A 454321-nucleotide genomic window follows, 5' to 3' on the forward strand; every position below is an offset into this window, starting at 1 on the left:
TCCAACACGGTTCAGATGTTTCACGACCATGTTTTGGTCAAAGAACCCGGTACGTCGATGGCGACGCCGTGGCATCAGGACGGTCCCTATTATTTTGTCGAAGGTCAACAAACCATCAGCTTCTGGTCTCCTCTTGACCCGGTCAAACAAGCGACGTTGCGATGCGTCGCCGGATCGCATCGATGGGAGAAAGAGGTGCTGCCGACCCGTTGGGTGTCAGAGGCAGGTTTCTTTCCGGATGAAGGGCAATACATTCCCGTGCCCGACCCGGATGCCGAGGGCATGACCGTGGCGGAGTTTGAGATGGAGCCTGGCGACGCTGTGGCGTTTAATTACCGTACTTTGCACGGGGCGCGCGGAAACCATTCTGACAGCCGTCGTCGGGCATTTTCCCTGCGTCTTGTCGGTGATGACGCCCGCTATGTCGAAAGGCCGGGGCGCACGTCTCCGCCTTTCCCGGGGCATGATATGGTGCCGGGCCAACGCTTGCGCCAGGACTGGTTTCCCATTCTGTTGCGCCGTCAGAACCACTGACCGGTTTCGATAAGGCCCAAGTCCAGCAATTGACCCGAGGTCCATTCGAACGCAATCGAGTTGCGCCACTGAAACGTCGGGATATCGAACGTCGAACCGGCATTGGACTTGAGCGCTTTGGCCGCCCGGAAAGAACAGATTGCCGCTGTCAGATTGTGGTGCCATGGGCAGGAATAGGTGTTGTATTCCGGCGCGTCAAAACTGTGGTCCGGTAGGATATGCAGCCCTTTTTGGGATTTGAATAATCCTATCCGATCAATCCGGCGGCGTTCATAGGGTATGTGATCTTCGAATCGCCACCGCAAGCCACCGGACATGTCGAGCTGCCTTTCGACGGGATGTCCTTCGGTCGTGTGCCGCGCATGGGCGTAATAGCCGACCCTGTCCAACATCGCCCGATCCGGGGCGACCCCGTTTGGGTAGGCACTGAGGTCATCGGCGTAGAGGTCCACCACATGGGTCAGCATCGCGTTCCGACGCTCTTCCGTGTGAAAGGCCAGCATCTCTCCGACCGAGCGGGTCTCGCAGAAGGGAAAGAACAGGTATTCGGCGTTGTAGCAGTAATACATCCACAGGTCGGGTGCCGATTGGATCACTTTGTTAATGGTCTCGAACACCACCGTTCGTGGCGCACAAGTCAGCGTGACCCTGTGTATCCTGTCAGACAGATCGGGGCTGAGCACAAACTCGGCGGGCATAAAGGCGATCAGGGATTTGAAGCCGAGATTCAGATGGTGTCGTATCGTGCTTTCCACCTCGACATTGTCTTCGGCGAAAATCAGGGCGATTGGACCCTTGGCAAGCGCTATGCGGCCAGATTGCAGGAAAGAGGAAAGGGTGTCGTACTGCATCGCCTGTTTGGTTCCGCTTTGCTGGCGTTTTCGGACAAAATCAGGTAATCGCGCGGGCATTGCAAGCGGCGTTCGTTGAGTATAGACGACGCCGATCCCGCGAACGCAAAGGCCATACCCATGTCAGAACCCAAAAAGCTGTACATCAAGACCTATGGTTGTCAGATGAATGTCTACGACAGCGAGCGTATGGCTGAAACGTTGGGCGGGCAGGGCTATGTGGAAACGCAAAGCCCAGACGACGCAGATATGATTCTGCTGAACACCTGTCACATTCGGGAAAAGGCTGCGGAAAAAGTTTATTCCGAGTTGGGCCGCTTTAAAGGCCTGAAAGCCGAAAAGCCGGATCTGAAGATTGGTGTGGCAGGATGCGTTGCGCAGGCAGAGGGCGAAGAGATCATGCGCCGCCAGCCGTTGGTCGATCTGGTTGTCGGTCCGCAAAGTTATCACCGTCTGCCCGAGATGGAAGCCAAGACGCGCGAAGGTGCCAAGGCGCTGGACACGGATTTCCCCGAAGAAGACAAGTTCGAAAAACTCAAAAACCGGCCCAAGGCCAAACGTGGCCCAACTGCTTTTCTGACTGTGCAGGAAGGCTGTGATAAATTCTGCGCGTTCTGTGTTGTGCCCTATACACGTGGCGCCGAAGTTAGCCGCCCCGCCGACCGCATCATTCGCGAGGCGCAGGATTTGGTTGAGCGTGGCGTGCGCGAGATTACGTTGCTGGGCCAGAACGTGAATGCATACCATGGTGCCGGGCCCAACGGTGACATGACATTGGCTGGTCTGATCTGGGAATTGAACAAGGTCGACGGATTGGAGCGTATCCGTTTCACGACCTCGCACCCCAATGACATGGCCGATGACCTGATTGAGGCGCACGGAACATGTGAAAAGCTCATGCCATATCTACACCTGCCGGTTCAGTCGGGCTCGGATCGGATTCTGAAACGGATGAACCGCAGTCATACGGCCGAAAGTTATCTGAAACTGATCGAACGCATCCGTGAAGCACGGCCTGATATCATGATGTCGGGCGACTTTATCGTGGGCTTTCCTGAAGAGACCGACGAGGACTTTCAGGCCACGCTCGATCTGGTCGAGCAGGTCAGATACGGGTACGCCTATTCCTTCAAATATTCGACACGTCCGGGAACACCCGCGGCCGAGCGGTCTCAGGTTGATCCCGAATTGGCGGATGACCGCCTACAGCGCCTGCAGGCCTTAATCACAAAGCACCAGCGTGAAATTCGGGATGCAATGGTCGGGCGGAATGTCAAAGTTCTGTTCGAGAAACCTGGGCGTTTGCCGGGGCAGATGGTCGGAAAATCCGAGTATCTTCATTCAGTTCACGTCTCTGGCGCAAGTTTGGAGGTCGGTGAATTGAGGGACGTTCGAATTACTGCATCCGGGGCAAATTCTTTGGCAGGCGAACTAATCTGACAACGCCCGGTGTTTAAGATGGGTAAATGCCGTTGACGTTAGGTTCGAAAATTTACCCTTGATTTATCAATTGGAACTATGCTCCGAGAAAAGTCAGGTTTTTTAGGGGCCTACAGACAACATGCCCCTGAAATTCCCTTGTATGTATCGACCCTGTGATTGGTTGGGGGGGCGTTGGAGGGTGCGAGTGAGTATTCTGAAGAACGTGATTAGACAGAATCTGCATCTGCTATTGGCGACTGCAATCTCTTTCGCCGGGCTGTCCAGCGCGACGGCTGCAGGGAATCTGGACGCTGTTGTGACAGATCCTCCGGTCGCCAGCCCTCAGACAGAAAGCAAGAACATCAGTGCCTTTTATCTGGGTTTGTCTGGCATCTATTCGATTGGCGGCACCGATCAGTTTGGTTTGAATACACCGACGCAAATTTTTCCAATCGGCGAATTGGATTTGAAAGGAACGCTCGGCGGGGTTCGGGCAGGTTGGCGCGGTATTCTGCCCTTTCGGGGCAATCGCAGCTATGTATATGGCGTCGAACTGGGCTATGACTTTGGGTCGCTTGACGACGAAGTGACCACAAACATCAGCGGAGCGACGGTCACAGGCGGATCCGAGGTCTCGGATGTCTTATCGATTCGATTTCGTAATGGCATCACCAACAAAAGCGGTTCGCTTTTGTACTTTGTTTCGGCAGGGTACGTCCGGGGCGATGTGGAGACCACGAACAGCATTTCTGTAGGAACCGTGACGCAGTCTTTTCAGGAAAGTGACAGCCGCAACGGCTTTTCGGCCAGTATCGGGCTTGAGCATTACCTGAGTGATGACTGGTCGATCACCGGTGAGTTTGAGTATGTGCAGTTTGAGGCTGAAGACATTGAATTCGAGAATGGATTCTCGACACGCTCAACTCCGAAATACAGCGGCTTAAGGTTTGGATTGAACTATACGTTCTGAACCTGTGGGCTCGCCCGTCACCCTAAGGCCGGTTGAGATACGGCATGTGCGCAAAAGCCGTGGGCGGTTTTATCATCCGTTTGCGAAAATTTAATTCTGTGGCTTGCGCCCACCGGGAATTGTTGTCACGCTCAGGGTGAAACGCCAAGACAGGAGAACGTATTGGCCATCGGTGCCCTGACCCCACCGCAAGACGAAATGCCCCAACGAGAGGCGTTTGTAGAATTTCCCGACAACCGGTTGTTGATTGATCTTTGCGGCGAATACGACCGCAACCTGACCGATATCGAACATAAGCTGTCCGTCCAGATTGTGCGCCGCGGCAACCAGTTGGTTATCATGGGAGACGAGGAAGCCCAAAAACAAGCGATCGAGGTGCTTCAGGCGCTCTATACCCGTTTGGAAACGGGGAAAGAGGTAGAAGCCGCAGACGTGGATCGCGAGCTGCGCATGGGCAGTTCTGAGCAGGGAACTGGTAGCCGCGACGGCGATCAGCTTGAGATGTTCAAGGGCGGCACGGTCGAGATCAAAACCCGCAAGAAGCTGGTTGAGCCGCGCACGGACGCTCAGAAAGCGTATGTGCAGTCATTGTTCAACAACGAACTGGCGTTTGGAATCGGCCCCGCCGGAACGGGTAAGACCTATTTGGCTGTCGCTGTTGGGGTCTCGATGTTTATCGGTGGTCACGTGGACCGCATTATCCTCAGCCGTCCTGCGGTCGAGGCGGGTGAAAAGCTGGGCTATTTGCCGGGGGACATGAAGGACAAAGTCGATCCTTATATGCAGCCGTTGTACGATGCGCTGAATGACTTTTTGCCGGGCAAGCAGCTCGCGAAATTGATCGAGGAAAAGCGTATTGAAATCGCGCCCCTGGCCTTTATGCGCGGACGTACACTGGCAAATGCCTTTGTCGTTCTGGACGAAGCACAGAATGCCACGACCATGCAGATGAAGATGTTCCTGACACGCTTGGGCGAGGGGAGCCGTATGGTAATCACCGGTGACCGGTCTCAGGTCGATCTGCCGCGCGGTGTGCAATCTGGCTTGGCTGATGCAGAGCGGTTGTTGAAGACGATCCCGAATATCAGTTTCAATTACTTCACGTCGAAGGATGTTGTACGCCACCCACTTGTGGCCGCCATTATCGAGGCGTATGAGGCCGACGCGGGCCGCGAAACCGGTTAGTATCGGGGTCTCGCGCAAGGGGCTTTGGATTTCTACGCATGAATTTGGAACTAACCGTGGAAGACGCGCGCTGGCAGGGACTTGAGGCCTTGGCCCAACGTGCGATCAAAGCTGTGTTGGATCATGTCGGTTTGGATCACGAACTTTGTGAGATCAGCGTTCTGGGATGTGATGACGACCGAATTGCTGAATTGAACGCAGAGTTTCGGGAAAAGCCCACACCTACAAATGTTCTGAGTTGGCCGGCCGAGGATTTGGCGCCAGAGATCGCTGGCCAGCGGCCTGTCTCTCCGCAGCCGGATTTTACCGGAGAAATCGCCCTTGGCGATATCGCGATTTCCTATGACACCTGCGCCCGCGAAGCGTCAGAGGCGGGTAAATCGCTGCAGGATCACGTGACGCATTTGATCATTCACGGAATGTTGCATCTGCTGGGATACGACCACATTCGTGACCCTGACGCCACTTTGATGGAGCGGGTCGAGGTCGAGATACTTGGCAAAATGGGTATTGATGACCCATATACTGTTTAGTACGGGCTTTTTGAGGCCGATCATTTGGAATGGGATAATGGGCGATACAGACGGCAGTTCTATGGCGGCGCAGAGCGCGCAATCAAAGGACAGCACCGATAATGTCAAAGAGAAAACGGGTTTCTTTTCTCGAATAGTGGACGCGTTCTCGTCACCGGAAGAGCAAGAGGCCTCGGCGGTCAACGGGCATGAGGCCGACAAAGTGCAGCCAAGAGGCATGATCAACCTGCGCAGGATGCGTGTTGAAGACGTCGCGATCCCGACGGCTGAAATCATCTCGGTCTCATCGACCATTTCCAAGGATGAATTGGCGCAGGTTTTCCGTGAAAGTGGTTTGTCGCGTATTCCTGTTTATGAAGGCACGCTGGACACACCGCTGGGATTTGTTCACCTCAAGGACTTTGCCCTGACGCATGGTTTTAACGGATCGTCCTCGGATTTTGATCTGGTTTCTATGCTGCGGACCCTGTTGTTTGTGCCGCCCTCCATGCCGATTGGGGTTTTGCTGACCAAGATGCAGACCGAGCGTCGGCATATGGCGCTTGTGATAGACGAATACGGCGGTGTGGATGGTTTGTTGACCATCGAGGACTTGATCGAACAGGTTGTGGGCGAAATTGCTGACGAGCACGACGCCGATGAAAGTCAGCTATGGGTGCAGGAAAAGCCGGGATGCTATGTCGTGCAGGCCCGTGTTCCGCTGGAAGACTTCGAGGCGGAAATTGGCCGCTCGCTCACCAGTCACGAAGATGTCGACGAAGAGGAAATCGACACTTTGGGCGGGTTGGTCTTCATGCTGTCCGGACGCGTTCCTGCGCGAGGTGAGGTTGTTTTGCATCCCGAAGGCCCCGAATTCGAGGTCATTGATGCGGACCCACGCCGGATCAAACGTTTACGCGTAATGCTTCCGGATCTTGTTGCATGAACCCTGCCGAGGGCTGGCCGTTCTGGTTGAACTTTGGTCTGTCTTTGGGGTTGGGCGCAATTGCCGCCTTTGGGCTCGCACCTTTTGGCTTTTGGTATGCAACGCTTTTGGCCCTGGTGGGCCTTGCGCCGTTGTTTCTGGCCACGGGAACGCGTTTGCAGTCGGCATGGTTGGGATGGGCCTTTGCTACGGGTTATTTTGCTCACGCACTGAGTTGGATCGTCGAACCTTTTCTCGTTGACGCAGAGCGTCACGCGTGGATGGCGCCGTTTGCCTTGGTGTTCATGGCGGGTGGTTTGGCTTTGTTCTGGGCTTTTGCCTTTTGGCTGGTCCGCAAGCCAGGGGCTTCGGGCGTGGGCCAAGCCATCCTGCTGGCTTTGGCGGTTTCCCTGGCCGAGGGCGCGCGGGGTTATGTGCTGACCGGCTTCCCTTGGGCCGGGCTGGCTCAGGTCTGGGTTGACGCGCCACCAGCGCAGCTTTTGTCATGGATCGGGCCCTATGGGCTTGGTGCGTTGACACTGTTGGTGACGCTGCCTTTGGGCGCGGCATTGACCGAAAGAGCCGGTTTCAAATGGCCGGCGCTTCTGTCTCTTACGGGGGTTGGGGTCGTGATTTTATGTGCAGTCACCCGGCCGACCGTTGAAAACACTGAGCATGTGGTGCGGCTGGTTCAACCCAACGCGCCCCAACATCAGAAATGGGACCCTGCGTTCAAGGATTTGTTTTTTGCACGCCAGATCGACTTTACTGCGGCGCAACCCCGACCCGACCTGATTGTGTGGCCGGAAACCTCGGTCCCGGCTTGGCTTGGAAGTGCTCAGCCTTACTTGGACGCGATTGCCGACGCGGCGGACGGTACCCCTGTCATTTTTGGCATTCAGCGCGGCGACGGTCCGCAGATCTACAACTCGATGATTTACCTCAACGAAGAAGGGCAACAAGCGGCGCTTTACGACAAACACCATCTGGCCCCATTCGGGGAATACGTCCCGTTTGGAGAGCTTATGGCCCGGTTCGGCATTCATGGGATGGCAGCCACCACCGGGCATGGGTTCAGTTCAGGCCCCGGGGCGGCTTTGATTGAGGTCGGGAAATTGGGCGCAGCACTACCGCTCATCTGCTATGAGGCGGTTTTCACACAGGATGTCTTATCCGCCCCCGGTCGAGCTGATTTTTTGCTGCAAATCACCAATGACGCCTGGTTTGGTACGCGATCAGGCCCCTATCAACATCTCGCGCAGGCGCGGATGCGGGCGATCGAACAAGGTCTGCCCATGATGCGGTCGGCCAACACAGGTGTTTCGGCGATGATTGACCCGCTTGGGCGTATGACAGATGCACTTGCACTAGGCGAAGCCGGATACATCGACGCCCTGTTGCCCGCTCCACTGTCGCCTACCATTTATTCCCGGCTAGGCGATTGGCCGATTTTTGCGGCTATTCTGGCCTTTCTGGCGCTGCATTGGCGCAACGCCCGCAGATTACTGTCATAATTACCGATTGACCCGCTTTATATGTAAGCGTATCCAATCGCTTGCCCGTCACAACGGCTTCCTGGCGTGACGGGGAAATCTTAATGGAGCACATTTATGTCCCGACAGAACTATACTTTTACTTCGGAATCCGTTTCCGAAGGTCACCCGGATAAGGTCTGTGACCGGATTTCCGACGCTGTACTTGATGCCTTTCTGAACGAAGAACCCGAAGCACGCGTTGCGTGCGAGACGTTTGCCACGACAAATCGTGTTGTTATCGGTGGCGAAGTTGGTCTGTCGGATCAGGACAAGCTGCACGATTACATGGGGCGCATCGATCAGATCGCCCGCGAGTGTATCAAGGATATCGGATACGAGCAGGACAAGTTCCACCACGAAACCGTTGAGGTAACGAACCTGCTGCATGAGCAGTCTGCCCATATTGCGCAGGGTGTTGATGCGGCCGACAACAAGGACGAGGGCGCTGGCGATCAGGGCATCATGTTCGGTTATGCCACGACGGAAACGCCGGCACTGATGCCTGCGCCGATCCAGTATTCTCATGCGATCCTGCGTCGTCTGGCCGAAGTCCGTAAGAACGGGTCGGAACCCGCGCTGGGCCCGGATGCGAAGTCGCAGCTGTCGGTGGTGTATCGGGATGGTAAGCCGGTCGGGGTCAGTTCGATCGTTCTGTCGACACAGCATCTGGACGAAGCGCTGACATCGGATGATATCCGCGCGATTGTCGAGCCTTACATCACTGAAACCCTGCCAGGGGGCTGGCTGTCTGCTGACACGGAATGGCACGTCAACCCGACAGGCAAGTTTGTCATCGGTGGACCAGATGGCGATGCCGGCCTGACCGGTCGCAAGATCATCGTGGACACATATGGCGGGGCGGCACCGCATGGTGGCGGTGCGTTCTCGGGAAAAGACCCAACAAAGGTTGACCGTTCAGCGGCCTACGCCGCGCGCTATCTGGCAAAGAACGTCGTTGCAGCAGGTATGGCCGAGCGGTGCACCATCCAGCTCAGCTATGCGATTGGTGTGTCCAAACCTTTGTCGATCTACGCCGAAACCTACGGTACGGGTCAGGTGGAAGACGCTGCGATCGAAAAGGCTGTTGGACAGGTGATGGACCTGACGCCGCGTGGTATTCGGCAGCACCTTCAGATGAACAAGCCGATTTACCAGCGCACGGCAGCCTATGGCCATTTTGGTCGTGAGCCGGACGCAGATGGCGGTTTCAGCTGGGAGCGCACAGATCTGGTCGATGCGCTGAAAGCGTCGGTTTGATCTGACATCTATCAAAAGGTGCGCCCTTTCGGGCGCGCTTTATTCTGGGGAAATCGGTTAGAGGCGGAAGGAACGCCCTGTGCCTCTTGCCTCTGGGGTATCCTCGCAGTAATGGCTCGGCCATGAGCACCCAGACACCTCAACGCCCCCGCAGAAACTTTTATGGACGCTTCAAGGGAAAAACCCTGAAGCAAAGCCAGAAGACGTATCTGAGCGAAGATCTCGACGCATTGTCGCCGGGTGCAGTCGATTGGGAGAGTAATCCCGAGCGACACCCATTGGACCTTGGGGCGCTGTTTGGTGGGAAAGAAGTCTGGCTTGAGATCGGCTTTGGCGGTGGTGAGCATCTGGTGCACCAGGCCGAGACCAATCCCGATATCGGCATCATCGGGGCAGAGCCTTATATCAACGGCGTCGCTATGCTGTTGGGTAAGATCCGTCAGGCGGGCGTGGGTAATCTTGCGGTACATCCCGGTGACGTGCGCGATCTGTTCGATGTCTTGCCCGAGGCCAGTATCTCGCGCGCGTTTCTGCTGTATCCAGACCCTTGGCCCAAGACACGGCACCATCGCCGCCGTTTTGTGACACAGGAACACTTGGAGCCGTTGGCGCGTACCCTGAAACCGGGTTCGATTTTCCGCGTGGCAACTGACATTCCCGACTATGTCCGCCAGACGCTGGAAGAGGTTCCGCGCGCCGGGTTTGAATGGCTGGCCGAACGTCCTTCGGATTGGCGCGAACCATGGGACGACTGGATTTCCACCCGTTATGAACAGAAAGCTCTGCGTGAAGGGCGCACGCCGCATTACCTGACCTTCCGCCGCAAGGGTTGATTGCCGCTGGACCATCTGGCCCCAATTCGCTAATTCGCCTTGAACTGATAGCGAAAACAGGAGCCCCCATGTCCGGACACGGCACGCCCATCCCGATGACCTCGCATCCCTGCGGTCCGCTGACCGGCACGGCTGAGGTGCCAGGGGACAAGTCGATCTCGCATCGGTCATTGATTCTTGGCGCTATGGCGGTGGGTGAAACAAAGATTTCCGGCCTGCTTGAGGGCGAGGATGTTCTGGACACCGCAAAAGCAATGCGTGCTTTTGGGGCTGAGGTCACCGACAACGGTAACGGCGAGTGGACCGTGCATGGTGTGGGCGTCGGCGGCTTTGCCGAGCCGGATCAGGTGATCGATTGCGGCAACTCGGGCACGGGTGTGCGGTTGATTATGGGCGCGATGGCGACCTGTCCGATCTCGGCCACGTTTACCGGCGATGCCAGCCTGAACAAACGCCCGATGGCGCGGGTCACAGATCCTTTGGCTTTGTTTGGGGCGCAGTCGGTTGGGCGCTCGGGCGGGCGTCTGCCGATGACCATCGTGGGCGCAGCAGAGCCTGTGCCGGTTCGCTATGAGGTTCCCGTTCCGTCGGCGCAGGTGAAATCTGCTGTGCTGTTGGCTGGTCTTAACGCGCCGGGCAAAACCGTGGTGATTGAGAAAGAGGCCACCCGCGACCACTCGGAACGTATGCTGGCGGGGTTTGGCGCACAGATCACAGTTGAGGATACCGATGAGGGTAGGGTCATCACCCTGACCGGGCGACCTGAGTTGAAACCGCAGGTCATCGCCGTTCCACGCGATCCGTCCAGCGCGGCCTTTCCGGTTTGTGCAGCGCTGATCACGCCCGGCTCGGACGTGCTTGTGCCGGGCATCGGCCTGAACCCGACCCGTGCGGGCCTGTTCACCACGCTGCGCGAGATGGGTGCGGACCTGACTTATGAAAACGAACGCGAAGAGGGCGGGGAGCCGGTCGCTGACCTGCGCGCGAAATACTCGCCCAACATGAAGGGCATCAACGTGCCGCCCGAGCGCGCGGCCTCGATGATCGACGAATACCCGGTTCTGTCCGTGGTTGCGGCTAACGCCACCGGCACCACAATGATGGGCGGCGTGAAAGAGCTGCGTGTGAAGGAAAGCGACCGGATCGACGCCATGGCGCGCGGTCTGCGTGCCAATGGTGTGACCGTGGAAGAGGGCGAGGAATGGTGGTCGGTCGAAGGACTGGGCATCGGCAATGTCCCCGGCGGCGGCACTTGCGAGAGCTTTCTGGATCATCGCATAGCAATGTCCTTCATGGTTATGGGCATGGGTGCCAAAACTCCGGTTTCCGTTGATGATGGCGGCCCTATTGCGACATCGTTCCCGATTTTTGAGCCGTTGATGCACGCGCTGGGCGCAAACGTGGTGCGTGGATGAGCTTTACAGTCGCCATTGATGGCCCGGCTGCAGCTGGCAAAGGCACGATCTCGAAAGCGGTTGCGGCTCATTTCGGTTTCGCTCACTTGGATACCGGGCTTTTGTACCGCGCCGTTGGGCGGCGCACTTTGCAAGGGGTTGACCCTGTCCAAGCGGCCCAAGCTTTGACTGCCGAAGAGTTGGAGCAGGGCGATCTGCGCACCGCCGAAATCGCACAGGCCGCGTCCAAGGTGGCCGTCGTACCGGAGGTTCGGGCAGCATTGGTGGACTTTCAACGCGCGTTCGCCCGCCGGGCAGGTGGTGCGGTTTTGGATGGGCGTGACATCGGAACCGTCATTTGCCCCAACGCTGAGGTAAAACTGTTTGTTACGGCCAGTGCCGAGGTGCGGGCAGAGCGCCGTTACCTCGAGCTCAAAGCCAAGGGCGCGGACATCCACAAGGATCAGGTTCTCGCAGATGTACGCGAGCGGGATACGCGAGATGCTGAACGCAGCACCGCACCCATGAAACCGGCAGATGACGCCGTGCTGCTGGATACCTCGGACCTGAGCATCGAAGCGGCGCTTTCGCAGGCCATTGCGCTGATTGAACGGTTGAAGCCCGCGACACGTTAGTGCCGCGGGCAATCGCTGCGCGTTGCCGGGATTACAGCTCGCCGACTGCGATGCTTTTGATTTTGGACCATTGGCCGTCGGCCGTCTTTGCGGTGCCGGGCACGTCTTTCAGAAATGCGGCACGGGTTTCCGGATTCAAGAACAGGTAAAGCTTGCCGTCAGCGATCAGGTACTGGTCGGGGTCACCGTCGAACTTTTTCCCGACCGAAACGCCAAAGGAACAAAAGCCGCCATGTTGTGGTAGATAAGCTGCAGGGTTGGCCTCAAACGCTTCGCGGTTTTCTGCTGTGGTGAAGTAGTAGGAGGCACCGTCATATGTTGCCGAATGCGTGGCAAAGCCTTGGACCGGGTTGCCGTTGGTAACGAGGGCGACCAGATCAACGCCATGCGCAGCCAGAGGTGCGCCCGCCGCAGATATTCCGTTCGAGACGTTGATTTCGTCCGCCGCAAAGGCCGGAGCTGCGATCAGGGGCAACGTTGCGATCAGGGTGCTGAAGATCAGAGATTTCATTGCGTTTCCTTCCATGTTCAGGTTCGGTACGGTTCATCCGTCAACCGCTGAAACATAGTTAGAGGGTCATATCCGAACGAACTATCGCAGATGGGATCGCTTGCATTGCAGATCGTTCAATATTCGGAATGATCAAGTTATGCTCTTCACTAAGCTTTGTTTGGTATGACACCAAGGTGCTGCGTATGGTGAAAAAGCAATTTGCAGGAGCGACGCCATGATCCGACTAGTCATTACCTTGATTTTTCTGGCCGGAGGTCTGGCTGCGCAAGAGGCAGAACCAACGCCTGAAGCAGAGCCGCCTATGACCTACGAACGGCTGGGCAAGATTATCTTTGCGCTCGACCCGGATGCGCAACCAAGCGGGCCCGGTTTCCAGCTAACTGTTTCGGACGTGCCGGTATTGGTGATCACGGATTCCAACGCTGACAGAATGCGGGCAATGGTGCCGATCCGAAGTGCGGCGGATTTAACGGCCGAGGATTTGCAGCGTATGATGCAGGCCAATTTTGATAGCGCGCTGGATGCACGTTACGCGATCGCAAACGGAACCCTATGGGCCGCCTTTATCCACCCACTTTCACCGCTTGAAAAGGACCAGTTGATCTCTGGCCTGGCGCAGACGGTGAATATCGCCAAGACCTACGGCTCGCTCTATTCGGGCGGAGCGCAGCAATTCGGCGGGGGCGACAGTGGAAACCTGCAACGAGAGTTGATCGACGAGCTGCTGAAAAAGGGCGAAGAAATCTAAACCTCAATTCTTCGCAGTATGTATGGCTTGTTGCTGCAGTTTAGTTATGTAATATCATAACGTACACTGCAGCAGGACAGGCCAATGCATACAGCGCGCAAGTTGGACACAATATCCAAGACCAAAAGCCGATCTGGGCGCAATCTTCGCACGCAGCTCAAACGGCGCAGGCGGCGCATTCCCACAATGCAGGCCTACGATGCTTTGCCCAAAGGATTGCGGCAATGGTTGGCTTCGGCCTGCCTTCCTTGGAGCCCGACCTCGGCTTTGAAAATCTGGAAGCAAGCTGGCGGTTCGACCGATCCAATCGCCGCGTGCGAAAGGTTGGACGCGATAGAACGCGCAATGTTGCAGCAGGATGTGGCAATCTGGGGCTCACGGCAGTGATGCCTGAGGCGTCAAGAACCGCCTATGATTGGCGTTTCGGGCTATTGCACTTGCGTCTGGGAATAAACCGGACTATACGCGCGCTGTCTGAACAAGGGCGGTTAACGTCTGGATGACGTATCTGAGCAGGGCCGGGTCACCTCGGCCCTTTGTGTTTGTGTAGTCAGATGCGCACCGGGTCACGTCCAAGGACATCATGAAACAAGACCGGCGGAGACAACCGCTCGGCCAGCAAAAACGTATGTAAAGGAAAACAACGCCACATGGCTAACGCATCCATGGAGGAATTCGAAGCCCTCCTGAATGAAAGCTTCGAAATGGACACACCCGAAGAGGGTTCTGTTGTCAAAGGTAAGGTTCTGGCGATCGAAGCCGGCCAAGCCATCATCGACGTAGGCTACAAAATGGAAGGCCGCGTTGATCTGAAAGAATTCGCAAATCCCGGCGAAGCCCCTGAAATCGCTGTTGGTGACGAGGTAGAAGTCTACCTGCGTGCCGCAGAAAACGCCCGTGGCGAAGCTGTCATCTCGCGCGAGATGGCCCGCCGTGAAGAGGCATGGGACCGTCTGGAAAAAGCATATGCCGACGACCAGCGCGTCGAAGGTGCAATCTTTGGTCGCGTCAAAGGTGGCTTCACCGTCGATCTGGGTGGCGCAGTTGCGTTCCTGCCCGGCTCGCAGGTTGATGTGCGCCCCGTGCGCGACGCCGGCCCGCTGATGGGTCTGAAGCAGCCGTTCCAGATTCTGAAAATGGACCGCCGCCGTGGCAACATCGTTGTCTCGCGCCGCGCCATCCTGGAAGAATCGCGTGCCGAACAGCGTGCCGAAGTTATCGGCAACCTGTCCGAAGGTCAGACCGTCGAGGGTGTTGTCAAAAACATCACCGAATACGGTGCATTCGTTGACCTGGGCGGCGTTGACGGCCTGCTGCACGTCACCGACATGGCATGGCGTCGTGTGAACCACCCGTCCGAGATCCTGACGATCGGCGAAACCATCAAGGTTCAGGTCATCAAGATCAACAAAGAGACCCACCGCATCAGCCTGGGCATGAAGCAGCTGCAGGAAGATCCGTGGGATCTGGTTGCTGCGAAATACCCGCTGGGCTCGGTCCATCAGGGTCGCGTCACCAACATCACAGACTACGGCGCGTTCGTCGAGCTGGAAGCCGGTGTCGAAGGTCTGGTCCACGTCTCCGAGATGTCCTGGACCAAGAAAAACGTCCACCCCGGCAAGATCGTTTCGACCAGCCAGGAAGTCGACGTCATGGTTCTGGAAATCGACGGCGCCAAGCGTCGCGTGTCTCTGGGCCTGAAGCAGACTCAGCGCAACCCGTGGGAAGTGTTTGCAGAAACCCACCCCGAGGGCACCGAGGTCGAAGGCGAAGTCAAGAACATCACCGAATTCGGTCTGTTCATTGGCCTCGAAGGCGACATCGACGGCATGGTTCACCTGTCCGACCTGTCCTGGGACGAGCGTGGCGAGGATGCGATCCAGAACTACCGCAAAGGCGACATGGTTTCGGCCGTTGTCTCGGAAGTTGACGTTGAGAAAGAGCGTATCTCGCTGTCGATCAAAGCCCTGGGCGGTGACAAGTTCGCCGAAGCCGTGGGCGGCGTGAAGCGTGGCTCAGTCATCACCGTTGAGGTCACCGCGATCGAAGATGGCGGTATCGAGGTGGAATACGAAGGCATGAAATCCTTCATCCGTCGTTCGGACCTGTCGCGCGACCGTGCCGAGCAGCGCCCCGAGCGTTTCTCGACCGGTGACAAGGTCGACGTCCGCGTCACCAATGTTGACAGCAAGACCCGCCGTCTGGGTCTGTCGATCAAAGCACGTGAGATTGCCGAAGAGAAAGAGGCCGTGGAACAGTACGGTTCGTCGGACTCGGGCGCGTCGCTGGGCGACATCTTGGGTGCAGCGCTGAAGTCCGGCGACTAAGTCCGGACCTCAGTCCAAGCAGAATTTGCGGCCCCGCATGAGAGTGCGGGGCCGTTTTTGTTGCGAATCAACACGTTCCGATTTGCAGGCTTTATTCATCTGTGGTTCACGAATTGCAGGCCAATTTCCCGACAAGTGCAAAAATTCGCGTGAGTTTGACGTAGAATCAAGGTCGCACACACAGAGTCAACGTTCCCCCGAACCAAGTTTTTTTCTATACTGTTCAGAATAATAGACATGGTAATCCGGTCGCCTGGGAGGGTAACGCACATGATCCGTTCAGAACTGATTCAGAAAATCGCCGACGAGAACCCGCATCTTTACCAACGCGACGTCGAGCGGATTGTGAATACCGTGTTCGAAGAAGTGACAGATGCGATGGCGCGCGGTGACCGGGTCGAGCTGCGCGGTTTCGGCGCTTTTTCGGTTAAAAAACGCGATGCGCGGGTGGGCCGTAACCCGCGGACAGGCGAGACCGTTCAGGTCGAACAAAAATGTGTGCCGTTTTTCAAAACTGGCAAGTTGCTAAGGGACCGTTTGAACGGTAAAGCCTAAGCCATGATGCGCTACCTTCGATATGCTTTCCTTGCGATCCTTGGGATCGTTCTGATCTCGGTTTCGCTGGCCAACCGCGAAGCCGTGGAACTGACGCTGATGCCGCAGGCCATTGCTGATCTGCTGGGCTTTAATTTCAGTACTTCACTGCCCTTGTTTATTGTCGTGTTGGGCAGTGTCGTTGCCGGCCTGATCATTGGCTTCCTGTGGGAATGGCTGCGCGAACACAAGCACCGTGCGGATGCATCGGCGAAAACCGGCGAAGTGCGCAAGCTTGAGCGCGAGGTCAAAAAGCTCAAGAAAAAGCAGAACGAAGGCAAGGACGAAGTCCTGGCAATCCTTGACGAGGCGAGCTGAGGCGTAAATGCCGGAAGTCTCTGTCAAAATTTGCGGTTTAACCGCTCCTGAACACGTGCGTGCCTCGGCAGAAGCGGGTGCACGTTACCTTGGGTTCAACTTTTTTCCGAAATCACCCCGTTATGTTGCGCCCGCCGATGTCGCGAGCCTGACCAGCGATGTACCTGTGGGGGTCGCGAAAGTGGCCTTGGTGGTGAATGCCTCGGATGAGCTGCTCGATAGTATCACCGCTGTGGCCCCGTTCGACATGCTCCAATTGCACGGATCAGAAAGCGTTGAGCGGGTGCAAGCTATCAAGGATCGTTACGGGTTGCCCGTGATCAAGGTGGTCGGGGTCGCTGATGCAGAAGACTTGCCTGCCATCGACACCTATAGCGACGTTGCTGATCAGCTTTTGATTGACGCAAAGGCACCGAAAAATGCGGTTCTGCCCGGTGGTAACGGTTTGGCCTTTGACTGGCGTTTGTTGGCGGGGCGCAAGTATTGGCGCAAGCCCTGGATGCTGGCCGGGGGATTGAACCCCGACAACGTGGCTGAAGCCATTCGTATGACCGGTGCGCGTCAGGTCGATGTCGCCTCCGGGGTGGAGAGCGCACCGGGGGTAAAAGATCCCGCGCTCATACATGCGTTTATCAAGGCCGCTGGTTGATCTGATTTTTGTACCGTTGCGTATCACCTGAAGAAAAGAGGTGAGACGTGATTGCAGCAATCGGCGGTGTAACTCTCAAGCACTGGTACTACGCGCCCGAATTCTTTTGGCGGGCGCACCGGGCCTTGCGGCAAGCGCAGGGTGATCCCTTGTGCCTAGAGGCCAGCGTGTTTCCGCATGATGGTCTGCTGTTTTCGCTAAGCGTTTGGCACGACGCCGAAGCCATGCTGACATTTGCGCAATCCGGGCCGCATCGGCGCGTTGTTCAGGCGTCGTCGAGATTGGCCAACATAAACCGGTTTTGCCATTTTCCGTGTATCTCTGTCCCGACGCGTGCGCAGGCTTTGCAGGTTTGGCAGACGCAAAAACAGGCGGCGGAATAATACGTTTTAGCATGGCAAATCCCGTCGTCACCTCCTATGAACAACGGGTATGACGAGGGAGACACCCATGGCCAACGATCTTTTCAATTCCTTCATGTCCGGCCCCGACGAACAGGGCCGCTTTGGCATCTTCGGCGGACGGTTCGTCAGCGAAACGCTGATGCCCCTGATCCTGTCGCTGGAAGAGGAATATGAAAAGGCCAAGGATGACCCGACCTTCTGGGCCGAGATGGATGATCTCTGGGCCAACTATGTGGGTCGCCCCTCGCCTCTGTACTACGCGGAACGTCTGACCGAACATCTGGGTGGCGCGAAGATCTATCTCAAGCGCGATGAGCTGAACCATACTGGTGCGCATAAGATCAACAACGTGCTGGGTCAGATTATTCTGGCACGGCGCATGGGCAAGACCCGTATCATTGCTGAGACGGGGGCAGGCCAACACGGCGTAGCCACTGCCACAGTTTGCGCCAAATTCGGTTTGAAATGCGTGGTTTACATGGGTGCGCACGACGTCCAGCGTCAGGCTCCCAACGTGTTCCGCATGCGCCTGCTGGGGGCCGAAGTCATTCCGGTGACCTCAGGCCGCGGAACGCTCAAGGACGCGATGAATGACGCGCTGCGCGACTGGGTCACCAATGTGCGCGACACGTTCTACTGCATTGGCACCGTGGCAGGTCCGCACCCTTATCCGGCGATGGTGCGCGATTTTCAGTCTATCATCGGCAAGGAAGCCAAAGAGCAGATGCACAAGGCCGAGGGTAGGTTGCCCGACACGATCATTGCTGCCATTGGCGGTGGGTCGAACGCGATGGGTCTGTTCTACCCGTTCCTGGACGACAAGTCCGTCAATATCATCGGTGTAGAAGCTGGCGGCAAAGGCGTGAATGAAAAGATGGAGCATTGCGCATCCCTGACGGGTGGTCGTCCGGGCGTTTTGCACGGGAACCGGACCTATCTGTTGCAGGATGACGATGGCCAGATTTTGGAAGGGTACTCGATCTCGGCTGGGCTGGACTATCCCGGCATTGGGCCCGAGCATTCTTGGCTGCATGATATAGGCCGCGCGCAATATGTCTCGATTACCGATAAAGAGGCGCTGGAAGCATTCCAGCTATGTTGCGCGACCGAGGGTATCATCCCCGCATTGGAGCCGTCGCATGCGCTGGCGCATGTGATGAAGATTGCCCCTGACCTGCCCAAAGATCACCTGATTTGTATGAACATGTGCGGGCGTGGCGACAAGGATGTGCAAACTGTTGCCAAGTATTTGAACTTTGACATGTCCGACACGGAAGGTCGGAGCGTCGATTAACTCGACATTACGTCTTTGGAACGTTTCACGGCGCGCTATTTCTAGCGCGCCGTTTCAGTTCTGGCAGTGCGGCGCAGAACATCAATCCTCGATGGCATGCGTTTTAAGAACACGCAGGGGCACAACATCCAGCGCACGCTGGTGTGTCGCGTCTAACTGAACCTTTGGGGCGCAACCCTCATCATGCGCTTGCAGAAAGCGTCCCGCGCACAGACACCAACGGTCGCCGGGGTTGAGGCCAGGAAAGTTGAACTCTGGCCGCGGGGTGCTCAGGTCGTTTCCCACGTATTTGGAATAGGCCAAAAACTCAGCCGTCATGACGGCGCAGACCGTATGACTGCCCTGGTCTTCGGGGCATGTATTGCACGCTCCATCCCGGAAAAACCCGGTCAGCGGATCACGAGAGCAGGGGGCGAGAACGCCTCCAAGAACATTTACACTGTCTTGTTTTTGCATGTGACCATCTTACAGGCTTTGCGCGATTTTGCGGAACATTTCGATATTGGCTTCATTTACACCGGGGTCACGGAAGTTGCGATCCACCCCTGTCGAAACGATCAGAACGCCTCTGGGTTGGTCAAAATAGATGTATTGGCCATAGACGCCACGAGCCAGAAACTCTCCCTCATGCGCGCCCTGCGGGATCCACCACTGGTACCCATAGCCGATCTTACCCGGTGCAGTTGGGGCACTGGGTGCGACAGATTCGGCGATCCAGTCGGCGGGAACGATCTGTTGTCCGTTATGCGCGCCGTTTTGCAGGATCATCTGACCAAATCTTGCGAAATCACGGGTGGTGAAGTTCAGGCCCCCCAATACGAAGGCTACGCCGGCACCGTCGGTGACATAGTACCCATCGCGTTCAAGACCCAGCGGCTGGATGATCCGTTCGCTCAACAATTCGGTAACACTACGGCCTGTGGCGCCTCGGATCACCATTCCGATAACATGCGTATCAATCGACACATATTGCCAGGTGTCTCCGGGCGTGGCGAAACTGTCCTGCAGGGATGAGGCAAAGTCGTCCAGTTCACCGCCCAAGGCAACGACGCGCCCCATGCGGTTGATGTCTGAATCGTAGTCCAGATAATCCTCGTTAAAGGTGACGCCGCTGGCCATGTTTAGAACATTGCGGATTGTCGCGCCGTCATAGGCTGTTCCCACAAGCTTGGGGACATATTTGGTCACCGGATCGTCTAGCGATTCAATTGCGCCCTCGCTCAAAAGGATGCCGAACAGGGATGACAAATAGCTTTTGGCGACTGACCAGGAAATCCGCCGGTCATCGGGCGTGGTCCCCAGATAGTACTCTTCGAACCGGATTTGACCGTCCTGCATCACCAGTAAAGAGGTTACAGCACGGTCTTCGATCCACCGGTCCGTGCCGTCGGGCAGATCAAACCCCGCGCCATACGCAAGGTCCCATGTCGGTCCATCGCCGCGCGGCAAAGTGGCTGTCAGGAAGGCGTCGTCCATGTTAGAAAAATTGTGGACGATCTTGTCTTCGGAAAACAAAGAATTCACAGCCATAAGGCGCTGGATTTCTTCGCGTTTCCACAGGCCCACGACAACGCCGGCCAGTACCAGCATCAGGACGATGCGCAGCGCCCACTTTAACAAGGTTCTCATCCGTAGCCTCCCGTTTACGTACCCTATTGGAACGTGGTGCAAGACGATCTGCAAACAAGACGTTACGGCAAATTGCTCGGGGTTACTTGAACTTGTCCAGTAGCTTTTGCATGGCCGAACGGTCGTCGACTTCGGGTTCTGAAGCAGCAGGGGTAGCGGGCTTGGTCGGCGTGTCTTTGGTTTTCGAAGATCGGGCGGGCGCCGTCCGCAGAGCGACCGCGTTCATGAACTTTCCACCATCACCGTCCGCCAGATACCCCGCGCCGTCGGAAACGCCCCTTAGGACAACGTCCAGCCACTCGGCATCCGCTTTTGCAAAGTCGCCCAGAACATAGGGCGACACCATTTCCTTGCGGCCCGGATGCCCAATTCCAAGGCGCACACGATCATAGGCCGGGCTGATATGTTCATGGATTGAGCGCAGCCCGTTGTGTCCGGCATGCCCCCCGCCAGCTTTTACCCGGACTTTTCCCGGCGCAAGATCAAGCTCGTCATGGAAAACTGTGACGTCGGTTGAATCGAGCTTGTAGAACCGCATCGCTTCGCCAACAGATTGACCCGAACGGTTCATGAAGGTTTGCGGCTTGATCAACAGAACTTTTTCGCCGCCCAGGCGACCTTCGGAAAGCTCGGCCTGAAATTTTGACTTCCACGGGCCGAAACCATGATCCTCGGCGATCCGCTCGACGGCTATAAAACCGATATTGTGCCGGTTGCGCGCATATTTCGAGCCTGGGTTCCCCAAGCCGACAAACAGCTTCATAATCTCGTCCTTGTCTAGCGGGCCATACTCGCCATCGGTTGATGGCATAGAATGTCGCTGTTTTACCAGACCGCTTTTGCCAAAAGAAAACGGGGCCCAAGGGACCCCGTTCCAAAATCTGAACCGTTAGGCCCGGACTTATTCTTCGGCTTCGTCCTGACCGACGACTTCTACTTCGTCCGCGGCCACTTCTTCACCTTCATCCTCATCGTCGCTGGACGACAGGCCGGTCGGTGCCGAGATGTTCGCAATCACGAAATCACGGTCGATGGTCGGCTTGGTGCCGTTTGGCAGATCAACCGACGAAATGGTGACGACGTCGTTGATGTTCAGGCCGGTCAGATCAACGGTGATCTTCTCAGGAATATCGCCAGCAGTGCAAAGCAGTTCAACTTCCGGACGAACCACAGTCAGAACGCCGCCCTTTTTGATGCCAGGTGCGGCATCTTCGTTGATGAACTCAACCGGGATGAACAGTGCGATCTTGGTGGTCCGACGTAGACGCATCAGGTCCAGGTGAGTCGGCAGGTCTTTGACCACGTCACGCTGAACGTCGCGGCAGATCACGCGAACGTCTTCGTGACCTTCAACCTTCAGGTTCCACAGGGTCGACTTGAACCGGCCTGCTTTCAGGCGCTTGAACAGAACGTTGAACGGGATCTGAATTGGCAGCGGGTCTTTGTCGCCACCAAATACAATGCCCGGAACCATGCCATCGCGGCGTGCTTGACGAGCGGCGCCCTTGCCTGTCCCCGTCCGTTCCAGAGCTACGAGATCAGGAATCTCTCCAGCCATGATAATTCTCCAGTGTTAGGGCGGGCATCCTCCAAGGCTGTATGCCCGCGTGAAGCCGCGTCCTTATCTTGATTCATCTGGTTTGGAAAGGGGTATTTTGCGAGGCTCTGCCTCGCGCTCCGGGATATTTTTGGCCAGATGAAGAACGGATCCCGGCTTCATCTGGCTAAAAGTATCCCGGGGGAGTCGCGGCTTGCCGCGGCGGGGGCAGCGCCCCCTATTCAAGTCTTCAATTTTGCCAGCGGCCTGCGAAGTCTTCGGGCACCAACAGGTTGTGACGACCAAGGCTGTCCACATTGCGTTCGCCGCACAGCGCCATTGTTGTATCCAGCTCTTTGTGAATGACCTCAAGCGCGGTGGTGACACCTTTCTGACCCATCGCACCCAATCCATAGACAAAAGCGCGACCGATATGAGTGCCTTTGGCACCGAGCGACAGGGCCTTTAGCACGTCTTGCCCAGAGCGGATTCCGCTGTCCAGATGGACCTCAATGTCTCCGCCGACTGCGTCCATGATTTCTGGCAGAACTCGTATCGAGCTGAGCGCGCCGTCCAGTTGGCGTCCGCCATGATTGGAAACGACAATGGCGTCTGCTCCTAGTTTGGCGGCCATTCTGGCGTCGTCTGCATCTAGAATACCCTTAAGGATTACTTTGCCGCCCCATTGTTCCATCAGCTTTTCGACTTTTTTCCAGTCGAGGCTGGGATCGAATTGTTCGGCGGTCCAAGCGCCCAGAGAAGACGCATCCGACACACCTTTGGCGTGGCCGACGATATTGCCAAACTCACGACGTTTGGCCCCTAACATTTCAATGCCCCAAGCCCATTTGGTCATGAGGTTCGCGATTGTTTTTGCCGTCAATTTTGGAGGGGCAGACAAGCCATTCTTCAGATCTTTGTGCCGTTGGCCCAGGATTTGCAGGTCTAGCGTAATGACCAAAGCCGAACATTTTGCATCTTTGGCGCGTTGGATCAGGCGGCCGACATAGTCCTGATCTTTCATAGTATAGAGCTGGAACCAGTACGGTTTGGTTGTGTGCTCGGCCACATCCTCGATCGAATTGATCGACATGGTGGACAACGTGAAAGGTACGCCGAATTCTTCCGCGGCTTTTGCCGCCTTCATCTCTCCATCCGCGTGCTGCATTCCTGTAAGGCCAACCGGTGCCAGAGCAACTGGCATGGTCACGTCCTGCCCGATCATCTGCGAGGCCGTTGAGCGCCCGTCCATATCGACGGCAACCCTTTGGCGCAGGCGAATGTCTTCGAAATCCGAGCTGTTGTCACGAAAGGTTTGTTCGGTCCAGCTGCCGCTTTCCGCATAGTCAAAGAACATCCTTGGAACGCGGCGTTCGTAGATACGTTTGAGGTCTTCTATGTTGGTGATAACGGGCATGGATTCCGGCCTTCGAAAGATTGGTTCTTTTTCTTTACCAATTTTCGAAGGGCGTCGCAACTCTGCGCTGCTGCGGTGCGTTGCCGCGACAAAACATACAAAAACCGCGATCAGCTAAGGCCGACCGCGGTTTGAATTGACGTCTAATTTTATTACGGGGTCAGGCGGAATGAGCACCCTCTGCGAGTGTGTTTACAAAGCTCAGCACTTCTTCGACCGGTTTGCCTGAGGCGATTTGACTGACAATGGCCGACCCGACCACGGCCCCATCGGCCACACTGGCAATGGCTTTGGACTTTTCTGGCGTGTTGATGCCAAAGCCTACGATCACAGGCAAATCGGTGGCGGACTTGATCCGGGCAACCTCGGGGCCGACATTCGTCGCCTGTGCTTCCGCCGCTCCGGTGATGCCGGTGATTGAAACGTAATAAACAAAGCCGGACGTGTTCTGCAGAACCCGGGGCAGACGTTTGTCATCGGTTGTCGGTGTTGCCAGTCGGATGAAGTTCAGGCCGGCCTCCTGCGCGGGCAGGCAGAGTTCGTCGTCTTCTTCTGGTGGCAGGTCAACCACGATAAGCCCGTCGATACCAGCAGATTTGGCATCGGTCAGAAAGGCATCGACGCCGCGGCTGTAAATGGGGTTGTAGTAACCCATCAGAACAATAGGCGTGGTGTCATCGGTTTCTCGGAACGCGCGGGCAAGATCCAGCGTGCGTTGCAATGTCATACCGCTTTCGAGTGCGCGCTGACCGGCCGCCTGAATGGTTGGGCCGTCGGCCATCGGGTCGGTAAAGGGCAGGCCCAGTTCGATGACATCCACACCAGCACCCGGCAGCCCTTTGACGATCTCAAGCGACGTGTCAAAGTCGGGATCACCAGCCATGATATAGGCAACGAAAGCCTTTTTGCCCTCGGCGTTAAGGGCGGCGAACTTGGCGTCGATACGGGTCATCTGCGGTCCTTGCATACAGGTTTGAACCTGATGTGCAGAAACTTTCGCCGGAAATCAATCCCGACCGGTCAGATTGACCTAGAACCCGTAGTGATACCGCAGAAACACGGCGTTTACGCCCGGGTTTGTGGAATCGGTGCTGGCATTTGATTTGTGGGTGATCGCAACCGAAACCTTGTTGCCGTTGTCCAGATTGTATCCCAGTCCCAACAGGCTGCGGATCTGAAAGTTCCCACCCAGGTCGGCGTCGCTGTCGGACGCGTTGAAATATCCGGGCATCACGCTGAGTTCGGCGAACCATCGTTCCGAGAACGAATATATCCCGACCAAACCCGCGCCGATATGTGTGTTGCCGTCGGTATCCACCGTCAGGGCTGATCCCCAAGTGGCGCTGAAACGCGTGGCCTCGTGAAAGGGTCTGTGCTGGTATTCCAGCGAGAACACGGCCTGGTCATTGCCGTCGCTATCCGAGAAGTCTTCGTACCCGGCACCGAAAATTACGGACTGTGCATGTGCAGAGGTTGCGGCCAGAAATAGGGCGGAGGAAATAAGCAGCGCTTTCATAGGGATCTTCGTCAATCGTTAGTCATAGTTATCTACTTGGTTATCATGGTTCACCAAGTTCAAGTCACGCAAGAACACTTGGCGTAACAGGCCTGTGATGTTGTTCAATAGCCGCATCCGACTCTATCCGCCGGGTTGCGCATTCTGACCGACCTGCATAGAAGACGCCGTCGTATCGCTTCAGGAGGCTGCAATGGGCTTTAAAATGGGAATCGTGGGTCTGCCGAATGTCGGCAAGTCGACCCTGTTCAACGCGTTGACCAAAACTGCTGCTGCCCAGGCGGCGAATTTCCCGTTCTGCACCATCGAACCCAACGTCGGCGATGTGGCTGTTCCTGATGACCGTCTGGACAAACTGGCGGCGATTGCGTCGTCCAAACAGATCATTCCGACGCGCATGACCTTTGTGGACATTGCCGGTCTGGTCAAAGGGGCCTCGAAGGGTGAGGGGCTGGGCAACCAGTTCCTGGCCAATATTCGCGAAACGGATGCGATTGCCCATGTGCTGCGCTGTTTCGAGGATGGCGATGTGACCCATGTGGATGGCCGCGTAGATCCGGTGGCCGATGCCGAAACGATCGAGACAGAGTTGATGCTGGCCGATCTGGAAAGCATCGAAAAGCGCCGCGCCAATCTGGTGCGCAAGCTGAAGGGCAACGATAAGGAAGCACAGCAGCAGGATCGTTTGCTGGCCGAGGCGCAAGCTATGCTTGAAAACGGCAAGCCTGCGCGTCTGGTTGAGGTCAGCGACGAAGACGCCAAGGCATGGAAGATGCTGCAACTGCTGACCACCAAACCGGTGCTCTATGTCTGCAACGTGTCCGAAGAAGAAGCGGCCGAGGGCAATGCTTACTCAGCCAAGGTTGCTGAAATGGCCGCCACTCAGGGCAATTCCCATGTCATTATCAGCGCCAAGATCGAAGAAGAGATCAGCCTGCTGGAAGATGACGAGGCGCAGATGTTCCTTGAGGAAATGGGACTGGAAGAACCGGGCCTCGACCGTCTGATCCGCGCCGGTTACGACCTGTTGAAACTGGAAACCTATTTCACCGTCGGTCCCAAAGAGGCCCGCGCCTGGACCATCCGCACCGGCACCGCTGCGCCGCAGGCGGCAGGGGTCATCCACGGTGACTTTGAAAAGGGTTTCATCCGTGCCGAAACCATCGCCTATGACGACTACATTACTGCCAATGGCGAACAGGGCGCGAAAGAAGCAGGCAAGATGCGGGCCGAGGGTAAGGGCTACATCGTCAAGGACGGCGATGTAATGCACTTTTTATTTAATAACTGATACGTTCTGGCGAAAGCCCGCCTCAAAGCGTTTCGTTCAAGCTGCAATGGCTGATCAGCCACCCACCGTCGGGTTGCCGGTGCAAAACGTTGAGGGATGTACCATGATCGGTCGTCCCTTCACTAAAATGGGCAAGGCACCAGACGATATGCCCGTCGATGCCAGCCTGAACAACGTTTATGACTTTGTTTTCGCCACCTTCCTCTACCCATTCGGCATGTAACGCTTCGATGGCCTTTCGGCCCTTGGCAGCAGGGCCATAGGGTGAAAATAATTCTGCATCATCAGTGAAAAATGACGCGCAACCTGCCGCGTCTCTGGTCCGGTAAGCCTCGGTATAGCCATCGTACAGTTTCTGAAATTCTGGGATCGCTGTCATCCTGTGCCTACTGCTTTCCTTTTGGGTTAGGCTGAATCAACGGGTATTCGCCGCGCCATGACGTGGTCGATGATCAGGCTGAGTACTTCCGTGCCTTTTTGGTTAAACGTACGATAGCGAAAGCGAACCGTACCACGGTCGGGTTTCGAACGGGATGGATTGAGGGCTCCAACCGTGACGCGTGCGCGGATCGTGTCGCCTGCAAAAACCGGTGCAAGCCACCGTACCTCGTCCATGCCGTGCCCGCCAAGATTTGTGCCGTTCAGCACACCAGTGTCGCGAAAGAGCCGAAATGTGAGCGCAGTCGTTTGAAAACCGCTCGCGATGAGGCCGCCGAAAATCGATTCCGAGGCCGCTACCTTGTCCACGTGAAAGGGCTGCGGATCGTGCACGAGAGCAAAGTCAACAATCCCGCCCTCTGTGAGTGTGATGCCCCCCGTCTCAAAAGTGTCCCCGATGGCCAGATCGTCAAAAAATTTGCCGTTAGTCATGCCCGCACCCATGCAAATCCTTATGTGCATATTATCGTGGTTTCAGGCAAAAAGGAACGCAACGAAGCTGAGGGCCAGAACGCATTTCTACCCGCGGGAAAACGCGTTAACCTGACGGCTGACGAACCAGCTTGGCCAACCTCGAATGATAGAAATCCGCGACCTTAAATTGTACCGCACTGCACCCTGATGGTAGACTTCTAAATCAACAAGCTGCTTGATGAGCAATGGCACACCGGGCTCAAATAACGCCTATTTCCTGCTTAGCTTCTTCCAGATCGTTTGCCGGCTACCATCGTCGATACTATCTAAATTAACACCTGTTGCATCAAAAAACGCCTTTACCTGAGGTGAAAGAAATCCTTTGTTTGACGCAAATTGATACAGTTCCCACCCGCCACCAGTGTTAACCTCTACTACGGATGTTCCTTGCTCGGTGAACGCAATGTCCAGAGAAAGGAATTTTTGCATTGCAAAAATTTCACTGCATTCCATTGCCAAATTCTTTGCTTCGTCCCAGCCATCGAGTTTGAGACCTACAATTTCGGGCATATCAACGTCGACGTCTTTCAGATCCTTAACGATGCCATTATGTCGCGTTTTGGCGGTTGTTATTGTTCCATTTTCCAGATCGACATTTCCAACAACATTGCCGGCACGCCAAAAATTATCCGCAATGCTTTCCGGCGATGGAACTTTCAACACGGCAGCGACGACGCAGATTTCTGACCCGTCATTCATCAAAAAAAGGCGCAGGGTGATTAGGCTTTGTGCGATAGGCCGCAGCTGCTCGGAGTTTCGCAGCAAGGGTTGCAGAACATAAGCGCGCTCACCGATGCGATCATCAACCAAAGTTTCTACTGCGACATTTTCAGATGGTTGCAAATCCACAGTTTCGCCATCGCAACCAACGATCATAAATGCTCCGAAACTGCCCAGGCCGCGATTTTCTTTTGCGAACAACGGTCCGCCAAAGTCTTGGACAAAGGCTGCGAGTTCATCCTTGTTTGAAAGTTTTGCCACGCGGCCATATCGCCTGTGTGTCTTATCCACGACTGCGAGAATTGGTGGTGTCGGAATCCCATGTAACTCGAGAATCTGTGTGGCCAGCCACTTATCCTCGGTCGCCGCATCCCAAGACATATCACAACACTGACAGGTAACGGGCCAAACGAGATGTCGTGATAGAAAGCGATCCTTTTCGTTTTCAGGAGAGTTAAACACCTCAAAGTCGACATATTCTTGAAGTGTTAATTTGCCCCTGCCTTTTGAGAGGCGCTTGAACTCGCGTCCGATTTCCCACATCGATCTTTTGCTCGATTTCGATGCATAGAGTAATAGATCTGTCGGTTTAACGTTGCCGGTTTTTTTGTATTCGGAGAAGTCTTTTGAGAACTCTGACTGAGTCTGCTGGGTATCGGCCACTTCAACACCTTTCTTGGAACCAATTAACGATTGCACGCACCATATGTTCGCCAACACGATGCGAACCATTCGATGCGATCAAACAATGGACTTTCAACTGATCCGCAGCATGCAATCAAAGTAGACAAAGAACAAACAAATATTATTCGAGAAACTCATACTTCCCTCTGCTTCACCAACCTCGTTAGTGTGGGTGTCGCCCCGACATATGAGATACTTCTTCATGATCGAAATCCGCGACCTCCAACTGCTCAGCGCCCTCGCGCGGCATCGCCACTTTGCCAAGGCGGCCGAGGAATGCGGTATATCGCAGCCCGCTTTCTCGATGCGTATCCGCAACCTTGAGGATCGGTTGGGCGTTTCCATCGTGCGCCGTGCCAACCGGTTTCAGGGTTTGACCGAAGAGGGCGAGATGATCGTCCTGCGTGCACGACGCATTCTGGACGACGCCAAGGCGCTGGAACAGCAGGTTCAGGCCATAAAAGGCGAGATCACCGGCACGCTGATTTTGGGGGTGATCCCGACTGCGATTGCCTTTACGGGGCGGCTTATCAAACGGTTGCAGGCGGCACATCCGCGCATCCTCTCGCGGATCGAGACCATGTCGGCCACCGCAATCCAGCACCGGTTGGACGAAGGCAGTCTGGATGCGGGCATCACCTATGGCGACAGTATTGGCACTGACCTGCGTCAGGTCCAGCCGCTATACGAAGAAACCTATGTGCTTTTGGTCCCGTCCCATATGACCGAAGCGACTGGCCCGATCCCGTGGGCTCAGGTCGCAGAATTTCCGATCAGTCTGCTGGAGCCGCAGATGCAGAATCGCCGAATCCTGGATCGCATATTCGCCGAACAAGGGCTTCACCCGCACGTGGTGGCGGAAACCAGTGGCTTCACAGCCTCAATGGTTATGGCGCGAGAGGGGTTGGCGGCAACCGTTGTCCCCCGAGTTCTGGTGCGTGCGCTGGGTGACTTGCGTGGCACAAAGGTACTGCCACTGGTCGATCCTGTTGTCAGTAAACCGATTTGTCTGGCGACCCTGACACGCGACCCTGAATTGCCGACTGTGCAAGCTCTGAGGGCAGTCGTGTCGTCTCTGCGGTGATAAGGTGTCGTTATCGTACCATTAATATTTGCGATTTGACGATATGATCCGCTGATGAGAGACGGGGCCTCAATCGGAGGGCATCATGGCACCATTAGATACCAAGCCATCAGGCGCACCCAAGGGCGTCTGGAAGTCAGGTAAAGGCAAAGGGCGGCACACGCCCAAAGGCCGTCAGTTCACGGATGAGGCACAGGCGGAGATCGCGCGCCTGCTGGGCGATCGCCCGCGCCGCCGCGACCTGCTGATCGAATTCCTGCATTTGATTCAGGACGAACACGGCCATATCAGCGCCGACCATATCGCCGCGCTGGCGGTCGAGATGCGTATTGGTCAGGCCGAGATCTATGAAACGGCCACCTTCTATGCCCATTTCGATGTGGTGAAAGAGGGCGAGACGCCTCCTCCGGCGTTGACGATCCGCGTTTGTGATTCTTTGTCCTGCGAGATGGCAGGTGCCCAGCAGTTGCAGAAGGCTCTGGAAGATGGGCTGGATGCGTCGCAGGTCCGTGTCGTGCGTGCGCCCTGTATGGGCCGCTGTGACACCGCTCCGGTTTTGGAGATCGGTCACAACCATATCGATCATGCGACCCCCGAGAAGGTGCAGGCCGCGATTGCTGCCGATGACACCCATGCCCATCTGCCGGACTACGAAACCTTCGCGACCTATCAGACCGAAGGCGGTTACGCCAAGCTAAAAGAGCTGCGCGCGGGTGGCGATTGGGAGAAGGTACAGGACGACGTCCTGTCTTCGGGCTTGCGCGGTCTGGGCGGGGCGGGCTTCCCCTCGGGCAAGAAATGGGGCTTTGTTCGCATGAACGAAGGCACCCGCTATCTGGCTGTGAACGGGGACGAGGGCGAGCCCGGCACGTTCAAAGACCGCTACTATCTTGAGCGCACGCCGCATGTCTTCCTTGAGGGCATGCTGATCGCCGCATGGGCGGTCGAGGCGCAAACCTGCTTCATCTACATGCGTGACGAATACCCCGCTGTGCTGGAGATTCTGCGTCGCGAGATTGCCGCGCTGGAAGACGCCGGGATTGTTGAGCCCGGCTATATCGATCTGCGCCGGGGTGCGGGTGCGTACATCTGCGGTGAAGAGTCCGCGATGATTGAATCGATCGAGGGTAAAAAGGGCCTGCCGCGTCACCGTCCTCCGTTCGTGGCGCAGGTTGGGGTCTTTAACCGTCCGACCTTGGTGCACAATGTTGAGACACTGTATTGGGTCACCAAAGTGTGCCGTGAGGGGCCTGAGTGCCTCAACAGCACCGAAAAGAACGGCCGTAAAGGTCTGCGCAGCTATTCTGTCTCGGGCCGAGTGGCGAAGCCGGGTGTCTATCTGTTGCCCGCCGGTTCGACTATTCTGGACGTGATCGAAGCCGCCGGGGGCATGGCCGAAGGCCAGACCTTCAAGGCGTACCAGCCGGGCGGTCCGTCCTCAGGCCTGCTGCCTGCGTCGATGGACGATATCCCACTGGATTTCGACACGCTGCAACCGCATGGCACCTTTATCGGCTCGGCCGCTGTGGTGGTTCTGTCTGATCAGGACACCGCCCGCGACGCGGCGCTGAACATGCTGCGCTTCTTCGAAGATGAAAGCTGCGGTCAGTGCACACCCTGCCGAGCAGGTTGTGAGAAGGCGGTAAAACTGATGCAAGCCGACAAGTGGGATCAGGACCTGCTGGAAGACCTGTGTCAGGTCATGGGCGATGCCTCGATCTGCGGTCTGGGGCAGGCGGCCCCGAACCCGATCCGCCTGGTCATGAAACATTTCGCTGACGAAATCTGAAGGAAGACAGAGCCATGCTAGACGCAAGCCCAACCAAGACCGTCACCTTCAACCTCAATGGCGAAGATGTCACCGTGCCCGAGGGCTGGACCATCTGGGAAGCCGCCAAGGGCCAAGGGTTCACCATCCCGCACCTGTGCCACAAGCCGCAGCCGGGTTATCGCCCGGACGGCAACTGCCGCGCCTGTATGGTCGAGGTGGAAGGCGAGCGCACGCTGGTCGCCTCGTGCATCCGCCCCGCGGCGGACGGCATGGTGGTCAAGACCGATAGCGAGCGCGCCGAGAAATCGCGCGCAATGGTCATGGAACTGCTGGTCGCCGATCAACCGGAAGAGGCGCACGACACCTCCAGCCATTTCTGGGACATGGCAAAGCTGAACGACGTCAGCGACAGCCGCTTTCCGGCGAAAGAGGCCGAGAAAATCCCGCTGCTGGATGACAGCCACGTTGCGATGCGCGTCAATCTGGACGCCTGCATCAACTGCAACCTCTGCGTCCGCGCCTGCCGCGAAGTGCAGGTGAATGACGTGATCGGCATGGCCGGTCGCGGGCACACCGCGCAGGTGGTGTTCGACCAGAACGATCCGATGGGCGATTCAACCTGTGTCGCCTGTGGTGAGTGCGTTCAAGCCTGCCCGACCGGTGCGCTGATGCCGGCCACTGTGCTGGACGACCAGCAGAAGGGTGACAGCAAGGATTACGACAGCGAAACCGAAAGCGTCTGCCCGTTCTGCGGTGTGGGCTGTAAAGTCTCGCTGAAGGTTAAGGACGGTAAGGTTAAATATGTCGAGGGCATCAACGGCCCCGCAAACGAAGGCCGTTTGTGTGTCAAAGGTCGGTTCGGCTTTGACTACATCCACCACCCGCATCGCCTGACCAAGCCGCTGATCCGGCGCGAAGACGCGCCTGCCAAGGGCCTGAATGTCGATCCCGCGAACCTGTCGACCCATTTCCGCGAAGCGACATGGGAAGAGGCGATGGATCTGGCGGCCTCCAAACTGGTGGCCCTGCGCGACGAAGATCCGCGCAGCGTGGCCGGTTTCGGCTCGGCCAAATGCACCAACGAAGAAGCGTACCTGTTCCAGAAGTTCATCCGTCAGGGATTCCGCCACAACAATGTCGACCACTGCACACGTCTGTGCCACGCGTCGTCCGTGGCCGCGCTGATCGAAAACGTCGGATCAGGTGCGGTGACGGCTGCGTTCAACGATATCAAGGACGCGGATGTGGCGATCATCATCGGGTCGAACCCGATTGAAAACCACCCAGTTGCGGCTACGTATTTCAAGCAATTCGCCAAACGCGGCGGCAAGCTGATCGTGATGGACCCGCGCGGCGTTGGCATGCGCAAGTTTGCGGATGAGATGCTGCAGTTCCGTCCGGGGGCGGATGTGTCGATGCTCAACGCGATCATGAATGTGATCGTCGAGGAAGAGCTGTATGACAGCCAGTACATCCACCGCTGGACCGAGAACTGGGAAGCTGAGAAAGAGCATCTGCGCCAGTTCACGCCCGAAGCGATGGCCCCGATCTGCGGTATCGAACCCGACCAACTGCGCCGCGTCGCGCGCACCTTTGCGCAGGCCAAGGCTGGTCTGATCTTCTGGGGTATGGGCGTCAGCCAGCACATTCACGGCACGGACAATTCGCGCTGCCTGATCAGCCTTGCTCTGATGACCGGCAACGTTGGTAAACCCGGCGCGGGTCTGCACCCGCTGCGCGGTCAGAACAACGTGCAGGGGGCCTCGGACGCGGGTCTGATCCCGATGTTCCTGCCGGATTACCAGACCGTGACGGACGATGGCATTCGCGCCAAGTTCAACGAGGTCTGGAACTCGGACGACTTCTCGAACGAGAAGGGCCTGACGGTGACCGAGATCATCGACCAAGCCTATCAGGGCAACATCAAGGGCATGTACATCATGGGCGAAAACCCGGCCATGTCCGACCCGGATGTGAACCATGCTCGTGATGCGCTGGCCAAGCTGGACCTGATGATCGTGCAGGACATCTTCCTGACCGAGACGGCGAACTATGCCGATATCATCCTGCCCGCTTCGGCGCTGTATGAGAAGAACGGCACCGTGTCGAACACCAACCGTCAGGTACAGCGTGTGCGTCCCGCCGTGCCGCCTCCGGGTGAGGCGCGCGAGGATTGGGCGATTACTGTCGAACTGGCGCAGCGCATTGGTCTGAACTGGGATTACACCGATGTGTCTCAGGTGTTTGATGAGATGAAACTGACGATGAACTCGCTCAACAACATCACATGGGACCGCCTGAAGACTGAGACGATTACCTATCCGTCTTTGTCGGAAACCGATCCCGGTCAGTCCATCGTGTTTGGCGATGGTTTCCCGCGCGCGGACGGCAAGGCCAAGTTCACCCCGGCCAGCGTCATCCCGCCGGATGAGGCCCCGGATGACGAATACCCGATGATCGCCACCACCGGCCGTCAGCTGGAACATTGGCACACCGGGTCGATGACCCGCCGGTCCAACGTTCTGGACGCGGTTGAGCCCGAGGCGAACTGTTCGATGAACCCGCGGACCCTGAAATTGATGGGCATTGAACCGGGGGAAACGATCCGACTGACCACGCGGCGCGGCTCGATCGAGATTATGGTGCGCGCCGACCGGGCGATTGCCGAGGATATGGTGTTCATCCCCTTTGCCTATGTCGAAGCAGCGGCGAACATCCTGACGAACTCGGCCATCGACCCCTATGGCAAAATCCCCGAGTTCAAGTTCTCGGCGATCCGGGTCGAAAAGATAGAAGACGCCATCGCGGCGGAATAATCCCGAAAAGGCGGCCCTTGTGGTCGCCTTTTTCTTTCCTTGACAGCGGGTTACTTGCGGCCAACCCTGTTACCGTTATTGGTAATGGAGAGCGTTATGCCCCGCCGTTTTGTAGATTTGTCCGTGCCTTTGGAAACCGGGATCGTTTCTGATCCGGCGATCATGCTGCCTGAAATCGAATACCTTTCGCATGACCAAACTGCCGATCAGGTCATGTCGTTCTTTCCGGGGCTTGAGAAAACCGATCTGCCGGGGGGCGAAGGCTGGGCCATTGAACGCCTGCAGATCGCCACACATAACGGCACGCATCTGGACGCGCCGTATCATCACCACTCGACCATGAATAACGGTGAGCGCGCGATTACCATCGACGAAGTTCCCTTGGAATGGTGCATGAACCCCGGCGTGAAACTGGATTTCCGCCATTTTGAGGACGGCTATGTCGTGACCGCAGCCGATGTGGAGGCCGAACTAAACCGCATCGGTCATACGCTTGAACCGCTGGATATCGTCGTAGTGAACACTGCGGCGGGTACCCATTACGGGCAGCCCGACTATCTGATGAAGGGCTGCGGGATGGGGCGCGAAGCCACGTTGTATCTGACCACCCGCGGCGTTCGCGTAACGGGGACCGACGCCTGGAGTTGGGACGCTCCGTTCCCTTTGACCGCACAGGAATATGCTGAAACCAGAGACGCATCCATCATCTGGGAAGGGCACCGTGCGTCGATGGAAATTGGGTATTGTCACATGGAAAAACTGACCAATCTTGAAAGCTTGCCGCCGACAGGGTTCGAAATCTCGTGCTTTCCGTTCAAGATCAAAGGTGCGTCCGCTGGCTTTGTCCGCGCTGTGGCAATTTTCGAGGAGGATACTGATGACTGACCCTTTAAGTGGGCATGATGGGCCATATGACGCGCCCGTCGAGATCCGCGGCTTTACCGTGTTGCCAGAGTGGATCGACTATAATGGCCATATGAATGTCGGCTACTATGGAGTCGCGTTCGATATGGCACTTGAACGGCTGATGGTTGATCACCTTGGCCTGGGCGAAGTTCAGGTCGAAGCGTTGGGGCAGGGACCATATATTCTTCAGTCGCACATGAATTACCTGCGCGAAGTTCAGCAAGGCGAGCCATTCTTTTTTCGCTTCCGAATGTTGGATGCGGATCTGAAGCGCGGGCACTATTTTGCGCAGATGGTGTCTGAAAAAGAAGAAATCGTTTGCGCGACTCAGGAGGCGTTGTTCATGAATGTCAGTCACACAACGGGACGTTCGGAACCTTACCCCGATTGGGCGGCGGCGCGCCTTGCCCGAATGGTGCGTGACCATGCAGGTCTGGAACCTGCGGCGCAGATTGGACAGCCCATAGGTATCAGACGTCAGTAATCACGTTCGAAAAACAAACCCACGCCGGTTTCGCCACGACCATCAACAGTACCGCGGACTGTGAAATTGTCTGTGACGTCCAGGTTCAGGTTCACTTCGGTGTCACCTTCGGTGTTGACCGTGAAATCGGTGTAGACATTGTCGCTGATATAGGCACCGGCTCCGAATTGTCCGCCACCCCCTTCGGCAGCGCCTACGTCAATCGTATCAACTCCTGTTGCGTCCCTGAGACCTTTGGTGGCGTCACCGCCCGCGCCGCTGAGTTGCGCCAGCGAAGCTGCCATCTGCGCAATTACAAAAGGTGACAATTCCGAAAAACGGTTTCCGAATAAGAGCATCGCCAACGCTTCTTCTGCTGGGCGCTCGGGGTCCGAGAATACGTCGACCTCGGGTGCGTCCAGCGGGCCGGCGATCTCGATCGTGGCGGTGCCGTCCGAAGTGCTGGTTGAGGACTCAAATTCGATATAGGGCGTCAGGTCGCCTTGCAGCGTCACGATCCCTTTGGTCAGCGCCAAGCGACGCCCAAGAATGTCGAAGTTTCCGCGAATAAGCTCAATCTGGCCAGAGGGAACAACCGAACTTGTCGTGCCGCCGATAAACAGGCGGCCACCCAGTTCGGCATTCAAACCGCGACCCCGTACGAACACCTCTTTTGGCGCCAGAAGTGCGATATCCAAGGCGATGCGTGAATCGCTTTTAGGGGCTGTTTCGTCCACAACCAAACCGGCTCGTTCGCGGGTTACCAACACGGCATTGCTTTCCCCGATATGCTGTATTTCCGGTATCGGAGCCGCACCAACCGCGCCCGTGGCTGCGGCCAGATTGATGTTGGTCTCTTCGAAGGTGATTTGCCCGGATATCGCGCTATCGCCCGCCAGTGCGCCAGTCATTGCGATCTGACCGCCCAGAATGGTCTCGTACAAAAGTTGGTCCGTCAGAACCAAACTGTTCAGCGTGGTTGTTACGTTTGCATTGAACGGTGGTGTCAGACCGATCGGCCCAGCAACAGTGAACGAGCCACCCGCACGCGGCCCGCCCGTGATCGATACCGTCGCGCGGCTTTGCGCCAGTTCAACCGAGCCACTTATCCCGGTGATCGTCTGACCCGCGCCAGGGATCGCCAATGACGTACCTGATGTCGTGATTGAACCGCTTAACGCCTCAAGCGCTGGATTGCCCTTGAGGGCCAAGTCGAAACGCGCAGTGCCATCAATTTTGTTGGGCGATATAAAGAGGTTGGCAATGCCGATATTGATGCCACCTACCGCCTTTAGATCGGCCTCACTGGATGCTTCATCAAAGGTTCCCGATACTTGGCTGTTTATTTCTGCGGGGCCTTCAGCATTCGCGTCGATCGTCCAAAGACCGCCGTCGCGCTTGGCCGTTCCGGTGGCAGATACTGTGCCCGGAAAATCTGGCGCAAACCGCTCAATTCTGTTGAGTTTGGCGTCAAATTCCAGTTCCGCGTTTCCATCGGCATCGACCTCGCCCTGCAGAGCCGCATAAGAACTGTCGGGTCCACGCAGATTGGCGGTTCCTTCAAGACCAGACCCTGCGGGTGCCACGTTCCCGTCCAACGTCAATGGGCCTGACAGAGCCTCAGACAGCCGCGCCATGTCGTCCAGGGTGACTTCATAGTTCAACCCGCCAGCATCTCTGTTAACCTGACCGGATGCAGTTGCCGTAATCGCGCTGCCGTTCAGTCGGAAGTTCCGGACATCAAGACCTTGTTCCCCATTCTCAGCGTCCACCACAAGGGTTGTCCTGCCCCCGATCAGCTTGTCGACGATATCAATGCCGGCCTGTATGTTCTGGGCGTCCAGATTGCCTTTCACATCGAATGCACGGGTCGCCAGATCGCCGCTGCCGTCCACGTTGGCGGTCACCGATCCTGCAAGGTCTCGCCCGGCCAAACCTGAGAATAGGGACAGATCCGGGACATCCAGTTGCACTTGCCCTTCGCCAGAAGGGGTGCCGGTGGGGTCTTTGACAATCGCCTGAACTTGCGCGCTCAGGGCGTTTCCGTTGATCGTCGCGCTGCGTATTTCAATTTCGTCGGCGGTGCGGGTGACATCCCAATTGATGGTGGTTTGACCTGCAAGCAAGGGGTCGATGTCAGGCATGCCGATTTGGATGTTTCGTCCGACCACATTCGCCTTGCCGTCAAACTCCTGGGTTTGCACGGTACCTTTGCCGGTAATCTCTGCCCGAACCGAGCCTGCAAGCTCTTGCTGTGCAAGGCCGGAAAACACCGAAAAGTCTGCGACGCTCACTTTGGCTTGCCCGTCAACTGAGAGGTTGCCATCAGGCGTCGTGACGTAGCCGCTGGCCTGCGCCTGCACGGCCTCGCTGTCCAGTTCAAAATTTCGGATTGTGATACCATCACTGCCGCGGCTGGCGTCCAGCGATATGGTCGTTTCACCGGTGATGACGGGATCAATGTCGTCTCTTCCGGTTGAAAGGTCGCGTGCTTCGACCTCTAACTTGCCGTCAAAGCTTCCCTCAAGAGGCGAGCCTTTGCCGTCAACGCTTGCCGTGACCTGACCGCCCAAGTCCATCTGTGCAAGGTCCGAGAAACGCGCCAGATCGCTGGCAATCAGTGTCGCCGATCCGTCCACACTCAGGCCACTGTTCAGTCCGTTGACCAATGCATCCAGCGCCAGTTCGTAGTCAGATCCGACCAATTCGAAGCCCGACAAATTCAGTGATTGATCGCTTCCATAGTCAAATTGACCATCCAGCGTAACGCGTTGCCCCAAAGCGGCGTTTATGGCGGGGTCGGTTAGGTCGATGCCGGTCACGCTGGCCTGAAGGTCACCGCTGACGGAAAAAGCCTCGCCCTGTTCCAGAACGCCCTGTGCGGTAATCCGTGCGCTTTCCAGATTAGCCTGAGGAGAGCTGAATGCATTTGCGGTCAGGCTCAGATCCCAAAGGTTGCCGTTCTTCTGATCGTACAGAGCGGATATCTGTGCCGCTTCGATCGAGGTGTCTCCGCCCGCTACCGGCAGCACAACTTTTTGCCCATCAGGCGGTGTGATACGTCCCTGTAAGGCAGCCAATTGCAATGTGCTGCCTTCGGCCAGTTGCAATTCGCCCTTCAGGTTCAGGGCCTGCGTTGTCAGCTCCAGATCCGAGATATCTAACGCGCCTTCCGGTTTGGTTTGGCCATTCACAAAAAGGCGGGTTTCTGTGCCAAAGAAGGGATCTATTTCTGCTGTAAGAAACGGTGTCAGATCGCCATTGAGATCGGTGGTAAAGGCAATGCCTTCGGATACACCACCTTCGGACGCACGCAACCGGACCTGCCCGGAAACGCGCTGTTGGTTGTCACTGCTTAGTCCAATATCGGCCGTGAAATCGGACAGCGGTCCGGTGCCTTTGGCCGTAAGTCCAATCGGTGGGCTGCCCGGTATCTTTAACGCGGTCGAGATCAGACCGCCCGAGGCCTCAGTAACCACAAGGTCAAGATTGATTTCACGGCTCGCATTCTGGAAGCCAGCGGCCAGCGTAACCTCGTCTCCGGCGCGGTCCAATCTGGTGACGTCAAGGTTGGTGTCCAGTGTTCCATCAGCCAACGACAGATTGCCGGTCACCGAAAGCTCGGCCGCGACCCCAATCAAAGGTTCACCTAATGAGATTTCGTCGATCCGGATTTCACCGATTTCAATGGAAACGGGCAGTTCCGGCAACTGGAAAGGTTGCGTTTCAGCGGAAGGTGCGGGTTCGTCCGTCGTGGTCGCACCAGGCGCGCGGGCAATGTCGATTTCCCGCGCAGTCAGTGCGTTGACCGAAAACCTGCCGCGGATCAAAGCCAGCCTGTTCCAATCCAGCTGCGCATCCTTGATCGTCAACCAGACCCCTTCATCATCGGCGACGGTAATCTCTTCGATTGTTGCGCGTGCACTCAATGCACCCTGAAGGCCTTTGACGGTGACATTCTGATTGTCACCAGACAGGGTGTCCTGCAGGAAGTTTTCCAGCATGCTGCCACCGCCGTCTTCCTGCGCGATCAGCGGTTGGGCGCACAGGACGAACGTTGCGGTCAGGGCAGTATGTGTAAATTGCCGTATCAAAATGCCTGTCCGATCCCGATATAGAATTGCAGACCGTTCCCGGTGTCGCCCTGAACGGGCCATGCAAGATCAAGCCGCAAGGGTCCAAACCCGCCCAAATCATAGCGCACGCCAAAACCAGCACCCGAATGAGCATCTGCGGCGCTGGTAACGAACGAAGACGAGTCTACCACACCATAGTCATAGAAGCCGACCAATGAAATTGCATCGGTGACCTTGCCGCGAACCTCGCCCGACAGGCCAAGGAAGGACCTGCCACCCGCGACTTCGTCTCCGATAGGAATGCCAAGGCTTTCGAATGGTTGCCCGCGCACCGTACCGGCGCCGCCCGAGAAGAACAGGAAATCCGGCGTTACGCCGTCCAGCGCTGGCCCGACAACGGAACCCACCTGCACACGACCAGCCAATACGATACGGCCCCCGGTGCCCAGACTGGTATAGCTGCGGCCATCGGCAAAAAACCGAATTCCGGTCTCGGTGCCAGAAAGCCCGACAAAGGGCATAACCTGGGCGTCCAGAAAAAAGCCCCGGGTCGCGCTGACCTTGCTGTCGCGTTGATCCCATTCCGAGCGTGCCGGGATGATAAAGTAACGGAACTTGCGATCATCACCAAAAGCGTCATTGGCACTGGAGAACTGGAAGCCTGCCGATGCCTCTGCATAAAGCCGATCCGAAAACGTGCGACGTGCACCGTAGGCGAGTGAAGTGACTGTTACGTCGTAATTGTCTGTGTTGCGCTGTTCTAACAGGGCGTTCCAAAAGGTATTGTCATCGGGCCCCAACCGGTCGGGTTGGTCCAGACGCAGACCGATGCGACCGTCCAGCTGCTCGGACCCGCCAATATTGCGTAACGCTGCCTCAAAACGCAGCCGTTCGGCACGTTTGAACACGTTGCGGTGGGTCCAAGTCGCAGTAAGGTCGATCCCATCGCGCGAGGCGACTTCAAAGCCGAAGGTCAGGCGACGTTTGGGCAGGTCTTCGAAATAGGCATCGAAATCCAGCGTGCCGTCAGGATTGGGCGTTTCGCGTTCTTCGATAGCGACAACGTTAAAGGTGCCGGTGCGGCGTAACCGGGTCCCAACTTTTTGAATCGCTTCTGGCGAGTAGACCTCACCCGCAGGAAAACCGGCGATCTTTTCGATTGAGCGGTGCTTTACGTCGGTGTCCCCAGAGATGATCATCTTGCCAAAGGTCAGGCGGGGGCCCGGGGCCAGATCAATCTGCGCGTCCAGCCGGTTCTGCGCGTGGCGCGCGATGACGTTCTGATCCTCAATCCCGGCCTTTGCATGTCCGGCGTTTCGCCAACCCTGCACCCCGGCAGACCCTGCCCGCTGGATCGCGCCGGTCGTCGCCAGCTTGCCAGTCGCGAAATCTTCGGGCAGCTCGGTTTGCGGGGCCAAAGGTTGCACGATTGCCTCGCCGAACTGGAACGTCGGGCCGGTATTGACCGTGATTACAGCGCGGTTGATTTGCGTCGGCACGCTGAGAGAGCTGAGCTCGGCGGCCTCTTGCCCGTCAAGTTTGATGCTGACAACAGGGCTAAAATATCCCTCGTCGTATAGGATCTGCACGATTGTCCGATAATCCGACAAGGCGGCGGACAGGATTTCCAGGGGCGTATCCAGCCCGCGGGATTCGGCAGTTGTGACGGATGAGGTGGTTTCGATCCTGTCCACCAGATCGCTTGAGGCGCCGGGCACGTTCAACGTCGTTTCCAACGCGACAGCAGACATTGGGACAGAGGCGAAAAGCAGGCCGAACAGGTGACTTTTCACAACAGCACGCGGCCGGGTCTTCTGCATTTGATGGCTCCAACTGCCCCAAGTCGAAAACAACTGTTACCGTCTTTTTCCAATACGACGGTTCGTTGCATTCATGTTAGAGCATCAGTTCCAGCCAAGGGGAAGAATTTATCGCACGTAGTCTCATTTTACCCCGGATGTGGTGCTTGCGTATCGGCACTAGGACCCGGCGTTGCGGAACCATCGAATAATCGCTTCGCGATCTGCGGGCTCCATGTAGGTAACGTTGGCAGGTGGCATGGCGTGGCTTATGCCGGCCTGAAGATAAATCTGTTTTGCATTGCCCGCGATATCCGCTCGCGTTTCCAGCAAAACCCCCTTTGGGGCCCATAGAATACCTTCCCAAACCGGTTCACGTGCATGGCACATTGAACACCGACCCAGTACGATGTCATGGGCGTCTTCAAACCCGTCTGCTGCCGCGAATTTCTGCTGAGCAGGGGTGAGGGGGAGGGCCTCGGCTTCTTCCAGCGGTTTGTACATTGGCGCGGTGGATAACCACATGATCGCGATGAACAGCAGCGCTGTCGCAAGCCATGTCCAGGTCGGGTTTCCGGTGCGGGCATGGCGTGTGTTGAAATAGTGCCGGATCATGACGCCCATCAGGAAAACCAAAGCGGCGATAATCCAGTTGTATTGCGTTGCGAAAGCCAGCGGGTAATGGTTCGAAAGCATCAGGAAAACCACCGGCAGCGTCAGGTAGTTGTTGTGCGTTGATCTGAGTTTGGCGATCTTGCCGTATTTGGGGTCAGGCGTACGCCCGTTTTTCAGATCGTCGACCACGATGCGCTGGTTCGGCATGATGATGAAAAACACATTCGCAGTCATGATCGTGGCGGTGAATGCACCCAGATGCAACATCATGGCCCGGCCCGTGAAAATCTGATTGTACCCCCAGCCCATCGCCACCAGCAGAGCAAACAGCAATACCATCAGCAACGTTGGACGCTCGCCCAGTCCGGACTTGCACAGGAAATCATAGATCAGCCAACCCACAGTGAGCGAAGCGGCCGAGATCAGGATGCCCTGCCACAGCGCCAGATCCGCCTTTTGAGCGTCGATCAAATACAGCTCACCGCCGACCCAGTAGACGATCATCAGCAGGGCCGCGCCGCTTAACCAGGTTGCATAGCTTTCCCATTTGAACCAGGTAAGGTGATCCGGCATCTTTTCGGGTGCCACAAGGTACTTCTGGATGTGGTAGAAGCCGCCCCCATGAACCTGCCATTCCTCACCATCGGCGGGGCCGGGGATATTGCGGTTCAGGCCAAGATCCAAAGCAATGAAGTAGAAGGATGACCCGATCCATGCGATCGCGGTAATGACGTGCAGCCAGCGCACGGCAAAAGCCATCCAATCCCAGAATACGGCGAATTCGAACATCAGGAGTCTCTCCGGTAACTTGCCGTCACACTAGGCAAATGGGCTTTTCTTCGGTATTCCCGTATATTGTCAAACTGTATCAAAAAAAACGATAAGATGTCCTATCTCGACAATATCCGTACGTTCGTCAGGGTCTATGATTTGGGCAGCATGTCGGCTGCGGGCCGCGACCTGCGTATTTCGCCGGCTGTGACCTCGGCCCGGATTTCTCAGCTTGAGGATCATCTTGGCGTACGCCTGTTTCAGCGGACGACGCGGAACCTGTCACCGACAGAGCAGGGGCGAGCCTTCTATCCGGGTGCGGTTGCGGTGCTGGGCGCGGTTGATGAAGCCGAGGCGCAAGTTGTCCATCTGACCGAAGCCCCCAGAGGGTCGCTGTTTGTCGCCGCACCTCTGGGTGTCGGGCGGCGTTTGCTGGCACCCCATGTGCCGAATTTTCTGGCCAATTACCCCGAAATTGACGTCCGATTGCGCCTGACGGACAGGTCCGTGGACCTAACAACAGAAGGGCTGGATTTGGCATTCTTCATAGGCCAGCCCGAAGACAGCACCCTGCGTATTCGCAAGATTGCCGATTGCCAAAGGGTGCTATGCGCGTCGCCCAGCTATGTCGAACGGCGCGGTATGCCGCGCACGGGGGCAGAGTTGATTGCCAACAAACACGAATGTCTGAACCTGAGATTTCCCGGCGCGTCGGAATTTCAGTGGGTGTTGGAAACGTCGGACGGCCCCAAACGTTTCGCGGTATCCGGCCGGTTCGAGTGCGACGACGGAGATGTCCTGACAGATTGGGCTTTGTCTGGGCAGGGGATCGCGATGAAGCCGATCTTCGAAGTGGCCGAATATCTAAAAGCCGGGCGACTTGTTCCCGTCGCGGTCGAAACACCGCCTGTTTCGGTGCAGATGGCGTGTCTTTACACCCATCGCCGCCATCAGGACCCAAAAGCGCGGTTGTTTATGGAATTTATGATCGCGCGTATCAGCAAGGTAGTGATCGGCTCTGAGGTTATCGATCCATAGGTGCTCCCGCCTCTGTTGGCGCCCTGCGGGCGCTGCACAGAGTTGGGTCCGGCGCTGCGGCAGCGCCGCAGCGCGGTCGCACCTCATTCCTTAGAAAACCCCTAACAGTCTGGCGCAACCGCGCCGCGCCTGAAAGGTGCGGCGCTTGGCCCAACCGGAGAAGCCCCTAAAGGGGCGTACGACGGGCGGGAGAGGTTGGTTTTCCGCTCAGCTGCCCCGGTAGGTCGAATAGCCATATGGCGACAGTAAAAGCGGCACGTGATAATGCGCCTTGGGGTCAGACATGCCAAAACGGATCGGGATTTCATCCAAAAACAGCGGATCATCGGCAGTTTGGCCTGTGGCGCGCAGATAGTCTCCGGCAAAGAAAACAAGCTCGTACGTTCCTGTTTTGAATGCGTCCGCGGGCAAAATGGGGCTGTCCGTTCTGCCGTCTTCGTTTGTTTGCACTTCTGCCAGTTTCCGTCTGTCGTCTGATATTTCAAATAAGGCAATCCGAAGCCCTGCTGCGGGGCAACCGCGCGCCGTATCCAATACATGGGTTGTCAGATATCCAGCCAAGGGGCTCTCCTGTTTTCTAGCCGTATTTCAAGCTGTTTGCAGGGTATCCCGCATTCGTGCTCGGAAATGTTTGACATAGTCTGGGTTAAATCCTGAAACTTTGGGAATGTCGAAAGAAAAGGAAACAGCGTTCGGATTGATTTGATAATCCTGTGTTGGTTTCTGAGGTAAAGCGTAGATCACGCAGAAATATGAAGGCGAAAACAATTATGCAGCCCCCACGTTATCCCCGGGACTTGATAGGTTACGGAGCCAACCCGCCGGACCCAAAGTGGCCGGGTGGTGCAAAGCTGGCCCTTCAGATCGTGTTGAATTACGAAGAGGGCGGTGAGAATTGTATTCTGCACGGGGATGACGCGTCCGAAGCTTTTCTGTCCGAAACAGTTGGGGCCGTTCCTTGGCCCGGTCAGCGGCATAAGAATATCGAGTCGGTCTACGAATACGGGGCGCGTTCCGGGTTCTGGCGTCTGCACCGGCTGATGAACGACCTGCCGGTTACGGTATACGGGGTTGCGACCGCTTTGGCGCGCTCACCGGATCAGGTCGCCGCTATGAACTCTGCTGGATGGGAGATCGCGAGCCACGGGCTGAAATGGATCGAACACAAGGACATGCCCGAACACGAAGAACGCGCTCAAATCGCCGAGGCCATCCGCTTGCACACCGAAGTCACCGGTACGCGCCCCCGGGGTTGGTACACAGGGCGATGCTCTGACAACACAATTCGGCTGGTCGTTGAAGAGGGCGGGTTTGACTATGTCTCAGACACTTACGCCGATGACTTGCCATATTGGACTGCTGTGTCCGGGCAGGATCAATTGATTATTCCCTACACGCTTGACTGCAATGACATGCGGTTTGCGACACCGCAGGGATTCAACGCCGGGGACCAGTTCTTTTGCTACCTCAAGGACAGTTTTGATGCGCTCTATGCCGAAGGACACGCAGGCGCGCCAAAGATGATGTCCGTTGGGCTGCATTGCCGTTTGGTTGGACGGCCCGGGCGTATCATGGCTCTGAAACGCTTTCTGGACTACGCCAGAGGGCACAGTGACGTCTGGCTCGCGACGCGCTTGCAGATCGCGCAACACTGGGCGGCGACCCATCCGCCCGCAAGCCGACCCAAGCCGTCGCAAATGGAGCGTCAGAGCTTTGTCTCTCATTATGGTGGTATATTCGAACATTCCGCTTGGATCGCCGAACGTGCCTACGACCTTGAGCTGGGGCCGGCGCATGATACTGCCGGGGGGCTGCACAACGCGCTGTCCCGCGTGTTCCGGTCGGCCTCGGAGGATGAACGTTTGGGTGTCTTGACCGCGCACCCCGACCTTGCGGGAAAACTGGCGCAGGCAAAACGTTTGACCCAGGAAAGCACGTCCGAACAAGCGTCTGCAGGGTTGGATGCGCTCACAGATCAGGAGCGTGAAGCCTTTACCGATTTGAATGCGCGGTACACTCAGAAATTTGGCTTTCCTTTCATCATCGCGGTACGGGATCACGACAAAATCGGGATATTGCAATCGTTTCAACGCCGGATCGAACAGGATCGCGACACGGAATTTGCCGAAGCGTGCCGTCAGGTTGAACGCATCGCCGAGTTTCGGTTGCGGGACGTTCTGCCATCATGAAGCAGGTCAAAGCGGTTCTTTTGACACCTGAGGCTTTCGCCCCGTTCGGGGATGTCATCGAGGTTTCTGGCGCGCCGGATAAGATCATCAATCAGGGTCAGTGTGAGCGGTTCCATGATCGCGCGCGATTGGACATGTCCGATGGCCGCGCAGGGATCAGCTTGTTCGACGCCAATCCACGCTCGATGCCCTACAAACTAGAAATGGTCGAACGCCACCCGGACGGCAGTCAGGCGTTTATTCCCATGACACATCAACCCTTTCTGGTCGTTGTGGCAACGGATGAAAAGGGCAAACCCGGTGCGCTGACGGCGTTCATAACCTCTCCGGGTCAGGCCATAAACTACCACCGCGGAACGTGGCACGGGGTTCTGACACCTTTGCATGGGCCGGGCCTGTTCGCGGTGGTCGATCGGATCGGAGACGGTCCCAACCTTGAAGAACATTGGTTCGATACGCCGTATGAGATCGTAGAGTGATCGGCGCAGTCCTATGAAATAGCGAATACTTCGCCAGTCATTTGGCTTCTGGGGTTATTCTCTCAAACCAGCGACTAATCATAGAACCTTTCGGGCGGCAGAACGCTGTGGCCGTTTCAGCCCTCGGCCATGAGTTTGGCGGCATCCAGCATCCGGGCAGAGAATCCCCATTCGTTGTCGTACCAGCCAAAGACACGCACCTGATGCTCACCGATTTGGCGCGTCTCAGGTCCCGCGATGACGAGTGATTCCGGACGCGTTCGCAAGTCGGACGAGACCAAAGGTTCATCCGTCCAACCCAACACCGCAGATTTTACGACTGCTTCGCGTAGTTCCTTTTGAAAAAGGTCGGCGGCGACGCTGCGGTTCAAAGTCACAATCAGATCGACGGCTGAGACGCTAGCTGTGGGCACACGAACCGCTGCGCCCGAAATGCGACCAGCCAGATGAGGCAGAACTTCGTCAATCAAATGCATGGCGCTGGTGGTCGTGGGAACCATCGACAATGCCCCGGCGCGCGACCGAGCCAGATCGCCGCGTGGGGCATCGACCATTGGCTGGCTGTTTGTATAGCAGTGGATCGTCGTCATATGCCCCGATACGACGCCAGCCATCCCGTCCAGAACCTTGACCAGCGGTGCCAGCCCGTTGGTGGTGCAAGACGCATTCGATACGACGCAGGCGTCCCCCAACTGATCTTCGTTTGCGCCCAGAACAATTGTGACCTCGGTCGCAGGCGAGGGGCCAGAGATCAGCACTTTACGCGCGCCTGCCGTCAATCCCTGGCGCGCGACATCTGAAGTCCGCGCAACCCCTGTGCAATCCATCAAGACATCTACACCTGTCAGATCGACGCGGGACAAGTCGGCGCTGTGCGTCACGGGAATGGCTCGGCCATCAATCACGAGGTCTGTCACGCTGTGCTCAACAAGGCCTGGGTAGGGACCAAAGGTGCTGTCGTATTTGAACAGGTAGGTGCAGGTTTCAAGCGGGGCGATGTCGTTAATCAACACCAACTCAATGCCTGCATTCTGCGGCATAGCCAAAAGCTGCCGCAGAATTGTGCGGCCAATACGGCCGAATCCGTTGATCGCGAGTTTCATGCGCAAGCTATGGCAGCGCGCCCTGCCAAGCTCAATGCCCGTTTCGCGCCCGGGTTAGTTGCAGCTGACTTGCGAAAAGAACTGTCCTGAGATGTTTTGATACATGCTTCCGACGATCGGCTTGCACCCGGTTGCCTGCTGAATGGCGGCAATCGCTTGCAGCGTGCGCAGGCGTGGGGGCGGACCAAAGGGGTTGAGATTGTTATTGTCCCGCGTTGCACGATACACGACCGGAGCTTCGGAAACCTGCGTGATCGCCCAGGTGCGGCTGAAGACAGACACCGACTTGCTTTCTTCTTTCGCGATAGCGGGGGTTGGGTCAAAAGCCGTCAGGCCGACTATTGCCGCCAGTGTAAGCAGTGAACCGCGCAGTACCATTGAACAATCTCCAGTGCTAAAAAACGTGGTTATTTCACCAGATTCAGAGGCTTCTGTGAACCCCTGACGCGGAAAAAGGACGATCTGCTTCAGGGTTTTGCCAAAGTCAGCGGCATATGGCGGTTTACATCCTTGTAGAGCAGATACCGAAATCGCCCGGGGCCACCTGCGTAGCAGGCTTGTGGGCAAAATGCGCGTAGCCACATGTAATCGCCTGCCTCGACTTCCACCCAGTCCTGATTCAGGCGATAAACGGCTTTACCCTCAAGCACATAAAGCCCGTGTTCCATGACATGTGTTTCGGCAAATGGGATCACGCCACCGGGTTCAAAGGTGACAATATTGACGTGCATGTCGTGACGCAGGTCCTGCGGATCAGCAAAGCGTGTCGTGGCCCAACGCCCCTCGGTTCCGGGCATGGCAATTGGGGTGATGTCGCGTTCGTTCGTGATGATCGGGTCCGGGGCGGGCAAGCCCGGAACGCCTTGATAAGCCTTGCGAACCCAGTGAAACCGCGCAGTATCGCGCCCGTGGTTGCGCAAGCTCCAGTCCGAACCGGCAGGGATATAGGCGTAGCCCCCGGTTTCGAGCGTGTGTGTGTCTCCTGCAAGAACCAATGTTACCTTACCCTCGACGACAAACAAAACGCCTTGGGCTTGTGGATCGGTCTCGGGGCGGTCACTTCCCCCGCCGGGCTGCACTTCCATGATGTACTGCGAGAACGTCTCGGCAAAGCCGCTGAGGGGCCGCGACAGAACCCAAAGTCGTGTTTCTTCCCAAAAGGGTAAATAACTGGTCACAATATCGCGCATCGTGCCTTTCGGGATGACGGCATATGCGTCCGTGAACATGGCACGGTCGGTCAAAAGCTGGTCTTGTCCGGGATGTCCGCCTGTCGGCGCATAGTAGCTTGGCTGTGCCATTCGGTGCCTCTGGGTGATGTTTTGGGCACTATGGGCGGATTGATCTTTCTCTCCTAGCGTCAGAGTCGCGATAGGTTTGTTCGGGATTATTTGAAGGTTGGGCAACAGGGCTTGGCCCCAACCTGTTGCCGGTATAACCTTGAACGCAAATCTATTTCGAAAAAGGCGAGGCGATCATGAAAGCCCGATTTACGACCATTCTGGCGGCGATGGCCGTTGCAGTGTCCGGTATGGCTGCCGAAGCCAAGCCACTGTCCAGAATCATTGCAGAAATGGGATTGAGCCCGGACGACTTTAACGTGGTGAACGCCACGGCGGATGCGATGTTTGAAGGTGGCACGCCTCAGGTCGGCACCGAGCGCGCTTGGTCCAACGCGGACAGTGGGTCGCAGGGAACCATTCGCGTAGAAGACGTCAAAGACAATTGCGTGTACCTGCAGCACGTCGTCCAGCCCGGAGACACCGACCAAACCCGCGAAGTCAGAACGCGCAGATGCCGGACGGCCGAGGGCAACTGGATCCTGACGCCCTGATCACAGGTCAGTAGCCGCGCGTACGGTCAACTTCGTGCAACAATGCCGAACCCGCTTTCAGGCGCAGAAAGTTCTCGGCCACGTCTCGCATTGCGTCGCCCAAATGCCAGCCTGAAACGTGTGGCGTGATCGTGACGCCGGGATGCGACCACAACGGGCTGTCTGCGGGCAGGGGTTCTGTTGAAGTAACGTCCAGCACTGCATGACCCGGCGTTCCCGTGTTCAGGGCCTCAATCAACGCTCTTTCGTCAATCAGATCACCGCGCCCTGCGTTCAGCAATTGGCTGCCGGGCTTCATTTTGGCCAGCATCTGGTCGTCGAACAAACCGATGGTGTCTGGTGTCGAAGGCAGGATGGCGCAGACATGATCGCATTGGCGCAACAGCTCGGGCAACGCGTCGTCTCCATGCAAGCAAGTGACGCCTTCGATCTGCTTTGGCGATCTGCTCCATCCCATGACTTGAAAGCCGACATCTCGCAGCATTTTGGCGCTTCGCGCGCCGATATGACCAAGCCCCAACACGCCAACCACCGTCTCAGCAGCCTGTAGCGGAGCCTTTGGAACCCATTCGGCGCGGCGCTGGGCGGCTTCGTGGAACGGGATGTGCCGCTGATGACGCAAGATGTAGGCAACGAACCACTCTGCAATGCCCTGCGCAGGTGCATCGGGTTTCAGACGGGCGACACGCACGTGATCCGGCAGCGCGGGGTTTCCGACGATGGTTTCCACCCCGGCCCCCAATTTCTGAACCAGCTCAAGGTTCGGAAGTCTGGCCGGTTGATCCTGACTTAATCCAACCAGCGCGATCATCGTGATCTCGTTTGCGTTTCCGATATCGCCTGGCGTTCTTACGTCCAAGTCTGGGTGCAGCTCTCGGATCTGGTCGGCGATTTCCTTGTCGCTGATCCAATCGGACAACCCTGTTTCAATCAACAACGCCATTTTGGCCACTCCCTGTGTCATTTGGTCTGAATTGACGTTCCGTCACCCAACTGGACATTCCATCGGCAGCTAAGTCATTCTCAGGCCAAAGGTAAAGCCCGCGCACCGGGTCGGAGGAGGAAAAACCATGAGCATGTCATTCGGCCTGCGCGAGGAAAACAGCCAGTTGCTTCAACGCGTGGTGGATATGATCCGTGATGAGATCATGCCGCTTGAGGCAGAGTATCTTGAGGAAATCAGCAAGGGCGATCGTTGGCAGTACACGGCCCGGCAGGCGGAAATTCTGGAAGGTCTCAAGGCAAAGGCCAAGGCTGCGGGCTTGTGGAACTTCTGGTTGACGGACAGCGACAAGGGTTTTGGTCTGACCACCGTGGAATACGCCTATTTCGCTGAGGAAATGGGGAAAACACCGCTTGGTGCCGAGGTGTTCAACTGCTCGGCCCCCGATACAGGTAACATGGAAGTCTTTGAGCGCTATGGGACAGAGCGCATGAAAGAGCAGTGGCTGAAACCGTTGCTGGAAGGCGAAATTCGATCAGCTTACCTGATGACCGAACCGGATGTCGCGTCGTCCGACGCGACGAATATCGCAATGTCCTGCGTTCGGGATGGCGATGACTATGTCCTCAATGGTGAAAAATGGTGGTCATCAGGGGCAGGCGATCCGCGGTGCAAAGTCTACATCGTTATGGTCAAAACCGCGGGTGAAGAGCAGCCCAAGCACAAACGGCAGTCGATGATCGTTGTACCCGCCGACACGCCCGGGATCGAGGTTTTGCGCCCGATGGAGGTTTACGGCCACGACGATGCCCCGCACGGGCATATGCACATCCGTTTCACCAATGTCCGTGTTCCTGCCCAGAACATTTTGTTGGGTGAAGGGCGGGGGTTCGAGATCGCGCAAGGTCGTCTTGGACCCGGGCGCATTCACCACTGCATGCGCGCTATTGGTCAAGCCGAGATAGCTTTGGAACAGATGTGCAAAAGATCGCTGCAGCGTGAGGCGTTTGGCAAAAAGCTGGCGCAGCTTGGGGCAAATTTCGACATCATTGCCGAATGCCGGATGGAGATCGAAATGGCCCGCTTACTATGTCTCAAAGCTGCGTGGTTCATGGATCAGGGCGACGCGCGTGCTGCGGCCCCTTGGATCAGCCAGATCAAGGTCGTGGCCCCGCGCGTGGCGCTCAAAGTGATTGACGAGGCGGTGCAGATGTTTGGCGCACAGGGGATCAGTCAGGATACCCCGTTGGCCGCCGCCTGGACTCATGTCCGGACCCTCAGGCTGGCGGACGGGCCCGACGCGGTGCATCGCCGCCAAGTTGCCCGGGCCGAACTGAAAAAGCACACGCAGGAAAAAGTCTGAGGGCTGGAATGGTATCGAACCCGGATCTGACCCAGCAGGCCTATTTCCACGTCAGCGCGGACGGCGCTTTTGTGGGCAACGATCCTGCGCGGGGGCCGTGGTCAGCGGATCATTGTCACGCGGGTCCCGTCAGTGGATTGATCGTGCGCGCAGCCGAAACCGAGGTCGGCCCGGACAAGATGTTGACCCGTCTGACCGTTGATCTTTTGCGCCCGCTACCCCTGTCGGGCTTGCGCGTGGCCGCCGAGACCAAGCGCCACACCAAAACCTTGGCGACAACCCGTGTGACGGTGCATGATCTGGACGACACCTTATGCGCAACAGCCACAACGATGCATCTGGTGCGCCGGGATTTGGGCGCTGTTCCCAACGTCAGTTTGCCGGCTCCGCGGCTTGCGGACGCCGTTACCGGCCCGTTCCCGATTGGTGAGACACGTCACGACCTGCCAGGCTTCGCTAACCATTCCGAGATTCTGTATCCGGCGGGTGGCAATCAGGGCGTTGGTCCCAAGGTCGTCTGGATGCGGACACCGCAACTGCTTGCCGATGAAATGCAGTCGCCGATACAAGCGCTGTGTCCTTTGGCGGATTGCGGTAACGGGATTTCATGGAATGCGCCAACGACTGAGATGGGTTTCATGAATACCGATCTGACCGTCCAGGTACATCGCGAGCCGGTATCGGACTGGCTGGCATCGGATTCCATCTGCCACTGGCAGCCATCAGGAATCGGCATGTCTCAGTCAGTTCTCTACGACACCGAGGGCCCCGTTGGTACGGCCTTGCAAACGCTGGTCCTGTTCCCGCCCCGGTAATCACAGGCCGGTTTCCGCACGCTAACGCAAATGCGCATTGTCCCGTGCGGGCCAAGCCCCTATCTTTCGCGCATGCGCTGGTTTGTGACCCTATTGACCTTGAGTGCGCCGATCCCGGCGCTTGCCCACCCTCATGTCTTTATCGACACAGGGTTAGAATTCATCGTGGATGAGACGGGGCAATTGACGCATGTGCGTGTCACTTGGGCTTATGACGAGTTCTACTCGTTGTTGGTGCTCGAGGACATGAAGCTGGATCAGGATGCCGACGGTATTCTGACCGAAGGTGAAAAGGGATTCCTCGCCGGTTTCGATGCTCATTGGATTGACGGTTATAACGGCGACTTGGTTGTAACGGCAGACGGACAGCCTGTGACCCTTTCCGGTCCGCTGGAGCCCAGTGCGACGACCGAAGATGGGCGCATCGTGACGTCCCATCTTCGCGCTGTCGAGGGTGGCGCAGTGGCTGCGGTCGATCTGTCCGCAAAGCCCTTTGATGAATCCTATTACACGGCCTACGAAGTGACGCGCGCGGTTACGGTAACCGGGCCTGAGGCGTGCCAGATCGACCGGGTCGATCCGGACATAGACGGGCAACTGGCGCAAATGCAGGCTTTCTTACGCACCTTGGATGCCGATTACGACCTCGCAGAGAATGATATCCCACTGGTCGGCGAAAGCTTTGCAACCGAGATCAGAGTTTCATGTCCAAGTACCTGATTGTTCCCGTAACTCTGGCGATCGGATTGCTGCTGTGGTTCTGGGGAAGCGGAGGGTTTGATCACCTCGCAGCCTGGGCCGCGGGTGAGCAGCGCGAGTTTCAGAACCAGATTGCCCGCTCTCTGCGCGCTGCGCGGGCCGAACAACCTGAGGCGGTCGCGACACTGTTGACGGTTTGTTTTGCATATGGGTTTTTCCACGCAATCGGACCCGGCCACGGCAAGGTATTGATTGGGGGCTATGGGTTGGGTCGACGCGTTGCGTTCTGGCGCCTGTCGGCAATCAGTGTTCTGTCCAGTCTTGGACAGGCCGTAACGGCGGTTGTGCTGGTCTATGCCGGTGTTCTGGTTTTCCAGATGTCCCGTGAAAGCCTGGTTGGAACCACCGAGCGAGTCATGGCGCCCATCAGCTATGGTGCGATCGTAGCGATCGGTTTGTGGCTGGTTTTCAGGGCGTTGCGAAGCTTTGCCAAGCGATATCGGGCGGATAAATCAAACCATCACCATCACCACCATGACGATCACGACGTTTGTTCTGATTGTGGTCATCGTCATGGCCCGACGGCCGAAGAGGTTGCCCAAGTTGGCTCGTTCAAAGAAGCGGCGGTATTGATTGCAGGCATTGCGGCGCGCCCCTGCACCGGCGCGTTGTTCGTATTGATTCTGACATGGCAAATGGGGATTGCGATGGTTGGGGTGGCTGGCGCTTTCGCAATGGCCTTGGGCACGGCTTTGGTCACAACCCTGGTCGGCTGGACGTCACTTGGCCTGCGTGGCGGGTTGCTTGCCTCGGCCTCGGCCACGCGTTTTGCGCAAGTTCTCGCCCCTACGATCGAACTGGTCGCGGGTCTGTTGATTGCGGTGATTGCCAGCGGGCTGCTGTTGCGAGCGATCTAGTCGAATACCGGCTTAGGGTAGCCGACGCGTGCAAGATAAAGGCCCTGCGGTGGGCAAACCGGCCCGCAGGCCGAGCGATCGGCAGCCTCAAGCGCAATCCGGACATCCTGCGGCGTCCACGCGCCTGCGCCGACACGTTCCAGAGTGCCAACAAAACTGCGCACCTGATTGTGCAGGAACGATCGGGCCCGAACGTGGAAATGAACCTCTGGCCCGGAAAACCCGGTGACGGCCTCGACCCGCAATTCATCCAGGGTTTTTACCGGGCTTGCAGCTTGGCAAATCGATGAGCGGAACGTGGTAAAATCATGCCGGCCAATCAACATATCTGCGCCCGCCTGCATCGCAGGCACGTCCAACTGGTGGTTGATCTGCCAGACTTGGCCCGCGTCGTGGGTCGCGGGCGCACGGCGCATCAGAATGCGGAATAGGTACTGCCGCTCAAGCGCTGAAAACCGCGCATGCCAATCGTCGTCAACCCGCGCAGCCTGCACGATAGCGACCGGTTGCGGCTTAAGGTGGTAATTCAAAGCACCCGACAAACGAAACGGATCCCATTCCTTGTCCAGATCGCAATGGGCGACCTGACCCAATGCGTGCACTCCGGCGTCCGTGCGACCGGCGGCGGCGATTGTATGCGCGCCCGACTGGATGCGTGACAGGGCCTGCTCGATCGCGCCCTGAACGGACGGCTGATCCTTTTGCCGTTGCCAACCTGCGAACGGTTCCCCTTGGTATTCGACTTTCAAAGCGTATCTTGGCATGCGCCGCTGGTAACGCGACATGTGGATACGGGCAAGAGCGGGAAAGCGCTGGCAGTTCTCGCAACGGCTACCTATCTTGAGAAAAACGATAAAAGCGGGGCGACGGTTTGGTCATCTCTACCTTGGCAGACAGCGTGGTGCGCGGTGTTGAATCCGTCGGCGACAGCGTGTCTGAGGCTTTGTTCGAACCTGTTATCCGTTTGGGTGTAACGGGTCTGGCGCGTTCTGGCAAAACGGTGTTCATCACGTCTTTGGTTGCGAACCTGCTGGATCGCGGCCGGATGCAAGGGTTGGTGGCGCAACAGGAGGGCCGGATCAATACGGTTTACCTGCAACCTCAGCCCGACGACACGGTGCCGCGTTTTGACTATGAAAACCACTTGGCCGCTTTGACGGGCCCGGAACCGGTTTGGCCCGACAGCACACGCGCCGTGTCCGAGCTGCGCCTGTCTTTCAAAGCCCGGCCTTCCGGGTTGTTGTCGGGCCTTCAGGGTCCAAGGACCGTACATCTGGATATTGTCGACTATCCCGGTGAATGGCTGCTGGACTTGGCCTTGCTGGAAAAAACCTACGAGGACTGGTCGTCAGAGACATTGGCGCGCATGTCTGACCGGGCCGAAGCGTCGGCCTTTCTGGCCCGCGCAAAAGCCGCCGAACCGGATGGGGCGCATGACGAACCCACGGCACAATCGCTGTCTGCGGCATTTGCCGAATATCTGGGCGCGGCTCGCGATGCCGGGTTCTATGACTGTACGCCCGGTCGCTTTTTGCTGCCGGGTGATCTAGCCGGGTCGCCGGTGCTGACCTTTGCGCCTTTGCCCGTGGATGGCCCGGCCCCCAGACGCAGTCTTCATCGCGAAATGGCGCGCCGGTATGAGGCTTATAAATCTCGGGTCGTCAAACCGTTCTTTCGGGACCATTTCGCCCGGATCGACCGACAGGTTGTCCTTGTCGACGCGCTGGGCGCAATCCACAAAGGGCCGCAAGCTGTCGAGGATATGCGCCGCGCGATGGCGGATATCCTGTCGGCGTTTCGTCCGGGCCGCAATGCGTGGTTAAGCCGTTTGTTGCTTGGCAGACGTGTCGAGCGCATCTTGTTTGCTGCGACCAAGGCGGACCACCTGCATCATCAGCAACATCAGCGCCTGACCAGCATCATGGAGGCATTGACCCGCGACGCTCGTGATCGCGCAAGCTTTGCCGGAGCCGAAACAACGGCTTTGTCGATTGCCGCCCTGCGCGCCACAACCGAAGAGATTCGCAAACATGACGGGGTCGAGCTTCCTTGTGTTCGGGGAACCCTTTTGGATGGCAAGCAGGCGGCGTTCTACCCGGGTGAATTACCCGACGATCCGGGAAAGCTGCTGAATGCTGCCCGAAGCGGGGCCAACAGCTGGCTGGACGCGGATTATGGTTTCATGACGTTTGCCCCCGCGCATCTGAACCTGCGCCCGGGTGATGGCCCCCCTCATATCCGTTTGGATCGGGCCGCACAGTTCCTGATCGGAGATAAGCTGTGAGCTTCGTCTTGCGCTCTGCCCGCAGTACGGACGCTGGTGCGACTGGCGAGATTTTGCACGGCTTCGCACGAGAAAACGATTGGATGCCCGAACTTCATTCGTGCGCAGAAACAATCGCATTCTGTGGCCGTATGATTGATCAGGATTGGGTCACAGTTGCTGAGCTTGAGGGCAGAGTTGTAGGATTTCTGGCGTTGAACGGAGACGAGATACACTCGCTTTACCTGTCCCCCAATGCGCGTGGGCAAGGCATAGGAAAGCACCTGTTGGAGATGGCAAAAAACCGACGGGCGCGGCTTTCGCTGTTCGCTTTTCAGGCGAATTTGCCAGCCCGTCGCTTTTACGAGCGTAATGGATTTTCTGAGGTCTCTCGCAGCGATGGGGCCGAGAATGATGAAAACTTGCCGGACATCAAATACGTCTGGACATGCGAAGGGACAGACAATGGCTAAGGGTCCGGTTCTGATTGATCTTGAGGCCGATGATGCGCCTGTAGACGTGGCGCAGGCCCCTCCGGTGCCGGATGTGGCGCAACCGCAAGGTCAGGCAATGCAAAGCGCTGCGCGTATTGCTGCGCGGCGACCATCGGCGCTGTCGAGATGGTTTTGGGGGCTCGCTCTGGCGGTGCTTGGCGCAGTGGTGTCCGTCGCTGCGTGGGACTTTGTCAATGCATTGCTACTACGTGCACCGGTGGTGGGATGGATCGTCACCGGATTATTTGCGGCGTTGGTTCTTGTTGCATTGATCATCGCCGCACGTGAGCTTGCCGCCATCGCGCGGTTATCGCGGGTTGATGACATACGCCAATCTGCCGACACCGCATTGGCGGACGAAGATCTGGCGCAAGCACGTGCGGTAACCGATCGCCTGATCGCTTTTTACAAAGGTCGGGATGAAACCAAATGGGGCAGGCACCGCCTGACCGAACGGATGGGCGAGCAGTTCGACGCGTCCGGGTTATTGACCCTGGCCGAGGATGAATTGCTGGCCCCCCTGGACGCCGCTGCCAGTCGCGAGGTAGAAGCCGCCGCCCGTCAGGTCGCCACCGTCACGGCGCTGGTTCCTTTGGCTTTGGCAGATGTCGCCACAGCGCTGGCCGCGTCGCTGCGGATGATCCGACGGATTGCGGAAATCTATGGCGGTCGGGCCGGTTTTCTTGGTAGTTGGCGGCTGACGCGGGCGGTTTTCGTTCATTTGGTCGCGACCGGGGCAGTGGCCGTTGGGGATGACCTGCTGGAACCTGTTTTGGGTGGATCGGTCCTTAGCAAGCTATCGCGGCGATTTGGCGAAGGTCTGGTGAATGGCGCACTAAGTGCACGTGTGGGTGTCGCTGCAATGGAAGTTTGCCGACCGCTACCCTTTTCCCAGCGGCACAAGCCGTCGACGCGCGGAATGATCAAGCGCGCCCTTGCGGGGTTGTTCTCGAAAACTTGACCTGCCGCAAGGAACTGACGTCTGCTGGATGGCATAGAAAAGCCGGAGCCAGCCATGACCGAGCACGGACACAGCCAGCAGGAAATAACAGACCGTATAAATGCGCCACCGGGACGGGGCGTTTTGCGAGATGTGGTTTACGGAGGGATCGACGGGTCTGTAACGACCTTTGCCATCGTCGCAGGTGTAGCCGGGGCAGGGTTGTCACCGTTCATCATTGTAGCCCTTGGATTGGCGAATGTACTGGCGGATGGGTTTTCGATGGCCGCTGGCAATTATTCCGGCACCAAGGCCGAGCTGGACAACATCCGTCGCATTCGTGCGATCGAAGAGCGTCACATCCACCTCTATCCCGATGGCGAAAGGGCAGAAGTGCGCGCGATACTGGCCCAAAAAGGTCTGTCGGGACGGGTTCTGGAAGAAGCCACCGACGCGATCACTACCAACCATGACAACTGGATCAACCTGATGATCGAGGGTGAATATGGTCTGGGCAGTGTTGATCCCCACCCGCTAAAAGCCGCGATGGCGACGTTTCTGGCGTTTTTGGTGGCTGGAATGGTCCCGTTGTTGCCTTTTTTGTTCTCTATGGACCGGGCCTTTGTTCTGTCGGCCTGGATGACCATGGCTGTGTTTTTTGCAATCGGGGCTTTGAAAAGCCGCTGGTCTCTGGCCCCGTGGTGGCGATCCGGCGTTGAGACCCTCTTGATCGGTGGCGCGGCAGCGGCAATCGCCTATTGGGTCGGATCACTGTTCCATCCCTGAAAGGAACTTCACTCTGCTTATCCACCTTCAGGGCCTGCATTAACCTGCTGACTAAGCGGGATACATCCGGATTTACGGACTATGAACAGAAGTTTGCGCGCGATAGCTTCAGGTCATTATCACTTGGAGAATTTGTTTGGAATCGTTGCTTGTACTTGCCGGTCTGATCGTGATGGCCATCCCGGTTGCGATCATCTTCCTGTTGGTTGCTCATATGAGGCTACGCAGGCGGGTAGAGCAGTTGGAACATCAACTGGCAGAGCAAACGCTTGAGGCACCCATTCAAGTTCCTGAACCAACCGAATCTGTTGAGGTGAAGCCCTCAAAAAGGCCTTGGGGACCAGCCCCGGAAGATCGTGTAGCAACCAAAGATGTACTGCCCGAAGGTACCGACAACACACCTGCTGCTGTCGTTCTACGCGAGGATCGGTTTTCTGCATTGGGCGCCTGGCTGCGCGAGAACTGGTTTTATGCAGTTTCGGCGCTTTCCTTGGCGCTGGCCGGGATATTTCTTGTTCAATATGGGGTCGAGAGTGGGCTCTTGCCGCCTCCCGCTCGGGTGATCGCAGCGCTTGGGTTTGGCTTCGCGTTGATTGTTGCGGGTGAAGTTGTCCGCCGTCGCTTTGGTGATGATGAAAGCACGTCCACCGCCTATCTGCCGTCCGTGTTTTCGGGTGCGGGGCTTGTCACCTTGTTTGGCGCCATCCTAGCCGCACGTCAGCTCTATGACTTGATCGGACCCCAAACCGCTCTTTCCGGCATGATAGGTGTTGCGTTGATCGGGTTGGTATTGGGTTGGTTTCACGGACCCTTGCTTGCAGCGGTGGGTTTGATTGGCGCATTCATGGGCCCGTTCGTTGTCGGAGGATCATCCGAGGATCCCACTTGGTTATACGGCTATTTCTTTGTGATCGCCGTTTTGGGTTTGGGAATAGACACCGTGCGCCGATGGGCGTGGGTTTCGGTGCTGGCGCTGGTCGGGGCCTATGGCGCGGCGTTCCTGATGGTTGTGTCTTCGCCGTCGACTGAACCTGCGTACTTAACCACTGTGACGGCCCTTGCGCTGATCGCCATTGTAATTCCTGTTCGAAGCATCTGGCCCAATCACTCCGGGCCAATGATCTCCGAGGCTATCTGGCGTCACAAAGGCGATCCGTGGCCTCATTTTCCGACCCGTCTGGCCTTTGGTTCGGTCGCGACCACTTCTGTTATCTTGTCGATCCATTGGGCGGACTCAGTCGCAGAGTTCTGGTTGAGCATCGTGTTACTGGCCGGATTGACCTTAGCGTTAGTCCTTTGGGCAAGAGGCGCGCGTGCTTTGCAGGACACGGCCATGATACCGGGACTGGGTCTGATCTGGTTTGTGCTTATGCACGGTTTGGACAAGGGCGCAGCATTTCAGGCATTCGCTGAGACTTACGCGGAAACTGCCGAGGCAGATTATCCTATGGTCATCACGGCTTTGGTCGTGATTGGTGCGGCCATCAGTGTGTCGGCAGCGTGGCGATCGCTGAATGGCGGGCGCTATTCAAAGGTTTGGGCGGGGGCGGCCGCAGTGTTCGCACCGTCGTTGGCCATTGCCGTGGAAATTGGCTGGCGCCCCGCGCAAGTAATAGGGGCGTACCCTTGGGGACTTCACGCAATTGCACTGGGCGCGATGATGGTCTGTTGGGCGGAGCGGTTCGCGCGGGTTGACGGGGACGATCGCATGCGTCCGGCTCTGGCAACCCTTTCTGCGCTGTCCTGTCTGAGTTTTGCTTGCATCATCGTGCTCAGCTCAGCTGCGCTCACAGTGGCCTTGGTTGTCATGATCGTTGCTGCCGCGGCGCTGGACCGGCGGTTTAATCTGCCTGCGATGAGTTGGTTCATCTGGGCCGGGGTCTTTACTGTGACGGTGCGGTTGGTCCTGAACCCCGGGCTCAAATGGGCCGAAGCGGCCCCGCTCAGCGAGATGACGATGGTCTATCTGGCCGCGGTGATCGGTTTTGTCGTCAGTTGGTGGCTTCTGAAACCGCTAAAGCGCCCCGTTGCGATCCTACTATTAGAGAGCGCTGCGTGGGCGACGGCAGGTATCTTGCTGTCACTGCTTCTGTTGCGCTGGCTTGAGGGCTTTGGTGAGGGTGGCGCAGATGACAGCCATTGGGGGCTGGGTTTGCTGGCAGTCATCTGGCTGCTGCTGGCTTATGCGCAGGTGCAAAGGTTCGAACTGGGCGGCAAACTGAATTACGCGCGCTACCTGCTGGCCGCATTTTTTGCAGCACATGGTGTCGCACGGCTGGGGCAGGCGCTGTCCGAAGCCAATCCGCTGCTTAACCCAATGGCCGATCCAGTTTTGGGGCCGCCGGTACTGAACACCCTTGCAGTTGCGTATTTGTTGCCGGCTCTGGCGATTGGTTTTTCCGCCTGGCGGATTGTTACGGCACCTGCACTGCTAAGGCGGATCAGCTTTGGGGCGGCCGCCGCGTTGGTCGCTGTTTGGTTGGGGCTCGCGATCCGTCATGCCTGGCAAGGCGCGGGTGGTATGTTTGAGGGCAACGGCGTCACGCAGCCCGAACTTTACACCTATACGCTTATTCTCCTGTTGATTGGGGCAGTGCTTTTCTATCAATCTCTGGCGCGCCAGTCCGATTTGATGCGTAAGGCGGGCTTGGTCGTTATCGGGTTGGCTGTCGCGAAGGTGTTTTTGATTGATATTTCGGGCTTGGGCGGGTTGATCAGGGTGTTTTCGCTGCTTGTTTTGGGACTTGCGTTGGCCGGTCTGGCTTGGCTCAACCGGTGGGCGCAGCTGCGCCATTCGCCGCATGGGTCGGAACCTCTGGACCATTGAGGGCGGGCGTCTTATAAGCGCGGCCATGTATGACCAGATGGCCATCATTATTCGAATTATATCCCCGGCGCTCTGACATCCTGAGACGCCGGGCAAAGGTGTTTGAGACTTCGCACCGACCGCTTCGATCCATACGACGACCAGATCATCCAAAGGACGCTCCCAATGTGCGCCGACACGATCCAGACACCTGACTACAAAGACACGCTGAACCTGCCCAAAACTGACTTTCCCATGCGCGCTGGTCTGCCCAAGCGCGAACCTGCATGGTTGGAGCGGTGGGAAACAATCGGCGTCTATGACCGCTTGCGTGAGAAAGAGGGCCGCGCGCCCTTTACTCTGCACGATGGCCCTCCCTACGCGAATGGTCACCTGCATATCGGCCACGCGCTGAACAAGACCATCAAGGACATGATCGTGCGGTCGCATCAGATGATGGGCTTTGACGCGCGTTACGTACCCGGCTGGGATTGTCATGGTCTGCCGATCGAATGGAAGATCGAGGAACAGTACCGCAAGAAGGGTAAGAACAAAGACGAGGTGAACATCGTCGACTTCCGTCAGGAATGCCGCAAGTTCGCCGAGGGCTGGATCGACATCCAACGCGAAGAGTTCAAGCGTCTGGGCATCACCGGCAACTGGCCCGATCCCTACATCACCATGGACTATCACGCCGAGGCCGTGATCGCCGACGAGTTCATGAAGTTCCTGATGAACGGCACACTTTATCAGGGCTCAAAACCTGTGATGTGGTCGCCGGTCGAGAAGACTGCTCTGGCCGAGGCCGAGGTTGAGTATCACGACAAGGAAAGCTTTACCGTTTGGGTAAAGTTCAAGGTCGTTAATGCGGGCGATCTGGACGGCGCGTTTGTCGTGATCTGGACGACGACCCCTTGGACCATGCCGTCGAACAAGGCGGTCGTGTACGGCGAGGACATCTCGTATGGCCTATACGAAGTCACCGGCACGCCTGAGGAATGCTGGGCCAATGTGGGCGATAAGTTCCTGCTGGCCGACAATCTGGCGGCGGATGTTCTGGGTCGCGCCCGTCTGAACGACGACCAGTGGACCCGTGTCCGCGACGTGACCACGGATGAGCTGGAGGGTGTGCAACTGACCCACCCGCTGGCCGGGGCCGAGGGTGGCAATGGCGAATGGGATGACATTCGCGACTTCCGCGCCGCTGAGTTCGTGACCGATACCGAGGGCACCGGCTTTGTCCACTGTGCGCCGTCGCACGGGATGGAGGAATTCGAGCTGTATCGCGATCTGGGGATGCTGGAACAGGTCATCACCTATAACGTGATGGATGAGGGTTCGTTCCGCGCTGATCTGCCGTTCTTTGGTGGCAAATACATCCTGTCCCGCAAGGGCGGCGAGGGTGACGCCAACAAAGCGATCATCGACAAGCTGGCCGAGGTCGGCGGGCTGTTGGCGCGCGGCAAGATCAAGCACAGCTATCCGCATTCGTGGCGCTCGAAAGCTCCGATCATCTATCGCAACACGCCGCAGTGGTTTGCATCCGTTGACCGCAAGCTGGACGATGGTATGGGCGAGATGGGCGACACCATCCGCGAACGCGCCCTGCGCTCGATTGATGAGTTGGTGAAGTGGACGCCGCAGACCGGTCGTAACCGCCTGTATTCGATGATCGAAGCCCGTCCGGATTGGGTTCTGTCCCGCCAGCGTGCGTGGGGCGTTCCCCTGACCTGTTTCACCAAGAAGGGTGCTCTGCCGACCGACTCGGATTACCTGCTGCGGAACGCAGACCTGAACGCCCGCATCAAGGCAGCGTTCGAGAAAGACGGCGCGGATATCTGGTACACCGACGGGTTCAAAGAGACGATCCTCGACGGCATCGCCAACCCCGACGACTACGATCAAGTGTTCGACGTGCTGGACGTGTGGTTTGACTCCGGTTCGACCCATGCATTCGTTCTGCGCGACCGTGAAGACGGCACCGAAGACGGCATCGCCGATGTCTACATGGAAGGTACCGACCAGCACCGCGGGTGGTTCCACTCGTCGATGTTGCAGGCCTGCGGTACCAAAGGCCGCGCGCCCTACCGCAACGTGGTGACCCATGGCTTCACGCTGGATGCCAAGGGCAACAAGATGTCCAAATCGCTGGGCAACACCATCGTGCCGGAAGAGGTCGTGAAGCAATACGGCGCGGATATCCTGCGTCTGTGGGTGGCGCAGACCGACTATACCGCCGACCAGCGGATTGGGCCGGAGATTCTGAAGGGCACTGCCGACAGCTATCGGCGCCTGCGCAACACAATGCGGTTCATGCTGGGCTCATTGGCTGATTTCAGCGAAGCGGATCGGGTTGCGCCCGAGGATATGCCGCGTCTGGAACGCTGGGTGCTGAGCCGTCTGGCTGAGCTGGATGAGCAGGTGCGCAATGGCTATGCCGCGTTCGACTTCCAGGGCGTGTTCAGCGCAGTATTCACCTTTGCCACGGTCGATCTGTCCTCGTTCTATTTCGATGTGCGAAAGGATGCGCTGTACTGCGACGGTGATAACCTGCGTCGCCGCGCTGCGCGCACCGTGCTGGATATCCTGTTCCATCGCCTGACCACTTGGCTGGCCCCGGTTCTGGTCTTTACCATGGAAGAGGTTTGGCTGGAGCGGTTCCCGGGCGATGACAGCTCAGTCCATCTGGTGGATTTCCCGGACACGCCTGCCGATTGGCGTAACGCCGAGTTGGAAGCCAATATGTCCAAGGTGCGTCGCGTCCGCCGTGCGGTCACCGCCGCGCTTGAGGTACAGCGTCAGGACAAGGTGATCGGCTCCAGCCTTGAGGCTGCGCCAATCGTTCATGTCGAAGATCAGGAAACACGTGATCTGCTGGCGACTTTCGATGTCGATGACATGTGCATCACCTCGGGCCTGACCGTAACTGGCGATCCGGCCCCGGCCGAAGCTTTCCGTGTGCCGGAAATCGAAGGGGTTGCAGTGGTCTTTGAAAAGGCCGAAGGCGAGAAATGCCAGCGCTGCTGGAAGATTTTGCCAGATGTGGGTCGCCACGCGCATGACGGTGTCTGCGGACGTTGCGATGAGGCACTAAGTTAAGTCCGCCTTTTCGCGGGTGTCCTGAGAGTTTTGCGAGGCTCTGCCTCGCGCTCCGGGATATTTTTAGCCATATGAAGGGGCGGATCGTCAGGAATCGGGTTGCAGGTGGTGCGATACATCTGCAACCTTTTTTCATGCCGATGATTGCAGTTGATACCCAATTCGGCCGCCTTGGGGTCGAGGAAACAGAGGGCGCGATAACGCGTCTTGTTTGGAATGGTGTGAATGAAGGCCCCGTAACGCCTTTGCTAAAAGAAGCTGCCGCGCAATTGGTGGCTTATGACCTAGGCAAGCTGGAGCGATTTGACCTACCTTACCGCATCGCCGGGTCGGAGTTTCAACGCAAAGTCTGCGACTTGATGTTTGCCATTCCGTTGGGCGACACGCGCACCTATGGAGATATTGCGAAAGAGCTGGGGCAGCCACCTCAGCCCGTCGGTCAGGCGTGTGGCGCGAATCCGATCCCGGTCATCATCCCGTGTCACCGAGTGTTGGCTGCGAACGGTTTAGGTGGCTTTTCGGGCGAGGGTGGGGTTGAGACCAAAGTGGCCCTGTTGCGTCACGAACGGGCTGCAGGGCTGCTGATCTGAAGGCGGATTTCTGTTGCAATTCCATTGCTTGAGGCCCACTTTGTGTCAAACAGAGATTTCAAAGGATGGTATGGAATGACTGCTCAACCAGATCCGGGCGCTCGCAAGAAGGCCATCATCGACCGCCTGATGTCGCTTGAGGAACAGGAGCTTGCGGCGGCGCAAGCGCATTATGACGCGTTCCTTAAGGATTCGCAGTTGGATGATCGTGAGGTACATGACAAGGATGACATAGTTGCCTCGCGCGAGAATGCGGATCTGGCGGCTGCGTTTGATGCCCCTTTGCAAGCCCATCATGCCAAAATCGACGTGATCGAAAATACGGATTTTGGTCTGAAGGACACGGTGCAACCGGGCGCTGTTGTCCGCTTCAATGGCCGGAGTTTCGTTGTCTGCGTCTCGACCACGCGGTTCGAGGTCGAGGGGACAACATATATGGGGATTTCAACGCAAAGCCCAATCTACCTTGCCATGACAGGTCTGCAACAGGGCGACGTGTTTACCCATAACGGCACAGAGTATGAGGTCGACGAGGTTTTGTAACCTCAGGCTTTTCGGGGCGGAATGATCTGCTGTAGGATGCCGGCTGATGCCAGGTAAAGACTTGTAATCACCAGCCCCCAATGCGCCCAGCTTTCAGGGTGGAAATCGACCCACGCGGCCCAGCCGGCAAAGAATGTCCATGCCAGCGCCATCGGCAGGGAAACTGTCCGCCACCGCTCCGTGCGTACAGGGTGGATGAACTTTAGCGGCAGGAACATTGCAACCGACAGCACCGTCACCAAAGCCAGAATAATCCAGAAGTTTGGCTGCAGCGCGAAGATCACGATCACAAACATGTTCCAGCAGCCGGGAAAACCGGCAAAGGAGTTGTCTTTGGTCTTCATGCCGGTGCCCACGAGGTACATGGCGCTGGCGAATGTTATGACAATGATGGCGAACCAACCGGTCCAGCCATCCATCAGGCCAGACTTAAACAAGGCAAAGGCTGGTATGAAGATATAAGTCAGGTAGTCGATGATCATGTCCAGGATCATGCCGTCGAATTGCGGGGCATTTTCCTTGACGTGGTAGTGGCGCGCAAGCGGGCCATCTATGCCATCGACGATGAAGGCAACGACAAGCCACAGGAACATCAGGCTCCACTTTTCGTCGACCGCTGCCAACATGGCGAGCATTGCGAAAACGGCACCAGTGGCGGTGAACAGATGAACGAGTAAAGCTTTGAATCTGATTGTCATCCGTGTCTCTTGTACGATGCGGGGGCGAGATGCAAACCAAAAGCCGCAACACATCCAGATGCTGTGTGTCAGGCTTTGGGGTGCGCGCGGTTGTAGACTTCCATCAGGCGGGCGGTATCTACCGCTGTGTAGGTTTGGGTTGTCGACAAAGAGGCGTGGCCCAGCAGTTCCTGAATCGCGCGAAGGTCGCCCCCGGCAGACAGCAAATGTGTGGCGAAACTGTGCCGCAAAGCATGCGGTGTTGCGGTCGCTGGCAGCCCCAATTGAGCCCGCGCCTTGGCCATCACGCTTTGAATTGCGCCGGGGTTCAAAGGCCCGCCCCGAACGCCACGGAACAGAGCTTTGTCGTCGGCTTGCGGGTGCGGGCATAGCTGAAGGTACCTGTCGACTGCCGCGCTGGCGGCAGGAAGGACAGGTACGATTCTTTCTTTGTTCCCCTTGCCGATGATCCGCAGCGTCCCTGCAAGCGGCGCGTCCTTTCCAGTGAGGGACAGTGCCTCTGAGATACGCAAGCCGCAGCCGTATAGCAGCGTGACCACAGCGACGTCCCGAGCGGAGACCCAGTCGCTGGAGGATTGGAGCTCGACCGTATCGATCATCGAGCGTGCGGCGTCTTCGGCCAGTGGGCGCGGCAGCTTTTTGGTGAATTTGGGCGATCGGGTCGATAAAACTGCAGTCGGTTCAAACCCTTCGCGTTCTGACAGCCAGCGGTAAAAGCTTTTTACGGCGGACAGTTTTCGCGCCAACGACCTGGCACCGACCCCTGATCCGCGCTGATCAGCCATCCAGGCGCGCATGTCCGAGACCGAAATGCGAGCCAGAGCAGCAAGCCCCTGACGTTCGCTATGATGTAATGTCATGAATGACAGAAACTCGGTCACGTCGCCACGATAGGCAGATCGCGTGTTCTCGGACCGACCGCCAAGAGCGCCCAGGCTTTCCAGCCAGTGTTGCAGCGCGTCGCGGCAGGCCGGTGAGATCAGGCTCACGACAGCCAGTTGCGCATGGAGCGTTCAAACACACCTGCGAAGAAGGACAGCAGGTCTGTACCCAACTGCGGCGAGAAATGGTTGGGGTCTCTGGCGCTCATGATGATCATGCCGGGCAACCGACCCGCACCCAGATCTAGTCTCAGGCAGGCTTCGGATCTGAGGTGATCGGCCGGCTCGCCAAAGATGCGGTGGGTCGGGTGGATGACTTCGCGCAACACGACCTCGCGCAGGGGGCCGCTGCGATCAAAGGTCAGGTAGTTGTCGACAAAGCCCGGTTCGACCACGGTCAGCACTCGGCCCAGCTTGTCGATTGCCGGGTCGTCCTGAACAGCTGACGTTTCCAGAACCAGTGTGATCCGATCGACACGCAGGATTTCAGCGACGTCTGTGCCCAGCGTCGTGAGAAAATCCTCGAACCCGACGGGTTCAAGCAATCGAAGGATTGCACGATGGACCTGATTGGTGCCTGCCAGGTTTTCGTAGGCGGCGGCGATAACTGATCGGTGGGTGTCTTCCAAGCGATCCAGCCGCGCTTCAAGCCGTTGCATCGCGATGCCGCGCAGGTCGATGATGTTGTCGCCGCGTGACTGTTCGTCTGCCGTGACAAGAGCCTGCATGAGGTCCTTGTCGTCCAGAACTGCATCAGGCTCGGCCAGAATAGCCTCGCGGAGAGTGTCCTTGAGTTTGGTATTACTGCTCATGTCCCGTCCGGTCTTTTTTGTTTTGACGCCTTATAACACGGCTGGCGCCTTTTGACTCGGGAAAAATGAGCAGTTGCTGGGAATTCGTTCGTTTTACCGATAGGGTGGGCTCTCCCGCCTGCAAGAACCAGATCAGAGATCAGGTTCTAAGCAGTTGGGCCGGGCGCGGCGCCTTTCGGCACCGCGCGGTCGCGCAGGGGATCAGAGGATTTTCTGACCGGTTTTGGCCCAGTCGGCCAGGAAGGTTTCAAGGCCTTTGTCGGTCAACGGGTGATCGGCCAGTTTCTTGATCACGGCGGGCGGTGCGGTGATCACGTCGGCACCGATACGGGCGCTGTCAGTCACGTGGTTCACGGTCCGGATTGAGGCCGCGAGGATTTCGGTTTCGAACCCATAGTTGTCATAGACCTGACGGATATCCGCGATCAAGTCCATGCCATCCAGGTTGATGTCGTCCAGACGGCCGATGAAGGGCGAGATGAAGGTTGCGCCCGCTTTGGCGGCCAGAATGGCCTGATTGGTTGAAAAGCACAGCGTGACGTTGACCATCTGACCTTCATCGCTGAGGGTTTTACAGGTCTTCAGTCCGGCCCATGTCAGTGGCACTTTGACGGCAATATTCGGCGCGATCTTGGCCAGCTTGCGGCCTTCGGCGATCATGTCGTCAGCCTCGGTAGCGACGACTTCGGCGGAAACGGGGCCTTCGACCAGATCACAGATTTCTTTGGTGACTTCCAGAATATCACGGCCCGATTTTAGGATCAGCGAGGGGTTGGTGGTTACGCCGTCCACCATGCCCAGATCGTTCAGTTCAGCGATGGCGTCGATCTCGGCGGTGTCTACGAAGAATTTCATGAGGGCAGTCCTTTGATGGGTTGGCCTTGGTCGCGGATGGCTTTACCCCAAAGAGAGACATGCTGAAACCCCCTGCAAAGGATATGCGTTGGGTACCCAGGAGTATTTCGATCAAGGAGAGCTGGTGGCCGTGCTAACCACACAGCCGCTGGACAGGACACTGGATTACAAGGCACCCGAGGGTGGGTGCTTTCTGGGTGCGTATGTCGAGGTGCCGCTGGGACCGCGCAAAGTGCTAGGCGTCGTGTGGGGGCCGGGGCAGGGTGGTTTTGACCTAAGCAAGGCCCGTTCGGTAGTCCGGGTGCTTGAGGTCGCGCCGATGCGAGAGGAAATGCGGCTGTTTCTGGGTCGCGTGGCTGACTATACGCTGACGCCGATGCCGGCGATGCTGCGGCTTGCAACGCGTGCTCCGGGGTTAAGCGATCCACCGTCGATGCGAAAAATCTATCGTTTGGGAGAAGGTGACCCCGACCGGGTAACCGAGGCACGGACGCGCGTATTAGAGGTTTTGCGGGAATACGGAGGCCTGGCCTTTACCCTGAAAGAGCTTGCGGAACAGGCGGGGGTTACCTCATCCGTTGTAAAGGGGCTGGTCAAGCAAGGCGCTGTCCGGGAAGAGGATAGCCCGCGCGATCTGCCCTATCCGAATTTGGACCCGGATTTGCCGGGCAAGGCGCTGACCGAAGATCAGGCCTCCGCAGTTAAGCAATTACAATCGGGGCAACGCACAGGTGACTACGGCACGACTTTGCTGAAAGGTGTGACCGGTTCGGGCAAGACCGAGGTCTATCTGGAAGCGGTGGCCGAGGCCTTGCGGATGGGTCGGCAGGCACTGGTTTTGTTGCCCGAGATCGCCCTGACAGCCGAGTTCCTGACGCGGGTCGAGGCACGCTTTGGCGCGCGTCCGGCCGAGTGGCATTCGGGCGCCACCATGACCGAACGCCGCCGGGTCTGGCGGATGGTTGGTCAGGGGGATGCGCAGTTGGTTGTGGGTGCGCGTTCGGCCTTGTTCCTGCCGTTCCGCGATTTGGGGCTGGTGGTGGTCGATGAAGAACACGACACCTCATACAAACAAGAAGACGGCGTGCACTACAGTGCGCGGGACATGGCGGTGCTGCGGTCCTCGATCTGTGGGGCGCGCGTGATTTTGGCCAGTGCGACACCCTCGCTGGAAAGCTGGGCCAACGCCGAGGCTGGAAAATACGCGCGTGTTGACCTGACCGCGCGGTTTGGCGCCGCCGTTCTGCCCGAGATGAAGCCTATCGACATGCGCGCCGAGCAGATGCAACCGGGGACGTGGATATCGCCCTCTTTGCGGCAAGCGGTGCTTCAGAGGATCGATCGGGGCGAACAGTCGCTGCTTTTCATCAACCGCCGTGGGTATGCACCTGTAACCTTGTGCCGGGCGTGTGGCGAGCAGATCGCTTGTGATCATTGCGATGCGCGGATGGTCGAGCATCGCTTTCTCAAACGTTTGATGTGCCATCAATGCGGGGAAACCAAGCCAATGCCCGAGGAATGCCCATCCTGCGGGGTCGAGGGCAAGCTGTCCCCGGTTGGGCCGGGAATTGAACGATTGGCGGAAGAAGCCGAAGCCAGTTTTCCCGAGGCCAAGATTGCGATGCTGAGTTCCGATCTCTTTGGTTCAGCCCGCGCGTTGAAGGCCAAGATCGAAGAGATTGCTGGAGGTGACGCGGATATCGTCATCGGCACGCAACTGGTGGCCAAAGGGCACAATTTCCCCAAGCTGACTTTGGTAGGGGTGATCGATGCCGACCTGTCGTTGCATGGCGCAGACCTGCGCGCGGCGGAGCGCACGTTCCAACTGATGCGTCAGGTTGCGGGCCGCGCTGGGCGAGCCGACAAACCGGGGCAGGCGCTGTTGCAGACGTTTCAACCAGAGCATCCCGTGATCCGTGCGATTCTGTCGGGTGACGAAGAAGGGTTCTGGAAGGCCGAGGCTGCCGGGCGGCAAGCCGCCGGAGTACCGCCCTATGGGCGGATGGCTGGGATCGTATTGTCCGGCCCCGAAGTCGGGCCGGTGTTTGACATCGGAAATGCAATGGCGCGGAATGATGCGCCTTTGCGCGACATTGGCGCTCAGGTGTTTGGACCCGCTCCGGCACCGATTGCGCGTATCCGTGGACGGCATCGTGTCCGTTTGCTGGTTAAAGCCCCTAAGGGGGCACCAATTCAGGACGCTATCGCCCGCTGGATCGCACCCCTGCGCCTCAAGGGCGATATTCGTTTGACCGTCGATATCGATCCGCAAAGCTTTTACTGACTCTGCATGGGCGCAGATTGACTGTGCGTGCACGTGTACCCTCTCGCCAATTGCAAGAAATCGGCGTAGAGGGGAACCCATGTTGAAGCCCATGCCGCTCTCCGAAGCCCAGAGCCTGCCGTTCTGGCGCCGCCCTATGACGCTTTTGTTCATGATGGCGCTGATGATGCCCATTGCGTTCAACGCGTGGAGCGCGCTGTTGAATAACTTCGTCATTGAGGTCGCGAATTTCGACGGGGCAGATATTGGCCTACTGCACACAGTGCGCGAAATACCCGGCTTTCTGGCCGTTGGCGTCATTGCCGTGATCATCTTCATCCGCGAGCAGGTGCTGGCGATGATCTCGCTTATGATGCTAGGCGTTGCCACCGCGATCACCGCATGGTTCCCCAGTCTGGGTGGGCTGCTGTTTGTCACGTTATTCAGTTCGATCGGCTTTCACTATTACGAGACGGTCAACCAGTCGCTGCAGCTGCAATGGCTGCCCAAGGATCGCGCCCCGCAAGTGTTGGGATGGCTCGTGGCAATGGGGTCCGCGGCGACCGCAGTGGTCTATGGCTTGATCGTGCTGACATGGGATCGTTTCGATCTGTCCTACAACTTTGTCTTTATGGCCGCTGGTGGTGTCACTGCGTTCTTGGCGCTGTTTTGTCTGTTCGCCTATCCGCAGTTTGACGCGCCCACGCCGCAGACCAAAAAGCTGATCCTGCGCCGCCGTTATTGGCTGTATTATGCACTGCAATTCATGGCAGGGGCGCGGCGGCAGATTTTTGTCGTCTTCGCCGGTTTCATGATGGTCGAGAAGTTCGGCTTTGAAGTGCACGAACTGACCAGCCTTTACCTGATCAACCTTGTGATCAACATGGCTGCGGCACCGATGCTGGGAAAGGCCGTGTCGGTCTTTGGCGAACGACGCACCTTGATTTTCGAATATGCGGGGCTTGCCATCGTGTTCGCTGCATATGGTGGGATTTACTGGTTCGGTTGGGGCGTTGTGCTGGCCGCGATCCTCTATGTGATTGACCACGTTCTGTTCGCGCTGGCCTTGGCCTTGAAGACCTACTTTCAAAAAATCGCAGATCCCGCTGATATTGCGCCGACGGCCGCGGTGGCATTTACGATTAACCATATCGCCGCCGTGTTCTTGCCTGCGCTGCTGGGCCTGTTGTGGGTCGTGTCCCCCGGCGCTGTTTTCTTACTGGCCGCGATGATGGCGATGATCTCACTGGGATTGTCACTTTTGATCCCGCGCCATCCTGAACCGGGCAACGAGACGATCCTGTCGAGATTCGCGCCGTCACCCGCCGAATAAGGCAATGCTTGACCTTGGCGGCGTGGCATCCTAGGCGCTGTGGCAAATGACTCAGGAGGCCACGATGCCCACATTCACCGCATTGACCACTCTGACCGGTAAGAAGGCAGCCGAAGGCTTGGGTGAGGCGATGGAGAGGCTGGACCCGGAACCGACGGGTGTTGGCGTGTTCGAAGTCGAAGACGGCTCGGGCCTGTGGGAAGTCGGCGGCTATTTCACCGAAACCCCGGACGAAACCGCCCTTGCAGTGCTTGCGGTGGCGTTCGAAGCTAAGCCCTTTGTCGTTTCTGAATTGCCCGAAACGGATTGGGTCGCTCATGTACGCCGCGAACTTGCCCCGGTCGAAGCAGGCCGTTTCTTTGTGTACGGCAGCCATGATGCGGACAAGTTGCCCGAAGGGCGCATCCCTTTGTTGATCGAGGCCGCGATGGCTTTTGGGACGGGTCATCACGGTACCACACTGGGCTGCCTCAAAGCGCTGGATCATTTGCTGAACGAGGGCTTTTCGGCGACCAAGGTTGCGGATATCGGCTGTGGTACGGCCGTTTTGGCGATGGCTGCAGCGCGGGTGTGGGACGGTGAGATCATCGCCAGTGACATTGACCAAGTCGCCGTTGACGTGGCCGAAGCCAACCTGAAAGCAAATGGCATGACGGGTCAGGTCCGCTGCGTCGAGGCGGCGGGTTTCGATCATCCGGACCTTAAATCCCACGCGCCGTATGATCTGATCTTTGCAAATATCCTAAAAGGACCGCTGGTTGCCCTGTCACCAGAAATTGCCACGAATCTGCGCCCCGGTGGCTATGCGATATTGTCGGGAATCCTCAACGAGCAGGCCGACGAGGTAGCCGATGTTTATCTCCAAAATGGGTTCAATCGGACTGACAGGTCTCAGATTGGTGAATGGACGACGCTAATCTTAAGCAAACAGGGCGTAAATTAGGCCATTTACAGGAGTTTTCTGGATTCTCGCCACTTTTTTGGCGCAATCTCTTTCTACCGTTTTAAGGGTGAATTCTTGGGGGCGGTTATTGGAGGCTGCCATGACTACGAAGCAATTGGATTTTAATCAGCGTGTTCATCGCCTGAATAAAAAGCACGCCAAACTTAGCCGGGGTTATCGCGCGACGATGCGCAAGGATGGCCTTGTGGTTATGCGCCCGCAGCGCGTTCAGTCTGCGGTGCCAGCAAAGTTCTTGATTCTCTGCCTTGTCGGCTTTTTCGCGTTCAAAACGTTCCTGCTGACAAGCCTTGGTGCGGCCGGGTATCAATACCGTGTCGATAGTCTGAATGAAGGAACGCCAGTCGAGCAAGCCGGCGCGTGGATCATGCAGATCGACCCGGTTTCGCAATTTCTCTCGACTCAGGTCAGCAAGTATATTCCCTGAGTTTCGTCTGCTCTGACGATAAACGCCGCGCATTATTGATGCGCGGCGTTCTTTTGTGCCCCCGAGGGAGGAGAAGGGGCGAGTGAGTGAATGGCTGTAGTGCCAGGTCTTACCGGCGGCCCTCAGCGACGACGTCGATGTCGCCACGGCACATGCCGATGTCATCCAGTTCGCGATCCGTCAGACCGTTCAGCACATTGCGTGTAATGCGGGCGTCATTCCATTCGACAACGGCGTTGATAGCCGATGCAAAAAATCCGCCGATACGGCCAGCGAGGCCGAACGAGCCAGTGGTGGCGCGGGTGATGTCCAGTGCAGCCATATCCTGTTTCCTTCTGGTTAGAGTTCATCTGTCGATCATTCGATCTGAGCGGCATTTAGTGATGTCAGATCGACACTGCAAGCGCAGAAAATGCATGTGTCCTATGCATTTTTTGCAAGTCTCGAATTTCATGAAAGTCCTTTAATTCATTGACCATTTTCGCTTAATAAAGGTGTCGAATTCAGGCATTTCGCTGTCGCAAACGGGCGATGATGTCGGGACTGAGACAGGTCCGTCGGTTTTCGACTTTTGGTCAATTTGCTTGGAAAATGTTCACCCTTCGTGCTAGTCGAGGATTAAGTAACAAAAAAACAACGCGGGCCGAGGCGAATTATGCGAATTCTGGGCATTGATCCGGGGCTTAGAACCTTGGGATGGGGCGTCATCGAATCGCATGGCAGTCGTTTAAGTCACGTGGCCAATGGGTTGTGCAAATCCGACGGTGACGACCTTGGGGAACGCCTGCTGTCGCTCCATAATCAAATCGTCGAAGTCATTGCTGAGCATGCGCCTGATCAGGCCGCTATCGAACAGACCTTTGTGAACAAGGATGGAGCAGGGACGCTGAAATTGGGTCAAGCCCGTGGCGTTGCTTTGCTGACCTTGGCGCAGGCCGGTTTGCCGGTTGGAGAATACGCGCCGAACAGGGTCAAAAAGACCGTGGTTGGTGTTGGTCACGCCGAAAAAGAGCAGGTCCTTCACATGGTCAAATTGCAATTGCCGGGATGTCAGCCCAAAGGGGCGGACGCCGCTGATGCTTTGGCGATTGCGATCTGCCATTCCTATTACGGGGCATCCCCCCAGTCGCGAATGAAAAGGGTGCAGGCATGATTGGAAAACTCACCGGGCGGCTGGACTATCGGGCGGCGGATCATGTGCTGATCGACGTGCGCGGGGTTGGTTACATCGTCTACTGCTCGGACCGGACGATGGCCGCGCTGCCGGGCGTGGGTGAGGCCGTGTCGATCTACACAGACATGGTCGTCCGCGAAGATCTGATGCAGCTCTATGGTTTCTTGTCACTGGTCGAAAAAGAATGGCATCGCCTGTTATGTTCGGTGCAGGGCGTTGGGGCCAAGGTTTCGCTGGCCATTCTCAGTGCCTTGGGCCCCGATGGTGTGAGCCGCGCGATTGCGCTGGGTGACTGGGGGGCGGTCAAGGCGGCCAAAGGTGTTGGACCAAAAACAGCCCAGCGGATCGTTCTGGATCTTAAGGATAAGGCGCCGGGTGTCATGGCCATGGGCGGAACAGTGACCGAAGCAATGGACGGCCCCGATCTTGAGGTTGTTGAACTTGCGGAACCTGCACCTGCGCCCAAACGGAAAACAGTAAAACCGTCGGGCAATGCAGCCGCGTCTGCCGGAGCGTTGTCTGCGCTTTCCAACCTTGGTTATGGTCCTTCCGAAGCAGCATCCGCAGTCGCTGAGGCGGCAGCAAACCTGCCGGAGGCGGGGGAAGCCGAACTGATCCGGGCTGCGCTTAAACTTCTGGCTCCGAAAGGGTAAGTGAATGGTAGACGCCGATCCAACGCTGCGCCCCGAGCCGATGCCCGAGGATAACGACCGCGCCCTGCGCCCCCAGGGTTTAGATGAATTCATTGGGCAAGCTGAGGCACGTGCCAATCTTCGGATATTCATTCAATCGGCCCGGCAGCGGGGCGAAGCGATGGATCACACGCTGTTCCATGGCCCTCCGGGGTTGGGAAAGACGACTTTGGCGCAAATCATGGCGCGGGAGCTTGGTGTTAACTTTCGTATGACGTCTGGCCCTGTCTTGGCCAAGGCCGGTGATCTGGCGGCGATCCTGACCAATCTCGAATCGCGTGATGTACTTTTCATCGACGAAATTCACCGTCTGAACCCTGCGGTCGAAGAAGTGCTTTACCCCGCGATGGAGGATTTTGAGCTGGACCTTGTGATCGGCGAGGGGCCTGCCGCCCGTACGGTCCGGATCGAGCTGCAGCCCTTTACGCTGGTGGGTGCGACCACTCGGATGGGGCTTTTGACGACCCCGTTGCGGGATCGGTTCGGCATTCCGACCCGGCTGCAGTTTTACACGGTTGATGAGTTGCACGAGATTGTCACCCGAAACGCACGCAAGCTGGGCGCGCCTGCGGATGACGAAGGCGCGCGTGAGATCGCGCGACGCTCGCGTGGAACCCCCCGGATCGCGGGGCGGTTGCTGCGCCGGGTTGTAGATTTCGCGATTGTCGAAGGTGACGGCCGGATTACACGCGATCTGGCCGATGGAGCATTAACGCGGCTAGGGGTCGACAATCTGGGTTTGGACGGCGCTGACAGGCGTTATCTGACACTGATTGCGGAAAACTACGCCGGTGGGCCGGTTGGGATTGAGACACTTTCAGCGGCGCTGTCGGAAAGCCGCGACTCGCTGGAAGAAGTGATCGAGCCTTACCTGCTGCAGCAGGGTTTGATCCAAAGAACCCCGCGCGGGCGTATGCTGGCGCAAAAGGCATGGAGCCATCTGGGTATGGCCGCCCCAAAAGGGCAGAGCGATCTGTTTGGTTGAACCTGCGTGACTTAGAATTTAAGCGTTGGCCCAACTTGTTTCGTTCGTTGAGGATTGCGCGTGACACCGGAAGACATTCAGGCGTTGTTCACCCGTGAAAGCGGAGAGTTCTTGTTCGCACGCTGGGGCCGTCCCATCGTGCCCATCGTCTTTGGCGTCGAGGATGAAACGCTCTCGACTGTTAAAGGCGCGTTCGAGGCCGTGGTGGCATTGGCCGATCACAAGATGGCCGAGACCGATCCCGAACTGGGTGCCAATTGCATGGTGTTCTTTTTTCGCGATTGGAAAGAGCTGCTGGAAGTACCGGATCTGGACCGTTTGATCCCCGATCTTGCGCCTTTGGTCGACCGCCTTGTCGCGGCCGATGCCAACCAGTACAGAATTTTCCGTTTCGAAGAGGATGGCGCGATCAGAGCTGCGTTTGTCTTCTTGCGCATGGATAAGGAGCTGTCGAAGGTTCCTGCCGAAACGCTTGCACTCAGCCAGGTCGTTCAGACCATCCTCTTGTGGTCCGATACCGCATTTCGGACGCAATCCCCGCTTGCGGTTGCTGGCGGAACCACAGTTTTGCGACCGGATATCGCTGACCTGATCCGCGCAGCTTATGATCCGGTCCTGCCCGCAGCGGCGCAAGACGCATCTCATGCGTTGCGCCTGTTCGCGCGTTTGCAGCCAACGCAATAGGTGACTTTGCGCCGCGCTTACCCGGGAATACGGCTGGCGTGGTACGCGTCTAGCAGCGCCTTGTCTGACGTAAAGAAAGCGTCACTGCCAACGAGGGTCGTTACGCCATATCTATCCAGCTCTCGCCGGACCTTGGGTGTTACATGCATGAAAACCAGTTGAATGCCTTTGTCGGCCAACCTGCTTTGCACGTGGCGCAGCGTGTAGCCTGCGGTAAAATCGACATCATCCACCGCAGAAGCCTCGATGCAAAACCAACGGATGTCCATACTTGTATCCGCAGTTATCGCAGTTATGTCGTCAGCAAGTCGTTGCGCATTGGCATAGTACAGGCTGTGTGAAAAATGATAGATGACCAGCCCGGGTTCAAACTGGTTTGGGGCCGAGATTGATTTGGGGTAAGCACCGCCGTCATTTTTGTTTTTGACAAGGACGGTGTTTCTGGGTCGATATCCCCGGCGGGTGTGGTCGATCAGGGACAATACCATCGCGAATAAAATGCCTTGTTCGACCCCTACGAATACGACAACGGCCGCTGTTGCGATTGCGATCCAGAATTCGGATCGCGCCTGCCGGTAGATGGCCGCCAGCCCTTTCAGGTCGATCAACTTAATCCCGATCAGAAAGACAATTGCTGAAAGGGCAGCATTGGGCAGATAGGCCAAGGGGGCGGTCAGAAACAGGATCACTGCAAGTACGATCGCTACCGTGGTGAGCTGAGCAATCTGGCTGCGCCCACCGGCGCTGGCGACCATCTCGGTCTTGGTGGGGCTGCCATTGACCACGAAGGTTCCGCTGAAAGCCGCACCAAGGTTTGCCAGCCCCAACCCGACGAGGTCGGTGTTTTCGTTGAAACGTTCCTCGAAACGCGCGGCGTATGCACGGGAGGTTGCTGCGCTTTGGGCTAGGATGACAACGAAAATTGACAGGGCTGTCGGCAGCAGTTGTTTGAAAAGGTTCCAGCTCCAATCGACGTTTGGAAACGACAAGCTGGGAAGGCCTGCCGGTACCGGACCCAGCACTGATATCCCGTTAGCACCAAGTTTGAAGGCCCAGCTGCAAAATATGATGCCCAAAATCGCAATTAAAGGCCCCGGGATCTTGGCTGATACGCGTTTGCACACCAATACCGTGGCAAGAATTGCGACTGAGACCATCAGGGTCGGCATGCTGAATTGCTCAAAATGCAGCAATGCGCCGCGTAGCTTTTCGACAGTACCGTGCCCGGTGGCCTCGATACCCAGCATTCCGGGGATTTCTCCGACGGCGACCTGAATGCCGACGCCGGTCAGAAAGCCGATCAGGACGGTGCGCGACAGGAAATCCGCCAAAAAGCCCAATCGGACAAGGCGCGCTGCCACCAAAAGTACGGCTGCCATCAGGGCCAGTAACGACGCGAGCGCAAGGTATTCGGACGAGCCGGAAACCGCCATGCCAGCCAGGGCCGAAGCTGTTATGGCAGCCGTGGCTGAGTCCGCTCCGACGACGAGGTGCCGTGATGAGCCAAAGATCGAAAACAGCGCCATAGGTATCAGGATCGTGTACAACCCGGTGACGACCGGGGTTCCTGCGATCTTGGTGTATCCCATGACCTCAGGGATCGCGAGGCAAGCAAAGGTCAATCCGGCCAAAACCTCGGTTGGAAGACGGGATTTGTCCAGCGGCAAGACACCCTGAAGCAGGGGCAAAGCCATCGCTTTCTTGCTGCCGTCGTTTTGTGCCATTGTAATGTCCGTTCACTCACCGGCTGATTTATTGAACGTTATCGGCCATATCGCTGATTTTCGAGTGCGGATAACTGCTTACTTTAACTTTATGGTCCCGCAGGGATTGCAGCTCGGTTGCCGGGTATGCATCTGTTTGGGGTAGGGTCCGTCCTCGGCCTGCCGATCAGCCTGTTAGTAAGAGAGCCGCTCCATGACCCAAGATGCAGCCGAACAGCAAACGCACATTTACCCGGTCCGGGTCTTTTACGAAGATACGGATATGGGCGGTGTCGTTTATCACGCGAACTACCTGAAATATATCGAACGCGCGCGCTCGGATTATGTGCGAAACATTGGAAATGACCAGAATGCCATGCGCGACGCAGGCTTCGTTTGGGTCGTGCGCAGGGTCGAGGCAGATTACCTTGCAACGGCCAGATTTGACGACGAGCTGATCGTGGAAACAAAGATCGTCTCAATTTCGGGCGTCCGGCTGACGATGGCGCAATTGGTCAAACGAGGCGAGACCGAGATTTTCAAGGCAACTGTGACGGCTGTTTGCATGAACAATCAGGGTAAGCCGGTGCGTCTTCCGGCAGAGATTCGCGCATTGGTGTAACAATTTTCAGGATTGCAGTGGTTCTGTTGGCATTTCAAATCCAACTGCGTTAGCGTTCGACAAAACAAGGCCAAACCAACGGCCGTCAGGCAAAAACTAAAGAGCAGGTTCATGGAAGCTGAAACGCTGGCGCTGGCGCAGGAGATCGACTTCTCCATGTGGGGGCTGTATGCCCGCGCGACCTTTATCGTGAAATTGGTGATGCTGATGTTGATCGGCGCGTCGGTTTGGTCGTGGGGGATCATCATACAGAAGACAATCAATTACCGTGCAGCGCGTCGCGAGGCACAGGTATTTGATGAGGCTTTCTGGTCGGGCAATCCTCTGGACGAATTATTCGAACAGATCGGAACGCAACCCGACGGAAGCTCTGAAAAGATTTTTGCCGCAGGAATGATTGAGTGGCGACGGTCGCACCGCACAGATGGTGGGTTGATTGCCGGGGCGACCGCGCGGATTGACCGATCAATGGATGTGGCCATCGCGAAAGAGGCGGAAACGTTGCAAAAGGGATTGCCGATTCTGGCAACCGTCGGCTCGACCGCGCCATTTATCGGTCTGTTCGGAACCGTATGGGGCATCATGAATGCCTTTATCGAAATTGCCGAACAGCAAAACACCAATCTGGCAGTTGTGGCCCCCGGTATTGCCGAGGCTTTGTTGGCCACCGGTTTGGGCCTGTTGGCTGCGATCCCGGCAGTGATTTTCTACAACAAGCTCAGCGCGGATAGTGACCGGATCGTTGGCGGCTATGAGGCATTTGCCGACGAATTTGCCACGATCCTATCGCGCCAGTTGGACAGCTGATATGGGCGCCGCGGTTCAGCAACCCTCTGGCGGGAACGGTCGCAGACGTGGACGTCGGCGCGGGCGGGCCCAGCCGATGGCTGAGATCAACGTGACGCCCTTTGTAGACGTCATGCTTGTTTTGCTGATCATCTTCATGGTTGCCGCGCCGCTGTTGACTGTCGGGGTTCCGGTAGACCTGCCCAAAACCGCAGCCAGCGCATTGCCCGGCGATAACGAAGAGCCATTGACCGTCACGCTGACAGCCGATGGCCGTGTTCAGATACAGACGACGGATATCTTGCGCGAAGAGTTGATTGGCAGATTGCGCGCTATCGCGGCAGAACGGAGCAGCGACCGCGTGTTCCTGCGCGCGGATGGTGCCATTCCCTATGCGCAGGTTATGCAGGTAATGGGTGCGTTGAATGCGGGTGGGTTTTCCAATGTGGGCCTTGTGACCGACACTGGCGGCCCGACGCTTGACGAAGGTGGAGAGTGAGGCCGCACGGTGGACACCGGCACCAAGATCTCGGCAATTGCCCACGTCAGTTTGATAGGGTGGGCGTTTTTCGGCGGAACCTTCCGGTCCGAGCCGCTCCCTATGGCTGTGCAGGATGTGTCCGTAATCTCGGCTGAGCAATTCGCGGCTATGACCGCCCAGCAGGACGCGCCCGAAGTGCCGACACCTGCTGCTTTGCAGCAACCACAAGAGCCGGTCGAAGACGTCAACGCGCCCGAACCTGTCGAGGAAGAACAGACCATTCCTGATGTCGCGGAACCGGTTGAACCCGAGCCCGAACCTGAGCCCGAAGCGGTCGAGCCGCCGCCTGAGCCGGTCGTGATCGAACAACCTCCTGCGTTGGAGCCGCCCGAGCCTGAGGTTGCGGCGCTGCCGGTGCCGCCGGGCCCCGAGGCGCAGCCGCGGCCTGCCGACAAGGTCGCGCCCGAACCCGTTGCACCGCCGCCGCCAGAGGCCGCGCCGGACGACATCGAAACGCCGGCAGTTTCGTTGGACGAGGGGGCCGAGACTCAGCAGGAACAACAGGACCAGACAGCCCCCGAAGAAGCGACGGACGAGATCGTAACCGAGGCTGAAGAGGCTAAGGAATACGCCCCGCGCACGTCGCCACGCCCCCAAGTTAGGCCCCGGCGGCCATCACCCCCGCCGCAAGAGGAAGTCGCCCAAGAGCCAGAGCCCGAGGCACCGACGCCCCCGGCCGCAGATGAAAGCGCTATCCAAGATGCATTGGCCGAGGCGCTGGGTCAGGGCAGTGAACCTTCCGGCCCACCGCTGACCAGCGGTGAGAAAGACGCAATGCGCCTTGCCGTATCGCAGTGTTGGAACGTTGGTTCTTTGTCAACGGATGCGCTGCAGACTGTGGTCGTTGTCGGGTTTTCACTGACCCCCGACGGCAAGGTCGTAGGGGGTAGCTTGCGCATGATTGACAGCTCAGGCGGGTCAGCCGCTGCTGCAAGACAGGCATTTGAGGCCGCGCGACGCGCAATTCTGCGCTGTGGTGCGAAAGGTTACGATCTGCCTGCTGACAAATATGCCCAATGGCAGGATATTGAGATTACATTCAATCCCGAGAGGATGCGGATCAAATGATGAAACTTCTGACCAGCTTGTTGCTTGGCCTGACGCTGTTGACAGCGCCGGTTTACGCCCAGAACGGACCGCTGCGTTTGGAACTGGATCAGGGGATCATCGAACCCTTGCCCTTTGCGGTGCCCAGTTTCGTACCCGACGGTCCGGCAGCGGCGCAGTTCGCACGGGATATTTCTCGGGTGGTGGCAGATGACCTGACAGGTACGGGGCTATTCCGCGAAATCTCACCTGACGCTTTTATCAGCCGGGTCAGCAGCTTTGAGGCACCGGTACAATTTGCGGATTGGAAGGCCATTAATGCGGATGCTTTGGTGACAGGGGGTGTCAATGTCTCGGGTAACCGACTGACGGTGCGTTTCCGTGTGTGGGACGTCTTTTCCGGTCAGGAATTGGGGAATGGGCTGCAATTTGCGGGCACCACCGATGGTTGGCGGCGCATGGCACATAAAGTGTCGGATCAGGTCTACAGCCGGATCACGGGCGAGGGTGCCTATTTTGACAGCCGCGTTGCGTTTGTCTCGGAAAGCGGGCCGAAGGATCAGCGCCTGAAACGCTTGGCGATCATGGATTATGACGGCGCCAATGTGCAGTTCCTGACTGATAGCGCCGCGATCGTTCTGGCCCCCCGCTTTTCGCCCACCGGCGATCGGCTGCTCTATACCAGTTATGAAACCGGGCAGCCGCGCATTTATGTTCTGGACGTTGACCGCGTCCGCCGGACCGAGTTGAACACGCCGGGCGGCACCATGAGCTTTTCGCCGCGCTTTTCGCCTGACGGACGTTCTATTGTCTATTCGCTGATTCAGGGGGGGAATACCGACCTTTGGAAGATGGACCTGGCCTCTGGTCAAAGCACCCGTCTGACCAATACTCCCGCCATCGAAACAGCGCCAAGCTATTCACCTGATGGTCGGCAGATCGTGTTTGAAAGCGATCGCTCCGGCACGCCGCAACTGTATGTCATGCCCGCGAATGGGGGTGAGGCGACGCGGATCAGCTTTGGGCAGGGGCGGTATGGCACTCCGGTCTGGTCTCCGCGTGGGGATCTGATTGCGTTTACCAAGCAGAACAGGGGCCGGTTCCACATTGGCGTTATGCGCACCAATGGGGATGAAGAGCGTCTTTTGACCTCATCTTTCCTGGACGAAGGGCCGACCTGGTCACCCAACGGCCGTGTGATCATGTTCACCCGTGAAACGCAGGGTGCAAGCGGTCGTGCGGCGCTTTATTCGGTGGATATTTCGGGCCGCAACCTGCGCCCCGTTCGTACGCCGGATGGTGGTAGCGATCCCTCGTGGGGACCCTTACAGAATTGATCGCGGCGGCAGGTCGGAAAAGTTCACAAGAAACCTGCACTGTGGTACAGAGACGGCAATAAACAGATAACACAACGAGGCACTTGAGATGAACGTATTGGGCAAAGTCGTAGCGGTTGGCCTTTTGGGCGCAGTGGCTGCGTGTACAAGCAACGATCCGTCGACGCTTGGCGGTGGATTTGGGAATGGTGCGAACGGTGCAAATGGCGGTCTGGTCGCCGGATCGCCAAGCGATCCAACATCGCCGGCCTACTTCCAACAAACCGTTGGTGATCGCGTGCTGTTTGCCGTGGATCAGTCGACCTTGACGCCGCAGGGACAAACTGTTTTGCAGGGGCAGGCAGACTGGCTTTTGGCAAATCCTGACTTTGTGGCAACGATTGAAGGGCACGCAGACGAGCAGGGCACGCGCGAGTACAACCTTGCATTGGGCGCGCGCAGGGCGAATTCGGTTCGTGAGTACCTGATTTCTCGTGGTGTGGCGGGCACCCGTCTGAACACGGTTAGCTATGGTAAAGAGCGCCCGATCGAGATTTGCAGCACCGAGGAATGCTATTCCAAAAACCGCCGCGCGGTGACGGTGCTGACCGGTTCAACCTTGGGGTAACGTGATGAGAATTGCAGGATGGGTTCTGGCCGCGGTTCTGGCGGCCTCTGGCATGGCGCAAGCGCAGGATCAACAGACCCTGGCGGATATCCGTCAGGAGCTTACGGTGCTGCATGTTGAGATCCAGCGCCTCAAGCGTGAGTTTTCGACCACCGGGTCACCGGCGCCAAACCTGTCCGGCAGTTCTATTCTGGAGCGTGTGGACGCGATCGAAGCGGAATTGCAGCGTCTCACAAGGCAGACAGAACAACTGAACCAGCGCGTGCAAAACGTGGTGACAGATGGCACCAACCGAATTGGCGATCTGGAATTTCGTTTGGTCGAACTGGAAGGCGGCGATCTGAGCACGCTGGGCGAAACCTCGACGCTGGGCGGCGACACCGAGATTGCGGCGGCGACCCCGACGGCCCCAATCAGCCCGTCCGTTCCGGATCAAGGCGAACTGGCCGTCGGAGAGCGCGCTGATTTTGATGCGGCAGCGCAGGCTCTGGCCGAGGGCAACTTTCAAGCTGCGGCGGATCAGTTCGCGGTATTCGACACGTCCTACCCCGGCAGCCCTCTTGCGCCCGAAGCGAACCTGAAACGCGGACAGGCGCTTGAGAACCTTGGGGACACGCGCGAAGCGGCGCGCGCGTTTCTGGCCAGCTTCACCGGGGATTCTGAGGGCACTTTTGCACCCGACGCCTTGTTTGAACTGGGGTCCGCCTTGGGACGTCTGGATCAGAGAGATCAGGCCTGTATTACGCTCAGTGAGGTCGGCGTACGATTCCCAACTTCACCAGCGGCCTCCAGCGCATCACAGGAAATGATTGCGCTGGGCTGTTCTTGAGCACGCACGCCAACACCATCAGATCACAGATCCGAGCACGGCTACCGGCGAAGCTGCCACCCAAGATTGGGGTTGCTGTGTCTGGCGGCGGTGACTCGGTTGCCCTGTTGCACGCTTTGCATGACATTGCGCAGACAGAAGGGGTGACGCTGTTTGCAGCCACCGTAAATCACAATTTGCGCGAAGAAGCTGCGGATGAGGCGCGTTGGGTGTCACAATGCGCCCAAGATCTGGGCGTGTCGCATGAAATTTTGATCTGGCAGGGATGGAACAAGGCAGGAAATCTGCAGGATCAGGCCAGACAGGCACGGTACCGTTTGCTGGAAGGCTGGGCGCGTCGCCGTGAACTGGGTGCGATCGCTTTGGGACACACCGCGGACGATCAGGCGGAAACCTTCCTGATGCGCCTCGGGCGATCTGCCGGTGTCACCGGTTTGTCTGGCATGCCTTGGGCGCGCGATCAGGGTGGAGTGACGCTGTTGCGTCCAATGCTTGGGATCACACGTCAGCAACTGCGCGACTATCTGACAGAGATTGGCGGCACTTGGATTGAGGACCCCTCGAATCAGGACCGTCGTTTTGATAGGATTAAGGCGCGCGATGCCTTGGCTGACCTCGGTGATATCGGAATCACTGCCCAAACATTGGCCCGTGTGACTGACAACCTTACACAGGCACGTGACGCTTTAGAGCATTTTACGCAGGAATCCGCCCGAAACGTGCTGCAAGTGGATGGTGGCGATGTTTGTGTTGACCGAGGTGTGTTCAGCGCGTTGCCAATGGAAATTCAGCGCCGGCTTCTGATCGGTTGTGTCGGATGGATAGCCGGGGCCGGGTACCCGCCGCGCCAGGGGGCCGTTGATCAGGCCCTGGTTTCGATCCGTGACGGAGAAACCGCGACGATCCGCGGCTGCATTCTAATACCAAAAGGCCAGAAAACGTGGGTTTGCAGGGAGCTAAACGCCGTTCTAGGCAAAACCTGTGCCCCCGGCGCTATCTGGGATGGGCGGTGGATTTTGACTGGGCCAACGAGTGCCACGGCCGAAGTTCGCGCGCTTGGCGAAGACGGAATTCGGCTTGTGCCAGATTGGCGTGCATCGGGAAAACCACGTGGCGCGGCCTTGGCGACGCCCTCTGTTTGGGTGGGCACGGACCTTGTTTCTGCCCCATTACTGGGCTTTTCCAATGGTTGGCGCGCAGAATTGACGTCAGATGCGGCTGAGTTTCACTCTTCTTTTTTATCGCATTGAACCTGCTTGAATCATCTCTATTTTATACAGCAACCCGGCAGATCCCCATCTGCCGAAATCTTTTGGGAGATTTTCCTTGGGCAACGCTCGTAACATCGCCTTCTGGGTCGTTCTGTTTTTGCTGATCCTTGCACTGTTCAATCTGTTCAGCGGACCGGGTGGAACACTTCAGAGCAATGAAAGAACCTATTCCGATTTCGTGGCTGCCGCTCAGAATGGCGAAGTCAAAAACGTGACGCTGGATGGCGAACAGATTCGCTATACCACGCAAAGTGGTGCCAGCTATGTCACCATCAAACCCGGCGATGCCGAGGTGACCAAGCTGCTGATCGACGAAAACATCCCCGTTCAAGCGGTCAAGCAGCAGCAATCGGGTTTCCAATCGTTCCTGATCACGTTGCTGCCCTTCCTGCTGTTGATTGGTGTCTGGGTCTATTTCATGAACCGGATGCAGGGCGGTGGCAAAGGCGGAGCCATGGGCTTTGGCAAGTCCAAGGCCAAGATGCTGACCGAAAAGCATGGCCGCGTGACCTTTGACGACGTGGCAGGAATCGACGAAGCCAAGGAAGAGTTGGAAGAGATCGTCGAATTCCTGCGCAACCCGCAGAAGTTCAGCCGTCTGGGCGGAAAGATCCCGAAAGGTGCGCTGCTGGTTGGCCCTCCGGGTACAGGTAAAACGCTGCTGGCCCGTGCAATTGCGGGTGAGGCGGGTGTGCCGTTCTTCACCATCTCGGGCTCGGACTTTGTTGAGATGTTCGTGGGTGTGGGTGCATCTCGTGTCCGCGACATGTTCGAACAGGCCAAGAAGAACGCGCCCTGTATCGTGTTTATCGACGAGATCGACGCCGTGGGTCGCCATCGTGGTGCTGGCTATGGCGGTGGGAACGACGAACGCGAACAGACCCTCAACCAGTTGCTGGTCGAGATGGATGGGTTCGAGGCCAACGAAGGTGTGATCATTCTGGCAGCCACTAACCGTAAGGACGTTCTGGACCCCGCGCTTCTGCGTCCGGGCCGTTTTGACCGGAACGTGACCGTCGGCAACCCCGATATCAAAGGCCGTGAGAAGATTTTGGGCGTGCATGCGCGCAAGACGCCTCTGGGCCCTGACGTTGATCTACGGATCATTGCACGTGGCACGCCGGGCTTCTCGGGTGCCGATCTGGCTAACCTCGTGAACGAGGCCGCGCTGATGGCTGCGCGAGTAGGCCGTCGCTTTGTCACCATGGAAGATTTCGAGAACGCCAAAGACAAGGTGATGATGGGGGCCGAGCGCCGCAGTATGGTGCTGACCCAGGATCAGAAGGAAAAGACGGCGTATCACGAGGCCGGACATGCCGTTGTCGGCCTGACCCTGCCGCTTTGTGATCCTGTCTATAAGGCAACGATTATTCCGCGCGGTGGTGCGTTGGGGATGGTTGTCTCGTTGCCGGAAATGGATCGCCTGAACTATCACCGCGATGAGTGTGAGCAAAAGCTTGCCATGACCATGGCGGGTAAAGCGGCTGAGGTGATCAAATACGGTGAAGACCACGTCTCGAACGGCCCCGCCGGTGACATCATGCAAGCCAGCCAGTTAGCGCGGGCGATGGTGATGCGCTGGGGCATGTCGGACAAGGTCGGTAACATCGACTATGCCGAAGCGCATGAGGGCTATCAGGGTAACACCGCTGGATTCTCGGTCTCGGCCCATACCAAAGAGCTGATCGAAGAAGAGGTGAAGCGTCTGATCCAGCAAGGATACGAACGTGCACACCAAATTCTGACAGATCAGAATGAGGAGTGGGAACGTCTGGCCCAAGGTCTTCTGGAATACGAAACTCTGACCGGGGACGAAATCAAGCGCGTTATGAACGGCGAACCGCCCACCGAAGGTGATGACGAAGGCGACAGCCCGGATGAGGGCAGCGCACCCAGCGTCACTGCCATTCCGAAGACTAAGGTCAAGAAATCCCCACCAGAAGGCGGGATGGAGCCTGAACCGACCGCGTAATGACAAAACCCGGGTATATACCCGGGTTTTTTCTTTTCTTTGCCCCCTGACTGGCCTCTATTCACCTTTGGACCATGGAAAGGGAAAGGTATTGCTATGCCGGTTTTGCGGGAAACGGAATTCACGGGTGAAGTTGTCTGGCTGGGCTGTGTTCCAGCCGGTGACTCGATCCGTGCGCAAGCGGTCGACAGTTTATCGCTTGGATTTTCGGGCGTGGCAGGCGAACGTCACGAAGGGGTCAATCGCGCCTCATGCGTGCGCGTCCAAAACCTTTATGCGAAGGGAACGGAAATTCGAAACGTGCGCCAGCTGTCCGTGTTATCGCAAGAAGAGATGCAGGCAACCGCCACCGCAATGGGTTTGGAAACCCTCGACCCTTCTTTCCTTGGCGTGAGCGTCGTGCTGCGCGGGATTCCCGACTTCACGCATATCCCTCCGTCCTCGCGTCTGCAGGGGCCGGATGGTGTGACGATCACAGTAGATATGGAAAATCGTCCCTGCGTGATACCCGGGCGTGAGGTCGAGGCTGATTTACCCGGCCATGGTGCATCTTTCAAACCCGCCGCGCAGGGTCGGCGCGGCGTGACGGCATGGGTCGAAAAACCGGGTGCTTTGAAACTGGGGGATAAGTTGAAACTATTCGTCCCGGATCAACGCGCTTGGGCACCTTAAGATACAGATTTTCCTATGGGAAACGATCAAAGTTCCGTGACGCGAACCTGTAAGTGACTCTACGCCGTTTCACAGCGCGATTATGTCGGAATCTATATCCATTACATTAGTGCACAACGGTATGGATTGACCAGCACCGGGCTATTTGCGCCGGTTTGCACGGCATTCAATCAGGGATCAGGCCCAATGAGCTACAAATCCGACATCGAAATCGCTCGCGAAGCGAATAAAAAGCCGATTCAGGAAATCGGCGCCAAGATCGGCATCGAGTCCGCCGACCTGCTGCCTTATGGGCATGACAAAGCGAAGGTCAGCCAGGACTTCATCAACTCGGTTCAGGACCGCGAAGATGGTAAGCTGATCCTTGTCACCGCGATCAACCCGACCCCGGCGGGTGAAGGTAAGACCACCACGACCGTTGGTCTGGGTGATGGCCTGAACCGCATCGGCAAGAACGCCATGATCTGTATCCGCGAAGCCTCGCTTGGTCCGAACTTCGGCATGAAGGGCGGCGCTGCGGGTGGCGGTTACGCGCAGGTTGTTCCGATGGAGGAAATGAACCTGCACTTTACCGGCGACTTCCACGCCATCACCTCGGCCCACTCGCTGCTGTCGGCGATGATCGACAACCACATCTACTGGGGCAATGAATGCGACATCGACATCCGTCGCGTTGCATGGCGCCGCGTGGTTGACATGAACGACCGTGCTCTGCGTCAGATCACCGCTTCGCTGGGCGGCGTGTCGAACGGCTTCCCGCGTGAAGCAGGCTTTGACATCACAGTGGCGTCCGAAGTTATGGCGATCCTCTGCCTGGCCAACGACCTGAAAGACCTTGAGCAGCGTTTGGGCGACATCATCGTGGCCTACCGCCGCGATAAAACCCCGGTCTACTGCCGCGACATCAAGGCCGAAGGCGCAATGACCGTTCTGCTGAAGGACGCGATGCAGCCGAACCTGGTTCAGACGCTGGAAAACAACCCTGCCTTTGTCCACGGTGGCCCTTTCGCGAACATCGCGCACGGCTGTAACTCGGTCATCGCAACCAAGACCGCGCTGAAAGTTGCTGACTATGTCGTGACCGAAGCGGGCTTTGGTGCCGACCTGGGTGCCGAGAAGTTCATGAACATCAAATGCCGCAAGGCAGGTATCGCACCTTCGGCGGTCGTTCTGGTTGCCACCGTACGCGCGATGAAGATGAACGGCGGCGTTGCCAAGGCTGATCTGGGTGCGGAAAATGTCGACGCGGTTCAGTCAGGCTGTGCCAACCTGGGACGTCATATCGAAAACGTGAAGTCCTTTGGCGTGCCTGTCGTCGTTGCCATCAACCACTTTGTCACCGACACCGACGCCGAAGTGCAGGCGGTTAAGGACTATTGTGGTGAGCACGGCGTCGAAGCGATCCTGTCCCGTCACTGGGAACTGGGTTCGGAAGGTTCGGCCCCGCTGGCCGAGAAAGTTGTCGAAATCGTCGAAGGTGGCACCGCGAACTTCTCGCCCATCTACCCCGACGATATGCCGCTGTTCGAAAAGATCGAAACCATCGCCAAGCGCATCTACCGCGCTGATGAGGTACTGGCCGACAACAAGATCCGCAACCAACTGCGCGAGTGGGAAGATGCGGGTTACGGCAACCTGCCGGTCTGCATGGCGAAAACCCAGTATTCGTTCTCAACCGACCCGACCCTGCGTGGCGCGCCGGTCGGACACTCGGTCCCGGTTCGTGAAGTTCGCCTGTCCGCAGGTGCTGGCTTTATCGTGGTTGTCTGCGGTGAGATCATGACCATGCCCGGTCTGCCCCGCAAACCCGCGGCTGAGACGATCCGTCTCAACGATGAAGGCCAGATCGAGGGCTTGTTCTAAGCCGTTTTTTGAACCATCTCGTGGTCCGGGGATACCCCGGGCCATGAGGAGATCGCAATGCCCACTCTGACACTGCCGCAAGACTGCCGATCGATGCAGGAATTGCGGAATCAGATCGACAAGCTGGACCGCCACCTGATCGAGATGTTGGTGACGCGCGCAGGTTACATCGACCGCGCTTCGCAGCTTAAACCCGGCGAGGGCCTGCCGGCCCGAATCCCGGATCGCGTCGAACAGGTGGTGCAACGCGTGCGCGACAGTTCGGACGAAATGGGAATGGACCCTGATCTGGCCGAAAAGTTGTGGCGCATATTGATTGACTGGTCGATTGCGCGTGAGGAACGCGTTCTCGGCCCGGACTGAATGAACGGGCGCTGTGCGCCCGATCCGTTTTTGGAAAGAAGGGATCACAGGATGGTAGCCCAGGTTATCGACGGTAAGGCCTTTGCCGCCAAAGTGCGCGCGCAAGTTGCCGATCAGGTTGCAAAGCTGAAAGAGGAAAACGGCATCACGCCCGGTCTGGCCGTGGTTTTGGTTGGTGAAGACCCGGCAAGCCAGGTTTATGTCCGTTCGAAAGGCAAGCAGACCGTCGAGGTCGGCATGAACTCGTACGAGCACAAGCTGGAAGCCGACACCTCAGAAGAAGATCTGCTGGCGTTGATCGACAAGCTGAACAACGATCCGGCTGTTAACGGCATTCTGGTCCAACTGCCGCTGCCCAAACACCTGAACGAAGACCTCGTAATCAACTCGATCGACCCGGCCAAAGATGTGGACGGTTTCCACATCTCGAACGTGGGTCTGCTGGGCACCGGTCAGAAGTCCATGGTGCCCTGCACCCCGCTGGGTTGTCTGATGATGCTGCGCGACTATCACGGTTCACTTTCGGGCATGGACGCGGTTGTGATCGGTCGTTCGAACATCGTGGGTAAGCCGATGGCGCAGCTGCTGCTTGGCGATAGCTGCACCGTGACGATCGCGCATAGTCGCACTAAAGACCTGCCAGAAGTTGTTCGCCGCGCCGACATCGTCGTTGCAGCCGTTGGTCGCCCCGAAATGGTGCCCGGAGATTGGATCAAGGAAGGTGCGACCGTGATCGACGTGGGCATCAACCGGATCGAGCGCGACGGCAAGAACAAGCTGGTCGGCGATGTCGACTACGCCAGCGCTGCGGAACGTGCGGGCGCGATCACTCCGGTGCCGGGTGGTGTTGGGCCTATGACCATCGCTTGCCTGTTGGCGAACACAGTGACGGCCTGCTGCCGCGCAAATGGCCTACCAGAGCCGGAAGGCCTGACTGCCTGATACAACACGCATCAGCGCATTGATCGGAAATCTAGGGCCGAGGGGTGAGAGATCCCTTCGGCCCTTTTCATTGGATTAAGATAACAATTAAGTTTGAATTGCAGGGGTTTGATTGTGATCTGAGGAGTGATAAGTCTTTATTTCCATTTGGTTAACTGGTTCCAGCTAAACGTGGCATTAGCTTTGACCGGATACAAAGAATAGAAAACCGAGAAGGTATGAGGATTAGTCTGAACTCAGTTTTGGCCGAGGTGACGGTGCTGCGATTGATTGCGGGGCTGATTTTCTTGCCCATCATGGCGCTGGTTTTCCAACCCTTTCAGAACATGGAGCTGTCCTTTTCGCTTCGCCTGATCTTTTGGACCGGCGTCATGACGTTGGCACTGGGGGTAAGTTGGGTCGCGCGGCGGCTACTGGCAAGGTGGTTTGCGCATAGCCAGTTCACGGCACGGGAACTGGTTGTTGTTCCGATCGTTTTCGTGCTGTTCGTTCCGGCCTTGTGGTTAATGGCCTGGCTTTTATTCGCGGTCGAGGGGCAGACAGCCCCCGATGTATGGTCCGTGGCCTCGTACGGCGTGCTAATAGCGTCTGGTCTGCTATTGGTCCGGAGAACTCCGGCAGTAGCGGTTCCAGAGGATGTCGCACGTGTTGAACTACGCCTTCTCAAAAGGCTTCCCACGGGTTTTTCAGGTCAGATCCTACACCTAATGGTACGTGACCATAGCGTGGATGTCGTCACGTCAGAGGGGACATACACGATCCGTTCCCGTCTGAGCGACGCCATCGCCGAGATGGAGCCTGAGCCGGGCCATTGCACGCACCGGTCACACTGGGTCGTGGACGCCGCCATTGCCGGAGTGGAACGGGAGGGAAGTAAGACCTTTTTGCGCCTGACGAACAACCATCTTGTACCAGTCAGTCGAAAATACAAACCGATGCTTGAACGTGACGGAGTGATTTAAGCGCATCTAGCGTGGCATTGGTATCAACTGAGGGTTCCGACCGGTTAAGATCGCCACTGCGTTATTGCCCATAAGGTCGCCAAATGCGTGGTCCGAGCTGAAAAGGCCGCCGGTGTATGTGCCATAGGCGGGCATGATCAACCGCCTGTCATCCGCCAGAAACGCCGGGCGCGAGATCATACGCCCTCGGGTACGAAGCCTTGCTTTGGGATGGTAATGACCTGAAATTTCAGCGTGACCGTCGGGTTGAGCGATATGGCGAAATACCAAGGGGCCGGCTCTATACTCAGCCAAGTGGGTTCCGCCCAGATCGACAGGTCCGGGATCATGGTTTCCTTCGATCCAGATCCATTGACGACCAGCTTGCAAGGCATTGATCTGCAATTGATCAGACGCGTCCAAGGTCATGACCGCATCCAGGTCATCGAAACTGTCACCTAGGCAGATTACGGTGCTGGCACCAGTGTGTTCAACATCACCTGACAGTCGGGTCAGCGTATCAAGGTTCTCGTAAGGGGGCAGTGACGCTCCGCCTCGTCGGGCGATACGTTCTGCCTTACCCAGATGCAGATCCGAGACGCATAAGACGCCGTGCTCTGGCCACCACAAAGCACCTGACCCCAAGGCGTGCAGGGTCTGCCCCGCAAATGAAAACGGCAATTCGTTCATGTTACGTTCTTGACGTGATTAAGCGTTCGAGGCAAGCGATTCCAAACCCGCCTCCTTCATTAAGCGGGCGCTTTCTTCGGCCAAAAGGCGTTCCTCGGCGGCGCCTTTGACCGGTACTTTTCCAACCTCAAGAAACAGGGGCGCTGAAAGCGGCGAGACCCGATCCAACCTCAACAGATCAATGCGACCGCCGATGCGGGCAATCATTGCTTCAATTCGGCCAAAGTCGACAAGCCCACGCATCGCCTCTTCACGTGTGATCTGCATCAACAGGTGCTCAGGATCGTATTTTTGCAACGTGTCATACAGGATGTCGGACGAGAATGTGGCCTGCCGTCCGCTTTTGCGCTGCCCGCCGGTGTTTCGTTCAATAAGCCCGGCTATGGTCGCCGAAGAGCGGAAGGTGCGTTTCATCACGGCATTGCCAGCAAGCCATGTGTCCAGCCCATCGCGCAGCTTGTCCAGTTCAAATAAGGGTCGCGGGTCAACCACCGCGTCCAGACCCCAGATCAGCGTTGCGTAATCCGTGGCGACAAAGCCCAAAGGGGCAAGGCCTGTTTCTTCCATACGTTTGGTTAGCAGCAGGCCCAGCGTCTGTTGCGCGTTTCGCCCCGCGAACCCATAAACGCACAGGTGTTCGCGACCGTCGCTGGGGAAACTTTCTACCAGCAAACGATCACGCTGAGGCAGTTGAGACATGTTGCGCTGCAAGGCTAGCCAGTCAGCCGTATGCGCCGGTAATTGCGGCCAATCGGATTGCGAAAACATGCGCAATATCCGATCGCTCAGTTGGGTCGAGGTAGCGAATTTTGTGCCGGAAAACGTGGCAATCTTCGGCTTGCGATCTGCACGTCGACTGACCTCAACCGTCATTTCGCGCAACCCTTCGTATCGCACGATCTGGCCCCCGATCAGGAAGGTGTCACCCGGGGTCAGGGATGCCGCAAAAGCTTCTTCAACCTCGCCCAAAGGTTTGCCGCCACGATTGCGTTTCAGGCGAACTTTCAGCGTATCGGTATCCTGTATCGTGCCAAGATTCATCCGGATTCGCTGTGCGGCCCTTGGATCGCGTAACTGCCATTTTCCATCAGGCCTTTTTTGCAGCCGTTGCCAACGGTCATAGGCGCGCAGCGCGTACCCTCCTGTGACACAGAAATCCAGACAGGCTTCAAAGGCGGCACGGTCCAAGTCAGCATAGGGCCCAGCCGTGGACATTTCGCGATAAAGTGTGTCGGCATCGAAGGGGCCAGCTGCTGCCGCGATCAGGATATGTTGGCACAAAACGTCCCGCGGACCTTGGCCCCGTGGCTCGCCGTCAAGCTCATGCGCTTTTGCGGCTTCCAGCGCGGCAACGCACTCTACCACTTCGAACCGGTTCGCGGGCACCAGTAAAGCCTTGGATGGGGCGTTGTAGCGATGATTTGCGCGCCCTATGCGCTGAACAAGACGTTTGACGTTCTTGGGTGCGCCAATCTGGATCACCAAGTCTACATCGCCCCAGTCGATCCCAAGATCGAGGCTTCCGGTACATACAATCGCGCGCAGGTCGCCACGAACCATCGCAGCTTCGACCCGTTCGCGTTGTTGCCGATCCAGGCTGCCGTGGTGGATACCAATTGGCAGGCTTTCCTCATTGGCCAGCCAAAGGTTGTGAAAGAAAATCTCGGCCTGTGCGCGGGTATTGTGAAAGATCAGAGTTGTCTTGTGCTGCCTGACCTGTTCCAGCACGGCCGGAATCGCATAGGCAGCCCCACCACCCGACCAGGGCGGCGCTTCTGTGGTTTCCAGCATGCGGATATCCGGATCTGGGCCTGGGTCCGCATGAACAACGGGGCAGGGATCAGGATGGCGGGCCAGAAAACGGGCGATTGCCTCTGTGTCTTCAACCGTAGCAGACAGCCCGACCCGGCGCAGATCAGGGCACAGGGTTTGAAGCCGCGCCAAGGCCAGCATCAACTGATCGCCGCGCTTACTTTCGGCCAATGCATGGATTTCGTCGACAATGACTCGTTGCACACCTTGGAACATACGCGGCGCATCCTCGTACGAAGTCAGCAACGCAAGGCTCTCGGGGGTTGTCAGCAAGATGTGTGGAGGATCGACACGTTGTCGTTTTTTCTGCGTGGCTGAGGTATCTCCGGTTCGGTCTTCGATACGTATGTTCAGGCCGATTTCTTCAGCAGGGCCACGCAAGTTACGCCGAATGTCAGCCGCAAGCGCCTTTAGGGGCGAGACATAGATCGTGTGCAGGCCGATGTGATCTTGTTCCGCCAAATCTGCGAGGGTGGGAAGAAAGCCCGCCATCGTTTTGCCGCCGCCGGTTGGTGCAATAAGCAGTGTCGCCGGGTCTGAGGCCCGATCAAACATCTGTTTCTGGTGCGGATGGATGGACCAGCCTCTGGCTTCAAACCAGTTTGTGATCCGGGCGGGAATCTGCGTCATAGCCGCAGATTAACCGCCCCATTATGGATTTTACACGCCGTTATTTGACGATTTTCTCGTCCTTGACGAACATGTTGGCCCACGCACGATCAATCAGGTCCGGGCTCATTTGATAGGGGATGCCCTCAAACTCGCAGATCGAGATCATCTGGTCGATCAGGAAGATCGGCTGATAGTTTGCGTAGATATTGTTGATGGTTGGGTACTTGACCTTGAGCAGATGCACCAACGCGGCCTCGTCCAGCGGCATACCGCGTTTGCGTGCCACCATGGCGAAGATTTTCAGGAAGTTCTCTTGGTTCGGGCCGTCAATCTTGATCTTGAAGAAGATCCGGCGCAAAGCCGCTTGGTCAAAGATCTCGTTCGGGTGGAAGTTGGTCGAGAAGATGACCAGCGTGTCGAAGGGAACTTCGAACTTTTCACCCGACTGAAGACCAAGAATATCCTTGTTTTCTTCCAGCGGAACAATCCAACGGTTGATCAGAGCCTGAGGTGGTTCCTGTTGACGGCCAAGGTCGTCCACGATGAAGATCCCACCGGTCGACTTTAGCTGCAGCGGGGCCTGATAGGTTCGGGCCGTGGGGTTGTAGACCAAGTCCAGCATGCTCAGCGTCAATTCACCACCAGTTACAACAGTGGGACGTTCACACTGAACGTAACGCGTGTCGAACCGCTTGCGTCGCCGCAAGCTATTGGGATCGTCAGCTTCTTGCTCGATGGCGGTATGTACGATTGGATCGTAAACGGTGATCACCTGACCCGCGTATTCGATGGCACGCGGAACGTACACGTTGTCCCCCAGCGCGTCCCGAATACCGTTCGAGATTGAGGACTTACCATTGCCCGGAGGCCCATACATCAATACCGAGCGACCCGCGCTAACAGCAGGCCCCAACTGATCAAGCAGCATATCCGGCAGAACCAGATGCCCCATCGCACCCGTCAACTGATCACGGGTGACCTGAATGTTGCGGATCGACTGGCGTTTCACTTGTTCCCGGTACACATCCAAAGGAACCGGCATCGCACCAAAATATTCGGACTGACTGAGCGCATCCAAAGCGCGCGCCTTGCCTGCGTCAGTCAACTGGTAACCCATTTCGTTGCCACTGTTGGCATTCAGCGTACCAGTCGCCTCGAGCAGTTTCTGCTCGCGCGCGATATCGATCAGTTCCTGCGTCACCGCACCCGGAAGGCAAACCGCTTCGGCCACTTCCGAAACCGTGTCGACGTTTTTGCGGAAAATCGTTTTCAGCAAAATGTCCCGCATCATTACGATAGGCAATTGCATTTCGCCCAGCCCTTTGGGGGTAGGGGGGGCCATTACCGAGGTCGTCTGCATATTCATGAGCGTTGCTCGTCCATCCAGTATTCACGCCATAGGCCCGCATGGGCCGCTTGGTGAAAATCTGGTCTTGCTTTGTGGCATCACCAAGGCAGGGACAAGGCGGAGTAATGATAGTTTACGAGCCGTAAACAGTGCCCAAAATCAAGTAGATGGCGAGGCTGCCGCCCAGTGAAAATCCCATGGGGAATTGCTTGCCCCGGTCCCAACTTTCCCAATCGGGCGCGATTGTCCGCAACGGCGTGTGTTTTGCCAATCTGTGCGTTACGAAAGCGGCCAGCGTAGCCGTCATCAGGATGAACAGAATCACCATAAAGTCACCTGCCCAAACAAACGCTGAAGCCGCTGCGATGAACTTGGCATCACCAGCCCCCATCACGCCTGCGGCGTTGAACAAAATCCCCAGGATCAGAAAAACCGGGATATGAACAAGCTGCCAAAGGTAAGGCGGTAAAGCCATGGAAAGTGGGCCAATTCCGCCTTCGATCCAGTCATTTGACCATGGTGGCAACACAAAAAGGCCGACGACTAGAAACACCGCGGCCAGCGCCACGACCGCGTGGTTCTTGATCAGCATGGAACGTAGGTCCGTGAAGGCCGCGTAAAAGCAGATCGGCAGAACGAACGGCAGAAACCAGCCTGCAGCCACTGCAGGAATCTGCATCAAATCAGGCTTCCTCGAGTGCCCGCAATGAGCGAACGGCTTCTTCGAAATGCTGCGGATGCGTTGCGATGGCTTCGCGGAACAGATTCTTAGCCGTGGTAACGTCGCCTTGCTTTACCGCAGAGATGCCCATTGTGTTCAACAGCAGCGCGCGTTCAACCTGTGACAGGGGCACAACCGGCATGCTATAGTTGCCTTGCGCTGCACGTGCCAGAACCAAGTTGTTTTTCGCCGTGAACAGAGAGCTGTCCTGCCGGATCGCTTCTGAAAACAGGCGTTCGGCTTCTTCGAATTCACCACGGGACAGTTTCGAATATCCCCAGTTGTTCATGACGCTACCGGGACGGGTGGTCAGTCCAACTGCGGTTTCATAGAAATGATCCGCGCGCTTCCAATCTTGGTTGGAGTCCGCAACCACAGCTTCGAGGCGATAACGCTTGAATGTCTCAAACGTTGGCGGGATCGAATCCAGTACCTTTTTTGCCTCGGTCCAATTACCAGAACGCACCAACGAGTCGGCATATTCGACACGGTCGACGTTGCCTGCGCCTTTCATGGTCGTCACTTTTTTCCACGCGGCCGCGGCCTCGGTCGTCCGCTTTGCCCGTGCCAAGGAAATGGCCAGTCCACGCTGCAGGTCAATGCGCCCGGGGTTTTTGGCCGCTGCACCTTGGAAATAGGTTACAGCTTCGTTTGGGTCGGCAGCCGACAACAGAACCTCGTTCAGGTTGGTTTCGTCAATGACGTTAACCTCCTGAAAGGTTTTTTCGACTTTTTCCTCCTCGGTCTCTTTTTCGCAGGCAGCAACAAGCAACCCACAGACCAGCATTGTCGGAATCAAGAATTGTTGGCGCATTTTGCGTCCCTTACTGCTCTTGCCTATGTTACGGGAGCTTGCGAAGCTTGAATTGCCCGTCGCCTTGCTGCTCCAGCGTGTATTCTTGTTCTTCGTCAGTAGTATTAACAGGATTTTCCATTTTTGCGAGCGCTAAGCGAAGATTGTCGCGGATTGCGTCACTTTCGCCATTGTCCAGCGCGAACGCGCGTTGGAAGACCTGAGCGGCTTCTGGGTATTCGCCCTTTTCGATGAGGATGACGCCCAGATTGTTCCACGCAACAGGCCAGTCGGGGTTTTCCGCAACTGATCGCCGCAGCAGAGTTTCTGCGGGCCCCAATTGCCTAAGCCCAAGGTTGGCAGTGCCCATCGCCGCCATTATTTCCGCGGTCATCCCCTGATCCAATGCGGCCCGGGCAAGGGAGTCCAGCGCAAGATCATACTCGCCAGCCGAAAGTAGCCGGTTGCCAACGACCAGAGGGTCTTCAACCTCTCCACTTGGGTCAAAACCTGGTGGATCAAGGCTGTCGTACAAGCTTTTTTCGGTGCAAGAGGCCACCATGGCGATCACCATGGCGGCCCCGAGCACTCGGCGAATCCTGTGGTGGACGCACCTGGACGTTAAAATCATAGAGGGGTTCCCGCGTTGCCTCCTGCGAAGTCCGCGATACCTTTTGCCGAAGGGCCAACAAGAATAACCAGCAACGGCGGTACCGTCAGCATCATTGTGGCAAGTGTCATCTTGGTTGGCAACTTGTTAGCGGCCTCTTCTGCACGCATCACGCGTTTGTCACGCATCTCGCTTGCGTAGACCCGTAAAGCTTCGGCGATCGAAGTACCGAAAGACGCCGATTGGATCATAACCGTAACAAACGAGCTTACGTCCTGAACGCCGCAGCGTGTTCCGAAATCGCGAAGAACCGTATCCTTGTCTTTACCTGCTTTCAGCTCGTAAGCCACCACCTCGAATTCCTGCGCAATGTCAGGGTAGGAGGCTTTCATTTCAGTCGCGACGCGAACAATCGCCTGGTCGAGTGATTGACCTGCTTCCACGCAAACGAGCATCAAATCCAATGTGTCCGGAAAACCAGCCACGATCGCTTCTTCCCGTTCGGCGACACGGCGTGTGATCCAGTATTTTGGCAAGTAATACAACGCGAGCGCCGGAACGATGACGCGAATTGCTGTTTGTTGGCCTGTAAACTCATTGTCGCCGGCCAACACCGTAACAAGAGCCACGCCAATCAAAATGCCGATCATACCAAGCGCGAATTGCGCAAAGTGGAAAAAGCGAACCGCGTCTTTAGAGTGATAGCCAGCTTGACGCAGCTTGAGCTGCATCGCCGAAAGTTCTTCTTGGTCTTGCGGTTCCAGAAAGGTCGAAAACTTTTCCAGTTGTTCGTTGCGGCCAGCATTCCGCAATCTATCGCGCTTGTCCTTCTTCTTGTTGGACTTAGGTGCGGCCGTCGAGCGCTGCAGTTTTTTCAGCGGGTCTTCTGGCTGGTTCATCATCAGCGGCACGGCAACAAGGATCATTACCAAGCCAAGGATGCCAACAACAATGAGAGGACCAAATTCGCCCAAGTTTTCTGTAAGTAAGGTGTTGATATGGGTCAGAAATTCCATGGTGGTATCCTCAGACCTTGATGTTCGTAAGAATGCGCATGACGATCAGGTTCAGTGTCAGCATAATGCCGACAAAGAAACACCCCGGAATGAACCACGGATGATCCAGAACGTCGTCATAGTAACCTGGGTCTTTCACCAGAATGAAAACCAGGCAGAATACAGGGAAACCGGATAGGAATTTCCCAGACCATTTCGCTTCGGCGGTAATCGCCTTCACCCTGCGGAACAGGCGGAAACGAGCACGGATAACCTGAGCCAGTCCAGCAAGAATTTCTGCTAGGTTGCCTCCCGATTGCTGCTGAATGCCAACGGCGACAGACAAGAAGCGTAGATCTTGCATTCCCAGCCGCTGCGCCATGTCTTTGAGGGCATCGCCTACGTCACGCCCATAGGCGCACTCGTCTGCTATTACCCCGAACTCGGTCCCAAGAGGATCTTGGACTTCGTTCGCAACGATTTGAACTGTCGATACAAAAGGGTTGCCGACACGCAATGAGCGGACCATCAGTTCTACCGCGTCGGGCAGCTGCTCTTCCATCATGCCCATGCGCTTCGTGGCTTTGTGATTGACCCACGCGTATACGCCGCCAACACCAATAGCGATCGAGATTGCAATTCGCAGGAACGTAGCGGTTGCCGTACCAATACTTAATCCAACAAACGCAAAGCTGGAAACGAGCACCATTATCATAATCAACTGACGAGGAGAGAACGCGATAGCCGCTTTCTGCGCCTTGTCCGCCAACAGCGAATACAGTGGGATGGATTGAGATTGCATGTGCTGCTGCATCTCTTTGCGCAGCTGCTCAAGCACTTGTTCACGTCCGACGCCCTTTTCCAACATATCAAGGCGGCGGTTAACACGGCTGTTGAGGCTGATGGATTTACCAAAAGCCACCAGATAGATGCCTTCGACAAGCGCCAAAACGGCGACGAAGATCACAACATAGATTAGAGCTTCAATGGGCAGTTGCATATCAAAGTCACCTTACATCGTCGTTGGTTCATAGATGGATGCGGGCAGGTCAAAGCCCCACAGACGGAAGCGCTCGGAATAGTGGCTGCGCACGCCGGTTGCGGTGAAGTGACCAATGATCTTGTTGTCGGGTGTCAGACCAACGCGTTGAAACCTAAAGATTTCCTGCATCGAGATGACGTCGCCTTCCATGCCGGTGATCTCGGTGATCGAGGTCATTCGACGCGAACCGTCCTGCAGACGGCTGGCCTGCACGATCAGGTTCACAGCGCTAGAGATCTGGCTGCGGACGGCCTTGATCGGCATCTCGATGCCAGCCATCGCGATCATGTTTTCCAGACGCGAAATCCCGTCACGGGCCGAGTTGGCGTGGATCGTTGTCATCGATCCGTCGTGGCCGGTGTTCATGGCCTGCAACATGTCGATCACCTCGGCGCCACGCGTCTCACCGACGATGATGCGATCGGGACGCATACGCAGGGCGTTTTTCAGACAGTCGCGCGGGCTGACTTCGCCTTTGCCTTCGACGTTTGGCGGGCGGCTTTCCATCCGGCCCACATGGGTCTGTTGCAGCTGAAGTTCCGCCGTATCCTCAATGGTCAGAATGCGCTCGGCGTCGTCGATAAAGCTGGACAAAGCGTTCAGGGTTGTCGTCTTACCGGAACCCGTACCGCCCGAAACGATCACGTTCAGACGGGTGGAAACAGCAGCCTGTAGATAGGCGGCCATTTCTTCGGTGAACGCACCGAAATTCACCAGGTCATCAATACCCAGCTTGTCCTTTTTGAACTTACGAATGGAAACCAGCGAGCCATCAACGGCGATCGGCGGCACCATCGCGTTGAAACGTGAACCATCCGCCAGACGGGCGTCCACATATGGGTTGGATTCGTCGACGCGACGACCAACCGCGGACACGATCTTGTCGATGATCCGCATCAGGTGTTTCTCGTCCTTGAACGTGATGTCGCTGATCTCCAGCTTACCTGCACGTTCCACGAAAATCTGTTGCGGTCCGTTTACGAGGATATCGTTGACCGTGTCGTCCTGAAGCAATGTCTCCAGCGGACCCAGGCCAGTCACCTCGTCGTAAAGCTCTTTGTTCAGTTGCGATCTGTCTTCGCGGTTCAGAACAATGTTCTTTGTTTCCAACACTTCGCTGGCAATTGCGCTGATTTCAGTACGCAATTCAGCCTCGCCTGCGTTTTCCAATGCGGCAAGGTTCAGGTTTTCCAGCAACTCGCGATGAAGCTCGATCTTGATCTCGCCAAGACGTTCTTTTCGCTTGCGGTCCCGGTCGGAAGCTGTTGGCGCGGCTTCTTTCTTTTTCAACGGTTTCCGGATGACCGCGTTTGCGGTTGGCGCTTTTTCTGCAGCAGGTACAGGTGCTTCGGTCTTTACCTCGGCCTGAACAGGCTGCGCTTCGGGCTGTTTTTTGTATCTTGAGAACACGACGGTTACCCCTTTGGACCTGTGTTACGCGGCTTCGGCGTTGCTGCTGCCAAGGCTGTGAAGCGACTTGGCCAGTTTTGCGATTTCGCGACGTAGAGGGTTCTTTGCGGCGGAATTTGCCAGCGGTAATCCATGGTCTCCGCTTTGCATAACGGGCTTACCGCCGTCCGGCAGTTGCAGATCGATGGAAATGCCAAGGCTTTCGCCCATCCGTTTGACCCGACTTTTGCCGTTCAAATCAGTGAACTTAGGTGCCCGGTTCATTGCAAAACGCAGCTTGTTGAACGGCAACTCTTCGGCTTGAAGGGCCCGTTTCAGGCGCAATGCATTTTGTGCTGAGCGCATATCCAGTTCGATCAGAGCGAAATAAACATGGGCGGCCTGCAGAACCGTCTCGGACCACTGAACCAGGGTCGTTGGCATATCCACGATGACGTAATCGAAGTGTTTGCGGGCTGTGTCGATCACACGCTGAATGTCTTCTGATGTGATCAGATCCAGCGGAACCATGTCTGACGGGGCCGTCAGCACTTGCATTTTATCTTCGTAGGTCTGAAGCGCCTGCGAAAAGACGTCGTCGTCCATGGCGGATGTATCGGACAGCATCTCGAAGACGGTCTCTCTGCGCGGAAGGTCGAGGTAAGTCGAAACAGTGCCGTACTGCAGATCCAGGTCAATCAGACAAACGGTCGGTGCTTCCTTTTCAGAAACAGTTGCAAGTTCCCAAGCGAGATTAACCGCGAGCGTTGTTGATCCGACACCCCCGGCCAAACCTTGAACGACGAAAAGCGCGCCTTCTTTTGATGCACCCTGCGCCAGAGATACTGCGGCCTCTTGGGCAAGAACCACGGGGTCGGGTTTGTTCATGCGGTCGATTGCTTCGCGCAACTCTCCCTCGGGCAGAGGGTAGGGGACGAATTCATCGGCGCCTGAACGCAAAAGCTGATGCAAGGATGCCGGCGTTACGTCTTCGGCGATCAGTACAACTTTGATTTTCTTTTCTTTTGCGCGGGTGATGATCTCACCCATCATTGTCAGGTTGTCCTCGTCCTCGCCGTCAATGGCGAGGGCAACGAATTCAAGATTGTCCGCTTCGGGTTGGCCGAAAAATGCCAGAGCCTCGGCAAAGCCCAAGTCACCCCAGCGTTCGCCCAAGGCGGCTTCCATGTCTTCAATTAACAAATCGAAATTCTGAACATCACGGCTAATCGTGCAAGCCAGAATGGCGTTGTTGTCTTCGTTTGTCGTGGCGCTTGTCATTAACACAATCCTCGTCCAGAGGGCAGCAAGCCGAAGCGAACCTAAAAAGGTTCGCCTTGGAGAGCTGAAGCCCTGTCACGGCGCTATCGGCCGCTTAACACCCAATTGTAGAAAATGTGGCTTGGAACTTAGGCGAGAATGGGGCGCAAAAGAACCAATTGTTGGGAATTGGGCGACGATGTCGCCCAATTCGAATTATTATTCAGCGATGTCTGTCGCGTCGACATCCTGGATGGCGCTTTCGGTCGTCGCGCTCTCGACGTATTCGCGGTAAATGACCTCCGCGTACTTGCCGTCAAGCAGCTGCGGTTCACGATCCAAGAAGCCTGATACTTCGGTCACAGTACGACGATTGCGTCGATCTCTATTCGGTGTGTCGATCAGAGGTTGCGTTTTGCCAAAGGAAACAACGGCTTCCAGGCGCGACCGCGAGATACCCTGTCTTGTCAGGAACGCAACTGCCGCGTTGGCGCGACGCTGGCCCAGGCTTTGGTTGTAAGCCTGCGATCCGACACGGTCAGTATGGCCGTAGACCCGGAACCGTGCCTCAGGGAACTGTTTGATCCAATCGGCCTGCCGCAGAAGAATCCGCTGCGCAGCTGCATCCAACTGTGAACTGTTAAAGTCAAAGTTGATCTGCGTCGGTACCTCGGCGGCGAACCGTTGTCCCAGGATCTGGGCGTATGTCAGTTCACCGGTCAGAACCTGCTGGTTGTTCAGCGTCGCATTGCCAAAGGCACCTTGGTCGACTTCGTATCCGGCCTCACGCGTACATGCGGCGACAGCGACCGAAAGACCCAGTGCTATTATCCACTTTTGCATTGGTCCTATCCTCCTAATCATTCCAGCACGTAGCCGTACGAGCTGCCAAAGCCCTGCTTGGCGACTTCTGATGCGCCACCAGAACCAGCACGTTCGGTACGAGCTGTCTTGCCGTTGATGAACAGATCAAATTCGCTGGGCGGTTTGACCCGATCTGTCGGCAGAGCAAGCGCTTCGCCGCGTGTCGGTGACACCAGGTGAGCTGTCACGATTACAACCAGTTCCGTTTGAGCGCGCTGATATTCAGCACTGCGGAACAGGGCACCCAACACAGGTACGTCACCCAACCATGGAACCTGGTTGTTCAGGTCGGTGAAGTCGTCCTGAATGAGGCCAGCAATCGCAAAGCTTTCGCCATCCCGCAATTCAACCGTGGTCTTGGTCCGGCGCGAGATAAAGGACGGCACGTTGTTACCAGCAATGGTAAAGTCCGAGCTATTGTCGATGCTCGATACGGACGTACCCATTTCAAGGTTGATGAGATCGCCGTCTACAACGCGCGGTGTAAAGATGACCTGAACACCGAATGCACGATATTCGATCGCGATGTTACCGTCGTCCGATGGAACAGGGATCGGAACTTCGCCACCTGCAAGGAACTCTGCTTCCTGACCGGACAGGGCCGAAAGATTAGGTTCTGCAAGGCTGCGTGCAAGCCCTTTGGCTTCAAGTGCTTCCAGCAACAGACGAACTTGCGTCGAACCCGCGCCGAAACCAAACAGGATTGCACCAGTGTTGGTTTGCTGAACCGGAATGTTATTGTTCAACGCGTTAGCCAGTGCACCTGCGGTGTTCAGTGTGTTGAAACCACCTGTTACATCGCTGCCGCCGAAGCCAAGCGATGCAGTCAGGCTTTTCGCAACCGACCGGCTCATTTCAGCGAATCGCACCTTCAGCATAACTTGCTGGACACCGCCAACCGACATCAGGTTAGAAACCCGGTCGGGTGCATAGCGTTCTGCAAGTTCCAAAGCGCGTGCGAGCTTTGCAGCGCTTGAAACCGTACCAGAAAGCACGATCCCGTCGTTCGCGGTGCGAACTTCGATCTGTTCGCTTGGCAAGATTTGCCGCAGACGTTCTTTAAATTCGGAAACATCCGGAGATACCCGAACACGAACGTTGGCAAGCAAGTTACCAGCACCGTCGAACAGTGTCAGAGTGGTCAGACCGGGCGCTTTGCCCAATACATAAATGGTACGGTCCGAAAGCGACGAAATGTCAGCAATGCCAGCGTTGGCAATGCTGAGTTCGGCAAACGGTTCCTCACTCTCAACAACAATTGCGCGGTTCATCGGGACATCCAGCGTTTCCGCTGTGCCCTTCTTCACTACGCGAAGATTTTGCGCCCAGGCGGCATCGCCGACCGAACTCATTACAAGCGCCAACCCCAGAAGGGTTGCGCTAATCCAAGAATGTATTTTCATGTGACCTGCCTCTCCGATCACGCCTCGTTTTAGGGCTATTGCCTTATGCCCATTAACACTGCGCGAATTGCTAATTTATTGCAATAATCAATGGTTTCTGGAATTTTCCTTATGTGGACAATTCGCAACATGCAAAACGAGACAAGCCGCGCGAACTGCGCGGCTTGTACCTGTAAGGCTCTGAAAAAACGTTAGTTTGTGCAGGGAATTACCGTTTTTACGATCTCTGCGCCGCGACGTGTGTTTACGGTGCAAACCTCTTCCTTAGCCTGGACCGGTTCTGGGGCTGTTTCTTTGATTCCCAACAGTTTTCGTTGGTCTACTTCAATGGCGCTGGCGACGGTTTCATCCTGTACACCAACCAAGGCAAGCGACAGGCGCCCCGTGTTCTGAGCTTGGGCGAGCGCAGCAATTTGTTCCGGTGTCGCGGCAACAGTTACAGTGCGCGCGATTGTCGCCCCGGTCAGATCTGAGCCCGCTGTCTGGTCAACAGCGATCAGTTCGATGCTGGTTTGAATCAGACGAGTGATTTCGCCGCGATTCCCTTCGATCGTTCCGCTCAAGGAGCCGGTCCAATATACGTCGACATTGTCACCTGGCCGCAAGAAACCAGAAACGCCCGATGCGACATCCACACTGATCGCGAAAGCCCGCATGCCTTTTTGCAGGCGCGAGGTGAGGCCGGCCGATTCGCCGGGCTTCGTTACCTTCACTTCCATAAGCGCTTCGTCTTTTTCCATTGCCCGCAGGACAAAACGATCACCTTTGGCGTCTTCGGGGAACAAGGCGGCCATTTCAAGGAAGCTGCCTTCTGGAATGGCATCTTCAGGCCATTTCACAATTCTTATGTCTTCTTCCGACAGGCGCTCACCATATTTCAGCGCTCGGTTTGAAACCAGCACATCTGTCGTCGTGACTGTGCTGACGTTCGCAAGAGCATCCTGAGCGGCTTTCTTCTCTCGCTCAAGTTGGGCCTGTGTCTGGGAGATGTAATCTTGCGCCAGATAAACGGCGCCGCCGGCCAATGCCACCCCGACAATCAGGACAAGTCCAAATACTGCGCGCATTCGCGTACCCTCGTATTATTCTGTTCTGGTCACGTCGAACTGTTTAGAACGACTAATGCTTTCTGGATTACCGGCGAATTGTGTCGAAAAGGGGGACAATATTTGATTTTTTTTTCGTTAGTGCCCGGTCCGAAGATCGGTGTGTTCGTCAGTTGCCCGAGCTGATTTCGAAAGACAGATCGCGCACCTGAGCACCCTTGAGCGCCGTGCCGGTTTGATTGTCCACGTATTGGATCGACGGATAGAAATTAATGTAGATGATGGCGCCGAACCCGACGATGCCCGCTGTAAGTAAAACCCAGTCGGCTGTGATGGCCCCATCTTCACCATTCAGAAATCTTGTAAATCTTTTCATTTCTGTAACCCAAGTTTTGCTAAAAAAAAGGGGCCGCCGTCGGATTGACGCGACCCCCTTAGAATTTCTGCGTAAGCTATTAGCTCGACAGGTCCGGATCCGGAACAGTCACAGACACGCCCGACAGAGCGGTGTCAACTTTACCCGCCAGGTCGCTGGTACCCTGACCAACCTGAGTGTAGGCAACTGCTGCCAGGCCAACGATGGCTGCTGTCAGAACAACCCAGTCAACTGTTACGGCGCCGTCTTCGTCTTTGCGGAAGTTCTTGATGAACTTGATCATGTTACGTCCCTCCTAAAGGATCTAAAAGTCAATTGAACCTCGGGGTCTTCCAGAGCTTTCTCTCTCAGTCCGCTCCCGACCGTCTCGGTATGGCATTATGTTTGACGGGTAGGCGTGGCAGGAATTGGGCCAAACCCTATTTTTTTGCGCCGAAGTTTATTTTTTTTGTAATTTCTTTTGTAACGCGTTGAAATATAACAAATAAAAAAGAGAAAATTAACGCGTCCCCTACGTTGCCCGATGCAAAATTGCGCCAAATGAGGCGAAATCGCCCCAATTCACGTTGTTTTTATGGTGTTGTGGGCAGTTTATTGGTTCAAATCACCCAAAAGCAAAAAGCATGAGGCGGGCGAAATGAATCTGCGGGACGTAATGATCCCCTTTGTCCTATCGGTTGTGATGGTTTCATGGCCTGTATTTGTTGTGGCGCAAACGATTGAACCGCGGGGCGTTTACAAACGGGTCAAAGCGCCGACGCCGGGCACGCGCCCGAAGGTGACAGTTCAGATCACACCTGAGGAACACGCAACTGCACCCTTTGCGCCCAGTACCGGGCTTGAGATCGAAACATCGAAGATTATTGCCCGAACCCGTGTGGTACCTCCAAGCCTTCCCGGTGGGCCGAAAAAACCAATCGGCTCGTATACGGCTTTCTGGGAAAGAATTTCACCAGGCGCTGAAGAAGCAGGGGCGGGCCGGCTTGAGGACGCCATGAACGCGCTGGCTGCGATTAACGTTGCCTCGCCGCGATTGCAGACGTTGCAGTCGATTGCTCAGAAGCAAGGTATCGACATTCTGCGCTCAACCGTCGGGACAAACGTGTCGCCTGCATTGGTTCTGGCGGTCATTTCAGTTGAATCCGCAGGTCGTTCCGATGCAGTCAGCTCGGCCGGAGCGCAGGGGTTAATGCAGTTGATGCCTGCTACTGCGAAACGGTTTGGGGTGAATGACAGCTTTAATCCCGGCCAGAATATCTCTGGCGGTGTGAAATATCTGAACTGGCTGATGGGAGAATTCGGCAACGATCCGATTCTGGTGCTGGCTGGGTACAATGCAGGCGAAGGGGCTGTGCGAAAGCACGGGGGCGTGCCGCCTTATACCGAGACGCGTAATTACGTTCCCAAAGTTCTTGCCGCGTTTCAGGTGGCGCGGGCTTTATGCCTAACGCCACCGCAACTCATTTCGGACGGTTGCGTGTTTCAGACCGGTAACTAAGAAAGGCCCGCCAGGTTTGGCGGGCCTTTTTGGTAACGGTAGCGCCGGATCAGTCGACAAGTGTCGCCTGGGTCGCTGCGCGCATCTCTTCTTCGCTGACACCATCAGCAAGTTCGACGATCTTTAAGCCGCCCTCGACCACATCCAGTACACCAAGGTTCGTAATGATGCGATCTACCACGCCCTGACCGGTCAGAGGCAGGGTACATTCCTTAAGCACCTTAGAGTCGCCGTGCTTGTTGGTGTGGTCCATCACCACGATCACCCGGCCCACACCGGCGACGAGGTCCATGGCGCCGCCCATACCTTTGACGAGCTTGCCCGGGATCATCCAGTTCGCCAGATCGCCTTTCTCATCCACTTCCATCGCACCCAGAACCGCTGCTGCGATCTTGCCGCCGCGGATCATGGCAAACGATGTGGCGCTGTCAAAATAGGACGTGCGCGGCAATTCAGTGATCGTTTGCTTGCCGGCGTTAATGAGGTCGGCGTCTTCTTCGCCCTCGAAAGGAAAGGGGCCCATGCCCAGCATACCATTCTCGGATTGCAGCGTGATGTCCTTGTCACCCACGTAGTTGGCGACCAGCGTCGGAATCCCGATGCCAAGGTTCACATACATGCCGTCTTCCAATTCCTCGGCCGCGCGTGCGGCCATCTGATTGCGGTCCCAAGGCATTATGCGTCCTCCTTCTTGCGAGTCGTGCGCTGTTCGATGCGCTTTTCGTGGCTGCCTTGGATCAGGCGGTGCACATAAATACCGGGCAGGTGAATCCCGTCAGGATCCAGCGAGCCGCGCGGAACAATTTCTTCCACTTCGGCCACGCAAATCTTACCGCAGGTCGCGGCGGGGACGTTGAAGTTACGCGCGGTCTTACGGAAAACAAGGTTGCCGGTGTCGTCCGCTTTCCAGGCCTTCACGATTGCAAGGTCGGCAAAGATGCCTTCCTCCATGATGTAAGTCTCACCGTTGAAGTCCTTGTGCTCTTTACCCTCGGCGATCACGGTGCCCACACCTGTTTTGGTGTAGAAGCCCGGAATGCCGGCCCCACCGGCGCGCATACGTTCGGCAAGGGTGCCTTGGGGATTGAATTCCAGCTCAAGCTCGCCACTGAGGTATTGGCGCATGAACTCTGCGTTCTCACCAACATATGAACTGATCATCTTTTTGACCTGCTTGGTTTGCAGCAGGATACCGATGCCGAAGTCATCCACACCGGCGTTGTTGGACGCGAACGTCAGGTCCTTAGCGCCCGAGGCCTTGATCGCCTCCAGCAGCATCTCTGGAATACCGCACAGGCCGAACCCGCCGGCTGCAATCAGCATGCCATCCGATAGCACCCCATCGAGCGCCTCGGTGGCATTGGCATAGACTTTCTTCATGGAAAACTCCCCCAATGACATGGTGATGGGCAGGTTGTGCCGTTGTGCCTCGGGGGAGTCAATGAAATCAGCGGGTTCAGGTATTTCTACGGTATCCCGCTGACTACTTGGTTAGTTGGCTTTCAGGATTCCGCAAGCAATGCGCCCACCGGCACCACCAATAGGCTGGCTGATATGGTCGTCACCTTTTTCGTGAATGATGAAAGTCGACCCGTCCGCGTCCAACAGTGCGTGATCACCGCCATCCAACGTGACCAGCGTGGTAAAGGCTTCCATCTCACCAACGCCGTCGGCACCGACATACATGTTGGGCAGATCGCCCGGCTCTGGCCCTTGGGGGTTCATGAGTCCATGCGCCCCTTCGACCTTACCAACGTGGCCTTTCGCTGTTTTGAACCCTTCACCCGGCTCGCACACGCCATGGCTATGCAGGTGCAGCCCGTGTTTGCCCGGCGGCAGGTCCGAGACTTTTACGTGCAACAGAACCCCATTCGGGCCTTGCTTGGCATGGGCTTCTCCAATCACCTTGCCGTCCGCATTGATGATCTCGGCAGTTGCAGTCTTGTCGTCGTGCGAGGCGTCTACTTGCACCGCGCAGCCCAAAGCAATAGCGACGCCCAATGTGGCTATTCTGATCATGAGTCTATTCCCTTTCTTGCCAACGCATTTTCATGTCGCGTCTGCAGGGGAAACACACAATCTGACTGATTTATTCAGGTACAGGTGCCCGGTGCGTCAGAACGCCATACCCGGGCCTGTTTCAGTCAGCTTTCTTGGTCGCTGCTTTTTTCTTTTTGGGGGCCGCTTTTTTCTTGGTGCCTTTCTTGGCGGCGCGTTCATTGACCAGTTCTATGGCCATTTCCTGTGTTACGTCCTCGGGCTTGATGTCCTTGGGAATGGTCGCGTTGACCTTCTCCCACTTCACATAAGGCCCGTACCGCCCGTCCAGAACCTGCATCGGGCCACCGTCGGGGTGTTCCCCCAGTTCTTTCAGCGGTTTTGCGGCTGCGCGCCGACCGCGTCCAGGATTGGCGCGTTTCTCAGCCAAAAGCTCGACCGCGCGGTTCATGCCGATCTCGAACACGTCGTTCGGGTCTTTGAGGTTGGCATAAACAGGTTTCGCTTCATCCGCCAACTGATGCATCAGGTAAGGTCCGAACCGCCCGAAGTTCGAGGTGATCATGCCACCTTCGGGATGTTCGCCGATTTGGCGAGGCAAGGACAACAGCGTCAAAGCCTTGTCCAGATCCATGTCGTCCTTGCTCCAGCCTCGGGGCAGGGATGCCCGCGGGGGCTTTTTGTTCTCCGGCGTCGGTTCTCCGCGTTGGACATAAGGCCCAAAGCGCCCGGATTTCAGCCAGATTTCGTCTCCCGCATCTTCACCCAGCAGACGTTCGTCGCCTTCTGCGCCTTCACCTGCAATGGGGCGGGTATACGTGCATTCTGGATAGTTGCCGCAGCCCACGAAACCGCCGGTTCGCGATGTTTTCAGGTGCAGCTGGCCGACACCGCATTTCGGGCAAACACGCGGGTCAGATCCATCTTCGCGCGGCGGGTACAATTGTGGGGCCAGTGCTTCGTCCAGCTTATCCAAGACTTCGGAGATGCGCAGCTCGGACGTCTCGCCGATGGCGGCCGAGAAATCACGCCAGAACTTGCCCAACAGGTCTTTGTAGTCGCGGTCACCCGCGCTGACATCGTCCAGTTGTTCTTCGAGGTTGGCAGTGAATTCGTAGCCCACGTATTGTCGGAAAAAGTTCAGCAGGAAGATCGTGACAATCCGGCCCTTTTCCTCGGGGATCAGTCGGTTCTTGTCCTTGCGGACATACTCGCGGTCCTGAATCGTTGTCACGATCGAGGCATAGGTCGAAGGCCGTCCGATGCCCAATTCTTCCATCCGCTTAACCAAAGTCGCCTCGGTATAGCGCGGAGGGGGCTGGGTGTGGTGTTGCAGCGCCAGAACGGCTTCGTTGTCGGCCAGAATTGCGGCCTTTTCCGAGTCTGAGGTCGCTTTGGTGAACTGATCCCGCAGTGAGCTTTTAGCAAAGCGCGCAGGGTCGCCCTGCATGATCTGCGGCAGGCGCTTTTCGTCGTCGTCGGTGACGTCGTCGCGCCCTTCTTCGTAGACGCGCATAAAACCGTCGAACAACACAACCTGACCAGTGGCGCGCAGCCCGACTTGCCCGTCATCGCTGCCGATCTCGACCGTTGTGCGTTCCAAACGTGCGGCAGCCATCTGGCAGGCGATGGTGCGCTTCCAGATCAGATCGTAGAGCTTACGCTGGTCTTCATCCGTGACCTTCAGCGCTTTTGCGTCACGAGACATATCCGTCGGGCGGATACATTCGTGGGCTTCCTGCGCGTTTTTGGCTTTGTTCTTATAAATGCGGGGGCTGTCGGGCACGTATTCAGCCCCATAGCGGTCTGTAATCGCGTCACGTGCTGCCGATACGGCCTCGGGGGCCATGTCGATGCCGTCGGTCCGCATGTAGGTGATGTATCCGGCCTCATATAGCCGTTGCGCGACCTGCATCGCATGACGCGCACCCATGCCAAACTTGCGGCTGGCTTCCTGCTGCAGGGTCGAGGTCATGAATGGGGCGCTTGGGTTGCGCGCAGCGGGCTTGGCTTCGACCGAGGTTACGCTGAGCGCGCGGCTCGTGATGGCCTGAACCGCCAGCTCGGCCTGTGTTGCGTTGGCCAGGTCGTGCTTGTCCAGTTTCTTGCCCGCCAACGTGACCAGTCGCGCCTCATAGGTTTGACCACGTGGCGTTTCGAACAGCGCGCGAACCGACCAGTACTCGACCGGTTTGAAGGCTTCAATCTCCATCTCGCGCTCGACGATCAGGCGCAGACAGACCGATTGCACGCGGCCAGCGGATTTTGCACCGGGTAATTTGCGCCATAAGACGGGCGACAGGTTGAAGCCCACCAGATAATCCAGTGCACGACGGGCCAGATAAGCTTCGACCAACGGCATATCGACCTGACGCGGGTTCTGCATCGCCTCGGTCACGGCGTCCTTGGTGATGGCGTTAAAGGTCACGCGGCTGACCGGTGTGTCTTTCTTGATCGAGCGGCGTTTGGTCAGCGCTTCTTGCAGGTGCCAACTGATCGCTTCCCCTTCGCGATCGGGGTCAGTCGCCAGGATCAATGCGTTGTCTTCTTTGAGGGCGTCGGCAATGGCTTTGACGTGCTTACGGCTGTCGTTGCCGACCTCCCATTTCATGGCGAATTCGTCTTCGGTATCCACCGATCCGTCCTTTGGCGGCAGGTCCCGGACGTGGCCATAAGACGCTAAAACCGTGTAGTCGGGGCCGAGGTATTTATTGATTGTTTTGGCCTTGGCAGGGGATTCTACAACAACTACAGGCATTTAGGGGGAAACCTCGCTCGACGAATATAGCGCCTTCTATGATGGTGCAAAATGTGTAGGGCAAGAGCGAATTGTCAATGCGTTCGTTCGCGCACTTGAATTTGATGGCGATTTCAAACTGATATCACCGAGAAATTTTTAGCTTGGGTGCTTATGCCGTCAATGAAAGCAAACCGCCGGGTTGCCTTTGAATGCGCCCGTCCAACTCGAGATCGACCAGAGCAGGGCCGATCTCTCCAGCCGTTGCCGCGACATCACGAATCAACTGGTCTTCGGCAATCGGAGAAGGGCCCAGACAAGCCAGGATCGCTGCATGTAGATCGACGGTAGCACTTGGCGGTTTGGAGGGCGCGACCGTGCTGTCGGGCTGTTTGGATTGCATCGGGTACGCTTGTGGGGGCAGGGCCTCTACCACGTCGACTGCGGACCGAACAAGCGTGGCCCCATCGCGGATCAAAAGGTTGCAGCCAGCGGCGCGTGCGTCAAACGGGTGTCCAGGAACGGCCAAAACCTCGCGCCCCTGATCCAGCGCGTCTCTCGCTGTGATCAGGCTGCCAGACTTTGCAGCCGCCTCGACAACGACAACCGCCTGCGCCAACCCGGATATGATTCTATTGCGGCGCGGGAAGTGTCTGGCCTGCGGCGTCACGCCCATCGGTTGTTCAGAGACTCGCAAACCGGATCGTGCGATTTTCTCTGCCAGTTCGGTATTCTCAGCGGGGTATACGACGTCGACACCACCGGCCATCACCGCAATTGTCCCGGTTTCCAAGGAGGCCATATGGGCCGCGGTGTCGATTCCGCGCGCTAGCCCTGAAACCACTGGAAAACCTTGCTTTCCAAGCTCACTCGCCAATCCTCGTGCCATTCTGGCGCCGAGGGATGAACAGTTGCGAGCACCGACCATGCCCACTGCAGGGCGTTGTAACAAAGTCAGATCCCCTATGGCCCAAAGGATCGGAGGCGCGTCATTCAGGTCGTTCAGTGCTGTCGGAAAATCGGCGGACCCAAGGCACAAAAGCTGAGCATTCGCTGCTTTTGCGGCCCTGAGTTCCGCCTCAATCACGCCGGGTGGGCAAATTTCATACCCTTCAATTCCGGCAGCGCGTGCCATTTCCGGCAGCGCGGCCAGCGCATTCTGCGCTGAGCCATGTTCGCGCAGCAGCCGACGGAATGTCGCCGGACCAACTTTGCGCGAGCGCAACAGACGAAGCCAGGAAAACCGATCCTCTTCCGTGGTGGGTGGGAGTGTGGGGTGATAGGAAGAAAGCTGCTCTTCGGTCATCCGTCGCTCCGCCTGATTGCAGAACTGGTTTACGGCGAGCAGGGTTAACAGCTTCTGAATCGCTTCAAATTTTTCAAATATTATTTGGTGTGAGCGGCAGATTTCAGTTTAATACACTGAATTTAATGGGAAAAAGTTTGCCAAGAAATTCTGCGCTTTGCGAAATGGTGGGTCTAATGGTCAAAAAACCAGAGCGCAAGGTTAACCCTGCGCCCCGGTGTTTTCCCATTGCTGTTGTGTATCAGGTCGCCGATCCGCCGACCGTCAGCCCATCCATCAATACTGTCGGCTGGCCGACCCCGACGGGCACCCACTGACCGTCCTTGCCGCAGGTTCCCATGCCCGGATCAAGCGCCATGTCATTGCCCAAACCGCGAATGCGTTTCAAAGCCGAAGGGCCATCACCGATCAGCGTCGCACCTTTGACGGGCGCACCGATTTTGCCGTTCTCGACCCGGTACGCTTCGGTGCAGGAAAAGACGAACTTGCCGTTTGTGATATCCACTTGGCCACCGCCAAAACCGACCGCCCAGATGCCGTCCTTGATATCTGCGACCAGCGATGCGGGGTCCGCATCACCACCCAGCATGACTGTGTTTGTCATGCGTGGCATGGGTTTGTGAGCATAGCTCTGACGACGTCCGTTACCCGTGGGCGCAACCCCCATCAGGCGCGCATTCTGGCGGTCTTGCATGTATCCCGTTAAAATCCCGTCTTCGATCAGAACGGTACGCGAGCTGGGCGTGCCTTCGTCATCAACCGATATCGAGCCTCTCCGATCTGGTATTGTGCCGTCGTCAACGACGGTGACACCTTTGGACGCAATTTGCTGGCCCATAAGTCCCGCGAAGGCCGAGCTGCCTTTGCGATTGAAGTCACCTTCCAGGCCGTGCCCGATTGCTTCGTGTAGAAGAATCCCCGGCCATCCGGGCCCAAGCGCAACCTCCATCACCCCAGCCGGGGCAGGGATGGCGTCAAGATTGACCAAAGCGATGCGCAGAGCCTCACGCGCTTTGTTCTGCCAGTCAGCCGGATCAATCAGCCCGTCCAGCCCGACACGTCCACCACCCCCGGTCGAACCACTTTCACGCCGACCGTCCTGTTCGACGATGACCGAGATGTTGAGCCGCGTCATGGGGCGTACGTCCCGGACCATCACGCCATCGGGGCGCAAAATCTCAACTTCTTGAACGGCAGCTGCGATAGTGGCGCTTACCTGAACAACGCGCGGGTCCAGATCACGGGCAAACGCGTCGATTTCGCGAAGGGTTTCGATCTTGACCGGAAAATCTGCGGATTCGATCGGGTCCTCGTCAGTATAAAGCCGGGTATTGGTCGCCCGCGGTGCCTCTGCCAATGTGCCGCCACCGTCACCAACTGCCAGACGCGCAGTTTCTGCAGCCCGTTTCAGGGCCGGGATCGAAACGTCTGTTGAATGCGCGTAACCTGCCACCTCACCCTGAACAGCGCGCAACCCAAACCCCTCGGAGGCGTCATATGATGCGGTGCGCAGCCGCCCATCATCAAACACCAGAGACTCGGACTTTCGACGCTCAACAAACAGTTCGCCGTCTTCGGCTCCGGCTGTCGCAGACTGCAGAACCGCAAGCGCTTCGTCCTTGGGAAGAGCGCTGTCAAAGGGGCGAAACGGGTCGTTGGGCATGGGTTGGGACCTTTCGGGTTTGATCCAGATCAAAAATAGCGTCTGTTTGACGCAAGCATTTTGCTTTATCTACCCGCAGGAATATGGTTTTTAACGCGGCCAAAGACAACGGGTGAGGTGTGGCCGATTCACACCTTTTCGCCAGGGACGCAAAGATCAAACGATCAGGACAGAACATGAAGAATGCTTTGATGCTTTCGGGCTTTATGACAGCCCTCTCCAGCCTTCCCGCCATGGCTCAGGAGCTTGAAATTATTGGCAAGCCCGTCGATGGCGGCCTTGGTTTTCAGCCCGCGGCGACAAGCCTTGCCGAGGGGATCCAGCGGCTGGATGGGATGATTCTTGTCATCATCACAGCGATTTGTGTGTTTGTTGCTGGCCTGCTGATCTACTGCATCGTCCGCTACAACAGCCGCGCCAACCCCGAACCTGCGCGATTCTCGCACTACACTCCGGTTGAGGTTGCCTGGACTTTGGGGCCGATTCTGATTCTGGTCTTCATCGGCGCGTTCTCGTTGCCGGTGCTGTTCAAACAGCAGGAAATCCCGGAAGGCGATGTTGTCATCAAGGTGGTCGGTAACCAATGGTACTGGACCTACGAATACGTCGATCACGATTTCGCGTTTGACAGCTATCTGTTGGGTCACCCCGCAACATTGGATGAAGGCGCGCGCCCTGCAGACGCAGATGTGACACCGTTTGTTCTGGATGATGCGATGCGCGCCAAGCTTGCCGAGGCTGGATACAGCGATGATGAATGGTTGCTGGCGACGGACACGGCGGTTGTTGTCCCGGTTGGCAAGATCATTGTCATGCAGGTCACCGCGTCTGACGTGATTCACTCGTGGACGATCCCGTCCTTTGGTGTGAAGCAGGACGGCGTGCCGGGCCGCCTGGCCGAGCTTTGGTTCCAGGCTGACAAAGAAGGTGTCTACTTTGGCCAGTGCTCGGAATTGTGCGGCAAGGACCACGCTTACATGCCGATCACCGTCAAGGTTGTGAGCGAAGAAGCGTATGAAGAATGGCTTCAGGGCGCCCTGGAAGAGTACGCAGGTCAGCCTGTGCCTTATCAGGTTGCCTCGAAGTAACGTTTTGGCGACCTAACGAGCGAACGCATGCTGCGCGGGGAACGCGCAGCTTTTGCACCAGAAGGACCGGAAATGAGCGACGCAAGCATCAATGCCAGCCAAGTGACCGCCAAGGCGCACGCGGACGAGGCCAGCTTTGGCGATTATTTCGCCCTGCTGAAGCCACGCGTGATGTCGTTGGTTGTGTTTACGGCTCTGGTCGGGTTGCTGGCCGCGCCTGTGCCTGTGCACCCTTTCGTCGGTTTTTGCGCTATCCTGTTCATCGCAATCGGCGGTGGTGCATCTGGTGCGCTGAACATGTGGTGGGACGCGGATATCGACCGCGTTATGAAGCGCACCAAGGGGCGCCCGGTTCCATCAGGCAAGGTTCAGGAAGGCGAGGCGCTTGCACTTGGCTTGGCCTTGTCTGGTCTTTCCGTGATCATGCTGGGGCTGGCAACCAACTGGTTTGCAGGCGCTTTCCTGGCTTTCACGATCTTTTTCTACGTCGTCGTCTACACAATGTGGCTGAAACGTTCGACACCGCAAAACATCGTCATCGGGGGTGCGGCTGGGGCTTTCCCACCTGTTATCGGATGGGTTGCCGCAACTGGAACCATGTCCATCGAACCGTGGCTCATGTTCGCGTTGACGTTCATGTGGACACCTCCGCATTTCTGGGCTTTGGCGCTGTTCATGCGCTCAGACTACGATGACGCTGGTGTTCCGATGCTGACCGTGACCCACGGCCGTCGCGCCACACGTTGGCATATCCTTGTCTACACGGTCCTGTTGGCGCTGTTGGCTGTCGGTACCGCGTTTTCAGGCATTGGTGGTCCGATTTACCTGACCGTTGCCGTGGTGATGAACGCGCTTTTCTTGCGTGGAGCATGGTCTATCTCGCGCCGGACAGAAGAGGATTCGGAGGCCGATAACTTCAAAGTTGAACGAAGCTTCTTCAAGTTGTCGCTGCTCTATTTGTTCCTGCATTTCGGGGCAATTTTGGTCGAAGCGCTGTTGAAACCCTATGGTTTGGGAGGCTGGTCATGAGCCTACGCAAGAGCCATGAACTCCACCATCGCCGGTTCAGCCGCAATCTTGGGGTAGGCCTGACATTGGCCGCTTTCATCGTGATTATTTTTGGCCTGACAATCGTCAAGGTCTCGGGCACTGATTTCAATCTCGCTACGCAAGAGGTGCAAAACTGATGGCGTTGTCAGGTCCTCAGAAGACAGTTGTTCAAACAGTGGGCGTCGTTCTGCTGATGGGAAGCCTTGCATGGGCGGCGGTACCTTTCTACGACTGGTTTTGCCGCGTAACAGGCTTTGGTGGCACGACCGGCGTAGCCGAAGCTGCACCCGAAGAAATTCTCGACCGCAAGGTCACCGTGCGGTTTGACGCCTCCAAGGCCAAGGATATGGCTTGGGAGTTCAAGCCGGTCGAACGAGAAATGGAAGTTCGCATCGGTGAAACCGGGCTGGCCTTCTATGAGGCTTACAACCCCACAGATCGTCCGATTGCGGGGCAGGCGTCCTACAACGTCGCTCCGTATTCTGCCGGAGGGTATTTCCAGAAAATCGCTTGCTTCTGCTTTGAAGAGCAGGTTCTGCAGCCAGGTGAGCGGGTTCAGATGCCGGTGAGTTTCTTCGTCGATCCGGAAATGGTCGAAGATCTGGAAGCAAAATATGTTCATACGATCACTCTGTCGTATACATTCTACGAAATTGACCTGCCCGAGGGCTATGCCGCCCTTGACGCGCAGGCTGATACAAACACGAACTAATGCCTTTAGGTGAGGGACGCTGATGGCACACGCTAAAAACCATGATTATCACATTCTGGCCCCGTCGATCTGGCCTCTGATCGGCGCCGTCGGTGGCTTTGTGATGCTGTTCGGAGCCGTCCTTTGGATGCACGGTGTAACCTCATTCCTGTTCTGGATGGGGCTGGTAGCCGTTCTTTACACTATGTTTGCGTGGTGGTCCGAGGTGGTGGCTGAAAGCCGCGCTGGTGACCATACACCGGTCGTTCGTATCGGGCTGCGCTATGGGTTCATCCTGTTTGTGATGTCCGAGGTGATGTTCTTCTTTGCCTGGTTTTGGTCGTTCTTCAAACATCGCATGTACCCGATGTACGACTATGCCGGCACCGAATATATCCAGCCTGATATCCACGCGGTTGACCCTTTCCACCTGCCGCTGATCAACACTTTGGTTCTGCTGCTGTCGGGCTGTGCCATCACCTGGGCACACCATGCGCTGGTGCATGACAACGATCGCAAGGCGCTGATCAATGGTCTGGCCATCGGTATCGTTCTGGGCATCGCATTTACGGCGCTGCAAGCTTACGAATACTATGAGCTGCTGGCGCACGAAGACTGGGTGTTCGGCGGTGATCAGTTCTATTCGAACTTCTTCATGGCCACGGGCTTTCACGGTGCGCATGTGATCATCGGTACGATCTTCCTAAGTGTCTGTTTGATCCGCGCACTGCGGGGCGATTTCACACCTGAGAAGCATGTCGGCTTTGAAGCCGCTGCTTGGTACTGGCACTTTGTTGACGTCGTCTGGCTGTTCTTGTTCTTCGCCGTCTACATCTGGGGTCAGGCTCCGTTCCTGTAACGCAGGTCAGGTGATCCAACTGCAAAAGCCGCCCTCGGGGCGGCTTTTTCTCTATTCCGGGCGCAAGATTGCGCCCCATACAATTGCGTAGTTGCATTTTCATCTGCTCCGCCCGTAACAAGACGCCGGTTTCTGCAACAAGGTATCCGCCCCGCCATGCACCGCATTCTTTTCCTGCTGATCTTTGGTCTCGCTGGCCTGGGTGTGCTGCTGTCACTGGGTGTTTGGCAGGTGCAGAGGTTAGCGTGGAAACAGACTATTCTGGCCGACATTGACGCCCGGATTGCGGCTGATCCAGTTTCCTTACCGGCAAATGTGTCGGAAGAAGAGAACAGGTACCTGCCCGTCACGATCACGGGTGAGATGGAACCGGGCGAAATCCACGTTCTGGTGTCGGTCAAGCAGGTTGGGGCGGGGTATCGGATCATCCAGTCTTTTAGCACGGCAGATCTTACGATCCTTGTAGATCGCGGCTTTGTGCCGACAACAGCAAAGCAGGCCGAACGTCTGACGGGCCCGATGACCGTAACGGGCAATCTGCATTGGCCGGATGAGATCGACAGCTACACGCCGGAACCCGATATTGACGACAATATCTGGTTTGCCCGCGATGTGCCCAATCTGGCCGCCGCGCTGGGGGCAGAGCCCATTCTGCTGATCGCACGGTCGGAAACTGACCCCGATATCACGCCTTTGCCTGTTGATACGGCGGGCATTCCCAACGATCACCTGCAATACGCAATCACATGGTTTGGTCTGGCTCTGGTCTGGGCCGCGATGACCGGTTATTTCCTGTGGCGCAACCGCGCCCCTGCAAAGAGTGAAGAGCAATGAAATACATCTCGACCCGCGGCCAAGCGCCGGAACTGACCTTTGAAGAGGCGATGCTGACCGGCCTTGCCCGCGACGGCGGCCTGTACCTGCCCGCTGAGATCCCGGTCATGAGCCATGATGAGATCGCAGCACTAGCTGGTCTGCCTTATGAAGAGATCGCGTTCCGCGTGATGTGGCCCTATGTCAGCGGCTCATTCTCCGAGCAGGAGTTCAAGGACATCATCGCCCGCGCCTATGAAGGGTTTGGCCACGACGCCCGCGCGCCGCTGAAGCAACTGAACGAGAACCACTTCTTGCTGGAACTGTTCCACGGTCCCACGCTGGCCTTCAAAGACTTTGCCATGCAGCTGATAGGCCAGTTGTTCCAGGTGGCCCTGAAGCGGCGCAATGATCGCGTGACCATCGTGGGCGCGACCAGTGGGGATACCGGATCAGCCGCGATTGAGGCATTCCGAGGGCTGGACGCGGTGGATGTGTTCATCCTGTTTCCGCATGGCCGTGTGTCCGAGGTGCAGCGCCGTCAGATGACAACGCCCGCCGACAGCAACGTGCATGCGCTGGCCGTGGATGGCGATTTCGACGATTGCCAGGCCGCGTTGAAGGATATGTTCAACGATTTTGACTTCCGCGATGGGGTCAAGCTGGCCGGGGTGAACTCAATCAACTTCGCCCGGGTATTGGCGCAGATCGTCTATTACTTCTCCGCCGCTGTCAGCCTCGGTGCACCGCATCGCAAGGTCAGTTTCACTGTGCCAACCGGCAATTTCGGTGACATTTTCGCGGGCTATCTTGCCAAGCGCATGGGGCTGCCGATTGACCGTCTCGTGGTGGCGACCAACCAGAACGACATCCTGCACCGGTGCCTGTCGGGCGAGGGGTATTTCAAGGGTGAGACCATCCCCTCTATCAGTCCGTCGATGGACATTCAGGTCAGCTCAAACTTTGAGCGGGCGCTGTACTATGCCTATGGCGAGGATGGCGCGGCCGTAGCGCAGTTGATGGATGAGCTCAAGAACGGCGGTTTCAACGTCAGTCAGGGCGCGATGGAAGCGCTGCGTGAGAGTTTTGACTCGGGTCGTGTCTCCGAGGATGAAACGCTAGAGACGATCAAACACACGCTGGCCCATAGCGCTGAGCTGGTTTGCCCACACTCGGCCATCGGCATCAAGGTGGGTGAAGATCACCGTACGGCGGATGTGCCAATGATCACTCTGGCCACTGCTCACCCAGCGAAATTCCCGGCGGCGGTCGAGAAGGCGAGCGGGGAACATCCGCCTCTTCCATCCCGCATGTCTGATCTGTATGAACGTCCGGAACGGGTGACGCGGATTGCCAATGATCTGGGCGCCCTTGAGGATCATATCAAAGGGCATATCGCCGAGTGACTGTCAGACAAGACCAGCTGAAGAACGGATTTCGGATCGTCAGTGAGAACATGCCGGGGCTGCAATCTGCGGCCATCGGCATCTGGGTGACCGCGGGTGCGCGGAACGAGCGAATCGAACAGAACGGCATCGCGCATTTCCTTGAACACATGGCGTTCAAGGGAACCGAGCGGCGGTCTGCGCTGCAAATCGCCGAGGCGATCGAGGATGTTGGCGGCTATATCAACGCCTATACCTCGCGCGAGGTGACGGCCTATTACGCCCGCGTTCTGAAAGACGATGTGGCGCTGGCGATGGATGTCATCGGTGACATCGTTCTGAACCCGGTCTTCGACCCGCGCGAGATCGAGGTCGAGCGCGGCGTGATCCTGCAGGAAATCGGTCAGGCCTATGACACGCCCGACGACGTGATCTTTGACTGGCTGCAAGAGCAGAGCTATCACGACCAGCCTCTGGGCCGCACCATTCTGGGGCCGTCCGAGCGGGTGAGCGCGTTTTCACGCGAAGACCTGTCGGGCTTTGTGGCCGAGCATTACGGGCCCGAGCAGATGATCCTGTCGGCAGCTGGGGCGGTGGATCACGATGCTCTGATGAAGATGGCCGAAGAGATGTTTGGTCATCTGCAACCGCGCAAAGGGTTGATTGCCGAAGCCGCGAAATTCACCGGCGGTGAAGCGCGGCAGGAGAAAGAGCTGGAGCAGGCCCATTTCGCGCTGGCGCTGGAAAGCCCGGGCTATCGCGATGATGCAATCTATACGGCTCAGATCTATTCTACCGCTTTGGGCGGCGGTATGTCCTCGCGATTGTTCCAGGAGGTTCGCGAAACGCGCGGGCTCTGCTATACGATCTTTGCGCAAACCGGGGCCTATGCGGATACCGGAACCACCACGATTTACGCTGGAACCTCGGCGGACCAGGTGGGCGAGCTTGCGACGATCACCATTGATGAGATGAAACGTGCTGCCGAAGACATGGGCCCGGAAGAGGTCGCCCGGGCACGCGCGCAGATGAAGGCCGGAATGCTGATGGGGCTGGAAAGCCCGTCGAACCGGGCGGAACGTCTGGCGCGGCTGGTACAGATTTGGGGTCGGGTGCCTTCGCTTGAGGATACGGTTGCCAAGATCGATACGGTCAGCACAAAGGACGTGCGCGCTTTTGCCGAGACGATGGCCGTACAGGCCCCGGCGGCGCTGGCGCTTTATGGGCCGGTGGCCGGTGCGCCAACGCTGGCAACCTTGCAGGAGAGGCGCGCGGCGTGATGCTTTTGGGCCGACGCAAGCTGAAACTTGAGACAGCGCGCCTCAGCCTGCGTCCGCCGGTGCATTCGGATTTCAACGATTGGTCAGCGCTGCGCCGAGCCTCGAAAGAGTTCCTCACCCCATGGGAGCCGATCTGGGCCAAGGATCACCTTAGCCGCAAGTCCTTCACCAACCGGGTCTATTGGGCACAGCGTTCCGTGGCCAGTGGAACGGCAGTCCCGCTTTTTCTGTTTCGGCGTGAAGATGACGTTTTGGTAGGTGCCATCACGCTGGACAACGTGCGGCGCGGTCCAGCGCAGGCGGGCACGCTTGGCTATTGGACTGGTCAGGCATTCACCCGCAATGGCTATATGCGTGAGGCGATCGGGGCCGTTGTGCATCATGCCTTTACCCGGCTTGACCTGAGCCGGATCGAGGCGGCGTGCCTGCCGGAAAACAAACCCTCGCGAGGGGTGCTGGAAAAATCGGGTTTCAAGTATGAGGGCGTTGCGCAGTCTTATCTGCAAATCAACGGCCGTTGGCGGACGCATGTTCTGTACGCCTGTCTGCGATCAGATCGGCGCGGCAAGACAGACGCAGGGTAGGGTGACCCTGCGGGTCATTGGGGCGCTGCCCCAACCCCGGGATATTTTTAGCCAGATGAACAAGGGGCATGACTTGGTGCGCGGTCGCACTATACTCGGGTCATGCGGTGGATTCTTGCGGTATTGTTGATGATTTCGGGTGGGGCTGTGGCACAAGAGCGGCGACCAAGTCATTGTATCGCCATCGCGGATGCTGCACCGGGAATTGAGTACATCCAGAAGGCTTCTTGGCAAGACCCGGTTCCCGAGTTCTCGGTTCGGATAAGTTACGTTGCCCACGCGTCTTTCCTGATCCAGACGCAGGGCGGGTTGAACGCGGTGACGGATTTCACGGGGTTTATCGGAAGTGCCGATCTTATTCCGGATGTTGTCACCATGAACCACGCGCATAGCACGCACTGGACAGCCAACCCTGACCCTGCAATCCCGCATGTGCTGCCAGGGTGGGGCGAGTTTGGTCAGGGCATTGAGCATCACCTGGATCTGGGCGAAATGCTGGTACGCAATGTATCAACTGATATCCGTTCTGCGTATGGCGGGGTAGAGGAACGCGGGAATTCAATCTTTGTTTTTGAGATCGAAGGATTGTGCATTGGCCATCTGGGCCACCTGCATCACATTCCGTCAGATGAGCAATTCGCGGCACTTGGGCGTCTGGACGTGGTTATGGCGGCCGTGGATGGCGGAACGACGATGCCCTTGCCCGAGATGATCTCGGTTCTCAGGCGGTTGAAAAGTTCTGTTATCATTCCGATGCACTGGTTTTCGGGGTTTTCGTTGGACCGGTTTCTGGTTGATATCCGGGACGAATTCCCAGTTGAACGCGATGGTGTTTCCGAGATTGTCGTTTCGCTGCGCACTTTACCTGACCGTCCCACAGTGGTTGTGCTTGAACCGCAATATCTGATCGAACTGGAATAGGCCTTGTCGCGCTGCCGCAGGTTGGGCAAGGAAGTCCTATGAGTTTGAAGCCTGCCGATGATGCATTTGCCCAGTCTGTCCAGCGTGCGTTTAGCGCGGATATTCTGCGGCCTGTAGCCGAGCGTTATCTTGAGGAACCGCGCCGACGTTTTGCTGGTCAAGCCGGGGTGCTGGCATTGCCGCGTACTGTGTACGAGGTATCAGGGCTGGTTCGCATGGCGTCTGATGCGGGTGTGCCGGTGGTTCCTTATGGCGGTGGGACTGGGCTTGTCGGTGGGCAGGTGATGTCCGATGGCCCTGCGCCGTTGCTGATTTCGCTGGAGCGGATGACCGCGATCCGGGACGTTTATCCGGCTGAGAATATCCTGATCGCCGAAGGCGGTGCAATTCTGGCGGATGTGCAGAATGCGGCTGAACAGGTGGACCGGCTATTTCCTTTGACACTGGCCGCGCAGGGATCCTGTCGCATCGGCGGTAACCTTGCCACGAATGCCGGTGGCGTGAACGTCTTGCGTTACGGCAATGCGCGCGACCTGTGTTTGGGGCTGGAGGCCGTCTTGCCGAACGGAGAAATCTGGCACGGGCTGGGTCGTTTGCGGAAGGACAACACCGGGTATGACCTGCGCAATCTGTTGATCGGGTCCGAAGGAACGTTGGGGATCATCACGGCGGCTTCGCTCAATCTGTTTCCTCGTCCTGCGGGCGTTGGGACTGCGATGATAGCAGTAGCGTCGCCCGAAGCCGCGATCGAGCTTTTGGCAATGGCGCGGGACCAGATGGGAGACGGGGTCAGCACATTCGAGCTGATCCACCGACAAGGGCTGCAGTTCCTGACTGAAGTGTTGCCTGATGTTCGCCAGCCTTTTGACACCCAGCCCGAATGGTCGGTTTTGATTGAGGTGGGGTTATTCTCAGGTCTGTCGCCAACGTCTGCGTTAGAGGACCTCTGCGCCGAGGCTCATGAACGGGGTCTGGTTCTGGACGCCGTTATCGCACAAAGCGAAGGGCAGCGCTTGGACCTGTGGGCCGTACGCGAGCGTATCCCCGAGGCCAATAGGCTGATCGGTTCGGTGTCCAGCCACGACATTTCGGTGCCGATTTCCAAGATACCCGAGTTCATTCGCCGAGGTCAGGAAGCTATCGCGCCACTCGGCCCTTTCAGGATCAATTGTTTTGGTCATTTGGGGGATGGAAATTTACACTACAACGTGTTCCCACCCATCGGGCATTCGCGTTCCGAATTTGATGACCAACGACAGCAGATAAAGCGTGTGGTTCATGACCTTGTGCATGCGTTCGAGGGATCGGTGAGCGCAGAGCATGGGGTTGGGCGTCTGAAGACGGGCGATCTTGAACGATATGGGGACCCGGTCAAATTGGCTGCGATGCGCGCGATAAAATCGGCTTTAGATCCCAAAGGGATCATGAATCCGGGTGCTGTATTGAAGTCGTGAAAGCGGCCCGGGTTTAACCGAGCCGCTTTGTTGATCAGGATGCTGGCAGGATGACCTTGTCGATCACATGAATCACGCCATTAGAGGTTTCGATGTCTGCCTGAACGACGGCCGCATCGTTGATCATCACGCCGTTGTCGAGATCAACAGTGATGTCGCCCCCTTGAACGGTGGCCGCTGTCATGTCGTCAGACAAGTCACCCGACATTACTTTGCCCGGTACCACGTGGTAGGTCAGGATAGCGACCAGCTGATCCTTGTTTTCCGGTTTCAGCAAGTTTTCGACGGTGCCCTCTGGTAGGGCGGCGAATGCTTCATCGGTGGGCGCGAAGACGGTAAACGGACCGTCACCTTTCAGCGTATCGACCAGTTCGGCCGCCTGAACAGCTGCAACAAGCGTTTCAAAGCTGCCCGCGCCAACGGCGGTGTCCACGATATCCTTGTTGCCGCCAGCAAACGAAGTTGAAGCGATCAGAGCGCCAGCAACGCCGGCAAAAGCAAGTTTACGAAGCATAATAAAGGTTCCCTTGTTGGGATGCCTGAAGTGACATCAACAGGGATACGGGGGATCGACAAAACAAGATCACTGAATATCTCTATGAAATATCGTTGATCTGAGCATGCGCTGGGCTAAGCCACGCTGAAGTTGAATTTCCACTCACTTTTTTGTGATGTGGCGTCGTTAAAGACCTTCGAATTCACACAGAACGTGCACATCCATGTCCATGTCTTCCAGCATTTTGCGCCCGCCCAGCTCGGGCAGATCGACGATAAAGGAACAGGACACGATCTCACCGCCCAAACGCTCGATCAGTTTGATACCGGCTGCAGCCGTGCCGCCGGTAGCAAGCAGATCATCAACGACCAGAATTTTCTCACCCGGTTCGATGGCATCGTCATGGATTTCGACGATCGCTTCACCGTATTCCAGCTTGTAGTCCTGACTGATGGTGGTGCCGGGCAGTTTGCCCTTTTTTCGGATGGGAACAAAACCAACGCTGAGTTGATGTGCGATAGCACCGCCCAGAATAAAGCCGCGCGCCTCTAGCCCGACGACTTTGTCGATGCGCTCTCCGGCATAAGGGTGCAGCATCTGGTCAATCGCCATGCGAAACCCACGTGGATCAGCAAACAGCGTTGTGACGTCCCGAAACATGATCCCCTCATGCGGGAAATCGACGATTGTGCGGATGTAATCCTTAACCGATTTGTTTCTGGACATGATCGACCCCTTAGGCGTGAAACACGCTGGGCTGTTTGGCCCATTGGGGTCAGTCATGCAAGAAAAGAATGGCCTCGCCTAGTCGCGACGTCCCCGAATTGCATTCGGCAGGCTGTAGTAACGGTACAGCGGGGCAGGTAGCCACGACAGATGCGGTTTGCGCCAATTGCGCTGGTCGCGCAAAAGAAATGCCTGAGCAGCATGAAGGTTCATTGCCAAAATCCTTATTTATTGTTAGGTGCTCGATAACTACAACTTCTATGCAGTGTATATACAATGCATCTCGTGTAGAATCAAGTGTTAGACGGGGATTTGGTGCGTGGCGAAGAAAGACGGAAAGAGTTCTACAAAGAAAAACAGCCAGTTAGTCTTGAGACTGGATAAAGATGAACGTGACGCTTTTGTCGAGCTTTGCAAGGAATTGGACACGTCCGCAGCAAGAGAAATCCGGCGGTTTATCCGCAGTTTTATGAAAGAAAACGCCGAGAACTGATCTTTAGGCGGGACGTCGCAAGACGGCTGTCGCGATGCCCATTCCGATCAAGGTAAGCCCTCCGAACCGGGTCAGCGCCGCAATCACACCCGCGCGCCCAATCATCAGGCGCAACCGATCGGCCAAAAGCGCATAGGCCAGCGCATTCAACCAGGCCAAAGCCACAAACGTCGAGATGAGTATGAGGAACTGCGGAGCCAGTGGATCAGCAGGCCTCAGGAATTGCGGCACGAAGGCGATGAAGAATGCGATCGATTTTGGGTTCAGTGCCGTTACCGCCGCCGCGTGTCCAAAAACACTGCCAGCGGTCACGTCTTTTTGGGTTCCCACCGAGTGCAGCCCATCTGACGGAGCGCTTCTGAGCAGTTTTATCCCAAGCCAGACCAAATAGGCGGCACCGACCCATTTCAGTACCGAAAACAGAGTTGCCGAGGCCAAAACCAGTGCCCCTAGCCCAAGCAGCGACGCGGTCATGGCCACAAGGTCCCCCAAAGCAACTCCTGTTGCCGAGGCGACGGCGACACTGCGGCCTTTCGACAAGGCGTAGCTGAGGACCAGCAAAACGGTTGGTCCCGGGATGAGTAAAAGTGCAGTAGATGCTGCCACGAAGGCCAGCCAAAGGTCGAGAGACATGAGCGCTCCGGTTAGAATGTCCTGTGGAGCAAGCCCTGATAAGGTTTGAAGGTCAAGCCATTCGTGGCTGTGATGTGCGGCGCATCAACGCTTCGAGCGGGCCATTGCGGAAATGCTTAAGCCAGAATTGGGCAAACACGGCGGAAAGGACGCAGAACGCCAAGGCGTAACCTGCGATCTGTGTTGGGCTAAGTGAGCCGTTCAGCAGACCGACCGCCTCAAGCAACCCCATTCCGATCAGAATGTGTGCCATGTAAAGTGTCAGGCTCATTCGTCCGGGCGCAGTTAGGATGGGTCCAAGACCGGGTTGTTGCAGCTTTGACCACAACTTGAGAACCAGTCCTATCACCACACAGGCCGAGCCTGTTCCGGACAGAATGTAAAACGGCCCCGGCGGGATGGATTTGGTGCCCAGATAAGCCGCTAAATCGGGATCCGAGATGAGAATGCCGGGGAACATGGACAAAACGACGGCGCCGAAACCCCACATGATCAGGCGATGCTGGACGCACAAGGTATGCAGCTCAGTTCGTCCAATTGCCATGCCGATCAGCAAGAAAGATGCCCAAGGCAGCACGGGGTGCCATCCGTTAAAAAACGTGTTTCGTAGAAAACCGGGCAAAGTCCAAAGGTCGGAATAAGTCAGGCTGGTCCAATCCCACCCGCGGTCGTAGTCGAAAGTCAGGGTCAGCACTATTGACGCCCCGACAATTCCCACCGCTGCAAGCCACAGACCGCGTGAGGACGCGGACAAAATAGCAGCGCCAACGACAAAATACAGCGCGTAGAAGTGCAGGATGTCGGCCTCAAACACCGTCATGTTGATCAGGCCCAGGACGAACAAAAAAGCAGCGCGTCGCAGCAACACATCTGAAGTGACGCCGGATAAGCTAATCCCAATTCCAGCGAGGACTACGAACAAGGCGGCGGCTCGCCCCTCAATCGCGTCGACAAGAAAGGACGCAATGTCATGGCCCGGCACAACCTGCGCAGCGATGCGGAAATTGACCAACACCATTCCACAAAAAGCCAGAAATCTGGCCGCATCCAAAGCCTCAAGTCGTTGCATGTTGTCCTCTGCGCTTGCGTAAGGCTTTCTGCCTTGGATTTGTGGCGCAACTGCGGCCAACGCAAGGGGGGTGATCACGAAATCGCGAGCATCTCAAGACGCACGCGGACCACAAGTTCTTTCGCCGATCCGAAGGTTTCTGTAGAAAAGTTAAACTCTGGATTAATCCTCGGGGCCACTGCTTGAAACAGGGTTAGAGATGCCCGAAATCAAGGATGCAACCCGGACGGAGGGACCCATGACACAAGTATATGAGACAAATACAAGTGCGCAGCATAACATCGGCTCAAAGATGGGCCGTATCAAACGCGCTTTGATCTTTTCTGTGATTGGTGTCGCCGCGATCTATGTCGGGGTGCTCGGGTATATTTACTTCAATCAGAAGTCTATGGTGTTTAAACCGGATGGCCAGCTGCTTAGCCCGGCCGCGGTTGGTTTAGCAGACGTCGACGTGATATCGCTGACGATGTCGGATGGCGCAGTGCTGACGGCCTGGTCTGCAGCGCCGGCCACGGAAAACACGCCCACCGTTTTGTTCTTTCATGGCCAAAGCGGCAGCCTAAGCGACCGGGCAGACAGGATGAGCCAAATCCGAGAGAGCGGATTTGGCCTATTGGCACCCAGCTATCGCGGATTCCCGGGGAGCGAAGGTGAACCTTCGGAACAGGCGCTGATTGCAGATGCCATTGAGATGTTCGACCAGTTGAGCAGCGAAGGGCAAACAGTTGTTTTGCATGGGCAAAGCCTGGGAACAGGGATTGCGACCGCCGTCGCCGCACAGCGCCCCGAAGCCCGTCTTTTGGTATTGGAGGCACCTTATACGGCGACCGTCGATGTCGCGGCCGAGCGTTACCCGTGGCTGCCGGTCTCATCCCTGATGCAGGATCAGTTCAGAACACGGGACCTGATCGACGACGTAACAGTTCCAACGCTGATTTTTCACGGAACAGCAGATCAAACGATCCCGGTGCATCATGGTCAGGCATTAGCTGATATGGCAGGTGACACTGCACAGCTGCATATCATTCCGGATGGCACCCACAACGACCTGTGGACGCATGGATTGTGGGACGAGGTTCTGACTACGCTGACCCCCATAAGCGGGTCATAGTATTCGGCCCGCAACCGCATCCAACTTTGCCAGCAAAGCCGGGTCGCGTTTCTCGGGTGCGGTCAGAATGGCGTATTCCAGCGCGCGGTCGCATCCATGCGGGCAGGGGGAGCGGTCTTTACCCAGCAGGGCCGGCAGTCCCTTGACCAAAGCGCGGCCCTTTTCGGCGTTCCCGGTCAGGGTGGCGATAATCGCCGTCACATCAACTTCTCCGTGGTCCGGATGCCAGCTGTCATAGTCCGTCACCATGGCGATTGAGGCATAACAAAGCTCGGCTTCACGGGCCAGTTTTGCCTCGGGCATGTTTGTCATGCCGATCACGTCGCAGCCCCAATGCTCACGGTACATCTTGGATTCGGCCAGTGATGAGAATTGCGGCCCTTCCATCGCCAGATAAGTCCCGCCACGGTGGATCGTTATACCAGCCGCGGTGCCCGCCGTTTCACAGGCGTCGGACAATCGCGGGCATGTCGGATGTGCAACGCTGACATGGGCGACGCAGCCGGTTCCGAAAAAGCTTTTTTCACGCGCAAAGGTCCGGTCGATGAATTGGTCGACGATGACAAAATCACCTGGTGCCATATGTTCGCGGAACGAGCCGCAGGCAGATACTGAAATCACATCCGTGACCCCCAAGCGTTTTAGGGCGTCGATATTGGCGCGATAGGGCACTTCGGTCGGAGAATGCACGTGACCCCGCCCATGCCGCGGCAAAAAGGCCATATCGACCCCATCCAAAGAGCCCGTGAGGATCTGGTCTGAAGGGTCGCCCCAAGGTGTCTCAACCGTGACCCATTCCGCGTTTTCCAACCCGTCAATCTCATAGATGCCTGATCCGCCGATGACAGCAATCTTGGTCTGGGTCACGTGTTCTCTCCGGGTTGTGGTGGATGTTGACGGATTTGTGGGCCGCGGCGCGGTGTTTGACAAGGGGTAAAGGCGGTTACTGCCGCGCCCACAGATTGCGATCCTGTGCCTGCTGCCTAAAATCACCCCATGCCTCATCGAATTCCTGCAGTGGCCATGTCAGATCCTGCGATTGCCCGTGCCGGTCGCGAAAAACAAAGCGATAGGCGTCTCCTGCAAGCATGGCGTCTACGATTTCGTCTGCCGATGTTCCGTCGAATGTGCAACTTAACCCGGTCAGACATCCCGGCCTTCTTGTCCGCCAGACCACGTTATTCCCACCATCAATGCGAAATCCCGACGGGCTGAAAAGCGTGCCGGGTTCAATGCCGAACTCGATCTGCACGCCGTCAGGTGCGGGTGTGATGAAAACGAACTGAGCACCGAATTTAGGCCGATAGGAAAACACCTCGGCGCGGCGGATGTAGCAGCGTTGTTTCAGGTTTCCGTATTCCTCGCGCTCGTCGCATATGGAATTCCAAACGCCGAACGACTGGTAATGGGTCACGCGCCAGTTGCTGGCTGTGTCATTGCCCTGCAAGTCCTGCGCAAACGCTGCAAAAGGGGCCAGTAAAAGTGGGATAATCCATCGCATGGCACTATGGTGCGCGTCGGACGCAGGGTCTTCAACTCACGACTTTGCGAGATGGCCGGTATGCATTTTGTGCATATCGGCATCCCACCTGGCGCAGTGGCTCCAGAGGCCGATGGAAGGTAGAAGGCCCCTTTCGCGCGAATATACCAATCTACAGGACGCCCCATGCCCCGAGCCATGCTGGCAAGCTTTGCCAACCGTATTGCTAAACCCGACCTGCGTTGGGTGCCGGATGAGGGGTTGACCGCCTCGCGTCTCAGGATTGAACTGCTCTCTGGCCTGACGGTGGCTTTGGCGCTGGTACCCGAAGCGGTAGCTTTTGCGTTTGTTGCAGGCGTACACCCGTTGGTTGGCCTCTATGCGGCGTTTATGGTCGGCCTGATCACCGCGCTGATTGGTGGCCGCCCCGGGATGATCTCGGGCGCGACGGGGGCATTGGCGGTGGTCATGGTCGCATTGGTGGCTGAACATGGCGTCGAATATCTGTTCGCAACCGTTGTTCTGATGGGCATTCTGCAAGTCATCGCCGGGGCCATGCATTGGGGGCGGTTTATCCGTCTGGTGCCGCATCCGGTTATGCTGGGTTTTGTGAACGGTCTGGCGATTGTCATTTTCCTCGCGCAGTTGGGACAGTTCAAAGTACCCGGCAGTATGGAAAACACAGGCCACGGCATGAGCGGTGGTGAGTGGCTGTCAGGAATGCAGCTTTACACCATGTTGGGGCTGGTTGCGCTGACCATGGCGGTAATCTGGGCCATGCCGCGCGTGACGCGCATCATTCCTGCACCGCTTGCGGGAATCGTCGTGGTCGCTGCATTGGTGATTGGTTTTGGTCTGGATGTACCGCGTGTCGGCGATCTGGCGTCGATCGAGGGGGGGCTGCCTCCGTTCCATATTCCTATGGTGCCGCTGACCTGGGAAACCTTTGAAATTATCCTGCCATATGCCGTCATTTTGGCTGCAATCGGTCTGATCGAATCCTTGCTGACCCTGAACCTTGTGGGTGAAATCACCGGCAAGCGCGGTGGAGCTTCGCAGGAGTGTATCGCGCAAGGCGTGGCCAACGTCGCGACCGGTTTCTTCGGTGGTATGGGCGGTTGTGCGATGATCGGTCAGTCGATGATCAACGTGAAATCCGGTGGTCGTACTCGTATTGCGGGTATCGCTGCTGCGTTGTTCCTGTTGATCTTTATCCTGTTCGCGTCGCCGCTGATCGAACAAATCCCGCTGGCCGCGCTGGTTGGTGTGATGTTCATGGTGGTCATCGGCACCTTTGCATGGAACTCGTTCAATATCATGCGCAAGGTTCCTCTGATGGACGCCTTTGTCATCGTGCTGGTGACGGTTGTGACGGTGATGGAAGACCTTGCCGTTGCGGTGGTCGTAGGCGTGATCGTGTCTGCGCTGGCGTATGCGTGGAACAATGCCAAACGCATCCACGCCATCACGCGCGAGTCCGTGACAGAGAAGGGCGCAAAAGTCTATGAGATCCAGGGGCCACTTTTCTTTGGATCGTCCGACGGTTTTGTCGAGCTGTTCGACGTGCCTAATGATCCTGAAACCGTGATTGTCGATTTCGCCGACAGCCGCGTTGTCGATCAATCCGCGCTGCAGGCAATCGAAAACATCGCAGGTAAATACGAAGCCGCCGGTAAACGTGTCATGCTGCGTCACCTGAGCCGCGATTGCCACAGGCTGCTGAACAAAGCAGGTCACCTGATGGTCGACAGCGATGACGACCCGGATTACGAAATCGCCGTCGATTACTCAGTACGGACCGGCATTCTGGGTGGTCACTGAGATCACAGAAAAGGGCGCCGATACGAGCGCCCTTTTTTACAGACAGTGCAACCGATAAGGTCGACAGTTTCGCCGACGCACCCGACGTTTTGACCAAACGCTTGGACGAGGTGAAATCCGCCGCCAAAGCGTCAGTCATCCGGACGGTTGAGCGAGAACAATTCGGTAACAACCGAATAGTCCCGATACCCAAGCCGCGCCAAGGGTTGGTAGGTGGTGACATCGAACTTGCCATCGCGAATACAAGCATCGTCCAGATGCACGCCGATAACCTCACCAAAAACCACGCGATTGGCTTCACCCGGCAAGGTTACGATCTGCGTCAGCTTGCATTCCAAAGCTGCCGGGGCCCCTTTGATCCGTGCGCAGGGAATGGTCTCACACTCGACCGGGGTTAGACCGGCATGTTCAAATTCGTCGACATGTTTTGGTAGACCCGCCGAACTGGCGTTCATCGCATCGCGATGCGCATGGGCCACAACGTTCACACAGAACACGCCGGTTGCTTCGATATTGGCAATGCTGTCCTTGCCCCCGATCTGATCGTCTTTGGTGCCGGTTGTGGCGAACATGACCTGAGGCGGGGTGTACGCGACGCCGTTGAAAAAGGAATAGGGCGCCAGATTATTGATCCCTTCGGCGTCCCGCGACGAGATCCAGCCGATAGGGCGGGGCGTGATAATGGCGTTGAAAGGATTGTGCGGCAGGCCGTGGCCGTCTTCGGGGCGATAGAACATATGGTCTCCAAGCGTTTGCCCAAGGCGTATCGAAGTGCTAGGGCGAATTCCAGCAAGGAAAAGAGGGCAGGGTTGCAGCAATTCACCATAAAGCCAGAAGAGCCGGACGATTGGTGGGAAGTCGAGGCTTTATATGACCTGTGCTTTGCGCCCGGCCGCGAGGCGCTGTCGTCCTATCGTTTGCGTGACGATGTTCCGCCTGTGTCCGGTTTGTCTTTGGTGGCTCGTGACAGCCAAGGCATTCTGGCCGGCGCTATTCGGTTTTGGCCGGTTCATGTGGGCGACCGGGATGCGCTGCTGTTGGGGCCGGTCGCCGTGCACCCGACGCATCAGGGCGAAGGGCTGGGTGGTTTTCTGATCCATGAAGGGTTGCAAACTGGACGTGAGAAAGGCTGGAAACGCGTGATGCTGGTCGGTGACGCGCCTTATTACGCAAGGTTCGGTTTCGCGCGCCTGCAGGACGTCGAAATGCCCCCTCCGACGAACCCAGACAGGGTTCTGGGCGTTGGTTTGGTACCAGATGCATGGTCAGCAGTGACGGGGCTGGTAACGCGTTGGTCGCGCTGACCTATTGAAATCCGGTGTGGAACCTCCGATCTCTTTAACAGGAGGATGTTCATGCAGGACGTTGTTCTGATCGAAAAACTGGACCCCGAAGCCGAGCTTGACCGGCTGGCCGCGCATTACCGATCTGCCGGAGGTGCGGGTGTAAAACTGCTCAATAGTTTAGGCGGCTCAGCTGAAAACCTGCTGGAACAATTGCCTGCGGCAGTTCGCGAGGGCTTGACCGGGGCCACGGAACAGGCGCTGTGGATCGCCATGCATGCTGCAGAAGGGTCTCGTCGTGCGGTGCCGGACCAAAAACCGTGGGTGAATACCGCTGTGACTACAGCAATGGGCGCAGCCGGAGGTCTGGGCGGCGTGTCTTCGGCGTTGGTCGAGCTGCCTGCGACCACAACCATGTTGCTGCGCGCGATACAAGGTGCCGCTGCGCAAGAAGGGTTCGATCCGTCGGAAGATGGCGTGAAATTTGATTGTGTCCGTGTTCTGTCGGCCGCAGGCCCGTTGTCGTATGACGACGGGGCTGATTTGGGTTTCTTTTCAGTGCGTTTGACCGTGACCGGCCCGGCGCTGCAAAAGCTGGTGGCCGCAGTGGCGCCCAAGTTGTCTGTGGTGCTGGGCCAAAAACTTGCTGCGCAATCCGTTCCAGTGCTTGGAGCGCTGGCTGGGGGCGGCACGAATTTCGTCTATTCCCGCTATTACCAGCAGATCGCGCGTATCCACTTTGGTTTGCGACGTCTGGCAATCGATGCCGATATTCCACACGATGATCTTGTGCGCAGACTTGCGGCGCGCATGTAGCGCGTTTGCAAGGGCTTGGAGCGAAACGCATTATATGGTAGCGTCTCAGCAATCGCCCACGAAATAAGCGTGACCAGGCAGCAGGGCAAACAGGCATGAACATAGTCAAAAAAGAGCCCGCCAAGTGATAGAGCCAAGGCTTTGGAGGGATGGTACACAGCCAGGTCAGGCTGTTCAGCCTGTGCCGCAAGCGGGCGCCTTGTGCTATCGCCTACTGGATCACGGACCAGAAATTCTGCTGATCACGACGCGCCGTTCGGGTAAATGGATCGTTCCCAAAGGCGGGTTGATCGATGGGAAGACGCCTTCGGAAACCGCAGGGCAGGAGGCGTGGGAAGAAGCCGGGGTAACAGGCGAAATCGGTACGCAGCCGATTGGTGATTTTCTGTATTGCAAAAGTAAAAGAAAACGCGGCGCGATTTGGTATCAAGTCGCGGTGTTCCCATTGCTCGCCCACGAAATGGCATGCGACTATCCTGAGATAGATGAACGCCTGCGCCAGTGGTATTCGCCGCAGCAGGCCGCCGAGCGTGTCAGCGCGCCTCAGCTCGCCCATTTGTTACGACGTGTCGGCTTTTTTGCACATTAAGAGTGCTGTGCAGGGGCTTGCTATTACGGTGTTGGTCAGTATCTATTTGGCAACCCAAAACCGGACGGATCATGATTCAGTATGCTTTGAAATGCAGCCAGGGCCACGCGTTTGACAGTTGGTTCCAGTCGGCTGCCGCTTTCGACAAACTCGCGTCTGCGGGCATGGTGACCTGTGCCGTTTGCGGCGATGTGCATGTCGAAAAGGCGATCATGACGCCGCGTGTCCGCCCCGCACGAAATGCCGAGGCCCGAAAAAGCGAGCCTGTCCAAAAAGAGGATACTGCCAACGTGGCGGTTCCCTCGGCAGAGGTGCAACAGGCCCTGACCGAATTGCGCCGCAAGGTGGAAGAGACCTCGGACTATGTCGGTAAGGATTTCGCCAGCGAAGCGCGCAAGATCCATTTGGGGGATGCCCCCGAACGGGCCATTTATGGCGAAGCCAAACCCGAAGACGCCAAAGCCCTGATCGAAGACGGGGTACCTGTGGCACCCTTACCGTTTGTTCCGACGCGAAAGACAAACTGAACATGCATATCGTGATTACCGGAGTTAACCGTGGAATCGGCAAATCTCTGGCAGATCGCTATCGGGCACAGGGGCACGATGTCACTGGCACGTCCAGAGATGGCACTGCTGATGTGACGCTGGATGTCACCGATCCTGCTCATCACAAGGCGATGGCCGCGCAGTTGGATGGCAAGGCCATTGATCTGCTGGTGTGCAATGCCGGAGTGTATCTCGACAAAGGGCACGGCATGGATGGTTATCCGGCCGAAATGTGGGCGCAAACCTTTGCGGCCAATGTGACGGGGGTGTTCCTGACCGTTCAGGCATTGTTGCCACAACTGCAGGTCGCCAAGGGAAAGATCGCTATCCTATCATCGCAGATGGCGTCACATACGCGCGCACCGGGCGGCAGCTATATCTACAGGGCGTCCAAGGCCGCCGTTTTGAACCTGGGGCGTAACCTTGCGACAGACCTTCGGACGGATGGCATTGCCGTTGGGATCTACCATCCAGGATGGGTCCAAACGGATATGGGGGGCGCTGCTGCAGAAATACCTGTGGAACAGGCCGTTCAGGGCCTGATGGATCGGTTTGATGCGTTATCCTTGGACAACACCGGATGTTTCGAAACTTTCGAAGGCGAACCGCACGCCTACTGAGCGGTAAGCGCAGCCGTGGGAATTTCGTAGACCTCGCCTGGCTCCACAAAAATGACCATGACATCACCGCGCGTTTCATAGCTGAGCTTGGATGTCGAGTTGGTGGAATCCGGTATTCCGTCGGTGAAATAGATGTTGCGTACGTCACCGTTACCCATGCCAACGGCCAGTGTCGCGCTGCCGTCGTCGCGGCGGCGAAGCTCGGCGTTGCAGCTGCGCAAGGGCTGACCCGCTAGGGTAGCGCAGGGAACGGTTCCAAGGGCATTTTGACCATCGGTCCCGGCCAACGTTGAAACCTGAGCCACCGCAGAGGTGGCGACGAGGGCAAAGGCAATGGTGAGACAGCGCATGGAAAACCTCATGGAAAATCAGATGCAGATAAGCTGACATTGTGTTGTTGGGATGTAAAGCGGCCTGCGATCCTTGGCGAAACCGTTTTGAACACTTGCCCTTACGGCCCCCCTCGCATAAGACGCACGGGATCTGAATTCCAAGGCGCGGAGACAATTGCCCCCATGCCCGTACTCGTGATGAAATTCGGCGGCACTTCGGTCGCCAATCTTGACCGCATCCGCCGCGCTGCGAAACGTATCGGCGTTGAGGTGGCAAAGGGCTACGATGTCATTGTCATCGTCTCGGCAATGTCGGGTAAGACCAATGAATTGGTTGGCTGGGTCAACGAGACATCGCCGCTGTTCGACGCGCGGGAATATGATGCCGTTGTGTCGTCGGGCGAGAACGTGACCGCCGGTCTGATGGCTCTGACTTTGCAGGAAATGGATATTCCTGCACGCAGCTGGCAGGGCTGGCAAGTACCGCTATTGACCACAAGCGCGCACAGCCAGGCGCGGATCGAAGACATCCCCACACATAACCTGTCCCAGAAATTCGATGAAGGTATGCGTGTGGCTGTCGTGGCCGGGTTCCAGGGGATAAGCCCGGAAGGACGCATCACTACTTTGGGGCGGGGTGGCTCGGACACGACCGCCGTTGCCTTTGCCGCCGCATTCGAAGCCGATCGGTGCGATATCTACACAGATGTGGACGGCGTCTACACGACGGACCCGCGCATCTGCGAAAAGGCGCGCAAGCTGGATCGTATTTCGTTCGAAGAGATGCTCGAGCTGGCCTCATTGGGGGCCAAGGTGCTGCAGACCCGCTCGGTCGAGCTGGCGATGCGCTACAAAGTGAAACTGCGTGTTCTTTCAAGTTTCGAAGAACAATCCGACGAGGCCGGCACGCTGGTCGTCGACGAGGAGGATATCATGGAATCTAATGTTGTGGCTGGTGTGGCCTATTCCCGCGACGAGGCCAAGATGACCGTCGTTTCCGTGGCAGACCGCCCCGGTATCGCCTCGATCATCTTTACCGCGCTCAGCGATGAGGGCGTAAATGTCGATATGATCGTCCAGAACATCTCGGATGAGGGGCGCACGGATATGACGTTTTCCTGCCCCACCGATCAGGTCGCGCGCGCTGAAAAAGCGCTGCTGGCGATCAAGGAAGCAGGCGAGTTGAACTATGCCGAGCTGGTTGCCGACGAAGATGTCTGCAAAGTTTCTGTGGTTGGCATCGGCATGCGTTCGCAGTCGGGCGTTGCGGCCAAGATGTTCAAGGTGCTCTCGGATGAGGGGATCAACATCAAGGTGATCACGACGTCCGAGATCAAGATCTCTGTACTTGTTGACCGGAAATACATGGAGCTTGCGGTTCAGGCTCTGCACGATGCGTTTGAGCTGGACAAGGCGGCTTGAATTGAACCTTAGGTGGTTGGCATTCGCAGCCCTATGATATTCAAGGTCTTTGGGCTGCTAAGCCTTGCTCCCGCCGCGCCCCGTGGTGACACTTCTGCTTTGCAAACCCGGTGACTTCTTCTTGGTTGAAGCAGGTTGAGAAAAGCGCTGTAAGAGATTGTGGTTGCTTGTATTTCGATGCGCGGGGATGTGGTATTAAAGGCTGCAAAGTGTTCTATCTAGAACCGCGCTGAAATGCCGTTAAGATTGACGATGTAAATATCTCCGGTTTCATCTGGGATTTTGCTCGCCTATAGATAGAGGCGAGGAATGGTTTGGGTGGAACCTAATGGCGGACGGCACCGAAACAGAATCCCGCAAGCTGCTGGGACGGCTGCGCGAGGAGATGGCGAGCGAAGCTGCCGGTCAGGAACGCCTTGACCGAATTACGCACCTGATCGCGGATAGCATCAGGGCTGAGGTCTGCTCGATCTACCTGTTTCGTGATGATGAAACGCTGGAGCTGTGTGCCACCGAAGGTCTTTCACCCGAGGCTGTTCACAAGACCCGCATGCGTATGGGTGAGGGGCTGGTTGGCCGCGTTGCCAAGTATGGCAAGATCGTAAACACCCCGGATGCGCCATCGGCCAAGGGCTTTCGCTATATGCCCGAAACGGGCGAAGAACGGTTTTCCTCTTTTCTGGGTGTTCCGGTTCAGCGCCTGGGTGAAAAGCTGGGTGTGCTTGTCGTTCAGTCCCGCGATGCCCGAGAGTTTTCGGCAGACGAGGTCTACGCGCTGGAAGTTGTTGCGATGGTTCTGGCCGAGATGGCCGAACTGGGCGCATTCGTTGGTGAAGGGGCTGCCCTGTCGCCGCGACACCAGCAATCGGTGCAGCTAACCGGGGGGCCGGCTCAGGAAGGATCGGCCGAAGGGCATGTATGGCTGCATGAGCCGCGCGTCGTAGTAACGAACCCGATCGCCGACGACCCGCAGCGAGAAAGCGAACGTCTGAACGAGGCGATCGACGAACTGCGCGTTGGCGTCGACAAGATGCTCGAGATTTCCAGAGATGGCGACACGGAGCAGCTGCAGGTTCTGGAAGCCTACCGCATGTTTGCCAACTCCAAAGGCTGGATGCGCCGTATGGAGGAAGACATCGCACGAGGCCTAAGCGCCGAGGCCGCGGTGGAAAAAGAGCAGTCGCAAGCCCGTGCACGCATGGGCCAAGTCACAGACCCGTATTTGCGCGAACGGTTGGCGGATCTTGATGATCTCAGCAATCGTTTGTTGCGCATCCTGACTGGGCAAGGCAACACTAACGGCGCCGACCTGCCGCCTGACCCGATTTTGATCGCGCGCAACATTGGTCCTGGCGATTTGCTGGAATATGGCCGCTCGTTAAAAGGCATCGTGCTCGAAGAGGGTTCGGTGGGCAGCCACGCCACAATCGTCGCCCGAGCTTTGGCTATCCCCCTTGTGGTGCATGTTGGTCGTATCACGACCGAGGCGCTGAACGGTGACCACATCCTTGTTGACGGTGATCAGGGCACGGTGCACTTGCGCCCCGAAGATACGGTCGTAACCGCGTTCCGCGACAAGATTGCGATGCAAGCCCAGGCGCAAGAGCGCTATGCGTCGATCCGTGAGACCCCGACTGTCACGCGTGACGGGGAGCGCATGCACCTTGTTATGAATGCCGGTCTGATGGCGGATCTGCCCTCGTTGGGGAATTCCGGTGCCGAAGGCGTGGGCCTGTTTCGGACCGAGCTTCAGTTCCTGATCCGAAACCAGATGCCCAAACGTTCAGAACTGGTGACACAGTATCAACGGGTTCTGGATGCAGCCGGGGAAAAGCGGGTTGTCTTTCGCACGCTGGATATCGGCTCGGACAAGGTTTTGCCGTACATGAAGCATGTGGATGAGCCTAATCCCGCGCTGGGCTGGCGCGCGATTCGGGTTGGTCTGGACAAGCGTGGCGTGATGCGCATGCAGTTGCAGGCGTTGATGCGGGCGGCCAATGGCCGTCCTTTGACCATCATGTTTCCATTTGTTGCGCAGGCAGACGAGTTCCGCGAGGCAAGGTGGGAAGTCAGGAAAACGATCGAGCGTGAAAAACGTCTGGGCCACGCATTGCCCGAGAAAATCGAGGTTGGTGCGATGTTGGAAACGCCCTCTTTGGCGTTTGCCCCTCAGAAATTCTTTGACGAGGTCGATTTCGTCTCGATTGGCGGCAACGATCTGAAACAGTTCTTCTTTGCCGCAGACCGCGAGAACGAGCTGGTCCGCCGCCGGTATGATACGCTGAACGTCAGTTTTCTAAGCTTTATCGAGCGTATCGTGGAACGCTGCAATATCTCGGACACACCGCTAAGTTTCTGCGGAGAGGATGCTGGTCGCCCGGTTGAGGCACTTTGTCTTGCGGCGATGGGTATCCGAACGCTGTCGATGCGTCCGGCATCAATTGGCCCGGTAAAAAGCGTATTGTTACGCGCCGATTTGCAATCGCTGCGCAAGATCATCGCCGATGCGCGTCATCGCGGCGAACAATCCGTGCGACCGGCCGTCATGGAATGGCTTCGCAGTCAGGGTTGATCACGGCCGCAGCCTTGAAATTAATTTCGACTCCGGTGTTGATTTATGTGCTGGTTTTTAATAGTTCCACAGTGAATGTTAGCGATAACATTTCTGATATCGCTATTCTAGGCCGCAATGTACAGGCCGATGAGAACTGGAGGAGACCCTAGATGGTTTCACGCGTAATTCCGGTAGATGCGTTTGATCTGGTGCTGTTCGGGGCGACAGGCGATCTGGCCCAACGCAAGATTTTGCCGGGTCTTTATCACCGTTTCGAAGTTGGTCAGATGCCAGAGGGTGCTCGCATCATTGGTACGGCTCGTTCTGATTTGAACAGTGAGGGTTTTCGCGATCAACTGCGCGCCTCGGTTCATGAATTCGCTCCGCATTTCGACAAGGACACGTTGGACCGCTTTCTGACGCATGTGGAATATGTCCCGGTGGATGCGTTGGGCGAGCCCGGCTGGTCAGACCTAGCCAAGTTATTGCGACCAGACGTCGTACGTGCATTTTACCTGTCGGTGGGGCCAAGCCTGTTTCCGGGCATTGCGCAGCGTCTGAATGACACTGGCCTGGCCACACCCGATAGTCGGATTGTGGTCGAAAAACCGTTTGGTCACGATCTGGCGTCGGCCAAAGCCTTGAACGAAGGATTGCGCGCCTGTTTCGAGGAACACCAGATTTACAGGATCGACCATTATCTGGGTAAAGAGACCGTACAAAACCTGATGGCGCTGCGGTTCGCAAACTCTCTGTTCGAGCCGTTGTGGAACGCAACTCATGTCGACCACGTCCAGATCACGGTGGCAGAAACCGTAGGGGTTGAGGGGCGGGGCGCCTACTACGATCAGTCCGGCGCGATGCGGGATATGATCCAGAACCATCTGGTGCAGCTTTTGTGCCTGACCGCGATGGAGCCGCCATCGAAATTCGCACCCAACGCAGTGCGGGATGAAAAGGTCAAAGTCATCGAGGCGTTAGAGCCGGTCGCGCCAAGCGATATTGCACGTGGCCAGTACCGCACCGCCAACGGTGGCGACGGTTACCTGGATCACGTCGGTGATCCTGCCAGCCGTACGGAAAGCTACATCGCCCTAAAGGCCCATATCGGAAACTGGCGCTGGGCTGGGGTGCCGTTCTATTTACGTACGGGTAAACGTTTGCGGGCGCGCGAATCCGAGATCGCAGTTTTCTTTCGGGATCCACCCCATACAATATTCCCAAATGTTGGACCCTTGCACGGCAACGTGTTGGTAATTCGTCTGCAACCGGATGAGGGGATAACCTTGCGGACAACGATCAAAGAGCCGGGACAAGGCGGGTTTCGCCTGTCCGATGTTGCGCTGGACATGAGCTTTGCAGACGCGCTGGGCGATGGATCAAAGTCTCCGGACGCTTACGAACGGCTGATCATGGACGTCATTCGCGGCGATCAGACGTTGTTCATGCGTGGGGACGAGGCCGAGGCCGCTTGGGCTTGGGTCGACCCCATCATTCAAGGATGGGAGCAGCGCGGGGACCGCCCTTCGAAATATGATCAGGGCAGTTCCGGCCCGGAAGAAGCACTGATGCTGATGCATCGCGATGGTCGCCGTTGGCGCCAGATCGGAGGTTAACCGTGGTTCATTCAGTCATTTCCGATGTCACTCAACGCATCATCGACCGCAGCACCGACTTGCGTGGCCCGCATCTGGAACGGATGGAACAGGCCAAGTCCAAGGGCCCGGCACGCGCCCATCTGTCCTGCAGCGGTCAGGCCCATGCCTATGCCGGAGCGGGCGAAGATCAACACTCCATGGCGACCGGTACGGCGGGCAATCTGGGTATCGTCACCGCCTATAACGACATGCTCTCGGCCCACCAGCCGTTCGAACGCTACCCCGGGCTGATCCGCGATGCGATCCGAGCCGCGGGCGGTACCGCACAGGTCGCGGGTGGGGTGCCCGCCATGTGCGACGGCGTCACGCAGGGCGAGGCGGGGATGGAATTGTCGCTGTTCTCGCGTGACGTGATTGCGTTGGCGACTGGTGTGGCGCTCAGCCACAACACCTATGACGCGGCCGTTTTCCTAGGTGTCTGCGACAAGATCGTGCCGGGTCTGATCATTGGCGCTCAGGCGTTTGGTCATCTGCCCGCCGTTTTCCTGCCCGCAGGTCCAATGACCAGCGGTTTGCCTAATGATGAAAAGGCAAAAGTCCGTCAACAATTCGCCGCTGGCGAGGTGGGGCGCGATGCGTTGATGAAGGCGGAAATGGCCGCATATCATGGGCCGGGCACCTGCACATTTTACGGCACAGCAAATACCAATCAGATGCTGATGGAATTTATGGGGCTGCACCTTCCGGGATCCAGCTTCATCAATCCCAACACGCCGCTTCGCGATGCCCTGACTGAGGAAGGCGCGCGCCGTGCGCTGTCGTTGAGTGCCTTGGGCAATCACTATACCCCCGTGTGCCAGATTCTTGACGAGCGTGCTTTTGTAAACGGGATTGTTGGCTTGATGGCGACGGGTGGTTCGACCAACCTTTTGATTCACCTGATCGCCATGGCGCGTGCAGGTGGTATCGTTTTGGATTGGCAGGATTTTTCAGATATTTCCGCCGTCGTCCCCTTGGTGGCGCGGGTCTATCCCAATGGTTTGGCAGATGTGAATCACTTCCATGCTGCCGGTGGTTTGGGCTTTACGATCAGCACCCTGCTGGAAGGCGGGCTGTTGCATCCTGACACCCTTACCGTCGCCGGGCAGGGTTTGCACAACTACACCAAAGAACCCAAGCTGATAGACGGAGAGCTGATCTGGGAAGAGGGCGCAGGTCACTCTTTGAACGATAAAATCGTCCGTCCCGCCAGCGACCCGTTCCAACCTACCGGCGGTCTGTCTCGCCTGACGGGCAATCTGGGTACGGGGGTCATGAAAGTCTCGGCGGTTGCGCCCGAACATCAGGTGGTCGAGGCACCCGTGCGTGTCTTTCATGATCAGGACGATGTCAAAGCGGCCTTCAAGGCCGGAGAGTTTACGGGTGATGTAATCGTGGTTGTTCGGTTCCAGGGCCCCAAGGCCAACGGGATGCCGGAACTGCATTCGTTGACGCCAATGCTGTCAATCCTGCAGGGGCGGGGCCAAAAGGTGGCGCTGGTCACTGACGGTCGCATGTCGGGTGCGTCGGGTAAGGTGCCCGCAGCAATCCATGTATGCCCCGAGGCATTGGATGGCGGCGCGATTTCTTACCTGCTAGACGGGGATGTTCTACGAGTGGATGCCGTCAAAGGAGAGTTGGAAATTCTGACCCCCGGTGTTCTTGACCGTGCTCCGGCAACTGCGGACCTCTCGGCCAACCAGCACGGCGTGGGTCGTGATCTTTTTGGCGCGTTCCGTCAGAATGTCGGCTCGGCCGATACAGGCGCCAGTATTTTCGGAGTTTAAGCTCATGTCCAAAACCCAACGCACCCGCGAGATTTGCGCACTGGCCCCAATCGTTCCGGTTCTGGTCGTCGATGACGTCGCCCATGCACGCCCTTTGGCCGAGGCGTTGGTCGCTGGCGGGCTTCCTGCGCTCGAAGTCACTTTGCGTACCCCCGCGGCGCTTGATGTCATACGGGCGATGGCCGATGTGCCCGGTGGAGTTGTCGGCGCAGGTACACTGGTCACGCCCGAGGATGTTCGTGCAGCCAAGGCCGCCGGTGCGCAATTCGGTGTCTCGCCCGGCGCAACGGATGCTTTGATCGCGGCATGCGAGGCGGAAGACCTGCCTCTTCTCCCCGGCGCTGCGACGGCGAGTGAGGCAATGGCCCTTTTGGAAAAAGGGTACGACATGCTGAAATTCTTCCCGGCTGAGGCATCGGGCGGAGCACCTGCGTTGAAAGCAATTGGCGCGCCGCTGCCACAGATCACATTCTGTCCAACCGGGGGTGTGTCGCCGTCAAACGCAAGGGATTATCTGGCTTTGTCCAACGTTGTTTGCGCAGGTGGTAGCTGGGTCGCACCCAAACAGATGGTTCTGGACGGCGACTGGTTCGGCATTCAAAGCCTGGCTCGGGATGCCTCGCAGCTGATGGATTGACGCCGCGCAGTGTAGCGCTAGGGTAGGCGTCAATTCATACAGGTTGCCCTCATGACAAACCAAATCTCTCTCGCGCATGGGCGCGAGTACTTGGCCATTCCTGGCCCTTCGGTGATGCCCGACGCCGTGTTGCAGGCGATGCATCGCCCTTCGCCCAATATTTACGAGGGCGAACTGGTCGAGATGATGCCCGCCCTGTTGCAAGACCTGCGTCGCGTGGCATGCACTGACCATAACGTCGCGATCTATATCGCCAACGGTCACGGCACATGGGAGGCCGCGCTGTCCAACGTCATTGCTCCGGGTGAAACCGTTCTTGCGCCCGCATCGGGTCGGTTTACGCATGGCTGGGCTGAGATGGCCGAGGGGATTGGGGCAAAGGCTCAGATCATAGATTTCGGTCAGGCGTCACCCTGGGATTTCGACCGGATTGCAGATGCGCTGCGTGCGGATGTGCAGCATGAAATCAAGGCGGTGCTTGCTGTCCATGTCGACACGTCGACTTCGATCCGCAACGACATTCCGGCGCTGCGCGCTCTGCTCGACGATTTGAACCACCCCGCCTTGCTGATGGCGGATTGTATCGCCTCGCTCGGGTGCGATCGGTTCGAGATGGACGCATGGGGGGTCGATGTGACGGTGACCGCCTGCCAAAAGGGCCTTATGACCCCTGCTGGTATGGGTTTTGTTTACTTTAACGAGAAGGCTCAGGCGAAAAGGGCGACCATGCCGCGGGTCTCGCAATACTGGGACTGGCAGCCGCGCGCAAACCCGGATCTGTTCTATCAGCATTTCAACGGAACGGCGCCAACGCACCATCTTTATGGCCTACGGGCAGCGCTTGACCTGATCCATGCTGAGGGTATCGAACATGTTTGGGCCCGCCACGAACGCATAGCCCAAGCCATATGGGCTGCCTGTGAAACATGGGCCGAGGGCGGCGCGCTAAACCTCAACGTCGCGGACCGTGCATATCGTAGCCATGCCGTTACTGCATTGCGCTTGACCGAAGGGCGCGGCACGCCGCTGCGTAAGTACACTGAAAACCAACTTGGATTGACGCTCGGTATCGGGTTGGGGATGGAGGATTGGGACGGCTGTTTCCGTCTTGGCCATATGGGCTATGTAAATGGGCAGATGATTATGGCGATGCTGGGTGGCATGGAGACGGCTTTTGCCGCATTGGACATCCCGCGGGGCAAAGGGGCGTTGGATGCGGCGGCCGCTGCTTTAGCCGCCTAACCAACCCTCAAACGTCAGTTATGTTCGGGCGTCGGCCAGCGCCTTTGGCAAAGCTGCGGCAAAGGCATCCAAGTCTGCGTCGTCGCCACAACTGATCCGAATACAACGGTTTTGGGGCGCGGCGAATGGCATTCGTACAAAAATTCCCCGCGCGACCAAGGCATCCAGAACAGCTTTGGCGAATACACCGTTCTGGCCACAATCGATCGCAACGAAGTTGGTGGCAGAGGGCAGCGGCTCCAACCCGTTTTCCCGCGCGATCTGGCCGATACGGTCGCGGGCAACGACAATCTTGTCCTGCACATGGGCCAACCATGCGTCATCGTGCAAAGCGGCCAATGCTCCGGCCTGCGCCGCGCGGTTCATTCCAAAATGGTTGCGAACCTTGTTGAATGCCGAAATCAGGCCAGGCGCGCCGATTGCATACCCAACACGCGCACCGGCCATGCCGTAGACCTTTGAGAACGTGCGCATTCGAATGACACGTGGATCATCCGCCGATATCGGGGCTGCCGTTCCTTCGGGCGCGCATTCGACGTAGGCCTCATCCAGAACCAGTACGCAACCGTCCGGCAAGTCTTTCAACGCGGCAACGATGTCCGCGCCTTTGTGCCATGTTCCCATCGGATTGTCCGGATTGGCGAGATAGACCAGTTTGGCACCCACTTCCGAGGCCTTGGTGAACAAAGCGGCAGGGTCTTCATGATCGTCCCGATAGGGCACCTTGTGCAGCGTTCCGCCGAACCCGGCGACGTGGTAGTTGAAAGTTGGATAGGCGCCGTCCGAGGTAACGACGCAATCTCCTGCACCCACCAGCAACCGGACGAGATATCCCAGCAACCCGTCAATGCCTTCACCCACAACGATATTGTCTGCGCTGATCTGATGATATTCCGCCAATGCTTGGCGTAAGTCGTAGTTTTCCGGATCACCATATTTCCAGATGTCGACGTCAGACATTGCCTTGATTGCACTAGGCGACGGGCCGAAAACACTTTCGTTTGCGCCTAGCCTTGCCACAAACGGCGCTCCGCGTTGGCGTTCCTGCGTTTCAGGGCCGACAAAGGGCACAGTGGCAGGCAGAGACAGTGCAAGCGGGGTGTAGCGAGGTTCGGTCATATGGGCAGATAAACGCAAGGTCATCTCTCAGGCAAGCTTGCGTTCCTTGCGGCAACCCAGCACCCTGCGAGACATTACAGGAAGGACTGTCAATGCGTATCCTACTCGGCCTGATCTTTGTTGGCGTTGCCTATCTGGTTTTTTGGCCGGTTGAGGTAGAGCCTGTTAAGTGGAACCCACCAACAGCGCCAGATTTCACTGGTGATTTTGCAGCCAATAACGCGCTGGACCAGCTCGCGTTGATCCGTTTGCCGGATGGGGAAGAAGGGCCTGAGGATATTGCCGTTCTGCCCGACGGTGCGGTTTATACGACGACATTGTCCGGTGCGCTGTACCGAATTGACGGCGACGAACCCTTAAAGGTCGATGACCTTGGTGGGCGTCCGCTTGGCCTGAAGGCCGGTCCGGACGGGGCGCTTTATGTTGCAGACAGTTATCGCGGTCTCATGCGCTGGACGGGTCCGGGCAGTTTGGAAGCTTTGGTAACGGATATTGACGGTGCGCCTGTTATCTATGCCAACCAACTGGATGTTGCGCAGGACGGTACGGTGTATTTCTCAAACTCCACTGACCGCTTTGATTCCGAAACGATGGGAGGGACCAAGCCCACCTCGGTGCAAACAATATGGGAGCAATCGGATACCGGCTATGTCGCCCGTCGCGATCCGGATGGCACGACGCAGAAAGTGACCGAAGGGTTTGTGTATACGAACGGTGTCGCGCTATCGCCGGACGAAGATTTCCTGCTGATCGCGGAAACCGGGCGGGCGCGGGTTCATAAACTTTGGCTGACCGGTCCCAAAGCAGGAACCCGAGAAGTCCTGATGGAAAACTTGCCCGGTTACCCAGACAACATCGAAGCGCAAGGCGATGGGACCTATTGGTTGGCCTTTGCCAGCCCTCGCGTCCCGACCGAGTTTCTGATGCCATATCCGTTTTTGCGCAAAGTTATCTGGCGATTGGGCCCGGCCGTTCGACCCGCTCCGATTCATCGGGGGATGATGATTCAGTTCGACGGTGACGGCCAGATTCTCAGAAATCTGCAGGACCCTGACGGGCGTCTGGGTATTACCACCGGTGGTAAAGTTGTCGGCGATGATTTCTACGTTATGACACTGGATTCGCCGTGGTTTGGCAGGATGCCGGTCTCTGACCTGCCCCAACGTTGATCTGGAACTTCCCGGCCCGTCCGGGCATGGTTGCCAAAACCAGCCGTTAGGAGCCTTTGGATGTCACGCGTTTCCGTTGAGTACAATGATCATGTTGCCCATGTCACCTTGACCCGTGGCGACAAGATGAACGCGCTGGATGATGCGATGATCAAGGCAATCCTGAACGCAGGGCAGGAGGTTGCCGCGTCGGATGCCCGAGCCGTGGTTTTGTCAGGTGAGGGTAAAAGTTTCTGTGCCGGGTTGGACATGGCCAGCTTTGCCAAGATGGCGCATGTTGATCCGCGGGAATGGTTGATGGAGCGTAGCCACGAAGACGCGAATGAGATGCAGGAATTAGCTTTGATCTGGCGGCGTCTGCCCATGCCGGTCATTTGTGCGATCCAAGGCGTCGCCTATGGCGGAGGGCTGCAAATAGCGCTAGGCGCAGATATCCGCGTTGCGCATCCCGAAGCCAAGCTTGCCGTGATGGAGATGAAATGGGGCATCATCCCGGACATGGGTGGGATGGTATTACTGCCGAACCTTGTGCGCTCCGACGTTCTGCGGCTGTTGACCTATACGGCCCGCCCAGTGGGGGCCACGCAGGCCGCAGAGTGGGGGCTTGTGACCAAACTGTCAGATGACCCTTTGACCGAAGCTATCGCCTTGGCCGAGAACATTGCGGGTCAAAGCCCGTCGGCCATTCGTGCCGCAAAACGGCTGATCGAGGTTGCGGAAACCCAAGGTCGCGCCGAAGTTCTTTTGGCCGAGTCCTCCGAACAGGTCGAACTGATCGGCAAGCCGGACCAGATGGAGGTGGTGATGGCGCAGATGCAGGGACGTAAGCCCGAGTTCAAGTAATCACCGCATGAAGGCCCGCCGCGCATCACGGCTCATGTTGTACCGCATTTCCAGGTCGGCAATGCGCGTCATGGCGGCTTTTCTTTCGTTAGGATCAGTCAGCTGCGCATAGGCTTGCCGCGCAGCGTCCAGCTCTTTCTTGATGTTGAACTCTTCGGGCAGCACACCGGCTTGCGCCATGATCCGATGACCTGCAGCAATGGCCGGGTCGCCTTGCGCTTCTGAGGAACGGTCGGGCAGGGGCGCACCTTCGCCCGCAAGACCTTCCAGCTGGCCTTCGGCTTGTGCCTTTTTGATCTGGCGTTCCACAAGTCTTCCAAGCGAGCCGAACATGGCTGTACCGTAACGGGAATGGCCGTTGGACGAAAGGGATCAACGCATTCTATTCGTTACCAGATACGCGATGCCACCGGCCAGCAGGCCCCAAACAGCGGCACCCAGTCCAAAGACCGTGATGCCAGATGCCGTAATGGCCAGCGTCAGAACCGCTGCCTCGCGCTCGGCCGGTACATCCAATGCCGCATGCATCGAATTTGCCATCACGCCGATCAGCGCGACACCGGCCAAAGTTCCCATCAAAAGCGGATCGGCGTGGGCGGCAAAGCCGGTGATCGCCACAGCAAAGACGCCGAACAGGCAGTAAAACACGCCCCCCATGATCGCAGACCAATAACGCTGTGATGGATCGGGATGGCTGTCCTGATTTGCGCACATTGCAGCCGTGATAGCAGCCAGACAAGTTGCGGGCGCTCCGAACGGTGCGGAAAGCAAACTTGCACCGCCGACGGCCGAGAAAAGTTTGCCGGGGGCGGGCGCATAGCCAAAGCTGCGCATCACGGCGACCCCGGGGATGTTTTGGGTGGCCATCGTGACTATGAACAACGGCACGCCGATCCCAACGGCTGACGCGACCGAGAAGGTCGGCATAGTCCACGCCGGAGCCGCGATTAGGCCGGCGGGGATCAGGGTATCTTCTGCGTTCAGCCACACGACAACGGCTGCCACGACCACAGCGGCAGGTACGGCGAACAGGCGGTTGACACGCCCGGCAACAAACCAAGTCAGAATCACCGGCAGGGCCTGCCACGGGATTTCAACTGCTGCTTTGAATGGTACAAGGCAAAGCGGTAACAACACGCCTGCCAACATCGCCTGCGCCAATGTCGTCGGTATCGCCGCCGCCAGACGCCCGAGCGGTCTCCACAACCCTGCAAGAACAGTCAGAGCCCCGGCGCAAAGGAACGCGCCGACCGCACCGGAAAACCCTTCGACCGGCGTGGCGGAAACGGCCAAAAGCGCCGCTCCGGGCGTGGACCATGCCACACTGATCGGCATCTTGTAACGCAGGCTGAGGACGATAGCTGTAAGCCCCATTGCAATCGCCGCACTCATAAGGCCCGAGGCCGCTTGGGTCGAAGACGCTCCCATCGCGGCCAAACCTTGTAAGACGATGGGGAATGAACTGAAAAAACCGACAATGGCGACCACCAATCCGGTTGAGATGGTCTGCAATGGGGGAAAATAGCGCGATGTCAGGTCAGCCGATGCCATTGGCAAGTGCTAGCAATCGCCAACCCGTGTGAAAAGTGTAAAGGTCGATAGAGCCAAGAAAAACCCCGCCGGGCAGTGCGCGGCGGGGTCTGGGTGTGTTCTGCAAAATGATCAGGCGATCTCGGCCAGACGGGCGAGGGCTTCGTTCAGTTTCGCCTCTTCTTCTTCGCGGGCGGCGAGGTTGGCTTTGGCTTCCTCAACCACTTCTTCCGGGGCCGATGCCACGAATTTTGGGTTGTTCAGACGTCCGCGCAGACCGCCGAGTTCTTTGGCCAGTTTGCCTTTGGCTTTCTCCAGCCGTTCCTTTTCCGCTCCGATATCGATGATATCAGCCAGCGGTAGGCCGAACGACGCGCCGGGGGCGGCGATTGAGATCGTGCCTTTTGGTAGCTCATCCGCTTTGGTCAGGCTGTCGATCCGGGCCAAACGCTTGATCAGCGCCTCGTTACGGTCCCATGCGGCTTGGCCGTGGGCGTCGATCTCAGTCACCAGCATTGGCACATAGAGGCCAGCCGGAACCCGCATCTGCGCGCGGGCCGAGCGGGTGTTTTCGATGACCGAGATCACCCAGTTCATCTCACGATCCGCATCCGCATCGACCAGTTCGGTGCCGTAGGTCGGCCAGTTGGCGTGGACGACCATTTTGGCGCGGTCACCGGTCAGACCCCAGAGTTCCTCGGTGATGAACGGCATGATGGGGTGCAGCAGGACCATGCACTGATCCAGAACCCAGCGCATGGTGGTGCGAGTCTCGGCCTGTGCCTCGACGTCGTCGCCCTGCAGCAGAGGTTTAGACAGTTCGACATACCAGTCGCAGACCTTGCCCCAGACAAAGGCATAGAGCCCGTTGGCCGCATCGTTGAACCGATAGCTTTCCAGTGCCGCGTCGACTTCTTCCCGCACGCGGGCGGTCTCGCCGATGATCCAGCGGTTCACGGCGGCCTTGGGTTTCAGGTCGGCCACGTTCAGTTGCGGGACGGCATCGGTGAAGACCTCGTTCATCTCAGCAAAGCGCACGGCGTTCCACAGTTTGGTGCCGAAATTGCGGTAACCGGTGATGCGGTCGCGCGACAGTTTCAACACGCCACCAATGGCCGCCATCGAGGCGTTGGTGAATCGCAGCGCGTCGGCGCCGAATTCGTCAACGATCTCCAGCGGGTCGATGACGTTGCCGGTGGTCTTGGACATCTTCTTGCCCTTCTCGTCGCGGACGAGCGAGTGCAGGTAGACGGTGCGGAACGGGATTTCATTCACCACGGCCAGTTGCATCATCATCATCCGGGCAACCCAGAAGAACAGGATATCCGCGCCGGTGATCAGAACGTCGGTGGGGAAGTAGCGTTCCAGTTCCTCGGTCTGTTCGGGCCAGCCCAGCGTGCCGATGGGCCAGAGGCCGGAGGAGAACCATGTGTCGAGGACGTCGGGGTCGCGCCACATTGGAATTTTGAAGTAACCGTCTTCCTCGTAGCTTTCACCTTCGAGTGGCCACCGACCAGGATCACCTTCAATTTCAACAAGTTTTTCTGGCTTTATGCCCTTACGTTCGAGCCAGACTTGTGCGATTTGCTCTTTAGCTTCTTCTACAGAAGCGGCGCAGAATTCCATCGTAAGAATCCCACCTTGCGTGAGACGACCACCAAGCGCTTCTTCGTCAAACCTATTATCTCGGAGGAATTTTTGGGCTTTCTCCAAAGGGATATTGCCTCCGACCCCAACTCTCCAAGTTCCAACTTGGCCGTCTCGTGTGGGAACCATCGCCGTCCAAACCGGAATCTGATGCCCCCACCACAGCTGGCGCGAGATGCACCAGGGCTCGATGTTTTCCAGCCAGTGGTAATAGGTCTTCTCGCCAGACTCGGGGATGATCTTGACCGTACCGTCCTTGACCGCATCCAGCGCAGGGCCGACGACCTTTTCGGCATCTACGAACCACTGGTCGGTGAACATCGGCTCGATCACCACTTTCGAGCGGTCGCCGAAGGGCTGCATGATCGGTTTGCTCTCTACCAGCGGGACCAGCGCCGCCGGATCGTCATCCTCGCCCAACTTGGTGCCCAGACGCGGGTCATCCGCGCGGGTTATCACGGCCAGACCGTCGGCGGTAATTTCTTCGACAACCTTCGCCCGTGCCTCAAACCGGTCAAGCCCGCGCAGGTGATCAGGGATTAGGTTGATCGCATCTATTTCGGTCTCAGTGAAGTCTTTGCCTCGTGCGATTTTCTGCGCTAGTTCAGCAGCTTCGGCATAAGGCGCGCCATCGGCCCGCATCGCACCTTTGGTGTCCATCAGGCGGTACATCGGAATGCCGCCGCGCTTGGCGACCATGTTGTCGTTGAAGTCATGCGCACCGGTGATCTTCACCGCGCCCGAGCCGAAATCGGGATCGGGATAGTCATCGGCGATGATCGGGATTTGACGCCGGTGCTCTTTCGGGCCAACTGGGATTTCGCAGAGTTTCCCAACGATTGGCGCATAACGCTCATCCGAAGGATGAACCGCAACCGCGCCATCACCCAGCATGGTTTCGGGGCGGGTCGTCGCGATCGAGATATAGTCGCGCTCTTCCTCAAGCACGATATTCCCGTCCTCGTCCTTTTCGACATAGGTGTAGGTCTCGCCCCCGGCCAGCGGGTATTTGAAGTGCCACATGTGGCCGGGCGTCTCGATATTCTCGACTTCCAAATCCGAGATCGCAGTCTCGAAATGCGGGTCCCAGTTGACCAGACGTTTGCCGCGATAGATCAGGCCCTTTTCGTACATATCGACGAAAACCTTGATCACCGCGTCGTGAAAATTCGCAGAATTTTCGTGGCCGGTGCGCGGGTCACGTGGTGCGCCCGCCATGGTGAAGGCGTTGCGCGACCAGTCGCAGCTAGAGCCCAGTCGCTTCAGCTGTTCAATGATGGTGCCGCCATATTCGCCTTTCCATTCCCAGACCTTGTCCAGAAATGCCTCGCGCCCCAGTTCACGGCGCCCTGGTTGCTGGGTGTTGGCCAGCATCTTTTCCACCTGCATCTGCGTGGCGATGCCCGCGTGGTCCTGACCGGGCTGCCACAGCGTGTCGAACCCGCGCATCCGGTGCCAACGGATCAGGATGTCCTGCAGCGTGTTGTTGAAGGCGTGGCCCACGTGCAAAGCACCTGTCACATTGGGTGGTGGGATCATGATGGTAAAGCTTTCGTCGCGCGAGCGGTTCGCGCCTGCCTTGAAGGCTCCGGCCTGTTCCCAGGCCTCATAGATGCGGGCCTCGGCCTCGGCCGCGTTGAATGTCTTTTCCATCGCCATGGGGTGCGTCCTGCGTCATCAATGCTTGGTCAGCGCCTGCAATAACGAAACGCGGCGCGAAGTGGAAGGGTTTGCGGACGCTCTGGACAACGAACCTGTGCACCCTAATGTCGCCTTTGACGCAGCCAGAGGATCATCCATGGAAAAATTCGGCAAAAGCCAGTCCGTGACACGGACCGAAGATCGGCGATTTCTGACCGGACAGGGGCAGTACATGGATGACGCCGTGCCCGAAGGGGCCCTGCATGCCGTTTTCGTTCGCAGTCAGGTTGCGCATGGCAGGATAACTGCGCTGGATCTTGATGCCGCGCGGGCTGCCGATGGGGTGCATTTGGTTCTGGCTTTGGATGACTTGAAATCGGCTGGGATCGACACGGTAATGAATGCGGCAACCGTGCCCAACCGCGATGGATCGGATGTCATTCAGACGCAAAGGCCCATGCTGGCGGCAAATCATGTCCGTTTTGTTGGTGAGCCGATTGCCGTTGTGGTTGCCGAGACGCCAGAACACGCTCGCGATGCCGCAGAATTGGTCTGGGCAGAGATTGACGAGCTTCCAGCCAAACTGAATGTCGCGGCAGGCGGTGAGACTTTGCACCCCGAGGCCCCCGACAACCGCGCCTTTGACTGGGGTCTGGGGGATGAGGCTGCAACTGAAGAAGCATTCCGAACAGCGTCCAAAACAGTGTCTTTGAACGTCGTCGACAACCGGGTGATTATCACGTCGATCGAGCCAAGAGGCTGTCGGGCGTCATGGGAAAACGATCGTTTGCACTTTTCCTATGGCGGTCAGGGCGTTTGGGCCATGCGTGCGCAGCTTGCGCAAAAGCTAAAGCTGGACCCCGAGGCGATCCGCGTCACGACACCGGATGTCGGCGGTGGGTTTGGCATGAAAGTCATGCCTTATCCCGAGTATTTCTGTGTTTCGGTTGCGGCCATGACGCTGGGTCGGACCGTTCACTGGATGTCGGATCGGTCCGAGGCAATGTTGTCGGATCATCATGGTCGTGACCTGACCTCACTTGCGGAATTGGCCTTTGACGAGAACCACAAGATCACGGCCTACAGGGTGCACAGCAAGGTTAACCTTGGGGCCTATAGCAGCCATTTTGGGCAGGCGATCCAGACAAGCCTGTTCAGCAAGGTCCTGATGGGTGTTTACGATGTTCAAACCACCTATCTGCGGGTCGAAGGCTTTTTTACCAATACCACACAGGTTGACGCCTATCGCGGGGCGGGTCGCCCCGAGGCGATCTATGTTCTCGAGCGGGTGATGGACAGGGCCGCACGCGAATTGGGCATTGATCCGTGGGAACTGCGCCGAAGGAATTTCATCAAACCCGATGCGTTCCCGTACAAAACCGCCACAGGTGAGACCTATGATGTGGGCGATTTCGACATGATCCTGTCGCGTGCCGCAGAGCAAACGCTGGGCTTTGCCGCCCGAAAAGCGGCGGATGCAGAACGTGGTCTGATCCGGGGACAGGGGTTGTGTTATTACGTCGAGAGCATTCTGGGGGACCCATCCGAGAACGCCAAAATTGAGTTCTGCGAGGACGGCACCGTTAACCTTTACGTCGGCACGCAGTCAAATGGGCAGGGGCACGAGACGGTCTATGCTCAATTCCTATCAGACCAGACGGGGATCCCGGTTGATCGCATAAACGTTTTGCAGGGCGACACGGATCAGTTGCCTCACGGTGGGGGCACCGGTGGGTCCCGATCGGTGACAGTGCAAAGCACGGCAACTCTGGCGACGATAGATGTCATGATAGCCGCATTCACGCCTTATCTGGCGGACAAGGTGGGTGTCGATGAAGACGAGGTTCGATTTGACCATGAAACCTTCCGCGCGCCCGGATCGAACGTGACCCCGACCTTGACCGAGGCCGCAGACATGGCCCGTGCCGATGGTCGCACCGACCTGCTGCAGCACTACGCGCGGGCGAACCTCGATGCACGCAGCTATCCCAATGGCGCGCATGTTGCCGAAATCGTTATAGATTCTTACACCGGCGAAACTTGGGTCGACCGCTATACAGTCGTGGATGATTTTGGTAACCTTATCAACCCGATGCTGGCCGAAGGGCAGGTGCATGGCGGTGTGGTGCAGGGGATCGGACAAGCGCTGACCGAGCATGTTGTGCATGATGCGCAGGGGCAACTGCTCACGGCTTCGTTGATGGACTATGCCTTGCCCCGTGCTGCCGGGATACCCATGATTAAGTTTACCTCGGCGCCGGTTCCGTCAACGTCCAACCCGATGGGGATGAAAGGATGTGGCGAGGCAGGCACCGTGGGCGCACTGGCCGCTGTCGCAAATGCGGTTCAGGACGCGCTCTGGGATCACGGGGTGCGGCAGGCGGATATGCCGTTCACACCCCTTAAAGTATGGGAATTGCTGACACATGGTTCTGTCGCGGCTGAGTAGAAAGGTACTGGGATGGCTCGGACGGCCTCTTCGTTCCGAGCACTCGGGTGAGACGCGCCATCGTGAACCTATCAGCCACGTCATTATCCTTGACGGAACCATGTCTACGCTAGAGCCAGGCCGCGAAACCCACGCCGGTCAGACATTCCGCTTGTGCTGTGAAATGGGTAGTAAGGTTTCCGTCTTTTATGAGGCCGGGGTCCAGTGGGAAAGCTGGAAATCCTCGCTCGACGTGATGATGGGGCGGGGGATCAACCGTCAGATCAGGCGCGCTTACGGCTATCTCGCCTCGCGCTACAAACCCGGCGATCGCATTTTCTTTATTGGATATTCGCGTGGGGCCTACGGGGTCCGCAGCCTTGCCGGTGTGATCGACATGATCGGTCTTATCAAGGCCGAGCATGCAACGGAGCGCAACATTCAGCAGGCCTATCGCCACTATGAATGCAACGCGAACGGCAAGGCAGCGGCCGAGTTCCGGCAGGCCTACTGCCACGAGGATGTCGCGATTGAAATGGTCGGTGTCTGGGATACAGTCAAAGCGCTGGGTCTGCGCCTACCGCTTCTGTGGCGCTGGGCCGAGGAACGCCACGCATTCCACAACCACCAGCTTGGCCCCGCAACGCGCCACGGATACCACGCCATGGCACTGGACGAGACCCGCGAAGTGTTCGAGCCAGTGTTATGGAAATGTACCCCCGGTTTCAAAGGCCATGTCGAGCAGGTCTGGTTCCGCGGCACCCATGGCGATGTGGGTGGCCAGTTGAACGGCTATGAAGAGGCGCGCCCGCTCAGCAACATCTCTCTCATTTGGATGCTGGATAAGGCCGAATTGCATGGCTTGCCTTTGCCCGAAGGCTGGCGCGACCGCTTTCCCACGGCGACCACCGGCCCGTCGGTTGGCACGTGGCGCGGCTGGGGTAAGATTTTCTTGCTACGCAAACACCGCAAAGTGGGTCGCGACAGGTCCGAGAGACTGCATGTCTCGGTCTCACCTGATGACCTGCCGGGTTGGGTGCCGATGCCGGATTTACCGTCGCATCCGGCGCAGTGAGGTTGGTCATGGGCTAGCGACTCCAAGGTCATCGACACCTAAATGTCAGTAATGAGCCCTTCGCAACAAATGCTGCGAACAGAGCGAATGGCTGCTAGGACGAGTTGGCTAGGATGCAGTATGAGGTTTACCAAACTCAATGTTCGAAAAGGTTCTGTGTCTTTGGGCGTGGGGATCACCTGAAACACCCATGCAGCGATTAGGTGCATTCTTGATGATGTTGGTGTCTGTTTTTGCCTCCGCAATCACTTTGGGTGTTGTTTCTCAGGCTCTCGACAAAACTTGGACCGTCTCAGGAGTATCCGCAAGTGTATTTGGTGTCGTAGTGATGTCACTCGTACTCCCTACCGGGCTGGCTCACGGTCTTGCGGCGGCTTTTCCTCCGATTTTTGATCGTTGGAAGCATAAGCGAAACATGCGATTGGGAGACTATGTGATGCTACAGCTTGATGGCCTTAAGTTCTTTTATTCGCTTTTAGGTTGGGCTGGCTCGATTGGATTGGTCGCACTTATTGCGTATCTGATAGTGTCCTAGATCGCATAGCCCGTCTCGTTTCGTCAAACACTGCAGCCATTTGAAGGTTTGTTCCAAATGACCGCAAAGTCCGCACATCCAACGGCCGGAGCTGAAACACCCTCGCAGCTTTTGGCGAGGGTGTGTTCTTTGTCAGAGCTCGTTACGCCTTGCGTCGTTTTTGACTATGCAACGCTTCCATTAAGAAGTGTGGTGAACCGCTTGCACCCTTTTCATGCTCTGTGATGCTGATTTAGGTTCTGACGTTTCCAATCACCGCCGCCGGTCGCGGCGTGAGCTCATGGGTTGGAACGCGACGCCCACATGCGCTTCGCAGTAGGGTTTGCCAGCTTCAACCGGCAGGCCGCAGAACCAGAAATCTTCTGTCGCAGGGTCGCCGACCGGCCATTTGCAGGTTTTCTCAGTCAACTCCATCAGCGTCAGCTTTTTGGCCTTCTTCTCGACCTCGTTGACCTTGGCCAGCGCCTCGGGGCTGATTTCATTGGCCGAAGGCTGTGGCGGCAGGGGCTGACCAGCCGGGATGATCTGCCGGCGGGCGGGAATTGCAGGTTTGACCTCGGCCGTCGGGGCAGGTGTCGGACGCGCCGGTTCCGTTTTAGGCGCGGGCTTCGGCTTGGCTTCGGCCTTGGGTGCGGGGGCCGGTTTTTCCTTGGGTTCGGCCTTGGCCGGTGTTGCGCCGGTTGCGCGGTTCGACAGACCCAGACGGTGGACCTTGCCGATCACAGCGTTGCGTGTCACGCCGCCCAGTTCCTTGGCGATCTGGCTGGCCGACTGGCCCTCGCCCCACATCTTTTTCAGCAGCTCTACACGCTCGTCAGTCCAGGACATCATTTGCCTTTCAAAAGCGGAAAGCGGCCCCGGATTCGGGCCGCCTTGGGAAATCATCTCAGCGCCCTATTCTAATCACTGCGAGCCGAGTTACAAGCGGTCTTCGAATCAGGTATGGGCACATCATGCAGAATCTTATCGATCAAGACACTCGCCGCTTTGGTGCGGTCAATTGGATGGGCCTTTACACGCTGGCACAACGCGAAACGCAGCGCTTTATGGGGGTGTGGACCCAAACCTTGTTGGCCCCGCTGGTCACGGCGGGTTTGTTCCTGCTGATTTTCAACATTGCGATCGGACCCAGTCGTTCGGACGTGATGGGCGTACCCTTTCTGACCTTTCTGGCACCCGGAATCATGATGATGACGGTGATCCAGAACGCATTTGCAAACACCTCGTCCTCGATGGTGATTGCAAAGGTACAGGGCAATATCGTCGACACGTTGATGCCGCCCCTATCGCCGCTGGAGATTCTGCTTGGCTACTTGGCCGGAGGGATCGCGCGCGGCGTTCTGATCGCCGTCGTTGTGGCCATCGCGTTGGCTTTGGTGGTTGGCGTCGTGCCTCAAAACCCGTTGGTGGCGCTGATATTCGTCATACTTGGCGGGGCATTCATGGGGGCACTGGGCTTGCTTGCCGGGATTTTTGCCAACAAATTCGACCAGATGGCGGCGATTACCAATTTCATCGTTACGCCTTTGGCTTTTCTGTCCGGGACTTTTTATTCGGTTCAGGCTTTACCCCCGATTTTGAACCGGTTGAGCCACGTTAATCCGGTGTTCTATCTGATCGACGGCCTGCGCTATGGTATGATCGGTGTGTCTGACAGCTCTCCTTGGTTGGGAATGGCCGTGTGTGGCGTGGCGACGTTGCTGGTCGGTGCTGCGACGTGGCAGATGTTGCGAACAGGCTATCGGCTCAAGGCGTGACGCGCGCGCGCCTCGCGCCAGACGAGGATCAACCCGCTGGTCAGAATGATGGCAGATCCGATCATGCTGATCTGGTCGGGCGCGACGCGAAACACGACAAAGTCGTAGAAGGCCGCGAATACCAATGTGGCGTAGCTGATGGGCGCCACAAAAGACGCATCCGCGCGTGCCATTCCGTTGACGAAACAAGCCTGTGCGCAGGCCATCAAAACGCCGATGCCCGCAAGCGCGGCCCATTGCTCGAGTGTTGGCATGCGAAACACAAAACTCACAGCGACAGACGCGATCGTCAAACCCATGGCATTGTTGATCAGCAAAATCTGAAGCGGAATTTCCCGGCCACTCAGTTTCTTTATGAAGATCAGTTCCATCCCAATCACGGCAGCTGCCGTCAGGGCCAGCAGCGCTGCGGGTTGAAAACTGTCGGGCGTTGGGCGCAGCAGGATCAACGCACCAACCAATGCAACGCCCGCCGCCAGCCAGCGCCACGGGCCTACACCCTCTTTCAGCAAGGGGACCGCCAGTACCATTGCAAAAACCGGGTTCAGAAAGGAAATCGCAGTTGCGTCGGCGATTGGAATATACGCGACGGACGCAAACATCAGAGTGATCCCCAACCAGCCAAAGCTGGTACGCCCAATGTGCAGCCCCCAGTGCGGGCGTCTGAGTTGAGGGCGCAGGACACCAACTGCCGAAACGATCACGAGAAAGGCGAATAGAAATCGCCCATGACTGATCTGCAGCGGGTGCAGCGCTGGACCAAGAACATCCGTGCCCAATGCCTTGGCCAGCAGGGTCGTGCCTGCCATGAATGCGCTGGCCCCAAGGATTAGCAGGGCTGCGAGCGGTGGATTGTGACGAGCGAATGTCATGTGCAACCGGTGCGCCAGAGCGTGTCTAATAGCAAGCGGCAAATGCTCAGGTATCAAAATAAAACGTACGACGAATTTCGGGGTTCCCAGAAACGGACATCCCCGTTATACGGCGCGACATGATCAAAAGCGCTGATATCCTGCGACTCCGACGCCGACGCATTGCTGCGTAACCGGCCCGTTTGATCTTTGTGCGCTGTAAATCAGCGTGAACTCCACCAAATCTGTTGACGAATAGGGTCTTCGTGTACCACTCACGGGGCTCAACATATCGAAAAGGATGATCCAATGATCCCGTCCGTTCTGCCGACCTATAACCGCGCGCCCCTGACTTTCGTGAAGGGTGAAGGCGCATGGCTGACAGAGGCGGATGGCCGACGTTTTCTGGACCTTGGTGCCGGGATCGCGGTGAACGCGCTGGGGCACGCGCATCCGGCATTGGTCAACGCATTGACCGAACAGGCGCACGCGCTGTGGCATGTTTCGAACCTGTACCATATCCCGCAGCAACAGGCTTTGGCCGATAAGCTGGTTGAACACACCTTCGCTGATACGGTGTTCTTCACCAATTCGGGCACCGAGTCCTGCGAGCTGGCGGTGAAGATGACCCGCAAGTATTTCTATGACAAAGGTCAGCCTGAACGGGTTGAGATCATCACCTTTGACGGCTCTTTCCATGGGCGGTCGTCAGCCGGTATCGCGGCGGCCGGTGCAGAAAAAATGACCAAGGGTTTTGGCCCATTGCTACCCGGTTTCGTGCATCTGACTTTTGGTGATCTGGATGGCGTCACCAATGCCATCACGGACAAGACGGCCGCGATTATGATCGAACCGATACAGGGCGAGGGCGGAATTCGCCCCGTTCCTGACGCCGAGCTTAAGGCTTTGCGCCAGATTTGTGATGACAATGGACTGCTGTTGATCCTTGACGAGGTTCAATGCGGCGTTGGGCGGACCGGCAAGTTGTTTGCGCATGAATGGGCCGGGGTCACCCCGGATATCATGATGGTTGCAAAAGGAGTTGGCGGTGGTTTTCCGTTGGGTGCAGTTTTGGCAACCGAGGATGCAGCCAGCGGAATGACCGCGGGCACGCATGGTTCGACCTATGGCGGCAACCCACTGGGCTGCGCTGTAGGGTGCGCCGTGATTGATCAGGTCGCGACACCCGCCTTTCTTGAGGGTGTGAACCGCAAAGCGGGAATGCTGCGTCAAAAATTAGAGGGGCTGATTGCAGATCATCCTGATGTTTTCGAAGAAGTGCGCGGTATGGGCCTGATGCTGGGTCTGAAATGCAAGCCGACCAACATAGACGTAGTAAACGCAGGTTATGACAATCAGGTCATTACGGTACCTGCTGCGGATAACGTGATCCGGTTACTGCCGCCGCTTACCCTGACTGAAGACGATATTGCACAGGCCGTGATCCGCCTTGAAAAGGCGGCTGCACAGGTTGAAAGCAATCTGGCCTCTGCCTGATAGAGCCCGAGACGAAAAGTGACATGAAATGAAACACTTCCTTGATATCCACAAAACCGACGCGGGCGAACTGCGGCATATGATTGATCAGGCCGGAGCCATGAAGCAGGCTCGCTTGGGGCGCCCCAAGGCCGCGCTGGACGACGAGCATCCGCTGAAAGATCGGATGGTCGCACTGATCTTTGAAAAACCTTCGACCCGGACGCGCGTTTCCTTTGATGTGGGTGTGCGTCAGATGGGCGGGCAGACAATGGTGCTGTCCGGGAAAGATATGCAATTGGGCCACGGTGAGACCATTGCCGATACCGCCCGTGTGCTGTCACGGTATGTCGACATGATCATGATCCGGACGTTTGATGAGACGATCCTGACCGAGATGTCTGAATACTCGGACGTGCCCGTGATCAATGGCCTGACCGACCGCACGCATCCCTGCCAAATCATGGCCGACGTCTTGACCTTTGAGGAACATCGCGGCCCCATCGCAGGCAAAAAGGTCGTCTGGACCGGGGACGGAAACAACGTTTGTGCTTCATTCCTGCACGCTGCAGGTCAATTCGGTTTTGACCTGACCTTCACCGGACCAGCACAGTTCGACCCCGAAGAAGAGTTCATGGGTTTTGCCCGCCAGAAGGGCTCGCAAATCGTGGTTGAGCGTGACCCGTACAAAGCCGTCCAGGGTGCTGACCTTGTGGTCGCCGATACGTGGGTTTCGATGCACGATTCACAGTCTGCCAAGGAACGTCGGCACAACCTTTTGCGCCCCTATCAGGTCAACACCGATCTGATGGCCCATGCGAAACCGGACGCGCTGTTCATGCACTGCCTTCCGGCCCACCGCGAGGAAGAAGCGACATCCGAGGTGATGGACGGCCCCAATTCGGTGATCTTTGACGAGGCCGAAAACCGCTTGCATGCGCAAAAAGCCGTCATGCGCTGGTGTCTGGGCGTTTAAGTACGTTTTCTTATATCCCAAACACGCAGTTTGGTGAGCGCGCGGGCGCTCACCAATAATACGAGAATGCACAATACTGTTTTTGTCGCGATTTCCATCGCGCCTTCTATCAGCATTGCGTGCACGACGGTGCCGAGAATGGTGACAGCGGCCAAGCCTGTATGAGCCAACCGCCAGACACGGAACCTCAGCTTCACACGTTGCCGGAACACACCCAATAGTGCGACCGCAAAGGCAGCCCACATTGCTGTAACGCCCCAAGCTGAAAAAGGTGTCGGGGATACAAACAACAAGGCATCAACGACATCCGGCGGGCTGGTGATCCACAGCCCTGCCACGTGGACCACGATAGCACAGGCCAAGCCAATCCCCACCCATCTGTGCCATTGGCGGCTTACCATTACCGACAGCCCAGGCAAATCTCGCGCTGCCAGAAGGGGTTGGAGTAAAAGCAATGCCAGTCCGATTATTCCGGCAAATCCGGCAATGATATAGATAGGACTGCGCCAAGCCAGATAGGGGCTGTTTGCCGCCGCCACAATGGGTACTGCGACGGCGATTACCAAAGCCGCCCAGATCACAAATTTAGACCTCACAGGTCAGGCAGGCGTCAGGACGAAATGTGCAGCCAATGTCGTGTCTTTGGCGCTGGGCATGATCGGGCGCAAGAATACGGTTTCAAAATCACCACTGTCGTAGGCCAGATGAGCGTGCGGCTGCCCAAAAGCAGGAACGATTTGCGGCATTTCCAACCGGAATTCACCATTTGCGTCAGTCAGGGTTGCGCCATGGCTCTGGGGGTCTCTTTCATGACCTTCAGTCGTGTGCGCCCAGATTTGAATGCGTTGGCCGGGCAAAGGGGCACCGTCGCCTGCGCGCCGGACTGTTCCCGTCATCCAGAACCCGCCGCCACCGATCCGTTCTACAATAGGTGCGCCGGGACGATAGTTGTTGGACCCGCCCCGCATCGAGGGTGTCGGCGCCAAACCGCTGGCTCGTGCGGGTATCATCAGCCCCGAGGCCATTACGGCCCCTCCGGCAGCAATAAGAGTGCGGCGAGTAAATGCAGGAGCGGTCATGTAAACCTCGTGTCTCGGTCGGTTTCCCTTACCCTTCCATAGATAGCACGATTGTTTCCAGTTCCGAGGGCACGTCATCAATTGTGATTTCCTTTGACGCAAAGCGTATCGGCTGCAATCCTGACGAAACGTGCAGATTTGCCCGAAAGGCCCATAGCTATGACGCCGAACACTGAAATCTCACCCCAGGAAATCGCCGACTTTCAAAAGAACGGGGCCGTGGTGCTGCGGTCAAAGTTTTCTAACGACTGGCTTGATCTTCTGCGAGCGGGCATTGACGCAGATCTTGCAAACCCGACCGAAAATTTCACACGACACACCACAGATCCGAATGCACCCGCTTATTTCGAGGATTACTGGGCCTGGAGTAAATTCCCGCAGTTCAAGCAGTTCGTGCATAACTCGCCTTGTGCTGAGCTGGCCGCACAGCTGCTGAATGCGCCGTCCATCAATCTGGTGATGGACAACTGGTTCATGCGCGAAGCGGGGTCAACATCGCGCCCGCCATTTCATCAGGATCTGTCGTATTTCGATTTCGAGGGCACTATGTGTGTGCTTTGGTTGCCGCTTGAGCCGGTAAGCAAGGAAAACGGCATCGCCTTTGTCAAAGGGTCACATCTTTGGGACAAGCTCTTCATGCGTGTCCGATTTGCGGACGGCCATCCCAGTTATGAGCCTACACAGGTTGCAGGCCGCACCTATCATCCACCGCCGGATGTAAACGCTGACCCTGACGCCTTTGAACTGCTTCAATGGGATTTGGAGTTGGGGGACTGCATCTTTTTTGACATGCGAACCTTGCATGGTGGTTTGTCGTCGATCACGCCCACCGAAACGGTGCGACGCTATACTTTGCGAATGACGGCACCGGATGGAGTGATCCGCTACCGCGGTGATTGGGCCAAAAGCGAGCGGGCACAATTCGAAGCGGCCGGGTATCATGAGGGCGATCGCATAGATGGCGGGTTCTTCCCAAAACTTTGGCCGCAAGACGGTGTATGAGATAACATTACATCCATTCTGCACGGCTAGTGTGCGAATTTAGACGTTTCAGCGTGTGATTTTGACCTCTATCCTGCATATGCGAACGAAAAAGCCCAAACCACAGGAGATGCAGGAATGAGTTGGAACCCCACCCACAGCCCCGAATGTGTATCTGATGGCACATCGCTCGAGACGCTGATTATCCCGCGCGCACGTGATCTGGGCGGCTTCGAAGTGCGGCGTGCCTTGCCATCGGTCGAACGCCAACTGGTCGGGCCATTCATTTTCTTTGACCAGATGGGGCCTGCGGAATTCCTGACTGAGGGCGGTATCGATGTCCGACCTCATCCCCATATCGGGTTGGGGACAGTAACCTATCTGTATCAGGGCGAGTTCGAACATCGCGACAGTCTTGGGACCCATCAGATGATCTACCCCGGAGAGGTGAACTGGATGGTTGCGGGCCGAGGTGTCACGCATTCCGAACGGACGAGCCCTGAAACGCGGGGCAAGAAACACAGTCTATTCGGGATACAAACCTGGATTGCGCTGCCCGAAAAGCACGAAGATATGGCTCCCGATTTCGAGCATCACAAACAGGCCGCGTTGCCGCATCTTCAGGATCAGGGCGTTAGTGCCCGCCTCATTCTTGGCAATGCATACGGCGAGGTCAGCCCTGTCTCGATCCTGTCCGAGACATTCTATCTGGATGTGCAGCTGGAAGCAGGGGCCTCATTTCCTTTGCCAGATGAGCACGAGGATCGTGGTGTATACGTCACCCAAGGCTCGGTCGAAATTGCTGGGGATACGTTCGAGGCCGGGCGCATGATGGTGTTTCGACCTGGTGACCGTTTGTCCATGAAAGCCGGTCCGACAGGTGCGCGGTTGATGCTGTTGGGCGGCGCAACGCTGAACGAGGATCGCTATATCTGGTGGAATTTTGTCTCGTCTTCGAAAGGAAAAATCGAAGCCGCTACGCAGGAGTGGAAAGCTGCCGACTGGGCCAATGGCGCGTTCCAATTGCCACCGGGTGATGATCAGGAATACATTGAGATCTCAGAGCAGTTAGAAGGCACGCGACCCCGGCTTGCGCGCTGACCAAACGTCACTTGGTCTTGCCTGTATCGCAGAACCCAGCGATCCTTTGAAAAAGGGGAGAACGGGTTTGAAAATCGTTATTGCCGGAGCAGGGAGCATTGGCTGCTATTGCGGAGCGTTACTGGCGCATGCTGGTCACGATGTGACCTTGCTTGGGCGCGCGCGCATCCTTGATCCGATCCGTGAAAACGGACTTACGGTAACGGACTTTTCTGGTTTGCAACGCCATGTGTCCGGGTTGAACCTGACCGAAGACCCAGTCTGTTTGTCGGCAGCCGAAATTGTCATCGTAACGGTTAAGACCAGTGCAACTGCTGAAATGGCCGCGTTGATTGCTCAGCATACGCCTGCGTCTGCTCCGGTGCTTTCTTGGCAGAATGGGGTGGATAATGCGCGTATTCTTCAGGCTACGCTAACCGGCCATGACGTACGTGCCGGAATGGTTCCTTTCAATGTGGTCCCAACCGGGCCCGCGCAATTTCACCGCGCCACTTCCGGCGATATCGTCATTGAGGGCGGGGCTGCTGATCTGTCGAGCGTGTTGACCAGTGACGATCTGCCGATAACAGAAACGGATGATATTACGGCCGTGCAATGGGGTAAGCTGTTGCTAAACCTCAACAATGCGCTGAATGCTCTGTCCGGTCTGACGCTGGTGGAGCAGTTAATGGACCGCGATTGGCGAAGGTTGATGGCCGACCAAATGACCGAGGGGCTTGCTGTTTTACAAGTCGCGGGTCACTCGGTAGCGTCCACGACGCCTTTGCCCACTTGGGTGACGCCGCATATCTTGCGCCTACCAACGCCGTTGTTTCGACGGATCGCGGCACGAATGCTAACCATTGATCCTTCGGCGCGTACATCAATGGCCTACGATCTGATGAACGGTCGACCTACCGAAATAGACAGCCTTCAAGGAGAAATCATTCGCCTTGGCGCCCAACATGGCATCCCCACGCCGATATGTGAAAAAGTCCGTGTTCTTGTTGAGAGTGAAGCGGGGACAAACCTCACGCCGCAGCAAATACCTCGCTGATCGTCGGGTTTACTGAAAAGCAGTCAATAGCCAGAAGATCATGGCGGACATCAGGGCTGCAGCCGGGACCGTCACGACCCAGGCCGCGACAATTGTCATAAAATGCGAACGTCGAACCAATTTGCGCCTTTTATGCTCTTCGCGGGCAAGGCGGCGTTCTGGCGGGCGCTGCTCGTTCGAGCTTTTCCAGCGGCGATCCGAATGCCATTCGCGATAGAACCCAACACCAAAGACTGCCCCGACCGTGATGTGCGTCGAACTCACCGGAAGGCCCAGCCAACTGGCGACGATCACTGTGATTGCAGCCGACAGCGCGACACAGAATGCACGCATGGGGTTCAGTTTGGTGATCTGGCTTCCGACCATTCGGATCAGTTTCGGCCCAAACAGGAAAAGACCAAAAGAAATCCCAAAAGCGCCGATCACCATGACCCAGCTTGGGATCGCGACTTTCGAGGCAAAATCGCCGAACTCGGCTGCATGGACAATCGCGGCCAGAGGCCCAACGGCGTTGGCGACGTCGTTCGCCCCATGCGCAAAGCTTAGGAAAGTGGCTGAAATGACAAGGGGCAGCCCAAACAAGGTTTTTAGTGACTTGGTCCTGTTCTCAAGCCCGGCAGACTTGCGTCGCACCCACGGAACGGTGGCAGACCAAACCAAGAAACCCGAAGAAATTCCGATAAGCAGAGCCATCTCAAGATCAAGTTTGACGATTTTTTTCAAACCTTTGACCGTCAGATATGTGGAGAATGCCCCGGCCATGATCCCAACCAAGATGGGAACCCAACGTTGTGCGGCGGCAATCTTGTCATCCTGATACTGGATTTTGGTTTTGATAAGCGCCAAGAAACCAGCAGCAATCACGCCACCCAAAACAGGTGAGATCACCCAACTGGCGGCGATCGCGCTCATCGTTCCCCAGCTGACAGCGCTAAGTCCAGCAGCTGCAATACCTGCGCCCATCACACCACCCACGACCGAGTGCGTGGTGGACACAGGTGCGCCGACCCAAGTGGCCAGATTGACCCACATCGCCGAGGAAATCAGCGCGGCCATCATTGCCCAGATGAACACGTTGCTGTTCTGAACAGACGCAGGGTCGATGATCCCATTGGAAATAGTGGAAACGACGTCTCCGCCAGCCAAAAGCGCGCCTGCACTTTCGGCGATGGCAGCTATGACAATTGCACCCCCCATCGTCAGCGCGTTTGCTCCGACGGCTGGGCCCATGTTGTTTGCAACATCGTTGGCGCCGATATTGATCGCCATATAGGCACCAAACGCGGCGGCAGCTACAACGACCAAACCTCCGTTTGCCTGTCCAAAGAACAAGGCGGCTGATAATCCGGCCAACGCGATGAAGGCGAGCGCGATACCCGGTGCTAGCATGGGACGTGCTACGTGCGCATTCGCGGATTCGACACGCGAAATACGGTTCAGATCGCTGTCCAGCGCCTGCCAGCGAGGTTTAGTGTTCATATCCGACATTTATACGGTTGCAGTTTTTTAGGTTTAGCGCACGCCGCTAGAGGGTTTGCCTTGGGCCGGCAACCGAATTGTCATCAAATATTTGTAAAACTGTCACATTGTCCGCAGCATTTCGCGCAGTTCGGGCTCTTGCACACGTTCGGCTGCGGTCTTTGGCGAAACCCATTCCCGTTTTCGCTGGCCAGCTTCTGGGTAATCTTCGGCGAGGCCTTCTACTTCAACGCGGTAAACATTGGTGAGCACGGGAATGGCCGACCCATCCTTTAGTACCTTGTCGTAGGTGAATGACCCCACCGGGACTTTGCAGGCGGTTTCGGCCTGCACACCGGCTTCTTCCCATGCTTCCTGTCGCGCGGTGTCGGCACCGTCAAGCCCGTCGATCGGCCAACCTTTCGGGATGATCCAGCGGCCTGTGTCCCGGCTTGTGATCAGTAACACCTGGGTGCCGTCGTCGGTTTGACGCGTGCACAAGGCTGCGAACTGCACCCGGCGTGGGCGCAGAAAAAGAGGTCTTGCGACCTCCTCCCAGATGTTTCGCAGCCATTTGGTCATGTTTTATTCCCGCGCTCGACCGAGCGTCTCCTTACGCGCTGACATAACAACGAAGCAGGATATGTTCAACAAACCGCTGTTTCCTACCGCTGTGCCTAGGGTAGCTTGCGGTTACTTGGTCAAGATCCATTGGATGTCCTGATAAATGATTAACGACGGCGTTTTGCGCGCAATGTGGGATCGGCCTCTGTCGGGTCGTCCGGCCAAGGGTGCTTGGGGTATTGCGCGCGCATATCCTTGCGAACATCGGCATAAGATCCGGCCCAAAATCCGGGTAGGTCACGCGTGATTTGAATGGGTCGCTGAGCAGGAGAAAGCAGAGTAATCTTAAGCGGTTCGCCCCCGACTGTCGGGTGTTGCGTAACACCGAACAGCTCTTGCAGCCGGATGGAGACCTCGGGCACCGCGCCGCTGTAATCAATCGGTACCTTGCGTCCCAAAGGTGTTTCAAAAGAACCCGGGGCGTGGCGATCCAGCGTTTGTGTTTGCGACCAGTCCAACCGAGCGCGCAGGGCAGGTAGCAGGTCAAACCGTTTCCAGTCATCCACGGTCCGAACACCGCCCAGCACCGGCAGCAACCAGTCTTCAAGCGTCTCCATCAACCCTTGGATAGAGAAGTCGGGTAAATCCACGCCTTCGGCCCTGACGAGTTCAACACGTGCTGCCAGTCGCGCCGCAGCCCCATCAAGCTTCAGCCCCAGATCACGGACACCGCCCAGCATGGCGTGTCCAACGGTCTCGTCCGGAACATCTTTCCAAATCCGGTCATCCAATATGATTGCGCCGAACTTTTCTTGCTTGCGGGCAATCACGCGCCTTTCTCGTTTGGACCACACGCAACTTTCAACCCAACTGATCTGATCGGCGAACAGGTCTCGGATCTCGCCCGCAGAAATCTGCGCTGCCATTCTGACGCGGGCCTCGCGCGGATCACCGTCTGTATCGGGTACGACCAGAAACGGTGCGGCGGCCAGTGTATCATCGCTATCCAGCACGACGCCTTTGCCCCCTGACAGCACATATCGCGGGATGTCGCCTTTTCGACGTTGTCCAATTCGGTCGGGGTAAGCTAATGCGGCCGTTGCTGCGGTGCTCAAACCATTAGAGTCGCCCTTTCGGTGCAGCCGTTTCGCTTCGGATTTGATACGCTCAACCGCACCCATGTTGACCTGCCAGACCCGATTGCGCTGAAAAGCGCGGGTATCACGTATCGCCTCAAGCCTGAACAACAGGTCAGTCGGTGCACCGCGCAGTGGATCACGCTCTGCCATTAGCGCAGCTAATATGGCCGCCTCCGGTCCGGCGACCTCAAGCATGTGACCCAGCCGAGGGTGCAAGGGCAGGGAGGACAATGCACGCCCATGTTCCGTGATCCGCCCTTTGGGGTCCAAGGCACCCAGCATTCTCAGCAATGACCGCGCTTCGGCCATTGCGCCTTCGGGCGGTGCAGTCAGAAAGGCGAGTTCCTCGGGTTCGGCCCCCCACAGGGCAAGTTCCAGAGCCAGGCCGGTCAGGTCGGCGGCCTCAATCTCGGCAGGGGGAAAGGCGGCCAACGCCCCTTCTTCGCCTTTGGACCACAAGCGATAACAGACGCCTTCTGCGACGCGACCTGCGCGACCCGCGCGTTGGGTCGCTTCGGCGCGGGTGACACGCTCGGTCACCAGGCGGGACATGCCGGAACCGGGATCAAAGCGCGCCCTGCGGGCCTGTCCCATGTCTACGACCACGCGGATATCCGGGATGGTCAGGGATGTTTCTGCGATCGAAGTCGCCAGCACCACCTTGCGGCCGTTTTCGACGGGGCCGATCGCTTTGCGTTGGGCGGCAAAAGGCATCGCACCAAACAACGGTCGAACGGTGCACCCGTCTGGCAACTTTCCAGACAAGGCGGCCTCCGCCCGGCGTATTTCGCCTTCGCCGGGCAGAAAGACCAGCATCCCGCCTGTTGTCTCGCGTTCTGCCTGAACGACCAAATCAATCAATGCGTCCAGACGCCTGGTCTTTGCGCCAAGGGGGCGATCCAGCCATTTTGTCTGGACCGGAAAGCTGCGCCCTTCTGAGGTAACCAGCGGCGCATTCATCAGGCGGCTGACCGGTTCGGCGTCCAGGGTGGCCGACATCGCCAGCAGCACAAGGTCGTCCCGCAGGGCCTCGGTTACTTCAAGGCACAAGGCCAGACCCAAATCGGCGTTCAGGGATCTTTCGTGGAATTCATCGAAGATGACGGCACCCACACCGGGTAGATCCGGTTCGGATTGCAGCATTCGTGTCAGAATGCCTTCGGTGACCACTTCGATCCGGGTGGACTTTGATACCTTGGTTTCCCCGCGCACCCGGTAGCCAACGGTTTCGCCCACGCGCTGCCCCAGCGTTTCCGCCATGCGTTCGGCAGCCGCCCGGGCGGCCAGACGGCGGGGTTCCAACATGACGATCCGGCCATCGCAAAGCTTGGCGTCCAGCATGGCCAACGGCACAAGTGTCGTTTTACCTGCGCCCGGAGGTGCCTGCAAAACAGCGCGCCCCGCCGACTTTAGGGTTGCAAGCAGTTCGGGGATCGCGTCGTCAATGGGCAGGCGTGTCATGGGGGCTTTATCTGCCAATGGTTTGACGGCGTCCAGCGTCTCTATTTTCGTACGACGACTGCCGCCCCATAGATATTCTGACGAGCTGTCAGAGCGATCTCGGTCAGGCGTTCGCCGTCGAATATCTTTTGCTTCAGCGTACACATCTCCAAGGGATCCTGATCGCGCAGAACCATAAATATCCCGGTCAGCGGATCAACAGCGCCGCGCTGCTGGGCGTCGGTTACTGCATAGTCGCCTCGGTCGCTGATTTTCGGGCCGCTGGCGCGGGCCAAACCGTTTCGATAATCCAGCCGTACGCGGTTTTGCCGCTGTCCCGTGTCCATATCTTCCAAGTAAAGCGTCGGGGCAAAGTTGGATCCTTTTCGACGCCCCTGTGCCTCGATCACAAAGCGTACGCGTTTTATCGCCCCGGCCAGACCTGTGGTCGAAAGGCTGCTGCTGACCGCGTAGCTGCGTTCAGTCAATTCGGTATCCAGAAGCATTTCGCCCACTTTCACACCTAAGGCGCGCAAAGCGAACCGACTTTGTTCAGCTGCGACCATCACAGGCAGCCAACCTAAGATCAAAGAAAACACCAAAGGACGCATTGCAGGCATAGGATAAGCCTCCCAAGCGGTGCGGACTGGACAAACACCCCTAAGGGGCGGCAAGTAGACGTGCCGCAAAAGATCGGGACGAAGATGGACATAGACAACCTGAGTGACAGGATTTTGAACGGAGACCGGCGCGCACTGGCCCGCGCGATCACGTTGGTCGAAAGCGGCCGCGAGGACCACCGCGCGCAGGCGACTGAACTGCTGACCAAGCTTGGCGCGGCTGGTCGACAGTCGCTGCGGATTGGTTTGTCCGGAACGCCCGGAGTGGGGAAGTCGACCTTTATCGAGAGCTTTGGAATGATGCTGATCGGGCAGGGCCTGCGTGTGGCTGTGCTTGCGGTTGATCCAAGTTCGACGCGGTCAGGAGGGTCCATCCTTGGTGACAAAACGCGGATGGAGCGTCTGAGCCGCGAGAAAAGCGCGTTTATTCGGCCCTCGCCCAGCCAATCCCATCTTGGCGGGGTTGCGCGGCGCACCCGCGAGGCGATTGCCCTGTGCGAAGCCGCTGGGTTCGACGTGGTTTTGATCGAAACGGTTGGTGTTGGGCAATCCGAAACCGTGGTCTCCGAATTGTCGGATCTGTTCTTGCTGCTGCTTGCACCTGCAGGAGGGGACGAGCTGCAAGGTGTCAAACGCGGCATCATGGAAATGGCCGATATGATCCTGGTCAACAAGGCCGACGGTGACTTGAAGGCAACGGCGATGCGGACCTGCGCGGATTACGCAGGTGCCCTGCGATTGCTGCGCAAGCGGCCACAAGATCCCGAGGGCTTTCCCAAGGCTATGACTGTCTCGGCGGTGGAAGAACACGGGTTAGAGCAAAGCTGGGATGAGATGCAGGCCCTGACGGCTTGGCGAAAGGACAAAGGGCATTGGCGGTCTAATCGGGCCGCACAAGCGCAATACTGGTTCGAGCAAGAGGTCCGCGCGGCGCTTTTGTCCAAGCTTGCCACCGCACAAGCCCGTGCCCAGATGGAAAAGCTGGGTGAGCAAGTGCGAACGCAGGGTCTTAGCCCGTCGTCAGCGGCAGAGACGATGTTGGAGGCTTTAAATCTCAGCTAATTGCGTCTTGGATGGGCGTTAGCCGCGTTGGATGTCAGATAGGCTTGGCTGAACGTGCCGTTGAGCGACATCTGAACGAGAAATTGCAGTGGGTTGCTTAGCCCTGAAGTTAGTCAAGAAGGGCCGGATAGAGTAAGCTATCGGTGCTCGTCCGCCCCTGTTGGCCGCCCGAAACCTGTTGGCAAATATGGCAATGAGCACCGCCGCAAAGAATTCGCCTGATCTGTCTTGACGCTTCCGGCGATTCCCACTACACGCATCCAACCAGTTTTCGGGCGCGACTTCGGGTTGCGCCCCTTGTGATTTGGCCGAGGGCAGTATGCCCGGCCTCCAGAAACAAAGGAAGAAACCATGTCGCGCCGTTGCGAACTGACCGGAAAAGGCCCGATGACTGGCAACAATGTCAGCCACGCCAACAATAAAACTCGTCGTCGTTTTCTGCCGAACTTGAACGACGTCACTCTGCAGTCGGAAACTCTGGGTCGTGGCGTTAAGCTGCGCATCTCGGCGGCTGCTCTGCGCTCGGTCGACCACCGTGGTGGTCTGGACGCGTTCCTGGCCAAAGCCAAGGACGAAGAGCTTTCGGCTAACGCTCTGAAAGTGAAAAAAGAAATCGCCAAGGCGCAAGCTACGGCGTAAACCCCGCTCAGGCGAAAGAATTTGGCCCTGCACCGTGAAGGTGCGGGGCCTTTTTGTTTCTGAACAGGGGTTTTCAAATGACAACGTGATCAGCCGGGAAAGCGTGACGTTGTTCACATACACATGGCTATCACAGGATTATGATTAGGCATATTTATCTGGCGGAGTGAGCCTTAATGTCTTTTAAATCCTCTGATACTTTCTCCTTGTTGGCCGGATTTTTCGGCAAAACCTTTGGGGCATGCGTTCGGATGCAACGTCAGGTGAACAGGCTGCATACCAGTCTGACCAAAGGGTCCGTCAAACGTCCAGAATTGGACGGCTGACACTTTCCTCCTCAGCTTGGGCTTCGGGCGTGTTGGATAGCGCTTGAAGCCCGCCCTTTGTCCGGCCTATATCCCGGGTCAGGATGAGACTTTTTCTGAACAGAGTTTTGCCGCTCCTGCTGTCTTTATTGGTCGTGCTGACCGGACAGGGTGTGGCTGCGACCCGCGGAGTGGACGCCGCGGTCGGGCAAATGGTCTTGTGTACTGGGACGGGGCCAGTGATCGTCTACACGGATGCTGAGGGGCAGCCGACAAAGCCACCGCATTTCTGCCCGGACTACGCTTTGACCCTTTTGGGGGCCGTTGAGGCGGCGGTTGCTGGATTGCCGGATGCACCAATCGTCCCGGCGCCTACGCCCGTGCGCGCATCCGAGAACCTGATCGCCACACCGATTCCGTCTCATCCAGCGCGTGCGCCACCCGCCCTTGTTTGAACCCTCAAATTTTCAAACAATTAACTGGGAGAGGCAGGATGCCCTTTACCTATAAATTACTGGCCGCCGCGGCAGCGGTGGCGTTTTCAACGGCTGCTTTGGCGCAAGAAACGATCCGCGTGGATGACGCATACGCGCGCTCGTCTGGTAAGGCAGCCAAGGCGGGTGCTGCGTTCATGATGATCCAGAATACGGGTGACGTCGACGACCGGCTTATCGAAGTCGTCTCGGACGCCGCAGTGCGTGTTGAGCTGCATACGCATGTGATCGATGACAACGGTATCGCCAAGATGACGCATGTCGAGAGCGGGTTCGTCATCCCGGCTGGTGAATCTTATGTCTTACAGCGCGGAGGGGACCACGTGATGTTCATGGGGCTGACCGCGCCTTTCGAACAAGGTGCCGCAATTCCTGTGACGTTGATCTTTGAAAAGGCCGGCGAGGTCGAGATCCAGATACCGGTCGATCTGGAACGGAAGGACTCTGGCCACCACGGATCGCACTCGAACTGAGGCACGCCTGTCTTCGGGCCGCGATGCGGCCGTCATCCATGCGTCAGGCCGGACCTTTGTCCGGCCTGTTCGCGTTTGAATTCAGCGGTTCACAACCCGCATGGCGATGCGGTCATGAGCCTGTTTGAAACGGTTGGCGAGGAAAAACATGACGGCTGCGAAGGCGAGGGCGGAAAAGGCGATCGCCCACCCCAGCGCCACCATCCCGCTGCCGGGCCATAGCATCAGGACCAGGCCAATAATCAACGCAACGATCCCAGAGTTACGCAGAGTTCCAGCGTCCGGGTGTTGGTCCGGCATCTGACGCCATGCCGCCAATGACCCGACACCCACGATCAGTGCCCAAGCGCCCATCAGGAAAAACGTCAGCCGGGCCACCCCTTCGGGCCAAATGAGCAGTATCAAGCCTATGATCAGGGCTGCGAGGCCAAAGCCACCGATTAACCCCCGCCGTCCGAAGCCCAGCAGAGTAAGCCCGCCGTCAAGCACCAGAAGCAGCCCCACCAGCCTGAGCAATATTGAGATACTGCTTGTCGGCCAGAACAGGGCGGCCACACCAAGCGCACCGGCTAAAATGCCGCGTAACAGGAATGTCCACCAGAGGTTGGCCAGTTTGTCACCCATCGCGTCTCGTCCATCAAGACTGTGGTCGTCGATGATCTCTTCGCGGGGGGTATGGGGGTCGGTCATGCGGGCCTCCGGATTTGGTTACGCATTCAGTATAAACAACAAAATCGCGGGATGTCTGCCGATTATCGTTGACCCAAAAGCTGGTTGACCCACAGGGGAACCGTTTCCGAGGCGGGGCCAAGGATAACTTCGTCGAAGCTTGATGCCCCGTCGGATGGCTCGAGATTCAACTCGACGGTGCGTGCGCCGGACATCGCCGCCTCGTGCACGAATGCGGCTGCGGGGTAAACCTGACCAGACGTCCCGATTGACGCAAAGAGCGAGGCTTCGCCCAGGTGTTCGTAGATAGTGTCCATGTGGTATGGCATCTCGCCAAACCAGACGACGTCAGGCCGTGCGGACGGGCCAGAGCAAGCAGGGCAGGGTTCCCCAACAGACATTTCGGATGGTGCGATCCAACGGTGCCCGCAGGCTGCACATAGCGCGCCCGCTAAGGTGCCATGCATATGGATAACACCCTCTGCGCTTCCGGCTTCGTGCAGGCTATCGACATTTTGGGTTACGATAATCACGGGGCCAGGCCAATCGCGCTGCAGGCGTGCTAATGCCTGATGCGCTGCGTTGGGTTGCGCTTTGGCGGCCTGTTTGCGTCTGGCATTGTAAAAACCATGAACCAGTGCGGGATCGCGTGCAAAGCCTTCTGGAGTGGCGACGTCCTCGATCCTGTGTTGGGACCACAATCCATCTTCGTCGCGGAATGTGCCCAAACCGCTTTCGGCAGAGATTCCGGCCCCGGTCAGGATCACGATCTTTTCCATTGCTGCCTCGCGCGTTACACCTGTGCTATGTCACACCGTATCCTTTTCGTCTGCCTGGGCAATATCTGCCGTTCACCTGCCGCCGAGGGCGTTTTTCGGGACCGTGCGCGCCATCATCAAACGGACAGTGCCGGAACATCAGGCTGGCATATCGGGGACCCGCCTTATGGGCCGATGCAAGACGCGGCACGTGCCCGCAATATTGACCTGAGCGATCTGCGGGCCCGCCAATTCGTGGCTGAAGATTTTGATCGTTTCGATCTCATCGTTGGGATGGATGGGGACAACATTGCGAAAATCGAGGCTATGCGACCGATGGGGAATGGAACCCCGGTGCGTCTGCTGACTGACTTTGCCCCGCATTTGGACGCGGATCACGTGCCCGATCCCTATTATACCCGCGACTTCGACGGTGCGTTGGACCTGATCGAACAGGCGGTCGCCGGGCTGGATGCGCATCTGAAAGGCTAGTTCATCACCTTTAACTGCTTGCCGAGCCAGGGCAGCTGCGCGACTGCCGGGTCTACGATCTGGCTTTGCATGAGGCGTCTGATCATGCCCGAAACCTCTTGCGGGACCTGATCTGACCAGTCGGTGCGAGTGAACAAAGAAATGGTACGTGCGAAATCACCGAACGGGGCGGGGCGCGCCTCAATCCCATCATGAAAGCGTGCGGCGCGCATGTAACCCAACGGTGTCGTGATTGCCCAGCCCAGTCCACGGGCGACCATCGCCATAAGGGCTAGATGAGACCCAATTTCAAAACGTTCCTCGAACTCCAGGTGTTGGCGCGCCAGATGGGCTTCGATTTGACGACTGATCAACTGTTCACGGGCATAGCGAAGAAACGGAAGGTCCTGCATCGGCTCCTCGACCCCTTTGGGCGTAACCAAGATGAACGGGTCTTGGACCAACGGGTATTCGACCACCCCTTGGAACACTTCACCGGAATGCGCTGAAACGACCAAATGCAGGCGCTGCGCTTCCAGCTCGGCGAACAGATCCAGGCTGGGCAGGGTGATCAGCTTAAACTTTGAGCGGGTCAGACTGTCGGCCAGCAAAGTAGCCAACCGCGGTGTCAGGTCATTGTCAAAATCATCAATCAACCCGATGGATAGTGTGGTCAAATGACCCAGATCCATGACCGCCAGCTCACTTTGGGCGACCTGCAACTCGCCCAGCACTGCTTGGGTGCGCGCCAGAAAACTGCGTCCGGCCTGTGTTAAGCGCATGGGTCGTCGCCCGTGGTCGACCAGTTCAGTACCCAGGGCATTTTCAAGATTGCGCAATTGTTGACTGACCGAAGGCTGGCTGAGCCCTGTGATCTCGGCGGCCTGAGCCACCGAACCTGTCCGCGCCAGCGCTTCGAACACTTCAAGCCCGCGCAGCGTCAGCCCTTTCATAACCATGACATACACCTTTCGCTGCGCCTTTTCTGAGGCGCAGTGCGGGTCAGGTCAAGTATTCTGAATGGGTTAGCTGCAGATCGCCTGCGCCATCTGTCCAAAGTTCCGGTACCGGTCCCACAGCGCATCGTCGCGCGCGGTTTGCGACATTTTCAGTTGTTGTGCCTGATGAGGGTCAGCAAACCATTTGGATACGGTTTTCTGATCGCTGCGCGTCAGGGCCTGATCTGCAACACGCTGAATGCAGCTGCACCGATCCTGCGTCGCTGCCGACCGGTCCGATGCCAGACATGCGCGCTTGATCTGAGCTGCATCTGTCGTCGAAGCCACCGTCGTCAACGACGCGGCGCAAATAGCTATTAAGAGGAAGTTTTTCATGCTCGAGCCTCGTTTTTGCCTGCCCGGAGAGATCTGCGCCCCTCTCGGCTTTTGCGAGAGTATGAATCAAACTGGATTCCGGATCAATCTCGGGATGCAGAATTGTGATCATATCAATGTCATTGAAAACGGTGGCTAAAATATGGCTGCCGTTCTGAGCGTCGGTATTTGCGTCTTAGCCCGTTGCATTTAGGCCGATAAGCGCATTGACTCACCTTGACCAGCGTCCGTTTTCGAACCATATCCCGACGCTATGACAGACCTCGCTCATATCCGTAATTTCTCCATCGTCGCGCATATCGACCATGGCAAATCCACCCTTGCTGACCGGCTCATCCAAGAGACCGGAACGGTCAAGGATCGCGACATGAAGGAACAGCTGCTCGACAGCATGGATATCGAGCGTGAACGCGGCATTACCATCAAGGCCAACACGGTTCGCATCGACTATACCGCCGATAATGGTGAGCAATACGTGCTGAACCTGATCGACACCCCCGGGCACGTCGATTTCGCCTATGAGGTCAGCCGGTCGATGCGCGCGGTTGAAGGCTCTTTGCTGGTCGTGGACTCGACCCAAGGGGTCGAGGCGCAGACGCTGGCCAACGTGTACCAAGCCATCGATGCGGATCATGAGATCGTGCCGGTGCTGAACAAGATCGACCTGCCCGCGTCCGATTGTGACCGAGTGGCCGAACAGATCGAGGATGTGATCGGCATCGACGCGACCGAAGCCATTCAGGTCAGCGCCAAGACGGGGCAGGGCATCCATGAGACGCTTGAGGCCATCGTGCAGCAACTGCCCGCACCGCAGGGCAATCTCGACGCGCCGCTCAAGGCGATGCTGGTGGATTCGTGGTACGACGCCTATCTCGGCGTCATCGTTCTTGTCCGCATCATGGACGGCACGTTGAAAAAGGGCATGCGGGTCAAGTTCATGTCGAACAACACCCTGCACCATGTCGACCGCGTCGGTGTCTTCCGGCCTGAGATGGAGATGGTGGACTCGCTTGGACCCGGTGAGATCGGCTTTCTGACCGCTTCGATCAAACAAGTCCGTGACACCCGCGTTGGTGACACCATCACCAATGATCGCAATGGGACTGAAGACGCGCTGGACGGCTTCAAACCCGCGCAGCCGGTGGTGTTCTGCGGCCTCTTCCCGGTCGATAGTTCCGAATTTGAAGACCTGCGCGATGCGATCGACAAGCTGGCCCTGAACGACGCCTCGTTCTCGTTCGAAATGGAAACCTCGGCGGCGCTCGGCTTTGGCTTCCGCTGCGGCTTCCTTGGCCTTCTGCACCTAGAGGTCATCCGCGACCGGATCGAACGCGAATACGATATCGAACTCATCACCACCGCGCCGTCGGTGATCTATCACGTCTACATGAAAGACGGCGAGATGATCGAGCTGCACAACCCCGCCGACATGCCCGACCCCTCCAAGGTCGACCATATCGAAGAGCCGCGCATCAAGGCGACCATTCTGGTGCCCGACGAATACCTCGGCGACGTGCTGAAACTCTGCCAGGACCGCCGCGGCATTCAGTTGGACCTGACCTACGCGGGCTCCCGCGCGATGGTTGTGTACGACCTTCCCCTCAACGAAGTTGTGTTCGATTTCTATGATCGCCTGAAATCGGTAACAAAAGGTTACGCCAGCTTTGACTACCAGATGACCGGCTATACCGAGGATAATCTGGTCAAGATGTCGGTTCTGGTGAATGACGAGCCGGTGGATGCGCTGTCGACCATGGTTCACCGCGACCGGGCCGAGATGCGGGGCCGGGCGATGTGCGAAAAGCTCAAGGACCTGATCCCGCGCCACATGTTCAAAATCCCGATCCAGGCCGCCATCGGAGGCAAAGTCATCGCCCGCGAGACCCTCTCGGCCCTGCGCAAGGACGTGACCGCAAAGTGCTACGGAGGCGACGCCACGCGAAAACGCAAACTGCTGGACAAGCAGAAGGCGGGTAAAAAGAAGATGCGTCAGTTCGGGAAGGTGGATATACCTCAAGAGGCATTCATATCTGCGTTGAAGATGGACGGGTAACGCTAACCCTTTGGGTATTTGGCCATTTGTGAAAATTGCTCGGACTTTAGCGGGCTGATAAATCCTTTGACACTTTACACGGTCCGAACATGCAAAGTTTGCGGACGTGAGTATGCCGTGCAAGAGCCCGGTGAGGGAGGTGTCGGGATCAAGGTCCACAAAGGTGAACGTGCGGTCTTGGCTAAGGAAGCCCTTAAAATCTCTACCAACCCACTCAAAGGATCGGGCCAGCTGACTCGGGAAGGAGTGAACTGGTTTGCGAAGCTTGTGTTTGGTTCAGAGTTGTTGAATGCAGATCAACTAAGGACGCCGCAGTTTAAGCTGGAGGAACTGCAGGAAGAAATCGAAGCGACCTTTACTAATGCCGATTTTCTTTCAGATATTGATTGGTCGGATCAAGACAGCGTGCAAGAAGGTGTCGAAAGGCTGAAAGACAAGCAGGATGGTCATGAGTTTTGGGCTTTCCTGTCGGCTTGTGAATACCGCAGCGTGCAAAAGGCCAAAAATCCAAAAACATAAATGCCGCTATTCAACGGACTGCTCTGGCTGAACGCTTAAGATCCCTTTCTCTATTCGTAGAGCACTTCTCGGAAACTGTTTCAATGGTTCAATCCGTAAAGCGATTGCTGGATCTAATGTTGATCTGGGAGAACAATAAGTTGAACACAAGCGAGAAGTTCTGGCAGAAGACGTTCGAAGCCCACTCCTACGCTTTTTCGCAGCTATTTTCCTCACCAATCACGTTTGTTGAGAGCAACGCATATGTTGGTGGCACGCGGGTAGACAAGTCAGGCGCGAGGCTGTTGGATTTTCTTTTCGCCGAAGCACAGACCGACGCTGCAATTTTGGTCGAAATCAAAACCCCGACTGCAAAGCTCTTAGGAAACCGTTATCGAGCAAGTGTCTATCAAATTGGAAAAGACGTAACCGGTGGGATAGTACAAATTAACGATTATCTTGACCAATTAAGATCGGAGCTGAGTGCTAATAGAGGATATAGCTCCCAAAATCTGAGCGCTTTCAACCCTCGCAGGATAGTTCTTGTGGGAAATAGGCAAGACATCGAAAACGATCCGGTCAAAATGGCATCCTTTGATAACTTCCGGCGGAGCCTATCTGGCGTCGAAATCGTCACGTTTGATGAGCTTTTTCTAAAGGTTGAGCAGCTTGTGAACCTTTTTGGACTAAAGCGAGACAACTAACTCCAGCAAGCTTTTGAATGCTCGTTTAGAAAGAACCTCAACTAAACACCAACCCAGTGGCACCGCCGGGGCCGCGCCGACCCGCCCCCATGGCGGGCACGGTTGCGCGGCCCTTCGGGTCGGCGCTGCTCTTCGTTCTAAAGGCTAACCTTTGCAAACGCGTTGGCACCCGGGGCTCCGCCTGTTCCGTCAGACAAGACCCTCAATTTCAGCTTCCTATCCAAACCAATAGAGCCCCCTTTAGACCTTAAATCCTGAATATGTTATCCTCCCGCTCGGGGGCCGCGTTCAGGCGGGCTTTTTTGTTAGACGTTTGGGACGCAAGACCCTCAGAAATGAGAGGTTATTATGCACAAATTCTTACTGACGACCGCAGTCGCCGTTCTGGCGATGAGCCCACATGCCGGTGCGCTGGCCGAGACCTATGGCGGGGGCGCCAAAGGTATGGGCATGAATGCCAGCCAGGTTCACGGCATCTCGGACGGGTACGCGGTCATTCAATCACAAACCAATTACGAGAGCTTCGAAGTCGCCGCGGGCCACCCGCTCGAGGGGGCTTCGGGTACGTGTTTTGGGGCCTTGATGGTCAAGGGGGCTGAGGCGTCGGGCAATGGGAATTGCGTGTTCAACACGGCCTCGGGCGAGCGGGCTGTGATGAGCTGGACGGCGACCGGGCTGGGTGCCGATGGTGCGCTGACCGGCGACTGGACTGTGTCGGGCGGCACCGGAAACTGGGCGAGCGCGTCGGGCGGTGGTGGATTTTCGTCCTTTACCAATCCTGACACGGGTAAGTTTGTAAACACGATTTCGGGCGACATCACGATCAACTAAATGATTCCGTAGAAAAGCGTACGGAGTCGGTTGATTCTGCACGCTTTTCTCATTCCGGGTTCAGCGGTGTAGGTAATGCAGACGCCGCCAACCCTTTGTGATCAACCTCACAGTGCTAACACTGTATGTCTGGTAACGTTGACGTAACGGAACCTTCGACAGGAGACCCAAGTGTCCATGATCCCTTTCATCGCTCTCGGATCGGCAGGTCTGTATTCCGTTGCCATGATAGCGATGAAGTTTTGGTGGAAAATCCCCGGAATTTGGCTGAGCTTGCTGATCGTCGCAACACTGCTGGCCGCGGCATCGCTGGAACTTGCCGCCCTGCGGGAAGAGCGGTTGGGGATTATCTACACCGGCATTCTTGGGGCCGAGGTTATTCTGATCGCCATTGCCTCGTATTTTCTGTTCGGCGAGAACTTTTCGCACCGCGAAATCGTCGGTATCGGTTTGGTCCTTATCGGTACAGCGCTGGCCTGGGCATAAGAGGCGGGTTAAGCCTTTATGAACTTTCCCTTAGGTAACTTGTAACCCTCACGGGCTCTTCCAATTTGTTGAGCAGGCCAGCGAAGGCCAAGACATCAGAAGGAAGAGACCATGACCAGATTTATGACTGCCGGAGCAGCCGCTCTGGCCACGAGCCTCACCCTTGCCACGGCCTCGATGGCCGAAACCATGCCGGACCTGCGGGGCACATGGACGGGCAGCTATACCGCCGTCGGCCCGAACCGGACCACGACCGGAGATGTGCCTAGGTTCAACAATGCTGAGTGGGTGCTGGATATTCAAAAGCAGCAAGACAATGTTTTCTGGGGGCCCAGCAAATGGCGTCCGAATGCAAGCCAAGGCTGGCGCGTCATGGATGCGACCGGGACTGTCAGTCTGGATGATCCGAACCGGATCAGCATCGTTGAAAGCTCGGCCAATCCCGAGATCGGTGTGAACGCGTTGATTGATGCCCGGTATCAGGACGGCAAGATCTATGCGGATTTCCGTAGCCTGCGTCGCGGGACAACGTACAGCGTTGTACTCGAACGACAGGTGAACTGAAGCGTCTCTGGCCTGATCGGGCAGTAGGGGGTACTGGCCGCGCTTTTTGCGGCGCATAAAAAGTAATCCCGGTCAGGTCGGAGCGCTTCTCAGAAGCGGACAACACGTCTCCGAAGGGAGGAGACGGGTCGGGCGGCACTAAGGCCGCTTGCAAAGGATCCAGGCAACTTAAGGTCGGATAGCGGCGTTCCCCGGCTTTGGGACTACTGGATCTCGCGGAACCTTCAGCGCGATTTGCAGAGTATGGTGTCTGAGCAGCCCGACCCATTTCAGTCCTGACTTCCCCGTTTGATTCGGACGATTCCGCCTGAGGTTCACAAGGAAACTCGGAAAATCGCCAGAGGCCGGTGTTTGCAAGTGCAGAAACTGCCAAATATGGGGGCATTTTCTGTGACTGCGACTTTTCCAGTAACAACCCTGTGAGCTGTGTGGGTTTCTGGAGTTGTCCACAAAGTTCTCCGACTGGATATCAACAACTTATCCACCACAGAATTCAATGCTGCAGTGCTATTTTCTTGCCGGGTAGAAAGGCTGATGCAACATTCAACATACCACTTCGGCTCGAGAGGGACGGGGTGGGGCGCAAAGGCCAAGGGGGTCGAGGTGCTTGAAGGGCGGTCTTAGGATTGTTCATCTGGTTCAACGGCTTACCGGTAGGTTTTTAGTTGATACAGGCGCAAGCTTGAATTGATTTGGAACCTTCTCAGCAGGTCATTGCGGGTTGCGTGACACTTACGGGTGTTGTGCGACAGTCGCGGCTTTTTAGGAGGCCGTGATAACTGGATCGGAACGTCCCTCGGGCGTGTCGACCCGGCAAGGCGTCAGGGGTGCCCGTTTGGGCACATGCAAAGACCGCGTCTGCGCACCTGACGCCTTTTCCTTTTGCCGGAAACGAATTTACAGACTGCCACGTTTAGCCGTTTCAAACGCGAACGGGGTTCTTGTGCTTTCACAAGAACCCCGAACGTTTGTCAGATATGCAATGCCGCGTCTATGCACCTGTACACGCACAATAACCGGAGTAACCCGGGTAAATCAACAATATCTTGCGTATTGTGCGTGAATTTCCGCTATATGCGGTTCTATTCAGAAGCTTTGCTGGACGTCCGATGCTACGTTCGTAATGGCGTCGCCGGCTTTCTCAATATCCCTGCCTGCGCCTTTTGCCGTCTCGCAAGCGGTAAGTGTGATCAGGGCCAACCCTATCAGAACGGTACGGATCATCGGTGTCTCCATTGGTGTCAATTGAGTTTTCCGTACCAGTTTTCCCGGAACGAAACCAGTGCTTTGCGCGTATTCAGTCGCGGCGGATCAAGGGACCGCATGCTGCGGTTATCAGGAATAGAATTGCTGCGGCGCAGACAATGCTGGGCCCAGCCGGAGTATCAGCAAGATAGGCGCCAGCAAGCCCCCCTAGTGCCGCAACCGAACCAATAGTGGCAGCCAAAAAAGCCATGGTCTCCGGTGTCCTAACCAGAGATCGAGCCGCAGCCGCAGGGATAACAAGCAGGGCGGCAATCAACAGTATGCCAACCACTTTGATAGCGACGGCCACGGCGAGCGCCATGGCCAGTGTCAACCAAAGTTCCTCCCGTTTTGGATCTACGCCCGAAGCATATGCCAAATCCGGGTTCAGTGTGGACACCAGAAGGGCAGACCATCTTTGCGCCATGACAGCCAGAATAAGCGCTCCTCCGATCCAGATGGTCAAAAGATCGCTTTTGGTGACTGCCAGAATGTCGCCAAACAAAAATGCATCAAGATTCAACCGGACGTCAGACAAGAGCGCCACGGTAACAAGACCGGCGGCTAACGCGGTATGTGCGATTACACCCAATAGAGTGTCCATCGCAAACCCCTTTCCGCGCAAAAGGGTTACGGTCAAACCCATTGCGAGTGCTGCAGCAATAACCGCGGGCAGTAAGGGTAGGGAAAATGCCAGAGACAGCGCGACACCCAGAACCGAGGCATGGGCTGTAGCTTCTCCAAGGTAGGCCATGCGGCGCCAGACGACGAAACATCCCAGCGGCGCGGCAGCGATCGCAACGCCAACGCCGGCGAGCGCCGCACGGACCATGAAATCATCCAACATCAGTCAGATCCATTCGCTGCATGGTGGTGATCATGGTCATGGTCGTGGGAATGACTGTGCTTATGTTGGTAAAGTGCCATCGTGCCTTTGGTGCCACTACCAAACAAAGCGCGGTATTCAGGTGCATCCGCGACGCTACGGGGCGAGCCTTCGCAGCACACATGACCATTCAGGCAAAGCACGCGATCCGAGGCCGCCATGACCACGTGCAGGTCGTGGCTAACCATGACAATGGCGCAGCCTAGGTCACTGCGCACTTGTTCAATGCGTTGGTAGAACGCGGCGGCCCCCGGTTGATCAAGTCCCTGAGTGGCCTCATCCAACAACAGAAGTTGGGGGCTTTCCAAAAGCGCGCGTGCCAAAAGAACCCGCTGGAACTGACCGCCCGAAAGCTTGGTCATTTGCCGTGTTCTGAGGTCGGGAACACCTGCTAGCTCGAGTGCTGTAACAGCGTCCCGCGCGGAAATACGTTTTGGTAATCCTAAAAAGCGTTGGACCGTCATAGGGAGCGCGGCGTCCAAGGCCAGTTTCTGCGGGACATAGCCTATACGCAGCCCCTTGGCGCGCTCGACCGTGCCCTGAGCAGGTGAAACGGCACCAATCATGGCACGCAGCAAGGTAGACTTGCCCGAGCCATTCGGCCCGACGACCGTTACAATTTCACCTGATGAAACCGAGGCATTTACGTTTTCAAGGATTGTTCGACCATCTGCTTTGATCGACAGGTTTTTTAGGGCAATTAGTTTCTGCGTCACGCTTTTATCTCAATGCATTCCGGACAAAGGCCCTCGGCTTCGACGACGACTCGCTCGATTAGGAAACCAGACGTATCTGCCGCAGCGCCCAAGCGACCTTGGGTCAATTCAGTCTCGGTTTCAGCGACGGTCTTGCATGAGCGGCAAATCAGGAAGGCCGGAACATGGTCATGCGTCGGATGTGCACAGGCCGCGTAGGCATTCAGTTGCTCGATGCGATGAACAAAGCCGTTCTGCACCAGAAAGTCCAAGGCGCGATAGGCGACGGGGGGCTGCGAACCCATGCCTTCTGCAGCAAGCACTGCAAGAATGTCGTAGGCACCCATAGCTTTGTGTTTCTCCAGCAGAATTTCCAGCACACGCTTTCTGACCGGAGTGAATTGCAGTCTCTGCGCCTTACACTTCGCTTCGGCTTGGGCCATCGCAGTATGCACGCAATGGGTGTGATCATGTTGTCTGAAACCGACTGTGCTCATCAGGCGCTCCATGTGTTTTTTGCTTGATATGTTATAACGTGGGGCATATCAAGCGGTCAGACTATGTAATAACATATCATTCAGGAGTGCTCATGTTACGGTCAACCCTTTGTGTTTTTGGGACTATTCTCGCGGGCAAAGCTGCGGCCGAGCCCCCTAAAGTCGCAACCGATATTGCCCCGGTTCATTCATTAGTCGCGCGCGTTATGTCGGGTGTTTCGGAGCCAGCGCTGATTATCCCGCCGAGTGCATCGCCGCACGATCACGCGATGCGTCCGTCAGAAGCGCGGGCTTTGCAATCTGCCGATGTCGTGTTCTGGGTCGGTGAGGAGCTGACGCCGTGGATGGAAAAGCCGCTTGAAGCGTTGTCGGGTAATGCCCAGCAGATTGCGCTGCTGGAAGTAGATGGCACGACGTTGCATGAGTTTCGAGATGTCGTCGAAGAGGACGATCATGACGACCACGCAGGTCATGGTGATCACGCAGAACACGACGATCATGCGGAAAAACACGATGACCACGCTGGGCATGACGAAAAACACGATGACCACGCGGGGCACGAAGATCACGCAGAACATGCCGATCATGCAGGTCATGAAGACCACGCAGACCATGATGATCATGCCGGTCATGATCATGGGCACGGGCATGACCATGACGGTGTTGACCCCCATGCTTGGCTAGACCCTGAAAACGCGCGTGTTTGGGTTCACGCGATTGCGGATACACTCGCAAAGGCAGACCCTGAAAACGCAGAGACCTACAAGAATAATGCCAAAGCTGCGGATGCGGAATTGCATGAACTTGTGGATCAGATTTCCGCAGAGGTGGAGAACGCAAAAGACCGCGCGTTCATCACATTCCACGACGCATACCAGTACTTTGAAAAGCGGTTTGGACTGAACACGTCCGGATCAGTCAGCCTTGGCGACGCATCGAACCCTGGTCCTGCACGCCTTGCTGCATTGCAAGAAAAAGTCGCCGACGACAAAATTGTCTGCGCTTTCTCAGAACCGCAATACGACATGCGGCTGGTCGAAACTGCGATCGAGGGAACCGGGGCCAAGATTTACGATCTGGATCCGGTGGGAACATCTATCGACCCCGGCCCAGACCACTACCCGAACTTGTTGCGCGCAATGGCCGTCGCATTTCAGAACTGCGCAACGGGATCCTAAGCCTAGAACAGAGGCGGCCTTTTCAGGCCGCTTCTTTGGTGCAGAATAACTCGTACACGACTTCGAGCATTCGGCGCGGGCGATCGTCAGCCAGACGGTAATAAATCGCCTTACCTTCACGGCGCGGTGTTACCAGCCCTTCCAAGCGCAGCCGGGACAACTGCTGTGAGACGGCCGCTTGACGGGCAGACAGCAGTTCTTCCAGCTCGGTCACGGATTTCTCGCCCGATATAAGATGGCATAGGATCATCAACCGACCTTCATGGCTGATCGCCTTGAGGAAGTTCGATGCCTGAGTTGCATTGCCTGCGATAAGTTCGAAGTTGTCGGTAGGGTTTTCCTGTGAAACCTGCGCCAGTGCCATTTCTGTTTTCCTTTTTGCCCGAATGGGCGTCGTTACGAATGCGGATGCGCCGTGGATCTTGCGATCTGGCATTGGATATATAGTGACCAAATATTTCCATATGCATGAATCAAAATGACGTGATGGGATGGAACCCGCCGGTCAAAACCTCGTGGGTGCTGTGAGGTCCATGTGGCGGAGGGCGACGGAAGGCCAGAACATGGGCGTTGCTGCTGTCAAAAAGCGCCGTCTTGTCCAGAAGTCACCGGCCCCCCTTGCGGCCCCCCTGTGGCAACACTAAGACTCAGGTAACGTTTCTTCGGGTAGTGTCCCGATCCATAGCAAAGCAGGCAGGTTCTTAATGTTCGATCCCGTTGATACCTATATGAATACGCTCGTCCCGATGGTCGTTGAGCAGACCAGCCGGGGAGAGCGCGCCTACGACATCTTCTCGCGCCTTCTGAAAGAGCGGATCATTTTCATCAACGGACCGATCCATGATGGCATGAGTCATCTGGTCGTCGCCCAATTGCTGCACCTTGAGGCGGAAAACCCGAACAAGGAAATCTCGATCTACATCAATTCACCTGGCGGTGTCGTGACCAGTGGTTTGTCGATTTACGACACAATGCAGTATATCAAGCCTAAATGTTCGACATTGGTAATCGGTCAGGCGGCTTCGATGGGGTCTGTTTTGTTGGCGGGTGGTGAGAAAGGAATGCGCTTTTCTCTGCCAAACAGCCGGATCATGGTGCACCAGCCCAGCGGAGGTTATCAGGGTCAGGCCAGCGATATCATGATCCATGCGGCCGAGACCCAAAAGCTGAAAGATCGCCTGTATGACATCTACGTACGCCATACAGGGCAAACAAAAAAGGCAGTTGAGAAAGCGTTGGATCGCGACAATTTCATGAGCCCAGAAGAAGCCAAAGATTGGGGTCATATCGACGAAATCGTTGAAAACCGCGCCAAAATGGGCGGTGAAGACGCCTGAGATTAAGACCCTGCGCCGATGGCGCGGGGTACATTTTTGAGATTGTGGCCGCCTCAGTGGTGGCCTAAGCTGCACCAAATGGCGGCAATCGCGGTCCAGAGGGGGCCGCATGGACGAAGCCCGAAAGGTAGAACATGGCGACGAATTCAGGCGGTGACGGCAAAAACACGCTCTACTGCAGTTTCTGCGGCAAGAGCCAGCATGAGGTGCGCAAGCTGATTGCCGGGCCTACGGTCTTCATCTGTGACGAATGCGTCGAACTCTGCATGGACATCATCCGCGAAGAGACGAAGGCCAGCGGCCTGAAATCCAGCGACGGGGTGCCAACGCCCAAGGATATTTGCGAAGTGCTGGATGATTATGTGATCGGCCAGGCTACGGCGAAACGGGTCCTGTCGGTTGCGGTCCACAACCACTACAAACGCCTGAACCATGCACAAAAAGCCGGCAGCGACATTGAACTGGCAAAATCCAACATCCTGCTGATCGGGCCCACAGGTTGCGGTAAAACACTGCTGGCGCAAACCTTGGCACGCATTCTGGACGTTCCGTTCACGATGGCGGACGCGACCACGCTGACCGAAGCCGGTTATGTGGGTGAGGATGTCGAGAATATCATCCTCAAGCTGCTTCAGGCATCCGAGTACAACGTTGAGCGTGCTCAGCGCGGCATCGTCTATATCGACGAAGTCGACAAGATTACACGCAAGTCGGAAAATCCGTCGATTACCCGCGATGTATCTGGCGAAGGCGTGCAGCAAGCGTTGCTGAAACTGATGGAAGGCACTGTGGCCAGCGTTCCGCCGCAAGGTGGGCGTAAACACCCGCAGCAGGAATTCTTGCAGGTGGATACGACTAACATCCTGTTCATCTGTGGCGGTGCGTTTGCCGGTCTGGACAAGATCATCGCGCAGCGTGGCAAAGGCTCGGCGATGGGCTTTGGTGCTGATGTGCGTGACAACGATGATCGCGGCGTTGGTGAGATCTTTAAGGATCTTGAACCTGAGGATCTGCTGAAATTCGGGCTGATCCCGGAATTTGTTGGCCGTCTGCCAGTTCTGGCGACTTTGGAAGACCTGGATGAAGACGCTCTGGTCACTATCCTGACCAAGCCCAAGAACGCATTGGTCAAGCAATACCAGCGCCTGTTCGAGTTGGAAGATGCAGAGCTTGCCTTTACGGATGATGCGTTGAAGGCGATTGCCAAGAAGGCGATCGAGCGCAAGACAGGCGCACGCGGTTTGCGTTCCATCCTGGAAGACATTCTGCTGGACACAATGTTCGAGCTGCCAGGGTTGAAAAACGTAACCGAAGTGGTCGTGAACGAAGAGGCGGTATCGTCGGACGCGCAGCCTCTGATCATTTACGCAGACTCGGCGGAGTCGGCTTCGGCCGGGTAAGATCAAGACGAATTTACAGACACGGCGCGGCACTGACCGCGCCGTTTTTCTATGGAGGATGCCATGAAAATCAAACGCATTTCCTCGGGTGGTGAGTATGAAGCAAAGGTCGGATATTGCCGCGCCGTGGTGGCTAACGGTTTTGTCTTTGTTGCAGGAACCTGCGCGCAAGGTGAAGAGATCCCTGAGGATATCGTAGGTCAGTGCAAGTCCGCCCTTGATGCAATCGGGCGTGCTCTTGCAGAGGCCGGAACAGGATTTGAGCATGTCGTTCGCGTGAACTACTACCTCCCGGATATGGCTGAATTCGAGCTATGTTGGCCCTTGCTCAAAGGAGCATTTGGGGAGAACCCACCTGCCGCGACGGTCATCGAATGCAATTTGATTACGCCTCAAGACCGGATCGAAATCGAAGTGACCGCATATCTGCCGGAATGATGGGTGCGGTCCTTGTGACACTGGACCTTGGCGCGCCTTTGGTCCATATCTGCGGAAACAGAATTGCCGGAGGCAGCCGATGGGTATCCTGAACAATCTTCTGCGGGCCGTGACCTGGTGGAACGGGGCAACTTTGAACACGCAGATCTACACTGCGCGCAAAGGAGAAAAGGTCGGTGAGGACAATGAAGGCAATGTCTTTTACCGCAATGCCGATGACAGCAAGCGTTGGGTGATTTTCAATGGTGAGGCAGAAGCCAGCCGTATTGACCCTGAATGGCATGGCTGGTTGCACCGGACTTGGGATGAGCCGCCCACCGACAAACCGCTAGAGCACAAGTCGTGGGAAAAACCGCACCAAGAGAACCTGACAGGGACCGCTTTGGCATACGCGCCTGCGGGGTCGTTGCGGCGCCCTGACCCGGTCGAGCGTTCGGATTATGAGGCCTGGAGCCCGGAATAAACGAGGCGAATGATGTCGAGCTATAATGTGACCGAAGTCCTTGTTGGCGGGGCCGTATTGGCCTGCGCCGTTGCGTTTGGCGTATATGCCAGCCAGTCTACCGGTCTGTCGCAGGGTGGAACGGGTTATGAACTGGGCGCGTCCTTCAGATCGCTGGAAGGTGTCGGAGTGGGCACGGATGTCCGGCTGGCAGGTGTCAAAATCGGCACGGTTACCGGTGTGACTCTGAACCCGGAAACCTATCGCGCGGATACGACCTTTAGTATTATTGACGGTATTCTGGTGCCGGATGACAGCGCAATCGTGATCTCATCCGAAGGGCTGCTGGGTGGTAACTTTGTCGAAGTTATGCCGGGTGGGTCTCCGTTCTATTTCGAAGCCGGCGATCAGGTTGAAGACACGCAGGGCGCGGTCAGTCTGATTTCCCTATTGGTTAAGTTTGTTGCCGGGGATGGCGGCCAATGAGGCACCTCGCCCTTTTTGCCGCGGTTTTGGCGGCTTCGGGTGCAGCCGCCCAGCAAAAAGTGCAATCGGGCCCCGGTGCCTTGCTGCGTGGGTTAGACAAGGTCAGCGGGCAGACGGTTGACGTTGAAATGCAGAATGGCCGAACCGATGCGATTTTTGGCCTGGACGTCGCGTTGGGAGATTGCCGTTTTCCTGTTGACAACCCGACAGGGGACGCTTTTGCCTATTTGACGATCTGGGAAAAAGGCAAGACAGATCAATTATTTGACGGATGGATGATCGCGACGTCTCCGGCGCTGAATGCCTTGGACCACTCGCGCTACGACATCTGGGTAATTCGCTGTATGACGCCTTCGGGCAACTGATCCAACGGTGCGGTGAAATCCGCGCTTGCGTCGATCGCCTCTTCCAGAAGCTGCCGGTAGTGCGCGCGTGAGATTTCAATAGCGCCGAGCGAGGCCAAGTGCGCTGTCAGGAACTGTGTATCGAACAGCAGAAACCCGGTTTGGCGTAAACGATCTACCAGATACGCCAGCGCGACTTTCGAGGCATCTGTTTGACGCGAGAACATGCTTTCGCCAAAGAATGCAGCGCCGAGGGCCACGCCGTACACACCCCCAACCAATTTTGAGCCGTCCCAGACTTCGAGAGAATGCGCATGTCCGGATTCGTGAAGCCGACGATAAAGCCGTCGCAACTCGTCATTGATCCAAGTGTCAGCGCGATCAGCGCATCCCTCAACGACACCGTCAAAGTCCCGATTGATCGTGATTGAGTAACCGCTTTTACGGATGCGCCTGGCCAGACTGCGCGAAATGTGGAAGCCATCCAGTGGAAAAACACCGCGGAACTTGGGATCGACCCAGAACAGTTCCGGATCGTCGCGATGTTCAGCCATCGGAAAAATCCCGATGGAGTACCCGTGTAGCAAAAGTTCCGGAGAAAGGCTCATACAGGTTGGTCCGGGGCCGAAAGGCTTGAACCTTTCGGCCCGGTTAGGTTCATCACTCGGCCATGTTCTCTGCCAGCCAATGTTCCAGCCAGTGTATGTTGTAGTCGCCGCTATGAAGGTCGGCTTCCTGCAACAGGGCGTGGAACAGAGGAACTGTGGTGTCGATGCCGTCGACGATCAATTCACCCAAGGCACGGTCCAGACGCGCCAGCGCCTCGGCCCGATCGCGGCCCTGAACGATCAGTTTGGCGATCAGCGAGTCATAGTAGGGTGGGATCGAATACCCGTCATAAAGCGCCGAATCCATGCGCACGCCAAGACCGCCGGGTGCATGATACGCTGTGATCTTGCCGGGGCAGGGCGAGAAGTTGGGCAGTTTTTCCGCGTTTATCCGAACCTCGATGGCGTGGCCGTTGATCTCAAGGTCATCCTGACCGAATGACATCGGCAGACCCGAGGCTACGCGGATTTGCTCACGAACCAGATCGACGCCGAAAATGCCTTCGGTCACCGGGTGCTCCACCTGCAAACGTGTGTTCATCTCGATAAAGTAGAACTCGCCGTTTTCATACAGAAACTCGATGGTACCCGCGCCGATATAGTTGATTTTGGCAACTGCATCCGCACAGACTTTACCGATTTTTGCTCGCTCCTCGGGAGTGATGCAGGGGCCGGGGGCCTCTTCGAACACTTTCTGGTGGCGACGTTGCAGCGAACAGTCGCGTTCGCCCAAGTGTACCGCGTTGCCCTTACCGTCGCCGAAGACCTGGATTTCAATGTGGCGAGGCGTGGTCAGGTATTTCTCGATGTATACCTCGTCGTTGCCAAAGGCGGCTTTGCCCTCGGCCCGCGCGGTCATAAATGCGCTTTCCATCTCATCCGCGCTCATCGCGACCTTCATGCCGCGACCGCCGCCGCCGGCAGTGGCTTTGATGATGACGGGATAGCCGAATTCCTCACCAATGCGCTTGGCGTCTTCCAGCGTGGGGACGCCGCCGTCGGAGCCCGGAACGCACGGCACGCCCAGCTCCTTCATCGTGTCCTTGGCGGTGATCTTGTCACCCATCACGCGGATATGTTCGGCGGTGGGGCCGATGAAGGTGATGCCGTGATCCTCGACGATTTGCACGAACTCGGCATTCTCGGACAGAAAACCATAGCCGGGATGGATCGCCTGCGCGCCGGTGATTTCACAGGCCGAGATGATGGCGGGCACCGACAAATAGCTTTGCGGGCTGGGCGGGGGGCCGATACATACCGATTCGTCGGCCATGCGTACGTGCATTGCGTCGCTATCGGCAGTGGAATGGACGGCAACCGTCTTAATCCCCATTTCGCGCGCCGCGCGGATCACCCGCAGAGCGATCTCGCCTCGGTTGGCAATCAGGATTTTGTCGAACATGGGCCCGCCTTACTCAACAATGACCAGAGGTGTGCCGAATTCCACAGCGTCACCATCCCCAACAAGAATACGCTTGATGGTGCCTGATTTGGGCGCATGGATATGGTTCATTGTTTTCATCGCTTCGACGATCAGCAGGGTGTCGCCTTCGGATACAGATGCGCCAACCGAGATAAAGGACGGGGCCCCGGGTTCGGGCTGCATATAGACCGTTCCAACCATGGGAGAGGTCACGGCACCCGGATGGCTTGCAGGATCTTCAACGGCGGCGGGGGCTTCGGCTGGTGCCGGGGCGGCCGCAGCCGGTGCTGCCGGAGCGGGGGCCGCAGCGGGGACAGCGACCTGAACGGGGGCTGCTGCGGTCGGCGTCATGCGGCTGACGCGGACATTCAGGCTGTCTTCTTCGCCATATTCGCGTTTGACCTGCAGCTCAGTCAGGTCGTTTTCGCGCAGCAACTCGGCCAGTGCCTTGATGAATGCCACGTCCGCTTCGTGTTTGGTGTCTGTCATGAGTGTCCTCGACGGTTCCCCTTTGGCCCATCTGTTCTGTGTGGGCTTTGGTCTAATTACGCAGCGTTATAAGCTATGCGCCTTCCCATGAAAAGCGCGTCTGGCCCTGTCTGGCAGGGGTTTAGCCAAGTTTTCTAGGGGGTGGCAGGGTCAAAGCGGCATTCCGGAAAGTTTCGCAACCAGTTCAGGCAGTTTGCGCGCGCCGAATTTTTCCAGCAAACGTGCGCGGTAGGCTTCGATCGTGCGGTAGCTTAGCCCCAATTCGACGCCAATTTCCTTTGCAGACAGACCCCGGCAGGACAGGATCGCTACGTCGCGTTCGCGCTTGGTCAACTCGACCAGCGGGCGTTCTTCAGAGATGTCCGAGAAACTCCAGATTCCGTGCCGGAAAGGATCGTCCGGAGTCAGTGACCGTCCACGCGCGCGACACCAGAAAAGGTCTCCATTTCGGCGCCGCATAACCCGTTCGTCGGTGTAATACCCGGTATCACGCATCACCTGCAGGCTGCGCTCGCCGATCCGCTCCCAATCTGCCACTGATGGATACAAATGCAGCAAGGGCATATTGCGGTAGTCCGCTTCGTCACCCCCGAAAGTGCGCGCGAACTGCAAGTTGCAGCGCCGGATGATCCGGTTTTCCAGCTCAACCAGCCCGATTGGCGCGTATTCGAATGCGGTATCACTCATCCCTTTATCGTGCAGGGATTTGCGCGGAATGAGAAGGGGCCGGTCGGTAAATTAGTCACCAATCGAGATCGTGGGTGAGCGTTGTGGGGAAAGCGATGTCTGTTAATGGTGTAAACTTGACCTGAAAACTGCCTTTTAACTAACAGAAATATATCAATAGTTCTGAAAATAAATTATAGTCTACCTTTACGAACCCGAGTTGACGAAAGGCAGGATTTTGCGCGACACGCTGACTGGTAGCCGAATACGAGAGCGCCGCCAGATTGCCGGTATGCGGCAGTCCGCTCTGGCGCAGCAGGTGGGTATTTCAGCATCGTACCTCAATCTGATCGAACACAACCGCCGCCGGATTGGTGGTAAACTGCTTGTCGATATCGCAGCGGCTTTGGCAGTGGAGCCATCGGTGCTGACGCAAGGTATTGAAGCAACATTGATTTCTGCCCTACGCGAAGCCGCTGCCGACGCGGTCGGACAACAAGCCGAAGTCGACGCTTTGGAAGAGTTTGCTGGCCGTTTTCCCGGATGGGCAGGGGTTTTGGCGCAGATGCACCGGCGTGTGGTGTCGTTGGAGCGGACGGTGGAAACCCTGTCGGACCGGCTAACGCATGACCCACATCTGGCGGCATCCATGCACGAAGTTCTGTCAACAGCGGCTGCGATCCGCTCTACCGCAGCGATTCTGGCCGATACGCAAGAGATTGAACCGGAATGGCAGGACAGGTTCCATCGCAACCTGCATCAGGATGCCGAACGTCTGGCTGACAGTTCCAAATCGCTGGTGACCTATTTGGACGACTCGGAAACTGCGGAGGATCGGCGCGGAGTTCCACTTGAAGATGTCGAAGCCTTTTTCGAGCAGCATGGCCATCATTTTCCCGAAATCGAAGCCGGAGCAGATAGTGACGAGGTCGATCTGGGCCAACTGGACTCTGCCGCGGTCAAAACCGTGACCCGAGACTTGCTGAAAACCTATGCCGAGGATGCGAAAGCCATGCCTTTGGACGCGGTTACAGCGGCCTTGGAAGGCGCGGAACCTGACCCGCTGAAACTGGCCGCTCATTTTAGGGTAGATGTGGCGACGGTGCTAAGACGTCTGGCTGCACTTCCGGATGGTGTGTTGTCGCGTCCCACCGGTTTGGTGGTATGTGATGCATCCGGCAGCATTCTGTTTTCAAAATCTGTGCCTGGGTTTGCTATGCCGCGATTTGGCGAGGCCTGTCCGCTGTGGCCCTTGTTTCAGGCGCTGAATCGGCCTTTGGTGCCCATTCGTCGGCGCATTGTTCAACTGGGTCGGTCTGCGGCCGAGTTTGATTGCTTCGCCTATGCGTGGCCGCAAACGGTTTCCGGGTTCGATGATGCGCCCGTTTATCGCTCTGTCATGCTGGTTCGATCCGTGGAAGAGGGCAGTCAAGATGCCCAAAACATTGCCCATGTGGGGCCAAGTTGCCGCGTTTGCCCAAATAGCGACTGCGCCTCTCGTCGAGAGCCATCAATTCTAAGCGAAGGTTTTTGACACTTTCCTGACAGACGGCGTAAGCTATGCCAGACAGGTATACGGATGGGTAGCCCGTCACGGGGAGGAATAATTCATATGAGCCGTAAGGTTCTGCTAATCGAGGATGAGCCGAACATAGCCGAGGCCATTCGGTTTTTGCTGACGCGTGAGGGTTGGCAGGTGGAAACACATGCCGAGGGGACGGACGCGGTACAGGTCATTCAAAGCGCCAGCCCGGATCTGGTTATACTCGACGTAATGTTGCCGGGTAAAAACGGGATGGAGATTCTGCGTGACCTGCGCGAGTTGGATGGCATGCAAACGCTGCCGGTTCTTATGCTGACGGCGCGTGGTCAATCTCGCGACCGTGAAATGGCCGAAAATGCAGGTGTCAGTCGTTTCATGACCAAACCGTTTTCAAACGCCGAGGTTCTGACGGCCGTACGTGACCTGCATGCACAGGCGAGCCGGTCATGAGCAACGGCGAAGATCGACAGCCCCCGGGTGTTCGGCCTTCGCTGTTTTTGGAACGCCAGAGTTATCGCAGGCGGCGTCTGACCGATGCGGCGCGACTATTGCCGATACTGGGGTCCGCCCTGATTGCTTTGCCATTGCTTTGGCCCGGTTCAGATTCCCCTGATGACGGTGTCGCGCTGTCTTCGGCAATACTTTATATTTTTGCCTGTTGGGGCTTGTTGATTTTGCTCAGCCTTGCCTTCGGCTTTGCAGCAGGACGCATGGCCGCACGGGATGATGCCGATCCGGATTCGGACCAATGGCAACGCTAAACCTACTGATCCTGGTTTGTTTGGGTTACGTCGTGCTTTTGTTTGGCGTCGCCTTTGCAGCCGACCGCTTGGCAGCATCGGGGCGGGGCGCTTGGTTGCGATCTCCGCTGATTTATACGCTTTCCTTGTCCATCTATTGCACCGCCTGGACGTTTTATGGCGCGGTCGGTAACGCTGCGCGTTCAGGGTTGGAGTTCGTGACGATCTACCTTGGTCCAACGTTGGTGATGATCAGTTGGTGGTGGGGTCTGCGCAAACTGGTTCGTGTCGGCCGCAGTCAGCGTGTGACGTCTATCGCAGACTTGATCTCTTCGCGTTATGGCAAATCCAATACGCTGGCGATCTGCGTGACCATTCTGGCCGTATTGGGTGGCACGCCCTATATCGCGCTGCAATTACAATCGATTACACTGTCCTTCTCGATTTTTGCCCAAGCAGATCCCACTGGGCTTTATCAGGAAGGGTCCAGTGTTTTCTGGGTGGCGGCAGGTCTTGCGATCTTTGCCATCCTGTTCGGGACACGCAATCTGGACGCGAACGAGCGGCACCACGGGGTTGTCACTGCAATCGCATTGGAATCGGTAGTGAAGCTATTTGCTCTGCTTGCCGTCGGCATATTTGTGGTTTGGGGTGTCGCCGGTGGAATAGGTCCCACGATGGACCGCATTGATGCATCGGAAATAGGTCAGTGGAATGTGGATGCTGGCCGGTGGACAACCTTGGTTTTCCTGTCCGCTGCAGCTTTTGTGTGCCTGCCGCGCATGTTTCAGGTGATGGTCGTCGAAAACGCGGACGAGACCCATCTGCAAACCGCCGCGTGGGCCTTCCCGCTGTACCTTTTGCTGATGAGCTTGTTCGTTGTCCCAATCGCTGTGGTGGGGCTGGACTTGCTACCCGAAGGATCAAACCCCGATCTGTTTGTCCTCACGGTTCCCTTGTCTCAGAATGCCGAATGGCTGGCGATGCTGTCCTTCATCGGTGGGTTTTCATCTGCGACGTCGATGGTGATCGTTACCGCCATGGCGCTGTCCACCATGGTTTCCAACCATGTGGTCATGCCCATCTGGCTAAGCACGCAGGAAGGGACGGGGGCTGTTTCGGGGGATGTGCGCCACGTTGTTCTGGTCGCGCGCCGGATTTCTATCGCCGTCATCATGGCCATGGGCTTCTACTACTACCGCCTGTCCGGCGGCGGCGCGGCCCTGACCTCTATCGGGCTTGTGGCCTTCGCCGGGATTTCACAGATTCTGCCCGCGTTGGTCGGTGGCCTGTTTTGGCGCGGCGCTACCCGCACCGGGGCCTTGGTCGGGCTGACGGTTGGTTTCTTGCTGTGGATTTACACGTTGCTTTTGCCCGGTATGGGCGGCGCGTTGATGTCTGAAGCTGTCATTCAAAACGGCCCATTTGGATTGGAGTGGTTGCGCCCCCAAGCGCTGTTCGGGATCGAGGGTATGGACCCGTTGGTACATTCCGTCATGTGGTCGCTTTCCCTGAACACGGTCGCGTTTTGCGTAGCATCGCTTCTCAGCTTTCCAAGCCCGCTTGAGCGTCTGCAAGGTGCGCAGTTTGTCAACGTGTTCGACCATTCCGTAGCCTTGCGCGGGTGGACGGGATCCGTGGCGCAAAGCGAAGATCTTATGATCATGACCCAGCGTATTCTGGGGACAGGGCCAGCACAGGAATTCTTCCAGGCCGAGGCCGAACGGCAAGGTGGCAGATCGCGTCTGCCAGAACCGACGCCTGCATTTTTGGAGCGTCTCGAAAGAGAGCTGAGCGGTTCTGTTGGTGCCGCGACCGCACACGCCATGATCGGCCAGATTGTGGGCGGATCGTCGGTCTCGGTCGAAGACCTGTTGGCTGTTGCGAACGAGTCCGCGCAATTGCTGGAATATTCCAGCCAATTGGAAGCGAAGTCGGCAGAGTTGACCCGGACAGCAGGCCAGTTGCGCGAAGCAAATACCAAGCTGACCCAGATATCCGAACAAAAAGACAGCTTTCTCAGCCAGGTAAGTCACGAGTTACGGACTCCGATGACTTCTATCCGGGCGTTTTCGGAAATCATGCGTGACACAGAAGAGTTGAGCGCTGACGAACAAACCCGCTATGCCGCGATCATCCATGATGAAGCGCTGAGGTTGACGCGTTTGCTGGATGATCTGCTGGATCTGAGCGTGCTGGAAAGTGGTCGGGTTAACCTGAATATGGGCGGCGACACTTTGCGCTCGGTGCTTGATCGGGCCGTCTCAAGTGCATTGGCCGGAACCAGCCAGACGTTGACCGTAAAACGTTCTCGGGCGGCTGAGCGTCTGCCTTTGCACACTGATCTGGACCGTTTGGGGCAAGTATTTATCAACCTGATTTCAAACGCCCAGAAATACTGCGATGCGGATGATCCTGTCCTGACCATTTCGGCGCACGATGTCGGAGGGCAGGTTGTGATCGACTTTGCGGATAACGGCAGCGGCATCCCGCCCGAGGCGCGATCGATGGTATTCGAAAAATTCTCACGCGTGGGCGGTGACAAGGCGGGAGGGGCAGGCTTGGGTCTGGCGATCTGCCGCGAGATCATGCAGCGCCTTGGTGGGGAAATCAGTTACTTGCCCGGACAAGGCGGGGCGGCCTTCCGTGTCAGAGTTCCGCTCGCTTATCGCCAGGCGGCTCAATAACCCTGTCATAAAGAAATTCGTAACCCGCGCTGGGTTAGACCTTGAACCTGACATGGGAATGAATGGCGGTTTTGGGGCATGGCGCAACCGGATAGCACAGCTTTAGCGCGAAAGCTTTCTGCATCACAGGGGGATCAGGGTGACAGGCCGCGTTCGGTTTTGCGTGCTTTGCGTCTGACCTGTGCAAGGGTGGCGTCGGATGGGCTGCAATTGCCAATGTCTGTCATAGGGGCAAAGCAATCCTGCCGCGCGCCTGATACTCTGCCAGAGAGTATCGGTGACGATTGGTTAATGCTGGTATTCGCCACCTCAGATGAAAGGCAAGCTGCGGTGTGTCTGGACGTCGGTGTCGTCTCGGCGATCGTACAGGTGCAAACCTTTGGTGAAGTTATGGCTGACGCACCATCTGTGCGTGTATTCACGGACACTGATGCCGCAATGGTCTCGCCGTGGGTCGAGCAAGTGTTGTCTCGCGCAGTACAAGTGGTTGAGGCCAAGGGGGATCAGGCGCGGCTTACAGGCTACGAATTCAAGGCACGGCTGCAGAATCTGCGAACATTGGGCCTGACTCTGGTCGAGGATGCATATGACGTCTTTGACCTGACGGTCGAACTGGCCGGTGGAGTGCGACAAGGTCAGATATCGTTCGTTCTACCCGCTGTAGATGAAGATCAGGACCTTGACGATGTAGAAAAACAGCCCGCTGGACCAAACCTTGAGCAAGCATCCGGCGTTCTGCGGGCCGATCTGAACACCGTCATCTGCCGTATGTCCTTGCCATTTGCGTCCCTGTCTGCGTTGACGGTGGATGACGTTCTACCTTTGGTTGGTGCCAAACTTGACCAAGCCGAAGTGCTGACAATCGATCGTTTTTGCGCAGCCGTTGGGCGGTTGGGGCAGACCGGAGGGATGCGCGCGGTTCGTTTGAACGAATACGAGAACGCCTTGTCAATCTCTGACGCGGATACAACGGAGTTTCTGGAGGCACACACCCCAACCCAAAAGATGGGGCCGTCAGCCGAACAACTGATGGATGTGACGCCGATTGATCCCGTTGAAACAGGAACACTTGGTCATGATCTTGATTTGGGCGACTCGGATGCAATCGCAGCCGAGATATCCAAGCTGGCCGGGCTAGGCGATGTCCCAGGTCCAGCGGGATAAAACGGCGTCAGCCAGCCGAGTTTCGAATTTGATCCAGAGTCGGACGCAGGTTTTCCAGCGCGTAGCCCGCTTTGGTGGTTGCATCCAGAATGTCGTCTGTGCTCATCCGGTCGCATTGACCCAGGGCCCAGACAACAGAGCATCGCGTACCCGAGGCACAATAAGCCAGAACCGGTCCACTGCAGCTTTCGGCCAACTCTCGCTGAAGCGCGACGTTTTCCGGTGTCATCGTCTGATGCGTAAGCTCAAGAACTTCGTATTCCAGTCCGGCCGCACGTACGGCCTGACCAATCGCATCAGATTGCATGTCCATCGGCACTTCGGAATTCGGACGGTTGCAGATCACCCTGACAAAACCGGCGTCGGCGATGGCTGGAACGTCCTCGACCGTGATTTGCGGCGAGACGGCGTAGCGGGGGGTAATTGGTCGAATCTCCATGGCAATTGCTTAGGCCGGGTTGGCCGCCCTGTCCAGTTGTGCACCAAGCGTCGGGGCAGCGAACATTCCAGCGCTCATCGCGATCAGAAAAACAACACCGCCAAGGCCGCCATAGGAAATTGACGCAATCGCAGGACCCGGACACAGGCCCGACAGGCCCCATCCCATGCCGAACATCATTGATCCAACGATGAGGCGTCGATCCAGTTCAGGCGATGACATCACGGGAAATTGGCCCCCTGTGAGCGGCTGACGATGCGGTGTCAGTCGCCAGGCTATCAGCATGGGTAGGATTGCGCCTGCCATTACGAAGGCAAGGGTCGGGTCCCACTGTCCGAAGAAATCCAACCAGCCCTGCACTTTGGTTGTGTCCGTCATGCCGGAGATCAACAGACCGGTGCCGAACAACGCGCCTGAAAAAAGCGAGATCATCGTGCGCATCAAATCAGCCCCCACATGTGACGCAGTACGGCCAATGTCACCGCCCCGGCGCCGATGTAGATTATTGTGGCCGTGATGCCGCGCAGCGAAAATCTGGATATCCCGCACACTCCGTGGCCGGATGTACATCCGTTTGCAAGGCGTGTGCCGACACCAACCAGAAGACCCGCCAATATGACGACTGTCAGATTGCCGGTCAGATGCGTTTGCGGGGCGGGCGACATAAACAGGCTCAACAGCAATGGTGCGCCGACAAGGCCGGCGACAAAGGCCAACCGCTCATGCGAACGATCAGAGTTATCGACCAACCCGCCAAGTATGCCACTGGCCCCCATAACGCGACCGTTCCCCAGCAAATAGATGGCGGCCGCCAGCCCGATCATCAAACCACCGGCCAGTCCCCAAGTCCATTCGGTGTACATCGTCATTCCTTTTTCGGGTCGGGTTTTGAGTTACAGCTTATTCAGCGGAACCTTCAGAAAAATATCGCCATTTTCGTCCGAAGGCGGCATTTGCCCCGCCCGCATATTGACCTGCAGAGAGGGAAGGATAAGGCGCGGCATGCCCAAGGTCGCGTCACGCGCGTCGCGCATCTTTACGAATTCTTCAATGGGGCGACCCTGGCCGATATGGACGTTCAGGGCCTTCTGCTCTCCGACTGTGGTTTCCCATGCATATTCATCCCGGCCCGGCGCTTTATAGTCGTGGCCGACAAACACACGGGTTTCATCCGGAAGCGACAGGATTTTCTGGATTGAGCTATATAGCGTTTCGGATGATCCGCCGGGAAAGTCGCATCTGGCCGTACCGAAATCCGGCATGAACAACGTGTCGCCAACGAATGCGGCATTCCCTAAGACATAAGTCAGGCAAGCTGGGGTGTGACCCGGAGTGTGCAAAACATCCCCGCGCATTTGTCCGACGTGAAAACTGTCACCTTCGCGGAACAGCGCGTCAAACTGGCTGCCGTCCCGCTGGAATTCGGTCCCTTCGTTGAATATTTTCCCAAAGGTTTCCTGAATGGTGATGATCTGGTCGCCGATCCCAATTTTGCCGCCCAATTCTTGTTGTAGAAACGGTGCCGCGGACAGGTGATCCGCGTGAACATGGCTTTCCAGAATCCACTCGACCTTCAGTCCGTTTTCGCGAACATAATCTACGATCTTTCCGGCTGAGGTGGTGGCAGTGCGGCCAGAGGCGTGGTCAAAATCCAGGACGCTGTCAATAATCGCGCAGGACAGGCCTTCGGGTTCCTGCACAAGGTATGAGACCGTGAACGTATCAGTATCAAAAAACGCCTTTACCTTGGGTGTCATTTTTCCCTCCGTCAGCCCTGTATTTTCGTATATCAATTGCGGAATGTATGGCAATCAACAGTTCGTGACTTGATGCTGGTCAAGGCAGGTCAGATCAATTTGGCGTAGAATTTAACCAATCCGCTGAAACCTGCCAAATACACAGGACACACAGGCAGTTTTTCGCGGATCGGCAGTCTAAGATCAGCAAGTCTTAAAATGGTACCTATATCAAGGTAGTCAGACAGCATTTGGGAGGATGGCAATGTCGACAGTTAATTTGTATTCCGAAGCTGAACAACTGGAAGAAAGGCTGAAAGGCGCCTGCCTTGAAACGCGTTTGGCTCTGCAGCCCAGTGTAACCAAGGTTATCGACCGTATGCGACAGCAGGGTATGCACATCCCGTCGCGTCTACGGCGTCTGGACGCTGCTTTGTGCGAAGACGCAATGGAAGCCCAGTTCGATAACTTGCCCGTTTGAGGCACAGGTTTAGCTGAACGATATCCCGAGGATCACAAGCATAAGGCCCAGCACCGAAAGAAACAACGAGGCCAGGTTCCACGGAAGAACACCTTGAACCACAGCGCGCAGTTCATCGTCCGAAAGGCCAGACTTGCGCGCTTTCATCACACGCAGAATGCACCAGACTAAGCCCAGCAGACCGGCAAGCGAAAGGGCGGCACCGCCCCAGGTGATGATTTCGAACATAGTTCCCAACTTAAATCAGCAGATTTCCACTGCGCTTATCGGATCACCCCTCATCAGACAAGTCCGATGGGGGATTGTGTGCTTGCGGAGGGTGCAGAGGCGATGTATCCGGCTTGGAGCCGTTTCATAAGCATTCGAACGCAGCCTCTGGGAGAGACGTAGATGGAAGATATGACCGAAGATCAGGCCTCCGCCAATTATCGCGTAACCGCGGGCGAGTTGCGCCAGTTCATTGAACGGTTCGAGCGTTTGGATGCTGAAAAGAAAGACATCGCGGAGCAGCAAAAAGAAGTCATGGCAGAGGCCAAGGCGCGCGGCTATGACACCAAGGTCATGCGCAAGGTGATTGCGCTGCGCAAACGGGACAAAGATGACATCGCAGAAGAAGAAGCGGTGTTGGAAATGTACAAAGAAGCGCTGGGCATGAGCTGATCCGCGTAGGGTACGGGTTTCGCGCCGTCTTAGATGGCGCACCATGTACCCTGCCGTTTACCTAAATAGTCTGCCAAAAACTCCTTAAGACCGTCTGCCCATGCAAATGCCTTTTGGGATGTCACCCGCTGAACGGGATTTGCCATTTGATTGTCAGCCAATTCTGACTGCTTTTGGCTTTCCCCTTGTGTATTGATGTTTAAGTTAATTGTTTTTTTGCATATACTTAGAGGGTAAGTGTAACAGTAACACGCCCTATGAAACTACACCTGTCCGAATTCTTCAATTATTCAGATCTCATCCGCCGAAGCCTATAGGTGGCCAACAAAGCCGGAGAGTACTGGAGCGTCGCGTTGAAGATTTATTTCAAACATGTGATCGGGCAGGTGCACACACTGTTCCGAGGATGTGGGGGTATTGCAGAGATCAGCCGAGAGCCCCCCTCAACCGCAGATACGGACGCAACATCGGTCGTCTTCACCGGCTCGGTCGGATATGATTTAAGCGCACGCAGGATGGGCATTTGATTGGTTTTGGCGGCCTCCATTACCTCAGAGTGGCGCCTCCGGGGATTCGACGGGCATCGCCGTTCACCTCAGGCATTGCCAGAGGCGACAGCGATCTGATCCGGCAAGTAGGTGTGATATTCGATTGCCGGATCAAAATTTGGGACCTGATTTTTGGGTGCGGCCACCTTGATTGGAACATCGGCAATTCGGATTTGGTCAGCGATATGCACTCTGCGGGTCGAACTATTGGTGCAAAACTCGCGTGCTGACGCCCCGCTGAGGTTTTGATGTGAGCCGCGTTTGGGATCGGCGCGAAAATAAGGCTATTACGAAGCCTCAAACAGAAAAGGCGCATAGATATGCTGATTGTCCTAGGGCTGTACTTTGGAATCGCGTGGCTTGTTTTTTCCAAGCTCAAGCTTTTGCCGTGGAACGCTGTATCTAAATCAGTCATCTACGGCGGCGGTGTGATACTTGCGCTTGTGGTGATCGGGGCGCTGAACCATACGACCCCGTCTGGTGTGGCCTCTGTTCAAGGTGCCGTCATCAATATCGCTCCGAACGTGTCTGGGCCAGTGGTTGAAGTCGCGGTCAAAGCCAATCAGCCCGTAAAGGCTGGCGACGTCTTGTTTCGTATCGATGACACCGAATATACCGCAGAGGTTGCGCGGCTAGAGGCGTCGCTGGCTTCGGCACAGGCAGCCGCCGATCAATTGCGCCATGATCTTGATGCAGCTGACGCAGATATCGCGTCGCTTGAGGCTCAACTTTCCTTTGGCGCGGCGCGCCGTGACGATATCATCCGCCTTGCGGATCGTGGCGCAACTTCGGAATTCGCACTTCAGGAAGCTGTGTCCACGATTGAACAGCTCGAAGCCGGTTTGCGCGCGGCAAAAGCACGTAAAGCCAGCCTTGAACGCCGAATTGCGGCTCAAGTGAGTGGGGTTGATGTGGGTGTTGTCGAGGTTGAAAATATGCTGGCCCGGGCCCAATGGACGCTTGAGCAGACCGTTGTTCGAGCCCCTGCGGATGGCATGGTAACCGGGCTATCGCTGCGTCCGGGTAACCGTGTCACAACGCTGCAGGGCGCGATAAATTTCGTTGTGCCCGGTGATCGGGTTCTTATTGCGACGCTGCCCCTTAGCAGTCTTCAGAACGTCCACATCGGAGACACCATTCGAATCGCGCTAAGAAGCGCACCCGGAGAAGAATTTGAGGCAACAATACGGGATATCCCCCCAGCCACCAGTGAAGGTGCATTGGATCTAAGATCCGGTCTGCCATCTCTGAGGGAACTCACCGGATCATCCGAGTACATCGTAATCGTGGACATTCCGGATAACATCGATGCCGAGATTACCAAGCTGGGTGCATCTGGATCGGCTTTGGTCATCACCGAAGGGGCAGGGGCAATTTCAGTGCTCGCAGAGATACTGTTCTGGATTACCAAGAAGCTTAATTACATCTAAGCGAATTGCGTTCGAATGAATTGCATTGGACCGACCCCGTGGCGATCCCGAGAAACCGTCTTCGGTGCCTGAATTAATGCAGTAAGCGGTCTGAAACTGACAGTATGGTCGGTGTCAGGCGCAGGTTTGCTGGCGGCCGAATTTGCGACCGTTCAGGGCCTAAGCAGCCGCACCCCTGGGGTTGTTTCCAACCGCGCAACGTCTTGCTCGTATAGCTCGGAAAAGGCATCGAAAATCTCAGCGTTCCAGCCCGGTAGCTCAAACTCTTCCTCAACCTTTTCGGGGTGCGCGTGGTCTTCAAGGATTTGCGACAGAATTTCTCGGACCTCGGTGTCAGGCAGATCCGGATCGGCCAAGGCCTCGTTCTTGGCAAGCTGTGCGCCTTCCTCGGTCAGCAAGGAAAGCAGCAGGTCATACTCTCCATTTAGTTCGGTGCCTTGAGGCAACCCTGCTGTGGCGCGCACGACATCTCCCCAAAGAAGTGGCGTATCTTCGTTACACCACAAGGTTATGCGGACACTGGGCGCAAGATCCCGGATGTCATCCACCATCCCGATCCAGCTGAGACAGCTTAAATCCGTATTTCTGATGATATGCGCCCGGTCGGCTTCGGACAGAGACATCAAAAGTTTCGGAATAAAGGTGCCGGGGTTCCTCAGAGCAAAGAGCAGCTCTACTTCATGGTCATGATAAACGTGTTCCAACAGCGCCATTCGCTGACCCGCCATAGGATAGAGCTGACCATCCTGAAGGGCCAGGTTTTGCTCGCCCGCAAACTCGCTGCTCGTGAAAACCGCGCGTTGGATGTGTTCTTGCGCGGGAAGAGCGCTGCGCAACACTGCATCAGCCGTTGAAGTCACCGAATCCGAGAAATGCGCGTCGAAAGAAGGTTTGAACGTGCGTCGGTATCTGCGCGGCCCAAAATAGGCGACACCATGTTTCACCAGCGCCTTGTTGTTGGCCTGCAGCGCCGACAGAAGTCGACCATGGTCTGTAAAGGCGGCACCGGCGTGGATAGCGACCTGCATAGTTGGTTCTTGTCCTTGCATCTTTAGCCTCACCTGCCGGGTTACAGGCTGAACATCGGGCAGTCAAACCTACGGCTGAGGACCACGGCATAGCGCCGTGTGTCAAAGAAAACTCAGATAACCTGAGTTCGTCTAAAAATTGAGGGTTGCAGTCCCCGTTCAGAGATATTAATCGACACCAAGTGCCCCTATAGCTCAGCTGGTAGAGCAACTGATTTGTAATCAGTAGGTCCGCGGTTCGAGTCCGTGTGGGGGCACCATTTCTACTGAAAATATGGTTACTTTTACCACTGGCCTGCGACCTTCTGGTGCTTACTAGAGGGACTTAACACTGATCGATTGGCAGGGATGGCTGTGTCGCCGTTTTCCAGACATGGAATCCTTATACAGGTATGATGAAACGGATTGTGTTCGTGGAATTATGGGATTAGTGGTTTTTCCGAGTTCAAAGACGAACTCCCGCGCTGTGCGGGCGTGATGGAATGGTAGACATATCAGACTTAAAATCTGAAGGGCGTATGCCCGTGTGGGTTCGAGTCCCACCGCCCGCACCAGCTGCGTTCTTATACCGGAAAACCCAGCTGGTTTATCAGTCGCCAGATGTCTCGGTTGGCCTCTGACAACTGGGTGACGACTTTTTCGATTTCCTGCATCGCCTCTTCGTCGACGGTGTCTTCGCGACCAAGGCGAATATCTGTTTTTCTGTCGGCGATCCGCATCAGGATTGTCTTTGGGTTCCCGCTGTCAGGATCGAAAGAGTAGATGCAATGATTGTATCTGTTGCGGATGCCTGAAAGTTTGGACAGCCGTTGCGTGTGCTCCAATATCGGGTCGCGAATGTCCGGGAGGCGGCCCTCCATTTTAGCCAGCCGTTCAACCAGGTCAATGCGCGCTCGTGTGGTGTTCAGCGTCAAGAAGATAATTACGGCTACGTCTTTGTGCGTACGTGTTAGACCCGCGATCAGATGGATCAGCAGGCTTTCCGTGTTGGTCCACATGTAGTTGAGCTTGCCAACCAGCAGGATCAGACGGTCAAAGCGGGCCTCGAAATCTTCAGTCAATAGTCACGTTTTGCGCCTCTTCCGGGGCCACCTCAAAAAAGAACTGCGCCGCTGCCGTTCGGTTGCTGACGCCGATTTTGCCCACCACGTTGTGCATGTGCAATTTGACCGTATGTTCAGTGATCCCAAGGTTCGATGCAATGATCTTGTTGCTTTGACCTTTCGAGACCAACTGCAAAACCTGTTTCTCTCGCCGTGTTAGCTTGGAGTACAAAGGATGCAGATCGCCAGAAACCTGTGGGGATTTTTGAGCAGATGTATTTGTGTTCGACACGCAATGAACCAGAAAACTGGGAAGGTAGAGTTCTTCGTGCAGCAAGAGCCGCAGAATAGAGCTCCACGCATCAGGTGCTATGTTCATCGGCAGGTAACCGATGTCGCCATGTTCCTTAGGATTCCATCTGTCGAACAGGTATCGCGCGGCATCTTCTTTGCGATAGGCAAACACGACGCTGCCTGATCCCGCGCTGTCACGGTACTGTTGAGAGCGTGCCAGCAAGTCTTCTGTCGCCATCTGATCAACAATTATTATTCTTCCGAGACCATTGTCTTGTGGTTTTGGATTCGGCATCGCAGAAATCGATTCGTAGCGGTGTGTAGCGACACCGAATTCCTTTTGGACACCCTCAATGGTTTGGTCTGAATAAAACAGAGCCTTGCCAATAAAATTGATCGAGAATTCATCCAAACTTTGTTGGTTTTCTATGGCATTATCCCGAAGCGGAATGCTCATTCTCTCCCCCTATCAAAACCACGCCGCACAAACGGCGAAATCGTCAACTGAACACCAAAATAAATATTAACTGAATATTAACGCATTTGCGGCGGCGGCCATAGAAGAAAGTATTATTTTTCGAAAAGTTCGATAGTTAACAGGTGTTTTGTTCTAGAACTTTCGGTCAGGTCAAACGCGCCACTTCCCGTACAAGTAGAGGAAATTAATAGGTTTCCTAAACTGCCGGTTTTAAATCGATTTTTCCGCTTTATTTCGAACAAAAATTCAACAAGATCAAAAATAAAACAATAAAAACAACAGGTTAATTTTTCTAAAACCTACGGTTAGCTATGCACGGCGGATTACTGCTGCAACCATGAACGGGCTCCAATTTGAGGGGCTGATTTTCCTGATGCGTCCGCGAATCGTGCATTCTCGCGAGTTTTTCCAGCAGACGCAGGTCCGGCTTGGCCGAGAAAGGAGGGTGGGAGACGAATTCACCGAAGAAACCCGCACTCATGCGTGTTTTGCGCCTGCGTGCATTTTTGTTTCAACGCGCCAGTCACCGTTTTGTAGATGAATGACGGTCCGTGCGCTCAGTAAGTGGAATTTGATATGAGTAAGACACGTAACCCAGCCATCGACATTGATGAAGTCAACGTCGGCACCGCGTTTGTTCCTGTGGACGCAGATATTTACGTAGAAGAAGCCGAAGTAGAGGCTGATCTGACCGAACAGGAAACCCACGTAGACAACGAGCAAGGCCAGGGCCAGGATCAGATCCAGGGTCAGGCAACTGTCGTTGAAAACGGTCAGGGTCAGGATCAGGGTCAAGGCCAGGGACAAGATCAAGGCCAAGGCCAGGATCAAGGTCAGGGCCAAAGTCAGGGTCAGGGTCAGACGAACGGAAACAATGACAACTCGAACTGGGTGAACATTGATTTTGGTGATGCCGATCCTCTTGGACCGGATGATGACCTTGTTGACGTCGACGTATCTGGCGGATCGTCAATTGGCAAAGTTATTACAGTTGGAAATGATTTTGACTACGATCCCGGTGACGATCTGAACCTGGATATCGACCTGAGTGGCGAAGGCAATGATATGTCCGCCATTAACAACCAACTGGCAAACCTGAACGACGATGACCATCTTGGATCGGCTGCGGTAACGAACACTGGTCAATTCGATCAGGACGGTAGCGCACACGGTGGCCACGCGACGGCTGACGAAGGCATTGGGTCGCATTCTGACGGTGGAAATTCCGGAAACGGTGGAACGACTGTTGCCGGCAACGCGTCGGGCACCACGACAGGTGGTGATGCCTTTGCTTTCGGTGGTCATACCGGTGATGCAGATGGAACCGGTGTTGGCGGCGACGGCGGAAACTCGGGCGATGCAACCAACTTTGGTCTGGGCGTCGGGTTGTCGGGTGCCGAGTCCAACGGCAGCAGCAGTGCCGGTGCCGGTGGACATGCCGATAGCGACTCGGGTGCGCTGAACAATGGAACTTCGGTTTCGGACGGCACCAGCGTTGCAGGCGAAGGTGGCGACGCTGGATCCATTGGTCTGGGGCTTGGCCTTGGACTGTCGGGTGCCGAGAATGGCGGACTGTCCAGTGGCGGCGACAACACTTCGCATGCCGGTGCACTTGGTGCGGGCAGCGCGTCGAACGACTCGGATGCCAATGGTGCCAATGGTGGCAGCGGTAACGCCGACAACGACGGTGCTGCAATCAACCTTGGTGGTAGCAACACCGAAGCCAACGACGCAGATGCTGGCAACCTTGGCCTGGGCCTTGCGGGCAGCCTCGCAGGCAGCGCAGCCGACGCCGACTCGGGCAACGGTAATGGCGCAAGCGGTACAGGTGGTAATGGCAACGGCTCGGGTGGAACCGGCGGCAACGGTAACGGTGCTGCAGGAACCGGCGGAGCAGGAACCGGCGCATCTGGCAGCGGTGGCAACTCTGGTCAGGTAGACGCGGCTCTGGCAGCGTTGAACCAGCAGAACGGCCTTGTTGGCCTGAACGCCGGTCAAGCAGGTGCCGGAAATGGCGGCGGTGACACCAACGGTGGAAACCCGGGTGTTGGCGGTGAAGGCATCGGTGGCGGAGCAGGTGGCGGTGACGGCACCGGCGGCGGCGCAGGTGGCGGTGACGGCACTGGCGGCACAGGTGTCGGCGGTGCGGGCGTTGGTGGACAAGCCAACGGCGGAACTGCTGGCGCACTTTCGGGTGCTCAGGGTGTTGGCGATCAGACCACAACCGGTCCGAATGTCACACAAACCCCTGGCGATGTGAATGGCACAGCCAGCCTGCCACAAAACGCAAGCGGTGATGGCGGCGCAGCCGGCACGAATGACACCGACGGAACCGCAACTGGTACTGGAACCGGAACTGCAACTGCGGACGGCTTCGGTGGCGGCGGAGGCGCTATCCAGCAGGATGCGATGTCCAGCGGAACCGGCGCCGGGTCTGCAGATGCCATCAATACTGCAGGTGAAGGTGGTGACTCCGGCCTGTTCTCGGTCGCTGATACCGATGGTTCGGCAGACAGTCTGGCCAGCGCGATCGCCGGATACGGTGGTGACGCAATGTCCGACAACGATGCCACATCATCGAGCTCGGGCAGCGCTACAGGCTCGGCAACTGCAGGTATCGGTGGCGGCGGTGGTGCTGGTGCCGGTAACGGCGGAACCAGCGGCGACGCACTGGGTTCAGCGACCTCGGGTGCAACCACTGGTGCCATGGTAAGTGGCGGCGATGCATCTGGTGCGTACTCCGGCACTGGCGGCACCGGCGGTCACGCAGGTGAGTGGGGCTCCAACAATGCCGGCGACGGTATTGTGACCGGTGAATCCTACGCCTCGGCGGCCGCAGTAGTCGACACATCGGCCTTTAACCAGTCGATCGTTATGGGTGCCAACGTCTTGGGCAACTCGGTCGATACGACCATGGTTGGTGGCTCGATGTCCTCCAGCTACGCCAGCGAAGATACCGATACTTAATCTGGCACAGTACGGATCAGAGCCTGTATTTCCGGGCTCTGATCCATTCGACAAAAACTGTCTGGGCCAAGGCAGATGGCCCAGACTTAACTTAACCCACGGCGACTTATTCTGATCGTTTTGGGGAAGGGAAAAACAAAATGTCGTTTGATAGTATCAGTGAGACGATTGCCCATTTTATCGGAACCTTTGAGCTGACGAGCGAGCAGGCTCGGATGCGAGATCAGTATCAGGAATTCACCGCGCTCAGGCGAAAGGCCGAGCTGGAAGACCTGGAAGAAGGCAAAGCCGTAAAAATAAAAGCCGATCTCAAGCTTGATCCCGGAAAATACGACGCTTTGCCCTTTGCTCCGGCTCTCTACCAGGCCGATATTCCGCTGCCGCCCTTACCTCCGATGCTCGACCCCGGCACGGAGACATTCTATCAACCCGTAGCCGCGCCGGTGCAGGCCGCACCTGACGCGGCCATATCGATTTCACCTTTCCCGATCATTGTCGAAGAACCAGTTTTGACCCCCGAACTGATTGGATCGGCCGTCACGTACAATTTCCAAACCCTGAACCTGAGTGACAATGACACGATCGGGCTGGGTGATTTCCGAGACGTTGAAGAATTGATGCAGCAAGGACAGGAGTTGCTGGAGACCGCCGTCTCGCTGCACGCTGTCGCTGCCCCGTCGTTCGACATTAGTGATTACCAATCCGCCGAGAACCTCGAAGCCCTCAAGGAGCAAATTCAGACGCCGATCGCGATGTCGGTCGAAGGGGCAACTGTGCACCAATTCCAGGGTGACGCGGCTTTGGGTGTTATCGTGAATGGTGAGCATGTTGAAGAGGTGGAGGATTGGTTAGACATCGTCCCCAAGCACCACCTTCCTGATGAAGAAGAGGAAGACGAAGATCAGTTTGACCCGCTTCTGGTCGAATGGGATCAGTCTGAGGATGCTGAATTTGGTGACGGCCATAGTGTCATTGCGGGCGGCAATCTTGCGATAAATGAAGTCGCTATTACAGTAGGTTGGGTGGACGCGCCGGTTATCGCGGTTGGCGGACAAGCCGTTAACCTGACGGTTGTAAGCCAGGTCGCGGTCGTATCCGACCATGATCTGGGTGAGGAAGACGTCCAAAGCGAAACCAAGGTCGTACAATCCTCAAGTATATCTGTGGAAAGCAACGAGGCGCCCTGGCTGGACCAGAACGTATCAGAACCCGGGCAGGACCCGATCATAGCGATCACTTGGATCTCAAGCGATCTGTTCGTCACAAATTTCGTGAAACAGGTTATCGACGCGACAGATATCGACCACGTCGAAACCGAGATCGAAGCAACGACCAGCCTGTACATCATGGGCGACAACGATCTGGTAAACGCCACGAATATCGTGGAGCTAGGCAGCTACTACGATTTGGTTCTCGTCGGCGGCGACATGGTGTCCGTCGACATGATCCATCAGACGATTGCTTTGGTCGACGACGACAACCTTGTGGGTGTGACGGTCGAAGAAGAATTGAACGAAAACCTTGTCATGAACCATGTCGAGTTGACGACAATCGGCGAGGATACCCACGAAGAACTTTCAGACACTCTGGCCGAGGTTTTACCTCTGCAAGAGATGGACACAGAAGCCTTGGAAGATGCCTTGTTGAACGACCCGCTCTACGCGGGGATGGAGCAGGTTCGAGTGCTCAAGATCGAAGGCGACCTGGTGCAGCTTAATGTCATCGAGCAGGTGACCACGCTGACCGATCAGGACGACGTTCACATTAAAGGTGGCAAAGGTGCCGAAGCTTCGGCCCTTGGCGCGGGCAACGCGCTGTTGAACGCCGCAAGCGTTTCAACCATCGGCGTCGACTCGGTCATTATGGCGTCTGAAGGTGAATATTCTGACGTGTTGTTACATCAGGCCAGCCTGATCGACACTCCGGAAGACGATCTCGAGGTCGAAATTGGCAATGATGCCATCGCGATGTTGCTGGAAGAAACAAGTGGACCCGGCAAATCCGACATGGCGCCCGGGCACAATAAGCTGACACCGTCAGAGATGATCAATGCCGATGACGCCTTAAGCACGATGTTAGCTTAATTTCCCTGTTTTTTACGAGTGATCTGAAAGTTTGAGTATGTCGATATTGTTTTCGTCGCGCCGCTCTTTTCCTGCCAGCCCATTGGATGGACGGGGTGGTGCCGATCCGTCGAAACCGCCTGCTGGGCAGTCGCAAAGATCGGCTAAACCCATGCCAGAGCTGCGCTTAAGCGAAGAAATGCGCGTTCGCCCGATCAGGGACAGTTCAGCAAAACCAGAAGTCAAAAAGATAGACGTGGATATTGCCGAGAACCCAACCAACAAAGCTTTTCAAAAACGCGCCGAAACGTCGTTTCAGCGCGCTTCGCCGCAGTCCGATAAGGGTGGAACCACTGAGGGCCGTGGCGCTGGGGTGGCCGATGCTGAAGGCCCCGAACCTCAAACCGCCAAAGACCAGACCGCGCGGGTCCCCCCCTCGTCGCGCTCGAAAGGCGGTGCGAATATTGGCACCACCATCGAGGCCAAGGCAAACCAGCCACTGCCCCTGAAAAAGGGTGGTGGTGGGAACGGTAACGGGCCACCCCAGACTTTTCACAAGCGTACCCCGCCCGAAGACTTTCAGCGGACTCTGCAAATTTCGATGCGGGCGATATTGCGGAACCTTGCGTTCGTTCTGGTTCTGACATGCGCAACCAACATCCTGATTCTTGCGATCCCGATTTACCTGTTCCAGATCAGCGACAGGGTTTTGACTAGCCGCTCATTGGACACCTTGATCATGCTGACGGCGATCGTTGCAGGGGCTGTGATCTTTCAATCGGCTTTTGATGCCGTTCGCAGGTTCATGTTGATGCGCACTGCGGTCGAGGTGAACGCGCGACTGGGCGCCCCTATCCTGAGCGCCGCTGCCCACGCGTCTTTGCATGGAACTGGTCGCGAATATCAGACACTTGGAGATCTACAGCAGGTCAGGGGCTTTCTCGTCTCGGGGACCCTGATCTCATTTCTAGATGTACCCTTTGCACCTTTGTTCATTCTGATGATCTTTCTTGTTCACCCGCAGTTAGGCACGATCGTCATCGTTACGGCGCTGTTGCTGATGGTCATCGCGCTGATCAACCAGCGCATGACTGCCAAGCCTTTTGCCGAGGCGAACAAAGCGCAGTCCATGGCCAATCAGCACTTGGATTCGATGTCGCGCAACAGTCAGATCATCAACGCGCTGGCTATGATCCCCGAGGCCGTGCGAATCTGGGGGCGCGATACGGCGCAGTCTCTGACCTGGCAGGTCCGTGCACAGGATCGCAACGTGATCTTCGCTGCGATTTCCCGAGCGGTTCGCCTGCTGACGCAGATCGCAATTCTGGGTTGGGGGGCATATCTTGCCCTGCAGGGTGAGATCACCGGCGGCATGGTAATTGCTGCGTCGATCATTGCAGGGCGTGCCTTCGCCCCGATCGAAGGTTCGATCGAAGGGTGGAACTCTTTCCTGCTGACGCGCGGCGCTTACGCGCGGATCAGCCACCTGCTGACCAACTCGGCGCTTCAGTTTGAAAAATTGCGCCTACCGCGCCCCGAAGGGCGGCTGGATGTCGAACGTTTGCTGTACGTGCCCGGCGGTACCAAGCGCGTTGTGTTGAACGGCATCAGTTTTTCGCTCAACCCCGGTGAGACACTGGCAATCATCGGCAATTCAGGTGCGGGTAAAACGACCTTGGGCAAGACGCTTGTCGGATCGATACTGCCAACGTCGGGAAGTGTTCGGCTGGACCTTATGGATATCCGCAACTGGGACCCGCGCCAATTTGGCGAAAGCATCGGATACCTGCCGCAGGATGTTCAGCTGTTTCCCGGTACGATCAAGGACAATATCGGACGTATGCGCGAAGATGCCACGGACGAACAGATCCATGATGCAGCCGTTTTGGCGGACGTGCACAATATGATTGCAACGCTTCCTCAGGGGTATGAAACCGTGGTTGCGGCGGACGGATCACCTTTGTCTGGCGGTCAAAAACAACGGATTGCGCTGGCACGGGCCTTCTTTGGAAACCCACGCATGGTTGTCTTGGATGAGCCGAATTCAAACTTGGATGTCGCCGGTGATCAGGCCCTGGCCCGAGCGATCGCTCAGGCCAAGGAAAATAAGATCACTGTGGTGGTGATAACGCAGAAACCGACGCTTTTGAATGCGGTCGACAAAATCATGCTGCTGACAGATGGGCGTGTTGCGTTGTTCGGTCAACGTGAGCAGGTGCTGCAACAGTTGAACGGACCGCGCAAACAATCCGGCATCGAAGATCAGAAGGGGTGAAGTCAAATGAATGATCTGGTTCCGGTCAATAACGACCCTAATGATCCGACTGTATGGTACGCAGAAGTACCGCGATCCATCGGCCGCCTGATCGTCGTCGGGTTCCTTATGCTTGTCGTTTGTTTTGGCGGGTTTGGCGTCTGGTCATTCAGCGCCCCGCTGGCGGCTGCGGTGATTGCGCAGGGCAGTTTTGTTGCCACGGGACGCAACAAGATCGTGCAGCATCTTGAAGGCGGCATCATCGAAGATATCAAGGTGATTGAAGGGCAGCAGGTCGAGGCCGGACAGGTCTTGATGACGCTTGACCAAACCTCGGCCGAAGCGAATGAGAGAGAGCTTTTTATCCGTAAAATCCGTTTGCGGGCGATGACGGAAAGGCTGCAGGCCGAGTACAACGAAAAGGAGCGGCTTGAGTTTTCAACGTCTTTGATTGAGGCCACAGATGACGTCGAGGTCATGACCATTCTTGACGGTCAAAGGATCAGCTTCGACGTATCGCGAAAGACCCTGTTGAACGACATCGCCCTGCTAGAACGGAACATGGAAGCGCTGAAAATCCGCTCCAGCGGTTTTGAAGCGCAGCTGGAAAGCATGAAGCGCCGCTCGGACATTCTGCAGGAGGAATACGAAACCAAAAAAGCACTGTTTGACAAAGGGTTGGTGCGAAAGGGTGATTTGAATACAATCCGGCGCGTTCAGGCAGAAGCCGAAGGCCAACAGGCGCGCCTTGCGGCTGAATCCTCGGAAATCAACCAGATGCTTTTGAAGTTCGAAGAACAGATTACCCGGACGCGGTCGGCATACCGCGAGGCGGCGTTGGATGAGTTGGGCGTGATTGAAGCTGATCTGGAAAGTGTACGCGAAAAAGCGCGTCAGGCGCGCAGCGTTTTGGACCGTGCTGTTGTGCGGGCTCCGGTAACGGGAACAGTTGTCCGCCTGCATTACCACACGCCCGGCGGTGTCATCGAAACAGGTGAGCCGATTGCCGAAATCCTACCGGCCGACGCGCCCTTGATCATCGAAGCACAGATCCCACGCACCGAGATCGACAGCGTCGGAACAGGTCAGAATGCAACCGTGCGCCTTGTTGCGCTGAACCAGCGAACAACTCCGGTTCTGAGCGGAGAGGTGTTCTATGTTTCCGCCGATGCACTGGTCGAGGATTCGTCTGGCACGCCACAGGAGGTCTACCTTGCCCGGATTTCGCTTGCGCCAGATGAAATCGAGCGTGTCCGCGGGTTCATACCCACACCGGGGATGCCAGCAGAGATCATGATTCAGACCGAAGAACGCACCTTTGCAGCCTATATCGCAAAACCGGTGACAGACAGCATGTCACGCGCCTTCCGGGAACACTGATCGTCTGATCAGGCTACACCGCGCAGATTCAGCATGCTAGCATCTGGTGAGATTCACCAGGAGAGCCCACATGCCGTTGACGGTAAAAGAGATGATGGAAGCCGCAAACGCGGTCGTTGAACGTATCCAGATGGAAAAGGCTGCCGAGCTTATCGCTGAAGGCGCTTTGTTGCTGGATGTTCGCGATGCGATGGAGCTTAAGCAAAACGGTCGCGCTGCCGGTGCACATCACATCCCGCGGGGTATGTTGGAGTTTCGCGCTGATGATGCGTTGCAATCGTATGACCCCGAACTTCGAAAAGACAGGGCCATCGTTTTGTACTGTGCCGCCGGAGGGCGTGCTGCTTTGGCGGGCAAGCTTTTGAACGATATGGGATATTCCCAAGTATACAACCTGGGAGGCTTTGCCGACTGGGTAAACGCCGGTGGCGAGGTTTCAGACGGCTAGGCGTTGAGGAACGTTCTGACGGCGGCCTCGAATTCCCGGGGTTTTTCGGCGTGCAACCAATGACCAGCACCCGGGATCTTGGCAAAACGGGCCAACGGGAAAAGCCCGCGAATTATTTCTCGGTGCTCTGGCAAAACATAGTCTGAGTCAGCGCCAGACAGGAATAACGCGGGGCCGTTCCATGTCAGTTGCAGATCAGGAAAACTCATGATCTTGGGCATCTCTGCCGCCAGGGTGTCCAGATTCAGCAGCCATCTTTGCCCCTTGATATCAAGAGACTGCGTAAAGAAGCTCTGCAGTGATTTATCCACCCCGAGCGTGGCCAATTGCTGTTCGGCATCTGATCGACGTTCGACCACGGAAAGGTCTACGGCACGCATGGCATCAATGAACTGAAGCTGGCTATGAGTGTACGTCACCGGCGCGATATCAGCCACGACCAGCTTTCGAACAAGCGCGCCGTGTTGCAAGGCTAGTGCCATGCTGGCTTTACCACCCATAGAATGCCCGACCACGTCGACGTAACCACCAAAGCTGTCGATCACCTCGGCCAAGTCCTCTGCCATGCCGGGGTAGTCGTGTTGCTCGGTCCATTCGCTGTTGGCGTGGTTGCGCATGTCGACGGCGATCACTTGGCGTTCATCCGACAACCTGCGCGCAATAACGCCCCAGTTTCGGGCAGAGCCATAGAGGCCATGCGCGATCAAAAGGGGTGGGTTTTCGGTTGGTTCGCCATGAAGGATCGTATTCAGCATAGTGCCGTGATACCTGCCAAGGCTTCAAACAACCAGCCCCATTGTCCGCGCCACGCGACATAGATATGGTGACGCGTCAGGAGGCCGCCAAATGCCGCAGAATTCAGACATCCAGAGCCAGATTGCACAGACAGTTCAGCTGTTGCGCGACAAGCTGGGTGTGCGTGACAAAACACTGACCGCTTCGATCAAAAAGGCCAAACGTCAGTTGCCGCGACGCGTCTACAAACAAGCGATGCTTTTGGCACAGGCCGAACAGATGGCGGCTCATCCCAAGTTACGCTTGGTGTTGGATACCCCAAAACTTGTTCAGGCATCTGAAGACGTCCAGGAATATCTGGGCGGTATCAGCCTTGCTGATCGGCGATTGGGATGGTTTCTGGGGATGCTGGGCGGCCTTGCCTTCAACATGCTGGCACTGTTCGTTTTGCTGTTGGTTTTTCTAAGATGGCAAGGCTTCATCTAAGTAAAACGGCGCCCAATGGGCGCCGCAAAAATTTTGATTCCAAAAGACCTTACAGGTTCGGATAGATCGGGAAGCGTGCGCAGAGTTCGGCAACTTCTGCCTTGACCTTGGCTTCGACTTCTCCGTTGCCTTCCTCGCCATTCGCGGCCAACCCGTCGACCACTTCGATGATCCAGTCCGCGATCTGGCGGAATTCAGTCTCACCAAATCCACGGGTGGTTCCAGCAGGAGAGCCCAAACGGATACCGCTGGTGACAGTTGGTTTTTCGGGATCAAAAGGCACTCCGTTCTTGTTGCACGTGATATGCGCACGGCCCAAAGCCTTTTCGGTTGCGTTACCTTTGACGCCCTTGGGGCGCAGATCGACCAACACGACATGGGTATCGGTGCCGTGGGTCACGGTGTCCAGACCGCCCTTGATCAGCTGATCCGACAGCGCCTGCGCGTTGGTGATGACCTGCTGGATGTAGGTTTTGAACTCGGGGCGCAGGGCCTCGCCGAACGCCACGGCTTTACCTGCGATGACATGCATCAACGGTCCACCCTGAATGCCGGGGAAGATGGCCGAGTTCACTTTCTTGGCGATCGCTTCGTCATTGGTTAGGATCATGCCGCCACGTGGTCCGCGCAGGGTTTTATGCGTGGTTGTGGTCGCAACATGGGCGTGCGGGAAGGGGCTGGGGTGCTCACCTGCAGCAACCAGACCGGCGAAATGGGCCATGTCCACATGCAGATAGGCACCGACCATGTCTGCGATTTCACGCATCCGGGCAAAGTCGATCTGGCGCGGGATGGCCGAGCCACCTGCGATGATCAGTTTGGGCTGGTGCTCTTTGGCCAGTGCTTCAACCTGATCATAGTCCAGCATGTTGTCTTGCTGGCGCACACCGTACTGGACGGCGTTGAACCATTTACCAGACTGGTTAGGGCGCGCGCCATGGGTCAGGTGCCCACCTGCGTCCAGCGACATGCCCAGAATGGTGTCGCCGGGCTGGATCAGAGCCTGAAAGACACCTTGGTTCGCCTGGCTGCCGGAATTTGGCTGTACGTTTGCGAACTCACAGCCAAACAATTGCTTGGCGCGGTCGATGGCCAGGTTTTCCGCCACGTCGACAAACTGGCATCCGCCATAATAGCGACGACCGGGGTAGCCTTCGGCGTATTTGTTGGTCATGACCGAACCCTGCGCTTCCATTACGGCGGCAGAGACGATGTTTTCCGAAGCGATCAGTTCGATCTCATCACGCTGGCGGCCCAATTCGGACGTGATCGAGCCGAACAGCTCTGGATCACGCGCGGACAGGGATTGGGTGAAGAAACCGGTATCACGAAGATTGGCGTTCATTGTGGCTCCACATGGCTGGGGATTGACTTGCGGATTTCCTATCGGAAACGAAGCGAGGGAAAAAGTGGTAAAGCGACGATTTGGTTCTCTGGGGCGTCAAGTCTGGCCTATTGGGGAAAGGTATGTTTGTTTCGGAACCAAATGTGCAGCACCGGAAACGGGAACGGATGACAAAAAGAATCGCTTTTCTGGCCAGCGACGCCAAAGTGGCGCAATCCGCGCGGGACAGCCTTGTTAAACTGTATGGCAATGCCGCGCCGCGGGACGCAGACGTTGTGGTGGCCTTGGGCGGAGACGGCTTTATGCTGCACACGCTACACAACATGCAGCACCTCGATACACCGGTTTACGGAATGAATCGCGGCACGATCGGGTTCCTGATGAACGAGTTTCATGAAGACGACCTGATGGAGCGTCTTGCCGATGCCGAAGAAGAGGTGATCAATCCTCTGGCCATGCGGGCGATGGATCAGTCCGGCAAGCTGCACGAGGCATTGGCCATCAATGAGGTTTCGCTGTTGCGGGCAGGTCCGCAGGCGGCGCGGCTGAAAATCAGCGTTGATGGTCGGGTTCGCATGAACGAACTGGTTTGCGACGGAGCGCTGCTGTCAACGCCGGCCGGATCTACCGCATATAACTATTCTGCGCATGGTCCGATCTTGCCTATAGGCTCGGATGTTCTGGCCCTGACGGCGATTGCGGCTTTTCGTCCACGCCGATGGCGGGGGGCATTGCTGCCTAAGATTGCCAAGGTACGATTTGACGTTCTGGATGCTGAAAAACGCCCGGTCATGGCTGACGCCGATTCGGTATCTTTCCCGGATATAGACTGGGTCGAAATCCGATCCGAGCCGTCCATCCAACATCGGATCCTTTTTGACCCGGGTCACGGTCTGGAAGAGCGTCTGATCTCCGAACAATTCACCTAAATCTGCAAACCGATACGTTTTTTTCGACTTATGTGAACCAGTTCACAGGAGTTTGATTAAGGTTTGATTAATCTGAACATGCCCGGAGATACATCACGGCGGGAGTGAGTGGCCGCCAACGGTGTTTTCGAAATGAACGCGCAGTTTACGCGCTGGCAAGGGTAGGTGGTGCTACGCTTGTTATTGGATCTCTAGGCATATTTAAGAAAGCGGACCCCGGGCACAAAACCCCGGGGTCAATTTCTTTTCAGGCTTCCATTCGTTCCCACAAGGGATGGCACATCGGGCCTATACGTGTCTCGACTGCCAGCGCTGCGTCTACGGCCAAATCCTCGCGCCAACGTCGGGCCGCAATCTGAACATTGATTGGCTGCGACCCTTGCGGCAATTCAGCCAGCCGCGCGGGGACGCAGGCTGCCGGTAGTCCAAGGAAGTTCATCGCATAGGAATAGACAGCACATCCCAAAACCTCGTGCACGCCCTCGGGGCCCTCTGTGTCACGGTCCGGTTTGAAGAATGGTTGCGGCAAGAACGGTGACAGGACCAGTGGGTAATCCTGCAGGAACATGGACCACACGCGGGCATAGTGGCTGCGTTTGGCCATCATCTCGATCAGGTCCGTGCCTGTGATCGGAGGGAATTCCTGAAAGTATACGCCAAAGATATCGCGAATTGTCTGCGAACCTGCGGCCTCGATATCGCTTTTCAGTAAGGTCAGCACTTCGCCCATCAATGCGCGATATCCATTGCGCCCACATTCGAACACATCGGGTAGGGTGACTTCCTCGACCGTATAACCTGCGTCGATTAACGCGTTGCGCGCGGCATCCAAGGCTTTGTCGACCTCCGGATGGAGATCGTAGCCGTAGGTTTCCTTTGAAAAGGCCACCTTGACCGGCCCTTCCAATGACTCTCCGCGCCAAGGCAAAGGAACGTGGAACGGATCGCGGGGGTCGGGTGCGATCAGGCTTGGCATTGAAAGGTGCAGATCAGCCGCTGAACGGGTGATCAACCCTTGCACGGACATGGATTGCGCCAGCAAACCGCGCTCGGCTTTTTGACTTGGGTTCCAGGCGGGCACGCGCCCAAGGCCGGGTTTGACTGTGACCGCACCATTTGCGGCAGCCGGAAACCGCAGGCTACCACCTATGTCGTTCCCATGGGCCAATGCCCCGATTCCCGCCATCACAGATGCCCCGGCGCCACCAGACGACCCGCCGGGCGAGATGTGGTGCCCCCAAGGATTTACGGTCCTGCCATGTAATGGGTTGTCTGTATCTGCGCGAAAGGAGAACTCGGGCGTATTCGTGCGTCCGATTACGACGGCTCCGGCCTTTTGCAGATTGCGCACAACCGGTGCGTCGTCAGGCGCAATAACATCCTTCAGGGCCACAACCCCGTTCGACGTTGCGTGCCCTGTTTGGTCCACATTGATCTTGATGGTTACGGGAACGCCATGCAGTTGGCCGGGTTGCGCACCCTGTGACACCGCAGTGTCCAGATCCTGGGCGCGGGCTAAAGCCTCGGTGCTCAGGTCTTCGACCACTGCATTCAGCGAAGGGTTAACCTGCCGCATTCTGTCGATGGCAGATTGGACCGCCTCTTTGGCGCTGAGTTCCCGGTTGCGGGTCAGGGCGGTCAGTTCGGTGGCGGTCAAACGCCAGATGTCGGTTGATGTCATGGGACCTCACTGTCTTGGTCAGACAGTAGTGGCCCATAGTCAGGTTGCAAGAAAAAGGCGGGGTGGGGCGATTGGTATCGCCCCTTGGCCTTTTTACTGAGCGTAGCCGATGGTTTTCAGCGCGTCGGTGATCTCATCCAGAATGGCGGGATCATCTATCGTAGCCGGCATTTTGTATTCTTTATTGTCGGCAATCGACACCATCGTGCCCCGCAGGATTTTGCCCGACCGGGTTTTGGGCAGACGGTCTACCACCACGGCCTGTTTGAAGGCAGCAACGGGGCCAATCTTTTCACGCACCAGTTTGACGACGTCCTGCACGACTTCGCCGTGGTCACGGTCGCACCCTGCGTTTAGGCACAGGAACCCAACAGGCATCTGACCTTTCAGCTGATCGGTCACACCGATAACCGCGCATTCGGCCACATCGGGGTGCCCGGCCAGAACCTCTTCCATGCCACCGGTAGACAGGCGGTGACCCGCCACGTTGATGACGTCGTCTGTGCGGGCCATGATGTACAGGTAGCCGTCTTCGTCGATCATGCCTGCATCGCCGGTCTCATAGTAGCCGGGGAAGTGGTTCAGATATGAACTTTTGAAACGTTCTTCTGCATTCCAAAGGGTCGGCAACGTGCCCGGAGGCAAAGGCAATTTGACCGCGATTGCACCCAGCTCGCCAGCTTGTACCGGATGTCCGCCTTCATCAAGGATTTGGACGTCATAACCGGGCATTGGCTTGGCGGGCGAGCCCAGTTTGACCGGAAGCTCTTCGATCCCAAGGGGGTTGCCTGCGATCGCCCATCCAGTTTCCGTTTGCCACCAATGGTCAATGATCGGCACCTGCAGCGCTTTTTGCGCCCATTCGATCGTATCCGGATCAGCACGTTCGCCAGCCAGGAACATGGCGCGCAGGTTCGACAGGTCGTATTTGCCGATCAGTTCACCAGCAGGATCTTCGCGCTTTACGGCGCGGATCGCTGTCGGGGCGGTAAAGAAGCTTTTGACGTTATGTTCTGAGATGACACGCCAGAAAGTGCCTGCATCCGGCGTTCCCACAGGCTTGCCTTCGAACACGATGGTCGTGTTGCCGTGGATCAGCGGGGCGTAGCAGATGTAGGAGTGCCCCACGACCCAGCCAACATCTGACGCGGCCCAGAAGACATCGCCCGGGTCGAGGTCATAGATATTCTTCATCGTCCAGTTCAGTGCGACCAGATGGCCTGCGGTCGGACGAACGACACCCTTTGGCGCGCCAGTGGTGCCCGAAGTGTACAGGATATAGGCCGGATCGTTACCGTCCACAGGCACACATTCGGCGGGCTCAACACCGTATTGGAAACCGTGCCAGTTATAGTCACGCCCTTCGATCAATTGGGCGACTTCCTGCTCGCGCTGGAAGATCACGCAGAAGTCCGGCTTGTGGGTGGCGAGGTCGATCGCGCCGTCCAGCAGAGGTTTGTAGTGAACAACGCGCCCCGGCTCCATCCCGCAAGACGCGGCGATGATTGCTTTGGGTTTGGCGTCATCGATCCGCACTGCAAGCTCATTGCTGGCAAAGCCACCAAACACGACCGAGTGCACGGCACCGAGACGGGAACAGGCCAACATCGCCTCAAGCGCCTCGGGGATCATGGGCATATAGATGATGACGCGGTCACCTTTTTCGACACCCTTGGCGCGTAGTGCCCCGGCCAGGTTGGCGACGCGGTTGCGCAGCTCTACGTAAGAGATCTCTCTTTTGGTGTGGGTAATTGGGCTGTCGTAGATGATTGCGGTCTGTTCACCCCGACCGTTTTCAACGTGGCGGTCGACTGCGTTCCAGCAGGTGTTGACCCGGGCGTCAGAGAACCATTCATAGAGCGGCGCATTATCATCGAACAGCGCTTTGGTCGGTGGGCGAACCCAATCAATACCCTGCGCAGCTTCCATCCAGAATGCCTCGGGGTTGGATTTCCAGTTCTCGTAAACGTCCTGATAAGCCACGGTGACCTCCTCCGTAAATTCCCTGTGCAGTGTGTAAGGGGGAGAGACGCCATCGGACAAGCGAGGGGCGTTACGGAGCGTCACTTTATCGCAAAAAATTTGCAGAATCGTCGATTTTGACCTGCAAAGTTTTGCAAATGCACTTTCAGGGCAGTTTCGTTCGACGCAAACGAAGGTCGTTTGCAAATCTGCAAAGTTTTTCGTGCAAACCGAACCAAGAATCACTCCGGACGCCCGATCGGGCGTCCGGTTTGCGTTTCCAAGGTTGCTTAACCGTAATGCGCGACGGGCGTGCCTGCGATGGCGGCCATGTTCAACAGGCCGCGCGCCGTGATCGACGGTGTTACGATATGGGCCTTGTTGCCCATGCCCATCAGGATTGGACCGACCTCGAGCCCATCGGCTTTCATTTTGAGGATATTGCGCACGCCGCTGGCTGCGTCGGCATGGGCAAAGATCAGGACATTGGCGGCGCCCTTCAGGCGCGAGTTGGGGAAGATCCGCGAACGCAATTCGGGGTCAAGCGCGACATCCAGGTTCATTTCGCCCTCATAGGTGAAATCGCGAGGTTCTGAATCCAGAATGTCCAATGCAGCCCGCAGGCGTTTCCCGGAGCCCTCGGCCTGATTGCCAAACTGGGACTGAGAGCAGAAGGCGATCTTGGGCTCAAGACCAAAGCGACGGACGTGCCGCGCGGCCCCTATGGTCGACTCAGCCAGTTCCTCGGGGGTTGGCAGCTGTCTGACATGCGTATCGGCGATAAACAGGGGGCCGTCCTCGAGAATCATCAAGGACAAAGCGCCATGAGGACGTAGTTCGCCGTCATCCAGAACCTGCTCAACGTAATTCAGGTGCCAGCGGTATTCACCAAAGGTTCCGCAAATCATGCTATCGGCTTCACCCCGCTGCACCATGATTGCAGCGATGGCGGTGCTGTTGGTGCGCATGATCGCCTTGGCCAGATCCGGCGTAACGCCGCGGCGCTGCATAAGCTGATGATAGGATGTCCAGTAGTCGTAATAACGGGGGTCATTTTCCGGGTTCACGATCTGGAAATCCTCGCCAGGGCGGACCGTCAGCCCAAGTCGTTCGCACCGCGCATCAATCACATCCGGGCGTCCAATCAGGATCGGCGTTTCGGTTGTTTCCTCAAGAATTGCCTGTGCCGCGCGCAAGACACGCTCATCTTCGCCCTCGGCAAAGACGATACGGCGCGAGGCGGCTGCGGCGGCCTCGAATACAGGGCGCATGATCAGGGCGGATTTGAAGACTGTCTGATTCAGGCTTTCTTTATATGCCTCGATGTCCTCGATTGGGCGCCTCGCTACGCCGCTGGCCATCGCCGCTTTGGCAACAGAAGAGGAAACAACGCCAACAAGACGCGGGTCAAAGGGCTTGGGGATCAGGTAGTCGGGGCCAAAAGTCAGCTGCTCACCCTTATAAGCCGCTGCCGCCTCTGCGCTGGTGGTTGCACGCGCCATTTCGGCGATGCCGTCGACGCAGGCGATCTGCATCTCGTCGTTGATCTCGGTTGCTCCGACATCCAGCGCGCCCCTAAAGATAAAGGGAAAGCACAAGACATTGTTCACCTGATTGGGAAAATCGCTCCGGCCTGTGGCAATAATTGCATCGGGCGCAACCTCTCGCGCAGCGTCCGGCAGAATTTCAGGTGTTGGATTGGCCAGCGCAAAGATGATCGGGCGGCTGGCCATCTTGGCAACCATTTCGGGTTTGAGCACATTCGGTCCGCTCAGGCCAAGGAACAGATCGGCGTCAGCGATTACGTCATCCAGAGTGCGCAGATCGGATTTCTGCGCGAACTGATCCTTGTGCGGGTTCATGTCTTCGGCGCGACCCTCGTAGACCAACCCATGTATATCGCACAGCCAGATGTTTTCGCGTTTGACACCCAGTTTGACCAACATGCTGAGGCAGGCGATCCCCGCTGCTCCACCGCCAGTGGACACGACCTTTATGTCTTCAAAGTTTTTACCTGCCACATGAAGCGCGTTTTTAGCCGCCGCCCCAACAACGATGGCAGTACCGTGCTGGTCGTCATGGAAAACCGGGATGTTCATACGCTCTCGGCAGATCTTTTCGACGATGAAGCAATCGGGTGCTTTGATGTCCTCAAGGTTGATCGCGCCAAAGGTGGGTTCCAGCGCACAGACAATATCGGCCAGCTTTTCGGGGTCCGGTTGGTCCACTTCAATGTCGAAACAGTCGATCCCGGCAAACTTTTTGAACAGGACGGCCTTGCCCTCCATCACCGGTTTCGAGGCCAAAGCGCCGATATCACCCAGACCCAGCACCGCTGTCCCGTTTGAGACCACCGCCACAAGATTTCCGCGAGCGGTGTATAGCTCGGCATTGGCAGGGTCGGCCTTGATCTCAAGGCTGGCTTCGGCCACTCCCGGCGAATAGGCGCGAGCCAGATCGCGGCCGTTGGCCATGGGTTTGGTGGCTTTGATCTCAAGCTTTCCGGGCTTTGGATGGGCGTGATAGTCAAGCGCGGCCTGCCGCAGGCTGGGTGTGTCAGACATTGGCGATTCATCTCCGTTCCGAAATTTGTTTGATCGTTAAACTATTTTTTCTGGCTTGGCTACGTTACGTCATTTTGCAACAGTAGGCGGCCGGGGTTGGGGTCTCTAGTTGAAAGCATTCACAAAACGTTTACGTTCGCACAACTTCAAATTCAAAGCGACGCACCGGGCCCAGTATGAGCTATAACGACGAATTGCATCCCGAGCCTGAGGTTTCAGACAATGCGACCGTGGCGACCCGACGTTATCCCGTTGGCATGGCTATTTCGGCAGCTGTCGCTCTGCTGGTCGTGATTTCCATTTGGCCCGAGCAAGCCTCGACCTTCAATCAGGAAGGTGGATTGATCGAAACCGGTTCGGCCTTTGCGCTTTTGGCAGCGGGCCTTGCGGCTTTCTACAGGTTCCCGGGTATTGCCCGTCTGTATATTGGTGTGGTGTGCCTGCTGCTGGCTGAGCGCGAGCTTGAGGCCGACGTTTACGCAGTTGGCAGCTTTCCACAAATGATGCTAAGCGGATTGGACGCAGCATTGGACATGACTGTGGTCCGCGTCGTTCTGGGGATTGTGGTGCTGGGCGGTCTTGCTTGGCACGGTGTTCCAAACGGGTGGCGGGCGTTGAAGCAGCGCGCGCCTTTCTTGGTTGTCTTTTTCATAGCTGGATTGTGCGCAGTTGTGGCGCAGCTGCTTGAGGAACTATCCGGCATGTATGGCGGTACGCTGTCGCAAACTATGATGATGCGCTTGTTTGTGCTGGAAGAAACGCTTGAGATGTTCTTTTCGATTGGCATTTTGGCCGCCGTTCTGATCGGATGGCCAAAAGACAAGACCGAAGAGACACTAAATGACCGACAGCACAACCCGAGCTGAATTTCGCCTACCAACCCAGGAACTGCGCGACGACATTCCATTCTTCACCAAGGTGCTGGGGATGCGGATGGACATGATTTATCCGGCGGATGACCCGCGCATAGCCGTTTTTTCGGGTCACGGGGTGCGGGTACGCGTCGAAAAAGGCGCGGCTGAGAGCCCGGGTACCCTCAGAATTCTGACGGATGACCCGGACGCTTTTGCGGATGGCCAGCGTAGCCTTGTGGCACCGAACGGAACGCGGGTGGAGATTGATGAACTCAATCCGCCGATGGTGATGCCGGAAACGGTACACTCTTTTGTGGTGCGCAGGCTCAAAGATCAAGCGCCGTGGATTATTGGTCGTGCGGGGATGCACTACCGTGATCTGGTGCCGGACCGTTTGGGTGGGTCGATCATCGCCAGCCACATTCGTATTCCGGATGGTGGGCCCGTGCCCGATATGGTGCATTTCCATAAGGTCGGGTTTCAGTTGATCTTTTGCATCCACGGTTGGGTTGATGTGGTTTACGAAGATCAGGGCGAGAAAATGCGGCTGACAGCAGGGGATTGCTTTATCCAGCCGCCCGAGATTCGCCACCGCGTGTTGGAGGCATCCGACAACGTTCAGGTCATCGAAATCGGCGTTCCAGCCGAGCATGTCACCGAGATTGACCACGAAATGACGCTGCCCACAGCGCAGTATCGGCCCGAACGTGAATGGCAGGGGCAACGGTTTGTGTTCAATCAGGCCGAGGGTGCCGAATGGACGGAATTCCGTCTGCCGGGGTATGTCTGCCGCGATACAACGATCGCCGAGAATACCAAAGGTGTGGCAGGGGTTCAGGTTGTACGCAAAGGGCAGGGGACGCCCGCTTGGGCCACCCACGATACGGATATCCACTTTACCTTTGTCATGAACGGTCAGGTCACGCTGGAAGGTGAAGGGCGCGACCCGTATCGTTTGGAACAGGGGGACGCCTTTGTCATTCCGCCGGGATTGCGGACGCGGTTGGCCGACCCTTCGGATGACATTGAACTGCTCGAGGTGACGTTGCCCGGAACGTTTAACACGGTGCTGGACTAAGGCATTTGGTTGGGGAAATCTGCCTGTGGGGCTTCAATTCCCCGCGTCGCTTGCGTAAGACTGCATTTTTCTGACCAGATGATCAAAAAATCGAGGAATCGCAATGAGCTTGAAAGACACGGCCCTCTCGGTTCGGGAAAAGGCGTATGCGCCCTATTCGAATTTCAAGGTTGGTGCAGCCATTCGGGCAGTTTCAGGTGCGGTTTACGCCGGCTGCAACGTCGAGAATGTCGCCTACCCCGAGGGTACCTGCGCCGAGGCTGGTGCGATCGCTGCAATGGTCGCTTCGGGGGATCAGGAACTGGCCGAGGTGTACGTTGTTGCCTCATCCCCGCAACCGGTTCCGCCTTGTGGCGGGTGTCGTCAGAAGCTGGCAGAATTTGGCAAGCCAGATGTCAAGGTGACGTTGGCCAGTGTTGACGGTGCCGAACTGGAAACCACAATCGGTGACCTGTTGCCCGGCGCTTTCGGAGCCTCGCATATGGAGGATGTCTGATCCCATGGACGCGCGTTCGATCATTGCAAAGCTGCGCCGGTCCGAGGTTCCAACCGTGGCAGAGTTGTCGTGGTTTGCCCAGGGCCTTGCGGACGGAGGGGTCAGCGACGCACAGGCCGGGGCGTTTGCAATGGCGGTCTGCATGGGCGGGTTGGGGGCGCAAGGTCGGGCGGATTTGACCCTGGCCATGCGCGACAGTGGCGATGTCCTCACGTGGGATGTGGACGGCCCGGTGATCGACAAACACTCAACTGGTGGGGTGGGTGACAGCGTCAGTCTTGTTCTGGCGCCCGCTCTGGCCGAGCTTGGTGCCTATGTCCCTATGATCTCAGGGCGCGGGCTGGGACATACCGGTGGGACGCTTGACAAGCTCGAGGCCATTCCGGGCGTGACTACTCAGATCAGCCAGGAACGGTTGGCGCAGATCCTGCGGGACACTGGCGCGGCTATCGTAGGCGCAACGGGGCAAATCGCACCGGCCGACAAACGTTTATATGCGATCCGCGACGTTACAGCGACGGTCGAGAGCCTGGATTTGATTACAGCTTCCATCCTGTCCAAAAAGCTTGCGGCCAGCCCGGATGCTTTGGTGTTGGACGTTAAAGTCGGCAGTGGTGCGTTCATGAAAACCCATGAAGACGCGCGCAACCTAGCGCAGGCGTTGTCGGAAACCGCAAACGCAGCCGGGTGTCGCACATCAGCCGTTATCACCGATATGAACCAACCGCTGGCGCCAGCATTAGGTAACGCGCTGGAGGTTTGCGAGGTCATGAAGGTGCTCACCAACGGGCAGGATGCCCCACTTGCCGAGATTTCAGCAGAGTTGGGCGGCGTACTGCTAAACGATGCCGGGATGGTCTCGACGGTGGAAGAAGGTCGCGTCAAAGTGGCTGAAATAATCCGAAATGGACGCGCTGCAGAGCGTTTTGGCCGGATGATGGCCGCCGTTGGCGCACCGCTCCAGTTCATTGAGAATTGGTCCCGCTACTTACCGGAAGCCAGCGTAATCCTAGAGGTGTCGTCTCCGACCAGCGGGTATGTCACCCAAATGGATGGTGAGGCGTTAGGCCTGGCAGTGGTTGCGTTAGGTGGCGGTCGTCAAGTCGAGGGCGACGTGATTGACCCCGCAGTCGGGTTGTCGAACATCGTCAGACTTGGGGACAGGATCGAAAAGGGCGCGCCACTGGCCGTTGTGCATGCCGCGCGCGAAGACGCCGCGCAGCGGGCATCAGAAGCAGTATTGGGGGCGGTTAAACTCGGACCCGCCAAACCCAGCGTACCTGGCCCGGTCCATGAAAGGATCAGGCCGTGACGCGGGCCTTTTTGGTGGTGATGGACTCGGTCGGTATCGGTGGTGCACCCGACGCCGATCAGTTCTTTAACGGGGATGTGCCGGATACTGGGGCAAACACACTTGCGCATATTGCGCAAGCGTGCGCAGACGGAAAAGCCGAAGAAGGGCGTTCCGGTCCATTGCATGTTCCCAATCTGGATGCATTGGGGCTGGGCGCTGCGGCGCGTTTGGCTTCGGGGGCTGATACGCCGGGATTGCAGACGGAACCAACAGGCCTGTGGGGATGCGCGCAAGAGCATTCGCCCGGCAAGGACACGCCGTCGGGACACTGGGAACTGGCCGGTTTGCCGGTGCCTTGGGATTGGCATTTTTTTCCGGATACAAAGCCGTCATTTCCACCTGACCTGAGGCAGGCCGCCGCCAAAGCCGCTGGTACTGAGGGGATACTTGGCGATTGCCACGCGTCCGGTACAACCATCATCGCCGAGCTTGGGGCTGAACATCTGCGCACCGGCTGGCCGATCTGCTACACGTCGGCAGACAGCGTTTTCCAGATCGCGGCGCACGAAGAAAGTTTTGGCCTTGATCGCCTGCTACAGATGTGCCGAACCCTTGCGCCGATTTTGCATGAGATGAAGGTAGGTCGTGTGATTGCACGCCCCTTTGTCGGTTCGCCCGAGCAAGGCTTTACGCGAACAACCAACCGTAAGGATTTCGCCATTCTGCCCCCCGCACCGGTGCTGACCAACTGGGTACAGGATGCTGGGCGCAAGGTTCACGCGGTCGGCAAGATTGGCGACATCTTCTCGATGCAGGGGATCGACACGCTGCGCAAAGGGTCGGACGCCGAGCTGATGGGTCATCTTTCAGAGCTTATAGATGAGGCCGAAGAGGGCAGTCTTACATTTGCCAATTTCGTCGAATTTGACAGCCTCTACGGCCACCGCCGCGACATAAGCGGATATGCCCGCGCGCTGGAATGGTTTGACCATGAGATCGGAAAGATCCTGCCACGGTTGCGACCGGGCGACATGTTGGTGCTGACGGCTGACCACGGCAATGATCCCAGTTGGATCGGAACAGATCATACGCGCGAACAAGTGCCCGCGCTGGTCGCGGGTCTGGGGCCAGGCCAGATTGGCGCGGTAAACTTTGCCGACATAGCAGCCAGTATCGCGCAGCACCTGAATATCCCGGCGCAGGGTCCGGGGCGGAGTTTTCTATGACCGTTGCAGACTTGCCCAAGGTGGAACTGCACCTTCACCATGAAGGTGCTGCCCCTCCGGCCTTTATCCGCCAACTCGCCCATGAAAAACGCGTGGATTTAAGCGGTATTTTCAAGCCCGATGGCAGCTATGATTTTCGGGACTTTGCGCATTTCCTCAGCGTGTATGAGGCCGCTTGCGAAGTATTGAAATCGCCTGAGGATTTCCGCCGCCTTACGCTCGCTATTCTTGAAGAAAGTGCCGCGAACGGTGTGGTTTATTCCGAAACCTTCCTAAGCCCGGATTTTTGCGGTGGCGGCGATCTGCATGCATGGCGCGATTACCTGAGCGCTATTCAGGACGCGGCGGATGAGGCCGAACGAAAGCATGATATTACCCTGCGAGGTGTCATCACATGTGTGCGCCACTTCGGACCTGATCAGGCCAAGCGCAGCGCCATATGCGCTGCGGAAACCGCCGGGGACTGGGTGACAGGTTTCGGGATGGGCGGTGACGAATCCGTGGGCGCGCAGGGCGATTACAAATGGGCCTTTGATTGCGCGCGTGAGGCGGGGCTGCGCCTGACAACTCATGCAGGTGAGTTCGGAGGGCCGCACAGTGTACGGGACGCGATCCGTGATTTGGGCGTTGAGCGCATCGGCCACGGCGTGCGTGCGATTGAATACCCGGACTTGATCCACGAAATCGTCGACCGGGGCGTGACGCTTGAAGTCTGCCCGGGGTCTAATGTGGTATTGGGCCTCTTTCCCGATTTCGCAGCGCATCCGATTGCCCGGTTGCGCGATCACGGTGTCAATGTCACCGTGTCTACCGACGATCCGCCGTTTTTTCACACCACCATGCGGCGCGAATATGAGATGCTGGCCGCGGCCTTCGGTTGGACCGCCGAAGACTTTGCTGCCCTGAATGAAACGGCCCTGAACGCGGCCTTTTGCGATGAAGAAACCCGTGCGCGGGTCAAGAAAAGACTGGAGAAAACATGAGCGAACATCTGACCGTCGTTGACCACCCACTGGTCCAGCACAAACTGACGCTCATGCGGGACAAGGGCACCTCGACCGCTGTTTTCCGTCAGCTGCTGCGTGAGATCACATTGTTGCTTGCCTACGAGGTCACGCGTGAGCTGAAGCTTACGACACGCCACATCGAAACCCCGATGGAGGAAATGGATGCGCCAATTCTGGCGGGTAAAAAACTGGCGCTGGTTTCAATCCTGCGCGCCGGAAACGGTATGCTGGACGGCGTGCTCGAGCTTATCCCCTCGGCTCGTGTCGGCTTTGTCGGGCTATACCGTGACGAAGAGACGCTGAAACCTGTTCAGTACTATTTCAAAGCGCCCGAAGGTCTTAAAGACCGGCTGGTGATTGCGGTCGACCCGATGCTGGCGACCGGGAACAGTTCGGCCGCCGCAATTGACTTGCTGAAAGAAGCCGGTGCGACCGATATTCGCTTTCTCTGCCTTCTTGCCGCGCCGGAAGGTGTCGAACGCATGAAAGAAGCCCATCCTGACGTGAAGATCGTCACGGCCTCTTTGGATCGCGAGCTGAACTCGAAAGGTTACATTATGCCGGGGCTGGGGGATGCTGGTGACCGGATGTTCGGCACCAAGTAACCTTCGTTATTCGCCACAGATATTCTGCAACCGAACCCAATCGCGGTCGGGAAGCACTTGCTGCAGGGGACGACCCGCCATCGGGTCGGCCTCAATCAACCCCAATACAGTCTCACCCGTGACATCCATCGCGTAGGCGAATGGCGTCGAAGGCAGCGCGGCCTGGGCAAAAACCTCAAGCAGATCACTGTCGGGCAAAGATGGGCGCGGCTCTGACAGCACTTCTTCGGTATATACATCGACAATCTCGGGGGTCAGTTCTCCGGTCGTTAGCAAGCGGAAGGCTGTCATTGCACCGGTGCGGTCCAGAAGATCGTCCAAGGGATCCTCGGCCAGTACACGTGCACGTTCAGCTATGATGTAACCGGCAGCCACCGATGGGTCTTCGTGATCCTCGACCAGAGATCTGTTCAGCAGAACGATTCCACCCGGCAGGCTCAGGCTGCTTTGAACGCCTGCGGGCAAAATGACGACCTCACGCACTCCGGTTCGTGCAGCCAGCTGATCCAGCGCGTCCTGCGCGTCGCCAGATGAACAAGCGCGACCGGATACACGTTCAATTCGGTGCAAAATTGCGTCGCCAATATCGTGCCGTTTGATTTCCGGCACGACCGATACCACGTGGCTTTGCAACGCGACCGGGACCCAGAGAACCAACAAGATCGCGACGGCGGCGATAACCCCTGCCACTGTGAACCAGCGCAATCGCCCGGGATGTGGCCGTGCACGGTCGATAGCACGTTGCAGGCGATCGATCGCCTCGATCATCGTGGTTTCGGTTTCGGCCAGTTCCAGTGTTTCGTCCGGATCGCCGTCCGGGTTGTAAATTGCCGGATACGCGCCTGGGTTTTGCCGTACCAACGCAGCCAGCGACCAATGCGTCAATGCGCGGTCGTTGAAGTCCGAGATGGTCAGCGTTGCTTCACCAATGGACACAACGACCTCGCGCCGTTGCACTTCAGGCGAGGGGCGCCACAGACCGGTGGCTTCGATCCGCTGGTACTGTTTGAGGGCCGTCATCACGGTTGGAACTGCTCGTTATGAATTACGGTCAGTTTAGCACGCAAAAATCCAGTGGCGCAAACCTGTTGCGCGATGTTCCGAAAATGTGCTGGATATCCGGACGCGCGGCAGATCGAACACCGGCGTTCCCGTTCGCTTTAGGACCCAAGATGCAGACTGACACCCAGACTTCTCCGATCCTGGCATCGATTTTGATGATAGGTTCTATGGCGATCATTGGTGTGGTCGATAACGTGGTGATCCTGCTCGCTGACACGATTGGGTTGTGGCAGTTCCACCTTAGTCGTGCGCTACTGATGTTACCGTTGATTGTTGGGCTGTCTCTTTTGGGGTTCGGCACCTTACGGCCCAACCGTCTGACGCCGGTGATGGTGCGCAGTATTCTGATCACGCTGGCGATGCTGTTCTATTTCGCTTCGCTTGCGCTGATGCCGATTGCGCAAGCACTGGCCGGGCTATTCACCTCGCCGATCTTCGTCCTTTTGATCTCGGCGTTGGCGATGAAGCAGAGAATTGGTCGCTGGCGCATCCTGGCCGTTTTTGTTGGTTTCGCTGGCATCCTTTGCGTCCTGCAACCCAACCCTTACGAGTTCGATTTTCTGACCCTTCTGCCGGTGGCCGGGGGGCTGTTCTACGCTCTTAGCGCAATCGTGACGCGCACGCATTGCGCTGGTGAAAGTACGGTTGCGTTGCTTGCTGCGATGGTTGTGACGCTGGGTTCTGCCGGGGCTGCTGGTCTGATTTTCTTATCTGTTTGGCCTGTTGCCTCGCCCGAGGGTGCCGAGGGTTTTGTAACCCGTGGCTGGGTTTGGGCTATGCAACCAGCTTTGCCTTGGATCATCGTGCAGGCCGTCGGTTCAACGATTGCGGTTTTCATGCTGATCCGGGCCTACCAGATCGGCGAGCCGTCCTACGTCGCGGTTTTCGAATATTCGGTCATGGTGTTTGGTCCTTTGTTCGCCTGGGCGGCTTTGGGTCAATCCATCGGGCTGATGCAGATTGTCGGGATTTGCCTGATCGCAACAGCAGGGGCCCTGTTGGGGTGGAGAGCCGGTCGCACGCCCACGCAACCGGAGGCCGCATGATAATCTCAAGGGGGCGGGCTTACGTCTTTGTCCATATCCCAAAAACCGGAGGAACGTCGTTGTCCCTGGCACTGGAACAACGTGCAATGAAGGATGACATTCTGATCGGGGATACGCCCAAGGCCATTCGCCGACGCAACAGGGTCAAGTCAATTGATCATTCCGGGCAGTTGCGAAAACACGCAACACTAGCTGATCTTGATGAGTTGATTGACCCGTCTGAGCGGGACGCTTTGTTCACCTTCACGCTGGTGCGAAACCCTTGGGATCGCATGGTCAGCTATTATCATTGGCTACAGGAACAGAGTTTTGATCACCCGGCACCTGAACGGGCGAAAAAGCTGTCTTTCGAGGCTTTTGTGCTCCACCCGGACACGGCCCGCTCGTTCCGGGCCAATCCTGCCCGTCAATACATGACGTGGTCTAACGGCATTGAGCACTGCAACGCGTATATAAGGCTTGAATACTATGAACGCGATGCCGCGCCGTTGTTCGATCATTTGGGGTTTCGCGTGCAGCTACCCCATCTGAACGCATCCAAACGCACAAAAGACTACCGGACTTATTACTCCTCACGCGCGCATTCCGCGCTGGAGGCAACATGTCGCGAAGACATAAACCGTTTTGGATACACGTTTGATCCGCCGACAAGTCAATCGTCGGCATAAGGATCGCTGGCGCATGGGGGCATGCGCCAGCGTTATTTAGGTTAGGCGGCTTTGGCTTCGGGATCGAACCGGCCATAGAAGGATTGACCCTTTTCAGCCATCTCACGCAGTAGCGGCGGGCAGGCGAAGCGCTCGCCATACGTTTCGGCCAGCTGGTCACAGCGTTCGGCCGCGTAGGGCGTGCCGATGATGTCCAGCCAGCTCAGCGGGCCACCGGACCACGGCGCAAAGCCCCAGCCCAGGATGGCACCCACATCGCCTTCGCGGATGTCTTCCAGAACACCTTCCTCCAGCGCGCGGACGGCTTCCAGCACCTGCGCGAACATCAGTCTTTCCTGCACTTCGATCAGGTCGGGCTGATCTTCGGCATGCGGGTATTTTTCGGCCAGACCTTTCCAGTATTCGACGCGCTTGCCCTTGTCGTCATAGTCAAAGAACCCTGCGTTGGCCTTGCGGCCCAGACGGCCCTCGGCCTCCATCCAGAAGATCAGGTCATCGGCAGGGCTTTCGGGATAGGCGTCGCCCATGGCGGCTTTGGTCGCACGTGCGATCTTGGCTCCCAGATCAATCGAAGTCTCATCATTCAACTGGATCGGCCCCACGGGGAAGCCCAGTTGACGCGCGGCATTGTCGATCAACACGGGGCTGACGCCTTCGGTGATCATCCGTAGACCTTCGTTGATATAGGGGATGATGCAGCGGTTGGCGTAGAAGAACCGCGCATCGTTGACCACGATCGGCGTCTTGCGGATCTGGCGGACGTAATCCAGCGCCTTGGCCACCGCGCGATCACCGGTTTCCTTGCCCTTGATGATCTCAACCAGGAACATCTTCTCAACCGGTGAGAAGAAGTGGATGCCGATGAATTGCTCGGGCCGCACGCTGGCCTTGGCCAGATCGGTGATTGGCAGGGTCGAGGTGTTCGAAGCAAAGATACAATCCTCGGGGATGATCGCCTCGACCTTTTTGGTCATCTCGGCCTTGACGCCCATATCCTCGAACACCGCTTCGATGATCAGGTCGCAGCCTTTCAGGTGATCCAGATCGGGCGTCGCAGTGATGCGCGACAGCATGGCCTGTTTCTTGTCTTCGGTGACTTTGCCGCGCTTCATACCCTTGTCCAGATAGGCTTCGGTATAGGCTTTACCCTTGTCCGCAGCTGCCTGATCCCGGTCGACCAGAACAACCTCCATCCCGGCCTGGGCCGAGACCAGCGCGATGCCCGCACCCATCATGCCCGCGCCCAGAACGCCGATCTTCTTGACCGACTGATCCGGCACACCAGCAGGACGCACCGCACCTTTTTCCAGCGCTTCCTTGTTCAGGAACAGCGACCGGATCATCGCGCCCGAAGAGGGGTTCATCAGGACGGATGTAAACCATCGCGCCTCGATCTTCAGTGCGGTGTCGAAATCGACCAGCGCGCCCTCATATACCGCGCTCAGCAACGCCTTGGCCGCCGGGAAGGCGCCTTGGGTCTTGCCGTTCACCATGGCCGAAGCCCCGACGAAGTTCATGAACCCTGCGGGGTGGTACGGCGCGCCACCGGGCATTTTATAGCCCTTGGCGTCCCACGGTTTGACCAGATCGGCGTCTTTCGCGTTCAGCACCCATTCCTTGGCGGCGGCAACCGGATCGGTGGCGATCTCGTCGATGTAACCCGCGCCCTTGGCCTTTTTGACGTCCAGCATCTTGCCTTCCAGCAACAACGGAGCCGCAGCAATCGCGCCCACCTTGCGGACCATCCGCGTGGTGCCGCCCGCGCCGGGGAAGATGCCGACCATGATCTCAGGCAGGCCATATTTCGCCTTGGGGTTCTCGGCGGCAAAGATGCGGTGCGTGGATAGCGGCAACTCCATCCCGATGCCTGCGGCGGTCCCGGGCAGGGCGGTCGCGATGGGCTTGCCACCCTTCTTGGTCTTTGGGTCCATGCCCGCCAGCTCGATCTTGCGCAGCAGGGCGTGCATTTGCATCGTGCCCTCGAACAGACCCTTGGCCGGATTGTCGCCCGCCTGTTCCTTCATCACGGCCAGCAGGTTCAGGTCCATGCCGCCAGCAAACGACCCCTCTTTGCCCGAGGTCAGGACGATGCCCTTGACCTCCTCATCTGCCAGCGCCTGATCGACCAGGTCGCTCAGCTGGGACAGCCCGTCAAAAGACATTACGTTCATCGTTTTGCCCGGAACGTCCCAGGTGATCGTGGCGACGCCGTCAGCGTCTTTGGTCAGAGTGAAATCAGTCATTGTCATCTCCAATCTGGTCAGCCTTCAGAGGGCTGCCGTCTTTCCGGGTGAAGGATTCGCCGTCTGCGTCATCCTTCACCATCATGTCTATGTCGCTGTAATAGGCGGTCTCGGTCGGGGTCCGCGTGCCCACCACCAGAAAGGTCGCAGGCGCATCGGTCTTGTTCACAAGGTGATGGCCGTTGGGATTACCCGCGGGCCAGGCGGCGCAATCGCCGGGCTGCATCTGGTGCTCACCATCGTCATCAATCAGCACGCAGGTGCCGCTGAGCATGATGGCAAACTCGTCCTGCTCCATATGGTAATGGCGCAGCGATGACATGCCCTGCGGTTCCAGCCGCACGATGTTGACCCCGTATTGGGTCAACCCGCCTGCATCCGTCAGCCGCTGCACGAAACGACCCGCGGTCGCCTCGGCCAGTTTGCCGGGATAGGAGGAGCCGCCCTGAAACGGGATCTGAGAGAGATCCAGCTTGGGCATCAGACCCGCTCGATAATGGTTGCCGCCCCCATGCCGGACGCAATGCACAGCGTGGCCAGACCGGTTTCCTTGTCCTGACGCTCCAGCTCATCCAGCAGCGTGCCGATGATCATCGCGCCGGTCGCGCCCAGCGGGTGACCCATCGCAATCGAACCACCGTTCACGTTCACCAGTTCGGGGTCGACATCAAATGCCTGCTGGAACCGCAGCACGACCGAGGCGAAGGCTTCGTTCACTTCGAACAGGTCCAGATCGCTGATCTTCATGCCGTTGTCGGCCAGAATTTTCTCGGTCACCGGAACCGGGCCGGTCAGCATGATGGTCGGGTCGGTACCGATCTTGGCGGTTGCCTTGATGCGCGCGCGCGGCTTGAGGCCGTATTTCTCGCCAAATTCCTTGTTGCCGATCAGAACCGCTGCGGCACCGTCCACGATGCCCGAGCTGTTGCCCGCGTGGTGGATGTGGTTGATCCGCTCCAGATGCGGGTATTTCAGCATTGCGACCTTGTCAAAACCGGGCATCTGCTCGCCCATCATCGCGAAGGATGGGTTCAGTGCACCGAGGCTCTGCATGTCCGTGCCGGGGCGCATATATTCGTCGCGGTCCAGAATGGTCAGGCCGTTCTGGTCGGTGACTTTGATGACCGATTTTTCGAACCGGTTCTCTTCCCACGCCTTGGCTGCGCGCTTTTGCGATTCAACAGCCAGCGCGTCCGCCTGATCGCGATCAAAGCCATATTCGGTTGCGATGATGTCCGCCGAGATACCCTGAGGCACGAAATAGGTGTCCATCGCCAGCGAGGGGTCAACGGCAATCGCTGCACCGTCACTGCCCATGGCCACGCGGCCCATCATCTCAACGCCGCCTGCGATATACGCCTCACCTGCACCGCCTTTGACCTGGTTCGCGGCCAGGTTCACGGCCTCCATGCCCGAGGCGCAGAATCGGTTGATCGCAAGACCCGGGATCGACTGATCCAGGTCCGAGGCCAGCACGGCCGAGCGCGCAAGACAGCCGCCTTGTTCCATCACCTGCGTGACGTTGCCCCAGATCACGTCCTCAACGGCGTGACCTTCCAGATTGTTGCGCTCTTTCATCGCGTTCAGGGTCACGGCGGACAGGCGCACCGAGGTCACCTCGTGCAGGCTGCCATCCTTGCGGCCCTTGCCGCGCGGGGTGCGCAGCGCGTCATAGATATAGGCTTCGGTCATGGGTCTTCTCCTTAAGCTCGATCCGACGGGTTGCCGGGCATCAGGTCATATGGGGCTTTCCAGCCGGGCTGTTCGCTGAGGCGTGTCAGCCAGGTGTCGATATGGGGCCATTCGGCGCGGTCAAAACCGAATGGTTCGGGATAGTAGAGGTAGCCGCAACAGCTGAGATCGGCATTGGTTACATTGTCGCCGACAATCCAGTCGCGGCCCTTCAGATGATCATTCAAAAGCTGGTACGACGCTTTCAGCCGACCTTGGTTAAAGCCGATGACATCCGCATTTCGGCTTTCTTCAGGCAGGAAGTTACATAGAAAACGGGTCATTCCCGCCACCGAGCTAAGCTTGTGATTGTCCCACAAAACCCAGCGCAGGATGTCATAGTTTTCTTCGCGGGTCTTGCCGCCGAACTTGCCCGATTTTTCCGTGACATAGGCCTGAATCGCGCCTGACTGGCTGGTGCGGAAATCGCCGTCAACCAACATCGGCGCTTCGCCCAGTTCGTTGACGTTCGCGCGGTATTCGGGAGTGCGCGTTTCTCCATTGAAGAAGTCGACAAAGACCGGTTCCCAATCCAGGCCCGACAGCTCCAGCGCTAAGGCGGCTTTATACGAATTTCCGCTTTCACCGAAGCAGTACAGTTTGATGGTCATGTGATCGCCCCTCCCGTGGCGCATGTGCGGTGTTCAGACAGCCGGCCCAGTGGCCGCATGCTCAGCGTTTGCGCGCCTCCAACTCGGAATTGAACTGGCGCAACCGGTGGGTCAGGTTGTGCTCATCAATCACGCTGTTGAAGTTCTCAAACAGAAAAGACAGGGCCTCGCCTTCGTCCAACCCCGCTTCATGGGCAAAAGCCCTGAGTTTGCGATACCCGTCTTCGGTCATGGCGACCGGGAAACGGCGGGTTAGGCGAAATCGTTTCGGCATGTCTTTCCCTTTGAATGACCGGTTCCGGCACAACGCACCGGAACCGGGCGTAAATCAGAAGCTTGCTGCCTCAAGCGCCATCACGGTGTCGGCCCCGGTCTGAATCCGCGCAAGATGCAGGGCCGTCGCCGGCAAACGGCGCGCGGTGTAGAATTGGCCCGTGGCGATCTTTGTTTCGTAGAACTCGGTATCTGACGCTCCGGCTTCAAGTGCCGCATAGGCCGCCTTGGCCATGTGCGCCCACATCAAACCAAGACACACATGGCCAAACATGTGCATGAAGTCGTTTGATCCGGCCAGCGCGTGATTGGGGTTCTTCATGCCTTGCTGCATAAAGTACATACCGGCGGCCTGCAGATCTTTGGATGCCGCTTTCAGCGGTTCAATAAACGCCTTGTCGAACGCTTCGTTTTGGCCTGCGTTTTCCTTGCAGAAGGATTTCACCATCTCAAAGAATGCCATCACATGCTTGCCGCCGTCTTGAGCCAGCTTGCGGCCAACAAGATCCAGCGCCTGCACGCCGTTCGCACCTTCGTAGATCATCGCGATGCGGGCGTCGCGGGTGTATTGCGACATGCCCCATTCCTCGATGTAGCCATGACCGCCGTAGACCTGCTGCGCTTTGACGGTCATGTCATAGCCTTCGTCCGTCAGGAAGCCCTTGATAACCGGCGTCAGCAACGAGATCAGGCCGTCTGCGTCCTTGTCTCCGGCGCGATGCGCCTTGTCGATCATTGTTGCGCCCCACAGAAGGAACGCGCGGGCGCCTTCGGTAAAGCTTTTCTGATCCATCAGGCTGCGACGAATGTCGGGATGAACGATCAAAGGGTCTGCCGGACCGTCGGGGTTTTTGACGCCCGTCACGTCGCGGCCTTGCAGGCGGTCCTTGGCGTATTCGACGGCGTTTTGATAGGCCGCTTCGGCCTGTGCAACACCTTGCATGCCAACACCAAGACGCGCTTCGTTCATCATGGTGAACATGGCGCGCATGCCCTTGTGCATATCGCCCAGCAAGTAGCCGGTCGCCTCGTCATAGTTCATGACGCAGGTCGAGTTGCCATGGATGCCCATTTTCTCTTCGATCTTGCCGACCGCGACGCCATTGCGTTCACCCAGGCTGCCGTCTTCGTTGACGATGAACTTGGGAACAATGAACAACGAGACACCCTTGATACCCTCAGGGCCGCCGGGGATCTTGGCCAAAACCAGGTGGATGATGTTGTCGGCCATGTCATGCTCACCAGCCGAGATAAAGATCTTTTGGCCCGATACCTTGTAGGTGCCGTCATCTTGTGGTTCGGCCTTGGTGCGCATCAACCCCAGATCGGTGCCGCAATGCGGCTCGGTCAGGTTCATCGTACCGGTCCATTCGCAGCTGACCATGTTGGGCAGGTATGTGTTCTTCTGTTCGTCCGTGCCATGCGCCAAAATGGCCGAGGCCGCGCCATGCGTCAGACCCTGGTACATGGTAAATGCCTGGTTCGAACCCGAGAACATCTCGCCCACGGCGGTGCCCATCACGTAAGGCATGTTCTGCCCGCCATACTCTTCGGGCATGTCGAGGCCGGTCCAGCCGCCTTCTTTCATCTGTTCGAAACCGTCTTTGAAACCCGTGGGGGTGTAGACGATACCGTTTTCCAGACGGCAACCTTCCGTATCCCCAACAACGTTCAGCGGGTGCAGAACGTTTGTCGAGATTTTGCCGGCCTCTTCCAGCACGGCGCCGGTGAACTCTGCCTCAAGCTCGTTATATCCCGGGATATCCGATCCTGACACATTCAGGACCTCGTGCAGGATGAACTGCATGTCTTTGGTAGGCGCGTTGTAGACGGGCATTTGAAGCTCCCTTTAAATTCAGATGTCCGGTGAGTGGGGATCGCCGAGGTTTATTCGGCGGCCTTTTTTTCGTTTGTCATCGAGGCGATTACCTTTTCGCCCCAGCGCAACTGTTCCTTGAGGTCGTCAATAGCCTGCGTCAGCTCTTCGCGGCGGGCTTCCATATCGGCCAGACGTTCGCGCGCTATTTCGAACGTGCGGGTCATCTGGGTCATCTGCTGGTCGCCCACATGATACAAATCCAGAAGCTGGCGGATTTCCTCGAGGCTAAAGCCAAAGCGCTTACCGCGCAGGATCAGCTTTAGCCGGGCCCGGTCGCGCTTGGTGAACAGACGTTTCTGTCCTTCACGGATCGGGAACAGCAGTTCCTTGGCTTCGTAAAACCGCAACGTGCGTGGAGTGACATCATATGTCTCGCACATTTCACGAATGGTCATCAGATCTTCGGTCATGGTTTCAGCACTCTTGTCACTGGCGTCGATAAGGTTCAGGTGCGCAGTCGATGCGCCTTTTACAACACGGAGATGACGTTCACGTAATGCAAACGCTACGTCACAAATAAGTTGACGTAACTTCCGGTCGCGTCAAGACGCTGAACTGGGCCAAAACTGGATTTTCACGTCACGTAATTTGACGATTTCGGCATTGGACAGGAGCGCGTACCTGCCAACGAACACGATGTTGGGGGGATACGTAAGAGGCGGCAGACACAGTTTCGCCGAATCCGATCTGAACGGCGCTAGCGGTCTTATTGCGTTAGCGCAGATGCGCCGGTGTCAAACTGCGCTGTCGGGCGTCTCAGAGCCGTCAAAAAGGGGCTTCCGATTGTCCAGATGTCTTTGGACGAGCTTGCGCATAAGCTTGCCCTTTTCCGGAATGAAACGTGCGGACACCGCCTTGAATTCCGGATCGAAACACGCAGGAAACAAGTCTTTGATCTCGGCCTGCGCTTCTTCTGACACGGACTTGAGCGCCTCGGGGCCGGTAAAAAGACTTTCTGTCGGCATACCGTTCGACCAGATGATTTCGTGTGTATCGAACAGAATGTGGAAGTATGTGATGCCGTCCGGTGCCGCTTCAACTACATCGACACCATCCAAAGACAGAAGCTTGTTCGCGGGGATCAAAACATCCTTGTTCTCAAACATGCGCAGGGCAACGGCCGAAGATACAAGTATGCGGTGCTGTGGGGAAACGATCAGGTCTTGTTTGGGATAGCCTGTGCCCAAAGCGCCTGCTCGGATCAAAATGGGTTTCAGCCTTGGGTTTTCAGCCAATTCGGACGGTGTCAGGCGATTTGACCCAATCCAGCGAATTGGTTGGTAACCGTGATCGTAGGTCAGAACCTCATCGGCAATCTGCAGCTTTTCTACCGCGACAGGACCATGCAAAGTGTCAATCAATGTGCCGGATGCAAAGCACAGCACATCCACGAATTCGCCACTGGCGTTAGTGGGGCCGGTCTGTTCCTGGTCGATGACAATGGTATTGGGGCCATCCTCATTCCAAGCGTCTGCGATGGCATCTGTGTTGACGGACAAGCCGTTTATCAGCTCAAGCGGTTCCAGCGGCCCGTCATTCGTTTTAACACCGAAAAACTCGATCGTGCCGTCCGGGTTGATCACCAGCCGCACGACCGGTTCATCATTTGTATTTCCAAGCTGCCAGACCGCGGGCGTGTCAACTTCGTACCTGTCACCGTCAGCAAATCCGACGGTCTGGCCGGGCGTACTTACGATCTGGAATTCCGCTTCGTTGGACGCACCAGCTGGTCCGCCCACGAAAAGATCTACACCGTTGATCTGAACACTGAAGCCGTTGTCCAGCGTGTCAAAATCAATGACAAGGCCGCCACCCGGTGACGTATCCGTGAACGTGGTAGAGTTTCCGTTCGCGATACTGAAGCTTGTCATGGAATTCTTGACCAATCCTGAAAATCAACGCCTTTAGAACCACATAGGGTGGTTCACATGGCCGGATATAGCCTGTTTTCGACAGGATCGAAAAGCGAATTCTCACGTAAAGGTTATCAAGGCATGAAGTGTTGGTCTTTCACAGCACTGTCAACGCATGGGCGCAAATCACGTTACGCATCAAGACTTGGGCGTTGCGCTCATTCCAGCGATTTGGCCGTCTGATCACGCATTTTTCGAAGCGCGTCGATCGCCTCATTCAACTGCTGCTTTTGATTGTTCAACTCAACCAATTGCAAATCCGCCATCTCGACGAAGGTCTGCATCTGTGCCTGATTCCCCTGATCTTCGTAGATCAACAGCCACTGCCGGATGTCTTCAAGCGGGAAACCATATTTTCGCCCGCGCATGATCAGTGTCATTCGCGCGCATTCGCGGGGGCCGTAAAATCGGGATCTGCCTTCGCGATCTGGCTGCAAAAGTTCGATATACTCGTAGTAGCGCAGGGTGCGCGGAGTCACGTCAAACTCGGCACACATCTCTTTGAATGACAAACGGTCGTCGGACATTCCTGATCTCCTCTGCAGCAGATTATGGTGCGTCACAGCCAAGCGCAACAGGTGGGCTTGCTCTTTTGCGGGTGACACGCCCATAAAGGGATAAATCAAGGGGACACAAGTAGATGGTCGACAAAACAGCCATTGCTCGCCAATTCATCGAGGCGATTCCGCATGCGCGGGCTCTGGGTATGAGCCTGACCCAGATTGGCAACGGCGAGGCCGAGATTACGATGCCATACAACCCCGAACTGATCGGTGATCCGCGCACCGGTGTTATTCACGGCGGCGCAGTCTTTGCGGCATTGGACACATGCTGCGGCGCTGCAGTCATGAGCCACCCGTCCTCACCCGGGGGAACTGCTACGATTGACCTGAGGATCGACTATATGCGGGCAGCGACTCCGGGGCAGATGATCACAACCCGCGCGACCTGTTTCCATCTGACGCGAAACGTGGCCTTTGTGCGCGCAACGGCCATGGACGAAGATCAGGAACTGCCAGTTGCAACCGCAGCCGGCTCTTTCACGGTGGAGGGTTTGTGATGGCGCGTAAACGCCCTGAACCCATGCAGGTGGTCAAGCAAAGGCGCGACGCTGCGTTGAACGCGATTGTCGAGGGCGTTCCCTACATTCGGTTTCTAAATATAGGCTTCGACCGGCGCGGGGATGAACTAACAGCAGTTCTGAACTTTGACGAGAAACTCATCGGTAACCCCTTGCTTCCGGCCCTGCACGGAGGTGTTACGGCGGCCTTTCTCGAGGTGACGGCCGTCATTACCCTAAGCTGGGAGCACTTTCTGCCCAGTATTGAAAGCGGCGCGCTGGATGCCGACAAAATTACACGCGATGAAACGATCCGCTTTCCCAAGACGGTTGATTTCACGGTCGATTACCTGCGATCCGGGTTGCCGCGGGATGCCTATGCCCGTGCGTTCGTAAGCCGTTCGGGTCGCCGTTATGCCTCGGTACGGGTCGAGGCATGGCAGGACAACCACGCGCGTCCCTACGCGCAAGCAACCGGTCATTTCCTGATGCCGCAACACAACATGCAGGACGCATAGAGTCACATGCGAGACGCCTCGGCGCCCATCACGCATAGGCGGGTGCTGAAAATCGCACTTCCCATCGTGCTGTCCAACGCAACCGTTCCGATATTGGGCGCGGTTGATACCGGTGTCGTCGGGCAAATGGGGCAGGCAGCACCCATTGGTGCCGTCGGTATGGGCGCAGTGATCCTGTCTGCGATCTATTGGATTTTTGGTTTCCTGAGGATGGGAACCACCGGCCTTGCGGCACAGGCGCGCGGGGCAGGGGATGTCGCTGAAACCGGCGCTTTGCTGATGCGCGGGTTGCTGATTGGCGGGGCAGCGGGCGTTTTCTTCATCCTGATTCAGGCGGGTGTATTTTGGGGAGCCTTTGCGCTGTCGCCCGCCAGCCCCGAAGTCGAAGCGCTGACGAGAACCTATCTGGAGATTCGAATTTGGGGGGCTCCGGCGACAATTGCGCTCTATGCGGTGACCGGGTGGCTGATTGCGATCGAGCGAACGCGCGGCGTGTTCGTCCTGCAAGTCTGGATGAACGGGCTGAATATCCTGCTTGATCTGTGGTTTGTTCTGGGGCTGGGCTGGGGCGTGGAAGGTGTGGCTGTTGCGACGCTGATCGCCGAATGGACAGGCCTCGCTCTGGGCCTTTGGCTATGCCGCAGCGCATTTGGCGGCCGTCAGTGGTGTGATTGGAGCCGTATCTTCGACGCGGCTCGTCTGCGTAGGATGCTGCAGGTCAATAGTGACATCATGATCCGTTCGGTCCTGTTGACCGGAGCGTTCACAACCTTTCTGTTCGTCGGCTCGGATCTCGGGGACGTCAATCTGGCCGCCAACCAGGTTCTTTTGCAGTTTCTCGAGATCACCGCCTTTGCACTGGATGGCTTCGCTTTTTCCGCCGAAGCACTGGTCGGAGGAGCGGTCGGAGCGAAAGACAGGTTTCAGGTGCGGCGGGCCTCAGTCATGGCGTCGCAATGGGGTGTCGGTGGCGCGTTTGCACTTGGGGCCGTCTTTTTTCTGGCTGGACCTGCGCTGATCGACCTGATGTCAACGTCCGCCGAGGTACGATTGGCGGCCCGAGAGTATCTGATCTGGGCGGCGCTTGCACCGGTAATCGGCGTCGCAAGTTGGATGTTCGACGGTATCTATATCGGAGCAACCTGGACCCGGTCGATGCGCAACGCGATGATACAGTCTGTCGCGATCTATGTCGTTGCCTTGTTTATTCTTGTGCCGACACTGGGCAACCATGGGCTGTGGGCTGCCCTTATGGTTCTGAACACCGCACGCGCAGTAACATTGGGCGCGCGCTATCCGCGGCTTGAGGCTAAGATTTAAAGCAGCGACAGCAGGTTTTCCGGCGGCCGACCGATCGCGGCCTTGTCATCTTTGATCGCCAGCGGACGTTCAATCAGAATCGGATGGCGGGCCATGGCATCGATAAGCTCGTTCTCGGGCGCAGTTTTGCTTAGCCCTAATTCCTTGAACAGCTTTTCGCCGGTTCGCATCATCTTAATCGCGGGGATATCCAGCCGCTTTAAAGCGGCCCGAATTTCGTCGGCTGAGGGGGCGTCCTCAAGGTATTTGCGGATGTTGACCTGTGCACCGTTCTCTTCCAAAAGCGCCAAGCCCGTACGAGATTTCGAGCAGCGTGGGTTGTGCCAATACTCGATCATAGCCAATCCTCTCTTTTGCTGCCGACCGCTTGTTCGACAGTGTCAAAGCCATCCCTGGCCAGCAAGGTATCCAAGCCTTGCGCAATTTCGGCGGCAAGGGAAATACCGCCATAAACCATCGCTGTATAGAGCTGCACTGCTGACGCCCCCGCGCAGATCTTGGCATAGGCCTGTTCTGCAGTACTGATGCCGCCCACGCCGATCAGGGGGATTTGGCCGCCAGTCAGTTGGCTGAGGCGCGCCAGAACGCGTGTGGATTTTTCGAATAAGGGGGCACCGGACAGGCCACCGGCTTCATCCTTGTGCACGCTGTGCAATCCGTCACGCGACAGCGTGGTGTTAGTCGCAATAACGGCGTTTACACCGGTATCCTGCGCGACTTCTGCAATGTCTTTCAGTTCTTCGTCGCTGAGATCTGGCGCGATCTTCAGGAATACGGGAAGGGGGCGGGACAAGCTGTCTCGTGTTTCGATCACGCCGCTCAACAGCACGCTCAGGGCTTCTTTACCCTGCAGGTCCCGCAGTTTTTCAGTATTTGGTGACGAAACGTTAACGGTGGCAAAATCCAGATGGGCGGCGCAATGGGCAAGCACCTTGGAAAAGTCGCCCGCGCGATCGTCGCTGTCCTTGTTCGCCCCAAGGTTCAAGCCAATCACCGCGTCCTTTGGACGGCCCGCAAGACGCTGGGCGATGACTTCCATCCCCTCATTGTTGAACCCAAACCGGTTGATGGCCGCCTTGTCTTCGGTCAGGCGAAACAGCCTTGGCTTGGGATTGCCGGGTTGGGGGCGTGGGGTGGCTGCGCCGACCTCGATAAATCCAAATCCAGCGCGCGACAAAGGCGCGAGCGCTTCTGCGTTTTTGTCAAAACCCGCAGCCAGCCCAACCGGGTTTGGTAAATCCAAACCCGCCACTTTCGTTCGTAGGCGCGGCGTCGTGACGGGTCCGGGGGTAGGGGTCAATCCAGCTTTCAACGCCTTGATCGACATCCCGTGCGCAACTTCGGGATCCATCTTGTGCAAGGCTGCAAGCCCCAGTTTTTCAGTCAGTTTCATCCGAAGCTCTTTTTGCCATCAGCAGGGGCACATCGGATCAGGCGCGAGGTTTCAACCGCAGCCTGACGGTGCACGACCGCTTGTTGATACAAAGGGTCAGTCACCATCTCCAAGAATGCATGACCCGTGGGATAACGTGCGATGAAGACCGCGTCCCATGTTTCATCCTGGGGGCCGATCAGAGTTGTCTGGAACGTGCCTCGCCACAGGATTTCTGCGCCCAGCCGGGCAATGATCGGCGCGGTTTCGTCGCCGTAATTGCGATAGGCCTGAGCCCCAGTCAGACCAGCGTCGGCCAAGGCGTGCCCTTCGGGGTAATCGGCCTTGGCCCGAAATTTCACAAGGTTCAGCATCTCGATCGGATGATCCCGGTCCAGGTCCTTGAATGCCTGGAACTGAGCGCGATCAGGATCGACAAAAGCGGTCATACCATCTCCGGAGGAAACTGATGACTTTTGCCGTCAAAAGGCAGGGCGCGCGACCATGCCACGTCGGTCATTCTGATCTGGCGATATAGATGTGGGAAAAGAGCGCCACCGCGCGAAACCTCCCACTTGAGGTCTTCGCCCATGCCGTCTGTATTGCAGGCCAAAAGGGTCAAGTCAGTGACACCCGCGAAATGCTTGGCGGCTGTTTCGGCTGCCTGTTCGGCGGTTGAAAAGTGCACAAACCCGTCTGAGACATCAATCAGTGCCCCATCGGATGCACCCTCGGCTTGCAACGTGGCCCATTCATCGGCCCGGAAAATCTTGTAAACCAGCATGAGGCCGTGATGCCTTGCGGGGCAGCTAGAATCAAGCCGGATTTCCCCCCTTTGACTCTTTGTTCCGCAAGTCGCACCATCACGGAAAATAACGATAGGGAGATTCAAGATGTTCACCCGTTTCCTGACCTCGGCGGCCGTTTTGGGGCTGACTGCAGGTATGGCTTTTGCGGAATACAAGCTGACGATCCTGCATACAAACGACATCCACAGCCGTATCGAGTCGATTAACAAATATGACTCCACCTGTGATGCAGAGGACGAGGCCGAAGGCAAATGCTTTGGCGGGGTTGCCCGCCTGAAAACGCTTGTGGATGAGCGTCGTGACGCGTTGGAAGGTCAAAACGTTCTTTTGCTGGATGCGGGCGATCCTTTTCAGGGCTCATTGTTCTACACCACTTATAAAGGTGCAGCCGAGGCCGAGTTTATGGAGGCTATCGGCTATGATGCCATGGCTGTTGGAAACCACGAATTCGACGACGGCCCCGAAGGATTGGCAGCTTTCATAGATGCTGTGAGCTTTCCCGTCGTGTCGGGTAACCTTGATCTGTCCTCATCGGCAGAGCTGAAAGGCAAAGTACAGAACCATTTGGTTTTGGATGTTGGGGGTCAGAAGATCGGCATCGTATCGGCCTTGGCAACGGATACGGTCGACACGTCCAGCCCCGGTGACAACGTCGTTTTTCAAGATGAGATCGAAAGCCTTCAGGCCGATGTGGCCGCGTTGCAGGACGAAAGTGTCGATATCGTCATAGCCGTAAACCACGTTGGTTTGTCCAAAGACCTCAAAATCGCCGAGCAAGTGCCCGGTCTGGATCTGGTCATCGGCGGGCACTCACACACATTGCTGTCAAACACCGATGATGGGGCGGCGGGACCCTATCCGATGATGGTAGGCGATGTCCCCGTTGTGCAGGCCTATGCTTATTCCAAGTATTTGGGAGAGATCACATTAACCTTTGACGATGACGGCAATCTGATTTCAGCTGAGGGTGAGCCGATCCTTCTGGATGCGTCGATCAAACCCGACCCGGATATTGCGGCACGCGTGGCTGAAATGGCCGCTCCGATCGAGGAAATGAAGCAACGCGTCGTTGCCAGCGCTGCCGCACCTATTGATGGCGCGCGGGAATCCTGTCGTCACATGGAATGTGAAATGGGCAATCTGGTCGCCGATGCGATGCTGGACAGGGTCAAGGATCAGGGTGTGCAGATCGCGATTCAAAACGGTGGTGGATTGCGCACCAGTATTGACGAAGGCGAGATCACTCAGGGTGAAGTTGTACTGGTCCTGCCGTTCCAAAACACCTTGTCCACGTTCTGGACTGATGGCGCGACAATCAAGGCCGCGTTGGAAAACGGCATGGCCCAATTCGATGAAGAGGAAAAAAACGGACGTTTTCCTCAGGTCGCGGGCATGCGCTATGAATTTGATCCAGGCGCGCCAACCAATCAGCGCATAACGCTTGTCGAAGTGCAGCATGACGGCGCGTGGGAACCATTGGATATGGCAAAAGTCTACGGCGTGGTGACGAACAACTATGTTCGCAACGGCGGGGACGGCTACAGCATGTTCGAAGGTGATGACAAGAACGCCTATGACTTTGGTCCGGATTTGGCGGATGTAACGGCTGAGTATCTTGCGCAAAACGCCCCGTACCAGCCTTACCTGGATGGTCGCATCAAACAGAAGTAAGTGCTGAAAAAGCGAAAAGGCCGCGTCTGGGGATGCGGCCTTTTGTTAGGGTCAGCTTAGATCGTATTCCGGCCACAGGGCTGGGTCGAAGCCGTTGAGCATGGGTTGAATGTGCTCAGAAACACTCTGCCATCCGCCAATTGACTTGGTCGAAATCTTGTTGCGCACCTGATCGATACTGGCCGTTCGGACCTGCTTGGTATTCTCTTCCGGGTGCATCATCGCCTCGGACCAGTCGATGCCACAGAAGGCCGCGACCTGTTGACTGTAGGTCTTTGGGTCCTCAACCAGTTTTTCATATTGCACAGTTAGGATCCGGTCGCCGAAAACGGCCCGCCAATGGGACATATACCGACGATACAGGTTCGCAGAATGCGCAATCGCCTTTTGGTCTGACGCGTAACGCATTCCACTCGCAGGGAAAAAACGGATCCACTTCGACAACCCGACATCGCGAGGGTCGCGCAACATATTGATGACTTTAGCGTTCGAAAAAGCCGTCAGCAAAAAACCCAGGCGTTTATAGTTGTGTGGCATCTTGTCGATAAAAGCCGCCGATTCTTGCGGTAGCGGTGGCATAAATTCGCGATAGTCCTGCGCAAATTGCTCAGTGCTTTTAGCATCAAAGGTAGACGATCCAACTAGGTACTCACGCGATAAGTCCGCCCCTACAGTCAATTCTCCGCATCCTGCGACATGGGGCGCTGAACTCAGCATCATTTCCATCAGAGTGGTGCCAGAGCGGGGTTGTCCCAGTACAAAAACCGGCAAAGGGTTTTCATTCAAATTGGAGAAGGGAATATCGGTGTTAACGGGAAACAGCCCTGTGGCTGTTTCGAATGCTCGATCCTCTGAGGCAGAGTCATATGGGTTCAGCGCATGCTGCTTTGCATTCGCCAAGACGTATTGGGGAAGCGCAGCTGTTAATCCTTTGATTTTAGAGGTGAGTTGAGCCTTTGCAAATTCCAACTCGGCACCCGGCTGTTCTGAAGAGGCGATCGCTTTTTCGACAGCCTCCAGCATGTCGGGTGCATCCTCGGCGCTGGCCATCATGCTCAGTTGAAATAGCGTATTCACATGCGCTGGATTCCGGGCAGCAATGCGATGCAGAATTTGCCGGGATTCCTCTTTTTCACCGCGTTGATGAAAGGTGGATGCTTTCTGGTAAGCGATATCGTCGTTCCCGGGCTCCAGCTCATAAGCCCGCGAAATGTCCTGAACGCTTTGGTCGACAAACCCTATCCGGTCATAGGCCCGCGCGCGTGCGGAAAGAAGGCTTGCGTTCTGGGGGTCTTTTTCCAGCTTTTTCGAAGTGTGATCGATGATCTCACGCCAGTTTTTGCCTTTGAGTTGGATCTCATCGACAACTCTGAGCAGTTCCTTGTTATTTGGAAACTTCTCCAGCTTTTGCTCGGCATATTCCAATGCGACGGGTATCTGTCCCGACTGCATCAGTGCGTTCGCCAGATTTTCAGCGAACTGGGGGTCATCTGGCTTTAACTTTGATGCTTCGATGAAGTGCGGAATGGACTTTCGATATTGCTTCAACTGCGTCAGGGCAAAACCGGCAATGGCATGAAAATCTGAGTCACTTGGAAATTTTTTCAGACCTAGCTGGGCTTTTTTGAAAGCTGATTGCGGCTTGCCAGCTTCCAAAGCAGTCAATGCCTTGCTTTTGAGCGTTTTCGCTGTTTGGTTTTGCATTAGGCCCGGTATCTGTCGAAACAATATTGATGGTTCATTACCCATGTGCGGACGCTTTGCAATAACTCTTCCGAACGATGCAATGGCGCAGCTGTTTTCCGCACGGCCAGCGAATACGTTGCCTGCGGTTCCAAATTTTAATGTTTGTCCGACAAATCAGGTGCATGTTGTGCGCGCGGGTGAAAATGGGCGGACACTGGATGCGCTGCGCTGGGGTTTTTTGCCTCATTGGTACAAAACCCAGACGGCTGGTCCCTTGTTGATTAACGCGCGGGCGGAAACCTTGGCCGAGAAACCTGCATTTCGTGCAGCTTGCCGCGAGAGGCGCTGTCTGATTGTGGGAACCGGGTTCTACGAATGGACCAAGACCGAGCAGGGCGACAGGCTGCCTTGGTATATAACGCGCCGTGACAAGGCACCCGTCGCATTTGCAGGTGTCTGGCAAGACTGGGGTGCCGACGAGATGCGGTTTGGAACTTGTGCAATCGTGACCACCCCTGCCAATCACGACCTCGGCACTATCCATCATCGCATGCCATTGATCCTGGAACCCAATGATTGGCCATTGTGGCTTGGCGAAGCCGGGAAAGGTGCCGCGCTTTTGATGAAGCCTGGGGCCGAAGGTGTTCTGGACTATCATCGCGTGGACGCGGCAGTGAACTCGAACCGGGCGAGTGGCGCGCAGCTTATTGAACCAATTCTTGCATGACTATGCGGCTTCTCAAATACCCCATCAGGGGTTAGATCACTGATATGAGTTCGAAATTCACCAGCTTGCCTGACTTGTACAAGCATGCGTTTGATACAGTGATCGACGTGCGCAGCCCGGCCGAATACGCCGAAGATCACTTGCCCGGTGCGATCAACCTGCCGGTCCTAAACAATGAAGAACGCGCGCGGGTTGGAACACTTTACGTTCAGGAAAGCCCGTTCCTAGCGCGAAAACTTGGTGCGGCATTGGTGTTTCGCAATGCAGCCAATCACATTGAAAACAGCTTGTCGCATCATGAAGGTGGATGGAAACCGCTGGTTTATTGCTGGCGAGGCGGTCAGCGGTCAGGATCGTTCGCGTGGACGCTGCAACAAATTGGGTGGCGGGCCGATGTGGTCGAGGGGGGCTATCGAACGTATCGCCGTCTGGTAAACCAATATCTGTATGATGATCCAATAGGGCATCGCCTCTACGCGCTAGACGGGTACACTGGTACGGCGAAAACCGCGCTGTTGGGGGTACTTAGGTCGCGCGGTGTTCAAGTGTTGGACCTTGAAGGATTGGCAAACCACCGAGGTTCTTTGCTGGGTGAGATGCCGGGCGGACAACCCAGCCAAAAAGCGTTCGAATCCGCGTTGGCGTCTGAACTATGCCGCCTCGATACCAGTCGGCCTGTGGTCGTCGAGGCAGAGTCGTCTAAAATCGGCAAGTTAATTTTGCCTCCGTCCTTGTGGGATGCGCTACGGGCCGCACCGCGGATCAACATCGAAGCCTCGATTGAGGCGCGTTCTGCCTATTTGGTATCGGCTTATGAAGACGTTTTGTCCGATGGCACCCGGTTGACGGATCGTCTTTCCCCATTGCGTTATCACCTGGGACATGCCGTCGTGGATGGTTGGGTCGACTTGATAAAATCTCAAGACAAACTGGCATTAACGCGCGCCTTGATGGAACAGCATTACGATCCGGCTTACACGAAATCCAGCCGCGCGCGCGTTTCCAAAGTGATCGCCCATGTAAATGTGGACGCATTGGATGCGGCTGGTCTGGAAGCGGCGGCTAACCGGATCGAGGCTCTGCTGGATCAGCTCTGAAGTCGTAGCCCGGCTGTGTCCGTGATGTGTCCTATGATGACGGCCGGATATCCGGCGGCGCGAAGCGTGTCGCACATATGGCGGGCCAGATCGGATGGCACAGCGGCCAACAATCCACCGGCTGTTTGAGGATCGAATAAGAGGTCTGTTTTGCCCCCAAGCGGCAGGTCCGGCGCGACCGTTCGGTTTTCTTCGAACAGTGTCGATTGCACACCCCTTGCGGCCAGGTCCAGCGCACCCTTCATTACGGGAATTGCATCCAAATCCAAAGTGGCCCCGCAACCCGATGCCTCGCATATTCCGACCAGATGTCCAGCCAAACCAAAACCCGTTACATCGGTCATGGCGTGGGCATCGGTTAAAATACGGGCCGCCTCACCCTGTGGGTGACTCATCTGTTCGTAGGCCTTTGTAATCCACTCTCCATCCGCCAGACCGGCCATTTCGGCGGCCATCAACACGCCGCTGCCCAGTGGTTTGGTCAGGATCAGGGCGTCACCAATCCGGGCGCCCGACAGGGTGATGGGGTCATTTTCACACAAGCCTGTCAGGGTGAAGCCAATGGTCAATTCATCGCCCACCGAACTATGACCGCCAACAATCTCGGCCCCGGCGTTGCGCATGACATCGCTGGCGGTGGACATGATTTCAGCCATCGTTCGGTGCTGAAGCTCTGGTGCCATGCGCGGTAGGGTGATTGTCGCAGTGGCGGCCTGTGGGGCGGCTCCCATAGCCCAAATATCCCCAAGAGCATGAACAGCAGCGATGCGGGCCATCAAGACGGGGTCGTCGGTAATTGCCCGCAGATGATCGGATGTCATGACCTGCCTAGTATTCCCAGTTTGCAGTAGCGCGGCATCATCACCGGGCAGGGGGATGACATCCGTCCGTTCCGGGGCAGGCAGTGTGTTCAACGCCGATCGCAGCGCAGTGCGTCCAATTTTGGCACCACACCCCCCGCACATCGGTTTGTCGCCCAACACTTCTTTCAGGCCACTTGCGTGTTGGGTGGGCAAGGCCGGTTGTGCCATCTTGGGAAGATTGCGGAACTTGTTCATAAACGTCTGGTCGATGTGGTTTTTCCATTTCCACATCAAGGGACCGCTGAATGACGTCCCCAAACGCTCGGCCAGAGCAGACTTGCCGCCAAGTGAAATCAGTTTCAGATAATCCTTCTGCGGAACGTATCGGCGCAGAGTACCCGCGCCCAAAGCGGCGCGCAGGTTGTTGAACAAAACCGGAGCCTCGCGCACCGCGTAAACACCTGCTTTGGGCCGCGGGTTTTCGGTCAGATGGGCGCAATCACCTGCCGCGAACACCGCGGGATCGCTGGATTGAAGATGGGCATTGACCCGGATGAAGCCGTCTTGCAGTGCCAATTCCGTTTCAGAAATCCAACCGTACGGTCGGGCACCTGCTGCTCCGGTAACGAAGGCGGCAGGGATGCGATCACCGTTGTCCAGCAAAACATGATCTTCTTCGATGCTCGATATCTGCGCATCTTCCAGCACGGTTACACCCAATTCGCGCATTGCGTTGCGGATTGTGGATGCAGCCTTAGCGCCAGTTGCAGTCAGCGCCTTTGCGTTATCGATCAGCGTGACCTGTGCCTCGCGCCCTTTTTCTTTCAGCGCGTGGGCCATCGCCATGACAAGTTCCACTCCGGCCACGCCCCCACCAATAACGGCGACGGATGCAGGGCCATGACCGGCAAGATACTCAGCCCATTTGGCGGCAAACGGCCCCAGCGGCTTTGCCGGTATTGCGTGTTCTGCGAAACCGGGCAGGGCAGGCATGTCAGAGGTGATGCCCACATTCACAGAAGCCACATCAAACGCGATCGGAGGACGCCCGGGAACATGCACAAGGCGTTCCTTTGCATCCAACCCCTCAACCTTGCCCAGCACGACGCGGGCACCGGCAAAGCGCGCAAGCTTTACAAGGTCAATGTCCAGCTCCCAACGGTCGTAATGTCCGGCGACAAAGCCCGGCAACATACCGGAGTAGGGTGCGGTTGGGCCGGGATTTACGACGGTTACGCGCGTACCGGGCAATGGGTTCATACCCCAACTACGTAAAAGCAGGGCGTGGGTATGACCTCCGCCTATAAGAACCAGATCGCGGGTCAGGGGCAGCGGAGGTGTGTGCATGGGGCTCAGGTATTGCTGTGATCAGGAACGTCTTCGACCTGTTCGACCGCATGGGTGGCCCAAAGTTCGTCCTCGCCCGCGTCCGGAAGATCGTTGGGTTTTTCATGGCGGTGGATATGCCATTTTGCAATGAACAGAGCTGTGATCGGTGCCGTGAGGAACAGAAACAAGGTGATCAGCAACTCGTGCAGCGACAGTTTGCCCTCCAGCAGGACCGAGTGACAGATAGACGCCAGCAGGACGCCACCTACGCCCAGAGTCGTCGCCTTGGTGGGGCCATGCAGCCGGGACATCGGGTCCTTTAGCTTGATCATCCCATAGGAGCCGACAAAGCCGAAAATGCCTGAAACGATCAGAAAGAATGAGATTAGCAATTCGAAGATAAACGTCATGCTGCCCTCACTCGATAATATTGCCGCGCAGCATAAAGCGTGCGTAGGCCACAGTTGATACAAAGCCAAGCATGGCGATGATCATGGCGGACTCGAAGAAGATTTCAGTGCCCAACGCAAGCCCGTACAGGATCATCAGCGCGATTGTGTTGATGACCATCGTATCCAGAGCAAGCACGCGGGTTCCGACACCGTCGGCTGTAATAATGCGCCAGAGGCACAGAATGATGGCGACTCCGAAACAGGCAAAGGCAAAGTAGATGGCGTATTCGATCATTCGAAAATCTCCTTTAGCCGCCGCTCATAGCGCTGTTTGATTTCGTCGCGAACTTCTTCCGGGTTGGGTGCATCCAGGCAATGAACCAGCAAGTTGTGGCCTTGCGCTGACAGATCGCAACTGACCGTGCCGGGCGTCATCGTGATCGTCCCTGCCAAGACAGTGATCGCCTCGGGTGTGCGCAGTTCGAGCGGGATGCAAACCCAGTTGGGTTGGCGGTCTGAGTCGCGCTTGAACAGGATGATTTTGGCCACTGTGATATTGGCGATTACGATATCCCAAAGGACGACCAGTCCGTATTCAACGATCATCGGCCAATTGCGCAACTTGGGGCGGTCGGGCCAGTAGGGTTGGGTGATGAACGGTATGATGATCCCAAGGATCAAACCGAAAACCACCGAGTTCAGCGAGGGTTTGTTCGCCAGCAAAACCCAGACCACCGTCAGCAGGAAAGTCAGATGTGGGTGTGGGAATATTCGGTGTAACAAGCGCATCATTCTTCGCCTCCCAAAACGGCTGCGATATAGTTTTCAGGCGTGAAAAGCTGTTCGGCTGTGCGATCGGCATATTGCAGCGCCGGGCCCGAGAATACAGTCAGCACGACAAGTCCCAGAACGGTTCCAAATATTGCAGTAAGGGCCAAACCTGGGTTCGGTTCGGGTGCGGGTTGCGCTGCGACCTCTTCGGCGTTTTCGGGCTCTGGTTCAGTGCTATAGCGGGCATCGTGGCTTTTCCAGAAGATCAGCGTGCCAGCCCGCGCGAGGCCCACAATGGTCACAAATGATCCGATCAGGATTACAGCCCAGATCGCATTGGCATCGGGCGCATCACGCGCTGCATCCAGCACAAGCAATTTGCCGATAAAGCCAGAAAGCGGCGGCATGCCAGCCAAGGCAATGGCGCCCACAAAGAATAAGGCCGAGATCAGCCCGCTCTGCGGCATCGGCGCTGTCGGAGCAATCGCACCCCCGCGTCGTTCCATCACCATATCGGCGACAAGGAACAACAAGGCCGTCGCCAGCGTAGAATGGTAGATATAGTAGAGCGCAGCGGCGGTTGCGGTCTCAGTGAACAGTGAGATAGCGATCAGCAGGGTGCCCATTGACGCAATGGCACAAAAGGCCACCATGCGCGCGATGTGCTTTGCCCCTAATATACCGATGGCACCAACCGCCAATGTCACCAACGCAGCGGGTTGCAACCATGCACCAACCAGCCCTTGCGTCGCCGTGACTTCGGGCCCGAAACCCAGCGTGTACATGCGCAGGATCGAATAAGCGCCAACCTTGGTCATGATTGCAAACAGGGCAGCAACCGGCAGCGGTGCGTTTGCATAACTGGCAGGTAACCAGAAGTGCAGGGGTAAGACCGCAGCTTTGATGCAGAACACCAGCAGCAGCAGCACCGCACCGACCCGCAACAGCGCTGTATCTTCCGCGGGCAGTTCGGCTACACGCGCCGCCATGTCCGCCATATTGAGCGTCCCTGTCACCGCATAAAGCGTTCCCAAAGCGAACAGGAACAAGGTCGACCCCAGCAGGTTATAGGCTACGTACTGCACACCTGCCTTCAATCGAACCGCACCGCCGCCATGGGTCATCAACCCATAAGAGGCGATCAGAAGCACTTCGAAGAAAACGAACAGGTTAAAGGCATCGCCGGTCAGGAAAGCGCCGCAAACGCCCATGAGTTGGAAATGGAACAGCGCGTGGAAATGCTTACCCCTGTCGTCCCAGCCCGACGCAATGGCATATAGGACAATCGGCAACGCCAAAAGCGCGGTTAGCAGAACCATCATCGCCGACAAGCGATCCAAAACCAGCACAATACCAAAGGGCGCAGGCCAATCGCCAAGTTCATAGACCTGAATATCGCCTCCGCCGGCTTGCACCGTAATCGTCAGGGCGATCCCCAACAGGCCAACAACCCCAGCCACCGAAAAGATGCGCTGCAGGTCAAGGTGGTAGCGCAGAACCATGATGATAAAGGGCGCAAGGATCGCAGGCAGAACGATCGGAGCAACGATCCAGTGGTTCATGCGTCTTCTCCCGGCGCGTCGGTGCTGTCCTGCGCAGTCATGTCGATGTGATCATCCTTGGCCGAAAGATAAGCGCTGAGCGAAATCATCACGATCACCGCTGTCATCCCGAATGAGATCACGATGGCTGTCAAAACCAGCGCCTGTGGCAGCGGATCTGTATATGGAACCTCTTCGTATTTGTTCAAAACCGCCGGTGCGTCCAGCGCCAGCCTTCCTGTTGCAAAAAGAAAGACGTTGACCGCATAGGTTAACAGGGACAGGCCCAGGATTACGGGAAACGTGCGCCGACGCAGGATCAGAAAGATCCCGGCAGCGGTCATCACGCCTACGGCTGAGGCTACGAGCGCTTCCATCAGGCCTGCTCCTTCTCTTCGTCTTCTTTTCCGGCATCATCCCGCAGAGGGTTGATATCCATTGGGAACTCCTGCGCCATGCCGGGTTGCCAGGCGAAGCGCGACAGGCTGTCCAACGCCAGCATAACAGCGCCCAGAACCGCCAGGAAAACGCCTGTGTCAAACAGGATCGCGGTCGCCCATTCAAACTCCTCCAGCGGCGGCCAATGAATGTAGCCAAAGTCACTGGTTAGGAATGGGCGGTCATTGAACCACGCCCCTATACCGGTTGCAGCGGCAATCAGAACGCCCCAGCCAATCGAGCCGTGATAATAGAACCGCTGACGTTCGATCGCCCAAGTGTACCCGCTGGCCATGTATTGCATCAGATAGGCGATCGCCACGATCAGACCGGCGATAAAGCCGCCTCCGGGCTGGTTGTGACCGCGGAAAAAGATATAGGCGCCGACCATCAGGGCAATCGGCATCATGACCCGTGTCGCGACGACCATCATCAGCGGATGCGAGTCCCCCGATTGCGGCCAGTGCGGTTTGCGGTTCAGCAGATAACCACGCACGTTGGTACCAAGAACCGACTCGGTCAGCGCAAAGATGATAAGCGCGGCAATGCCCAGCACGATGATCTCGCCAAAGGTATCAAAGCCGCGGAAGTCGACAAGGATCACGTTGACCACATTGGTGCCACCGCCGCCTTTGTACGAGTTGGCCAGATGAAAATCCGAGATGGTCGGGAAGGCGAAATCGCGCAACATAAGCGCATAAATCAACGCGCCCGACCCGATACCAGCAACAACCGAAATGGCCGCATCCCTCCAACGTCTTGTTGCACTGCTGTCCCACGGTGTGTCGGTGGGAAGGAAGTTCAGCGAAAGCAGCAACAGGATCATCGTCACTACTTCGACTGAAATCTGTGTCAGCGCCAGATCAGGCGCGGAGAGATAGTTGAAGGCCATCGAAACAATCAGGCCGACGACACCGATCAACACCAGCGACAACAGGCGGTTGCGATGGAACCACATGATCGCAAGTGTCGCGGCGACAAGGCAGATCCAGCCTATAACCGGGATGGTTTGAAAAGGTAACGGGTCTCGGGTCTCCGCGCCGATGGTGCCGGTCGAGTAGGCGTAGTAGCCCAGCCCAACAGTGAACGCGATCAGGATGATGGCGTAACGGCTTATGACACCGTTATGCAGCGTGTCGGTGATCCAGTTGCTGAACCGGGTCAATGCGTCAATGACAGCTTCGAAGATGACCTTTGCTTCTGGGCGCGGCAAGGCGTTCCAAAATTGCTCGCCACGGCGATGCAACGCCAGCAGGACAAGGCCGCCGATGGTGGCAACAACGGACATATAGAGCGCGGGCGTGAAACCGTGCCAGAGCTTGAGCGAGTAATAAGGCAGCTTTTCTCCGCCGATCACAGCGCTGGCCACAACGGCGACAAGCGGTCCGACGATCGCCGCCGAATACAGGCCGATCAGGATCACTAGAACCACAAGGAAAGCGGGTGCCAACCAAAGGCCGACCGGTGGATCATGCGGGTGCGCCGGATAATCCGTCCGCTCCGGTCCAAGAAAGACATGGCTGACGAAACGGAACGAATACGCCGCCGAGAACAGCGCTGCCAGCAAAGCCAGACCGGGCACCAGATAGTGTGAGTGCAACCACGTGGTATGAACCGTCTCTTCAAGCATCATTTCCTTAGATAGGAAGCCATTCAATGGCGGCAGGCCCGCCATGGACAACGCTGCAATTGTGCCAATCGTGAAGGTGATTGGCATGAGGTGTCGAAGTCCGCCCAGACGTTTGATGTCACGGGTTCCGGTCTCGTGATCCACGATCCCGGCCGTCATGAACAAAGCAGCCTTAAAGGTTGCGTGGTTGATGATGTGAAACACGGCAGCGACTGCGGCGAATTTTGTCCCAAAGCCCAGCAACATCGTTACCAGACCCAGATGAGAGACGGTTGAAAACGCCAACAGCGCTTTGAGGTCGTCTTTGAACAGCGCAATACAGGCCCCGATCAGCATAGTGACCAGACCCGTTGTTGCGACTATGTAGAACCAGGCGTCTGTTCCGGCCAGCACGGGCCACATCCGCGCCATCAGAAACAGACCTGCCTTTACCATAGTGGCCGAGTGCAGATATGCCGAAACCGGCGTTGGGGCCGCCATTGCGTGAGGTAGCCAGAAATGGAACGGGAATTGCGCGGATTTGGTGAAACACCCCAGCAGGATCAGGATCAGCGCGGGCAAATAGTAGGGCGAGGCTTGAATAAGCTCTTTGTTCTGAAGGATGACGCTTAGGTCATACGACCCTACGATATTGCCCAGAATCAGCATTCCCGCGATCATAGCCAACCCGCCCGATCCGGTTACGGCCAGCGCCATGCGGGCTCCTTGACGTCCTTCGGGCAGGTGTTTCCAATAGCCGATCAGCAGGAATGAACTAAGCGACGTAAGCTCCCAGAAAATAAGCAGAAGAAGGATGTTGTCCGACAGGACAATCCCCACCATCGCGCCCTGAAAAAGCAGCAGATACGTATAGAATTGACCCATAGGATCTTCGCGCGACAGATAAAACCGCGCGTAGAGAATGATCAGCAAGCCGATCCCGAGGATCAGCAGGGCAAACAGAAAGCCCAACCCATCCAGCATGAAATTGGCATTCAGACCCAGCCCGGGGATCCAGTCGAACCGAGCGGTCACCACGTCGCCGCGCATGACCGAGGGGATGTGAATCAACAGCCCCATCAGCGCAAGAAATGTTGTCAAACCCGCCGCAGACGCGGCTGCGTTTCGTCCTGCCCTGATCAGTAGGGCTGGGAATACAGCGCCGAGAAAGGGAAGGGCCGCGATGAGGAATAGGGACAAGTGCGATACTCCGGTCTTGGCGGTCAATATAGTTCTGTTTTTTGTAAAGAAAATTTTCTAGCTGTCCAGCTATTGCAAGTTTTCGACATAGTTCTAGGGCGGGTGTCGAAATGAAAATTTTGAAAAATCTCTGACGGGAACTTGAACTCAAACGGTAATTTCCATGCGAAATAGCTTCGGTTGCTGTGTTAATAAGCTTCTGACCTTTCAGGAGGACCGGACGTGACAGGCAACAAGTTCAAAAGCCGCAGATGGGTGCTGGTTGGCGGCGGCGCGTTAATCGCGGCGGGGTTTGGGATACGAGAGTATCGTCTGATCCCAGCCAGCTATGCGGGTGGCCACCTGAGTGTCGAGTCCGCGCATCAACAGGCGGTCTCGGGCGATATTTTGCTTTTGGATATCCGCACGCCGCGCGAGTGGAGTGCAACCGGTGTTGGCGAAGGAGCGTATCCACTGGATATGCGCCGTGAAGACTTTGTTGCGGCGCTGGATGAATTGACGGATGGCGACAGGAATGCGCCCGTCGCATTGATCTGCGCACGTGGGGTTCGTTCCGCGCGCCTGAGCAATCAGCTCAGCGCAGCAGGGTTCACCAATATCATTGATGTGCCTGAGGGCATGCTTGGATCCGCTGCTGGGCCGGGCTGGGTGCGAACTGGTTTGCCGATTGAGAAATACGAAGGTGCATCGCAATGATCCGAGCGGCCGTTCTTACAGTCGCTGCGGCATTGGCCGCCAAAACCGGATACGCGGCCTGCGCGGACCAAAAGGGAATGTGCGAAACACAGTCGGGCGGCTACCACATAGAATTGCCCGACGCTGAGAACCCCCCGCTGGTCGTGTTCCTGCACGGCTATGGCGGAACAGCGACCGGAACATTGAAAAACCGCAGAATGGTCGATCCTTTGCTGGACCGCGGCTATGCCGTGATGGCCCCGGAAGGGTCAGAGCGCAATGGTCGCCAAAGCTGGAACTTTTTTCCGGGTTGGAAAGGCCGCGATGAAACCGCCTTTTTGACCGAAGCTGTTCAGGACGCATCAGCCCGGTTTGGTGTCGACCCGGATCGCGTTCTGTTGGGTGGATTTTCGGCAGGGGCCTTCATGGTTTATTATCTTGCCTGCGCCGCGCCTGAGACGTTTTCTGCCTACGTTCCGGTCTCGGGCGGTTTTTGGCGTCCAGACCCCGAAAGCTGCGGTGGTCCTATCCGTATGTTCCACACCCATGGATGGACGGATAACGTCGTCCCGCTTGAAGGGCGCATTCTTGGGGGCGGCCGTTTTCATCAGGGCGATATCTTTGCAGGGTTAGAAATCTGGCGGGTCGCGAATGAATGTGCCGATACCAAGCCCAGCGGATTTTCGACGACGGGTCAGTTCATGCGGCGCTATTGGACCGGTTGCGCCGATGGCAGCGCACTGGAATTCGCGCTGTTTCCCGGCGGTCACAATGTCCCCAAAGGTTGGGCGGACATGATGGTCGATTGGTATGAGGGCCTGCCGGGCGGTTAATCACTCGGCAGGTGTCATGACGCCTTTGCCTTCGATCAGGCGCTTGAGTTCATCGCGGTGGCGGCGGGCCGATCGGGTGATCGCTGGCTCGTGCACATCTTCCTTCATTCCCACCATGCGCCGCGCCGATCCGGAGGAAACGCCACTGAGCGCAGACAGAGGGATCGCAAGCGCAAGGCTGATCGCGATTGGGGCCAGCCAGATGGATACCAGGCCGGACAGGATGCCCACGCTCAGCGCAATGCCGCTGATGGTTTCCAGCACGTGGCAAAACACAAGGGTGCGCAGGCTGTAGCTGCCGCCATCGCGCGCCTGTGGCGACCAACCTTTCTGAATTCCAAACGCGGTTCGGAACACTGCGATCATCTGTTGTACCATCAGGATCGGGGCATACAGGATCGAAAGGATCACTTCCGCCAGGAAGGATGTCAGGAATTTCCCGCCGCCACCAAAATCGGCATAGCGCACACCGCTTAGGGGCAACGCCAAAACACCAAGGACCTTGGGTGCGAGCAGCATGGCGTACATCACAAGGATAATCAGCACATGGCGGGTTTCCGACATCTCGGGCCATTGTGGGAACAGTGGGTTGTCGGGGCTAAAGTAGTATAGAACCGACGCGTCCTCGCCCTGACCGATCAGCGCCCACATCACCAGCAGAGCAAACCATAGCGGCGACATCAGGTATCCGACGGCTCCGTGGAACATATGAAAGCGTGACACAGCCCGGAAACCGGCTGAACCCAACAGCTTCAGATGCTGCAGGTTACCTTGACACCAACGGCGATCCCGCAGCGCATGGTCGATCAATGTGGGCGGTGTTTCCTCGTACGATCCACGAATCCGCGGCAAAAAGCGGACAGCCCAACCTGCACGGCGCAGCAGACCTGCCTCAACGAAATCGTGGCTCATGATCAGTTTTTCCTGACCATTCAGCGACCGCAGCTTTGGCAGCCCTGCGCTCGAGGCGAAAGCCTTGGTGCGAATGATCGCGTTATGGCCCCAATAATTGCCCTCTTGCCCACACCAACGCGCCAGACCTTCGGCAAACGCAATTCCGTAAACGCCATTGGCGAATTGTTGCATCCGGGCAAAAACGGATTGTGCACCAATCAGTTGCGGATAGCTTTGGATGAGGCCCGCACCGGGATCACGCGCCAAGGCGTCGGTCAGGCGTGTGATGGCCCGGCCCGTCATCAGACTGTCGGCATCCAATACCAGCATCGCGTCCCAATCGGCGCCCCAACGGCTGACCCAATCGGCGATATTTCCCACTTTTCGGTCAGTGTTCTGTTCGCGGCGGCGATAGTAAAGCTCAAGACCGGGGGCGAGTGTGGTGCGCAATGCCTCAATGCTGGCTTGTTCCTGTGCCGCGATTTCGGGATCACGGGTATCGGACAGGATGAACATCGCAAAGTGGTGCTGACCGCTGCGTTTTTGCAGATCTTCCAGCATCGTGCGGGCGTTGCCAAGAACGTTCCAGGGAACCTCATTGTACACCGGCATCAGCAGCGCCACGCGCAGCGGTTGCGGTCGGCCTTGCCGTTTGGGCTGTTCCTGCCGCGACAGCGACACCATGCCCAGCAAAACGGTGCAGACCGTGAAGGATATCCAGAAAAAGTTGAACGAAATCAGTGCAAGCAGAATACCTTCGACCAGATTGATCCCCTCGGCACCGAACCAATCGCTCATAATCCAAAGCAGGCCAAGCGTTGCAAACATCGCGGGCGAAAATGCCAGTGCACGCCAAAAACCAGCCGATGCGCGCTTGCCGCCCGGAACCTGCGCGTCCCGAAACCCCTCGCTAAAATTCTGCGCGGGCATTGCCAGAGGTGCCTCTGGCGGCATGATATGCAGATCGCGGTTCATGTGGTCCATCGGTAGAGCCAGACCTCAGAGGCTGGCTGTTTGTCTTTCAGCAATTGCGCGCGCAACTCGACATGGTTGCGGTCACCCGGCTGGAACGAGAAAGCCAAGCGCATACCGCCGGTATCGGGGTTGCGTTGCAATACGCCATCGGATGTTTCGGCGTGGGGCGAATTGACAAAGATGGTCATCGCCTCGGGGTCGTCGAACAACTCGCTGTCTTCAAAGTCGATCACGGCCAGACGACCTTCGCCAAACGTGTTTTCCCCCATGGCGGTATTGATCACACGTGGCATAGGGGTGCGCTGCGGCTCTTCACCCCAGATCAGGCGATAGGACAAGTCGACCTGGCTGCCTGCTGCGTAAGGTTCTGCAGGGCGCCAATACGCAACGATGTTGTCATAGATTTCCTGATCTGCCGGAATCTCAACCAGTGTCACGGTGCCTTTACCCCAATCCCCATTGGGTTCGACCCACAGGCCGGGGCGCTTGTGATAATTGGCTTCAAGATCGGCGTAATCCGAGAACTTCCGCTTCCGTTGCATCAGCCCAAAACCGCGCGGATTCAGATCAACGAAGGACGAGATCTGAAGGCGTGTCGGATTGGCGAGCGGACGCCACAGAACTTCGCCAGCACCGTTGCGGATCATCAGGCCGTCGCTGTCATGCACAGCCGGGCGGAAGTCATCGAAACGGCTGTGGTTGGTTTGGTCGAACAGGAACATCGAGGTGCCGGGCGCGATACCCACATGCCGCAGCTCTTCGCGCGGGAATAGGGTCGCCTCAACGTCCATGATGCAATCTGCGCCGGCAGTTACATTGAACTTATACGCGCCGGTCACACTGGGGCTGTCCATCAATGCGTGAACGATCATGTTGCGCTGGCCAGGTTTCGGGCGCTCCAGCCAAAAGCGAATGAATTCGGGGAATTCTTCACCGTCGGGGTCGCCTGTTTTCAAGGCAAGTCCGCGCGCAGACAGGCCGTATACTTCGTGCAACCCAATGGCGCGGAAATAGCTGGCACCCTGCCACACGCAGAATTCGTCCGTTTTGCCCGGGCGATGCATTTCAGTGCGCAACCGCAGGCCGGAGAAGCCCAGCGTTTCGTCGATTGGCAGGGTGGGCACGTCCTTGGATTTATCAAACATCGTCAGGTCGAAGCTGACAGGCGTTGTCGTGCCATCTTCTACTGTCGAAACCTTAACAGTTCGCGGGAAATACAGGCCGGGCGTAAAGAAATCCACGTTGAACGGGGTTTCGGTTTCGTACCAAAGCGCCCGGTCAAGCCGGAACCGGATCGAGCGGTATTGTTGGTATGTCAGGTCCTGCCATTCCTGCGGAACCATTTCGCGTTCGGCGTATGGTCGGCTGGCCATCTCACGGGCTAATTCGATCACATCATTGCGGTCAAACGGGACTTCTCCGTCTGCCGCAAAAGTGGCCGGGGCAACGGCAAGTGCCGATGTAGAGGCCAAAAATGCGCGACGTGTGAAATTCATTTTTTCGACTTCCAGGGTTGTGACTTGAACCAAGCGGCCAGATAGGCCACCCCGATGATCATGGCAAAGCCAATCATGTTGGCGATGAAGACGCTGGCAACATCCCGCCCACTCAGGTCCAATCCAACACCGATCAGGCGCGCGGCTGCCATGGAAAATACAAAGACGGCAAGGGATTGCTGGCCCACTTTGGTGATGACGGTCAGCAGGAATTCCCAAACTTTCGCGGCAGCACCCTGACCGGTTGCGATCAGGCGATGACCATGCTCACCCGCGACGACCCAGCCCAGATAGGCCAGTGAAAGGAAGTGGACATAGCGCAGCAGGCCAAACTCGGTCTTGCCCCGCAGCTCCGATGTCAGGGGCCAGCCCTTGCGTAGCACGGCACCCAGTTCAGGCGCGGCATTGTTGATCCAGGTAAAGACCTTCCACGACCCAAAGGGTGCCGACAGGATCAGGAACAGCACAGCGGCCCAGATCAGGGTTTTCGACACAGGTGGGGCGGGAATCCACCCGCGCATGAACGCAAAACCGGTAAAGAACAGCAACTGCCAGCCGAAGGGGTTAAAGAACCATTGACGCTCCGACCATGGCTCGGCCGGAAGGGCCAGCGCGCCGGTTTGTGCCACCAGCCAAATCGCAATCGACGTTGCGGCGACGGCCCAGAAACCGATGCGATACAGGCCCATGTATACGGGCATCAGGGCCAGAACCACCAGATACATCGGCAGGATGTCAAAATAGTTCGGCACATAGGTCAGCGTGAAGATGCCAACCATCTGCGAGGCAGGATCGTTGAAAAAATGCTGCAGATTCAGGGAGGTGATGTAGGTTTTCTCAAACAGTCCAGACTGATCCAGCGCCGCCATAGACATGGCGACAAAGAAAAACAGACAGATATGCGCCCAATAAACTTGCCAGATGCGGAACGCCACGCGGGCTGTGCCCATCCACCAACCTTTGCGGGCAAAGGCGCCTCCGAAGGCGATGGCCGATGCCATGCCCGAGCAGAATACGAATATCTCTGTCGCGTCCGAGTACCCGAACCGCGCGGGAATCCATTTGGCCCAGGGATCGTTCGGGATATGCGCAATCAGAATGATGAACATCGCGATGCCGCGATAGAAATCTAGGCGCGGATCGCGCGTGCGTGCTGGGGCAGCCGTTGAAGCCGCCACAGGCGCAAAATCAGAAGCGGGCGAAGCAGTCGCCATACGTGTTCTGTCCTTCTTTGGTCTTTTTTATTTTGTTATTCAGCCGGAACGCTTTGTGCGTCTCCGTTGTCACGAGCCGCGTCAATCAACGCGCGGCGCGCAAGAGCGTAATTGTCCTCGCCACCGGCTCGTTTTGCACGGCGATCATCCAGAATGCGCTCGACAGCATCCAGACGACCGGCGCGCAGGCCGGAATCAATTGTGATGCGCTCGAATACATCACGTTGGGCGTGGCTTCCACCTGCCAATTGCATTCCATCCCGTGCAGTCGACAGGAAATCAAAGGCTTGGCCGTAGAGGCCATCGCCAAATGCCTCAAGACCCTTGGCCGCTGCAATGCCCGGATCAGACATCCGGATCGGAGTGTCACCCTGGTTGCGCTGAGCGTCTTTCTGAATGCGCTGCAGCATTTTACCGGTCGCTTCGTCCCGGTTGTCGCCGGTCAGAGCAAGCAGGTAGTGCAGGTCGGCAAAGATCAGACAGCCATCCTCGGTCCGCGCGGCGCTGAGATCGGCCAGCTCTTGCCAGCGGTTGCCGACATCGACGCCTTCCAGTTCCAGACGGGACAACAGCGATGTCGCATTTGAGATATCGCGGTAATCGTCGGTTTTATCCTGGCGGATGTAGTTGTCGTAAAGTTCCATAACCTGATCCACCTGGCCCAGGTCCAGATGCATCAGCGCCTTGTGCCACCAGACGTGATAGCGGAAGTTGTTACAATGTGCCCAGGCATCCTCGCGGCCAGCCAGCCAGTCCAGACCCAACTGCGCGTTACCCGTCATTTCATGCACGTGGGCCACAGCATGCAGGCCCCATGCGTCGTCCGATACCATCCACAGTGCCTGACGGCCTGCAATTTCTGCTTTTTCGTACGCGCCGGTTTCCTCGAGCGCGAATGAGTGGCAGCCCAACAGGTATCCACGGCCCGCGTGGTCAGGCTCGTAGGCGGGCATCACGCGTTCTATGGACCGCCGCATACCAGCGGCATCCCCCAGAACAAAGCGTGTCGCATGGCTGAGCTTCATCGCCAGCGTGTCTTGAGGGTGTTCCCGCAACACCTCTTCGAATTTCTGCACGGCGTGCGAAGGCAGGTCAGATAGGTAAAGGCCAAGAGCATCAACATAAAGCTGTTCGCGCTTGGTCACAGGCTGGCGTTCCATCGCCGCGTTAGCTGCCGTCAGGGCCTCGACGGCGACAGGCATCATTTCGCGACGGCCCAGCAAGACCATGAACAAACCTTTTACGGCGTGCCCCAGTGCAAAGTCAGGCTCCAGCTCCAACACTTTTCCAAGATGCTGAGGCGTAATAGCTGCGTGTGACATGAACCCGAGCAGCACCCCATCCCACGCTTCGGCAGCCGCCGATTGGGTCAGGGTGTTCATCTGTCCGAAAACGTCTTGTTTCATGCTCGTGGTCCGATCCAGTTGAGAATTTCTACGATATTCGACTTACCAGAGACTCTAGCGGGGTCGTATCAGTATCGACCGACCTCTCGAATTGGTGAAATGCTGTGTGCGCAAAACGTGAAAAAAACCGCCGATTCAACGGCATGTTTCAGCAACATGCTGCCGAATTAGGCAATGTGTTTCAGTCATCAAAGGGGTTTTCGGCGTTTAAAACGGCCTGAGTGTCCGCCCCGAAGACCGGTGGGGCACTGCGATATGTTACAGGCGTTTTGGATAATTTGAGTGGATTTCCAATCAGATTCACTTCGGCCGGGGCCGCTTGCATTGCGATCTGCATCTGTCGCGCCGCCACCTGATCGGTGGCAAAAACCTGATCCAGGGTCTGAACCGGACCCACCGGAACCTTGCGTGCTTCAAGTTCCGAGATCACGGTCGCGGTATCGTGTTCCATCACGGCGGGTCGCAGGACCGCATTCAAAGCGTCACGGTTTTCAAGTCTGGCCGGATTCGTTGCAAAACGCGTGTCATCGGCCAGTTCGGGTTTGTTAATAAACGCGCAGAATCGCTTGAACTGACTGTCATTTCCGACGGCCAGTATGACGTGCCCATCCGATGTTTCGTACACGTCATATGGAACGATGTTTGGATGGCCGTTACCCCTGCGTTGGGGAACTTTGCCGGACGTCAGATAATTCACACCTTCGTTGATCAGCCACGCGATTTGCGCATCCACCAGCGCGAGGTCGATATGTTGACCTTCTCCGGTCTGATCCCTGTGCCGCAGTGCGGCCAAGATGCCAACGCTGGCATACATACCGCACATAACATCGGCGATGCCCACTCCGACTTTCATCGGCGCACCGTCGGGGTCACCCGTCAGGGACATGATCCCACCATACCCCTGCGCCATCAGGTCATAGCCGGGTTTCGATGCGTTGGGCCCATCTTGCCCATATCCCGAGATTGAACAGTAGACGAGAGCAGGAAACTCCGTCGACAGCGTGGCATAGTCCAACCCGTATTTCGCCAGGCCGCCGGGTTTGAAATTTTCAATCAGGATATCCGCGTGCGAAGCCAGCCTACGGATTTCAGCCTGTCCTTCGGGCAAAGTGATGTCGATCGCAACAGACTTTTTGTTGCGGTTGGCGGACATGAAGTAGGCGCTTAAATCCGAGGGCACGCCCGCGGCATCTGTCACGTATGGAGGGCCCCATTGGCGTGTATCGTCGCCCCCGGTGGCGGGGTTTTCGATTTTGATGACGCTTGCCCCAAGGTCGCCCAACAATTGCGTGCAGGTCGGTCCGGCCAGAATACGGCTGAGATCCAGAACCTTTACGCCCTTCAGCGGCCCTTCAGATCCGGCCATCATATCCTCCGCGGTCGATTTCGGCAGCGATGATGGTGAAGGTATCTGCCTTGACGGCTGCATCCAAAGCGGCCCGCAGTTCTTCGCGGTTTCGAACGGTGTGCCCGTGGCCGCCGAAAGCACGACCCAGCGCGGCAAAGTCATGGCGGTCAAAGTCGACGCCTTTGTTGCCCATTTGCCGTTGTCTCTGCTTCAGCTCGATCAGGGCGAGGCTGGCGTCGACGAAAACAAGAAAGATTGGGTTTCCGCCCAGTTCTGCGGCAGTTGACAGCTCGCCCGCGACCATCAGGAATCCGGCATCGCCCGAAAAGCTGATAACCGGTCGTTCAGGTTCAGCCAGCTTCAGGCCAATCGCCATGGGCACCGCACACCCCATCGTGCAGAGCGCCGATGACTGGATCAGCCCGCGTTCCTCTGAGCAGTTCCACATTTGGCTTAACAGGATACGATGGGCACCGCTGTCCGCGGTCGCGAGTGTTTCTGCTGGCAGCGCCGCGCGGGTTTCGGCGATCACCGCCGCCGGTCCCCATTCGTCATCAGCAGGAAACGCCTGCGACAACGCAGCTTTGACCTTTTCAGGCTCTTGACCCGGCCATGTAGTACGGGCGGGGTTGCCTTTGGCGATCGCCTCCAGCGTTGCACCGGTATGGGCCACCATGTTCAGTCCGGCCTGATGCATATAGTGGTCGTTGGGAACAGCAGCGATATCGATGACACGCTTTTCGTTCGGGTCCCAGATTTCGCGCCAACCGGGGCGCATTTCGATCGGGTCATAGCCCAAACACAGCACCAGATCGGCCTGCTCGACCAGCGAAACAAGGTGCTTGTCGGCCAATGGCGAAAGACCCGCACCACCCAGACAGAGCGGATGATCCTCGGGGATAATACCCTTGGCTTTGTAAGTGGTAACGAACGGGATGCCAAAATGCTCTAGAAACGCCTGCACGACGTTGCGTGAATCGTCGTACAGCACATCCAGCCCAATGATTGCGATCGGCCGTTCGGCTTGCGCCACCCACCGGCGGGCTTTTTCGACGCAATTGCCTTCTGGGGCCACGGCGGCGATCTTTGCCCGGCGGCGCAGCTTGACCCCTGAGACACGGGTATCTGCGACCGAAATCGGCACGTCGATATGCACCGGCCCCGGACGAGGCTGGTTTGCAAGTGTCACCGCTTTGTCAGCAATGATATCTGCACCTTTGGCCGTTAGCGTGAAGGTTCCTTTGGTGATCGAGCGGTAGACCTGCGCGTGGTCCATCACCTGATGGGTGTAGGTCAGTGCCTCGTCGGCGTCCACGCAACCTGTCAGCACAATCATCGGTACGCGATCTTGCAACGCGTTGGCGACTACGTTGATGCCATTCATCGCGCCGGGACCCAATGTTGCCACCAGAATGGCAGGGGCCCCATCCCGGTGATGCACGGCCTCGGCCATGAAACCAGCGGCGTTCTCGTGCTTGGTCAGGTGGAACTGAATTCCGGCCTGCTCCAACGCATCGACCAAGGTCAGTACCTCACCACCGGGCATACCAAATGCGTGACGGCATCCGGCCTCGTACAAACGTTGGGCCAGCAGATCCGCAGCGCGGGGCGAGAGGTCTTGCATCAGTCGTGCTCCGAAGAATTGTTTCACTGCAGATTGCGGAGGACAGCCCCAGACGCAAGTCGGATCACGCCAGTGTGACTATTTGACTGCAGTTTCGGCGATGGATTGGAACTTGCCATCCAGTTCTTCCGCTATGTCGCGCAGGGGCTCCCCACCTTCGTAGACATAGGGCGCAAAAACAAAGCTTGGAGTCTTATAGGACAAAGTTGCCGTGCCATCGTCGTTTTCGGTCACGTAAAACCGAATTGGCGCTTCGATCATCGCATTCACAGAGGTTTCAAGCACACGCACTGCATATTCGTTGTTAAACGCACCAATGACGCGGTTGCCCGGTATCGTGATTCCACGGGACGCAGCGGCCTTGGTCGGCCCGGCTTGTGTGACGACGATCAAACCGTTTTTCTTAACTGCCGCTTTCGTATCTTCCACCAACTCGTCATAGCTTTTGCCGGTTGGATACACGGCCCATCCGGACAGAGGCTCATCAGCCCATGCTGGCATGGCCAAAAACGCGAGAGTCGCCCAAAACGCCTTCATATCGCTATCTCCTTTGGTGAAGCTGGGTGATAATTGCCAGAAACAGAGATTTCGCGCACTCACAATCTTGTGCGTATTCAGGATTGCTCGCGCCGTGCGAAAGGCGCAAAACGTCCCGGCAATGAAAAGAAAGGTCAGGTTGCAATGCGCCTGTTGATCTGCAGCAGCTGTTCTGGTGCCCGGGATCGGGAGGTGGAAGAGCTATCCATAAAACAGGCCCTGGAGCACTTGGCGCTGGCAGAGCAGGTCGAAGTGACCGAGCACGCCTGCTTCAGCGGATGTGCCGAGCCTGTTGCTTTGGCGATGCAGGCAGAGGGGCGGGCGACCTATGTCTTTTCTGGTGTCAACGTAACGACTGATGCAGATGACATTGCAGCGACCTGTCAGGCATATCTGGACAGCCCCAAGGGCTGGATCGAAGACGCCCGGCCATGCGGTCGCCTTCGAATGTGCTTGCGCGCGCGCATTCCTGCGCTTTAGTCGACCTGAACGGTAACGGCGGCACTGACCGGTACGTTGTCCACCATCAGAGGGCTGTGACCATTTGCGTTCAGGGAAACTGAAACCTCGACCTCTCCCTTCGGAAGCTGATCAATATGCATCCAGTTTCCGTAAAGCCGGGCCAATTTCTGACCGTTGACATAGACGTGCGCGTGACCCTCGCCGGGGATATCCTCGGCTGAGGCATTCTCGGGCGAAAACCGGAAGTTCCGCGGTACGACTTGCAGGTTCCAACCGGCCAACGGATCTTGCGTCAACGCGATTTCCAAGCCGGGTGCGTCTTCGCCGGCGGGCAGGTTGATGGCGGCCGAATGATCGTGGGCCGCTGCTTCGGAATGCGAAGCCCCGTGGTGGGCAGGATCGCCGTGGTCGTGGCCATCAAAGGTGACCCCGTTTGCGGCGGCGACAACAAATCCCGCGCCGCTGCCAAAGACCAGGCCGATTGCGAAAAGGGCAAGTGAGCGTGCCATTTCGTGTTCCTTGCATGCAAACATAGACACGCCGGGCAGGACCCGGCGTGTCAAAGCTGAATTAAATCAGGCCGTTACTTCTGCGCGTTGACCTTCGTGTTGCCAGAAATAGCCCGCGAATGCGCCAACCAGCACCCAGGCCACCAGACCGATGCCAAAGGCACGCGCGGCGAACAAAGCGCCAATCTCGGTCGGTACCGGGCCTGTGAAGACATCGGGTTCCGGAGCACCAATAAGGTGAGGGGCAACGAAAAGGGCAGCCGCGATCAGGTAGCTTACAAGGTTGCTGCCGAACGCGATCAGCCACAATGCCACAACTGCGGTTGCGACAGTGGCAAACCACCAAACCTGACGCGCGTACACGTCCGCTGCAGCTACGCCGGGAACTTCGGGTGCCAGAGAAAAGCCAGGGGCCAGGTGGAAGGCGATGAAACCGGCCAAACCCCACAGAACACCTGTGCGTCCGTCAATCTTGTGACCGTTGCCTTCTGCAACCGACATAAGCGCGACCATCAACAGCGCATACCCTGTGTAGGTAAGCATTGTGAAAATGACACTCAGCGCGTCGCGGAACAGTTCCGAAAACATACCGGGCAACTCGGGATGGGCTGAAACCGGGTCAGCGCCAAAATGCACCAATTCGCCCGACTCATAGAGTTCGGCGTGCAGTAAAACAGGTTGCACAAAAACCAACTGCAGCAAGGCGGCAATCAGCCCTGCTGCAGCACCAGCGAACAACGCGCTGGTCAAAATGCGGCTAAACATGGTGTTAGTGGCAGGGGAAGCCGGTCGCGTGACGCACGTCATGAGCAGCGTCATGCAGGGCGGCTGCCTGAACGTGACCGGTCAGCGTGATAATACCCAGGCCCAAAACCACTGCGAACATAACGGGCAGAATGCCAGCGCGTGAGGCCGATGCGGTTGCTGTTTGAGTCGCCATTCTAGTTCTCCTTTGCCGCCGCACCCGACGGCCGGTGTTTCAATACGTTGCCCGGCAGGTCTCCTGGCTCGCGGGTCGGTGCCTCTGTTCGCCTTCCCCCTGAAAAATCAGGAGTGGCTGGTTGAACAGGGGCTCTCCGCTTACAGTCGCGGGGGCGGCTGTGGAGTTGACCATTGGCGTGATCGCACCACATTCCCTCTTAGCCTACCAGCATCTCCGGCAGGACCAGACCCGTTCATTTAGCCCTTAGAGGTGCGCTGGCGCAATCGCCATTTGCGACATTTTTGGTCAGTTCACGCGCTTTTTTAGAAGATAGATGTCCATGATCCAGCCATGCTGGCTTCGGGCGCGGGCTCGGGTTTCCAGGATCTGTTGTGCAACTTCGGACAATTGTCCTTTGATCAGGATTTCTTCCTTCATCCCGACGTAAGCGCCCCACCAGATGTCAAACTCTGCCATCTCAAGGCTTTGGAACGAGCATTCTCCGTCCAGCATGACGGCGACCTTCGCGGTGACGTCGGGCCAACCCTCTTCGCGGATGCGTCGCCCGGTTGTAACAACATACGGCGCACCCAGATCATTGATCGGGATCGCATGGGCCGCGGTAAGCGCCTGAAGCGCCGTGATTCCGGGGATCACACGTGTCGACGGCTTCGGTTGCAGCCGAGACGCGATTCGCAAGGAACTGTCGTAGAGCGAGGGGTCCCCCCAAATCAGCAATGCAACGTGGCGCGCCTGAGGGTGGGCCGCAATCGCGTCTTGCCAACGCAACGCAATGGCATCGTGCCATTCGTCAACGCCCCGCAGGTATCCATCATCCGACCGGCGCTTGGGAATGTCGAAATAAGCGATCGTTGGCGGCGTTTCGGTCACCTGCGCGATGATCTCTTCCCGAAGCCCTGCCAGATCGGCCTTGTTTTCACCTTTTCGCGGGATCAGGATCAAATCTGCGGCCCGAATAGCCTTCGCGCCTTGAAACGTCACGTGATCGGGGTTGCCGGTGCCGATACCGACCAGTGTCAGGTCAAACATTGTCGAACTCTGCCAGCGGGCCGTACAGGATCAATGCGGGCGCGGTGCCGATGTCGGAACTTAGTTTGTCGGACAGCGCTCCGACCGTTGCGCGGTGCAGCTTTTGGTCTGGTGTTGACACAGACTCGGCCATCAAGGCTGGGGTGTCCAACGGCAGCCCATGCTCGTTCAGTGCTTGGACCAGCAAAGGAAAGGTACGTTTTCCCATGAAAACCACTGTGGTTGCGTCCGGGTCGGCTAATGCTGGCAGGTTCAGGTCCTGGGGCAGTTTCCCGCTGACGTCATGGCCAGTTACAAACTGCACGCGCCGTGCCGTCAGGCGGCGGGTTAACGGAATGCCTGCGGCAGCTGCGGCGGCGACCGCCGACGGGATTCCCGGAATGATTTCGTACGCGATTCCGGCGGCGCGCAGGGCAACCAGCTCTTCCTCAAGACGCCCGAACATCCCACCGTCACCGGATTTAAGCCGTACGATACGTTGACCGGTCATCGCATAATCGACCAGCAGCCGGCTGACATGATCCTGTTTGGGCGAGGGTCGGCCCGCACGCTTTCCGACACCCACCAGATCGGCGTCGCTGCGCGCATGCGTCAGGATTGGGCCGCTGCTGAGATCATCGAACAGCACCGCATCCGCCTTTTGCATCCGGTCCACCGCCTTCAGCGTCAGCAATTCGGGATCACCCGGGCCCGAACCAATGAACGAAACAAACCCACTCATACCGTGGCCTTTGCGATCAGGTGAAAAAACGTACCGGTGACGTTGTCTCGCCGTGATCCGGTCTGGGGTCCTTCGGCACCTTCCGCATCAAAAACACGTGCAAGCGGGGCGTCGGGTTGTTCTATGATCGAAGAATAGTGAAACTCATGCCCGCGCAAGGCGCTGCCCGCTTTGAATCCCGGCATCTCGGTCAGCAACTCGGCCTTGCGATAGCCAAGGTTGAATTTGCGTTTCTGGTATGAGGTGACCAGCCCCAACAGACCCGCCATCTGATGTTGAACACCGTCCTTGTCGATCAGCGCTTGACCCAAAGCCATGTAACCGCCGCATTCGCCGTGGACGGGCTTGGTTGCTGCATGTGCGCGCAAACCGTTCTGGAATGTGCTTGCGCCTGCCAAGGTGCCCGCATGAAGTTCGGGGTAGCCGCCCGGCAACCAGACCAAATCCGCGTCTTGGGCAGGGGCTTCGTCAGCGAGCGGGGAAAACGGCAGAATTTCTGCGCCCGCCGCGCGCCAACCTTCCAGCAAATGCGGGTAGGTAAACGAAAACGCTGCGTCTCGGGCCAGTGCAATCCGCTGGGCAGGAGGGCGCGGCAGCGCGGCTGACGATGGCCCAACTGGGCCTGAGGAAGCCGCCCGCTTGATTGCTTCAAGATCCACATGTTCCCGCAAGAACGCGGCGTAGCCGACGATCGCACTCTCCAGATCGGGATGCTCGACTGCTTGTATCAGGCCCAGATGCCGCTCTGGCAAAGTCAGATCACCGCGGCGTGGCAAGACGCCCAATACCGGCAATCCGGCGCGCTCCATCCCCAATCGGGTCAACCGTTCATGCCGTGGACTGGCGCAACGGTTCAGGATAACCCCGGCAAACGGCAGGTCGGGGTTGTACATCTTGAACCCCAGCGCCGTCGCAGCAGCGGATTGCGCCTGACCGCCAACATCCAGCACCAGCACAACTGGCCAGCCCATCCGCCACGCCGTCTCGGCGCTGGTGCCGTGACCCAGCTCACCTGGTTTTGCCACACCGTCGAACAACCCCATGGACCCTTCGGCGACAACAATATCAGCGCCTTCGGCCTGCTCTGAAATTGCGCTGAGCAAGGGATCGCCCATCGCCCAACTGTCTAAGTTGAATGAGGCGCGCCCTGCCGCAGCCCGGTGGAAGGCGGGGTCAATATAGTCCGGCCCACTTTTGAACGGCTGAACCGTCAGGCCATCTTCTGCCAGTGCTCGTAACAGGCCCAGCATGACAGTGGTCTTACCTGTCCCAGAAGAAGGCGCGGATATCAAAACACCCGGAGGGTTAGTCATCGCCATGGCTCCAGCTTGACCAGGGACTGTCCGCGCTTTGCGGGCGGTACCTGCGGTCGTAATCTTTTGAATATAGACAGCTTTCGTTAAACCCTTCGCCTGCGAGGGCGGGCCCCACCATGATCAGGGCTGTCCTGGAAATACTGTCATCCAGCGCATCTTTCAGCGTTTCCAGCGTCGCGCGAATAATCCGTTCATCCGGCCAGCTTGCGCGATACACAACCGCAACCGGGCAATCGGGTCCGTAAGCTGGGGTCAGGTCGGCAATGACCTTGTCCAGATTTCCAATCGACAAATGGATGGCCAGAGTCGCCCCGGTCCGGGCGAAGTTTTCCAGTGTTTCGCCCTCGGGCATCGACGATGCACGCCCGGGGGTCCGGGTCAAAACAACCGACTGTGCCAATCCGGGTAGCGTAAGTTCGGTGCCCAAGGATGCTGCAGCCGCCGCGAACGAGGGGACGCCCGGCGTCACGCTAACCGGGATTCCCATCTCTTTCAGACGACGGATTTGCTCACCCATCGCCGACCACACGGATAAATCACCAGAGTGCAGGCGCGCGACGTCCTGACCCGCTTGATGCGCAGCCTCGATCTCGGCCATGATCTGATCCAGATCCATGGGCGCAGTGTTGATGATCTTGGCGTCTGCCGGGCAGTGACCCAGAATTTCTTCAGGCACCAACGACCCCGCATAGAGGCAAACGGGGCAGGACGCGATAATGTCACGCCCGCGCAGGGTCAGCAGATCGGCGGCGCCAGGTCCGGCACCGATGAAATGAACGGTCATTTTAGTCCTCCGATGGCAATGGCGCAGGTGGCCAGCCGGTCGTCCGAGATAAGTCTGGGTGAAAGTAGCCGCGCGCCGGGTCCGGCGGCCGCCAAGGCGGATGCTTCGGCGACGCTGCCGGTCCCATATGTGGCACGGCTGCGGTTCGAGCATGTCAATGTAAGTTGCCCCGCCAACTGGGCAGGTGGGATCAGTTGCAAGGGCAGGGCGAGCAATTCTGCCAGCGCCGACAATGCGGCGTGGCCGTCCTTGTCCGCAACGGTCGCAATAGCACCGACATCGTGACCAGCGGCTGCAGAACCATAAGCGGATTGCAGGCTGTCCAATGTAGCCGCCGAAGAGAAACCCAAACCCGCCACGATCACAGCGTTACGCTCCACTGCACCACCGGATAGGCAGATTTCCAGCCGCGGCGCGGGCCCAACGGGGCCGATTGCGCAAGTTCGATGCGCAACAGCTCACCGCCCAGTTTTGCGTGCCACTGAGCCAGCAAAGCTTCGCTTTCCAAGGTCACCGCATTCGCGACCAGCCTCGTGCCCGCAGTCAGGTTGGTGTGCAGCCAGTTCAACAGATCGGTGCTGAGGCCACCACCGATGAAAACGACATGGGGCCGCTCCAGCTCACCCAGTGAGTCGGGCGCGGTACCGTGCACCACGTTCAGCCGATCCTGTCCTAAGGTGTCTGCATTTCGGCGAATGCGCTCGGCGCGATCTGGGCGCGGCTCAATCGTTGTCGCGGTCAGCGTCGGGTCACACATCAACCATTCGATGCTGATCGACCCGGTCCCACCGCCGATATCCCACAAATGCTCGCCCCGCTGAGGCGCCAAGGCAGACAAGGTCAGCGCGCGGATTGGGCGTTTGGTGATTTGACCATCATTTTCGAAAATTTCATCGGGCTTGCCAGAGGCCTTGGGAAAGGCCCGACCTGTGCCTGCGACCTCGAGCCCGACGCAAACAGGATGATCAAACCCACCCAGCAAAGCCTCGGTCAGAGATACGCTGCGAGCGCGTTCGCGTGGACCACCTAAGGCTTCCATGACGTGTAGTCGCGTGTCGGCAAAGCCTGTCTCGGTCAAATATGTTGCCAGCTCGGCAACTGCAGCACCGTTGCGTAGCAGCAAAATCGCCCGCAGACCCGGCGAAAGATGTGGGCGCATGCGGGTCAGGGGAGCGGCGTGCAGGCCAAAGGTTTGCGTGCTTTCCAATGGCCAACCCAAACGGGCGGCTGCCAGAGAAAATGTTGACTGCCCGGGCAGGGCTATCCATTCCCCAGCCTCAAAACTGCGCGCGATCACAGAACCAGCGCCGAACCAGAAAGGATCCCCCGAGGCCAGAACGACCGTCGCCCGACCACGCAAGTTCTGCAGTATTGGTAAGCCATCTGAAAAGGGAACGGGCCATTCAATCTGCTCGGCGCTCTGGTCGGGCAATAACGACAGATGGCGGGGCGGGCCCATGATAACTTCGGCCCGATCCAGCACTTGACGGCTTGCAGGCGAAAGGCCATCAAGCCCATCTTCGCCCAAACCCAATACGGTCAACCAAGGAGCTTCAGACATGCCCAACCTCCTGATCCTTGGTGGTACGACTGAGGCCAACGCTTTGGCCAAAGCTGTCGCCAGCCAAGGGATTCCGGCCGTTTATTCCTATGCCGGTCGTGTGGAAAATCCGCGACCGCAACCGCTGCCGGTGCGCGTCGGCGGCTTTGGCGGTGCGCAAGGGTTGGCGGCTTACATCAGGGATAACGCGGTGACCCATGTGGTGGACGCCACGCATCCCTTCGCGGCTCAAATGAGCCGAAACGCATTTGAGGCTTGTGCCGTGACCGGTTCGGCTTTGTCCGCGTTGACCCGTCCGGCATGGCGCGCGCAGCCCGGTGATGCTTGGACGCATGTGCCGGATATCGCTACCGCAGTCGAGGCATTGTCTGGTGATCCAAAGCGCGTGTTTCTGGCAGTCGGCCGCATGCATCTTGAAGATTTCGCGGCGCGACCGCAACACAACTACCTTCTGCGACTGGTCGACGCGCCCGACGTTGTGCCATTCCCGAATGCCGACGTTATCGTGGCCCGAGGTCCCTTTTCCGAGGCCGAAGACCGCGCGCTGATGCTGGATCACGGGACGCAGTTGGTTGTGTCCAAGAACGCGGGGGGCACTGGCGCGCGCGCCAAGCTGGACGCGGCACGCGTGCTTGGCCTGCCGGTGCTGATGATAGACCGCCCGAGCCTGCCAAATCGGGTCGAGCTGTCGAATGTCGCGCAGGTTCTGGACTGGTTGGTTCATCCCTGACCCTCATCCGGGGTGAAACGCGGCGTGTAGACGATCGGCGGCCCATTGCGTTCGATCACGCGGGTTCGGGATGAGCCGACGATGACCACTGTCTGCATATCCGCCATTTCGGGTGTTGCATCTGCCAGTGTCGAAATACGTATTGCCTCATCCGGGCGCGACACAGCCCGTGCGAAAAGGATCAGACGCTCTGGCTCGCATTCTTCGCGCAAGATTTCCAACGTCTTTACAAAGCCTTCCGGCCGGGATTTCGAGCGCGGATTGTAGAAGGCCATCGAAAAATCCGCCTGCGCTGCAAGACGCAGCCGCTTTTCGATCAGCGACCAGGGCTTGAGGTTGTCGCTAAGGTTGATGGCGCAGAAATCATGTCCCATCGGCGCACCAGCGCGGGCTGACGCGGCCAGCATTGCCGTGATCCCGGGCAAAACATCTATTGGAATATCCCGCCATTCTGCAGGCCCGTTTTCCAAAGCCTCAAAAACCGCAGCCGCCATGGCGAACACACCCGGATCGCCAGAAGAAACAACAACGACCCTTTTGCCATCAGCCGCCATTTGCAACGCATGCTGAGAACGGTCGATCTCAACCCGGTTGTCACTGGCATGCAACGTCAAGCCATCTCGCTCGGCAACACGAGCGACATAGGGGATGTAACCCACAACATCCGTAGCGTCGGCCAACGCGGCTGTCACTTCGGGGGTGACCAATGCCTCATCCCCGGGACCAAGGCCCGCGATCTTGACCCAGCCGGTCATGGACGCCGTCCTTGGCCGTGAACGATGATGATCGAAAAGTATGGGGTGATCTTGTCGCTTGCCTCAGACAGTTTTGAAACGGTCTGGTTCGGCATTTGTGCAAACTCGACAATCCATGCACGGTCAAACAGGCCGGATGTTTTCAAAGCGCGTTTCACTTTTTCGATGTTGCGCCCGATCTTCATGACGACCAAGGCATCTGTTTGGCTCATGCGCTCGGCCAATGTTTCTTCGGGCAGGGTGCCGACCAAAACGGTCAACACGTCGTCACCCCATGTGATCGGGTCACCCGTGGCCGTCCATGCTCCGGACATGCCTGTGATAGCCGGAACAACTTCCACCTCAGATATGTCACGCAACCGGCTGTAAAGATGCATGAAAGACCCATAGAAAAAGGGATCTCCCTCGCACAGGACCACAACGTCCTCGCCCTGGTCTGAAAGGGCTTTCAGATGCGCCGCACAGTCTTCATAAAATGACGACAGCAACTCGTTATAGCGCGGATCAGTCAGCGGAATTTCCGTTGTTACGGGGTATTCCATCGGGAATTCGATTGCACTGTCGGGGATCATTCCGTTGACGATCTGACGTGCCTGACCGTTGCGGCCCGGTTTGCGAAAGAAGGCCACGTGTCGGGCGTTTCGCAACAGCCGGTCAGCCCGAACGCTCATCAGGTCGGGGTCACCGGGGCCAAGACCCACGCCGTATATCTTGCCGACGCTCATTCCGCCCGGCTCGCGATCGCGTTTATTGCCGCAACGGTGATGGCACTGCCACCCAGACGGCCCTTTACGATGCAGGACGGCACGGGCTGTGCTTCCCAAAGGGCATCTTTGGACTCGACCGCGCCAACAAAGCCAACCGGGCAACCGATGATGGCCGCCGGGCGCGGGCAGTCGGGATCTTCCAGCATGTTCAACAGATGGAACAGGGCGGTCGGTGCGTTTCCGATAGCAACTACAGCGCCCTCAAGGTGCGGACGCCACAGCTCCAGCGCGGCGGCCGAGCGCGTATTGCTCATCTCAGCGGCCAGAGGGCGCACGCGCTCGTCATGCAGGGTGCAGATCACTTCGTTATCGGCGGGCAGGCGGAACCGTGTCACGCCTTCGCTGACCATGCGCGCATCGCACAGGATCGGTGCGCCATTTTCCAGCGCGGCGCGGGCGGCGGCCACAAAACCGGGCGAGAAATGAACGAACTCCTCCAATCCAACCATGCCGGCCGCGTGGATCATGCGGACCGCAACCTGTTCCTCATCTGTGTCGAAACGGGCCAGATCAGCTTCGGATCGTATGGTTGCAAAGCTTTCTTTGTAGATCGCCGCGCCGTCGGTTTCGTACGTGTAGGGCATCAGGTGAAGTCCATATTCATCAGTGTTTCTTTGGTCAGGCCGTTTTGACTGGGCTCATCCCCCGCGCGGCCTTGTTTGACAAGATCAAATCGTCCGTTGTGGCCGATCAAAGTTATGTCTGCCGATCCCATCCGTGCGCATCCTTTGGCGCAGCCCGATACATGCAGGCTGCCGAGGATGTGCGGGGCCAGTTTGCGCGCAATATCACGGGTTTCCACCTGCGCCTGCGAGCAGTATGGCGCGCCGGGGCAGGCGTCAGTGGTCATCAGCGGGTCAGAACCATCCGTGACAAAGTCCGGGGCGGGTATCGCCGCCCCGCCTTCCAGCAGGATCAGCCGCCACGGGGTGACCCGCAGGGCCGTAGCACCGCTGTTTTCCATCAACTCTCGCAGAGCGCGCGCAGGCAGTTGTCCGAAGGCCGCGCCATAGAATACGCCCTGTTCGCAAGCGCCCGGTTGCAGTGGTATCCCCACGCGCCCCGGGGCGCTGCCCTGCCACAGCTGCGGCAAGGTCTCGACGACCCGTGCCATGCGGCGGGCTTCGGGCGTGTAGGTGCGGGCAAACCACTCGGCCAGAGCGATCAAGTGATCAATGGCCTCGGCTTCCTCTACCGCCATTCCGCTAGTTGCACCGTCGGCGCGCAGGATCAGGCCGTCCGGGCCGGTCTCCAACCGGATGTCCGCTGAATCTCCGGCCAAAAGGCGCTCTGGCCCGGTGTCGATGGCAAAGCCGAACTTGGCAGGCAGGGCGGGCAGTTCGGCCAGCCGGTTGATCAGTTCCTGCGCCAATCGCGCGGTCAGATCGCTAGCCTGATACAGCGGTGAGACCAGAATGTTGCGGCGCACCTCGATGCCTGGCTCGGCATCCAGCAGGTCGAGCGCGGCGAGTTCTGCAAGAAGTGTCTGATGATCGCCCTCAGCCACGCCCCGCAATTGCAGGTTGGCGCGGTTGGTCAGGTCGATGGTGCCATTGCCAAAGCGATCCGCCAGATCGCACAGGCCCATAACTTGGTCTGCCGTTAGTCGCGCCAGCCGGGGCCGCACCCGAACGACCAGCCCGTCGCCGGACATCATTGGCCGGTGCGCGCCAGGGCACCAGCCTTGGACGACTGGCACACTCATCCCAGCCCCTCCAGATCAGCGCGGATCGAGTTGCGGCGCGTATTCCAGAGCCCGGCCTCCAGCAATGCGCGGAACCGGTCCTGCATGGCCTGATGGGCCTTTGGGTTGGCCTCGGCCAAAAAGGCATCGACGTCCTCATTGCCTAGCGTCGCATCGTGATAAAGGTCAAAGAGATGCGGTGCGACCGTGCCCGACAGATGCGCAAACGAGGCCATGTGATCCAGCGTTGCCGCGATCTCGGCCGCGCCCCGGAATCCGTGGCGTTGCATCCCGGCGATCCAGCCGGGATTGGCCGCGCGGGCGTGGACCACGCGGCTGATTTCCTCGGGCAGAGTGCGCGCGCGCGGGGTATCGGGGTTGGTATTGTCCAGATGATACAGCTGCGCGGTGCCGCCGGTGATCTTTTTGGCGGCGGCAAACCCGGCCTCGTGCGTGGCATAGTCATTGGCCAGCAACAGGTCGGTTTCGGTCAGGTCCTGCAGGTGGACAAAGCTGTCAGCATTGGCGACGCGCTGTTTGATCCCGTCCTTGTCCTGCGCGATATGCTCGCCCTCAAGCGCAAAGGAACTGGCGTCCAGCCATGCTTCACCTGCCTGCGCGCGGGCCTCGTCGGTGTAGACCTCGGACAATTGGGTCATGTTCACGCCATAGCTGCCGGGGGCGGGGCCATAGACGCGGGCGGCGGGCTCCTGTCCGGCATAGGGGTTCCAGTCGGCTGCCTCATCCCGCGCAGTCAGTGCCCGGATCGCCTGACCATACAGCGCCGAAAGCGTCGGGAACACGTCGCGGAACAGGCCCGAGACCCGCAGTGTCACATCCAGTCGCGGGCGGCTCAGGTCTGTTATAGGCAGAACCTCGATGCCCGAAACCCGCTCGGACCCCTTATCCCAGACCGGTTTGACGCCCAGCAGATGCAGCGCCATGGCGAATTCCTCACCCGCCGTGCGCATGGTGGCCGAACCCCAGAGGTCAACGATCAGCCCCTTGGGATAGTCGCCTTCCTCTTGCAGATGCCGCCGCACCAATTCCTCGGCCAGTTTCACGCCTTGGGTATAGGCCGCGCGGGTCGGGACCGAGCGCGGGTCGGTGGTATAAAGGTTCCGCCCCGTCGGCAGCACGTCCGAACGCCCGCGATAAGGCGAGCCAGACGGCCCGGCCTCAATCCGTTTCCCGGCCAGCGCATCGATCAGAGCGTTGCGTTCAGCATGGGCCGAAGGCGCGGGGTCGAAATTGCCGGTCACCTCGGGCACGCGGCCAAAGATGTGCAGCCCGTCGCCGAACTGGCTCTCCTTGATGTCGCAGACAAAGCGGTCGATGCGGGTGATCGCCTCGGCGGTGCAAGTGGCCTGATCCAGCCCCAGATCATTTTCCAGCCCAATGGCCTGCGCCTCATCCCGGATGTCTTCCTGCAAGCGGTCGCGGCGCTTGGGGTCCAGACCGTCAGCGTTCGAGAATTCGTCCAGCAGGGATTCCAGCCGCACCATGCGATCTGGCGTACCGCTTTCCTTCAGGGCGGGTGGGATATGGCCCAGCGTCACAGCTCCGATCCGGCGTTTGGCCTGCGCGGCCTCGCCGGGGTCGTTGACGATGAAGGGGTAGATCACCGGCAGATCGCGGATCAACGCCTCGGGCCAGCATGTGTTGGACAGGGCGACCGATTTGCCCGGCAGCCATTCCAGCGTGCCATGCGCACCGATATGGATCAGCGCATCTGCGCCCAACCCTTTGCGCAGCCACAGGTAAAAGGCCACGTAACTGTGGCGCGGGGTGCGGGACAGGTCGTGATAGTCGTCATCGCGCAGCTCGGGCGTGCCGCGTTCGGGTTGCAGCGCGATCAGAGCTTTGCCACGGCGCAATGCGGTGAAATGAAACGCGCCATCGGCATAGGCCGGGTCATCCTCGGGCTGGCCCCAGACGGTTTGCAGATCGCTGCGCATTTGTTCCGGAAGCTCTGCCAAGGCCGCGTGGTAGTCTGTCAGAGGCCATGACAGGCGCGCATCCAGAAGCGACTGGGAAATCGGTTCGGCGGGCGCGGTGTCATAGCCCTCTGCCTGCAAGTCGGACAGCATCGCCTCGGCAGAGGCGAGCGCGTCCAGACCCACCGCGTGGGCCATCTGCCAATCCTTGCCGGGATAGGTGGACAGCACCAAAGCGGGAACCTGATCCGCTTTGGGCTTGTCGTTCAGGTTCAGCCAGCCGGTCACGCGGTCGATGATCGCCTCGATCCGTTCGGCTTCGGCCCGGTGGGCAAAGCGGGAATATTCCAGATGCGGATCGCGCTTGCCCGGTTCCTTGAACGAAGCGATGCCAGCCGATATCCGCCCGTCCACCTCGGGCAGCACCACATGCATGGCAAGGTCGGCGGGCGACAGGCCGCGTTCGGCCTCGGCCCAGGCTTTGCGGCGTGAGGTGGCAAGCGCGACCTGGAACACTGGCACGTTGGCTGCATCCAGAGGAGAGGTGCCGGATGCACCTTTGCCCGAGAATGAAGTCGCGTTGATGATCGCCGAGGGCTTCAGCGCCGTCAGGGTTTCACGCAACCAATCCGCCGCGGCCGGGGCTTTCAGCGACGGCGCAAACATGCCAAGCGCATTGAGCCCACGCGCGCGCAAATTGCGGATCAGGGTTGCAACCGGGGCAGTGTCGGCTGAGGTCAGATAGGCGCGGTAAAATGTAACGACGATGGTTTTTCCGGCATTCGTGACTGCGCTTTCCACCGGGATCACGCCGCGATCCGGGCACCATGCGCCGCATTCGGGGATCGTCTTGGCCCCCATGACTGGCCCGGCATAAAGCCCTGCGGCCAATGCCATCTGCGCCAGCGCCGCCTGTGCCGCAACTTCGCCGCCTGTATCGCACAGATGCGCCAACCGACGCAGGGTCGAGACGGGCAAGGTGGAGTACTCATCCAGCCGCGTATCTTCGCGCCCGTCCGCTGGCAGAACGGCCAGAGCAATGCCCTTGGCCTGCGCCAGCGCCAGAACCTGCTGCAACCCATAGGCCCAATAGGGCACCCCTCCGATCAGGCGGATCAGGATGCCCTTTGCCCCCTCTAGTGTCTGTTCGACATAGGTGTCGACGGACAAGGGATGTTTCAGCGCCGTCAGATTGGCCAGCCGCAGCGTCGGCATGCGCCCCTCCGGTCCGCCGCCGCGATGCCAGCCCGCCGCAAAAGCGCCAAGGTCACTGTCCGAAAAGGACAGCACCACCAGATCCGCCGGGCTCTGGCCCAGATCGAATGGGGTCTCGGTTTCCTCGAGCCCGTGGCTTTCGCGGAAGACGACGTGCATGGCTTACTCGGCAGCTTCCGGAACACCCGCCAGGATTTCGCGGATTTCAGCCTCTTTGATGTCGTCATGTTCGGCAATCACCACCAGACGCGAGCGGCGTTCTTCGCCGGGTTCCCATGGGCGGTCGTATTGATGGCGGACGCGGGCGCCAACCGCCTGTACCAGCAGGCGCATCGGTTTGCCCTGAACGGCGGCATAGCCCTTGACGCGCAGGATGTTCAGCTCATTGGCCAGACGTTCTATCTTTGCGACCAGATCCAGCGGGTCCGTCTGTTCCGGCAAGTCGACGATTATGCTTTCGAAATCATCATGTTCATGGTCATCGTGGCCGTCGTGATGGCTGGGACGCGCGTCCATGTCATCTTCGGCTGCGGCTTCGAGGCCCAGAACAACGCGCACGTCCACAGCCCCTTCGGCCACTTCAACAACCGGCAAGCGGCGGGGGGCTTCTGCGGCGATGACCTCTTTGGCTTTTGCGATCCCTTCCGGACCGGCCAGATCGGGTTTGGTCAGCAGGATGATGTCGGCGCAAGAGATCTGATCCTCGAACACCTCGGACAGCGGCGTTTCGTGATCAATCGAGTCGTCCGCCATCCGCTGGGCATCTACCGCTTCGACATTCGGGGCAAAGCGACCGGCGGCTACGGCCTCGGCATCGGCTAGGGCGATGACACCGTCCACGGTGATTTTCGAACGGATATCCGGCCAGTCGAACGCCTTCAGCAATGGCTTGGGCAACGCCAGACCAGATGTTTCGATCAGGATATGATCCGGGCGCGGCTCCAGCGCCATCAGCGCTTCGATTGTCGGGATAAAGTCGTCGGCCACGGTGCAGCAGATGCAACCATTTGCCAGCTCCATGATGTTTTCTGCAGGGCAGTCCGGAATGGCGCAGGACTTCAGGATATCGCCATCCACGCCGACATCGCCGAATTCATTGACCACGACGGCCAGGCGCTTGCCCTGTGGGTTCTGCATCAAATGGCGCACAAGCGTGGTTTTGCCCGAGCCCAGAAAGCCGGTGATCACGGTGACGGGGAGTTTTTCGAGATTGCTCATTTCAGGGCTCCAATCGGGGGAATGCGTGAGGCGCAGTTCTTGCGGAAGTGTTCGGGGCGTTCGCGCCATTTGACCAAGCCATCCTCGGTCGCCAGATACTTGCTTGCGCCTTCAACGATCACGTCGACATGATCGGTTTCGTTCAGATTCTCGTAGACGAATGTCCAGCGGTCCGGACCGCCGCGCAAAACGATCGAACAGCCCTGATCGCAATTCGACAGGCATTCAACGGCTTTCAGGGTTACGCCCTCGGGCAGTTCGGCTTGTTCTAGTGCTTTGTGAAGCAAAGCGCCGGGACGTTGCGCGTCATCCTCGACAGGCAGGCCGCGCCGGCACGTTGTGCAGACCAGCAGCTCAACCGGTGTGGTCTCGGTCATGTCTCTCATCCCCCCAGATCCTTTTGCGGGGGACGGGGTCTCATGCGGGCCACGCGTTGCGACATGGACCCGACACCGGAACACCCCGTCCGGTTTCAACTTCGGCTGTTGGCAGGTCTCCCGGCTTGCGGATGTCAGAGGCCTGGCTCTGGCAGGTGTCCCGCCTTCCCGGCCATTCGGCCAGTGGCTTTGGGCACCCTCTCCGGTCACGGTCGCGGGGGCGGCTGCGTTTGACGGATAACCGCTGACGCATTCCCTTTTCATCTGCCGATGCAGACACCAACGGATGGGACATGCGGCACCGGCAGGTCGCTTGTCAAGCGCGTTACGCTGATCTGTTGGTGAGTGGGATGAAAAGCGACCTGTCGGCGTCGCTGGGCGGCATGATCTGGTCGGTTTCTCGTGCTGGCATGCCTATGAAATGCGATGACGGAGGCGCAGCGAATGAAGGTTGGATTTATCGGACTGGGGAATGTGGGGGGCAAGCTGTCGGGATCGTTGCTGCGCAATGGAATCGACTTGACCGTTCATGACCTGAATTCAGCGCTTGTCGAGGCGTTCGTCGCAAAAGGTGCCAAGCCAGCCGAAAGCCCTGCGCAGCTGATGCGGGATTGCGACGCAGTAATCACCTGTTTGCCGTCTCCTGCCGCCTCAGATGCCGTTATGCAAGAGATGTTGCCCGAAGTCGGCCCCGGGAAAATCTGGATGGAGATGTCGACGACCGACGAAGCAGAGGTCAAACGTCTTGGGTCCGAAGTGATCGCGCGCGGCGGTGCCGCAGTGGATTGCCCGGTTTCCGGCGGATGCCACCGAGCGGCGACGGGAAACATCTCGATCTTCGCCGGTTGCGATCGCGAGACCTTTGAAAGAATCCTGCCATTTCTGACCACGATGGGACGTCGCGTTTTGCACACGGGCGATCTGGGCTCAGCCTCGGTCCTGAAGGTGCTGACCAACTATCTGGCAACTGCAAACCTGATCACTTGCGCCGAGGCATTGGTCACCGCAAAGGCCGCCGGTATGGACCTGAACACCACGTATGAGGCAATCAAGATCTCATCGGGAACGTCATTTGTGCATGAAACGGAAAGCCAGGTCATTTTGAACGGGTCACGCGATATCTCATTCACAATGGATCTTGTGAAAAAAGATATCGGTCTCTTTCAGGAAGTAGCTGACCGTGCAGGTGTTCCCTTGGAAATAAACCCTGTCATGATCAATATTTTCGAGGACGGCATCGCCCGGTATGGCGAGCGCGAATTGTCTCCGAACATCATCCGCCGACTTGAGGACGCGACAGGATTGAACATCACAGCCCCCGGTTTCCCGCCCGAGATGGTGGACGACGAACCAGAAGAGGCAGGCTACGAAGTCATCCCAAGTGGACGTGGGGCCGAATGACGCAAGTGGAGCCACGATCCAGCGCTTTGAATTATCGGTGAAGTGGAGGCGAGTACCGGAATCGAACCGGTGTACACGGATTTGCAATCCGCTGCGTCACCACTCCGCCAACTCGCCTTTTCAAGTAAAATCAAATACTTGCCGTGGTGTAACAGGCGTTTTAGCAGCTTTCGTCTGGGGCGTCCAGAGGGTTGAGGGCAAATTTAGACGTATCCGAACACTCGGTGGCTGCGGCGCGTTGAAAAATCTTGTCCGTGCTTGATTAGTTTGATCGACAGGGGCGTTGCCGGTTTTGTCTGGATATGGCACAAGCCACACATCCTAGGGAACAGAACGAGCGACCCAATGACAGATTTCGCAGCCCGGCGCCGCACAATGGTTGATACCCAAATTCGCCCCTCTGACGTAACCAAATTCCCAATCATCGACGCGATGCTGACAGTCCGAAGAGAGAATTTTGTGCCGGACGCGCAGCGTGAAGCCGCCTATGTCGAAGGGCTAATCGAATTGGGGAACGGGCGCTGTATGCTAGAGCCGCGTACTCTGGCCAAGATGCTGGATAGCCTCAATATTTCCAACGATGAGGCCGTGTTGGATATCGCTCCCGCTATGGGTTATTCAACGGCTGTTGCCGCGCGTATGGCACAGTTGGTTGTTGCGGTCGAAGAAGACGAGGCGATGGCTGCCGAAGCACAGACCGTTCTGATGGAAGCGGATGCGGATAACGCGATTGTTCATTTGGGGCCGTTGGAGCAAGGTGCAGTCGAACATGGACCATATGATGTGATTTTGATTCAGGGTGGAGTCGAGCAGGTTCCAGCTGCTCTGACCGATCAGCTCAAGGATCACGGTCGGATTGCGTGTTTGTTTATGGACGGTGAGCTGGGAACTGTCCGGATTGGACACAAATCTGGCGCCCGCGTCACATGGCGGCACGCTTTTAACGCCAATGCGCCGGTTTTGAAGGCATTTTCCATGGATCGTGCATTTTCGCTATAATTTTGTGTAAGTTTATTCTGTCGCCTTGATTAGTTGAAAACAAACGCGCAAACTGTCGGCAGGGCAGCGTAATTTTTGATTTGAGAGGATTTCGTTATGAGTTCGAAGGCGGGAGGTAAGCTGGTCAAGGCGTTGGCGCTGACGGCTGGTGTTGCGCTTAGTGTTATACCCGGTCGTGCAGCTTGGGCTGATAATCTGACGGATGCACTGATAGGGGCCTACAATACCAGTGGCCTACTTGAACAGAACCGTGCGCTGCTGCGCGCGGCTGACGAAGACGTGGCAATCGCATTGGCCGCTTTGCGACCAATCATCAACTGGACGGCGCAGATTAGTCAGGATTACAACCGGTCTTCGGTGGATGACGTCGTCACACGGAATGAGCCGTCGACCTTCTTCACCGGCCTTGCGCTAAGTCAGTTGGTTTACGATGGTGGCTTCTCGGTTCTGGGTAAGCAGTCCGCGCAAGAGATCGTTCTGTCCACACGGCAGAACTTGATCGACATTGAACAGGCCGTTCTATTCCGGGCTGTAAACGCATATCTACAGGTGGTTCTGCAAGAAGAAACCGTTCAGATTCAGTTGAACGATGTGGAAGTGTCCGCCGAAGAACTTCGCGCATCACAAGACCGTTTCGACGTTGGCGAAGTGACACGAACAGACGTGGCCTTGTCCGAGGCACAGCTTGCGAGCGCGCAAGCGGAACTGGCGGTGGCACGTGGTAACCTGAGCACCGCTATTGCAGAATATGTAAATGCTGTCGGCAAGGAACCCGGTGCAACTGCGGGTCAGCCAAGCCTGCCAAACCTGCCAAACTCTGAGGCAGAAGCTATCGCTTTCGCGCAGCGCAACCACCCCGCTATCCTGTCCTCGCAGCACGAAGTTCGCGCTTTTGACATTGCTGTTCAGCAGCAGCGTGCAAACCTTGGGCCGAACGTAACTCTGAACGCTGACGCAGGTATTCAGGAGACGTTTGACAATGATGACAGTCTTGAAACCGCATCCATTTCGCTGAACTTCACTCAGCCGATTTACGCAGGTGGTGCGCTGGCTGCTCAGGTGCGTAGCGCAATGGCCACGCGCGATGCGTCGCGCGCAAACTTGTTGAATGTTGAAAAAGACATCCGACAGGGTGTTGCTGCAGCCTATGCGAATTTCCAGGCTGCATCGGCCAGTTTGCGGGCGTCGACCGAGCAGGTCCGAGCCTCACAGGTCGCCTTTGACGGTATCCGTGAAGAGGCAACGCTGGGCGCGCGGACGACGCTGGACGTGCTAAACGCGCAGCAAGACCTGTTGGACGCGCAGTTGGCCGAAGTTGGGTCGCGGACCGAACGTTCGATCGCAGCTTATGATCTGCTGCAGGCGCAGGGTCTTCTGACTGCCGAGCGTTTGGGCTTGGCTGTGCAAATCTATGATCCGACGCTCTACTATAACCTAGTCAAGAAGGCTCCGGCACAATTGAGTAAGCAGAGCAAGGATCTGGATCGCGTACTTAAAGCGTTGCGGCGTGAATAAACGCCGCGACTACGTGTTGTGAGGTTGAACGTCTTTGGCTACACTCTATCCTAAGGAAAGAGTGGTGTTCAAAAAATGACCGATAACGTTGTAAATGGAAAAGTAGAGGACGTCCTGTCCTCTATTAAGCGGTTGGTCAGTGAAGAAGGCCGCAAAATCCCTGATATTCAATCATCACTTGCACGCAGGCCGGGTCGGTTGGTTCTAACAGATGCGCTTCGTGTCAGTGAGGCTTCGAACACTCAGGACGAACCTGAAACTGAATCTTCGTCGGATCAAGTTGCTGATGCGTCTGTAAAGCCCATGCTTCTCAGGGCGAGTGACATTTCTCAGGAAAGCTCGCCGGCTGCAGAACAAAAAGATGAACCAGCCAAAAACAACCCTGTAGACAGTTTGAGTGCAAAGATCGAAGCACTAGAGGCTGCAATAGCCAAGACCGAAGACCAATGGGAACCCGACGGGGAGAGCGAGGACGCTTACTCAGGCACGACGACTCAGCCACTAGAGTGGAGTGACGAACCCGAAGCTGCGCCGGAGAACAACCCAGAGGCGACTGAAGAAGCTGAGGAACCTGTCCTTTCCGAAACCAAGGCGACCTTCATACGGGACCCTCAAGCAACGTCTCGCACGGCTGCTCCGGCTTCTGCGCCACGGGATGTGGAGACGCTGGATCAGGAAGCTTTGCGCGCACTGATTGCCAAGGTCGTGCGGGAAGAGCTGCAGGGCGTTCTTGGTGAGCGTATTACGCGGAACGTTCGAAAGATGGTGCGCCGCGAAATTCAGAAAGCCCTGGCTGAATACAAGGTCGAATAATCCGTTATCCTCGACTGGGTTTTTCTGCCAAATCCAACAAGCGATCCAAATCCATACTGCGCTCAAGATGCGTTGCAAGGGCATCCAGAGTATCTTCAACGCCATCCTCGTAGGCCAATTCGGACTTAACGCCCAATTCCGACAGGTAGAGGCCCCGGAAGGCGTCTGACGAGAATATACCGTGTAAGTAACTGCCCCGGATGCGCCCGGTTGGGTCAGTGGCACCTTCGGGCCGTCCCTCAATCTCAAGCCAGGCTCTGGTGCAATCGGGGCCCTCGGTGCGGCCCAAGTGGATTTCGTATCCTGAGACTGGTTCATTCCCCGGAAGGGCGCGAGCTGATCGCAGGGTGACCTGCTTTTGTCCGGCCATTACCGTATCGACATCCAGCAAACCCAACCCTTTTACAGTGCCGGGTCGACCGTCGACACCATCGGGATCTGCGATGCTGTTTCCTAACATCTGATACCCGCCGCATAGGCCCAGGACGTGCCCTCCACGGCGAACATGGGCATACAGGTCCACATCCCAGCCTTGAGCGCGAAAATAGGCCAGATCCCCAATCGTTGATTTGCTGCCGGGCAGTAAGACAAGATCCGCATCGCCGGGTAGAGGTCGTCCTGCTGGGACAATTTCAACCGTAACGCCGGGTTCGGCAGACAACGGGTCCAGATCGTCAAAGTTCGCCATCCGCTCCAGCTGAGGCACGACAACTTTGCAATCACCACCGTGATGGGATCGGATATCCATCATGTCTTCCGCCGGCAGTTTCCAGGCGTCCTGAAACCACGGCACAACGCCCAGACAAGGCCATCCAGTGCGGTTTGCGATGTCGTCTCTGCCGTCGTCGAACAAAGTCACATCGCCCTTAAAGCGATTCACGGCAAACCCTTTGATCATCGCCAAATCGCCCGGGTCCAGAACGGCCTGAGTGCCGACGATCTGCGCAATTACCCCGCCGCGGTGGATGTCGCCGACCAGAATGACGGGCACTCCCGCTGCACAGGCAAAACCCATATTGGCGATATCGCCCTTACGCAGATTGGTTTCGGCCGGGCTGCCGGCACCTTCGACAAGAACCAGATCCGCGTCATCGCAAAGACGATCAAAACTTTCTAGCGCGGCCCCTAGCAGCTTGGCCTTGTCCTTGCGGTAATCGCCGGCCTTCATCGTCCCTGCGCGGTGTCCCTGAACAATGATCTGTGCGCCGGTGTCTGTTTCGGGTTTGAGCAGGATGGGATTCATGTCTGTATGCGTCGGCCTCTTGGCTGCCCGCGCCTGCAGCGCCTGCGCGCGCCCGATCTCGCCCCCGTTTTCAGTTACGGCGGCATTGTTTGACATGTTCTGAGGCTTGAACGGCGCCACACGAAGACCGCGTCGCGTGTATGCGCGCGCCAGCCCGGCCACCAACACCGATTTCCCGACATTGCTGCCGGTACCTTGAATCATGATGGCGCGAACCATATCGAGTCTCCTATAACTGGCGGGCAGATGACCCGATTTGATGGCAGAGGGAAAGCCCCGATGAATACTCCAGCGCATCTTTTAATCGGGGCAGCCGCTTTCGCCCGCCCAGCTCATGGGCGCACGTTGCAAGCGGTGCTAATCGGATCGGTACTGCCAGACCTGTCGCTGTACCTGATGGCAGGCGTGTCCCTGTTCATACTGGGGATTCCGGAACAGGTTGTGTTTGGCCAACTCTACTATTCTTCGTCATGGCAGACCGTTTTTGCGATCGACAACTCCTTTCTGATCTGGGGGGCGGCATGGGGCATTGCGATGTGGCTGGGCGCGCGTCCTCTGATCTTGGGCGCGTCTGCGGGTTTGCTACACCTGTTGACTGACTTTCTGCTGCATGCAGGGGACGGCAGGCCTCAGTTCTGGCCCGTCAGTTCTTGGGTTTTTCATAGCCCGATCAGCTATTGGGACAGCACGCATCACGCGCAGTGGGTGGTCCCGTTCTCGATCATGGCATGTGCCATCGCCTATGGTGTCCTTTGGCGCAGAGGATTGAACGCCTCGACCAAAATGTTCTTTGGGACTTTGTTGGCAGCTGAAATATGGGTCGCCCGCCAATGGCTGCTGTTTTTCTAAGCTTACGTTTGCAAAAGAAAAGCGCGCTCTTGCTGGAAGAGCGCGCTTTTTCAATAAGATTGCAGCTCAGGTCAGGCGGCTTCGGCCTGCTGCGCTGCGTTACGGCGTTCGCTTTCTTCACGCGACAGAGCGACCGAAGTCCGCACTCCGCGACCAACGAATTCCATCAGGCCACTAACAACCCGTTCATTCGGGTCGATGCCTGCACAGGACAGTACCTCGCGACCATCGCGCGAGCGTGCCCAACGGGCAATCTGTTCGGGGCCGTTGCCGTACTTTTTGTCATCGGCAATGGCATCATCAAGTGCAGCCAACACAACGGCTGCGAAAAGTTTGCGCGCACGGTTGCCTTGCTCATTGTTAAAGGCGGTGCCGTCAACGAAATCTCTCATCTCGTCTTCCTTGTTGTTCTTGCTCTTGCATTTTCGGCGTGACGGTCCTTATGACCGATTAAGTGTGATTCGGATACACCTAATATGCATAGTTGCGTTGCGTCATTTGCATGGCTCGCTGCAACTGCAGCACAAGGTATCGTTGTCTTGCCAGGTGCAGCCACGCCAGATATAGGGACGACAACTGACGCATCAACCGTTTGTGAAGGATTTATGTCATGCCCAAGATAAATGGGAACGAAATTCGCCCCGGCAACGTGCTTGAGCATAATGACGGCCTGTGGGCGGCGGTCAAAGTTGATCATGTAAAGCCCGGAAAAGGCGGCGCATTTGCGCAGGTCGAACTGCGTAACCTGCGCAACGGCTCGAAGTTGAACGAGCGTTTCCGCTCGGCCGACAAAGTCGAACGCGTGCGGTTGGAGCAGAAAGATCAGCAGTTCCTTTACGAATCCGACGGTATGCTGGTGTTCATGGATTCCGAAACCTATGAGCAGATCGAACTGCCGTCTGATCTGCTGGGTGAACGTCGCCCGTTTCTGCAGGACGGCATGACAATCGTGGTCGAATTCTACGAATCTGAGGCACTGAACGCGACCCTGCCGCAAAAGGTGACGTGTAAGATTGTCGAGACTGAGCCGGTCGTCAAAGGTCAGACCGCTGCAAACTCGTTCAAACCGGCGATATTGGACAATGGGGTGAAGGTCATGGTGCCTCCGTTCATCGGCCAGGATGAGATGATCGTGGTGAACACCGAGACTATGGAATATTCCGAACGCGCGTAGTTTTGGCGGCGGAACCAAGAAAACCGGGCCGTGCAGTTTTTTACTGTGCGGCCCTTTTAGTTGTGGCGCTGTATTCGGCGGTATTTTTCCGGATTGGGCCCAAACAATTCCAGCATCAGCTCATATTTGATGCGATTGGCACTGACCTGACGGTAGAAGGCGATTAAAAAGGCGGTCGGGCCCTGAATCCGGCTGAGCCCACTGGTGGCCGCAACCACTGTGCCGACATCTGTCTTGCCTTGCAGAACCAACCAGCCACCCAGCATCAAAATGCCAACGGTTCCGGCGCCGTTGATCACGCTCAGCAGGAATTTGGCGGATAGTTTCCAAATGAACATTTTACGCCGGGTTTCGAAGATATCGTCAAATTGCGCCTCAACATCGCGCGAGATCTTGTCGATTTCTTCAGCGGTCAGTCGGTCGGTGGCACTGCGCAGGATGCGAACACGTTCGGCTACGAAGACGTTCACCTTGCGCTGTGAGAGCAGCACGATGAAGATTTGCGGAACAATCATGGAAAAGGCGATCAGGCCCAAACCAGGCTGAGTTGATGAAATATAGCCGATTACGCTGATCAACGTGCCAATTTGCACGACCGGATCCGAGAACGCGCCGCCTGCGAATTTGCCCAGTTCTTCTGCTTCGGCCGAAATGGCGGTTGTCATTGTGCCCTTGCGGACCGTTTCACCCGTGTCCCCGATATCCGCCGAGCGCACCAGCAGTCTTTGGCGGATCATGCGGATCATGTCCTCGCCCAGTGTACCCGCACGGTAGCCCAATACCCACTTCAAGCCCAAGCTGAGCAAGATCACAGCCATCATACCTGCGCCCAGCAGGATAAGCCGGTCTGGCTCAACGTTGCTTGCGGTCAGGTGATTGATGATGTCGCGCTGAAACTCAAGCGGAACGGCCGCTAGGGCGGCGACGGACAGCGACAGGGCAATAAGGATAATTTGGCGCCCGGCGCTTGCGCGCCAGATCGCTCTGTACAGCTTGAACATATTCGCACCTGTTTCAGTGACCTTGGAGTACTGTGACAGCGCTATGTGGCTGGTATCAATGTCACGCCAGACCAGATGATGTCAGCCGTGATGGCAGGGCAACAATCTAGCTGTCCAAGTGGACGGTTGCCGCGTCGGCCTGCATCTCTCCGGTCGCGCGATCTAGTCTGAGGTAAGCAATGCCCGCACCATCTGACTGCGTGAACAGGGTGCCAACAGGTTTACCGCCTGCTGTGATCGGGGTGCCGACCGGAGCGTTTCCGATGACGCGAACACGCCTTAACCCTTTGCGCAGTTCGGTCTTGTGCTTCATGCGCGCGGTCACTTCTTGACCGACATAACAGCCTTTCTTGAAATCGACACCGTTCAGGTCCTCGAACCCGGATTCGAGGATGTAGCTGTCGGGTGTCAGTTCAACGGCTGTCTCGGGAATACAGTGGCGCACCCGGATCGCATCCCAATCCGTACCATCATCTGCCGCATCATCCGCTGTATAAACGCGCCAGCCCATATTTGGGTGACGGGGGTCGGGCAGGGCACCCTGAGGCGCGCTGCCTGTGCCGCGTTGCAAGTTTAGCCCGCTGTCTGCAATAGAAACATCGGCGCGCAGCTTGTACATGGTCAGGCGTTTCACAAATCCATCCGCGATCTCTTCGGCAACGTCCAGCAAAACGCTATCGCCGTCCCGCTTAAGGAAAAAGTCGGCAAGATACTTGCCCTGAGGCGTCAACAGCGCCGCATAGACCAGCCCTTCTTCCAACCCAGAGATGTCATTGGTCACCAATCCCTGGAGGAAATTGTCTGTGTCCGCGCCACTTAGGCGCAAGATGCGGCGATTGGGCATGGCGATGTCCTCGTGCTTTCCCTCGGCCTCGTGATATAGGAGTTCGCGCCGACATGACCAGAGGCTAACCGACGTGCCCGCACCAATAAGTATTGTCATTCCGACCCTGAACGCAGCAGAAACGCTGCCTGCGACGCTGCAAGCGTTGATCGAGGGGCTGCACACCGGTCTGATCCGCGAGCTGATCGTGTCGGACGGAGGTTCCACGGACCAAACCCTTGAAATCGCAGATGAAGCCGGAGCGGAAATCGTAACCGGACCAGCGTCGCGCGGGGGGCAACTGCGAAGGGGATGCGCGGCTGCCAAAGGGGAATGGGTGCTGGTTCTGCATGCGGATACTGTTTTGCAGGAAGGCTGGAGCAAATTTGTGAGTGATCATTTGCCTACTGGGAACCCCGCCGCATTTCGGCTGGCGTTTCGGGCAGCAGGAATTGCGCCGGCATGGGTGGCTGGGTGGGCCAATCTGCGCAGCCGATTGTTCGGCCTGCCGTATGGTGATCAAGGGTTGCTGGTTCCACGCCGAACCTATCTTGAGGTGGACGGTTTCCCGGATCAACCATTGATGGAAGACGTCGCTTTGGTTCGACGCCTGAAAGGAATAACCTTGCTGCCTGTTCGCGCTTTTACGAGCGCGGACCGCTATGAGCGGGCGGGGTGGATACGTCGGGGTGCTCGGAACCTGTGGGTTCTGACGCGGTACTTTCTGGGCGCGGATCCCGAACGCCTTGCGCAGATGTATCGGCGCTGAACGCGGTGCGCAGCTCGACAATGGATTTGCCCAGTCGGAATGGTGCTGCAAAACTGACAAGGCAAAGAGCTATGATCTGTAGAACCAGAATATGCGCATTGGCCTGCAGGTATTCCCACTCATCCTTCAGCTTGCCGACCTGCTCGACCAGATCGTCATAGCTTTGGGCGAGGATCAGGTAATCACCGGCAATTGCAGGAACTTTGCGGCGCATATTGTCGATGGCAATCTGGGTTTTGTCGTCCAGCGTGGTGAAAACCAGAAACTGATCAATGCTGAACGCATCCGCTTTGGCGGCCATCGCGCGGGCGTCTTCCATATCGTCTTTTGCCTCGCGACCGAACAGGAAATGCAGACCCTGAAGCGGGGCAACTTCGTTCGTGACGGCAATGAATAGCGGCAAATCTGCGTTCGAAGCGGTCGAGGCCGACAGGAATTCGACCTTTTCGCACAGAACCCCGATATCATCATCATAAGCCGGGTCGCAAAAGCGCAACCGAAAGCGGGCGGCATCACGGTCAAAGGCCAATGTCGCTGCATAAGCCACGTCGATCTGGCGGTCTAACCGGGAACTGTCTGCGGTGTATAGCCCGGCCAGTATCGCCACAAGCGCACCAATGCCCCCCAGCACGACCCAGACAAGGTCGGCCAGTTTCCAGGCACGGTGCCCTGCCGGTTTGCGGAACAGGAAACCCGTTCCGATCAACCCGACCAGAAAGAACAACACCAGCAGCGGTAGTTGGTTATCAGCCACAAAACTCATGGGTACAAAGTGACGACGCGACCGTGAACTGGCAACACTCTTCACGGGCTCTTGTAGTTTATGGCAAAATCAAACGCTAAGAGCCTGAGCTTTGACCAAATTTTCGAAACAGCTTGGTCCGATCAAAGGCCTGTTCCAGTTCGTTAGTGCGATCTTTGACCGACTCCCACAGACGATCCTGAACTGCGGCGATCGTGCATTCCACCAAGGTCAGTATTGAAGCCATAGAATCCCATGCGGACGGCACCGCGATGCGGGCGGCGAACGTGTGTTTGGCGAACTTGTGAATGGGCGAGCGCCATTGATCTGTGAACAACGCGATCTGTGCCCCGCGCTCATGGCAGAGCTGGGCGATCAGTAGACTGGCGTTTTCATAGCGACGAACATCAAACGCAACTAATACGTCGTTTTCTCGGACATCCAGCAGGTCGTGCGTCCAAGAGGCTGCGACCGGTAGCAGCCGTATATCTGGTCGGATCATCTGTAAATGAAGGTATAGGTATTGCGCCAAGGTGCCGGTTATACGGCCTCCGGTTATGAAAATGCGGCGATTGGGGTCGGATACCAGGCTGCAAAAACGATCAAATTCCGCAGGGTCCACCTCGTCTATCGAACGTTTCTGGTTGTCCATAGACTGCTGAGAATACCGATTCAGGATATGTTCTTTCGGCAGGTCGTTTTGCCAGACGTCACGCTTGGCCACGGGCCCCGAGATCATTTCCTTGACCTCTGCTCGCAAGGCCGCCTGAAACTGAGGGTAGCCGTCAAAGCCGGTTTTTTGCAGCATTCTTGCGACGGTGGTTGTCGAGACCGAGGCCGCCTCGGCCAGTTCAGTGATGCTGCCCAACCCGGCCATGGGGTAGTCATCCAAAACCACGGCAACCAATTGGCGTTCAGACGGGGTCATCTCGTCCCGATACGCCAGAAGCCTGTCTGTTACCCGCACTGATGATCCTCCGGAATGCGCTTGGTTCGAACTGTGAAGATTTAACCATCATTATCAAGCATGGAAAAATCTGCACAGAAAAAATATTGACAGTCGCATGTGGGCTGTAGGATTTTTTACCAAATTTCATGATCGGATTCGTGGGGCAGAAATTTGGACTTTGGGGCAGTTGTTCATGTGGATGATGTATCAGGTGCACCAACCGTCATGTTGGTGTGCGAGCATGCCTCTCACCGTATTCCAGATTTTCTGGGGGATATGGGGCTTGGACCGGAAGCCTTGCACAGCCACATCGCCTGGGATCCCGGCGCGTTGGCAGTTGCGAGGCTAATAGCAAAACGGCTTTCGGCGCCCTTGGTGCATGGCGGCGTGTCTCGGCTGGTATACGATTGCAACCGCCCGCCCAAAGCAAATAGCGCAATGCCCTCTCGCAGTGAGGCCTACGATATTCCTGCAAACATTTCGATAACGCCCGATCAGCGTCAGTCTCGGGTCGACAGCATCTATAAGCCGTTTTGTGCGTCTCTGGAGGGTTTGATTGACCGCCATCGTGGTTCGCTGGAACTGATGGTAACGATCCACAGCTTCACCCCTGTCTACCACGGCAAAAGGCGCGCGGTTGAACTTGGTATTCTGCACGGACAAGACGCCCATTTCGCAAAGGCGATGATCGCGGGTAAAACCGCTGATGTTCCCTATGTGACTATGCTGAACGAACCTTATTCGGCGGCCGATGGGGTGGCCCATACCTTAGATGCGCGTGCGGTGCCGAATGGCCTGTTGAACGTGATGATCGAAATCCGCAACGACTTGATACGCACGTCCGAACAGCAGGTGGCCATTTCTGATTGCCTCGTGCCGTGGATTTCGCAAACGTTGGCGAGATTTGAAGCAGAGGCGCGGCAATGATCCTAATCGGAGCAACGTATAATCTTGGTCCCCGCAAGGGTGCGGGCATACACGAATTCATCTAGGCTTATACAAAGGCACATGGGGCAAACGAACAAAGGGTTTCACCTTTGATGTCCAACGGGGAATGAGGTTGATATGACACTCGATGAACTTAAGGCGCTGGTGTCTACCGGGGAAATCGACACGGTGTTGGTTTGCATGGTGGATATGCAGGGGCGTTTGATGGGAAAGCGGTTCCACGCAGGCCATTTCGTAGCTGGCGCGTGGAACGAAACACACTGCTGTAATTACCTTTTGGCCACCGACCTTGAGATGGGAACGCCCGATGGATACGCGGCTACCAGTTGGGAGCGGGGATACGGCGACTATATCATGAAACCCGATCTCAGCACCTTGCGCCCCGTGCCGTGGTTGGAAGGCACGGCCATGGTGATGTGTGACGTACTGGATCACCACACCCATCAGGATGTACCACACGCGCCGCGCTCGATCCTGAAAAGACAGGTCAAACGCTTAAAGGCTTTGGGCTACGACGCGATGTGTGCGACCGAACTGGAGTTCTTCCTGTTCGAAAAAAGTTTTGACCAGATCCGTAAGGAAGGCTTCCGCGATCTCGAACCGATCTCTGGCTATAACGAAGACTACCACATCCTGCAGACCACCAAGGAAGAGCATGTCATGCGCCCGATCCGCAATCATTTGTGGAACGCGGGCGTACCGGTTGAGAACTCGAAGGGTGAGGCTGAGACTGGTCAGGAAGAACTGAATATCAAATATGCATCTGCGATGGACACGGCCGAGTATCACTCGATCGCCAAAAACGCAGTGAAAGAGATCGCCTGGCAACATGGTCACGCCGCGACCTTCCTGCCGAAATGGCACCATGACAAGGTGGGCAGTTCTTCGCATGTGCACCAATCGCTATGGGCTGATGGTCAACCTGCGTTTTATGACGCTAAAGACGCGTTGGGCATGTCTGGGCTAATGAAAAACTACATGGCGGGTCTGTTGAAATATGCCGGAGACTACACGTATTTCATGGCGCCATACATCAACAGCTATAAGCGGTTCATGAAAGGGACTTTTGCACCGACGCGGATTATTTGGTCGGTCGACAACCGTACGGCAGGGTTCCGGCTGTGCGGCGACGGGACCAAAGCAGTACGCATTGAGTGTCGTATCCCCGGATCGGACATGAATCCTTATCTGGTCTTGGCCGGTATGCTGGCAGCTGGAATTGCGGGAATTCAAGAGGGGCTCGAACTTGAGCCGCCGACCAAGGGGGATGTCTATCAGGGCGACAGCGGCATGATCCCGGGTAACCTCCGGATGGCACGGGATACGCTGGATGCCTCGGCCATGTTACGAGAGGCAATGGGGGACGATGTGATTGATCACTATGTCCGTGCGGCCGAAGTTGAGATCGAAGAATTCGAACGCGTGGTAACCGATTGGGAAATTGCCCGCGGGTTCGAGCGCGCCTGAGGGTCACACTTGTTGCTTAGCGGTGGGACAATATCCAACGCAACAAGAGAAATAGTCAGAAACTAAGGGTGACCGATGCGGTGCGGTTCCGTGATGGGGCGCCAACTGGGACACCCGATATCCAAACACATGAAATAGGTGACAAGATGAACCTCGTTGGAAACTGGTCCTACCCGACCGCTATCAAGTTTGGCGCGGGCCGGATCAAGGAACTGCCTGAGGCCTGTTTGGCCGCCGGTATTAAACGCCCTCTGCTGGTGACCGACAATGGCCTGGCCGATCTGCCCATCACCAAAGCTACGCTGGATATTATGCAGGCGGCTGGGCTTGGTACGGGGTTGTTCAGTGATGTGGATCCTAACCCGAACGAAATAAACCTTGATGCTGGGGTGGCGGCCTACAATGCCGGTGGTCACGACGGGGTGATTGCGTTCGGCGGCGGCTCGGGGTTGGACCTGGGTAAGATGGTTGCGTTCATGGCCGGACAGACGCGCCCGGTCTGGGATTTCGAAGACATCGGCGACTGGTGGACCCGCGCTGATGCCGACGTGATTGCACCGATTATTGCGGTGCCGACCACTGCGGGAACGGGGTCCGAAGTGGGGCGCGCCAGCGTAATCACCAATTCGGAAACCCATGCGAAGAAGATCATCTTCCATCCAAAAGTGCTGCCGACGGTCGTGATCTGCGACCCGGAGCTGACGGTGGGTATGCCCAAGTTCATCACCGCAGGCACCGGTCTGGACGCCTTTGCCCATTGTGTCGAGGCGTTCAGCAGCCCGCATTACCACCCCATGTCGCAGGGCATCGCGCTGGAAGGGATGCGGCTGGTCAAGGATTACCTGCCGCGCGCCTACGCTGACGGCACCGACACCGAAGCGCGTGCCCAGATGATGAGCGCGGCAGCGATGGGCGCCACGGCGTTCCAAAAGGGCCTCGGCGCGATCCACGCGATGAGCCACCCGATTGGCGCGGTGTTCAACACCCATCACGGCACCACCAACGCGGTCTGCATGCCCACGGTTTTGGACTTCAACGCGCCTGCCATCGCCGACCGGTTCCAGCAGGCTGCGGCCTATCTGGGCATCGAAGGTGGCTTTGACGGCTTCCGCGCCTTTGTGCAGGAGTTCAACGACGCGCTGGGCATCCCACGCAAGCTGTCCGATCTGGGCGTGACCGAAGCGTCTATCCCCGAACTGGTCAAAGGCGCGATCATCGACCCGTCCTGTGGCGGCAACCCGATTGAACTGACCGAAGACAACCTGACGGCGCTGTTCAAAGCCGCGCTGTAACAGGCTTGCAGACCCGCTCCCTCACCTCGCATACTGCGCTGAGGTGAGGGAGATTTTCATGACCAAAGAGATTGTTCTGATCCACGGAGCCTTTGCCGGTCCGTGGTGTATGGAGGACTACGCGGGTTTCTTCCGCGCGCGCGGCTGGACGGTGCACACCCCCGCGCTGCGCTATCATGGTGGAGACCCAAAGGCCGAGCCCGATCCCGGCCTGACCGACACCAGCGTCATGGATTACGCCGATGACATTGCCGCGTTTGTGCAGGGGTTGGACTGCAAGCCCGTGCTGCTCGGCCATGCCATCGCAGGGGTGGTGGCGCAGCAGGTGGCGGCGCGCGGACTGGCAAGCGCGATCGTTCTGATTAACCCGAACGCGGCCTGGGGGACGTTGCCCGAAACCGACGACGAACGCGCCGTGCCGCGCGCTTTGATGGAGGGCGGAGCGTTTTGGAAACAGCCCATGCGCGTCGATTTTGACCTGATGGCCCCCTTTGCGCTGAACAAGATGCCCGAGGCACAGCAGCACGCGGTGTTCGACCAGCTTGGCCCAGAAAGCGGGCGGGTGATGTTCGAGATGTTCTTTTGGATGTTCGATGATCACCACGCAATGAAGGTGGATATCGACAAGGTCGACTGCCCGGTGCTGATCGTCTCCGGTACCGAGGACCGGGCCGTGAACCCCAACACCTGCCGCGCTCTGGCAAAGCTTTACGGAGACCGCGCGACGTTTCTACCGGTCGAAGGTCACGCGCATTTTCTGTTCATGGAGCCGGGGTGGGAGAGGCCAGCCGGACAGATCGCCGGCTGGCTGGATGATAATCTGGCCTAGACCGCCCGAGCGTCAGTTATTGGTGGAAAACGTGCTTTGAGGTTTCCACTTGAGGGGCCCGTCACCTTCACGATGACAGCGCAACAAGCGTTCCTGCACGGCGGTGGCCGTAGCTGTGACGGTGTTGTCGCCCACCAGCAGGACAAAGGCATCCTCGGAATAGGCCATACCTTTGTAATAGCAGAACTTATTCTCTGCCCCATCTGGGATCGGGGATGCAAGGCTGAGCGTTTGTTGCGCGGTTGCCTGACTGGCCAGCAGGGCCAGCGTCATTCCAAAGGCGAATGTCTTCATGTCGTCCTCCCGTTGAGAAATCTGTGGGTCAAATGGGTTTTGGACGCTCGGGAACCTCAAAAATCGTTCTTGAATGACGGGTTGAGGGTAAGTGTGAACGGGACCAACGGGTTAGGCAAGGGGTTTGACAGAGGGGCTTTTCAAACATCCAAGATTTGGGTGCGAAGCTTGCTGTGAATGAGGCAGGTGTTTACGCTCGTCAAGCATAGCGGGTTGCAGGTATTAGGGCGTAGACACCCACTCTACACTCGCTTTTTGGAAGGGATTACGATTTGAACTTCAACGAACTCTCCGTCCGCCGAAAAGCCTAAGACCAGTTCAAATTGTGAAACCAGATCAAATCCTGTCAAATTTCGTAACAATGATGGATGGACCTCTCGATACTGTTGCACCGTCCAAATGGCTGTCATTCTTGATATTGGTTGAGTTTCAAATTCTGGTACATATTTTTCACTCCAAAATCTTTTAACCTCACCTACTTTGAATTCGTGGTAGGCCAGCCATTCCTGAATCCTGTTGAATTTTCTTAAGCTTCGAAAAATACGGAACAAACAGACTTCAGCCGTACTTCCAGCACCAATACTATCCCAATCTATTTTAAGAAGGTTTACCCGTTGTTCGTGCTCGCCTCGTGTTGATAAGCAATCTCGAACATCCGGAAAATTCAGAATACCATTTCGATACTGCTTCCACCTATATCGTTGTTGATTCATCGGGAGACCCAAAAATAGAAAGGGATCATCCTTTTGAGTTGACAGGTATTCGTACTCGATAGTGCAACTGTCGTCGGCAGAGCAGTTTTCCCAAGTATCGTCGGGTCCACTTTCCGCGAGCGATGCAAACCCAATACTGAGACTCGCTATTAGCGCGGTAAAAAACTTCCTAAAACATGCGGGTTTGACATGCATATTCAATCCAAGATTGAATGCCCAATAGGCTTAGATCACGCATCCTAAAGGAGACAAGAGCTCATGCCAGTCAGGTAAACCCTACTGGCTAGGTAGATTGGATCGCAGGTCAGAGTTAGGCGTGAAACAATGCCAAAAAGCATTCAAAATTCTTCAAACATCCAACTCCTCCACAAACCGCGCGTTCTCCTGAATGTACTGGAACCGCAGTTCGGGCTTCTTACCCATCAGACGCTCGACCAGATCGCCGGTTTCGCCGGGTTCGTCCTCATCTATCGTGACGCGGATCAGTTTGCGCGAGGCCGGGTCCATTGTGGTCTCTTTCAGGTCTTTGGCGTCCATTTCGCCCAGACCTTTGAAACGTGAGACGTCGATCTTGCCCTTGCCACCCAGACCTTTTTCCAGCCATTCGTCCCGCTCGGCCTCGTCCAGACAGTAGACGCGTTTGGCGCCCTGAGTCAGGCGATACAGAGGCGGGCAGGCCAGATACAGGTGGCCCGCGTCGATCATCGGCCGCATCTGGGTAAAGAAGAACGTCATCAGCAGCGAGGCGATATGTGCGCCGTCTACATCCGCGTCGGTCATGATGATGATCTTGTCATAGCGCAGGTCGTCGACGTTGAACTTGGTGCCAAGGCCCACACCCAGCGCTTGGGTCAGGTCGTTGATCTCGGCATTGGTGCCCAGCTTGGAACTGGCCGCGCCCAGCACGTTCAGGATCTTGCCACGCAGGGGCAGCAGGGCCTGTGTTTTGCGGTCGCGCCCCATTTTCGCGGACCCACCGGCCGAGTCGCCCTCGACGATGAATAACTCTGTCCCGTCGCGTGTTGAACTAGAGCAGTCCACCAGCTTGCCGGGAAGACGAAGTTTTTTAGTGGCGGATTTGCGTTGTGTCTCTTTCTCGGCCCGTCGGCGCAGACGTTCCTCGGCTCGGAGTATCACAAAGTCGAGAATAGCGCCGGCGGATTTCGTGTCCGCGGCCAGCCAGTTATCGAAATGGTCGCGGACCGAATTCTCGACCAGCCGTTGGGCCTCGACCGTGGCAAGGCGGTCTTTGGTCTGGCCCACGAACTCGGGCTCGCGGATAAAGCACGACACCAGCGCGCAACCGCCGGTGATCAGGTCATCGCGGGTGATCTGCGCGGCTTTCTTGTTGTTGATCAGCTCGCCATAGGCCTTGATCCCCTTGAGAATCGCAGCCCAGAACCCCGCGACATGGGTGCCGCCTTCGGGGGTGGGGACGGTGTTACAGTAGGATTGGATGAACCCATCGCGCGACGGTGTCCAGTTGATCGCCCATTCGACCTTGCCGGGTGTTCCAAATTTCTCGTTGAAGTCCACGGTGCCCGCGAAAGGCTGCTCGGCATAGGTGGACGAGCCGTTCATCGTTTCCTTCAGGTAATCCGACAGACCTCCGGGGAAATGGAACGTGGCCTCGGTCGGGGTTTCGCCGTCGTCGATGGCCGACTTCCAGCGGATTTCGACGCCCGAGAACAGGTAGGCCTTGGAGCGGATGGATTTGAACAGCCGCGCGGGTTTGAACTTGTGATGGCCAAAGATCTCGGCATCCGCGTGGAAGGTAACAGTCGTGCCGCGCCGGTTGGGGGCTGCGCCGATTTTCTCAACCGGACCCAAAGGGATCCCGCGCGAGAATCGCTGTTCAAACAGTGTCTTGTCGCGCGCGACTTGCACGACCATCGAATCCGACAGCGCATTCACGACCGAAGCACCCACGCCGTGCAGACCGCCCGAGGTCTGATAGGCCTTGCCCGAGAACTTACCGCCCGCGTGCAGGGTGCACAGAATGACCTCCAGCGCCGATTTGTCGGGGAATTTTGGGTGCGGATCAATCGGAATACCGCGCCCGTTGTCGCGCACGGTCAGGGCGTAATCTGCGTGCAGCTCAACCTCAATCCGGTTGGCGTGACCGGCGACCGCCTCGTCCATCGAGTTGTCGAGGATCTCGGCCACCATATGGTGCAGCGCCCGCTCATCCGTGCCGCCGATATACATGCCGGGGCGTTTGCGAACGGGTTCCAGACCTTCAAGCACCTCGATCGAGGAGGCGTCGTAGGTAGTGGTCGCGCTGGGCGTCAACAGATCGTCTGGCATCGGTGCTGCTCTTGTTTTTGGGTTTTACCCATTATGGCAGGTGATGTGGTCCGGGGGAAGAGGGGCGCGAGGTGTTGTGGGCGGATTGCGGTGCACAACTAAGAGCGGATCAAAGCGAAAGCCAGAGTTTTTCGTTCTTATAGCCGCCCCGGATGGTGTGGTCGGGTTGCAGAATTTGGCTAAAGTCCTCGGACCAGTCGCGGAACCTGTCATTTGACACGACGAATCCCCGATACTCGGTCGCGGCCTGTAGCACCAGCGGGTCTGCCGGTGTGCCGCTGGGGGCGACCAGAACGCGGTCTTTGGGCAGGCTCAGACGCTGGGTGAGGGCGTGGTGATCAAGATAGCGGTTCGATATCTTATAACCCACATTGGCATCAAACACGACGCCGGGCGTATATCCGGCCTGCGACAGTTTCTCGACGACATCGCGCACAGTCTCGAGGCGCGGTTCACCATCTTTCCAGTGCATGACGTTTGACCCGTCAATAACCGCCCATTTTCGCGGAGTGCGCAGGCGTTTCAGCCCGCGCCAAAGGATTATTATTGCGCTTCCGCCAGCGCAGGGGGCGGCCAGCAGTATCCAATCCAGCGCGACCGGATTCAGCAAGGCGTAGAGGGTCGCGATGGTGGAAAACAGAAAACAAGTAATCAGCAGGCGCATGTTGGTTACTGAAGTACTTTTCTTGTAAAACGGGAAAATGGGTTCCTGAATTCAATCTGCTCAGCCTTGTTATCAATACCGGTTGATTGTTCATAGGGAAATCAGCAAATCTGGCCGCAGCCCGGTGGCTGTCAGGAAAAAGGACATCGTTTCAATGAGCTGGATCAAGACCATACCGTTCAAGGACGCCTCGGGGAAGCTGAAGAAACTGTATGACCGTGTGACAGGGCCCGACAATAACGTCGACAACATCATGATGGTGCATTCCCTGCGCCCGCATTCGATGGAAGGCCACATGGCATTGTATAAGAACGTGCTGCATCATTCGGCCAATACCATCCCGAAATGGTTTCTTGAGGTTCTGGGCGTGTGGGTCAGCTCGCTGAACCGGTGCAGCTATTGCGTCGAACATCATTTTAGCGGGTTGCAGCGTCTGTTGGGCGATACGGCGCGTGGGGATGCAATCCGAGGGGCTATCGAGGCGGGCGCGCCCGAGGACGCACCGTTGGACGCAGCGCAAGTCGCGGCTATGATATATGCGCGGAAGCTGACCTTGGCACCGTCGGACATGGTTGAAGCTGATATCGCTATATTGCGCGCGGCCGGGTGGGATGACGGTGAAATCCTCGAGATCAATCAGGTCTGCGCATATTTCTCGTACGCGAACCGCACGGTCTTAGGTCTGGGCTGTTCGACGGATGGCGATATCCTCGGGCTGTCTCCGAATAATTCGGACGATCCGTCCGATTGGGGGCACCGTTAGTCCGGCATCCAGTCGCGTATGGCGCGCGCTACTGCTGCCGGGTTTTGATGATGCAGCCAGTGGTCCGTGTCGGCAATCTCGATCCGCGTCAAATCGGGGGCGACCTCTTCCAGACCAGATGTGGATTCCGGCAACAGGGCTTTGTCGTCCGGGCCCCACAACAGCAGATGCGGGCAGCGGATCATCAACCGTTCAACTGGCAAATCGGGCAGGTCGGTACGTGGTTCGCCCGGGTTTGCGACCACAAGGGGCGAGGCGCGATACCAGTTCAGCATCGCCTCCAATCGGCCATCACGCGCCCACTCGGTGCGATAAGACTGCATCCGCTCATCTGTCAGCCAGTCCAGCCCCATTCCGTACCGGAAAAACCTTTCGAGGCGTTCGAATTCGTTGGCGGAAAATCGGTCTGCGGCATAGGATGACCGCAGATCATTGATGTATTGCGAGGCCGCCGATTGTGCGCCGCCTGCCGCCATGGCGCGTTGAAATGGGATTGGGTGCACACCATTGGCGATGACTAACCGACTGACCAGTTCTGGTCGAAACATGGCCAACCCATACGCAACCGATGCGCCCCAATCATGCCCCAACACGCAGACCGGTCCACCAAGTGTTTCGATCAATGCAGCCATGTCTGAAACCAGGTGAGACAGTGCATAGTGGCTGACACCATCCGGACACCAGCTCTGGCCGTATCCCCGCTGGTCCGGAGCGACGCAGTGAAACCGATCCGAGAGGTGTGGGGCAAGATCGCTCCACGCGCCGCCATATTCGGGAAAGCCATGCAGCATCACTAGGGTCGGCAAGTCTTCGTCCCCCCAACTGCGCAGGAAAAAGCGCTGGCCGTTCAGGTCGATAAATCGGCTTTTCATGCAAGGGCTCCGTTGGATGGCGCGGGCATCGGGTGCGCAAAAGATGAGTTAACTTGACACCAATCAAAGCGCGTTTTCTCAAGCTCTGCTAGGCGTTTCCCCAACAGTGTAACAAGGAGAAACTGAATGGAAACAGCGCAGGACATCGGAAGTAAAGAAACCCCTATCAGTGTTATCCCTTCTCCAAAGCCCGAGGCAGCAGTACCCAGCCCCGAAAAAATCCGCCTTGCTTTTGAAAGCGGTAAATACCCCTATGGCCGCAAGATGGCGCGCAAGGATTATGAGGCGCAGAAGGCTTTGCTGCAGGCCGAATTGCTAAAGGTTCAGCTGTGGGCACAGGAAACGGGCCAACGTTTCGTATTGCTGTTTGAAGGCCGCGATGCTGCGGGCAAGGGCGGTACGATCAAGCGCTTCATGGAACATCTCAATCCACGCCAAGCCCGCGTGGTTGCCTTGAACAAACCCACCTGGGAAGAAAAAGGCCAGTGGTATTACCAGCGTTACGTTCAGGAATTGCCGACGGTTGGTGAAATGGTTTTCTACGACCGCTCCTGGTACAACCGGGCCGGGGTTGAGCGCGTGATGGGTTTTTGCTCGCCCAATGAATATCTTGAATTCATGAGGCAAACGCCGGATCTGGAACGTATGCTGGTTCGTTCGGGCATCCAGCTTTATAAATATTGGTTCTCGGTCACACGATCCGAACAACAACGCCGCTTTAAAAGTCGTGAAACCGACCCGCTTAAGCAATGGAAACTGTCACCCATCGACAAGGCCAGCCTGAACAAGTGGGATGACTATACCGAAGCGAAAGAGGCGATGTTCTTTTATACGGACACCGCTGACGCCCCTTGGACAATCGTGAAGTCGAATGACAAGAAACGCGCGCGGCTGAACTGTATGCGCCATTTCCTGTCGACGTTGGATTACCCGGATAAGAACGAAGACGTCGTGCGCGAACCCGATCCACTGATCGTGGGGCAAGCGCATCATGTGATCCACAGATCCGAGCATATTCTGGGAAATGCGTTGCATCCTGACGCGCGCTAGGTGGTCTTGCCTTAGGTGATCGCCCGCGATCATCCTTATGTCTCAATATGAAATTTCACTGTTCTGGTCTTGTCCCGGCCTTTTGCCGGGAATAAGGCTGGGGCAATGAACAAGGTGATGACATATCGCGGCCATTTCCGGGCCATTGCTGTGCTGGGGCTGCCATTGATTGGCGGTCACCTGGCGCAATTCGCCATCGGTCTGACCGACACCATAATGTTGGGATGGTACGGTGTTGAGGCGCTGGCAGCCGTGACGCTGGCGAGCAGCTACTACTTTGTGTTGTTCCTGTTTGGCGCGGGGTTTGGCTGGGCGGTCATGCCAATGGTGGCTACCGCAGCGGCCGAAGGGAATGAAACCAGCATTCGCCGGTCCACTCGTATGGGGCTTTGGCTGTCACTGATCTATGCCACGCTGGTTTTGCCATTGTTGTGGTGGTCCTATCCCATTCTGATCGCGCTAAAGCAGGAGCCGCAAGTCGCCGAGACTGCGGCTCAGTATCTGCGAGTTGCGGGGTGGGGGTTGTTCCCGGCCTTGCTGGTGATGGTGCTCAAGTCATACCTCGCGGCTTTGGAACGCACTCAGATCGTTTTGTGGATCACCGTGACAGCGGCTGTTGTCAATGGCGTGACCAACTATGCTTTGATCTTTGGAAACTGGGGCGCGCCTGAACTTGGAGTAATAGGTGCGGCTATCGCATCGGTTGTGACGCAGATTGTTTCGCTGGTTTTTGTCGTCATATACGCCGTGCGCGTTCTGCCTGAACACAGCCTGTTCCAACGATTTTGGCGCCCGGACTGGGAGATGTTCCAAAGCGTGCTGCGCTTAGGGGTGCCGATCGGTTTGACCACACTGGCCGAGGTGACGCTGTTTGCGACGTCGGCCGTCATGATGGGATGGTTGGGGCAGGTTCCCCTGGCGGCCCACGGAATTGCGCTGAACTTGGCGTCGGCGACATTCATGGTGCATCTGGGCTTGTCGAACGCGGCTACGATCCGTGCTGGCAACGCATTGGGTCGAAAGGACCGCGCCCATCTTGAGAAAGGGGCAATCGCCGTCACAGGTATGTCCCTTGTGATGTCGGTGTTGACCGTCATCCTGTTCCTGACTTGCGCCGAGCCGCTCATTTCACTGTTTATGGAGGCTGATGATCCGCAGCGCCCTCAGATTCTGGCCATTGGCACCGTCTTGCTGGCGATGGCTGCGCTGTTCCAACTTGTTGATGGGGCGCAAGTGATCGCGTTGGGGCTTCTGCGTGGGTTGCAGGACGCCAAGGTCCCGATGGTAATGGCCGCGCTTAGCTATTGGGTGGTTGGGATTCCGGCGTCCTATTACTTTGGCTTCATCCGGGGAATGGACGGGGTAGGCGTCTGGCTTGGTCTTGTTCTGGGGCTGGCCTGTGCCGCCGTCTTGTTGATGGCGCGCTTTTGGCTGCGATCGGTTCGCTCGGTTCCGGTCGCTGACGTCTCACCCGCCTAGCTTTTGTTCAGACGGTCGGCTTTTTTCTTAACAAGAACCGACCGCAGATCATGCATGGCCAAAAGCAACCGGTCGGTAACATCTTCTAGTTGCTCGTTCGTGGCCTTGGATTGCGCCCATTGCGTTGTCAGGTTCAGGTAGTCGACCGCGCGGTGAATATCGTCCAGATCGCGCTGGGCCAACAAGGCTTGGCGATCCGAAATCCAACGGTTGATCTCGGCTGTGTCTGCTTCGGTCAGTGTCCGTTGACTATGTGGTTTTACCTCACCATTGCGGATGTTGATGACTGCGATCTGCTCCATATCGATCCGGCGCTGACGGTTTTCAGTGTCAATCCGGAAAACCACCGCGCCGTTTTCGCGGATGCGGAAATAGTATTCGGGCAGTTCGACAGTCATCAAAGCGTCCTTTCAGGTCAGGGATGCGCAAAACCGCTGAATGCGAGTGCAGGCTTCGGTCAAGGCAGCATCCGAGGTCGCATAGCTGACACGGAAATTTGGCGACAGCCCAAAGGCCGCACCGAAAACAACGGCAACGTCTGCCTCTTGCAGCAAGGCGGTGGCGAATGCCTCATCACTGTCGATTGGTGTCCCAGCCGGCGTTGTCTTTCCGATCAGACCAGCAATCGACGGGTACACGTAAAATGCCCCTTCAGGCGTTGGGCAGGTGATACCATCAACCTCGTTCAGCATCCGCACCACCAGATCGCGCCGCCGTTTGAACGTCTCGTTATTGGGGGCAAGGAATGCTTGGGTTCCGTTCAAAGCCTCGACCGCGGCCCATTGGCTGACCGAACAGGGGTTCGACGTCGACTGCGACTGAATTTTGCGCATCGCTGCGATCAACTCTACCGGACCCGCCGCATAACCGATGCGCCACCCGGTCATGGCATAAGCCTTGGATACGCCATTACACGTCAGCGTCCGATCATACAGTCCCGGCTCAACCTCGGCCGGGGTACAAAACTCGAACCCGTCATAGGCCAGGTGTTCATACATATCGTCCGACATGATCCACACATGCGGGTGTTTCATCAAAACGTCAGTCAGTGCCTTCAGTTCCGCCCGGCTGTATCCCGCCCCTGTCGGGTTGGACGGAGAGTTGAAGATGAACCACTTGGTGTTCGGCGTGATCGCTGCCTCAAGCTGTTCCGCCGTCAGCTTGAAACTGTTGGCCAAAGTTGTTTCGACCACGACCGGAGTGCCCCCGGCCAGCAACACCATATCCGGATAACTGACCCAGTATGGGGCAGGGATAACAACCTCATCCCCTTCGTTCATCGTCGCCATCAGGGCATTGTAGAGCGTTTGCTTGCCGCCAGTTCCCACCGAGATTTGTGCCGGTGTGTAGTCCAGCCCATGATCGCGCTTCATTTTCGCGCAAGCGGCCTGTTTCAACTCGGGGATACCATCAGGCGCGGTGTATTTGGTCTTACCTGCCGCGATCGCAGCAACGGCTGCGTCCTTGATGTTCTGAGGGGTGTCAAAATCCGGCTCCCCCGCGCTCAGGCCGATGACGTCCCGCCCCGCCGCTTTCAATTCCGCCGCTTTCGCGGTCATTGCGATCGTCGGTGATGGTTTTACGCGTGAGAGTGTCGCAGACAGGAAACTCATGGGTGCCCTCGGTTTGTATGTTCAACTTGTCTGTCATAGGGTGCGCCCGAATGACGATCAAGCGCTATGAATTCTGAGATTTGGAGACCCCGATGAACGATGAGAACGACTGGTACGGCCCGGAGTCGGCCACCTTTGGCGACCGGTTGGCAGGCGCGCGCGAAGCCGCGGGGATGACGCAATCGCAACTGGCACGCAGGCTGGGTGTCAAAAAGGCCACGATCGCCGCTTGGGAGAATGACCTTTCCGAGCCACGGGCCAACAGATTGTCGATGATGGCTGGTATGATCAATGTGTCGATCATGTGGTTGCTGACGGGCGAGGGCGAGGGCATGGATGCCCCGTTCGAGGCCGAGGAAGATGCCCCAGAACTGTCCGAAATCGTAGCCGAGCTGCGGTCAATCCGTGGTGAGATGCGCGCCAGTGCCGAGCGTGCCGCCAAGCTGGAAAAACGGGTCCGCCTCATGTTGGAGCAGGTGCAGTGACTGAACCGCGAGACGTCCGGATAAAACGGCTAAAGATGCGATCCATGCGGCGCGGGATCAAAGAGATGGATTTGATCCTGTCGGCCTATGCCGAGCGCAACCTTGAGGCTATGACTGATGCCGATCTGGATCAGTATGACGCCCTTCTGCACGAGAACGATCAGGATCTCTATCAGTGGGTTACAGGGCAGTCAGCACCGCCCGAACAACACCGGGAACTTCTTTCTGATATCGCGCAAACATTTCAAAAATAAAGAAAATCCAGCTTAACTGATTTTTCGGTTTTTCGTTTCATTCTGCCTGAAACAGCGCGATTGAATCGGAGGATCGGATGAGTATGGAAATGCAGGTCTCCGCGCCGGAAACCAAGGGTTTCATGACCAGCTACCTGGAATCTCTTGCTCTTGTTGAGCGGTTGCACCGTTTGTTGCTGGACGTGATCAAGGATGAGTTCGAGCGCGTTGGCGTGCTTGAGATCAACGCGGTGCAGGCCTTGCTTTTGTTCAACATCGGCGACCACGAAGTCACGGCGGGTGAGCTTAAAAGCAGAGGCTACTATCAGGGAAGTAACGTGAGTTACAATCTCAAGAAGCTGGTAGAGATGGGGTATATGCATCACCAACGCTGTGAGATTGACAGACGTTCGGTGCGGGTGCGGTTGACGCCACAAGGGCGTGAAATTCGCGACATCGTTTCCGACCTGTTCGCACGACATGCCGAAGGTTTGCAATCGCGTGGCGTACTGGGGTTAGAGGGGATCGACGAGATAACAACGTCTTTGCGTCGTGTTGAACGATACTGGACCGATCAGATCCGCTATATCTATTGATCAGGCTTGGTAAGCTGGCCCGCATCGGACAGGGTCAGGCTTTCCAATTCACGAAGTAATTTGCGGGTCATGGCTTCCTCGTAGGCTTCAAACCCCAAAGCAACTTCGACAAATGCATCTGGCCCCAGAATAACCCATGCCGAATAATAGGCTGACAGGTCGCCAACCTGCACATATCGCTGGTCGCCATAGCTTGAGTCATCGGCTCCGATGACCAAGCCGTTAATCGTGATCCCAGAGGAGAGGAGGGCGCGTTTCACCTCACGCGGGTTCGGGCCGATATTGTGTTTGCCGTCTCCGGACAGGTCCAATGTGCGTTTCCAACATGTCGATTGCTGCGCCAGAAGTTCGGCCCCAAACATCATGGCCGAGCCGACAGCAGTTCCTTGCGGGGCCGAGCTGCGCTTTACAGCCTTTAGTGAGGCACCAATTGCCTCCAGATCGCTCTGGGTGCGAATTTCGGTCCAGTCGACCAGCATGCGCTGATGGCTGGACTCGCTCCATTCAAATACAGCCAATCTGACCGGTGCGCCGCTATCAGAGAGGATCAGCTGTTCGATTTCAGGCTGACGCAGAGCAGAAGCCAGCCCATCAAGCTGCAGGCGATATTCGGCGCTGTCGACGGAACCTGAGACGTCCAATCCAAGAGCTAGTGCTTGCCTGCAATCTGACAGGGCCGGCCCCGCCGTCAGGAAGAATATCGCGGCCAGCGTGCGGATCATCTGATTTCCGGTTCGGTCAGCGCACCGATTTGGAGCCCTTGCAGTTCGCGTTCCAACTTTTTCCGCATTGCACGTTCAAAATCTTCGAAACCTTGGGCGATTTCCAGGAAGGCACCGGGTCCGTGTAGAACGTTGTTTTCAAAGAAGGGTATAAGGAACAGCTCACCTTCGAAATCGGCGGCATTGATGACCAGCCCGTTCACGACCGTGTTGTCAAAAGGAAAGTGGCGATAAGCCGACTCCGGCCCGTACCCGTCATTGTTCGAGCCGTCTGCTGACAGATCAATCGTTTGGAACAGGCAGGGCGGGGCCTGTTGCATCAGCTGTGCGCCAAAGGCCAGTGCATATCCCATTGCGGTCGCCGATACGCTGTCGGACCGAACGGATTTCTGAACCGTACTTGCAGCTGCCAAAAGGTCTGCGCGCGTGCGGATCATGGTCCAATTCAGAATGACGTTCTGTGTGGTCCGCCCACTCCACTCATATACGGCCAGTGCGACTGGCATGGGCGAGGAAAAGAACGCCTCAGTTACCTCGGGCGCGATCAGGGCTGCTGCCAGGCCCTGACGTTGCAACGTGTCTTCGGTGGCATCCACGGATGTCGAGATATCCATGGCCAGCGCCAGCGCAAGACGGCAAGTCTCGGCCTTTAGGGGGCTGGCCAGAGCGGCCAAGCCCAGTGTTGCAAGCCAACGGATCACCAGTGACCGGTGCTTTCCATACTGGTCCAGGGTTCGGCTGGCTCCAAAGCCTCACCGTCTTGCAACAATTCGACCGAAATGTTGTCGGGAGACCTGACAAAAGCCATCCGTCCGTCACGCGGGGGGCGATTGATTACAACGCCATTGTCCTGCAGCTTTTGGCACATTTCGTAGATGTTATCGACACTGTAAGCCAGGTGGCCAAAATGGCGGCTATCGCTGGGCAGTTCATCATCCCCGTCCCAGTTGAATGTCAGCTCGATCGGGCAGTCTTCCTGCCCCGGAGGAGCCATGAAGATCAGCGAAAACCGGCCCTGTTCACTATCATACCGGCGCGTTTCCTTCAGGCCGAGTAACTCATAAAACGCCATGGATTTCTCCAGGTCCTTCACGCGGACCATGGTGTGGAGGTATTTCAGCCCCATTTGCGCTTTCCTTTCTATTCAGGTGGTCCACAGCACCTTAGCGCGCAAGCCAATCAAGTCGAGAGGCCGAGGGGACACATTTTGCAATTCCTGAAAATGGGTGCACATATCGCGGTTCCTGTCCGGTAATTCGCGAGATATAGTAGGCGGCGACTCATTGCTGGAAAGGAAATTTCATGCCGCTGTCCTCTGACCAACTGGCCGAGATCGAAGCGCAAAGGGCGCAATCGCATCCAACACGCCGCGTTGTGGCTGCGGGTATGGAAGAACATTTGTACACGGTGCATCAGGTGTTGGACCACGGTTTCGTGCGGGTCATTGATTACATGGGGGATGACGCGGCGATTTGTCAGGCGGCGCGTGTTTCCTATGGCAAAGGCACAAAGTCAGTTCAAAACGACGAAGGCTTGATCCGCTACCTGATGCGGCACTGGCACTCGACCCCGTTCGAGATGTGCGAGATCAAGTTGCACGTCAAACTGCCCGTTTTCGTGGCCCGCCAATGGATCAGGCACCGGACAGCGAACGTAAACGAATATTCGGCCCGCTATTCGATTTTGGACCGTGAGTTCTATATTCCCGCACCAGACCATGTCGCCGCACAGTCCGAGGTGAATAACCAGGGCCGGGGCGACGCCTTGCAGGGCGAAGAAGCCGCACGTGTTCTTCAGATGCTAAAGGCTGATAGCGCGCGTTGTTACGACAATTACGAAGCGATGATCAGTCAGGACGGTCAGCAGGGTCTGGCGCGCGAATTGGCGCGTATGAACTTGCCCGCGAATATCTACACGCAGTGGTATTGGAAGGTCGACCTGCACAACCTCTTTCATTTCCTGCGTTTGCGCGCTGACCCACACGCCCAATACGAAATTCGGGTTTATGCCGACACCATGTGCAAGATCGTCGCCGACTGGGTGCCCTTCGCCTACAAAGCGTTCGAAGACTATCGGTTGGGCGCTGTGAACCTGTCTGCGCAGATGGTCGATAGCCTGCGCAGAATGTTGGCCGGAGAAACCGTAACACAGGAAAACTCTGGAATGACCGCGCGCGAATGGAGGGAGTTCGAAGCCGTCATTCGCGAGGGCTGATCGCGCATATCATTTGTCTATACATTTTGTCATGAAGCTGTTACATTGGTTTCATGACGATTTTTTCCTCTATCCGATACGCATGCATTGCGTCGCTGCTTTGCTCTCCGGCTTTTGCAAAATCTCCGATTGCCGAAGTGCTTTGCGAGCCGACGTCGCACATGCATGACAAGCTAGAACGGCAGTTTGGGTCGCAACGCACGGCGACAGGGGTGAGAAGCCCCGAGCAGGTTATGGAGATCTGGACCAGCCAAAAAGGCGACTGGACGATGGTGGTAACCTATTCCACCGGAACATCCTGCATCGTTGCGATGGGCGAACACTGGCAGGCTCATGCAGGTGAAAAACCTGCGCGAGGGTAAAGCAAGCTAAAAATCCAAATTGGTCAACGGCCGGTAATTGGCCGTTGTCCTGTTCTGCTTGTTCCGCTGGGAGGGTGTATTACAACGGCTTCAAATCGGCTGCCATCTGGCGACCGTCGCGTCCGTCTTGCAATTCATATTGGACTTTTTGGTTGTCTGCGAGCCCGGTCAGACCAGACCGCTCGACGGCCGAGATATGAACAAATACGTCCTTGCCACCTTCGTCGGGGGCAATAAACCCATAGCCTTTAGTGGTATTAAACCATTTCACGGTGCCAGTTGGCATTTCCCGTGTCTCCTTCTACTTACACGTTGTCCCACAAAATTGGTGGGGGTAGTGATTGACGCCACCGCGACCCATCACCGCCTCGCCCACACGCCACGGCCCGGATTGCGTATTTCGTCTTTTTCAACATTGCACGGTGAAGTAAAAAATCAAGAATTACCGGAACACGTTGGCGATATTGCCCAAAATTAACACAAATGCAGGAGAAGCCCCCAAATGCGGCTTTATGGTTTGAAAACATGCGATACGTGTCGCAAAGCCCTGAAATCATTGCCAGAAGCAGAGTTCGTGGATGTTCGATCCCAAGGTGTTCCGGAATCCGTGCTGGAAGACGCCTTTTCACGCTTCGGCGAGGGTTTGCTCAATACGCGTTCAACAACCTGGCGCGGATTAGATGAGCAGCAGCGTTCAACCCCACCGTTAGAATTGCTGAAAGAACATCCGACGCTGATGAAACGCCCCTTGATCGTGTCTGATAGCGGTATGTTCATTGGTTGGACGGCAGAAACCAAGACCGCACTTGGCGTTTCCTGATTGGGTACTTATCTGCTCTGACGCAGGTAAGAGGATAACATATGCGTAACGCAGCGATGATTTTGGGCGTCATTGCCGGTTTGATCGGCATGATGGTTGGCTTTGTGGGATATGGGTATGTCGAACTTATCGACCGTTTCGGCGAGATTGACGGGATCGCTGAGCAGGTCGACAACGCCCAATTGATAAAGGTCGCGTCCATCGTCGCCCCGCTATTGGCTTTGGTCGGTGGCGCAATGGCCCATGCGCGGGCGTTGGTCGGGGGGCTGCTTTTACTTATTTCGTCTGTGGGCATGTATTACGCGTTTGGCTTTAACGCGTTTACCATGTTCCCCGTGGCCTTCGCCGGAGTGGCGGGCCTCCTTGGGCTGGCCGCGGGTAAACCGGACGAGCCCAAGGCGCATTTCTAAATCACTTCAGGCGTAGGATGCGATCGATCGAGATCGGGCCTGCGCCGTTGATGATGATGACCAAAAACAGGAACGTCCACATCACGCGCTGATCCATCAGAGTGATTGCGTTGTCGAAAAGGCCACCCAGTTGGACGCCGTGTCCGGCAACGTCGACAATGGTCTGGACCCAAACAAACCCGATCATGGCCAGTGCCGCCACACGGGTCAGCAGGCCGACCAGCAACAACGCGGGCAGAACGAATTCAGCAACTGTGCCGAAAAAGATCACGATCCGCTGGAAAAACGTCATCTGAGTGACGTCATACAGTACCGCCTCGGCAGCCTTAGGGAAAATCTGACCAAAGGCGCCGGCAGAGGCCGAGAAGATCGAGCCGTCAATCTTCAATGTGGCCGAGTTCCAGTAATACACAAGCAATACAGCAACAAAAACAAGCCGTGCCAGGGTCGGTGTCAGCCAGTTGGCTGAACTGTCGAGCCGTCCCAAGACGTTATTATGAAGAGTGATAAGGGCAGTCATTGTGCCAGCCTTTCGATAGTCACAGAAGTAATAGCGCCGCCTTGAAGCAGCAGCGCAAGGGTAGCCCCAAGATCAAAATCAGGGGTGGTTGCTGCAGTTTTTTCAAACGCCTGTCCGATCGTCTGACCGGCCTGCATATTGGCGATCCAATCCGCACCACCTAATGGCAACAAGTGCGGAGCAGGGTCATATTCCGGCCGCGTGACCAGAACGTCTTCGCTGCCAGCTTGTGGCTTGGGCGCGCCCTCGTGCGTGTTGAAACGCCAGATTGAGAAAATCGGCCATTCCGAACGCAGAATTTGCATCGCCGGGGCGAATTCCAGTTTTGCCTGCATCACGTCTTCGGGGGTAACAGCCAGCGCGTCCGCCGGGGCGGCATCGCTGTCGGCTGCATGGTATGAGGTGCGCATCGCCAGTTCCAGACGGGCAACATCCGGAAGGTAGGGCAAATGGGAAAGCTGATCCATCCCCGCTAGAAACTCCGGGAATGCCTCGCCATAGAACATCATCATGGGGCTTGTCGGAGGGTGCTTGCGCAGAAAGATACCAGACAAACCGTCCATGTTCTGCGTGCCGAGCAATTTGGTAATGACCGGAAACGCCTGATGCATGGCTTCGGTTAGCGAGACGGCCACATTGTTGCGGTAAACGCTAAAGCGACGGCCAGCCGGTTGTTCAGATGCATCCACCAACCCATCCGGAACCGCCTCGGACGGGTTCAGGAGCGCTGTGTGGAATGTCGTCTGAGAAACGGTCATGCCGGAATACGCTCAAGAGCTGTTTGTGCGCGGATCGCTTCGTCTCGCAGCACGGGCCAGTCGGGAACGTCGGTGTCCCACTCAATCAGAACCGGTTTGGGGCCGGATTTCTCCAAAGCGTAATCCAAAAGCGCCCAGACCGGGTCAACCACCTCGCGCCCGTGGCTGTCGATCAACAGAGGGTGCCCGTGGTCGTCTTCGTCTTCGTCATGCCCGCCCAAGTGGATCTCACCCACTTTGTCCAGCGGGTAAACATCAATATAGCCCTGCGGCGAGAAATCGAGGTTGGTGGCTGAGACGAACACGTTGTTGACGTCCAGCAGTAAACCACAGCCAGTACGGCGTGAAATTTCTCGTAAGAAGTCCGGCTCGGACCACGTGCTTTCCTCGAACGCCAAGTAGCTTGACGGGTTCTCAAGCAGCATTTGCCGCCCGACAACGTCCTGCACCTGATCGATATGCTCGCAAATCCGCGAAAGGGTCGCGTCAGTGTAGGGTAGGGGCAGAAGGTCATTCAGAAAGTGACTGTCATGGGTCGACCAGGCCAGATGCTCTGAAAAGCTTGCCGGGTTCAGCCAACCGACAAGATGTTTCAGACGGGCCAGATGGTCTGCGTCCAGCGGGCCTTCGCCGCCAATGGACAGGCCCACACCATGCACCGAGATCGGAAACTGTTCCGACAAGTGGCGCAGCTGGGCCAAGGGGCGGCCACCGTCGCCCATGTAATTTTCGGCATGGACTTCCAGCCATGCAACTGGATGCGCGTGCTCAAGAATCTGTTGGAAATGCTGAGGCTTATACCCGACACCCGGTGCCGCAGGCAGCCTGTTTGATCGAATAGCGTTATCCAGCATTTTAACGTCCCCCAGTCACGACAAAGAGGCGGGCGCTGTTGCCCGCCCCTTCGATTTCGAGTTGCTCAGCCTTATGCGGGCAGGTCGCGGTCCAGCGGCTCCAGCGAACCTTTGCGATCCGAACCGTCTGCGGTCTGCGGCAGTTCGATATCGGCGCATGTGCCAGCGTCGACCAGAGTCCAGGCGTTGCCCTGATAGTCAACGGTCGAGGTGCCTGCGCAGGTTGTACCTGGGCCAGCGGCGCAATCGTTTTCGCCTGCCAGCGAAACGCCATAGCATTTCTCTTTGGCTTGTGCGGATGCTGTGGTTGCCATGCCGGAAACGGCTGCTGCAACTGCGCTTGCAATAACGAGGGACTTAGCGGTGTTCGACATCTCGGTTATCCTTTTGATGACTGCGTATGTCTGTGTTTGACAATGACAAAGGTAGTCTTTCGAGGGCCGCAGTTAAATTCACGAGCCCGTGTCTCACAACCCCGTCAAAGACTGTCATGGCCCCTTGCAGGTTAACATATTGTTTTTGAAGACGAAAAAGGAAAATATTTCAATCTGGCCCCAATTTTGGGGCCAGATATCGGGCAGTTTGGTGCCGATTGTTACAGCAGATCGGGCGGAGTCGCGGCCTTGGCCAGCTCAATTGTTACAGCCTCAAGTGACTGAACCTGCGTTTGTTTCTCGCCCAGACGCCGAACACTGACCGACCGTTCATCAACCTCGCGGTGTCCGACGGCCAAGATCACGGGTACTTTACCGACCGAGTGCTCGCGGACCTTGTAGTTGATCTTTTCGTTGCGGATGTCCGCTTCGGCCCGCACACCTGCGGCTTTGAGCGTTTCGACGACCTCATTGACGTAGCCATCTGCCTCGGACGTGATCGAGGCCACGACAACCTGACGCGGGGCCAGCCAGAACGGCAGCTTGCCTGCGTGTTCTTCGATCAGGATGCCGATGAACCGTTCGAACGAACCCAGCGTCGCGCGGTGCAGCATGAAGGGGCGGTGTTTCGCGCCATCTGCGCCGATGAAGCTGGCATCCAGACGCTCGGGCAGGTTGGGGTCAACCTGCAGCGTGCCGCATTGCCATGTCCGGCCGATGGCGTCAGTCAGGGTGAATTCCAGCTTAGGTCCGTAGAACGCGCCTTCGCCTTCGAGGATTTCGTATTCGTACCCAGCGGCCTTACAGGCATCGCCAAGGGCCTTTTCCACCAGATCCCAGCTTTCATCCGACCCGATGCGCTTTTCCGGGCGGGTGGACAGTTTGATCGTCCAGTCGTGGAAGCCCAGATCGGCATAGACCTTCGACAAGAAGGCAATGAATTTCGCGGTCTCGGATTCAATCTGATCCTCGGCGCAGAAGATATGTCCGTCATCCTGAGTGAAGCCACGCACCCGCATTATCCCATGCAAAGCGCCCGAGGGTTCATAGCGCGCGCAGGAGCCGAACTCGGCCATGCGTAGGGGCAAGTCGCGATAGGATTTCAGGCCCTGATTGAACACCTGCACGTGACAGGGGCAGTTCATCGGTTTCAGCGCATTGATCGCCTTTTCGCGGGCGTGTTCTTCGTCCACTTCGACGATGAACATGTTTTCCTGGTACTTGTCCCAGTGGCCCGAGGCTTCCCACAGTTTGCGGTCGACAACCTGAGGCGTGTTGACCTCGACATAGCCGTCGCGCTCCTGCATCCGACGCATGTAGTCCTGCAGGGTGGTGTAGATTTTCCAGCCGTTCGGGTGCCAGAAAATCTGGCCGGGGGCCTCTTCCTGCATATGGAACAGGTTCATCTCGCGGCCCAGCTTGCGGTGGTCGCGCTTGGCAGCCTCTTCCAGCATATGCAGGTGGGCTTTGAGCTTTTCCTTGCCGGTGAAGGCCACGCCATAGATGCGCTGCAACATCGCGCGGTTGCTGTCGCCGCGCCAATAGGCACCGGCGATGGACATCAGCTTGAACGCATCGCCGGGCAGTTGGCCGGTGTGTTGCAGGTGCGGGCCTCGGCAAAGATCCTGCCAGTGGCCGTGCCAATACATGCGCAGCGGCTCATCGCCTGGAATGGCTTCGATCAGCTCGACCTTATAGGGCTCGTTATTGGCCTTGTAGAACTCGATCGCGCGGTCGCGGTCCCAGACTTCGGTTGTGACGGGGTCACGCTTGTTGATAATCTCTTTCATCTTTTTTTCGATGAGGCCGAGATCTTCGGGCGTGAATGGCTCTTCGCGGTCAAAGTCATAGTACCAGCCGTTGTCGATCACGGGGCCGATGGTGACTTTGGTCGCGGGCCAGATTTCCTGCACGGCGCGGGCCATGACATGCGCCAGATCGTGGCGGATCAGCTCATTGGCCTGCTCTTCGTCCTTCATGGTGTGGATGGCAATTTGCGCGTCGGCTTCGATGGGCCATTGCAGGTCCCAGTGTTGGCCATCGACAGTCGCCGAGATGGCTTTTTTGGCCAGCGAGGTGGAAATATCAGCAGCGACCTGAGCGGGCGTTACGCCTGCGTCATAGGAACGTGCATTGCCATCGGGAAAGGTGAGAGAGACGGATTTTGAATCCAGGGCCATGTTGGCTCTCCTCGTCGGTTTGGCGCCCACTGAACGCCCGGTTGCGGGTTATTTGCGTTCGGCTGATTTGGCAGGTGGGGGGGATTGTGTCAAGTGCGGGAGCGAGGGGCCAGCCCCTCGCGCACCCCGGGATATTTTTAGCCAGATGAAGGGCGGATCGAGGAATTGCACTTGGGGGTGCGGCGTGCATGATGCTGGGAAAGCAAAGAGGGTTTTATGGCAGCGACTGAATTTTTGGAGACGGTCCAGGGGCGGCGGTTAGCGTATCACAAATCCGAGGGTGCAGGGCCGACCATCGTTTTTCTGGGGGGGCTCAAATCGGATATGGAGGGCACCAAAGCCGTGCATCTTGAGGCGTGGGCGCAGGCACAAGGGCGTGCTTTCTTGCGGTTTGACTATTCCGGTCATGGCGAAAGCTCGGGTAGCTTTGAGGATGGGTGTATTGGAGACTGGCATGAGGATACGGTGGCTGCTGTATCGCAATTGACCGATGGGCCGCTGGTCGTCGTGGGCTCGTCGATGGGGGGGTGGCAGGCACTGCTGCTGGCCAAGGTTATGCCGGAACGCATTGAGGGTATGGTTACGATTGCTGCAGCGCCGGATTTCACCGAGGATGGTTATTGGGCTTCCTTCTCGGACGCCCAGAAAAACGCGCTTGAAACGATTGGGTATTTAGAACTGCCGTCAGACTACATGGAGCCATACATCATCACAAAGAGGATGATCGAAGATGGTCGCCAAAGGCTTGTCTTGCGGGGTGAGTTGAACGTGCCTTTCCCGGTGCGGTTTTTGCAGGGAACTGCTGATACGGCTGTATCTACGGAAACTGCGGTACGTTTGCTGGAGCATGCCTCGGGACCGGATATGCGTCTGTTGCTGGTCAAGGATGCGGATCATCGGTTCTCTGACGGTCCGTGTCTTGGGATGATCGAGCGGGCCGTGTCAGAGGTGACGAATACCGAATGATGCGCGTCTTGGTTCGTATTCTGGCAGTCGTTTTCGTCGCGGCCGGTTTGGCCTATTGGCTGGGCCCACGGGAAGAGGTCGATCTGAACCCCAGTTTTGACCCTCGCAAATTTGGCGAAGGCGTTCAGGTTTATTTTGAAAGCACAGAGTCCGCTTATGGCGACATTTTTCCAGGCGTTGAAAAACGCGTGATCTGGCAAGACGGTTTCAAAGAGCAACGAACGCCAGTTTCCGTTTTGTATTTACACGGGTTTTCCGCATCGTCCGAGGAAATACGCCCGGTTCCTGACCTCGTTGCGGACGCTTTGGGGGCCAATCTGGTTTACACAAGACTGCAAGGTCATGGTCGTGATGCATCAGCAATGGCCGAAGGTACGGCATCGGGGTGGATGTATGACCTGGCTGAGGGACTTGCCGCCGCGCGTGCGGTCGGTGAAAAGGTCGTCATTATCTCAACCTCGACAGGCGGTACCCTCGCCGTCATGGCCGCCTTGAACGAAGACTTGGGTCAGGACGTAGCCGGGATCGTTTTCATCTCACCAAACTTCGGCGTGAATACGGTAGGCGCGTGGATACCCGGCTTACCCTGGGCACGAAGCTGGTTGCCCCTGCTGACCGGCGAAATCCGGGACGTCAGCGGGCCTGACCCGGAAAAGAACATGTACTGGTCTTCGGTCTACCCGTGGGAGGCTGTCGTGCCTATGACGCGGCTTGTCGACGTGGTCTATGCGCAAGACTTCAGCGACGCGGCTGTGCCTGCGTTGTTCTGGTTTTCCAACGACGATCAGGTCGTGCGTCCTGACTTGACCCATAAGGTTGCCGATGCTTGGGGTGCGCCAGCAACGATACGTTTGGTGACGATGGGGCCGCGTGATGACCCGGCGTCGCATGTTATTGCTGGGCGCCTCATGTCGCCCGATCAAACAGAGGCGACAGTCACTGGTATACTGGATTGGCTTGGGTCTCTGGGTATCAAATGAAAAGGATGGGCGATGCGTAAGCCGGGAAGTATGTGGAGCCTTGAAACCTTGGGTCGCGTGCGATTGTCCCGGTATTTCTTCATGCGCGATTTCCTGTATTCTGAAATCGGGAACTATCACCAGATCCAAAACCTTCCGGAAAACCCAGACCTCGCCATCGAAACAGGACGCGCCCTTTGCCAGACCTTGTTGGACCCACTGGAAGAAACCTTTGGCCGGATCGCTGTTCGGTCAGGATATCGCGCGCCGTCTCTGAACCAATTTGGCAACGAAAACCGGCTGAATTGCGCGCGAAATGACAACCCGATGGAATGCCATATCTGGGATAGGGCAGACGGGGATGCGCGAATTGCCGGGGCTTCGATCGTGATCCCCTGGTTTGCCGATCAGTATGAGGCCGGGCGGGATTGGCGTGATCTTGCGTGGTGGATGCACGATCATCTGGACTATTCGGAAATCTGGTTTTTCCCGAAACTATGTGCGTTCAACCTTGTCTGGCGACCAAAACCGCATCGCCGCATTGACAGCTACATTGCCCCGCGCGGGTGTCTGTTGCGACCGGGGGACCAGCCCCAAGAGGATATCGAAACGCGGCAACGCAGATACGCGGATTTTCCGACCTTTCGCGGCATACGTTACCCTTGAAGTTTCACTTGCTCACCTGTCCAAAACCTCTCATCTTGCGGGAAATGAAGCACAAAGTGGTCGAATTTAAGGAGGCCCTGCGTGATTGAACCGTTGGTGTTTTTGCCCGGATTTATGTGCGACGCACGGCTGTTTGGGGCCCAGATTTTACACTTGTCCGATCGGCGCGCGGTTACAGTAGCACCGATATCCGGTGGAGAGCGCATTGAAGAAATTGCATCCGCATTGCTGGATCAATTGCCTCATCGATTTGCACTGGCAGGGTTCAGCATGGGCGGGGTCGTTGCGCTCGAACTGGTGCGCCGCGCGTCTGATCGCGTGTCACGTTTGTGCCTGATGTCGACCGATGCGCAAGCCGACACTCCGCAGATTGCAGCGGACCGCGAAGAACTTATCGTCGGTGCGAAATCGGGCCGTCTGGAAGAGGTTATGCACAAGATCATTGGAACCGAGACGTTGGCTCCGGGGCCAGCCCGCGTGCCCGTGATGAATGAAGTTATGGAAATGGCGTTGGGGCAGGGGCCTGATGTGTTCGAGCGGCAGATGCGCGCCTTGCAAAGGCGACCGGACCAGCAGCCCGCGCTAAGGCATATCAACGTGCCAACTTTGGTTTTGTGCGGTGCGCATGATCAGCTAACGCCCGTGAGAAAACACGCGTTCATGGCGGATATGATCCCGAATGCTGAACTCAAGGTGATTGAGGACGCGGGCCACCTGCCGCCGCTGGAAACTCCGGGCGCTGTAAGTGAGGCGCTTGAGGAATGGCTCAATATTCAGGTTAGATTGCCTTACCTATAAAGAGCAGAACGTTCTTCCTTGCTCAGGATCAGGGGCTCGCAAACCGGTTCGATTGTCCCCGGTTTGAAAAACGGCGTGTTTTTCCAGCTGCCTGAGATGCGGGATTTCAACACGCGCGATAGCATCCCGTAGATCGCAGGGCCGAGTTTTTCGTGCACTTGCTTGCCACCGGGCTTTGGAACAAAGCCGCGAGTTGTGACGGGGCCCAATACCTTCGGGTCGGACATGCGGTCGACAATGAAACCAGCGAATGGGAACTTTGGGGTGCGCGATGTCGTCGCCAATGGCGCGTTGCAGCATCTGGCGTACCACCGCAACATGCCGCGTTGACTAAGCTGCATAACGGCAAGCTGTTCTGCGCCAGCGTCAATTCTGACCTCTTCCGGCAGCATCTGGAGGACTTCAACGGGTCCGGGTGCGGGGTCAGGTTGACCGAAGTAGAGCTGGGCCGCGCGGCAGTCGTTGCAAAAGCATACGACATGCGTGCCCGACCTGACGCCTGAATGGGTAAGCCGCCCACGCATCGTTCCGCAAGTGCAGGAAAAGGCGCTATCCGTCGCCTCGCCCATGCTCATTAAGGTTAAGCAACCTTGTTTTTGTTCGCGGCGCGTCGACGTGGTTTGCGGGAATTGGCGTTCATAAAGTCGATGACCAGCGGGCGGATATTGTCGCGCCAGCTGCGGCCTGCGAAAATGCCGTAATGGCCTGCGCCGGGTTCAACATGGCTGGCCTTTTTCGCTTCCGGCAAACCGGTGCAGAGGTCCAGCGCAGCGATACACTGGCCGGGCGCGGAAATGTCGTCGTTGGCACCCTCGACCGTTTTGACAGCGACATCGGTAATCTTGCCGATATCCACTTTATGGCCGGCAACAACAAATTCGTTGCGGGCAATTTCACGGTTTTTAAAGATCCGCTCGACGGTGGACAGATAGAACTCGGCTGTCATGTCCATCACGGCCAGATATTCGTCGTAGAAGCGATTGTGCGCGTCATGGTCTGAAGCCTCACCTCGCATGACCCGCTGGATCTGATCGGTGAAGGCCTTTGTGTGACGCTCGGCGTTCATGGACATGAACGAGGCCAATTGCAGCAGGCCGGGATAAACCATGCGGCCCACGCCTTTGTACTTGAAGCCCACGCGCTGAATCATGGTCTCTTCGAGTTGGCCCATCGTGACGCGGCGCCCAAAATCAGTGACATCCGTCGGGGTGGCGTCAGGGTCGACCGGGCCGCCGATCAGGGTCAGCGTGCTGGGCTGGGCCTTCGGCTCGACCTCTGCCAGATAGGCTGTTGCCGCCAGCGTCAGTGGGGCTGGTTGGCAAACGGCCACGACGTGCGTTTCCGGGCCGAGTTCCTTCATGAAATCGACAAGGTAAAGTGTATAGTCCTCGACATCGAACTTACCTTCCGACACGGGGATGTCGCGCGCGTTATGCCAGTCTGTGATGTAGACTTCGCAATTGACCAGCAGGCTTTTGACCGTGGACCGCAGCAGCGTGGAATAGTGACCGGACATAGGGGCCACGATCAATACCTTGCGCGCTTGTTCGGCGCGGCCGTTCACACGGAAATGGACCAGATCGCCAAACGGGCGTTCGAGAACAGGAACGATATCGACCAGATGGTCCTTACCATCCTCGCAGGTAAATGTCCGGATGCCCCAATCAGGCTTTACGATCATGCGCTGGAACGTCCGCTCGGTCACTTCGCCCCAAGCGGCCATCATGCTGAACGCGGGGTTTGGGACCATCGCAAAAATCGGGTAGGATGCCATCGAACTGGCTGTCGCACCCATCCATTGATTGGTGTTGCGCACGGTTTCCATCAGATCGTACGTCATCATGTATCGCATTGGATGGGCCTCCTGGATGTCAGCCTGATAGTTCGGACCATTCGTCGCTTTGCCCATAGGGTTCCGCGGCGTTATTCTGCATAGCAGCGAGACTAAGTGGGAATTGTTAAAATGACAACTACGGACGGCGATACGCCTCAGGTGACCGAAGAAAACCTTGAAAAGCTTAAGGAAAATCTGGGTAAAGTTGAAGAGCTGTCTCGACGTCTGATGGAAGTCATGGCGGGAAAGAAACCGCATACGCCTGCTTTGGACGGTCCGAATCAAGATCTTTTCGCACGAGCGGCAACGGCCTATTGGGCCGAGGCTTGGCAGAATCCGGCCAAGCTGCTTGAGCAGCAAGTAGAGTATTGGGGCAAGTCCGTTCTAAACTTTGCCGAAGCACAAAAGGCGCTCGCTCAAGGTGGGGAATCGGTGCCGGATAGCCTGGTGCATGACAAGCGGTTCACCAACCCGATGTGGGAGACCAACCCCTATTTCCGTCTTATTCGCCAACAATATCAGACAAACGCCGATGCGCTGGCACAGGCGGTTGAATCGGTCGAAGACCTTGAAGCCAAGGACAAGCAACGCCTTCAGTACTTCTCACAGCAGATTATTGACATGATGGCGCCGACCAACTTTCTGGCAACCAACCCCGACGCATTGGAAAAGGCGCTCGAGACCGAGGGTCAGTCGCTGATACAAGGGCTTGAGAACCTCGTATCCGACCTGGAAGCAAATAATGGCGAGCTGGTTGTAAAACTGGCTGATGACAGTGCATTTGAAGTTGGCGGGAATATTGCCACATCGCCGGGTGATGTGGTGTTCCGGAACCGTATGATGGAACTGATCCAGTATAAGCCGGCCACTGAAACGGTACATGAAACGCCGATCGTTTTGTTCCCACCTTGGATCAACAAGTTCTACATCCTCGATCTGAAAGCCCAGAACAGCATGATCAAATGGATCACCGAACAGGGGTATACCCTATTCGTGGTCAGTTGGGTTAACCCGGATGCGTCCTATGCGGATGTCGGAATGGCCGATTATATCGAGGACGGCTTTCTGGCGGCGATCGAAGAGGCCAAGAAGATCTGCAAGGTCAAGCAAGTGAATGCCGTCGGCTATTGCATCGCGGGAACGACCCTGCACCTGACTCTTTCGCTGTTGAAGCAGCGTGGGGACAAATCCGTCAAATCCGCAACCTTCTTTACAACCCTGACCGATTTTGGCGAGCAGGGAGAGTTCACGCCGTTCCTGCAGAACCATTTTGTAGACGGTATTGAGGACCACGTGGCGAAAGAGGGCGTATTGAATGCCTGGATACTGGGTCGCACAATGTCCTTCCTTAGATCGCGCGATTTGGTCTATTCGCCCGCCATACGCAACTACATGATGGGCGAGACACCTCCGGCCTTTGATCTATTGTTCTGGAATGGGGACGGATCAAACCTGCCGGGCAAGATGGCCGTCGAGTATTTGCGAGGGCTGTGCCAGTCGAATGACTTTGTCGGTGAAGGTTTCGACCTCATGGGGCACAAGCTGCATATCCGCGACGTGGACATCCCGCTTATGTCTATCACCTGCGAAACGGATCACATCGCTACGTGGAAAGACTGCTACCGCGGCTTTCAGCAGACGGGGTCGCGCTCCAAGACCTTTGTGGTGTCCGAGTCCGGGCATATCGCAGGGATTGTGAATCCACCCAGTAAGAAAAAATACGGACACTATACCAACCCCGACATCAAGGCCGATGCGGACACTTGGTTGAAAGAGGCTGACTTCCACGAAGGATCGTGGTGGCCGATGTGGGAAGCCTGGTTGAAAAAGCGGTCCGGCAAGCAAGTGCCTGCGCGTGATACCGGCGATTCGGATCACCCAAGCCTTGCACCGGCGCCTGGGACCTATGTGAAGGTCAAAGCAAACCGCTGATTTCATTCTGAAACTAAAATTTTTCTGCGCTGCAGCAAGAAAAACCTTGCAATGCTGCGGCGCAGCAATCATATTATCGACATGCTGATGAAAACCGGGGTGGGCCCGGTTCGGCAAAAGGATTTAGGACAATGGCAAAGACTCAAGACTTTACCGCGACTCTGAAAGACATGATGGGTGCATTTCCCGTTGACACCACCGCTATGGAAGGCGCTTTCAAGTCGACCGCAACCCTGAACGAAAAGCTGTCGGGTGTTGCTCTGGAGGCGGCTGAAAAGTCGGCTGAGCTCTCCAACAAATGGACCAAAGACACTCTGGCCAAACTGGCTGAAATGTCGAAAGCAAAGGCAGAGCCTGCTGACTACGCAAAAGCTGCGACCGATTTCGCAAGCGCGTCGGCTGAAGTTGCTGCAGAGAACATGGCTGCTTTCGCTGAAATCGCGAAAAAAGTTCAGTCCGAAACCGTTGAGCTGCTGATGGCTGCCGGTAAGGACGCTGCAGAAGACGCAACTGCTGCTGTTAAGAAAGCTACGACCGAGGTAACTGCCGCTGCCAAGAAAGCTGCTGCTGCCAAGTAAGTTGTTAAGCCGCGAGGCGCACCCAATCCTCCCTTTAGGTGCAATCGCGTTGGGCGGGTCGAAAGACCTGCCCTTTCTTTTTGTTCTGCGCTCGCATAATCTCTGCTGCAACGCATCATTCCTTGGGGAGGATACCCGGTGTCGGAACAAGAAAAACCATTGCTGATCAAACGCTATGCCAGCCGCCGGCTGTATAACACCGAGACCAGCGACTACGTCACGCTTGAGGATATCGCTGCGTTCATCCGCGACGGTCGCGAGGTGCAGATCATCGACCTTAAAACCGGGGACGACCTGACACGGCAATACCTGCTGCAAATCATCGCCGAGCATGAAAGCCGAGGCGAGAACGTTTTGCCCGTCAACGTCCTGAACGATCTGGTGCGCAGTTACATGCTGCCTGGCGGAGGGGTGATGCCGCAATTCCTGCAAAGCTCGTTCGAGATGCTGCGCGAAAGTCAGTCCAAAATGATGGAGAATATGAACGCGATGAACCCGATGTCGCAGATGCCCGGGTTCGAGGCGATGCAGGCTCAGCAACAAGCGTTCCTGAAGGCGATGACAGGTGGATTGTCCGGTGGTTGGACGGGCGGCGATGCCGACGACGGTGCCAAACCAGAAGGCAAAGAAGATCTGGATGACATCAAGAAACAACTGGCAGAGCTGCAGCAGAAGTTATCGAAACTGAACTGAGTATCCAGCACAAAACGCAAAAGGGCCCGCCAGTAAAAGCGGGCCCATTTGCGTTGTTTCTATCTGCTTAGGTGCCGAATGCGACGACGGGTGCTGTCACCTCACCGACCGAGGCCAGTATGATATCGGCGATCACATCCAATTCCGCGCGTGTCAGACGAACCGGAAGCCGGACGTCACAAGCTTTCATCAGCATGTCTTGCGTCTGCGGCAGATCAAACTGTTCAGGCAGGAACTGCCAGTTCCAGAACGCACGGGCATTGTCCTGGCTCAGACCAAAGACCTGAACCTTTACGCCGCGCGCCTCGGAAGCCGCAGCAAAGGCGCGAATGTCTTCGTCGCTGAGGCCAACAAGGTTGAACTGAATCGAATCTGGTGCACGACGCTCGGGTGCCATAGGGGCGGGGACGTCAATAAAGGGCGAAGTATTTAGACGTTCGGCGACATAGTCATGATTTGCCAGCCCGTCCTGCACGCGGCGCGCCAATTCAGGAATCTGTGGGCGGATAACGGCGGCGCTCAGATTGCTCATACGCAGGTTATACAATGGCAGTTTGTTCTGCCACCGGACAAAAGCCTGTTCCAACTCGGGAGAGTTGTCGCCACGCGGCCCTTTATGCTTTTTCCAGTTGTGTTCGTAAGCGCCGGACATGATCACCGCACGGGCTACCAGATCGGCGTCGTCGGTGATCAGGATGCCACCTTCACCGGCATTGATCATCTTGTACGACTGGAATGAGAAACACCCGATCTTGCCGATGGTGCCGATATTGCGCCCATGCCACGTGGTACCCAGCGAATGCGCTGCATCTTCAATGACCGGTATATCGCGCGCCGTACAGAGCGCCATGATCGCGTCCATGTCCGAGGTATGTCCGCGCATGTGGCTGATGATGACGGCTTGAACACTGTCCAGCTTGGCCTCGAAATCGGTCAAGTCGATCCGGTAGTTCTCGCCCACTTCGCAGAGCACCGGAATGCAATCAGCGTGCACAATCGACGATGGTACCGCAGCGAAGGTAAATCCGGGGATCAATACCCGCGCGTCGCGGGGCAGGTCCAACGCTTTCAAAGACAGAAACAAAGCGGCTGAACAGGACGAAACTGCCAGAGCGTATTTCGATCCCAGCAACTCTGCGAATTCACTTTCCAAAAGGGCAACCGGCGCATCTTGCGGTGCGGTATAGCGAAACAGGTCGCCCGATTGCATCAGAGCGTCAATCGCCTCGCGGGCAGCTGCTGGGATGGGTTCGGCGTCATGAACGTTTGGAGGAAGTGTCATATTTGATTTTCCCAAATTCTACCTTTGGGAAAGATAAAGCTAATCAAATGACAATCCAAGCCTTCATTCGCGGGGGCGGCAAAATTTCACCAATTTGTCGTACTTGATGTGGCAATCGCAACGCGGTTCGAAAATGTGTCTTGCTTCTGTTGGGAAAGTCGGGTGGCAATGACACAATCTAAAGAATGCATTTCACTATTCGGATTGTTGCCTTCATGCTGGCCCGGCTCGCTATTTCACTGTTCTTTTTGGCTCTGCCGGCACATGCCCAATATGATCTGACCGACGGAACCGAGGTCTCCCCGCTTGAAATGTTTCAGGAATGCGATGTCTGCCCCGAGATGATCGTGTTGCCGTTGGGAGAGTTTCTGATGGGTGCCCCACCGGGAGAATCCAAGCGTAACTTCCATTGGGACAAAAAGGGATTCCGTCTCGCGACACCGGAAGAGCCGTATATTGCACATCACGAAGGTCCAGTTCACCCGGTTAGGATCGACATGCCTATCGCAATGGCGCGAAATGAAGTGACCCATGACCAATGGATGGCCTGCGTGAACGATGGAGGTTGTGGGGGATATATCCCGCGTGCTTGCATACCGCGCTCTGATGGATCCTGTCTAGAAACCCAAGGTAGTCACCCAGTCTTCAACGTTTCGTTTTTGGATGGGGTCGCTTACACTCGTTGGTTAAACGACAAAGTCGGAGCAAATGTGTACCGTTTGCCCACTGAGGCAGAATGGGCATATGCAGCGCGGGCAGAAACTCAGACACCGTTTGCTCAAGGAGAGGAAGTCACTACCGATCAGGTTAATTTTCACGGTAAACCCACCGAAGAAATGCTGGGCGTAAAGCGTCCAGATTTAGCTAGGAGAGGCCATCCGGTCCCTGTTGAAGAGCTTGATGCGGCCAACGCTTGGGGTTTCCGGCATATGTCAGGGAATGTAGCCGAGATAACTATGACATGTTGGAGTGATCGGCACAAAACTTGGAACTCGTCCAGCGTGTACCTCGAAATGTCTGTTTCGGCAGATTGTGACGAGAGAGTTGGCCGTGGTGGAACGCACTGGACGGCAATGGATTTCTCTCGCGTTGCCGCGCGTGGTCCAATACAGGCGGACGCTAGATCGCAGTCTAACGGTTTTCGTGTGTTGAGACAGTTTACGCCGCCGCGTTTGGCTACTTTTCAATCACAATCCCAGTCTATCCCTTAGCGCGAACCATGTCATCGCCAGCACCAAAAGGGGGCTGCGCAAGGCGGGGCCTCCGGGGAAGGGCAGGGCGGGGACGCGGGCCAGGGTGTCGAAACCTTCGGCCTGTCCCTGAATGGCCTGCGCCATTAACTGCCCTGCATGGGTTGCGGTGCCGACCCCGTGGCCGGAATAACCCGAGGCCGATAGGATGTTGGGTGCCAAGCGGGTCAGGTAGGGCATACGGCGCATGGTGATACCCAAGGTACCGCCCCAGGCGTAGTCAATCTTTACGTCTCTCAGATGCGGGAAAATCTCGGTCATTGGCTTGCGGACCTTGGCGGCGATGTCCGAAGGAAAGCGATAGCCATAGCTTTCTCCACCGCCAAACAACAGTCGGTTATCGGCGCTCAGGCGAAAGTAATTCACCACGAATTTGGTATCGGCCACCGCCACGTCCCGCGTCAAAACGCGGGCGGCATCGGTGCCCAGCGGCTCGGTTGCAGCGATGAAGTTGTTGATCGGCATAACGCGGGCTGCGACTTTATCGTTCAGATTACCCAGATACCCATTGCAGGCCAGAATGACATGGTCGGCTGTCACTTTGCCCTGTTCGGCGTGGACAATGGCGGGCGAGGTTTCCTCGACCCCCGTCACCTCGGTGCTTTCGTAAATTCGCACCCCGGCCTGAGCTGCTGCGCGTGCAAGGCCGAGGGCATAGTTCAGCGGGTGCAGATGCGCGGCACCCATGTCCAGATAACCGCCTCTGTAGGTAGGTGAGGGGCAAAGACCGTGGCCTGCGCCTTCGTCCAGCAGCTCCATCTGATCATAGCCATAGCGTTCAGACAGATGCGCAGCGTGGTCATGCAGTTCTTGTTGCTCCTTGCTGGACAGGCCCAGAACGGCGACGCCCGGTTTCAGATCGCAAGCGATCTGATGTTTCGCGATCAGCGATTTGACGAGCGCCTTGGCGTCCTCGGCCAGTTCCCACAGCTTTGCCGCGTCGTCATCGCCGACCAGCCGCTCAAGGTCTTCCTGATCCATCCGCTGCGCGCTGCCCAACTGACCGCCATTTCGGCCCGACGCGCCGAAGCCCACGCGATGCGCCTCGAGCAGAGCCACGTCGAACCCGGCCTCGGCCAGATGCAGCGCGGCGGACAGGCCCGTGTAGCCACCGCCCACGACACAGACATCAGCCTTGATGTCTTGATTGAGTACCGGAAACCGGTCGATCGGATTGGCTGTCGCTGCGTACCAACTAGCCGGGAACTCAGCCTTTCGGTCATTGGAATAGAGCAGGTTCATTGCATGCCTCAGACGTTCAGCAGCAAATGCTCGCGCTCCCACGGAGAGATGACCTGCAGAAACTCTTCATACTCGGCGCGTTTGACGATGCCGTAGACACGGGCGAATTCAGAGCCAAGAACCTCGTGCAAGGCAGTCGCCTGATCGAACAGGTCCAACGCGTTGCCCATGACCTGTGGGATATCCCCGTCGCCCTCATAGGCGTCACCGTAGAACTGACGGCGCGGGCGTTCTTGTTGGGTCAGCCCAAGGTACCCACAAGCCAGTGACAGGGCGATGCCCAGATAGGGGTTGCAGTCCATCCCGGCGATGCGGTTTTCGACCCGGCGCGCCTCGGGGCCTGACAGCGGCACGCGGATACCTGTGGTGCGGTTGTCGCGCGCCCATTCCAGATTGATCGGCGCGGCGTGGTCTTTCACATAGCGGCGATACGAGTTCACATAGGGCGCCATCACCGCCAACCCCGAAGGCAGGTGGTTCTGCAACCCGGCGATGAAGTGATAAAACGCGTCCGTTTCTCCGCCTTGTGGACCGGAAAAGATGTTCTGACCGGTTTCCATGTCGATGATCGAATGATGGATATGCATGGCCGAACCCGGCTCATCCACGATCGGTTTCGCCATGAAGGTGGCAAAGCAGTTATGGCGCAGCGCGGCCTCGCGGATCAGGCGTTTGAAATAGAACACCTCATCGGCCAGCTTGACCGGGTTGCCGTGGCGCAGGTTGATTTCCAACTGGCCTGCGCCGCCTTCCTGCGTGATGCCGTCAATCTCGAAACCTTGATGTTCTGCGAAATCATAGATGTCATCGATCACCGGGCCGAACTCATCCACGGCGGTCATCGAGTATGCCTGACGTGCAGCAGCAGGGCGACCCGAACGGCCCATCATCGGCTTGATACCCTGAGCGGGGTCGACATTCGGGGCGACCAGAAAGAACTCCATCTCGGGGGCGACGACCGGTTTCCAGCCCTTGTCGTGATACATCTGGACCACGCGTTTCAGCACGTTACGCGGGCTGAACGGGATCGGCTTGTCATCGCGATCATAGGCGTCGTGGATCACCTGCAACGTCCAGTCGCCGGTCCACGGTGCGGCAGAGGCGGTCGAGAAATCGGGCTTGAGGATCATGTCCCGTTCGATGAACCCATCTTCGCCTGCAGCTTCGCCCCAGTCGCCGGTGATGGTTTGGTAAAAGATGCTGTCGGGCAGGTGGAAATAGGCTTGCTTAGCGAATTTCGAGGCTGGCACCGCCTTGCCCCGGGCGATGCCCGGCAGATCAGAGATGATGCACTCGACCTCATCCAGTCGGTGGCCGTCGAAATAGCTGCGGGCTGCCTGCGGCAGCTGTTCTGTCCAGTCGGCCATCAGGCCCTCTCTTTCTTTAAAAACTCCGCCATGAATTGCCCGATTTTGGGGTTGTCGTCATTTGCGGGCAGACGGTTCGTCGCCGCCTGCATTAATTCGTCGGGAACAACGCCCTTGCCGCGCGTCTGGATCAAGCCCTGAATGAAACCATCACCATATTCAGGATGGGCCTGAACCGTCCAGATCGTGTCCCCATAGGCCAACATCGCATTGCGGCAGAAATCATTTGTGCCGGTAACACGTGCACTGTCGGGTAACGCGACAACCTGATCCTGATGCCATGCATTCAGCGTAACAGTCTGGCCGTCCAAGTCGTAATCCGTTCGCCCGACGGCCCAGCCGCCCTTGAATTTTTCGACCTTTCCGCCAAGGGCCTGGGCGATGATCTGATGCCCGAAACAGACGCCGATCAGCGGTTGCCCCTTGTCGCGGATTGCACGGATCAAATCTTCGAGCAGAGGTATCCACGGATGGTCCTCATACGCCCCGTGGCGCGAGCCGGTGATGACCCAACCATCGGCGGCATCGGTGCTGGCGGGGAAATGGCCGTCCACCACGTTGAACGTTTCGAACGTAAACCCGTTGCCATCCAACAGGTTGCGGAACATGCCGTCATATTCGCCGAATTCGTCGTATAGCTCGTCCGGAGGGTGGCCGGTTACAAGGATGCCGATTTTCATGGGTCACCAAATTTGATCAAATTTATTCTACCGCACCGTTTTGAACCGGGCAAGAGGGGTCAGACCGCCTCGACGTAGCTCAGCCAATGTTCCTCGGGTGGGCGCTCGGAAAAGCGGCGGATTTCCTGCCGTTTGGTCATCGCCATAAAGCGGATTAGATCGGCCGGGAAAATACGCGCGACGTGAGGATCGGATTCGAAGGCCGAAATCGCGCTGTCCCAGTCCCGGGCCAGTTGCGGCAGCCCGGTGATTTCATAAGCATTGCCGGTGATCGGGGCCGGCGGGTCCATTGCGTCTTCGATACCGTTCATGGCCGAGCCCAGAACAGCGGCCAGCATCAAGTACGGGTTGATATCCCCGCCCGCAACGCGGTGCTCAATCCGCCGAGCGACCGGGGCGCCGCCGGGAATTCGCAAGGCAGCGGTGCGGTTTTCATAGGCCCAACTTGCGCCCGTCGGCGCGTGGGCACCGGGGACAAGCCGTGTGTAGGAATTGCCATGTGGCGCAAAGATCAGGGTGCTGCCCGGCATGGCAGCCAAACATCCGGTGATGGCGTGGCGCAGCGTTTCGGTTCCCTCGGGGCCGCCATTGTCGAAGACATTGCGACCCGCCTGATCGACAACCGAAAAATGCACATGCATCCCGTTGCCAGCATCGTTGGAATAGGGTTTGGACATGAACGTGGCAGTAAACCCGTGTTTGCGCGCCAAACCGCGTGTCAATGCCTTGAAAAGCCACGTGTCATCCGCGCATCGCATGGCGTCCTGGTGGTTCAGGTTGATCTCGAATTGGCCAACTCCACTTTCGGATATGGCGGTCTGCGCGGGAATGCCCATTGCAGCGCAACCATCGTAGAGATCGGTGAAAAACGCGTCGAAAGCATCCATCTCGGCCATGGAAAGAACGGCCTCATCCACAAGCCTGCGTCCGGTCAAGGGATTCATCGGCGGCTGAGGTTGCGCGTCTGACGAGTCCAGTAGCGTGAACTCCAACTCGGTCGCCGCGATGACTGACCATCCGCGCTGGGCATAGCGATGCAGAACAGAAGCCAGCGCGTGGCGCGGGTCGCCAGCAAAGGGTTCGCCGTGGTCATCATACAGGCACATGGGCACCAATGCCGTTTCTGTCTCAAGCCATGGCATCGGCACCGGGCCGCGCTCGGTTGGTAACAGAACTCCGTCGGCGTCGCCGGATTCGAAGACCAGAGGGCTGCCGTCGATATCTGCGCCCCACAGGTCCACGTTCAGCGCGGAAAAGGGCATCCGCACCGAGCCCTTTTCCAGCTTGTCGGCATAAGATGGTGGCACGCGTTTACCCCGCATCTGGCCGTTAAGGTCACAGGCTGCAACGCGAAAACTGTGCAAGGCGCTCAGGTCCATCGGGGTCTCCATCACACTGGTTACCCGAGGTTTAGTCGACGCAGCGCGCCTTGTCACGGAATTTGATCAAATTTACCCCGCGCGGTGATCAGACTGCGCGGGGTAGGGCGTCAAGCAAAGCTGACGCCGTTTTCTTCCATCGGATGCTCTGCCACTTGGACCCCCGAAATGGCGCGGATCGCGTTCCCCAGTGCTGGCGCGGACGGAGGTGTTCCGGGCTCACCCACGCCTGTTGGTGCTTCGGCCGATGGCACGATGTGAACGTCGATCGCGGCAATATCGCTAATGCGCAGCGGCTCGTAGTCCGGGAAGTTGAACTGATCGACCGCCCCGCTGGTCAACGTGATCTGGTCGCGCATCGCGTGGCCGATACCATAGCCGATACCGCCTTCCATTTGAGCGCGCACCACGTCAGGGTTCACCGCGATACCACAGTCGACGGCACAGGTGACCTTTTCGATCTTGATACCGTTTTCCGGATCGCCCGAGATTTCGACAACCTCGGCGGCATAGGATCCAAAGGACTTGTGCACCGCAATCCCCTGCGAACGCCCTGCCGGAGCATTACCCCAGCCTGCCTTCTCGGCCACCAGTTTCAGAACGGCTGCATGGCGCTGCTGATCGGGGTTGGCGCTGTCGGAGAGATGGGCCAGCCGGAACTCGACCGGGTCACGGCTTGCAGCCTCGGCTGCCATGTCCATCATAGTCTCCATGGCATAGGCCGTGTGGGTGTGACCAACCGATCGCCACCACAAGACCGTGGTTGCCTTGGGCGTGTCCGTCAGGCCAATCGACATGCCGGGAATGGCATAAGGATTGTCTGTCACACCTTCGACCGAACTGTGATCAATTCCATCGTGCACCAGAACGGCCTCGAACGGGGTGCCCTTGATCACAGACTGACCGGCAATCTGATGCTGCCACCCTACGATATTTCCCTCGGTATCCAGACCGACACGAACTTTGTGGCCGAAAGCGGGGCGGTAATAGCCGCTGCGGATATCGTCTTCGCGTGTCCAAACCAGTTTCACCGGACGAGAGCGGTCGGTCATCACAAAGGCCAACGCGGCCTCGACCTGATAATCCGCATCGGGTGTGGCGCGACGACCGAACGAGCCTCCGGCCAGCATGGTCTTGATGTGGATCTTCTCGGGCGGCAGTTGGAATATCTGCTGATAGGCCATATGTGGCCCGGTCGGCATCTGTGCACCGTCATGCAGAACAATGTCGCCATCGGCGGTTTGCTCGATGGTGCAGTTCAAGGGCTCCATCGGGGCGTGCGCCAGTAGTGGGAAATAAAAGGTTTTTTCAACCACCTTGTCCGCGCCGTCGATGGCCGCGGACACGGCCGCCATGTCCGCCTTGTTCACATTATACGTCGGCTCCGCGTCCAGAGCGGCCATGATCTCGGCCTTGATCTGGTCCGAGTCGCGGGTCTCGGCGCTGGACATGTCCCAATCGACTTCCAGCGCGTCGCGTGCCTGAATCGCAGCCCAGGTGTTTTCAGCATAAACCGCGACGCCGGCCTGATTGGGCAGGACGGCTGCGTTGATATAGCCTTTGACCTCTTTCGATGCGCTATCGTCAAAGCCAAGCGCGATACCGCCTTTCGACTCAGGACGTTTGATCATGGCGACCATCTGGTTGGGCAGATGCACATCCATCGCATACATCGCCTGACCATTGCCCTTGATGGCCGAGTCCTTGCGCCGAACGGCTTCGTTGCCAATCAGGCGGAACTCGGACGGATCCTTCAGGCGCGGCTCAGCGGGGGCTTCCATTTGCGATGCGGCGGCCACGAACTCAGCAATTGGCGCGGATTTGTCGCCTGCCTTTGCGATGCCTTCCTCGATGGTGATGCCGGACGCATCCACACCCCAACTTTGAGCGGCGGCATTGATCAGCATCTCGCGCGCGGCAGCGCCCGCCTGACGGTATTGCATCCACGAGTTGGCCATGGCGGTCGAACCACCGGTGCCTTGGAAGGGGCCGAACAACAGGTTGTTGTACACGTTCGGATCAGATGGCGCGAATTCATACTCGATCTGATCCATCGTGAGACCGATTTCTTCGGCGATCAGCGTCGGCAGGCCGGTGGCCGGGCCCTGGCCCTTTTCAAAGTGTTTAACGATGGCAGTCACGGTGCCATCCGCGTCGATTTTCACGAATGGATTGAACTGAGCGGTCTCGGACGAGGCCGCTGCAAGCGCGCCATCGGGCCGCGCGCCAACCAGCAGTACGGCACCAGCGGCGGCAGCACCCTTCAGAAATCCACGGCGAGAGGTGTTGATGGTCATGGATCAGGCCTCCAGAATTTCGGATGCGCGTTGGATACCGGCGCGGATACGTTGATAGGTGGCGCAACGGCAGGCATTGCCATGCATGTAATCGTCGATCTCTTGGGCAGAAGGTTTGGGGTTTTCAGACAACAACCCAACGGCCGACATCACCTGGCCTGATTGGCAATAGCCGCACTGGACTACGTCCAGTTCGACCCACGCTTGTTGGACCGCCGCGCCGATCTTGCCGTCACCAACGGCTTCGATTGTCGTAATTTCGGCGTCTTCGACGTCTTCGACATAGGTCTGGCACGAGCGTACCGGCTCGCCGTTGAGGTGCACGGTGCAGGCACCGCATGATGCTACTCCGCAACCGAATTTTGTTCCGGTCAGCTGAAGTTCGTCACGGATTACCCACAGCAAGGGGGTGCCGGGTTCCGCTTCGACCGTGTGGGTCTGGCCGTTCAGTTTCAAGGTCAATGACATGAGGGGGGGATTCTCCTGTTCGCGCTGGTTTTCTGAATCGGTAAACTGGCGGGTTTACACTAGGCTGTGATTTGTGATCTGTAAACCCACGAGTTTACCTAGGGTTTGACCTGTCTCTGTCAATGTGGCTATAGGTTTGAATTATGAACGACAGCAGCGCGCCGAATGCGGCCAAACATGCCCAGATCATCGAAGCTGCCGTGGCAGAGTTCCAGGAAAAGGGGTTCGCAGCCGCCAGTATGGATCGTGTATCCGCGCGGGCCGAGGTATCGAAACGCACGCTGTACAAATATTTTGAAAGCAAAGAAAATTTGTTTCGTTCCATAGTGGTAGAGCTGTCCAACCGTTTCGCAGGCGTGCTTGATATCCGCTATGAAAAGGGGCGCGATATACGCGAACAACTGACGGAACTGGCATGGGCCGAGGGTCGTATTCTGATGCTTCCCGAAGTCATGGCGATGTCGCGCATGGTGATCAGCGAAACTTTGCGCAACCCCGTTCTTGCAGCCGCTGCGCAGGGCAAGTTGGACAAGACATCCACCTTCGTTGCCATGTTGCAGGCCGCAGCCGAAGACGGCCAGCTACGTATCGATGATCCCGCCAGTGCCGGGCAAGAGTTCATTGGTCTTATCAAAGCCAAGGCTTTTTGGCCGATGGTTTTTTCGGGAAATGTCCTCAGCCACGATGAAATGGAAGCCACGATCGACAGCAGTGTCGAGATGATCCTGAGCCGCTACGGCGTTTGAACTGTGCGTGTTACCGTATGCGGCGGTCCTGTTATTCATAACGTTGTGTGCTAAAGGAATGGCCGCGCGAATCGGGCGGGCAGTTTTCCGGTTCGATATGTGGCCTTGGGACAGGGCTGCGGTACGAAAGCTCCATCAAAAAGCGGGGGTCACGGTGTGAAAAACAAAATCCAAACCGCCGCGCGTCTCAGCGTAGCCCCGATGATGGACTGGACGGATCGCCACTGTCGTTTCTTTCACCGTTTGTTGAGCAATGAGACGCTGCTGTATACCGAGATGGTGACGGCCCCGGCTTTGGTACGCGGCGGGGCGCTGCACCTATTGGACTACAGCCCACAGGAACACCCGGTTGCATTGCAATTGGGCGGGTCAGACCCGGCCGAATTGGCGCAGGCTGCAAAGTTTGGGGCCGATGCCGGATATGATGAGATTAACCTAAACTGCGGATGCCCGTCCGACAGGGTGCAATCGGGCACTTTTGGCGCGGTCCTGATGAAGGACCCGGTCCGCGTTGCCGAATGCGTTGCTGCCATGCGCGAAGCGGTTGACGTTGAGGTGACCGTCAAGTGCCGTATCGGTGTGGACGAGCAGAACCCGGAAGAGGTGCTTCCTCAGTTTCTTGAGGCTATTCGCGCGGCTGGGTGTCAACGCGTGACGATCCACGCCCGCAAGGCTTGGTTGCAAGGTCTTAGCCCAAAAGAAAACCGGGACATACCACCGCTGGATTACGATCTCGTCTACCGTATGAAGGCGGCTTTTGCGGATATGCATATCTCGATCAATGGTGGCGTGGCGACACTCGAGGATGCCGCCAAGCACCTGAACGCCGGGCTTGATGGCGTGATGATCGGTCGGGCCGCCTATCATCAGCCTGCCGATATTCTGGCTGGGGCGGATCCGCTGATTTTCCAGAAAGGTCATACAGCAGACCCAGCGCATGTCGTTCAAAAAATGGTGCCTTATGTAGAAAAGCACCTTGCCGCAGGCGGGCGTTTGCATCAGATCACCCGGCACATGTTGGGCTTGTTCGCCGGGCGACCCGGCGCGCGGGCGTGGCGACGCACCTTGTCCGAAGGGGCGGTACAAGATGGCGCAGGCCCCGAGATCATGTTGCAGGCGTTGGGCTGCGTTGAGCCTCTGGCCGAGGTGGAAGTGAACTAAAGACGCGGCCCTTTGGTCGGAATGGGGGAAGAATGCCCGAGACGTTGTTGCTGGCCCAAATGCTGGGCCTTTTGCTTGTGATCGGGGCTTTGGCTGGTGTGCTGGCCGGGTTGCTGGGTGTCGGTGGGGGCATCGTGCTGGTGCCAGCGTTTTTCTATGCCTTCCAGACGTTGGGCTACGGAGGACCGCAGTTGATGCAGCTGTGTTTGGCGACGTCTTTGGCCACGATCATCGTGACCTCGATCAGGTCCGTGCTTGCGCATAACAAAAAGGGTGCCGTGGATTGGGAAATCCTGCGCGGTTGGGGGCCGGGTATCGCAATAGGCGCTGTCATCGGCGTGATGGTCGCATCGGCCTTGCGAACCGAGGCATTGCAGGCCCTGTTCGGAGTTCTGGGGATGGTGATCGGAGCTTACCTTGGGTTTGGTAAGTCCGAATGGCGGCTGGGGGATGCCATGCCCAAGGGGCTGCGTCGCGCAGCCCTGTCGCCCGGTGTCGGTTTCCTATCCGTTTTGATGGGCATCGGAGGGGGCAGTTTTGGTGTACCCCTGATGAGCCTTTACAACACGCCCATTCACCGCGCCGTTGCAACGGCGGCAGGCTTTGGCGTTATCATCGCCGTGCCGTCCGTTTTGGGTTTCTTGTTTCTTGAGATCGCCGCAGAACATCGCCCACCTTTTACAATCGGCGCTGTTAACCTCGTCGCTTTTGCAATCGTCGTTGCGATGACCATGATCACTGCGCCTTGGGGCGTGAAACTGGCCCACGCGATGGATCCAAAGCCGCTGAAACGTGTCTTTGCTGTCTTTCTGACGCTGGTCGCTTTGAACATGTTGCGCAAGGCGTTGGGGCTGTGATGGATTTTTGGCAAAAAGGCTGGCTGAAATTCCCCTACGATGCGGCTGTTGCAGACTGGGTGACGCACGCATTGCCAGCGGCGCGCGCTTCGGTCACTGATCCTGCGCATGCGCAATGGCTCGATTGCGAGGGGACGTGGTTCATCGGTGTGGACGCACTGGATAACGATAGTGATGGCCGGGTTGGACAATCCAACGCCTTGGGTGGGCAAGCCATTGCGTTTGCAACCGAGCATTACGGTCGCCTTCCGCTCCACAAGGGACAGGTATCCGTCATCTACCCGGGCTATCCACGACCGCGCAGCGGTGAAAGCGAGGCCGCCGGGCGGTACCGTCGCAATCGCGACGCTGCGCATGTGGATGGTTTGCGTCCGACAGGACCGGACCGCAGACGCCGGGTGGATGAGCCTCATGCGTGGATTTTGGGAATTCCGCTCACCGATGCCAGCGAAGACGCCGCGCCCATGGTTTTGTGGGAAGGGAGCCATAAAATACTGCGCGCTGCATTTGCGGCTGCGCTTGAGAGCCATCCGAAAAACGCGCTGGCCGAGGTTGATATCACCGACATTTATCAGGCCGCGCGCCGCGAAGTCTTTGATACCTGCCCGCGTCTGGAATTGCCTGCCAAGCCCGGCGAGGTGTATCTTTTGCATCGCCACTGCCTGCACGGCGTTGCCCCTTGGCCCGATACCGCCTCGGCGGGACCGGACGGTCGGATGATTGCCTATTTCCGCCCTGAGTTCAAAGGGGGTGTGGCCGAGTGGATCGAATCTCCGTAACCTTCTGCCATTATTCGGGTTAGGAGGTTTTAGGTCATGATTACGGTTCAAACAGGTTCGGACGGTGCACAGATTGAGATTGAATTGTCCGGCGAAGTCACAAGTGCAGACTATTCCGAAAGACTAATTCCCGCCATCGAAGCAGCTTTGGCTGAACATGAAACAGTGCGTCTGATGGCAATCGTTCAGCCAGAGTTCAAAGGCTATGACCTTGGTGCCGCATGGTCTGACACCAAGCTTGGCCTTAGCCATTGGCGCGGGTTTGACCGCATCGCGGTCGTGGCAGATCAGGGTTGGGTTCAAACGAGCGTTCGGCTGGCTGCCCCGATCATGCCCTGTCCGATGCAGGTGTTCGAACTGTCCGAAATAGAGTCCGCGCGCCGCTGGATGCGCGAGTCCCTTGGGTCCATTCACGTTACCGACTTGGGTGGGCCTTGTGTCCAAATTAGCCTTTTGGGCAAGTTGGACCCGGACGAATATTCCAAGGCCGAATCCGATCTGGACACTCTGCTGGCGGCTAAAACAGGCTTTCGCTTATTGGTCGACCTACGTGAATTCGATGGCTGGCAAGGGCTTACGGCGCTTGCGGCTCATTTACGATTGGCGAAGGGGCATATCGGGATGCTCGATCGCGCTGCAATCGTTGGCGACAAGGCGTGGCAGCATTTGGCACAACGTGTTGCCAGTCACGTGCTGGGCGCACGGACACAGTTTTTCCCTTCGGAAGAAATGGAAAATGCGAAATCCTGGCTTGCCGCTGGTTGATTGCACCAGTGGTGCGCCGGGTCTGACGTAAAGTCATTCCGGGCCCGGGCATCTTTTGCTTGATTGGTCAGTCAAGAAAGAATTAAGGCTTGCGAGCTTTCCTGCGGTACCACGGCGGGAAAGACAGACACTGAAGCGCGCCGTTGTGGGTTGCCACCCACACACCACTTGTCTTCGAACTTGACCCCCTCGGAGTTCAGACCAACCTGCAACGGCGCAGGCTTATCCGTCGGGTGTGATTTCAGGATTTGTTCATGCGGGCTGCGCGACCACCGCGGCGTTTCGTCAGCTGCGGTTTGCGCGAGGGCAGGGCTTCCATGATTTCCGCCCGCTCCGAGCTGTCCATCTTTGACCAGCGCGAGATTTCGTCGATGGTGCGATAGCAGCCAGTACAGATGCGTTCGGTAGGGTGAACGACGCAAATCTGGATGCAAGGGCTTTCGACCTCGTTCCGTTTCCAGACCATGTTTGTCATAGGCGTGTTCCGATCCCTAAAGAAAGCGCAGTCTATCCAGCGCTCCTTGCAGAATATAAGCAGCTGCAACGTGGTCGATAACCTGTCCGCGACGTTTTCGTGTCGTATCCGCCTCAAGTAGTGCCTTTTCGGCCGCAACTGTACTGAGCCGTTCGTCCCAGAACCCAATCGGAACCTCGGTGAGTCGAGACATATTGCGCGCAAAGGCTCTGGTCGATTGACAACGTGGACCTTCCGAGCCGTCCATGTTCTTGGGCAGGCCAAGAAGTATGCCGCCGATTTCCCGGTCAGCGATGATTTCCAGCAACCGTGCGGAATCCAGTGTGAATTTCTTGCGACGGACCGTTTCTAGCGGGCTTGCGACACCGCGCATCTTGTCGGACACAGCCACGCCAATGGTTTTTTCACCCAGATCCAACCCGATCAGAGCGGTCATCGGGGATAGAGCGCTCGCAAAGTCTTCAAACGCGTCGTGGATCATTGTGCGATACCGGCCTGCAATGCCGCTTCGTCGATAAGCTCCAGCGCCTTTGGATCGTCTGCAAAAAGGGTCGTGGCCTCTTTTTTGATGTCGATCGCGCGCTGACCTTCGCCAAGTACACCCAGCGCGGCAATCAATCGGGCCCAGTCTTCGGGTGGGCCGCCTTCGGTCGCCAAACGGTCTGACAACTGGTTCACCATTCCCACGATCATTTCCTGACGCTCTTCCGGTGTCAGAGCCGCGGCGGCATCCACATCGTCCTGAGTCGGGCCGCTTCCTGCTGGCAGTTCTGGCGGGTTGAAGACGCCAGCGCGGAATGCCAGCTCGTCCAACTGCGACCGGATCGCCTCGACCCACGGCGCATCGGCTGGGGAGCTACGCAGGGTGTCGAACCAAATCCGATAAGCGATATCCGGGCGTCCAACCTGGACCATCATTTGCCCAATGTAATACTGCGCCGGACCGTGGCGTGGGTTGCGTTGCAAGGCCTGTCTCAAGGCTGCCTCAGCCTCGGGTGATACATATCCGTTTACCGAAAGGATCATCATCTCGGCCATGTGGGAATAGGCGTCTGCGTCTGCGGCGTCACCGGACAGTTCGATCACACGCTGCTGCGCTTTGTAAGCAGCAGGGAAATTACCTGCGTTTGCTTCGTGTTGCGCCAGCAATATGTGGCCCTGCAAATCATTCGGTCGCGCGGCGACTGTTTCCCGCAATTGCCCCAAAAGCGCTGCATAGCTTTCTTCAATCTGGGGCTTGGGAACAGGGGGCATATCGGCTTCGGCTTGCGCCTGACTGGGGCGATCGGTGCGCAGTTTTTCAGACATTTCCAGCCGTAGCGACAAAGGCTGGTCCGGCATGCCCGACGCGCCCATCTGCCCGTACATCCAAAAACCGCCGCCAATCAATGTCAGTGCGACTGCGGCCAAGCCAGCTGCGTTTGCCCAGCGGGGCGGCCCGTCCTGAGCACCCTGCGTCTGCATCTGCGCGTCTGCCGCAAGAATACGACGAGAGATTTCCGTGCGAACGCGTTCGGCATCTGCCTCACCAATCACGCCGCGCGCCAGATCCCGATCCACGCCAGCCAGTTGCTCGCGATAAACGCGCAGGTCATAGGCCGCTGCCGGTTCGCGCGTCTTGCGCGCCCGGATCATGGAGAGGCCAAGGAAAACTGCGGTAAGCAGTGCGGTAAGGATCAATAGGGCCCAGAAGGTCATGTTTACTCCGAGATACTTCCCTGACTTAGACCCGGGCCTAGCAGGAAAAAAGGGACAAATGGCCGCGAGGCCGCTACATAGCGCAATTATGAACGCTATGTCGCAATAGCGCGATATTATGGCGTTGCGCGGCAGGGGTATGTAATTGTTACACGGCATATCTGCGCCCAATCACCGAACCGGATGGATTCGCTTATGAAACACTACTCAGCCTTTGCAGTGGCGCGCGAAGCGTTACGCTATCACACCGGATGGGAGCGCGCATGGCGTTCGCCCGAACCCAAGAAGAAATACGACGTCATAATCGTAGGTGCTGGTGGTCATGGTTTGGCCACGGCTTACTATCTGGGCAAGAACTACGGGATCCAAAACGTTGCCGTGATAGAAAAGGGTTGGCTGGGCGGTGGTAACACTGGTCGGAACACGACGATTATCCGGTCGAACTATCTGCAGGATCCATCTGCGGCGATGTACGAAAAGGCGCGCAGCCTTTACGAAGATCTCAGCCAGGAGCTGAACTATAACGTTATGTTCAGTCCGCGCGGTGTGATGATGTTGGCCCAGACGCAGCACGAAATTCGCGGGTACCAGCGCACGGCGCATGCGAACGCACTGCAAGGCGTCAAGACCGAGTGGATTGGCCCCGAGCGTGTCAAAGAACTGGTGCCAATTATCAATCTGGACGGTCCGCGCTATCCGGTTTTGGGCGCGCTGTGGCAGGAACGCGGCGGCACCGCCCGCCACGACGCCGTTGCGTGGGGATACGCACGTGCGTGCTCGGCCATGGGGATGGACATCATCCAGCAGTGCGAAGTGACGGGCGTTCGGTCCGACAATGGTCGTGTTGTCGGTGTCGACACCACCAAGGGCGCGATTGATTGCGACAAGCTGGGCATCGTGGTTGCGGGTCACTCTGGTCAACTGGCCGAGATGGCAGGCTTCCGTCTGCCGCTGGAGGCGATTGCGCTGCAAGCACTGGTCTCTGAGCCGATCAAACCCTGCATGGACGTGGTCGTGATGGCCAACACCGTGCATGGCTACATGTCTCAGTCCGACAAGGGCGAGATGGTAATTGGTGGCGGCACCGACGGGTTCAACAACTTCACCCAGCGCGGCAGCTTTCACCATATCGAGGAAACCGTCCGCGCACTGGTTGAAACCTTCCCAATGATCTCGCGCCTGAAGATGCTGCGCCAATGGGGTGGTATCGTAGATATGACCGGCGACCGGTCGCCCATCCTGTCGAAAACACCGCTGCAGGGCTGCTTTATCAATGGCGGCTGGGGCACGGGCGGCTTCAAGGCCATTCCGGGCTCGGGCTGGGGTATGGCGCAGCTGATGGCCACGGGTCATTCGCCGCTGACCGAGGCCTTCTCGATGGATCGCTTCAAAGAGGGCCGCTTTATCGACGAAAGCGTCGCGGCCGGGGTGGCGCACTGATGAAGATTTTTCGTCGAAAAATCTCGCGCCCGTGCCACATGGAATTTACAGGCCGCTTCGGCGCGCCTGACGTCAAAAGGATGAACGTATGCTGATCCTGAATTGCCCCTATTGCGGCGTCGATGCCGAAGAAACTGAACTGGCCGCGGGCGGCGAGGCGCATCTGAAGCGTTTTGGCCCTGGCTCGTCGGATGATGAGTTCCACGACTACCTTTTCATGCGTGAAAACCCCAAAGGCGTTCACTTTGAACGCTGGCGCCATGCGAATGGCTGCGGCAAGTGGTTCCACGCTGCGCGCTGCACAAACACGCTGGAGGTGTTCGGCACCTACTCGGCACAAGTCTATGAACCGCCGCAAGAGATCAAGGACGCCATCACCGCAAAACGTCCTGGCTGGACCTGGAGAGAGTACGAATGATCCGCCCAGCCATCCGTAATTCCGCCTGCGAAAGGTCAGCAACATGAGCACCCGTCTCGCAAACCAAGGCCGGCTGATCGACCGGTCGAAACAGTTCACATTCAGCTTCAACGGCACCTCAATGCAGGGGTATGAGGGCGATACGCTTGCCTCAGCCCTGCTGGCCAACGATCAGATGATGGTGGGCCGGTCGTTTAAATACCACCGTCCGCGCGGCGTCGTCGCGAGTGGCGCAGAGGAGCCGAACGCTCTGGTCGGTCTGGGGCAGGGTAACCGGTTCGAGCCGAACCAGCGTGCCACCACAACCGAGCTTTTCAACGGTCTGACATCGATTTCGCAAAACCATTGGCCGAACCTTGAATTTGACGTCGGTGCTGTGAACACGGCCTTGGCACGTTTTTTGCCCGCCGGTTTTTACTATAAAACGTTCATCCACCCAAAGCCGTTCTGGAAGCATGTCTATGAGCCCTTCATTCGCCAATCTGCTGGCTTGGGCAAAGCGCCGGATAAGGACAGCCGGGATGCGGATACGTATGAGCATTTCTACGCTTTCACCGATGTTCTGGTCATCGGCGGCGGTGTTGCCGGTCTGCAGGCGGCCAAAGTGGCGGCCGCGTCAGGTGCCAAGGTACTGCTGATCGAGCAGACAGCGCATTGGGGCGGCCGTGCACCGGTTGACGGGGGCACCGTCAACGATGAGCCTGTGGATAAGTTCGTGGAACAATTGGTTTCCGAATTAGAAACAATGGACAACGTCACCATGCGCACTCGCTGCATGGGTGCGGGGGTTTATGACCACGGTTACGTGCTGGGATATGAGCGTCTGACCGACCATAAGCCGGGTGCTCAGGGTCCGCGTCATCGACTGTGGCGCATCCGAGCAAAACAGGTTGTGACCGCCACAGGTGCGATTGAGCGTCCTTTGTCTTTTGCGGGCAACGATGTGCCGGGCGTCATGTTGGCGTCAGCCATGCGTGACTACGTTGTGAACTGGGGCGTGACCCCGGGTGACCGCGTTATTGTTGCCACAAATAACGATGATGCTTATCGCACTGCGATTACGCTGAAGAAGGCGGGTGTGGATGTTCTGCGCGTTGTCGATGCGCGCGACAATGCGGGCCCGCTGGCTGATGAAGCGCGAGAGTTGGGTATCCGTGTTGATCCTGGCAAGGCGATCGCCAAGGTCAAAGGCGGTAAACGCGTCAAGAAAGTTGCGATCTGTAACCAAGCCGGTATCGGCGGTGCCCGCGAAGAGGTTGAAGCTGATGCGGTCGCCATGTCGGGTGGTTGGTCGCCGGTTGTGCATATGTGGTCGCATTGCGGTGGCAAGCTGATCTGGGATGAGGCCAACGCGCATTTCCGGCCTGACCCATCGCGTCCTCCGCTGGGGGCAGACGGAGAAGGGTTCGTACTGGCCGCAGGGTCATCAAACGGCCCGCTGTCTCTGGGCGATGTTTTGGCGGACGCCGACGCTGCGGGCAAAGCGGCGGCCAAGGCTGCAGGCTTTTCGGCAAAACGGACCAAGGCACCGGTTGGTGAGGCAGAAGGCGAAGCGCCTATGGCAGCTGTATGGCTGATGCCTGCCAATGCAGAAATCCAATTGCGCATGAAGTCTTGGCTGGACTTCCAGAACGACGTGAAAGTGTCCGACGTTCAGTTGGCCGCGCGCGAAGGTTACGAGAGCGTGGAACATACCAAGCGTTACACTACGTTGGGTATGGCGACAGATCAGGGTAAGTTGAGCAATATCAACGGCTTGGCGATCCTTGCTGATGCGTTGGATTCAGAGATCCCGAAGGTCGGCACCACCACCTTCCGCCCGCCATATACACCCATTTCGCTAGCGTCGATCGGTGGTGAAGCACGCGGCGATGTGTTCCAACCCATTCGTAAAACGCCGATGCATGATTGGCACGACAAGAACGGTGCTGATTGGGAGCCGGTCGGCCATTGGCGCCGGACTTACGCCTATGCCCGTCCCGGTGAATCCGTGCATGACGCGGTCAATCGTGAGGTCAAGAACACTCGCGAAAACCTCGGCCTGCTGGATGCTTCGACGCTGGGCAAGTTGATCGTCAAGGGCCCCGATGCGGGCAAGTTTCTGGACATGATGTACACCAACATGATGTCCACGCTGAAGGTCGGCAAATGCCGTTATGGCCTGATGTGCTCGGAAAACGGGTTCCTGATCGACGATGGCGTTGTTGCCCGGATCGACGAAGACACATGGCTGTGCCACACGACCACTGGCGGGGCCGAGCGTATCCACGGCCACATGGAAGAATGGCTGCAGACCGAATGGTGGGACTGGAAAGTCTACGTCGCCAACGTAACCGAGCAATACGCTCAAGTCGCAGTCGTAGGACCGAACGCACGCAAGGTTCTTGAGAAGCTGAACGCACAGGCGGGCGGCGGTATGGATCTGTCGAAAGAGGCGCTGCCCTTCATGGAATGGCGCGACGGCAAGATCGGCGCGTTCGACGCGCGCGCCTACCGTATCTCGTTCTCGGGCGAGCTGTCCTATGAGATCGCGGTTCCGGCGTCCCAAGGTCAGGCGTTCTGGGACGCTCTGGCTGAGGCAGGTAAAGAGTTCGGCGTAATGCCATACGGCACCGAATGTCTTCACATCCTGCGGGCTGAGAAGGGCTTTATCATGATCGGTGATGAGACCGACGGTACCGTGATCCCGCAGGATCTGGGGCTGCATTGGGCTTTGTCTAAAAAGAAAGAAGACTTTCTTGGTAAGCGGGCACATTCGCGCAGCCACATGGCGGATCCCGAGCGTTGGAAACTGGTGGGTCTTGAGACTGTGGATGGATCTGTTCTGCCGGACGGTGCCTATGCAGTGGGCGAAGGCGTCAACGCCAATGGTCAGCGCAACATGATCGGGCGTGTGACATCCACCTACTATTCGGCCAATCTGGATAAAGGTATCGCGATGGGTCTGATCAAACATGGTCCGGATCGCATGGGAGAGATTGTCGAGTTCCCGGGAACCGATGGCAAAACCTACAAAGCCAAGATCGTAGACCCGATCTTTTACGACAAGGACGGGGAGAAGCAGAATGTCTGAACCCATCAGTGCACTGAACCACGCCAGCTATGAGGGCATCGCCAAAGTGACCGAAGTCGGCCTGCAGGGCATGATCACCCTGCGCGGTGAATTGTCCGATAAAGTCCTTGCCAAAGCCGTCAAGGACGCAACAGGGCAGAAAGTACCCGGCCAGCGTGAAGCTTTGGTCAAAGGCGATACAGGCGTTGCCTGGATGTCCCCGGACGAATTGCTGGTTCTGGTTCCATATGCCCAGGTGAATGAGAAGCTGGCCGCCATGACCGACGCGCTAAGTGGTACGCATTCCCTGGCGGTTAATGTTTCTGACGCTCGCGCAGTCTTTACTGTTTCTGGTGCGAACGCGCGCGAAGTGCTTGGCAAAGTGGCTCCGGTCGATTTGTCGGCGGAGGCATTCCAGCCTGGTCAAATCCGCCGCTCTCGCCTGGCTCAGGTGGCGGGGGCGTTCTGGATGGACGACGCTGAAACCTTCCGCGTGGTCTGTTTCCGTTCGGCGGCGGATTACGTGTTCAAGCTGTTGAAGATCGCAGCGCAGCCGGGCAGCGAAGTTGGGATATACTAAAACCGGACGATTTTCTGCGGTTTGACCGTTTGAGTTCTGTCTGCATTACATTGAAAGGTTAGAGAGATTCGGATTGTATGTCGGATCTCTTTCCTGTTTTATGCGCTCAAACAGGAGTTGAGTAATGCTTAAGTTTTCATCACTTATTTGTGCTGGTATTGTTGCCCTTTCGGGTGCTGCGAAGGCCTCTGAAACGATCTTTGATTGTTACCCGAACAATATCGAACCTCATCTTGGATGGATCGCCGACCGTGTGATCGTGATTGTAAACGAAGAGGAGCAAACGGCTTCCGTTTTGGACCCTTACATCCAGCACGTGCATAATGAACCTATCCCTGCCAGCTACTCGAAACTGGGCAATGGCAACATCCGGGTTAAATGGGATGTCTCGGGTATCCCGATACGTGCCGGCACGACAGCTGGCGCATCTTGGAACGCAACCATCAATCCGACTAAAGCTCAGATGCGGATTAGGGCGACTGTCTGGGGATATGATAACCGGCCCAGTGGTCATGGAAAGTGCGATATTGGCCTCCGCTAATACTTTAGCCCGCTGGTTTACCAGTATCGAGGTCAAAGAGCTAAAATCGGCAGGTTTTCTAATCCGTTTTTTTCCGAGCGACAACGGGGTTCTCCGAAGGGGGCCGTTTCTGTTTTCTGCAGTTAGTCGACCAGCGATGACCTCTCAGTCGTGCAGAAGGATGGTCTGATAGCGATTCAATCCGTCCGGTGCCACAAGCGTTTCCTTCCGGATCGGCCTGTTGTGTTCATCTCTGATTTGCCCGTAGAACTGCAGATTTTCCAAAAGACCCGCGACTTGGGAGTGACGGTCTGCCTCTTCCAGAAGTGGGGCATGCAGGGACAGAAACAGAGCGGGGCGTTTCTGTTTCAGCCAGCCTAGGAGCGTTGGCAGGACAAAGAACTCGGCCCCTTCGATATCCATTTTCACCAGCGATACCCGACCTAAGTCCTGGGCTGCTTGGAACTGATCCCATGCGATTGTCAAAGCATCTGTTCCATGTGCTGCATCATGCAAAAGAGAACTGGTGGAATCGCCCGGCTCTCCTCGGGTTGAGGCCATGCGGGCTATTCCGAATTGATCCGACAAAGCGACCCCAAAGGCCGAGACATTGTGAATACCGTTCAGTTCCAGATTCCAAGCGAGGTGCCGAAAAGCAGTCGGATCAGGCTCAAAACACCAGACGTGACGGGCGCGACGGGCCGCGTACAAAACAGTAGGGCCGATCCATGCGCCGATATCCAGATAGTCTTGTTCTGGTGAGAGGTATTGATCGAGAATGGCAAAGGTTTCAGGCTCCCACTCTCCGGCGGCGGCCTTGCGCCAGAACTTCGAATGGTAGGGATCCAGCCGAAATCGCTCTCCGTTCAGGCTGCCCGCATAGTATCCGCGAGCGCGGTAGAACATCTTGCGCGCCTGTGTCAGCATCGTCTGCCTCCGGGTTTTGTGATCTCGGCCCTTGACCTGCGGCCCTTGCCGCAGCATTTAACCTGTGGAACCGCAACAATCATTTTCAACAGGGGGCCGAGATGGCTTTTGAACTTCCTGATCTTCCTTATGCACATGACGCGCTGGCAGCCAAGGGCATGTCCGCTGAAACATTGGAATATCACCACGACCTGCACCACAAGGCCTATGTCGATAACGGTAACAAGCTGATCGCTGGCACCGAATGGGACGGCAAGTCGCTGGAAGAGATCATCGTAGGCACCTACGACGCAAACGCCGTGGCGCAGAACGGTATCTTCAACAACATCAGCCAGCTGTGGAACCACAACCAGTTCTGGGAGATGATGGGCCCCGGCGACAATGCCATGCCCGGTGAGCTGGAGAAGGCGCTGGTCGAGAGCTTCGGTTCGGTTGACGAATTCAAGTCGCAGTTCAGCGCCGCGGGTGCCGGTCAGTTCGGCTCGGGCTGGGCATGGCTGGTCAAGAATGCTGATGGTTCGCTGGCCGTGACCAAGACTGAGAACGGCGTGAACCCGTTGTGCTTTGGTCAGACTGCTCTGCTGGGTTGTGACGTTTGGGAGCACTCCTATTACATCGACTTCCGCAACAAGCGTCCGGCTTATCTGTCGAACTTCCTCGACAACCTGGTGAACTGGGAAAACGTTGCATCGCGGATGTGATCATTGACCCGTCGAGGGTTTATCAAGGGCCTGCTGGCGACAACGCTGGCAGGCCTTTTTGTTACCGCCTACGCGTTCTTCGTTGAACCTGCGCTGCGGCTGCGTGTTCGCAAGTGGCGGATCCGACGCGAAGACTGGACGGCTGCGCCTTTGCGCATCGCCGTTTTGGCCGATCTGCACGTTGGTGAACCCCATATTGGGCTAAACCGGATAAAGCAGGTTGTGCGACGCACGAATGCTCTGTCACCGGATCTGGTTTTGCTGCTGGGGGACTTTGCTGCGGGTCACCGCATGATCTCAAACCCTGTTGCGATCAAGGACTTGGCGCCGGTGCTGTCCGGTTTGCAAGCCAAGCACGGTGTTTACGCAGTTCTGGGAAATCACGACTGGTGGGATGACCTGTCAGCGCAACGTCGGGGCACAGGTCCAAATCTTTATGGAACGGAATTGCAACGAAACGGCATTCAGGTCCTGTCCAATGAGGCAGTAAAGCTTGATGCTGCAGGGTGTTGGCTGGCCGGGCTGGAAGACCAGTTGGCAATTGTGACCGGGCCCGGTCGCTACCGGGGGCTGGATGATTTGCCCGGGACGCTTGCACAAATCACAGATGACGCGCCGGTGGTTCTGATGGCGCATGAGCCTGATATTTTTCCAAAGGTACCCGAGCGTGTTGCCGTGACGTTGTCAGGCCACACGCATGGTGGTCAGGTTCGGTTGTTCGGGTGGTCGCCTGTTGTACCTTCTCGCTTTGGTAACCGTTACGCTTATGGCCACGTACGGGAAGGGTCGCGCGATCTGGTCGTATCAGGTGGCATAGGGTGTTCCATTTTGCCAATTCGGTTCGGCGTAACGCCAGAAATCACGCTGATCGAGCTGTCCGCCTGACTGGTGGAATCCCGCCGACCCTTTCGTTTTCGCCAGTCAGTGGGATTGTATGGCGTGGCGGAGTGCTTACCTAAAGTGAGCGGAGGGAGAGAACCGCAAATCAAATGAAAAACGGTCAGGCAACGCGCTGAAAAAATGTTTGGCGCGCAACCGTCTAACTATGTCCGAAGAAATGGGGACGGTCGCATAAACCATAACAGGAGATCACAATGGTCGCACTTGCACAGGGAACATGGATTGTCATCGCCGACGGTGAAAAAGCGTTAGTGATGGAGAATATCACGGATGCCGAGGATCCCAATTTTGTGGTGGTATCGGTTGAAGAAAGCGACGTACCAAACGGGAAACCTTCGGATCGGGCAGGACGCCGTCCAGACACCGGGCCCAATCAAAAATCAGCCGTTGCTGAACCCAAGTGGAAAAGCCATGCCAAATCCCTGTTCGTGCAGGATGTTGCCAACCTGTTGAACCGCAAGGGTCTGAAAGGGGCCTATAAACGTCTGGTGCTGGTGGCCAGTCCCCATGTTTTGGGCCTTTTGCGTCGCAGGTTGCACAGCGAAGTCTTGGGCAAAGTGGTCGCCGAAGTTGACAAGACCCTGACCAATCACCCGCTACACAAGGTTGAACAGGTCCTCACCAGTCGGTTGAAGCCTGCCATTTGACCTATAAGATGCATAAGCGGGCGCAAGGCCGCCCGCTTATGAGGCGGTCTTCAACAAACGCCTCAATGCAGACATAGCGGTGTCTGCGTCATCAACCCAAGTGATGAAGTCAGCCAGGGATGCGTCAGCGAATCCTTGGTTGATCACTTGTTGAACGAGGTCGCGCAAGGCGTCCCAGTACCCACCGACATTCATCACAAGAATGGGTTTGTCGTGCAAACCCAATTGCCGCCATGTGAGTGCTTCGAACAATTCGTCCAGCGACCCTGGCCCTCCGGGTAAGACAACGACGGCGTCGGCATTCATAATCATGACCTTTTTACGCTCGTGCATCGTCTCGGTGATCACGAAATGGGTTAGATCGGTTTTCCCCACCTCGCGCTGCAGCAGGTGAACAGGGATGACACCGAATGTATCCCCTCCGGCTGATTGTGCGGCTCGGGCTACCTCTCCCATCAGACCGACATCGCCAGCCCCATAGACCAATCGCCACCCTTCTTGCGCCAGCAGCTGACCGAATAGGCGCGCGGCGTCGGAATAGGCAGAATCAACACCATTTCGTGACCCGCAATACACACAGACGGATTTCTGAGACATAAAGGGGGTTCTCCGGGGTTGTAACTGGGGTTTTGACCCCTGATAGCGAGATTGATAGATTGGCTCAACCGTCAGGCAGAATACGTTAAAGTCAAAGCGTTTGCACTGCGGAGTGAAAGGAAAAGAATGGACGCCAAATCGGAAAGCGAAAGTTCCGGTGCAGTCACCTGGGGGGTGATTATCGGGATACTGGCTTTGGTCGGGGCCGGTGGGGCCTACATGTCCGGCGTGTTCGACGACGCTCCGGAGGATGCCGTGTCCCAAACCGACGTCGCCGTTCAACAGTCTGAGAGCAACGCGCCTCAGCAATCTCAAGGTGCTGAAGAAGCGCCCGCTGCCGAGGCTCAGGTCGATGAGCCCGAGGCCGTTCCGTCTGCCAGCGAGGACGTAGCCGAAGATCAGGCGGACGCTGCACAAGATGAACAACCTGCCGAGGACGTTGCCGCGACCACGCCGCCTTCGCTGGATCAGATTTTCGTCGAACCGGATGGGAATGCTGTTCTGTCGGGCAGTGCAGATCCGGGCGCGGTCGTGCGTGTTTTGCTGGATGGCGAAACACTGCACAGCTTTACCGTCGATGATAGCGGCCAGTTTGCCGAGTTCGTTTCGATACCGTTTGCGAATACCGCCCGTGGCCTTGCGCTTGAAACCGACGGTGAGGATCAGCCCGTGCGTTCGGATGACTATCTGATCGCAGCGTTGCCTGAACCCGAGATCGCGGTCGCCGAAGCCGAGGTTGCCAGTGAAACTGACGCGCAGGCGGAAACGTCGGCGATACCGGAAGAAGCGGTCGCGGATTCTGAAGTAACCGATACAGGGGCCGATACAGATGTTGCCGCCCTTGAAACGGATGCTGATGCCGCCAGTGAAACAGCCGAAGATCAAGCGGACACTGCGCCGGAAGGTGATCAAAACCAGCAAATTGCTATCTTGCGTTCAGGTGAAGATGGAGTGGAGCTTGTTCAGCCTGCGACACCTCAGGACACCGATCCTGATCAAGTTGCGCTCGATACGATCGGGTATTCTGATGAGGGTGAGGTTGAGCTGACCGGACGCGTGCCGGATGGCTCTGTTGTACGGCTCTATCTGAATAATCAACTGGTCGCGGATTTGCCGCCAACCGATGACGGCAAGTGGCGGAGCGAGCTTGAGGATGTTGATCCGGGTGTCTACACGCTGCGTGTGGACGAAGTTGGAACTGACGGAACTGTCGTTAGCCGTCTGGAAACGCCGTTCAAGCGCGAACCACTTGAAGTTCTACAAGCCGCCAACGGAGATAACGGTGCGCCAGACCAAAGCGACGTTGCAGCAATCCGTTCCGTGACGGTGCAAGAGGGCGACACGTTGTGGGCGATCTCGCGTGAGCGGTACGGCGACGGCGTTTTGTTCGTGAGGCTGTTTGAGGCCAATCGGGACTCTATCCGCGATCCGGACCTGATCTATCCGGGGCAAGTGTTTACGATCCCAGAGTAATTCGACACCTCTGGCCCATCCGGGCCCGAGGTCTATCTCTGACCGCAGTACTGGTACGTGATGAGACGAGCAGCCCCGATGCAATCCGAAGATATGCCTGACACTGACGAGCGCCGCTCTGGCTGGAGGACGGTGCGGAAAGTCGCGCCGTATCTCTGGCCCGAAGATGAGCCGTGGGTGAAACGGCGCGTGATTTTGGCGATGAGCATGCTTGTTCTGGCCAAGCTGATCGCCGTTAGTACTCCTATCCTTTACAAGGGTGCCGTGGATAGCTTGGCGGGTGAGGGCGTTCCGCCGTTGGCCTTGGGTGCTGTCGGGTTAACGGTGGCTTATGGTGTCGCCCGAATGATGAACGTCGGCTTCCAGCAGTTGCGGGATGCCGCTTTTGCGCCGGTTGGACAGCGTGCCCTGCGTGCGTTGGCGCTTGAGACGTTTCAGCATATACACCAACTGTCTATGCGCTATCACGTAACGCGCCGCACAGGCGGCCTGAGCCGCATCATCGAACGAGGCGTTAAAGGCGTCGAGTTCCTGTTGCGATTCCTGCTGTTTTCGATCGGCCCGCTGATCCTTGAACTGCTACTGGTCGCCATCATCCTGATGTGGCTGTTCGATGTATGGTATCTGGTCGTCGTAGCCGTCACGATTGGGTTTTACATCTGGTTCACCTTCGCGGTGACCGAGTGGCGGGTGAAGCTGCGTCGCGAGATGAATGATCAGGATACCGAGGCCAATCAACGCGCTATAGACAGCCTGCTGAATTTTGAAACTGTCAAATATTTCAACGCAGAACAGCGCGAAGCTGAACGGTATGATGTGTCTATGAAGGCCTATGCAGGGGCTGCGCTCAAGACGGCGTATTCCTTGGCGTTCCTGAACTTTGGGCAGTCTTTCCTGATCACGTGCGGACTGATTGGCGTGATGGTTCTGGCGGCCGTCGGCGTTCAGAACGGCGCGTTGACTGTTGGTGATTTCGTCATGGTCAACGCCTACATGATCCAGATCACCGTGCCGCTGAACTTTTTGGGAACGGTTTACCGAGAAATTCGCCAGGCGCTGGTCGATATGGGACAGATGTTTGATCTGCTGGAACAACCCGCCGAAGTAACGGACAAGCCGGACGCCCCAGATTTGTCGGTGACAGGTGGCGAGGTGACATTGCAGGATGTCCACTTTGGCTATGACGCCGATCGGGAAATCCTAAAGGGTGTTTCGCTGACGATCCCGGCCGGTCAGACAGTTGCGATCGTCGGCGCGACTGGATCAGGCAAGTCGACAATCGGTCGGTTGCTGTTTCGGTTCTATGACGTCACTGGCGGTGCCCTTAAGATTGACGGTCAGGACGTGCGGGACGTGACGCAGACCAGCCTCCACGCCGCGATCGGAGTTGTTCCACAAGACACTGTGCTGTTCAACGACACGATCCGTTACAACATCGCCTATGGTCGGGACGGGGCAACGCAGGATGATGTAGAGGCAGCAGCCAAAGCCGCGCAGATTCACGATTTTATCGTCACCTTGCCCGAAGGGTATGACACCAAAGTTGGTGAGCGGGGGCTGAAACTGTCCGGCGGTGAGAAGCAAAGGGTGGGGATCGCACGCACGCTGCTAAAGAACCCGCCAATCCTTTTGCTGGACGAGGCGACATCGGCCTTGGACACAGATACTGAGCAAGACATCAAGGACGCCTTGGCGCAGGCCGGTAAAGGCCGGACTGTACTGACCATCGCCCACCGTCTGAGCACAATTGCCGAGGCGGATCGCATCGTAGTGCTTGAGCGTGGAGAGATCATCGAACAGGGCACGCATGATGAGTTGTTGCAGCATGAAGGACGTTATGCGCAGCTGTGGAACCGTCAGCAATCTGACGCTCAGGCGGCCTGATCGCGTTTGGGTTTTGTGCTACACTCCGCGTTGTTTATCGGAGGAATTGTCATGAGATCATTCGTTGGTGCAGCATTGGTATCGTTGGCGGGGTGTTGGGCAAGCATGACCATGGCTGCCAGCGATCCCATCGTGGGTGTCTGGAAGACAGAGCCGGATCGCAAGAACCTCATCTCTCACATCAAGGTCACGGCTTGCGGCGACAAGTTCTGCGGCCAGATATTGTCGGCTTATGATTCCACCGGGAAAGAAGTTCAGACGCCAAATATCGGCAAAAAGCTGTTCTGGGACGTGGCCAGCGAAGGGAATGGAAAATACGGTGGTGGCGACATTTGGATCCCGCTTGTGAACGTAGACGTTGTTCCGCAACTGACATTGAACGGAGATTCTCTGACCATCCGGGGGTGCGAGCATTTGGTTTGCGGTCACCAAACCTGGACGCGAATATCGCAATAGTTCGGATATACCTAACCGGTTCAGAAAAAACGGCGGGCTAAAAGGCCCGCCGTTTTTCTATTCAGCTGCTTTCAACGGGGATGTGGGTGGATGCCCCGGGTCTCGGTCCGGTTTTTCACTGGGATCAGAAAGATCGCCCCACAGAACTTCGTTTGCCTGAACTTGTCTGGCGGCCTTGCCGATTTCCATATCCTGCGCCACCCGACTGTACTCACCTGCGGTCGCACGGGCCAGCAACTTACCCAGCCAAATGGCGTAAGTGGTCACCCACACACGCAGCGCAAGGAACGACGGTGTTACGATAAGCGTCAGCACTGTCGCAACCCCAAGGCCGAAAACCACTGCGGTCGCCAGCTGTTTCCACCACAGGGCCGTTGGGCTGTCGATGGAATAGCCTCCATTGATAAAGTCCAACGATAGGCCGAACATCATCGGTGTCAGACCTGCCATCGTGGTCAACGTGGTCAACAGAACGGGGCGGATGCGCGCCTCGGCCGTGCGGATGATCGCCTCGATCCGGGGCATATACTGGCTGTATTCCTGATAGGTGTCGATCAGAACAATGTTGTTGTTCACCACGATCCCGGCCAAAGCCACGATCCCTGTTCCAGTCATGATGATCGAAAACGGTTGCTGCATAACCAGCATTCCGATCAGAACGCCGGTGGTGGACAGCACGACCGCCAGCAGAACAAGGATCGAGTTGTAGAACGAGTTGAACTGCGCCAGCAGGATCACGAACATCAACCCCAACGCTCCGGCGAAGGCCTTCAGAAGGAAGGCACCGGATTCGGCTTGATCTTCCTGATCGCCCGTCCATTCCCAAGTGATTGAGTTGCCGAAGGGGCTGGTGTCCAGCCATTGGGTTAGGGCCGCAATCCTCTCATTCGGGTTGATGGGGACAAAACTGACATCACCGGCTGAGGTATTGGAGCGCAATTCCTCAATGCCCTGAGCGCCAGTCAGGCTTACAACCTCATAAAGCGTTCCATCATCACGCTCGATAGTCGTTAAGCCAGAAGGGCTGTCAGCCGTGATTTCGCGAACGACTGCCAATGGCTGGTTTTCGATTGGCGCGCCTTTGGAATCCGACTGGGCGCCCATGATGCTGATCAGCCCGGGTTCAACATCAGCCTTCACGTCAAAGTAACGCTCTTGATCCACTCGGTTGATCTCGGCCAGCTTTGCGACCGGTTGACGGGTCACAAAGTTGGACAATGGGACCAGACCGTCCGTCGTGCGCACTTTCAGCGTGTCCAAAGTGGACAGGACGCGATCTTCATCGGGCAGGCGTACGCGGATTTCAATCTCTTCATCAGTCGTATCGGGACGCATTTCGCCCAACAGCAAGCCACGGGTAACCAACTGAACCATAGCACCGACAGTGGCCACATCCGCGCCGAACCGGCCAGCTTTGGCAACGTCCACGTCAATTTGCCAGTCGATGCCCGGAAGGGGCAGCGTGTCTTCGATTTTGATCAGCCCCGGCGTTTCATCAAAAACGGCGCGTGCAGCCAACGTCGCCGCCGTGAGCTCTTCGCGGTTGTCGCCCTTCAGGCGCAGGTGCACCGGTTTGGCAGAGGCGGGGCCCTGTTCCAAAGGCAGGATCTCGACAATGACACCGGGTATCTGCGCAAGTTCGGCGTTCAGCTGGTCCAACACAAAATCGCCGTCGAATTCCGGCGCCACCGTATGTCGATCCAGCAAACCACCGAAGATGGGATCGGACACGTTTGGTCTGTCTTCCCACGGAATGATTTCGAATTGCACCTGGCCGATCGTATCCGCAGGCTCTTGCGCACCACCGTTATTCTGGTTCAGACCACCTTCACCTGCGAACGAGAATACGTTGATCACGGCTGGATGCGCGCCAATGATCTTCTCGGCGGCAAGGACCATTTCGTCCTTTTCTGTCAGCGATATGTTGCCGCGGGCGCGAACATAGGCCGTCGCCTGTTCGGGTTCACTTTCAACAAAGAACTCCACGCCCCGATTGTTGCCCATAAAGGTAAACACGACCGCGACAACGGCCAAAGCCACAGTCAGAATTGAAACCACCGGCATGATCGGGTTTCCGACAAGGAACCGGATAGCGCGGCCAAAGGGTGTGTGTTCGCGCGCCGTGTGCACATGTTCCTCTGGCGCGCGCTCAATCCTTGCGGCGCTCAGCGTGACAGAGCCTGCAAACGCACCCAGCAGGAACAATATCGCTCCAAAGATAAGCCCGCCGGTCGGTCCAAGCGGCAGCAGGTATGTGGGGTTCAGCAACTGCATTGCACCCAGGAAAATCATGTACAACGCAGGTGGAACCATGGCCACGCGCGCCCACCACGAGGTGCGCGCCCGCAACCAATCCGAAATACGGTCAAACACGCGGCTGAGGCGGCCTGAAACACCCCCCATAACCGGCAGGTAAATCAGCGCAACGATCAGCGACGCCGAAAGAACAAAGATCAAGGTGACCGGCAGCATGCCCATGAACTCACCCGGTACGCCGGGCCAGAACAACATTGGCAGGAAAGCGCAGAGTGTCGTGGCGGTTGACGACACGATGGGCCAGAACATGCGCTGGGCCGCTTCGACATAGGCGTGCATGGGGCCCACACCTTCTTTGATGCGCTTGTCGGCGTATTCCACAACGACAATGGCCCCGTCGACCAACATCCCGACCGCCAGGATCAAACCGAACATGACGATGTTCGAGATGCTGACGCCCATCACGGCAAGGAAGGCAAAGCACAGCAGGAACGAGGTCGGGATTGCGAACCCAACCAGCAGCGCGGCGCGCGTTCCCAGCGAAGCAAGGACAACGATCATAACCAGTGCGATTGCCGTCAGCACCGATCCTTCCAACTGGCTGACCATCGAGCCGACGATACGGCTTTGGTCGTTCGATGTGCCAAGCTCGATCGTGGCCTGCATCTGAGGCGGCCATTTGACCTGCGCAGCCTCAATGGTCTTTTTCACGTCCTGAACCGTGTCGATCAGGTTGAAACCCTTGCGTTTGACGACCTGCAAGGCGACCGTCGACTCGCTGTTGAAACGGGCGGTGCCTATCCGATCCTCAAACGTGTAGTTGATCTGGGCCAACTCACCCAAAGTTACCACGCGGTCGCCATTTACCTTGATGGGCAGGGCATACACATCCTGTGCGGTTTTGAACGAAGACGGGATCTTGACCGAGAACGTACCTTGCGCGGTCTCAACCTCACCGGCAGCAATCAGCTGGTTATTGTTCTGGACCACATTGATCAACTCTGCGGCTGTGACGTTGTATGCCTCAAGCCGCAGAGGGTCGATAATCACTTCAAGCAGCTCATCGCGGTTCCCAGCGATGCCAGCCTCCAGGACGGAATCCATCGCTTCCAGATTGTCCTGCAAGTCTTTGGCAACACGTGCCATCGTCCGTTCCGGCACGGCTCCTGTCAGGTTGACGATAACAATTGGGAACTCGGAAAAATTGATCTCGGTCAGTGAGTATTGTTCAGCGCCCTCGGGAAACTCAGCCTGGGCGCTGTTCATGGCGTCACGGACGTCGGCCATGATCGCGGTCTTATCCCAGCCAAAGTCAAACTCGAGCGCGACACCGGCATAGCTTTCGGCTGCCGTTGATGTCATTTCCTTGAGGCCGTCCAAATCGGCCAGCTCGGTTTCCATCGGTTTTACCAGCAGGTTTTCCGCGTCTTCGGCCGAAATACCTGGGAATTGGACCGAGACAAACAACGCCGGGATTTCAATATCCGGCTCGCCCTCTTTGGGCAGGCTGACATAGGCAAAGCCACCGACGATCAGCGAAATCGCGATAAAGGCCAGAACCATTCGGGCCCGGCCTGCGGCCCAACTGACGATTCCGGTCATTCGGCGGTTTCCCTATAAGTCGGCGCAACAGTAACGCCGCTTGTTACGAATTCATGCCCGACAACGATTATGTCGGTTGTTTCCGGCAGCCCACCAACCCAAACACCTTCGGGCGTGTCCCGCAGAAGTTGAATTGCCCTGAAGTCCACCACGTTGTCTTGACCCACAGTGCGCACGCCGACCTGACCTTCGTTATTCAAAGTCAGAGCGGACTGAGGCAGCAAATGTGCCTTGGCCCCTTCGGCTGCAATTCGAATGTCGGCGGTTTGCCCGTCCCGGATCGCCAGTTCAGGGTTGGGAACCTTTATTTCGACCTCGAAGGTGCGGGTGGTTTCATCGGCGGATCGGCTCAGGAACGTCACGCGCCCGGCGACCTGCAAACCTGTCACCAATTTCGCTGTGGCTTCTGATCCGACAGTGACGCGGTTCACTTCGGTTTCTGGAACAAACCCCACCAGTTTGATCGGATCTAATTGAATGACGGTGGCGCACAATGATCCCGGCAGCATCAAGCTGCCCAGCTCTGCCGTATCGCTTTCCAGCAATCCTTTGAACGGGGCCTCTATGGTTTGGCGGTCGATCTCTTTACGTGCAGCTTCTACTTCGGCGACGGCGGCTTCGATTCCGGCGCGCGTTGCTTCTAACCCGGCTTCGGCGGTCTTCACACCAGCCTCTGCGGTTCGCATCGCAGCTTGGCTTGAGATCCTGCGGGTTTCCGAGCCAAAACCGGTTTCCGACAAACGCTGAGCGGCCGTCAGATTGATTTCCGCTTCGGCCACCAGTGCATGCGCCTCTTCCAAACGCGCCTCGGCTTCGGGGATGCGGCTTTCGGCTTCCAGCTTGCCTGCCATTGCTTCGGCAAGACTGGCCGGGCGTGTTCCGGGGTCCAGTTCGCACAGCACATCTCCGGCCTCTACGAAGGTGCCTTTTCGCTTGGGGTCAGATATGACGGTCGAAGTCGTCTCAGCCAAAACTTCAACCTGACGGTTGGCTTTTGTCTGACCGCGCAGCAATACAGCACTGTCGATTTCGCGTGCGACAGAACGGATGGCCACAACCCCTACGGCAGTCTGTTCCGCAGTGATCGTGCCGTCAGTTTCGGCTGTGGATGCCGCGTTTCCGTCTGCTTCCGCGCGTCCGGCTATGGCGAACAGGGTGTCGCGCTCGAAAACCACCAAGAAAAGGGCGATCGTAACGAGAAGAGCGTTTATCATTGAAATCAAACGCATACAGAGACTCTCCCAGAATTCTTCGCCAAGATTTCTTCGGCGCACACGCGGTAATGTGGGTTCGATTATGTACTTTTTCTACGCTAAACTGAATAGTTTGGTTCACTTTTTTGCGCAACCCAGACAGGACCCGGTCAAAATGTGCGAAATCGGACCCTTGGCTTGGCAAAGACGCCGGGGTATGACATTGCGCCATACACCACTTTCACAGCCCGGAGGGCAGGGATGAGCGACGTCGACAGTTTTATTGATGAGGTGACCGAAGAGGTGCGCCGAGATCGCCTTTATCTGCTGCTGCGCAGGTGGGGTTGGATCGGTGTTTTGCTGGTGGTTCTGATCGTCGGCGGTGCTGCGTTCAATGAAATTCGCAAGGCACGCACAACCTCTCAGGCCGAGCAACTTGGCGATGCGATTCTGGCGTCGCTGGCGCAGAATGACTCGGCCCAGCGTGCCGCGGGCCTGGAGAGCGTTGAGGCAGGCTCGCCCGGCGGGGATGCCGTTCTGAATATGTTGCTGTCGGCATCGCAGATAGAGGCGGGGTCGGAACAAGCGGCTGTTGACAGTTTGAATGCTATTGCGTTGCAGGGTGAACTTCCTGAAATCTACCGCGCCATTGCAACGTTCAAAGCGCTGCTTTTGCAAAGCGAAACACTGCCTGCGGCAGACCGTCGCCAACAATTCGAAGCCTTGGCTGCACCGGGTGCACCATTGCGACTGCTGGCCGAAGAACAACTGGCGCTGATCGACGTTGCCGAGGGTAACGCGGATGCCGCGATCGAACGACTGCAGGCCCTGCGCCAGGATGCCGAAATTGGGGTAGACTTGCAGCAACGCGCGACCCAATTGATTGTTGCCCTTGGCGGCCAGCCCGAGCCTTTGGTGGCCCGTCAGGGCTAAAACGCGGCAAAACCAGTTATGACAGGCGAGTTCGGATCATCATGGTAACAAGTCTATTTTCCCGCGTTGGGTTGTCGGTTGCAGCAGCGTCGCTGACCCTTCTTGCTGCGTGTGAAGAGCCCGAAGTCATCTTGCCCGGTGCGCGCGAAGACATACGCCCAGCCACGGACACAGAAACTGTCGAAAGAAGCGGATCCAAGCCTATAAGCCTGCCCGCGCAAACGGCAAATTCCAGCTGGCCGCAAAGCCCGGGGACACAGGCGTTCCGAACGACTCATGCCCAATTGCGGTCGGCACCGCAAAGGGTTTGGTCAGCCTCGATCGGGCAGGGGGATTCGCGCAAGCAAAGGATCACCGCAGAACCTGTCGTCGCTGATGGCTTGATCTACACTTTGGACTCCGCTGCGACTGTGTCCGCGACTTCTCTGCAAGGCCAACGGGTTTGGAGCGTGGACCTGATCCCGGCAACAGATAGTGAATCGGATGCGACAGGCGGTGGAATGGCGTATTCCAACGGCGTTCTCTATGTCTCATCCGGCTTTGGTCGCCTGACAGCGCTTGAAGGGAAAACCGGAGCCATTCGCTGGCAAAAGCGCCTGAATGCGACGGGCAGCGGTGCGCCTTTGGTCAATGGTGGCCTGTTGTATCTGGTTGCTGGGGATGAAACTGGCTGGGCCGTTGATATCACGGATGGCCGGATCGCCTGGCAAATTCAGGGCACACCCAGCGTTGGCAACGTCCTTGGCGCGCCGGCGCCAGTTATCGCATCTGAATTCTCGGTGTTCGCCTTTGGCTCGGGCGACGTGGCCGCAACCTTCCGTCAGGGCGGCATTCGCCGTTGGAACGCCTCTGTCGCCGGAGGACGCCGGGGTCGTGCTGCCGCGCAGATTGTGGACGTGACGGGTGGCCCGATGGTTGTTGGTGACACGATTTATATCGGTAACCACTCGGGCCGGACCGTGGCATTTGACAGCAGCTCGGGCGAGCGGCAATGGACCGCTGACGAAGGTGCGGTCGATACGGTTTGGCCGGCGGGGGGCAGCCTGTTCCAGATCAGTGATCGCAGCCAGCTTGTGCGTTTGGATGCTTCTGATGGTTCTGTAATCTGGGCGCAGGATTTGCCCGGCTTTATTAAGGACAAGCCGAACCGACGCGGACCGATCGTGGCACATTACGGTCCGATCTTGGCCGGAGGCCGAATTGTGCTGGCATCAAACGACGGATTTTTGCGTTTCTTCAATCCGGTCGATGGTACGTTGGTCAATCAGGTCGAAGTGCCGGGCGGGGCGACCACCTCACCCGTGGTTGCAGGCCAGACACTGTACGTCGTATCGACCAAAGGTGATCTACACGCTTTCCGTTGACCACAAGATGCGCTAAAGGGCGCGTCTGAGTCTTGAAAGTTGAGTATCATGTCGCTGACCCTCGCTATCGTGGGGCGCCCAAACGTGGGCAAATCCACCCTGTTCAACCGCCTTGTCGGCAAACGTCTGGCTTTGGTCGACGATCAGCCCGGCGTGACGCGTGACTTGCGCGAGGGTGAGGGACGTCTGGGCGATTTGCGCTTTACCGCGATAGACACCGCAGGTTTGGAAGACGCCACTGATGACAGCCTGCAAGGCCGGATGCGTCGCCTGACTGAACGCGCGGTGGACATGGCGGATGTCTGCCTTTTCATGATCGACGCGCGGGTCGGCTTGACCCCCACGGATGAGATGTTCGCGGAAATTCTGCGCAAGCGGTCAAAGCACGTCATTCTGGCCGCCAACAAGGCTGAAGGATCAGCGGCGGACGCAGGCGTGCTCGAGGCCTATAACCTGGGTCTGGGTGAGCCCGTTCGTCTGTCGGGTGAACACGGCGAAGGGATGACGGACCTTTACACTCACCTGATGCCTTTGGCCGACGCCGCCGCCGAAAAGGCGCAGGAAGACGCGCCCGAAACCGATATCGAACTGGATGAAGATGGCGAGGGCGAAACGCCTTTGATCACCGCTGCCAAGCCTTTGCAGGTTGCAGTTGTGGGCCGACCGAACGCTGGCAAATCTACCTTGATCAACAAGATCATTGGTGAGGATCGTCTGTTGACCGGGCCCGAGGCCGGGATCACCCGCGACGCGATCAGCTTGCGTATCGATTGGGCCGATCCGGATGGTGAAAGCACCCCAATGCGGATTTTCGATACCGCTGGGATGCGAAAAAAAGCCAAAGTTCAGGAAAAGCTCGAAAAGCTGTCGGTCTCGGACGGGTTGCGCGCAGTGAAATTCGCCGAGGTTGTCGTTGTTTTGTTGGATGCCGCTATCCCGTTTGAGCAACAAGACCTAAGGATCGCAGACTTGGCCGAGCGTGAAGGCCGCGCCGTGGTTGTTGCGGTGAACAAGTGGGACATCGAAGAAGACAAGCAGGAAAAGCTGCGCGATCTGAAAGAATCCTTCGAGCGCCTGTTGCCGCAACTGCGCGGTGCGCCATTGGTCACGGTATCGGCGAAAACCGGGCGCGGGCTGGAACGTCTGCGCGCCGCGATCCTGCGGGCCCATGATGTCTGGAATCGTCGCGTGCCGACGGCGGCACTGAACCGTTGGTTGACCGCGATGCTGGAACAGCACCCGCCGCCAGCGCCGCAGGGCCGCCGGATCAAGCTGCGCTATATGACGCAGGCCAAAACCCGCCCGCCTGGCTTTGTTGTGATGTGTTCCCATCCCGACAAGATGCCGGAAAGCTACACGCGTTATCTGGTCAATGGTCTGCGCGAAGACTTTGATATGCCAGGTACGCCCATTCGCCTCACCCTACGGGGGCAGGGCGACAAGAACCCCTACAAGGGAAGGCGCAAGAAAAACGCAGGCGCGCTTGCCAAGCATCTCAAGGGTCGCGCGTAACTGCGCCAATTTTCAGCATTTTCGACCGGGGGGCGTGACAGCCCCCTTTCTGAGCGTTAGCATTCCAGTGTGTGCATTTGTTTTGTTGCACAGCGCTTGTATGCGGATTTTCCGCACCTAGTTTTGAATCATAAATTAACAGGACCATCGCGGGGAGCGGACTTGATGGATCTGAGGGAATACACGCGACAATATGCGGTACAGGACAATAGGCTTGCCGCGCTGAGCTATTTTGGAACCTTTGCGGTGTATTTCGCATCGCTGACGCTGGCGATTGCCTTCGTGAATCACTGGTACATCATGATTCCAGCCGGAATCGTTTTCGCGTTTTCGGCCGTTCGTCTTTATGTGCTGCAACATGACTGCGGCCACCATTCGCTGTTTGAGACCCGTCAGCAAAACGAATGGGCCGGGCGTGGGTTGTCTCCGTTCACGTTCGCGCCATTCGAGGTCATGAAACAGAACCACAACCTGCATCACTCTGGCATTGGCAATCTCGAGCATCGCGAAACCGGCGAGATTCACACGATGACCTTGCGCGAATGGAAAGAGGCGGATTGGAAGACCCGGTTGTTCTATCGCCTGTACCGCAATCCGTTCGTGCTTGTCCCGATCGGAGCGCTTTTCACATACTTCATCCGGTATCGCTGGCCGAAAAACACCGTTCGTTTTGGTGTCGCGGGTGTGTTGCTGCACAACCTGTCGATTGTCGTGTTCCTGGGGCTGCTCTACCTGATCGCGGGCACAACTGGCGTTTTGGTGTGGCTGGTGTTTTCGTTTGTCGGGGGGATGCTGGGCGTTTTCCTCGTATACCTTCAGCACAATTTTGAAGACACCTATTGGGATCGACGCCCGGATCTGGATCCCAAGATAGCAGCTTTACAGGGGTCTTCGGCGCTGGATTTTGGCTGGTGGTTCGACAACGCTGTGGCCTGCATTACCTTGCACGATATCCATCATTTCAATGCGCGCATCCCGTCTTACCGATTGCGTGCATGCCACTATAACCTGCCGCCGGAGTTCACACCCAGACGCATCAAGTTTCCCGAGGCCATCGCGGCGCTGAACCTCAAGCTTTGGGACGAAGATACAAAGCGGCTGGTGCCATTTCCTAAAGAAGGGCATTCTGGTGACCTTGCACATAGCAGCTGAGGTACAGCGGCTTCCCTGACTTGAAGTCGCGTATATCTTGTGTATATACGTATTGGCAGAGAGACAACGAAAGGAATGAGAATGACCGCAGTAACCGATGTAAAAGGCGTGGGAGAGGCATTGGGCCAAGCGCTTGCGGCAAACGGCTTTAAGACTGCCGAAGCCGTTGCCAAGGCAGCCCCAGCCGATCTGGTCAAGGTCCCACGCATCGGTGCTGCACGTGCGCCTTTGTTGATTGCGGCGGCCAAAGAAGCCATCGCATCCAAAACCACAGCTAAACCGACGGCGGCCAAACCCACCGCTCGCAAAGCGCCTGCCCGCAAACCTGCCGCGCGGAAAACCGTTGCAAGCGCCGCTGCCGAGAAGCGCGCGCAGGAAGCTGCGCGTAAAGCGGCCGAAGAAAAGGCCGCAGCAGAAGCTGCTGAAGCAAAAGCCAAAAAGAAAGCCAAGACCAAGGCTAAGGCGGAAAAAGCAGCTGAGAAACGGGCCGAGATGGAGGCCGTCTTTTCCAAAGCCAAGGACAAGGTGAAGGCCAAGGCCAAGAAAGACAAGAAATCCAAAAAGGACGACAAGTCCAAAGACAAAAAGAAAAAAGACGCGAAAAAAAGCGACAAGTCCAAAGATAAAAAGAAAGACAAGAAAAAAGCGAAGAAGTAACCCTTCCTCGCTTTCGGTTCTCGTTAAGCCGGTGTCGCGATCCGCGAGCCGGCTTATTTATGTCAGTGTCCCATCTACCTGCAGAGTCAGTTTGCCACCCAGATAGGGGCTGAGTACTTCGGGCAAGGTAACGGTGCCATCGGCGTTCTGGCCGTTCTCCAATACTGCGATCAGGCAGCGACCGACAGCCAATCCCGACCCGTTCAGCGTATGCACATATTCCGGTTTGCCGCCACCTTCGGGCCGGAACCGTGCGTTCATGCGGCGGGCCTGGAAATCACCACAGGTCGAGACAGAGCTGATCTCGCGGTAGGTGTTTTGGCCGGGCAACCACGCTTCGATGTCGAACGTGCGGCGTGCGCCGAAGCCCATATCACCCGTGCACAGGATTACTGTGCGATAGGGGATACCCAGCTTTTCCAGAATACCTTCGGCGCAGCGCAGCATGCGTTTCTGCTCGTCGTCCGAGTTGTCAGGATGCGTGACCGAGACCATCTCGACCTTCTCAAACTGGTGCTGCCGCAGCATCCCGCGGGTGTCTTTACCCGCGCTGCCCGCCTCGGACCGGAAGCACAGGGAATGCGCGGTATAGCGGCGGGGCAGGTAGCTTTCCTCAATCAACGTGTCGTTGACGATATTGGTCAGCGAGACCTCGGACGTTGGAATCAGCCACCAACCTTCGCGGGTCTGATAGCTGTCCTCGCCGAATTTCGGCAGCTGGCCGGTGCCCTGCATCATCTCGGACAGAACCAGAACCGGGCCATTCACCTCGGTCAGGTCGTTTTCGTTGATATGCGTGTCCAGCATGAACTGCGCCAGCGCGCGGTGGATGCGCGCAACGCCGCCGGACAGCAGCACAAAGCGCGAGCCAGAGAGTTTGGCTGCTGTTTCGAAGTCCATGCCATCCTGAACAGCTTGGATTTCAAAATGCTCTTTCGGTTCAAAGTCCAGCTCGCGCGGGGTGCCCCAGCGGTTGACCTCGACATTGTCGTTTTCATCTGCGCCTTCGGGCACATCGTCTGCGGGCAGGTTTGCAATGCGGATCAGTTGATCCGCAAGCAGCGCGTCCAGATCCTTGGCCTCAGTCTGCATTTGCGCGATCTCGGCCTTTTTCTCGGCCACCAATGCGCGAAGGCGCTCGAACTCGGCCTCATCACCGCGCCCTTTGGCGGCGCCGACCTCTTTGCTGGCCTTGTTCTGTTCGGCTTGCGCGGTTTCAGCGGCCAGAATCTTTGCACGGCGACTTTCGTCCAGCCGCAGCAGGTCTGACGACACCGGCGCGTCCCCACGGCGCGCAAGGGCGGCGTCGAAGGCGGCAGGGTTTTCGCGAATGGCGCGGATGTCGTGCATGGTTCAGATCCTTAAATGCGTGAATCACTGAGACCGCTTATGCACCATCTGAAAGGCGGGGTGTAGCACCGGTTACGACTTATCCGCATCCCCGTGCGTTTCATGCGCCAGATGGCCATCCCATTCCTCGGCTGGGATCTTAGGCTCGGCCGGATCCGCGATGTAAGAGGGGGTCATGATCTGCACGTTATTCTCATTGAACACAGCCACGATGTTGCGATGCAGGTCCGAGCGAATTTTCGGAATTATGCTGCCCCGCGTGGTGTAACCGTTGATCTGATAGTTGATCGCGTAATCGGCCAAAGCGGTCCACAGAACAAAGGGTTCAGGCTTGGCCTTAATCCCTTTGGTGCGTTGTGCGGCCTCAATCAGCATAGCCTCGACTTTTTCAGGCGGCTCTTCATATCCAATGCCAACGGTCGTGTGTAGCAACAACCCGCTACCATCTGTTTTCTTTGAGAAATTCACCACGTCCGAGTTCATAAGCTGGGCGTTCGGGATCGAAATCAGCTCGTTCTTGATGGACTTGAGGTGCGTCTCCATCAGCTTGATCTGAACAACGTCCCCGATATGGTCGCCGATCTGTATGCGATCGCCGATAGAGGTCGATCGGCGATAGATCACGAACAAACCAGCCAGCATATTGGATACGACCGAGTTTGCGCCAAGCGACAGCATTGCGCCGACCAGAATGGTCAGGCCTTGAAACGCTGCGGAATCCGAACCCGGAATATAGGGAACCGCGAATACAAGCGCGATCAGGATGATCACGACGCGGGCTATGTTGAACGTGGGGTTGACCCAGTGGCTTTCGAAATCCGACATCTCAAAGGTCCCGGCCTCAACCGCGTCAAAAAAGACGCGCATCCCTTTGATGACGTACATCGTGATCCACGTGATCAGGGCCAGCATGATGAGATTCGGGAAATAGCTGATCACGCCTTTGAAGATCAGCAGAACCGGTTCGGTCAGATAGGTTAGCAGCAGTTGGGCGAAGTACCGCGTCTCGGCGAATGCCAAAAGGACGAAGGACAGATAGTAATAAAACCCAAGAAAGAAGACGACCAGCAGCACGAAGTTCAACCCGTAGCGGATCAGTGCTGCAATGGCTTCGGCTTGAACATGCTTTGCCGTCGCGGTTTCTACGTCTTTCAGGTAGCGCTGAACAAACCGGAGCGTTCTTCGGCGTACACGGCGATGCAGCCAGAATATGAGCACGATGAACAAGGCAAAGCCAATCGTCCATGCCAGAGCTTCGATTGCGCCTGACACCCGGGCCTGATCGGTTCTGTTCGCGCGGTAGGAAACGATCGCCGTTTCGATCGCTTCGCCATGCAAAAAGCTGAGAACGTCCAGCTCCATCTGGTCCAGTTCGGCATCCGCTTCGGTGACAATAGAAACAGCGTTGCCGTCCACCAGAATGCGCGTTCCCAGTTCCGTTTCTTCATAAGTGACAGTGACGCTCGGGTCGTCTGACGCTTCGGCGGCCTCGATGATGTTGCTTTGAACGGTCTCCGCCCGCTCAGACGCTGGCAGCGCGCTGGACCCGCGAAGGAAAAACAACATGTCCCCGTCGACAATGACGGGGGCCTTGAAGGTTTCGGATTGCTCGGGGCTTTCTTCGGTAGGCGCTTCCGCTTCCTGCGCCATGACCGGGCCCGCCAAAAGAGCCAGCCAAAGGGCTGCGATCAGAAAACGGATAAGCGAGCCAAGGTTTTGAAAAGTCTGTGTCATTGAGCCCTCTTTGACCCGACTATATCCAACAAAGCGCATGTTCCTAGGACTTTACTGCAACGATTGGACAAATCTTTCTGCATTACGCGGCAATCGTTGAAAAAACCTGTGTCGGCTTTCCTTGCAAACAGGCGGTTCTAAGCATAGGTTCTCGCAAAATTTGCGGAGCTATCCGCAGCCTCAAACCAAAAGGAATATCCCATGGAAGGTGGCGCAATCGCCCAGTTTCTCCCGCTGATCCTGATCTTCGCGATCATGTATTTTTTGCTGATCCGTCCGCAGCAGAAAAAGATGAAGGAACATCAGGCCATGGTTGAGGCCGTGCGCCGGGGCGATCAAGTGGTCACCCAGGGTGGCTTGATCGGAAAAGTGTCCAAGGTCAAAGAAGGCGAGAATGAGATTGAGGTCGAGCTTGCCGAAAACGTCAAGGTTCGTGTGGTCAAATCGACCATTGCGCAGGTTCTTAACAAGACCGAGCCCGCGAAATAACTTCGCGCCACAATCCCTTGAAAAGGCAGGGTAATGCTGCAAATTGATACCTGGAAGCGGGTTCTGATCTGGGCGGTCTGCGTGATCGGTCTGCTGATGGCCCTGCCGAACGCTTTCTATACGCGGGTCGAGCAATCGAATGACGCGAAAGCTGCAATCGAACTTGGCATCGACACGCCTGAAATGCAGGCAGAGGCCGGTTTGTGGCCAAACTGGATGCCGTCATCTCTGGTAAACTTGGGTCTGGACCTGCGCGGAGGCGCGCATTTGCTGGCTGAGGTCAAGGTCGGTGATGTCTACGAATCCCGTATGGATGCGATGTGGCCCGAAATCCGCGATGCCCTGCGGGATGAGCGCGGTACGGTGGGTACGATCCGCCGTCAGGACTCGGCCCCCGATGAGATTCGTGTCCGCATCAGCCAACCCGAAGGGATGTCGCGCGCGCTGGAAGTTGTGCGCGGTCTGGCCCGTCAGGTTCAAACACTGACCGGAGTAGGGGCAACAGATATCGAAGCGCGCGCGGATGGCGATACCATCGTGGTGCAACTGTCTGAGGCTGAAAAGCTTGCATCCGATGACCGGACCGTACGTCAATCCCTTGAGATCATCAGGCGCCGTATTGACGAAGTAGGAACGCGTGAGCCAACGATCCAACGTCAGGGTACAGATCGCATACTGATCCAGGTGCCGGGTATTGGCAGCGCCGGTGAATTGAAAGAGATCATCGGAACAACGGCGCAGCTTACCTTTAACCCGGTCGTTGGACGCGGAACCGACCCGGATGCTATTGCGGGCGTGGGGGAAAAAGTTGTCCCGTCGATCGACGAGAACGGTGTTTTCTACACGCTGGAATCAGCGCCCGTCGTGACCGGAGAAGAGCTGGTCGATGCTCAACCCGCCTTTGACCAAAATGGGCGCCCGGCCGTCAACTTCAGGTTCAACACCTCTGGTGCGCGTAAATTCGGTGATTATACGCTCGAAAACATTGGTGCGCCTTTTGCCATCGTACTGGATGACGAGGTCATTTCCGCACCTGTAATCCAAAGCCATATCCCCGGCGGGTCCGGGATCATCACAGGCAACTTCACTGTCGAGGAAAGCACCAATCTGGCTGTTCTGTTGCGCGCCGGGGCATTGCCCGCAGGGCTTGAGTTCCTTGAAGAACGCACAATCGGTCCAGAGCTTGGGCAAGACAGCATCGACGCCGGTAAGGTTGCCACGATTGTCGCCTTTGTCGCTGTGCTGGTCTTTATGGGACTCAGCTATGGTCTGTTCGGTGTTTTTGCCAACATTGCGTTGATCCTGAACGTGGGCCTTCTGTTTGGTCTGCTTTCGTTGATTGGCGCGACGCTGACGTTGCCGGGCATTGCCGGGATCGTCTTGACGGTCGGTATGGCTGTGGACGCCAACGTGCTGATCTTTGAGCGTATTCGCGAGGAACTGAAGTCTGCCAAAGGCCCGGCACGTGCAATCGAACTGGGTTATGAAAAAGCTTTGTCGGCCATTTTGGACGCGAACGTGACCACGTTCATCACCGCGACGATCCTGTTTGCTATGGGCAGTGGCCCGGTGCGGGGTTTTGCCATCACTCTTGGCTTGGGTATTCTGACCTCGGTCTTCACAGCGATCTTCGTGACGCGTCTGATGATCGTAACCTGGTTCGAACGCCGCCGCCCGAAAACCATCGAGGTTTGACATGAGACTGAAACTCGTACCGCAAGAAACCTCGTTCGATTTTTTTAGCCGCTGGAAAGTATGGCTGGGCATTTCGGGCCTGATGATGGTGATCGCCTTCACGTCGTTCATGCTGCAAGGGCTGAATTTTGGTATCGACTTTCGGGGCGGCACCACAATTCGGACCCAAAGCACGCAAGAGATTGACGTAGGCGTCTATCGCGTCGCAATCGCACCGCTGGAGTTGGGTGATGTGACCATCACCGAGATTTTTGATCCGACCTTCGGCGAAGACGAAAACGTAGCCATGATCCGTATTCAGGCTCAGGCTGATGCCGAGTCCGTCTCGGCAGCGACGGTCACCGCAGTCGAAGAGGCGTTGCAGGTCGCAGTACCTGATATTCAGTTCGTGTCAGTCGAATCCGTTGGCCCCAAAGTGTCAGGTGAGTTGATCCAGACCGCTGTAATCGCTGTGGTTTTGGCAATTGGTGCTGTGCTTGTGTACATCTGGTTGCGCTTTGAATGGCAATTTGCCCTGGGGGCTGTGGCCGCGCTGGTGCATGACGTTATCCTGACCATAGGCATCTTCTCAGAGCTGCAAATTCGGTTCGACCTAGCCATCATCGCGGCGCTGCTGACCATTGTGGGGTATTCGTTGAACGATACCGTGGTGGTCTTTGACCGTGTGCGAGAGAACCTACGGAAATACAAAAAGAAAGACCTCAAAGAGGTTTTGAACATCTCGATCAACGAAACCCTTAGCCGGACGGTGATGACCTCGGTCACGACACTGCTGGCGCTGATCTCGCTTTATATACTGGGTGGAGATGTGATCCGTGGTTTCGTCTTTGCGATGATCTGGGGTGTGATCGTTGGCACGTATTCGTCGGTCTTCGTGGCGTCGACGATCCTGCTGTGGCTGGGTGTCAAACGCGATTGGTCCAAGCCGTCGAACACGGCGGGCAACCAGTTCGCCAATATCGATGCCTGATATTTTCGGCCAGTCCCCTATGGGGCTGGCCATCATTGTTTCGGCCGCCTTTCTGGGTGGCATCGTACGCGGCTTTTCCGGCTTTGGTACCGCACTGATTTTCCTTCCTATCGCGACACCGTTTCTAGGCCCGTTTGGCGCGCTGATCGGCCTGACCATCATGGATATCTTTGGGCCACTGCCAAACCTGCGCCGTGCATGGCGCGATGTAAACAAAGCAGACTTGGCAAGACTGGTTGGAGGCTGTGCAATTGTGTTGCCCATTGGGCTGTGGGTGCTGACGATGGTTGACGCGAATGTCTTTCGGTATGCCGTCAGCCTACTGGCGTTCTTCATGCTTGCCATTCTGATCCTTGGGCTTCGGTATCACGGCCATGTTGGCCGGGCGATGGTTACCGGCATCGGTTTTGCGGCTGGTTTTCTGGGCGGTGTTGCCGGGCTGCCGGGGCCTGCTGTCATCCTGTTTTATATGTCACGTCCACTGCCTGTTGCGGTTATTCGGGCCACCATTCTGCTGTTTCTGTTTGCCTTTGATTTTCTGCTGCTAGGATACCTTACCGGCATGAGCCGCGTTACATGGGCTGCAGTTGGCTTGGGGTTGCTATTGGCGGTGCCCAACCTTGCAGGCAATTTGCTGGGCGGTTGGCTGTTCGATCCAAATCGCGAAAAACTTTATCGCGCGGCGGCCTATGTGGCGATTGCGCTTGCGGCCTTGTCGGGCCTGCCGCTTTGGGGATAAAACGCACCCATGCGCCTGAATGAGATCACATATAACAACGCTGTCCCGGTGGATGGTTACGGCCCCGGCTTCTTTCGTATCGGGGGCGAGGTATTTGATGGCGCCGTCCTTACCGGCCCGACTGGAACAACCTCGTGGAGCGGCTATGGAGACAGCGCCACACTGCTGGACCTTGTCGATCACATCGACGTCTTGTTCGTCGGAACCGGCAAAGAACTCACCCACATTCCGGCCCCGTTGCGATCCACGCTGGAAGAGGCCGGCATTGGTGTTGAGATCATGAATTCTCCTGCAGCGTGCCGGACCTATAATGTCCTGTTATCCGAGGGGCGACGCGTTGCATTGGCGCTGATCCCTGTTTGAAAACCGGTGTGTTGATCTGCGAAAACATCAATGCAGTGGTCGTTGTCTCGGCTTCGTATGACCTTTCCAGATGTCAAAGGCTTGCTTCAAGGCCCGAACCCTCTGCGGCAATTCCGACCTTTTGCCCGCACGTACAATCCGTTAAGCGGGCTGCATGACACTGACCGTAACCGATCTGGCCATCGCCCGAGGGGGCGTTCCTGTGCTCGAAGGGCTCAGCTTTACGTTAGATGCCGGGCGTGCCCTGATCCTGCGGGGGCCAAATGGTATCGGCAAGACAACGCTGTTGCGCACGCTCGCGGGGCTGCAACCTCCGATCGCGGGGCAGATCGATGGCGCAGAGGATCAAATCGCTTATGCGTCACACTCTGACGGGCTGAAACCAACCTTGACCGTGGCTGAAAACCTCAGCTTTTGGGCGGCGGTGTTCGGCACGGATAATATCCAGCCCGCTGTTGATGCCTTTGCATTGAACGATCTGGTGGATCGTCATGCAGGTAATCTGTCTGCGGGGCAGAAGCGTCGCTTGGGGCTTGCAAGGATGCTTGTAACCGGGCGCCCGATCTGGATGCTGGATGAACCCACGGTGTCGCTGGATAAAAGTGCGGTGCAAATGTTCGCGAACGCTGTGCGCGCGCATCTGGGGCAGGGGGGATCCGCCTTGATCGCCACGCATATTGATCTGGGACTGGACGGAGAGGTTCTGGACGTTGGCCCTAACAAGGCCAAGCCCAAACCCATTGATGATTTCGACGGAGGCTTTCTGTGATTGCCTTGTTGCTGCGCGATCTCAAACTGGCCTTCCGCGCAGGTGGAGGGTTTGGCCTGGGTCTGGCGTTCTTTCTGATCGTTACTGTTCTGGTGCCATTCTCGGTTGGCCCGCAATCCTCTCTGTTGTCGACGATCGCGCCCGGCGTGCTTTGGCTGGGCGCGCTGCTGGCGTGCCTGCTGTCGCTTGATCGTCTTCTGGCACTGGATTGGGAGGACGGCTCGCTTGATCTGTTGGCGACAGCTCCGTTGCCGTTGGAAGCCGTTGTAACGATCAAGGCGCTTGCGCACTGGCTTACGACGGGGCTGCCATTGGTTTTGGCTGCACCGTTCCTTGGCGTTCTGCTGAACCTGCCGGTCCCCGGCTTTTTCTGGCTGGTGATATCTCTGCTGATAGGTACTCCGGCGATGAGCGTGATTGGAACCTTTGGTGCCGCCCTGACCGTGGGCCTGAAACGCGGAGGCCTGCTGCTGTCCCTTCTGGTTCTGCCGCTATACGTACCGACACTGATCTTTGGGGCAGAGGTCGCGCGCCGTGGTGCGACCGGAATGGAAACACAGACCCCTTTGCTGATGCTGGCGGGGATAACGGCGGCGACGATCGCGCTGTTGCCATTCGCCAGCGCCACCGTTTTGCGTATCAACCTTCGGTGACGTTCTCTAAGATTGACCGAGGTCAATTGAGAACGCGCCCGACTCGGACTAGATAAGGCCTATGTCTATCGCAGCTAAAGCCAACGCCCTTTGGGAATACGCCAACCCGCGCAAGTTCCTTGCGACCAGTGAACGCGTCATGCCGTTCTTCTGGATTACGTCCATTGCATGCATTGTCGTGGGGCTGGTGTGGGGGTTCTTCTTTACGCCGGATGACTACAAACAGGGTTCGACCGTAAAGATCATCTACCTGCACGTCCCTTCGGCCCTGATGGCGATTAACTGTTGGCTGATGATGCTGGCGACCTCGCTGGTGTGGCTGGTGCGTCGTCACCATGTCAGTGCATTGGCTGCTCGTGCTGCGGCACCCATTGGTATCGTGATGACGCTAATCGCGCTGGCGACGGGTGCAATTTGGGGCCAGCCGATGTGGGGTACATGGTGGGCCTGGGATCCGCGCCTGACGTCATTTCTGATTTTGTTCCTGTTTTACCTTGGCTACGTGGCCCTGTGGGAAGCCATCGAAGATCCGGACACGGCTGCTGATCTGACTTCGGTTTTATGTTTGGTGGGATCGGTCTTTGCGATCCTGAGCCGCTATGCGGTGAACTTCTGGAACCAAGGGCTCCATCAAGGCGCATCGGTGATGCGCGCGGCTGCTGTTACCGGTACGGATACCGAAGAAAAAGTCAGCAACATATTCTTCTATCCGCTGCTGGTGTGCATCATCGGGTTCGTTCTGCTGTTCATTGCGTTAGTATTGTACCGCACAGGAACCGAGATCCGCGCTCGTCGAATCAAGGCGTTGCTTGCACGTGAAAGGGTAAACGGATGATGCCTGATCTGGGAAAATATGCTGATACAGTTTTGTGGTCTTACGTCATTTCGATCGGGCTCTTGGTGGCGCTGATCGTCTTCAGTGTTCTGCGTGGCCGCAAAGTACGAGGCGAAATGGAAAAGGTCGAAGAACGGATGACACGCAATGGCTAAAATCTCGCCCCTGATGATTGCGCCGCCGCTGATCTTTGGCGCCTTTGCCGTTTTGGCCGGGATCGGCATGTTCCGGGATGACCCCGATGCGTTGCCATCGGCGCGCGAAGGCCAACCTGCGCCGCCAGTCGTACTGACCGAGTTTGCAGGCAGGCCAAGTTTCGACGATGCGACGCTGCGCGATGGCGAGGTCAAGCTGGTGAACTATTGGGCCAGTTGGTGCGCGCCCTGCAGGGTCGAGCATCCAAATCTTCAAGCCCTGTCTGATGAGGGCATTCCGGTTTATGGCATCAACTACAAAGACCAACTCGCAAACGCAGAATCCTTCCTGACGGAACTTGGCGATCCTTACGAGGGAATTGGTCGTGATGAACAGGGCCGGATGGGGCTTGATTGGGGTGTTTATGGCATGCCCGAAACCTACGTCGTTGACGGGGAAGGAACGATCATCTTACGCTTCGCGGGCCCCGTTACCCAGCGCGTGATCGAAAGCACGATCCGCCCGGCGCTGGAAAAAGCGGCCAATTAATGCGGTAGGGCTGTCTTCAGATGGAAGATGCTGGCTTTTTGAATGATCTGGTCACGATTACCCGTTTAGGGGTCGTGACCGTTTTGCTTTGGGCGGGCACTCGGGTCTGGGAAGTTGTGCTTAAAGCCAAACAGCGTCGGGATGACCGGAATGCCCTGTTGCGCGCCCTGTTTGCCGAGGTGGACTTCAACACCAATGATCTGACGCGATTTTTGGAAACAGCCCCGGCTTTGACCTTGTTTGAAAAGCTGTTCGAAAAAGACAGCTATATTCCGCATGTCACGGACGCACGCCATACGGATGTTTACAGGTCTGGCATTCGCGAATTGCATTTTCTCGAAGATGACCTGATCTCAGAGTTTGTGAAATTCTATGGTGGTCTTGAAAAAATCCGGACGCAAATCGAAGGTTTGCACAAACCGAGCTTCCTTGAGATATCAGTTGCCGGAAAAGTGGGGACGATTCGCGGCCTTTACGATACCTGCAGTGCCTGCGAGGGCACCGGAAAAAGCATCCTTTCACGGATGGAGCGCAAATACTCGGATCTCAAATTAAAAAGGCGCCCGGAACGGATGTTCGGGCACCTGGACGGTGACGAGGGTGACTTGAAAGCCAGATTAGCGGCTTTGACGTCAAACCTGGATCGGATCAGGGCCAATACGCATGATTCATAATCTCCTCTGTGTGACCAATATATAAGGCCGCTTTTGCCTATTTTCAAGTTAATGCGGCGGCTCGGGCACGCTTTGCAAAAACGCGGTGCGGTATAGGCACATCAGAGAAAATCGCGTTTCTGCGACGTAAATTCAAGGGCATTTCAGAGTGCCGGTTTCCATTCCCAACCGTACGCAGGAAAAGGGCACATGTGATATGTGCCCTTTTGTGCTGTTTCAGCCCGCCTTGGCCAGATTACGCAATACGTAATGAAGCACGCCGCCGTTTTCGATGTACTCGATCTCGGGTGCTGTATCGATCCGGCACTTCAGGGTGATGGTTTTTTCGGTGCCGTCCCCATAGACGATTGTACAGGGCACTTCCTGCAAGGGCTGGATTGTGTCGAGACCGTGGATCGAAACGGTTTCATCCCCCTTCAAACCTAACGACTTGCGCGTGTCGCCACCCGTGAACTCAAACGGAATCACACCCATACCGACCAGGTTCGAACGGTGGATACGCTCGAAGCTTTCGGCGATAACCGCTTTGACACCCAGCAGCGCAGTTCCCTTGGCTGCCCAGTCCCTGGAAGACCCGGCACCGTATTGCTCGCCACCAAAGACGACCAGCGGCGTGCCTTGTTCCTGATAGGCCATGGACGCGTCGTAGATCGAAGTCTGTGCGCCAACCGGTCCCTTGGTATAGCCGCCTTCGACGCCGTCCAGCATTTCGTTCTTGATGCGGATATTGGCAAAGGTGCCGCGCATCATGACCTCGTGATTGCCGCGGCGCGAACCGTAAGAGTTGAACTCGCGCGGCTGGACCTGACGTTCGATCAGATACTGGCCGGCCGGAGAAGTGGTTGCAAAAGACCCAGCGGGCGAGATGTGGTCGGTCGTGACCATGTCGCCCAGAATCGCCAGAACCTTGGCGCCTTCGATGTTGGTGATTGTGCCCGGCTCGGGGCCCATTCCCTGAAAGTAAGGCGGGTTCTGGATATAGGTCGAGGTCGGCGGCCAGTCATAGGTTTCGGCATCCGTGGTTTCCACCGATTGCCATTTCTCGTCGCCTTTGAACACGTCCGCATATTTCGACTGGAACGCCTCGCGCGTTACAGTGGCCTCGACCAAATCGGCGATTTCTTTTTGGGTGGGCCAGATGTCCTTCATGAAGACGTCATTGCCGTCCTTATCTTGTCCAATCGGTTCCGATGTCACGTCGATATCCATCGTACCGGCCAGAGCATAGACAACCACCAAAGGCGGAGACGCCAAGTAGTTGGCACGTACATCTGGCGAAATCCGCCCTTCGAAGTTGCGGTTGCCCGACAGAACCGAAGTGGCGACCAGATCGCCTTCGGCAATCGCTTCGGACAGTTCCTTCTGGATCGGGCCCGAGTTACCAATACAGGTCGTGCAGCCATAGCCAACAAGATTAAAGCCAATTTTGTCCAGATCTTCCTGCAGACCTGCGGCCTCAAGATAGGCCGAAACAACCTGCGATCCTGGCGCGAGTGAGGTCTTGACCCAAGGCTTGCGATCCAGACCCAGCGCAGCGGCCTTACGTGCCACCAGACCTGCGCCGATCATCACGTATGGGTTCGACGTGTTCGTACATGACGTAATCGAAGCGATCACAACCTTGCCCGAATCCAGTGTGTAGTCCTCGCCTTTGACTGCAACCTCTTTGCCCATCGGACGTTTGAAGGTTTCGGCCATTTCCTTTGTAAAGGCGGCCTTGGCATCCGTTAGTGCAACATAATCCTGCGGACGTTTCGGCCCCGAGATGGCGGGTACGATAGTGCCCATATCCAGCGAAAGGGTGTCGGTGTAGATCGGCGCGTAGTTCTCATCCCGCCAAAAGCCGTTCTCTTTTGCATAGGCTTCGACCAGAGCCAACCGATCTTCATCGCGGCCGGTATTGCGCATGTAGCGCAGGGTTTCACCGTCGATTGGGAAGAACCCGCAGGTCGCGCCGTATTCGGGGGCCATGTTGGCAATAGTTGCGCGGTCAGCCAGCGGCAGACGGTCCAGGCCCTCGCCGTAGAATTCAACAAATTTACCAACCACGCCCTTTTCGCGCAGCATTTCGACGACCTTCAACACCAGGTCGGTGCCGGTGGTGCCTTCGACCATCGCGCCGGTTAACTCAAAGCCCACAACCTCGGGGATCAGCATCGAGATAGGCTGACCCAGCATCGCGGCCTCAGCCTCAATGCCGCCGACGCCCCAGCCCAGAACAGCCATGCCGTTAACCATGGTGGTGTGGCTGTCCGTGCCGACCAGCGTGTCGGGATAGGCGACTTCTTCGCCGTTCTGATCTGTGTCCGTCCAAACCGTTTGGGCCAGATATTCCAGGTTCACCTGGTGGCAGATACCGGTGCCGGGGGGGACAACACGGAAATTGTTGAACGCGCTCTGACCCCACTTCAGGAACTGATACCGTTCCATGTTGCGCTCATACTCGCGGTCCACGTTCATCTGGAACGCGCGCGGGTTGCCGAATTCGTCGATCATGACCGAGTGGTCGATGACCAGATCTACCGGGTTCAGCGGGTTGATCTTTTGTGCGTCGCCGCCCAGCCCCTTGATCCCATCCCGCATCGCGGCAAGGTCCACCACGGCCGGAACTCCGGTGAAATCCTGCATCAGCACGCGGGCAGGGCGGTACGCGATCTCGCGCGGGTTTTTTCCACCATTCGCACCCCATTCGGCGAAGGCCTTGATATCGTCGACCGAGACCGAAAAACCTGCATCTTCGAAACGCAGCATGTTCTCGAGCACCACTTTCAACGCGGCTGGCAGTTTCGAGAAATCACCTAGTCCAGCTTCTTGCGCCGCGGGAATCGAATAATAGGCAATGGTTTTTCCGTTCACGCTCAGGCTGCGGCGTGTTTTGGCGGTGTCCTGTCCGACTGTAATGGGCATGTAATGGCCTCCCTCTCAAATAACTTGGATAGTGGGGTTCGCTGAGTGATATCTGCATCACGCAAGCCTTTGTTTCAAGGTTCTGTGCGAAACGTAGTCAAATATTTGTATACCATTGCACACATTTTTGACATCTGGGGTGTTCCGCCTCTCAAGAAACCTTGATTGGAGGTTGAGGGGATATCCGCGTAAACAGAATGGGTATCCCACGAAAATCCGAGAGCGAACATGTTCAAAACCGTTACCACGACCGCGCTTGTTTCTTTGTTTATGGCAACTGCTGCAGTGGCTGAAAATGACCCGGTCGTTGTCGAATTGTTCACCTCGCAAGGTTGTTCATCCTGTCCCCCTGCTGACCTGATCATGCATGATCTGGCGAAACGCGACGATGTGATCGGCTTGGCGCTTCATGTGGACTATTGGGATTACATTGGTTGGGAAGATGAATACGCCGATCCGGGGCACACTGTGCGTCAGCGTGCTTATGCCCGCAGCGGTGGGCGCTCGATGATCTATACGCCACAGATGGTCATTAACGGCCAGCAGGATGTTGTGGGCGCACAGGCGTTGGAACTGAACCAACTGATCGATTCCCACCTGAATGCCGAACCCAAGGTGTCTGTGACCGCGGCACGCGACGGCAACGAGGTAACGGTCGACGTCACGCCGCTTAACGATTCAGCCAATGGCGCGTACGATATTCGGGTCGTGCAGTACTCGCCGTTGCGTCATGCCTCAATCCGCCGTGGAGAGTTGGCGGGGCATGAACTGGATTATGCAAACGTTGTCGAGTCCTGGCAGATGGCTGGACAATGGGACGGGACCGATCCAGAGCAGTTCTCAGTGTCGCTCGCGTCTGACCTGCCGGCTGTCGTCATGGTTCAATGGGTTGGACATGGCCATATCGTAGCGGCCACGCGGGTTAAGTGATCAGGGCATATCCTCTGGTCGAACGCCCAGCCCATTCCAATATTTCCACCGACGGTGAATCCAAAACCACTGTCCCATGTGCTTTTTGACCATGGCTTCAAGGTCATCATTGGTGAATTGCGTCATGGTTTTCGCATCGGTGTGCGGCACGGGATCGTGCAGAACGATTTCAAAGTCCACACCGTTCGGCTGACGGACTGCATAGCATGGGATCAGGACGGCCTTATATTTGATGGCCAATTCCGCGTTCAGGACTGATGTCACCGCGGGCTTTCCAAAGAACATGAGCTCTTCGCCGCCATGGGCGTGCAAGTCCGAAACGATTGCGATGATGCCACCCTTTTTGAGCGAGCGGACCATCTCGACCATACCGCGCCGCCCTTGTTCAAACATTGGGGCTCCGGTTTTGTAGAACGCATCGACATACATGTCGTTGAAATACGGGTTCGCCATACGCCGGTACAAACACCCGATGGGTTGTCCGCTGCGGGCCTGCAACGCAATGCGCGCCGCAAGGTAGTGGCCAAAATGGGCCGTGATCATCATCACGGGTTTACCTTCGGCAACCGCGGCGTCGAATGCTGCGATCCCAGGGCCAGAGACTTTGGCCGTGCTTTGGCGCTGGGTGAAACCTTCGGGCGAAAAATGCTCCATAATGGCGCGCCCGGCATTGTCGGGAACTGCGCGGCAAATACGATTCACCTCGTCTTCTGGAAGGTCCGGACAGGTAAGTTTAAGGTTGCTGCGCACGCGTTTGGTGAAACCGACAAGCGGGGAAAGCCCCCTGACAATCGCGCCCATGGCACCGATGCGACGCTCGTATGGGAGCAGACGCATCGCCCCGATAACACCTTTGAGGAACAGACCGGTTACATAGTATTTGCCAAGCTCAAATCGGCTTAGTTCAGACTTTTCAACGGGCATCAGAAGGTCTCGGCGGCTGTTGCGAATTGCCGGTCAGACATACATTCGGGAACTCGCAACCACAAGCACCCTGAGCAACATGCCGCAATTCTTGCGGAACGGTTTCTATTCGACGCTCTCATCCTCGATCAGTGTAATGGCACCTTCATCCACCAAGGCTCGTATCGCACCGACGATCTGAGACATTGAAGCTTCGGAGTCTGTTTGTTTTACAGGTGTACGCTCTTGCATTTCCTCACGCATGTTGTCGGCCAGCCGCGAAGACATGTTGGCTAATAGAAATTCGACGGACGCCTTGTCAGCCTCAGTAGCGGCACCTGCAAGTGCAGTGACAAGGACGGGTTGTTCGACGCCGCGCAGGATGGCCGGAACATCGCGCGGCTGAATGCGTGTCGGGATATGAGCAAAGGTAAAAATTGACTGACGGACAACACTGGCGAAATCCGAATCCTCTTCGTCCAATGCGGATAACAGTCCGTCGCGGGTCGATGCTGCTGATTGATTGAGGATCGCCCCAACTCTGGCACCGGGCGCATCACTGAAGGCCGTTGCGGGCCGTTGGTCCAGTTGGGCAGCGAATGACCAACCAATCCGCTCAACCGCTTCGGGTGTGACATTGGCTGTCTTTGACACCGCGTACGTGATGCGACGGGCGACGGGGCCGGGTAGGTTGCCCAACAATTGCGCAGCTTTTGCAGTGTCCAGTTTAGAAAGCAGGACAGCCGCTATTTCGGTACTTTCTGCCTGTGCGAGTTCGGCAAGATCTTCTGCTGGGATCTCTCGCAGACGTTGCCAGGGATCTCCGATCTGCCGGACCCCGGCGACCTTGCGCAGCCGCGCAGCAGTTGCTGGCGCGATTTTCCCGTTCACGGCGTCCAGCGCGCCGGCTAACCCGTGGGGGAAGGACAGGCCGATGCTATCCAGCGCCTCTGCAAACTCGGCAGCAACCGCGTCAAGTGTCACACGGTCAACCAGACCCATTTGCCCCAGTTGATGGGTCAGCTTTTCCTGCAATGCGTCAGGAAGGTCTTCCAACGGGATATCCGCGCCTTCGTTCAGCAGCAGGCGAACAACCACTGCTGCCTTCTGGCGACTGGTTAGCGAACGTGGAACGACCCGAGGTCCATCGTCGCTGTTGTCAGCTACGGGTGCTGCACGCCCCGGAGCCACCTGTATCAAAGTGTTTGAGTCCTGCATCTGCCTGTGGTGCCAAGTTGTTGTCCCACAGGCAGATTACGGAGAGTCGGGTAAAGAAAAGCTGAAGCTTAGTAGTTAAACGTCAACCCGGTGCGGATCGCTTCGCGAAGCGACGCTTCGGCCCATGTCCCTTCACCGCCACGCGCTTTGATTTCGCGCCACTGCTCGATGGCCAGATCAGTCTTGCCTTCGACGACGAAACCCTGCGCCATGTATGAGCGCGCCAGAATGTTGTCTGGGTTCGCATCAATTGCGTTTTGATAGAACATGTTTGCCAGCGTCAATTCACCCATCTTGCGGAAGGTGAAGCCCCAGTATGTCTGAACACGATCATCGTCCTGATCCATGATGCGCAGGATGCTTTGCGCGTTCTCGTACTGGCCGTCATACGCCAGTTCGCGCACGGCTTGGTACAGCTCGTCATTGGTAAAGTTGGTCGTGCTGGGTTTAACACAGCGACCACGATCCTTGTCATATACCCGACCAAACAGGCACTTCTTTGTCGTGTTGGTCGTCTTTGGCGGGTTATTACTGCCGCCACCGCCAGCGGCGTGCACGGCCGGCGCGAAAGCAAATGCCTGAATGGCAATGGCTGAAGCTAGTACGAGACGCATTTTCCTACTCCGTTCTCAAGTCTGCTCTGATCAATCATAGTGCGATCCGATAGAAAGCTAACAACCAGAGGCTCGCTTTTATTCACGAGTAGGAAAGAAACATTTAGCTGTTAACAATTTTTGTGCAGCTATGGGTCTCGGAATCCCAGTATGTTCCCGGGGCGCAGGATTGCGTCTGTTCGGTGTGGGCACTGCACGCCAATGCAGCCGTGGTCGAGCTGACAAAAGCCAATGCGCATAGAATTGTCCGGATCATCATGCGTCTCCTGAATGGAACTACACAATCATTATATCCGAATTTGACCTGAAATTCAAAAAACAGAGACCCGGAGCACTGATCGCGATCCGGGTCACTGCAACTATTTGAGCGCGAGGCTTTTATTCGCCAAACACACGCGCAAAAATCGTGTCGACATGTTTGGTATGATAACCGAGGTCGAATTTTTCTTCGATCTCAGCGGGGCTGAGGGCAGCAGTGACGTCGGCGTCAGCCAGTAGTTCCTCTTTGAAATCGGTGCGGTGTTCCCAGACTTTCAGTGCGTTGCGCTGAACCATGGCATAGGCGTCTTCGCGGCTGACACCGGCTTGGGTCAGGGCCAGAAGCACCCGTTGGCTCATGACCAGACCGGGGAACTTGTTCATGTTTTCGATCATGTTTTCAGGGAAGATCAGCATCTTGTCGATCACACCTGTGAGACGGGCCAGGGCAAAATCCAGAGTGATCGTGGCGTCCGGCCCAATCATCCGTTCAACCGAAGAATGCGAGATGTCACGTTCGTGCCAAAGTGCCACGTTCTCCATCGCCGGGATAACGGCGGCGCGCACCATACGGGCTAGGCCGGTCAGGTTCTCGGTCAGCACTGGGTTTTTCTTGTGCGGCATGGCCGACGAACCCTTTTGGCCCATCGAGAAAAACTCGGCCCCTTCCAGCACCTCGGTCCGCTGCATGTGGCGGATTTCGATGGCGATGTTTTCGATGCTGCTGGCGATGACGCCCAAGGTCGCAAAGAAGGCCGCATGACGGTCGCGCGGGATAACCTGAGTGCTGATCGGTTCGGGCACCAGGCCCAGCTTGTCGCACACATGCTCTTCGACCGCCGGATCGATATTGGCAAAGGTGCCGACCGCGCCGCTGATAGCGCCGGTTGCAATCTCGGCCCGTGCGTCGCGCATGCGGGACAGGTTGCGATCCATCTCGGCGTAAAAACGCGCGAATGTCAGACCCATGGTGGTAGGTTCGGCGTGGATGCCGTGGCTACGACCAATGCGGACGGTATCCTTGTGTTCGATCGCGCGGCGTTTCAGGGCGGCCAGAAGACCTTCGAGGTCTGCGATCAACAAGTCAGCAGCGCGGGTCAGCTGCACGTTCAGGCAAGTGTCCAACACGTCCGAACTGGTCATGCCCTGATGTACAAAGCGGGCCTCTTCGCTGCCGACATGCTCGGCCAGGTGAGTCAGAAAGGCGATGACGTCGTGCTTGGTGACGGCCTCGATCTCATCAATGCGAGCGACGTCGAATTCCACGTCCTTTGCCTTCCACACTGCCTCGGCGTTTTCGCGCGGGATCACACCTAGATCAGCCATGGCGTCGCAGGCATGCGCCTCGATCTCGAACCAGATGCGGAACTTGGTTTCGGGCGACCAGATGGAAACCATCTCGGGGCGGGAATAACGCGGAATCATTGGCAGCTGCACCTTTTTGTGATTTGGCAGAGGACGATGCGGCGCGGTTTAAACCCACCCGCGCAATGGAACAAGGCACGAGTGCAATGATGAGACGGTTTGCCCTGATTTTAGCCCTGTGGCCCACCACTACGATGGCCGATGCGTTTCGTCCTTTGACGGGGGCTGAGATTACGGCGGCCTTGACCGGTGCAAAACTTGGGTACGGAGACGGCGTTTGGCAGACCTTTGATGCGTCAGGGGCAACCCAGTATTTCTCGGGCCGTCCCAGTGCCGGGCGCTGGGCGGTGCGTGATGATCAGTATTGCTCGGTCTGGCCTCCGTCCTCATTGTGGGCGTGCTACAACGTGCATCGCGCAGGGGACGTCATCCGCTTTATCGATGATAACGGGGGTCGCACCGATGGAAGGTATGCAGAATGAGTTTGCCAACCTGCCTGTCTGATTTCAAAGGGGACTGGGCCTTGACCCGCACGATCCGGGACGCGCGGGCAGGACACGATGTGCACGCCGAGGGTATCGCGCGCCTGTATCAGGGCGAGGACGGCCTTGTGTATGACGAAGAGGTGTCTTTGCGCATACCGGGGCAACCCGCGATGAAAGGCACACGCCGCTATTTCTGGCGCGATAGCGATGACGGGATAGCCGTTTACTTTGAGGATGGCCGGTTTTTTCACACCCTGAAGCTTGGCACGCCGCAAGCGACCGATCATCACGATTGCGCGCCGGACAGCTATGATGCGTTGTATGATTTCGGGCAATGGCCGGTCTGGAACGTGCGATGGATCGTAGCAGGTCCCCGAAAATCCTATGAAATGGACACGAAGTACGCTCTGCGATAGCGTAATCATGTTGCAGAAACCGCCCTGACAGGGCATTGCTGTCGCAGAATTACGATCCGAAGTGGGAGAAGTGAAGATGAATGCAAACGTACTGGCCAACGCATTTGGCCCGCGTGAGGGTACAGCGCTGCGTGTCAAGCAGGCGATCCTGGTCGCGCTGGGCATCGTGGCTCTGGCCGTTGCCGCCAAAATCAAAGTGCCGATGTGGCCGGTTCCAATCACAATGGGTACTTTTGCCGTTTTGACCATCGGTACCGCCTATGGTGCGCGTCTGGGTCTGGTCACCATGCTGGGTTATCTGCTGATTGGTGCGTTGGGCTTTGATGTATTTGCCGGCTCGTCGGCTGAAAAATTCGGCCTGACTTACATGATGGGCGGAACTGGCGGATACCTCGTCGGTTACCTGATGGCGACCGTCCTGCTGGGGGCTCTGGCCGCGCGTGGCTGGGATCGTTCGATCGGCAAGATGGCAGTTGCGCTGGTTCTGGCGAATGTTGCGATCTATGTGCCTGGCCTGCTGTGGCTGGGTCAGCTGTACGGCTGGGATCAACCTATTCTGGCATGGGGTTTGACGCCGTTCCTGGTGGGTGATGCGATCAAGCTGGTTCTGGCTGCTCTGCTGATCCCTGGTCTGTGGAAACTGGTCGGCGACGCCCGCACCTGATTTCCAGCCAGACTTAACAATCTTACCCGCGCCCGGAGCGATCCTGGCGCGGGTTTTTTTTGTTTTACCACAGCACTGGACAAAGCTGTTTGCCAAGGTCCACTCTGACGCAACAGAAACAACAGGTTATCATGATATGTTTTTTCGTTTGAGTTCGACATGCGCCGCTATTGCTGCGGTTTTGTTGATGGCCGCACCTGTCGCGGCTGAAACGCCTGTGACCTACACGGATGGCGGGCGCGCGTTGTTCAGTTTCTCGGTCCCGGACTTCTGGGCTGTTCGCACTGGTGGGCCGCGTGAGATTGAAGACACCGAGCTGGGGGACCCGCGCGCTGTGGCTCGTGTCATGGGGGTGCGCCCTTTGACAGATGATAATGTCTGGATCGGGTTTGTATCTCCGGCAGGAGTGGCGTCGATCGAAGGTGGGCTGCGCTATCTGCAGGACGTCGATAAGTTTTTGGTTAAAGATCCCGAGGTCTCCGAAGCCGTTTCACTAAGCATCGGAGGCCTGCCCGCACGCGTGGTCCGAGGCACCGGAAGCCGAGAGGGGCGTGGCGTGAACTTCACCGCCACCGTTATCGATCTGCCCGGCGACCGGGTTGCCGTTGCAGTCGCGGTCTTACGAGACGGCGCAGACCCGGCCTATGTAGACGATCTGAACGCGGTTTTCGCCTCGTTCCGGTCTGCGCGATAAGGAGGGGCAGATGACACGCAAACTGATCAAACGGTCCATCCTCGCACTAGGAATGGGAATTGCTGGCTTCACGATAACCGCATGCGACGGCGTAACGGTGGGTGTCGGTTATGGATACGATCCATTCTACGACTCGCTGCTGTGGAACGATTATTATCACGATGTCGACGTAGACATTGATGTGGACCGTCCCAATCGCCCCCGCCCGCCCGAAGGCAAACCGCCCGTACGACCCAAGCCGCCCGTAGGCAAACCGCCTGCCCGCCCAAGACCGCCTGTGGCTAAACCACCGGCGCGGCCACGCCCACCCGTTGCGCGCCCACCGGCTGCCCGGCCGCCGATCCATCGCCCGTCTCCACGGCGTTAGGGGGGTTAAGTCAGCAGTTCGGTCGTGATCTTTGCAGTGCCTTCAAGTGTCCTGTGTACAGGGCACTTGTCGGCGATCTCTAAAAGACGCGCGCGCTGTTCCTCGTCCAACGGGCCTTCCAGACGGATTTTCCGGCGAAACAGATCGACCTTCGCGTCACTCACCAAACCCGCGTCTTGTGCGTGAACCTTGTCGTGGCACACATCGACCATAATACCGGTCAACGGCCATCTTTTTCGGCGGGCGTACATGCGGATGGTCATCGAAGTGCATGCCCCCAAACCTGACGAGACAAACCCGTATGGGGACATGCCCCGATCAGTGCCGCCATATGACGCCGGTTCATCTGCGACAACATGGTGACGGGGGCCGGATTGGACGTCTTGCAAAAAGCCGTTGGGATCAGCCTCAGTCACGCGCACAACACCTTCCGGAGCACCCGGCGGCGGGGCAGGAGGGCAGAGCGTCACGTAACGCGTCACCCAGGCTGAGATGACGTCTGCCGCATATTCGGCGTCCGTGGCGCGGGTAATCAGGTGATCGGCATCATCCAGCGTTACAAAGCTTTTGGGGTGTTTCGCAGCCATAAAGATCGAACTTGCGTTGTCGATGCTGACGGTTTCATCCAAAGGGGCGTGCAGGATCAGCAGGGCAGCTTTCAGTTCCTGTATCGCGGGGGTCAGTGCAGCTTGTGAAATGTCGTCCACAAAGGCTTTGCCAATACGGAAGGGTCGACCTCCCAATGAGACTTCGGCTGATCCTGCTTCCTGGATTTCGGATAAGGCGTCTTCGAAGTGGTGGGAAACATGGCCCGGATCGAAGGGCGCACCCAAGGTGACCACGGCCTTGACACTGGGGATGCCTGCGCGGGCACGCAAGACGGCCGCCCCGCCCAGTGAATGGCCAACAAGCAAAGCCGGGGGCATATCTCGCCCGGCCAGGTAGTGCGCGGCGGCGATCAGGTCTTCGACATTGGATGTGAAGGTCGTGTTGGCGAATTCACCCTCGGAATGCCCAAGGCCGGTGAAGTCAAACCGCAAAACAGCAATGCCCATTGCCGCAAGTCGTGCGGCGATCCTGCGGGCCGCCGGGATGTCTTTTGAGCACGTAAAACAATGCGCAAACAATGCAGTCGCCAGTACAGGCCCGTCCGGCAGATCTAGGCGCGCAGCAAGCTGATTGCCGTCGTGGCCGGCAAAGTTAACGCGTTCGGTGGGCATGGTAGTTCCTTACGTATCGGGTTGCCGCCAATACTGTGGTTATCAGAGAATGCGCTCAACCCCCAAGTGGGCAGCGTCACGTGAAGGTGAGTAATAAGTAGGCATCCAAATCGGGCGCTTGTTCGTAAGCGCTTCGCAATAGTTCAATTTCTGTGATGATATGGCGCTTAATTATTCGTTTTAATTATTTCACCGATGCGCCCATGTTGAAGCTGTGTTTAATCAGCCAGGAGGCAACTATGGGAAATGTCACGTCACCGCAGCATGTTGCAGTACTTCGCCCCGATCTTTTGCTTGTGGCAGCCCTGACCGCTGCAATCGGGTTCAGCGCCGGGCAAAATTGGCCGCAATCGAAACCGGTTGCGACCATAGAAGCAGAGGATTGGCACGGAAACGTCCGGCGTTCGAATTGGCCGGACTAAGGCGTCACGCCAGACCCATCAACTGTGGATCAAATGGGTAGGTTGTCAGGTTCTCGTACCCGTCTTCGGTGATCAGAACCTGATCCTCCAACTTGATCGAGAAGTCACCGCCGACCTCACCAACGGCAGCCTCAACGCATAGAACCATGCCCGGCTCCAGCGCGTAATCGTATGAACCTGCGACGGCCTGATCAGGGTAAGCGACCAGAGGCCATTCATCACACAGGCCAACCCCGTGCATCAGGCAGCCGTATTTCTGCGCCTGGAATTTGTCATCCAGCCTGTGGCAGTTAGCGGTCAGTTCGGGGATCGTCACGCCGGGTTTGAGCATTTCCATGTTGGTCATGATGTGCTCATGCGCGTGCTGCATTGCATAAATCATATCAGCGCGGGGTTTCTCATCCCCGATCCACCAAGTGCGCGAGATATCAATGCAGATGCCGTAGGAACCGATCAGGTCGGTATCAAAGGCAATAATCTCGTTCTTTTGCGTGATGCGAGGGCCGCATTCCTGAAACCAGGGGTTTGTCCGTTGACCCGAGGCCAACAAGCGGGTTTCGATCCATTCGCCGCCACGGCGAATGTTTTCGGCATGCAGAACAGCCCAAATGTCATCTTCCGAGGTTTTGCCGTCACCTACATTCGCGCGGGTGAATTTCTCCATCTCGGCAACAGCGGTCTCGCAAGCGTGGTTGGCGCAGCGCATGGCCAGGATTTCGTCCGGCCCCTTGATAGCACGGGTTTTTTCCGTGACCTCTTCACCTTCCATGATCTCGAACCCTTGCGCCTCAAGGGCGCGAAGGCCGTGCAGCATGATCTTGTCCACGGCCAGACGTTTGTTGCCGCCGCTATGCTCTTCGATCAGCACGCGCACTTCGTTCGAGAAAACATCCGCCGCCACGTCGACCTTGTCGCCCCGGTCGAAATAGAACAGGTCAGCGCCCGAGCGCTGCTCGCGTACCAGTGGGTTGAACGTCGACAGGAAGGGCGAGTTTTTATAGTCCCAGATCACCATGTAGCCATCCGCACACAGCAACACGGCACGGAAAGGGTTGTGCGTGTTCCAAAGCTGCATGTTGGTGCTGTCGGTTGCATAACGGATGTTCAACGGATCAAACATCAGCAACCCGCCATAGCCCCGATCGACGACGGCTTGCGTCAGGCGCTTCCAGCGGTGTTCTCTCATGCGGGCAAGGTTCGGTAGGGACAGGCCTGCAGCTTCCCATTCGGCAAAGGCCAGTTGTGTTGGGCCAATTTCGATCCGGTCCAGCTCATTCGGTGTGCCATCGCCCAGGGTGGCGCCTTTGTTCGGGTCGATCTTTCGGTTGTCCCGATAGTGCTGGTTCATGGTGAGTCTCCCTGCCTGAGTTCGTCGAGGATGGAGAATCTGTTTCGAGTCGTCTTTAGAAAATGCGACCGGAAAATCGTCGTTTTTTGGCCGACACCCTAACGAACTGATGCTAAGCAAACCTCATGGCGACAATCCTGCAGACCTCGATCCCATATAATCCAATGAAACCACGCCCTTTGCCGGGCATTCTGCCAACCACTTTCGATCACTGGTTACATCGGGACGACGCATTTAACGAACAGATGCAACATCGCGACAATCTGCTGCGTGCCCGACGCGCAGACGTGCTGGCATTGGATCCCAGCGCTGAGCCTGCCGCGCAAGAGTTGTTGGATATGGTGCTGGAACAAGCCTATCCTGAATGCGTAGATCGAGCAGATCGACCGGATGGTCAGGCCGTAGAAATCGACCGCTCGCAACCGCTGGATACGTTGTGCAGGTTGGCTCAGGAAGACTTCTGCATTTTGCAAAAACATGGTGACGAACATGTCCTGACCGGAGCCATTCTGTGTTTTCCAGCCAGTTGGACCTTGTCAGAGAAATTCATGCGCCCGTTGGTCGATATTCATGTTCCGGTTTCAAGCTACGACGAAAACATCGCGCGCCGCGTGCAGCGCCTGTTTGACGGGATACAAATCGGGCGACCGCTATGGCGGTTTAATGCGCTTTGGTATGACGATGCCGAGCTGTTTCAGCCGCGCAGCGCGAAGGAGCCAAGAGAAATCACAGACAAAGGATCGGCTGGTTTTTTGCGCAGTGAGCGTCAGACGCTGCTGCGGCTACCCAGAACACAGGCCGTGGTCTTTTCGATACATACTTATGTGCTGGCCGCTGACCGTATCCCGAAAACGGAAGACCCCGCCTGATGGCGGGGCCTCCTAGGAGGGTCTTGGTTTCGTGTGTTACATGCCCAACGCGTTGACCACGCCCGCGAAAGCTCCGCTTGTGCTGAGAGCGGAGATCGCGACCGTGTAGGCAAGTACCTGTGTATTAAGGCGAAAATCTTCGCCTCGTATCAGGTTCACAGCGGCCATTGAAGCCGCAATCGGCACGGATACGCTGGCCACGGCACCTGTTATTCCCCAACTTGTCAGTCGCAGGATGTCACTGGGATGTTCGTGGTCGAGGGGGTGCGTATCCTCCCGATCGGTTGGCTGCTCGATAGGTTCTGTCCGAAAAGCGATGCTGAGCAACTGCTCATCCGACAACTGGATCGGCCGGGCTGCCGTTTTCGGCGCCTTTTTTTGTGGCTCGTCCAGATGGTCTTCCTCAATGGTGTCCAGTCCCGCAAATGGGCCAGAAACCGCCTCGAAAATCTGTTTTCTATTCCGCTTTTTTTTAACGGGGGGCAGAGTGTCAAACGCACTCATGAATTGCTGGATGGTCAACACGGTGTTGGGCGAAAGCCACTCGACGCGCTGCGTCGCGCAAATATCGACCATCCGATACAAAATGACGACCAGCATAAGCTCGGAAATTTCGCTGTCGTCCAGCAGCTCGGAAACCGGGGTTATCGTGATTGTAAGCCGGTTCTGCGGGAGCGTCACAACCGGCTTTTGAAGCGTTTTCAGCTCGGCCGTACGGTCATCGCCGACAAGGTTGGTTTCCTCTGCAGGGACCTGCGTATCGAGTGCCAGGCGCACAAGGTATTGGTTACAAACAATGCTGGCTTCGGTCGCGTTCAGAACGTTCTTGCGCTCAACAAGATGGCCATAATCTTCCAAAGTCGCAGCGACAATTGCGCTGAACCGCTCGACCGCGCCATCGGTCTCACCGTCAAACTGCAAACCACCGTGATAGCTGTTCTTCGGAGTCACTGCGCATTCCTTTGCCGCACTTTTGCTTGAGAACCAATTTAGCAAGGGAAAAAGGGCAGATTTGGGCAAAAATGGAAAAAAATGACAAAACGCTAAGATTGGTTACGCTATGGAAACCTAGGCATTTTAAGGGCCGTTTAATGTCTGTGGCGACAATGTGGCTGAATTGAGGAAGAGCTACACTTAATTGTGACCATGCCTAATTATCGATTCGGGCGGCCATTATTGCGATGGATTGTTGGTACACCGTCGCGGCATTCCACTGCTGAATGACGGCAAAGTTCGGTTGTCCCGGCTGGTAGCCGCGCCCCTTTTTCCAACCCTTTTTTCGCAAAAAGTTGGCTGTCGAGGCCAAGGCATCTGTCATGTTGTAGAAATCGACCTTGCCATCGCCTGTGGCATCCACTCCAAAGTCGAGCGCATTGCCCGGCAGGAACTGAGTGTGCCCTAATTCGCCATGTTTTGCCCCTTTGGTCTGGGTCGTAATACTGCCTTGATCTACAAGTTTCAGGGCTCCGATAGCGTGCGGGATGAAGAACTCGGATCGGCGACAATCATACGCTAGCGTGGTTATTGCGGAAACAACTTGACTGTCGCCCATGAAATTTCCGAAACCCGTTTCCATTCCATGAATGGCAAGCAGCACGCCGGCAGGGACGCCGTATTGGCGCTCGAGCGTTTCGTAAAACTGTGGGTTGCGGGCCTTACGTTTGCGACCTTGGGCAACGATTGTGTTGGCACCGCGGACCTGCATGAACTTGTCTAGCGAGTACCTGAAACTTTTCTGATTGCGATCCGCTGCAATCGTTCGCGTCGCGTAAGAGCTTTGCGCCAGTGCTTGAAGCCCCTTTTTCCGAACCCCGGCGCGTTTGGCTTGCTTTGCAAAATCGGCCTTCCATGCTTCAAAGCCCGCACTTGTGTTACCACAGGTTGCCGCCATGCCAGTCGTCGGTAGGGTCAGCACTAATGCGAGTGCGAAACGCAACATCGTTGAACTCCCTTAGTTCAAAATGATACCTGAAAGCCTATTGCGAACATGCCCTTCGGCAAAGGGATTTAATACAGGTCCAACTCGCCCGTGCCTTTGAGGCTTTCAAACCATTCCTCAGGCGTTTTGCTGATCTTTGCGTGCCGGACCATCATGGCATTCATATTAGGCAGGTTCGACGAATCCTTCCATTCTTCCGGTTGCCACAGGTTCGCGCGGATGACGCATTTTGGGCAATGCGCGAAAACGGTGTGGATGTGGATTAACAAGGCCAGTTTTGGGGCGTGACCCTGAACGGACATGCTTTCCAAAAGATCTTTGTCGGCGCAAATGCGGGCCTCCCCGCGGATGCGCAGGGTTTCCATTTTGCCCGGAACGAAAAAGATCAGGCTGACGCGCGGGTCTTTCAGGATGTTGTGGAACGTATCGACACGTTTGTTTCCAGGGCGATCGGGGATCGCAATCAAGGTCTCTGAGATGACCTCGACAAAACCCGTGGGATCACCTCTTGGCGATATGTCCAGATGCCCGTCCGGATTTGCGGAGGCGATCAGGCAAAAAGGTGAGGCGGCGATAAAATCGCGGCACATCTCGTCCAGAGCGGGCAGCTCTTTGGCAATGATTTGGGGAAGAGGGGCACCGACAATTTGCTCCAGCTCTTCCGTTGATGTCACAATATCCGAGAACTGCGAGAAGGGGGCGTCTGAGGGCATGCGATCTCTCCTAACCGGGTAGGTCGATTGTGAAAGATGCGCCCCAATGAGACAAGGGCGCCCTTTCGGACGCCCTTGAAGATGTAAACCCAACGCCGGATTAGCAGCTGTAGTACATGCCGTATTCAACTGGGTGCGGGGTGTGCTCGTAGGTTTCGACCTCTTCCATCTTCAGTGCGATGTAGCCGTCGATCTGGTCTTTGGTGAACACGTCGCCTTGCAGCAGGAAGTCGTGATCGGATGCCAGAGCTTCCAGAGCTTCACGCAGCGAACCACATACGGTCGGGATGTCGGCCAGTTCTTCGGCAGGCAGATCGTACAGGTTCTTGTCCATTGCTTCGCCCGGATCGATCTTGTTCTTGATGCCGTCCAGACCGGCCATCAGCAGAGCGGCAAACGCCAGGTAGGGGTTTGCGGCCGGATCGGGGAAGCGGGCCTCGACGCGTTTGGCTTTCGGGCTTTCGGTCCACGGAATACGGACACAACCCGAACGGTTACGGGCCGAGTAGGCGCGCAGAACAGGGGCCTCGAAGCCCGGGATCAGACGCTTGTAGCTGTTGGTCGACGGGTTGGTGAAGGCGTTCAGCGTTTTCGCGTGCTTCAGAATGCCGCCGATGAAGTACAGCGCCTCATCCGACAGGTCAGCGTATTTGTCGCCAGCGAACAGCGGTTTGCCGTCTTTCCAGATCGACATGTTGCAGTGCATGCCGGTGCCGTTGTCACCTGCGATCGGCTTCGGCATGAACGTGGCCGATTTGCCGTAGGCGTGCGCGACGTTGTGGATGACGTACTTGTACTTCTGAAGTTCGTCGGCTTGCTTGGTCAGGCTGTCAAAGATCAGGCCCAGCTCGTGCTGACAGGACGCAACCTCGTGGTGGTGCTTGTCAACTTTCATGCCCAGACGCTTCATGGTCGACAGCATTTCCGAACGCAGATCCTGCGCTTCGTCCACGGGGTTTACAGGGAAGTAACCACCTTTGACGCCCGGACGATGGCCCATGTTGCCCATCTCGTACTCGGTGTCGGTGTTCCACGACGCGTCGGTCGCATCGACCTCGTAGGACACTTTATTGATGCTGTTTGAGAAGCGAACGTCGTCAAACAGGAAGAATTCGGCTTCGGGACCGAAGTAGGCAACATCACCGATACCCGAAGACTTCAGGTACGCTTCGGCTTTTTCGGCTGTGCCGCGCGGGTCGCGCTCATAAGCTTCGCCAGTGTCAGGCTCAACAACCGAGCAGTGAATGCAGATTGTCTTTTCCGCGTAGAACGGATCGACATAGGCGCTGTCGGTGTCGGGCATCAGTTTCATGTCGGATGCTTCGATCGACTTCCAACCTGCGATCGACGAGCCGTCAAACATAAAGCCTTCTTCCAGGAAGTCTTCGTCAACCTGATCAGACATGATGGTGACGTGCTGAAGTTTGCCGCGCGGGTCGGTGAAGCGGATATCGACGTATTCAGCATCCTCGTCCCGGATCAGCTGAAGAACTGCGTCCTTGCTCATACTCTCTATTCCTCTGATTGGAGTGTTCGATTACAGCGCTTCCGAACCGGTCTCGCCGGTCCGGATGCGAATGGCTTGTTCAACAGGCGATACAAAAATCTTGCCGTCGCCAATTTTGTCGGTTTTCGCAGCCGAGACGATCGCGTCGATGGCGGCATCGACCTGATCGTCGTCCAATACGACCTCGACCTTTACCTTGGGCAAGAAATCGACAACGTATTCCGCACCACGGTACAATTCGGTGTGGCCTTTCTGACGGCCAAACCCTTTCACCTCGATCACGCTAAGACCCTGGACACCAACGTCCTGCAATGCCTCTTTTACTTCGTCGAGTTTGAACGGTTTGATGATCGCTTCGATCTTCTTCATCCCGGGCTCCCTTTAACTCTTGTCAGGATGGCAGTGACCACGTCTAAGATCGGTCGGCAATCCGATTGCGAATTTGACCTTGTTTGGGTGCCGGGAAAAGGGGCGACGTGTTAAATTTTGATCGACTTGCGTAAAAAATAATCAAAATTGAATCGCCTGGAGATTTTGAGATGACGGAATTGCTTACCGCTGCGCAGATGCGTGCCATTGAGCAGGCAGCGATTGAGTCTGGTGAAGTGACTGGGCTTGAGTTGATGGAGCGGGCAGGGCAAGGCGTTGTCGAGGCGATATTCCAGGAATGGCCGGAGTTAACGCGGGGGCCAGCCCCCGCACCCCCGGGATATTTAGGGCCAGATGAAGGGGATCCACTGCGCGCAGTGGTGCTGTGCGGACCTGGAAACAACGGCGGTGACGGGTTTGTTGTGGCGCGTCTTTTGCATGCGCAGGGCTGGGAAGTGGAGGTTTTTCTGTACGGTAAAGCAGACAAGCTGCCGCCGGATGCGAAGGTGAATTATGAGCGGTGGACGGCGCTTGGAGAGGTAGCGACACTGTCTCTTCCGGTGCCAACGGGGCGCGAAGTGGAGTTTTTGGAGGAAAAGGCCGCAAGAACGTTCGCATCCAAGGGGCCTGACCTGGTTTTGGATGCTCTCTTCGGGAACGGTTTAACGCGGCCCATTGAGGGGCTCAAAAGTGTTCTTGATGAAATTCAGATCAGTTCTGAAGCGGACATTGACCCATGGTGGCCGCGGGTCGTTTCGGTCGATATCCCGTCTGGTTTGTGTGCTGACAGTGGCAGGACGTTGGGAGGCGATCCTGTTCAGGTTGGTGCGCATCTGACGGTTACTTTTCATAGTAAAAAGCCGGGCCATGTCCTTGCGGATGGCCCCAGATACAGCGGAGAAACCGCTGTAGTCGACATCGGGCTATCCCGCCCGGGAGAACCGGGTTCGATTTCACGCAACGCGTCATTCGCACTGAGTGGCGAAAAAAAGCTGGGTCGGGTGCTGGGTGTGGAGGTGGATCGCAGCATTCTTTCTCGTTACCTGCGCAAAGAAGCGTCTGAGCACAAATACACACACGGGCATGCCCTTATCCTGTCGGGTGGTCCGGGCAAAACCGGCGCGGCGCGGCTTGCAGCCCGGGGCGCTTTGCGGATCGGAGCGGGGTTGGTGACACTGGGGGTGCCACCAGCCGCGCAGAGCGAGGTGGCGGCGCAGGTGACTGCCATCATGTTGCAGCGGGTTGAAGGCGCTGAGGGGCTTTCGGATGTGCTGGCGGACGAGCGGCTGAGTGCTCTGTGCTTAGGGCCCGGATTAGGGATTGAGAGGGCGCGCGAAATGGTGCCGGTCGCGCTTCGGGCACAGCGCGCGACGGTGTTGGATGCTGATGCGCTGACGGCGTTTGCAGATGATCCCACAGCCTTGTTTCAGACGCTTCATAAGAACTGTGTTTTGACACCACATGGCGGCGAATTTGATCGTCTTTTTCCCGATATTGCAGAGAATTTGGCTGTGACGCCGACCAAAGGCCCGGCCTATTCCAAGGTTGATGCAACGCGAGAAGCCGCCAAAAGGGCTGGGTGCGTGGTTCTGTTCAAGGGGCCGGATACGGTTGTTGCATCCCCTGATGGACGCTGCGCGATCAACGCGGCCGCTTACGCGCGTTCGGCCCCTTGGTTGGCAACAGCGGGCTCAGGGGATGTTCTGGCGGGTTTTGTTGTCGGCTTATTAGCGCGCGGGTTCAGTCCAAAGCAGGCAGCTGAAACTGCGGCTTGGTTGCATGTTGAATGCGCGTTGCAATTTGGAGCAGGGCTGATCGCAGAAGATTTGCCGGAACAATTGCCAAAAGTGTTCAGAAAACACAATTTATGAATTTATAGGCGCGGAATAGCCTATGCGCCGTATTTTCGGCGACAACTGGCCGAACGTTAATAATATAGACATTATCGAATGTTTGCATTTTAATGAGCTTCCAACCAAACTTCATCATGAGGGCGAGTTGTCGAAGGCCCAATAAATAAGCCTTTGAAATTACTTCAACTACTGCCGCTTAACCAAAGGTGGTGGGCGGCGTTCAATTGGAGCGCCGGGAACACTCGGGTGCCCGTGGCCTCAGGTGGTCTGGTGCCAAATCGCACCCGTCTGGAAACCGGAAATTTTATGGTGATCAAGATGGCCCACGTCTGCAATTTGAGTACATCTCTGGCAGTTTTCTCAACAGTAATGGCGAGTTCCGCTGCGGCAGAATTGAAATACGAGAACGATAGTGGCGGTTATGTGGAGTTGTACGGCCAACTCCACCCGGCGATTGTCTCAGTAGACGATGGACAAGAGACTGTTACGCGACTGCTGGACCATGACCTGTCAAACAGCCGCGTAGGGTTGCGGCTGATGCAACCGTACGGAAGCAACGAGTTCACTTTCCGTTTCGAAACAGGTCTGGGCCTGCCGAGCACCGGTACTGCCAATCAGGATGGCACGAACAACGATGGCTGGTCGCGAGAAGACATTCGCCATGTCGATTTTGCGTTGAAGGGCGGATACGGAAAGTTTTCAGCAGGTCAGGGAAGCATGGCATCTGATGGTGCTGCCGAAACGGATTTATCCTTCGTTGGGACGGCTCTCTACTCATTTACCAATGACGAAAACGGGGCATTCTTTTACCGTCAGGAAGACGGCGTTCTAAGCGGCATTACAGTCGGGGACTCAGCCAGTAACTTTGACGGCGCGCGCCGTGGTCGCATCCGCTATGACACGCCGGGTTTCAACGGGTTTTCCGCCGCTATTGCCTACGGGCAGAACATCCTCTCCAGCAGCGATGACGACGACTATTACGATATTGCCGTGCGGTACCGAAATACCTTCGGTAATGGGGCAGAGTTCGCCGCAAGTGTCGCCTATGCCGTTCGGGATTTTGATGATGGAACAGGCGAACGCCGAGACACAATTGGGTCTGCCTCGGTTCTTTTACCCAGCGGCTTTAGCTTTACAGCGGCCTTGGGTGCACGTGATGACACAGCCAATGGGGTAAGCGATCCAAACTATTGGTATGCCAAATTGGCGTATGAGGCCGACTGGGTAACGTGGGGAAAAACCGGCTTCGGAATAGACTATTTTGATGGATCTGATTTCGAAAACGATGGGTCCAGTACCAAGGCCTGGGGGATCGCGGTGGTCCAGCGGATCGACAGTATCAACGCGGATGCCTACCTCAAGTACCGAAACCATGATTTTGACGACACAGTCGACTTTGACGAGAACGAGGCTTGGGTTCTGGGCGCGCTCTGGAAATTCTGAGTATCGGTTGATCCAGACATCAAACGTTCTGGCACGGTTAGGGGCGTTTTTTTCTTCAAATCGGCGGCAAAACAAGGCTGATCCGGCCTTTGCCCCTTGCGCGTAGTCCGCTGGACAAATAGAAGGCCTCAAATTTGCCCGGCGCGCCGTTTTGCGCGCCCCGAATCCTATGGGGACTACCATAATGCAGGTTACCGAGACGCTGAATGAAGGTCTGAAACGCGGCTACAACATCGTCGTGTCCGCAGCTGAGCTGGACGACAAAGTAAATGAAAAACTGGTCGAGGCGCAGCCTGAAATTGAGATGAAGGGCTTTCGCAAAGGCAAGGTGCCGATGGCGCTGCTGAAAAAGCAGTTTGGCCAGCGTCTGTTGGGCGAAGCGATGCAGGAAAGCATCGACGGTGCGATGAACAAGCATTTTGAAGACAGCGGTGACCGCCCAGCTCTGCAGCCCGAGGTCAAGATGACCAACGAGGACTGGAAAGAGGGCGACGACGTCCATGTCGAGATGTCCTATGAAGCACTGCCTGCGATCCCAGAGGTCGACCTGAAATCTGTCGAGCTGGAAAAGCTGGTCGTCAAAGCAGACGACGCGGCCATTGAAGAAGCGCTGAACAACCTGGCCGAAACCGCGCAGGATTTCAAAGCACGCCGCAAAGGCTCGAAAGCCAAGGACGGTGATCAGGTCGTGATCGATTTCGTCGGCAAAGTGGATGGCGAAGAATTCGAAGGCGGTTCCGCCGAGGACTATCCGCTGGTTCTGGGTTCGAACAGCTTCATCCCCGGTTTTGAAGAGCAACTGGTTGGCGTCAAAGCCGAGGAAGAAAAAGACGTCAACGTGACGTTCCCTGCCGAATACGGTGCCGAGCATCTGGCAGGTAAAGAGGCCGTCTTCACCTGCACGGTGAAAGAAGTCAAAGAGCCTGTTGCAGCAGAAATTAACGACGAACTGGCCACGAAATTTGGTGCCGAAGACCTGGAAGCACTGAAAGGTCAGATCGCTGAGCGTCTGGAAGCTGAATACGCCGGTGCATCGCGCGCGGTCATGAAGCGTGCGCTGTTGGACATCCTGGACGAGAAGGTAAAGTTCGAACTGCCGCCGTCGTTGGTTGAGGCTGAGGCCAAGCAAATCGCCCACCAGCTGTGGCACGAAGAGAACCCCGAAGTCGAAGGCCACGATCACGGTGAGATCGAGGCAACTGACGAGCATAACTCACTGGCCGAGCGCCGCGTCCGTTTGGGCCTGCTGCTGGCTGAGCTTGGTCAAAAGGCCGAAGTTGAAGTAACCGATGCCGAGATGACTCAGGCGATCATGAACCAGGCACGTCAGTACCCCGGTCAGGAACGTCAGTTCTTTGAGTTCGTTCAGCAGAACGCACAGATGCAGCAACAACTGCGTGCGCCGATCTTCGAAGACAAAGTCATCGACTACATCGTCGAATTGGCGCAGGTCGCTGACAAGGAAGTCAGCAAAGACGATCTGCAAAAGGCCGTTGAGGCACTGGAAGAGGAATAATCCTTTTCCGTCCAACTTGCTTGGATGCCAAAAAAACACGGAGCCGTCTGAAATGGACGGCTCCGCTTGAGTGGCTTTATTCTCCTGAGGTGAGGGGGTCAGGCCTCATGAGCTAAAGCACGGGGGGTACTCATTAGGGCGATTTTCTGCTCTGGTGTGACCTTGTCCGAGAGCGCTTCGATCAGCCTTAGAACGTCATCGACCTCAGCTTTGGTCGTTGCTGCGCTTATCTGCTCGACAAAGTATCTTTCCATCTGCGTAAGCGGTTTGCGGTCGCAATTAGCCGCTTGTGGTTTGGCTTTCGCTTTTGCAATCAGGTCCAGCGCTTGTTCGTCTGTCAGAAAGACATCATGCCGGATGCCTGCATATTCGCGAATTCCTGAGATACGCTCGTCAGAACAATCCATCATCGCTGCCATCGCAACAACCTTGCCCATAGGTTTGGCGGTTCCAAGGTAGTCGTATGGCGCGTTGCCAGAACGTTGCAAAACGCGGTTCATCACAGGATCGATCACAGCAATCGAGTCCAGAACACCTGCCGCCTTAGCGTATTCAAACGAACCAATCATGACCTCGCTGGTGACATAAGAGACTGAGTTTTTGCCGCGGCCGCGCCCCAGTTTCTTGGTGTCCACGCAGAACCTTGTGGCTTCCCATACCTGTGAGCTACGGATTGGTGGTTCTCCGTCCAGAATTGAATTGAAAACATCTGACAGCATATGCGGACCGGTGGTTTGCAGCAGTCTCATGCAGCCAACGACGTCCCCATCGTCGTTGATGCTGACCACATGCGCCGGGTACAGTTCGTCAAATTGGTCGCGCTCGCGCCCATTCTTGATGTGAACATCCCATCCCAGGCGATCGCCGAAAACGCGCGCGCGCAGTTGGTGCATCTTGTCCAAGATGTCTTTGAATTTGTGTTGGTTAATACCATCAATCACGATGATCATTTCCATCCCCCTACAGTCTGGTTACCGTGAACTGAAAATTAACCAACTCACGAACAGATGCTATTGGGGGTATCCCGTAGATTTTTGGTTTTTTTTATTAACCAGGGGAGATTAGGCCGAGTCCTATTGCGCGCCCAATGGCCTGTGGGGTGGACAATGCACCCAGTTTTTCGCGCCCTGAACGAACGTGCACTTCTACTGTTCTGTGCGAGATCGACAGGATGTCACCGATATCTTGCTGCGACTTGCCTTCGGCGACCCACTGCAGGATCTCTTTCTCACGGCTGGACAGTGATGGCAGATAGAGTGCCTTCGATAGAAGACCAGATTGCATGACAGTATCGTGGGCTTGAACTGCAGCGAGCTGCAAATCACCCATGACGTTTCGCTTCAGCCCATCCCATTCTTCGTCAGTGCAGTCGCGAGTGACATTCAACAGGCCACACTCACCATAAGGCCCGCGCACGGGAACAGTCAGCCCGCGTGTTGTAATGCCGAAATCATGGGCGTCCTTGAAGACAGTGTGAAATTTTTCATCATGGTCAAAGCGGCCCCAATCCACCGGCGCGATGCTAAGCATGGATTGGTGGAGCGTCGGGTCGAATTGGTGAAAGCCGTGCTTACCGTAGTGGATTTTCCACTCGTCCGGATAGTTCGCGTATCCCTGAACATCCCCCTTCAAGGGATTGAACGTGGCGTATGAGGCGTAGTCAAAGCCAAGTTCTTCACAGACTGCATTGATAATGTCGGCCGCCGACCTGTCTTGTTGGTCGATTGCGGCCAGGTCGATGAGTTTCAACTGTTCTACCTTCGTGGCGACCATCCTCTCCCCTGAGAATAGTCCTATCTGTCCAAACTATAGTATACGTTGCGTCAACCAGCGATTGTGGGCAAGCAAATTGTGCATTGTGAATGGGCTTATTGCTAAGGATATCCATCCATTGTCGGATTTAAGCCTGTAAACGAGGCTGTAATTTGCGGTTTTTCGCCCAAGGCAAAAGGCACCAAACTATTCTGGTACCAAACCTGTCTCGACCAGCATGCCGCGCGCCTTTGCTTCTGGCCAATAGCCTTTCGCATAGAGGAATATAGCCCTGTTCTGGTCTCCGTCTGACAACAGCCATGCGCCGCGTAGGTACTTGCCCGCAAACTCCAGATTAGTGTTCGCGTCCAAAAGACCTTGTGGATCGCCGGTGTATCCCATGGACCTGGCGGTCGCTGGCAAAATCTGAAGCAACCCATAATAGGGACGGTTAACGGCCCAGGGTCGATGGGTACTTTCACGGATTGCAAGTTTATGCACCAGCTCGCGGGGCAATTCGTAGTGATCGGCCCATTTGTTGATCGACTCACGCAATTCAGGCGTTTCATTCGGGTAAAGTGGCGGATCAAAAGCAGCCCGGGTCGGTGTGTCAGGCTCGCCGCATGCGGTTAGTGGCGCGGCCAAGATGAGGGCCAGCAGGCTGCGACGTGTGAAATATGTCATCGAGATCTCCGGGTTTGTTGAGGCGATGATAGGTGACAAACGTTCGACCGCAAGCATAGGTGGAAATTCAGGCTGAATTATGCCCGTGCTGCAAGTAAGCAAAAAGGCCGCACATTTTGTGCGGCCTTTTCTTAATCATTGCACAGGGAAGACTAGGCTTTCGCTTCGTCTTCTTCTGCTGCCGGGGCTTCTTCGGCGACTAGTTCGTCGTCTTCAGAAGCGGCGGAACCGATGTCGTCGAACAGTTCAGCGATTTCGAACTCTGCTGCGGCTTCTTCTTCAGCAGCCAGTTCCTGAATCGACTTGCCGGACGCTTGCAGTTCGGCTTCTTCTTCCGAGCGGGCGACGTTCATCTGGATTTCAACTTCGACTTCGGGGTGCAGTTTGACCGCGAGGTTGTGCAGACCCAGTTCCTTGATCGGCGCGATCAGGGCAATCTGTTTCTTGTCGACGGTGAAACCTGCTTCGGTCGCGGCTTCGGCGGCGTCACGCGGGGTGACCGAGCCGTACAGAGCGCCAGCATCCGATGCCGAGCGAATCACGATGAATTGCTGACCGTCCAGCTTTTCAGCCAGTGCTTCAGCTTCTTTCTTGGTTTCCAGGTTGCGGGCTTCAAGCTGCGCTTTCTGTGCTTCGAACGAGGCGATGTTCGACTCGGACGCGCTCAGGGCTTTGCCTTGGGGCAGCAGGAAGTTGCGGGCGTAGCCGGGCTTGACGTCAACGACGTCGCCCATCTGACCCAGTTTCGCAACGCGTTCCAGAAGGATAACTTGCATGTCAGTCTCTCCTTACTTCACAGCGTAGGGCAGCAGGGCGAGGAAGCGGGCGCGCTTGATAGCACGGGCCAGTTCACGCTGCTTTTTCGCCGATACGGCGGTGATGCGCGAAGGTACGATCTTGCCGCGCTCAGAGATGTAGCGCTGCAGCAGACGTGTGTCTTTGTAATCGATCTTGGGCGCGTTCTCACCCGAGAACGGGCAGACCTTGCGGCGGCGGAAAAATGGTTTTGCGGCCATGGTTTGGTGTCCTTTCGTCAGGCGTTGATCAGCGGCGCTCGCGGCGGCCTTCGCGCTCATCGCGCTTCTGCATCTGGACCGAGGGGCCCTCGGCATGCTCGTCGACCTTGATGGTCAGAACACGCATGACGTCTTCATGCAGGCGCATCAGGCGCTCCATTTCCTGAACCGCGCCAGCAGGCGAGTCGGTCTTCAGGAAGGCATAGTGGCCCTTGCGGTTTTTGTTGATCTTGTAAGCCATCGTCTTGACGCCCCAGTACTCGCTTTCGACGACGCTGCCGCCGTTGTCAGCCAGAACGGTGCCGAAGTGTTCGACAAGGCTTTCTGCCTGCGCGTTGGACAGATCCTGACGCGCGATCATTACATGCTCATACAGTGGCATGTGCACTCCTGTTTATATCAAGGCGCATTTCATAGGCGGGGTCATTCAACCCTTCGCGACCCTGCCACGAGAGGCTGCGCGATTCATACGATTAGCGAAGGATGGCCCCGTATACACGTTTATGGCGGAGGGGCAAGTCCCGTCACATATGCCTTGGTGAAGTCCCGCTATTTCCTTTGGGTCGCCCAATTCCTGACGCTTTTCAAATCGAAATTGAATGCCATACCGGGGACAAAGCCGGACATACCGGACCCAGACGGCAACCTGAACACAGGGTGAGAGAAATGACCGCGATTAATACGAATACATTCGAACAAACCGCCAAGAGCGGAAGCTTCGAAAAGTCTGTACCAGTTCTGATCAAGTTTGCACCGAACTGGAAGGTTCGAATGGTTTTGGCCCGCATGGTCGGCGCTTTTCTGATTGTGATGGCTTTTTCAATGTGGCTGGCCTCGGGTTCGGCAATGGCCACCGAAGTTTGGCCGATCAAGCTGGCAGCATCGCTGGCGTTTTTGGTGGTTGGCGTAAGCCTTTTGACCATACAGGTGCTGGATGCGCGTCCAGATGCTTACTTTGATCCGATCCGTCGCGAGGTTCGGGTGCTGCAAAAGAACGAAAATGGTCGTCCGCAGACGGTTCTGCGCCGTAGCTATGATACGCTGGGTGGTGCGAAGTTCAGCGATGATCAGGTTGAACTGTTCGACGTGGACGGTAGCCTGCTGATGAAATTGCCGCTGCAATCGGCGGATGTCAGCCGAGCGCTCAAAGGGCAACTGAGCGGAAGTGTAACAATCTTCGCCTAAAATTTATTCTGTTCATATAGGAACAGAAGTTGTGAGAGAATAAAGCTTGTGTGCCGCCCTTGGGCGGCACATTTTCGTTATCTAGCAACCCAATCGGTTTGCATCCACAACACTGCGGAGATTGTCATGAAATCCACCCTTCTTGCTGCTGCACTGGCCGTGTCGGCGACTTCGGCGTTTGCAAGTGCCGAGAAATACGTTTTGGACCCAAGCCACAGCCAGGTCATCTTCAACTACAACCACCTCGGTTTTTCGACGACCTATGGCATGTTCTCGGGTTTCGAAGGCGAGATACTGTTCGATCAGGAAAACCCTGCTGCATCCAGCGTAACTGTTTCCATGCCTGTCATCGAGATGTTCACCGGTTGGAAGCCGCGTGAAGATCACTTTATGACCGAAGATTTCTTTGGTGTGACCGAAGGCGACCTGATTACCTTTACTTCGACGGGTATCGAAGTGACCGGTGAAAACACCGCAAACATCACCGGCGATTTGACCATGAACGGCGTAACCAAGTCAGTCGTTCTGGACGCCAAGCTGAACCAGGTTGGTGAACACCCGATGGCGGGCAAGCCCTGGGCCGGTTTTGACGCAACGACCACATTGGTCCGCAGCGATTTTGATCTTGGCCAGTTCGCCCCGTTTGTTGGCGACGAAGTTGAGGTCCAGATCTCGGTTGAGGCGCAGAAGGCCGAATAAACCAGTTTTGCTGTTCTGACACGAAGCCGCCGGAGCAATGCTCCGGCGGTTTTCTTTTATTCGCCACGCTTGGCCGTCAGGTCGATCAAGACTGTGACTGCAAAGCCCAGTGAGTCTTCGGTGGGTTGTGAGGTGCCCACATCGAAGTCCATACGGTTTAGTTCAAGCTGGCCTGAGACCGTCGCGGTGTCATCCGCTAACTCCAATGAAAACGGCAACACGACATCCAAGGATTTGTCGCGAATGGTCAGTGGACCGCGTGCTTCATAGCCGGTTTCGGTTTTGTACAGATCTGCTTTGAACTGGGCCGTTGGGAATTGTGCGCTGTCAAAGAAATCCGCGCCCATCGCTTGACCGCTTACCGTGCCGAGGCTGAGAGACGGGATCGAGATTGTGACATCCACCGTCCCAGCCAAGCCGGGCACATCGGGGTCGTCGAAGGCAATAGCGGCGGTCCACTCTTCGAAGCTACCGGTTACGGGGCTACCCAATTGGGTGATGGTAATGCCTAGCGTGCCCTCCTGCACCTGCCACTCTGATTGCACCTCTGCCAATTCGGCGGCGTCGGTGTGAGCATCAGAGTGCTGATGGCTGAACGCGCCAATGCCCCAACCGCCGACCAACACACCCACCCAGACAGCCAGTGCAGCGATTGCCGGAGCCCGCGAGTGGTGCTGTGCCGGAGGCTCCGGCGCTTGTGCTGAACCCGGCAACATGCGCCGCAATGTGCTGTCTTTGTCTACGACGTGGTGCTTGAGCGCCCCAGCGATATGCAACGCCAAGGACCCGCCGAGCGTCCATACAAACAACCAGTGCAAGCTTGCCGTGAACTCGGCCAACGGGGCAGACTTGGGTACCAAGGGAAGGTTCTGCCCAAAGGGCCAAAGGATTGGCGCAAACCCTTCGGCTGCCGCATGGTGAATCCATCCGGTTAAAGGAACCAAAACGAGAGAACCGTAAAGCAGCCAGTGCACAGTTTCCGCGGCGAAGGCCTCGGGTTTGTTGTCGGCGTTCAGAAGGCCGGGCTTGGTTTGGGTCATGGCCCAAAGGATACGCGCGATGGCTACGAAAAAGACTGCGACCCCGACGGTCTTATGAAGTGAAAACAGACGCGCGGCGCGGGCGATGTCATCCTCGGTTGTTGGGATATTCGGATCATAAATCGAATGGGCCAGTTCATTGGCAAACCATCCCAAAGGGAAAGCAGTGAAAATCAGCAAGGCGGTCAACCAGTGAAAGGTCTTTGTCACGCTGCCGTAACTTGAGAATGAGTTGGTCGAGGACATAGTGCGCTCCGGCGATAAGGTGGCAGTGTTCAACCTATCGACGGGACGACAGGACTCAATAGCGCGACACGCACAGAAACGGTGCCAAAGTGCAGAGGTCAGGCAAAGCTTGTGCCGCGCGTTCAGTCAGTTTACACCCCGCCGCAACCTAACGTCATCCAAGAGGTTGCAATGACACGCGCATTTGTTTTCCCGGGGCAGGGCGCCCAGACCATCGGCATGGGCAAGGCTCTGGCCGAGGCATATCCCGCCGCGCAGGCCGTATTCGATGAGGTCGATGCGGCGCTGGGTGAAAAGCTGAGTAGCCTGATTTGGGAAGGTGACATTGCTGAGTTAACCTTGACGCAAAACGCGCAACCAGCGCTGATGGCGACCTCGATGGCGGCAATGCGCGCGCTTGAGGTCGAAGGGGTCTCGGTCACTGATGCGGCGTTTGTCGCTGGGCACTCACTTGGTGAGTATTCTGCGCTTGCAGCGGCTGGTGCTTTGTCAGTCGCAGACACGGCACGGTTGTTGCGTACTCGGGGGCAAGCAATGCAGAGCGCGGTTCCCGTCGGCGAGGGTGCAATGGCTGCTATATTGGGTCTGGACCTAGAGGCCGTTCGGGCCGTCGCCGAAGAAGCCGCACAGGGCGAGGTATGTCAGGCAGCCAACGACAATGATCCGACGCAGGTTGTTGTCTCGGGTGCCAAAGCAGCCGTGGAACGTGCGGCAGAGATTGCCAAGGAAAAAGGCGCAAAGCGCGCGGTCATGTTGCCGGTCAGCGCCCCTTTTCACTGTGCATTAATGCAGCCTGCGGCTGATGTCATGGCCGAGGCGCTGGCCGATGTTGAAATCAAGGCACCGGCAGTGCCGCTGGTTGCCAATGTCCGCGCCGAAGCGGTCAGTGACCCCGATCTGATCCGCCAGCTGCTTGTCGAGCAGGTCACCGGGTCCGTTCGTTGGCGCGGGAGTGTTCAGTACATGGCGGCGCAGGGTGTGACGGAAACCTGGGAAATCGGGGCGGGCAAAGCGTTGTCCGGAATGATCCGTAAGATAGACCGTTCGATTGCTGGCAAGGCTGTTGGCACACCGGAAGACGTTCAGAACGTCACCAATTCAGAATCTTAAGTCGACGCTAAGCGCTTTATAGGGAAAACAGAATGTTTGATTTGACAGGTAAGAATGCACTGATCACCGGTGCCTCGGGCGGCATTGGCGGCGAGATCGCGCGCACTCTCCACGCAGCGGGCGCAACAGTTGCGCTGTCAGGAACCCGGGTTGAACCTCTGGAAGCGTTGGCGTCCGAACTTGGTGATCGTGCGCATGTGTTGCCGTGCAACCTGAGCGACCCCGACGCCGTGGCGGCACTGCCCAAGCAGGCAGCAGATGCGATGGGTTCGGTGGACATACTGGTCAATAACGCTGGCATTACGCGCGACAACCTGTTCATGCGTATGTCGGATGAAGAATGGCAGAGCGTGATCGACGTCAATATGACCTCGACCGCCAAGCTGTGCAAAGGTGTGCTTCGGGGTATGATGAAGGCGCGTTGGGGACGGATCATCAATATCTCGTCCGTAGTTGGCGCGACGGGCAACCCGGGGCAGGCGAACTATGCTGCATCCAAGGCTGGTATGGTCGGGATGACCAAATCGCTGGCTTATGAGGTCGCCAGCCGAGGAATCACGGCGAACGCCGTTGCGCCGGGTTTCATCACGACCGCAATGACTGACAAGCTGACCGATGATCAGAAATCCGGCATTCTTGGTCAGGTTCCTGCAGGTCGCATGGGCGACGCATCAGAAATTGCTGCGGCAGTTCTGTATCTTGCGAGCCCCGAAGCGGGATATGTTACCGGAACAACCTTGCATGTGAATGGCGGTATGGCCATGTTGTGACCGCGTATCAAGGCGGGTGCGAAAGCGTTTGCCTTGGGCGTTGTCTGTGCTATAGGCGGCGCATGAATGCAGGGGTCGGCTGCTGGGTCGACCTTCTACTTTCCCGGTAAACGGGGACCCAAACCGCCCAGACAGGGCAAATCAAGGCCAGCCTGTGCGGGCAAGGGCAGAACCGGGCAATATGCCCTGAAATGGAATGAGGAATAGACATGAGCGACGTCGCAGATCGCGTTAAAAAGATCGTTGTTGAGCACCTGGGTGTTGAAGAAGACAAAGTAGCGGAAAACGCTTCCTTCATCGACGATCTGGGCGCAGACAGCCTGGACACCGTTGAACTGGTTATGGCCTTCGAAGAAGAGTTCGGCATCGAGATCCCTGATGACGCAGCCGAGACCATCCAGACCTTTGGCGACGCCGTCAAATTCATCTCTGAAGCGTCCTAAGACCTTCTAATTCGGCTAAAAGCGGCGCTTCTGGGCAACGGAAGCGCCGTTTTTTTTGTTTTACCTTTATTGAGGCTTGCCAGCCGCCAAATTCATTCGCACCCTTCCGCCTGAGGCAAACATTTCAGAGCGGGCAGGGCATGATACGATCCACCCCGATGATAAATACGGCACGCTTGACGCTTTGCGCCATGCGTCCAGAGGATTTTAACCGGTTCGCCGAGATCTGGCGTAACCCGTGTGTCGTGCAGCATATCGGTGGCAAACCCCGATCGCGTGGCGAGGCATGGGATTCCTTCCTGCGAAATGCCGGGCATTGGCAGATGGCTGGTTTCGGCCAATGGGCCGTGATCCAGCAGTCGAATCGCCAGATGATCGGTCAGGCAGGGTTTTTCTACGGTAACCGCTCTTTAGGGGAAGATTTTGACAGCTTTCCCGAAGCGGGCTGGGTTCTGGCGCCCGAAGCACAAGGCCAAGGCATGGGGTTGGAGGCCGCTCAGGCCGCGCATGATTGGTTTGATCGGATAATGCCGGGGCCATTGGTTGCAATGGTAAATTCCGGAAATGGCGCGTCGCAGAAGCTTGCCGAACGGCTTGGCTACGAGCTGATCCGCGAGTGTGATTACGACGGAAGCGCGGTGCAATTGCTGCGCAGAAATGGGCCGCCGACGCGCCACTGACGCCGCGCTGCAATGCCGCAAAATGTCCGTAGTTTGCCGAAACTGGTTCTCACCGGTGCGATTCCTGCGTGTATGATACAGTCGATGTGCAAACGACTGGGTGGAGGATTGAGCTCATGCGGGTTTACCCAACGATGGAATTGCAGAATGGTCGGTGTGTGACACTGGATAAGGGCCGTCTGGAAGAGGCGATGATCTGGCACGTGAACCCTTCGGAAACTGCTCGCAGCTGGGCGACGGCTGGCGCCGAGTGGATGCACCTGACCGATTTTGACGCGATCGAAGGCCGTGATACGAACGCTGAACTGGTTGAAGAGATCATTCGTTCGGCAGAAATCCCGGTTCAACTGGCGGGTGGCATGCGGACCCGTGAGCAGGTCGAGCATTGGATCGACAAAGGGGCAGGTCGGATCGTGATCGGCACATTGGCCGCTTGGGACCCGAACCTGGTCAAAGAGCTTGCCAAGCTTTACCCGGACCAGATCGTTCTGGCCGTAGATGTTTGGCAAGGCCACGTGATGACCGAAGGTTGGCGTAGCCAGAGCGCGTTTACGCCTGATACCTTCATCGAAGCCTTTGCCGAGGCACCTTTCGCGGCAATTCTGGTCACGGATATTGATAGCGACATGGGGGATGTCGAAGCGCAGTTGGGCTTGATTTCAGGGCTGGCTGAAAAGTCCCGGACCCCTGTTATCGCAAGCGGTGTAGTGCGGACTGCGGACGATATCTCGCGGTTGGCCTACGTCCCGAATATCTCGGGCGCGTTGGTCGGACGGGCATTGTTCCGTAAAACCGTCGACTTGGGCGAAGCACTTGAAGTTGCGCGTACCGCGCATGAACCGGTCGCTGAGTTCCAGTAAACCAAGAATGCAAATTCTGCTCCGCCTGCTCTCAACCCAGAGAAGGCGGAGCTTTTTCATTTTAATGTCTAACGTCCTTAATTTTCCGGTCCTGAGCGACACGCTGCAGATTAGGAATGCAGCCTTGCTCTTGCCCCCGGACCCCGGGCCGGGGTATGAGCGTTTCTTAAATACGAAGCAGGCAAGAGGCATTTCATGCGCAGAGTCGTTGTAACTGGACTGGGATTGGTCACTCCTTTGGCCAGCGGGGTCGAGGAAACCTGGTCACGTCTGCTGGACGGTGAATCCGGCGCAGGCCCAATCACTCAGTTCGATGCCGAGGCAAGTGGTGTCACCACGACATATGCCTGCGAAGTGCCCCGCGGTGACGGTTCAAACGGAACTTTTAATCCGGATGACTGGATGCCGCCGAAAGAGCAGCGCAAGATCGAAGACTTTATTTTGTATTCGATTGCCGCTGCTGACATGGCCTGTCAGGACGCAAACTGGTTGCCAGAGGATGAAGAGGCAAGGCTGCGTACCGGCGTTCTGATCGGATCGGGTATTGGTGGGCTGGGATCCATCGCGGAAACAGCCAATCTTATTCGTGACAAGGGACCTCGCCGAGTATCGCCCTTCTTTATTCCCGGTGCGTTGATCAATCTGGCTTCTGGCCAGGTTTCGATCCGCCACGGGTTCAAGGGACCGAACCACTCTGTTGTGACGGCGTGTTCGACGGGGGCGCACGCAATCGGCGATGCAAGCCGTATCATTCGCGCCGGTGACGCCGATGTCATGGTCGCAGGTGGTGGCGAAGGATGCATTTGTGAAATCGGCATCGCTGGATTCAATTCTTGCAAGGCGTTGTCGACAAAATATGCGGATAACCCCAAAGCCGCCAGCCGTCCTTATGACGTGGACCGTGATGGTTTTGTCATGGGCGAAGGGTCCGGAATTGTCGTTCTGGAAGAATATGAACATGCCAAGGCGCGCGGTGCGAAAATCTATGCCGAAGTGTTGGGCTACGGAATGTCCGGTGACGCGTACCACATCACCGCCCCGAGTGAGGATGGCGATGGGGCAGAGCGTTCCATGAAAGCTGCACTGCGCAGCGCTGGGTTAGAGCCCAAGGATCTGGATTATATTAATGCGCATGGTACCTCGACCATGGCTGACACGATTGAATTGGGTGCTGTCGAACGGCTGCTCGGGGATCATGCGGCGAATGCAACGATGACATCGACCAAATCGGCCACGGGGCATCTGTTGGGTGCGGCCGGTGCGATTGAGGCGATTTTCTCGATCTTGGCTATTCGGGATCAGGTGGCGCCGCCGACGATCAACCTGGACAACCCGGCCGTTGAAACACCGATTGATCTTGCACCGAATGCAAAGCGTGAGCGAAAGATTGATGTGGCGCTGTCAAATTCGTTCGGGTTTGGCGGTACCAATGCCAGTGTGATCTTCGGAAAGGTCAGCTAAATGTGGCGGGCTCTGGCGTCCAACATGCTGACCATTCTGGTGGTCGGTACATTTTTGATGGGCGGGCTGATCCTCTGGGGGCAAACACGGTACACGAACCCCGGCCCGTTGCAGACGGCAATCTGCCTTCAGGTTGAACGTGGTTCGAACATGACCCAAGTCAGCCAACAGTTGGAGGATCAGGGCGCCATCTCCAGCGCGATGGTATTCCGCATGGCGGCGGACTACACGGATAAGGCACCGCAACTGAAGGCGGGAAGTTTTCTGGTACGCGAGGGCGCGTCGATGGAACAGATCATCGACGAGATCACCCGCAGTGGTGCCAGTACATGTGGGTCGGAAATCGAATACCGCATCGGCGTGACGCGTATTCAGACGCGCGTGCGCGAGTTGAACCCCGCGACTCTGGACTTTGATGAGATCGCTACCTTTGACATCACCGAAGAAGAGGTGCCGACCGCCTATACCGAAAAGCGCGAGGATGCGGATACGCGTTACCGTGTTTCGGTCGCCGAAGGCGTGACGTCTTGGCAAGTTGTCGAAGGCCTGAAACAGATCGACGCGTTGACGGGTAACGTCGGTGAGATTCCAGCCGAAGGCATGCTCGCCCCGGACAGTTATGATATTGTACGCGGTGCTGACAGAACTGCTGTCCTGCAGGGTATGCAGGATAAGCAGCAACTGCGCATCAATGCCGTTTGGGAAAACCGGCAGGACGGCCTACCCATTACAAGCCCAGAAGAGATGTTGATCCTTGCTTCGATTATCGAAAAGGAAACCGGTGTTCCGAGTGAACGCGAGCAGGTCGCAAGTGTCTTTGTGAATCGCCTTGAGCGGGGCATGAAGTTGCAGACAGACCCGACCGTGATTTACGGCGTCACAAAAGGACAAGGTACGTTGGGGCGCGGGTTGCGCCGAAGTGAGCTTAGGCGGGCAACGCCCTGGAATACATATGTAATTGACGGTTTGCCGCCCACGCCAATTGCTAATCCAGGGATGGCGAGCCTTGAGGCTGCTGTTTCACCGGCAAGCACAGACTACGTTTTCTTCGTTGCGGACGGCACCGGTGGCCACGCATTTGCCGAGACACTGGATGAGCACAACCGCAACGTGGCCAAGTGGCGGGAAATAGAGGCGGAGCGGCAAAGCTCTGGTAACTAATAGGGTGCCGCATCGCGGCACCTTTTCTATTTTAAGCTGCTGGTTTTCTGCGCGGACGACGGCGTTTGGAACCTTGCGGTTTGGACGGTACATTCGCCCCCTTTTTCCCGGGACCCGTTCGGCGGAAACTGCGACCTGGGCGCGCTTTCTTGGGTTCCGCAAATTCCGGCATTGTTCCGCTGGCGACTGGAATGTCGATCTTCATTAGCCTTTGAATTTGCTTCAACTGATCCAGTTCATCGGGTGCGCAAAAGGCGATACCCTCACCTTCACGGCCCGCGCGGGCCGTTCGTCCGATCCGATGGACATAGTTGTCGGGCACCTCGGGAAGGTCGTAGTTGATCACATAGGCAACACCGGGAATATCGATGCCACGCGCGGCGACATCGGTCGCAACAAGAATGTTGATCTCGCCGGCGCGGAATGCCTTGATCGCGCGATCTCTTTGCCCCTGACTTTTGTTTCCGTGAATAGAAGCGGCATTGAAGCCGTCTGCAACAAGGCTTTTCATAAGCTTTTCCGCGCCATGCTTGGTGCGCGCGAAAACCAGTGTCAGGGCGTCCATGTCATCCGACAGGATTTGACGCAGTTTTCCCGGCTTTTCGGCGCGGCTCAGAAAATGAACGGACTGCGTGATTTTATCCGCCGCCTTCCCCGGAGGAGAGACTTGGATACGCTGGGGGTTATTCAAGTACGCCTGGCTCAGCTCCTCCATTTGTTTTGGCATGGTCGCCGAAAACAACATGGTTTGACGCGGTGTCCCAAGCTGAGGCGCAATCTGGCGCAGCGCATGGATAAAGCCCATGTCCAGCATCTGGTCGGCTTCGTCTAGAACCAAGTGCCGGACGGAGCTGAGGTCGACGGCACCGCGCTCCATCAGGTCGATCAGGCGCCCCGGTGTAGCAACAAGAATATCAGTCCCGCGCGCGAGGAAAGAGATCTGTTTGCCGATAGACTGTCCCCCCACAACAGTCGCGACCCGCAGCTTGGTAGAGCGGGTCAGGTTGCGGAGGCTTTCGGCGATCTGGTTCACCAATTCGCGTGTCGGAGCAAGGATCAACGCCTTGGCTGTTTTGGGTGCTGGTTTGCCAGGTTGAGCCAGAAGGTGGTCGATTAGTGGCAGGCCAAAGGCCAACGTTTTCCCGGTACCGGTTTGAGCCAGCCCCAAAATGTCACGGCCTTGCAGCGCCATGGGAATGGCTTGGTTCTGGATTGGGGTTGGTTGTGAGAAATTGGCACGTTTCAGCGCCTCGTTCAGGGCTGGGGCAAGACCCAGCATATCAAAGTCGAACAATTAACTATCCTTTAGAGCCCGCAGCGCGTGCTGCGAACGAATGAAGACTGACCACGCAAGTTTTGCGCGATCGGCAGGGGTATGCAGCAACCTCTGGACGTACAGGTGCATCCTGCGACATCTGGTTTCTGCGTCAAGAACCCTGCGTGAAGGGGAACTAGGGGATGATTTCGGCGCTGTGGGGCCGTCGGGCCGCGAATGCTCACGCGTCAGCGCTTTGTTATCGCGCACATGGGCTTTGAGCCGGCAAATGTCAATGCTTTGCTTTTAGTGGTCGCGCAGCGCTGGGCCACGGTGCGGCGGATTTACCGCAATTTATGCAGCAGGTGTTGAAAGCGCGCATGGAAATTCAGCCCTTTGGGAGGGCGCTTCAGTTTCCAGTTTACTACGAAAGCGTGCGGTGGGTGTTGCGGTCGCGTTGCGTAACGCATTGACTTTGCGAACTTTATGGCGTATTGATTATGGCATGCTAGAAGAAGTGGGCAACGGCCCCGGGGCGACCCGGTGGCCGTTTTTTCGTTTCTCTCGTGCGGAGAAAACTCACGCATGAGGTCACAGGCAAACATGACTTTGATTACCCCGGAAGAGCGGATTTCTCAAACGGCCGACTTGTTGCAGTCGCTCGAGAGATCCATTCGCGATCTGCGCAATGCAGCGGAAGAACTGCGGAGGCAGATCGGTGCCGGGGAGGATGCAGACCTTGCCGGAACAGGCAAGCAACTGGCTCAGCTAGAGGGGCTGATCCGAAGTTGCCAGAAAGTGGAGACAAGCTTTGTCGAACAACATCACAGACAAGCCGGAATTGCCCAAGGGGGATATGCGCTCGACCTTGAGCGCGCTCGATTTGAAATCGGGTGCAGGCTGGCTCGCCTCCGCACCTGTTGCGGTGCAGGACAGATTTCTGAGTGAGATCGGGGAGGGGGGGCTGTGTGCCCTCCCTTTCCTGTTTGAGTTCTGGGCACTGCCGCACCAACTACCGCCCGAGGGCGAATGGCGGTCCTGGGTGATCACGGGTGGGCGCGGTGCAGGCAAGACGCGCGCGGGGTCTGAATGGGTGCGGTCGATGGTTGAAGGGGCCAAACCGCTGGATAAGGGCGAAGCGCGCCGTGTGGCGCTGGTGGGTGAGACATTCGATCAGGTGCGCGATGTGATGATCTTTGGCGATAGCGGCATATTGCAATGCTCACCGCCGGATCGTCGGCCCGTGTGGAAAGCATCGGAGCGCAAGCTGGTTTGGCCGAATGGGGCCGAGGCGCAGGCGTTTTCCGCACATGATCCCGAAGGGCTGCGGGGGCCACAGTTCGATGCCGCATGGGTGGATGAGTTGGCCAAGTGGAAGAAGGCGGGCGAGACGTGGGATATGCTGCAATTCGCGTTGCGGTTGGGGGCTCGTCCGAGGGTCTGTGTGACCACGACGCCGCGCAATGTGAAGGTTTTGAAGGATTTGCTGGCGTCGCCCTCCACCGTGCAAACCCATGCGCCGACCGAGGCGAACCGGGCCAATCTGGCAGACTCATTTCTGGCCGAAGTGCGCGCGCGTTACGCGGGTACGCGGCTGGGGCGGCAGGAATTGGACGGGGTGCTGCTGTCGGATGCTGAGGGGGCGCTGTGGACGGGCTCGATGCTGGAGGCGGCGCGGTGCGCGCGGGTGCCTGCGTTGGATCGCATCGTCGTGGCGCTGGACCCGGCGGTGACGGCGGGGGCGGATGCGGATGCTTGCGGGATCGTAGTCGTGGGCGCGCAGGTGCAGGGGCCGCCAGAGCAGTGGCGTGCCTATGTGCTGGCCGACCGGACGGTGCAGGGCGTTGGCCCGGCGGGCTGGGCGCAGGCGGCGATTGACGCGATGGACGAATTTGGGGCCGAACGACTGGTGGCCGAGGTCAATCAGGGCGGGCAGCTGGTGGAAGAGGTCGTGCGGCAGGTGGACCCTCTGGTGCCTTATCGCGCGGTGCGGGCGTCGCGCGGCAAGGTGGCGCGGGCCGAGCCTGTGGCGGCCTTGTACGAACAGGAGCGGGTGCGCCATGTCGCCGGACTGGACGCGCTGGAGGAGCAAATGTGCCAGATGACTCCGCGCGGGTTCGAAGGGCAGGGCTCACCCGACCGCGTCGACGCGCTGGTTTGGGCGCTGCATGAGTTGGTTGTGGGGCCTGCGGGAGCGTATCGGCGGCCTAGGGTAAGGGCTTTGTGAAAGTGTCAATGCTTCAGCGTTGGAAATCGTACAATCGCTCTGAGCCCTATCTGAATGACAACTCAGTCCAAAAAATAAGAATGCTCGTTAAAACAATAAAATACCTTGTCCTTAATCATGATTTTGACAAGGATTTGCTGCATAGAATTCCAAGGCGCATGACAATAGGGTAACCGTTGTTGATGCCGTCGTTGAGTTTGTTCGTTTTTTTAGAAGAAGTTCTGTCTGTGTTTTCTTTTTTTAATCAAATCATTAGTAAGCGTTATGGAGCAAGAGAGCACATCAAAGCCTGCGAGTAGAAAGGTTCGGTTCCGGACCATCGCCATCGGGATTTTTCTTTGCATTTGGCTAAGCGGAATGACTGCCAGCCTGACGGCCGGAGCATGTCTCAACAGCCGACATGAAGGTGAGAAGAAACTTCGGTTCTGCAATACTTCGATTGTAGCCGGGGCATGGATGGATACTTTTTCGAGAGAACGGGCAAAAAGGTCAGTAATCCAACTCGAAAAAGGTATCGTTTTATCTCAAGTTGGTCGAGAGGAAGACGCGATAGGGGCTTTTAAACGAGCTCTCCAAGATGCGCGTTCCGATCATGACGATTGGTTGGAACGAACGCTTCATCAGCGTATGGGCAAAAGGGAGCGAGAGCTTCATCAACGCATGGTACAGTTGGAAGACCGACACACGCTTGCGTTGTGGCTGTCAGTGGTCAAGTCTTTAGACAAAGCTGGCTAATAAAAGCTCCTACGATTCTTTCACCGGCAAGACCATCGGTTCTGATGGGATGCTCTAAGTAGTGCAGGCGTTGCGCAACCCCCGTACGCTCCATTCCCAAGCCCGAAACTTCTTTCCGTCATAACTCCTTTCAACAAGCCGGACACAGCGGCGAAAGAAAGGAGCACAGATGGTATTCGATTTCTTGCGTCGTGGAGCGGCCGGGGAAGCGCCCGAGGCGAAGGCCAGCGCGGCGAGCCCCGTGGTGGCGTGGCAGACAGGCGGGCGCGTGGCGTGGAGCCCTCGGGACGCGGTGTCGCTGACGCGGACTGGGTTTTCGGGGAACCCGGTGGGGTTTCGCTCAGTCAAGCTGATTGCTGAGGCGGCGGCGGCTCTGCCTCTGGTGTTGCAGGATCATGCGCAGCGCTATGATGCGCATCCGATCCTGTCTCTGATGCGTCGTCCGAATGCGGCGCAGGGGCGGGCCGAGTTGATGGAGGCTCTGTTCGGGCAGCTGCTGCTGTCGGGCAACGCGTATGTCGAGGCCGTGCAGGCCGAAGAGGGCTTGCCGATTGAGCTGCACGTCCTGCGCTCGGACCGCATGAGCGTGGTTCCGGGCGCGGATGGCTGGCCCAAGGCCTATGATTACACGGCGGGCGGTAAAACACACCGGTTCCCGGCGGATGCGATCTGTCACATCAAGTCTTTCCACCCTCAGGATGACCATTACGGGTTTTCGCCGATGCAGGCGGCGGCGATGGCGATTGATGTGCATAACAGCGCGTCTCGGTGGTCGAAATCATTGCTGGACAATGCAGCGCGTCCCTCGGGGGCGCTGGTGTGGAAAGGCGATGGCCATGGGGTGATGGCCGAGGATCAGTTCCGGCGTTTGTCGGATGAGATCGAGCAGAATTATCGCGGGGCGCGCAATGCTGGCCGTCCGATGGTTCTGGAAGGGGGCTTGGATTGGAAGCCGATGGGCTTTTCGCCGTCCGATATGGAGTTTCAAAAGACCAAGGAAGCCGCCGCCCGCGAGATCGCGCTGGCCTTTGGAGTCCCGCCGATGTTGCTGGGGATCCAGGGCGACGCGACCTATTCGAACTATCAGGAGGCCAACCGGGCGTTTTATCGCCTGACCGTGCTGCCTCTGGTGACGCGGGTGGCGGCGGCGGTGTCGGAATGGCTGGCGGGCTATACGGGTGAGGATTTGGTGCTGAAGCCCGATCTGGATCAGGTGCCGGCACTGTCGGCGGAACGCGACGCGCAATGGGCACGGGTCAACGGGGCCGATTTCCTGACGGATGCCGAAAAGCGTGCCCTGCTGGGGTTGCCGGAGCGTGCGGATGGCTGATGGGTATCCTCCGTTCGACTGCGCGCCGGGCCTGCGTCTGGCCGCGCATGAGCGGGTGGCTGAAATCCAGCATGCACATCTGTGTCGCAGGCTGGACCAGATCGAAGAGATGATGGAGCGGCTGGAGAAGCGGTTGTGGCTGACGGTCTATGGTGTCGCCGCCGTGATTCTTGCGCAGGTGTTTCAGTCATTTCTAGCGGCAGTGCCGTGAATTCAGAGGCTTATGAGGAGGTGTTCATGGATTTGGAACACAAGTTCGCACGGTTCGGAGACGGGCTTTCGGTGTCCGAGGATGCGGTGATCGAGGGCTATGCCAGCCTGTTCGGACAAGTCGATCAGGGTAGCGATGTGGTGCAACGCGGGGCGTATCGAGGCTCGCTTGAAGGGCTCAAGGCCGCTGGGCAACGGGTCAAGATGCTGTGGCAGCACGACCCGGCGCAGCCCATCGGCGTCTGGGATGAGGTGCGCGAGGATGACCGTGGCCTGTGGGTCAAAGGGCGTCTGCTGGAGGCCACGCAAAAGGGCCGTGAGGCAGCCGAGCTGATCCGGGCCGGTGCGATGGATGGGCTGTCGATTGGCTACCGCACCAAGCGGGCCGTGAAGAACGAAAAGGGCCAACGGGTCCTGACCGAACTGGAGCTGTGGGAGGTGTCTTTGGTGACGTTCCCGATGCTGCCCAGTGCGCGGGTGGCGGCGAAGGGCGTTGAGCCTGAAACCGAAAACACCTGGCGCAGTATTGCCGAGGTGTTCAACGACGCCCGGCAGGAGCTGGCGCGGACCTAGCGCGCCTCAACCCCCACCCAAGAAATGGAAGTGCTGATGAGCAAGACCGAAACCCCGGCCTTGACCGGAGAGGGTGCGCCCCTGGTTCAGGAGGTGAAGCAGGCGATGGCTGGCTTCGTGAATGAATTCAAGGGCCTCAAGGCCGAAGTTAAAACCAAACTGCAACAGACAGAAGAGCGACTGACCATGCTGGATCGAAAATCAACAATCGCGGCGCGCCCGCATCTTGCGGCCTCGATTGAGGACGGCGCACCGCACCAAAAAGCATTCGACGCCTATGTGCGTTCGGGCGAGGATGACGGCCTACGCGGGCTTGAGATGGAGTCGAAATCCCTGTCCAGCGCCGTAAACAGCGATGGCGGCTATCTGATCGACCCGCAGACCGCCGAGATGATCAAGTCGGTGCTGAAATCCACCGCCTCGATCCGCTCGATCGCGTCGGTGGTGAATGTCGAGGCGAACTCGTTCGACGTGCTGATCGACCACACGGATGTGGGTGCTGGTTGGGCCGATGAGAACGCCGCCGCGACCGAGACGGCGGCCCCATCGATTGACCGTATCTCGATCCCGCTGCACGAGTTGAGCGCGCTTCCCAAAGCCTCGCAGCGTCTGCTGGATGACAGTGCCTTTGACGTCGAAGGCTGGCTGGCAGGCCGCATTGCGGACAAGTTCGCCCGCGCTGAGGCCTCGGCCTTTATCAATGGCGACGGTGCGGACAAGCCTAACGGTATTCTGAACCACACCAAGGTCGACAATGACGTCTGGGATTGGGGCAATATCGGCTTTGTACCCACCGGTATCGACGGTGGTGTCGATGCGGATGCGATTGTCGATGTGGTCTATGCGCTGGGCGCGCAGTACCGCGTGAACGGTACCTTCGTGATGAACTCGAAAACCGCCGGTCTGATCCGCAAGCTGAAAGACAGCGATGGCCGCTTCCTGTGGTCGGATGGTCTGGCGGCGGGTGAGCCCGCGCGCCTGATGGGCTATCCGGTGCTGATCGCCGAGGACATGCCGGATGCGGGCACCGACAGCTTCTCGATCGCCTTTGGTGACTTTCAGGCAGGTTACACCATTGCCGAACGCCCTGACCTGCGCGTCCTGCGCGACCCGTTCAGCGCCAAGCCGCATGTCCTGTTCTACGCAACCAAGCGCGTGGGCGGCGACGTGAGCGACTTTGCCGCGATCAAGCTGGTGAAATTCGGCACCGCCTAACGCGGGCTGAATCCTTGGGGGGTTTCGGCCCCCCAAGGCGGCGGGTGCGGGCCGGGGTGAGATCCCTTGCGTTGTCTAGCTGCTCCCCTCCGTCCGAGCAACGTGGGGCGGCGCGTGCCCGTCAATTCCTGAAGTTACGGCCCCGGAGGGGTCCGAGATTGCGGAGTGTATGGATGATGTTGATCGAAGAAACCGCCATCGCGGATGCGGCGCTGCCGGTGGATCAGTTCAAGGCGCATCTGAGGCTGGGGACCGGCTTTGCCGAGGACAGCGTGCAGGATGAAGTTCTGAAAGGTTTTCTGCGTGCAGCGATTGCAGCGATTGAGGCGCGCACCGGCAAGGTGCTGATCGCGCGTGAGTTTTCGTGGGATCTGAACGGTTGGCGCGATGCAGCGGGTGAGGTGTTGCCGGTGGCCCCTGTCATAGCGATCAGCGCGGTGACTGTGACCGGTCCGACCGGTACCGACACGGTCGTGGACAGTGCCCGGTATCGTCTGACCCAAGACATCCAGCGCCCGCGTCTGCGTCCGGCCGGCGCGTGCCTTCCGACTATTCCCACGGGCGGGTCGGTCAAGATTGCCTTTACTGCCGGGATGGCTGCGGATTGGGGCGCTCTGCCTGCTGATCTGGGGCAGGCGGTGCTGTTGCTGGCCGCGCACTATTACGAATACCGCGATGAGACGGCGCTGGGCGCGGGTTGTATGCCCTTTGGCGTCACCAGCTTGATCCAACGTTACCGGATTGTGCGCTTTGGTGCGGGGGGGGCGCAATGAAGACGCCCCGATTGAACAGAAAACTGGTGCTTGAGGCACCGGTGCGCAGCGCGGATGGGGCTGGTGGGTATACCGAGACATGGGCCGCGGTAGGAACGGTTTGGGCCGAGGTCACGGCCCGCAGCGGGTCCGAGCGGTCTGTTGCAGGTGTCCCGGTCTCGCGTGTTGGCTATCGCATCGTGGTGCGCGGCGCGCCCGAAGGATCGGCGATGCGCCCAACCCCGGATCAGCGGTTCTCAGAGGGCACGCGCCGGTTCGTGATCCGCGCGGTGGCCGAGCGTGACCCGCGCGGCCAGTACCTGACCTGTTTCGCGGATGAAGAGGTGGCGGCATGAGTTACGGCGTTTCAGCCGCTTTGCAGGCGGCAGTGTTTCAACAGCTGTCGGGCGACGCGCAGATCAACACGCTGTCAGGCGGCGCGATCTATGACGCGGTTCCGGCGGGGGCGGTGCCCCAGACCTATGTGACGCTGGGGCCGGAAGAGGTGCGAGATGCCTCGGACAGATCGGGCGCGGGGGCTGTGCATCGGTTCACCGTGTCGGTGGTGTCCGAGGCCGCTGGTTTCGGCGCGGCCAAGACGCTGGCGGGCGCGGTGTGTGATGCGCTGGAAGGCGCGGCACTAACCCTGGAACGGGGTCGCCTTGTGGGGCTGTGGTTCGAACGCGCCAGTGCCCGGCGCGCGGGAACGGGCGGCGCGATCCGCCAGATCGACCTGAGATTCCGCGCCCGCGTGGAAGACGACTAAGCAATCAACGGAGAGAGAATATGGCTGCCCAGAACGGAAAAGACCTGTTGGTCAAAGTGGATATGAACGGCTCGGGCCTGTTCGAGACCATCGCGGGCCTGCGCGCCACGCGGGTCAGTTTCAACGCGGAGAGTGTGGATGTCACCAGCCTTGAAAGTCAGGGCGGATGGCGCGAGCTGCTGTCGGGTGCGGGGGTCAAATCGGCCTCGATCTCGGGCTCCGGCGTGTTCAAGGACGAAGGCACCGATGAACGTGCGCGTCAGTTGTTTTTTGATGGTGAGACGCCAGCGTTTCAGGTGATCATCCCCGATTTCGGCATTGTCGAAGGCGCGTTTCAGGTGACGGGCATCGAATATGCGGGCTCGCATAATGGTGAGGCCACCTATGAGATGAGCCTGGCCAGCGCCGGCGCCCTGACCTTTACGGCGCTGTAAGCCGATGGCCAATCCGTGGACGGGTGAGGTGGCATTGACCATCGATGGGCAGCTGCGGGTGCTCAAGCTGACGCTGGGTGCTTTGGCGGAACTGGAACAGGAACTGGGCACCGGGACACTGGTGGAGCTAGTGCAGCGGTTCGAAGGCGGGGCCTATTCCAGCAGCGATGTATTGGCGCTGATCGTGGCCGGGCTGCGGGGGGGCGGGGCGGATGTGACCCGCGCCGACCTGCTGCGGGCCGAGATCGAGGGCGGCCCGATGGCGGGCGCCCGGGCGGCGGCCGAGTTGCTGGCACGCGCCTTCATGGTACCGGATCGGTGAGCGGGTTCGACTGGCCCGCCCTGATGCGGGCCGGGATGACCGGCCTGCGTCTGAAGCCGGACCAGTTCTGGCGCCTTACCCCGGCCGAGCTGCGGCTGATGCTGGGGCAGGGCGCTGGGATGCCCACGATGAACCGGGCTGGGCTGGACGCATTGTTGGCGGCCTACCCGGACAAGGAACAAGGAGAGCGTGATGACGACGGATCGTGACGGGATGGACGACCTGCAGGAGCGGGGTGAGGCGCTGGGCGACTCGCTGGGGGATGCGGCGTCCATGGCGGCGGCGTTTGACGGCCAGATGAGGCGGATCAAACAGGCTTTTGAAGAAACCGGTAAAGACGTAGCTACGCTTGAGCGTGGCATGTCCGGTGGTCTGCGCAAGGCATTTGATGGCGTTGTGCTGGACGGGATGAACCTGTCGGACGCGCTGGATTTGTTGAAGAATTCGATGATACGCACGGCCTATTCGGCGGCGATCAAGCCGGTGACGGATCATTTTGGTGGCCTCATTGCCGGTGGCATCGGCAGTTTTGTCCAAGGCATCCTGCCCTTTGCCAACGGCGGCAGCTTTAGTCAGGGCCGTGTGATGCCGTTTGCCAATGGTGGTGTGATAAGCGGTCCGACAACGTTCCCGATGCGTGGAGCGACCGGCCTGATGGGTGAGGCGGGTCCCGAGGCGATCATGCCTTTGGCGCGTGGTCCGGATGGCAAGTTGGGCGTGCGTACCTCGGGCGGCGGCGGTGCGGTCAATGTGGTGATGAACATCACCACGCCCGATGTGCAGGGTTTTCGCCGCAGCCAAAGTCAGATCGCCGCACAGATGAGCCGCGCGCTGGGTCGCGGAAGTCGCAACAGATAAGGGGAGCAAGGCATGAATTTTCACGAGGTGAGATTTCCCGCCAGCCTGAGCTTTGGCTCGGTCGGTGGTCCAGAGCGGCGCACGGATATCGTTACACTCGCCAACGGATTCGAGGAACGCAACACGCCCTGGGCTCATTCCCGCCGTCGCTATGACGCTGGGTTTGGAATGCGGTCACTGGACGATATTGAGACCCTTATTTCGTTCTTCGAAGCGCGCAGAGGGCAAATGTTCGGGTTCCGTTGGAAGGATTGGTCCGACTACAAGTCTGGTGCCGCGTCAGAGGAGGCCGACAAAGCTGACCAAGTGATTGCCAGTGGGGACGGCCTGAAGTCTGAGTTTCAATTGATAAAGACTTACGCTTCCGGCGGGTTCCAGTACGTGCGTCCCATAATCAAGCCGGTATTGGGAACGGTAAAAGTGGGGTTGGATCAGGACGAAGTTCGAGAAGGCGTAGATTTCGACGTCGACCTCACCCGCGGCCTTGTCACATTTGCCGATCCACCACCTGATGGTGTCGAAATCACAGCCGGGTTCGAATTCGACGTCCCCGTGCGGTTCGATACAGATAAGATCCAGACCAGCGTGGCCAGCTTTCAGGCAGGCGACGTACCCAACGTCCCTGTAGTGGAGGTGCGGGTATGATCGACCAAGGCAAAGACGACCTGTTTGCGCACCTGCAGACCGGTCTGACAACGACTTGCCGTTGTTGGGCGATCAAGCGTTCGGATGGCGAGTTCTTTGGATTTACCGACCACGATATGGAATTGAATTTCGACGGTCTTGTGTTCAAGGCAAGCACCGGCTTGACCGCTTCTGCCATTGAGCAAGCTACTGGCCTTTCCATCGACAACTCTGAGGCGATGGGTGCCCTATCTGATGCAGCTGTTACTGACGCAGATATTGAAGCTGGTCGCTTTGACGGGGCCGAAGTTCTGGCCTGGCTGGTCAATTGGGCTGCCCCGGAACAGCGGATGTTGCAATTTCGCGGCTCGATTGGCGAAGTGCGTCGGGCGGGCGGTGCTTTCCACGCCGAGCTTCGCGGTTTGACCGATTTGTTGAACAGGCCGCTGGGTCGGATCTACCAGAAACCCTGTACAGCCGTTTTAGGTGACCAAGCCTGTCGGTTTGATACCAGCACAGCTGGGTTTACTGCTGAGGCGGAAGTGTCTGATCTTACGGCGGGCAGCGTTTTGCATCTGATAGGCGCCGATGGGCCAGACGCTTCCTGGTTCGAGCGAGGGCGGCTGGATGTTATCTCGGGCGCGGCCGCCGGATTGTGGGCATCCGTAAAAGAGGACCTCAAGCTGTCGCGCGGCCGCCGTATCACGCTGTGGTCTGGGATCGGTAGGGGTCTTGCCGTGGGCGACCGTGTCAGACTTACGGCTGGTTGCGACAAGCGGATGGTGACTTGCCGTAAAAAATTCAACAACCTTCTGAACTTTCAAGGCTTTCCGGACCTTCCCGGTGAGGATTGGGTAATGGCAGTACCCAAAAAAGGAAATCCAAACAAAGGGGGTAGCCTACGATGAGCGTTACCGGACATCAGGTCGTTGACGAAGCCCGTTCGTGGTTGGGGACACCTTATGTGCATCAGGCATCCGTCAAAGGTGCGGGAACCGATTGCTTGGGGTTGTTGCGGGGGGTCTGGCGAGCACTGTTTGGGCCCGAGCCAGAAGAGACCCCGACCTACAGTATGGATTGGTCCGAACCTCAGGGAGAGGAACGCATGTGGGCTGCGGCCCGCCGCCATCTTTTGACCAAAGAGCTTGATGATCTGCGAAAGGGCGATGTGTTGTTGTTTCGGATGCGAGAGGGGCGGGTTGCCAAGCATGTTGGAATAGTCAGCGAGGACGGCGACACACCGCGCTTTATCCATGCCTATTCCGGACACGGTGTTGTGGAAAATACCTTGAGCGATCCCTGGCGGCGTCGGGTGGTCGCGTGTTTTGGGTTTCCTACGGAGGGCAAGTAAATGGCGACGATCGTACTCTCTGCTGCTGGTGCAGCGATTGGTGGTGCCATCGGCGGCACTGTCGCGGGTTTGTCCACCGCCGTGGTCGGGCGCGCCATTGGTGCCACCTTGGGCCGTGTGATTGACCAACGCCTCATGAGCCAATCGGTCATGGGTGGCGGTAGCGAAGTCGTTGAGACAGGACGCCTTGATCGGTTCAGGTTGACTGAAACCGGGGAGGGTGCACCTGTCTCGACCGTTTTTGGGCGTATGCGCGTGGGCGGTCAGGTTATTTGGGCCTCAGACTTTTTGGAAACGCGAAGCAGCACCACGACCACTCAGGGCGGAGGAGGAGGCAAGGGTTCACCAAAACCTCCCGAGGTTACTACCACCACCAATAGCTACAGTTACTCTGTTTCCCTGGCGATCGCAGTTGGTGCAGGGACCATCGCAGATATCCCGCGCATATGGGCCGATGGTGAGGAAATTGAGCGCGCTGGGCTGAACATGAGGGTTTATCATGGAACCCAGACCCAACTGCCCGACCCACTGATTGAAGCGGTTGAAGGTGCAGGCAATGTCCCGGCATATCGGGGTACTGCTTATGTTGTCATCGAAGATTTGCAGTTGGCGTCGTTTGGAAATCGTGTGCCGCAGTTTTCTTTCGAAGTGGTTCGACTTGATCAACCAGACTTGCCTGAAACAGATGAAGCTTTGTCCAATATCGTCCGGGGCGTTGCCTTGATGCCAGGAACAGGTGAATACGCCTTGGCCAGCGCGCAGGTGAATTACACAAAGGGCAAGGGTCAAAGCTGGGCCGCAAATGTGAATTCGGCGTCGGGCGTGTCGGATCTTGTAACCTCGGTGCGGGCTCTGAATGCCGAATTGCCTTCTTGTGAGGCGACTTCACTGATCGTCTCGTGGTTCGGTGACGATCTTCGATGCGGTCAATGCCAAATCAGACCCAAAGTTCTGCACAAAGACATTGAGGGCGAGAGCATGCCTTGGCGGGTCGCTGGTGTAAGCCGCAGCGCGGCGCAAAAGGTAAAACAGCACCAGAACCGTCCCGTATATGGTGCAACTCCGACGGACCAGTCCGTAATTCAGGCCATTCGGCATCTCAAACATAAGGGCAAGCGGGTAATGTTTTATCCGTTCATCCTGATGGACCAGCTGCAAAACAATGGCTTGCCGGACCCTTGGTCAGGCGCCAGTGATCAGCCCCATCTTCCGTGGCGGGGGCGTATTACCCTTAGCCGGGCACCCGGACGCAGCGGTTCCCCGGATGGACAGGCTTCCGCAGATGCCGAAGTGGCCAGATTTTTCGGGAATGCGCGTGCCAATGACTTTTCGGTTGTTGGCGGCGATGTTACGTACACAGGCCCGGAAGAATGGGGTCTGTTCCGCTTCATATTGCACTACGCGGCCCTGTGTAAGGCAGCCGATGGTGTGGCATCCTTCTGCATCGCCTCGGAAATGCGTGGTCTGACACAAATCCGAGGAATGTCGGGCTTCCCTGCCGTCGCCCAATTGCGTGTGCTGGCAGCAGAAGTGCGCAAGCTATTGGGGCCGCATACCAAAATTGGGTATGCGGCGGATTGGAGCGAGTATTTCGGCTATCAGCCCTCCGATGGCAGTGGCGACAGGTATTTTCACCTCGATCCGCTGTGGGCAGACGAAAATATCGATTTTATCGGCGTCGATAACTATATGCCTCTGTCTGATTGGCGAGAAGGCGAAGATCACCTGGACGCGCAAGCCGGTGCTCGCGCGATTTACGACATTGACTACCTTCGGAACAATATCGAAGGCGGTGAAGGGTTTGACTGGTTTTATGCCTCACCGGAAGAAGCCGCAGCTCAAATCCGTACGCCGATCGAGGACGGCGACCACGATGAACCGTGGATTTGGCGGTACAAGGATTTGCGCAACTGGTGGTCGCAGCCGCATCACGAGCGTATTGCAGGTGTCCGGCAGAGCCAGCAGACCGCGTGGATTCCAGGCTCAAAACCAATCTGGTTCACAGAGCTCGGATGCGCCGCTATAGACAAAGGAACGAACCAACCGAACAAGTTCCTGGATCCGAAGTCGTCAGAATCCAGCTTGCCAAGGTATTCCAACGGACAACGCGATGATTTCATGCAGGTCCAGTACTTGCGCGCGATGCTGGGGTATTGGTCCGATCCGCAGATTAACCCTGTCTCCGATGTTTATGGCGATCGAATGGTGGATATGTCCAACGCCTATGTGTGGGCTTGGGACGCGCGTCCCTATCCGGCGTTTCCTAACTTGCGTAGCCGATGGAGCGACGGTGCAAACTATGCCCGCGGGCATTGGCTGAACGGGCGCTCCGGGTCGCGGACGCTGGCTTCGGTTGTCACCGAAATCTGCCACGGTGCGGGGGTGACGGATATCGACACCTCGGGTTTGGATGGTGTTGTTCGAGGTTACGCTGTCGAACAGGTCTCGGACGGTCGTGCAGCCCTGCAACCGTTGATGTTGCGTTACGGATTTGACGCGATTGAAAGAGATGGCTTGCTTTGCTTTCAGATGAGAGATGCGCGTGCGCCAGTTCAGCTGGATATCGATTTACTTGCGGCCAGCGATGAGATTGACGGCGAAATCGAATACCGCAGAGAGGCCGAAGCCGAGATGACCGGACGCGTTCGCTTGCGGTTTGTGCAATCTGACTCGGATCATGCCATCGTTTCGGAAGAGGCCGTTCTGCCTGACGCGCGCACGCATTCCGTTTCAGAAAACGAGATGCCTTTGTCCATGACACGGGCTGAAGGTCGGCAGGTTGCCGAACGGTGGCTAAGCGAATCTAGGGTGTCGCGCGAAACGATCCGGTTTGGGCTTCCACCTTCGCAGTTGAATGTCGGTGCGGGCGACGTCATCAGCCTGAACGACGGCACGAACGGCGCGCGCTACCGCATTGACCGTTTGGAGCAAGCCGAGATGCAGATGGCAGAGGCTGTGCGCGTTGAACCCGGTGTGTATACACCATCTGATTTGCCAGATGATGTGGTTTCCGAGACGGCCTTTGTCGCGCCTGTACCGGTTTATCCTGTGTTCATGGACTTGCCGCTGATCACTGGATCAGAAGTGCCGCATGCACCCTACTTGGCGGTGACTGCTGACCCGTGGCCCGGAAGTGCAGTTGTCTATTCTTCCAGCGCTGACGAAGACTATGAGTTGCAAGAGGTGATTACAGCTCAGGCCACTATTGGCTTTACGCAATCGCCTATGCGTCGCGCCAGCGCCGGATTGTGGGACGATGGTGCGCCGCTACGCGTCAGTCTGATAGCGGGACAATTGGAGTCTCGAACCCGACAAGCGATTCTGAATGGCGCAAACCTCGCGGCCATTGGCGACGGTTCCGCGGACAATTGGGAGCTGTTCCAATTCCAAAGCGCAAATCTGACGGACCGCGGTGTGTACGAGCTTTCAAGCCGTTTGCGTGGGCAGTTGGGAACTGACGCCAAAATTCCAGATTTTTGGCCCGAAGGTTCAGTTTTTGTTTTGCTGGATCAGCGTGTCTATCAAACCAGCCTTCTGCGGTCTGAGCGCCGTATTGCCAAACACTATCGGATCGGGCCAGCCTCGCGCGGTTATGATGATGCATCCTTTGTGCACACAGTGGAAACCTTCAACGGCAATGGTTTAAGGCCGTACACACCGTCGCATTTGCGTGTTTCAAAAGACGGTTATGGCGACACGTTGTCATGGATACGCCGCACAAGAATTGACGGTGATGACTGGTCTGGAATTGATGTCCCGCTTGGTGAAGAGGCCGAGGCCTATCTGATTCAAATTCGTGCGGGTGGGACATTGGTGCGCGAAGCGATGACCACAAGCCCGCACTGGACTTACTCTGCGGCCACGAAAACCGCAGACGGAGTGTCCGGATCCTATGATGCCCAGATTTCGCAGGTATCATCCAGTTACGGTCCGGGGCTGCCGGCGACCCTGACCGTGGCGTGAACACATGCGACCAATTCTTCATGGTGATGTAAGCTCTGCGGCGCGCGCTCTTTTGTGCGCGCCGGTTCCAGAAAGACGTCGGTTGTGCCTTCGGATGATCGCCGAAGCTGAAACGGCGCATGACCATGTCCGCCGAACAGGTCAGCTTCATCCCGATTTTGGGAATGGGTCATTGATGACAGTGGCCCATACACGCCGTCTCGCGGATGAGCCCGGGTTTGACGACTTGAATTATTGCCATTGCTTTGAAACTGTAATCAGCTGTCTGGTTCAGCGTCACCTTAGCCGGACGCGCAGCTGACGCATTTGGTCGCCGCGAGATCCAGTTCTAAACGCTTGACCGGAATTTCATCCCCGCAATCTTCGCAATACCCATACTCGCCGTCGTGAAGGCGCGATAGCGCAGCCTGTAATCTTAATTTCTCCAGGTCTCGGTTTGCTTGTTGCGCCTTGGCCATTGCCTGGTTTTGCAATGCGTCCATCCTGCTAAGACGACCAATTGCCTGTTGATCCAATTCAACGACGGATTGCGCATCCTTCCCACTTTGCGAGCTCGCATCCAGTTCAGCCAGCCGAGCTTGGATGCAGGCAAAAAAGTCGTTGTCATTTATACCATTCATTTTCGTTATCCTGAGGATCACGGGTTTGCGTTTGGCGTTTTTACAACTAAATGGCATTCTAGGCGCAGCAAAGGATCAAAAGCCATGTTGGAAAAGCGCAGTCACGTAGCCACCGTTGACCCGGTCTGGGATCGGATCACGGTCGAAGCACAATCCGCAGTTGAGAATGAGCCGCTTATGGGCGGTCTGGTACATGCCTGTGTGCTGCACCACAAAAGCCTTGAGCGCGCGTTGTCCTACAGGATTTCAGCCAAACTGTGCTCGAACGAGATGTCGATGATGGTTCTGCGTGAAATCGTGGATGAGGCATATGCGGATGATGCATCTCTGATTGAGGCTGCCAGGGCCGATCTTATGGCTGTTTATGAGCGCGATCCTGCATGCCATCGCCTTTTGCAGCCGATCCTTTATTTCAAAGGGTATCAGGCTATGCAGGCCTACCGCGTCGGTCATTGGTTGTGGCAGAAGGGCCGTTTCGACCTGGCCTACTTTTTCCAGATGCGATCATCTGAAATCTTTGGAATTGACATCCATCCGGCGGCCAAGATCGGCAAGGGTATCATGATTGACCATGCCCACTCGATCGTTATCGGGGAAACGGCAGTTGTTGGTGACAACGTCTCAATGCTTCACTCTGTGACGCTGGGCGGTACCGGCAAGGAAGAAGAACAGCGGCACCCCAAGATTGGGAACGGTGTGCTTATTGGTGCTGGTGCCAAAGTTCTTGGGAACATCGAAGTTGGCCATTGCAGCCGCATTGCCGCTGGTTCGGTCGTGTTGCAAGAGGTTCCGCCGTGCAAAACAGTCGCTGGTATCCCCGCCAAAATCGTGGGTGAAGCCGGGTGCGATCAGCCCTCTATCTCAATGGACCATATGCTTGGCAAAGATCAGTAACTGATCTTTGCGCGGTTTAGTTGGAGCGGTTGTTCTTTTTGACCAGCCGCTTCAATCTACGCTCTTCACGTCGTTGCTTGCGTAGTTCAATCTTTTTGGCGCGTTCAGCTTCCCATTTTGCCACGGCATTTGGGTCTTTGTGATTGAACTTGGAATTCTCTCCTGGATACGAGTTTGGCTTGGCGTGGCCATCTGCTGGCGCGAAAGCCGCAAGCAGCAGCAAGATCAGAAACGTTCGGGCTGATTGGGTCAAAGTCATAGCACACCTTTGCGTCCGTAATGGCATGCAATGAGTGTGGTGTTGCTTTGCGCTGCGGGCAATGGGTCGCCGGTTCACGGACGCTCACATCACAGCAGTCGAAATGAGAGCCGCGCCAGAAATACACCGGCGCGGCGAGTGACTATGCGGAAATCAGGCCAACATAACCATCGGGTTTTCGAGGTTTTCTACGATGGCTTGCAGCAGCTGAGCACCCAAGGCGCCGTCGATGACCCGGTGATCAACCGACATGGTCACGGACATTACGGTTGCTACTGTCAGCTCTCCATCATCGCCTACAACTGGCTTCTTGAGCCCGGTGCCCACAGCCAGAATTCCGGCATGCGGTGGGTTCACGATGGCGTCGAAATTGTCGATACCAAACATGCCCAGGTTCGAGACCGCAAACGTGCCGCCTTGATACTCATGCGGGGCCAGCTTGCGTTCGCGGGCACGACCGGCGAGGTCTTTCATCTCGGTCGACAGGGCAGACAGCGACTTGGTGTCGGCATCCTGTAGGACCGGGGTGAACAGACCGCCCTCGATGGCGACGGCGACCGCCACGTCCGATGGTTTCAGTTGCAGAACCCGGTCGCCCGCCCAGACAGCGTTGCATTCGGGAACCTGCTGCAGCGCGTTGGCGACGGCTTTGATGATAAAGTCGTTGACGCTGAGCTTGACGCCCCGGCCTTCCAGCTGCTTGTTCAACTGGCTGCGGAACTTGAGCAGCGCATCCAATTTGATATCGCGACGCAGGTAGAAATGCGGGATTGTCTGTTTCGCTTCGGTCAGGCGCGCAGCAATGGTCTTGCGCATCCCGTCGAGCTTTATTTCTTCATAGTCACGGCCTTCGTACATCTTGGCGACGGCGTCTGCGGATGGGCCAGCCGGTGCCGCCGCTGCGGGGGTTGCCGCTGCAGGAGCCGGGGCTGCCGCCGGGACAGTCGCTGTTGCGCTTTCGACGTCGGCTTTGACGATACGGCCATGCGGTCCAGACCCAGTGATCTGCGCCAAATCGAGGCCTTTTTGCGCCGCAATTCGGCGGGCCAGCGGTGAGGCGAAGATGCGACCGCCATCAGCTTTGGCCGGTGCAGCCGGGGCAGGGGCAGGCGCCTCGGACGCCGCTGGCGCGGCGGCCTCGTTGCCTGCGGCGGCTGCGGGTGCAGCCGCGGGGGCTGCGGCAGGTGCAGCGGCAATATCATCCGCGCTTTCGCCGTCTTCCAGCAGAACCGCGATGGCTGTGTTGACCTTGACCCCCTCGGAGCCTTCCGGGATCAGGATCTTTCCGATCGTGCCTTCGTCAACGGCCTCGAACTCCATCGTGGCTTTGTCGGTTTCAATCTCGGCCAGCAGGTCGCCGGACGAGACGGTGTCGCCTTCTTTGACCAGCCATTTGGCAAGTGTGCCTTCCTCCATTGTGGGCGAAAGGGCGGGCATCAGAATTTCGGTGGGCATCTGTCTGTCGCTCCTTACCGGTAGGTCACTTGTTTGACGGCGGCGATCACCTCATCGGTGGTGATCAGTGCCAGCTTTTCGAGGTTCGCGGCGTAGGGCATCGGAACATCCTTTCCGGTGCAGTTGATGACCGGCGCGTCGAGATAGTCAAACGCTTCCTGCATCACGACCGAACTGATGTAGCTGCCGACCGAGCCTTGCGGCCAACCTTCTTCGACGGTCACCAGACGGTTGGTTTTCATCACGGAGTTGATGATCGCCCCGGTGTCCATCGGACGTATGGTGCGCAGGTCGATGACCTCGGCGCTGATGCCCACTTCGGCTAGCTTGTCAGCGGCTTCCAATGCGTATTGCATGCCGATACCGAAGCTGACGATGGTCACGTCTGAGCCTTCGCGCCAGATGCGCGCCTTGCCCAGCGGGACGGTCAGGTCATCCACTTGCGGCACGTCAAAGGAGCGACCGTAGAGGATTTCGTTTTCCAGGAAGACAACCGGGTTGGGGTCGCGGATCGCCGATTTCAGCAGACCCTTAGCGTCTGCGGCCGAGTAGGGCATGACGACTTTCAGGCCGGGGATTTGCATGTACCATGCGGCGTAATCCTGTGAGTGCTGCGCGGCCACGCGGGCGGCAGCGCCGTTGGGACCACGGAACACGATGGGGCAGCCCATCTGACCGCCGGACATATAGAGCGTCTTGGCGGCGGAGTTGATGATCTGGTCAATCGCCTGCATGGCGAAGTTGAAGGTCATGAACTCGACAATGGGTTTCAGGCCGCCGAAGGCCGACCCGACCGCGATACCAGCAAAACCATGTTCGGTGATGGGCGTGTCGATGACGCGTTTGCCACCGAATTCATCCAGCAGACCTTGGGAGACTTTGTAAGCGCCCTGATATTCGGCAACTTCTTCACCCATAAGGTAGACGTCACCGTCACCGCGCATTTCTTCGGCCATCGCATCGCGCAGAGCTTCGCGCACGGTTTGTTGTGCCATTTCAGCATCTGCAGGCCAGTCGGGCGAAAGGTCGACCACCGGTGCGGCCGGTGCCGTTGCTGCGGAAGCGGGGGCCTCAATCGCCGCAGGGGCGGCCTCGGTCGCCGCTGCGGCTGCGGGCGCAGCCGCGGGCAGGGCGGAGGCGTCTTCGCCTTCTTCGACCAAGATCGCGATAGGGGTGTTTACCTTGACGCCTTCGGTGCCTTCGTCGATCAGAATCTTGCCGACGATGCCTTCATCGACGGCTTCGAACTCCATCGTGGCTTTGTCGGTTTCGATCTCGGCCATGATGTCGCCCGAGGATACGGTGTCGCCTTCCTTGACCAGCCATTTGGCCAGCGTGCCCTCTTCCATCGTGGGAGAAAGGGCGGGCATGAGAATTTCGGTTGCCATGTCTTATTCGTCCTCTCAGGCGTAAATATCTGTCCAGAGCTCGTCCAACGCGGGCTCGGGGCTTTCTTTTGAGAATTCGGCGGCCTGATTGACGACCTCTTTGATCTCTTTGTCGATCGCCTTCAGGTCATCCTCGGTCGCGTGTTTGCCGGTCAGCAGCAGCTCGCGCACATGTTCAATCGGGTCGCTTTGTTCGCGCACCTTTTGAACCTCTTCGCGGGTGCGGTACTTGGCCGGGTCGGACATCGAGTGGCCGCGGTAGCGGTAAGTTTTGACCTCAAGGATGTAGGGGCCTTTGCCTGCGCGGCAGTGCGCGACGGCTTTTTCACCGGCTTCCTTTACCGCAAGAACATCCATGCCGTTCACGATCTCACCGGGAATGCCGAACGCTTCGCCACGATGGTAGATGTCCTTGGTCGAGGTCGAGCGTGCCTGAGATGTCCCCATGGCATATTGGTTGTTTTCGATCACGAACACGACCGGCAGATCCCAGATCGCCGCCATATTGAATGTTTCGTAAACCTGACCCTGGTTTGCAGCACCGTCACCGAAGTAAGTGAAGGTCACGCCGCCGTTCTCTTTATACTTGTCGGCAAAAGCCAAACCTGCGCCCAGTGGAACCTGTGCGCCCACGATACCGTGGCCGCCATAGAAGTGCTTCTCTTTCGAGAACATGTGCATCGAGCCGCCCTTGCCTTTGGACAGACCACCCTCGCGCCCGGTCAATTCGGCCATGACGCCGCCCGGGTCCATTCCACAGGCCAACATGTGGCCGTGGTCGCGGTAGGATGTGATCCGCTTGTCGCCTTCCTTGGCTGCGGCCTCAAGCCCGACGACAACCGCCTCTTGACCGATATACAAATGGCAGAAACCGCCAATCAGTCCCATGCCGTAGAGTTGTCCGGCTTTTTCCTCGAATCGACGGATCAGCAGCATCTCTCGGTAATAGGTGGTGAGTTCTTCCGCAGAAACGTTTGGTTTCTTTGTGGTCTTTCGCGCAGCCATTGTGGCGATCTCCCCCTCTCGGCAAGATAGTTTAGCGTTAAACTATCTCTTAAAGCATTTCGATCCATCTGGCGAGTGTAAATGTGACGCAGCGTCCACTCGCGCGGAATCCGGCGTAGAAACGCCTATTTTATAATGCTTTGACGTGAGGTAGAGCGCGTTAGCGGATAACAATCTCGTCGGCGCGGATCATGCCTAACACCGAACGCGCCTGTTGATCCAGCAAGTCGAGGTCCAGATACGTGTCCGAAAGACGACGTGTCAGGTTATCCATTTCTGCGATTTCGGCCTGAAGTTTATCCAGGTCGCGCGACAGGGCGTCCCGTTCCGCTGCAATCTCGACCCGTCTGAACAGGCCATAGTCGCCCTGCACGGCGGCGAAGGTGAAATAGACACCCAGCATAAAAGCCACCATGAAGAACAAAACTGCGCCCAAACCGGGCCGATTGGAACGGGACACTCTGTTTACCGCCGTATGAAGTTTGCCTCAATAACGGGCCCTTTTCGGGCCTCTGAAAGCACTATGACACAGGTGATTCGGGTTGTGAATCCTTTGTTGCCAGAAAAACGTATGAGGCAGCGATTTTATTGTTCCAGTGTCGCGACACCCGGCAAGGTCTTGCCTTCCATCCACTCCAGAAACGCGCCGCCCGCAGTGGAAATGTATGAAAAATCATTGGCTGCGCCAGAGGCATTGAGTGCGGCGACAGTATCGCCGCCACCGGCAACTGAAACCAGATTTCCAGACCGGGTCAAAGCGGCTGCTTTGAGTGCTGCGGCATTTGTTGCGGCATTAAACGGTTCGATCTCGAACGCACCCAGCGGACCATTCCAGATCAGCGTTTTACTCAGATCAAAAACCTCGGAAACGGCGGCCACGCTCTCGGGGCCAGCGTCCAGGATCATACCGTCTTGGGTGCACTGATCGGCTGGCAGAATTTGGTGCGGTGCGTTGGCTTCGAATTTTTCGGCCACGACAACGTCAGACGGCAAAACGATCTTGCATCCCGATGTTTCCGCTTTTGCCATGATGTCCGCCGCTGTCTCTTTCATCGCGCTTTCGGCCAGTGACTTGCCGACGTTCAGACCCTTGGCAACAAGGAATGTGTTTGCCATGCCGCCACCAATCACAAGGTAGTCGACTTTCTCGATCAGGTTGCCCAGCAGCTCGAGCTTGGTTGAGACCTTGGCACCTCCAACAACGGCTGTCACGGGGCGTTTCGGGGCGCCCAGTGCACCCTCTAAGGCTTGCAACTCGGCTTGCATCAGGCGACCGGCGCACGCGGGCAGCAGTCGTGCAATAGCCTCGGTCGAGCTATGGGCCCGGTGCGCCGCGGAAAACGCGTCGTTGCAATACACATCGCCCAGCTTGGCCATACCGGCGGCGAGGTCAGCGTCATTCTTGGTTTCCGCCGCATGGAAGCGCGTGTTTTCCAAAAGCAGCACCTGACCGGGTTGCAAGGCGGCGGCAGTGGCTTCTGCCTGATCACCGACGCAATCGGGCGCGAACTGAACCGAGGTTCCAAATGCGGCTTCAAGGGCAGGGACAAGTTGCTGCAGAGAAAGGTCCATTTTCCGCTCACCACCGGGGCGTCCGAAATGGGCCAGAAGGATTGGCTTACCGCCAGCGGCCAGAATGTCACGAACAGTTGGTACAACGCGCTGGATACGGGTGTCGTCGGTCACGACACCGTCAGCGACCGGAACGTTGATATCCACACGTACCAGCACGCGCTTTCCGCTCAGGTCCATTTCGTCCAGTGTTTTCCAACCCATCGTGCTGTCCTCGCATTTCCAATCGCTTTAGGCGGTTCTTTTCCGGCTTTTTGCCCTCAGGTCAATGCGTCACTTGGCATTCGCACGCTTGCGGCATAGGTATTTGCGCAAGACAATCGACAGGAGGGCCACATGGCCGAGATCAAAGATCCCGAAAACACCATTATCATCGAGCTGAAAGACGGCAATGTCGTCATCGAGCTTTTACCTGACGTGGCCCCTCAGCACGCGGCACGGATGAAAGAGCTTGCTCGGGGCGGCGAGTATGACAACGTGGCTTTCCATCGTGTGATTGACGGCTTCATGGCGCAAACCGGTGACGTACAGCATGGTGACATGGAAGACGGTTTCAACCTACGTATGGCGGGTACTGGTGGATCATCGCTGCCGAACGTTCCGGCCGAATTTTCCAAACTGCCCCATGATCGCGGAACTTTGGGCGCGGCCCGGTCTCAGAACCCGGATTCGGCCAATTCGCAGTTCTTCATCAACTTCAAGGACAACCATTTCCTGAATGGCCAATACACCGTCTATGGCCGTGTCATTGAAGGCATGGAACATGTGGACGCCATCACCCGTGGTGAGCCCCCAATGAGCCCGGACCGCATGATAAGCGTTAAGGTGGCTGCCGATGTATAAGCTGGCCGCCGCATTCGCTTTGTTGGCCAGCCCCGCCTTGGCCACAGGCTTGGAGATCGAGATTGAAGGTGAGGGTGCAAATGGCACCGTTACCGTTGACCTTTTTGATGACCTTGCTCCGAAGCATGTTGAACAGATCAGCACTTTGGCAGCCGAAGGGAAATATGATGGCGTGGTGTTTCACCGCGTAATCGACGGGTTCATGGCGCAAACGGGCGACGTGGAACATGGTCGCCTTGGCAGTGACCTGCGTCGCGCCGGTACAGGTGGCTCTGACCGACCTGACCTGCCTGCCGAGTTCTCCGATTTCAACTACGACCGCGGTGTTGTTGGAATG

462 protein-coding genes, 3 tRNA genes and 3 riboswitches (2 of these 468 only partly in view) are annotated in these 454321 nt (G+C 57.1%); of the genes, 257 read left to right on the forward strand and 208 right to left on the reverse strand.

Annotated elements, in window-relative coordinates; genetic code table 11:
• Positions 1-534, forward strand: the 3' portion of a protein-coding gene (locus tag ACR0BD_RS03335) for a phytanoyl-CoA dioxygenase family protein (protein ID WP_480828887.1). 273 nt of this gene lie to the left of the window's left edge; only the last 534 of its 807 coding nucleotides appear in the window; its start codon lies beyond the left edge, outside the window; the stop codon is at positions 532-534.
• On the opposite strand, the gene ACR0BD_RS03340 is transcribed toward ACR0BD_RS03335, so the two are convergent.
• Positions 522-1445 (reverse strand): hypothetical protein, encoded by a 924-nt coding sequence (locus ACR0BD_RS03340; RefSeq protein WP_480828888.1) that lies wholly within the window; start codon positions 1443-1445, stop codon positions 522-524. The two genes, ACR0BD_RS03335 and ACR0BD_RS03340, sit on opposite strands and share 13 nt — an antisense overlap.
• Before the next feature lie 60 nt (positions 1446-1505).
• Between ACR0BD_RS03340 and miaB the strand changes: the two genes are divergently transcribed.
• From miaB to cmk, 10 genes are all read left to right on the forward strand, one after another.
• Complete coding sequence (gene miaB, locus ACR0BD_RS03345; RefSeq protein ID WP_480828889.1) at positions 1506-2825, forward strand: tRNA (N6-isopentenyl adenosine(37)-C2)-methylthiotransferase MiaB; 1320 nt, start codon at positions 1506-1508, stop codon at positions 2823-2825.
• Between the two features lie 187 nt (positions 2826-3012).
• On the forward strand, positions 3013-3777 hold the full coding sequence (locus tag ACR0BD_RS03350) for an outer membrane protein (protein ID WP_480828891.1): 765 nt from the start codon (positions 3013-3015) through the stop codon (positions 3775-3777).
• A 162-nt stretch (positions 3778-3939) separates the two neighbouring features.
• Positions 3940-4962, forward strand: a complete 1023-nt coding sequence (locus tag ACR0BD_RS03355; protein WP_480694835.1) for a PhoH family protein — start codon at positions 3940-3942, stop codon at positions 4960-4962.
• A gap of 38 nt (positions 4963-5000) precedes the next feature.
• Entirely contained in the window at positions 5001-5495 is a 495-nt protein-coding gene (ybeY, locus tag ACR0BD_RS03360) for an rRNA maturation RNase YbeY (RefSeq protein ID WP_480828892.1), read from the forward strand.
• Positions 5496-5532: 37 nt separating this feature from the next.
• Positions 5533-6420, forward strand: coding sequence for a hemolysin family protein (locus tag ACR0BD_RS03365; RefSeq protein WP_480828893.1), 888 nt, complete (start codon positions 5533-5535; stop codon positions 6418-6420).
• Positions 6417-7913, forward strand: coding sequence for an apolipoprotein N-acyltransferase (gene lnt / locus ACR0BD_RS03370; RefSeq protein ID WP_480828894.1), 1497 nt, complete (start codon positions 6417-6419; stop codon positions 7911-7913). The genes ACR0BD_RS03365 and lnt overlap by 4 nt, the downstream gene beginning before the upstream one ends.
• Positions 7914-7955: 42 nt before the next feature.
• Positions 7956-8004, forward strand: a riboswitch (SAM-SAH riboswitch).
• Positions 8005-8009: 5 nt separating this feature from the next.
• Positions 8010-9191, forward strand: a complete 1182-nt coding sequence (gene metK, locus ACR0BD_RS03375; RefSeq protein WP_480694828.1) for a methionine adenosyltransferase — start codon at positions 8010-8012, stop codon at positions 9189-9191.
• A gap of 122 nt (positions 9192-9313) precedes the next feature.
• The gene (gene trmB / locus ACR0BD_RS03380; protein WP_480828896.1) at positions 9314-10024 is read left to right on the forward strand and encodes a tRNA (guanine(46)-N(7))-methyltransferase TrmB; all 711 of its coding nucleotides are present in this window, start codon (positions 9314-9316) and stop codon (positions 10022-10024) included.
• 68 nt (positions 10025-10092) lie between these two features.
• Positions 10093-11439 (forward strand): 3-phosphoshikimate 1-carboxyvinyltransferase, encoded by a 1347-nt coding sequence (gene aroA / locus ACR0BD_RS03385; RefSeq protein ID WP_480828898.1) that lies wholly within the window; start codon positions 10093-10095, stop codon positions 11437-11439.
• Positions 11436-12053: a (d)CMP kinase gene (gene cmk, locus ACR0BD_RS03390; RefSeq protein WP_480828899.1), complete on the forward strand. Its 618-nt coding sequence runs from the start codon at positions 11436-11438 to the stop codon at positions 12051-12053. Before aroA ends, cmk begins: the two co-directional genes overlap by 4 nt.
• 31 nt (positions 12054-12084) lie before the next feature.
• On the opposite strand, the gene ACR0BD_RS03395 is transcribed toward cmk, so the two are convergent.
• Positions 12085-12564 carry a YHS domain-containing (seleno)protein gene (locus ACR0BD_RS03395; RefSeq protein WP_480828900.1) on the reverse strand — a complete coding sequence of 160 codons (480 nt, stop codon included), beginning with the start codon at positions 12562-12564 and terminating at the stop codon, positions 12085-12087.
• Between the two features lie 217 nt (positions 12565-12781).
• On the opposite strand from ACR0BD_RS03395, the gene ACR0BD_RS03400 reads away from it, so the two are divergent.
• From ACR0BD_RS03400 to trpB, 8 genes are all read left to right on the forward strand, one after another.
• Positions 12782-13315 carry a hypothetical protein gene (locus ACR0BD_RS03400; protein ID WP_480828901.1) on the forward strand — a complete coding sequence of 178 codons (534 nt, stop codon included), beginning with the start codon at positions 12782-12784 and terminating at the stop codon, positions 13313-13315.
• Between the two features lie 84 nt (positions 13316-13399).
• Positions 13400-13702 carry a DUF6525 family protein gene (locus ACR0BD_RS03405; RefSeq protein ID WP_480828902.1) on the forward strand — a complete coding sequence of 101 codons (303 nt, stop codon included), beginning with the start codon at positions 13400-13402 and terminating at the stop codon, positions 13700-13702.
• Positions 13703-13965: 263 nt separating this feature from the next.
• Positions 13966-15642 carry a 30S ribosomal protein S1 gene (gene rpsA, locus ACR0BD_RS03410; protein ID WP_170769919.1) on the forward strand — a complete coding sequence of 559 codons (1677 nt, stop codon included), beginning with the start codon at positions 13966-13968 and terminating at the stop codon, positions 15640-15642.
• 270 nt (positions 15643-15912) lie between these two features.
• Entirely contained in the window at positions 15913-16197 is a 285-nt protein-coding gene (ihfB, locus tag ACR0BD_RS03415) for an integration host factor subunit beta (RefSeq protein ID WP_480828904.1), read from the forward strand.
• 6 nt (positions 16198-16203) lie between these two features.
• Positions 16204-16554, forward strand: coding sequence for a lipopolysaccharide assembly protein LapA domain-containing protein (locus ACR0BD_RS03420; protein ID WP_480695007.1), 351 nt, complete (start codon positions 16204-16206; stop codon positions 16552-16554).
• Positions 16555-16561: 7 nt separating this feature from the next.
• Positions 16562-17203 carry a phosphoribosylanthranilate isomerase gene (locus ACR0BD_RS03425; protein WP_480828905.1) on the forward strand — a complete coding sequence of 214 codons (642 nt, stop codon included), beginning with the start codon at positions 16562-16564 and terminating at the stop codon, positions 17201-17203.
• 47 nt (positions 17204-17250) lie between these two features.
• Positions 17251-17586, forward strand: coding sequence for a hypothetical protein (locus ACR0BD_RS03430; protein ID WP_480828907.1), 336 nt, complete (start codon positions 17251-17253; stop codon positions 17584-17586).
• 67 nt (positions 17587-17653) lie between these two features.
• Positions 17654-18901: a tryptophan synthase subunit beta gene (gene trpB / locus ACR0BD_RS03435; protein WP_480694811.1), complete on the forward strand. Its 1248-nt coding sequence runs from the start codon at positions 17654-17656 to the stop codon at positions 18899-18901.
• A gap of 81 nt (positions 18902-18982) precedes the next feature.
• Here trpB and ACR0BD_RS03440 read toward each other — a convergent pair whose 3' ends face one another.
• From ACR0BD_RS03440 to ACR0BD_RS03470, 7 genes are all read right to left on the reverse strand, one after another.
• Entirely contained in the window at positions 18983-19357 is a 375-nt protein-coding gene (locus tag ACR0BD_RS03440) for a DUF2237 family protein (protein ID WP_480828908.1), read from the reverse strand.
• A gap of 9 nt (positions 19358-19366) precedes the next feature.
• Positions 19367-20530 (reverse strand): serine hydrolase domain-containing protein, encoded by a 1164-nt coding sequence (locus ACR0BD_RS03445; RefSeq protein WP_480828909.1) that lies wholly within the window; start codon positions 20528-20530, stop codon positions 19367-19369.
• A gap of 82 nt (positions 20531-20612) precedes the next feature.
• Positions 20613-21293, reverse strand: coding sequence for an aminoacyl-tRNA hydrolase (gene pth / locus ACR0BD_RS03450; RefSeq protein WP_480829395.1), 681 nt, complete (start codon positions 21291-21293; stop codon positions 20613-20615).
• A gap of 138 nt (positions 21294-21431) precedes the next feature.
• Positions 21432-22088, reverse strand: a complete 657-nt coding sequence (locus tag ACR0BD_RS03455) for a 50S ribosomal protein L25/general stress protein Ctc (RefSeq protein ID WP_480828910.1) — start codon at positions 22086-22088, stop codon at positions 21432-21434.
• 229 nt (positions 22089-22317) lie between these two features.
• The gene (locus ACR0BD_RS03460) at positions 22318-23484 is read right to left on the reverse strand and encodes an alpha-hydroxy acid oxidase (RefSeq protein WP_480828911.1); all 1167 of its coding nucleotides are present in this window, start codon (positions 23482-23484) and stop codon (positions 22318-22320) included.
• A gap of 160 nt (positions 23485-23644) precedes the next feature.
• Positions 23645-24436, reverse strand: a complete 792-nt coding sequence (trpA, locus tag ACR0BD_RS03465) for a tryptophan synthase subunit alpha (protein WP_480828912.1) — start codon at positions 24434-24436, stop codon at positions 23645-23647.
• 78 nt (positions 24437-24514) lie between these two features.
• Positions 24515-25000, reverse strand: coding sequence for an acyloxyacyl hydrolase (locus tag ACR0BD_RS03470; RefSeq protein WP_480828913.1), 486 nt, complete (start codon positions 24998-25000; stop codon positions 24515-24517).
• 193 nt (positions 25001-25193) lie between these two features.
• Between ACR0BD_RS03470 and ychF the strand changes: the two genes are divergently transcribed.
• On the forward strand, positions 25194-26291 hold the full coding sequence (gene ychF, locus ACR0BD_RS03475) for a redox-regulated ATPase YchF (protein WP_480694798.1): 1098 nt from the start codon (positions 25194-25196) through the stop codon (positions 26289-26291).
• Positions 26292-26313: 22 nt separating this feature from the next.
• On the opposite strand, the gene ACR0BD_RS03480 is transcribed toward ychF, so the two are convergent.
• The 3 genes from ACR0BD_RS03480 to ACR0BD_RS03490 all read right to left on the reverse strand — a co-directional run bounded on the left by ACR0BD_RS03480 (position 26314) and on the right by ACR0BD_RS03490 (position 28655).
• On the reverse strand, positions 26314-26670 hold the full coding sequence (locus ACR0BD_RS03480) for a YybH family protein (protein ID WP_480828915.1): 357 nt from the start codon (positions 26668-26670) through the stop codon (positions 26314-26316).
• A 26-nt stretch (positions 26671-26696) separates the two neighbouring features.
• Complete coding sequence (locus ACR0BD_RS03485; RefSeq protein WP_480828916.1) at positions 26697-27173, reverse strand: MaoC family dehydratase; 477 nt, start codon at positions 27171-27173, stop codon at positions 26697-26699.
• Between the two features lie 240 nt (positions 27174-27413).
• Positions 27414-28655: a sugar-transfer associated ATP-grasp domain-containing protein gene (locus ACR0BD_RS03490; protein ID WP_480828918.1), complete on the reverse strand. Its 1242-nt coding sequence runs from the start codon at positions 28653-28655 to the stop codon at positions 27414-27416.
• A 154-nt stretch (positions 28656-28809) separates the two neighbouring features.
• Here ACR0BD_RS03490 and ACR0BD_RS03495 point away from each other — a divergent pair, with 154 nt between their 5' ends.
• The 5 genes from ACR0BD_RS03495 (at position 28810) to ACR0BD_RS03515 (ending at position 35668) form a co-directional block, all read left to right on the forward strand.
• Entirely contained in the window at positions 28810-29691 is an 882-nt protein-coding gene (locus ACR0BD_RS03495; protein ID WP_480829396.1) for a LysR family transcriptional regulator, read from the forward strand.
• Positions 29692-29776: 85 nt separating this feature from the next.
• Positions 29777-31480: an NAD(P)H-dependent oxidoreductase subunit E gene (locus ACR0BD_RS03500; protein WP_480828920.1), complete on the forward strand. Its 1704-nt coding sequence runs from the start codon at positions 29777-29779 to the stop codon at positions 31478-31480.
• A gap of 14 nt (positions 31481-31494) precedes the next feature.
• Positions 31495-34278, forward strand: a complete 2784-nt coding sequence (gene fdhF, locus ACR0BD_RS03505) for a formate dehydrogenase subunit alpha (protein ID WP_480828921.1) — start codon at positions 31495-31497, stop codon at positions 34276-34278.
• A gap of 96 nt (positions 34279-34374) precedes the next feature.
• The gene (locus ACR0BD_RS03510; RefSeq protein WP_480828922.1) at positions 34375-35163 is read left to right on the forward strand and encodes a cyclase family protein; all 789 of its coding nucleotides are present in this window, start codon (positions 34375-34377) and stop codon (positions 35161-35163) included.
• Positions 35156-35668 carry a thioesterase family protein gene (locus tag ACR0BD_RS03515; protein ID WP_480828923.1) on the forward strand — a complete coding sequence of 171 codons (513 nt, stop codon included), beginning with the start codon at positions 35156-35158 and terminating at the stop codon, positions 35666-35668. Before ACR0BD_RS03510 ends, ACR0BD_RS03515 begins: the two co-directional genes overlap by 8 nt.
• On the opposite strand, the gene ACR0BD_RS03520 is transcribed toward ACR0BD_RS03515, so the two are convergent.
• The 3 genes from ACR0BD_RS03520 to ACR0BD_RS03530 all read right to left on the reverse strand — a co-directional run bounded on the left by ACR0BD_RS03520 (position 35662) and on the right by ACR0BD_RS03530 (position 42926).
• Entirely contained in the window at positions 35662-39741 is a 4080-nt protein-coding gene (locus tag ACR0BD_RS03520; RefSeq protein WP_480828924.1) for a translocation/assembly module TamB domain-containing protein, read from the reverse strand. The two genes, ACR0BD_RS03515 and ACR0BD_RS03520, sit on opposite strands and share 7 nt — an antisense overlap.
• Complete coding sequence (locus ACR0BD_RS03525; RefSeq protein ID WP_480828925.1) at positions 39738-41543, reverse strand: autotransporter assembly complex protein TamA; 1806 nt, start codon at positions 41541-41543, stop codon at positions 39738-39740. Before ACR0BD_RS03525 ends, ACR0BD_RS03520 begins: the two co-directional genes overlap by 4 nt.
• A 159-nt stretch (positions 41544-41702) precedes the next feature.
• Positions 41703-42926 carry a urate hydroxylase PuuD gene (locus ACR0BD_RS03530; RefSeq protein ID WP_480828926.1) on the reverse strand — a complete coding sequence of 408 codons (1224 nt, stop codon included), beginning with the start codon at positions 42924-42926 and terminating at the stop codon, positions 41703-41705.
• Positions 42927-43022: 96 nt separating this feature from the next.
• Between ACR0BD_RS03530 and ACR0BD_RS03535 the strand changes: the two genes are divergently transcribed.
• Positions 43023-43946 carry a LysR family transcriptional regulator gene (locus ACR0BD_RS03535; protein ID WP_480828928.1) on the forward strand — a complete coding sequence of 308 codons (924 nt, stop codon included), beginning with the start codon at positions 43023-43025 and terminating at the stop codon, positions 43944-43946.
• Positions 43947-44153: 207 nt separating this feature from the next.
• On the opposite strand, the gene uraH is transcribed toward ACR0BD_RS03535, so the two are convergent.
• The gene (gene uraH, locus ACR0BD_RS03540; RefSeq protein WP_480828930.1) at positions 44154-44507 is read right to left on the reverse strand and encodes a hydroxyisourate hydrolase; all 354 of its coding nucleotides are present in this window, start codon (positions 44505-44507) and stop codon (positions 44154-44156) included.
• Positions 44508-44716: 209 nt separating this feature from the next.
• Here uraH and puuE point away from each other — a divergent pair, with 209 nt between their 5' ends.
• A complete protein-coding gene (gene puuE, locus ACR0BD_RS03545; RefSeq protein ID WP_480828931.1) occupies positions 44717-46135 on the forward strand; it encodes an allantoinase PuuE in 1419 nt (472 codons plus the stop codon).
• Positions 46132-46614 carry an ureidoglycolate lyase gene (locus tag ACR0BD_RS03550; protein WP_480828932.1) on the forward strand — a complete coding sequence of 161 codons (483 nt, stop codon included), beginning with the start codon at positions 46132-46134 and terminating at the stop codon, positions 46612-46614. The genes puuE and ACR0BD_RS03550 overlap by 4 nt, the downstream gene beginning before the upstream one ends.
• Positions 46615-46730: 116 nt before the next feature.
• Here ACR0BD_RS03550 and ACR0BD_RS03555 read toward each other — a convergent pair whose 3' ends face one another.
• From ACR0BD_RS03555 to ACR0BD_RS03565, 3 genes are all read right to left on the reverse strand, one after another.
• Positions 46731-47717, reverse strand: a complete 987-nt coding sequence (locus ACR0BD_RS03555; protein WP_480828934.1) for a type I glyceraldehyde-3-phosphate dehydrogenase — start codon at positions 47715-47717, stop codon at positions 46731-46733.
• Positions 47718-47771: 54 nt separating this feature from the next.
• On the reverse strand, positions 47772-48095 hold the full coding sequence (locus tag ACR0BD_RS03560; RefSeq protein ID WP_480828935.1) for a hypothetical protein: 324 nt from the start codon (positions 48093-48095) through the stop codon (positions 47772-47774).
• A gap of 89 nt (positions 48096-48184) precedes the next feature.
• Positions 48185-49018, reverse strand: a complete 834-nt coding sequence (locus tag ACR0BD_RS03565) for a bifunctional allantoicase/(S)-ureidoglycine aminohydrolase (RefSeq protein WP_480828936.1) — start codon at positions 49016-49018, stop codon at positions 48185-48187.
• 176 nt (positions 49019-49194) lie between these two features.
• On the opposite strand from ACR0BD_RS03565, the gene ACR0BD_RS03570 reads away from it, so the two are divergent.
• Positions 49195-49551 (forward strand): hypothetical protein, encoded by a 357-nt coding sequence (locus ACR0BD_RS03570; RefSeq protein ID WP_480828937.1) that lies wholly within the window; start codon positions 49195-49197, stop codon positions 49549-49551.
• A gap of 7 nt (positions 49552-49558) precedes the next feature.
• On the opposite strand, the gene ACR0BD_RS03575 is transcribed toward ACR0BD_RS03570, so the two are convergent.
• On the reverse strand, positions 49559-50494 hold the full coding sequence (locus ACR0BD_RS03575) for a 2-hydroxyacid dehydrogenase (protein ID WP_480828938.1): 936 nt from the start codon (positions 50492-50494) through the stop codon (positions 49559-49561).
• Between the two features lie 127 nt (positions 50495-50621).
• Here ACR0BD_RS03575 and ACR0BD_RS03580 point away from each other — a divergent pair, with 127 nt between their 5' ends.
• The 4 genes from ACR0BD_RS03580 (at position 50622) to ACR0BD_RS03595 (ending at position 54288) form a co-directional block, all read left to right on the forward strand.
• Positions 50622-51857 (forward strand): acyl-CoA dehydrogenase family protein, encoded by a 1236-nt coding sequence (locus ACR0BD_RS03580; protein WP_480828939.1) that lies wholly within the window; start codon positions 50622-50624, stop codon positions 51855-51857.
• An 8-nt stretch (positions 51858-51865) separates the two neighbouring features.
• Positions 51866-52672: a thioesterase family protein gene (locus ACR0BD_RS03585; protein WP_480828940.1), complete on the forward strand. Its 807-nt coding sequence runs from the start codon at positions 51866-51868 to the stop codon at positions 52670-52672.
• A 72-nt stretch (positions 52673-52744) separates the two neighbouring features.
• Entirely contained in the window at positions 52745-53392 is a 648-nt protein-coding gene (locus tag ACR0BD_RS03590) for a DUF1007 family protein (RefSeq protein WP_480707053.1), read from the forward strand.
• Positions 53377-54288 (forward strand): nickel/cobalt transporter, encoded by a 912-nt coding sequence (locus ACR0BD_RS03595; protein ID WP_480694753.1) that lies wholly within the window; start codon positions 53377-53379, stop codon positions 54286-54288. The genes ACR0BD_RS03590 and ACR0BD_RS03595 overlap by 16 nt, the downstream gene beginning before the upstream one ends.
• On the opposite strand, the gene truA is transcribed toward ACR0BD_RS03595, so the two are convergent.
• Positions 54285-55052 (reverse strand): tRNA pseudouridine(38-40) synthase TruA, encoded by a 768-nt coding sequence (gene truA, locus ACR0BD_RS03600; RefSeq protein WP_480828941.1) that lies wholly within the window; start codon positions 55050-55052, stop codon positions 54285-54287. The two genes, ACR0BD_RS03595 and truA, sit on opposite strands and share 4 nt — an antisense overlap.
• Positions 55053-55159: 107 nt before the next feature.
• On the opposite strand from truA, the gene ACR0BD_RS03605 reads away from it, so the two are divergent.
• From ACR0BD_RS03605 to ACR0BD_RS03640, 8 genes are all read left to right on the forward strand, one after another.
• Positions 55160-56572 (forward strand): YcjX family GTP-binding protein, encoded by a 1413-nt coding sequence (locus tag ACR0BD_RS03605; RefSeq protein WP_480828942.1) that lies wholly within the window; start codon positions 55160-55162, stop codon positions 56570-56572.
• A complete protein-coding gene (locus ACR0BD_RS03610) occupies positions 56569-57024 on the forward strand; it encodes an N-acetyltransferase family protein (protein WP_480828943.1) in 456 nt (151 codons plus the stop codon). The genes ACR0BD_RS03605 and ACR0BD_RS03610 overlap by 4 nt, the downstream gene beginning before the upstream one ends.
• Entirely contained in the window at positions 57017-58006 is a 990-nt protein-coding gene (locus tag ACR0BD_RS03615; RefSeq protein ID WP_480828944.1) for a YcjF family protein, read from the forward strand. Before ACR0BD_RS03610 ends, ACR0BD_RS03615 begins: the two co-directional genes overlap by 8 nt.
• Positions 58007-58060: 54 nt before the next feature.
• On the forward strand, positions 58061-58771 hold the full coding sequence (locus ACR0BD_RS03620; RefSeq protein ID WP_480828945.1) for a VIT1/CCC1 transporter family protein: 711 nt from the start codon (positions 58061-58063) through the stop codon (positions 58769-58771).
• A 136-nt stretch (positions 58772-58907) separates the two neighbouring features.
• Positions 58908-61598, forward strand: a complete 2691-nt coding sequence (locus ACR0BD_RS03625) for a DUF2339 domain-containing protein (RefSeq protein ID WP_480828946.1) — start codon at positions 58908-58910, stop codon at positions 61596-61598.
• A 165-nt stretch (positions 61599-61763) separates the two neighbouring features.
• Positions 61764-64676, forward strand: coding sequence for an isoleucine--tRNA ligase (ileS, locus tag ACR0BD_RS03630; protein WP_480828947.1), 2913 nt, complete (start codon positions 61764-61766; stop codon positions 64674-64676).
• A gap of 134 nt (positions 64677-64810) precedes the next feature.
• Positions 64811-65266: a methylated-DNA--[protein]-cysteine S-methyltransferase gene (locus tag ACR0BD_RS03635; RefSeq protein WP_480828948.1), complete on the forward strand. Its 456-nt coding sequence runs from the start codon at positions 64811-64813 to the stop codon at positions 65264-65266.
• 75 nt (positions 65267-65341) lie between these two features.
• A complete protein-coding gene (locus ACR0BD_RS03640; RefSeq protein ID WP_480828949.1) occupies positions 65342-65809 on the forward strand; it encodes a hypothetical protein in 468 nt (155 codons plus the stop codon).
• A gap of 2 nt (positions 65810-65811) precedes the next feature.
• On the opposite strand, the gene ACR0BD_RS03645 is transcribed toward ACR0BD_RS03640, so the two are convergent.
• From ACR0BD_RS03645 to fsa, 4 genes are all read right to left on the reverse strand, one after another.
• Positions 65812-66507: a CDP-alcohol phosphatidyltransferase family protein gene (locus tag ACR0BD_RS03645; protein ID WP_480828950.1), complete on the reverse strand. Its 696-nt coding sequence runs from the start codon at positions 66505-66507 to the stop codon at positions 65812-65814.
• Between the two features lie 68 nt (positions 66508-66575).
• Positions 66576-67496, reverse strand: a complete 921-nt coding sequence (locus ACR0BD_RS03650) for a tyrosine recombinase XerC (protein ID WP_480828951.1) — start codon at positions 67494-67496, stop codon at positions 66576-66578.
• Complete coding sequence (locus ACR0BD_RS03655) at positions 67493-68200, reverse strand: DUF484 family protein (protein ID WP_480828952.1); 708 nt, start codon at positions 68198-68200, stop codon at positions 67493-67495. The genes ACR0BD_RS03650 and ACR0BD_RS03655 overlap by 4 nt, the downstream gene beginning before the upstream one ends.
• Positions 68201-68401: 201 nt before the next feature.
• Positions 68402-69055 carry a fructose-6-phosphate aldolase gene (gene fsa / locus ACR0BD_RS03660; RefSeq protein WP_480567831.1) on the reverse strand — a complete coding sequence of 218 codons (654 nt, stop codon included), beginning with the start codon at positions 69053-69055 and terminating at the stop codon, positions 68402-68404.
• Positions 69056-69143: 88 nt separating this feature from the next.
• Here fsa and ACR0BD_RS03665 point away from each other — a divergent pair, with 88 nt between their 5' ends.
• The 4 genes from ACR0BD_RS03665 (at position 69144) to ACR0BD_RS03680 (ending at position 74039) form a co-directional block, all read left to right on the forward strand.
• Complete coding sequence (locus ACR0BD_RS03665) at positions 69144-71339, forward strand: primosomal protein N' (RefSeq protein WP_480828953.1); 2196 nt, start codon at positions 69144-69146, stop codon at positions 71337-71339.
• A gap of 79 nt (positions 71340-71418) precedes the next feature.
• A complete protein-coding gene (locus ACR0BD_RS03670) occupies positions 71419-72651 on the forward strand; it encodes an MFS transporter (protein ID WP_480828954.1) in 1233 nt (410 codons plus the stop codon).
• A gap of 64 nt (positions 72652-72715) precedes the next feature.
• Positions 72716-73594, forward strand: coding sequence for a 50S ribosomal protein L11 methyltransferase (locus ACR0BD_RS03675; protein ID WP_480694726.1), 879 nt, complete (start codon positions 72716-72718; stop codon positions 73592-73594).
• Positions 73595-73694: 100 nt separating this feature from the next.
• Positions 73695-74039: a hypothetical protein gene (locus ACR0BD_RS03680; RefSeq protein WP_480694724.1), complete on the forward strand. Its 345-nt coding sequence runs from the start codon at positions 73695-73697 to the stop codon at positions 74037-74039.
• 109 nt (positions 74040-74148) lie between these two features.
• On the opposite strand, the gene ACR0BD_RS03685 is transcribed toward ACR0BD_RS03680, so the two are convergent.
• Positions 74149-74361, reverse strand: a complete 213-nt coding sequence (locus ACR0BD_RS03685; RefSeq protein ID WP_480828955.1) for a DUF1127 domain-containing protein — start codon at positions 74359-74361, stop codon at positions 74149-74151.
• Between the two features lie 333 nt (positions 74362-74694).
• Here ACR0BD_RS03685 and ruvC point away from each other — a divergent pair, with 333 nt between their 5' ends.
• The 4 genes from ruvC to ACR0BD_RS03705 are packed head-to-tail and all read left to right on the forward strand — an operon-like array spanning position 74695 to position 77574.
• Complete coding sequence (ruvC, locus tag ACR0BD_RS03690; RefSeq protein ID WP_480694720.1) at positions 74695-75192, forward strand: crossover junction endodeoxyribonuclease RuvC; 498 nt, start codon at positions 74695-74697, stop codon at positions 75190-75192.
• Complete coding sequence (gene ruvA, locus ACR0BD_RS03695; RefSeq protein ID WP_480694718.1) at positions 75189-75866, forward strand: Holliday junction branch migration protein RuvA; 678 nt, start codon at positions 75189-75191, stop codon at positions 75864-75866. The genes ruvC and ruvA overlap by 4 nt, the downstream gene beginning before the upstream one ends.
• 4 nt (positions 75867-75870) lie before the next feature.
• Entirely contained in the window at positions 75871-76890 is a 1020-nt protein-coding gene (ruvB, locus tag ACR0BD_RS03700; RefSeq protein WP_480828958.1) for a Holliday junction branch migration DNA helicase RuvB, read from the forward strand.
• Positions 76891-76950: 60 nt separating this feature from the next.
• Positions 76951-77574: a hypothetical protein gene (locus ACR0BD_RS03705; RefSeq protein ID WP_480828960.1), complete on the forward strand. Its 624-nt coding sequence runs from the start codon at positions 76951-76953 to the stop codon at positions 77572-77574.
• Positions 77575-77591: 17 nt separating this feature from the next.
• On the opposite strand, the gene ACR0BD_RS03710 is transcribed toward ACR0BD_RS03705, so the two are convergent.
• Positions 77592-79298: a SulP family inorganic anion transporter gene (locus ACR0BD_RS03710; protein ID WP_480828962.1), complete on the reverse strand. Its 1707-nt coding sequence runs from the start codon at positions 79296-79298 to the stop codon at positions 77592-77594.
• Positions 79299-79491: 193 nt separating this feature from the next.
• Between ACR0BD_RS03710 and ybgC the strand changes: the two genes are divergently transcribed.
• From ybgC to ACR0BD_RS03780, 14 genes are all read left to right on the forward strand, one after another.
• Positions 79492-79899: a tol-pal system-associated acyl-CoA thioesterase gene (gene ybgC / locus ACR0BD_RS03715; RefSeq protein WP_480694711.1), complete on the forward strand. Its 408-nt coding sequence runs from the start codon at positions 79492-79494 to the stop codon at positions 79897-79899.
• Positions 79900-80010: 111 nt separating this feature from the next.
• Entirely contained in the window at positions 80011-80706 is a 696-nt protein-coding gene (gene tolQ, locus ACR0BD_RS03720; protein WP_480694709.1) for a protein TolQ, read from the forward strand.
• A gap of 1 nt (position 80707) precedes the next feature.
• Positions 80708-81184 (forward strand): protein TolR, encoded by a 477-nt coding sequence (tolR, locus tag ACR0BD_RS03725; RefSeq protein WP_480694707.1) that lies wholly within the window; start codon positions 80708-80710, stop codon positions 81182-81184.
• Between the two features lie 9 nt (positions 81185-81193).
• Positions 81194-82294 carry an energy transducer TonB gene (locus tag ACR0BD_RS03730; protein ID WP_480828963.1) on the forward strand — a complete coding sequence of 367 codons (1101 nt, stop codon included), beginning with the start codon at positions 81194-81196 and terminating at the stop codon, positions 82292-82294.
• Complete coding sequence (tolB, locus tag ACR0BD_RS03735) at positions 82291-83610, forward strand: Tol-Pal system beta propeller repeat protein TolB (protein ID WP_480694704.1); 1320 nt, start codon at positions 82291-82293, stop codon at positions 83608-83610. Before ACR0BD_RS03730 ends, tolB begins: the two co-directional genes overlap by 4 nt.
• A gap of 88 nt (positions 83611-83698) precedes the next feature.
• Complete coding sequence (pal, locus tag ACR0BD_RS03740) at positions 83699-84217, forward strand: peptidoglycan-associated lipoprotein Pal (RefSeq protein ID WP_480828964.1); 519 nt, start codon at positions 83699-83701, stop codon at positions 84215-84217.
• Between the two features lie 4 nt (positions 84218-84221).
• Positions 84222-85046, forward strand: a complete 825-nt coding sequence (gene ybgF / locus ACR0BD_RS03745; RefSeq protein WP_480828965.1) for a tol-pal system protein YbgF — start codon at positions 84222-84224, stop codon at positions 85044-85046.
• The gene (gene tilS / locus ACR0BD_RS03750) at positions 85043-86296 is read left to right on the forward strand and encodes a tRNA lysidine(34) synthetase TilS (protein WP_480828966.1); all 1254 of its coding nucleotides are present in this window, start codon (positions 85043-85045) and stop codon (positions 86294-86296) included. Before ybgF ends, tilS begins: the two co-directional genes overlap by 4 nt.
• A 76-nt stretch (positions 86297-86372) precedes the next feature.
• A complete protein-coding gene (gene ftsH, locus ACR0BD_RS03755) occupies positions 86373-88289 on the forward strand; it encodes an ATP-dependent zinc metalloprotease FtsH (protein ID WP_480694696.1) in 1917 nt (638 codons plus the stop codon).
• A 96-nt stretch (positions 88290-88385) separates the two neighbouring features.
• Positions 88386-88961 carry an MOSC domain-containing protein gene (locus tag ACR0BD_RS03760; RefSeq protein WP_480828967.1) on the forward strand — a complete coding sequence of 192 codons (576 nt, stop codon included), beginning with the start codon at positions 88386-88388 and terminating at the stop codon, positions 88959-88961.
• Between the two features lie 186 nt (positions 88962-89147).
• The gene (locus tag ACR0BD_RS03765; protein ID WP_480828968.1) at positions 89148-90824 is read left to right on the forward strand and encodes a formate--tetrahydrofolate ligase; all 1677 of its coding nucleotides are present in this window, start codon (positions 89148-89150) and stop codon (positions 90822-90824) included.
• 57 nt (positions 90825-90881) lie between these two features.
• On the forward strand, positions 90882-91187 hold the full coding sequence (locus ACR0BD_RS03770; protein ID WP_480828969.1) for a chorismate mutase: 306 nt from the start codon (positions 90882-90884) through the stop codon (positions 91185-91187).
• A gap of 51 nt (positions 91188-91238) precedes the next feature.
• Positions 91239-92129 carry a bifunctional methylenetetrahydrofolate dehydrogenase/methenyltetrahydrofolate cyclohydrolase FolD gene (gene folD / locus ACR0BD_RS03775; RefSeq protein WP_480828970.1) on the forward strand — a complete coding sequence of 297 codons (891 nt, stop codon included), beginning with the start codon at positions 91239-91241 and terminating at the stop codon, positions 92127-92129.
• 218 nt (positions 92130-92347) lie between these two features.
• Positions 92348-93091 (forward strand): LytTR family DNA-binding domain-containing protein, encoded by a 744-nt coding sequence (locus ACR0BD_RS03780; protein ID WP_480828971.1) that lies wholly within the window; start codon positions 92348-92350, stop codon positions 93089-93091.
• A gap of 6 nt (positions 93092-93097) precedes the next feature.
• On the opposite strand, the gene pdeM is transcribed toward ACR0BD_RS03780, so the two are convergent.
• The 15 genes from pdeM to ACR0BD_RS03855 all read right to left on the reverse strand — a co-directional run bounded on the left by pdeM (position 93098) and on the right by ACR0BD_RS03855 (position 108314).
• Entirely contained in the window at positions 93098-93760 is a 663-nt protein-coding gene (gene pdeM / locus ACR0BD_RS03785) for a ligase-associated DNA damage response endonuclease PdeM (protein ID WP_480828972.1), read from the reverse strand.
• An 18-nt stretch (positions 93761-93778) separates the two neighbouring features.
• On the reverse strand, positions 93779-96202 hold the full coding sequence (locus ACR0BD_RS03790; protein WP_480828973.1) for a ligase-associated DNA damage response DEXH box helicase: 2424 nt from the start codon (positions 96200-96202) through the stop codon (positions 93779-93781).
• 40 nt (positions 96203-96242) lie between these two features.
• Complete coding sequence (locus tag ACR0BD_RS03795) at positions 96243-97550, reverse strand: P-loop NTPase family protein (protein ID WP_480694682.1); 1308 nt, start codon at positions 97548-97550, stop codon at positions 96243-96245.
• Between the two features lie 115 nt (positions 97551-97665).
• Positions 97666-98211 (reverse strand): prepilin peptidase, encoded by a 546-nt coding sequence (locus ACR0BD_RS03800; protein WP_480828974.1) that lies wholly within the window; start codon positions 98209-98211, stop codon positions 97666-97668.
• A gap of 4 nt (positions 98212-98215) precedes the next feature.
• The gene (locus ACR0BD_RS03805; protein WP_480694678.1) at positions 98216-99067 is read right to left on the reverse strand and encodes a tetratricopeptide repeat protein; all 852 of its coding nucleotides are present in this window, start codon (positions 99065-99067) and stop codon (positions 98216-98218) included.
• A 28-nt stretch (positions 99068-99095) separates the two neighbouring features.
• A complete protein-coding gene (locus ACR0BD_RS03810) occupies positions 99096-99635 on the reverse strand; it encodes a tetratricopeptide repeat protein (protein WP_480694676.1) in 540 nt (179 codons plus the stop codon).
• Between the two features lie 38 nt (positions 99636-99673).
• Complete coding sequence (locus tag ACR0BD_RS03815) at positions 99674-100672, reverse strand: type II secretion system F family protein (protein ID WP_480828975.1); 999 nt, start codon at positions 100670-100672, stop codon at positions 99674-99676.
• 10 nt (positions 100673-100682) lie between these two features.
• Entirely contained in the window at positions 100683-101651 is a 969-nt protein-coding gene (locus ACR0BD_RS03820) for a type II secretion system F family protein (RefSeq protein WP_480828976.1), read from the reverse strand.
• A gap of 12 nt (positions 101652-101663) precedes the next feature.
• Positions 101664-103103, reverse strand: coding sequence for a TadA family conjugal transfer-associated ATPase (locus tag ACR0BD_RS03825; RefSeq protein WP_480694670.1), 1440 nt, complete (start codon positions 103101-103103; stop codon positions 101664-101666).
• A 24-nt stretch (positions 103104-103127) separates the two neighbouring features.
• Complete coding sequence (locus ACR0BD_RS03830) at positions 103128-104363, reverse strand: CpaE/TadZ family protein (protein WP_480828977.1); 1236 nt, start codon at positions 104361-104363, stop codon at positions 103128-103130.
• 198 nt (positions 104364-104561) lie between these two features.
• Positions 104562-105185, reverse strand: a complete 624-nt coding sequence (locus tag ACR0BD_RS03835) for an OmpA family protein (RefSeq protein ID WP_480828979.1) — start codon at positions 105183-105185, stop codon at positions 104562-104564.
• A 17-nt stretch (positions 105186-105202) separates the two neighbouring features.
• Complete coding sequence (locus ACR0BD_RS03840) at positions 105203-106609, reverse strand: type II and III secretion system protein family protein (RefSeq protein ID WP_480828980.1); 1407 nt, start codon at positions 106607-106609, stop codon at positions 105203-105205.
• A gap of 191 nt (positions 106610-106800) precedes the next feature.
• Positions 106801-107676 carry a Flp pilus assembly protein CpaB gene (cpaB, locus tag ACR0BD_RS03845; RefSeq protein ID WP_480694662.1) on the reverse strand — a complete coding sequence of 292 codons (876 nt, stop codon included), beginning with the start codon at positions 107674-107676 and terminating at the stop codon, positions 106801-106803.
• 148 nt (positions 107677-107824) lie between these two features.
• Positions 107825-108031, reverse strand: coding sequence for a hypothetical protein (locus ACR0BD_RS03850; protein ID WP_480828981.1), 207 nt, complete (start codon positions 108029-108031; stop codon positions 107825-107827).
• Positions 108032-108110: 79 nt separating this feature from the next.
• Positions 108111-108314 carry a Flp family type IVb pilin gene (locus ACR0BD_RS03855; RefSeq protein WP_480828982.1) on the reverse strand — a complete coding sequence of 68 codons (204 nt, stop codon included), beginning with the start codon at positions 108312-108314 and terminating at the stop codon, positions 108111-108113.
• A 399-nt stretch (positions 108315-108713) separates the two neighbouring features.
• On the opposite strand from ACR0BD_RS03855, the gene ACR0BD_RS03860 reads away from it, so the two are divergent.
• Entirely contained in the window at positions 108714-109529 is an 816-nt protein-coding gene (locus tag ACR0BD_RS03860; RefSeq protein ID WP_480829397.1) for a lytic transglycosylase domain-containing protein, read from the forward strand.
• Positions 109530-109578: 49 nt separating this feature from the next.
• On the opposite strand, the gene ACR0BD_RS03865 is transcribed toward ACR0BD_RS03860, so the two are convergent.
• From ACR0BD_RS03865 to tldD, 6 genes are all read right to left on the reverse strand, one after another.
• Complete coding sequence (locus ACR0BD_RS03865; protein ID WP_480694656.1) at positions 109579-110205, reverse strand: CoA transferase subunit B; 627 nt, start codon at positions 110203-110205, stop codon at positions 109579-109581.
• Positions 110205-110909 carry a CoA transferase subunit A gene (locus tag ACR0BD_RS03870; RefSeq protein ID WP_480694654.1) on the reverse strand — a complete coding sequence of 235 codons (705 nt, stop codon included), beginning with the start codon at positions 110907-110909 and terminating at the stop codon, positions 110205-110207. The genes ACR0BD_RS03865 and ACR0BD_RS03870 overlap by 1 nt, the downstream gene beginning before the upstream one ends.
• Positions 110910-111020: 111 nt before the next feature.
• Positions 111021-111548: a superoxide dismutase family protein gene (locus ACR0BD_RS03875; RefSeq protein ID WP_480694652.1), complete on the reverse strand. Its 528-nt coding sequence runs from the start codon at positions 111546-111548 to the stop codon at positions 111021-111023.
• Positions 111549-111669: 121 nt separating this feature from the next.
• A complete protein-coding gene (topA, locus tag ACR0BD_RS03880; protein ID WP_480828984.1) occupies positions 111670-114285 on the reverse strand; it encodes a type I DNA topoisomerase in 2616 nt (871 codons plus the stop codon).
• Positions 114286-114436: 151 nt separating this feature from the next.
• Positions 114437-115570: a DNA-processing protein DprA gene (gene dprA, locus ACR0BD_RS03885; protein ID WP_480828985.1), complete on the reverse strand. Its 1134-nt coding sequence runs from the start codon at positions 115568-115570 to the stop codon at positions 114437-114439.
• Positions 115571-115811: 241 nt separating this feature from the next.
• Positions 115812-117233 (reverse strand): metalloprotease TldD, encoded by a 1422-nt coding sequence (gene tldD, locus ACR0BD_RS03890; protein ID WP_480828986.1) that lies wholly within the window; start codon positions 117231-117233, stop codon positions 115812-115814.
• Between the two features lie 176 nt (positions 117234-117409).
• Between tldD and coxB the strand changes: the two genes are divergently transcribed.
• From coxB to ACR0BD_RS03945, 11 genes are all read left to right on the forward strand, one after another.
• Entirely contained in the window at positions 117410-118321 is a 912-nt protein-coding gene (gene coxB, locus ACR0BD_RS03895; RefSeq protein WP_480828987.1) for a cytochrome c oxidase subunit II, read from the forward strand.
• Between the two features lie 72 nt (positions 118322-118393).
• The gene (cyoE, locus tag ACR0BD_RS03900) at positions 118394-119350 is read left to right on the forward strand and encodes a heme o synthase (RefSeq protein ID WP_480828988.1); all 957 of its coding nucleotides are present in this window, start codon (positions 118394-118396) and stop codon (positions 119348-119350) included.
• On the forward strand, positions 119347-119508 hold the full coding sequence (locus ACR0BD_RS03905; RefSeq protein WP_480694640.1) for a hypothetical protein: 162 nt from the start codon (positions 119347-119349) through the stop codon (positions 119506-119508). The genes cyoE and ACR0BD_RS03905 overlap by 4 nt, the downstream gene beginning before the upstream one ends.
• Entirely contained in the window at positions 119508-120083 is a 576-nt protein-coding gene (locus ACR0BD_RS03910; RefSeq protein ID WP_480694638.1) for a cytochrome c oxidase assembly protein, read from the forward strand. Before ACR0BD_RS03905 ends, ACR0BD_RS03910 begins: the two co-directional genes overlap by 1 nt.
• Before the next feature lie 22 nt (positions 120084-120105).
• Positions 120106-120921, forward strand: coding sequence for a cytochrome c oxidase subunit 3 (locus ACR0BD_RS03915; protein WP_480694636.1), 816 nt, complete (start codon positions 120106-120108; stop codon positions 120919-120921).
• 156 nt (positions 120922-121077) lie between these two features.
• Positions 121078-121755, forward strand: coding sequence for an SURF1 family protein (locus tag ACR0BD_RS03920; protein ID WP_480828989.1), 678 nt, complete (start codon positions 121078-121080; stop codon positions 121753-121755).
• The gene (gene thrC, locus ACR0BD_RS03925; RefSeq protein ID WP_480828990.1) at positions 121752-123140 is read left to right on the forward strand and encodes a threonine synthase; all 1389 of its coding nucleotides are present in this window, start codon (positions 121752-121754) and stop codon (positions 123138-123140) included. Before ACR0BD_RS03920 ends, thrC begins: the two co-directional genes overlap by 4 nt.
• Positions 123137-124399, forward strand: a complete 1263-nt coding sequence (locus ACR0BD_RS03930; RefSeq protein ID WP_480828991.1) for a M16 family metallopeptidase — start codon at positions 123137-123139, stop codon at positions 124397-124399. The genes thrC and ACR0BD_RS03930 overlap by 4 nt, the downstream gene beginning before the upstream one ends.
• Positions 124399-124983 (forward strand): GNAT family N-acetyltransferase, encoded by a 585-nt coding sequence (locus ACR0BD_RS03935; protein WP_480828992.1) that lies wholly within the window; start codon positions 124399-124401, stop codon positions 124981-124983. Before ACR0BD_RS03930 ends, ACR0BD_RS03935 begins: the two co-directional genes overlap by 1 nt.
• Positions 124984-125085: 102 nt before the next feature.
• The gene (locus ACR0BD_RS03940) at positions 125086-125904 is read left to right on the forward strand and encodes an MBL fold metallo-hydrolase (protein ID WP_480828993.1); all 819 of its coding nucleotides are present in this window, start codon (positions 125086-125088) and stop codon (positions 125902-125904) included.
• 38 nt (positions 125905-125942) lie between these two features.
• The gene (locus ACR0BD_RS03945; RefSeq protein ID WP_480828995.1) at positions 125943-127358 is read left to right on the forward strand and encodes an FAD-binding oxidoreductase; all 1416 of its coding nucleotides are present in this window, start codon (positions 125943-125945) and stop codon (positions 127356-127358) included.
• A gap of 34 nt (positions 127359-127392) precedes the next feature.
• Here ACR0BD_RS03945 and ACR0BD_RS03950 read toward each other — a convergent pair whose 3' ends face one another.
• The 3 genes from ACR0BD_RS03950 to ACR0BD_RS03960 form a co-directional block, all read right to left on the reverse strand.
• Positions 127393-127872, reverse strand: a complete 480-nt coding sequence (locus tag ACR0BD_RS03950; RefSeq protein WP_480694624.1) for a fasciclin domain-containing protein — start codon at positions 127870-127872, stop codon at positions 127393-127395.
• A gap of 168 nt (positions 127873-128040) precedes the next feature.
• A complete protein-coding gene (locus ACR0BD_RS03955; RefSeq protein ID WP_480694622.1) occupies positions 128041-128580 on the reverse strand; it encodes an adenine phosphoribosyltransferase in 540 nt (179 codons plus the stop codon).
• A 78-nt stretch (positions 128581-128658) separates the two neighbouring features.
• Entirely contained in the window at positions 128659-128793 is a 135-nt protein-coding gene (locus tag ACR0BD_RS03960; protein WP_480694620.1) for a hypothetical protein, read from the reverse strand.
• A 106-nt stretch (positions 128794-128899) separates the two neighbouring features.
• Here ACR0BD_RS03960 and ACR0BD_RS03965 point away from each other — a divergent pair, with 106 nt between their 5' ends.
• Entirely contained in the window at positions 128900-129073 is a 174-nt protein-coding gene (locus tag ACR0BD_RS03965; protein ID WP_480694618.1) for a hypothetical protein, read from the forward strand.
• Between the two features lie 3 nt (positions 129074-129076).
• On the opposite strand, the gene ACR0BD_RS03970 is transcribed toward ACR0BD_RS03965, so the two are convergent.
• A complete protein-coding gene (locus tag ACR0BD_RS03970) occupies positions 129077-129706 on the reverse strand; it encodes a LysE family translocator (protein ID WP_480828997.1) in 630 nt (209 codons plus the stop codon).
• Positions 129707-129758: 52 nt separating this feature from the next.
• Entirely contained in the window at positions 129759-130775 is a 1017-nt protein-coding gene (locus tag ACR0BD_RS03975; protein ID WP_480828998.1) for a DUF418 domain-containing protein, read from the reverse strand.
• A 238-nt stretch (positions 130776-131013) separates the two neighbouring features.
• Between ACR0BD_RS03975 and ACR0BD_RS03980 the strand changes: the two genes are divergently transcribed.
• Positions 131014-131886 (forward strand): alpha/beta hydrolase, encoded by an 873-nt coding sequence (locus ACR0BD_RS03980; protein ID WP_480829000.1) that lies wholly within the window; start codon positions 131014-131016, stop codon positions 131884-131886.
• Here ACR0BD_RS03980 and ACR0BD_RS03985 read toward each other — a convergent pair.
• Complete coding sequence (locus tag ACR0BD_RS03985) at positions 131881-132753, reverse strand: S-methyl-5'-thioadenosine phosphorylase (protein WP_480829002.1); 873 nt, start codon at positions 132751-132753, stop codon at positions 131881-131883. The genes ACR0BD_RS03980 and ACR0BD_RS03985 overlap by 6 nt on opposite strands.
• A gap of 76 nt (positions 132754-132829) precedes the next feature.
• The gene (locus ACR0BD_RS03990; RefSeq protein WP_480829005.1) at positions 132830-133387 is read right to left on the reverse strand and encodes a hypothetical protein; all 558 of its coding nucleotides are present in this window, start codon (positions 133385-133387) and stop codon (positions 132830-132832) included.
• Between the two features lie 165 nt (positions 133388-133552).
• Here ACR0BD_RS03990 and ACR0BD_RS03995 point away from each other — a divergent pair, with 165 nt between their 5' ends.
• Positions 133553-135187 (forward strand): SulP family inorganic anion transporter, encoded by a 1635-nt coding sequence (locus ACR0BD_RS03995; protein WP_480694607.1) that lies wholly within the window; start codon positions 133553-133555, stop codon positions 135185-135187.
• 131 nt (positions 135188-135318) lie between these two features.
• Here the strand turns inward: ACR0BD_RS03995 and ACR0BD_RS04000 are convergent, their stop codons facing one another.
• On the reverse strand, positions 135319-135924 hold the full coding sequence (locus ACR0BD_RS04000) for a flavin reductase family protein (RefSeq protein ID WP_480829006.1): 606 nt from the start codon (positions 135922-135924) through the stop codon (positions 135319-135321).
• A gap of 72 nt (positions 135925-135996) precedes the next feature.
• On the opposite strand from ACR0BD_RS04000, the gene ACR0BD_RS04005 reads away from it, so the two are divergent.
• The 5 genes from ACR0BD_RS04005 (at position 135997) to ACR0BD_RS04025 (ending at position 139043) form a co-directional block, all read left to right on the forward strand.
• Positions 135997-136491 carry a GNAT family N-acetyltransferase gene (locus ACR0BD_RS04005; protein ID WP_480829008.1) on the forward strand — a complete coding sequence of 165 codons (495 nt, stop codon included), beginning with the start codon at positions 135997-135999 and terminating at the stop codon, positions 136489-136491.
• 51 nt (positions 136492-136542) lie between these two features.
• Complete coding sequence (locus tag ACR0BD_RS04010) at positions 136543-137286, forward strand: EcsC family protein (protein ID WP_480829010.1); 744 nt, start codon at positions 136543-136545, stop codon at positions 137284-137286.
• A 124-nt stretch (positions 137287-137410) separates the two neighbouring features.
• Positions 137411-137875, forward strand: a complete 465-nt coding sequence (locus tag ACR0BD_RS04015; RefSeq protein WP_480829012.1) for an NUDIX hydrolase — start codon at positions 137411-137413, stop codon at positions 137873-137875.
• A gap of 71 nt (positions 137876-137946) precedes the next feature.
• On the forward strand, positions 137947-138402 hold the full coding sequence (locus ACR0BD_RS04020; RefSeq protein WP_480694597.1) for a DUF1178 family protein: 456 nt from the start codon (positions 137947-137949) through the stop codon (positions 138400-138402).
• A gap of 2 nt (positions 138403-138404) precedes the next feature.
• Positions 138405-139043, forward strand: a complete 639-nt coding sequence (locus tag ACR0BD_RS04025; protein WP_480829014.1) for an SDR family NAD(P)-dependent oxidoreductase — start codon at positions 138405-138407, stop codon at positions 139041-139043.
• Here ACR0BD_RS04025 and ACR0BD_RS04030 read toward each other — a convergent pair.
• Positions 139037-139393, reverse strand: a complete 357-nt coding sequence (locus tag ACR0BD_RS04030) for a hypothetical protein (protein ID WP_480829016.1) — start codon at positions 139391-139393, stop codon at positions 139037-139039. The two genes, ACR0BD_RS04025 and ACR0BD_RS04030, sit on opposite strands and share 7 nt — an antisense overlap.
• Before the next feature lie 165 nt (positions 139394-139558).
• Here ACR0BD_RS04030 and ACR0BD_RS04035 point away from each other — a divergent pair, with 165 nt between their 5' ends.
• From ACR0BD_RS04035 to ACR0BD_RS04060, 6 genes are all read left to right on the forward strand, one after another.
• A complete protein-coding gene (locus ACR0BD_RS04035; protein ID WP_480829018.1) occupies positions 139559-140797 on the forward strand; it encodes an aspartate kinase in 1239 nt (412 codons plus the stop codon).
• Positions 140798-141125: 328 nt separating this feature from the next.
• Positions 141126-143369, forward strand: a complete 2244-nt coding sequence (ptsP, locus tag ACR0BD_RS04040; protein ID WP_480829020.1) for a phosphoenolpyruvate--protein phosphotransferase — start codon at positions 141126-141128, stop codon at positions 143367-143369.
• A 152-nt stretch (positions 143370-143521) separates the two neighbouring features.
• The gene (zwf, locus tag ACR0BD_RS04045) at positions 143522-144967 is read left to right on the forward strand and encodes a glucose-6-phosphate dehydrogenase (RefSeq protein WP_480694588.1); all 1446 of its coding nucleotides are present in this window, start codon (positions 143522-143524) and stop codon (positions 144965-144967) included.
• 2 nt (positions 144968-144969) lie between these two features.
• The gene (gene edd, locus ACR0BD_RS04050; RefSeq protein ID WP_480829023.1) at positions 144970-146775 is read left to right on the forward strand and encodes a phosphogluconate dehydratase; all 1806 of its coding nucleotides are present in this window, start codon (positions 144970-144972) and stop codon (positions 146773-146775) included.
• 4 nt (positions 146776-146779) lie between these two features.
• On the forward strand, positions 146780-147412 hold the full coding sequence (locus ACR0BD_RS04055; RefSeq protein WP_480829025.1) for a bifunctional 4-hydroxy-2-oxoglutarate aldolase/2-dehydro-3-deoxy-phosphogluconate aldolase: 633 nt from the start codon (positions 146780-146782) through the stop codon (positions 147410-147412).
• A gap of 51 nt (positions 147413-147463) precedes the next feature.
• Positions 147464-148654 carry a pyridoxal-phosphate-dependent aminotransferase family protein gene (locus ACR0BD_RS04060; protein WP_480829027.1) on the forward strand — a complete coding sequence of 397 codons (1191 nt, stop codon included), beginning with the start codon at positions 147464-147466 and terminating at the stop codon, positions 148652-148654.
• A gap of 18 nt (positions 148655-148672) precedes the next feature.
• Here ACR0BD_RS04060 and ACR0BD_RS04065 read toward each other — a convergent pair whose 3' ends face one another.
• Positions 148673-149773: a pyridoxal phosphate-dependent aminotransferase gene (locus ACR0BD_RS04065; protein ID WP_480829029.1), complete on the reverse strand. Its 1101-nt coding sequence runs from the start codon at positions 149771-149773 to the stop codon at positions 148673-148675.
• Positions 149774-149865: 92 nt separating this feature from the next.
• Between ACR0BD_RS04065 and ACR0BD_RS04070 the strand changes: the two genes are divergently transcribed.
• Together ACR0BD_RS04070 and ACR0BD_RS04075 are read left to right on the forward strand one after the other, a co-directional pair.
• Positions 149866-150942 carry an SMP-30/gluconolactonase/LRE family protein gene (locus ACR0BD_RS04070; RefSeq protein WP_480829031.1) on the forward strand — a complete coding sequence of 359 codons (1077 nt, stop codon included), beginning with the start codon at positions 149866-149868 and terminating at the stop codon, positions 150940-150942.
• Positions 150943-151002: 60 nt separating this feature from the next.
• Complete coding sequence (locus ACR0BD_RS04075) at positions 151003-151785, forward strand: crotonase/enoyl-CoA hydratase family protein (protein WP_480829033.1); 783 nt, start codon at positions 151003-151005, stop codon at positions 151783-151785.
• On the opposite strand, the gene ACR0BD_RS04080 is transcribed toward ACR0BD_RS04075, so the two are convergent.
• The 3 genes from ACR0BD_RS04080 to ACR0BD_RS04090 all read right to left on the reverse strand — a co-directional run bounded on the left by ACR0BD_RS04080 (position 151786) and on the right by ACR0BD_RS04090 (position 156621).
• Entirely contained in the window at positions 151786-152118 is a 333-nt protein-coding gene (locus ACR0BD_RS04080) for a DnaJ family domain-containing protein (protein WP_480829035.1), read from the reverse strand.
• A 39-nt stretch (positions 152119-152157) separates the two neighbouring features.
• A complete protein-coding gene (locus ACR0BD_RS04085) occupies positions 152158-153336 on the reverse strand; it encodes a benzoate/H(+) symporter BenE family transporter (protein WP_480829038.1) in 1179 nt (392 codons plus the stop codon).
• Positions 153337-153447: 111 nt separating this feature from the next.
• Positions 153448-156621 carry a valine--tRNA ligase gene (locus ACR0BD_RS04090; protein WP_480829040.1) on the reverse strand — a complete coding sequence of 1058 codons (3174 nt, stop codon included), beginning with the start codon at positions 156619-156621 and terminating at the stop codon, positions 153448-153450.
• Between the two features lie 139 nt (positions 156622-156760).
• On the opposite strand from ACR0BD_RS04090, the gene ACR0BD_RS04095 reads away from it, so the two are divergent.
• The 3 genes from ACR0BD_RS04095 to ACR0BD_RS04105 all read left to right on the forward strand — a co-directional run bounded on the left by ACR0BD_RS04095 (position 156761) and on the right by ACR0BD_RS04105 (position 160641).
• Positions 156761-159052 carry a xanthine dehydrogenase family protein molybdopterin-binding subunit gene (locus ACR0BD_RS04095; protein WP_480829399.1) on the forward strand — a complete coding sequence of 764 codons (2292 nt, stop codon included), beginning with the start codon at positions 156761-156763 and terminating at the stop codon, positions 159050-159052.
• Positions 159030-160106, forward strand: coding sequence for a DUF2235 domain-containing protein (locus tag ACR0BD_RS04100; protein ID WP_480829041.1), 1077 nt, complete (start codon positions 159030-159032; stop codon positions 160104-160106). Before ACR0BD_RS04095 ends, ACR0BD_RS04100 begins: the two co-directional genes overlap by 23 nt.
• A 139-nt stretch (positions 160107-160245) precedes the next feature.
• Positions 160246-160641, forward strand: a complete 396-nt coding sequence (locus ACR0BD_RS04105; RefSeq protein ID WP_480829042.1) for a hypothetical protein — start codon at positions 160246-160248, stop codon at positions 160639-160641.
• A 252-nt stretch (positions 160642-160893) separates the two neighbouring features.
• Here the strand turns inward: ACR0BD_RS04105 and ACR0BD_RS04110 are convergent, their stop codons facing one another.
• Entirely contained in the window at positions 160894-161469 is a 576-nt protein-coding gene (locus tag ACR0BD_RS04110) for a GcrA family cell cycle regulator (protein WP_480694992.1), read from the reverse strand.
• Between the two features lie 125 nt (positions 161470-161594).
• Here ACR0BD_RS04110 and ACR0BD_RS04115 point away from each other — a divergent pair, with 125 nt between their 5' ends.
• Positions 161595-162398 carry an ABC transporter permease gene (locus tag ACR0BD_RS04115; protein WP_480829043.1) on the forward strand — a complete coding sequence of 268 codons (804 nt, stop codon included), beginning with the start codon at positions 161595-161597 and terminating at the stop codon, positions 162396-162398.
• Here the strand turns inward: ACR0BD_RS04115 and ACR0BD_RS04120 are convergent.
• Complete coding sequence (locus ACR0BD_RS04120) at positions 162380-163270, reverse strand: DMT family transporter (RefSeq protein ID WP_480829045.1); 891 nt, start codon at positions 163268-163270, stop codon at positions 162380-162382. The genes ACR0BD_RS04115 and ACR0BD_RS04120 overlap by 19 nt on opposite strands.
• A 288-nt stretch (positions 163271-163558) precedes the next feature.
• Between ACR0BD_RS04120 and ACR0BD_RS04125 the strand changes: the two genes are divergently transcribed.
• Together ACR0BD_RS04125 and argF are read left to right on the forward strand one after the other, a co-directional pair.
• Positions 163559-164746: an acetylornithine transaminase gene (locus ACR0BD_RS04125; RefSeq protein WP_480829046.1), complete on the forward strand. Its 1188-nt coding sequence runs from the start codon at positions 163559-163561 to the stop codon at positions 164744-164746.
• A gap of 28 nt (positions 164747-164774) precedes the next feature.
• A complete protein-coding gene (gene argF, locus ACR0BD_RS04130; RefSeq protein WP_480829047.1) occupies positions 164775-165701 on the forward strand; it encodes an ornithine carbamoyltransferase in 927 nt (308 codons plus the stop codon).
• On the opposite strand, the gene ACR0BD_RS04135 is transcribed toward argF, so the two are convergent.
• Positions 165698-166297, reverse strand: a complete 600-nt coding sequence (locus tag ACR0BD_RS04135) for a ferric reductase-like transmembrane domain-containing protein (protein ID WP_480829049.1) — start codon at positions 166295-166297, stop codon at positions 165698-165700. The two genes, argF and ACR0BD_RS04135, sit on opposite strands and share 4 nt — an antisense overlap.
• Before the next feature lie 3 nt (positions 166298-166300).
• Positions 166301-166780 carry a twin-arginine translocation pathway signal gene (locus ACR0BD_RS04140; RefSeq protein WP_480829050.1) on the reverse strand — a complete coding sequence of 160 codons (480 nt, stop codon included), beginning with the start codon at positions 166778-166780 and terminating at the stop codon, positions 166301-166303.
• 159 nt (positions 166781-166939) lie between these two features.
• On the opposite strand from ACR0BD_RS04140, the gene ACR0BD_RS04145 reads away from it, so the two are divergent.
• From ACR0BD_RS04145 to ACR0BD_RS04155, 3 genes are all read left to right on the forward strand, one after another.
• Positions 166940-167782, forward strand: coding sequence for a phytanoyl-CoA dioxygenase family protein (locus tag ACR0BD_RS04145; protein ID WP_480829051.1), 843 nt, complete (start codon positions 166940-166942; stop codon positions 167780-167782).
• 117 nt (positions 167783-167899) lie between these two features.
• A complete protein-coding gene (locus ACR0BD_RS04150; RefSeq protein ID WP_480829052.1) occupies positions 167900-168862 on the forward strand; it encodes a pirin family protein in 963 nt (320 codons plus the stop codon).
• Between the two features lie 67 nt (positions 168863-168929).
• Entirely contained in the window at positions 168930-169898 is a 969-nt protein-coding gene (locus ACR0BD_RS04155) for a 2-dehydropantoate 2-reductase (RefSeq protein WP_480829053.1), read from the forward strand.
• Positions 169899-169907: 9 nt separating this feature from the next.
• Here the strand turns inward: ACR0BD_RS04155 and ACR0BD_RS04160 are convergent, their stop codons facing one another.
• From ACR0BD_RS04160 to ACR0BD_RS04175, 4 genes are all read right to left on the reverse strand, one after another.
• Positions 169908-171386 (reverse strand): inorganic phosphate transporter, encoded by a 1479-nt coding sequence (locus tag ACR0BD_RS04160; RefSeq protein WP_480829054.1) that lies wholly within the window; start codon positions 171384-171386, stop codon positions 169908-169910.
• 93 nt (positions 171387-171479) lie between these two features.
• On the reverse strand, positions 171480-171938 hold the full coding sequence (locus ACR0BD_RS04165) for an NUDIX hydrolase (RefSeq protein ID WP_480829055.1): 459 nt from the start codon (positions 171936-171938) through the stop codon (positions 171480-171482).
• 149 nt (positions 171939-172087) lie between these two features.
• The gene (hrpB, locus tag ACR0BD_RS04170; RefSeq protein WP_480829056.1) at positions 172088-174520 is read right to left on the reverse strand and encodes an ATP-dependent helicase HrpB; all 2433 of its coding nucleotides are present in this window, start codon (positions 174518-174520) and stop codon (positions 172088-172090) included.
• Between the two features lie 41 nt (positions 174521-174561).
• On the reverse strand, positions 174562-175119 hold the full coding sequence (locus tag ACR0BD_RS04175) for a DUF3108 domain-containing protein (protein WP_480829058.1): 558 nt from the start codon (positions 175117-175119) through the stop codon (positions 174562-174564).
• Positions 175120-175203: 84 nt separating this feature from the next.
• On the opposite strand from ACR0BD_RS04175, the gene meaB reads away from it, so the two are divergent.
• The 4 genes from meaB (at position 175204) to ACR0BD_RS04195 (ending at position 178092) form a co-directional block, all read left to right on the forward strand.
• Entirely contained in the window at positions 175204-176181 is a 978-nt protein-coding gene (gene meaB, locus ACR0BD_RS04180) for a methylmalonyl Co-A mutase-associated GTPase MeaB (protein ID WP_480829400.1), read from the forward strand.
• Positions 176182-176532: 351 nt separating this feature from the next.
• Positions 176533-176820, forward strand: coding sequence for a 50S ribosomal protein L28 (gene rpmB, locus ACR0BD_RS04185; RefSeq protein ID WP_480694536.1), 288 nt, complete (start codon positions 176533-176535; stop codon positions 176818-176820).
• Positions 176821-177229: 409 nt separating this feature from the next.
• Positions 177230-177580, forward strand: a complete 351-nt coding sequence (locus ACR0BD_RS04190; RefSeq protein WP_480829059.1) for a hypothetical protein — start codon at positions 177230-177232, stop codon at positions 177578-177580.
• A 38-nt stretch (positions 177581-177618) separates the two neighbouring features.
• Entirely contained in the window at positions 177619-178092 is a 474-nt protein-coding gene (locus ACR0BD_RS04195) for a copper chaperone PCu(A)C (RefSeq protein ID WP_480829060.1), read from the forward strand.
• Between the two features lie 81 nt (positions 178093-178173).
• Here ACR0BD_RS04195 and ACR0BD_RS04200 read toward each other — a convergent pair whose 3' ends face one another.
• Together ACR0BD_RS04200 and ACR0BD_RS04205 are read right to left on the reverse strand one after the other, a co-directional pair.
• Positions 178174-178782 (reverse strand): HdeD family acid-resistance protein, encoded by a 609-nt coding sequence (locus ACR0BD_RS04200; protein WP_480829061.1) that lies wholly within the window; start codon positions 178780-178782, stop codon positions 178174-178176.
• A 62-nt stretch (positions 178783-178844) separates the two neighbouring features.
• Positions 178845-179540 carry an NAD-dependent deacylase gene (locus tag ACR0BD_RS04205; RefSeq protein WP_480694528.1) on the reverse strand — a complete coding sequence of 232 codons (696 nt, stop codon included), beginning with the start codon at positions 179538-179540 and terminating at the stop codon, positions 178845-178847.
• Between the two features lie 27 nt (positions 179541-179567).
• Here ACR0BD_RS04205 and ACR0BD_RS04210 point away from each other — a divergent pair, with 27 nt between their 5' ends.
• Positions 179568-180011, forward strand: a complete 444-nt coding sequence (locus ACR0BD_RS04210; protein WP_480694526.1) for a low molecular weight protein-tyrosine-phosphatase — start codon at positions 179568-179570, stop codon at positions 180009-180011.
• Here the strand turns inward: ACR0BD_RS04210 and ACR0BD_RS04215 are convergent.
• Complete coding sequence (locus ACR0BD_RS04215; protein WP_480829062.1) at positions 180008-180949, reverse strand: LysR family transcriptional regulator; 942 nt, start codon at positions 180947-180949, stop codon at positions 180008-180010. The genes ACR0BD_RS04210 and ACR0BD_RS04215 overlap by 4 nt on opposite strands.
• A 66-nt stretch (positions 180950-181015) precedes the next feature.
• Positions 181016-181324 carry a hypothetical protein gene (locus tag ACR0BD_RS04220; RefSeq protein ID WP_480829063.1) on the reverse strand — a complete coding sequence of 103 codons (309 nt, stop codon included), beginning with the start codon at positions 181322-181324 and terminating at the stop codon, positions 181016-181018.
• 253 nt (positions 181325-181577) lie between these two features.
• Here ACR0BD_RS04220 and lepA point away from each other — a divergent pair, with 253 nt between their 5' ends.
• The 6 genes from lepA (at position 181578) to ACR0BD_RS04250 (ending at position 186460) form a co-directional block, all read left to right on the forward strand.
• Positions 181578-183377 (forward strand): translation elongation factor 4, encoded by a 1800-nt coding sequence (gene lepA, locus ACR0BD_RS04225; RefSeq protein WP_480829064.1) that lies wholly within the window; start codon positions 181578-181580, stop codon positions 183375-183377.
• A 117-nt stretch (positions 183378-183494) separates the two neighbouring features.
• The gene (locus tag ACR0BD_RS04230) at positions 183495-183896 is read left to right on the forward strand and encodes a hypothetical protein (RefSeq protein WP_480829065.1); all 402 of its coding nucleotides are present in this window, start codon (positions 183495-183497) and stop codon (positions 183894-183896) included.
• Positions 183897-183979: 83 nt separating this feature from the next.
• Positions 183980-184579: a Shedu immune nuclease family protein gene (locus tag ACR0BD_RS04235; protein WP_480829066.1), complete on the forward strand. Its 600-nt coding sequence runs from the start codon at positions 183980-183982 to the stop codon at positions 184577-184579.
• Between the two features lie 348 nt (positions 184580-184927).
• Positions 184928-185410 (forward strand): hypothetical protein, encoded by a 483-nt coding sequence (locus tag ACR0BD_RS04240; protein WP_480829068.1) that lies wholly within the window; start codon positions 184928-184930, stop codon positions 185408-185410.
• A 177-nt stretch (positions 185411-185587) separates the two neighbouring features.
• Positions 185588-185896, forward strand: a complete 309-nt coding sequence (locus ACR0BD_RS04245) for an SMR family transporter (RefSeq protein WP_480829402.1) — start codon at positions 185588-185590, stop codon at positions 185894-185896.
• Between the two features lie 111 nt (positions 185897-186007).
• The gene (locus tag ACR0BD_RS04250) at positions 186008-186460 is read left to right on the forward strand and encodes a hypothetical protein (RefSeq protein WP_480694515.1); all 453 of its coding nucleotides are present in this window, start codon (positions 186008-186010) and stop codon (positions 186458-186460) included.
• Between the two features lie 1086 nt (positions 186461-187546).
• Here the strand turns inward: ACR0BD_RS04250 and ACR0BD_RS04255 are convergent.
• From ACR0BD_RS04255 to ACR0BD_RS04270, 4 genes are all read right to left on the reverse strand, one after another.
• Entirely contained in the window at positions 187547-187684 is a 138-nt protein-coding gene (locus ACR0BD_RS04255; protein ID WP_480694513.1) for an entericidin A/B family lipoprotein, read from the reverse strand.
• Positions 187685-187757: 73 nt separating this feature from the next.
• A complete protein-coding gene (locus ACR0BD_RS04260; protein ID WP_480694511.1) occupies positions 187758-188552 on the reverse strand; it encodes an iron chelate uptake ABC transporter family permease subunit in 795 nt (264 codons plus the stop codon).
• Entirely contained in the window at positions 188552-189307 is a 756-nt protein-coding gene (locus ACR0BD_RS04265) for an ATP-binding cassette domain-containing protein (protein WP_480694509.1), read from the reverse strand. Before ACR0BD_RS04265 ends, ACR0BD_RS04260 begins: the two co-directional genes overlap by 1 nt.
• The gene (locus tag ACR0BD_RS04270; protein WP_480694507.1) at positions 189304-189783 is read right to left on the reverse strand and encodes a transcriptional repressor; all 480 of its coding nucleotides are present in this window, start codon (positions 189781-189783) and stop codon (positions 189304-189306) included. The genes ACR0BD_RS04265 and ACR0BD_RS04270 overlap by 4 nt, the downstream gene beginning before the upstream one ends.
• A 92-nt stretch (positions 189784-189875) precedes the next feature.
• On the opposite strand from ACR0BD_RS04270, the gene ACR0BD_RS04275 reads away from it, so the two are divergent.
• Positions 189876-190961: a zinc ABC transporter substrate-binding protein gene (locus ACR0BD_RS04275; RefSeq protein ID WP_480829069.1), complete on the forward strand. Its 1086-nt coding sequence runs from the start codon at positions 189876-189878 to the stop codon at positions 190959-190961.
• Positions 190962-190983: 22 nt separating this feature from the next.
• Here the strand turns inward: ACR0BD_RS04275 and ACR0BD_RS04280 are convergent, their stop codons facing one another.
• A complete protein-coding gene (locus ACR0BD_RS04280; RefSeq protein WP_480694503.1) occupies positions 190984-191325 on the reverse strand; it encodes an ArsR/SmtB family transcription factor in 342 nt (113 codons plus the stop codon).
• Positions 191326-191665: 340 nt separating this feature from the next.
• Here ACR0BD_RS04280 and ACR0BD_RS04285 point away from each other — a divergent pair, with 340 nt between their 5' ends.
• From ACR0BD_RS04285 to ACR0BD_RS04310, 6 genes are all read left to right on the forward strand, one after another.
• Complete coding sequence (locus tag ACR0BD_RS04285; RefSeq protein WP_480694501.1) at positions 191666-192298, forward strand: ATP-dependent Clp protease proteolytic subunit; 633 nt, start codon at positions 191666-191668, stop codon at positions 192296-192298.
• A 134-nt stretch (positions 192299-192432) separates the two neighbouring features.
• Positions 192433-193698: an ATP-dependent Clp protease ATP-binding subunit ClpX gene (gene clpX, locus ACR0BD_RS04290; protein ID WP_480694499.1), complete on the forward strand. Its 1266-nt coding sequence runs from the start codon at positions 192433-192435 to the stop codon at positions 193696-193698.
• Positions 193699-193761: 63 nt separating this feature from the next.
• Entirely contained in the window at positions 193762-194136 is a 375-nt protein-coding gene (locus tag ACR0BD_RS04295; RefSeq protein ID WP_480829070.1) for a Rid family hydrolase, read from the forward strand.
• Positions 194137-194215: 79 nt separating this feature from the next.
• On the forward strand, positions 194216-194599 hold the full coding sequence (locus ACR0BD_RS04300) for an NADH:ubiquinone oxidoreductase subunit NDUFA12 (protein WP_480694495.1): 384 nt from the start codon (positions 194216-194218) through the stop codon (positions 194597-194599).
• Positions 194600-194611: 12 nt separating this feature from the next.
• Positions 194612-195064 carry an outer membrane lipid asymmetry maintenance protein MlaD gene (mlaD, locus tag ACR0BD_RS04305; protein WP_480829072.1) on the forward strand — a complete coding sequence of 151 codons (453 nt, stop codon included), beginning with the start codon at positions 194612-194614 and terminating at the stop codon, positions 195062-195064.
• A complete protein-coding gene (locus ACR0BD_RS04310) occupies positions 195061-195429 on the forward strand; it encodes a DUF2155 domain-containing protein (RefSeq protein ID WP_480829073.1) in 369 nt (122 codons plus the stop codon). The genes mlaD and ACR0BD_RS04310 overlap by 4 nt, the downstream gene beginning before the upstream one ends.
• On the opposite strand, the gene aat is transcribed toward ACR0BD_RS04310, so the two are convergent.
• The 4 genes from aat to ACR0BD_RS04330 all read right to left on the reverse strand — a co-directional run bounded on the left by aat (position 195384) and on the right by ACR0BD_RS04330 (position 198615).
• Entirely contained in the window at positions 195384-196016 is a 633-nt protein-coding gene (gene aat, locus ACR0BD_RS04315; protein WP_480694489.1) for a leucyl/phenylalanyl-tRNA--protein transferase, read from the reverse strand. The two genes, ACR0BD_RS04310 and aat, sit on opposite strands and share 46 nt — an antisense overlap.
• A 52-nt stretch (positions 196017-196068) precedes the next feature.
• A complete protein-coding gene (accC, locus tag ACR0BD_RS04320; protein WP_480829075.1) occupies positions 196069-197418 on the reverse strand; it encodes an acetyl-CoA carboxylase biotin carboxylase subunit in 1350 nt (449 codons plus the stop codon).
• A 9-nt stretch (positions 197419-197427) separates the two neighbouring features.
• Positions 197428-197928, reverse strand: coding sequence for an acetyl-CoA carboxylase biotin carboxyl carrier protein (accB, locus tag ACR0BD_RS04325; protein ID WP_480694485.1), 501 nt, complete (start codon positions 197926-197928; stop codon positions 197428-197430).
• Positions 197929-198078: 150 nt separating this feature from the next.
• The gene (locus ACR0BD_RS04330; RefSeq protein WP_480694483.1) at positions 198079-198615 is read right to left on the reverse strand and encodes a helix-turn-helix transcriptional regulator; all 537 of its coding nucleotides are present in this window, start codon (positions 198613-198615) and stop codon (positions 198079-198081) included.
• 214 nt (positions 198616-198829) lie between these two features.
• On the opposite strand from ACR0BD_RS04330, the gene ACR0BD_RS04335 reads away from it, so the two are divergent.
• The 5 genes from ACR0BD_RS04335 (at position 198830) to ACR0BD_RS04355 (ending at position 204728) form a co-directional block, all read left to right on the forward strand.
• Positions 198830-200128: a short-chain fatty acyl-CoA regulator family protein gene (locus ACR0BD_RS04335; protein ID WP_480829403.1), complete on the forward strand. Its 1299-nt coding sequence runs from the start codon at positions 198830-198832 to the stop codon at positions 200126-200128.
• A gap of 78 nt (positions 200129-200206) precedes the next feature.
• Positions 200207-200587: a response regulator transcription factor gene (locus tag ACR0BD_RS04340; protein ID WP_480829076.1), complete on the forward strand. Its 381-nt coding sequence runs from the start codon at positions 200207-200209 to the stop codon at positions 200585-200587.
• Positions 200584-200898 carry a hypothetical protein gene (locus tag ACR0BD_RS04345; RefSeq protein ID WP_480694479.1) on the forward strand — a complete coding sequence of 105 codons (315 nt, stop codon included), beginning with the start codon at positions 200584-200586 and terminating at the stop codon, positions 200896-200898. Before ACR0BD_RS04340 ends, ACR0BD_RS04345 begins: the two co-directional genes overlap by 4 nt.
• Positions 200886-203564 (forward strand): ATP-binding protein, encoded by a 2679-nt coding sequence (locus tag ACR0BD_RS04350; RefSeq protein ID WP_480829077.1) that lies wholly within the window; start codon positions 200886-200888, stop codon positions 203562-203564. The genes ACR0BD_RS04345 and ACR0BD_RS04350 overlap by 13 nt, the downstream gene beginning before the upstream one ends.
• A gap of 78 nt (positions 203565-203642) precedes the next feature.
• Entirely contained in the window at positions 203643-204728 is a 1086-nt protein-coding gene (locus ACR0BD_RS04355) for a FliM/FliN family flagellar motor switch protein (protein WP_480829078.1), read from the forward strand.
• Positions 204729-204735: 7 nt separating this feature from the next.
• Here the strand turns inward: ACR0BD_RS04355 and ACR0BD_RS04360 are convergent, their stop codons facing one another.
• The 4 genes from ACR0BD_RS04360 to ACR0BD_RS04375 are packed head-to-tail and all read right to left on the reverse strand — an operon-like array spanning position 204736 to position 206924.
• Positions 204736-205167 carry a protein tyrosine phosphatase family protein gene (locus ACR0BD_RS04360; protein WP_480829079.1) on the reverse strand — a complete coding sequence of 144 codons (432 nt, stop codon included), beginning with the start codon at positions 205165-205167 and terminating at the stop codon, positions 204736-204738.
• Positions 205168-205176: 9 nt separating this feature from the next.
• On the reverse strand, positions 205177-205608 hold the full coding sequence (locus ACR0BD_RS04365; protein ID WP_480829080.1) for a DUF6691 family protein: 432 nt from the start codon (positions 205606-205608) through the stop codon (positions 205177-205179).
• A complete protein-coding gene (locus ACR0BD_RS04370; RefSeq protein ID WP_480829405.1) occupies positions 205608-206030 on the reverse strand; it encodes a YeeE/YedE family protein in 423 nt (140 codons plus the stop codon). Before ACR0BD_RS04370 ends, ACR0BD_RS04365 begins: the two co-directional genes overlap by 1 nt.
• Positions 206031-206060: 30 nt before the next feature.
• On the reverse strand, positions 206061-206924 hold the full coding sequence (locus ACR0BD_RS04375; RefSeq protein ID WP_480694469.1) for an MBL fold metallo-hydrolase: 864 nt from the start codon (positions 206922-206924) through the stop codon (positions 206061-206063).
• A gap of 244 nt (positions 206925-207168) precedes the next feature.
• Between ACR0BD_RS04375 and ACR0BD_RS04380 the strand changes: the two genes are divergently transcribed.
• The gene (locus tag ACR0BD_RS04380) at positions 207169-207384 is read left to right on the forward strand and encodes a hypothetical protein (RefSeq protein ID WP_480694467.1); all 216 of its coding nucleotides are present in this window, start codon (positions 207169-207171) and stop codon (positions 207382-207384) included.
• Positions 207385-207393: 9 nt separating this feature from the next.
• Here the strand turns inward: ACR0BD_RS04380 and ACR0BD_RS04385 are convergent, their stop codons facing one another.
• Positions 207394-207612, reverse strand: a complete 219-nt coding sequence (locus tag ACR0BD_RS04385) for a hypothetical protein (RefSeq protein ID WP_480694465.1) — start codon at positions 207610-207612, stop codon at positions 207394-207396.
• Between the two features lie 162 nt (positions 207613-207774).
• Between ACR0BD_RS04385 and ACR0BD_RS04390 the strand changes: the two genes are divergently transcribed.
• Both ACR0BD_RS04390 and ACR0BD_RS04395 read left to right on the forward strand, forming a co-directional pair.
• Positions 207775-208044, forward strand: a complete 270-nt coding sequence (locus ACR0BD_RS04390) for a DUF2312 domain-containing protein (RefSeq protein ID WP_480694463.1) — start codon at positions 207775-207777, stop codon at positions 208042-208044.
• 317 nt (positions 208045-208361) lie between these two features.
• The gene (locus ACR0BD_RS04395; protein ID WP_480694461.1) at positions 208362-208571 is read left to right on the forward strand and encodes a hypothetical protein; all 210 of its coding nucleotides are present in this window, start codon (positions 208362-208364) and stop codon (positions 208569-208571) included.
• 68 nt (positions 208572-208639) lie between these two features.
• On the opposite strand, the gene ACR0BD_RS04400 is transcribed toward ACR0BD_RS04395, so the two are convergent.
• Positions 208640-208783, reverse strand: a complete 144-nt coding sequence (locus tag ACR0BD_RS04400; RefSeq protein ID WP_480707043.1) for a hypothetical protein — start codon at positions 208781-208783, stop codon at positions 208640-208642.
• Between the two features lie 129 nt (positions 208784-208912).
• Between ACR0BD_RS04400 and ACR0BD_RS04405 the strand changes: the two genes are divergently transcribed.
• Positions 208913-210022 (forward strand): HlyD family secretion protein, encoded by a 1110-nt coding sequence (locus ACR0BD_RS04405; RefSeq protein ID WP_480694459.1) that lies wholly within the window; start codon positions 208913-208915, stop codon positions 210020-210022.
• A gap of 152 nt (positions 210023-210174) precedes the next feature.
• Here the strand turns inward: ACR0BD_RS04405 and ACR0BD_RS04410 are convergent, their stop codons facing one another.
• Positions 210175-211071: a hypothetical protein gene (locus tag ACR0BD_RS04410; RefSeq protein ID WP_480829082.1), complete on the reverse strand. Its 897-nt coding sequence runs from the start codon at positions 211069-211071 to the stop codon at positions 210175-210177.
• A 163-nt stretch (positions 211072-211234) separates the two neighbouring features.
• Between ACR0BD_RS04410 and ACR0BD_RS04415 the strand changes: the two genes are divergently transcribed.
• Both ACR0BD_RS04415 and ACR0BD_RS04420 read left to right on the forward strand, forming a co-directional pair.
• Positions 211235-211310: transfer RNA gene (locus ACR0BD_RS04415), tRNA-Thr, on the forward strand.
• Positions 211311-211518: 208 nt separating this feature from the next.
• Positions 211519-211604 (forward strand) — tRNA-Leu (locus ACR0BD_RS04420).
• A gap of 9 nt (positions 211605-211613) precedes the next feature.
• Here ACR0BD_RS04420 and ACR0BD_RS04425 read toward each other — a convergent pair.
• Together ACR0BD_RS04425 and ACR0BD_RS04430 are read right to left on the reverse strand one after the other, a co-directional pair.
• Positions 211614-212111, reverse strand: coding sequence for a hypothetical protein (locus ACR0BD_RS04425; RefSeq protein ID WP_480829083.1), 498 nt, complete (start codon positions 212109-212111; stop codon positions 211614-211616).
• Entirely contained in the window at positions 212104-212844 is a 741-nt protein-coding gene (locus tag ACR0BD_RS04430) for a helix-turn-helix transcriptional regulator (RefSeq protein WP_480829085.1), read from the reverse strand. Before ACR0BD_RS04430 ends, ACR0BD_RS04425 begins: the two co-directional genes overlap by 8 nt.
• A 597-nt stretch (positions 212845-213441) precedes the next feature.
• Between ACR0BD_RS04430 and ACR0BD_RS04435 the strand changes: the two genes are divergently transcribed.
• The 5 genes from ACR0BD_RS04435 to ACR0BD_RS04455 all read left to right on the forward strand — a co-directional run bounded on the left by ACR0BD_RS04435 (position 213442) and on the right by ACR0BD_RS04455 (position 221977).
• The gene (locus ACR0BD_RS04435) at positions 213442-215832 is read left to right on the forward strand and encodes a beta strand repeat-containing protein (RefSeq protein ID WP_480829086.1); all 2391 of its coding nucleotides are present in this window, start codon (positions 213442-213444) and stop codon (positions 215830-215832) included.
• A gap of 140 nt (positions 215833-215972) precedes the next feature.
• On the forward strand, positions 215973-217916 hold the full coding sequence (locus ACR0BD_RS04440; protein WP_480829087.1) for a type I secretion protein: 1944 nt from the start codon (positions 215973-215975) through the stop codon (positions 217914-217916).
• 37 nt (positions 217917-217953) lie between these two features.
• A complete protein-coding gene (locus ACR0BD_RS04445) occupies positions 217954-220170 on the forward strand; it encodes a type I secretion system permease/ATPase (protein WP_480829089.1) in 2217 nt (738 codons plus the stop codon).
• A 6-nt stretch (positions 220171-220176) separates the two neighbouring features.
• Complete coding sequence (locus tag ACR0BD_RS04450) at positions 220177-221529, forward strand: HlyD family type I secretion periplasmic adaptor subunit (protein WP_480694447.1); 1353 nt, start codon at positions 220177-220179, stop codon at positions 221527-221529.
• Between the two features lie 70 nt (positions 221530-221599).
• Entirely contained in the window at positions 221600-221977 is a 378-nt protein-coding gene (locus ACR0BD_RS04455; RefSeq protein ID WP_480694445.1) for a rhodanese-like domain-containing protein, read from the forward strand.
• Here the strand turns inward: ACR0BD_RS04455 and ACR0BD_RS04460 are convergent.
• A complete protein-coding gene (locus tag ACR0BD_RS04460; RefSeq protein WP_480829090.1) occupies positions 221974-222732 on the reverse strand; it encodes an alpha/beta fold hydrolase in 759 nt (252 codons plus the stop codon). The genes ACR0BD_RS04455 and ACR0BD_RS04460 overlap by 4 nt on opposite strands.
• Positions 222733-222823: 91 nt before the next feature.
• On the opposite strand from ACR0BD_RS04460, the gene ACR0BD_RS04465 reads away from it, so the two are divergent.
• Positions 222824-223198 carry a hypothetical protein gene (locus ACR0BD_RS04465; protein ID WP_480829091.1) on the forward strand — a complete coding sequence of 125 codons (375 nt, stop codon included), beginning with the start codon at positions 222824-222826 and terminating at the stop codon, positions 223196-223198.
• Positions 223199-223247: 49 nt separating this feature from the next.
• Here the strand turns inward: ACR0BD_RS04465 and glyA are convergent, their stop codons facing one another.
• Positions 223248-224543: a serine hydroxymethyltransferase gene (gene glyA, locus ACR0BD_RS04470; protein ID WP_480694439.1), complete on the reverse strand. Its 1296-nt coding sequence runs from the start codon at positions 224541-224543 to the stop codon at positions 223248-223250.
• Positions 224544-224665: 122 nt separating this feature from the next.
• Here glyA and ACR0BD_RS04475 point away from each other — a divergent pair, with 122 nt between their 5' ends.
• Positions 224666-225472: an NAD kinase gene (locus tag ACR0BD_RS04475; RefSeq protein WP_480829093.1), complete on the forward strand. Its 807-nt coding sequence runs from the start codon at positions 224666-224668 to the stop codon at positions 225470-225472.
• A gap of 247 nt (positions 225473-225719) precedes the next feature.
• On the opposite strand, the gene ACR0BD_RS04480 is transcribed toward ACR0BD_RS04475, so the two are convergent.
• The 3 genes from ACR0BD_RS04480 to ACR0BD_RS04490 form a co-directional block, all read right to left on the reverse strand.
• Positions 225720-227153, reverse strand: a complete 1434-nt coding sequence (locus ACR0BD_RS04480; RefSeq protein WP_480829095.1) for an amidase family protein — start codon at positions 227151-227153, stop codon at positions 225720-225722.
• A gap of 93 nt (positions 227154-227246) precedes the next feature.
• Positions 227247-229136, reverse strand: a complete 1890-nt coding sequence (gene prpE, locus ACR0BD_RS04485) for a propionate-CoA ligase PrpE (protein ID WP_480829097.1) — start codon at positions 229134-229136, stop codon at positions 227247-227249.
• Positions 229137-229405: 269 nt separating this feature from the next.
• Positions 229406-231679, reverse strand: coding sequence for an NADP-dependent malic enzyme (locus tag ACR0BD_RS04490; RefSeq protein ID WP_480829098.1), 2274 nt, complete (start codon positions 231677-231679; stop codon positions 229406-229408).
• 176 nt (positions 231680-231855) lie between these two features.
• Between ACR0BD_RS04490 and ACR0BD_RS04495 the strand changes: the two genes are divergently transcribed.
• The 7 genes from ACR0BD_RS04495 to upp all read left to right on the forward strand — a co-directional run bounded on the left by ACR0BD_RS04495 (position 231856) and on the right by upp (position 238239).
• Positions 231856-232545 (forward strand): hypothetical protein, encoded by a 690-nt coding sequence (locus ACR0BD_RS04495; protein ID WP_480829099.1) that lies wholly within the window; start codon positions 231856-231858, stop codon positions 232543-232545.
• Positions 232520-233611 (forward strand): cupin domain-containing protein, encoded by a 1092-nt coding sequence (locus ACR0BD_RS04500; protein ID WP_480829100.1) that lies wholly within the window; start codon positions 232520-232522, stop codon positions 233609-233611. The genes ACR0BD_RS04495 and ACR0BD_RS04500 overlap by 26 nt, the downstream gene beginning before the upstream one ends.
• A 103-nt stretch (positions 233612-233714) precedes the next feature.
• On the forward strand, positions 233715-234107 hold the full coding sequence (locus ACR0BD_RS04505; protein WP_480829101.1) for a cytidine deaminase: 393 nt from the start codon (positions 233715-233717) through the stop codon (positions 234105-234107).
• A gap of 4 nt (positions 234108-234111) precedes the next feature.
• A complete protein-coding gene (locus ACR0BD_RS04510; protein WP_480829406.1) occupies positions 234112-235419 on the forward strand; it encodes a thymidine phosphorylase in 1308 nt (435 codons plus the stop codon).
• Positions 235416-236627 (forward strand): phosphopentomutase, encoded by a 1212-nt coding sequence (locus tag ACR0BD_RS04515; protein ID WP_480829102.1) that lies wholly within the window; start codon positions 235416-235418, stop codon positions 236625-236627. Before ACR0BD_RS04510 ends, ACR0BD_RS04515 begins: the two co-directional genes overlap by 4 nt.
• Positions 236624-237610 carry an adenosine deaminase gene (locus tag ACR0BD_RS04520; protein ID WP_480829104.1) on the forward strand — a complete coding sequence of 329 codons (987 nt, stop codon included), beginning with the start codon at positions 236624-236626 and terminating at the stop codon, positions 237608-237610. The genes ACR0BD_RS04515 and ACR0BD_RS04520 overlap by 4 nt, the downstream gene beginning before the upstream one ends.
• Positions 237607-238239, forward strand: coding sequence for a uracil phosphoribosyltransferase (gene upp, locus ACR0BD_RS04525; protein ID WP_480694418.1), 633 nt, complete (start codon positions 237607-237609; stop codon positions 238237-238239). Before ACR0BD_RS04520 ends, upp begins: the two co-directional genes overlap by 4 nt.
• Before the next feature lie 6 nt (positions 238240-238245).
• Here the strand turns inward: upp and ACR0BD_RS04530 are convergent, their stop codons facing one another.
• The gene (locus tag ACR0BD_RS04530) at positions 238246-239259 is read right to left on the reverse strand and encodes a hypothetical protein (protein WP_480829107.1); all 1014 of its coding nucleotides are present in this window, start codon (positions 239257-239259) and stop codon (positions 238246-238248) included.
• A 152-nt stretch (positions 239260-239411) separates the two neighbouring features.
• Between ACR0BD_RS04530 and ACR0BD_RS04535 the strand changes: the two genes are divergently transcribed.
• Both ACR0BD_RS04535 and ACR0BD_RS04540 read left to right on the forward strand, forming a co-directional pair.
• Positions 239412-240347 (forward strand): DMT family transporter, encoded by a 936-nt coding sequence (locus tag ACR0BD_RS04535; protein WP_480829108.1) that lies wholly within the window; start codon positions 239412-239414, stop codon positions 240345-240347.
• Entirely contained in the window at positions 240344-241015 is a 672-nt protein-coding gene (locus tag ACR0BD_RS04540; RefSeq protein WP_480829109.1) for a sulfotransferase family 2 domain-containing protein, read from the forward strand. Before ACR0BD_RS04535 ends, ACR0BD_RS04540 begins: the two co-directional genes overlap by 4 nt.
• Before the next feature lie 41 nt (positions 241016-241056).
• On the opposite strand, the gene ACR0BD_RS04545 is transcribed toward ACR0BD_RS04540, so the two are convergent.
• The 9 genes from ACR0BD_RS04545 to ACR0BD_RS04585 form a co-directional block, all read right to left on the reverse strand.
• Complete coding sequence (locus ACR0BD_RS04545; RefSeq protein WP_480829110.1) at positions 241057-243258, reverse strand: 3-hydroxyacyl-CoA dehydrogenase NAD-binding domain-containing protein; 2202 nt, start codon at positions 243256-243258, stop codon at positions 241057-241059.
• The gene (locus tag ACR0BD_RS04550; protein ID WP_480829111.1) at positions 243251-243739 is read right to left on the reverse strand and encodes a cupin domain-containing protein; all 489 of its coding nucleotides are present in this window, start codon (positions 243737-243739) and stop codon (positions 243251-243253) included. The genes ACR0BD_RS04545 and ACR0BD_RS04550 overlap by 8 nt, the downstream gene beginning before the upstream one ends.
• A complete protein-coding gene (locus tag ACR0BD_RS04555) occupies positions 243739-244950 on the reverse strand; it encodes an acetyl-CoA C-acetyltransferase (protein ID WP_480694406.1) in 1212 nt (403 codons plus the stop codon). Before ACR0BD_RS04555 ends, ACR0BD_RS04550 begins: the two co-directional genes overlap by 1 nt.
• 11 nt (positions 244951-244961) lie before the next feature.
• Positions 244962-245600, reverse strand: a complete 639-nt coding sequence (locus ACR0BD_RS04560; RefSeq protein WP_480829112.1) for a glutathione S-transferase family protein — start codon at positions 245598-245600, stop codon at positions 244962-244964.
• A 61-nt stretch (positions 245601-245661) separates the two neighbouring features.
• Entirely contained in the window at positions 245662-245874 is a 213-nt protein-coding gene (locus ACR0BD_RS04565; RefSeq protein WP_480694402.1) for a hypothetical protein, read from the reverse strand.
• Positions 245875-245928: 54 nt separating this feature from the next.
• Positions 245929-247710, reverse strand: coding sequence for an acyl-CoA dehydrogenase C-terminal domain-containing protein (locus tag ACR0BD_RS04570; RefSeq protein WP_480829114.1), 1782 nt, complete (start codon positions 247708-247710; stop codon positions 245929-245931).
• A gap of 50 nt (positions 247711-247760) precedes the next feature.
• Positions 247761-248162 (reverse strand): MerR family transcriptional regulator, encoded by a 402-nt coding sequence (locus ACR0BD_RS04575; RefSeq protein ID WP_480694399.1) that lies wholly within the window; start codon positions 248160-248162, stop codon positions 247761-247763.
• Between the two features lie 324 nt (positions 248163-248486).
• Entirely contained in the window at positions 248487-249623 is a 1137-nt protein-coding gene (locus ACR0BD_RS04580) for a Hint domain-containing protein (RefSeq protein WP_480829116.1), read from the reverse strand.
• A gap of 200 nt (positions 249624-249823) precedes the next feature.
• A complete protein-coding gene (locus ACR0BD_RS04585) occupies positions 249824-250192 on the reverse strand; it encodes a MerR family transcriptional regulator (RefSeq protein WP_480829117.1) in 369 nt (122 codons plus the stop codon).
• A gap of 113 nt (positions 250193-250305) precedes the next feature.
• Here ACR0BD_RS04585 and ACR0BD_RS04590 point away from each other — a divergent pair, with 113 nt between their 5' ends.
• From ACR0BD_RS04590 to ACR0BD_RS04600, 3 genes are read left to right on the forward strand one after another with little or no spacing between them, the layout of a single operon-like run.
• Complete coding sequence (locus ACR0BD_RS04590; RefSeq protein ID WP_480694393.1) at positions 250306-250725, forward strand: PaaI family thioesterase; 420 nt, start codon at positions 250306-250308, stop codon at positions 250723-250725.
• Positions 250725-251243 (forward strand): PaaI family thioesterase, encoded by a 519-nt coding sequence (locus ACR0BD_RS04595; RefSeq protein ID WP_480829118.1) that lies wholly within the window; start codon positions 250725-250727, stop codon positions 251241-251243. Before ACR0BD_RS04590 ends, ACR0BD_RS04595 begins: the two co-directional genes overlap by 1 nt.
• A gap of 6 nt (positions 251244-251249) precedes the next feature.
• Positions 251250-252563, forward strand: a complete 1314-nt coding sequence (locus tag ACR0BD_RS04600; RefSeq protein WP_480829119.1) for an MATE family efflux transporter — start codon at positions 251250-251252, stop codon at positions 252561-252563.
• Here the strand turns inward: ACR0BD_RS04600 and arsC are convergent.
• From arsC to ACR0BD_RS04620, 4 genes are read right to left on the reverse strand one after another with little or no spacing between them, the layout of a single operon-like run.
• A complete protein-coding gene (gene arsC / locus ACR0BD_RS04605) occupies positions 252560-252901 on the reverse strand; it encodes an arsenate reductase (glutaredoxin) (protein ID WP_480694387.1) in 342 nt (113 codons plus the stop codon). The two genes, ACR0BD_RS04600 and arsC, sit on opposite strands and share 4 nt — an antisense overlap.
• Positions 252898-253956 (reverse strand): quinone-dependent dihydroorotate dehydrogenase, encoded by a 1059-nt coding sequence (locus ACR0BD_RS04610; RefSeq protein WP_480829120.1) that lies wholly within the window; start codon positions 253954-253956, stop codon positions 252898-252900. The genes arsC and ACR0BD_RS04610 overlap by 4 nt, the downstream gene beginning before the upstream one ends.
• Positions 253953-254384, reverse strand: coding sequence for a DUF1330 domain-containing protein (locus tag ACR0BD_RS04615; protein WP_480829121.1), 432 nt, complete (start codon positions 254382-254384; stop codon positions 253953-253955). The genes ACR0BD_RS04610 and ACR0BD_RS04615 overlap by 4 nt, the downstream gene beginning before the upstream one ends.
• Positions 254381-254719 carry a DUF952 domain-containing protein gene (locus ACR0BD_RS04620; RefSeq protein ID WP_480829122.1) on the reverse strand — a complete coding sequence of 113 codons (339 nt, stop codon included), beginning with the start codon at positions 254717-254719 and terminating at the stop codon, positions 254381-254383. The genes ACR0BD_RS04615 and ACR0BD_RS04620 overlap by 4 nt, the downstream gene beginning before the upstream one ends.
• Positions 254720-254828: 109 nt before the next feature.
• Here ACR0BD_RS04620 and ACR0BD_RS04625 point away from each other — a divergent pair, with 109 nt between their 5' ends.
• A complete protein-coding gene (locus ACR0BD_RS04625; protein ID WP_480829123.1) occupies positions 254829-256415 on the forward strand; it encodes a bifunctional metallophosphatase/5'-nucleotidase in 1587 nt (528 codons plus the stop codon).
• 51 nt (positions 256416-256466) lie between these two features.
• Here the strand turns inward: ACR0BD_RS04625 and ACR0BD_RS04630 are convergent, their stop codons facing one another.
• Positions 256467-258119: a tetratricopeptide repeat-containing sulfotransferase family protein gene (locus tag ACR0BD_RS04630; RefSeq protein ID WP_480829124.1), complete on the reverse strand. Its 1653-nt coding sequence runs from the start codon at positions 258117-258119 to the stop codon at positions 256467-256469.
• Positions 258120-258162: 43 nt separating this feature from the next.
• Between ACR0BD_RS04630 and ACR0BD_RS04635 the strand changes: the two genes are divergently transcribed.
• On the forward strand, positions 258163-258828 hold the full coding sequence (locus ACR0BD_RS04635) for an SOS response-associated peptidase (RefSeq protein WP_480829125.1): 666 nt from the start codon (positions 258163-258165) through the stop codon (positions 258826-258828).
• 44 nt (positions 258829-258872) lie between these two features.
• Complete coding sequence (gene mnmH / locus ACR0BD_RS04640; RefSeq protein ID WP_480829126.1) at positions 258873-259925, forward strand: tRNA 2-selenouridine(34) synthase MnmH; 1053 nt, start codon at positions 258873-258875, stop codon at positions 259923-259925.
• Here the strand turns inward: mnmH and selD are convergent.
• From selD to ACR0BD_RS04675, 7 genes are read right to left on the reverse strand one after another with little or no spacing between them, the layout of a single operon-like run.
• On the reverse strand, positions 259916-262075 hold the full coding sequence (gene selD / locus ACR0BD_RS04645; RefSeq protein ID WP_480829128.1) for a selenide, water dikinase SelD: 2160 nt from the start codon (positions 262073-262075) through the stop codon (positions 259916-259918). The two genes, mnmH and selD, sit on opposite strands and share 10 nt — an antisense overlap.
• A 5-nt stretch (positions 262076-262080) precedes the next feature.
• Positions 262081-262467 carry a Na+/H+ antiporter subunit G gene (locus ACR0BD_RS04650; protein WP_480694369.1) on the reverse strand — a complete coding sequence of 129 codons (387 nt, stop codon included), beginning with the start codon at positions 262465-262467 and terminating at the stop codon, positions 262081-262083.
• Positions 262468-262474: 7 nt separating this feature from the next.
• Positions 262475-262744, reverse strand: a complete 270-nt coding sequence (locus ACR0BD_RS04655) for a K+/H+ antiporter subunit F (RefSeq protein ID WP_480694367.1) — start codon at positions 262742-262744, stop codon at positions 262475-262477.
• Positions 262741-263238, reverse strand: a complete 498-nt coding sequence (locus ACR0BD_RS04660; protein ID WP_480829407.1) for a Na+/H+ antiporter subunit E — start codon at positions 263236-263238, stop codon at positions 262741-262743. The genes ACR0BD_RS04655 and ACR0BD_RS04660 overlap by 4 nt, the downstream gene beginning before the upstream one ends.
• On the reverse strand, positions 263238-264782 hold the full coding sequence (locus ACR0BD_RS04665; RefSeq protein ID WP_480829129.1) for a monovalent cation/H+ antiporter subunit D: 1545 nt from the start codon (positions 264780-264782) through the stop codon (positions 263238-263240). The genes ACR0BD_RS04660 and ACR0BD_RS04665 overlap by 1 nt, the downstream gene beginning before the upstream one ends.
• The gene (locus ACR0BD_RS04670) at positions 264779-265138 is read right to left on the reverse strand and encodes a Na+/H+ antiporter subunit C (RefSeq protein ID WP_480694363.1); all 360 of its coding nucleotides are present in this window, start codon (positions 265136-265138) and stop codon (positions 264779-264781) included. Before ACR0BD_RS04670 ends, ACR0BD_RS04665 begins: the two co-directional genes overlap by 4 nt.
• Entirely contained in the window at positions 265138-268008 is a 2871-nt protein-coding gene (locus tag ACR0BD_RS04675; RefSeq protein WP_480829130.1) for a monovalent cation/H+ antiporter subunit A, read from the reverse strand. Before ACR0BD_RS04675 ends, ACR0BD_RS04670 begins: the two co-directional genes overlap by 1 nt.
• Positions 268009-268230: 222 nt before the next feature.
• Between ACR0BD_RS04675 and ACR0BD_RS04680 the strand changes: the two genes are divergently transcribed.
• Positions 268231-268704, forward strand: a complete 474-nt coding sequence (locus ACR0BD_RS04680) for a rhodanese-like domain-containing protein (RefSeq protein WP_480694358.1) — start codon at positions 268231-268233, stop codon at positions 268702-268704.
• On the forward strand, positions 268701-269516 hold the full coding sequence (locus tag ACR0BD_RS04685; protein WP_480829131.1) for a CE1 family esterase: 816 nt from the start codon (positions 268701-268703) through the stop codon (positions 269514-269516). Before ACR0BD_RS04680 ends, ACR0BD_RS04685 begins: the two co-directional genes overlap by 4 nt.
• Here the strand turns inward: ACR0BD_RS04685 and mdoH are convergent, their stop codons facing one another.
• The 7 genes from mdoH to ACR0BD_RS04720 form a co-directional block, all read right to left on the reverse strand.
• Positions 269517-271385, reverse strand: a complete 1869-nt coding sequence (gene mdoH / locus ACR0BD_RS04690; protein ID WP_480829133.1) for a glucans biosynthesis glucosyltransferase MdoH — start codon at positions 271383-271385, stop codon at positions 269517-269519. It lies immediately after the preceding gene.
• The gene (locus ACR0BD_RS04695; RefSeq protein ID WP_480829134.1) at positions 271382-272881 is read right to left on the reverse strand and encodes an OpgD/OpgG family glucan biosynthesis protein; all 1500 of its coding nucleotides are present in this window, start codon (positions 272879-272881) and stop codon (positions 271382-271384) included. The genes mdoH and ACR0BD_RS04695 overlap by 4 nt, the downstream gene beginning before the upstream one ends.
• Positions 272878-274095: an OpgC family protein gene (locus ACR0BD_RS04700; protein WP_480829135.1), complete on the reverse strand. Its 1218-nt coding sequence runs from the start codon at positions 274093-274095 to the stop codon at positions 272878-272880. The genes ACR0BD_RS04695 and ACR0BD_RS04700 overlap by 4 nt, the downstream gene beginning before the upstream one ends.
• A gap of 35 nt (positions 274096-274130) precedes the next feature.
• Positions 274131-275501 carry a tetratricopeptide repeat protein gene (locus ACR0BD_RS04705; protein WP_480694349.1) on the reverse strand — a complete coding sequence of 457 codons (1371 nt, stop codon included), beginning with the start codon at positions 275499-275501 and terminating at the stop codon, positions 274131-274133.
• A gap of 181 nt (positions 275502-275682) precedes the next feature.
• Positions 275683-276867: a CaiB/BaiF CoA transferase family protein gene (locus tag ACR0BD_RS04710; protein ID WP_480829137.1), complete on the reverse strand. Its 1185-nt coding sequence runs from the start codon at positions 276865-276867 to the stop codon at positions 275683-275685.
• A complete protein-coding gene (locus ACR0BD_RS04715; RefSeq protein WP_480829139.1) occupies positions 276854-278473 on the reverse strand; it encodes a thiamine pyrophosphate-binding protein in 1620 nt (539 codons plus the stop codon). The genes ACR0BD_RS04710 and ACR0BD_RS04715 overlap by 14 nt, the downstream gene beginning before the upstream one ends.
• Before the next feature lie 78 nt (positions 278474-278551).
• The gene (locus ACR0BD_RS04720; protein ID WP_480829140.1) at positions 278552-279010 is read right to left on the reverse strand and encodes a DUF302 domain-containing protein; all 459 of its coding nucleotides are present in this window, start codon (positions 279008-279010) and stop codon (positions 278552-278554) included.
• 69 nt (positions 279011-279079) lie between these two features.
• On the opposite strand from ACR0BD_RS04720, the gene ACR0BD_RS04725 reads away from it, so the two are divergent.
• Positions 279080-279490, forward strand: coding sequence for a DUF1636 family protein (locus ACR0BD_RS04725; protein WP_480829141.1), 411 nt, complete (start codon positions 279080-279082; stop codon positions 279488-279490).
• Here ACR0BD_RS04725 and ACR0BD_RS04730 read toward each other — a convergent pair.
• The 9 genes from ACR0BD_RS04730 to cbiE all read right to left on the reverse strand — a co-directional run bounded on the left by ACR0BD_RS04730 (position 279487) and on the right by cbiE (position 286335).
• On the reverse strand, positions 279487-279981 hold the full coding sequence (locus tag ACR0BD_RS04730) for a hypothetical protein (RefSeq protein WP_480829142.1): 495 nt from the start codon (positions 279979-279981) through the stop codon (positions 279487-279489). The two genes, ACR0BD_RS04725 and ACR0BD_RS04730, sit on opposite strands and share 4 nt — an antisense overlap.
• A gap of 66 nt (positions 279982-280047) precedes the next feature.
• Entirely contained in the window at positions 280048-280746 is a 699-nt protein-coding gene (locus tag ACR0BD_RS04735; RefSeq protein WP_480829143.1) for a CbtA family protein, read from the reverse strand.
• Positions 280747-280750: 4 nt separating this feature from the next.
• A complete protein-coding gene (locus ACR0BD_RS04740; RefSeq protein ID WP_480694335.1) occupies positions 280751-280921 on the reverse strand; it encodes a CbtB domain-containing protein in 171 nt (56 codons plus the stop codon).
• A gap of 36 nt (positions 280922-280957) precedes the next feature.
• A riboswitch (cobalamin riboswitch) is annotated at positions 280958-281165 on the reverse strand.
• 44 nt (positions 281166-281209) lie between these two features.
• Entirely contained in the window at positions 281210-281953 is a 744-nt protein-coding gene (cobF, locus tag ACR0BD_RS04745) for a precorrin-6A synthase (deacetylating) (RefSeq protein WP_480829144.1), read from the reverse strand.
• On the reverse strand, positions 281946-282674 hold the full coding sequence (gene cobA / locus ACR0BD_RS04750) for a uroporphyrinogen-III C-methyltransferase (protein WP_480829146.1): 729 nt from the start codon (positions 282672-282674) through the stop codon (positions 281946-281948). The genes cobF and cobA overlap by 8 nt, the downstream gene beginning before the upstream one ends.
• Positions 282671-283993 carry a cobyrinic acid a,c-diamide synthase CobB gene (locus ACR0BD_RS04755; RefSeq protein WP_480829147.1) on the reverse strand — a complete coding sequence of 441 codons (1323 nt, stop codon included), beginning with the start codon at positions 283991-283993 and terminating at the stop codon, positions 282671-282673. The genes cobA and ACR0BD_RS04755 overlap by 4 nt, the downstream gene beginning before the upstream one ends.
• Entirely contained in the window at positions 283980-284774 is a 795-nt protein-coding gene (cobM, locus tag ACR0BD_RS04760) for a precorrin-4 C(11)-methyltransferase (RefSeq protein ID WP_480829148.1), read from the reverse strand. The genes ACR0BD_RS04755 and cobM overlap by 14 nt, the downstream gene beginning before the upstream one ends.
• On the reverse strand, positions 284771-285139 hold the full coding sequence (locus tag ACR0BD_RS04765) for a cobalamin biosynthesis protein (RefSeq protein WP_480829409.1): 369 nt from the start codon (positions 285137-285139) through the stop codon (positions 284771-284773). Before ACR0BD_RS04765 ends, cobM begins: the two co-directional genes overlap by 4 nt.
• Entirely contained in the window at positions 285136-286335 is a 1200-nt protein-coding gene (gene cbiE / locus ACR0BD_RS04770) for a precorrin-6y C5,15-methyltransferase (decarboxylating) subunit CbiE (RefSeq protein WP_480829150.1), read from the reverse strand. The genes ACR0BD_RS04765 and cbiE overlap by 4 nt, the downstream gene beginning before the upstream one ends.
• Here cbiE and ACR0BD_RS04775 point away from each other — a divergent pair.
• Entirely contained in the window at positions 286334-287065 is a 732-nt protein-coding gene (locus tag ACR0BD_RS04775) for a cobalt-precorrin-6A reductase (protein WP_480829151.1), read from the forward strand. The two genes, cbiE and ACR0BD_RS04775, sit on opposite strands and share 2 nt — an antisense overlap.
• On the opposite strand, the gene cobJ is transcribed toward ACR0BD_RS04775, so the two are convergent.
• The 7 genes from cobJ to ACR0BD_RS04810 are packed head-to-tail and all read right to left on the reverse strand — an operon-like array spanning position 287056 to position 295018.
• Positions 287056-287820, reverse strand: coding sequence for a precorrin-3B C(17)-methyltransferase (gene cobJ, locus ACR0BD_RS04780; protein ID WP_480829153.1), 765 nt, complete (start codon positions 287818-287820; stop codon positions 287056-287058). The two genes, ACR0BD_RS04775 and cobJ, sit on opposite strands and share 10 nt — an antisense overlap.
• Entirely contained in the window at positions 287817-288545 is a 729-nt protein-coding gene (locus ACR0BD_RS04785) for a precorrin-2 C(20)-methyltransferase (RefSeq protein ID WP_480829155.1), read from the reverse strand. The genes cobJ and ACR0BD_RS04785 overlap by 4 nt, the downstream gene beginning before the upstream one ends.
• Entirely contained in the window at positions 288542-289171 is a 630-nt protein-coding gene (locus tag ACR0BD_RS04790) for a precorrin-8X methylmutase (protein WP_480829157.1), read from the reverse strand. The genes ACR0BD_RS04785 and ACR0BD_RS04790 overlap by 4 nt, the downstream gene beginning before the upstream one ends.
• On the reverse strand, positions 289171-290292 hold the full coding sequence (cobG, locus tag ACR0BD_RS04795; RefSeq protein ID WP_480829158.1) for a precorrin-3B synthase: 1122 nt from the start codon (positions 290290-290292) through the stop codon (positions 289171-289173). Before cobG ends, ACR0BD_RS04790 begins: the two co-directional genes overlap by 1 nt.
• Entirely contained in the window at positions 290289-293582 is a 3294-nt protein-coding gene (cobN, locus tag ACR0BD_RS04800; RefSeq protein WP_480829161.1) for a cobaltochelatase subunit CobN, read from the reverse strand. The genes cobG and cobN overlap by 4 nt, the downstream gene beginning before the upstream one ends.
• A gap of 3 nt (positions 293583-293585) precedes the next feature.
• Positions 293586-294641 carry a cobalamin biosynthesis protein CobW gene (gene cobW / locus ACR0BD_RS04805; protein WP_480829162.1) on the reverse strand — a complete coding sequence of 352 codons (1056 nt, stop codon included), beginning with the start codon at positions 294639-294641 and terminating at the stop codon, positions 293586-293588.
• On the reverse strand, positions 294638-295018 hold the full coding sequence (locus ACR0BD_RS04810; protein WP_480694312.1) for a DUF1636 family protein: 381 nt from the start codon (positions 295016-295018) through the stop codon (positions 294638-294640). Before ACR0BD_RS04810 ends, cobW begins: the two co-directional genes overlap by 4 nt.
• Before the next feature lie 93 nt (positions 295019-295111).
• Positions 295112-295317: riboswitch (cobalamin riboswitch) on the reverse strand.
• Between the two features lie 127 nt (positions 295318-295444).
• Between ACR0BD_RS04810 and ACR0BD_RS04815 the strand changes: the two genes are divergently transcribed.
• The gene (locus ACR0BD_RS04815) at positions 295445-296419 is read left to right on the forward strand and encodes an NAD(P)-dependent oxidoreductase (protein ID WP_480829164.1); all 975 of its coding nucleotides are present in this window, start codon (positions 295445-295447) and stop codon (positions 296417-296419) included.
• A 43-nt stretch (positions 296420-296462) separates the two neighbouring features.
• Here ACR0BD_RS04815 and ACR0BD_RS04820 read toward each other — a convergent pair.
• Positions 296463-296536: transfer RNA gene (locus ACR0BD_RS04820), tRNA-Cys, on the reverse strand.
• A 228-nt stretch (positions 296537-296764) separates the two neighbouring features.
• Here ACR0BD_RS04820 and ACR0BD_RS04825 point away from each other — a divergent pair.
• The 3 genes from ACR0BD_RS04825 to ACR0BD_RS04835 all read left to right on the forward strand — a co-directional run bounded on the left by ACR0BD_RS04825 (position 296765) and on the right by ACR0BD_RS04835 (position 299746).
• On the forward strand, positions 296765-297418 hold the full coding sequence (locus tag ACR0BD_RS04825) for a protein-L-isoaspartate O-methyltransferase family protein (protein ID WP_480829165.1): 654 nt from the start codon (positions 296765-296767) through the stop codon (positions 297416-297418).
• Between the two features lie 96 nt (positions 297419-297514).
• Positions 297515-298933 (forward strand): TolC family outer membrane protein, encoded by a 1419-nt coding sequence (locus ACR0BD_RS04830; RefSeq protein WP_480694306.1) that lies wholly within the window; start codon positions 297515-297517, stop codon positions 298931-298933.
• 75 nt (positions 298934-299008) lie between these two features.
• Complete coding sequence (locus ACR0BD_RS04835) at positions 299009-299746, forward strand: hypothetical protein (RefSeq protein WP_480829166.1); 738 nt, start codon at positions 299009-299011, stop codon at positions 299744-299746.
• A 4-nt stretch (positions 299747-299750) separates the two neighbouring features.
• Here ACR0BD_RS04835 and ACR0BD_RS04840 read toward each other — a convergent pair whose 3' ends face one another.
• Positions 299751-301208, reverse strand: coding sequence for a cobyric acid synthase (locus ACR0BD_RS04840; protein WP_480829168.1), 1458 nt, complete (start codon positions 301206-301208; stop codon positions 299751-299753).
• A 60-nt stretch (positions 301209-301268) separates the two neighbouring features.
• On the opposite strand from ACR0BD_RS04840, the gene ACR0BD_RS04845 reads away from it, so the two are divergent.
• Positions 301269-301838 (forward strand): cobalamin biosynthesis protein CobQ, encoded by a 570-nt coding sequence (locus ACR0BD_RS04845; RefSeq protein WP_480694300.1) that lies wholly within the window; start codon positions 301269-301271, stop codon positions 301836-301838.
• Positions 301839-301909: 71 nt separating this feature from the next.
• Here the strand turns inward: ACR0BD_RS04845 and ACR0BD_RS04850 are convergent, their stop codons facing one another.
• Positions 301910-302230, reverse strand: a complete 321-nt coding sequence (locus ACR0BD_RS04850) for a DUF6280 family protein (RefSeq protein WP_037310273.1) — start codon at positions 302228-302230, stop codon at positions 301910-301912.
• A 218-nt stretch (positions 302231-302448) separates the two neighbouring features.
• Between ACR0BD_RS04850 and efp the strand changes: the two genes are divergently transcribed.
• On the forward strand, positions 302449-303012 hold the full coding sequence (efp, locus tag ACR0BD_RS04855; protein ID WP_480427704.1) for an elongation factor P: 564 nt from the start codon (positions 302449-302451) through the stop codon (positions 303010-303012).
• A 56-nt stretch (positions 303013-303068) separates the two neighbouring features.
• Here efp and ACR0BD_RS04860 read toward each other — a convergent pair whose 3' ends face one another.
• The gene (locus tag ACR0BD_RS04860; protein ID WP_480829169.1) at positions 303069-304013 is read right to left on the reverse strand and encodes an ABC transporter transmembrane domain-containing protein; all 945 of its coding nucleotides are present in this window, start codon (positions 304011-304013) and stop codon (positions 303069-303071) included.
• Positions 304014-304119: 106 nt separating this feature from the next.
• Positions 304120-304857 carry a CAF17-like 4Fe-4S cluster assembly/insertion protein YgfZ gene (ygfZ, locus tag ACR0BD_RS04865; RefSeq protein WP_480829170.1) on the reverse strand — a complete coding sequence of 246 codons (738 nt, stop codon included), beginning with the start codon at positions 304855-304857 and terminating at the stop codon, positions 304120-304122.
• Between the two features lie 73 nt (positions 304858-304930).
• Between ygfZ and ACR0BD_RS04870 the strand changes: the two genes are divergently transcribed.
• Entirely contained in the window at positions 304931-305605 is a 675-nt protein-coding gene (locus ACR0BD_RS04870; protein WP_480829172.1) for a TIGR04283 family arsenosugar biosynthesis glycosyltransferase, read from the forward strand.
• A gap of 839 nt (positions 305606-306444) precedes the next feature.
• On the opposite strand, the gene ACR0BD_RS04875 is transcribed toward ACR0BD_RS04870, so the two are convergent.
• Positions 306445-307314, reverse strand: a complete 870-nt coding sequence (locus ACR0BD_RS04875; RefSeq protein WP_480829174.1) for a MurR/RpiR family transcriptional regulator — start codon at positions 307312-307314, stop codon at positions 306445-306447.
• Positions 307315-307467: 153 nt separating this feature from the next.
• Here ACR0BD_RS04875 and ACR0BD_RS04880 point away from each other — a divergent pair, with 153 nt between their 5' ends.
• The 4 genes from ACR0BD_RS04880 (at position 307468) to ACR0BD_RS04895 (ending at position 311832) form a co-directional block, all read left to right on the forward strand.
• The gene (locus tag ACR0BD_RS04880; RefSeq protein ID WP_480829175.1) at positions 307468-308223 is read left to right on the forward strand and encodes an N-formylglutamate amidohydrolase; all 756 of its coding nucleotides are present in this window, start codon (positions 307468-307470) and stop codon (positions 308221-308223) included.
• A gap of 138 nt (positions 308224-308361) precedes the next feature.
• The gene (locus ACR0BD_RS04885; protein ID WP_480829178.1) at positions 308362-309711 is read left to right on the forward strand and encodes a glutamine synthetase family protein; all 1350 of its coding nucleotides are present in this window, start codon (positions 308362-308364) and stop codon (positions 309709-309711) included.
• A gap of 146 nt (positions 309712-309857) precedes the next feature.
• Positions 309858-311003, forward strand: coding sequence for an iron-containing alcohol dehydrogenase (locus ACR0BD_RS04890; protein WP_480829180.1), 1146 nt, complete (start codon positions 309858-309860; stop codon positions 311001-311003).
• Between the two features lie 58 nt (positions 311004-311061).
• Positions 311062-311832, forward strand: a complete 771-nt coding sequence (locus ACR0BD_RS04895) for an alpha/beta hydrolase (RefSeq protein ID WP_480829182.1) — start codon at positions 311062-311064, stop codon at positions 311830-311832.
• Between the two features lie 12 nt (positions 311833-311844).
• Here ACR0BD_RS04895 and ACR0BD_RS04900 read toward each other — a convergent pair whose 3' ends face one another.
• The 4 genes from ACR0BD_RS04900 to ACR0BD_RS04915 form a co-directional block, all read right to left on the reverse strand.
• Positions 311845-312126 (reverse strand): DUF1496 domain-containing protein, encoded by a 282-nt coding sequence (locus tag ACR0BD_RS04900; RefSeq protein ID WP_480829184.1) that lies wholly within the window; start codon positions 312124-312126, stop codon positions 311845-311847.
• A 242-nt stretch (positions 312127-312368) separates the two neighbouring features.
• Positions 312369-312839 (reverse strand): hypothetical protein, encoded by a 471-nt coding sequence (locus ACR0BD_RS04905; RefSeq protein WP_480829186.1) that lies wholly within the window; start codon positions 312837-312839, stop codon positions 312369-312371.
• 348 nt (positions 312840-313187) lie between these two features.
• The gene (parE, locus tag ACR0BD_RS04910; protein ID WP_480829188.1) at positions 313188-315146 is read right to left on the reverse strand and encodes a DNA topoisomerase IV subunit B; all 1959 of its coding nucleotides are present in this window, start codon (positions 315144-315146) and stop codon (positions 313188-313190) included.
• Positions 315147-315255: 109 nt separating this feature from the next.
• Positions 315256-315810 carry an NYN domain-containing protein gene (locus tag ACR0BD_RS04915; protein WP_480829189.1) on the reverse strand — a complete coding sequence of 185 codons (555 nt, stop codon included), beginning with the start codon at positions 315808-315810 and terminating at the stop codon, positions 315256-315258.
• A 154-nt stretch (positions 315811-315964) separates the two neighbouring features.
• Between ACR0BD_RS04915 and ACR0BD_RS04920 the strand changes: the two genes are divergently transcribed.
• A complete protein-coding gene (locus ACR0BD_RS04920) occupies positions 315965-316573 on the forward strand; it encodes a carboxymuconolactone decarboxylase family protein (RefSeq protein ID WP_480829190.1) in 609 nt (202 codons plus the stop codon).
• Here ACR0BD_RS04920 and ACR0BD_RS04925 read toward each other — a convergent pair.
• Complete coding sequence (locus ACR0BD_RS04925) at positions 316570-317445, reverse strand: alpha/beta fold hydrolase (protein ID WP_480829191.1); 876 nt, start codon at positions 317443-317445, stop codon at positions 316570-316572. The genes ACR0BD_RS04920 and ACR0BD_RS04925 overlap by 4 nt on opposite strands.
• 126 nt (positions 317446-317571) lie before the next feature.
• Here ACR0BD_RS04925 and ppk2 point away from each other — a divergent pair, with 126 nt between their 5' ends.
• On the forward strand, positions 317572-318495 hold the full coding sequence (ppk2, locus tag ACR0BD_RS04930) for a polyphosphate kinase 2 (protein ID WP_480829192.1): 924 nt from the start codon (positions 317572-317574) through the stop codon (positions 318493-318495).
• Positions 318496-318612: 117 nt separating this feature from the next.
• A complete protein-coding gene (locus ACR0BD_RS04935) occupies positions 318613-319974 on the forward strand; it encodes an MATE family efflux transporter (protein ID WP_480829194.1) in 1362 nt (453 codons plus the stop codon).
• Here ACR0BD_RS04935 and ACR0BD_RS04940 read toward each other — a convergent pair.
• Positions 319971-320372 (reverse strand): hypothetical protein, encoded by a 402-nt coding sequence (locus ACR0BD_RS04940; RefSeq protein WP_480829195.1) that lies wholly within the window; start codon positions 320370-320372, stop codon positions 319971-319973. The genes ACR0BD_RS04935 and ACR0BD_RS04940 overlap by 4 nt on opposite strands.
• A 12-nt stretch (positions 320373-320384) precedes the next feature.
• The gene (locus tag ACR0BD_RS04945; protein WP_480829196.1) at positions 320385-321587 is read right to left on the reverse strand and encodes a pyridoxal phosphate-dependent aminotransferase; all 1203 of its coding nucleotides are present in this window, start codon (positions 321585-321587) and stop codon (positions 320385-320387) included.
• A gap of 92 nt (positions 321588-321679) precedes the next feature.
• Here ACR0BD_RS04945 and ACR0BD_RS04950 point away from each other — a divergent pair, with 92 nt between their 5' ends.
• The 3 genes from ACR0BD_RS04950 to ACR0BD_RS04960 all read left to right on the forward strand — a co-directional run bounded on the left by ACR0BD_RS04950 (position 321680) and on the right by ACR0BD_RS04960 (position 322901).
• Positions 321680-322072 (forward strand): helix-turn-helix domain-containing protein, encoded by a 393-nt coding sequence (locus ACR0BD_RS04950; protein ID WP_480694262.1) that lies wholly within the window; start codon positions 321680-321682, stop codon positions 322070-322072.
• Entirely contained in the window at positions 322069-322326 is a 258-nt protein-coding gene (locus ACR0BD_RS04955) for a succinate dehydrogenase assembly factor 2 (protein ID WP_480829197.1), read from the forward strand. The genes ACR0BD_RS04950 and ACR0BD_RS04955 overlap by 4 nt, the downstream gene beginning before the upstream one ends.
• Before the next feature lie 77 nt (positions 322327-322403).
• On the forward strand, positions 322404-322901 hold the full coding sequence (locus tag ACR0BD_RS04960; RefSeq protein ID WP_480694258.1) for a MarR family winged helix-turn-helix transcriptional regulator: 498 nt from the start codon (positions 322404-322406) through the stop codon (positions 322899-322901).
• Here ACR0BD_RS04960 and ACR0BD_RS04965 read toward each other — a convergent pair.
• The 3 genes from ACR0BD_RS04965 to ACR0BD_RS04975 are packed head-to-tail and all read right to left on the reverse strand — an operon-like array spanning position 322895 to position 324749.
• A complete protein-coding gene (locus tag ACR0BD_RS04965) occupies positions 322895-323623 on the reverse strand; it encodes a DUF1194 domain-containing protein (RefSeq protein ID WP_480829198.1) in 729 nt (242 codons plus the stop codon). The two genes, ACR0BD_RS04960 and ACR0BD_RS04965, sit on opposite strands and share 7 nt — an antisense overlap.
• Positions 323620-324324, reverse strand: coding sequence for a DUF1194 domain-containing protein (locus ACR0BD_RS04970; RefSeq protein WP_480829200.1), 705 nt, complete (start codon positions 324322-324324; stop codon positions 323620-323622). Before ACR0BD_RS04970 ends, ACR0BD_RS04965 begins: the two co-directional genes overlap by 4 nt.
• The gene (locus ACR0BD_RS04975; RefSeq protein WP_480694252.1) at positions 324321-324749 is read right to left on the reverse strand and encodes a VOC family protein; all 429 of its coding nucleotides are present in this window, start codon (positions 324747-324749) and stop codon (positions 324321-324323) included. The genes ACR0BD_RS04970 and ACR0BD_RS04975 overlap by 4 nt, the downstream gene beginning before the upstream one ends.
• Positions 324750-324925: 176 nt before the next feature.
• Here ACR0BD_RS04975 and thyX point away from each other — a divergent pair, with 176 nt between their 5' ends.
• A complete protein-coding gene (gene thyX / locus ACR0BD_RS04980) occupies positions 324926-325837 on the forward strand; it encodes an FAD-dependent thymidylate synthase (protein WP_480829202.1) in 912 nt (303 codons plus the stop codon).
• A gap of 53 nt (positions 325838-325890) precedes the next feature.
• Entirely contained in the window at positions 325891-326199 is a 309-nt protein-coding gene (locus tag ACR0BD_RS04985) for a hypothetical protein (protein ID WP_480829203.1), read from the forward strand.
• Positions 326200-326278: 79 nt separating this feature from the next.
• Here ACR0BD_RS04985 and ACR0BD_RS04990 read toward each other — a convergent pair whose 3' ends face one another.
• Complete coding sequence (locus tag ACR0BD_RS04990; protein WP_170652516.1) at positions 326279-326485, reverse strand: cold-shock protein; 207 nt, start codon at positions 326483-326485, stop codon at positions 326279-326281.
• Positions 326486-326701: 216 nt separating this feature from the next.
• Between ACR0BD_RS04990 and ACR0BD_RS04995 the strand changes: the two genes are divergently transcribed.
• Entirely contained in the window at positions 326702-327019 is a 318-nt protein-coding gene (locus ACR0BD_RS04995; protein WP_480829204.1) for an ArsC/Spx/MgsR family protein, read from the forward strand.
• A gap of 41 nt (positions 327020-327060) precedes the next feature.
• Positions 327061-327429, forward strand: coding sequence for a hypothetical protein (locus ACR0BD_RS05000; RefSeq protein WP_480694247.1), 369 nt, complete (start codon positions 327061-327063; stop codon positions 327427-327429).
• A 1-nt stretch (position 327430) separates the two neighbouring features.
• Here the strand turns inward: ACR0BD_RS05000 and ACR0BD_RS05005 are convergent, their stop codons facing one another.
• From ACR0BD_RS05005 to thrS, 5 genes are all read right to left on the reverse strand, one after another.
• Positions 327431-327949 carry a hypothetical protein gene (locus tag ACR0BD_RS05005; protein ID WP_480694245.1) on the reverse strand — a complete coding sequence of 173 codons (519 nt, stop codon included), beginning with the start codon at positions 327947-327949 and terminating at the stop codon, positions 327431-327433.
• Complete coding sequence (locus ACR0BD_RS05010; protein ID WP_480829205.1) at positions 327946-328707, reverse strand: HvfC/BufC family peptide modification chaperone; 762 nt, start codon at positions 328705-328707, stop codon at positions 327946-327948. Before ACR0BD_RS05010 ends, ACR0BD_RS05005 begins: the two co-directional genes overlap by 4 nt.
• A complete protein-coding gene (bufB, locus tag ACR0BD_RS05015; RefSeq protein WP_480829206.1) occupies positions 328704-329561 on the reverse strand; it encodes an MNIO family bufferin maturase in 858 nt (285 codons plus the stop codon). Before bufB ends, ACR0BD_RS05010 begins: the two co-directional genes overlap by 4 nt.
• Before the next feature lie 71 nt (positions 329562-329632).
• Entirely contained in the window at positions 329633-329935 is a 303-nt protein-coding gene (locus ACR0BD_RS05020; protein WP_480694239.1) for a BufA1 family periplasmic bufferin-type metallophore, read from the reverse strand.
• A gap of 221 nt (positions 329936-330156) precedes the next feature.
• A complete protein-coding gene (gene thrS / locus ACR0BD_RS05025) occupies positions 330157-332115 on the reverse strand; it encodes a threonine--tRNA ligase (protein ID WP_480829207.1) in 1959 nt (652 codons plus the stop codon).
• Positions 332116-332331: 216 nt separating this feature from the next.
• Between thrS and ACR0BD_RS05030 the strand changes: the two genes are divergently transcribed.
• The 4 genes from ACR0BD_RS05030 (at position 332332) to ACR0BD_RS05045 (ending at position 335504) form a co-directional block, all read left to right on the forward strand.
• Positions 332332-333081 (forward strand): alpha/beta fold hydrolase, encoded by a 750-nt coding sequence (locus tag ACR0BD_RS05030; protein ID WP_480829209.1) that lies wholly within the window; start codon positions 332332-332334, stop codon positions 333079-333081.
• Positions 333078-334061, forward strand: a complete 984-nt coding sequence (locus ACR0BD_RS05035) for an alpha/beta hydrolase (protein WP_480829211.1) — start codon at positions 333078-333080, stop codon at positions 334059-334061. The genes ACR0BD_RS05030 and ACR0BD_RS05035 overlap by 4 nt, the downstream gene beginning before the upstream one ends.
• A gap of 30 nt (positions 334062-334091) precedes the next feature.
• Positions 334092-334706: a hypothetical protein gene (locus ACR0BD_RS05040; protein WP_480829411.1), complete on the forward strand. Its 615-nt coding sequence runs from the start codon at positions 334092-334094 to the stop codon at positions 334704-334706.
• Between the two features lie 81 nt (positions 334707-334787).
• Complete coding sequence (locus ACR0BD_RS05045; protein WP_480694231.1) at positions 334788-335504, forward strand: alpha/beta fold hydrolase; 717 nt, start codon at positions 334788-334790, stop codon at positions 335502-335504.
• On the opposite strand, the gene ACR0BD_RS05050 is transcribed toward ACR0BD_RS05045, so the two are convergent.
• Together ACR0BD_RS05050 and phaZ are read right to left on the reverse strand one after the other, a co-directional pair.
• The gene (locus tag ACR0BD_RS05050) at positions 335495-336079 is read right to left on the reverse strand and encodes a DUF6151 family protein (RefSeq protein WP_480829213.1); all 585 of its coding nucleotides are present in this window, start codon (positions 336077-336079) and stop codon (positions 335495-335497) included. The two genes, ACR0BD_RS05045 and ACR0BD_RS05050, sit on opposite strands and share 10 nt — an antisense overlap.
• A 5-nt stretch (positions 336080-336084) precedes the next feature.
• Positions 336085-337356 (reverse strand): polyhydroxyalkanoate depolymerase, encoded by a 1272-nt coding sequence (gene phaZ / locus ACR0BD_RS05055; protein ID WP_480694227.1) that lies wholly within the window; start codon positions 337354-337356, stop codon positions 336085-336087.
• A gap of 111 nt (positions 337357-337467) precedes the next feature.
• Between phaZ and ACR0BD_RS05060 the strand changes: the two genes are divergently transcribed.
• The 3 genes from ACR0BD_RS05060 (at position 337468) to phaR (ending at position 340541) form a co-directional block, all read left to right on the forward strand.
• Positions 337468-339270, forward strand: coding sequence for a PHA/PHB synthase family protein (locus tag ACR0BD_RS05060; RefSeq protein WP_480829215.1), 1803 nt, complete (start codon positions 337468-337470; stop codon positions 339268-339270).
• A 131-nt stretch (positions 339271-339401) separates the two neighbouring features.
• Positions 339402-339848 carry a phasin family protein gene (locus ACR0BD_RS05065; protein WP_480694223.1) on the forward strand — a complete coding sequence of 149 codons (447 nt, stop codon included), beginning with the start codon at positions 339402-339404 and terminating at the stop codon, positions 339846-339848.
• Between the two features lie 138 nt (positions 339849-339986).
• A complete protein-coding gene (gene phaR, locus ACR0BD_RS05070) occupies positions 339987-340541 on the forward strand; it encodes a polyhydroxyalkanoate synthesis repressor PhaR (protein ID WP_480694222.1) in 555 nt (184 codons plus the stop codon).
• Between the two features lie 67 nt (positions 340542-340608).
• Here phaR and ACR0BD_RS05075 read toward each other — a convergent pair whose 3' ends face one another.
• Positions 340609-341823 (reverse strand): DegT/DnrJ/EryC1/StrS family aminotransferase, encoded by a 1215-nt coding sequence (locus ACR0BD_RS05075; protein WP_480829218.1) that lies wholly within the window; start codon positions 341821-341823, stop codon positions 340609-340611.
• Between the two features lie 185 nt (positions 341824-342008).
• On the opposite strand from ACR0BD_RS05075, the gene ACR0BD_RS05080 reads away from it, so the two are divergent.
• On the forward strand, positions 342009-343034 hold the full coding sequence (locus tag ACR0BD_RS05080; protein WP_480829219.1) for a formylglycine-generating enzyme family protein: 1026 nt from the start codon (positions 342009-342011) through the stop codon (positions 343032-343034).
• Here the strand turns inward: ACR0BD_RS05080 and ACR0BD_RS05085 are convergent.
• The 6 genes from ACR0BD_RS05085 to ACR0BD_RS05110 form a co-directional block, all read right to left on the reverse strand.
• Positions 343011-344315 carry an NAD(P)/FAD-dependent oxidoreductase gene (locus ACR0BD_RS05085; RefSeq protein ID WP_480829220.1) on the reverse strand — a complete coding sequence of 435 codons (1305 nt, stop codon included), beginning with the start codon at positions 344313-344315 and terminating at the stop codon, positions 343011-343013. The genes ACR0BD_RS05080 and ACR0BD_RS05085 overlap by 24 nt on opposite strands.
• 8 nt (positions 344316-344323) lie before the next feature.
• The gene (locus ACR0BD_RS05090) at positions 344324-345682 is read right to left on the reverse strand and encodes a glutamine synthetase family protein (RefSeq protein ID WP_480694214.1); all 1359 of its coding nucleotides are present in this window, start codon (positions 345680-345682) and stop codon (positions 344324-344326) included.
• Positions 345682-346362: a type 1 glutamine amidotransferase gene (locus tag ACR0BD_RS05095; RefSeq protein WP_480829221.1), complete on the reverse strand. Its 681-nt coding sequence runs from the start codon at positions 346360-346362 to the stop codon at positions 345682-345684. Before ACR0BD_RS05095 ends, ACR0BD_RS05090 begins: the two co-directional genes overlap by 1 nt.
• A gap of 59 nt (positions 346363-346421) precedes the next feature.
• Positions 346422-347741, reverse strand: a complete 1320-nt coding sequence (locus ACR0BD_RS05100) for a glutamine synthetase family protein (RefSeq protein ID WP_480829223.1) — start codon at positions 347739-347741, stop codon at positions 346422-346424.
• Between the two features lie 110 nt (positions 347742-347851).
• The gene (locus tag ACR0BD_RS05105) at positions 347852-350038 is read right to left on the reverse strand and encodes a xanthine dehydrogenase family protein molybdopterin-binding subunit (RefSeq protein WP_480829224.1); all 2187 of its coding nucleotides are present in this window, start codon (positions 350036-350038) and stop codon (positions 347852-347854) included.
• A gap of 3 nt (positions 350039-350041) precedes the next feature.
• Entirely contained in the window at positions 350042-350506 is a 465-nt protein-coding gene (locus ACR0BD_RS05110; RefSeq protein ID WP_480829225.1) for a (2Fe-2S)-binding protein, read from the reverse strand.
• A gap of 143 nt (positions 350507-350649) precedes the next feature.
• On the opposite strand from ACR0BD_RS05110, the gene ACR0BD_RS05115 reads away from it, so the two are divergent.
• From ACR0BD_RS05115 to ACR0BD_RS05135, 5 genes are all read left to right on the forward strand, one after another.
• Entirely contained in the window at positions 350650-351252 is a 603-nt protein-coding gene (locus ACR0BD_RS05115) for a TetR/AcrR family transcriptional regulator (RefSeq protein WP_480694204.1), read from the forward strand.
• Between the two features lie 156 nt (positions 351253-351408).
• On the forward strand, positions 351409-352413 hold the full coding sequence (dusA, locus tag ACR0BD_RS05120) for a tRNA dihydrouridine(20/20a) synthase DusA (RefSeq protein ID WP_480829226.1): 1005 nt from the start codon (positions 351409-351411) through the stop codon (positions 352411-352413).
• Positions 352414-352445: 32 nt separating this feature from the next.
• A complete protein-coding gene (locus ACR0BD_RS05125; protein WP_480829227.1) occupies positions 352446-353270 on the forward strand; it encodes a sulfite exporter TauE/SafE family protein in 825 nt (274 codons plus the stop codon).
• On the forward strand, positions 353270-354049 hold the full coding sequence (locus ACR0BD_RS05130) for a hypothetical protein (protein WP_480829228.1): 780 nt from the start codon (positions 353270-353272) through the stop codon (positions 354047-354049). Before ACR0BD_RS05125 ends, ACR0BD_RS05130 begins: the two co-directional genes overlap by 1 nt.
• Before the next feature lie 36 nt (positions 354050-354085).
• Positions 354086-354814 (forward strand): SpoIIAA family protein, encoded by a 729-nt coding sequence (locus tag ACR0BD_RS05135; RefSeq protein ID WP_480829229.1) that lies wholly within the window; start codon positions 354086-354088, stop codon positions 354812-354814.
• Between the two features lie 241 nt (positions 354815-355055).
• Here ACR0BD_RS05135 and ACR0BD_RS05140 read toward each other — a convergent pair whose 3' ends face one another.
• From ACR0BD_RS05140 to ccmI, 3 genes are read right to left on the reverse strand one after another with little or no spacing between them, the layout of a single operon-like run.
• Entirely contained in the window at positions 355056-355289 is a 234-nt protein-coding gene (locus ACR0BD_RS05140) for a DUF1289 domain-containing protein (RefSeq protein WP_480829230.1), read from the reverse strand.
• A 16-nt stretch (positions 355290-355305) separates the two neighbouring features.
• Positions 355306-355770, reverse strand: a complete 465-nt coding sequence (ruvX, locus tag ACR0BD_RS05145) for a Holliday junction resolvase RuvX (RefSeq protein WP_480694194.1) — start codon at positions 355768-355770, stop codon at positions 355306-355308.
• Entirely contained in the window at positions 355767-356987 is a 1221-nt protein-coding gene (ccmI, locus tag ACR0BD_RS05150; protein WP_480829231.1) for a c-type cytochrome biogenesis protein CcmI, read from the reverse strand. Before ccmI ends, ruvX begins: the two co-directional genes overlap by 4 nt.
• Positions 356988-357182: 195 nt before the next feature.
• On the opposite strand from ccmI, the gene ACR0BD_RS05155 reads away from it, so the two are divergent.
• The 5 genes from ACR0BD_RS05155 (at position 357183) to ACR0BD_RS05175 (ending at position 363018) form a co-directional block, all read left to right on the forward strand.
• Positions 357183-358427: a sarcosine oxidase subunit beta family protein gene (locus ACR0BD_RS05155; RefSeq protein ID WP_480694190.1), complete on the forward strand. Its 1245-nt coding sequence runs from the start codon at positions 357183-357185 to the stop codon at positions 358425-358427.
• 88 nt (positions 358428-358515) lie between these two features.
• Positions 358516-358845, forward strand: a complete 330-nt coding sequence (locus ACR0BD_RS05160; RefSeq protein ID WP_480829233.1) for a sarcosine oxidase subunit delta — start codon at positions 358516-358518, stop codon at positions 358843-358845.
• Between the two features lie 43 nt (positions 358846-358888).
• Entirely contained in the window at positions 358889-361918 is a 3030-nt protein-coding gene (locus ACR0BD_RS05165; protein WP_480829235.1) for a sarcosine oxidase subunit alpha family protein, read from the forward strand.
• Positions 361911-362477 (forward strand): sarcosine oxidase subunit gamma, encoded by a 567-nt coding sequence (locus ACR0BD_RS05170; RefSeq protein ID WP_480829236.1) that lies wholly within the window; start codon positions 361911-361913, stop codon positions 362475-362477. Before ACR0BD_RS05165 ends, ACR0BD_RS05170 begins: the two co-directional genes overlap by 8 nt.
• A 124-nt stretch (positions 362478-362601) precedes the next feature.
• Complete coding sequence (locus tag ACR0BD_RS05175; RefSeq protein WP_480829237.1) at positions 362602-363018, forward strand: hypothetical protein; 417 nt, start codon at positions 362602-362604, stop codon at positions 363016-363018.
• A gap of 144 nt (positions 363019-363162) precedes the next feature.
• Here ACR0BD_RS05175 and ACR0BD_RS05180 read toward each other — a convergent pair whose 3' ends face one another.
• Positions 363163-363924 carry an FkbM family methyltransferase gene (locus ACR0BD_RS05180; RefSeq protein ID WP_480829238.1) on the reverse strand — a complete coding sequence of 254 codons (762 nt, stop codon included), beginning with the start codon at positions 363922-363924 and terminating at the stop codon, positions 363163-363165.
• 101 nt (positions 363925-364025) lie between these two features.
• Between ACR0BD_RS05180 and ACR0BD_RS05185 the strand changes: the two genes are divergently transcribed.
• The 3 genes from ACR0BD_RS05185 (at position 364026) to ACR0BD_RS05195 (ending at position 366172) form a co-directional block, all read left to right on the forward strand.
• Entirely contained in the window at positions 364026-364625 is a 600-nt protein-coding gene (locus ACR0BD_RS05185) for a superoxide dismutase (RefSeq protein ID WP_170382652.1), read from the forward strand.
• A gap of 3 nt (positions 364626-364628) precedes the next feature.
• Positions 364629-365510, forward strand: coding sequence for a metallophosphoesterase (locus ACR0BD_RS05190; RefSeq protein WP_480829239.1), 882 nt, complete (start codon positions 364629-364631; stop codon positions 365508-365510).
• Positions 365511-365719: 209 nt separating this feature from the next.
• A complete protein-coding gene (locus tag ACR0BD_RS05195) occupies positions 365720-366172 on the forward strand; it encodes a host attachment family protein (protein WP_480829240.1) in 453 nt (150 codons plus the stop codon).
• Between the two features lie 36 nt (positions 366173-366208).
• Here ACR0BD_RS05195 and ACR0BD_RS05200 read toward each other — a convergent pair whose 3' ends face one another.
• The gene (locus tag ACR0BD_RS05200; RefSeq protein WP_480694174.1) at positions 366209-366769 is read right to left on the reverse strand and encodes an LOG family protein; all 561 of its coding nucleotides are present in this window, start codon (positions 366767-366769) and stop codon (positions 366209-366211) included.
• A gap of 126 nt (positions 366770-366895) precedes the next feature.
• Between ACR0BD_RS05200 and ACR0BD_RS05205 the strand changes: the two genes are divergently transcribed.
• The 3 genes from ACR0BD_RS05205 to ACR0BD_RS05215 all read left to right on the forward strand — a co-directional run bounded on the left by ACR0BD_RS05205 (position 366896) and on the right by ACR0BD_RS05215 (position 370582).
• Positions 366896-368242 (forward strand): LysM peptidoglycan-binding domain-containing protein, encoded by a 1347-nt coding sequence (locus ACR0BD_RS05205; RefSeq protein WP_480829243.1) that lies wholly within the window; start codon positions 366896-366898, stop codon positions 368240-368242.
• Positions 368243-368320: 78 nt separating this feature from the next.
• Positions 368321-370126, forward strand: coding sequence for an ABCB family ABC transporter ATP-binding protein/permease (locus ACR0BD_RS05210; RefSeq protein WP_480694170.1), 1806 nt, complete (start codon positions 368321-368323; stop codon positions 370124-370126).
• 51 nt (positions 370127-370177) lie between these two features.
• Positions 370178-370582: a DUF2147 domain-containing protein gene (locus ACR0BD_RS05215; RefSeq protein WP_480829244.1), complete on the forward strand. Its 405-nt coding sequence runs from the start codon at positions 370178-370180 to the stop codon at positions 370580-370582.
• A gap of 57 nt (positions 370583-370639) precedes the next feature.
• Here ACR0BD_RS05215 and ACR0BD_RS05220 read toward each other — a convergent pair whose 3' ends face one another.
• The gene (locus ACR0BD_RS05220) at positions 370640-374440 is read right to left on the reverse strand and encodes an efflux RND transporter permease subunit (RefSeq protein ID WP_480829245.1); all 3801 of its coding nucleotides are present in this window, start codon (positions 374438-374440) and stop codon (positions 370640-370642) included.
• Entirely contained in the window at positions 374437-375669 is a 1233-nt protein-coding gene (locus ACR0BD_RS05225; RefSeq protein WP_480829246.1) for an efflux RND transporter periplasmic adaptor subunit, read from the reverse strand. Before ACR0BD_RS05225 ends, ACR0BD_RS05220 begins: the two co-directional genes overlap by 4 nt.
• Positions 375670-375894: 225 nt before the next feature.
• On the opposite strand from ACR0BD_RS05225, the gene ACR0BD_RS05230 reads away from it, so the two are divergent.
• The 5 genes from ACR0BD_RS05230 to ACR0BD_RS05250 all read left to right on the forward strand — a co-directional run bounded on the left by ACR0BD_RS05230 (position 375895) and on the right by ACR0BD_RS05250 (position 381251).
• Complete coding sequence (locus ACR0BD_RS05230; RefSeq protein ID WP_480829248.1) at positions 375895-376566, forward strand: hypothetical protein; 672 nt, start codon at positions 375895-375897, stop codon at positions 376564-376566.
• Between the two features lie 41 nt (positions 376567-376607).
• The gene (locus tag ACR0BD_RS05235) at positions 376608-377930 is read left to right on the forward strand and encodes a PQQ-like beta-propeller repeat protein (RefSeq protein WP_480829249.1); all 1323 of its coding nucleotides are present in this window, start codon (positions 376608-376610) and stop codon (positions 377928-377930) included.
• 48 nt (positions 377931-377978) lie between these two features.
• Entirely contained in the window at positions 377979-379442 is a 1464-nt protein-coding gene (gene der / locus ACR0BD_RS05240; protein WP_480829250.1) for a ribosome biogenesis GTPase Der, read from the forward strand.
• 165 nt (positions 379443-379607) lie between these two features.
• A complete protein-coding gene (locus ACR0BD_RS05245) occupies positions 379608-380594 on the forward strand; it encodes a fatty acid desaturase (RefSeq protein ID WP_480829252.1) in 987 nt (328 codons plus the stop codon).
• Positions 380595-380675: 81 nt separating this feature from the next.
• Complete coding sequence (locus ACR0BD_RS05250) at positions 380676-381251, forward strand: helix-hairpin-helix domain-containing protein (RefSeq protein WP_480694156.1); 576 nt, start codon at positions 380676-380678, stop codon at positions 381249-381251.
• 57 nt (positions 381252-381308) lie between these two features.
• On the opposite strand, the gene serS is transcribed toward ACR0BD_RS05250, so the two are convergent.
• A complete protein-coding gene (gene serS / locus ACR0BD_RS05255; protein WP_480829253.1) occupies positions 381309-382601 on the reverse strand; it encodes a serine--tRNA ligase in 1293 nt (430 codons plus the stop codon).
• A gap of 72 nt (positions 382602-382673) precedes the next feature.
• Positions 382674-384335 (reverse strand): mechanosensitive ion channel family protein, encoded by a 1662-nt coding sequence (locus ACR0BD_RS05260; protein ID WP_480694152.1) that lies wholly within the window; start codon positions 384333-384335, stop codon positions 382674-382676.
• A gap of 201 nt (positions 384336-384536) precedes the next feature.
• On the opposite strand from ACR0BD_RS05260, the gene yajC reads away from it, so the two are divergent.
• The 11 genes from yajC to ACR0BD_RS05315 all read left to right on the forward strand — a co-directional run bounded on the left by yajC (position 384537) and on the right by ACR0BD_RS05315 (position 392206).
• The gene (gene yajC, locus ACR0BD_RS05265) at positions 384537-384824 is read left to right on the forward strand and encodes a preprotein translocase subunit YajC (RefSeq protein ID WP_170325331.1); all 288 of its coding nucleotides are present in this window, start codon (positions 384537-384539) and stop codon (positions 384822-384824) included.
• Positions 384825-384857: 33 nt separating this feature from the next.
• Positions 384858-386519, forward strand: a complete 1662-nt coding sequence (gene secD / locus ACR0BD_RS05270; RefSeq protein WP_480694150.1) for a protein translocase subunit SecD — start codon at positions 384858-384860, stop codon at positions 386517-386519.
• A gap of 1 nt (position 386520) precedes the next feature.
• Entirely contained in the window at positions 386521-387489 is a 969-nt protein-coding gene (secF, locus tag ACR0BD_RS05275) for a protein translocase subunit SecF (RefSeq protein ID WP_480829254.1), read from the forward strand.
• Positions 387482-388228, forward strand: coding sequence for a TSUP family transporter (locus ACR0BD_RS05280; RefSeq protein WP_480829255.1), 747 nt, complete (start codon positions 387482-387484; stop codon positions 388226-388228). Before secF ends, ACR0BD_RS05280 begins: the two co-directional genes overlap by 8 nt.
• Before the next feature lie 9 nt (positions 388229-388237).
• Positions 388238-388591, forward strand: coding sequence for an Mth938-like domain-containing protein (locus ACR0BD_RS05285; RefSeq protein ID WP_480829257.1), 354 nt, complete (start codon positions 388238-388240; stop codon positions 388589-388591).
• Positions 388592-388745: 154 nt separating this feature from the next.
• Positions 388746-389360 (forward strand): heme ABC exporter ATP-binding protein CcmA, encoded by a 615-nt coding sequence (ccmA, locus tag ACR0BD_RS05290; RefSeq protein ID WP_480829258.1) that lies wholly within the window; start codon positions 388746-388748, stop codon positions 389358-389360.
• Positions 389357-390013 carry a heme exporter protein CcmB gene (ccmB, locus tag ACR0BD_RS05295; protein WP_480829260.1) on the forward strand — a complete coding sequence of 219 codons (657 nt, stop codon included), beginning with the start codon at positions 389357-389359 and terminating at the stop codon, positions 390011-390013. Before ccmA ends, ccmB begins: the two co-directional genes overlap by 4 nt.
• Before the next feature lie 61 nt (positions 390014-390074).
• Positions 390075-390848, forward strand: a complete 774-nt coding sequence (locus ACR0BD_RS05300) for a heme ABC transporter permease (protein WP_480694138.1) — start codon at positions 390075-390077, stop codon at positions 390846-390848.
• Positions 390845-391003 carry a heme exporter protein CcmD gene (gene ccmD / locus ACR0BD_RS05305; protein WP_480829261.1) on the forward strand — a complete coding sequence of 53 codons (159 nt, stop codon included), beginning with the start codon at positions 390845-390847 and terminating at the stop codon, positions 391001-391003. Before ACR0BD_RS05300 ends, ccmD begins: the two co-directional genes overlap by 4 nt.
• Entirely contained in the window at positions 390996-391532 is a 537-nt protein-coding gene (locus ACR0BD_RS05310; protein ID WP_480829262.1) for a DsbE family thiol:disulfide interchange protein, read from the forward strand. Before ccmD ends, ACR0BD_RS05310 begins: the two co-directional genes overlap by 8 nt.
• 20 nt (positions 391533-391552) lie before the next feature.
• The gene (locus ACR0BD_RS05315; RefSeq protein ID WP_480829263.1) at positions 391553-392206 is read left to right on the forward strand and encodes a hypothetical protein; all 654 of its coding nucleotides are present in this window, start codon (positions 391553-391555) and stop codon (positions 392204-392206) included.
• Between the two features lie 216 nt (positions 392207-392422).
• Here ACR0BD_RS05315 and acnA read toward each other — a convergent pair whose 3' ends face one another.
• On the reverse strand, positions 392423-395113 hold the full coding sequence (acnA, locus tag ACR0BD_RS05320) for an aconitate hydratase AcnA (RefSeq protein WP_480829265.1): 2691 nt from the start codon (positions 395111-395113) through the stop codon (positions 392423-392425).
• A 228-nt stretch (positions 395114-395341) separates the two neighbouring features.
• On the opposite strand from acnA, the gene ACR0BD_RS05325 reads away from it, so the two are divergent.
• Positions 395342-396043 carry a DUF1223 domain-containing protein gene (locus ACR0BD_RS05325; RefSeq protein ID WP_480829266.1) on the forward strand — a complete coding sequence of 234 codons (702 nt, stop codon included), beginning with the start codon at positions 395342-395344 and terminating at the stop codon, positions 396041-396043.
• On the opposite strand, the gene ACR0BD_RS05330 is transcribed toward ACR0BD_RS05325, so the two are convergent.
• The 4 genes from ACR0BD_RS05330 to purB form a co-directional block, all read right to left on the reverse strand.
• Positions 396044-396967, reverse strand: a complete 924-nt coding sequence (locus ACR0BD_RS05330) for a lysophospholipid acyltransferase family protein (protein WP_480829267.1) — start codon at positions 396965-396967, stop codon at positions 396044-396046.
• A gap of 105 nt (positions 396968-397072) precedes the next feature.
• Positions 397073-398164, reverse strand: a complete 1092-nt coding sequence (locus ACR0BD_RS05335) for a flagellar motor switch protein FliG (RefSeq protein ID WP_480829268.1) — start codon at positions 398162-398164, stop codon at positions 397073-397075.
• Positions 398165-398232: 68 nt separating this feature from the next.
• Positions 398233-398778, reverse strand: a complete 546-nt coding sequence (locus ACR0BD_RS05340) for a tetratricopeptide repeat protein (protein ID WP_480694122.1) — start codon at positions 398776-398778, stop codon at positions 398233-398235.
• 378 nt (positions 398779-399156) lie between these two features.
• Positions 399157-400461, reverse strand: a complete 1305-nt coding sequence (gene purB / locus ACR0BD_RS05345) for an adenylosuccinate lyase (RefSeq protein WP_480829270.1) — start codon at positions 400459-400461, stop codon at positions 399157-399159.
• Between the two features lie 134 nt (positions 400462-400595).
• Here purB and ACR0BD_RS05350 point away from each other — a divergent pair, with 134 nt between their 5' ends.
• The 5 genes from ACR0BD_RS05350 to ACR0BD_RS05370 all read left to right on the forward strand — a co-directional run bounded on the left by ACR0BD_RS05350 (position 400596) and on the right by ACR0BD_RS05370 (position 403027).
• Positions 400596-400883, forward strand: coding sequence for a hypothetical protein (locus ACR0BD_RS05350; protein ID WP_480829271.1), 288 nt, complete (start codon positions 400596-400598; stop codon positions 400881-400883).
• Positions 400880-401302 (forward strand): DUF6314 family protein, encoded by a 423-nt coding sequence (locus ACR0BD_RS05355; protein ID WP_480829272.1) that lies wholly within the window; start codon positions 400880-400882, stop codon positions 401300-401302. The genes ACR0BD_RS05350 and ACR0BD_RS05355 overlap by 4 nt, the downstream gene beginning before the upstream one ends.
• 76 nt (positions 401303-401378) lie before the next feature.
• Positions 401379-401966, forward strand: a complete 588-nt coding sequence (locus ACR0BD_RS05360; protein WP_480829273.1) for a biotin transporter BioY — start codon at positions 401379-401381, stop codon at positions 401964-401966.
• Between the two features lie 136 nt (positions 401967-402102).
• Entirely contained in the window at positions 402103-402660 is a 558-nt protein-coding gene (locus ACR0BD_RS05365) for a hypothetical protein (RefSeq protein ID WP_480829274.1), read from the forward strand.
• 10 nt (positions 402661-402670) lie between these two features.
• Entirely contained in the window at positions 402671-403027 is a 357-nt protein-coding gene (locus ACR0BD_RS05370) for a hypothetical protein (RefSeq protein WP_480694110.1), read from the forward strand.
• 5 nt (positions 403028-403032) lie between these two features.
• On the opposite strand, the gene ACR0BD_RS05375 is transcribed toward ACR0BD_RS05370, so the two are convergent.
• Positions 403033-404247, reverse strand: coding sequence for a bifunctional alpha/beta hydrolase/OsmC family protein (locus ACR0BD_RS05375; protein WP_480829276.1), 1215 nt, complete (start codon positions 404245-404247; stop codon positions 403033-403035).
• A gap of 239 nt (positions 404248-404486) precedes the next feature.
• Between ACR0BD_RS05375 and ACR0BD_RS05380 the strand changes: the two genes are divergently transcribed.
• A complete protein-coding gene (locus ACR0BD_RS05380; protein WP_480694106.1) occupies positions 404487-404669 on the forward strand; it encodes a hypothetical protein in 183 nt (60 codons plus the stop codon).
• Positions 404670-404673: 4 nt separating this feature from the next.
• Here ACR0BD_RS05380 and dddP read toward each other — a convergent pair whose 3' ends face one another.
• Entirely contained in the window at positions 404674-406017 is a 1344-nt protein-coding gene (gene dddP, locus ACR0BD_RS05385; RefSeq protein ID WP_480829277.1) for a dimethylsulfonioproprionate lyase DddP, read from the reverse strand.
• Positions 406018-406142: 125 nt separating this feature from the next.
• On the opposite strand from dddP, the gene ACR0BD_RS05390 reads away from it, so the two are divergent.
• A complete protein-coding gene (locus ACR0BD_RS05390) occupies positions 406143-406886 on the forward strand; it encodes a heme-dependent oxidative N-demethylase family protein (RefSeq protein ID WP_480829278.1) in 744 nt (247 codons plus the stop codon).
• Between the two features lie 36 nt (positions 406887-406922).
• On the opposite strand, the gene ACR0BD_RS05395 is transcribed toward ACR0BD_RS05390, so the two are convergent.
• The 5 genes from ACR0BD_RS05395 to ACR0BD_RS05415 form a co-directional block, all read right to left on the reverse strand.
• On the reverse strand, positions 406923-407837 hold the full coding sequence (locus ACR0BD_RS05395; RefSeq protein WP_480829279.1) for a hypothetical protein: 915 nt from the start codon (positions 407835-407837) through the stop codon (positions 406923-406925).
• Positions 407838-408036: 199 nt separating this feature from the next.
• On the reverse strand, positions 408037-408825 hold the full coding sequence (locus ACR0BD_RS05400; RefSeq protein WP_480829280.1) for a lytic murein transglycosylase: 789 nt from the start codon (positions 408823-408825) through the stop codon (positions 408037-408039).
• A 68-nt stretch (positions 408826-408893) separates the two neighbouring features.
• Positions 408894-409538 carry an MSMEG_1061 family FMN-dependent PPOX-type flavoprotein gene (locus ACR0BD_RS05405; protein WP_480829281.1) on the reverse strand — a complete coding sequence of 215 codons (645 nt, stop codon included), beginning with the start codon at positions 409536-409538 and terminating at the stop codon, positions 408894-408896.
• Positions 409539-409638: 100 nt separating this feature from the next.
• Positions 409639-411045 carry a type I glutamate--ammonia ligase gene (glnA, locus tag ACR0BD_RS05410; RefSeq protein ID WP_480694096.1) on the reverse strand — a complete coding sequence of 469 codons (1407 nt, stop codon included), beginning with the start codon at positions 411043-411045 and terminating at the stop codon, positions 409639-409641.
• A gap of 30 nt (positions 411046-411075) precedes the next feature.
• A complete protein-coding gene (locus ACR0BD_RS05415) occupies positions 411076-411414 on the reverse strand; it encodes a P-II family nitrogen regulator (protein WP_170354532.1) in 339 nt (112 codons plus the stop codon).
• 170 nt (positions 411415-411584) lie between these two features.
• Here ACR0BD_RS05415 and ACR0BD_RS05420 point away from each other — a divergent pair, with 170 nt between their 5' ends.
• From ACR0BD_RS05420 to tig, 3 genes are all read left to right on the forward strand, one after another.
• Entirely contained in the window at positions 411585-413285 is a 1701-nt protein-coding gene (locus ACR0BD_RS05420; RefSeq protein WP_480829283.1) for an NAD(P)H-hydrate dehydratase, read from the forward strand.
• 300 nt (positions 413286-413585) lie between these two features.
• Positions 413586-414710 (forward strand): porin, encoded by a 1125-nt coding sequence (locus ACR0BD_RS05425; RefSeq protein WP_480829415.1) that lies wholly within the window; start codon positions 413586-413588, stop codon positions 414708-414710.
• Between the two features lie 184 nt (positions 414711-414894).
• Entirely contained in the window at positions 414895-416226 is a 1332-nt protein-coding gene (gene tig / locus ACR0BD_RS05430; RefSeq protein WP_480829416.1) for a trigger factor, read from the forward strand.
• Positions 416227-416324: 98 nt separating this feature from the next.
• Here tig and ACR0BD_RS05435 read toward each other — a convergent pair whose 3' ends face one another.
• The 6 genes from ACR0BD_RS05435 to rpsF form a co-directional block, all read right to left on the reverse strand.
• The gene (locus ACR0BD_RS05435) at positions 416325-417176 is read right to left on the reverse strand and encodes an acyl-homoserine-lactone synthase (protein WP_480694088.1); all 852 of its coding nucleotides are present in this window, start codon (positions 417174-417176) and stop codon (positions 416325-416327) included.
• A gap of 97 nt (positions 417177-417273) precedes the next feature.
• The gene (locus tag ACR0BD_RS05440; protein ID WP_480829418.1) at positions 417274-417975 is read right to left on the reverse strand and encodes a helix-turn-helix transcriptional regulator; all 702 of its coding nucleotides are present in this window, start codon (positions 417973-417975) and stop codon (positions 417274-417276) included.
• 210 nt (positions 417976-418185) lie between these two features.
• The gene (locus tag ACR0BD_RS05445) at positions 418186-418662 is read right to left on the reverse strand and encodes a transglycosylase SLT domain-containing protein (RefSeq protein ID WP_480829284.1); all 477 of its coding nucleotides are present in this window, start codon (positions 418660-418662) and stop codon (positions 418186-418188) included.
• Between the two features lie 152 nt (positions 418663-418814).
• A complete protein-coding gene (gene rplI / locus ACR0BD_RS05450; RefSeq protein WP_480829285.1) occupies positions 418815-419438 on the reverse strand; it encodes a 50S ribosomal protein L9 in 624 nt (207 codons plus the stop codon).
• 12 nt (positions 419439-419450) lie between these two features.
• Complete coding sequence (gene rpsR, locus ACR0BD_RS05455; RefSeq protein WP_005608650.1) at positions 419451-419678, reverse strand: 30S ribosomal protein S18; 228 nt, start codon at positions 419676-419678, stop codon at positions 419451-419453.
• 28 nt (positions 419679-419706) lie between these two features.
• Complete coding sequence (rpsF, locus tag ACR0BD_RS05460; protein WP_480694082.1) at positions 419707-420060, reverse strand: 30S ribosomal protein S6; 354 nt, start codon at positions 420058-420060, stop codon at positions 419707-419709.
• 284 nt (positions 420061-420344) lie between these two features.
• On the opposite strand from rpsF, the gene ACR0BD_RS05465 reads away from it, so the two are divergent.
• Both ACR0BD_RS05465 and ACR0BD_RS05470 read left to right on the forward strand, forming a co-directional pair.
• Positions 420345-420863 (forward strand): hypothetical protein, encoded by a 519-nt coding sequence (locus ACR0BD_RS05465; protein WP_480829287.1) that lies wholly within the window; start codon positions 420345-420347, stop codon positions 420861-420863.
• A 126-nt stretch (positions 420864-420989) separates the two neighbouring features.
• On the forward strand, positions 420990-421562 hold the full coding sequence (locus tag ACR0BD_RS05470) for a YceI family protein (RefSeq protein ID WP_480829288.1): 573 nt from the start codon (positions 420990-420992) through the stop codon (positions 421560-421562).
• A gap of 56 nt (positions 421563-421618) precedes the next feature.
• Here the strand turns inward: ACR0BD_RS05470 and ACR0BD_RS05475 are convergent, their stop codons facing one another.
• Positions 421619-422848, reverse strand: a complete 1230-nt coding sequence (locus tag ACR0BD_RS05475; RefSeq protein WP_480829289.1) for a cytochrome b/b6 domain-containing protein — start codon at positions 422846-422848, stop codon at positions 421619-421621.
• A 171-nt stretch (positions 422849-423019) separates the two neighbouring features.
• On the opposite strand from ACR0BD_RS05475, the gene fabD reads away from it, so the two are divergent.
• From fabD to mltG, 7 genes are all read left to right on the forward strand, one after another.
• Positions 423020-423958, forward strand: a complete 939-nt coding sequence (gene fabD / locus ACR0BD_RS05480; RefSeq protein ID WP_480829290.1) for an ACP S-malonyltransferase — start codon at positions 423020-423022, stop codon at positions 423956-423958.
• Positions 423959-423990: 32 nt separating this feature from the next.
• Complete coding sequence (gene fabG, locus ACR0BD_RS05485) at positions 423991-424728, forward strand: 3-oxoacyl-[acyl-carrier-protein] reductase (RefSeq protein ID WP_480694072.1); 738 nt, start codon at positions 423991-423993, stop codon at positions 424726-424728.
• 209 nt (positions 424729-424937) lie between these two features.
• The gene (locus tag ACR0BD_RS05490; protein ID WP_008756330.1) at positions 424938-425171 is read left to right on the forward strand and encodes an acyl carrier protein; all 234 of its coding nucleotides are present in this window, start codon (positions 424938-424940) and stop codon (positions 425169-425171) included.
• A gap of 140 nt (positions 425172-425311) precedes the next feature.
• Positions 425312-425851, forward strand: a complete 540-nt coding sequence (locus tag ACR0BD_RS05495; protein WP_480829291.1) for a GNAT family N-acetyltransferase — start codon at positions 425312-425314, stop codon at positions 425849-425851.
• Positions 425852-425967: 116 nt separating this feature from the next.
• Complete coding sequence (locus tag ACR0BD_RS05500; protein ID WP_480829419.1) at positions 425968-426711, forward strand: 1-(5-phosphoribosyl)-5-[(5-phosphoribosylamino)methylideneamino]imidazole-4-carboxamide isomerase; 744 nt, start codon at positions 425968-425970, stop codon at positions 426709-426711.
• 195 nt (positions 426712-426906) lie between these two features.
• Positions 426907-428172 carry a beta-ketoacyl-ACP synthase II gene (gene fabF, locus ACR0BD_RS05505; protein WP_480694066.1) on the forward strand — a complete coding sequence of 422 codons (1266 nt, stop codon included), beginning with the start codon at positions 426907-426909 and terminating at the stop codon, positions 428170-428172.
• A complete protein-coding gene (gene mltG, locus ACR0BD_RS05510) occupies positions 428173-429333 on the forward strand; it encodes an endolytic transglycosylase MltG (RefSeq protein WP_480829292.1) in 1161 nt (386 codons plus the stop codon).
• Between the two features lie 31 nt (positions 429334-429364).
• On the opposite strand, the gene ACR0BD_RS05515 is transcribed toward mltG, so the two are convergent.
• On the reverse strand, positions 429365-430627 hold the full coding sequence (locus tag ACR0BD_RS05515) for a DEAD/DEAH box helicase (protein ID WP_480829294.1): 1263 nt from the start codon (positions 430625-430627) through the stop codon (positions 429365-429367).
• An 817-nt stretch (positions 430628-431444) separates the two neighbouring features.
• On the opposite strand from ACR0BD_RS05515, the gene ACR0BD_RS05520 reads away from it, so the two are divergent.
• The 18 genes from ACR0BD_RS05520 (at position 431445) to ACR0BD_RS05605 (ending at position 446249) form a co-directional block, all read left to right on the forward strand.
• Positions 431445-432815, forward strand: coding sequence for a DNA-packaging protein (locus ACR0BD_RS05520; protein ID WP_480829420.1), 1371 nt, complete (start codon positions 431445-431447; stop codon positions 432813-432815).
• 357 nt (positions 432816-433172) lie between these two features.
• Complete coding sequence (locus ACR0BD_RS05525) at positions 433173-433550, forward strand: hypothetical protein (RefSeq protein WP_480829296.1); 378 nt, start codon at positions 433173-433175, stop codon at positions 433548-433550.
• 169 nt (positions 433551-433719) lie between these two features.
• The gene (locus ACR0BD_RS05530) at positions 433720-434880 is read left to right on the forward strand and encodes a phage portal protein (protein ID WP_480829297.1); all 1161 of its coding nucleotides are present in this window, start codon (positions 433720-433722) and stop codon (positions 434878-434880) included.
• Positions 434873-435091, forward strand: a complete 219-nt coding sequence (locus tag ACR0BD_RS05535; RefSeq protein ID WP_480829298.1) for a GTA head formation protein, RCAP_rcc01685 family — start codon at positions 434873-434875, stop codon at positions 435089-435091. The genes ACR0BD_RS05530 and ACR0BD_RS05535 overlap by 8 nt, the downstream gene beginning before the upstream one ends.
• Positions 435092-435117: 26 nt before the next feature.
• Positions 435118-435663 carry an HK97 family phage prohead protease gene (locus ACR0BD_RS05540; RefSeq protein WP_480829299.1) on the forward strand — a complete coding sequence of 182 codons (546 nt, stop codon included), beginning with the start codon at positions 435118-435120 and terminating at the stop codon, positions 435661-435663.
• 36 nt (positions 435664-435699) lie between these two features.
• A complete protein-coding gene (locus tag ACR0BD_RS05545; RefSeq protein ID WP_480829300.1) occupies positions 435700-436878 on the forward strand; it encodes a phage major capsid protein in 1179 nt (392 codons plus the stop codon).
• Positions 436879-437051: 173 nt separating this feature from the next.
• Positions 437052-437651: a head-tail connector protein gene (locus ACR0BD_RS05550; RefSeq protein ID WP_480829302.1), complete on the forward strand. Its 600-nt coding sequence runs from the start codon at positions 437052-437054 to the stop codon at positions 437649-437651.
• Entirely contained in the window at positions 437648-437986 is a 339-nt protein-coding gene (locus ACR0BD_RS05555) for a phage head closure protein (protein WP_480651932.1), read from the forward strand. Before ACR0BD_RS05550 ends, ACR0BD_RS05555 begins: the two co-directional genes overlap by 4 nt.
• Entirely contained in the window at positions 437983-438396 is a 414-nt protein-coding gene (locus ACR0BD_RS05560; protein WP_480829303.1) for a DUF3168 domain-containing protein, read from the forward strand. Before ACR0BD_RS05555 ends, ACR0BD_RS05560 begins: the two co-directional genes overlap by 4 nt.
• A gap of 20 nt (positions 438397-438416) precedes the next feature.
• Positions 438417-438830, forward strand: a complete 414-nt coding sequence (locus tag ACR0BD_RS05565; protein WP_480694048.1) for a phage major tail protein, TP901-1 family — start codon at positions 438417-438419, stop codon at positions 438828-438830.
• A gap of 4 nt (positions 438831-438834) precedes the next feature.
• Complete coding sequence (locus tag ACR0BD_RS05570; RefSeq protein ID WP_480829304.1) at positions 438835-439152, forward strand: gene transfer agent family protein; 318 nt, start codon at positions 438835-438837, stop codon at positions 439150-439152.
• On the forward strand, positions 439149-439361 hold the full coding sequence (locus ACR0BD_RS05575; RefSeq protein WP_480829306.1) for a rcc01693 family protein: 213 nt from the start codon (positions 439149-439151) through the stop codon (positions 439359-439361). Before ACR0BD_RS05570 ends, ACR0BD_RS05575 begins: the two co-directional genes overlap by 4 nt.
• Positions 439345-440010: a phage tail tape measure protein gene (locus tag ACR0BD_RS05580; protein WP_480829307.1), complete on the forward strand. Its 666-nt coding sequence runs from the start codon at positions 439345-439347 to the stop codon at positions 440008-440010. The genes ACR0BD_RS05575 and ACR0BD_RS05580 overlap by 17 nt, the downstream gene beginning before the upstream one ends.
• Positions 440011-440022: 12 nt before the next feature.
• Positions 440023-440655, forward strand: coding sequence for a phage distal tail protein, Rcc01695 family (locus tag ACR0BD_RS05585; RefSeq protein WP_480694040.1), 633 nt, complete (start codon positions 440023-440025; stop codon positions 440653-440655).
• Positions 440652-441542, forward strand: coding sequence for a DUF2163 domain-containing protein (locus ACR0BD_RS05590; protein WP_480829309.1), 891 nt, complete (start codon positions 440652-440654; stop codon positions 441540-441542). Before ACR0BD_RS05585 ends, ACR0BD_RS05590 begins: the two co-directional genes overlap by 4 nt.
• Positions 441539-441985, forward strand: coding sequence for an NlpC/P60 family protein (locus ACR0BD_RS05595; RefSeq protein ID WP_480829311.1), 447 nt, complete (start codon positions 441539-441541; stop codon positions 441983-441985). The genes ACR0BD_RS05590 and ACR0BD_RS05595 overlap by 4 nt, the downstream gene beginning before the upstream one ends.
• Positions 441986-445948 carry a baseplate multidomain protein megatron gene (locus ACR0BD_RS05600; RefSeq protein ID WP_480829312.1) on the forward strand — a complete coding sequence of 1321 codons (3963 nt, stop codon included), beginning with the start codon at positions 441986-441988 and terminating at the stop codon, positions 445946-445948. It abuts the gene before it with no gap.
• A gap of 4 nt (positions 445949-445952) precedes the next feature.
• Entirely contained in the window at positions 445953-446249 is a 297-nt protein-coding gene (locus ACR0BD_RS05605; RefSeq protein WP_480829313.1) for a DUF7742 family protein, read from the forward strand.
• On the opposite strand, the gene ACR0BD_RS05610 is transcribed toward ACR0BD_RS05605, so the two are convergent.
• Positions 446230-446568 carry a TraR/DksA family transcriptional regulator gene (locus tag ACR0BD_RS05610; RefSeq protein WP_480829314.1) on the reverse strand — a complete coding sequence of 113 codons (339 nt, stop codon included), beginning with the start codon at positions 446566-446568 and terminating at the stop codon, positions 446230-446232. The genes ACR0BD_RS05605 and ACR0BD_RS05610 overlap by 20 nt on opposite strands.
• An 84-nt stretch (positions 446569-446652) precedes the next feature.
• Here ACR0BD_RS05610 and cysE point away from each other — a divergent pair, with 84 nt between their 5' ends.
• Entirely contained in the window at positions 446653-447462 is an 810-nt protein-coding gene (gene cysE / locus ACR0BD_RS05615) for a serine O-acetyltransferase (protein WP_480694029.1), read from the forward strand.
• 16 nt (positions 447463-447478) lie between these two features.
• Here cysE and ACR0BD_RS05620 read toward each other — a convergent pair whose 3' ends face one another.
• From ACR0BD_RS05620 to ACR0BD_RS05645, 6 genes are all read right to left on the reverse strand, one after another.
• Positions 447479-447685 (reverse strand): hypothetical protein, encoded by a 207-nt coding sequence (locus ACR0BD_RS05620; RefSeq protein ID WP_480829315.1) that lies wholly within the window; start codon positions 447683-447685, stop codon positions 447479-447481.
• Positions 447686-447874: 189 nt separating this feature from the next.
• Positions 447875-449176 carry a pyruvate dehydrogenase complex dihydrolipoamide acetyltransferase gene (locus ACR0BD_RS05625; RefSeq protein WP_480829316.1) on the reverse strand — a complete coding sequence of 434 codons (1302 nt, stop codon included), beginning with the start codon at positions 449174-449176 and terminating at the stop codon, positions 447875-447877.
• Positions 449177-449190: 14 nt separating this feature from the next.
• A complete protein-coding gene (locus ACR0BD_RS05630; protein ID WP_480829317.1) occupies positions 449191-450564 on the reverse strand; it encodes a pyruvate dehydrogenase complex E1 component subunit beta in 1374 nt (457 codons plus the stop codon).
• 15 nt (positions 450565-450579) lie between these two features.
• Entirely contained in the window at positions 450580-451569 is a 990-nt protein-coding gene (gene pdhA, locus ACR0BD_RS05635) for a pyruvate dehydrogenase (acetyl-transferring) E1 component subunit alpha (protein WP_480694021.1), read from the reverse strand.
• Positions 451570-451729: 160 nt separating this feature from the next.
• On the reverse strand, positions 451730-452029 hold the full coding sequence (locus ACR0BD_RS05640; RefSeq protein WP_480694019.1) for an FtsB family cell division protein: 300 nt from the start codon (positions 452027-452029) through the stop codon (positions 451730-451732).
• 125 nt (positions 452030-452154) lie between these two features.
• Positions 452155-453345, reverse strand: coding sequence for a phosphoglycerate kinase (locus ACR0BD_RS05645; protein WP_480829318.1), 1191 nt, complete (start codon positions 453343-453345; stop codon positions 452155-452157).
• Positions 453346-453477: 132 nt separating this feature from the next.
• Here ACR0BD_RS05645 and ACR0BD_RS05650 point away from each other — a divergent pair, with 132 nt between their 5' ends.
• A complete protein-coding gene (locus ACR0BD_RS05650; RefSeq protein WP_480694015.1) occupies positions 453478-453984 on the forward strand; it encodes a peptidylprolyl isomerase in 507 nt (168 codons plus the stop codon).
• On the forward strand, positions 453977-454321 hold the 5' portion of the coding sequence (locus ACR0BD_RS05655; protein WP_480829320.1) for a peptidylprolyl isomerase. The gene runs 204 nt beyond the window's last position; the window shows 345 of its 549 coding nt (coding positions 1-345); its start codon is at positions 453977-453979; its stop codon lies off the right edge, out of view. Before ACR0BD_RS05650 ends, ACR0BD_RS05655 begins: the two co-directional genes overlap by 8 nt.

This window comes from Ruegeria sp. G5 (genome assembly GCF_056533365.1).

Coding starts and splice junctions, on each gene's coding strand:
- ACR0BD_RS03340 (WP_480828888.1), bottom strand. CDS start 1,445: ATGCCCGCGCGATTACCTGATTTTGTCCGAAAACGCCAGCAAAGCGGA.
- miaB (WP_480828889.1), top strand. CDS start 1,506: ATGTCAGAACCCAAAAAGCTGTACATCAAGACCTATGGTTGTCAGATG.
- ybeY (WP_480828892.1), top strand. CDS start 5,001: ATGAATTTGGAACTAACCGTGGAAGACGCGCGCTGGCAGGGACTTGAG.
- ACR0BD_RS03365 (WP_480828893.1), top strand. CDS start 5,533: ATGGGCGATACAGACGGCAGTTCTATGGCGGCGCAGAGCGCGCAATCA.
- lnt (WP_480828894.1), top strand. CDS start 6,417: ATGAACCCTGCCGAGGGCTGGCCGTTCTGGTTGAACTTTGGTCTGTCT.
- metK (WP_480694828.1), top strand. CDS start 8,010: ATGTCCCGACAGAACTATACTTTTACTTCGGAATCCGTTTCCGAAGGT.
- trmB (WP_480828896.1), top strand. CDS start 9,314: ATGAGCACCCAGACACCTCAACGCCCCCGCAGAAACTTTTATGGACGC.
- aroA (WP_480828898.1), top strand. CDS start 10,093: ATGTCCGGACACGGCACGCCCATCCCGATGACCTCGCATCCCTGCGGT.
- cmk (WP_480828899.1), top strand. CDS start 11,436: ATGAGCTTTACAGTCGCCATTGATGGCCCGGCTGCAGCTGGCAAAGGC.
- ACR0BD_RS03395 (WP_480828900.1), bottom strand. CDS start 12,564: ATGAAATCTCTGATCTTCAGCACCCTGATCGCAACGTTGCCCCTGATC.
- ACR0BD_RS03400 (WP_480828901.1), top strand. CDS start 12,782: ATGATCCGACTAGTCATTACCTTGATTTTTCTGGCCGGAGGTCTGGCT.
- ACR0BD_RS03405 (WP_480828902.1), top strand. CDS start 13,400: ATGCATACAGCGCGCAAGTTGGACACAATATCCAAGACCAAAAGCCGA.
- rpsA (WP_170769919.1), top strand. CDS start 13,966: ATGGCTAACGCATCCATGGAGGAATTCGAAGCCCTCCTGAATGAAAGC.
- ihfB (WP_480828904.1), top strand. CDS start 15,913: ATGATCCGTTCAGAACTGATTCAGAAAATCGCCGACGAGAACCCGCAT.
- ACR0BD_RS03420 (WP_480695007.1), top strand. CDS start 16,204: ATGCGCTACCTTCGATATGCTTTCCTTGCGATCCTTGGGATCGTTCTG.
- ACR0BD_RS03425 (WP_480828905.1), top strand. CDS start 16,562: ATGCCGGAAGTCTCTGTCAAAATTTGCGGTTTAACCGCTCCTGAACAC.
- trpB (WP_480694811.1), top strand. CDS start 17,654: ATGGCCAACGATCTTTTCAATTCCTTCATGTCCGGCCCCGACGAACAG.
- ACR0BD_RS03440 (WP_480828908.1), bottom strand. CDS start 19,357: ATGCAAAAACAAGACAGTGTAAATGTTCTTGGAGGCGTTCTCGCCCCC.
- ACR0BD_RS03445 (WP_480828909.1), bottom strand. CDS start 20,530: ATGAGAACCTTGTTAAAGTGGGCGCTGCGCATCGTCCTGATGCTGGTA.
- pth (WP_480829395.1), bottom strand. CDS start 21,293: ATGAAGCTGTTTGTCGGCTTGGGGAACCCAGGCTCGAAATATGCGCGC.
- ACR0BD_RS03455 (WP_480828910.1), bottom strand. CDS start 22,088: ATGGCTGGAGAGATTCCTGATCTCGTAGCTCTGGAACGGACGGGGACA.
- ACR0BD_RS03460 (WP_480828911.1), bottom strand. CDS start 23,484: ATGCCCGTTATCACCAACATAGAAGACCTCAAACGTATCTACGAACGC.
- trpA (WP_480828912.1), bottom strand. CDS start 24,436: ATGACCCGTATCGACGCCAAGTTCGCCGCCCTTAACGCCGAGGGCAAA.
- ACR0BD_RS03470 (WP_480828913.1), bottom strand. CDS start 25,000: ATGAAAGCGCTGCTTATTTCCTCCGCCCTATTTCTGGCCGCAACCTCT.
- ychF (WP_480694798.1), top strand. CDS start 25,194: ATGGGCTTTAAAATGGGAATCGTGGGTCTGCCGAATGTCGGCAAGTCG.
- ACR0BD_RS03480 (WP_480828915.1), bottom strand. CDS start 26,670: ATGACAGCGATCCCAGAATTTCAGAAACTGTACGATGGCTATACCGAG.
- ACR0BD_RS03485 (WP_480828916.1), bottom strand. CDS start 27,173: ATGGGTGCGGGCATGACTAACGGCAAATTTTTTGACGATCTGGCCATC.
- ACR0BD_RS03490 (WP_480828918.1), bottom strand. CDS start 28,655: ATGGTTCGCATCGTGTTGGCGAACATATGGTGCGTGCAATCGTTAATT.
- ACR0BD_RS03495 (WP_480829396.1), top strand. CDS start 28,810: ATGATCGAAATCCGCGACCTCCAACTGCTCAGCGCCCTCGCGCGGCAT.
- ACR0BD_RS03500 (WP_480828920.1), top strand. CDS start 29,777: ATGGCACCATTAGATACCAAGCCATCAGGCGCACCCAAGGGCGTCTGG.
- fdhF (WP_480828921.1), top strand. CDS start 31,495: ATGCTAGACGCAAGCCCAACCAAGACCGTCACCTTCAACCTCAATGGC.
- ACR0BD_RS03510 (WP_480828922.1), top strand. CDS start 34,375: ATGCCCCGCCGTTTTGTAGATTTGTCCGTGCCTTTGGAAACCGGGATC.
- ACR0BD_RS03515 (WP_480828923.1), top strand. CDS start 35,156: ATGACTGACCCTTTAAGTGGGCATGATGGGCCATATGACGCGCCCGTC.
- ACR0BD_RS03525 (WP_480828925.1), bottom strand. CDS start 41,543: ATGCAGAAGACCCGGCCGCGTGCTGTTGTGAAAAGTCACCTGTTCGGC.
- ACR0BD_RS03530 (WP_480828926.1), bottom strand. CDS start 42,926: ATGTTCGAATTCGCCGTATTCTGGGATTGGATGGCTTTTGCCGTGCGC.
- ACR0BD_RS03535 (WP_480828928.1), top strand. CDS start 43,023: ATGTCCTATCTCGACAATATCCGTACGTTCGTCAGGGTCTATGATTTG.
- puuE (WP_480828931.1), top strand. CDS start 44,717: ATGCAGCCCCCACGTTATCCCCGGGACTTGATAGGTTACGGAGCCAAC.
- ACR0BD_RS03550 (WP_480828932.1), top strand. CDS start 46,132: ATGAAGCAGGTCAAAGCGGTTCTTTTGACACCTGAGGCTTTCGCCCCG.
- ACR0BD_RS03555 (WP_480828934.1), bottom strand. CDS start 47,717: ATGAAACTCGCGATCAACGGATTCGGCCGTATTGGCCGCACAATTCTG.
- ACR0BD_RS03560 (WP_480828935.1), bottom strand. CDS start 48,095: ATGGTACTGCGCGGTTCACTGCTTACACTGGCGGCAATAGTCGGCCTG.
- ACR0BD_RS03565 (WP_480828936.1), bottom strand. CDS start 49,018: ATGGCACAGCCAAGCTACTATGCGCCGACAGGCGGACATCCCGGACAA.
- ACR0BD_RS03570 (WP_480828937.1), top strand. CDS start 49,195: ATGAAAGCCCGATTTACGACCATTCTGGCGGCGATGGCCGTTGCAGTG.
- ACR0BD_RS03575 (WP_480828938.1), bottom strand. CDS start 50,494: ATGGCGTTGTTGATTGAAACAGGGTTGTCCGATTGGATCAGCGACAAG.
- ACR0BD_RS03580 (WP_480828939.1), top strand. CDS start 50,622: ATGAGCATGTCATTCGGCCTGCGCGAGGAAAACAGCCAGTTGCTTCAA.
- ACR0BD_RS03585 (WP_480828940.1), top strand. CDS start 51,866: ATGGTATCGAACCCGGATCTGACCCAGCAGGCCTATTTCCACGTCAGC.
- ACR0BD_RS03590 (WP_480707053.1), top strand. CDS start 52,745: ATGCGCTGGTTTGTGACCCTATTGACCTTGAGTGCGCCGATCCCGGCG.
- ACR0BD_RS03595 (WP_480694753.1), top strand. CDS start 53,377: ATGTCCAAGTACCTGATTGTTCCCGTAACTCTGGCGATCGGATTGCTG.
- truA (WP_480828941.1), bottom strand. CDS start 55,052: ATGCCAAGATACGCTTTGAAAGTCGAATACCAAGGGGAACCGTTCGCA.
- ACR0BD_RS03615 (WP_480828944.1), top strand. CDS start 57,017: ATGGCTAAGGGTCCGGTTCTGATTGATCTTGAGGCCGATGATGCGCCT.
- ACR0BD_RS03620 (WP_480828945.1), top strand. CDS start 58,061: ATGACCGAGCACGGACACAGCCAGCAGGAAATAACAGACCGTATAAAT.
- ileS (WP_480828947.1), top strand. CDS start 61,764: ATGTGCGCCGACACGATCCAGACACCTGACTACAAAGACACGCTGAAC.
- ACR0BD_RS03635 (WP_480828948.1), top strand. CDS start 64,811: ATGCCGATGATTGCAGTTGATACCCAATTCGGCCGCCTTGGGGTCGAG.
- ACR0BD_RS03640 (WP_480828949.1), top strand. CDS start 65,342: ATGACTGCTCAACCAGATCCGGGCGCTCGCAAGAAGGCCATCATCGAC.
- ACR0BD_RS03645 (WP_480828950.1), bottom strand. CDS start 66,507: ATGACAATCAGATTCAAAGCTTTACTCGTTCATCTGTTCACCGCCACT.
- ACR0BD_RS03655 (WP_480828952.1), bottom strand. CDS start 68,200: ATGAGCAGTAATACCAAACTCAAGGACACTCTCCGCGAGGCTATTCTG.
- fsa (WP_480567831.1), bottom strand. CDS start 69,055: ATGAAATTCTTCGTAGACACCGCCGAGATCGACGCCATCGCTGAACTG.
- ACR0BD_RS03670 (WP_480828954.1), top strand. CDS start 71,419: ATGTTGAAGCCCATGCCGCTCTCCGAAGCCCAGAGCCTGCCGTTCTGG.
- ACR0BD_RS03675 (WP_480694726.1), top strand. CDS start 72,716: ATGCCCACATTCACCGCATTGACCACTCTGACCGGTAAGAAGGCAGCC.
- ACR0BD_RS03680 (WP_480694724.1), top strand. CDS start 73,695: ATGACTACGAAGCAATTGGATTTTAATCAGCGTGTTCATCGCCTGAAT.
- ACR0BD_RS03685 (WP_480828955.1), bottom strand. CDS start 74,361: ATGGCTGCACTGGACATCACCCGCGCCACCACTGGCTCGTTCGGCCTC.
- ruvC (WP_480694720.1), top strand. CDS start 74,695: ATGCGAATTCTGGGCATTGATCCGGGGCTTAGAACCTTGGGATGGGGC.
- ruvA (WP_480694718.1), top strand. CDS start 75,189: ATGATTGGAAAACTCACCGGGCGGCTGGACTATCGGGCGGCGGATCAT.
- ruvB (WP_480828958.1), top strand. CDS start 75,871: ATGGTAGACGCCGATCCAACGCTGCGCCCCGAGCCGATGCCCGAGGAT.
- ACR0BD_RS03710 (WP_480828962.1), bottom strand. CDS start 79,298: ATGGCACAAAACGACGGCAGCAAGAAAGCGATGGCTTTGCCCCTGCTT.
- ybgC (WP_480694711.1), top strand. CDS start 79,492: ATGACCCAAGATGCAGCCGAACAGCAAACGCACATTTACCCGGTCCGG.
- tolQ (WP_480694709.1), top strand. CDS start 80,011: ATGGAAGCTGAAACGCTGGCGCTGGCGCAGGAGATCGACTTCTCCATG.
- tolR (WP_480694707.1), top strand. CDS start 80,708: ATGGGCGCCGCGGTTCAGCAACCCTCTGGCGGGAACGGTCGCAGACGT.
- tolB (WP_480694704.1), top strand. CDS start 82,291: ATGATGAAACTTCTGACCAGCTTGTTGCTTGGCCTGACGCTGTTGACA.
- pal (WP_480828964.1), top strand. CDS start 83,699: ATGAACGTATTGGGCAAAGTCGTAGCGGTTGGCCTTTTGGGCGCAGTG.
- ybgF (WP_480828965.1), top strand. CDS start 84,222: ATGAGAATTGCAGGATGGGTTCTGGCCGCGGTTCTGGCGGCCTCTGGC.
- ACR0BD_RS03760 (WP_480828967.1), top strand. CDS start 88,386: ATGCCGGTTTTGCGGGAAACGGAATTCACGGGTGAAGTTGTCTGGCTG.
- ACR0BD_RS03765 (WP_480828968.1), top strand. CDS start 89,148: ATGAGCTACAAATCCGACATCGAAATCGCTCGCGAAGCGAATAAAAAG.
- ACR0BD_RS03770 (WP_480828969.1), top strand. CDS start 90,882: ATGCCCACTCTGACACTGCCGCAAGACTGCCGATCGATGCAGGAATTG.
- folD (WP_480828970.1), top strand. CDS start 91,239: ATGGTAGCCCAGGTTATCGACGGTAAGGCCTTTGCCGCCAAAGTGCGC.
- ACR0BD_RS03780 (WP_480828971.1), top strand. CDS start 92,348: ATGAGGATTAGTCTGAACTCAGTTTTGGCCGAGGTGACGGTGCTGCGA.
- pdeM (WP_480828972.1), bottom strand. CDS start 93,760: ATGAACGAATTGCCGTTTTCATTTGCGGGGCAGACCCTGCACGCCTTG.
- ACR0BD_RS03790 (WP_480828973.1), bottom strand. CDS start 96,202: ATGACGCAGATTCCCGCCCGGATCACAAACTGGTTTGAAGCCAGAGGC.
- ACR0BD_RS03795 (WP_480694682.1), bottom strand. CDS start 97,550: ATGAATATGCAGACGACCTCGGTAATGGCCCCCCCTACCCCCAAAGGG.
- ACR0BD_RS03800 (WP_480828974.1), bottom strand. CDS start 98,211: ATGCAGATTCCTGCAGTGGCTGCAGGCTGGTTTCTGCCGTTCGTTCTG.
- ACR0BD_RS03805 (WP_480694678.1), bottom strand. CDS start 99,067: ATGCGCCAACAATTCTTGATTCCGACAATGCTGGTCTGTGGGTTGCTT.
- ACR0BD_RS03815 (WP_480828975.1), bottom strand. CDS start 100,672: ATGGAATTTCTGACCCATATCAACACCTTACTTACAGAAAACTTGGGC.
- ACR0BD_RS03820 (WP_480828976.1), bottom strand. CDS start 101,651: ATGCAACTGCCCATTGAAGCTCTAATCTATGTTGTGATCTTCGTCGCC.
- ACR0BD_RS03830 (WP_480828977.1), bottom strand. CDS start 104,363: ATGACAAGCGCCACGACAAACGAAGACAACAACGCCATTCTGGCTTGC.
- ACR0BD_RS03835 (WP_480828979.1), bottom strand. CDS start 105,185: ATGCAAAAGTGGATAATAGCACTGGGTCTTTCGGTCGCTGTCGCCGCA.
- ACR0BD_RS03840 (WP_480828980.1), bottom strand. CDS start 106,609: ATGAAAATACATTCTTGGATTAGCGCAACCCTTCTGGGGTTGGCGCTT.
- cpaB (WP_480694662.1), bottom strand. CDS start 107,676: ATGCGCGCAGTATTTGGACTTGTCCTGATTGTCGGGGTGGCATTGGCC.
- ACR0BD_RS03850 (WP_480828981.1), bottom strand. CDS start 108,031: ATGAAAAGATTTACAAGATTTCTGAATGGTGAAGATGGGGCCATCACA.
- ACR0BD_RS03855 (WP_480828982.1), bottom strand. CDS start 108,314: ATGATCAAGTTCATCAAGAACTTCCGCAAAGACGAAGACGGCGCCGTA.
- ACR0BD_RS03860 (WP_480829397.1), top strand. CDS start 108,714: ATGGTTTCATGGCCTGTATTTGTTGTGGCGCAAACGATTGAACCGCGG.
- ACR0BD_RS03865 (WP_480694656.1), bottom strand. CDS start 110,205: ATGCCTTGGGACCGCAATCAGATGGCCGCACGCGCGGCCGAGGAATTG.
- ACR0BD_RS03870 (WP_480694654.1), bottom strand. CDS start 110,909: ATGAAGAAAGTCTATGCCAATGCCACCGAGGCGCTCGATGGGGTGCTA.
- ACR0BD_RS03875 (WP_480694652.1), bottom strand. CDS start 111,548: ATGATCAGAATAGCCACATTGGGCGTCGCTATTGCTTTGGGCTGCGCG.
- topA (WP_480828984.1), bottom strand. CDS start 114,285: ATGCCTGTAGTTGTTGTAGAATCCCCTGCCAAGGCCAAAACAATCAAT.
- dprA (WP_480828985.1), bottom strand. CDS start 115,570: ATGACCGAAGAGCAGCTTTCTTCCTATCACCCCACACTCCCACCCACC.
- tldD (WP_480828986.1), bottom strand. CDS start 117,233: ATGCCCAACGACCCGTTTCGCCCCTTTGACAGCGCTCTTCCCAAGGAC.
- coxB (WP_480828987.1), top strand. CDS start 117,410: ATGAAGAATGCTTTGATGCTTTCGGGCTTTATGACAGCCCTCTCCAGC.
- cyoE (WP_480828988.1), top strand. CDS start 118,394: ATGAGCGACGCAAGCATCAATGCCAGCCAAGTGACCGCCAAGGCGCAC.
- ACR0BD_RS03905 (WP_480694640.1), top strand. CDS start 119,347: ATGAGCCTACGCAAGAGCCATGAACTCCACCATCGCCGGTTCAGCCGC.
- ACR0BD_RS03910 (WP_480694638.1), top strand. CDS start 119,508: ATGGCGTTGTCAGGTCCTCAGAAGACAGTTGTTCAAACAGTGGGCGTC.
- ACR0BD_RS03915 (WP_480694636.1), top strand. CDS start 120,106: ATGGCACACGCTAAAAACCATGATTATCACATTCTGGCCCCGTCGATC.
- ACR0BD_RS03920 (WP_480828989.1), top strand. CDS start 121,078: ATGCACCGCATTCTTTTCCTGCTGATCTTTGGTCTCGCTGGCCTGGGT.
- thrC (WP_480828990.1), top strand. CDS start 121,752: ATGAAATACATCTCGACCCGCGGCCAAGCGCCGGAACTGACCTTTGAA.
- ACR0BD_RS03935 (WP_480828992.1), top strand. CDS start 124,399: ATGCTTTTGGGCCGACGCAAGCTGAAACTTGAGACAGCGCGCCTCAGC.
- ACR0BD_RS03940 (WP_480828993.1), top strand. CDS start 125,086: ATGCGGTGGATTCTTGCGGTATTGTTGATGATTTCGGGTGGGGCTGTG.
- ACR0BD_RS03945 (WP_480828995.1), top strand. CDS start 125,943: ATGAGTTTGAAGCCTGCCGATGATGCATTTGCCCAGTCTGTCCAGCGT.
- ACR0BD_RS03950 (WP_480694624.1), bottom strand. CDS start 127,872: ATGCTTCGTAAACTTGCTTTTGCCGGCGTTGCTGGCGCTCTGATCGCT.
- ACR0BD_RS03955 (WP_480694622.1), bottom strand. CDS start 128,580: ATGTCCAGAAACAAATCGGTTAAGGATTACATCCGCACAATCGTCGAT.
- ACR0BD_RS03960 (WP_480694620.1), bottom strand. CDS start 128,793: ATGAACCTTCATGCTGCTCAGGCATTTCTTTTGCGCGACCAGCGCAAT.
- ACR0BD_RS03970 (WP_480828997.1), bottom strand. CDS start 129,706: ATGTCTCTCGACCTTTGGCTGGCCTTCGTGGCAGCATCTACTGCACTT.
- ACR0BD_RS03975 (WP_480828998.1), bottom strand. CDS start 130,775: ATGCAACGACTTGAGGCTTTGGATGCGGCCAGATTTCTGGCTTTTTGT.
- ACR0BD_RS03980 (WP_480829000.1), top strand. CDS start 131,014: ATGACACAAGTATATGAGACAAATACAAGTGCGCAGCATAACATCGGC.
- ACR0BD_RS03990 (WP_480829005.1), bottom strand. CDS start 133,387: ATGCGATGGATTATCCCACTTTTACTGGCCCCTTTTGCAGCGTTTGCG.
- ACR0BD_RS03995 (WP_480694607.1), top strand. CDS start 133,553: ATGCCCCGAGCCATGCTGGCAAGCTTTGCCAACCGTATTGCTAAACCC.
- ACR0BD_RS04000 (WP_480829006.1), bottom strand. CDS start 135,924: ATGTTCTATCGCCCCGAAGACGGCCACGGCCTGCCGCACAATCCTTTC.
- ACR0BD_RS04010 (WP_480829010.1), top strand. CDS start 136,543: ATGCAGGACGTTGTTCTGATCGAAAAACTGGACCCCGAAGCCGAGCTT.
- ACR0BD_RS04020 (WP_480694597.1), top strand. CDS start 137,947: ATGATTCAGTATGCTTTGAAATGCAGCCAGGGCCACGCGTTTGACAGT.
- ACR0BD_RS04025 (WP_480829014.1), top strand. CDS start 138,405: ATGCATATCGTGATTACCGGAGTTAACCGTGGAATCGGCAAATCTCTG.
- ACR0BD_RS04030 (WP_480829016.1), bottom strand. CDS start 139,393: ATGCGCTGTCTCACCATTGCCTTTGCCCTCGTCGCCACCTCTGCGGTG.
- ACR0BD_RS04035 (WP_480829018.1), top strand. CDS start 139,559: ATGCCCGTACTCGTGATGAAATTCGGCGGCACTTCGGTCGCCAATCTT.
- ptsP (WP_480829020.1), top strand. CDS start 141,126: ATGGCGGACGGCACCGAAACAGAATCCCGCAAGCTGCTGGGACGGCTG.
- zwf (WP_480694588.1), top strand. CDS start 143,522: ATGGTTTCACGCGTAATTCCGGTAGATGCGTTTGATCTGGTGCTGTTC.
- ACR0BD_RS04055 (WP_480829025.1), top strand. CDS start 146,780: ATGTCCAAAACCCAACGCACCCGCGAGATTTGCGCACTGGCCCCAATC.
- ACR0BD_RS04060 (WP_480829027.1), top strand. CDS start 147,464: ATGACAAACCAAATCTCTCTCGCGCATGGGCGCGAGTACTTGGCCATT.
- ACR0BD_RS04065 (WP_480829029.1), bottom strand. CDS start 149,773: ATGACCGAACCTCGCTACACCCCGCTTGCACTGTCTCTGCCTGCCACT.
- ACR0BD_RS04070 (WP_480829031.1), top strand. CDS start 149,866: ATGCGTATCCTACTCGGCCTGATCTTTGTTGGCGTTGCCTATCTGGTT.
- ACR0BD_RS04075 (WP_480829033.1), top strand. CDS start 151,003: ATGTCACGCGTTTCCGTTGAGTACAATGATCATGTTGCCCATGTCACC.
- ACR0BD_RS04080 (WP_480829035.1), bottom strand. CDS start 152,118: ATGTTCGGCTCGCTTGGAAGACTTGTGGAACGCCAGATCAAAAAGGCA.
- ACR0BD_RS04085 (WP_480829038.1), bottom strand. CDS start 153,336: ATGGCATCGGCTGACCTGACATCGCGCTATTTTCCCCCATTGCAGACC.
- ACR0BD_RS04090 (WP_480829040.1), bottom strand. CDS start 156,621: ATGGCGATGGAAAAGACATTCAACGCGGCCGAGGCCGAGGCCCGCATC.
- ACR0BD_RS04095 (WP_480829399.1), top strand. CDS start 156,761: ATGGAAAAATTCGGCAAAAGCCAGTCCGTGACACGGACCGAAGATCGG.
- ACR0BD_RS04100 (WP_480829041.1), top strand. CDS start 159,030: ATGGTTCTGTCGCGGCTGAGTAGAAAGGTACTGGGATGGCTCGGACGG.
- ACR0BD_RS04105 (WP_480829042.1), top strand. CDS start 160,246: ATGTTCGAAAAGGTTCTGTGTCTTTGGGCGTGGGGATCACCTGAAACA.
- ACR0BD_RS04110 (WP_480694992.1), bottom strand. CDS start 161,469: ATGTCCTGGACTGACGAGCGTGTAGAGCTGCTGAAAAAGATGTGGGGC.
- ACR0BD_RS04115 (WP_480829043.1), top strand. CDS start 161,595: ATGCAGAATCTTATCGATCAAGACACTCGCCGCTTTGGTGCGGTCAAT.
- ACR0BD_RS04120 (WP_480829045.1), bottom strand. CDS start 163,270: ATGACATTCGCTCGTCACAATCCACCGCTCGCAGCCCTGCTAATCCTT.
- ACR0BD_RS04125 (WP_480829046.1), top strand. CDS start 163,559: ATGATCCCGTCCGTTCTGCCGACCTATAACCGCGCGCCCCTGACTTTC.
- argF (WP_480829047.1), top strand. CDS start 164,775: ATGAAACACTTCCTTGATATCCACAAAACCGACGCGGGCGAACTGCGG.
- ACR0BD_RS04140 (WP_480829050.1), bottom strand. CDS start 166,780: ATGACCGCTCCTGCATTTACTCGCCGCACTCTTATTGCTGCCGGAGGG.
- ACR0BD_RS04145 (WP_480829051.1), top strand. CDS start 166,940: ATGACGCCGAACACTGAAATCTCACCCCAGGAAATCGCCGACTTTCAA.
- ACR0BD_RS04150 (WP_480829052.1), top strand. CDS start 167,900: ATGAGTTGGAACCCCACCCACAGCCCCGAATGTGTATCTGATGGCACA.
- ACR0BD_RS04160 (WP_480829054.1), bottom strand. CDS start 171,386: ATGTCGGATATGAACACTAAACCTCGCTGGCAGGCGCTGGACAGCGAT.
- ACR0BD_RS04165 (WP_480829055.1), bottom strand. CDS start 171,938: ATGACCAAATGGCTGCGAAACATCTGGGAGGAGGTCGCAAGACCTCTT.
- hrpB (WP_480829056.1), bottom strand. CDS start 174,520: ATGACACGCCTGCCCATTGACGACGCGATCCCCGAACTGCTTGCAACC.
- ACR0BD_RS04175 (WP_480829058.1), bottom strand. CDS start 175,119: ATGCCTGCAATGCGTCCTTTGGTGTTTTCTTTGATCTTAGGTTGGCTG.
- meaB (WP_480829400.1), top strand. CDS start 175,204: ATGGACATAGACAACCTGAGTGACAGGATTTTGAACGGAGACCGGCGC.
- rpmB (WP_480694536.1), top strand. CDS start 176,533: ATGTCGCGCCGTTGCGAACTGACCGGAAAAGGCCCGATGACTGGCAAC.
- ACR0BD_RS04190 (WP_480829059.1), top strand. CDS start 177,230: ATGAGACTTTTTCTGAACAGAGTTTTGCCGCTCCTGCTGTCTTTATTG.
- ACR0BD_RS04195 (WP_480829060.1), top strand. CDS start 177,619: ATGCCCTTTACCTATAAATTACTGGCCGCCGCGGCAGCGGTGGCGTTT.
- ACR0BD_RS04200 (WP_480829061.1), bottom strand. CDS start 178,782: ATGACCGACCCCCATACCCCCCGCGAAGAGATCATCGACGACCACAGT.
- ACR0BD_RS04205 (WP_480694528.1), bottom strand. CDS start 179,540: ATGGAAAAGATCGTGATCCTGACCGGGGCCGGAATCTCTGCCGAAAGC.
- ACR0BD_RS04210 (WP_480694526.1), top strand. CDS start 179,568: ATGTCACACCGTATCCTTTTCGTCTGCCTGGGCAATATCTGCCGTTCA.
- ACR0BD_RS04215 (WP_480829062.1), bottom strand. CDS start 180,949: ATGGTTATGAAAGGGCTGACGCTGCGCGGGCTTGAAGTGTTCGAAGCG.
- ACR0BD_RS04220 (WP_480829063.1), bottom strand. CDS start 181,324: ATGAAAAACTTCCTCTTAATAGCTATTTGCGCCGCGTCGTTGACGACG.
- lepA (WP_480829064.1), top strand. CDS start 181,578: ATGACAGACCTCGCTCATATCCGTAATTTCTCCATCGTCGCGCATATC.
- ACR0BD_RS04235 (WP_480829066.1), top strand. CDS start 183,980: ATGGTTCAATCCGTAAAGCGATTGCTGGATCTAATGTTGATCTGGGAG.
- ACR0BD_RS04240 (WP_480829068.1), top strand. CDS start 184,928: ATGCACAAATTCTTACTGACGACCGCAGTCGCCGTTCTGGCGATGAGC.
- ACR0BD_RS04245 (WP_480829402.1), top strand. CDS start 185,588: ATGATCCCTTTCATCGCTCTCGGATCGGCAGGTCTGTATTCCGTTGCC.
- ACR0BD_RS04250 (WP_480694515.1), top strand. CDS start 186,008: ATGACCAGATTTATGACTGCCGGAGCAGCCGCTCTGGCCACGAGCCTC.
- ACR0BD_RS04255 (WP_480694513.1), bottom strand. CDS start 187,684: ATGATCCGTACCGTTCTGATAGGGTTGGCCCTGATCACACTTACCGCT.
- ACR0BD_RS04260 (WP_480694511.1), bottom strand. CDS start 188,552: ATGTTGGATGATTTCATGGTCCGTGCGGCGCTCGCCGGCGTTGGCGTT.
- ACR0BD_RS04270 (WP_480694507.1), bottom strand. CDS start 189,783: ATGAGCACAGTCGGTTTCAGACAACATGATCACACCCATTGCGTGCAT.
- ACR0BD_RS04275 (WP_480829069.1), top strand. CDS start 189,876: ATGTTACGGTCAACCCTTTGTGTTTTTGGGACTATTCTCGCGGGCAAA.
- ACR0BD_RS04280 (WP_480694503.1), bottom strand. CDS start 191,325: ATGGCACTGGCGCAGGTTTCACAGGAAAACCCTACCGACAACTTCGAA.
- ACR0BD_RS04285 (WP_480694501.1), top strand. CDS start 191,666: ATGTTCGATCCCGTTGATACCTATATGAATACGCTCGTCCCGATGGTC.
- clpX (WP_480694499.1), top strand. CDS start 192,433: ATGGCGACGAATTCAGGCGGTGACGGCAAAAACACGCTCTACTGCAGT.
- ACR0BD_RS04295 (WP_480829070.1), top strand. CDS start 193,762: ATGAAAATCAAACGCATTTCCTCGGGTGGTGAGTATGAAGCAAAGGTC.
- ACR0BD_RS04300 (WP_480694495.1), top strand. CDS start 194,216: ATGGGTATCCTGAACAATCTTCTGCGGGCCGTGACCTGGTGGAACGGG.
- mlaD (WP_480829072.1), top strand. CDS start 194,612: ATGTCGAGCTATAATGTGACCGAAGTCCTTGTTGGCGGGGCCGTATTG.
- ACR0BD_RS04310 (WP_480829073.1), top strand. CDS start 195,061: ATGAGGCACCTCGCCCTTTTTGCCGCGGTTTTGGCGGCTTCGGGTGCA.
- aat (WP_480694489.1), bottom strand. CDS start 196,016: ATGAGCCTTTCTCCGGAACTTTTGCTACACGGGTACTCCATCGGGATT.
- accC (WP_480829075.1), bottom strand. CDS start 197,418: ATGTTCGACAAAATCCTGATTGCCAACCGAGGCGAGATCGCTCTGCGG.
- accB (WP_480694485.1), bottom strand. CDS start 197,928: ATGACAGACACCAAACACGAAGCGGACGTGGCATTCATCAAGGCACTG.
- ACR0BD_RS04330 (WP_480694483.1), bottom strand. CDS start 198,615: ATGAGTGATACCGCATTCGAATACGCGCCAATCGGGCTGGTTGAGCTG.
- ACR0BD_RS04340 (WP_480829076.1), top strand. CDS start 200,207: ATGAGCCGTAAGGTTCTGCTAATCGAGGATGAGCCGAACATAGCCGAG.
- ACR0BD_RS04345 (WP_480694479.1), top strand. CDS start 200,584: ATGAGCAACGGCGAAGATCGACAGCCCCCGGGTGTTCGGCCTTCGCTG.
- ACR0BD_RS04350 (WP_480829077.1), top strand. CDS start 200,886: ATGGCAACGCTAAACCTACTGATCCTGGTTTGTTTGGGTTACGTCGTG.
- ACR0BD_RS04355 (WP_480829078.1), top strand. CDS start 203,643: ATGGCGCAACCGGATAGCACAGCTTTAGCGCGAAAGCTTTCTGCATCA.
- ACR0BD_RS04360 (WP_480829079.1), bottom strand. CDS start 205,167: ATGGAGATTCGACCAATTACCCCCCGCTACGCCGTCTCGCCGCAAATC.
- ACR0BD_RS04365 (WP_480829080.1), bottom strand. CDS start 205,608: ATGCGCACGATGATCTCGCTTTTTTCAGGCGCGTTGTTCGGCACCGGT.
- ACR0BD_RS04370 (WP_480829405.1), bottom strand. CDS start 206,030: ATGTACACCGAATGGACTTGGGGACTGGCCGGTGGTTTGATGATCGGG.
- ACR0BD_RS04375 (WP_480694469.1), bottom strand. CDS start 206,924: ATGACACCCAAGGTAAAGGCGTTTTTTGATACTGATACGTTCACGGTC.
- ACR0BD_RS04380 (WP_480694467.1), top strand. CDS start 207,169: ATGTCGACAGTTAATTTGTATTCCGAAGCTGAACAACTGGAAGAAAGG.
- ACR0BD_RS04385 (WP_480694465.1), bottom strand. CDS start 207,612: ATGTTCGAAATCATCACCTGGGGCGGTGCCGCCCTTTCGCTTGCCGGT.
- ACR0BD_RS04390 (WP_480694463.1), top strand. CDS start 207,775: ATGGAAGATATGACCGAAGATCAGGCCTCCGCCAATTATCGCGTAACC.
- ACR0BD_RS04405 (WP_480694459.1), top strand. CDS start 208,913: ATGCTGATTGTCCTAGGGCTGTACTTTGGAATCGCGTGGCTTGTTTTT.
- ACR0BD_RS04410 (WP_480829082.1), bottom strand. CDS start 211,071: ATGCAAGGACAAGAACCAACTATGCAGGTCGCTATCCACGCCGGTGCC.
- ACR0BD_RS04430 (WP_480829085.1), bottom strand. CDS start 212,844: ATGAGCATTCCGCTTCGGGATAATGCCATAGAAAACCAACAAAGTTTG.
- ACR0BD_RS04435 (WP_480829086.1), top strand. CDS start 213,442: ATGAGTAAGACACGTAACCCAGCCATCGACATTGATGAAGTCAACGTC.
- ACR0BD_RS04440 (WP_480829087.1), top strand. CDS start 215,973: ATGTCGTTTGATAGTATCAGTGAGACGATTGCCCATTTTATCGGAACC.
- ACR0BD_RS04445 (WP_480829089.1), top strand. CDS start 217,954: ATGTCGATATTGTTTTCGTCGCGCCGCTCTTTTCCTGCCAGCCCATTG.
- ACR0BD_RS04450 (WP_480694447.1), top strand. CDS start 220,177: ATGAATGATCTGGTTCCGGTCAATAACGACCCTAATGATCCGACTGTA.
- ACR0BD_RS04455 (WP_480694445.1), top strand. CDS start 221,600: ATGCCGTTGACGGTAAAAGAGATGATGGAAGCCGCAAACGCGGTCGTT.
- ACR0BD_RS04460 (WP_480829090.1), bottom strand. CDS start 222,732: ATGCTGAATACGATCCTTCATGGCGAACCAACCGAAAACCCACCCCTT.
- ACR0BD_RS04465 (WP_480829091.1), top strand. CDS start 222,824: ATGCCGCAGAATTCAGACATCCAGAGCCAGATTGCACAGACAGTTCAG.
- glyA (WP_480694439.1), bottom strand. CDS start 224,543: ATGAACGCCAATCTTCGTGATACCGGTTTCTTCACCCAATCCCTGTCC.
- ACR0BD_RS04475 (WP_480829093.1), top strand. CDS start 224,666: ATGTTTGTTTCGGAACCAAATGTGCAGCACCGGAAACGGGAACGGATG.
- ACR0BD_RS04480 (WP_480829095.1), bottom strand. CDS start 227,153: ATGACATCAACCGACATCTGGCGTTTGACCGCCACCGAACTGACCGCC.
- ACR0BD_RS04490 (WP_480829098.1), bottom strand. CDS start 231,679: ATGTCTGACACACCCAGCCTGCGGCAGGCCGCGCTTGACTATCACGCC.
- ACR0BD_RS04495 (WP_480829099.1), top strand. CDS start 231,856: ATGAGCTATAACGACGAATTGCATCCCGAGCCTGAGGTTTCAGACAAT.
- ACR0BD_RS04500 (WP_480829100.1), top strand. CDS start 232,520: ATGACCGACAGCACAACCCGAGCTGAATTTCGCCTACCAACCCAGGAA.
- ACR0BD_RS04505 (WP_480829101.1), top strand. CDS start 233,715: ATGAGCTTGAAAGACACGGCCCTCTCGGTTCGGGAAAAGGCGTATGCG.
- ACR0BD_RS04510 (WP_480829406.1), top strand. CDS start 234,112: ATGGACGCGCGTTCGATCATTGCAAAGCTGCGCCGGTCCGAGGTTCCA.
- ACR0BD_RS04520 (WP_480829104.1), top strand. CDS start 236,624: ATGACCGTTGCAGACTTGCCCAAGGTGGAACTGCACCTTCACCATGAA.
- upp (WP_480694418.1), top strand. CDS start 237,607: ATGAGCGAACATCTGACCGTCGTTGACCACCCACTGGTCCAGCACAAA.
- ACR0BD_RS04530 (WP_480829107.1), bottom strand. CDS start 239,259: ATGACGGCCCTCAAACAGTACCAGCGGATCGAAGCCACCGGTCTGTGG.
- ACR0BD_RS04535 (WP_480829108.1), top strand. CDS start 239,412: ATGCAGACTGACACCCAGACTTCTCCGATCCTGGCATCGATTTTGATG.
- ACR0BD_RS04540 (WP_480829109.1), top strand. CDS start 240,344: ATGATAATCTCAAGGGGGCGGGCTTACGTCTTTGTCCATATCCCAAAA.
- ACR0BD_RS04545 (WP_480829110.1), bottom strand. CDS start 243,258: ATGACTGATTTCACTCTGACCAAAGACGCTGACGGCGTCGCCACGATC.
- ACR0BD_RS04550 (WP_480829111.1), bottom strand. CDS start 243,739: ATGCCCAAGCTGGATCTCTCTCAGATCCCGTTTCAGGGCGGCTCCTCC.
- ACR0BD_RS04555 (WP_480694406.1), bottom strand. CDS start 244,950: ATGACCGAAGCCTATATCTATGACGCGCTGCGCACCCCGCGCGGCAAG.
- ACR0BD_RS04560 (WP_480829112.1), bottom strand. CDS start 245,600: ATGACCATCAAACTGTACTGCTTCGGTGAAAGCGGAAATTCGTATAAA.
- ACR0BD_RS04565 (WP_480694402.1), bottom strand. CDS start 245,874: ATGCCGAAACGATTTCGCCTAACCCGCCGTTTCCCGGTCGCCATGACC.
- ACR0BD_RS04570 (WP_480829114.1), bottom strand. CDS start 247,710: ATGCCCGTCTACAACGCGCCTACCAAAGACATGCAGTTCATCCTGCAC.
- ACR0BD_RS04575 (WP_480694399.1), bottom strand. CDS start 248,162: ATGACCGAAGATCTGATGACCATTCGTGAAATGTGCGAGACATATGAT.
- ACR0BD_RS04580 (WP_480829116.1), bottom strand. CDS start 249,623: ATGACAAGCTTCAGTATCGCGAACGGAAACTCTACCACGTTCACGGAT.
- ACR0BD_RS04585 (WP_480829117.1), bottom strand. CDS start 250,192: ATGTCCGACGACCGTTTGTCATTCAAAGAGATGTGTGCCGAGTTTGAC.
- ACR0BD_RS04590 (WP_480694393.1), top strand. CDS start 250,306: ATGGTCGACAAAACAGCCATTGCTCGCCAATTCATCGAGGCGATTCCG.
- ACR0BD_RS04595 (WP_480829118.1), top strand. CDS start 250,725: ATGGCGCGTAAACGCCCTGAACCCATGCAGGTGGTCAAGCAAAGGCGC.
- ACR0BD_RS04600 (WP_480829119.1), top strand. CDS start 251,250: ATGCGAGACGCCTCGGCGCCCATCACGCATAGGCGGGTGCTGAAAATC.
- arsC (WP_480694387.1), bottom strand. CDS start 252,901: ATGATCGAGTATTGGCACAACCCACGCTGCTCGAAATCTCGTACGGGC.
- ACR0BD_RS04610 (WP_480829120.1), bottom strand. CDS start 253,956: ATGAAACTGACTGAAAAACTGGGGCTTGCAGCCTTGCACAAGATGGAT.
- ACR0BD_RS04615 (WP_480829121.1), bottom strand. CDS start 254,384: ATGACCGCTTTTGTCGATCCTGATCGCGCTCAGTTCCAGGCATTCAAG.
- ACR0BD_RS04620 (WP_480829122.1), bottom strand. CDS start 254,719: ATGCTGGTTTACAAGATTTTCCGGGCCGATGAATGGGCCACGTTGCAA.
- ACR0BD_RS04625 (WP_480829123.1), top strand. CDS start 254,829: ATGTTCACCCGTTTCCTGACCTCGGCGGCCGTTTTGGGGCTGACTGCA.
- ACR0BD_RS04630 (WP_480829124.1), bottom strand. CDS start 258,119: ATGCAAAACCAAACAGCGAAAACGCTCAAAAGCAAGGCATTGACTGCT.
- ACR0BD_RS04635 (WP_480829125.1), top strand. CDS start 258,163: ATGTGCGGACGCTTTGCAATAACTCTTCCGAACGATGCAATGGCGCAG.
- mnmH (WP_480829126.1), top strand. CDS start 258,873: ATGAGTTCGAAATTCACCAGCTTGCCTGACTTGTACAAGCATGCGTTT.
- selD (WP_480829128.1), bottom strand. CDS start 262,075: ATGCACACACCTCCGCTGCCCCTGACCCGCGATCTGGTTCTTATAGGC.
- ACR0BD_RS04650 (WP_480694369.1), bottom strand. CDS start 262,467: ATGACGTTTATCTTCGAATTGCTAATCTCATTCTTTCTGATCGTTTCA.
- ACR0BD_RS04655 (WP_480694367.1), bottom strand. CDS start 262,744: ATGATCGAATACGCCATCTACTTTGCCTTTGCCTGTTTCGGAGTCGCC.
- ACR0BD_RS04660 (WP_480829407.1), bottom strand. CDS start 263,238: ATGCGCTTGTTACACCGAATATTCCCACACCCACATCTGACTTTCCTG.
- ACR0BD_RS04665 (WP_480829129.1), bottom strand. CDS start 264,782: ATGAACCACTGGATCGTTGCTCCGATCGTTCTGCCTGCGATCCTTGCG.
- ACR0BD_RS04670 (WP_480694363.1), bottom strand. CDS start 265,138: ATGGAAGCGCTCGTAGCCTCAGCCGTAGGCGTGATGACCGCTGCCGGG.
- ACR0BD_RS04685 (WP_480829131.1), top strand. CDS start 268,701: ATGATCCGAGCGGCCGTTCTTACAGTCGCTGCGGCATTGGCCGCCAAA.
- mdoH (WP_480829133.1), bottom strand. CDS start 271,385: ATGAACCGCGATCTGCATATCATGCCGCCAGAGGCACCTCTGGCAATG.
- ACR0BD_RS04695 (WP_480829134.1), bottom strand. CDS start 272,881: ATGAATTTCACACGTCGCGCATTTTTGGCCTCTACATCGGCACTTGCC.
- ACR0BD_RS04700 (WP_480829135.1), bottom strand. CDS start 274,095: ATGGCGACTGCTTCGCCCGCTTCTGATTTTGCGCCTGTGGCGGCTTCA.
- ACR0BD_RS04705 (WP_480694349.1), bottom strand. CDS start 275,501: ATGAAACAAGACGTTTTCGGACAGATGAACACCCTGACCCAATCGGCG.
- ACR0BD_RS04710 (WP_480829137.1), bottom strand. CDS start 276,867: ATGGCCGGATCTGAAGGGCCGCTGAAGGGCGTAAAGGTTCTGGATCTC.
- ACR0BD_RS04715 (WP_480829139.1), bottom strand. CDS start 278,473: ATGCAAGACCTCTCGCCCCGCGCTGCGGATCTGCTGGCCCAACGTTTG.
- ACR0BD_RS04720 (WP_480829140.1), bottom strand. CDS start 279,010: ATGAAGGCGTTTTGGGCGACTCTCGCGTTTTTGGCCATGCCAGCATGG.
- ACR0BD_RS04730 (WP_480829142.1), bottom strand. CDS start 279,981: ATGGCACGCTCACTTGCCCTTTTCGCAATCGGCCTGGTCTTTGGCAGC.
- ACR0BD_RS04735 (WP_480829143.1), bottom strand. CDS start 280,746: ATGTTTAGCCGCATTTTGACCAGCGCGTTGTTCGCTGGTGCTGCAGCA.
- ACR0BD_RS04740 (WP_480694335.1), bottom strand. CDS start 280,921: ATGGCGACTCAAACAGCAACCGCATCGGCCTCACGCGCTGGCATTCTG.
- cobF (WP_480829144.1), bottom strand. CDS start 281,953: ATGTTTGACCTGACACTGGTCGGTATCGGCACCGGCAACCCCGATCAC.
- cobA (WP_480829146.1), bottom strand. CDS start 282,674: ATGAGTGGGTTTGTTTCGTTCATTGGTTCGGGCCCGGGTGATCCCGAA.
- ACR0BD_RS04755 (WP_480829147.1), bottom strand. CDS start 283,993: ATGGCGATGACTAACCCTCCGGGTGTTTTGATATCCGCGCCTTCTTCT.
- cobM (WP_480829148.1), bottom strand. CDS start 284,774: ATGACCGTTCATTTCATCGGTGCCGGACCTGGCGCCGCCGATCTGCTG.
- ACR0BD_RS04775 (WP_480829151.1), top strand. CDS start 286,334: ATGCCCAACCTCCTGATCCTTGGTGGTACGACTGAGGCCAACGCTTTG.
- cbiE (WP_480829150.1), bottom strand. CDS start 286,335: ATGTCTGAAGCTCCTTGGTTGACCGTATTGGGTTTGGGCGAAGATGGG.
- cobJ (WP_480829153.1), bottom strand. CDS start 287,820: ATGACCGGCTGGGTCAAGATCGCGGGCCTTGGTCCCGGGGATGAGGCA.
- ACR0BD_RS04785 (WP_480829155.1), bottom strand. CDS start 288,545: ATGAGCGTCGGCAAGATATACGGCGTGGGTCTTGGCCCCGGTGACCCC.
- ACR0BD_RS04790 (WP_480829157.1), bottom strand. CDS start 289,171: ATGCCCTACACGTACGAAACCGACGGCGCGGCGATCTACAAAGAAAGC.
- cobG (WP_480829158.1), bottom strand. CDS start 290,292: ATGAGTGTGCCAGTCGTCCAAGGCTGGTGCCCTGGCGCGCACCGGCCA.
- cobN (WP_480829161.1), bottom strand. CDS start 293,582: ATGCACGTCGTCTTCCGCGAAAGCCACGGGCTCGAGGAAACCGAGACC.
- cobW (WP_480829162.1), bottom strand. CDS start 294,641: ATGAGCAATCTCGAAAAACTCCCCGTCACCGTGATCACCGGCTTTCTG.
- ACR0BD_RS04810 (WP_480694312.1), bottom strand. CDS start 295,018: ATGACCGAGACCACACCGGTTGAGCTGCTGGTCTGCACAACGTGCCGG.
- ACR0BD_RS04815 (WP_480829164.1), top strand. CDS start 295,445: ATGACGGAGGCGCAGCGAATGAAGGTTGGATTTATCGGACTGGGGAAT.
- ACR0BD_RS04825 (WP_480829165.1), top strand. CDS start 296,765: ATGACAGATTTCGCAGCCCGGCGCCGCACAATGGTTGATACCCAAATT.
- ACR0BD_RS04830 (WP_480694306.1), top strand. CDS start 297,515: ATGAGTTCGAAGGCGGGAGGTAAGCTGGTCAAGGCGTTGGCGCTGACG.
- ACR0BD_RS04835 (WP_480829166.1), top strand. CDS start 299,009: ATGACCGATAACGTTGTAAATGGAAAAGTAGAGGACGTCCTGTCCTCT.
- ACR0BD_RS04840 (WP_480829168.1), bottom strand. CDS start 301,208: ATGGTTCGCGCCATCATGATTCAAGGTACCGGCAGCAATGTCGGGAAA.
- ACR0BD_RS04845 (WP_480694300.1), top strand. CDS start 301,269: ATGAATACTCCAGCGCATCTTTTAATCGGGGCAGCCGCTTTCGCCCGC.
- ACR0BD_RS04850 (WP_037310273.1), bottom strand. CDS start 302,230: ATGAGAGATTTCGTTGACGGCACCGCCTTTAACAATGAGCAAGGCAAC.
- efp (WP_480427704.1), top strand. CDS start 302,449: ATGCCCAAGATAAATGGGAACGAAATTCGCCCCGGCAACGTGCTTGAG.
- ACR0BD_RS04860 (WP_480829169.1), bottom strand. CDS start 304,013: ATGTTCAAGCTGTACAGAGCGATCTGGCGCGCAAGCGCCGGGCGCCAA.
- ygfZ (WP_480829170.1), bottom strand. CDS start 304,857: ATGCCCAATCGCCGCATCTTGCGCCTAAGTGGCGCGGACACAGACAAT.
- ACR0BD_RS04885 (WP_480829178.1), top strand. CDS start 308,362: ATGACACTCGATGAACTTAAGGCGCTGGTGTCTACCGGGGAAATCGAC.
- ACR0BD_RS04890 (WP_480829180.1), top strand. CDS start 309,858: ATGAACCTCGTTGGAAACTGGTCCTACCCGACCGCTATCAAGTTTGGC.
- ACR0BD_RS04895 (WP_480829182.1), top strand. CDS start 311,062: ATGACCAAAGAGATTGTTCTGATCCACGGAGCCTTTGCCGGTCCGTGG.
- ACR0BD_RS04900 (WP_480829184.1), bottom strand. CDS start 312,126: ATGAAGACATTCGCCTTTGGAATGACGCTGGCCCTGCTGGCCAGTCAG.
- ACR0BD_RS04905 (WP_480829186.1), bottom strand. CDS start 312,839: ATGAATCAACAACGATATAGGTGGAAGCAGTATCGAAATGGTATTCTG.
- parE (WP_480829188.1), bottom strand. CDS start 315,146: ATGCCAGACGATCTGTTGACGCCCAGCGCGACCACTACCTACGACGCC.
- ACR0BD_RS04915 (WP_480829189.1), bottom strand. CDS start 315,810: ATGCGCCTGCTGATTACTTGTTTTCTGTTTTCCACCATCGCGACCCTC.
- ACR0BD_RS04920 (WP_480829190.1), top strand. CDS start 315,965: ATGAGCTGGATCAAGACCATACCGTTCAAGGACGCCTCGGGGAAGCTG.
- ACR0BD_RS04925 (WP_480829191.1), bottom strand. CDS start 317,445: ATGAAAAGCCGATTTATCGACCTGAACGGCCAGCGCTTTTTCCTGCGC.
- ppk2 (WP_480829192.1), top strand. CDS start 317,572: ATGGAAACAGCGCAGGACATCGGAAGTAAAGAAACCCCTATCAGTGTT.
- ACR0BD_RS04935 (WP_480829194.1), top strand. CDS start 318,613: ATGACATATCGCGGCCATTTCCGGGCCATTGCTGTGCTGGGGCTGCCA.
- ACR0BD_RS04940 (WP_480829195.1), bottom strand. CDS start 320,372: ATGACTGTCGAACTGCCCGAATACTATTTCCGCATCCGCGAAAACGGC.
- ACR0BD_RS04945 (WP_480829196.1), bottom strand. CDS start 321,587: ATGAGTTTCCTGTCTGCGACACTCTCACGCGTAAAACCATCACCGACG.
- ACR0BD_RS04950 (WP_480694262.1), top strand. CDS start 321,680: ATGAACGATGAGAACGACTGGTACGGCCCGGAGTCGGCCACCTTTGGC.
- ACR0BD_RS04960 (WP_480694258.1), top strand. CDS start 322,404: ATGAGTATGGAAATGCAGGTCTCCGCGCCGGAAACCAAGGGTTTCATG.
- ACR0BD_RS04965 (WP_480829198.1), bottom strand. CDS start 323,623: ATGATCCGCACGCTGGCCGCGATATTCTTCCTGACGGCGGGGCCGGCC.
- ACR0BD_RS04975 (WP_480694252.1), bottom strand. CDS start 324,749: ATGGGGCTGAAATACCTCCACACCATGGTCCGCGTGAAGGACCTGGAG.
- thyX (WP_480829202.1), top strand. CDS start 324,926: ATGCCGCTGTCCTCTGACCAACTGGCCGAGATCGAAGCGCAAAGGGCG.
- ACR0BD_RS04985 (WP_480829203.1), top strand. CDS start 325,891: ATGACGATTTTTTCCTCTATCCGATACGCATGCATTGCGTCGCTGCTT.
- ACR0BD_RS04990 (WP_170652516.1), bottom strand. CDS start 326,485: ATGCCAACTGGCACCGTGAAATGGTTTAATACCACTAAAGGCTATGGG.
- ACR0BD_RS04995 (WP_480829204.1), top strand. CDS start 326,702: ATGCGGCTTTATGGTTTGAAAACATGCGATACGTGTCGCAAAGCCCTG.
- ACR0BD_RS05000 (WP_480694247.1), top strand. CDS start 327,061: ATGCGTAACGCAGCGATGATTTTGGGCGTCATTGCCGGTTTGATCGGC.
- ACR0BD_RS05005 (WP_480694245.1), bottom strand. CDS start 327,949: ATGACTGCCCTTATCACTCTTCATAATAACGTCTTGGGACGGCTCGAC.
- ACR0BD_RS05010 (WP_480829205.1), bottom strand. CDS start 328,707: ATGACCGTTTCTCAGACGACATTCCACACAGCGCTCCTGAACCCGTCC.
- bufB (WP_480829206.1), bottom strand. CDS start 329,561: ATGCTGGATAACGCTATTCGATCAAACAGGCTGCCTGCGGCACCGGGT.
- ACR0BD_RS05020 (WP_480694239.1), bottom strand. CDS start 329,935: ATGTCGAACACCGCTAAGTCCCTCGTTATTGCAAGCGCAGTTGCAGCA.
- thrS (WP_480829207.1), bottom strand. CDS start 332,115: ATGGCCCTGGATTCAAAATCCGTCTCTCTCACCTTTCCCGATGGCAAT.
- ACR0BD_RS05030 (WP_480829209.1), top strand. CDS start 332,332: ATGGCAGCGACTGAATTTTTGGAGACGGTCCAGGGGCGGCGGTTAGCG.
- ACR0BD_RS05035 (WP_480829211.1), top strand. CDS start 333,078: ATGATGCGCGTCTTGGTTCGTATTCTGGCAGTCGTTTTCGTCGCGGCC.
- ACR0BD_RS05040 (WP_480829411.1), top strand. CDS start 334,092: ATGTGGAGCCTTGAAACCTTGGGTCGCGTGCGATTGTCCCGGTATTTC.
- ACR0BD_RS05050 (WP_480829213.1), bottom strand. CDS start 336,079: ATGAGCATGGGCGAGGCGACGGATAGCGCCTTTTCCTGCACTTGCGGA.
- phaZ (WP_480694227.1), bottom strand. CDS start 337,356: ATGCGATACATGATGACGTACGATCTGATGGAAACCGTGCGCAACACC.
- ACR0BD_RS05060 (WP_480829215.1), top strand. CDS start 337,468: ATGACAACTACGGACGGCGATACGCCTCAGGTGACCGAAGAAAACCTT.
- ACR0BD_RS05065 (WP_480694223.1), top strand. CDS start 339,402: ATGGCAAAGACTCAAGACTTTACCGCGACTCTGAAAGACATGATGGGT.
- ACR0BD_RS05075 (WP_480829218.1), bottom strand. CDS start 341,823: ATGACACTTCCTCCAAACGTTCATGACGCCGAACCCATCCCAGCAGCT.
- ACR0BD_RS05080 (WP_480829219.1), top strand. CDS start 342,009: ATGCATTTCACTATTCGGATTGTTGCCTTCATGCTGGCCCGGCTCGCT.
- ACR0BD_RS05085 (WP_480829220.1), bottom strand. CDS start 344,315: ATGAACCTGCTCTATTCCAATGACCGAAAGGCTGAGTTCCCGGCTAGT.
- ACR0BD_RS05090 (WP_480694214.1), bottom strand. CDS start 345,682: ATGGCCGACTGGACAGAACAGCTGCCGCAGGCAGCCCGCAGCTATTTC.
- ACR0BD_RS05095 (WP_480829221.1), bottom strand. CDS start 346,362: ATGAAAATCGGCATCCTTGTAACCGGCCACCCTCCGGACGAGCTATAC.
- ACR0BD_RS05100 (WP_480829223.1), bottom strand. CDS start 347,741: ATGGACCTGAGCGCCTTGCACAGTTTTCGCGTTGCAGCCTGTGACCTT.
- ACR0BD_RS05105 (WP_480829224.1), bottom strand. CDS start 350,038: ATGACCATCAACACCTCTCGCCGTGGATTTCTGAAGGGTGCTGCCGCC.
- ACR0BD_RS05110 (WP_480829225.1), bottom strand. CDS start 350,506: ATGTCATTGACCTTGAAACTGAACGGCCAGACCCACACGGTCGAAGCG.
- ACR0BD_RS05115 (WP_480694204.1), top strand. CDS start 350,650: ATGAACGACAGCAGCGCGCCGAATGCGGCCAAACATGCCCAGATCATC.
- ACR0BD_RS05125 (WP_480829227.1), top strand. CDS start 352,446: ATGCCCGAGACGTTGTTGCTGGCCCAAATGCTGGGCCTTTTGCTTGTG.
- ACR0BD_RS05130 (WP_480829228.1), top strand. CDS start 353,270: ATGGATTTTTGGCAAAAAGGCTGGCTGAAATTCCCCTACGATGCGGCT.
- ACR0BD_RS05135 (WP_480829229.1), top strand. CDS start 354,086: ATGATTACGGTTCAAACAGGTTCGGACGGTGCACAGATTGAGATTGAA.
- ACR0BD_RS05140 (WP_480829230.1), bottom strand. CDS start 355,289: ATGACAAACATGGTCTGGAAACGGAACGAGGTCGAAAGCCCTTGCATC.
- ruvX (WP_480694194.1), bottom strand. CDS start 355,770: ATGATCCACGACGCGTTTGAAGACTTTGCGAGCGCTCTATCCCCGATG.
- ccmI (WP_480829231.1), bottom strand. CDS start 356,987: ATGACCTTCTGGGCCCTATTGATCCTTACCGCACTGCTTACCGCAGTT.
- ACR0BD_RS05155 (WP_480694190.1), top strand. CDS start 357,183: ATGAAACACTACTCAGCCTTTGCAGTGGCGCGCGAAGCGTTACGCTAT.
- ACR0BD_RS05160 (WP_480829233.1), top strand. CDS start 358,516: ATGCTGATCCTGAATTGCCCCTATTGCGGCGTCGATGCCGAAGAAACT.
- ACR0BD_RS05165 (WP_480829235.1), top strand. CDS start 358,889: ATGAGCACCCGTCTCGCAAACCAAGGCCGGCTGATCGACCGGTCGAAA.
- ACR0BD_RS05170 (WP_480829236.1), top strand. CDS start 361,911: ATGTCTGAACCCATCAGTGCACTGAACCACGCCAGCTATGAGGGCATC.
- ACR0BD_RS05175 (WP_480829237.1), top strand. CDS start 362,602: ATGCTTAAGTTTTCATCACTTATTTGTGCTGGTATTGTTGCCCTTTCG.
- ACR0BD_RS05180 (WP_480829238.1), bottom strand. CDS start 363,924: ATGCTGACACAGGCGCGCAAGATGTTCTACCGCGCTCGCGGATACTAT.
- ACR0BD_RS05185 (WP_170382652.1), top strand. CDS start 364,026: ATGGCTTTTGAACTTCCTGATCTTCCTTATGCACATGACGCGCTGGCA.
- ACR0BD_RS05195 (WP_480829240.1), top strand. CDS start 365,720: ATGGTCGCACTTGCACAGGGAACATGGATTGTCATCGCCGACGGTGAA.
- ACR0BD_RS05200 (WP_480694174.1), bottom strand. CDS start 366,769: ATGTCTCAGAAATCCGTCTGTGTGTATTGCGGGTCACGAAATGGTGTT.
- ACR0BD_RS05205 (WP_480829243.1), top strand. CDS start 366,896: ATGGACGCCAAATCGGAAAGCGAAAGTTCCGGTGCAGTCACCTGGGGG.
- ACR0BD_RS05210 (WP_480694170.1), top strand. CDS start 368,321: ATGCAATCCGAAGATATGCCTGACACTGACGAGCGCCGCTCTGGCTGG.
- ACR0BD_RS05215 (WP_480829244.1), top strand. CDS start 370,178: ATGAGATCATTCGTTGGTGCAGCATTGGTATCGTTGGCGGGGTGTTGG.
- ACR0BD_RS05220 (WP_480829245.1), bottom strand. CDS start 374,440: ATGACCGGAATCGTCAGTTGGGCCGCAGGCCGGGCCCGAATGGTTCTG.
- ACR0BD_RS05225 (WP_480829246.1), bottom strand. CDS start 375,669: ATGCGTTTGATTTCAATGATAAACGCTCTTCTCGTTACGATCGCCCTT.
- ACR0BD_RS05230 (WP_480829248.1), top strand. CDS start 375,895: ATGAGCGACGTCGACAGTTTTATTGATGAGGTGACCGAAGAGGTGCGC.
- ACR0BD_RS05235 (WP_480829249.1), top strand. CDS start 376,608: ATGGTAACAAGTCTATTTTCCCGCGTTGGGTTGTCGGTTGCAGCAGCG.
- der (WP_480829250.1), top strand. CDS start 377,979: ATGTCGCTGACCCTCGCTATCGTGGGGCGCCCAAACGTGGGCAAATCC.
- ACR0BD_RS05245 (WP_480829252.1), top strand. CDS start 379,608: ATGGATCTGAGGGAATACACGCGACAATATGCGGTACAGGACAATAGG.
- ACR0BD_RS05250 (WP_480694156.1), top strand. CDS start 380,676: ATGACCGCAGTAACCGATGTAAAAGGCGTGGGAGAGGCATTGGGCCAA.
- serS (WP_480829253.1), bottom strand. CDS start 382,601: ATGCACGACATCCGCGCCATTCGCGAAAACCCTGCCGCCTTCGACGCC.
- ACR0BD_RS05260 (WP_480694152.1), bottom strand. CDS start 384,335: ATGACACAGACTTTTCAAAACCTTGGCTCGCTTATCCGTTTTCTGATC.
- yajC (WP_170325331.1), top strand. CDS start 384,537: ATGGAAGGTGGCGCAATCGCCCAGTTTCTCCCGCTGATCCTGATCTTC.
- secD (WP_480694150.1), top strand. CDS start 384,858: ATGCTGCAAATTGATACCTGGAAGCGGGTTCTGATCTGGGCGGTCTGC.
- secF (WP_480829254.1), top strand. CDS start 386,521: ATGAGACTGAAACTCGTACCGCAAGAAACCTCGTTCGATTTTTTTAGC.
- ACR0BD_RS05280 (WP_480829255.1), top strand. CDS start 387,482: ATGCCTGATATTTTCGGCCAGTCCCCTATGGGGCTGGCCATCATTGTT.
- ACR0BD_RS05285 (WP_480829257.1), top strand. CDS start 388,238: ATGCGCCTGAATGAGATCACATATAACAACGCTGTCCCGGTGGATGGT.
- ccmA (WP_480829258.1), top strand. CDS start 388,746: ATGACACTGACCGTAACCGATCTGGCCATCGCCCGAGGGGGCGTTCCT.
- ACR0BD_RS05300 (WP_480694138.1), top strand. CDS start 390,075: ATGTCTATCGCAGCTAAAGCCAACGCCCTTTGGGAATACGCCAACCCG.
- ccmD (WP_480829261.1), top strand. CDS start 390,845: ATGATGCCTGATCTGGGAAAATATGCTGATACAGTTTTGTGGTCTTAC.
- ACR0BD_RS05310 (WP_480829262.1), top strand. CDS start 390,996: ATGGCTAAAATCTCGCCCCTGATGATTGCGCCGCCGCTGATCTTTGGC.
- ACR0BD_RS05315 (WP_480829263.1), top strand. CDS start 391,553: ATGGAAGATGCTGGCTTTTTGAATGATCTGGTCACGATTACCCGTTTA.
- acnA (WP_480829265.1), bottom strand. CDS start 395,113: ATGCCCATTACAGTCGGACAGGACACCGCCAAAACACGCCGCAGCCTG.
- ACR0BD_RS05325 (WP_480829266.1), top strand. CDS start 395,342: ATGTTCAAAACCGTTACCACGACCGCGCTTGTTTCTTTGTTTATGGCA.
- ACR0BD_RS05330 (WP_480829267.1), bottom strand. CDS start 396,967: ATGCCCGTTGAAAAGTCTGAACTAAGCCGATTTGAGCTTGGCAAATAC.
- ACR0BD_RS05335 (WP_480829268.1), bottom strand. CDS start 398,164: ATGCAGGACTCAAACACTTTGATACAGGTGGCTCCGGGGCGTGCAGCA.
- ACR0BD_RS05340 (WP_480694122.1), bottom strand. CDS start 398,778: ATGCGTCTCGTACTAGCTTCAGCCATTGCCATTCAGGCATTTGCTTTC.
- purB (WP_480829270.1), bottom strand. CDS start 400,461: ATGATTCCGCGTTATTCCCGCCCCGAGATGGTTTCCATCTGGTCGCCC.
- ACR0BD_RS05350 (WP_480829271.1), top strand. CDS start 400,596: ATGGCCGATGCGTTTCGTCCTTTGACGGGGGCTGAGATTACGGCGGCC.
- ACR0BD_RS05355 (WP_480829272.1), top strand. CDS start 400,880: ATGAGTTTGCCAACCTGCCTGTCTGATTTCAAAGGGGACTGGGCCTTG.
- ACR0BD_RS05360 (WP_480829273.1), top strand. CDS start 401,379: ATGAATGCAAACGTACTGGCCAACGCATTTGGCCCGCGTGAGGGTACA.
- ACR0BD_RS05365 (WP_480829274.1), top strand. CDS start 402,103: ATGTTTTTTCGTTTGAGTTCGACATGCGCCGCTATTGCTGCGGTTTTG.
- ACR0BD_RS05370 (WP_480694110.1), top strand. CDS start 402,671: ATGACACGCAAACTGATCAAACGGTCCATCCTCGCACTAGGAATGGGA.
- ACR0BD_RS05375 (WP_480829276.1), bottom strand. CDS start 404,247: ATGCCCACCGAACGCGTTAACTTTGCCGGCCACGACGGCAATCAGCTT.
- ACR0BD_RS05380 (WP_480694106.1), top strand. CDS start 404,487: ATGGGAAATGTCACGTCACCGCAGCATGTTGCAGTACTTCGCCCCGAT.
- dddP (WP_480829277.1), bottom strand. CDS start 406,017: ATGAACCAGCACTATCGGGACAACCGAAAGATCGACCCGAACAAAGGC.
- ACR0BD_RS05390 (WP_480829278.1), top strand. CDS start 406,143: ATGGCGACAATCCTGCAGACCTCGATCCCATATAATCCAATGAAACCA.
- ACR0BD_RS05400 (WP_480829280.1), bottom strand. CDS start 408,825: ATGTTGCGTTTCGCACTCGCATTAGTGCTGACCCTACCGACGACTGGC.
- ACR0BD_RS05405 (WP_480829281.1), bottom strand. CDS start 409,538: ATGCCCTCAGACGCCCCCTTCTCGCAGTTCTCGGATATTGTGACATCA.
- glnA (WP_480694096.1), bottom strand. CDS start 411,045: ATGAGCAAGGACGCAGTTCTTCAGCTGATCCGGGACGAGGATGCTGAA.
- ACR0BD_RS05415 (WP_170354532.1), bottom strand. CDS start 411,414: ATGAAGAAGATCGAAGCGATCATCAAACCGTTCAAACTCGACGAAGTA.
- ACR0BD_RS05420 (WP_480829283.1), top strand. CDS start 411,585: ATGACGGAATTGCTTACCGCTGCGCAGATGCGTGCCATTGAGCAGGCA.
- ACR0BD_RS05425 (WP_480829415.1), top strand. CDS start 413,586: ATGGCCCACGTCTGCAATTTGAGTACATCTCTGGCAGTTTTCTCAACA.
- tig (WP_480829416.1), top strand. CDS start 414,895: ATGCAGGTTACCGAGACGCTGAATGAAGGTCTGAAACGCGGCTACAAC.
- ACR0BD_RS05435 (WP_480694088.1), bottom strand. CDS start 417,176: ATGATCATCGTGATTGATGGTATTAACCAACACAAATTCAAAGACATC.
- ACR0BD_RS05445 (WP_480829284.1), bottom strand. CDS start 418,662: ATGACATATTTCACACGTCGCAGCCTGCTGGCCCTCATCTTGGCCGCG.
- rplI (WP_480829285.1), bottom strand. CDS start 419,438: ATGCAAGTTATCCTTCTGGAACGCGTTGCGAAACTGGGTCAGATGGGC.
- rpsR (WP_005608650.1), bottom strand. CDS start 419,678: ATGGCCGCAAAACCATTTTTCCGCCGCCGCAAGGTCTGCCCGTTCTCG.
- rpsF (WP_480694082.1), bottom strand. CDS start 420,060: ATGCCACTGTATGAGCATGTAATGATCGCGCGTCAGGATCTGTCCAAC.
- ACR0BD_RS05465 (WP_480829287.1), top strand. CDS start 420,345: ATGACCGCGATTAATACGAATACATTCGAACAAACCGCCAAGAGCGGA.
- ACR0BD_RS05470 (WP_480829288.1), top strand. CDS start 420,990: ATGAAATCCACCCTTCTTGCTGCTGCACTGGCCGTGTCGGCGACTTCG.
- ACR0BD_RS05475 (WP_480829289.1), bottom strand. CDS start 422,848: ATGTCCTCGACCAACTCATTCTCAAGTTACGGCAGCGTGACAAAGACC.
- fabD (WP_480829290.1), top strand. CDS start 423,020: ATGACACGCGCATTTGTTTTCCCGGGGCAGGGCGCCCAGACCATCGGC.
- fabG (WP_480694072.1), top strand. CDS start 423,991: ATGTTTGATTTGACAGGTAAGAATGCACTGATCACCGGTGCCTCGGGC.
- ACR0BD_RS05490 (WP_008756330.1), top strand. CDS start 424,938: ATGAGCGACGTCGCAGATCGCGTTAAAAAGATCGTTGTTGAGCACCTG.
- ACR0BD_RS05495 (WP_480829291.1), top strand. CDS start 425,312: ATGATACGATCCACCCCGATGATAAATACGGCACGCTTGACGCTTTGC.
- ACR0BD_RS05500 (WP_480829419.1), top strand. CDS start 425,968: ATGCGGGTTTACCCAACGATGGAATTGCAGAATGGTCGGTGTGTGACA.
- fabF (WP_480694066.1), top strand. CDS start 426,907: ATGCGCAGAGTCGTTGTAACTGGACTGGGATTGGTCACTCCTTTGGCC.
- mltG (WP_480829292.1), top strand. CDS start 428,173: ATGTGGCGGGCTCTGGCGTCCAACATGCTGACCATTCTGGTGGTCGGT.
- ACR0BD_RS05520 (WP_480829420.1), top strand. CDS start 431,445: ATGCGCTCGACCTTGAGCGCGCTCGATTTGAAATCGGGTGCAGGCTGG.
- ACR0BD_RS05525 (WP_480829296.1), top strand. CDS start 433,173: ATGACTGCCAGCCTGACGGCCGGAGCATGTCTCAACAGCCGACATGAA.
- ACR0BD_RS05530 (WP_480829297.1), top strand. CDS start 433,720: ATGGTATTCGATTTCTTGCGTCGTGGAGCGGCCGGGGAAGCGCCCGAG.
- ACR0BD_RS05535 (WP_480829298.1), top strand. CDS start 434,873: ATGGCTGATGGGTATCCTCCGTTCGACTGCGCGCCGGGCCTGCGTCTG.
- ACR0BD_RS05540 (WP_480829299.1), top strand. CDS start 435,118: ATGGATTTGGAACACAAGTTCGCACGGTTCGGAGACGGGCTTTCGGTG.
- ACR0BD_RS05545 (WP_480829300.1), top strand. CDS start 435,700: ATGAGCAAGACCGAAACCCCGGCCTTGACCGGAGAGGGTGCGCCCCTG.
- ACR0BD_RS05550 (WP_480829302.1), top strand. CDS start 437,052: ATGATGTTGATCGAAGAAACCGCCATCGCGGATGCGGCGCTGCCGGTG.
- ACR0BD_RS05555 (WP_480651932.1), top strand. CDS start 437,648: ATGAAGACGCCCCGATTGAACAGAAAACTGGTGCTTGAGGCACCGGTG.
- ACR0BD_RS05560 (WP_480829303.1), top strand. CDS start 437,983: ATGAGTTACGGCGTTTCAGCCGCTTTGCAGGCGGCAGTGTTTCAACAG.
- ACR0BD_RS05565 (WP_480694048.1), top strand. CDS start 438,417: ATGGCTGCCCAGAACGGAAAAGACCTGTTGGTCAAAGTGGATATGAAC.
- ACR0BD_RS05570 (WP_480829304.1), top strand. CDS start 438,835: ATGGCCAATCCGTGGACGGGTGAGGTGGCATTGACCATCGATGGGCAG.
- ACR0BD_RS05580 (WP_480829307.1), top strand. CDS start 439,345: ATGACGACGGATCGTGACGGGATGGACGACCTGCAGGAGCGGGGTGAG.
- ACR0BD_RS05585 (WP_480694040.1), top strand. CDS start 440,023: ATGAATTTTCACGAGGTGAGATTTCCCGCCAGCCTGAGCTTTGGCTCG.
- ACR0BD_RS05590 (WP_480829309.1), top strand. CDS start 440,652: ATGATCGACCAAGGCAAAGACGACCTGTTTGCGCACCTGCAGACCGGT.
- ACR0BD_RS05595 (WP_480829311.1), top strand. CDS start 441,539: ATGAGCGTTACCGGACATCAGGTCGTTGACGAAGCCCGTTCGTGGTTG.
- ACR0BD_RS05600 (WP_480829312.1), top strand. CDS start 441,986: ATGGCGACGATCGTACTCTCTGCTGCTGGTGCAGCGATTGGTGGTGCC.
- ACR0BD_RS05605 (WP_480829313.1), top strand. CDS start 445,953: ATGCGACCAATTCTTCATGGTGATGTAAGCTCTGCGGCGCGCGCTCTT.
- ACR0BD_RS05610 (WP_480829314.1), bottom strand. CDS start 446,568: ATGAATGGTATAAATGACAACGACTTTTTTGCCTGCATCCAAGCTCGG.
- cysE (WP_480694029.1), top strand. CDS start 446,653: ATGTTGGAAAAGCGCAGTCACGTAGCCACCGTTGACCCGGTCTGGGAT.
- ACR0BD_RS05625 (WP_480829316.1), bottom strand. CDS start 449,176: ATGCCCACCGAAATTCTGATGCCCGCCCTTTCGCCCACAATGGAGGAA.
- ACR0BD_RS05630 (WP_480829317.1), bottom strand. CDS start 450,564: ATGGCAACCGAAATTCTCATGCCCGCCCTTTCTCCCACGATGGAAGAG.
- pdhA (WP_480694021.1), bottom strand. CDS start 451,569: ATGGCTGCGCGAAAGACCACAAAGAAACCAAACGTTTCTGCGGAAGAA.
- ACR0BD_RS05645 (WP_480829318.1), bottom strand. CDS start 453,345: ATGGGTTGGAAAACACTGGACGAAATGGACCTGAGCGGAAAGCGCGTG.
- ACR0BD_RS05650 (WP_480694015.1), top strand. CDS start 453,478: ATGGCCGAGATCAAAGATCCCGAAAACACCATTATCATCGAGCTGAAA.